At 66.3% G+C, this 440,399-nt stretch carries 444 protein-coding genes, 5 tRNA genes and 3 pseudogenes (2 of these 452 running past the window's edge); 250 read left to right on the top strand and 202 right to left on the bottom strand.

Features of this window, described 5'->3' with window-relative positions; genetic code table 11:
- Positions 1-1,078, bottom strand: the start of a protein-coding gene (gene acnA / locus BLM15_RS11010) for an aconitate hydratase AcnA (protein WP_126112790.1). Its footprint begins 1,568 nt before the window's first position; the window shows 1,078 of its 2,646 coding nt (coding positions 1-1,078); its start codon is at positions 1,076-1,078; the stop codon falls past the left edge of the window.
- 250 nt (positions 1,079-1,328) lie between these two features.
- Complete coding sequence (locus tag BLM15_RS11005) at positions 1,329-2,342, bottom strand: amino acid ABC transporter substrate-binding protein (protein ID WP_126112789.1); 1,014 nt, start codon at positions 2,340-2,342, stop codon at positions 1,329-1,331.
- A gap of 192 nt (positions 2,343-2,534) precedes the next feature.
- On the opposite strand from BLM15_RS11005, the gene BLM15_RS11000 reads away from it, so the two are divergent.
- From BLM15_RS11000 to BLM15_RS10980, 5 genes are read left to right on the top strand one after another with little or no spacing between them, the layout of a single operon-like run.
- Positions 2,535-3,170 carry a glutathione S-transferase family protein gene (locus BLM15_RS11000; protein ID WP_236846633.1) on the top strand — a complete coding sequence of 212 codons (636 nt, stop codon included), beginning with the start codon at positions 2,535-2,537 and terminating at the stop codon, positions 3,168-3,170.
- The gene (locus tag BLM15_RS10995; RefSeq protein ID WP_126112788.1) at positions 3,163-4,365 is read left to right on the top strand and encodes a CaiB/BaiF CoA transferase family protein; all 1,203 of its coding nucleotides are present in this window, start codon (positions 3,163-3,165) and stop codon (positions 4,363-4,365) included. The genes BLM15_RS11000 and BLM15_RS10995 overlap by 8 nt, the downstream gene beginning before the upstream one ends.
- Before the next feature lie 21 nt (positions 4,366-4,386).
- A complete protein-coding gene (locus tag BLM15_RS10990; RefSeq protein WP_126112787.1) occupies positions 4,387-4,998 on the top strand; it encodes a carboxymuconolactone decarboxylase family protein in 612 nt (203 codons plus the stop codon).
- Positions 4,995-5,873, top strand: a complete 879-nt coding sequence (locus BLM15_RS10985) for an amidohydrolase family protein (protein ID WP_126112786.1) — start codon at positions 4,995-4,997, stop codon at positions 5,871-5,873. Before BLM15_RS10990 ends, BLM15_RS10985 begins: the two co-directional genes overlap by 4 nt.
- A 35-nt stretch (positions 5,874-5,908) precedes the next feature.
- Positions 5,909-6,688 carry an enoyl-CoA hydratase/isomerase family protein gene (locus BLM15_RS10980; RefSeq protein WP_126112785.1) on the top strand — a complete coding sequence of 260 codons (780 nt, stop codon included), beginning with the start codon at positions 5,909-5,911 and terminating at the stop codon, positions 6,686-6,688.
- A gap of 97 nt (positions 6,689-6,785) precedes the next feature.
- Here the strand turns inward: BLM15_RS10980 and BLM15_RS10975 are convergent, their stop codons facing one another.
- A complete protein-coding gene (locus BLM15_RS10975; protein ID WP_126112784.1) occupies positions 6,786-7,535 on the bottom strand; it encodes a GntR family transcriptional regulator in 750 nt (249 codons plus the stop codon).
- Positions 7,536-7,730: 195 nt separating this feature from the next.
- Between BLM15_RS10975 and BLM15_RS10970 the strand changes: the two genes are divergently transcribed.
- Complete coding sequence (locus tag BLM15_RS10970; protein ID WP_126112783.1) at positions 7,731-9,194, top strand: aromatic amino acid ammonia-lyase; 1,464 nt, start codon at positions 7,731-7,733, stop codon at positions 9,192-9,194.
- Positions 9,195-9,267: 73 nt separating this feature from the next.
- Positions 9,268-10,239, top strand: a complete 972-nt coding sequence (locus tag BLM15_RS10965) for a Bug family tripartite tricarboxylate transporter substrate binding protein (protein WP_126112782.1) — start codon at positions 9,268-9,270, stop codon at positions 10,237-10,239.
- Positions 10,240-10,245: 6 nt separating this feature from the next.
- On the opposite strand, the gene BLM15_RS10960 is transcribed toward BLM15_RS10965, so the two are convergent.
- The gene (locus BLM15_RS10960; RefSeq protein ID WP_126112781.1) at positions 10,246-11,313 is read right to left on the bottom strand and encodes a mandelate racemase/muconate lactonizing enzyme family protein; all 1,068 of its coding nucleotides are present in this window, start codon (positions 11,311-11,313) and stop codon (positions 10,246-10,248) included.
- A gap of 111 nt (positions 11,314-11,424) precedes the next feature.
- Between BLM15_RS10960 and BLM15_RS10955 the strand changes: the two genes are divergently transcribed.
- The 5 genes from BLM15_RS10955 (at position 11,425) to BLM15_RS10935 (ending at position 18,065) form a co-directional block, all read left to right on the top strand.
- Positions 11,425-11,928, top strand: a complete 504-nt coding sequence (locus BLM15_RS10955) for a tripartite tricarboxylate transporter TctB family protein (RefSeq protein WP_126112780.1) — start codon at positions 11,425-11,427, stop codon at positions 11,926-11,928.
- Positions 11,929-11,978: 50 nt separating this feature from the next.
- Positions 11,979-13,424 (top strand): tripartite tricarboxylate transporter permease, encoded by a 1,446-nt coding sequence (locus BLM15_RS10950; protein ID WP_126116138.1) that lies wholly within the window; start codon positions 11,979-11,981, stop codon positions 13,422-13,424.
- Positions 13,425-13,907: 483 nt separating this feature from the next.
- On the top strand, positions 13,908-14,117 hold the full coding sequence (gene hemP, locus BLM15_RS31825; protein ID WP_206438625.1) for a hemin uptake protein HemP: 210 nt from the start codon (positions 13,908-13,910) through the stop codon (positions 14,115-14,117).
- A gap of 110 nt (positions 14,118-14,227) precedes the next feature.
- Positions 14,228-15,061: a siderophore-interacting protein gene (locus tag BLM15_RS10940; protein ID WP_126112778.1), complete on the top strand. Its 834-nt coding sequence runs from the start codon at positions 14,228-14,230 to the stop codon at positions 15,059-15,061.
- A gap of 52 nt (positions 15,062-15,113) precedes the next feature.
- Entirely contained in the window at positions 15,114-18,065 is a 2,952-nt protein-coding gene (locus tag BLM15_RS10935) for a condensation domain-containing protein (protein WP_126112777.1), read from the top strand.
- A 124-nt stretch (positions 18,066-18,189) separates the two neighbouring features.
- Here the strand turns inward: BLM15_RS10935 and BLM15_RS10930 are convergent, their stop codons facing one another.
- Genes BLM15_RS10930 through BLM15_RS10920 form a run of 3 tightly spaced genes read right to left on the bottom strand, consistent with a single transcriptional unit; the run spans position 18,190 to position 24,306 of the window.
- On the bottom strand, positions 18,190-19,557 hold the full coding sequence (locus BLM15_RS10930; protein WP_126112776.1) for a condensation domain-containing protein: 1,368 nt from the start codon (positions 19,555-19,557) through the stop codon (positions 18,190-18,192).
- A gap of 38 nt (positions 19,558-19,595) precedes the next feature.
- Positions 19,596-22,733, bottom strand: a complete 3,138-nt coding sequence (locus BLM15_RS10925; protein ID WP_126112775.1) for an amino acid adenylation domain-containing protein — start codon at positions 22,731-22,733, stop codon at positions 19,596-19,598.
- A complete protein-coding gene (locus BLM15_RS10920; protein ID WP_164547476.1) occupies positions 22,723-24,306 on the bottom strand; it encodes a condensation domain-containing protein in 1,584 nt (527 codons plus the stop codon). The genes BLM15_RS10925 and BLM15_RS10920 overlap by 11 nt, the downstream gene beginning before the upstream one ends.
- 159 nt (positions 24,307-24,465) lie before the next feature.
- On the opposite strand from BLM15_RS10920, the gene BLM15_RS10915 reads away from it, so the two are divergent.
- From BLM15_RS10915 to BLM15_RS10895, 5 genes are read left to right on the top strand one after another with little or no spacing between them, the layout of a single operon-like run.
- A complete protein-coding gene (locus BLM15_RS10915; protein ID WP_126112773.1) occupies positions 24,466-25,626 on the top strand; it encodes an isochorismate synthase in 1,161 nt (386 codons plus the stop codon).
- Positions 25,627-25,643: 17 nt separating this feature from the next.
- Complete coding sequence (locus BLM15_RS10910) at positions 25,644-27,248, top strand: (2,3-dihydroxybenzoyl)adenylate synthase (protein WP_126112772.1); 1,605 nt, start codon at positions 25,644-25,646, stop codon at positions 27,246-27,248.
- A gap of 27 nt (positions 27,249-27,275) precedes the next feature.
- The gene (locus tag BLM15_RS10905; RefSeq protein ID WP_126112771.1) at positions 27,276-28,148 is read left to right on the top strand and encodes an isochorismatase; all 873 of its coding nucleotides are present in this window, start codon (positions 27,276-27,278) and stop codon (positions 28,146-28,148) included.
- A gap of 12 nt (positions 28,149-28,160) precedes the next feature.
- Complete coding sequence (gene dhbA, locus BLM15_RS10900; protein ID WP_126112770.1) at positions 28,161-28,913, top strand: 2,3-dihydro-2,3-dihydroxybenzoate dehydrogenase; 753 nt, start codon at positions 28,161-28,163, stop codon at positions 28,911-28,913.
- A complete protein-coding gene (locus BLM15_RS10895; protein WP_126112769.1) occupies positions 28,906-29,586 on the top strand; it encodes a 4'-phosphopantetheinyl transferase family protein in 681 nt (226 codons plus the stop codon). The genes dhbA and BLM15_RS10895 overlap by 8 nt, the downstream gene beginning before the upstream one ends.
- 16 nt (positions 29,587-29,602) lie before the next feature.
- On the opposite strand, the gene BLM15_RS10890 is transcribed toward BLM15_RS10895, so the two are convergent.
- Together BLM15_RS10890 and BLM15_RS10885 are read right to left on the bottom strand one after the other, a co-directional pair.
- Entirely contained in the window at positions 29,603-30,658 is a 1,056-nt protein-coding gene (locus tag BLM15_RS10890) for a methyltransferase (RefSeq protein WP_164547475.1), read from the bottom strand.
- A gap of 96 nt (positions 30,659-30,754) precedes the next feature.
- Positions 30,755-32,839, bottom strand: a complete 2,085-nt coding sequence (locus BLM15_RS10885; protein ID WP_126112767.1) for a TonB-dependent receptor — start codon at positions 32,837-32,839, stop codon at positions 30,755-30,757.
- A gap of 287 nt (positions 32,840-33,126) precedes the next feature.
- On the opposite strand from BLM15_RS10885, the gene BLM15_RS10880 reads away from it, so the two are divergent.
- Complete coding sequence (locus tag BLM15_RS10880; RefSeq protein WP_126112766.1) at positions 33,127-33,882, top strand: IclR family transcriptional regulator; 756 nt, start codon at positions 33,127-33,129, stop codon at positions 33,880-33,882.
- A 5-nt stretch (positions 33,883-33,887) separates the two neighbouring features.
- On the opposite strand, the gene BLM15_RS10875 is transcribed toward BLM15_RS10880, so the two are convergent.
- Entirely contained in the window at positions 33,888-35,165 is a 1,278-nt protein-coding gene (locus BLM15_RS10875; RefSeq protein WP_126112765.1) for an NtaA/DmoA family FMN-dependent monooxygenase, read from the bottom strand.
- Positions 35,158-35,964 carry an ABC transporter ATP-binding protein gene (locus tag BLM15_RS10870; protein ID WP_126112764.1) on the bottom strand — a complete coding sequence of 269 codons (807 nt, stop codon included), beginning with the start codon at positions 35,962-35,964 and terminating at the stop codon, positions 35,158-35,160. The genes BLM15_RS10875 and BLM15_RS10870 overlap by 8 nt, the downstream gene beginning before the upstream one ends.
- Before the next feature lie 249 nt (positions 35,965-36,213).
- Between BLM15_RS10870 and fepB the strand changes: the two genes are divergently transcribed.
- The 3 genes from fepB to BLM15_RS10855 are packed head-to-tail and all read left to right on the top strand — an operon-like array spanning position 36,214 to position 39,208.
- Positions 36,214-37,179 carry a Fe2+-enterobactin ABC transporter substrate-binding protein gene (fepB, locus tag BLM15_RS10865; protein WP_126112763.1) on the top strand — a complete coding sequence of 322 codons (966 nt, stop codon included), beginning with the start codon at positions 36,214-36,216 and terminating at the stop codon, positions 37,177-37,179.
- Positions 37,176-38,180 carry a FecCD family ABC transporter permease gene (locus BLM15_RS10860; protein ID WP_126112762.1) on the top strand — a complete coding sequence of 335 codons (1,005 nt, stop codon included), beginning with the start codon at positions 37,176-37,178 and terminating at the stop codon, positions 38,178-38,180. Before fepB ends, BLM15_RS10860 begins: the two co-directional genes overlap by 4 nt.
- Positions 38,177-39,208 carry a FecCD family ABC transporter permease gene (locus BLM15_RS10855; RefSeq protein WP_126112761.1) on the top strand — a complete coding sequence of 344 codons (1,032 nt, stop codon included), beginning with the start codon at positions 38,177-38,179 and terminating at the stop codon, positions 39,206-39,208. Before BLM15_RS10860 ends, BLM15_RS10855 begins: the two co-directional genes overlap by 4 nt.
- A 26-nt stretch (positions 39,209-39,234) precedes the next feature.
- On the opposite strand, the gene BLM15_RS10850 is transcribed toward BLM15_RS10855, so the two are convergent.
- A complete protein-coding gene (locus BLM15_RS10850) occupies positions 39,235-39,873 on the bottom strand; it encodes a TetR/AcrR family transcriptional regulator (RefSeq protein ID WP_126116137.1) in 639 nt (212 codons plus the stop codon).
- Between the two features lie 87 nt (positions 39,874-39,960).
- Between BLM15_RS10850 and BLM15_RS10845 the strand changes: the two genes are divergently transcribed.
- Positions 39,961-40,617, top strand: a complete 657-nt coding sequence (locus BLM15_RS10845; RefSeq protein WP_126112760.1) for an O-methyltransferase — start codon at positions 39,961-39,963, stop codon at positions 40,615-40,617.
- A gap of 10 nt (positions 40,618-40,627) precedes the next feature.
- Here the strand turns inward: BLM15_RS10845 and BLM15_RS10840 are convergent, their stop codons facing one another.
- The 6 genes from BLM15_RS10840 to BLM15_RS10815 form a co-directional block, all read right to left on the bottom strand.
- The gene (locus BLM15_RS10840) at positions 40,628-41,896 is read right to left on the bottom strand and encodes an MGH1-like glycoside hydrolase domain-containing protein (RefSeq protein ID WP_126112759.1); all 1,269 of its coding nucleotides are present in this window, start codon (positions 41,894-41,896) and stop codon (positions 40,628-40,630) included.
- Positions 41,897-41,911: 15 nt separating this feature from the next.
- Positions 41,912-42,961, bottom strand: a complete 1,050-nt coding sequence (locus BLM15_RS10835) for an ABC transporter ATP-binding protein (RefSeq protein WP_126112758.1) — start codon at positions 42,959-42,961, stop codon at positions 41,912-41,914.
- A gap of 10 nt (positions 42,962-42,971) precedes the next feature.
- A complete protein-coding gene (locus BLM15_RS10830) occupies positions 42,972-43,778 on the bottom strand; it encodes a carbohydrate ABC transporter permease (RefSeq protein WP_126112757.1) in 807 nt (268 codons plus the stop codon).
- On the bottom strand, positions 43,775-44,629 hold the full coding sequence (locus BLM15_RS10825) for a carbohydrate ABC transporter permease (protein ID WP_126112756.1): 855 nt from the start codon (positions 44,627-44,629) through the stop codon (positions 43,775-43,777). Before BLM15_RS10825 ends, BLM15_RS10830 begins: the two co-directional genes overlap by 4 nt.
- Before the next feature lie 81 nt (positions 44,630-44,710).
- A complete protein-coding gene (locus tag BLM15_RS10820) occupies positions 44,711-45,988 on the bottom strand; it encodes an ABC transporter substrate-binding protein (RefSeq protein ID WP_126112755.1) in 1,278 nt (425 codons plus the stop codon).
- A gap of 67 nt (positions 45,989-46,055) precedes the next feature.
- Positions 46,056-47,069, bottom strand: a complete 1,014-nt coding sequence (locus tag BLM15_RS10815) for a substrate-binding domain-containing protein (protein ID WP_126112754.1) — start codon at positions 47,067-47,069, stop codon at positions 46,056-46,058.
- A gap of 172 nt (positions 47,070-47,241) precedes the next feature.
- Here BLM15_RS10815 and BLM15_RS10810 point away from each other — a divergent pair, with 172 nt between their 5' ends.
- Complete coding sequence (locus BLM15_RS10810) at positions 47,242-48,171, top strand: lipid kinase (protein ID WP_126112753.1); 930 nt, start codon at positions 47,242-47,244, stop codon at positions 48,169-48,171.
- An 82-nt stretch (positions 48,172-48,253) separates the two neighbouring features.
- Positions 48,254-48,946 carry a DUF2161 domain-containing phosphodiesterase gene (locus BLM15_RS10805; RefSeq protein ID WP_126112752.1) on the top strand — a complete coding sequence of 231 codons (693 nt, stop codon included), beginning with the start codon at positions 48,254-48,256 and terminating at the stop codon, positions 48,944-48,946.
- Here the strand turns inward: BLM15_RS10805 and BLM15_RS10800 are convergent.
- The 5 genes from BLM15_RS10800 to BLM15_RS10780 form a co-directional block, all read right to left on the bottom strand.
- Entirely contained in the window at positions 48,932-49,990 is a 1,059-nt protein-coding gene (locus BLM15_RS10800; protein ID WP_126112751.1) for an NAD(P)H-dependent flavin oxidoreductase, read from the bottom strand. The genes BLM15_RS10805 and BLM15_RS10800 overlap by 15 nt on opposite strands.
- 130 nt (positions 49,991-50,120) lie before the next feature.
- Positions 50,121-50,351 carry a tautomerase family protein gene (locus BLM15_RS10795; RefSeq protein ID WP_126112750.1) on the bottom strand — a complete coding sequence of 77 codons (231 nt, stop codon included), beginning with the start codon at positions 50,349-50,351 and terminating at the stop codon, positions 50,121-50,123.
- Between the two features lie 28 nt (positions 50,352-50,379).
- Entirely contained in the window at positions 50,380-51,090 is a 711-nt protein-coding gene (locus BLM15_RS10790; RefSeq protein ID WP_126112749.1) for an SDR family NAD(P)-dependent oxidoreductase, read from the bottom strand.
- A 144-nt stretch (positions 51,091-51,234) separates the two neighbouring features.
- On the bottom strand, positions 51,235-52,170 hold the full coding sequence (locus tag BLM15_RS10785) for a LysR family transcriptional regulator (protein WP_126112748.1): 936 nt from the start codon (positions 52,168-52,170) through the stop codon (positions 51,235-51,237).
- 83 nt (positions 52,171-52,253) lie between these two features.
- The gene (locus tag BLM15_RS10780; protein ID WP_126112747.1) at positions 52,254-53,972 is read right to left on the bottom strand and encodes a Na/Pi cotransporter family protein; all 1,719 of its coding nucleotides are present in this window, start codon (positions 53,970-53,972) and stop codon (positions 52,254-52,256) included.
- A gap of 548 nt (positions 53,973-54,520) precedes the next feature.
- Between BLM15_RS10780 and BLM15_RS10775 the strand changes: the two genes are divergently transcribed.
- On the top strand, positions 54,521-55,597 hold the full coding sequence (locus BLM15_RS10775; RefSeq protein WP_126112746.1) for an ABC transporter substrate-binding protein: 1,077 nt from the start codon (positions 54,521-54,523) through the stop codon (positions 55,595-55,597).
- A 55-nt stretch (positions 55,598-55,652) separates the two neighbouring features.
- Here the strand turns inward: BLM15_RS10775 and BLM15_RS10770 are convergent, their stop codons facing one another.
- Positions 55,653-56,363: an orotate phosphoribosyltransferase gene (locus BLM15_RS10770; protein ID WP_126112745.1), complete on the bottom strand. Its 711-nt coding sequence runs from the start codon at positions 56,361-56,363 to the stop codon at positions 55,653-55,655.
- A gap of 238 nt (positions 56,364-56,601) precedes the next feature.
- Here BLM15_RS10770 and pyrC point away from each other — a divergent pair, with 238 nt between their 5' ends.
- On the top strand, positions 56,602-57,696 hold the full coding sequence (gene pyrC / locus BLM15_RS10765; protein WP_126112744.1) for a dihydroorotase: 1,095 nt from the start codon (positions 56,602-56,604) through the stop codon (positions 57,694-57,696).
- Positions 57,697-57,805: 109 nt separating this feature from the next.
- On the opposite strand, the gene purU is transcribed toward pyrC, so the two are convergent.
- The 3 genes from purU to BLM15_RS10750 form a co-directional block, all read right to left on the bottom strand.
- Positions 57,806-58,669 (bottom strand): formyltetrahydrofolate deformylase, encoded by an 864-nt coding sequence (gene purU / locus BLM15_RS10760; protein ID WP_126112743.1) that lies wholly within the window; start codon positions 58,667-58,669, stop codon positions 57,806-57,808.
- 212 nt (positions 58,670-58,881) lie between these two features.
- Positions 58,882-60,171 carry an amidase gene (locus BLM15_RS10755; RefSeq protein WP_126112742.1) on the bottom strand — a complete coding sequence of 430 codons (1,290 nt, stop codon included), beginning with the start codon at positions 60,169-60,171 and terminating at the stop codon, positions 58,882-58,884.
- 89 nt (positions 60,172-60,260) lie between these two features.
- Positions 60,261-61,208: a LysR family transcriptional regulator gene (locus tag BLM15_RS10750; RefSeq protein WP_126112741.1), complete on the bottom strand. Its 948-nt coding sequence runs from the start codon at positions 61,206-61,208 to the stop codon at positions 60,261-60,263.
- Positions 61,209-61,335: 127 nt separating this feature from the next.
- Here BLM15_RS10750 and BLM15_RS10745 point away from each other — a divergent pair, with 127 nt between their 5' ends.
- From BLM15_RS10745 to BLM15_RS10710, 8 genes are all read left to right on the top strand, one after another.
- Positions 61,336-62,172 carry an alpha/beta hydrolase fold domain-containing protein gene (locus tag BLM15_RS10745; RefSeq protein WP_126112740.1) on the top strand — a complete coding sequence of 279 codons (837 nt, stop codon included), beginning with the start codon at positions 61,336-61,338 and terminating at the stop codon, positions 62,170-62,172.
- Between the two features lie 55 nt (positions 62,173-62,227).
- A complete protein-coding gene (locus tag BLM15_RS10740) occupies positions 62,228-63,445 on the top strand; it encodes an efflux RND transporter periplasmic adaptor subunit (RefSeq protein ID WP_126112739.1) in 1,218 nt (405 codons plus the stop codon).
- Between the two features lie 80 nt (positions 63,446-63,525).
- On the top strand, positions 63,526-66,708 hold the full coding sequence (locus BLM15_RS10735) for an efflux RND transporter permease subunit (protein WP_126112738.1): 3,183 nt from the start codon (positions 63,526-63,528) through the stop codon (positions 66,706-66,708).
- A gap of 496 nt (positions 66,709-67,204) precedes the next feature.
- Positions 67,205-68,146 carry a hypothetical protein gene (locus BLM15_RS10730; RefSeq protein WP_126112737.1) on the top strand — a complete coding sequence of 314 codons (942 nt, stop codon included), beginning with the start codon at positions 67,205-67,207 and terminating at the stop codon, positions 68,144-68,146.
- A 12-nt stretch (positions 68,147-68,158) separates the two neighbouring features.
- Positions 68,159-69,709, top strand: coding sequence for a S1 family peptidase (locus tag BLM15_RS10725; RefSeq protein WP_126112736.1), 1,551 nt, complete (start codon positions 68,159-68,161; stop codon positions 69,707-69,709).
- 751 nt (positions 69,710-70,460) lie between these two features.
- Entirely contained in the window at positions 70,461-71,276 is an 816-nt protein-coding gene (locus BLM15_RS10720; RefSeq protein WP_126112735.1) for a DUF3108 domain-containing protein, read from the top strand.
- Positions 71,277-71,343: 67 nt separating this feature from the next.
- Positions 71,344-71,775, top strand: coding sequence for a MarR family winged helix-turn-helix transcriptional regulator (locus tag BLM15_RS10715; protein ID WP_126112734.1), 432 nt, complete (start codon positions 71,344-71,346; stop codon positions 71,773-71,775).
- Between the two features lie 63 nt (positions 71,776-71,838).
- Positions 71,839-72,459, top strand: a complete 621-nt coding sequence (locus BLM15_RS10710) for a permease (protein WP_126112733.1) — start codon at positions 71,839-71,841, stop codon at positions 72,457-72,459.
- Between the two features lie 3 nt (positions 72,460-72,462).
- Here the strand turns inward: BLM15_RS10710 and BLM15_RS10705 are convergent, their stop codons facing one another.
- The 4 genes from BLM15_RS10705 to BLM15_RS10690 form a co-directional block, all read right to left on the bottom strand.
- On the bottom strand, positions 72,463-73,734 hold the full coding sequence (locus tag BLM15_RS10705; RefSeq protein ID WP_126112732.1) for an acyl-CoA dehydrogenase family protein: 1,272 nt from the start codon (positions 73,732-73,734) through the stop codon (positions 72,463-72,465).
- Between the two features lie 145 nt (positions 73,735-73,879).
- Positions 73,880-74,920, bottom strand: a complete 1,041-nt coding sequence (locus BLM15_RS10700) for a phosphotransferase family protein (RefSeq protein WP_126112731.1) — start codon at positions 74,918-74,920, stop codon at positions 73,880-73,882.
- A 47-nt stretch (positions 74,921-74,967) separates the two neighbouring features.
- Entirely contained in the window at positions 74,968-76,368 is a 1,401-nt protein-coding gene (locus tag BLM15_RS10695) for a bifunctional serine/threonine-protein kinase/universal stress protein (protein ID WP_126112730.1), read from the bottom strand.
- A gap of 8 nt (positions 76,369-76,376) precedes the next feature.
- The gene (locus tag BLM15_RS10690; RefSeq protein WP_126112729.1) at positions 76,377-77,117 is read right to left on the bottom strand and encodes a metallophosphoesterase family protein; all 741 of its coding nucleotides are present in this window, start codon (positions 77,115-77,117) and stop codon (positions 76,377-76,379) included.
- A gap of 294 nt (positions 77,118-77,411) precedes the next feature.
- Here BLM15_RS10690 and BLM15_RS10685 point away from each other — a divergent pair, with 294 nt between their 5' ends.
- Positions 77,412-78,206 (top strand): phytanoyl-CoA dioxygenase family protein, encoded by a 795-nt coding sequence (locus BLM15_RS10685; RefSeq protein WP_126112728.1) that lies wholly within the window; start codon positions 77,412-77,414, stop codon positions 78,204-78,206.
- 117 nt (positions 78,207-78,323) lie between these two features.
- Complete coding sequence (locus BLM15_RS10680) at positions 78,324-79,910, top strand: CYTH and CHAD domain-containing protein (protein WP_236846725.1); 1,587 nt, start codon at positions 78,324-78,326, stop codon at positions 79,908-79,910.
- Between the two features lie 79 nt (positions 79,911-79,989).
- Here the strand turns inward: BLM15_RS10680 and BLM15_RS10675 are convergent, their stop codons facing one another.
- Together BLM15_RS10675 and BLM15_RS10670 are read right to left on the bottom strand one after the other, a co-directional pair.
- On the bottom strand, positions 79,990-80,358 hold the full coding sequence (locus tag BLM15_RS10675; protein ID WP_236846632.1) for a hypothetical protein: 369 nt from the start codon (positions 80,356-80,358) through the stop codon (positions 79,990-79,992).
- 144 nt (positions 80,359-80,502) lie between these two features.
- Positions 80,503-81,741, bottom strand: a complete 1,239-nt coding sequence (locus tag BLM15_RS10670; RefSeq protein WP_126112725.1) for an aspartate kinase — start codon at positions 81,739-81,741, stop codon at positions 80,503-80,505.
- 151 nt (positions 81,742-81,892) lie between these two features.
- On the opposite strand from BLM15_RS10670, the gene ubiG reads away from it, so the two are divergent.
- On the top strand, positions 81,893-82,645 hold the full coding sequence (gene ubiG, locus BLM15_RS10665; protein ID WP_126116136.1) for a bifunctional 2-polyprenyl-6-hydroxyphenol methylase/3-demethylubiquinol 3-O-methyltransferase UbiG: 753 nt from the start codon (positions 81,893-81,895) through the stop codon (positions 82,643-82,645).
- Between the two features lie 6 nt (positions 82,646-82,651).
- On the opposite strand, the gene BLM15_RS10660 is transcribed toward ubiG, so the two are convergent.
- Complete coding sequence (locus BLM15_RS10660; RefSeq protein ID WP_206438624.1) at positions 82,652-83,014, bottom strand: DUF4180 domain-containing protein; 363 nt, start codon at positions 83,012-83,014, stop codon at positions 82,652-82,654.
- A gap of 180 nt (positions 83,015-83,194) precedes the next feature.
- On the opposite strand from BLM15_RS10660, the gene ccrA reads away from it, so the two are divergent.
- Positions 83,195-84,469 (top strand): crotonyl-CoA carboxylase/reductase, encoded by a 1,275-nt coding sequence (ccrA, locus tag BLM15_RS10655; RefSeq protein WP_126112723.1) that lies wholly within the window; start codon positions 83,195-83,197, stop codon positions 84,467-84,469.
- Here ccrA and BLM15_RS10650 read toward each other — a convergent pair.
- Entirely contained in the window at positions 84,436-85,671 is a 1,236-nt protein-coding gene (locus BLM15_RS10650) for an acyltransferase family protein (RefSeq protein ID WP_126112722.1), read from the bottom strand. The genes ccrA and BLM15_RS10650 overlap by 34 nt on opposite strands.
- 76 nt (positions 85,672-85,747) lie before the next feature.
- On the opposite strand from BLM15_RS10650, the gene BLM15_RS10645 reads away from it, so the two are divergent.
- Positions 85,748-86,647 carry a LytTR family DNA-binding domain-containing protein gene (locus BLM15_RS10645; protein WP_126112721.1) on the top strand — a complete coding sequence of 300 codons (900 nt, stop codon included), beginning with the start codon at positions 85,748-85,750 and terminating at the stop codon, positions 86,645-86,647.
- Between the two features lie 58 nt (positions 86,648-86,705).
- Here the strand turns inward: BLM15_RS10645 and BLM15_RS10640 are convergent, their stop codons facing one another.
- A complete protein-coding gene (locus BLM15_RS10640) occupies positions 86,706-86,972 on the bottom strand; it encodes a hypothetical protein (protein WP_126112720.1) in 267 nt (88 codons plus the stop codon).
- A gap of 152 nt (positions 86,973-87,124) precedes the next feature.
- Positions 87,125-87,982 (bottom strand): YihY/virulence factor BrkB family protein, encoded by an 858-nt coding sequence (locus BLM15_RS10635; RefSeq protein ID WP_126112719.1) that lies wholly within the window; start codon positions 87,980-87,982, stop codon positions 87,125-87,127.
- A gap of 138 nt (positions 87,983-88,120) precedes the next feature.
- Between BLM15_RS10635 and BLM15_RS10630 the strand changes: the two genes are divergently transcribed.
- The 7 genes from BLM15_RS10630 to BLM15_RS31610 all read left to right on the top strand — a co-directional run bounded on the left by BLM15_RS10630 (position 88,121) and on the right by BLM15_RS31610 (position 101,335).
- The gene (locus BLM15_RS10630) at positions 88,121-89,005 is read left to right on the top strand and encodes a DMT family transporter (protein ID WP_126112718.1); all 885 of its coding nucleotides are present in this window, start codon (positions 88,121-88,123) and stop codon (positions 89,003-89,005) included.
- A 124-nt stretch (positions 89,006-89,129) separates the two neighbouring features.
- Positions 89,130-89,909, top strand: coding sequence for a fumarylacetoacetate hydrolase family protein (locus tag BLM15_RS10625; protein ID WP_126112717.1), 780 nt, complete (start codon positions 89,130-89,132; stop codon positions 89,907-89,909).
- Positions 89,910-90,083: 174 nt separating this feature from the next.
- A complete protein-coding gene (locus BLM15_RS10620) occupies positions 90,084-92,099 on the top strand; it encodes an autotransporter assembly complex protein TamA (RefSeq protein ID WP_126112716.1) in 2,016 nt (671 codons plus the stop codon).
- On the top strand, positions 92,099-96,424 hold the full coding sequence (locus BLM15_RS10615) for a translocation/assembly module TamB domain-containing protein (protein ID WP_126112715.1): 4,326 nt from the start codon (positions 92,099-92,101) through the stop codon (positions 96,422-96,424). Before BLM15_RS10620 ends, BLM15_RS10615 begins: the two co-directional genes overlap by 1 nt.
- Positions 96,425-96,811: 387 nt before the next feature.
- Entirely contained in the window at positions 96,812-98,188 is a 1,377-nt protein-coding gene (locus BLM15_RS10610) for a porin (RefSeq protein WP_126112714.1), read from the top strand.
- 212 nt (positions 98,189-98,400) lie between these two features.
- A complete protein-coding gene (locus tag BLM15_RS10605) occupies positions 98,401-100,338 on the top strand; it encodes an OmpA family protein (protein ID WP_126112713.1) in 1,938 nt (645 codons plus the stop codon).
- Positions 100,339-100,348: 10 nt separating this feature from the next.
- Positions 100,349-101,335, top strand: coding sequence for a hypothetical protein (locus BLM15_RS31610; protein ID WP_206438623.1), 987 nt, complete (start codon positions 100,349-100,351; stop codon positions 101,333-101,335).
- Between the two features lie 31 nt (positions 101,336-101,366).
- Here BLM15_RS31610 and BLM15_RS10595 read toward each other — a convergent pair whose 3' ends face one another.
- The 4 genes from BLM15_RS10595 to BLM15_RS10580 are packed head-to-tail and all read right to left on the bottom strand — an operon-like array spanning position 101,367 to position 104,491.
- A complete protein-coding gene (locus BLM15_RS10595) occupies positions 101,367-102,500 on the bottom strand; it encodes an iron-containing alcohol dehydrogenase (protein WP_126112712.1) in 1,134 nt (377 codons plus the stop codon).
- Positions 102,501-102,519: 19 nt separating this feature from the next.
- A complete protein-coding gene (locus tag BLM15_RS10590) occupies positions 102,520-103,029 on the bottom strand; it encodes a hypothetical protein (RefSeq protein ID WP_126112711.1) in 510 nt (169 codons plus the stop codon).
- On the bottom strand, positions 103,019-103,570 hold the full coding sequence (locus BLM15_RS10585; protein WP_126112710.1) for a hypothetical protein: 552 nt from the start codon (positions 103,568-103,570) through the stop codon (positions 103,019-103,021). The genes BLM15_RS10590 and BLM15_RS10585 overlap by 11 nt, the downstream gene beginning before the upstream one ends.
- Positions 103,571-103,582: 12 nt before the next feature.
- Positions 103,583-104,491, bottom strand: coding sequence for a DMT family transporter (locus BLM15_RS10580; RefSeq protein WP_126112709.1), 909 nt, complete (start codon positions 104,489-104,491; stop codon positions 103,583-103,585).
- Between the two features lie 146 nt (positions 104,492-104,637).
- Here BLM15_RS10580 and BLM15_RS10575 point away from each other — a divergent pair, with 146 nt between their 5' ends.
- The 4 genes from BLM15_RS10575 to BLM15_RS10560 all read left to right on the top strand — a co-directional run bounded on the left by BLM15_RS10575 (position 104,638) and on the right by BLM15_RS10560 (position 107,357).
- Positions 104,638-104,946 (top strand): ArsR/SmtB family transcription factor, encoded by a 309-nt coding sequence (locus BLM15_RS10575; RefSeq protein ID WP_126112708.1) that lies wholly within the window; start codon positions 104,638-104,640, stop codon positions 104,944-104,946.
- A 121-nt stretch (positions 104,947-105,067) separates the two neighbouring features.
- Entirely contained in the window at positions 105,068-105,610 is a 543-nt protein-coding gene (locus BLM15_RS10570) for an SRPBCC family protein (protein WP_126112707.1), read from the top strand.
- Positions 105,611-105,724: 114 nt separating this feature from the next.
- Positions 105,725-106,681 carry a protein-methionine-sulfoxide reductase catalytic subunit MsrP gene (msrP, locus tag BLM15_RS10565; protein ID WP_126112706.1) on the top strand — a complete coding sequence of 319 codons (957 nt, stop codon included), beginning with the start codon at positions 105,725-105,727 and terminating at the stop codon, positions 106,679-106,681.
- 112 nt (positions 106,682-106,793) lie between these two features.
- Positions 106,794-107,357, top strand: coding sequence for a methylated-DNA--[protein]-cysteine S-methyltransferase (locus BLM15_RS10560; protein WP_126112705.1), 564 nt, complete (start codon positions 106,794-106,796; stop codon positions 107,355-107,357).
- A 13-nt stretch (positions 107,358-107,370) separates the two neighbouring features.
- On the opposite strand, the gene BLM15_RS10555 is transcribed toward BLM15_RS10560, so the two are convergent.
- On the bottom strand, positions 107,371-108,258 hold the full coding sequence (locus BLM15_RS10555; RefSeq protein WP_126112704.1) for an alpha/beta fold hydrolase: 888 nt from the start codon (positions 108,256-108,258) through the stop codon (positions 107,371-107,373).
- Positions 108,259-108,449: 191 nt separating this feature from the next.
- On the opposite strand from BLM15_RS10555, the gene BLM15_RS10550 reads away from it, so the two are divergent.
- Positions 108,450-109,358, top strand: a complete 909-nt coding sequence (locus tag BLM15_RS10550) for a cyclase family protein (protein WP_126112703.1) — start codon at positions 108,450-108,452, stop codon at positions 109,356-109,358.
- A 22-nt stretch (positions 109,359-109,380) separates the two neighbouring features.
- On the opposite strand, the gene BLM15_RS10545 is transcribed toward BLM15_RS10550, so the two are convergent.
- Positions 109,381-111,351, bottom strand: coding sequence for a lytic transglycosylase domain-containing protein (locus BLM15_RS10545; protein WP_126112702.1), 1,971 nt, complete (start codon positions 111,349-111,351; stop codon positions 109,381-109,383).
- Positions 111,352-111,788: 437 nt separating this feature from the next.
- On the opposite strand from BLM15_RS10545, the gene dapA reads away from it, so the two are divergent.
- Positions 111,789-112,682, top strand: coding sequence for a 4-hydroxy-tetrahydrodipicolinate synthase (gene dapA / locus BLM15_RS10540; protein WP_126112701.1), 894 nt, complete (start codon positions 111,789-111,791; stop codon positions 112,680-112,682).
- Between the two features lie 52 nt (positions 112,683-112,734).
- The gene (smpB, locus tag BLM15_RS10535; protein WP_126112700.1) at positions 112,735-113,208 is read left to right on the top strand and encodes an SsrA-binding protein SmpB; all 474 of its coding nucleotides are present in this window, start codon (positions 112,735-112,737) and stop codon (positions 113,206-113,208) included.
- Positions 113,209-113,226: 18 nt separating this feature from the next.
- Here the strand turns inward: smpB and BLM15_RS10530 are convergent, their stop codons facing one another.
- From BLM15_RS10530 to BLM15_RS32230, 8 genes are all read right to left on the bottom strand, one after another.
- The gene (locus tag BLM15_RS10530; protein ID WP_126112699.1) at positions 113,227-113,613 is read right to left on the bottom strand and encodes a nuclear transport factor 2 family protein; all 387 of its coding nucleotides are present in this window, start codon (positions 113,611-113,613) and stop codon (positions 113,227-113,229) included.
- A 65-nt stretch (positions 113,614-113,678) separates the two neighbouring features.
- The gene (locus BLM15_RS10525) at positions 113,679-114,404 is read right to left on the bottom strand and encodes a superoxide dismutase (protein WP_349236838.1); all 726 of its coding nucleotides are present in this window, start codon (positions 114,402-114,404) and stop codon (positions 113,679-113,681) included.
- Between the two features lie 119 nt (positions 114,405-114,523).
- On the bottom strand, positions 114,524-115,138 hold the full coding sequence (locus BLM15_RS10520; RefSeq protein ID WP_126112697.1) for a LabA-like NYN domain-containing protein: 615 nt from the start codon (positions 115,136-115,138) through the stop codon (positions 114,524-114,526).
- Positions 115,139-115,316: 178 nt separating this feature from the next.
- Positions 115,317-116,228, bottom strand: coding sequence for a GTPase Era (gene era / locus BLM15_RS10515; RefSeq protein ID WP_126112696.1), 912 nt, complete (start codon positions 116,226-116,228; stop codon positions 115,317-115,319).
- Positions 116,221-116,952 carry a ribonuclease III gene (rnc, locus tag BLM15_RS10510; protein ID WP_236846631.1) on the bottom strand — a complete coding sequence of 244 codons (732 nt, stop codon included), beginning with the start codon at positions 116,950-116,952 and terminating at the stop codon, positions 116,221-116,223. The genes era and rnc overlap by 8 nt, the downstream gene beginning before the upstream one ends.
- Positions 116,949-117,713, bottom strand: coding sequence for a signal peptidase I (gene lepB / locus BLM15_RS10505; RefSeq protein ID WP_110492632.1), 765 nt, complete (start codon positions 117,711-117,713; stop codon positions 116,949-116,951). Before lepB ends, rnc begins: the two co-directional genes overlap by 4 nt.
- Before the next feature lie 128 nt (positions 117,714-117,841).
- Positions 117,842-118,345, bottom strand: a complete 504-nt coding sequence (locus tag BLM15_RS32235) for a mechanosensitive ion channel family protein (RefSeq protein ID WP_335904826.1) — start codon at positions 118,343-118,345, stop codon at positions 117,842-117,844.
- Entirely contained in the window at positions 118,342-118,953 is a 612-nt protein-coding gene (locus tag BLM15_RS32230; RefSeq protein WP_335904825.1) for a hypothetical protein, read from the bottom strand. Before BLM15_RS32230 ends, BLM15_RS32235 begins: the two co-directional genes overlap by 4 nt.
- Positions 118,954-119,139: 186 nt before the next feature.
- Between BLM15_RS32230 and aqpZ the strand changes: the two genes are divergently transcribed.
- A complete protein-coding gene (aqpZ, locus tag BLM15_RS10495) occupies positions 119,140-119,871 on the top strand; it encodes an aquaporin Z (RefSeq protein ID WP_126112694.1) in 732 nt (243 codons plus the stop codon).
- A gap of 16 nt (positions 119,872-119,887) precedes the next feature.
- On the opposite strand, the gene acpS is transcribed toward aqpZ, so the two are convergent.
- A complete protein-coding gene (gene acpS, locus BLM15_RS10490; RefSeq protein WP_126112693.1) occupies positions 119,888-120,292 on the bottom strand; it encodes a holo-ACP synthase in 405 nt (134 codons plus the stop codon).
- A 9-nt stretch (positions 120,293-120,301) separates the two neighbouring features.
- On the bottom strand, positions 120,302-121,054 hold the full coding sequence (locus tag BLM15_RS10485) for a pyridoxine 5'-phosphate synthase (protein ID WP_126112692.1): 753 nt from the start codon (positions 121,052-121,054) through the stop codon (positions 120,302-120,304).
- Positions 121,055-121,256: 202 nt separating this feature from the next.
- Here BLM15_RS10485 and BLM15_RS10480 point away from each other — a divergent pair, with 202 nt between their 5' ends.
- A complete protein-coding gene (locus BLM15_RS10480; RefSeq protein ID WP_126112691.1) occupies positions 121,257-122,960 on the top strand; it encodes an ATP-binding protein in 1,704 nt (567 codons plus the stop codon).
- Positions 122,961-123,018: 58 nt separating this feature from the next.
- Here the strand turns inward: BLM15_RS10480 and BLM15_RS10475 are convergent, their stop codons facing one another.
- Positions 123,019-123,729, bottom strand: coding sequence for an FMN-dependent NADH-azoreductase (locus BLM15_RS10475; protein ID WP_126112690.1), 711 nt, complete (start codon positions 123,727-123,729; stop codon positions 123,019-123,021).
- A gap of 116 nt (positions 123,730-123,845) precedes the next feature.
- Between BLM15_RS10475 and BLM15_RS10470 the strand changes: the two genes are divergently transcribed.
- From BLM15_RS10470 to BLM15_RS10460, 3 genes are all read left to right on the top strand, one after another.
- Complete coding sequence (locus tag BLM15_RS10470; protein ID WP_126116135.1) at positions 123,846-124,733, top strand: LysR substrate-binding domain-containing protein; 888 nt, start codon at positions 123,846-123,848, stop codon at positions 124,731-124,733.
- Between the two features lie 123 nt (positions 124,734-124,856).
- Entirely contained in the window at positions 124,857-125,246 is a 390-nt protein-coding gene (gene rpoZ, locus BLM15_RS10465; RefSeq protein ID WP_057192190.1) for a DNA-directed RNA polymerase subunit omega, read from the top strand.
- 155 nt (positions 125,247-125,401) lie between these two features.
- Positions 125,402-127,609 carry a RelA/SpoT family protein gene (locus BLM15_RS10460; protein WP_126116134.1) on the top strand — a complete coding sequence of 736 codons (2,208 nt, stop codon included), beginning with the start codon at positions 125,402-125,404 and terminating at the stop codon, positions 127,607-127,609.
- A 6-nt stretch (positions 127,610-127,615) separates the two neighbouring features.
- Here BLM15_RS10460 and BLM15_RS10455 read toward each other — a convergent pair whose 3' ends face one another.
- On the bottom strand, positions 127,616-128,458 hold the full coding sequence (locus BLM15_RS10455; protein WP_126112689.1) for a LysR substrate-binding domain-containing protein: 843 nt from the start codon (positions 128,456-128,458) through the stop codon (positions 127,616-127,618).
- 118 nt (positions 128,459-128,576) lie between these two features.
- Between BLM15_RS10455 and BLM15_RS10450 the strand changes: the two genes are divergently transcribed.
- From BLM15_RS10450 to parC, 3 genes are all read left to right on the top strand, one after another.
- On the top strand, positions 128,577-128,960 hold the full coding sequence (locus BLM15_RS10450; protein WP_126112688.1) for a tautomerase family protein: 384 nt from the start codon (positions 128,577-128,579) through the stop codon (positions 128,958-128,960).
- A gap of 158 nt (positions 128,961-129,118) precedes the next feature.
- Positions 129,119-129,847: a DNA repair protein RecO gene (gene recO, locus BLM15_RS10445; RefSeq protein ID WP_126112687.1), complete on the top strand. Its 729-nt coding sequence runs from the start codon at positions 129,119-129,121 to the stop codon at positions 129,845-129,847.
- Positions 129,848-130,004: 157 nt separating this feature from the next.
- Complete coding sequence (gene parC / locus BLM15_RS10440) at positions 130,005-132,251, top strand: DNA topoisomerase IV subunit A (RefSeq protein WP_126112686.1); 2,247 nt, start codon at positions 130,005-130,007, stop codon at positions 132,249-132,251.
- Between the two features lie 187 nt (positions 132,252-132,438).
- On the opposite strand, the gene BLM15_RS10435 is transcribed toward parC, so the two are convergent.
- A complete protein-coding gene (locus BLM15_RS10435; RefSeq protein WP_126112685.1) occupies positions 132,439-132,846 on the bottom strand; it encodes a DoxX family protein in 408 nt (135 codons plus the stop codon).
- A 219-nt stretch (positions 132,847-133,065) separates the two neighbouring features.
- Between BLM15_RS10435 and BLM15_RS10430 the strand changes: the two genes are divergently transcribed.
- Entirely contained in the window at positions 133,066-133,356 is a 291-nt protein-coding gene (locus tag BLM15_RS10430) for a winged helix-turn-helix transcriptional regulator (protein ID WP_126116133.1), read from the top strand.
- Between the two features lie 109 nt (positions 133,357-133,465).
- Here BLM15_RS10430 and BLM15_RS10425 read toward each other — a convergent pair whose 3' ends face one another.
- Entirely contained in the window at positions 133,466-134,071 is a 606-nt protein-coding gene (locus BLM15_RS10425; protein WP_164547473.1) for an outer membrane protein, read from the bottom strand.
- A gap of 93 nt (positions 134,072-134,164) precedes the next feature.
- Positions 134,165-135,184, bottom strand: coding sequence for a DUF2336 domain-containing protein (locus BLM15_RS10420; protein WP_126112683.1), 1,020 nt, complete (start codon positions 135,182-135,184; stop codon positions 134,165-134,167).
- A gap of 338 nt (positions 135,185-135,522) precedes the next feature.
- Between BLM15_RS10420 and BLM15_RS10415 the strand changes: the two genes are divergently transcribed.
- Complete coding sequence (locus BLM15_RS10415) at positions 135,523-137,124, top strand: OpgD/OpgG family glucan biosynthesis protein (RefSeq protein WP_126112682.1); 1,602 nt, start codon at positions 135,523-135,525, stop codon at positions 137,122-137,124.
- 49 nt (positions 137,125-137,173) lie between these two features.
- Here BLM15_RS10415 and BLM15_RS10410 read toward each other — a convergent pair whose 3' ends face one another.
- The 6 genes from BLM15_RS10410 to BLM15_RS10385 all read right to left on the bottom strand — a co-directional run bounded on the left by BLM15_RS10410 (position 137,174) and on the right by BLM15_RS10385 (position 141,704).
- Positions 137,174-138,100 (bottom strand): hypothetical protein, encoded by a 927-nt coding sequence (locus tag BLM15_RS10410; protein ID WP_126112681.1) that lies wholly within the window; start codon positions 138,098-138,100, stop codon positions 137,174-137,176.
- A gap of 66 nt (positions 138,101-138,166) precedes the next feature.
- Positions 138,167-138,529, bottom strand: coding sequence for a peptidoglycan-binding domain-containing protein (locus BLM15_RS10405; RefSeq protein ID WP_126112680.1), 363 nt, complete (start codon positions 138,527-138,529; stop codon positions 138,167-138,169).
- An 85-nt stretch (positions 138,530-138,614) separates the two neighbouring features.
- Positions 138,615-139,814, bottom strand: a complete 1,200-nt coding sequence (locus BLM15_RS10400) for a UxaA family hydrolase (RefSeq protein ID WP_126112679.1) — start codon at positions 139,812-139,814, stop codon at positions 138,615-138,617.
- Positions 139,811-140,128 (bottom strand): UxaA family hydrolase, encoded by a 318-nt coding sequence (locus tag BLM15_RS10395; RefSeq protein ID WP_126112678.1) that lies wholly within the window; start codon positions 140,126-140,128, stop codon positions 139,811-139,813. The genes BLM15_RS10400 and BLM15_RS10395 overlap by 4 nt, the downstream gene beginning before the upstream one ends.
- A complete protein-coding gene (locus tag BLM15_RS10390) occupies positions 140,128-140,775 on the bottom strand; it encodes an RraA family protein (RefSeq protein ID WP_126112677.1) in 648 nt (215 codons plus the stop codon). Before BLM15_RS10390 ends, BLM15_RS10395 begins: the two co-directional genes overlap by 1 nt.
- A 182-nt stretch (positions 140,776-140,957) precedes the next feature.
- The gene (locus BLM15_RS10385) at positions 140,958-141,704 is read right to left on the bottom strand and encodes an arginyltransferase (RefSeq protein WP_126112676.1); all 747 of its coding nucleotides are present in this window, start codon (positions 141,702-141,704) and stop codon (positions 140,958-140,960) included.
- A gap of 162 nt (positions 141,705-141,866) precedes the next feature.
- Here BLM15_RS10385 and BLM15_RS10380 point away from each other — a divergent pair, with 162 nt between their 5' ends.
- On the top strand, positions 141,867-142,697 hold the full coding sequence (locus tag BLM15_RS10380) for a class I SAM-dependent methyltransferase (protein WP_126112675.1): 831 nt from the start codon (positions 141,867-141,869) through the stop codon (positions 142,695-142,697).
- Between the two features lie 6 nt (positions 142,698-142,703).
- Here the strand turns inward: BLM15_RS10380 and BLM15_RS10375 are convergent, their stop codons facing one another.
- Genes BLM15_RS10375 through BLM15_RS10365 form a run of 3 tightly spaced genes read right to left on the bottom strand, consistent with a single transcriptional unit; the run spans position 142,704 to position 145,888 of the window.
- Positions 142,704-143,177, bottom strand: coding sequence for an RDD family protein (locus tag BLM15_RS10375; protein ID WP_126112674.1), 474 nt, complete (start codon positions 143,175-143,177; stop codon positions 142,704-142,706).
- A gap of 56 nt (positions 143,178-143,233) precedes the next feature.
- Positions 143,234-144,478, bottom strand: coding sequence for a threonine ammonia-lyase (locus BLM15_RS10370; RefSeq protein ID WP_126112673.1), 1,245 nt, complete (start codon positions 144,476-144,478; stop codon positions 143,234-143,236).
- A gap of 18 nt (positions 144,479-144,496) precedes the next feature.
- On the bottom strand, positions 144,497-145,888 hold the full coding sequence (locus BLM15_RS10365) for a branched-chain amino acid ABC transporter permease (protein ID WP_164547472.1): 1,392 nt from the start codon (positions 145,886-145,888) through the stop codon (positions 144,497-144,499).
- Between the two features lie 98 nt (positions 145,889-145,986).
- On the opposite strand from BLM15_RS10365, the gene BLM15_RS10360 reads away from it, so the two are divergent.
- Complete coding sequence (locus BLM15_RS10360; RefSeq protein WP_126112671.1) at positions 145,987-146,724, top strand: class I SAM-dependent methyltransferase; 738 nt, start codon at positions 145,987-145,989, stop codon at positions 146,722-146,724.
- Between the two features lies 1 nt (position 146,725).
- Here BLM15_RS10360 and hemB read toward each other — a convergent pair whose 3' ends face one another.
- The gene (gene hemB, locus BLM15_RS10355) at positions 146,726-147,790 is read right to left on the bottom strand and encodes a porphobilinogen synthase (protein ID WP_126112670.1); all 1,065 of its coding nucleotides are present in this window, start codon (positions 147,788-147,790) and stop codon (positions 146,726-146,728) included.
- 209 nt (positions 147,791-147,999) lie between these two features.
- Between hemB and BLM15_RS10350 the strand changes: the two genes are divergently transcribed.
- The 5 genes from BLM15_RS10350 to BLM15_RS10330 all read left to right on the top strand — a co-directional run bounded on the left by BLM15_RS10350 (position 148,000) and on the right by BLM15_RS10330 (position 152,747).
- Positions 148,000-149,055 (top strand): enoyl-CoA hydratase/isomerase family protein, encoded by a 1,056-nt coding sequence (locus BLM15_RS10350; RefSeq protein ID WP_126112669.1) that lies wholly within the window; start codon positions 148,000-148,002, stop codon positions 149,053-149,055.
- A 1-nt stretch (position 149,056) separates the two neighbouring features.
- Complete coding sequence (locus BLM15_RS10345; protein ID WP_126112668.1) at positions 149,057-149,494, top strand: DUF6163 family protein; 438 nt, start codon at positions 149,057-149,059, stop codon at positions 149,492-149,494.
- 207 nt (positions 149,495-149,701) lie between these two features.
- Positions 149,702-150,214 (top strand): transcriptional regulator LdtR, encoded by a 513-nt coding sequence (gene ldtR / locus BLM15_RS10340; RefSeq protein WP_110492602.1) that lies wholly within the window; start codon positions 149,702-149,704, stop codon positions 150,212-150,214.
- A gap of 237 nt (positions 150,215-150,451) precedes the next feature.
- Positions 150,452-151,108, top strand: coding sequence for a hypothetical protein (locus BLM15_RS10335; RefSeq protein ID WP_126112667.1), 657 nt, complete (start codon positions 150,452-150,454; stop codon positions 151,106-151,108).
- Between the two features lie 397 nt (positions 151,109-151,505).
- Positions 151,506-152,747 carry a L,D-transpeptidase family protein gene (locus BLM15_RS10330; RefSeq protein WP_164547471.1) on the top strand — a complete coding sequence of 414 codons (1,242 nt, stop codon included), beginning with the start codon at positions 151,506-151,508 and terminating at the stop codon, positions 152,745-152,747.
- Between the two features lie 84 nt (positions 152,748-152,831).
- Here the strand turns inward: BLM15_RS10330 and BLM15_RS10325 are convergent, their stop codons facing one another.
- From BLM15_RS10325 to BLM15_RS10295, 7 genes are all read right to left on the bottom strand, one after another.
- Positions 152,832-153,335, bottom strand: coding sequence for a nuclear transport factor 2 family protein (locus BLM15_RS10325; RefSeq protein ID WP_126112666.1), 504 nt, complete (start codon positions 153,333-153,335; stop codon positions 152,832-152,834).
- A gap of 10 nt (positions 153,336-153,345) precedes the next feature.
- Entirely contained in the window at positions 153,346-153,756 is a 411-nt protein-coding gene (locus tag BLM15_RS10320; RefSeq protein ID WP_126112665.1) for a GlcG/HbpS family heme-binding protein, read from the bottom strand.
- Positions 153,757-153,839: 83 nt separating this feature from the next.
- The gene (locus BLM15_RS10315) at positions 153,840-154,655 is read right to left on the bottom strand and encodes an SDR family oxidoreductase (RefSeq protein WP_126112664.1); all 816 of its coding nucleotides are present in this window, start codon (positions 154,653-154,655) and stop codon (positions 153,840-153,842) included.
- 127 nt (positions 154,656-154,782) lie between these two features.
- Complete coding sequence (locus BLM15_RS10310) at positions 154,783-155,676, bottom strand: helix-turn-helix domain-containing protein (RefSeq protein ID WP_126112663.1); 894 nt, start codon at positions 155,674-155,676, stop codon at positions 154,783-154,785.
- Positions 155,677-155,875: 199 nt separating this feature from the next.
- Positions 155,876-156,718 (bottom strand): oxidoreductase, encoded by an 843-nt coding sequence (locus BLM15_RS10305; RefSeq protein WP_126112662.1) that lies wholly within the window; start codon positions 156,716-156,718, stop codon positions 155,876-155,878.
- A gap of 115 nt (positions 156,719-156,833) precedes the next feature.
- Complete coding sequence (nhaA, locus tag BLM15_RS10300; RefSeq protein WP_126112661.1) at positions 156,834-158,150, bottom strand: Na+/H+ antiporter NhaA; 1,317 nt, start codon at positions 158,148-158,150, stop codon at positions 156,834-156,836.
- Between the two features lie 112 nt (positions 158,151-158,262).
- A complete protein-coding gene (locus tag BLM15_RS10295) occupies positions 158,263-159,471 on the bottom strand; it encodes an MFS transporter (protein WP_126112660.1) in 1,209 nt (402 codons plus the stop codon).
- 68 nt (positions 159,472-159,539) lie between these two features.
- Between BLM15_RS10295 and BLM15_RS10290 the strand changes: the two genes are divergently transcribed.
- Positions 159,540-159,992: a helix-turn-helix domain-containing protein gene (locus BLM15_RS10290; RefSeq protein ID WP_126112659.1), complete on the top strand. Its 453-nt coding sequence runs from the start codon at positions 159,540-159,542 to the stop codon at positions 159,990-159,992.
- A gap of 25 nt (positions 159,993-160,017) precedes the next feature.
- Here the strand turns inward: BLM15_RS10290 and BLM15_RS10285 are convergent, their stop codons facing one another.
- Positions 160,018-161,238 carry an MFS transporter gene (locus BLM15_RS10285; protein ID WP_164547470.1) on the bottom strand — a complete coding sequence of 407 codons (1,221 nt, stop codon included), beginning with the start codon at positions 161,236-161,238 and terminating at the stop codon, positions 160,018-160,020.
- A gap of 61 nt (positions 161,239-161,299) precedes the next feature.
- The gene (locus BLM15_RS10280) at positions 161,300-161,932 is read right to left on the bottom strand and encodes a TetR/AcrR family transcriptional regulator (protein WP_126112657.1); all 633 of its coding nucleotides are present in this window, start codon (positions 161,930-161,932) and stop codon (positions 161,300-161,302) included.
- Positions 161,933-162,135: 203 nt separating this feature from the next.
- Here BLM15_RS10280 and glyA point away from each other — a divergent pair, with 203 nt between their 5' ends.
- A complete protein-coding gene (gene glyA, locus BLM15_RS10275; protein WP_126112656.1) occupies positions 162,136-163,434 on the top strand; it encodes a serine hydroxymethyltransferase in 1,299 nt (432 codons plus the stop codon).
- Between the two features lie 23 nt (positions 163,435-163,457).
- Here glyA and BLM15_RS10270 read toward each other — a convergent pair whose 3' ends face one another.
- Positions 163,458-164,408, bottom strand: coding sequence for a hypothetical protein (locus BLM15_RS10270; RefSeq protein WP_126112655.1), 951 nt, complete (start codon positions 164,406-164,408; stop codon positions 163,458-163,460).
- A 256-nt stretch (positions 164,409-164,664) separates the two neighbouring features.
- On the opposite strand from BLM15_RS10270, the gene nrdR reads away from it, so the two are divergent.
- From nrdR to BLM15_RS10215, 11 genes are all read left to right on the top strand, one after another.
- Complete coding sequence (nrdR, locus tag BLM15_RS10265) at positions 164,665-165,162, top strand: transcriptional regulator NrdR (protein WP_126112654.1); 498 nt, start codon at positions 164,665-164,667, stop codon at positions 165,160-165,162.
- Positions 165,155-166,285, top strand: coding sequence for a bifunctional diaminohydroxyphosphoribosylaminopyrimidine deaminase/5-amino-6-(5-phosphoribosylamino)uracil reductase RibD (ribD, locus tag BLM15_RS10260; RefSeq protein WP_126112653.1), 1,131 nt, complete (start codon positions 165,155-165,157; stop codon positions 166,283-166,285). Before nrdR ends, ribD begins: the two co-directional genes overlap by 8 nt.
- Positions 166,285-166,932 (top strand): riboflavin synthase, encoded by a 648-nt coding sequence (locus BLM15_RS10255; RefSeq protein ID WP_126112652.1) that lies wholly within the window; start codon positions 166,285-166,287, stop codon positions 166,930-166,932. The genes ribD and BLM15_RS10255 overlap by 1 nt, the downstream gene beginning before the upstream one ends.
- Before the next feature lie 33 nt (positions 166,933-166,965).
- Positions 166,966-167,463 carry a 6,7-dimethyl-8-ribityllumazine synthase gene (gene ribH / locus BLM15_RS10250; protein ID WP_126112651.1) on the top strand — a complete coding sequence of 166 codons (498 nt, stop codon included), beginning with the start codon at positions 166,966-166,968 and terminating at the stop codon, positions 167,461-167,463.
- Entirely contained in the window at positions 167,460-167,927 is a 468-nt protein-coding gene (gene nusB, locus BLM15_RS10245; protein ID WP_126112650.1) for a transcription antitermination factor NusB, read from the top strand. Before ribH ends, nusB begins: the two co-directional genes overlap by 4 nt.
- An 8-nt stretch (positions 167,928-167,935) precedes the next feature.
- Positions 167,936-168,931: a thiamine-phosphate kinase gene (gene thiL / locus BLM15_RS10240; protein WP_126112649.1), complete on the top strand. Its 996-nt coding sequence runs from the start codon at positions 167,936-167,938 to the stop codon at positions 168,929-168,931.
- Positions 168,932-168,966: 35 nt separating this feature from the next.
- On the top strand, positions 168,967-170,172 hold the full coding sequence (locus BLM15_RS10235) for an MFS transporter (RefSeq protein WP_236846629.1): 1,206 nt from the start codon (positions 168,967-168,969) through the stop codon (positions 170,170-170,172).
- A 72-nt stretch (positions 170,173-170,244) separates the two neighbouring features.
- On the top strand, positions 170,245-171,042 hold the full coding sequence (gene allE / locus BLM15_RS10230; protein ID WP_126112648.1) for a (S)-ureidoglycine aminohydrolase: 798 nt from the start codon (positions 170,245-170,247) through the stop codon (positions 171,040-171,042).
- Positions 171,043-171,296: 254 nt separating this feature from the next.
- Positions 171,297-173,453, top strand: coding sequence for a sodium-translocating pyrophosphatase (locus BLM15_RS10225; protein ID WP_126112647.1), 2,157 nt, complete (start codon positions 171,297-171,299; stop codon positions 173,451-173,453).
- 131 nt (positions 173,454-173,584) lie between these two features.
- Entirely contained in the window at positions 173,585-173,833 is a 249-nt protein-coding gene (locus BLM15_RS10220; RefSeq protein ID WP_126112646.1) for a hypothetical protein, read from the top strand.
- 98 nt (positions 173,834-173,931) lie between these two features.
- Positions 173,932-174,849, top strand: coding sequence for a DMT family transporter (locus BLM15_RS10215; RefSeq protein ID WP_126112645.1), 918 nt, complete (start codon positions 173,932-173,934; stop codon positions 174,847-174,849).
- A gap of 79 nt (positions 174,850-174,928) precedes the next feature.
- On the opposite strand, the gene BLM15_RS10210 is transcribed toward BLM15_RS10215, so the two are convergent.
- Positions 174,929-175,426, bottom strand: a complete 498-nt coding sequence (locus tag BLM15_RS10210) for an outer membrane protein assembly factor BamE (protein WP_110492682.1) — start codon at positions 175,424-175,426, stop codon at positions 174,929-174,931.
- Positions 175,427-175,600: 174 nt separating this feature from the next.
- Between BLM15_RS10210 and BLM15_RS10205 the strand changes: the two genes are divergently transcribed.
- From BLM15_RS10205 to sugE, 7 genes are all read left to right on the top strand, one after another.
- The gene (locus BLM15_RS10205) at positions 175,601-176,101 is read left to right on the top strand and encodes a ubiquinol-cytochrome C chaperone family protein (RefSeq protein WP_126112644.1); all 501 of its coding nucleotides are present in this window, start codon (positions 175,601-175,603) and stop codon (positions 176,099-176,101) included.
- Positions 176,098-176,649, top strand: a complete 552-nt coding sequence (locus tag BLM15_RS10200) for a YceD family protein (RefSeq protein WP_126112643.1) — start codon at positions 176,098-176,100, stop codon at positions 176,647-176,649. The genes BLM15_RS10205 and BLM15_RS10200 overlap by 4 nt, the downstream gene beginning before the upstream one ends.
- 112 nt (positions 176,650-176,761) lie before the next feature.
- Positions 176,762-177,826, top strand: a complete 1,065-nt coding sequence (gene plsX, locus BLM15_RS10195; protein ID WP_126112642.1) for a phosphate acyltransferase PlsX — start codon at positions 176,762-176,764, stop codon at positions 177,824-177,826.
- A gap of 15 nt (positions 177,827-177,841) precedes the next feature.
- On the top strand, positions 177,842-178,819 hold the full coding sequence (locus BLM15_RS10190; RefSeq protein ID WP_126112641.1) for a beta-ketoacyl-ACP synthase III: 978 nt from the start codon (positions 177,842-177,844) through the stop codon (positions 178,817-178,819).
- A gap of 201 nt (positions 178,820-179,020) precedes the next feature.
- Complete coding sequence (locus BLM15_RS10185; RefSeq protein ID WP_110492580.1) at positions 179,021-179,335, top strand: integration host factor subunit alpha; 315 nt, start codon at positions 179,021-179,023, stop codon at positions 179,333-179,335.
- 35 nt (positions 179,336-179,370) lie between these two features.
- Positions 179,371-179,925: a MerR family transcriptional regulator gene (locus BLM15_RS10180; RefSeq protein ID WP_126112640.1), complete on the top strand. Its 555-nt coding sequence runs from the start codon at positions 179,371-179,373 to the stop codon at positions 179,923-179,925.
- A gap of 129 nt (positions 179,926-180,054) precedes the next feature.
- Complete coding sequence (sugE, locus tag BLM15_RS10175; RefSeq protein WP_126112639.1) at positions 180,055-180,369, top strand: quaternary ammonium compound efflux SMR transporter SugE; 315 nt, start codon at positions 180,055-180,057, stop codon at positions 180,367-180,369.
- Between the two features lie 32 nt (positions 180,370-180,401).
- On the opposite strand, the gene BLM15_RS31340 is transcribed toward sugE, so the two are convergent.
- Complete coding sequence (locus BLM15_RS31340) at positions 180,402-180,572, bottom strand: hypothetical protein (protein ID WP_164547469.1); 171 nt, start codon at positions 180,570-180,572, stop codon at positions 180,402-180,404.
- A gap of 149 nt (positions 180,573-180,721) precedes the next feature.
- Between BLM15_RS31340 and BLM15_RS10170 the strand changes: the two genes are divergently transcribed.
- The gene (locus tag BLM15_RS10170) at positions 180,722-181,225 is read left to right on the top strand and encodes a YciE/YciF ferroxidase family protein (RefSeq protein WP_126112638.1); all 504 of its coding nucleotides are present in this window, start codon (positions 180,722-180,724) and stop codon (positions 181,223-181,225) included.
- Positions 181,226-181,236: 11 nt separating this feature from the next.
- On the opposite strand, the gene BLM15_RS10165 is transcribed toward BLM15_RS10170, so the two are convergent.
- Both BLM15_RS10165 and BLM15_RS10160 read right to left on the bottom strand, forming a co-directional pair.
- Positions 181,237-182,190 carry a LysR family transcriptional regulator gene (locus tag BLM15_RS10165; RefSeq protein ID WP_126112637.1) on the bottom strand — a complete coding sequence of 318 codons (954 nt, stop codon included), beginning with the start codon at positions 182,188-182,190 and terminating at the stop codon, positions 181,237-181,239.
- 92 nt (positions 182,191-182,282) lie between these two features.
- The gene (locus tag BLM15_RS10160; protein WP_126112636.1) at positions 182,283-182,708 is read right to left on the bottom strand and encodes a DoxX family protein; all 426 of its coding nucleotides are present in this window, start codon (positions 182,706-182,708) and stop codon (positions 182,283-182,285) included.
- A 184-nt stretch (positions 182,709-182,892) separates the two neighbouring features.
- Here BLM15_RS10160 and BLM15_RS10155 point away from each other — a divergent pair, with 184 nt between their 5' ends.
- Together BLM15_RS10155 and BLM15_RS10150 are read left to right on the top strand one after the other, a co-directional pair.
- A complete protein-coding gene (locus tag BLM15_RS10155) occupies positions 182,893-183,825 on the top strand; it encodes a ring-cleaving dioxygenase (RefSeq protein ID WP_126112635.1) in 933 nt (310 codons plus the stop codon).
- 69 nt (positions 183,826-183,894) lie between these two features.
- Complete coding sequence (locus BLM15_RS10150) at positions 183,895-184,524, top strand: alpha/beta hydrolase (RefSeq protein WP_126112634.1); 630 nt, start codon at positions 183,895-183,897, stop codon at positions 184,522-184,524.
- Between the two features lie 7 nt (positions 184,525-184,531).
- Here BLM15_RS10150 and BLM15_RS31335 read toward each other — a convergent pair whose 3' ends face one another.
- The 3 genes from BLM15_RS31335 to BLM15_RS10140 form a co-directional block, all read right to left on the bottom strand.
- The gene (locus BLM15_RS31335; RefSeq protein ID WP_156412304.1) at positions 184,532-184,681 is read right to left on the bottom strand and encodes a hypothetical protein; all 150 of its coding nucleotides are present in this window, start codon (positions 184,679-184,681) and stop codon (positions 184,532-184,534) included.
- 107 nt (positions 184,682-184,788) lie between these two features.
- On the bottom strand, positions 184,789-185,622 hold the full coding sequence (locus tag BLM15_RS10145; RefSeq protein ID WP_126112633.1) for a 3-oxoadipate:acetyl-CoA acetyltransferase: 834 nt from the start codon (positions 185,620-185,622) through the stop codon (positions 184,789-184,791).
- Positions 185,623-185,731: 109 nt separating this feature from the next.
- Entirely contained in the window at positions 185,732-186,034 is a 303-nt protein-coding gene (locus BLM15_RS10140; RefSeq protein WP_126112632.1) for an SH3 domain-containing protein, read from the bottom strand.
- A gap of 527 nt (positions 186,035-186,561) precedes the next feature.
- Here BLM15_RS10140 and BLM15_RS10135 point away from each other — a divergent pair.
- The 11 genes from BLM15_RS10135 to BLM15_RS10085 all read left to right on the top strand — a co-directional run bounded on the left by BLM15_RS10135 (position 186,562) and on the right by BLM15_RS10085 (position 196,896).
- Positions 186,562-186,765, top strand: a complete 204-nt coding sequence (locus tag BLM15_RS10135; protein ID WP_126112631.1) for a hypothetical protein — start codon at positions 186,562-186,564, stop codon at positions 186,763-186,765.
- Between the two features lie 68 nt (positions 186,766-186,833).
- Positions 186,834-186,911 (top strand) — tRNA-Pro (locus tag BLM15_RS10130).
- A 293-nt stretch (positions 186,912-187,204) separates the two neighbouring features.
- The gene (locus BLM15_RS10125; RefSeq protein ID WP_126112630.1) at positions 187,205-188,089 is read left to right on the top strand and encodes a MurR/RpiR family transcriptional regulator; all 885 of its coding nucleotides are present in this window, start codon (positions 187,205-187,207) and stop codon (positions 188,087-188,089) included.
- Positions 188,090-188,380: 291 nt separating this feature from the next.
- Positions 188,381-189,529, top strand: coding sequence for a mandelate racemase/muconate lactonizing enzyme family protein (locus BLM15_RS10120; RefSeq protein WP_126112629.1), 1,149 nt, complete (start codon positions 188,381-188,383; stop codon positions 189,527-189,529).
- A gap of 17 nt (positions 189,530-189,546) precedes the next feature.
- Positions 189,547-190,305: a creatininase family protein gene (locus tag BLM15_RS10115; protein ID WP_126112628.1), complete on the top strand. Its 759-nt coding sequence runs from the start codon at positions 189,547-189,549 to the stop codon at positions 190,303-190,305.
- A gap of 69 nt (positions 190,306-190,374) precedes the next feature.
- Positions 190,375-191,898, top strand: coding sequence for an ABC transporter substrate-binding protein (locus BLM15_RS10110; protein WP_442859455.1), 1,524 nt, complete (start codon positions 190,375-190,377; stop codon positions 191,896-191,898).
- 187 nt (positions 191,899-192,085) lie between these two features.
- On the top strand, positions 192,086-193,027 hold the full coding sequence (locus BLM15_RS10105; RefSeq protein WP_164547468.1) for an ABC transporter permease: 942 nt from the start codon (positions 192,086-192,088) through the stop codon (positions 193,025-193,027).
- Positions 193,027-193,887 carry an ABC transporter permease gene (locus BLM15_RS10100; RefSeq protein WP_126112626.1) on the top strand — a complete coding sequence of 287 codons (861 nt, stop codon included), beginning with the start codon at positions 193,027-193,029 and terminating at the stop codon, positions 193,885-193,887. Before BLM15_RS10105 ends, BLM15_RS10100 begins: the two co-directional genes overlap by 1 nt.
- 2 nt (positions 193,888-193,889) lie before the next feature.
- The gene (locus BLM15_RS10095) at positions 193,890-194,936 is read left to right on the top strand and encodes an ABC transporter ATP-binding protein (protein WP_164547467.1); all 1,047 of its coding nucleotides are present in this window, start codon (positions 193,890-193,892) and stop codon (positions 194,934-194,936) included.
- On the top strand, positions 194,933-195,937 hold the full coding sequence (locus BLM15_RS10090) for an ABC transporter ATP-binding protein (protein WP_126112625.1): 1,005 nt from the start codon (positions 194,933-194,935) through the stop codon (positions 195,935-195,937). Before BLM15_RS10095 ends, BLM15_RS10090 begins: the two co-directional genes overlap by 4 nt.
- A 146-nt stretch (positions 195,938-196,083) precedes the next feature.
- A complete protein-coding gene (locus BLM15_RS10085; protein ID WP_126112624.1) occupies positions 196,084-196,896 on the top strand; it encodes a methyltransferase domain-containing protein in 813 nt (270 codons plus the stop codon).
- On the opposite strand, the gene BLM15_RS10080 is transcribed toward BLM15_RS10085, so the two are convergent.
- Positions 196,869-198,122 carry an O-antigen ligase family protein gene (locus tag BLM15_RS10080; RefSeq protein ID WP_126112623.1) on the bottom strand — a complete coding sequence of 418 codons (1,254 nt, stop codon included), beginning with the start codon at positions 198,120-198,122 and terminating at the stop codon, positions 196,869-196,871. The genes BLM15_RS10085 and BLM15_RS10080 overlap by 28 nt on opposite strands.
- Positions 198,119-199,660 carry an undecaprenyl-phosphate glucose phosphotransferase gene (locus BLM15_RS10075; RefSeq protein ID WP_126112622.1) on the bottom strand — a complete coding sequence of 514 codons (1,542 nt, stop codon included), beginning with the start codon at positions 199,658-199,660 and terminating at the stop codon, positions 198,119-198,121. Before BLM15_RS10075 ends, BLM15_RS10080 begins: the two co-directional genes overlap by 4 nt.
- A gap of 512 nt (positions 199,661-200,172) precedes the next feature.
- Between BLM15_RS10075 and BLM15_RS10070 the strand changes: the two genes are divergently transcribed.
- Both BLM15_RS10070 and mdtI read left to right on the top strand, forming a co-directional pair.
- Positions 200,173-200,541 carry a DMT family transporter gene (locus BLM15_RS10070; RefSeq protein WP_126112621.1) on the top strand — a complete coding sequence of 123 codons (369 nt, stop codon included), beginning with the start codon at positions 200,173-200,175 and terminating at the stop codon, positions 200,539-200,541.
- Entirely contained in the window at positions 200,538-200,876 is a 339-nt protein-coding gene (mdtI, locus tag BLM15_RS10065; protein WP_126112620.1) for a multidrug/spermidine efflux SMR transporter subunit MdtI, read from the top strand. The genes BLM15_RS10070 and mdtI overlap by 4 nt, the downstream gene beginning before the upstream one ends.
- Before the next feature lie 15 nt (positions 200,877-200,891).
- On the opposite strand, the gene BLM15_RS10060 is transcribed toward mdtI, so the two are convergent.
- The 6 genes from BLM15_RS10060 to BLM15_RS10035 form a co-directional block, all read right to left on the bottom strand.
- Positions 200,892-201,251 carry a hypothetical protein gene (locus tag BLM15_RS10060; RefSeq protein ID WP_126112619.1) on the bottom strand — a complete coding sequence of 120 codons (360 nt, stop codon included), beginning with the start codon at positions 201,249-201,251 and terminating at the stop codon, positions 200,892-200,894.
- A 5-nt stretch (positions 201,252-201,256) separates the two neighbouring features.
- Positions 201,257-202,630, bottom strand: coding sequence for a sulfite oxidase (locus BLM15_RS10055; protein WP_126112618.1), 1,374 nt, complete (start codon positions 202,628-202,630; stop codon positions 201,257-201,259).
- Between the two features lie 101 nt (positions 202,631-202,731).
- Positions 202,732-203,493, bottom strand: a complete 762-nt coding sequence (locus BLM15_RS10050) for an anti-sigma factor family protein (RefSeq protein WP_126112617.1) — start codon at positions 203,491-203,493, stop codon at positions 202,732-202,734.
- Positions 203,477-204,004: an RNA polymerase sigma factor gene (locus BLM15_RS10045; protein WP_126112616.1), complete on the bottom strand. Its 528-nt coding sequence runs from the start codon at positions 204,002-204,004 to the stop codon at positions 203,477-203,479. Before BLM15_RS10045 ends, BLM15_RS10050 begins: the two co-directional genes overlap by 17 nt.
- A 127-nt stretch (positions 204,005-204,131) precedes the next feature.
- Positions 204,132-205,295: a glycosyltransferase family 4 protein gene (locus BLM15_RS10040; protein ID WP_126112615.1), complete on the bottom strand. Its 1,164-nt coding sequence runs from the start codon at positions 205,293-205,295 to the stop codon at positions 204,132-204,134.
- A gap of 22 nt (positions 205,296-205,317) precedes the next feature.
- Entirely contained in the window at positions 205,318-205,875 is a 558-nt protein-coding gene (locus BLM15_RS10035; RefSeq protein ID WP_126112614.1) for a polysaccharide biosynthesis/export family protein, read from the bottom strand.
- A gap of 184 nt (positions 205,876-206,059) precedes the next feature.
- Here BLM15_RS10035 and BLM15_RS10030 point away from each other — a divergent pair, with 184 nt between their 5' ends.
- Complete coding sequence (locus BLM15_RS10030) at positions 206,060-208,237, top strand: GumC family protein (protein ID WP_164547466.1); 2,178 nt, start codon at positions 206,060-206,062, stop codon at positions 208,235-208,237.
- 6 nt (positions 208,238-208,243) lie between these two features.
- Here the strand turns inward: BLM15_RS10030 and BLM15_RS10025 are convergent, their stop codons facing one another.
- Together BLM15_RS10025 and BLM15_RS10020 are read right to left on the bottom strand one after the other, a co-directional pair.
- Positions 208,244-208,615 (bottom strand): GFA family protein, encoded by a 372-nt coding sequence (locus BLM15_RS10025; protein ID WP_126112612.1) that lies wholly within the window; start codon positions 208,613-208,615, stop codon positions 208,244-208,246.
- Positions 208,616-208,683: 68 nt separating this feature from the next.
- Positions 208,684-209,919, bottom strand: coding sequence for a GNAT family N-acetyltransferase (locus tag BLM15_RS10020; protein WP_126112611.1), 1,236 nt, complete (start codon positions 209,917-209,919; stop codon positions 208,684-208,686).
- 116 nt (positions 209,920-210,035) lie between these two features.
- On the opposite strand from BLM15_RS10020, the gene BLM15_RS10015 reads away from it, so the two are divergent.
- Complete coding sequence (locus tag BLM15_RS10015; RefSeq protein ID WP_126112610.1) at positions 210,036-211,088, top strand: polysaccharide deacetylase family protein; 1,053 nt, start codon at positions 210,036-210,038, stop codon at positions 211,086-211,088.
- A 197-nt stretch (positions 211,089-211,285) separates the two neighbouring features.
- Here the strand turns inward: BLM15_RS10015 and BLM15_RS10010 are convergent.
- Both BLM15_RS10010 and BLM15_RS10005 read right to left on the bottom strand, forming a co-directional pair.
- Positions 211,286-212,295 (bottom strand): annotated as a pseudogene (locus BLM15_RS10010) (amino acid ABC transporter substrate-binding protein).
- 227 nt (positions 212,296-212,522) lie between these two features.
- On the bottom strand, positions 212,523-212,732 hold the full coding sequence (locus BLM15_RS10005; protein ID WP_126112609.1) for a DUF2842 domain-containing protein: 210 nt from the start codon (positions 212,730-212,732) through the stop codon (positions 212,523-212,525).
- Between the two features lie 129 nt (positions 212,733-212,861).
- Between BLM15_RS10005 and BLM15_RS10000 the strand changes: the two genes are divergently transcribed.
- Positions 212,862-213,932, top strand: coding sequence for a COX15/CtaA family protein (locus tag BLM15_RS10000; RefSeq protein WP_335904824.1), 1,071 nt, complete (start codon positions 212,862-212,864; stop codon positions 213,930-213,932).
- Between the two features lie 117 nt (positions 213,933-214,049).
- On the opposite strand, the gene BLM15_RS09995 is transcribed toward BLM15_RS10000, so the two are convergent.
- A complete protein-coding gene (locus tag BLM15_RS09995; RefSeq protein WP_126112607.1) occupies positions 214,050-215,327 on the bottom strand; it encodes an O-acetylhomoserine aminocarboxypropyltransferase in 1,278 nt (425 codons plus the stop codon).
- Here BLM15_RS09995 and BLM15_RS09990 point away from each other — a divergent pair.
- On the top strand, positions 215,299-216,057 hold the full coding sequence (locus BLM15_RS09990) for a hypothetical protein (RefSeq protein WP_129505135.1): 759 nt from the start codon (positions 215,299-215,301) through the stop codon (positions 216,055-216,057). The genes BLM15_RS09995 and BLM15_RS09990 overlap by 29 nt on opposite strands.
- A gap of 109 nt (positions 216,058-216,166) precedes the next feature.
- Here BLM15_RS09990 and BLM15_RS09985 read toward each other — a convergent pair whose 3' ends face one another.
- The 3 genes from BLM15_RS09985 to BLM15_RS09975 form a co-directional block, all read right to left on the bottom strand.
- Positions 216,167-217,390 carry an FAD-dependent oxidoreductase gene (locus tag BLM15_RS09985; protein ID WP_126112605.1) on the bottom strand — a complete coding sequence of 408 codons (1,224 nt, stop codon included), beginning with the start codon at positions 217,388-217,390 and terminating at the stop codon, positions 216,167-216,169.
- Positions 217,391-217,404: 14 nt separating this feature from the next.
- Positions 217,405-218,379 (bottom strand): Bug family tripartite tricarboxylate transporter substrate binding protein, encoded by a 975-nt coding sequence (locus BLM15_RS09980; RefSeq protein WP_126112604.1) that lies wholly within the window; start codon positions 218,377-218,379, stop codon positions 217,405-217,407.
- Positions 218,380-218,455: 76 nt separating this feature from the next.
- Positions 218,456-218,986: a CoA-binding protein gene (locus BLM15_RS09975; protein ID WP_126112603.1), complete on the bottom strand. Its 531-nt coding sequence runs from the start codon at positions 218,984-218,986 to the stop codon at positions 218,456-218,458.
- Between the two features lie 154 nt (positions 218,987-219,140).
- Between BLM15_RS09975 and BLM15_RS09970 the strand changes: the two genes are divergently transcribed.
- Positions 219,141-219,575 (top strand): hypothetical protein, encoded by a 435-nt coding sequence (locus BLM15_RS09970; RefSeq protein WP_126112602.1) that lies wholly within the window; start codon positions 219,141-219,143, stop codon positions 219,573-219,575.
- A 68-nt stretch (positions 219,576-219,643) separates the two neighbouring features.
- On the opposite strand, the gene BLM15_RS09965 is transcribed toward BLM15_RS09970, so the two are convergent.
- Positions 219,644-220,450: an enoyl-CoA hydratase gene (locus BLM15_RS09965; RefSeq protein WP_126112601.1), complete on the bottom strand. Its 807-nt coding sequence runs from the start codon at positions 220,448-220,450 to the stop codon at positions 219,644-219,646.
- A gap of 107 nt (positions 220,451-220,557) precedes the next feature.
- On the opposite strand from BLM15_RS09965, the gene BLM15_RS09960 reads away from it, so the two are divergent.
- From BLM15_RS09960 to rpsI, 3 genes are all read left to right on the top strand, one after another.
- Entirely contained in the window at positions 220,558-220,974 is a 417-nt protein-coding gene (locus BLM15_RS09960) for a PaaI family thioesterase (RefSeq protein ID WP_236846628.1), read from the top strand.
- Positions 220,975-221,145: 171 nt separating this feature from the next.
- The gene (rplM, locus tag BLM15_RS09955) at positions 221,146-221,607 is read left to right on the top strand and encodes a 50S ribosomal protein L13 (RefSeq protein WP_126112599.1); all 462 of its coding nucleotides are present in this window, start codon (positions 221,146-221,148) and stop codon (positions 221,605-221,607) included.
- 2 nt (positions 221,608-221,609) lie between these two features.
- Positions 221,610-222,089: a 30S ribosomal protein S9 gene (gene rpsI / locus BLM15_RS09950; RefSeq protein WP_126112598.1), complete on the top strand. Its 480-nt coding sequence runs from the start codon at positions 221,610-221,612 to the stop codon at positions 222,087-222,089.
- 191 nt (positions 222,090-222,280) lie between these two features.
- Here rpsI and BLM15_RS09945 read toward each other — a convergent pair whose 3' ends face one another.
- Positions 222,281-222,865: a DUF6647 family protein gene (locus BLM15_RS09945; RefSeq protein ID WP_126112597.1), complete on the bottom strand. Its 585-nt coding sequence runs from the start codon at positions 222,863-222,865 to the stop codon at positions 222,281-222,283.
- Positions 222,866-223,047: 182 nt separating this feature from the next.
- Complete coding sequence (locus tag BLM15_RS09940; RefSeq protein ID WP_236846627.1) at positions 223,048-223,929, bottom strand: LysR substrate-binding domain-containing protein; 882 nt, start codon at positions 223,927-223,929, stop codon at positions 223,048-223,050.
- A gap of 117 nt (positions 223,930-224,046) precedes the next feature.
- On the opposite strand from BLM15_RS09940, the gene BLM15_RS09935 reads away from it, so the two are divergent.
- A complete protein-coding gene (locus tag BLM15_RS09935) occupies positions 224,047-225,372 on the top strand; it encodes a serine hydroxymethyltransferase (protein WP_126112596.1) in 1,326 nt (441 codons plus the stop codon).
- Between the two features lie 184 nt (positions 225,373-225,556).
- On the opposite strand, the gene BLM15_RS09930 is transcribed toward BLM15_RS09935, so the two are convergent.
- Positions 225,557-226,921 (bottom strand): serine hydrolase domain-containing protein, encoded by a 1,365-nt coding sequence (locus tag BLM15_RS09930; protein WP_126112595.1) that lies wholly within the window; start codon positions 226,919-226,921, stop codon positions 225,557-225,559.
- 168 nt (positions 226,922-227,089) lie between these two features.
- Here BLM15_RS09930 and BLM15_RS09925 point away from each other — a divergent pair, with 168 nt between their 5' ends.
- Positions 227,090-227,302, top strand: a complete 213-nt coding sequence (locus BLM15_RS09925; protein ID WP_126112594.1) for a DUF3126 family protein — start codon at positions 227,090-227,092, stop codon at positions 227,300-227,302.
- Between the two features lie 123 nt (positions 227,303-227,425).
- Here the strand turns inward: BLM15_RS09925 and BLM15_RS09920 are convergent, their stop codons facing one another.
- Entirely contained in the window at positions 227,426-228,151 is a 726-nt protein-coding gene (locus BLM15_RS09920) for a hypothetical protein (RefSeq protein WP_126112593.1), read from the bottom strand.
- A gap of 172 nt (positions 228,152-228,323) precedes the next feature.
- On the opposite strand from BLM15_RS09920, the gene BLM15_RS09915 reads away from it, so the two are divergent.
- Together BLM15_RS09915 and BLM15_RS09910 are read left to right on the top strand one after the other, a co-directional pair.
- Complete coding sequence (locus BLM15_RS09915; protein WP_126116127.1) at positions 228,324-228,653, top strand: DUF6949 family protein; 330 nt, start codon at positions 228,324-228,326, stop codon at positions 228,651-228,653.
- 55 nt (positions 228,654-228,708) lie between these two features.
- Positions 228,709-229,239 carry a gamma carbonic anhydrase family protein gene (locus BLM15_RS09910; RefSeq protein ID WP_126112592.1) on the top strand — a complete coding sequence of 177 codons (531 nt, stop codon included), beginning with the start codon at positions 228,709-228,711 and terminating at the stop codon, positions 229,237-229,239.
- A 197-nt stretch (positions 229,240-229,436) separates the two neighbouring features.
- Here the strand turns inward: BLM15_RS09910 and BLM15_RS09905 are convergent, their stop codons facing one another.
- The 3 genes from BLM15_RS09905 to BLM15_RS09895 form a co-directional block, all read right to left on the bottom strand.
- On the bottom strand, positions 229,437-230,039 hold the full coding sequence (locus BLM15_RS09905) for a transglutaminase-like cysteine peptidase (protein ID WP_248310658.1): 603 nt from the start codon (positions 230,037-230,039) through the stop codon (positions 229,437-229,439).
- 595 nt (positions 230,040-230,634) lie between these two features.
- On the bottom strand, positions 230,635-231,183 hold the full coding sequence (locus BLM15_RS09900) for a PilZ domain-containing protein (protein ID WP_236846626.1): 549 nt from the start codon (positions 231,181-231,183) through the stop codon (positions 230,635-230,637).
- 129 nt (positions 231,184-231,312) lie between these two features.
- Positions 231,313-231,882 (bottom strand): PAS domain-containing protein, encoded by a 570-nt coding sequence (locus tag BLM15_RS09895; protein WP_126112589.1) that lies wholly within the window; start codon positions 231,880-231,882, stop codon positions 231,313-231,315.
- Positions 231,883-232,249: 367 nt separating this feature from the next.
- On the opposite strand from BLM15_RS09895, the gene BLM15_RS09890 reads away from it, so the two are divergent.
- Together BLM15_RS09890 and BLM15_RS09885 are read left to right on the top strand one after the other, a co-directional pair.
- Positions 232,250-233,068: a rhomboid family intramembrane serine protease gene (locus BLM15_RS09890; protein ID WP_126112588.1), complete on the top strand. Its 819-nt coding sequence runs from the start codon at positions 232,250-232,252 to the stop codon at positions 233,066-233,068.
- A 190-nt stretch (positions 233,069-233,258) separates the two neighbouring features.
- A complete protein-coding gene (locus BLM15_RS09885) occupies positions 233,259-233,690 on the top strand; it encodes a CBS domain-containing protein (protein ID WP_126112587.1) in 432 nt (143 codons plus the stop codon).
- A gap of 23 nt (positions 233,691-233,713) precedes the next feature.
- Here BLM15_RS09885 and BLM15_RS09880 read toward each other — a convergent pair whose 3' ends face one another.
- From BLM15_RS09880 to folE, 3 genes are all read right to left on the bottom strand, one after another.
- Positions 233,714-234,673, bottom strand: a complete 960-nt coding sequence (locus tag BLM15_RS09880; RefSeq protein ID WP_236846625.1) for a patatin-like phospholipase family protein — start codon at positions 234,671-234,673, stop codon at positions 233,714-233,716.
- Between the two features lie 206 nt (positions 234,674-234,879).
- Complete coding sequence (hisI, locus tag BLM15_RS09875) at positions 234,880-235,281, bottom strand: phosphoribosyl-AMP cyclohydrolase (RefSeq protein ID WP_126112585.1); 402 nt, start codon at positions 235,279-235,281, stop codon at positions 234,880-234,882.
- Between the two features lie 157 nt (positions 235,282-235,438).
- Positions 235,439-236,080 carry a GTP cyclohydrolase I FolE gene (gene folE / locus BLM15_RS09870; RefSeq protein ID WP_126112584.1) on the bottom strand — a complete coding sequence of 214 codons (642 nt, stop codon included), beginning with the start codon at positions 236,078-236,080 and terminating at the stop codon, positions 235,439-235,441.
- A 156-nt stretch (positions 236,081-236,236) separates the two neighbouring features.
- Between folE and BLM15_RS09865 the strand changes: the two genes are divergently transcribed.
- On the top strand, positions 236,237-236,686 hold the full coding sequence (locus tag BLM15_RS09865; RefSeq protein WP_126112583.1) for an iron-sulfur cluster assembly scaffold protein: 450 nt from the start codon (positions 236,237-236,239) through the stop codon (positions 236,684-236,686).
- Between the two features lie 3 nt (positions 236,687-236,689).
- Here BLM15_RS09865 and BLM15_RS09860 read toward each other — a convergent pair whose 3' ends face one another.
- Positions 236,690-237,421, bottom strand: a complete 732-nt coding sequence (locus tag BLM15_RS09860) for a phosphatase PAP2 family protein (RefSeq protein WP_164547465.1) — start codon at positions 237,419-237,421, stop codon at positions 236,690-236,692.
- Positions 237,422-237,609: 188 nt separating this feature from the next.
- Between BLM15_RS09860 and yidD the strand changes: the two genes are divergently transcribed.
- Positions 237,610-237,846, top strand: a complete 237-nt coding sequence (gene yidD, locus BLM15_RS09855; protein WP_206438657.1) for a membrane protein insertion efficiency factor YidD — start codon at positions 237,610-237,612, stop codon at positions 237,844-237,846.
- Here yidD and BLM15_RS09850 read toward each other — a convergent pair.
- Complete coding sequence (locus BLM15_RS09850) at positions 237,827-240,385, bottom strand: hypothetical protein (RefSeq protein WP_126112580.1); 2,559 nt, start codon at positions 240,383-240,385, stop codon at positions 237,827-237,829. The genes yidD and BLM15_RS09850 overlap by 20 nt on opposite strands.
- 284 nt (positions 240,386-240,669) lie before the next feature.
- Between BLM15_RS09850 and thrS the strand changes: the two genes are divergently transcribed.
- The 7 genes from thrS (at position 240,670) to BLM15_RS09815 (ending at position 249,170) form a co-directional block, all read left to right on the top strand.
- A complete protein-coding gene (gene thrS / locus BLM15_RS09845; protein ID WP_126112579.1) occupies positions 240,670-242,667 on the top strand; it encodes a threonine--tRNA ligase in 1,998 nt (665 codons plus the stop codon).
- 46 nt (positions 242,668-242,713) lie between these two features.
- Positions 242,714-244,003 (top strand): DUF2157 domain-containing protein, encoded by a 1,290-nt coding sequence (locus BLM15_RS09840; RefSeq protein ID WP_126112578.1) that lies wholly within the window; start codon positions 242,714-242,716, stop codon positions 244,001-244,003.
- The gene (locus BLM15_RS09835; RefSeq protein ID WP_126112577.1) at positions 244,000-244,623 is read left to right on the top strand and encodes a GDYXXLXY domain-containing protein; all 624 of its coding nucleotides are present in this window, start codon (positions 244,000-244,002) and stop codon (positions 244,621-244,623) included. The genes BLM15_RS09840 and BLM15_RS09835 overlap by 4 nt, the downstream gene beginning before the upstream one ends.
- A gap of 216 nt (positions 244,624-244,839) precedes the next feature.
- Complete coding sequence (gene serS / locus BLM15_RS09830; protein WP_126112576.1) at positions 244,840-246,141, top strand: serine--tRNA ligase; 1,302 nt, start codon at positions 244,840-244,842, stop codon at positions 246,139-246,141.
- Positions 246,142-246,145: 4 nt separating this feature from the next.
- Complete coding sequence (gene surE / locus BLM15_RS09825) at positions 246,146-246,907, top strand: 5'/3'-nucleotidase SurE (protein ID WP_126112575.1); 762 nt, start codon at positions 246,146-246,148, stop codon at positions 246,905-246,907.
- An 11-nt stretch (positions 246,908-246,918) separates the two neighbouring features.
- Positions 246,919-247,578 carry a protein-L-isoaspartate O-methyltransferase family protein gene (locus BLM15_RS09820; protein ID WP_126112574.1) on the top strand — a complete coding sequence of 220 codons (660 nt, stop codon included), beginning with the start codon at positions 246,919-246,921 and terminating at the stop codon, positions 247,576-247,578.
- A 260-nt stretch (positions 247,579-247,838) separates the two neighbouring features.
- Positions 247,839-249,170: a LysM peptidoglycan-binding domain-containing M23 family metallopeptidase gene (locus tag BLM15_RS09815; RefSeq protein ID WP_126112573.1), complete on the top strand. Its 1,332-nt coding sequence runs from the start codon at positions 247,839-247,841 to the stop codon at positions 249,168-249,170.
- 102 nt (positions 249,171-249,272) lie between these two features.
- Here the strand turns inward: BLM15_RS09815 and BLM15_RS09810 are convergent, their stop codons facing one another.
- Positions 249,273-250,151, bottom strand: a complete 879-nt coding sequence (locus BLM15_RS09810) for an ATP-binding protein (protein ID WP_126112572.1) — start codon at positions 250,149-250,151, stop codon at positions 249,273-249,275.
- A gap of 294 nt (positions 250,152-250,445) precedes the next feature.
- Here BLM15_RS09810 and yajC point away from each other — a divergent pair, with 294 nt between their 5' ends.
- From yajC to BLM15_RS09785, 5 genes are all read left to right on the top strand, one after another.
- On the top strand, positions 250,446-250,715 hold the full coding sequence (gene yajC / locus BLM15_RS09805; RefSeq protein WP_126116126.1) for a preprotein translocase subunit YajC: 270 nt from the start codon (positions 250,446-250,448) through the stop codon (positions 250,713-250,715).
- Between the two features lie 59 nt (positions 250,716-250,774).
- Entirely contained in the window at positions 250,775-252,385 is a 1,611-nt protein-coding gene (secD, locus tag BLM15_RS09800; RefSeq protein WP_126112571.1) for a protein translocase subunit SecD, read from the top strand.
- A gap of 26 nt (positions 252,386-252,411) precedes the next feature.
- A complete protein-coding gene (secF, locus tag BLM15_RS09795; RefSeq protein ID WP_126112570.1) occupies positions 252,412-253,353 on the top strand; it encodes a protein translocase subunit SecF in 942 nt (313 codons plus the stop codon).
- A gap of 4 nt (positions 253,354-253,357) precedes the next feature.
- Entirely contained in the window at positions 253,358-253,741 is a 384-nt protein-coding gene (locus tag BLM15_RS09790) for an Mth938-like domain-containing protein (protein ID WP_126112569.1), read from the top strand.
- Between the two features lie 108 nt (positions 253,742-253,849).
- On the top strand, positions 253,850-254,740 hold the full coding sequence (locus tag BLM15_RS09785; protein WP_126112568.1) for a phytoene/squalene synthase family protein: 891 nt from the start codon (positions 253,850-253,852) through the stop codon (positions 254,738-254,740).
- A gap of 109 nt (positions 254,741-254,849) precedes the next feature.
- Here BLM15_RS09785 and trmFO read toward each other — a convergent pair whose 3' ends face one another.
- On the bottom strand, positions 254,850-256,262 hold the full coding sequence (gene trmFO, locus BLM15_RS09780; protein ID WP_126112567.1) for a methylenetetrahydrofolate--tRNA-(uracil(54)-C(5))-methyltransferase (FADH(2)-oxidizing) TrmFO: 1,413 nt from the start codon (positions 256,260-256,262) through the stop codon (positions 254,850-254,852).
- Between the two features lie 168 nt (positions 256,263-256,430).
- On the bottom strand, positions 256,431-256,586 hold the full coding sequence (locus BLM15_RS09775; protein ID WP_110492672.1) for a DUF1127 domain-containing protein: 156 nt from the start codon (positions 256,584-256,586) through the stop codon (positions 256,431-256,433).
- Between the two features lie 458 nt (positions 256,587-257,044).
- Here BLM15_RS09775 and BLM15_RS09770 point away from each other — a divergent pair, with 458 nt between their 5' ends.
- The 4 genes from BLM15_RS09770 (at position 257,045) to BLM15_RS09755 (ending at position 259,374) form a co-directional block, all read left to right on the top strand.
- Positions 257,045-257,692, top strand: coding sequence for a ceramidase domain-containing protein (locus tag BLM15_RS09770; RefSeq protein WP_126112566.1), 648 nt, complete (start codon positions 257,045-257,047; stop codon positions 257,690-257,692).
- Between the two features lie 90 nt (positions 257,693-257,782).
- Entirely contained in the window at positions 257,783-258,121 is a 339-nt protein-coding gene (locus BLM15_RS09765) for an ArsR/SmtB family transcription factor (RefSeq protein ID WP_126112565.1), read from the top strand.
- Positions 258,118-258,609: an SRPBCC domain-containing protein gene (locus tag BLM15_RS09760; protein ID WP_126112564.1), complete on the top strand. Its 492-nt coding sequence runs from the start codon at positions 258,118-258,120 to the stop codon at positions 258,607-258,609. The genes BLM15_RS09765 and BLM15_RS09760 overlap by 4 nt, the downstream gene beginning before the upstream one ends.
- Before the next feature lie 90 nt (positions 258,610-258,699).
- A complete protein-coding gene (locus BLM15_RS09755) occupies positions 258,700-259,374 on the top strand; it encodes an RraA family protein (protein WP_126112563.1) in 675 nt (224 codons plus the stop codon).
- 7 nt (positions 259,375-259,381) lie between these two features.
- Here the strand turns inward: BLM15_RS09755 and BLM15_RS09750 are convergent, their stop codons facing one another.
- The 5 genes from BLM15_RS09750 to BLM15_RS09730 all read right to left on the bottom strand — a co-directional run bounded on the left by BLM15_RS09750 (position 259,382) and on the right by BLM15_RS09730 (position 264,998).
- On the bottom strand, positions 259,382-259,882 hold the full coding sequence (locus BLM15_RS09750; protein ID WP_126112562.1) for an invasion associated locus B family protein: 501 nt from the start codon (positions 259,880-259,882) through the stop codon (positions 259,382-259,384).
- 271 nt (positions 259,883-260,153) lie between these two features.
- A complete protein-coding gene (locus BLM15_RS09745; RefSeq protein ID WP_126112561.1) occupies positions 260,154-261,023 on the bottom strand; it encodes a flagellar motor protein MotB in 870 nt (289 codons plus the stop codon).
- Between the two features lie 28 nt (positions 261,024-261,051).
- Positions 261,052-261,909 carry a flagellar motor stator protein MotA gene (motA, locus tag BLM15_RS09740; protein ID WP_126112560.1) on the bottom strand — a complete coding sequence of 286 codons (858 nt, stop codon included), beginning with the start codon at positions 261,907-261,909 and terminating at the stop codon, positions 261,052-261,054.
- Positions 261,910-262,748: 839 nt separating this feature from the next.
- On the bottom strand, positions 262,749-263,729 hold the full coding sequence (locus tag BLM15_RS09735) for an O-methyltransferase (protein ID WP_126112559.1): 981 nt from the start codon (positions 263,727-263,729) through the stop codon (positions 262,749-262,751).
- Entirely contained in the window at positions 263,730-264,998 is a 1,269-nt protein-coding gene (locus BLM15_RS09730) for an ATP-binding protein (protein ID WP_164547464.1), read from the bottom strand.
- Positions 264,999-265,134: 136 nt separating this feature from the next.
- Between BLM15_RS09730 and BLM15_RS09725 the strand changes: the two genes are divergently transcribed.
- A complete protein-coding gene (locus BLM15_RS09725) occupies positions 265,135-266,235 on the top strand; it encodes a DNA cytosine methyltransferase (RefSeq protein ID WP_126112557.1) in 1,101 nt (366 codons plus the stop codon).
- Positions 266,236-266,275: 40 nt separating this feature from the next.
- Positions 266,276-266,644 (top strand): very short patch repair endonuclease, encoded by a 369-nt coding sequence (locus BLM15_RS09720; protein WP_236846624.1) that lies wholly within the window; start codon positions 266,276-266,278, stop codon positions 266,642-266,644.
- 58 nt (positions 266,645-266,702) lie between these two features.
- Here the strand turns inward: BLM15_RS09720 and uvrA are convergent, their stop codons facing one another.
- The 4 genes and pseudogenes from uvrA to BLM15_RS31820 form a co-directional block, all read right to left on the bottom strand.
- Positions 266,703-269,666 (bottom strand): excinuclease ABC subunit UvrA, encoded by a 2,964-nt coding sequence (gene uvrA, locus BLM15_RS09715; RefSeq protein WP_126112555.1) that lies wholly within the window; start codon positions 269,664-269,666, stop codon positions 266,703-266,705.
- 142 nt (positions 269,667-269,808) lie between these two features.
- Positions 269,809-271,008 (bottom strand): MFS transporter, encoded by a 1,200-nt coding sequence (locus BLM15_RS09710; RefSeq protein ID WP_236846623.1) that lies wholly within the window; start codon positions 271,006-271,008, stop codon positions 269,809-269,811.
- The gene (locus BLM15_RS09705; protein WP_236846711.1) at positions 270,984-271,565 is read right to left on the bottom strand and encodes a GNAT family N-acetyltransferase; all 582 of its coding nucleotides are present in this window, start codon (positions 271,563-271,565) and stop codon (positions 270,984-270,986) included. The genes BLM15_RS09710 and BLM15_RS09705 overlap by 25 nt, the downstream gene beginning before the upstream one ends.
- A gap of 96 nt (positions 271,566-271,661) precedes the next feature.
- Positions 271,662-271,775 (bottom strand): annotated as a pseudogene (locus tag BLM15_RS31820) (hypothetical protein); the annotation flags it as partial.
- A gap of 112 nt (positions 271,776-271,887) precedes the next feature.
- Here BLM15_RS31820 and BLM15_RS09700 point away from each other — a divergent pair.
- The 5 genes from BLM15_RS09700 to BLM15_RS09680 all read left to right on the top strand — a co-directional run bounded on the left by BLM15_RS09700 (position 271,888) and on the right by BLM15_RS09680 (position 276,550).
- Positions 271,888-272,772: a LysR family transcriptional regulator gene (locus BLM15_RS09700; protein WP_126112553.1), complete on the top strand. Its 885-nt coding sequence runs from the start codon at positions 271,888-271,890 to the stop codon at positions 272,770-272,772.
- A gap of 192 nt (positions 272,773-272,964) precedes the next feature.
- A complete protein-coding gene (locus BLM15_RS09695; protein ID WP_206438621.1) occupies positions 272,965-273,960 on the top strand; it encodes an ABC transporter substrate-binding protein in 996 nt (331 codons plus the stop codon).
- Positions 273,957-274,814, top strand: a complete 858-nt coding sequence (locus BLM15_RS09690; protein WP_126112552.1) for an ABC transporter permease — start codon at positions 273,957-273,959, stop codon at positions 274,812-274,814. Before BLM15_RS09695 ends, BLM15_RS09690 begins: the two co-directional genes overlap by 4 nt.
- 93 nt (positions 274,815-274,907) lie before the next feature.
- The gene (locus BLM15_RS09685; protein ID WP_126112551.1) at positions 274,908-275,207 is read left to right on the top strand and encodes a putative quinol monooxygenase; all 300 of its coding nucleotides are present in this window, start codon (positions 274,908-274,910) and stop codon (positions 275,205-275,207) included.
- 71 nt (positions 275,208-275,278) lie between these two features.
- A complete protein-coding gene (locus BLM15_RS09680) occupies positions 275,279-276,550 on the top strand; it encodes a 3-phosphoshikimate 1-carboxyvinyltransferase (RefSeq protein WP_126112550.1) in 1,272 nt (423 codons plus the stop codon).
- A gap of 103 nt (positions 276,551-276,653) precedes the next feature.
- Here the strand turns inward: BLM15_RS09680 and ssb are convergent, their stop codons facing one another.
- The 5 genes from ssb to BLM15_RS09655 form a co-directional block, all read right to left on the bottom strand.
- A complete protein-coding gene (gene ssb, locus BLM15_RS09675) occupies positions 276,654-277,205 on the bottom strand; it encodes a single-stranded DNA-binding protein (RefSeq protein ID WP_126112549.1) in 552 nt (183 codons plus the stop codon).
- 229 nt (positions 277,206-277,434) lie between these two features.
- Positions 277,435-278,208 carry an NAD kinase gene (locus tag BLM15_RS09670; RefSeq protein WP_126112548.1) on the bottom strand — a complete coding sequence of 258 codons (774 nt, stop codon included), beginning with the start codon at positions 278,206-278,208 and terminating at the stop codon, positions 277,435-277,437.
- A 251-nt stretch (positions 278,209-278,459) separates the two neighbouring features.
- Positions 278,460-279,446: an MBL fold metallo-hydrolase gene (locus tag BLM15_RS09665; protein ID WP_126112547.1), complete on the bottom strand. Its 987-nt coding sequence runs from the start codon at positions 279,444-279,446 to the stop codon at positions 278,460-278,462.
- A 243-nt stretch (positions 279,447-279,689) separates the two neighbouring features.
- Positions 279,690-280,115 carry a hypothetical protein gene (locus BLM15_RS09660; protein WP_126112546.1) on the bottom strand — a complete coding sequence of 142 codons (426 nt, stop codon included), beginning with the start codon at positions 280,113-280,115 and terminating at the stop codon, positions 279,690-279,692.
- Between the two features lie 71 nt (positions 280,116-280,186).
- Positions 280,187-280,261: transfer RNA gene (locus BLM15_RS09655), tRNA-Thr, on the bottom strand.
- A 311-nt stretch (positions 280,262-280,572) separates the two neighbouring features.
- On the opposite strand from BLM15_RS09655, the gene BLM15_RS09650 reads away from it, so the two are divergent.
- Complete coding sequence (locus BLM15_RS09650; protein WP_164547463.1) at positions 280,573-286,362, top strand: autotransporter domain-containing protein; 5,790 nt, start codon at positions 280,573-280,575, stop codon at positions 286,360-286,362.
- Between the two features lie 93 nt (positions 286,363-286,455).
- Positions 286,456-287,160 carry a L,D-transpeptidase gene (locus tag BLM15_RS09645; protein WP_126112544.1) on the top strand — a complete coding sequence of 235 codons (705 nt, stop codon included), beginning with the start codon at positions 286,456-286,458 and terminating at the stop codon, positions 287,158-287,160.
- A gap of 54 nt (positions 287,161-287,214) precedes the next feature.
- Here BLM15_RS09645 and BLM15_RS09640 read toward each other — a convergent pair whose 3' ends face one another.
- Together BLM15_RS09640 and BLM15_RS09635 are read right to left on the bottom strand one after the other, a co-directional pair.
- Complete coding sequence (locus BLM15_RS09640) at positions 287,215-288,384, bottom strand: GGDEF domain-containing protein (protein WP_126112543.1); 1,170 nt, start codon at positions 288,382-288,384, stop codon at positions 287,215-287,217.
- A 198-nt stretch (positions 288,385-288,582) separates the two neighbouring features.
- The gene (locus tag BLM15_RS09635) at positions 288,583-290,211 is read right to left on the bottom strand and encodes an MFS transporter (RefSeq protein ID WP_126112542.1); all 1,629 of its coding nucleotides are present in this window, start codon (positions 290,209-290,211) and stop codon (positions 288,583-288,585) included.
- 374 nt (positions 290,212-290,585) lie between these two features.
- On the opposite strand from BLM15_RS09635, the gene BLM15_RS09630 reads away from it, so the two are divergent.
- Entirely contained in the window at positions 290,586-290,999 is a 414-nt protein-coding gene (locus BLM15_RS09630) for a hypothetical protein (protein ID WP_126112541.1), read from the top strand.
- 8 nt (positions 291,000-291,007) lie between these two features.
- Here the strand turns inward: BLM15_RS09630 and rlmB are convergent, their stop codons facing one another.
- Positions 291,008-291,799, bottom strand: coding sequence for a 23S rRNA (guanosine(2251)-2'-O)-methyltransferase RlmB (rlmB, locus tag BLM15_RS09625; protein ID WP_126112540.1), 792 nt, complete (start codon positions 291,797-291,799; stop codon positions 291,008-291,010).
- A gap of 107 nt (positions 291,800-291,906) precedes the next feature.
- Between rlmB and BLM15_RS09620 the strand changes: the two genes are divergently transcribed.
- The 3 genes from BLM15_RS09620 (at position 291,907) to BLM15_RS09610 (ending at position 293,334) form a co-directional block, all read left to right on the top strand.
- Complete coding sequence (locus BLM15_RS09620) at positions 291,907-292,470, top strand: AAA family ATPase (protein ID WP_126116123.1); 564 nt, start codon at positions 291,907-291,909, stop codon at positions 292,468-292,470.
- A gap of 48 nt (positions 292,471-292,518) precedes the next feature.
- Entirely contained in the window at positions 292,519-293,097 is a 579-nt protein-coding gene (locus BLM15_RS09615) for a YkgJ family cysteine cluster protein (RefSeq protein ID WP_126112539.1), read from the top strand.
- Positions 293,098-293,249: 152 nt separating this feature from the next.
- Positions 293,250-293,334 (top strand) — tRNA-Tyr (locus tag BLM15_RS09610).
- 65 nt (positions 293,335-293,399) lie between these two features.
- Here the strand turns inward: BLM15_RS09610 and BLM15_RS09605 are convergent.
- The 6 genes from BLM15_RS09605 to BLM15_RS32130 all read right to left on the bottom strand — a co-directional run bounded on the left by BLM15_RS09605 (position 293,400) and on the right by BLM15_RS32130 (position 297,323).
- Complete coding sequence (locus BLM15_RS09605; RefSeq protein WP_126112538.1) at positions 293,400-293,897, bottom strand: nucleotide exchange factor GrpE; 498 nt, start codon at positions 293,895-293,897, stop codon at positions 293,400-293,402.
- 187 nt (positions 293,898-294,084) lie between these two features.
- Positions 294,085-295,122: an amino acid ABC transporter substrate-binding protein gene (locus BLM15_RS09600; protein WP_126112537.1), complete on the bottom strand. Its 1,038-nt coding sequence runs from the start codon at positions 295,120-295,122 to the stop codon at positions 294,085-294,087.
- A 59-nt stretch (positions 295,123-295,181) separates the two neighbouring features.
- On the bottom strand, positions 295,182-295,802 hold the full coding sequence (locus tag BLM15_RS09595) for a L,D-transpeptidase (protein WP_126112536.1): 621 nt from the start codon (positions 295,800-295,802) through the stop codon (positions 295,182-295,184).
- A 16-nt stretch (positions 295,803-295,818) separates the two neighbouring features.
- Positions 295,819-296,316 (bottom strand): hypothetical protein, encoded by a 498-nt coding sequence (locus tag BLM15_RS09590; protein WP_236846621.1) that lies wholly within the window; start codon positions 296,314-296,316, stop codon positions 295,819-295,821.
- 244 nt (positions 296,317-296,560) lie between these two features.
- Positions 296,561-297,088, bottom strand: coding sequence for a DUF1697 domain-containing protein (locus tag BLM15_RS09585; protein WP_126112535.1), 528 nt, complete (start codon positions 297,086-297,088; stop codon positions 296,561-296,563).
- 112 nt (positions 297,089-297,200) lie between these two features.
- A complete protein-coding gene (locus BLM15_RS32130) occupies positions 297,201-297,323 on the bottom strand; it encodes a hypothetical protein (RefSeq protein WP_257791807.1) in 123 nt (40 codons plus the stop codon).
- Positions 297,324-297,483: 160 nt separating this feature from the next.
- Between BLM15_RS32130 and BLM15_RS31330 the strand changes: the two genes are divergently transcribed.
- Complete coding sequence (locus tag BLM15_RS31330; protein WP_164547461.1) at positions 297,484-297,621, top strand: hypothetical protein; 138 nt, start codon at positions 297,484-297,486, stop codon at positions 297,619-297,621.
- A gap of 97 nt (positions 297,622-297,718) precedes the next feature.
- Positions 297,719-297,792: transfer RNA gene (locus BLM15_RS09580), tRNA-Gly, on the top strand.
- Between the two features lie 57 nt (positions 297,793-297,849).
- Here the strand turns inward: BLM15_RS09580 and BLM15_RS09575 are convergent.
- The 9 genes from BLM15_RS09575 to BLM15_RS09535 are packed head-to-tail and all read right to left on the bottom strand — an operon-like array spanning position 297,850 to position 307,145.
- Positions 297,850-298,503: a TetR/AcrR family transcriptional regulator gene (locus tag BLM15_RS09575; protein WP_126112534.1), complete on the bottom strand. Its 654-nt coding sequence runs from the start codon at positions 298,501-298,503 to the stop codon at positions 297,850-297,852.
- 7 nt (positions 298,504-298,510) lie between these two features.
- Positions 298,511-299,692, bottom strand: a complete 1,182-nt coding sequence (gene bktB / locus BLM15_RS09570) for a beta-ketothiolase BktB (RefSeq protein ID WP_126112533.1) — start codon at positions 299,690-299,692, stop codon at positions 298,511-298,513.
- 11 nt (positions 299,693-299,703) lie between these two features.
- Positions 299,704-301,527 (bottom strand): AMP-dependent synthetase/ligase, encoded by a 1,824-nt coding sequence (locus BLM15_RS09565; RefSeq protein WP_236846620.1) that lies wholly within the window; start codon positions 301,525-301,527, stop codon positions 299,704-299,706.
- A gap of 11 nt (positions 301,528-301,538) precedes the next feature.
- A complete protein-coding gene (locus tag BLM15_RS09560) occupies positions 301,539-302,348 on the bottom strand; it encodes an ABC transporter ATP-binding protein (RefSeq protein WP_126112531.1) in 810 nt (269 codons plus the stop codon).
- Between the two features lie 30 nt (positions 302,349-302,378).
- A complete protein-coding gene (locus BLM15_RS09555; RefSeq protein ID WP_126112530.1) occupies positions 302,379-303,563 on the bottom strand; it encodes an ABC transporter substrate-binding protein in 1,185 nt (394 codons plus the stop codon).
- Positions 303,564-303,616: 53 nt separating this feature from the next.
- Positions 303,617-304,657, bottom strand: coding sequence for a branched-chain amino acid ABC transporter permease (locus BLM15_RS09550; protein WP_126112529.1), 1,041 nt, complete (start codon positions 304,655-304,657; stop codon positions 303,617-303,619).
- A gap of 4 nt (positions 304,658-304,661) precedes the next feature.
- Positions 304,662-305,540: a branched-chain amino acid ABC transporter permease gene (locus BLM15_RS09545; protein ID WP_126112528.1), complete on the bottom strand. Its 879-nt coding sequence runs from the start codon at positions 305,538-305,540 to the stop codon at positions 304,662-304,664.
- The gene (locus tag BLM15_RS09540) at positions 305,540-306,355 is read right to left on the bottom strand and encodes an ABC transporter ATP-binding protein (protein WP_126112527.1); all 816 of its coding nucleotides are present in this window, start codon (positions 306,353-306,355) and stop codon (positions 305,540-305,542) included. Before BLM15_RS09540 ends, BLM15_RS09545 begins: the two co-directional genes overlap by 1 nt.
- Before the next feature lies 1 nt (position 306,356).
- Positions 306,357-307,145 carry an enoyl-CoA hydratase/isomerase family protein gene (locus BLM15_RS09535; protein ID WP_126112526.1) on the bottom strand — a complete coding sequence of 263 codons (789 nt, stop codon included), beginning with the start codon at positions 307,143-307,145 and terminating at the stop codon, positions 306,357-306,359.
- Between the two features lie 397 nt (positions 307,146-307,542).
- Here BLM15_RS09535 and BLM15_RS09530 point away from each other — a divergent pair, with 397 nt between their 5' ends.
- From BLM15_RS09530 to BLM15_RS09510, 5 genes and pseudogenes are all read left to right on the top strand, one after another.
- Positions 307,543-309,087, top strand: coding sequence for an ABC transporter substrate-binding protein (locus BLM15_RS09530; RefSeq protein WP_164547460.1), 1,545 nt, complete (start codon positions 307,543-307,545; stop codon positions 309,085-309,087).
- Between the two features lie 57 nt (positions 309,088-309,144).
- Positions 309,145-310,057: pseudogene (locus tag BLM15_RS09525) on the top strand (ABC transporter permease).
- Entirely contained in the window at positions 310,057-310,983 is a 927-nt protein-coding gene (locus tag BLM15_RS09520) for an ABC transporter permease (protein ID WP_126112524.1), read from the top strand. Before BLM15_RS09525 ends, BLM15_RS09520 begins: the two are co-directional and overlap by 1 nt.
- A gap of 3 nt (positions 310,984-310,986) precedes the next feature.
- The gene (locus BLM15_RS09515) at positions 310,987-312,006 is read left to right on the top strand and encodes an ABC transporter ATP-binding protein (RefSeq protein WP_126112523.1); all 1,020 of its coding nucleotides are present in this window, start codon (positions 310,987-310,989) and stop codon (positions 312,004-312,006) included.
- 7 nt (positions 312,007-312,013) lie between these two features.
- The gene (locus tag BLM15_RS09510) at positions 312,014-312,973 is read left to right on the top strand and encodes an ABC transporter ATP-binding protein (RefSeq protein WP_126112522.1); all 960 of its coding nucleotides are present in this window, start codon (positions 312,014-312,016) and stop codon (positions 312,971-312,973) included.
- A gap of 41 nt (positions 312,974-313,014) precedes the next feature.
- Here the strand turns inward: BLM15_RS09510 and BLM15_RS09505 are convergent, their stop codons facing one another.
- The 7 genes from BLM15_RS09505 to BLM15_RS09475 form a co-directional block, all read right to left on the bottom strand.
- Positions 313,015-313,416: a RidA family protein gene (locus BLM15_RS09505; protein ID WP_164547459.1), complete on the bottom strand. Its 402-nt coding sequence runs from the start codon at positions 313,414-313,416 to the stop codon at positions 313,015-313,017.
- Between the two features lie 134 nt (positions 313,417-313,550).
- The gene (locus BLM15_RS09500) at positions 313,551-313,979 is read right to left on the bottom strand and encodes a lipocalin-like domain-containing protein (RefSeq protein WP_126112520.1); all 429 of its coding nucleotides are present in this window, start codon (positions 313,977-313,979) and stop codon (positions 313,551-313,553) included.
- A gap of 41 nt (positions 313,980-314,020) precedes the next feature.
- A complete protein-coding gene (locus tag BLM15_RS09495; RefSeq protein ID WP_126112519.1) occupies positions 314,021-315,139 on the bottom strand; it encodes an NADH:flavin oxidoreductase/NADH oxidase in 1,119 nt (372 codons plus the stop codon).
- Positions 315,139-316,635 carry an aldehyde dehydrogenase family protein gene (locus BLM15_RS09490; protein WP_126112518.1) on the bottom strand — a complete coding sequence of 499 codons (1,497 nt, stop codon included), beginning with the start codon at positions 316,633-316,635 and terminating at the stop codon, positions 315,139-315,141. The genes BLM15_RS09495 and BLM15_RS09490 overlap by 1 nt, the downstream gene beginning before the upstream one ends.
- Positions 316,636-316,716: 81 nt before the next feature.
- Complete coding sequence (locus BLM15_RS09485; protein WP_126112517.1) at positions 316,717-317,595, bottom strand: carbohydrate ABC transporter permease; 879 nt, start codon at positions 317,593-317,595, stop codon at positions 316,717-316,719.
- Positions 317,596-317,605: 10 nt separating this feature from the next.
- Positions 317,606-318,628, bottom strand: coding sequence for a carbohydrate ABC transporter permease (locus BLM15_RS09480; protein ID WP_126112516.1), 1,023 nt, complete (start codon positions 318,626-318,628; stop codon positions 317,606-317,608).
- A gap of 4 nt (positions 318,629-318,632) precedes the next feature.
- Positions 318,633-319,949, bottom strand: a complete 1,317-nt coding sequence (locus BLM15_RS09475) for an ABC transporter substrate-binding protein (RefSeq protein WP_126112515.1) — start codon at positions 319,947-319,949, stop codon at positions 318,633-318,635.
- Positions 319,950-320,191: 242 nt separating this feature from the next.
- Here BLM15_RS09475 and BLM15_RS09470 point away from each other — a divergent pair, with 242 nt between their 5' ends.
- Together BLM15_RS09470 and BLM15_RS09465 are read left to right on the top strand one after the other, a co-directional pair.
- A complete protein-coding gene (locus tag BLM15_RS09470; protein ID WP_126112514.1) occupies positions 320,192-322,771 on the top strand; it encodes a N,N-dimethylformamidase beta subunit family domain-containing protein in 2,580 nt (859 codons plus the stop codon).
- Positions 322,772-322,926: 155 nt separating this feature from the next.
- The gene (locus BLM15_RS09465; RefSeq protein ID WP_126112513.1) at positions 322,927-323,463 is read left to right on the top strand and encodes an Lrp/AsnC family transcriptional regulator; all 537 of its coding nucleotides are present in this window, start codon (positions 322,927-322,929) and stop codon (positions 323,461-323,463) included.
- Here BLM15_RS09465 and meaB read toward each other — a convergent pair whose 3' ends face one another.
- Genes meaB through BLM15_RS09440 form a run of 5 tightly spaced genes read right to left on the bottom strand, consistent with a single transcriptional unit; the run spans position 323,464 to position 329,393 of the window.
- The gene (gene meaB / locus BLM15_RS09460; protein ID WP_126112512.1) at positions 323,464-324,513 is read right to left on the bottom strand and encodes a methylmalonyl Co-A mutase-associated GTPase MeaB; all 1,050 of its coding nucleotides are present in this window, start codon (positions 324,511-324,513) and stop codon (positions 323,464-323,466) included. It lies immediately after the preceding gene.
- Complete coding sequence (locus BLM15_RS09455; protein WP_164547458.1) at positions 324,510-325,709, bottom strand: thiolase family protein; 1,200 nt, start codon at positions 325,707-325,709, stop codon at positions 324,510-324,512. Before BLM15_RS09455 ends, meaB begins: the two co-directional genes overlap by 4 nt.
- The gene (locus tag BLM15_RS09450; protein WP_126112510.1) at positions 325,702-327,243 is read right to left on the bottom strand and encodes a class I adenylate-forming enzyme family protein; all 1,542 of its coding nucleotides are present in this window, start codon (positions 327,241-327,243) and stop codon (positions 325,702-325,704) included. Before BLM15_RS09450 ends, BLM15_RS09455 begins: the two co-directional genes overlap by 8 nt.
- Positions 327,236-327,643: a cobalamin B12-binding domain-containing protein gene (locus BLM15_RS09445; protein WP_126112509.1), complete on the bottom strand. Its 408-nt coding sequence runs from the start codon at positions 327,641-327,643 to the stop codon at positions 327,236-327,238. Before BLM15_RS09445 ends, BLM15_RS09450 begins: the two co-directional genes overlap by 8 nt.
- 4 nt (positions 327,644-327,647) lie before the next feature.
- The gene (locus tag BLM15_RS09440) at positions 327,648-329,393 is read right to left on the bottom strand and encodes a methylmalonyl-CoA mutase family protein (RefSeq protein ID WP_126112508.1); all 1,746 of its coding nucleotides are present in this window, start codon (positions 329,391-329,393) and stop codon (positions 327,648-327,650) included.
- Positions 329,394-329,602: 209 nt separating this feature from the next.
- Between BLM15_RS09440 and BLM15_RS09435 the strand changes: the two genes are divergently transcribed.
- Positions 329,603-330,619 carry an SMP-30/gluconolactonase/LRE family protein gene (locus BLM15_RS09435; protein WP_126112507.1) on the top strand — a complete coding sequence of 339 codons (1,017 nt, stop codon included), beginning with the start codon at positions 329,603-329,605 and terminating at the stop codon, positions 330,617-330,619.
- Between the two features lie 49 nt (positions 330,620-330,668).
- Here the strand turns inward: BLM15_RS09435 and BLM15_RS09430 are convergent, their stop codons facing one another.
- Genes BLM15_RS09430 through BLM15_RS09400 form a run of 7 tightly spaced genes read right to left on the bottom strand, consistent with a single transcriptional unit; the run spans position 330,669 to position 337,098 of the window.
- Positions 330,669-331,466 carry an HpcH/HpaI aldolase family protein gene (locus tag BLM15_RS09430; RefSeq protein WP_126112506.1) on the bottom strand — a complete coding sequence of 266 codons (798 nt, stop codon included), beginning with the start codon at positions 331,464-331,466 and terminating at the stop codon, positions 330,669-330,671.
- A 2-nt stretch (positions 331,467-331,468) separates the two neighbouring features.
- Positions 331,469-332,968, bottom strand: a complete 1,500-nt coding sequence (locus tag BLM15_RS09425; RefSeq protein ID WP_126112505.1) for a tripartite tricarboxylate transporter permease — start codon at positions 332,966-332,968, stop codon at positions 331,469-331,471.
- A 9-nt stretch (positions 332,969-332,977) separates the two neighbouring features.
- Entirely contained in the window at positions 332,978-333,451 is a 474-nt protein-coding gene (locus BLM15_RS09420; RefSeq protein WP_126112504.1) for a tripartite tricarboxylate transporter TctB family protein, read from the bottom strand.
- Positions 333,452-333,500: 49 nt separating this feature from the next.
- A complete protein-coding gene (locus BLM15_RS09415) occupies positions 333,501-334,439 on the bottom strand; it encodes a Bug family tripartite tricarboxylate transporter substrate binding protein (RefSeq protein WP_126112503.1) in 939 nt (312 codons plus the stop codon).
- 30 nt (positions 334,440-334,469) lie between these two features.
- Entirely contained in the window at positions 334,470-335,366 is an 897-nt protein-coding gene (locus BLM15_RS09410; RefSeq protein WP_126112502.1) for an SMP-30/gluconolactonase/LRE family protein, read from the bottom strand.
- Between the two features lie 8 nt (positions 335,367-335,374).
- Complete coding sequence (locus BLM15_RS09405; RefSeq protein ID WP_126112501.1) at positions 335,375-336,103, bottom strand: RraA family protein; 729 nt, start codon at positions 336,101-336,103, stop codon at positions 335,375-335,377.
- Entirely contained in the window at positions 336,100-337,098 is a 999-nt protein-coding gene (locus BLM15_RS09400; RefSeq protein ID WP_164547457.1) for a 2-hydroxyacid dehydrogenase, read from the bottom strand. Before BLM15_RS09400 ends, BLM15_RS09405 begins: the two co-directional genes overlap by 4 nt.
- Positions 337,099-337,316: 218 nt before the next feature.
- On the opposite strand from BLM15_RS09400, the gene BLM15_RS09395 reads away from it, so the two are divergent.
- The 3 genes from BLM15_RS09395 (at position 337,317) to BLM15_RS09385 (ending at position 339,547) form a co-directional block, all read left to right on the top strand.
- The gene (locus BLM15_RS09395; protein WP_164547456.1) at positions 337,317-338,171 is read left to right on the top strand and encodes an IclR family transcriptional regulator; all 855 of its coding nucleotides are present in this window, start codon (positions 337,317-337,319) and stop codon (positions 338,169-338,171) included.
- A gap of 93 nt (positions 338,172-338,264) precedes the next feature.
- Positions 338,265-339,218, top strand: a complete 954-nt coding sequence (locus BLM15_RS09390; protein ID WP_126112497.1) for a 2-hydroxyacid dehydrogenase — start codon at positions 338,265-338,267, stop codon at positions 339,216-339,218.
- A gap of 17 nt (positions 339,219-339,235) precedes the next feature.
- Complete coding sequence (locus tag BLM15_RS09385; RefSeq protein WP_126112495.1) at positions 339,236-339,547, top strand: NIPSNAP family protein; 312 nt, start codon at positions 339,236-339,238, stop codon at positions 339,545-339,547.
- 57 nt (positions 339,548-339,604) lie between these two features.
- Here the strand turns inward: BLM15_RS09385 and BLM15_RS09380 are convergent, their stop codons facing one another.
- Entirely contained in the window at positions 339,605-340,072 is a 468-nt protein-coding gene (locus tag BLM15_RS09380) for an Lrp/AsnC family transcriptional regulator (protein WP_126112493.1), read from the bottom strand.
- Between BLM15_RS09380 and BLM15_RS09375 the strand changes: the two genes are divergently transcribed.
- The 7 genes from BLM15_RS09375 (at position 340,073) to BLM15_RS09345 (ending at position 345,276) form a co-directional block, all read left to right on the top strand.
- Positions 340,073-340,270 carry a hypothetical protein gene (locus BLM15_RS09375; protein WP_126112491.1) on the top strand — a complete coding sequence of 66 codons (198 nt, stop codon included), beginning with the start codon at positions 340,073-340,075 and terminating at the stop codon, positions 340,268-340,270.
- 17 nt (positions 340,271-340,287) lie between these two features.
- Positions 340,288-341,307 carry a succinylglutamate desuccinylase/aspartoacylase family protein gene (locus BLM15_RS09370; protein ID WP_126112489.1) on the top strand — a complete coding sequence of 340 codons (1,020 nt, stop codon included), beginning with the start codon at positions 340,288-340,290 and terminating at the stop codon, positions 341,305-341,307.
- Between the two features lie 47 nt (positions 341,308-341,354).
- A complete protein-coding gene (locus BLM15_RS09365) occupies positions 341,355-342,650 on the top strand; it encodes an MFS transporter (RefSeq protein WP_126112487.1) in 1,296 nt (431 codons plus the stop codon).
- Positions 342,651-342,693: 43 nt separating this feature from the next.
- A complete protein-coding gene (locus tag BLM15_RS09360; protein ID WP_126112485.1) occupies positions 342,694-343,758 on the top strand; it encodes a branched-chain amino acid aminotransferase in 1,065 nt (354 codons plus the stop codon).
- A gap of 44 nt (positions 343,759-343,802) precedes the next feature.
- Complete coding sequence (locus tag BLM15_RS09355) at positions 343,803-344,549, top strand: SDR family oxidoreductase (RefSeq protein WP_126112483.1); 747 nt, start codon at positions 343,803-343,805, stop codon at positions 344,547-344,549.
- Positions 344,550-344,793: 244 nt separating this feature from the next.
- The gene (locus tag BLM15_RS09350; RefSeq protein ID WP_092157061.1) at positions 344,794-345,042 is read left to right on the top strand and encodes a hypothetical protein; all 249 of its coding nucleotides are present in this window, start codon (positions 344,794-344,796) and stop codon (positions 345,040-345,042) included.
- Positions 345,043-345,051: 9 nt separating this feature from the next.
- On the top strand, positions 345,052-345,276 hold the full coding sequence (locus BLM15_RS09345; RefSeq protein ID WP_126112481.1) for a hypothetical protein: 225 nt from the start codon (positions 345,052-345,054) through the stop codon (positions 345,274-345,276).
- A gap of 83 nt (positions 345,277-345,359) precedes the next feature.
- Here BLM15_RS09345 and BLM15_RS09340 read toward each other — a convergent pair whose 3' ends face one another.
- Positions 345,360-346,685 carry a right-handed parallel beta-helix repeat-containing protein gene (locus BLM15_RS09340; RefSeq protein ID WP_164547455.1) on the bottom strand — a complete coding sequence of 442 codons (1,326 nt, stop codon included), beginning with the start codon at positions 346,683-346,685 and terminating at the stop codon, positions 345,360-345,362.
- 528 nt (positions 346,686-347,213) lie between these two features.
- On the opposite strand from BLM15_RS09340, the gene BLM15_RS09335 reads away from it, so the two are divergent.
- From BLM15_RS09335 to BLM15_RS09300, 8 genes are all read left to right on the top strand, one after another.
- A complete protein-coding gene (locus BLM15_RS09335) occupies positions 347,214-347,420 on the top strand; it encodes a hypothetical protein (RefSeq protein WP_126112477.1) in 207 nt (68 codons plus the stop codon).
- An 83-nt stretch (positions 347,421-347,503) separates the two neighbouring features.
- A complete protein-coding gene (locus BLM15_RS09330) occupies positions 347,504-347,737 on the top strand; it encodes a hypothetical protein (RefSeq protein WP_126112475.1) in 234 nt (77 codons plus the stop codon).
- Between the two features lie 88 nt (positions 347,738-347,825).
- Positions 347,826-348,329, top strand: a complete 504-nt coding sequence (locus BLM15_RS09325; protein ID WP_126112473.1) for a GNAT family N-acetyltransferase — start codon at positions 347,826-347,828, stop codon at positions 348,327-348,329.
- Positions 348,295-348,561 carry a hypothetical protein gene (locus tag BLM15_RS09320; protein WP_126112471.1) on the top strand — a complete coding sequence of 89 codons (267 nt, stop codon included), beginning with the start codon at positions 348,295-348,297 and terminating at the stop codon, positions 348,559-348,561. The genes BLM15_RS09325 and BLM15_RS09320 overlap by 35 nt, the downstream gene beginning before the upstream one ends.
- A 9-nt stretch (positions 348,562-348,570) precedes the next feature.
- The gene (locus BLM15_RS09315) at positions 348,571-348,885 is read left to right on the top strand and encodes an NIPSNAP family protein (RefSeq protein WP_092157056.1); all 315 of its coding nucleotides are present in this window, start codon (positions 348,571-348,573) and stop codon (positions 348,883-348,885) included.
- A gap of 18 nt (positions 348,886-348,903) precedes the next feature.
- Positions 348,904-350,766: a TRAP transporter large permease gene (locus BLM15_RS09310; RefSeq protein WP_126112468.1), complete on the top strand. Its 1,863-nt coding sequence runs from the start codon at positions 348,904-348,906 to the stop codon at positions 350,764-350,766.
- Complete coding sequence (locus tag BLM15_RS09305) at positions 350,757-351,740, top strand: TRAP transporter substrate-binding protein (protein WP_126112466.1); 984 nt, start codon at positions 350,757-350,759, stop codon at positions 351,738-351,740. Before BLM15_RS09310 ends, BLM15_RS09305 begins: the two co-directional genes overlap by 10 nt.
- 48 nt (positions 351,741-351,788) lie before the next feature.
- Positions 351,789-352,544 (top strand): SDR family oxidoreductase, encoded by a 756-nt coding sequence (locus BLM15_RS09300; protein ID WP_126112464.1) that lies wholly within the window; start codon positions 351,789-351,791, stop codon positions 352,542-352,544.
- Positions 352,545-352,617: 73 nt separating this feature from the next.
- On the opposite strand, the gene BLM15_RS09295 is transcribed toward BLM15_RS09300, so the two are convergent.
- Positions 352,618-352,932, bottom strand: coding sequence for a hypothetical protein (locus BLM15_RS09295; RefSeq protein WP_126112462.1), 315 nt, complete (start codon positions 352,930-352,932; stop codon positions 352,618-352,620).
- A gap of 271 nt (positions 352,933-353,203) precedes the next feature.
- Here BLM15_RS09295 and BLM15_RS09290 point away from each other — a divergent pair, with 271 nt between their 5' ends.
- The 5 genes from BLM15_RS09290 (at position 353,204) to BLM15_RS09270 (ending at position 356,629) form a co-directional block, all read left to right on the top strand.
- Positions 353,204-353,482, top strand: coding sequence for a hypothetical protein (locus BLM15_RS09290; protein ID WP_126112460.1), 279 nt, complete (start codon positions 353,204-353,206; stop codon positions 353,480-353,482).
- Positions 353,483-353,504: 22 nt separating this feature from the next.
- Positions 353,505-354,464, top strand: coding sequence for an agmatinase (speB, locus tag BLM15_RS09285; protein WP_126112458.1), 960 nt, complete (start codon positions 353,505-353,507; stop codon positions 354,462-354,464).
- A gap of 183 nt (positions 354,465-354,647) precedes the next feature.
- Positions 354,648-355,061, top strand: coding sequence for a class I SAM-dependent methyltransferase (locus BLM15_RS09280; protein WP_335904833.1), 414 nt, complete (start codon positions 354,648-354,650; stop codon positions 355,059-355,061).
- Positions 355,062-355,331: 270 nt separating this feature from the next.
- Positions 355,332-356,264, top strand: coding sequence for an N-acetyl-gamma-glutamyl-phosphate reductase (gene argC / locus BLM15_RS09275; RefSeq protein WP_126112454.1), 933 nt, complete (start codon positions 355,332-355,334; stop codon positions 356,262-356,264).
- A gap of 143 nt (positions 356,265-356,407) precedes the next feature.
- A complete protein-coding gene (locus BLM15_RS09270; RefSeq protein WP_126112452.1) occupies positions 356,408-356,629 on the top strand; it encodes a hypothetical protein in 222 nt (73 codons plus the stop codon).
- A 71-nt stretch (positions 356,630-356,700) separates the two neighbouring features.
- On the opposite strand, the gene BLM15_RS09265 is transcribed toward BLM15_RS09270, so the two are convergent.
- Entirely contained in the window at positions 356,701-357,549 is an 849-nt protein-coding gene (locus BLM15_RS09265; RefSeq protein ID WP_126112450.1) for a fumarylacetoacetate hydrolase family protein, read from the bottom strand.
- A 461-nt stretch (positions 357,550-358,010) separates the two neighbouring features.
- Between BLM15_RS09265 and BLM15_RS09260 the strand changes: the two genes are divergently transcribed.
- Positions 358,011-359,351 carry an OmpP1/FadL family transporter gene (locus tag BLM15_RS09260; protein ID WP_126112448.1) on the top strand — a complete coding sequence of 447 codons (1,341 nt, stop codon included), beginning with the start codon at positions 358,011-358,013 and terminating at the stop codon, positions 359,349-359,351.
- A 148-nt stretch (positions 359,352-359,499) separates the two neighbouring features.
- Here BLM15_RS09260 and BLM15_RS09255 read toward each other — a convergent pair whose 3' ends face one another.
- The gene (locus BLM15_RS09255; RefSeq protein ID WP_126112446.1) at positions 359,500-361,341 is read right to left on the bottom strand and encodes a PHA/PHB synthase family protein; all 1,842 of its coding nucleotides are present in this window, start codon (positions 361,339-361,341) and stop codon (positions 359,500-359,502) included.
- A gap of 107 nt (positions 361,342-361,448) precedes the next feature.
- On the opposite strand from BLM15_RS09255, the gene BLM15_RS09250 reads away from it, so the two are divergent.
- The 4 genes from BLM15_RS09250 to BLM15_RS09235 all read left to right on the top strand — a co-directional run bounded on the left by BLM15_RS09250 (position 361,449) and on the right by BLM15_RS09235 (position 364,529).
- Positions 361,449-361,814: a hypothetical protein gene (locus tag BLM15_RS09250; protein ID WP_126112444.1), complete on the top strand. Its 366-nt coding sequence runs from the start codon at positions 361,449-361,451 to the stop codon at positions 361,812-361,814.
- 80 nt (positions 361,815-361,894) lie between these two features.
- Positions 361,895-362,521: a glutathione S-transferase family protein gene (locus BLM15_RS09245; RefSeq protein ID WP_126112442.1), complete on the top strand. Its 627-nt coding sequence runs from the start codon at positions 361,895-361,897 to the stop codon at positions 362,519-362,521.
- 150 nt (positions 362,522-362,671) lie between these two features.
- Complete coding sequence (locus tag BLM15_RS09240; RefSeq protein WP_126112440.1) at positions 362,672-363,892, top strand: LL-diaminopimelate aminotransferase; 1,221 nt, start codon at positions 362,672-362,674, stop codon at positions 363,890-363,892.
- Between the two features lie 223 nt (positions 363,893-364,115).
- Positions 364,116-364,529 carry a hypothetical protein gene (locus BLM15_RS09235; protein ID WP_126112438.1) on the top strand — a complete coding sequence of 138 codons (414 nt, stop codon included), beginning with the start codon at positions 364,116-364,118 and terminating at the stop codon, positions 364,527-364,529.
- A gap of 15 nt (positions 364,530-364,544) precedes the next feature.
- On the opposite strand, the gene BLM15_RS09230 is transcribed toward BLM15_RS09235, so the two are convergent.
- Entirely contained in the window at positions 364,545-364,892 is a 348-nt protein-coding gene (locus tag BLM15_RS09230) for a VOC family protein (RefSeq protein ID WP_126112437.1), read from the bottom strand.
- A 108-nt stretch (positions 364,893-365,000) separates the two neighbouring features.
- Here BLM15_RS09230 and BLM15_RS09225 point away from each other — a divergent pair, with 108 nt between their 5' ends.
- Entirely contained in the window at positions 365,001-366,341 is a 1,341-nt protein-coding gene (locus BLM15_RS09225) for a homoserine dehydrogenase (RefSeq protein ID WP_126116121.1), read from the top strand.
- Between the two features lie 96 nt (positions 366,342-366,437).
- Complete coding sequence (gene glpX, locus BLM15_RS09220; RefSeq protein ID WP_126112435.1) at positions 366,438-367,436, top strand: class II fructose-bisphosphatase; 999 nt, start codon at positions 366,438-366,440, stop codon at positions 367,434-367,436.
- 75 nt (positions 367,437-367,511) lie between these two features.
- On the opposite strand, the gene BLM15_RS09215 is transcribed toward glpX, so the two are convergent.
- Positions 367,512-368,186 carry a GntR family transcriptional regulator gene (locus BLM15_RS09215; protein WP_126112433.1) on the bottom strand — a complete coding sequence of 225 codons (675 nt, stop codon included), beginning with the start codon at positions 368,184-368,186 and terminating at the stop codon, positions 367,512-367,514.
- 178 nt (positions 368,187-368,364) lie between these two features.
- Here BLM15_RS09215 and dctP point away from each other — a divergent pair, with 178 nt between their 5' ends.
- The 4 genes from dctP to BLM15_RS09195 all read left to right on the top strand — a co-directional run bounded on the left by dctP (position 368,365) and on the right by BLM15_RS09195 (position 371,718).
- Positions 368,365-369,348 (top strand): TRAP transporter substrate-binding protein DctP, encoded by a 984-nt coding sequence (gene dctP / locus BLM15_RS09210; RefSeq protein WP_126112432.1) that lies wholly within the window; start codon positions 368,365-368,367, stop codon positions 369,346-369,348.
- A 101-nt stretch (positions 369,349-369,449) separates the two neighbouring features.
- The gene (locus tag BLM15_RS09205) at positions 369,450-369,968 is read left to right on the top strand and encodes a TRAP transporter small permease (protein WP_126112431.1); all 519 of its coding nucleotides are present in this window, start codon (positions 369,450-369,452) and stop codon (positions 369,966-369,968) included.
- Positions 369,965-371,260 (top strand): TRAP transporter large permease, encoded by a 1,296-nt coding sequence (locus tag BLM15_RS09200; RefSeq protein ID WP_126112430.1) that lies wholly within the window; start codon positions 369,965-369,967, stop codon positions 371,258-371,260. Before BLM15_RS09205 ends, BLM15_RS09200 begins: the two co-directional genes overlap by 4 nt.
- A 17-nt stretch (positions 371,261-371,277) precedes the next feature.
- Positions 371,278-371,718 carry a type II 3-dehydroquinate dehydratase gene (locus tag BLM15_RS09195; RefSeq protein WP_126112428.1) on the top strand — a complete coding sequence of 147 codons (441 nt, stop codon included), beginning with the start codon at positions 371,278-371,280 and terminating at the stop codon, positions 371,716-371,718.
- Between the two features lie 6 nt (positions 371,719-371,724).
- Here BLM15_RS09195 and BLM15_RS09190 read toward each other — a convergent pair whose 3' ends face one another.
- Positions 371,725-372,414, bottom strand: a complete 690-nt coding sequence (locus BLM15_RS09190) for a TetR/AcrR family transcriptional regulator (RefSeq protein WP_126112426.1) — start codon at positions 372,412-372,414, stop codon at positions 371,725-371,727.
- A gap of 159 nt (positions 372,415-372,573) precedes the next feature.
- Between BLM15_RS09190 and BLM15_RS09185 the strand changes: the two genes are divergently transcribed.
- The 3 genes from BLM15_RS09185 to BLM15_RS09175 are packed head-to-tail and all read left to right on the top strand — an operon-like array spanning position 372,574 to position 375,497.
- Positions 372,574-373,572 carry an efflux RND transporter periplasmic adaptor subunit gene (locus BLM15_RS09185; RefSeq protein ID WP_236846619.1) on the top strand — a complete coding sequence of 333 codons (999 nt, stop codon included), beginning with the start codon at positions 372,574-372,576 and terminating at the stop codon, positions 373,570-373,572.
- A 3-nt stretch (positions 373,573-373,575) separates the two neighbouring features.
- Positions 373,576-374,823 carry an ABC transporter permease gene (locus tag BLM15_RS09180; RefSeq protein ID WP_126112424.1) on the top strand — a complete coding sequence of 416 codons (1,248 nt, stop codon included), beginning with the start codon at positions 373,576-373,578 and terminating at the stop codon, positions 374,821-374,823.
- A complete protein-coding gene (locus BLM15_RS09175) occupies positions 374,820-375,497 on the top strand; it encodes an ABC transporter ATP-binding protein (RefSeq protein ID WP_126112420.1) in 678 nt (225 codons plus the stop codon). The genes BLM15_RS09180 and BLM15_RS09175 overlap by 4 nt, the downstream gene beginning before the upstream one ends.
- 15 nt (positions 375,498-375,512) lie before the next feature.
- On the opposite strand, the gene BLM15_RS09170 is transcribed toward BLM15_RS09175, so the two are convergent.
- Together BLM15_RS09170 and BLM15_RS09165 are read right to left on the bottom strand one after the other, a co-directional pair.
- Positions 375,513-376,229 (bottom strand): RlmE family RNA methyltransferase, encoded by a 717-nt coding sequence (locus tag BLM15_RS09170; RefSeq protein ID WP_126112419.1) that lies wholly within the window; start codon positions 376,227-376,229, stop codon positions 375,513-375,515.
- Positions 376,226-377,326, bottom strand: coding sequence for a Ppx/GppA phosphatase family protein (locus BLM15_RS09165; RefSeq protein ID WP_236846618.1), 1,101 nt, complete (start codon positions 377,324-377,326; stop codon positions 376,226-376,228). The genes BLM15_RS09170 and BLM15_RS09165 overlap by 4 nt, the downstream gene beginning before the upstream one ends.
- A 234-nt stretch (positions 377,327-377,560) precedes the next feature.
- Between BLM15_RS09165 and glpK the strand changes: the two genes are divergently transcribed.
- The 3 genes from glpK (at position 377,561) to BLM15_RS09150 (ending at position 380,749) form a co-directional block, all read left to right on the top strand.
- Positions 377,561-379,063 (top strand): glycerol kinase GlpK, encoded by a 1,503-nt coding sequence (gene glpK / locus BLM15_RS09160; RefSeq protein WP_126112417.1) that lies wholly within the window; start codon positions 377,561-377,563, stop codon positions 379,061-379,063.
- Between the two features lie 170 nt (positions 379,064-379,233).
- Positions 379,234-379,307, top strand: a tRNA-Gln gene (locus BLM15_RS09155).
- A 128-nt stretch (positions 379,308-379,435) separates the two neighbouring features.
- Positions 379,436-380,749 carry a DUF6538 domain-containing protein gene (locus BLM15_RS09150; RefSeq protein WP_126112415.1) on the top strand — a complete coding sequence of 438 codons (1,314 nt, stop codon included), beginning with the start codon at positions 379,436-379,438 and terminating at the stop codon, positions 380,747-380,749.
- Here BLM15_RS09150 and BLM15_RS09145 read toward each other — a convergent pair.
- The 9 genes from BLM15_RS09145 to BLM15_RS09110 all read right to left on the bottom strand — a co-directional run bounded on the left by BLM15_RS09145 (position 380,719) and on the right by BLM15_RS09110 (position 384,869).
- Entirely contained in the window at positions 380,719-380,898 is a 180-nt protein-coding gene (locus tag BLM15_RS09145; protein ID WP_236846617.1) for a hypothetical protein, read from the bottom strand. The two genes, BLM15_RS09150 and BLM15_RS09145, sit on opposite strands and share 31 nt — an antisense overlap.
- Positions 380,899-381,018: 120 nt before the next feature.
- Positions 381,019-381,285: a hypothetical protein gene (locus tag BLM15_RS09140; RefSeq protein ID WP_126112411.1), complete on the bottom strand. Its 267-nt coding sequence runs from the start codon at positions 381,283-381,285 to the stop codon at positions 381,019-381,021.
- Positions 381,278-381,853 carry a dATP/dGTP pyrophosphohydrolase domain-containing protein gene (locus tag BLM15_RS09135; RefSeq protein ID WP_126112409.1) on the bottom strand — a complete coding sequence of 192 codons (576 nt, stop codon included), beginning with the start codon at positions 381,851-381,853 and terminating at the stop codon, positions 381,278-381,280. Before BLM15_RS09135 ends, BLM15_RS09140 begins: the two co-directional genes overlap by 8 nt.
- 39 nt (positions 381,854-381,892) lie before the next feature.
- On the bottom strand, positions 381,893-383,005 hold the full coding sequence (gene dnaN, locus BLM15_RS09130; RefSeq protein ID WP_126112407.1) for a DNA polymerase III subunit beta: 1,113 nt from the start codon (positions 383,003-383,005) through the stop codon (positions 381,893-381,895).
- Positions 383,002-383,316 carry a hypothetical protein gene (locus BLM15_RS09125; RefSeq protein WP_126112405.1) on the bottom strand — a complete coding sequence of 105 codons (315 nt, stop codon included), beginning with the start codon at positions 383,314-383,316 and terminating at the stop codon, positions 383,002-383,004. Before BLM15_RS09125 ends, dnaN begins: the two co-directional genes overlap by 4 nt.
- 35 nt (positions 383,317-383,351) lie before the next feature.
- On the bottom strand, positions 383,352-384,047 hold the full coding sequence (locus BLM15_RS09120) for a hypothetical protein (protein ID WP_126112403.1): 696 nt from the start codon (positions 384,045-384,047) through the stop codon (positions 383,352-383,354).
- Positions 384,044-384,205, bottom strand: a complete 162-nt coding sequence (locus BLM15_RS31325) for a hypothetical protein (RefSeq protein ID WP_164547454.1) — start codon at positions 384,203-384,205, stop codon at positions 384,044-384,046. Before BLM15_RS31325 ends, BLM15_RS09120 begins: the two co-directional genes overlap by 4 nt.
- Positions 384,202-384,465: a hypothetical protein gene (locus BLM15_RS09115; RefSeq protein WP_126112401.1), complete on the bottom strand. Its 264-nt coding sequence runs from the start codon at positions 384,463-384,465 to the stop codon at positions 384,202-384,204. The genes BLM15_RS31325 and BLM15_RS09115 overlap by 4 nt, the downstream gene beginning before the upstream one ends.
- Entirely contained in the window at positions 384,465-384,869 is a 405-nt protein-coding gene (locus BLM15_RS09110; protein WP_126112399.1) for a hypothetical protein, read from the bottom strand. The genes BLM15_RS09115 and BLM15_RS09110 overlap by 1 nt, the downstream gene beginning before the upstream one ends.
- Before the next feature lie 187 nt (positions 384,870-385,056).
- Between BLM15_RS09110 and BLM15_RS09105 the strand changes: the two genes are divergently transcribed.
- Both BLM15_RS09105 and BLM15_RS09100 read left to right on the top strand, forming a co-directional pair.
- A complete protein-coding gene (locus BLM15_RS09105) occupies positions 385,057-385,278 on the top strand; it encodes a hypothetical protein (protein WP_126112397.1) in 222 nt (73 codons plus the stop codon).
- Positions 385,275-385,640, top strand: a complete 366-nt coding sequence (locus BLM15_RS09100) for a DUF3572 family protein (protein ID WP_126112395.1) — start codon at positions 385,275-385,277, stop codon at positions 385,638-385,640. Before BLM15_RS09105 ends, BLM15_RS09100 begins: the two co-directional genes overlap by 4 nt.
- Here the strand turns inward: BLM15_RS09100 and BLM15_RS09095 are convergent.
- Positions 385,637-386,386, bottom strand: a complete 750-nt coding sequence (locus BLM15_RS09095) for a LexA family transcriptional regulator (protein ID WP_236846616.1) — start codon at positions 386,384-386,386, stop codon at positions 385,637-385,639. The genes BLM15_RS09100 and BLM15_RS09095 overlap by 4 nt on opposite strands.
- 52 nt (positions 386,387-386,438) lie before the next feature.
- Between BLM15_RS09095 and BLM15_RS09090 the strand changes: the two genes are divergently transcribed.
- From BLM15_RS09090 to BLM15_RS09060, 7 genes are all read left to right on the top strand, one after another.
- Positions 386,439-386,684, top strand: coding sequence for a hypothetical protein (locus BLM15_RS09090; protein WP_126112393.1), 246 nt, complete (start codon positions 386,439-386,441; stop codon positions 386,682-386,684).
- Between the two features lie 175 nt (positions 386,685-386,859).
- Positions 386,860-387,342: a hypothetical protein gene (locus BLM15_RS09085; protein WP_126112391.1), complete on the top strand. Its 483-nt coding sequence runs from the start codon at positions 386,860-386,862 to the stop codon at positions 387,340-387,342.
- Position 387,343: 1 nt separating this feature from the next.
- The gene (locus tag BLM15_RS09080; protein ID WP_126112389.1) at positions 387,344-387,817 is read left to right on the top strand and encodes a hypothetical protein; all 474 of its coding nucleotides are present in this window, start codon (positions 387,344-387,346) and stop codon (positions 387,815-387,817) included.
- On the top strand, positions 387,814-388,029 hold the full coding sequence (locus BLM15_RS09075; RefSeq protein ID WP_126112387.1) for a hypothetical protein: 216 nt from the start codon (positions 387,814-387,816) through the stop codon (positions 388,027-388,029). The genes BLM15_RS09080 and BLM15_RS09075 overlap by 4 nt, the downstream gene beginning before the upstream one ends.
- Positions 388,026-388,232, top strand: a complete 207-nt coding sequence (locus tag BLM15_RS09070) for a hypothetical protein (protein ID WP_126112385.1) — start codon at positions 388,026-388,028, stop codon at positions 388,230-388,232. The genes BLM15_RS09075 and BLM15_RS09070 overlap by 4 nt, the downstream gene beginning before the upstream one ends.
- Before the next feature lies 1 nt (position 388,233).
- Positions 388,234-388,524, top strand: coding sequence for a hypothetical protein (locus tag BLM15_RS09065; protein WP_126112383.1), 291 nt, complete (start codon positions 388,234-388,236; stop codon positions 388,522-388,524).
- A 229-nt stretch (positions 388,525-388,753) separates the two neighbouring features.
- Positions 388,754-391,447, top strand: a complete 2,694-nt coding sequence (locus tag BLM15_RS09060) for a DNA methyltransferase (RefSeq protein ID WP_126112381.1) — start codon at positions 388,754-388,756, stop codon at positions 391,445-391,447.
- Positions 391,448-391,457: 10 nt separating this feature from the next.
- On the opposite strand, the gene BLM15_RS09055 is transcribed toward BLM15_RS09060, so the two are convergent.
- Both BLM15_RS09055 and BLM15_RS09050 read right to left on the bottom strand, forming a co-directional pair.
- Positions 391,458-392,015, bottom strand: coding sequence for a type II toxin-antitoxin system HicB family antitoxin (locus BLM15_RS09055; RefSeq protein WP_126112379.1), 558 nt, complete (start codon positions 392,013-392,015; stop codon positions 391,458-391,460).
- Between the two features lie 21 nt (positions 392,016-392,036).
- On the bottom strand, positions 392,037-392,219 hold the full coding sequence (locus BLM15_RS09050; protein WP_126112377.1) for a type II toxin-antitoxin system HicA family toxin: 183 nt from the start codon (positions 392,217-392,219) through the stop codon (positions 392,037-392,039).
- Between the two features lie 149 nt (positions 392,220-392,368).
- Here BLM15_RS09050 and BLM15_RS09045 point away from each other — a divergent pair, with 149 nt between their 5' ends.
- Positions 392,369-393,427 carry a bifunctional DNA primase/polymerase gene (locus tag BLM15_RS09045; protein ID WP_126112375.1) on the top strand — a complete coding sequence of 353 codons (1,059 nt, stop codon included), beginning with the start codon at positions 392,369-392,371 and terminating at the stop codon, positions 393,425-393,427.
- A 23-nt stretch (positions 393,428-393,450) separates the two neighbouring features.
- Here the strand turns inward: BLM15_RS09045 and BLM15_RS09040 are convergent, their stop codons facing one another.
- Positions 393,451-394,260, bottom strand: coding sequence for a hypothetical protein (locus tag BLM15_RS09040; protein ID WP_126112373.1), 810 nt, complete (start codon positions 394,258-394,260; stop codon positions 393,451-393,453).
- 56 nt (positions 394,261-394,316) lie between these two features.
- On the opposite strand from BLM15_RS09040, the gene BLM15_RS09035 reads away from it, so the two are divergent.
- From BLM15_RS09035 to BLM15_RS08965, 15 genes are all read left to right on the top strand, one after another.
- Positions 394,317-396,065: a DNA primase family protein gene (locus BLM15_RS09035; RefSeq protein WP_126112371.1), complete on the top strand. Its 1,749-nt coding sequence runs from the start codon at positions 394,317-394,319 to the stop codon at positions 396,063-396,065.
- A 319-nt stretch (positions 396,066-396,384) separates the two neighbouring features.
- Positions 396,385-397,149, top strand: coding sequence for a hypothetical protein (locus BLM15_RS09030; protein WP_126112369.1), 765 nt, complete (start codon positions 396,385-396,387; stop codon positions 397,147-397,149).
- A 256-nt stretch (positions 397,150-397,405) separates the two neighbouring features.
- Positions 397,406-398,005: a hypothetical protein gene (locus BLM15_RS09025; protein WP_126112367.1), complete on the top strand. Its 600-nt coding sequence runs from the start codon at positions 397,406-397,408 to the stop codon at positions 398,003-398,005.
- An 18-nt stretch (positions 398,006-398,023) separates the two neighbouring features.
- A complete protein-coding gene (locus tag BLM15_RS09020; protein ID WP_126112365.1) occupies positions 398,024-400,066 on the top strand; it encodes a terminase gpA endonuclease subunit in 2,043 nt (680 codons plus the stop codon).
- A 3-nt stretch (positions 400,067-400,069) separates the two neighbouring features.
- Complete coding sequence (locus BLM15_RS09015) at positions 400,070-400,279, top strand: phage head-tail joining protein (RefSeq protein WP_126112363.1); 210 nt, start codon at positions 400,070-400,072, stop codon at positions 400,277-400,279.
- Between the two features lie 4 nt (positions 400,280-400,283).
- Positions 400,284-401,801 (top strand): phage portal protein, encoded by a 1,518-nt coding sequence (locus tag BLM15_RS09010; RefSeq protein WP_126112360.1) that lies wholly within the window; start codon positions 400,284-400,286, stop codon positions 401,799-401,801.
- Positions 401,788-402,432: an HK97 family phage prohead protease gene (locus BLM15_RS09005; protein WP_164547453.1), complete on the top strand. Its 645-nt coding sequence runs from the start codon at positions 401,788-401,790 to the stop codon at positions 402,430-402,432. The genes BLM15_RS09010 and BLM15_RS09005 overlap by 14 nt, the downstream gene beginning before the upstream one ends.
- An 83-nt stretch (positions 402,433-402,515) precedes the next feature.
- Positions 402,516-404,168, top strand: coding sequence for a phage major capsid protein (locus BLM15_RS09000; protein ID WP_126112356.1), 1,653 nt, complete (start codon positions 402,516-402,518; stop codon positions 404,166-404,168).
- 84 nt (positions 404,169-404,252) lie between these two features.
- A complete protein-coding gene (locus tag BLM15_RS08995) occupies positions 404,253-404,588 on the top strand; it encodes a DUF2190 family protein (protein WP_126112354.1) in 336 nt (111 codons plus the stop codon).
- Complete coding sequence (locus BLM15_RS08990) at positions 404,588-404,779, top strand: hypothetical protein (protein WP_126112352.1); 192 nt, start codon at positions 404,588-404,590, stop codon at positions 404,777-404,779. The genes BLM15_RS08995 and BLM15_RS08990 overlap by 1 nt, the downstream gene beginning before the upstream one ends.
- A 1-nt stretch (position 404,780) precedes the next feature.
- Positions 404,781-405,371, top strand: coding sequence for a hypothetical protein (locus tag BLM15_RS08985; protein ID WP_126112350.1), 591 nt, complete (start codon positions 404,781-404,783; stop codon positions 405,369-405,371).
- Positions 405,372-405,779 (top strand): head-tail joining protein, encoded by a 408-nt coding sequence (locus BLM15_RS08980; protein ID WP_126112348.1) that lies wholly within the window; start codon positions 405,372-405,374, stop codon positions 405,777-405,779.
- Positions 405,779-406,591, top strand: a complete 813-nt coding sequence (locus tag BLM15_RS08975) for a hypothetical protein (protein ID WP_126112346.1) — start codon at positions 405,779-405,781, stop codon at positions 406,589-406,591. The genes BLM15_RS08980 and BLM15_RS08975 overlap by 1 nt, the downstream gene beginning before the upstream one ends.
- 11 nt (positions 406,592-406,602) lie before the next feature.
- On the top strand, positions 406,603-406,800 hold the full coding sequence (locus BLM15_RS08970) for a hypothetical protein (protein ID WP_126112344.1): 198 nt from the start codon (positions 406,603-406,605) through the stop codon (positions 406,798-406,800).
- Between the two features lie 38 nt (positions 406,801-406,838).
- Entirely contained in the window at positions 406,839-408,344 is a 1,506-nt protein-coding gene (locus BLM15_RS08965; RefSeq protein WP_126112343.1) for a phage tail sheath subtilisin-like domain-containing protein, read from the top strand.
- Here BLM15_RS08965 and BLM15_RS08960 read toward each other — a convergent pair.
- A complete protein-coding gene (locus BLM15_RS08960) occupies positions 408,341-408,877 on the bottom strand; it encodes a hypothetical protein (protein WP_126112341.1) in 537 nt (178 codons plus the stop codon). The genes BLM15_RS08965 and BLM15_RS08960 overlap by 4 nt on opposite strands.
- Entirely contained in the window at positions 408,874-409,254 is a 381-nt protein-coding gene (locus tag BLM15_RS08955) for a hypothetical protein (protein ID WP_126112339.1), read from the bottom strand. Before BLM15_RS08955 ends, BLM15_RS08960 begins: the two co-directional genes overlap by 4 nt.
- 144 nt (positions 409,255-409,398) lie before the next feature.
- Here BLM15_RS08955 and BLM15_RS08950 point away from each other — a divergent pair, with 144 nt between their 5' ends.
- The 20 genes from BLM15_RS08950 (at position 409,399) to BLM15_RS08855 (ending at position 425,923) form a co-directional block, all read left to right on the top strand.
- Positions 409,399-409,779, top strand: a complete 381-nt coding sequence (locus tag BLM15_RS08950) for a hypothetical protein (RefSeq protein WP_126112337.1) — start codon at positions 409,399-409,401, stop codon at positions 409,777-409,779.
- The gene (locus BLM15_RS08945) at positions 409,776-410,144 is read left to right on the top strand and encodes a hypothetical protein (protein ID WP_126112335.1); all 369 of its coding nucleotides are present in this window, start codon (positions 409,776-409,778) and stop codon (positions 410,142-410,144) included. Before BLM15_RS08950 ends, BLM15_RS08945 begins: the two co-directional genes overlap by 4 nt.
- A 128-nt stretch (positions 410,145-410,272) precedes the next feature.
- Entirely contained in the window at positions 410,273-412,465 is a 2,193-nt protein-coding gene (locus BLM15_RS08940) for a phage tail tape measure protein (protein ID WP_164547452.1), read from the top strand.
- A gap of 664 nt (positions 412,466-413,129) precedes the next feature.
- Entirely contained in the window at positions 413,130-413,528 is a 399-nt protein-coding gene (locus tag BLM15_RS08930; protein ID WP_126112329.1) for a hypothetical protein, read from the top strand.
- Between the two features lie 184 nt (positions 413,529-413,712).
- Positions 413,713-414,621: a Rha family transcriptional regulator gene (locus BLM15_RS08925; protein ID WP_126112327.1), complete on the top strand. Its 909-nt coding sequence runs from the start codon at positions 413,713-413,715 to the stop codon at positions 414,619-414,621.
- Between the two features lie 11 nt (positions 414,622-414,632).
- On the top strand, positions 414,633-415,826 hold the full coding sequence (locus BLM15_RS08920) for a DNA circularization N-terminal domain-containing protein (RefSeq protein ID WP_126112325.1): 1,194 nt from the start codon (positions 414,633-414,635) through the stop codon (positions 415,824-415,826).
- 15 nt (positions 415,827-415,841) lie between these two features.
- Complete coding sequence (locus BLM15_RS31315; RefSeq protein WP_164547451.1) at positions 415,842-416,984, top strand: phage baseplate assembly protein; 1,143 nt, start codon at positions 415,842-415,844, stop codon at positions 416,982-416,984.
- Positions 416,981-417,505 carry a phage baseplate assembly protein domain-containing protein gene (locus BLM15_RS08915; RefSeq protein ID WP_164547450.1) on the top strand — a complete coding sequence of 175 codons (525 nt, stop codon included), beginning with the start codon at positions 416,981-416,983 and terminating at the stop codon, positions 417,503-417,505. Before BLM15_RS31315 ends, BLM15_RS08915 begins: the two co-directional genes overlap by 4 nt.
- Complete coding sequence (locus BLM15_RS08910) at positions 417,505-418,032, top strand: phage GP46 family protein (protein WP_126112321.1); 528 nt, start codon at positions 417,505-417,507, stop codon at positions 418,030-418,032. Before BLM15_RS08915 ends, BLM15_RS08910 begins: the two co-directional genes overlap by 1 nt.
- Before the next feature lie 7 nt (positions 418,033-418,039).
- Positions 418,040-419,149, top strand: coding sequence for a baseplate J/gp47 family protein (locus BLM15_RS08905; RefSeq protein WP_126112319.1), 1,110 nt, complete (start codon positions 418,040-418,042; stop codon positions 419,147-419,149).
- Positions 419,150-419,164: 15 nt separating this feature from the next.
- Positions 419,165-419,803: a DUF2313 domain-containing protein gene (locus BLM15_RS08900; protein WP_126112317.1), complete on the top strand. Its 639-nt coding sequence runs from the start codon at positions 419,165-419,167 to the stop codon at positions 419,801-419,803.
- A 10-nt stretch (positions 419,804-419,813) separates the two neighbouring features.
- Positions 419,814-421,133 carry a hypothetical protein gene (locus tag BLM15_RS08895; RefSeq protein WP_126112315.1) on the top strand — a complete coding sequence of 440 codons (1,320 nt, stop codon included), beginning with the start codon at positions 419,814-419,816 and terminating at the stop codon, positions 421,131-421,133.
- Entirely contained in the window at positions 421,126-421,665 is a 540-nt protein-coding gene (locus BLM15_RS08890; protein WP_126112313.1) for a DUF4376 domain-containing protein, read from the top strand. Before BLM15_RS08895 ends, BLM15_RS08890 begins: the two co-directional genes overlap by 8 nt.
- A 33-nt stretch (positions 421,666-421,698) precedes the next feature.
- Positions 421,699-422,013, top strand: coding sequence for a hypothetical protein (locus BLM15_RS08885; protein WP_236846615.1), 315 nt, complete (start codon positions 421,699-421,701; stop codon positions 422,011-422,013).
- Between the two features lie 10 nt (positions 422,014-422,023).
- On the top strand, positions 422,024-422,806 hold the full coding sequence (locus BLM15_RS08880) for an N-acetylmuramidase family protein (protein ID WP_126112311.1): 783 nt from the start codon (positions 422,024-422,026) through the stop codon (positions 422,804-422,806).
- A 2-nt stretch (positions 422,807-422,808) separates the two neighbouring features.
- The gene (locus BLM15_RS08875) at positions 422,809-423,369 is read left to right on the top strand and encodes a hypothetical protein (protein ID WP_126112309.1); all 561 of its coding nucleotides are present in this window, start codon (positions 422,809-422,811) and stop codon (positions 423,367-423,369) included.
- Positions 423,369-423,680 (top strand): hypothetical protein, encoded by a 312-nt coding sequence (locus BLM15_RS08870; RefSeq protein WP_126112307.1) that lies wholly within the window; start codon positions 423,369-423,371, stop codon positions 423,678-423,680. Before BLM15_RS08875 ends, BLM15_RS08870 begins: the two co-directional genes overlap by 1 nt.
- Before the next feature lie 14 nt (positions 423,681-423,694).
- On the top strand, positions 423,695-425,047 hold the full coding sequence (locus tag BLM15_RS08865) for a hypothetical protein (protein ID WP_126112305.1): 1,353 nt from the start codon (positions 423,695-423,697) through the stop codon (positions 425,045-425,047).
- Positions 425,044-425,598, top strand: a complete 555-nt coding sequence (locus BLM15_RS08860) for a nucleoside/nucleotide kinase family protein (protein WP_126112303.1) — start codon at positions 425,044-425,046, stop codon at positions 425,596-425,598. The genes BLM15_RS08865 and BLM15_RS08860 overlap by 4 nt, the downstream gene beginning before the upstream one ends.
- Positions 425,599-425,701: 103 nt before the next feature.
- The gene (locus tag BLM15_RS08855) at positions 425,702-425,923 is read left to right on the top strand and encodes a hypothetical protein (RefSeq protein ID WP_126112301.1); all 222 of its coding nucleotides are present in this window, start codon (positions 425,702-425,704) and stop codon (positions 425,921-425,923) included.
- An 86-nt stretch (positions 425,924-426,009) separates the two neighbouring features.
- Here the strand turns inward: BLM15_RS08855 and BLM15_RS08850 are convergent, their stop codons facing one another.
- Positions 426,010-426,354 carry a helix-turn-helix domain-containing protein gene (locus tag BLM15_RS08850; RefSeq protein ID WP_126112299.1) on the bottom strand — a complete coding sequence of 115 codons (345 nt, stop codon included), beginning with the start codon at positions 426,352-426,354 and terminating at the stop codon, positions 426,010-426,012.
- A gap of 45 nt (positions 426,355-426,399) precedes the next feature.
- On the opposite strand from BLM15_RS08850, the gene BLM15_RS08845 reads away from it, so the two are divergent.
- On the top strand, positions 426,400-427,416 hold the full coding sequence (locus tag BLM15_RS08845; RefSeq protein WP_164985400.1) for a DNA cytosine methyltransferase: 1,017 nt from the start codon (positions 426,400-426,402) through the stop codon (positions 427,414-427,416).
- 62 nt (positions 427,417-427,478) lie between these two features.
- Positions 427,479-429,689, top strand: a complete 2,211-nt coding sequence (locus BLM15_RS08840) for an ATP-binding protein (RefSeq protein WP_126112295.1) — start codon at positions 427,479-427,481, stop codon at positions 429,687-429,689.
- Positions 429,690-429,734: 45 nt separating this feature from the next.
- Here the strand turns inward: BLM15_RS08840 and BLM15_RS08835 are convergent, their stop codons facing one another.
- Positions 429,735-429,962, bottom strand: a complete 228-nt coding sequence (locus BLM15_RS08835; RefSeq protein WP_126112293.1) for a hypothetical protein — start codon at positions 429,960-429,962, stop codon at positions 429,735-429,737.
- An 87-nt stretch (positions 429,963-430,049) separates the two neighbouring features.
- Complete coding sequence (locus tag BLM15_RS08830) at positions 430,050-430,319, bottom strand: hypothetical protein (protein WP_126112291.1); 270 nt, start codon at positions 430,317-430,319, stop codon at positions 430,050-430,052.
- A 307-nt stretch (positions 430,320-430,626) separates the two neighbouring features.
- Here BLM15_RS08830 and BLM15_RS31310 point away from each other — a divergent pair, with 307 nt between their 5' ends.
- Complete coding sequence (locus BLM15_RS31310; RefSeq protein ID WP_164547448.1) at positions 430,627-430,776, top strand: hypothetical protein; 150 nt, start codon at positions 430,627-430,629, stop codon at positions 430,774-430,776.
- A complete protein-coding gene (locus BLM15_RS08825; protein WP_126112289.1) occupies positions 430,769-431,548 on the top strand; it encodes an SOS response-associated peptidase in 780 nt (259 codons plus the stop codon). Before BLM15_RS31310 ends, BLM15_RS08825 begins: the two co-directional genes overlap by 8 nt.
- Positions 431,549-431,999: 451 nt before the next feature.
- Here the strand turns inward: BLM15_RS08825 and BLM15_RS08820 are convergent, their stop codons facing one another.
- The 6 genes from BLM15_RS08820 to BLM15_RS08795 form a co-directional block, all read right to left on the bottom strand.
- Positions 432,000-432,395 (bottom strand): hypothetical protein, encoded by a 396-nt coding sequence (locus BLM15_RS08820; protein ID WP_126112287.1) that lies wholly within the window; start codon positions 432,393-432,395, stop codon positions 432,000-432,002.
- Between the two features lie 12 nt (positions 432,396-432,407).
- Complete coding sequence (locus tag BLM15_RS08815) at positions 432,408-434,597, bottom strand: TonB-dependent receptor (RefSeq protein ID WP_164547447.1); 2,190 nt, start codon at positions 434,595-434,597, stop codon at positions 432,408-432,410.
- Between the two features lie 20 nt (positions 434,598-434,617).
- On the bottom strand, positions 434,618-435,877 hold the full coding sequence (locus tag BLM15_RS08810) for an MFS transporter (RefSeq protein WP_164547446.1): 1,260 nt from the start codon (positions 435,875-435,877) through the stop codon (positions 434,618-434,620).
- Positions 435,831-437,603, bottom strand: a complete 1,773-nt coding sequence (locus tag BLM15_RS08805) for an ABC transporter ATP-binding protein (RefSeq protein ID WP_126112281.1) — start codon at positions 437,601-437,603, stop codon at positions 435,831-435,833. The genes BLM15_RS08810 and BLM15_RS08805 overlap by 47 nt, the downstream gene beginning before the upstream one ends.
- Complete coding sequence (locus BLM15_RS08800; protein ID WP_126112279.1) at positions 437,600-439,348, bottom strand: ABC transporter ATP-binding protein; 1,749 nt, start codon at positions 439,346-439,348, stop codon at positions 437,600-437,602. The genes BLM15_RS08805 and BLM15_RS08800 overlap by 4 nt, the downstream gene beginning before the upstream one ends.
- A 232-nt stretch (positions 439,349-439,580) precedes the next feature.
- A protein-coding gene (locus tag BLM15_RS08795) for a helix-turn-helix transcriptional regulator (RefSeq protein WP_126112277.1) crosses the window boundary here: on the bottom strand, positions 439,581-440,399 show its 3' portion. Its footprint extends 186 nt past the window's final position; 819 of the gene's 1,005 nt are visible here — the last part of the coding sequence; its start codon lies off the right edge, out of view; it ends in the stop codon at positions 439,581-439,583.

Genomic DNA, 440,399 nt, shown 5'->3' with positions numbered 1-440,399 from the left:
TCCCGAGGTCGAGCACGACGGTGTCGGTGAACCGGGGTTCGGCATCCGCCTCGAACCAAAGCCCCTGCGCCCTCGCATAGGCCTCGACCAGCGCGACCGCCCGCTCATCGCGGCCGGTTTGGCGCAGATAGGCGAGCGTGCGCCCGTCGATCGGGAAGAAGGCGGTTGAGGCCCCGAACTCGGGCGTCATGTTCGCGACAACCGCGCGTTCGCCGGCCGACAGGGTCGAGACGCCGGGTCCGAAGAATTCGACGAAGGCGCCGGTCACCCCACGCTCGCGCAGGAGCTGCGTGATAGTCAGCGCGAGATCCGTCGCGAGAACGCCTTCGCGCAAGCGGCCGTCGAGGCGCACGCCGATCACGTCGGGCAGCCGCATCATCACCGGCATGCCGAACATCACGCTCTCGGCTTCAAGCCCGCCGACCCCCCAGGCCAGCACGCCGATCCCATTGATCATCGGCGTATGGCTGTCGGTCCCGATCAGGGTATCGGGGATGGCGACCGTACGGCCCTCTATCACAGTTGTGCCGACAACGGTCGCAAGCTGCTCGAGGTTGATCGTGTGCATGATGCCGGTGCCGGGGGGATTGACCCGCACGCCGCGCATCGCCTGCGTCGCCCATTTGAGGAAGCGGTACCGCTCGCCGTTGCGGCGGTATTCGCGCTCCTTGTTGAGGTCGGCGGCACCCGGCACAGCGGAGACGTCGACGCCGAGCGAGTGATCGACCGAGACGTCAACCGGCAGGACGGGACTGAGTGCCGCGGGGTCGCCCCCGGCTTCCGCGAGCGCGTCACGCATCCCGGCAATGTCAACAAGAGCCGGCGTGCACGTCGTGTCGTGCATCAGCACGCGCGAGGGCTGGAAGGCGATCTCAGCGCTACTCGTGCCGGCGACAAGCCAGCCGCGGATCGCCACCATTGCCGCGTCGCGCTCGGTAGAGGAGGACGCGTTGCGCGCGACGTTCTCGACCAGGATGCGGAAGATGTGAGGCAGACGTCCGTACTCAGCCCCGAACACGCTGGCGGCGTCTACCCGAATGGCGTCATCGGCTGACGAAATCTCTGAGAACTGGAGCATGACTCATTTTGCATATTGTATATTCAAAATGCAATACTGATCCATGCATACGGGACTCGATTTCTGCCAATCGCCGTGGCGCCCACCGTGAGGGGCGTTGTCCTTGAGGAAGACGAACTGCTTCAGCATGTCGGCAATCGAGCGGTCTCGAACGCACAAGCGCGTCAGACCGGACGCAGCTGCGCGTTTCCGTTGAACGCCAGGAGCCGGCTTTAACGCGTCGCGCTGAAGCGCCTGCCGACTCCCATCCTCAGCGGAGCGGCGGCGCGTATTGCAGCCCGCCCTTGGACCAGAGATTGTTCGCGCCCCGGGGGATTGCGAGCGGCGAATTCGGGCCGAGATAGCGCTCGTAGCTCTCGCCGTAATTTCCGACACGCTTGACGATCCGATAGGCCCAATCGTTGGCAAGGCCGAGGCCTTCGCCGAGCTTCCCATCGACGCCGAGGAAGCGCTTGATCTCGGGGTTCTCGGATTTGAGCTGCTCATCGACATTGGCCGATGTCAGGCCGAGTTCCTCGGCATTGACCATGGCGTAATGGGTCCAGCGGACGACGTTGGCCCAGGCCTCGTCGCCGCGACGCACCGCCGGGCCGAGCGGCTCCTTCGAGATCAGTTCGGGCAGGACGACGAAGTCCTGCGGATTCGTCGCCTTGAGCCTGTAGGCATAGAGCGCCGAGGCATCGGTCGTGAAAGCGTCGCAGCGTCCGGCCTCGAAGGCCTTGATCGCCTCGTCGCCGGAGGCAAAGGAGACCGGATCGTATTTCAGCGCGTTCTTCTGGAAGAAATCGGCGATGTTCAGCTCGGTCGTCGTGCCGCCCTGGACGCAGATCGTGGCGCCGTTCAGCTCCTTGGCCGACTTGATACCGAGCGTCTTCTTCACCATCAGCGCCTGCCCGTCGAAATAGGTGATCGCCGAGAAGGAGAGGCCGAGCGAGGTGTCTCTCGACAGCGACCAGGTCGTCTGGCGGGACAGCACGTCGACCTCGCCGGATTGGACCACCGCGAACCGGTCCTTAGGGTTCAAGGGCACATATTTGATCTTGCTGGTATCGCCGAAGACCGCCGCGGCCACAGCCTTGCAGAGGTCGACGTCGAGGCCGTTCCATTGCCCCTGCCCATCGGGCAGCGAGAAGCCGGGCACGCCGGGGCTCGTTCCGCAGATCAGCTGGCCGCGAGACTTGACGGTCTCCAGCGTCCCGGCTCCGGCCGCCGTCAGCGGCGCCAGAATGCCCAGCGCGCCCAGCGCGACATATGCCAATCTCATAGGTGTCCCCTCCCGGGTATTTAGGTCATTAAACTAGCCTATATTCCTGTCTTGAAATTTGGTCAATCTGTCGGTCCTGCTTCGATATGGCAATTTGCGGGCGACCGCTTCCCAACGCTTTGCATGTGGGTCTCGACAGCGTGAGGGGAATTGTTATAGGACATAAAACTAGCTGATAAGCTGAATATGGAGATGCTTCGCTTGGGCAAGATGCTGCTTCACTGGTCGCCGCGATCGCCTTTCGTCCGCAAGGTGATGGTGGCCGCGCATGAGCTCGGTCTGGTCGACCGGCTGACGCTGCGGCGAACGGTGGCTCTGATGACTGCGCCCAATCCGGATCTGCTGCCCGATAATCCGCTGAGCAAGATTCCGACCCTGGTGCTCGATGACGGGACCGTCCTGATCGATTCCGGCGTGATCTGCGAGTATTTCGATACCCTCGCGGGCGGGGGGCTCATCATCCCGGCGGCCGTGCCCGAGCGCTTCCGGGAGCTGAGCCGGCATGCCCTGGCGAGCGGCCTGCTTGATGTCCTGATTCTCTGGCGCAATGAGCGCAACAAGCCGCCCGAAGCGCAGACGGCAGCCTGGCTGACGGGCTTCGAGACCAAGTATCGCGCGGCGCTTGCCCGGCTGGAGCGCGAAGCCGGTCCGATCGCGCCGGGTCCGCTCGGATTGTCCGGGATCGCGCTCGGCTGCTGCCTGTCCTATCTTGATTTCCGCTTCGCGGATCTCGACTGGCGCGCGGGATGTCCGGCGCTCGCTGCCTGGCACGAAGAATTCCGCCAACGCCCGTCCGCCATCGCAACCGAGATTGTCGACGATGTCTGAGGCTGCCAGTTCCCGACAGGGGCCGCTGAGCCATGTCCGCGTGCTCGACCTCAGCCGGATCATGGCCGGACCCTGGGCGACCCAGATCCTCGCCGATCTCGGCGCGGACGTGATCAAGGTGGAGCGTCCGGATGTCGGCGACGATACACGCTCCTGGGGGCCGCCTTTCCTGAAAGACGAGCAGGGGCAGCCGACGCGCGAGGCCGGATACTATCTCGCCGTCAATCGCGGCAAGCGCTCGATCACCCTCGATATCGCGACGTCGGACGGCCAGGAAGCGATCCGCCGTCTCGCCGCCGTCAGCGACATCGTCGTCGAGAACTACAAGGTCGGGACCCTCCAGCGCTACGGGCTCGATTACGCCACGTTGAAGGCCGGCAATCCCCGCCTGATCTATGCCTCGGTCACCGGCTTCGGGCAGACTGGCCCGCGTAAGGCTGCCGCCGCCTACGATTTCGCGATCCAGGCGATGGGCGGCCTGATGAGCGTCACCGGCGAGCGTGACGGCATGCCAGGCGGCGGCCCACAGAAGGTCGGCGTCCCGATCGTCGACATCATGACCGGCATGTACACCGTCATCGGCGTGCTGGCGGCCTTGGCGCGTCGCAACGAGACGGGGCAGGGCGACTATATCGATCTGGCCATGCTCGACGTCCAGACCGGCTTTCTCGCCAACCAGGCGATGAACTGGCTGCTTTCGGGCAAGCCGCCGGTGCGGGGCGGCAATCGACATCCGAACATCCAGCCGCAGGACGTCTTTCCCTGTGCCGACGGCTCGATCGTCCTGGCCGTCGGCAACGATGCCCAGTTCGCCAAGCTCAGCACCATCCTGGAACGGCCGGACTGGGCGAGCGACGAGCGTTTCGCGACCAACCCGGCCCGCGTCCGCAACCACGCCTTGCTCGATCCGATGCTGCGCGCAGCGTTCGCGGGCCGCAGTCGCGATGCCCTGATCGCGACGCTCGACGACGCCGGTGTGCCTTGCGCCCCGATCAACACCGTGCCGGAGGTCTTCGATGACCCCCAGGTCAAGCATCGCGGCATGTTGCGGGAGCTGCCACATCCGACGGCCGGGCATGTTCCGCAGGTCGTCAGCCCGCTGAATTTCCTCAATGAGCCGCTCGCCTTCGACCGGGCGCCGCCGCTGCTCGGCGAGCACACCGACGAGATCCTGAAGGAGATCGGCCTGGCCTGAGGCCAGCCCGTGGAGATCAGAATGGCCCGGCTTCACCTCCCGACCGTCGACGAACTGAGCGCCGAACAGCGCAAGGTCTATGACGAGGTCGTCTCAGGCCCGCGCGGCCGCCTCATCGGGCCGCTGCGCGCGGTCATCCACAGTCCGGAACTGGCTGCGAGATGGTCGCGCATCGGCGAATTCCTGCGCTACTCCACTTCGCTTCCAGCCAAGCTCAACGAACTCGCGATCATCGTCGCGGGCCGCCACTGGAACAGCCAGCTCGAATTCCACATCCACGCCGAGGCAGCGCGCGCGGCCGGTCTCGATCCGGCCTGCATCGAGGCGATCCGGCTCGGCGAGAGCCCCGTCTTCTCCGAGCCGGCCGAGGTCGAGGTCTACGATTATGCGCGGCTCCTGCTGCAGACGGGCCGGCTTCCGGACGCGGTCCATGCTGCCGTCGTGGCGCGCTGGGGCGAACGTGGCGCGGTCGAGCTGACCGGCGTCATCGGCTATTACACCATGGTTTCGCTGATGCTGAATGCCCATGAGATCCCACTGCCGGACGGCGCGCAGGCGCCACTGCCGGTTGCAGGGCCAGGTCCGACCGCGATACCGGCCTGCCGGCTGGCTGACCGCGTGGTACAGGCGTGATCTCCGAGACTACGGCGCCGCGCGCCCATCGCGCGCCAGATTGGGCGCTGCCCGCAGGCGCCTGCGATTGCCATGCGCATGTCTTCGGGCCTTACGACGCTTTTCCGGTTTCACATGCGATGCACTATGTGCCGCCGCTGGCTCCGGCCGGCGTCCATCGCGATATGCTCGACGGGATTGGACTTGCCCGCGGCGTCCTGGTTCAGCCGGGCGCCTATGGTTCCGATCCGGCTGCGATCCTCGATGCGACCAGCGGATCGGGCGGACGTATCAGGGGCGTGGCGGCAGCGGACGGCAGTGTGAGCGATGCACAGCTCGACGCCTGGCACGATCGCGGCGTGCGTGGACTGCGCTTCAACGACATGACGGTACCGGGCGGGACGGGGCGCTTTCCCGGCGCCGTCGGCAGCGATGCGCTGACGGAGCTGGCGCCCCGCTTGAGCGCGCGGGGCTGGCATGCCGAAATCTGGGCGAGCATCGACCAGCACGCCGCGCTGCTGCCGCTCTACCGGGCGGCCGGCCTGCCGGTGGCTCTCGACCATATGGCAGGCCTCGCCATCACGCGCGGCCTCGACGACCCCTCCTTCAAGGCGATCCTGGCCGCGCTGCGCGAGGGCTGGCTCTGGGTCAAGCTCGTGCTCTGCCGCTGTTCGCAGTCGTTTCCGGGCTATGCCGACCTGCGGCCGTTCCACGATGCGTTGATCGAGGCCAACCCGGATCGGGTGATCTGGGGTTCGGATTGGCCGCATCTGCGGCTCGCCGACCGGGCGCCGGATATCGGCCACCTGCTCGACCTGTTCCGGGACTGGGTTCCGGATCAAGACCTCAGGCAGCGCATCCTCGTCGACAATCCGCGCACCCTCTACGGCTTTTGATCCAGGCCGAACCAGACTTTCAGCAGGAGACCGCCATGGCTGACGCTTATGAATGCTTCCAGGTGAGCATCGTCGACCACGTCGCGACCGTGACGCTCGATCGCGCTCCCGTGAATGCGCAGAACCGCCGGTTCCGCGAGGAGATCGTCGCCATCTTCGACCGGCTCAACGACAGCGCCGACGTCCGGGCGATCGTGCTGACCGGCGCCGGCAAGGCGTTCTCGGCCGGCGCCGACCTCAAGGAGCGGCCCGGCTTGGCGGATGAAGCTGGCGCCTATCCGCGTCACAACCGGCTGGTGTGCGCCTCGTTCGATGCGGTGATGGAGTGCGGCAAGCCGGTGATCGCCGCCGTCAACGGCGCCGCGATCGGCGCCGGCTGCGTGCTGGCGCTGTGCTGCGACATCATTCTCGTGGCGGAGGAGGGCTTCTTCGCCATGACCGAGGTCGATGTCGGCCTCGCCGGCGGCGTCAGCCATGTCAGGCGCTTCTTCCGCGAATCCGATGCGCGCATGCTGATCTATACGGCGCGGCGCATCTACGGACCCGATCTCTATCGGATGGGCGTCGTCTCAGCCTGTCTCCCCGCCACCGAGTTGCTGGCCTCTGCCCAGCAGATGGCGCGCGACATCGCGGCCAAGAGTCCGCTCGCCGTCCAGGCCGCGAAGCGCTCATTCAACGTGACTGAAGGCCTTACGCTCCGCGACGCTTATCGCTTCGAGCAGTCGCAGACCGTTGCGCTGGCGAGCACCGAGGACACGAAGGAGGCGCAGCGTGCCTTCGCCGAGAAGCGCAAGCCGCTGTTCGTCGGGCGCTGATCGTGGCGATCTGCTGAAAGGCCGTGAGGCGATCATCGCCTCGCATCCTGCGCAGCATGAACTTGTCGAGGCCGGCTTGCCCGGCCGATCGGTGATGTCACTTCAGCTTGACGTCGAACCTCACGACATCGCCGCGGTAGATGCCCTTGGCGCTCAGGACCAGCACGCCGCGTTGGTCGACGGCCTGACGGTGGACGAAGGCAACCGGCGCATCGAGCGAGATCGTCAGGGCCTCGGCCGTTTCGACATCGGCGGTGCCGACGGTGAGGGTCTGGCGTGCATCAGCGATCTCCACGCCGGGCACTTCCGAGATCAGGCGCAGAGCCGTCTTCGATTCGAGATCGTGCTGCGAAATCCTGTCGCGCAGGGACTCGTCGATATGCAGGTCGGCCAGCAGGAAGGGCTGGCCGTGACGCCAATGGCGGCGCCTGACCTCCCGATAGGTCGGCGCCAGCTCGCCGATCTGGCCCTCGAACGGGTGGAACACGCGGTCCGGTTCGTCCCGCAGGATCTCGATCGTGGCGCTGTAGCTCGGCCGCAGCAGGCCGGACCAGTCCGTGCCGACCTCGCACCACAGATCCTCGGTCGGCCGCTTGCGGACGAAAGTCCCTCTGGCGCGGTAGCGCTCGATCAGCTGCTCGGCCTCGAGCAGGTCGAGTGCCTGGCGGATCGTTGCGCGCGCAACGCCGCATTCGACGGCGAGATCGTCGACCGTCGGTATCTGGCCGCCGACCGGCCACTGGCCGGCTTCAATCCTCCGGCGGAACAGGGTCGCGAGCTGATTGTAACGGGAGACCCCGGTGCGTCTGAAATCCAGCGGCTTCGCTGCGGCGCGGCTGACGGTCATGCGGCTCCCTTCGCCGGCGCGACTGCCCGGCTAGCCAGATAAGTTAGCTCATCCTCCCGCCGAATGTAAGCCCGGTGACCGGCTTTCGATCCTAAAACATAATCAACTAGCTTATTGCCCTTTATGCTTCGAATGCGCATGATCGGGCCCGCCATGGCGCCTGGCGGCCTTGGCTGATTGGAAGGGTGGAGTGGAATGTCTGGCACGATCGATATCACCGGGCGGGATCTCGACCCTGCGACGATCGTGCGGATCGCGCGCCAGGGCGCGAAAGTCGCGCTCAGTGCCGAGGCCCTCAGCCGGATCGAGGCCTCGCGGCAGGTCGTCGACGACATCGTGCGTCGCGGTGAGAAGGTCTATGGCGTCACCAGCAGCGTCGGCGCCAAGACCGGGGTCATGCTCGCGCCCGAACGGGTGGCCGAGTTCAACCGGCGCCTGCTGCTCACGCACAATATGGGGCACGGGCCGCTCGCCTCGCACGAGGCGGTGAGGGCGATGATGGCCGTGCTGCTGAACGGGATGGCGAGCGGCTATCTCGGTGTCCGGCGCGTGCTCGCCGACCGGCTGGTCGATGCCCTCAACACGAACCGCCAGATCCCGGTGCATCTCTGGGGCTCGATGGGCGAGAGCGACATGTCGCCGATCTCCGATCTCGCCCTCGAGCTCTACCGCGACCATGATTTCGCGGCCGGCGAGGCGCTCGCTTTGCTGAATTCGAGTGCGCTCTCGCTGGGCATGGGCGCGATGGCGTTCCACGACCTGTCGCGGATGCTGGACTTCGCCACCCTCGTCGGGGCGCTCAGCATGGAAGGGTTCGCGGCGAACCCGTCGGTGGTGTCGGAAGCTGCCCTGGCGTCGCGGCCGTTCGACGGCGTGCTGAGCCACGGCGGCGCGATCCGGCGCTATCTCGCCGGCAGCTACATCATGACGCCCGGCGGCCCGCGCCATCTGCAGGACCCGCTGAGCTTCCGCTCGCTGCCGCTGATCCACGGCAATGCTGCCGACAGCCTCGATTTCGCCGGGCGGCAGCTCTCGATCGAGCTGCGCGCCAGCCAGAACAATCCGGTCGTCTCCGTCGAACGGGCCGAGCTGGTCTCGGTCGCCAATTTCGACATGGTCGCCCTAGCGATGGCGCTGGACGTGGCGCGGCTCGCGATGTCGCCGGTGGTGACGAGTTCGACGGAGCGCCTCGCCAAGCAGGCCGACTCGTACTGGTCGGGCCTGAGCGTCGGGCTGATCGAAGAGGACGGCGTCGGGCTACCCGGGTTCAACGGCCTCGCGCAATTCCACAAGTCGATCACCTCGGAAGCACGTCTGCTGGCGGCGCCGGTCGTCGGCGAGCTCGCGAGCTCGAGCCACTCGAACGGCAATCTCGACAGGGCCAGCATGGCGGGCCTTGCGGCGCGCCGTGCTTGCGATCTCGCAACGCTGTGCCGCTCGATCTTCGCGATGGAGCTGCTCGTCGCCGCGCAGGCGGTCGAGATGCGCAAGGTCTCGCCGCTGGGTGCGGTCACGGGCCGGCTCTTCGCCCTGGTGCGCGAGGCCGTGCCCTATGCCGGGCCGGGGCAGCGCGTGCCCCACATCAAGGCGTTGCTCGAACATCTCGATGCGCAGGCGGCGCGGATCGATCGGCTGATGGTGCCGGCACCGGAGAGTTGATCCGCCCGGGCGGGACCGATCTGCCCGACCGGGAGCGGGCCGATTCAATACAATAGAAAAAGGGGAGACGACCATGACATCACTGCGCTTTCGAAGTCTTGCCGCTGCGCTCGGGTTGCTCGCGCTGAGCCTTGGCGGGGCCGCCGCCCAGAGCTACCCGACCAAGCCGGTCAGAATGATCGTGCCGTTCGCGCCGGGCGGGCGTGTCGAGGCGGTCGCGCGGCTGATCGCCGATGCGCTGAGCAAGGATCTCGGCCAGCCCTTCCTGGTCGAAAGCCGGCCTGGCGCAGGCGGAGCGATCGGTGCCGATTTCGTCGCCAAGGCCCAGCCCGACGGCCACACCTTGCTGCTCTCCTCGGCCGGGGTGCTGGCGATCTTGCCGAATGTCGACAAGAAGCTGCCCTATGACTCCGTCAAGGACTTCGCACCTGTCGCCCGGCTGATCGAGGGCTTCACCTTCATCGGCGCCTATCCCGGCCTGCCGGTGAAATCGATCGCGGAGATGGTCGCGCTGGCCAAGCAGAAGCCGAACACGCTCGGCTATGCCTCCAGCGGCATCGGCACCTACAGCCATCTTGCCGGCGAGCTGGTCGCCATCACCTCGGGCGCGCCGATCAAGCACATCCCCTATCGCGGCAGCGGGCCGGCTTTGAACGACATCGTCGCGGGGCACGTGCCGCTGATGATCGGCGGCGAGCTCGGCGACCTCGCCAAGGCCGGCAAGATCCGCATCTTGGCGACCACCAACGAGAAGCGCTCGCCCGAGTTCCCGGATGTGCCGACCATGAAGGAGAGCGGCTTTCCGCAGTTCGTCGCGCATTCCTGGGTCGGGCTGGTCGGGCCGGCCAAGCTGCCGTCCGCGATATCCGACAAGCTGAACGTGACGCTCGCCCGCGTCATGGCCGATCCGGCGACGCAGGAGAAGCTGCGCGGGCTCGGCGGCGAGCCGGCCTATCTCCCGGCGGAGCCGTTCGGCAAGATCATCGCGGGCGACATCACCATCTATGCCGAGATCATTGCCAAGGCCGGGCTGAAGTTCGAATAGGCCGGCTCAGTCCGCGAGTGTCAGGCCCGTGCCGGCTCCGGCCGGTACGGCGACCTCGCCCCGCTCCAGGCTCAGGCCCGAGAAGCGTTCATCGTTCAGGAGCGCCATCTCCGAGAATTCGTGCGGGAAGCGCGGCGCCGGCAGGCTCGCCGCCAGATGCACGGTGTGGGCGTGGATGATGCTCGAGCCGAACACCGCGCCGAAGCGAAAGCCGAGATTAGCGGCCCGGCAGATCGCGACCGCCTGCGCCGTCCGGCTCGGGCCGCCATGGTTGAGGATGCGCAGATTGATCGACTCGACATGGCCGGCCTCGGCGATCCGCAGGATAGAGGGCAGGTCCTGCGCGCTCTCATCGGCTTCGACCGGAACATCGAGCGCCTTCGCGACAGCGATGAAGCTCTTAAAATCGGCGGCAGCCGTCGGCTGCTCGACGAGCTCAAGTCCGAAGCGCGCCATGGCGTTGATCGCCTTCACTGCCGCCTTCGGCGTGTAGGATTCATTGGCGTCGATCATCAGCGCGATTTCGGTTCCGACCGCGCTTCGAACAGCGCGAACACGGTCGAGATCGAGCTGCGGCTCGCCTGAGACCTTGACCTTCAGATGCCGGAAGCCGGCCTCGACCAGCCCCTCCGCGACCTCCGCCATGCGCTCCGGCGATTTCAGTGGAATGATCCGCGTATTGGCGAACCGGTCCTGCCGCTTGCCGCCATAGAGATCGTGCAGCGGCACGCCGAGCGCCCGCGCCCTCAAGTCGAGCAGGGCGCATTCGATGCCGGCCTTCACCGGCAGGGCGCCGTGCAGACGACGGTCGAGCCGGTCCATGATCGCCCCGATCGCCGTCTCGTCCTGGCCGACCAGGCCATCGCAGAGATAGTCGAAGCTCGCCTTCACCACTTCCAGCGGCTCGGTCCAGGGCGGCATGGCGCGGACATAGCCATGCCCTTCGGTGCCCTGCTCGTCGCTGACGATCACGGCGAAGCCCCGGATGCGCGTGAGCGGCCCCTGCGCGAAGCGCCATTCGGGATCCGACAGCGTCTGGTCGATGGCGACCGTCCTGACTGCGCTGATGGCCATCGTACCTAGCTGCCCCGTCTCGCCGATCGAGCCAGAGCTATCCCATCCGGCTTGCCCTCAGGTCAATAGTATATAAAGCTGACCTATAGGCATAAAGGAAAGGTGCGGTTCATGGTGCAGGATCAGGATGAACCCCACTCGGCTGGAGTGGCAGAGACCTCCGCCCCTCACCAAGCCGTGGATGCGGCCAGCGATATCCTGGCGGGCCTGCTGTTCGCCGGGCTGGGGCTCGCCGCTCTCTTCATCGGCCGGACCTACCCGGTCGGGAGCTCGCTGGACATGGGACCCGGTTACCTGCCGCGCATCGTCGCCGGAGCGCTGGTCATCACCGGCCTCGTCTTGACCCTGAGGGGGATGCGACAACGGCCGTTTCGCCTGCCGGGCCTTCCTCTGCGTGCGACCGGCTGGATCGCCGCCGCGATCCTGCTGTTTGCCTGGCTGGTCGAGCGGACCGGCCTGTTCGTCGCCTGCCTGACCTGCATTCTGGTGGCAGCGCTCGGCGATCCTCAGACCCGCTGGCGCGAAGTGCCGCTCGTCGCGGTAGTCTTCGCCGGATTCTGTGCGCTGCTGTTCGGCTATCTGCTGAAGCTGCCGATCCGGGTCTGGCCGCTGTGAGCGAGATCGTTTCCTCGCTCAGCCTCGGCTTGGCCGTCGCAATCACGCCGATGAACCTCTGGTACTGCTTCCTCGGTGCCTTGGTCGGCACGCTGATCGGCGTTCTGCCCGGGCTGGGGCCGATCGCCACCATGGCGATGTTGTTGCCGCTGACCTACTATCTTGAGCCGACCGGGGCGCTGATCATGCTCGCCGGCATCTACTATGGCGCGCAATATGGCGGCTCGACCACGGCGATCCTGATGCGGTTGCCGGGCGAATCCTCTTCGGTCGTCACCTGCCTCGACGGTTACGAGATGGCGCGGCAGGGTCGGGCGGGCGTGGCACTAGCGACTGCGGCTCTCTCATCCTTCCTCGCCGGTACGATCACGACGCTGTTGATCGCCTTCTTCAGCCCGGCGCTGACCGCCGTCGCGCAACGTTTCGGGCCGGCGGAATATTTCTGCCTGATGGTTCTCGGGCTGATCGCGGCGATCGTGTTCGCCCAGGGATCGCTGCTGAAATCCTTCGGCATGATCCTGACTGGACTGCTGCTCGGGCTTGCCGGGGCGGACGTCAATACGGGTCTCGATCGCTTCACCTTTGGCGTGGCCGAGTTGCGCGACGGGATCGGCATCGCAGCCCTCTCGATGGGGATGTTCGGCATCGCCGAGATCGTCCTCAACCTGGCGCGACCGGAGCAGGACAGTCGCCCGGTCCTGGCCGTCTCGACGCTGAAGCTCACCCGGTCCGACATCGGCGCGGCCTGGCCAGCGGCCTTGCGTGGCACCGGCATCGGCGCGCTCCTCGGCATCCTGCCGGGCGGCAGCGCCATGATGGCCTCGTTCGCATCGTATTCGACCGAGAAGAAGCTCTCATCCTCGCCGGAGCGCTTCGGTCATGGCGCGATCGAAGGTGTCGCCGGGCCAGAGGCCGCCAACAACGCCGGCGCCCAGGCGTCCTTCATCCCGATGCTTGCACTAGGCATCCCGAGCAATTCCGTCATGGCGATGATGGCCGGGGCGATGCTGATCCATGGCATCGCGCCCAGCCCGAACCTGGCTACCGTGCAGCCGAGCCTGTTCTGGGGGCTGATCGCATCGATGTGGCTCGGCAACCTGATGCTGCTCGTCATCAACCTGCCGCTGATCGGTCTATGGGTAAGACTGCTTCAAGTGCCTTATCGGCTGATGTTTCCGGCGATCTTGTTGTTCTGCTGCATCGGCATCTACACGGTGAACAACAGCGTCTTCGAAGTCGCGCTCCTGGCGCTTTTCGGCGTGGCCGGCATCGTCTTTTCGCTCCTGAACTGCCCGCTGGCGCCGCTCATCCTCGCCTTCATTCTCGGACCCGCGATGGAAGAGAATCTTCGCCGGGCCATGCTGATTTCGAATGGAAGTATCGATATCTTCAGCAGCCCGATCTGCATCGCCATACTGGCCATGGCATTGCTGATGCTATCGATGATTATCTTCCCATCGTTCCGGAGTGCCAGAGCCGTGGCCACGGAAGGATAGTTCCGCAAAGACGTGACGCGGTGTCGTTGTCGCGCACCGTCGGCCGGGGCACGTTGGCGGACTGCAGCACGAGCGGGCCGCGCCATTATCTGCGCAGTGCCAAACTCGGCCGTGCTACCCATCGCCGAACGGAGCCGCCAGAAGCGGATACTCCCAGCGTCTTCTATGGGTCACAAACGCCTGCCTTTCGCGCGGATGAAATGCGCCAAAAGCTGACTTTGGCCGATCGCCCGAAAGCGAGCATTCTTGATTGATCCGGCTGAGACCCGGTGATGTCCTTAGCTCTCCATTCAGCAGACTCCGCATGATTGAGATGATGAGAAACAGCAGGCGTTCTTGAGTTCAACCCCGCAATCGGGTGCTCTTGAGCTCCATCTCACAATTTTTAATGCTTATACATATAAACTATTGTAATTGCTTGTTTTTTTAGATTAGCTAGATTGCTTGTGCACTTGCTGCAGCCTGTCACTCCGAGCGGTTTTCATGAATAGCCAGCATCTCTCGCTTACCTCCACCATTTCCAGAAGCCCTGAGCGGGAGCATCGCCGGCTTCGCTCGGTTGTGATGAGACCAGCACGGACGCTCTTCAGCGGGGTCGTCTTCGAAGGAGAGGCGGAGATCGGGATCGACCATCATGGCGAACTCTACCGTCTCAAGATCACGCGGCAGGGAAAGCTGATCCTGACCAAATGACCGCCGGCGACGGGTTGCGTCGCCGCAGACGCCATGCGGCCACGCAGCGTGGCCAGACCGGCTCGTAAGGCTTCGCCCGCGACGGCCAGCAAACGCAAAGGATCGAGACGATGGGGAACGCCGATGGGACGAGCGTGCTGAGCGAACGTCTGCCGAAGCGCCAGCGCCACAAGGTGGTGCTGCGGCAGCTGGACGTCCTGCGCGTGAGCGATCTCAGCCCGTCAATGCGGCGCGTGACGCTGGGCGGACCGGAACTCGAAGGCTTCGTCAGCCTCGGCTTCGACGACCATGTGAAGATGTTCTTCGCCGCGCCGGGCAAGACCGAGCCCGTCCTGCCCGTCATCGGCCCGGATGGATTGGCTTTTCCGGAGAGTGGCCCGCGCCCGCTGGCGCGCGATTTCACGCCGCGGCGCCATGATCCGCAGACGACCGAGCTCGATATCGACTTCGCCCTGCTGCATGACGGGCCGGCCAGCCACTGGGCCTCCGCGGTTAAGCCGGGCGATTCCGCCTGGATCGCCGGACCGCGGGGCTCGTTCATCGTCCCGTTCGATTTCGACTGGCACCTGCTGGTCGCCGACGAGACCGGGCTCCCGGCCCTGGCGCGGCGTCTGGACGAACTTCCCCAAGGTAGCCGGGCGATCGCCCTGATCGAAGTCGCCGATGAGCGCGAGGAGCTGCCGCTGCATCATCCCCCGGGCATCGAGGTAATCTGGGCCCATCGTGCCGCGGAGGCGGAGCCGGGTGCGGCGCTGCTTGCGGCCCTGCGCGCCCTGGACCTTCCGGCCGGAGATTACTTCGCCTGGATCGCCTGTGAATCTAGCGCCGCCAAGCGGTTGCGCAGCGTTCTCATCGACGAACGCGGCGCCAATCGCAAATGGGTCCGTGCACACGGCTACTGGCGCCGCGGCGCTATCGCCGTTCACGACGATTTCGACGAGTGAAGCCGCACGGCCCGTCGTTCCCGACATCTGCCGAAGCAAGAGGAGACCAGCAATGGCTGCCGACTTCGATCACCTGCTCACGCGCAACGAGCAGCTGCGTCTCGATGCCGCCATGCAGAAGCTCGCAGGGACAGCGGCGCCAAGCGCGCCGGCGGCTCCGGCCCCGACCGAATACGAGGAACATGTCTGGCTGGCACAGCAGCAGGATCCGGGCGCGATCCTGAAGCTCGTCGTCGCCTGCCGGCTGACCGGCGATGTTGACCTCGCGCGACTCGCCGGCGCGGTCCGCGATGTCGTCCGTGCCTGGCCCGATCTCAACTCGCGCTTCCGCTTCAGCGAGGACGGTGAGCTGCACAAGCGCCAGGCCGGCGAGGAGGGGCGGTTCCTGCGCCTCATCCGGGCCGAGACGCGCGAGCAGGCGCTCGCGCTGATTCTCAACCGGCAAGGCGTGAGCTGGAATAGCGAGAGCGAGCCGCCTTTCGAAGCGCTCGTGATCGCCTGCCCACAGGAGACACTCCTCGCCCTGATCGCGCATCGCATCCTCGACGAGGTCGCGCCAGTTGAGAAGCTTCTTCGCGCGCTCGCCGACGCCTATGCCGGCAGGCCTGTGCCTTCGGCGCAGCATGTGAAAGCCGGGGTGCGTGGCGTTGGTCCGGCAGCGCGCGAAACGTCCGCGATGCTGCCTGGCTGGATGCGCAGAAGCGCCAACACTATCACCGGCCATGGTGCGGGCGGTGACGTGGCCCCGATCCCTGGGTTGGCCGGGCGCTGCAGTGCCCGGGTCAACATGGATCGGCTGACCGGGCTCGAACCGGGCGCGCCTGATCGCAAGATCCTCGCGCATTTCGCCGCGCGCTTTGCCGGATATCTCTCGGCACTCAGTGGCCGCGGCGAGATCGATCTGCTGCTCGCAACCGGAGAACTCGCCGATCCACCGCCGGAGCTGGTGGATCCTGGCCTTCCCGTCCTGACGATCGCTGGTCACGGGCAAACCGAGACGATGGTCGGCGCGATCCTGGAGCACCTGGGTCAGGCAGGCGCCGCGTCGCCAGGGCTACGGGCCGACAAGGGCGGCCGCCCGACACTGACGGTGAGCTGGCTGGGCGACCCTGCCGACAAACTCCGCATCGCCGGTGTGGCGGTCGAACGACTGCCGCTGCCGACTTTGGAAGATCGGCCGGATCTCGCGCTGGCCATCGGGCGCGACGCGCAAGGCGGCATCGTGGTCGAGCTCGTAACCGGGCAGGGCCTGTCGCCGCATATCGGCCCGGTCCTGCTGGAGCGCTTCCTAGCCTGGCTCGATCAGGGGGATGTGGCCTTGCCGGGCCTCTCGTCCATGGTCGTCGAGCTGGCGCAAGGCCCTGCTTCGGCTCCGGCCGAAGAGCTCGCGACCGACGCTGTAACGGCCCTGATCCTCGCCGAGTTCCGCACCGCCCTCAACACGCCCGAGTTGAGACCAGAGGACGACTTCTTCGATCATGGCGGCCATTCGCTGATCGCGACGCGCATCATCGGGCGCCTGCTCAGCCAGCACGGCATCGAAGTTCATTTCAACGATCTTTTCAGCTATCCGAGCGCTGCCGCGCTTGCCCGCAAGGCGCGTCGCATCGGCGAAGCGAACTCGGAGCCGGTGCGTGCCGAGGTGATCGAGGAAGCGCCGAGCGCGCCGCTCTCGCTGGCGCAGGCCTCGCTGTGGAAGGCCTATGCCGCCTTCGGCTTCAACGAGATCTTCAACCTGCCCTTCGCGCTCGACTTCCTCGGTCCGGTCGATGAAGCGCTGTACGGGCGTGCCTTCACCGATGTCCTCGAGCGCCACCCCGGCCTGCGCAGCCTGTTCCGGCAGGAGGGCGATGCTGTGTTGCAGCAGGTCGTGCCGGCCTCCGAGCTGTCGCGTTACAAATGGTTCTGGACGAGTGCGGAGAGCGACGGCGTCGAGCGCCGCGACGAGGCGCTGCACCATTTCGACCTGACGAAAGAGCTGCCCTTCCGCCTGCGCTTCCTGATCGACCCGGCGACGGGCCGGCAGGTGCTGTCCTTCCTGTTCCACCACATCGTGCTCGACGAGTGGTCGGTCAATCTGATGATGGACGAGATCGCCTATTGCTACCGCGTGCGCGCGGCCGGCGGCATGCCGGTCTGGTCGGATGCGCCGGCGCCGTTCCACGAATTCGCGCGGCTTCAGGACGCAGCCGGCGTCGATCAGAAGCATCTCGGCTACTGGACCGACATGCTGTACGGCGCGCCGAAGCCGCAGCCAATCCTGCTGCGCCAGGACCGGGTCGAGCCCGCCGGCGAGGAGGCGTCCGCTGCCGGCGGCTGGGTCGAGTTCAAGCTCGGCCGGGAGGCGACCGAAGGACTCTATGCGCTCGCCAAGCAGAGCAGCGCCTCGCTCTTCAACGTGGTCTATGCCGGCATCGCCGCTTCGCTCCGCGAACTCGGTTCGCTGACGGAACTGGTGGTCGGCACCTCCGCTTCGGGCCGTAGCGACGCCGCCTTCTTCGACACGGTTGGCTATTTCACCACCGTCGTTGCCCATCGCATCCGCTTCGATGAAGCGATGAGCCTCGGCGGGCTGGTCGGCCTGGTCAGGAACACGATCAACGAGTCGCTGCCATCGAGCGAGATCCCGATCGACCTGGTCGAGGAAGCGCTCGGCATGACGCCGGGCCGCGACCACCTTTTCGAGGTCTTCATCCAGATCCACGCCAAGAACAAGCTGAACGGCGAGCTGGCGCTGCCGGACGGTCGCAGCATCGCGTTCCGGCAGGTCGATCCCGAGCGGCACGAATCGATGCTCGGCCTGCATTTCGAGGTGATGGAGGAGGCCGATCTCGCCGGCGAGCGCTCGATCCGCGTGCTGATGAGCTATCGCTCCGAGCATTACGGGCCGCAGGAGGTCGAGCGGATCACGGCAACGACCAGCGCGGTCTTCGCGTTGATGGGGCGGGACAATGGGGCGCAGGTGAGGTTGGCCGAGCTGGGGACGCATCTGCCGCAGGGATGAGCCAAGGCGCTGCCCACTCCGTCATGGTCGGGCTTGTCCCGACCATCCACGTCTTCGCTGGCAGAGGGCGGTGTTCAAGACGTGGATGCTCGCCACAAGGGCGAGCATGACGACACTATCGCGCTCAAACCGCGCTGAGAGCCTCCTCGCGCTCCTCATCCAGTAGCTCTGCGACCGAACGAGCCAGCGCTTCGACCGTCAGCGACCGCGCGAGAAAGGCGGGCAGCTCCTCGCCGTGCCGCTCGAACGGCTCCCGGGCGAACATGGTCGGGTCGCCCGACATCGCGAAGCTGAGCTCGCTGCCATCGTCCTGGCCGCGGAAGGTGAGGTCGATCCCTTCGCCCTGGCCACTGCCCAGGATCTCCCGCGTCACCTTGCAGTCATGGAAGGCCGGCGCGCTGAACGGCAGCACGTTGATAAGCGGTGAGAAGAAGTAGCGGCTGCCCTCCGGCATGCCGTTGTCCATGGCGATCTGCTCGATCCGGTAGCGGCCATGGCGGCGTTGCGTCCTGAGCGTGACGGCATTCGCCCGCAGGGTCTCCTCGAGGCTCTCCTCCGACCCGAACGACAAATGGAAGGGCAGGATGTTGACGACCATGGCGGGCATATGCGCGGCGACGCTGCCCCAGCGGCTCATGAAAGGCAGCCAGAAGGGCAGGACCTCGCGGCCGTCGAGCCGCTGCCGCGGCAGGCTGCGGGACAAATAAAGCCCAGACAGCAGCACCAGCAGATCGGGCCAGCCGATGCCCATCTGCATAGCGAGTCGGCGCAGGCCTTCGCTGACGCCCTCCGACAGTACGCCATATGCCTCGTGTGGCAGTTCCGAGGCATCCTTGTCGCCGCGATGCAGCACCGGCAGCGGGGCGTGCGCGGCGAAATCATCCTGCCAATAGGCGCGGTCGCTCTCGTGCCGGCGGCTGGCGCGATAGGCTTCCTCCTCCGCGATGAAGCTGGCGAAGGGGTGGAAGGCGGGACCGGCCTCGCTGCCCGCCAGGGTCTGCGAATAGAGCTGGCCACAGCGCTGCTCGATCAGCGCGAAGCCGTAGCCGTCGAGGATGATGTGGTGGGCGCGGATATACCAGAGATAGCGCTGCTCGCCGACGCGCAACAGCCAGAACGCCGAAAGGCCTTCGCCGCGCAGATCAAGCGGTGCCGCGACATCCGTTTCCATCCGCGCTCGTGCTTCCTGGGAGGGGTCGGCAAAACCCCTCAGGTCGAATTGCCGCAGAGACGGGCGCAGCTGCGGATTACAGCTCTGAAGCGGAGTCTCGCGGCCCGGCTCGACGTGGAAGCGCACACAGAGCACATCGGCTTCGGCGATGGTCTGGGTGATGGCCGCGACCAGAGCCTGCCCGTCCGTGACGCCGTCGATGTCGAGGCAATGCGCGACGGTCGCGATCGGCTCGTCGGGATGGAAGGTGAACTCCTCCCAGAAGTCGAGCTGCGGCAGGGTGAGCGGCATGAGGACGCGGCTCGAATCAGCCTGCGACATGAAATATCTCCCGTTCCAAATGCGAGGATGGCGGCGCGTCACCGGCCCGGAGTGTCAAGGAGGCGCTCAACCTGTCCGGCATTGCGACAGCGCAGCAGCTGGTGCGGCGTCAGCGCGACGTCGAACTCCGCCCGGAGGCGCTTTGCCACCGTCTTGAGATGGGACGGCAGCAGGCCGATGCGGATGAAATCGGTGGCGTCGTCGATCTCCGGCATAGCTGTCTGTCCGAGAACGTTCAGATAGAGGTCGAGGATCTTGCGGCTGCGCAGATTGGCCGGCTGGTCGACCGTCGCCTTGGGCGGCTCGCGGCGTTCGGCAGCTGCCGCCAGCAATTCACGCGCCTTGCGACGATCGGGCTTGCCGTTGGCCGAGAGCGGCAGCGTGTCGATCTCGATGAAGCGGGTCGGCACATGCGAAGCCGGTAGCGAGCGCCGGGCATGGGCGCGCAGTTCGGCGGCATTCGGTCGTCCCACCTGCGCCGGCACGTAGACGACCCCGATCTCGGCCTCGCCGCGCTGCTCGACGCCGCAATCGACGACCAGCAGCTGCCGGATGTCGGGATGGGCGCCGAGCTCCGCCTCGATGTCCGGCAAGGAGACACGCACGCCGCGGACCTTGACGTAGCCGTCGACCCGGCTGGCGAAGAGGATGTTGCCGTCATGGCGATAGCGGCCGCGATCGCCGGTGCGGAAAGCGCGCACCGGCTCGCCGGCCTCGTCGGCCACGGTGATGAAATCGCTCTGGCTCAGCACGCCGTCCTGGAGATAGCCGAGCGCGACATTGACGCCCGCGGTGTGGATGCGGCCGACGACATCAGGCGGGCAATGCTCGCCGCACTCGTTCAGGATGAAGTAGCGATTGCCCGGCAGCGGCCTGCCATAGGGGATCTGCCCGGTGTCCTCAGGCGCAATCTCGTGCCAGATACTCCAGATCGTGGTCTCGGTCGGCCCGCCGAGCGAGATCAGGCGCAGCGCCGGATCGAGCCGGCGCAATTCGGCGATCACGCCCGGCTTGATGTAGTCGCCCCCCTGGGCGATCAGCCTGAGCGAGCACAGTTCATCGCCGCGCCGGCACGACAGCAGCATCTCCAGGATCGCCGGCACCGAGCACCAGAGCGTGACCTTGTGCTCGGCGACGAGCCGGTTCCAGGCGATCGCGTCCTTCTCTTCAGTTGGCGCCGGCTGGACCAGAGTCGCGCCCGCCGTCAGGCAGCCGAAGACGTCGAAGATCGACATGTCGTGATGCAGCGGCGTCACCGAGATGAAGACATCGCTCGCGGTCGCCTGCCAGTTCTCCAGGGTGCGGCCGATGACGTTCGAGGTCGCCCGGTTCGAGAGCACGACGCATTTCGGCCGGCCGGTGGTGCCGGAGGTGTAGAGGTAATAGGCGGGCTCATCGCTGGCCGAGAATGCGTCGAGCGCCGGGAGCAGCGCCAGTGGGTCGGCCGGCGGCTCGCCCGCCAGCAGGGCTTCGGGCGTTGCCGCCGCGTGCCCGTCAACCGGGTTCAGCGCCACGACCAACGCCGGCTGGCAATTGGCGAGGAGATAGTCCAGCCGCTCCGGCGGTGAGGCCGCGTCGATCGGCACCCAGATCGCGCCGGAGAGCGCGCAGGCGAGCGTGATCGCGGTGTGCTCGGGGCCGCGTGGCAGGCAGATCGCCACGACATCGCCCTTGCCGACGCCGCGTTGCCGCAGCGCCAGCACCGCCTTGCCGACGCTCGCGCCGAGCTCCTCATAGGAGATCTGGCGGGCGCCCGAGATCAGCGCGGTCCCGGCGCGATCGCCGGTGAAAAGATTGTCGGCGATGCGGCTCAGGAAGCGGCTGCAGGCGAAGTCGTCCTCCGAGCCGTTGAGCCGGTAGTGCCCGAGGTCGAGCATCTCGCCTCGCACGATCTCGAAGGCGCCGCGTGTGCAGATCGCGTTGATCTGCCGGTCGAGCGCGGCGAGGATATCGCGCACGATTCCGCGGTCGATCGCCTCGCGGGCGTGGTCGATGTCGATGACGAGATTGCCCTCGGCGTCATCCGAAAAGCGGACATCGACGGCGACCTGCGGCGTCTGGGTCAGGCCGTCATGGCGGCGGATGCGGGACTCTTTCGCCAGCTTCGGCCAGGACAGGCCGTTGGTGACGACCACCGGTAGGGCCGGCCCACCGGGGTGGGCGTTCATCAACAGCCGGCTGATCTGAACGCCGGATTGGGAGAGGTGCTCCAGCCCTTCGAGCACGTCGCTTTGCAGCGCCTGTGCGCGCTCGCGGAAGTTTGCTTGCCGCGCGTCCCAGTTGATGGCGATGAAGCTCGATCGGTTGGAAAGCTCCCCCGAGGCGGCCGGGGCGACGGGGATGCCGACGCAGAGGGCGCCTTCGATCAGCCAATGCGACAGCGTTTCGAGGATGACGGCGGTCACCGCCGTGTTGCGGAACAGGCGCTCCTTAGCGGCAAGCCGGCACAATGCTGCGAAGCGCGCGCGCGCGATCGTCAGGCTCTCGCGGTCATAGCGGGAGGCGGCGATGCTCTCCAGCGGCTTCATCCAGGGCAATTGCGGCGGCCCATCGACCGGCTGGAGCTTTCGAGCCCAGTAGGCGGCATCCTCGCGTCGCTTCACCTCATCGGCTGGTGGCGACAGTGCTGCGGCCGCGAGGACCGGCGCTTCGCCGCCGAGCAGTTCGACCAGGAGGGAGGCGATCGCGCGGCCGTCTAGGATCAAGGCATCGAAGCGGGCGAACAGGATGCAGGCCGCCTGCTCGGCGTCGCCGGGTTCCGGCTCGGGCAGGCGAAACGCCGTCACGTTCCAGGGCGCGCGCTGAAGATCGAACAGGCGGTGGGCGTAATCTTCGCGCAAGCCGTCGATCCAGCCCAGCGCCTCGGCGTGCGTCAGGCCGCGCAGGTCGATCTCATCGTAGTTGACGGTCGCCTCGGCCGAGACCTGCGACATCCGGCGCTCGGGATCGATATGCGTGCGCAGGCCGGTATGCCGCTCGACCAGAGCGAGAAGGCGCTGCGGCAGCGCCTTGAGATCGATCGCGCCGCGGTATTCGCGGAATTCCTGCATGGCGACGCCGCCCAGCGGCAGGTGCCGCTCGCGGCCGAGCAGATAGGCCTGCTGCAGGTCCGTCAGCGGCAACTCGTCCCGGCCGAAGGCTCCGCCTTGCGCGGCATCGGAAAAATCATCCCTCATGGGTCGTCTCCAGGAAGATTCGTGCGATCTCGTCCGAGGCGCCGGCGGATCTGGCGCGGACGAGACGGGCGAGGCTGCGAGGCGTCGCGGCCTCGTCGAAGTGTGGACGCGTCGGCACGCCGGTGGGGCAATAACGGTCGAGGAAACGGGCGATCTCAGCGCGAGCGCCGTTGGCGATCACCGTGTCGGCGTCGATTGGCTCGCCCGGAGCAAGCCGCTTCAGAAGGCTGATCAGCATGGTCTCGGTCGGAATGACCGCATCGTCATGCGCCCTAGGAGCGGCAGGCAGCCCGCACGCCGCATCGAGCGCCTCCGGCCGTGCCGCGACCTCTCGCAGCAGCGCGACATAGGCCTCGAAGGTTTTCCGGATCCAAGCCTCCGGCAGGGCGTCGAGACGGACGTCCCAATTCACCAGGATGCCGCCGTCGCAGGCCGCGACCTGCGCATCGATCGCCACCTGTGGCCCCTGCGAGATCACGCAGTTCATCGGGCCGAACACCCGCCCGACGATCTCGCTGAAGAGATCGCCGCCGGAAATGTCGAGGCCGGCGGTGAAGACCACCGGCGCGGCCTGCACCGAACCCAGCTGGCGCGATAGGTCGCGCATCACGCTGACTCCCGGATAGGCGTCGTGGGCGATCAGGTCGATCATCTCTTCGCCGACAGCGCGGCACAGTTCCGCCAGTGTCGGCGCGGCGGTCAGGTCGACGCCGAGGATCAGCACGTTCGAAAACTCGCCGACGATGTGTTCGACACCGGGAACCGCCGGTACGCGCCAAAAACTCGGCACGTTGAGACGGAAGCGCATCTCGCTAGTGGCTCGACCTAGTACGGCGGCGAAGAGACTGAGAGCCAGCATCGAAGGCGTCACCCGCAACGCGCGGGCGCGCTTTTCCAGCGCGCGGCGTTCTTCCGGCGACAAGCGGGCTGCCAGGCGCTCGCTCGTCGCCACTTCCGTCTGGGCTTGGGGGGCCGGCGGTAGCTCCGGCGCCGGAGCCAAATCCGCGAGACGAGAACGCCACCACTCCCTGCCGCGCTCGCGCTGCCTCGTCAGCTCGGCATCTGCAGAGATCTGGTCGAGCCAATCGAAGAAGCCGTGAGAGGCCGGTTCGCTCAGCTGATCCGGATGGTCGTAGAGCCGGGCAAGGTCCTCCATGACGAGCCGGAAGCTATTCGGGTCGACCGCGATCATGTCGGTGTCGACATGCAGCCGGCAGGCGCCGTCGGGCAGCAGGCTCAGGCCGAACGCCGCCGCCTCGCCTCGCGCAAGATCGAGCCAGCGATGAGTCCAGGCTCGGCGCTTGGTGAGGAGGCGCTCCTCCAGCGCGTCCGCCGACAGCTCCCGCATGTCCTCGACATCGAGCGGCAGTGCGGCAGGAGCGGAATCGAGATGCTGGCGGCCATCGGCGTCGACCCGCAGCTGCAGCATCGGATGAAGCCGGCAGAGCCTGCAAACCGCTTCGCGCAGCCTTTCAGGGTCGAGATCGCGACCATCGAACTCGCCATAAAGATGTGCTGCCACCCCGCCCAGCGGGGCGTGAGAATTGCGGCCAACCCAGTAGGCGGCCTGCATAAGTGTCAGTTCTCGTGAAATCATGATGTCAAATTCGAGTATTTATAATGAAGGATTGCAAGTCGATTTTGGTTGACATTGCTTCTTACGAAAGCAAGAAGCTGTCAATGCTCGATATCAGCATCACCCTGAAGCCTCTTTAGAACCAGAGTAACTTCAATGCTGGAAAATTTAGCCTTGCAACAGAATATAAATTTCAAGCTTGGTGCTTTATTTGCATCAAATGGGCGGGAATTGCTCTCGTCCGGAATTCATGAGTGGATTTCCGTCCCGGCTCGGGGCGGGCAGGATCGCGGGCAGGGCTTGCACGCGGCGGTTGAGGCTGCTTTCGGCCGGGCGCGCCGTGCGGGGCAGGACAATCCGATTCTGATCGGCGCCATTCCCTTCGACGTGCGGGAGGCGTCCTGCCTCTATGTCCCGGCCGCCTATGAATGGCGCGAGCAGGCCGCTCCGGAGGCTGCGCGCGAGCATTCGGTTGCGCCCGATCTGCTCGATCAACGCAGCCTTCCGAATGAGGACGGCTTCAAAAGGGCGGTCGAGCACGCCATCGTCAATTTCCGCCACAGCGACGTCCGCAAGGCGGTGCTGTCGGTGGTCCGCGAACTGCGCTTCGCCGACACGATGGATGTCGGCCGACTTCTCGCCGGCCTGCGCGCCCAAAACAGCCAAGGCTATCTTTTTAGAATCCCCCTGCCCGACGAGGGCGAGCTGGTCGGGGTCAGCCCGGAATTGCTCGTTCGCAAGCAGGGGGACCGGATCGTCTCCAACCCGCTCGCCGGCTCGGCGAAGCGCCAACGAGATCCGGAGGCCGACAGCGCAGCCGCCGCACTATTGGAGCGCTCCGCGAAGGACCAGTACGAGCACCAGCTGGTGGTCGAGAACATCCAGGCGATCCTCGCGCCCCATTGCACGAAACTCGACGTTCCCCGCCGGCCCTCGCTGATGAGCACGGCGGCGATGTGGCATCTCTCGACCCGGATCGAGGGCGTCCTGACGGATCCGGAGATGACCGCGCTCCAGCTCGCCTGCATCATTCATCCGACGCCGGCGGTCTGCGGTTTTCCGACCGAGAGCGCGCACAAGCTGATCCGCTATGTCGAGCCGTTCGAGCGCGGCTTGTTCACCGGCCTGGTCGGCTGGTGCGATGCCCAGGGCAATGGCGAGTGGGCGATCACGATCCGCTGCGGCATCGCCCGGCACGACACCCTGCGGCTCTTCGCCGGTGCCGGCATCGTCGAGGCTTCCAACCCGGCATCCGAGTGGGAAGAGGTGCAGGCCAAGCTCGGCACCATGCTCAGCGCCTGCGGCCTAGCCGCCTGACGCCGAAGGAGCGCAACATGACCATCGAATTCCAGCGCTGGCCGGCGGAGCTCGCCGCGCGCTATCGCGAGCGCGGCTACTGGCTCGACCAGCCCCTGACCCGCATCCTCGACACGCAGCGGCAAGAGCGCCCCGATGCCATCGCGGTGATCTGCGGCGACAGGCAGCTCAGTTATGCCGAGCTCGACCGCCGGGCATCCAACCTGGCGTCCCGGCTGAGCGAGGCCGGGCTTGGGCAGGGCGACACGGCCCTGGTGCAGCTGCCGAACTGCGCCGAGTTCTACATCGTCTTCTTCGCGCTGCTGAAGATCGGCGTCGCGCCGGTGAACGCGCTTTTCAGTCATCGCAAGCTGGAGATGACATCCTACGCCCAGCAGATCGAGCCGCGCCTCGTGATCGGGGCACGGGCGCACGAACTCTTCGCCGACGACAATTTCAGCGCGGAACTGCGGACGCTTTCGCCGCGCCTGTCGCTGGTGCTGCTGCTCGGCGGCAACCGCGCCTACAACGATCTCGAACGCTGGCTGGCGTCAGAGACCAGCGCTGCGCCGGTGGGTTTGCCATCGGCTGCCGACGAGGTCGCCTTCTTCCAACTCTCCGGCGGCAGTACCGGCACGCCGAAGCTGATCCCGCGCACGCACAACGATTATTATTATAGCGTGCGTGTGAGCGCGGAGATTTGCGCGCTCGGACCGCAGACGCGCTTTCTCTGCGCATTGCCGGCCGGGCACAATTTCCTGCTCTCTTCGCCAGGCGCGCTCGGCGTCTTCCATGCCGGCGGCTGTGTCGTGATGGCGGCGAGCCCCGAGCCGCTTTCATGCTTCGCGCTGATCGAAAAGCACCAGGTCGACATGGTGGCGCTCGTGCCGACAGCGGTGGCGCTCTGGCTGGAGGCGGCGGGGAAACAGAGGCCGGCACTCGGCTCGCTCAAGCTGATGCAGGTCGGCGGCGCGAGCTTCGCCGAGGCGCTGGCTCGGCGTGTACCGCAGGAGCTCGGCTGCTCGCTGCAGCAGGTCTTCGGCATGGCCGAGGGGCTGGTGAACTACACGCGCTTCGACGATGACGACGAGCTGGTCTTCACCACCCAGGGGCGGCCAATCAGCCCTGACGACGAGATCAAGATCGTCGACGAGGATGGCGACCCTGTCCCGGAGGGGATGAGCGGCGAACTGGCGACGCGCGGCCCTTACACGTTCCGTGGCTATTACCGAAGCCCTGAGCACAGTGCGAAGGTCTTCGACGCGGACGGGTTCTACTATTCCGGCGATGTCGTGCAGAAGGTCCGCGGCGGCCATCTGCGCGTGGTCGGCCGGGTCAAAGATCAGATCAACCGCGGCGGCGAGAAGGTCGCTTCCGAGGAGATCGAGAACCTCCTCCTGCGCCATCCCGAGGTGACGCATGCAGCACTCGTCGCCATGCAGGACATCCTGCTCGGCGAGAAGAGCTGTGCCTTCATCGTCGCTCGCGACGCCGGCCTGCGTGCGCCGACGCTGCGGCGGTACCTGATGGAGCTCGGCGTCGCCGAATACAAGCTTCCGGACCGTGTCCGCTTCATCGAGACGATGCCGCTCACCCCCGTTGGCAAGATCGACAAGAAGCGCCTGCGCGCCGAGCTCACCTGACCACCTCCATTTTACCTGAGAGTTCACATGGCCATTCCGCAGATCACCGATTACGCGATGCCGGAGCCCAGTTCCTTTCCGGCCAACCGCACGCAATGGCGGCCCGATCCCAAGCGCGCCGTCCTGCTGATCCACGACATGCAGCGCTATTTCCTGCGCTTCTACGACGCGAAGGGAGAGCTGCTGCCGCAATTGATCGCCAATCTCGTGCGCTTGCGCGATTGGGCCCGGGCCAATGGCGTGCCTGTCGTCTATACCGCGCAGCCGCATGAGCAGCCGGCCGGTGACCGCGCCTTGCTCAACGACATGTGGGGGCCGGGCCTCACCGTCGCCGCGCCGGACCTCCAGGAGGTCGTCGCCGAGCTGGCACCGGGTCCGGAGGACATCGTCCTGACCAAATGGCGCTACAGCGCCTTCAAGCGCTCGGATCTGCTGGAGCGCATGCGCGGCTGGGAGCGCGACCAGCTCGTGATCAGCGGGGTCTACGCCCATATCGGCTGCATGGTGACGGCGGTCGATGCCTTCATGAGCGATATCCAGCCCTTCCTGGTTGGGGATGCGGTCGCCGACTTCTCCGAGGCCGAGCACCGCATGGCGCTGCGCTATGTCGCAACGCGCTGCGGCGCACTGGTCGCGACCGACAGCCTGGCAGCCGCGGAAGTCCGCCAGCCGGCAACCCGCGAATGGCTACAGGCCCGCGTGCTCGAGTTGATCGAGGACGAGACCGAGCTCGATCCGGAGGAAAATCTGATCTTCTACGGGCTCGATTCGGTGCAGGTTATGGTGCTGGCGGGTGAACTGAAGGAGCGCGGCGTCACCGTCGGCTTCGACGATCTCGCCCGCGTGCCGACGCTGAACGCCTGGTGGGCGCTGATCGAGCAGCGTCGCCTGGCGGCCTGAAAGGCACCCGCGATGGACCAGCGCTTCAAGGGCCGGCGCGTGCTGGTCACCGGCGCGGCTGGAGGTATCGGCCGGCGCGTCGCCGAACGCTTTGTCGAGGAGGGCGCCGAGGTGATCGGCCTGGACCGGCAAGCGGGAGACGGTGAAACACCGTTCCGGGTACTCGCGGTCGATGTCGCCGATCCGGCGGCGATCAGGACGGTGAGCGACAGCCTGAAGGCGGAATTCGACCGTCTCGACATGCTGGTCAACGCCGCCGGCGTCCTGCGGCTCGGCGCGGCAGAAGCGTTGACACTGGAGGATTGGCGCGCCTGCATCGACGTCAATGCCGGCGGTCCCTTCCATCTGCTGCAGCAATGGATTCCAGTCTTCAAGCGCCAGCGTCGCGGCGCGATCGTCAATGTCGCCTCCAATGCCGCGCATGTGCCGCGCACCGGCATGACCGCCTATTGCGCCTCCAAGGCGGCGCTGGCGGCGCTGAGCCATTGCGTCGCGCTGGAGCTCGCTCCCTATGGCGTGCGCTGTAACGTCGTCTCGCCGGGCTCGACCGACACGCCGATGCTGGCCGGCATGCTGAACGACCCCGAAGGCAAGGACAGGCTCGTCGCCGGCCTGCCGGAGCAGTTCAAGCTCGGCATCCCGCTCGGCAAGATCGCGACGCCCGACGACATCGCCGATGTCGTGCTCTATCTCGCCTCGGACCAGGCCGGCCATGTGACGCTCCAGGACATCGTCGTGGACGGCGGCGCGACGCTCGGTGCGTGAGGGCCTCCCGCAGCGGATCAGCCCCTGGGACGACGAGCCCGTCGACTATCGCTGTGTCGCGATGCGTTTCTCCTGGCAAACCGGCCCCGCGGACCTCGATGTCGTGCTGCCGGAGCGCATCGCGCGCGCCGCGCCGCGGCGCAGGGCGGAATGGCTGGCGGGGCGAAGCTGCGCGAGCGAGGCGCTGCGGCTCCTGACGGGGCAGAGCTCCTACCCGGGGATGGCTCCGGATCGCTCGCCGGTCTGGCCGGAGGGCATTGTGGGCTCGATCTCGCACAGCGGCGACGTCGCGATCGCCCTTGCCATGACGGCGGGAGCAGGTCGTGGCGTCGGCGTCGATATCGAGAAGCTCTTGGACCAAGCCGAAGCCAGCGAGATCGCCCACGAGGCCATGACGCCTTGGGAGCGCCGCCGTTTCGCAAGTGAGGCCGATCCCTTCCCGGTAACGCTGGCGTTCTCGGCCAAGGAAAGCCTGTTCAAGGCCCTTTATCCGCTCCTGCGCCGCCCGATGTCCTTTCACAGCGCCGAGCTGGCGAGCTGGGACGCGCAGGGCCGGGCGCAGTTGCGCCTTGCCGAAGAGCTGTCGCCGGAATTCCCGGTCGGCCGCAAGATCGAGGTCCGCTTCTCGCAGCTTGGCGGCTTGCTGTTGACGCGCGTCCTGATCCTGGACTGACGAGCTGACGCCGGTGTCAGGCCGGAGCCTTTGCCTCTTTCGGCCCGTGACTGAATTCCAGGATGTGGAAGGGGGACGCGGTCGGCGTGACCGAAGCCGTGGCGAAGCCGTTTGCGGCCAGCAGCTGCGAGAACTCGCCCGCGCTGCGCTCGCGCCCGCCCATCAGCACCATCATCAACAGGTCCTGCGAGGTCTCGTTGGGTTTGGCACGGGCGGGATCGACCATGATGTCGACGATGACGAAGCGCTCATGCCGCTTGGTCGCGGCACTGGCGTTGGCCAGGATCCGGCCGGCGGCCGCGTCATCGAAGTCGTGCAGGATCCGGCTGAAGACATAGGTGTCTCCCCCGGGCGGAATCTCCTCGAAGAACGAACCGTGCTTCAGCGCGGCGCGCCCGGCCTGCATCAGCTCGACGAAGCGCGGATTGAGTGCCTCGGTGGCGCGCGGCAGTTCGAACAACACGCCGGTGGTGCCTGGATTGCGGCTGAGCATCTCGGCCAGGAGTGAGCCGTCTCCGCCGCCGACGTCGACGATCGTCTCGCCGGCCGAAAACTGGATGTGGCGTACCGCGATGCCGATCAGCGCCGTCGCGATCGCGCGCATCTGGATGTCGAAGCGCTGCTGGGCCGCCTCGTCCTGGCCGAGCCAAGTGAAGAACGGGCTGCCATGGGCGAGCTCGAAGGCCGGCGTGCCGACCTTGATCTGCTCGCCGAGCTGTTCCCAGGCTCGCCCATGCAGCGGATCGAGCTCGAACCGCACCCAGGGCACCAGTGAATGAGGATGGCCCGGGACGAGGGCGCGCGTCGCCGGCAAGGCGAGATAGCGTCCCGTATCGTCGCGGTCGATCACCTCCTCGTTGACGAGATGATCGAGCAGGCGCGCCAGCAGATCGGCCTTGCCACCGATGCGTTCGGCGAGATCGGCGGCGGTTTGCGGTGCCTCCTGCAGCAGGGCCGGAATGCCGAGCTCGACCGCGGTGCGGATGCAATGGGAGGTGCGATAGGCGGCGATCTGCTGCAGCAGCCGCAAGGGCGGACCCGGCGGCGGAGCGGCGGGCGACGTCTCGCTCATGAGATCATCCTTCACTGACGAAGCGGGGTCGACAGGCATGGCGGGGCGTAGTCGCGCCGCCATGCCGTGTAGGTCGGACGCAATCAGCGCTTTCGCTCAGAACGTGCCCTTGATGCCGGCGCCGAACATGCGCGGCTCGGTCATGCTCGCCTCGGTGCCGCCGATGCCGCGATTCTGCTGCATATAGGTCGGCGCGCGCTCGTCGAAGATGTTCTTCACGTAGCCGTATACCTGCAGATTGTCGGTGACCTGGTAGCTCGCCCGCAGATCGGCGATCGTATAGGGCTTGATCAGGAAAAGACGCGTATTGGCGACGTCGGAATAATAGCCGTCGGTGTGGCGGAGCTGGGCGGTGAGGTTGAACTTGCTGGTGACGTCCCAGCTCACGCCGAAGCTCACCATGTAGCCCGGCGACTTGGCGAACTCGTTGCCCTTGTAACCGGTATTCGCGGAGATCTTGTCGATCTCGGTGCGCAGCAGGCCGGCGCCGGCCTTGAGCGTCAGGTTGTCGAGGAGGCGGTAATCGGCGCTGACCTCGAGCCCGTAGGCATGGGCCTTCTCGGCATTGATCGCATAGGACTGGACCACGCCCGTCCTGAGGACGACCGGGATGAAGTACTGGGCGTTCTGGAAGTCGGTGTAGAACAGGTTGCCACTGACGTTCAGCCGGTTGTTGAGCAGGCTGGCGCGGGTGAACAGCTCATAGTTCCAGAGCGTCTCTTCCTTGAACGGCTGCCACTGGCCCGCCGTCAGGTTGAGCGAGACGCCGCCGGGATTATAGCCGCGATTGACCATGGCGCCGACGGTCCAGTCCGGCGTTACCGCATAGGCGATCGAGGCCTTCGGCAGCACGGCCTGGAAGGTCTTGTCAAAATCGACGCCCCGCGCTGCGAAGACCGTCCTGCCCTCGCGCTCGATCTGGTCCTGTTGGAAGCGCAGCGAGCCGGTGAAGGTCCAGCGGTCTGTCAGGCGATAGCTCATCTCGCCGAAGATGCCGAGATTGCGCTTGGTATCGTCGAAGGTCGACTGACCGGTGAGATAGAGGATCTCGTCCGTCTTGGTATGGGCGTAATAGATGCCGGCGACACCGCTGAGTACGTCGCTCTGCTCGCCATAGGTCAGCCGGAGCTCGTTCGAGATGTTCGTCTGGTTGATGTAGGCGTCGCCATTGCCGAGCAGGCCCGTCTTCCGGCTCACCGAGAGGTCGGTGTATTGGGTCTGGTTGAACAGCTTGAAGCGATTGCCGAAGTCGTAACTGAGGTCGAGGATGCCGGTGTTGCTGTTCTGCTTGAAGCTCGGCATCGTCGTGGTGATGTGCTTCAGCCGGTCGAACGGGGCCGACGCTGCCTCCTGGCTCGGCCGGTTACTCTCATTGCGCGAATAGGTCAGCTTCGCCTCGAAGCCCGGCAGCTCGGTCGGGCGCCAGAGCAGCTTGGCGCGCAGGTTCAGGTTCCTGAAATCCTGGTCGGCATAGCGCCGCTGGAAGTTCGGGCTGATGTAGTCGATGAAAGTGTCGCGGCCGGAGTAGTCGAGCGTGATGCGCCCGGCGAGCTGGTCCTTGATGATCGGCCCGGACAGCATCAGCGCCGCGCGCCGTGTCGAATAGCTGCCGAACTCTGTCAGGAAGCCGGCTTCCGGCGTGAAGCTCGGGTCCTTGGTGTTGACGATGATAGCGCCGGCGATGGCGTTGGCGCCTTGCGAGGTCGTCTGCGGCCCGCGGAAGACCTCGATGCTCTTGACGTCCCAAGGCGAGGTCGCGCCGAAATAGAACTCGTTGTAGCTGAGATAGTGGCCGTCGACATTGATCGTGGCGCGCGGCACCGTGCCGCCCCAGAACGAGTTCTGGCCGGTGAGCGGGCCTTGCGTGTCCTGGCCGCGGATGATCGGCGCACTGACCGTGTCGGTGTAGGTCACGTTGGGTGTGCCGACGAGAATCTCGGACACGGTCGCGTTTCCGGTGTTCTCGCGGGCGATGTCCTTGTCGGTTTTCACCGAGACCGATGAGGCGGTGTTCTTGAGGTCGCGCTCGACCTTCTCGCCGGTGACCATGATCGTGTCGAGATCGATCGTCGTTCCCGCGGCTGGTGCCGGGTTGCTTTGCGCGAAGGCCGGTGCGGCCGCCGCGATCGCCATGAGCGAGACGAGGCTGACACTGCGCAGCAGGACAAGCTTGGACGACATGATGTTCCCCACAACTCGATCGAGTCTCGCTGGCTGGGGACGGGGCCGTGGCTCGCGAGGTCATACTGAATCATCCTACAGTGCGGGATGCGTTCCGCATGTCAACATGAGCCGAGGCCAAGCTGCCGTATTGCCTCAAATTGTGCTTTTCCGGTCGCAGTTGTCGCGTCCGACCTGGCGGAACGTTTGGAAACACTCGAATGAGAGCGCTGCTTGTCCCCATGAGGCTCCGGGTGTCACAAAGCGCGCACCGGCATCTGCCGCGCTCTCCTGCCGCGATTCGCATCATGACCAGCCTTAGCCCCACCAAACGCTCGGCGACGATCCAGTCGGTCTCGATCGCCGCCCGCTTCCTCGATATCCTGGCCAAGGCGGATGGGCCGCTGGTGCTGGGCGAGATCGCCCGGCGGGCTCGCACCGGCTCGTCCACCGCCCATCGCTACATGCAGAGCCTGGTGCGGGAGGGGCTGGCGGCGCAGGACGACGTCACCGGCTATTACGATCTCGGTCCTATGGCTTTGAGCATCGGGATCCGGGCGCTGCGGCGTATCGATGCCGTCGAGGTCGCGGCGCGCGCGATGAAGGGACTTGCTTCGCGCATTGCCGCCAGCTGCGGCGTCGCGATCTGGACCGAGCGCGGCCCGACCATCGTGCGCTGGTATCGCAACACCGATTTCGCGCTCAGCACGGTAACGCTGGGCGATGTCCTGCCGCTCGACAACACCGCTTGCGGCTTCGTCTTCCAGGCGCATCTGCCGAAGGAGGCGATCGCGGCCGCGCGCAAGCTGCAGCCGGCCTCCTTTCGCGGCAGCCGCCCGCCGGCCGAAATGCTCGACACGGTCAGGCGAGACGGGGGCGCGGAGCTGAACGAGCACCTGTTCTCGTTGCTGACCGGCAAGGCTGCGCCGGTCTTCAATGCGCTGGGCGAGATCGCCTGCGTCGTCACCACCGTCTCGTTCGTCAAGACGGCCGAGGCGGAAGGACATCGCGCCGCGCTGTTCGCAGCGGCGGGGGCGGCGACGCGGGACTCGGGCGGCGGCTGAGCGCGCTATCGCTCGTCGCCGAGGCGCAGATGCTCGCGCAGTGTCGAGCCCTCATAGTCGCTGCGGAACAGGCCCCTTCGCGCCAGCGCCGGCACCAGCTCTTCCAGGAACAGCTGCAACGATCGCATTGAGCCGCCCGGGATCGCGATGAAGCCGTCCAGCGCCCCGGCCTCATGCCAGTCGACGATCTCGGCGAGGACGTCGTCAACGGTTCCAACTGAAACCCAATGCGCCGAGCCGACGACTTCAGGGCGCGCCAGCACCTCCGCCACGGTCGGATGGTTTGCTTCGACGAAGCGCCGCAGCAGGTCGGCATGGGTGCGGCTACGCACCGGCGTGTCGGTCGGTGGCAGCATCTCCGCGGTCACCCGGGCCTCGGGTGCGAGATCGCCGAGATCGAGTCCGAGGACTGATTTCACCGATTTGCGGCGTTGCTCCGGCGTGAGATGGGCATGAGCGCGCTCATGCAGCGCCCAAGCCTCCTCGCGCGTCTCGGCAAGGAAGAAGTGGAGCCCCGGCAGCACGCGCACCGAATCCGGGCTGCGGCCATGCCCCTGCGCACGGCGGCGCAGATCGCCGCGCAGATCGATGCCGGCCTCCCGATCGGGCGTGGCGGCGAAGGTGGCGTCGGCGATCGAGGCGGAAAAATCGCGCCCGATATTGGAGGCGCCGGCCTGGAACAGCGATGGCGGCCCGGCTGGGTGGCCCGGCACGTTGAGCGGCCCCGCCACGCTGAAGAATTCGCCGCGGTGGTCGATCGCGGCGCTTGGTGCCGCGCCTGTCAGCGCCGCGTGCGGATAGCTCTGCCAGAGCCGGCGCATGACGTCGGTGAACTCGGCGGCCTTGCGGTAGCGGATCTCGGGCGGCGGCATGGGCGCGTCGCCAAAATTCTCGGCGCCCTCGATCGAGGTGACGATGTTGAGGCCGGCGCGACCCTTGCTGACCCAGTGCAGCGACTGAATCTGGCGCGCCACCACGAAGGGCGGGTTGAAGCTGGTCGAGATAGTGGTGACGAGTCCGATCTTCTCGGTCTCTCTCGCGATCGCTGTTATGAGAAGCGTCGGATCGAGGCTGACGAGGCCGCCGCCGATACCCGGATACATGCGGAGATAGTCGGGCTTGAAGACGAAATCGAGCTTCGCCCGTTCCGCCATCCGGGTCAGCGCGAGATTGAACTCCACGGGATCGCCGCCCGATCGGGATTCAGGATCGTCCGCCGCTCTGCCCTTCAGCCAGGTCGGGGTGAGGCTCAACCCGATGTGAAGCTGCCGGGTCTCAGCCATGGCTGCGGCCCTTGGGCACGATCAGCGGGGTCCCCGAAACGGGATCAGCAATGACGATGCAGGGCAGGCCAAAAACCTGCTCGACCAGCTTGGCCGTGACGATCCTGGCCGGGCTGCCCTCGGCGATGATCGCGCCGTCCTTCATCGCGACAAGATGGGAGGCGTAGCGGCAGGCCTGGTTGAGGTCGTGCAGCACCGCGACGATGGTGCGGCCTTGCGCGTTGAGCTCGGCGAGCAGGTCGAGCAGCTCGATCTGATGGGCGATGTCGAGAAAGGTCGTCGGTTCGTCGAGCAGCAGGATCGGCGTTTCCTGCGCCAGCACCATCGCGATCCAGACCCGCTGGCGCTGGCCGCCGGAGAGCTCGTCGACCGGGCGCGTCGCCAGCGCATCGACGCGCGTCGCCTCCATCGCGGCGGCGACCGCCGCTTCATCCGCCTTCGACCATTGCCGCAGGAAGGACTGATGCGGATAGCGGCCGCGGGCGACGAGGTCGGCGACGCTGATGCCGTCTGGAGCGATCGCGCTCTGCGGCAGGAGGCCGAGGCGCCGCGCGACCTCCTTGGCCGGCCGCTCGCCGATCTGCCGTCCGTCGAGGATCACCTGGCCGGCGGTCGGCGTAAGCAAGCGCGACAGGGCCCGCAGCAGAGTGGACTTGCCGCAGGCATTGGGTCCGACGATCACGGTGAACGAGCCGTCGGCGATCGCGACCGAGAGGCCGGTCGAGATCGTGCGTGCCTCGTAGCGGAGCGTCAGCGCATCGGCGTGGAGGCGGGAATCAGCTCGCGAAGTACTTTTCAATTCTTCCAATCTACAGTCGATGTCGTCGAGCTCGTGGCTTTCGACGGCATCCCTTTCGGCTCTAGTTGTGGTAAAGCAGTCACCGCTAGCGGCTTTACGTTCGATAACTGACTCCCTGTCCTGCGTCCATATTGCATGGCGGGATACGATCCGTCATGAGGAATGGTGCGCGCTCCGGCGCGTAGCGCGTGGCGGAGCCAGGCTCCCGGCTCCTGGCCCGCAGGACAACACCGGCCAGATAGATCGACGATGCCCTTCATCAAGCTCTTCATCGCCATCATCACCCTCGCGGCTGCCCTGAGCGGAAACGGTCAGCCCGCCTGGAGCCAGGAGGCCGGCTGGCCTCGCACCATCAGGCATGCCGCCGGCGAGCTGACGCTTGCCAGGAAGCCGTTGCGCATCGTCTCGACCACGCCGAGCGTCACCGGCATCCTCCTCGCGATCGAGGCGCCTTTGCTCGCGAGCACGGCGACGACGCCGAGCCCGCTCACCGACGCCAAGGGCTTCTTCTCGCAATGGGCCGGGGATGCCGACCGGCGCGGCGTCAAGGTGCTCTATCCCAATCTGAAGTTCGACATCGAGGCTGTGCTCGGCTGGAAGCCCGATCTCGTGATCGCCTCGACCACCGGTGCCGACAGCATCCTCCAGCATCGGGCCGAGCTCGAGGCGCTCGGCCTCCCGACACTCGTGGTCGACTATTCCAACCGGAGCTGGCAGGAACTCGCAACCGAACTCGGCAAGGCCACTGGCCTGGAGCCGGAAGCTGCCGCCGCAATCGGCCGTTTCGATGCCGATCTCGCCGCAGCAGCCGGCACGATCGCCGCGAAGGGTACGAAGGTCAGTATCGTCGGCTACAACATCGCCGGGAGCTATTCGGTGGCGCGCCTGACGAGCCCGGTCTCCAAACTGGCCTCAGGGCTGGGCTTCGAGGTCGTCGGCCTGCCGGCGGAGCTGAAGCCGAATTCGGCGCGCCCATCCGACTTCGAGTTCTTCTCGCGCGAGAACCTTTCGGCCGCGATCGCGGCCGACACCGTCTTCCTATTGCGGGCCACAAAAAAGGATGTCGAAGCCTTCCTGGCCGAACCGGTGCTGGCCAACCATCCCGCTGTGCTCGGCAAGCGGGTTTACCCGCTCGGGCTGACCTCCTTCCGCATCGACCCCTATTCCGGACGCCAGATTCTCGAGCAGTTGCGCGAGAGCTTCGCCAAGCCATGAGGCAAGTTCGGCGCCGGCGCTGGCTCGCCGTCGGCCTGGCGGCGCTCGCTGTACTGGCGCTCGCCAGCCTGGTCATCGGTTCGCGGTCGATCCCGCTGGCGGTCATGATCGATGCGCTGCGGGCCTATGATCCGCGCAACGATCTGCATCTGGTGATCTGGGAATTGCGCGTTCCGCGCCTGATAACGGCCGTTCTCGCCGGTGCGGCGCTGGGCCTCGCCGGGGCGATCATGCAGGCTGTCACACGCAACGCCCTGGCCGAGCCGGGCCTGCTCGGCATCAATGCCGGTGCAGCAGTCGCCGTCGTCCTCGCGGTGACGCTTCTCGGCCTGACGCGCCCGGCGCACTATGTCTGGCTCGCCATCCTTGGCGCCGGGCTCGCCGGCGCCGCCGTGTTCCTGCTCGGGCGGGCGCATGAGACCGGAACCAATCCCGTCCGGCTCGTGCTCGCGGGGGCGGGCCTCTCGGTCGTGCTCGGCGCGATAACCGGCATTGTCATCCTCAACGCGCCGCCGACCGCCTTCGACGATTTCCGGCACTGGGCCGCCGGTTCGGTGGAGAGCGCGAGCTTCGAAGCCGTCGCAGTGTTGGCCGTCATGGTCGCGGCAGGTCTCGTCGTCGCCCTGACGATCGTCGGCGGTCTCAACGTACTGGCGCTGGGCCAGGAGCTCGGCCAGGCGGTTGGCGCCGCGCCGCGCACGATCTGGCTCTTCGCATGCCTAGCGGTGATGCTGCTGGCGGGAGCTGCTACCGCCGCAGCCGGGCCGATCGGCTTCGTCGGCTTGATCGCGCCGCATCTGGCGCGAGCCGTTGCCGGCCCGGACCATCGCTGGATCCTGCCTTGCTCGGCGCTCTTCGCGGCGATCCTGTTGCTTGGTGCTGACTTGGTCGGGCGTGTGGTCGCCGCCCCCTCGGAGGTTGCGGCCGGAATTGTCGTCGCTTTGATCGGCGGTCCCTTCTTTATCATGGCGGTCCGCCGCTTCCGGGTGAGCCGGCCATGAGCATGCCCGTGGTGCTCCGGATCGGCCCTTTCTCCCTGCTCTGGCGTCCGCGGACCGCGCTGGTCTGCGTCGTGCTCGCCGGTATCGGCCTCGCGCTCGTCGTCGTCCTGCTCGGTACAGGCACGCTCGCCTTCACGCCGGCGGAAGTCGTCGCTGCCCTGTTCGGAGGGGGCGAGAACCAGATGGCCGAGCGCGTGGTCTGGGGCTTGCGGGTGCCGCGCGTCGTCACCGCGGCTTGCGTCGGGGCGGCGCTCGGCATGGCGGGCGCGATCTTCCAGTCGATCTCGCGCAATCCCCTGGGTTCGCCCGATATCATCGGCTTCACTACCGGTGCGGCGACCGGTGCGATCGTGCAGATCATCCTGTTCGGCGCCGGCCCCTTCGCCGTCTCGCTGGCCGCTGTGCTGTCTGGAATAGGGACGGCGGCACTCGTCTTCCTGCTTGCGTTGAAGGGGCGTGTCACCGGGGGTTATCGGCTAGTGCTGGTCGGGATCGGCGTCGGCGCGACCCTTTCGGGTGTCAACACGGTGCTGCTGGTGGCGAGCGATCTCGATCGTTCGGTCTCCGCCCAGCTCTGGCTGGCGGGTTCGCTCACCGCACGCAGCTGGTCGCATGCCGTGCCGGCTGCGCTTAGCCTCGTGCTGATCGTGCCGATTGCGCTCCTGTACGCCCGGCGCCTCGCCTTGCTCGAAATGGGCGACGACGCCGCCAGCCAGCTCGGCGTTGCCGTCGAGCGCACGCGGCTCGCCATGGTGATGACGGCCGTCGGCCTGACCGCGATGGCGACCGCAGCAGCCGGGCCGATCGCCTTCATCGCCCTGGCGGGGCCGCAACTCGCCAGGCGCCTCTGCCGCTCGCCCGACGTACCGCTGCTGCCCGGGGCGGCGATGGGCGCGGTCCTGCTGCTGGCGGCGGATCTGATCAGCCAGCGCTTTCCGTCCGGCCTCAACCTGCCGATCGGACTGACGACCGGGTTGCTCGGCGGTATCTATCTCCTCTGGCGCCTCACCCGCGACGAGAAAGTATGAACGAGGCGACGCATATTTGCCCCGCTTCATCCGCGGGGTTGCTCCAGATGGCGCAGATAGGCGCAAAACATGTCGGCAAGCGCGTCGGAATTGGCCTGGATTTCGGCATCGGTCCGCGCAGTTTCCGAGAACTCCTTGCCAACGGCGCTAAGCGTCATGGTGATGAGATTTTTAGCCAGGGCGCGTTCACCGGTCGAAGCAGCTGGCAGCGCCGCCGCCATGAACGTCTCGAAAAGCCGGCTGCCGGCCGCGCGCGCCTCCCGCGCCTCGGGAGTGTCGCGGTATAGAGGCGCCGCATCGTTGAGTGCGATACGCACCGCAGCCTCGTCGCATTCGGACCGGATGAAGGCATGGACCAGCGTCCGCAGGCGGGCGAGCGGCGGCTTGGTGGCATCGCCGAGGATGCCGGTCAGCATCGCGTTGGTCTGCCGCCATTCATCGCTCTGCAGCCGGAACAGGATGGCCGCCTTGTTCGGGAAATACTGATACAGCGAGCCGACGCTGACGCCGGCCTTCTCGGCCACTCGTGCCGTGGTGAAACGCTGCGCGCCCTCCTGCGCCAAAACCTGAACAGCCGCTTCCAGAATGGCCGAGACCAACTCCGCCGAACGGGCCTGTTTCGGCGCTTTTCGTGAGGAAATCCGGGAGGTTGGCTGATCAGCCATGGCGCGCTCCGCCAATGCGAATAGGAAACGCGATGAATTATTCGTATTTTTTGGCTCCGAGACAAGAACCCGATCGGAGCAATTCCTATGACGACCCTGACAGCGGCGCCGCTGGCGCCCCTCCTGGACCAGCTGTTCGAGCTGGCGAACGCAACCCCCAGTCCTGCGCTGGTGGGCTTCTCGCGTGAGGAGCGCGAGCGCCTCATGCGCAGCAAGACCGAATATCTCGACCTCTATGGTCGCCTGAAGGATCTCTGGCTTCCGGTTTCGCGAGAGACGGGCCTGCTGCTCTACATGCTGGCGCGCAGCAGCCGGGCGAGGGCGATCGTCGAGTTCGGCACCTCCTTCGGCATCTCGACCCTGCATCTCGCCGCCGCCTTGCGTGACAATGGCGGGGGACAGTTGATCACCACCGAGTTCGAGCCCGCGAAGGTGGCGCGGGCTCGCGAGCACCTGAACGCCGGCGGTCTCGCCGACCTCGTCGAGATCAGGCAGGGCGATGCGCTGAAGACGCTCAGGGCCGATCTCCCCGGACAGGTCGATCTGTTGCTGCTCGACGGCGCCAAATCGCTCTATCCCGACATCCTCGACCTGGTGGAGGGCAGTCTCCGTCCCGGCTCGTTCGTCATCGCGGACAATGCCGACGACTCCCCGGAATACCTCCAGCGGGTGCGCGCGCCCGGCAGCGGCTACCTGTCCGTCCCCTTCGCCGAGGACGTCGAATTGTCGATGCGCCTCGGCTGACCGGCGCCGCCTAGGGGGTCGGTTGATCGATCATCAAAAGGCCGATCGCCGCCGTCCAGGAGAACTGTCCTCCGCCCAGTCCTTCTCCGGAAGTCGGATCGAAATATTCGGCGATGCCGCCATCCCGCATCAGGGTCTGCGTCGCCACATGAATCCGGCTGGCGAGAGCCCCATGTCCGTAGCGCTCGAAGCCCTCGGCGATCATGAAGTTCACCACCGCCCAGATCGGTCCGCGCCAGTAGCGCTTCGGCTCGAAGCGGGGATCGAGCGGCGAGGTGCTCGGCACCGGATAGGGCACCCTGGCGAGCCAGCTTTCGAGCTCCTCGGCGAGTGCGGCGGCCTGCTCGGCCGAGGGGATACCTGCGAACAGCGGCAGCAGGCCGGCTGATGTCGAGGCGCTGACCGCCGTGCCCGTGCCGAGGTCGAGTGCCTGGTAAATCCGCCGATCCTGGTTCCAGAGCACGGCGAAGGCCGCGGCCCGGCGCGCCATCCGCGCCTCGATCCGGCTGCGTTCTGCGTCGCTGCCGAACTTCTCGGCCAGCACCAGCAAATCCTCTTCCGCCTTGTGCAGGATGGCATTGGTCGCGACGTCGACGAGCTTGAAGGGCGAAGCCTGCCACATCGCTGCGGGTTCCCAGCCGAGCTCGGCATAGAGGTCGACCAGTGCGATGAAGCGGCGATAGTCCTCATCACGCGGACGCATCTCGGCGCCGATATGGGAGGTGTCGCGGCGCCGGATCGGCGTCGTCGGCTGAAGCGTCAGGCGCGCCATGGCCTCGTCCCAGGCCGGGCTGTTGTCCATGCCCGATTCCCAGGGATGCAGAATGGCGACGAGGCCGGTCCCTTCCGGATCGCGGGCCTTCTCCCACCAGTCATGCGAGGCGAGCGCGCAGCGATAGAGCCGGGCGGCTCGTGCCTGTGCGTCAGGGCCCCGTGCGATCTCGAAGACGCGGCGCAGCGCCGTGGCGAAGACCGGCGGCTGGGTGATGCCCGAAGTCGGGATGGCATGGCGGGTGCGCCAGACGTCCGGCCCCGGGAAATAGTCGTCGCTCGGCGCATGGAAGACGATATGCGGCACCATGCCGTCATCCCATTGGCCCTCGACCAGCCGCTCCAGCTCGCGCCAGGCGCGCTCCTTGTCGAAGGTCGCCCAGCCCATCGCGACGAAGGCCGAATCCCAGTTCCACTGGAACGGGTAGAGCCGGTCGGTCGGAACCGTGTAGCCGCCGCGGTCATTGGCACGCAGGATGGCGCGGGCCGCTTCGATATCGATCGTCATCGTCTCAAAGGTCCGTCATTGCGCCTGGATCGCCCGGCCCGATGCCGGATCCATCCAGACCAGTCGTTTCGGGTCGGGCCTGAGGCCGATCCTCGTGCCGGGCTTGTGTCCGCTGCCGGCCGGGGCCGCCACGCGCAGCAGCGTCTGCCCGCTGCGGCCGGTGACGAGATCATGCGCGCCGAGCGGCTCGACCACCGCGATGTCGAAGGGCAGGCCCTCGCCGTCGGCGACCGGCGTCAGGTCCTCCGCCCTGATGCCCATCAGCAACGCGCCGGAGGCTTGCGGCGCCGGCAGGCTCGAGCCCGGCAGCTCCAGTCGCGAATTCACGATGGTGACCGGCAGGAAGTTCATCGGCGGGCTGCCGACGAAGCCGCCGACGAAGATGGTGGCCGGGCGCTCATAGACTGCGGTCGGCCGGTCGATCTGCTCGATGCGCCCGCCATGCATGACGGCGATCCGGTCGGCCAGCCCCATCGCCTCGGTCTGGTCGTGGGTGACGTAGATCGTCGTGGTCCTGGCCTCGCGCAGCACCGCCTTGAGCTCGGCGCGCATCTCCAGACGCAGCAGCGCATCGAGATTGGAGAGCGGCTCGTCCATCAGCAATACCGGCGGCTCGACGGCGAGCGCACGCGCCACGGCGACGCGCTGGCGCTGCCCGCCGGAGAGCTTCGCCGGATAGCGGTCGAGATAAGGCGTGATGTGAAGGAGCTCCGTCGCCTTGCCGACGCGGGCCTTGATGCGTGCCTCGTCGGCGCCCTGCATGCGCAGGCCGAAGGCGACGTTCTCGTAGACGTTCATATGCGGGAAGACCGCATAGTTCTGGAACACCATGGCGAGCCCGCGCCGGCGCGTCGGCACCTCGGTCAGGTCGCGCTCGCCGATGACGATGCGTCCGCTCGTCGCGCTTTCCAGCCCGGCGATGATCCGCAGCAGCGTGGTCTTGCCGCAGCCGGAGGGGCCGAGCAGCGCCACGAACTCGCCGTCGGCGACGGTGAGGTCGATCTGCTCCAGCGCTCGCGCTGTGCCGAAGGATTTGGCGATGCCGTCGATGGTGATCTCGGCCATTCAGTCCCCGTCAGCGGTTGGCGATGCCCCACATCGCGAACAGGTATTTCCTGACCGCGAAGATAAAGGCGAGCGAGGGCAGGATCAGCAGGAAGCCACCGGCGAAGCGGAAATGCAGCGGCGACTCCGCCAGCACGGTCAGGAGATAGGCGGTGAGCGTGCGGTTCTTCACCGAGAGGACCGAGGCCGCGAAGACCTCGTTCCAGGAGATGACGAAGGCGAAGATCGCCGCCGCGGCGATGCCGGGCAGAGCCAACGGCAGCACCACCTTGCGGAAGGCCTGCCAGCGGCTGCAGCCGAAGACCCAGGCCGCCTCCTCCAGTTCGCGCGGGATCGCCTGGAACAGGCTCGCGGAAACCAGCGCGGCGAAAGGCAAGGCGAGCGCCGTATGCACCAGGCCGACGCCGAAGGCCGTGTCGTAGAGCCCGACGCGAATAAAGGCGACCGTCAGCGGCAGCGCCAGGATGGCGAGCGGAAAGGCGCGGGTCAGCAGGATCAGCAGACGGTAGGTGTTCTGGCCGCGGAAGGAGAAGCGCGCCAGGGCATAGCCGGCCGGGGCGCCGAGCCCGATCGAGAGGGCCATGCAGGTGAGCGCCGCGATGATGCTGTTCACCATCGCCGGCCAGACGCCCTCGACAGCGAGGAAGGTCTGCAGGGCGGCGAGGGAGGCGTCGGCCGGCCACAGCGATTTCGGCCAGCGGAAGACGCCGGTGCGGCCGCCGAAGGCACCCAGCGCGATCAGCCAGATCGGCACCAGCACCCAGGCGCAGAGCGCGACGACGCCGGTCCAGAAGACAGTGCGCTTCAGCCCGCTCATGGCTGCTGCTCCGCCGGCACGCGCAGCGCCCGCAGGTAGATCGCCGTCGCGGCGAGCGAGATCACCACGATCAGCATCGCATAGGCGGCTGCGACGCCGGTGTTCTGGTTGGCGTTCTGCCAGGTGTAGGCTTCGCCGACGAGCACCGGGAAGTTGGTGCCGCCGATGGCGTAGACCACGGCGAAGACCTCGAAAGCGAGCACGGTGCGAAGGATCAGCGCCGTCTGGATGCTGGGCTTGAGCAGCGGCAGGGTGATGCGCCGGAAGATCGTCCAGGGCCTGGCGCCGAAGACCTCGGCAGCCTCGCGATATTCCTTCGGGATGAGCTGAAGGCCGGCGACGAGGATGACCAGTACGATCGCGGTCGCGCGCCAGATCTCGGCGAGGACGACGCCGAGGAAGAGCGTGCCGGGCGTCTCGTAGGTCAGCCAGGCGGTCGGCCCGTCGATCAGCCCGAGCCCGTAGAGCGCGCTGTTGAGATAGCCGCGATCCTGCAGGATCGCGAGCCAGACCAGGCCGGCGGCAAGATCGGAGACGCCGAGCGGGATCGTCCAGACCCAGAGCACGAGATCGCGCCCGCGGCCGATCTTCTCGATCATCACGCTCATCCCGAGGGCGAGCGCGAGCTGGATCGGCACCACGACGAGGACGAGCAGGAAGGTGTTGCACAGCGCCAGGCCGAAATTCAGGTCGGACACCATGCGCCGGTAATTGCCGAGCGAGGCGACCCCGCTTTCGCTGAAGGACAGCGCGATCGTCTGCACCAGCGGCAGCAGGAAGATCGCCGTCAGGAAGACCAGCGACGGCGCCAACAGCAGATAGGGGAGGGCTCGCGATTGGGTTCGCTTCATGGCGGTCCCGGCGGCTTGGCGGACAGAGCGGAAAAGGTGGGCGGCCAAGTAGCCGCCCAGTGGAGGAGTGGCTCAGGTCGATCAGTCGACCGGGCAGGCGGCCTCGCTCGCCTTGTCGGGCGCCCAGCACGGCGCCTTGGTCGCCTCCATCAGGCCCTTGAGCACTGCGGCCTGCGCATCGAGCACGGCGCGCGGGTTCTCGCCGCGCAGCACGATGCGCTGGAAGCTGTCGGAGAAGACCTTGTTGAACTCGCCGCCCTTGTCGCCGAGCCCGATCGGCAGCAGCGCCGGCAGCGCGTCCTTGGCGCCTTGCGTCTTGGCGACGCCTTCCGCGATCAGCTTGATGCCGGGCGAGAGATCGGCCGGCAACTCAGCCTTCACCACCGGGAAGAAGCCGACCTCGGCCGCTGTCTTCACCTGGATCTCGGGCTTGGTCAGGTGCTCGATCACCGCGACGGCTCCCGCCCGGTCGGGCGCGCCCTTCGGGATGGCGAGCCCTGCGACGACCGGCATGTAGCCGCGCCCCTTCGGACCGGCCGGCGCCGGGAAGGTCACATATTTGTCAGGCTCCTGCACCAGCGCATCCTTCAGGCGCGCGACATGGTCGAACGCGACCCAGACCTCGCCGGCCATCAGCGGCTCCTGCATGAAGTCATAGCTGGTCGAGTTCGGGTTGACGTATTGCCAGAGGCTCTTGAACTTGCCCCACATCGCCTCGGCGTCGGCCGAGCGGAACGGCGTCACCACGCCACCGGTGAAGGAGGGGTAGAGATAGCCCTGGTAGAAGCGCGGCATCAGCCCCTTCGGTCCGGCCGGGAAGCCGATCAGGCGCTTGCCGGTCTTTTCGGTCAGGGCCTTGCCCCAGGCTTCGAGCTGGTCATAGGTCAGCGCGTTCACATCGGCGCCGGCCGGCAGCGAGGCGAGCGCCTCCTTGCGCGCGACCATGATGTAAGTCGCCTGCATCCAGGGGATATAGACCTGCTTGCCCGTGCCGAGCTTGCCGAGCTCCAGCAGGCCCTGCGGGATGCCGCGATCGGCCAGCTTGGCGACGAGGTCGTCGACCGTGTCGAGATCGCCCGATGTGACGAGCGGCTGGAGCTCGCCATGAAGAGCGCCGGCGACGCTGATCGTGCGCTTGCCGGCCTTGCCCTCGGCCTTCATGCGCACATCGAATTGCGGCGGCTCCTCGACGAGGTAGGACACCTTGCCGGGCACGCCCTTCAGCAGGACCTGGCGGACCTTCTGCGCTTCCTCGACCGGTCTCAGCTGCGTCGACAGGAAATTGACGTCCTGTGCGGCTGCAAAGCTCGCCGACAGCAGGATCGCGACGGCAGTGCCGCTTGCCAGAATACTTTTCATCATCTCCTCCCTCTGCGTTTGCTTTCCGTGCGGCGCTTGCTGGCCGCTTCAGTTCAGGCTCGGATTCTCAGGCTTCTGCGCTCGAACCCCTTGGGATCTGGCGCAAATCCAATACGGCGGAGAGCTCGCGCGGATCGCGCCCGCCCATGCGGGCGAGGATCATCGCGGCGAGCCGGGCGCCGACCTCGGAAGGCGGCAACTCCATGGTGGTGAGGCCCGGCCGGGCATAAGAGGCCGCTGGAATGTTGTCGTGGCCGGTGACCGCGATGTCGGAGCCTATGGCGAGGCCGGCCTCGACCACGGCCTGCATCGCTCCGAGCGCCATCCGGTCGGTGGCACAGACGAGAGCTGTTGGCGGCTGCCTTCCGGCCAGCAGTTCGGCGGCGAGGCGATGGCCGTCCGCTTCGGTCGGCTCACCTTCGGCAAAGAGCCGCTGCGCGTCCTCCTCAAAGCCGGCTTCGATCATCGCCTGTCGCCAGCCGGCAGCGCGCAGCGTCGCGAAGGTGAGATAGGATGGTGCCGACAGATGCGCGATCCGGCGACGCCCCAGCCCGATCAGGCGCTTCGTCACATCGCGGAAGCCTGCCTCGCCATCGCCGTCGACGAAGGCGTAAGGCTGTTTCGTCTCGGTCCGGCCATGGCAGATGAAGGGTACGCCCTTCGCCTCGAGATAGGCGACGCGCTCGTCGCGCCGGCGCGTCCGGGCGAGGATGAAGGCGTCGGCCCGGCCGCTTTCGACCAGGCGTCGATAGGTCGCCATCTCTTCGAGGCCGGGGCGCGCCGCGAGCAGGATGAGATCGTGATGCTCTGCGGCGAGGCGCTCGCCGATCGCGGCGAGCAGTTCGGCGAAGACGGGTTCGTGGAAATGCCCGGGTTGCGCGGGCATCACGAAGGCGACCGTCTCACCGGTTCCCTTGCGCAGCCGGCGAGCGGCGTTGTGAGGGCGATAGTTCGCCTCGCGCGCCGCATGCCGCACGCGCTCACGCGTCGCCGGAGCGACATCCGGATAGTCGTCGAGGGCTCGCGACACGGTCGTGATCGAGAGGCCGAGACGTTGCGCGAGTGCCTTGAGAGAGCTCAAAATCGGTCTCCAAAACGTTTTGGAAACTTATAAAGCCGTCAGCGGGAGTCAAGCAGCCGCTGGAGCCTTTCCATCGAGCTCTCCAGGATCGCCCCAACAGCAACCGTGCGATTGAAACCCGCTCCTTCCGTCCCCACCTGCCTTGCCCGATGACGCTTTGCTGCAGGACCTGATGAATCAACCCACCCGCAAGCGCGCTCTGCTGCTGCGCAATCCCAAGGCGCGGCGCGGCAGTGAGTCGATCGAGCCGCTCTTGCAGCGGCTCGAAGCCGGCGGTCTTGATGTCACCATCGAGACCTTCGAGGCGTTGCCGGAGATTGCCCGCGACATCGTGCGGCTGCGGGATCGGGCCGATCTCGTCATCGTCTGCGGCGGCGACGGCTCGGTCTCGTCGGCGGCGCTGGCAGCGATGGAAAGCGGCCTGCCGATGGGCATCATCCCGATGGGCACCGCCAACGATCTTGCGCTGACACTCGGCATCCCGTCCGACCTCGTCGCTGCTGCCGAGGTGATCGCCCGTGGCGAGACGCGGCCGGTCGATGTCGGCACCGTGAATGGCCACGCCTTCTTCAATGTCGCCAGCATCGGGCTGAGCAGCGATCTGGCGCAGAGCCTCGATCCGGTGCTGAAGAAGCGCTTCGGCCGGCTCGGCTATGCGCTCGCGGCGATGAAGGTCATGACCCGGGCGGCGCGCTTCAAGGCCAGGATCACCGAGAAGGGCCAGACCACCGAGGTCGAGACCTATCAGGTCGCGATCGGCAATGGCCGGCACTATGGCGGTGGCAATGTCGTCGAGGAGAGCGCTGAGATCGATGACGGCCATCTCGATCTCTACAGCCTCGAGATCAGCAATCTCTGGAAGCTGGCGCTGATGCTGCGCTCGTTCCGGTCGGGCACGCATGGTGCCTGGCGCGAGGTGCGCACGGCGCGCTGCGTCGAGTTCGACATCGAGACCAAGCGGCCGATGCCGGTGAACACCGATGGCGAGATCGTCACCGCGACGCCCGCCCATTTCAAGGTCCACCCCAAGGCGATCTCGATCTTCACGCCGAGCGCCGGGGCGGGCGATACGGCGTCGCGGCCGCATCTCTATCACCGCTGAAGCCACTCGCCGCCGCCGCGCCGTTCGGCTCTCGGAAACCTCTCGGCGCTACGCTCCTGCGTGAGCCGTCAGGAGATGCCGCTTGGAAACCTCGCTCTACCCGCCCGTGAAGCGCTTCCTCGAGGGGCTCGGCTATGTCGTGAAGGGCGAAATCGGCCGCTGCGATCTCGTCGGCCTCCGGGAGGGCGATGCCACTGTGGTGGTGATCGGCGAGCTCAAGCTCGCCTTCAACCTGGAGCTCATTCTGCAGGGCGTCGACAGGCTGCGCCTCGGCGACGAGATCTGGCTGGCGGCGCAGCTCTCGGTCCGGGGCAAGGGCCGGGAGAGCGATCCACGCTATCGCGATCTCTGTCGGCGTCTCGGCTTCGGCCTGCTCGGCGTCTCCAGCACCGGCCGTGTCGAGGTGCTGGTCTCGCCGACGGCACCGACGCCGCGCAAGAACCCGCGGGCCCGTTCGCGACTTGTCGACGAGCATCGGCGGCGCAAGGGCGATCCGGCGGCCGGCGGCAGCACGCGCCAGCCGATCATGACCGCCTATCGCCAGCAGGCGCTCGCCTGCGCTGCGGCGATGAGCGCCGAGCCGAGGCGCCCGCGAGACCTAAGGCCATCATGCCCCGATGCCCAGAAGATCCTGCACAGCAACGTCTATGGCTGGTTCGAGCGGGCCGAGCGCGGCGTCTACGGCCTGACTGAGGCCGGCCGTAGCGCTCTGGAGCGGTGGGAGCCAACCCTTGCCCCAGCCGAGCCCGATCGCAGTGGTCTATCGGCCGCCTAGCCCGGCGAGCATCCGCGTCAGTTCCGTCGATGTCATCGGCCTGGCGAGCGGGTAGGCTTGGCCCGCCCATAGCAAGGTGAAGTCGTCGCGGCCGACCGCCTCGGCGGCGCTGCGCAGCGGCCCTAATGCCGTACCAGCGGTCGGAAAGGCAGGGGCGAGCTCGGAGATTGGGCCGAGCTCCGCCATCGCCCGGTTGACGATGCCGCGCGCCGGCCGGCCGGTGAACAGGTTGGTGATCGCGGTCGGGCGCTCGCCCATTTCGAGCGCCTTGCGGTAGATCGGCGAGATGCTCGCTTCCGGCGTGAACAAATAGGCGGTGCCGACCTGGACGGCGGCTGCACCGAGGGCGAACGCAGCCTTCACGCCGCGCCGGTCGGTGATGCCGCCGGCGGCGATCACCGGGACGGAGACGGCATCGACGACCTGCGGCACCAGCGCGAAGGTGCCGACCTGCTCAGAGATCCTGTCGTTGAGGAAAATGCCGCGATGGCCGCCGGCCTCGGCGCCCATGGCGATGACCGCGTCGACGCCGTGCTCGGCAAGCCAGCGCGCCTCGGGCACCGTGGTCGCCGAGGCGATCACCTTGGCGCCGGTGCGCTTGACCCGCTCGAAAAGTTCAGATGCCGGCAGGCCGAAATGGAAGCTGACGACCTCTGGACGATACTCCTCGACGACACCGGCAAGGGAGGCGTCGAAGGGTGTGCGTCCGCTCGGCGTCTTCGGCATGTCCGGATCGAGCCCGGCTTCGGCATAGTAGCCGGAAAGGTGCTTCAGCCAGGCCGCTTGCCGGGCCGGATCGTCGGCCGGCGGCGTATGGCAGAAGAAGTTGACGTTGATCGGCCGGCGCGTGCCGGCCCGCACCGTGTCGAGCGCGGCCCTGAGCCCCGCTTCATTGTACTGCGCGCCGGCCAGCGAGCCGAGCCCGCCGGCTTCGCTGACGGCGATCACCATCTCCGGCGTCGACGCCAGGGCCATCGGCCCCTGGATGATCGGCAATTCGATGCCGAACAGGTCAAGCAGTCGCGCTTGTGCGGTGCTGGTCAAGGTCGTTCCTCACGAGGCCGGACGGGCAGCGGCCAGTGTCGGCCGCGGCCCGTCGATTTCAAAGGCGAAGGTCAGCGCATCCGCAGTGCAGGATTGAGCGGGTCCTGGATCAAGGCCGCTGACGGCGAGACTAGCTCGCCGGGCGCCGCTTGCGGTATTCCGGGACGGGCAGGCCACCCCAGCCCCAATTGTCGAGCTCGACCTCCTCGATCACGACGAAGGTCGCATCGAGCGGCTTGTTCAGCACGTCGAGCAGGAGCTGGCTGGCGCCGGCGATGAGCCTCGCCTTCTCCTCAGGCGTGACCGAGGAGCGGCCCGGGCCGGAGCCCTCGCGGGTGACCTGGATGGTGACGATCGGCATGGAAACCTCCTGCTGGTCCGGTTGCGGGTCAGTGGCCGGCGCTCTGGCCGCCATCGACATGCAGGATCTCGCCAGTGACGAAACCGGCGCTTTCCAGGAAAAGCACGGCGTCGACGATGTCGCGGACCTCGCCCATGCGCTTGACCGGGTGCAGGTTGGCCAGGAATTCATGCGTCTGCGGCGCGTGCATCGGGGTCTTAATGATGCCGGGCGAGACCGCGTTCACGCGGATGCCCCGGGTGGCGTATTCGACCGCCAGCGCCTTGGTCGCCGAATTGATGCCGCCCTTGGTCAGGTTGGCGAGCACGGTCGGAACGCCCGCGACCGCATGGTCGGTCAGGCTCGTGGTGATGCTGACGACATGGCCGGAGCCCTGCTTCAGCATGGCGGCCACGGCCTGCTGGGTGATGTGGAAGAAGCCGGCGAGATTGGTGGCGATCTTGGTCTGGAAGTCTTCAACCGTGTAGTCGGTGAAGGGCTTGGCGATGAAGATGCCGGCATTGTTGACCAGCGTGTCGATGCGCTCGAAGCGGGCGATCGCCTCGCGTACGACCGCCTCGGCCGTCGCCGGATCGGCAATATCGCCGGGCACCGCGAGAATATCCGGGTCGCTGCCTTGCGTGATCGAGCGCGATGTCGCGACGACCCGATAATTGCGGTCGCGGAAACCCTTGACCAGCGCAGCGCCGATGCCCTGCGAGGCGCCGGTGACGATGGCGACCTTCCGTTCGTTGCTCATGATGATCCTCGTTTCTTTGGCAGCGAGCGGACGTGCCGCTGCCCGGCCCTGGGCCTGATGACGAGGAATCTGGAGTGTTTCGCATTGCGGCTGAATGCCTGCTGTACGACAGTCATTCCCTCGTGATGCGGAAGAATGGGTGGCTCAGGGGTGCATCACGCCCGACGCGGCCGAGAGCCGCGCGAAGTCGGCCCGCAGGCGCGGCACGGCGAAATTGAGGAACGCCCGGACCTTGGGGACGCTGGAGCGGCCCTGCGGCATGACCAGGTTGACGGGGCGGGCCGGGGGCTCGGCATCCCGCAGCAGGAGCTCGAGCGAACCGTCCTGCACGCGTTCGGCGACATGGTAGGTGAACAGCCGCGTCACGCCGAGCCCGCCGACCGCAGCCCCCAATGCTGCCCTGACACTGTTGACGGTGAGCCGCGGCTTGAACTGGACGGAGCGGGGCACGGAGCCGCCCTTCACGGGCGGGAAGATCCAGGCATCGCGCCCGAAATCGGTACAGGCGATGATGCTGTGCCTGGCCAGGTCCCCTGGCTCGTCGATGCGCGGGTGCTGGCTGAGATAGCGTGGCGAGGCCACGATCACCGGCCGGACCTCGCCGCCGATGCGGATGGCCGTCATCGCCGAATCCGGCAGGTCGAGGATACGCAAGGCAATGTCGATGCCTTCCTCGACCAGGTTGGCGCCACGCGAGAGCAGGACGAGATTGACCGAGACAGCCGGGAAGGCCTCGATGAAGGCATCGACGATCGGCCGCAGGATTTCCTCGCCACTGATCGGCGGCGCTGTGATGGTCAAGGTGCCGCGCGGGGCGGCTTGCTCGCCGGCGCCGACCGCGTCGAGCTCCTGCAGGTCGGCGAGGACGCGGCGGCAGGCCGCAGCATAGCGCTCGCCGGTCTCGCTCAGCCGGATCGAGCGGGTCGTCCGATGCAGCAGCGGAGTACCGGCTTGCTGTTCGAGAAAGGCGACGGCCCGGCTGACGGCAGCCGGGGAGCGGCCAAGCAGGCGTCCTGCCCCGGCGAGGCTGCCCTCGTCCAGTGCGGCGATGAACACTTTCATCGCGTCGATGCGATCCATGATGCCCCCGAGCCTTCGGCCTTAAGCTCGGTCAATCCGGCAGGCTGTCAAGCGCACACGGCGCCAGCCCAGGCGGTGCCGCGTCAGGCTGGCTTATGCGGCAGAGCGAGGCCGTAGCGCTCGTCGGCAGGCTGCTCCTCAGCCTTGCGCAGCCGGGTCTCGCTGAGCTCGTCGGCGGCTTCCAGGATCGGATAGGCGATCGAGGTGATGTGGCCGTGGATGCGTTTCAAGTCGCGCAATACGTCGAGATGGATCGATGAGGTCTCGAGCGACTGAGCGACCCCGCTGCGGAGGCGCTCGTAATGCTTCTCGGTCGCCATGCGCTCGGCAACGCGCATCGCGCTCTTCTCGTCGAAGAGCTGGCGGGCGAGAGTGATGTCGCGCGAGGCCAGCACGTTGAGCGAAAGCTGCAGGCTGTGGCTGACGCGGGCATGGAAGTCGCGAATCTCGGCGAGGCCTTCCTCGGAGAAGCGGTAGCGCTTGCGGATCTTCTTCTCCGCGAGTTCCCGCAGGTTCTTGTCGATGATGTCGCCGATATGCTCGAGATTGGTGGTCGCCGTGATGATCTCGAACAGGCGCCGGCTGTCCTCCTCGCAGAGCGGGCGGCGCGAGAGCTGGACGAGATAGAGCTTGATCGCCTCGTGGATGGTGTCGACGCCGTCATCGGCCGCGGCGATCTCGCGGGAGAGCGCGAGCTTGTCCTGCTCCAGCAGGATCAGCAGGTCCTTCAGCATGGCGCTCACGCGGTCGCCGAGATGCAGTGTCTCGCGCATCGCGCTGGCGAGGGCTTCGGGCGGGCTGTCGAGCAGGCTGGGGTCGAGATAGAGCGGGCGTGTGCGCGTCTCCGCTTCGGGCGCGGCCGGGGTCAGACGGGTGACCAGCGCGGCGATCGGACCGGTGAAGGGCAGGAAGGCGAGGGCGCCAACGATGTTCAGCGCCAGATGGATTTCGACCGCGAGACGCGCGGGATTCTGCGACAGCTGCGAGAACCACCCCGCCAGCGGCTTGGCGAAGGGGATGACGATCAGCGCAATGACGATGCGCGTCAAAAGGTTGGCGAGCGCGACCCGGCGCTGCACGACCGGCGCGCCGAGCTGGTCGATCACCGGCACCAGCGCATTGCCGAGATTGGCGCCGACGATCAGGATCAGCGCGGTCGGGGCCGGGAACAGTCCGCCCGCCCAGAAGGAAGCGATCAGCAGGACGATGGCGAGGCTCGAATGGGTCAGCCAGGTTGCCGCGACCGTGATCGCGACGGCAAGCAGGGGCTCACTGGCCAGGGCCTCGAACGCCATGCGGAAGACCGGCGACTGCGCCAGCGGCGCCGAGGCGGTCTTCAGCTCGGCGAGCGAGAGCAGGATCAGCCCGATGCCGACGATGAGGCGCCCGATATTGCGGGCCCGGTTCATCGCCTCATTGGCGAGATAGAGCGTCACGCCAACTGCGAGACACGCCCCCCAGATCCAGCCGAGCTCGAACGAGACCAGGAAGGCCGCCAGCGCCGTGCCGATATTGGCGCCGAGCAGCACGGCGAAGGCCATGGGCAGGCCGATCAGGGCCTGGCCAGCGAAGGAGGAGAGCAGCAGCGTCGTCGCCGTCGAGCTCTGCAGGATCAGCGTGACCACCGCGCCGCTCGCCATGGCCGAGACGCGATTGCCGGTGAAACGCGCGATCGCCTGCCGCAGCGACGATCCGAACGCCCGGGTCGCGCCCGTTCGCACCAGCCGGACCGCCCAGATCAGCAGCGCCACCGAGCCGGCGAGGTGGATCAGGATGGCGGTGGTGCTATCGGCGGCGTTCATCGTGGGGAGGGCGCTCCTTTAGGCGGGAATCGCAGGAATGAAGCGGCGGATTATGCCGCCAAATTTGTTAGCCGTCTTATAAAATCTGCGGCGGAAATGGTCTACGTCTCTCGCATGCGCTCTGGAACGGAAAACGGTCGTTGAACGCCCAAAAAGCGCAACAGCCGGCGGCCGTGGCGATCCACGACAACGCTGGCGAAGACCTCTTCGTATCCGGTCAGTGTGGAAGAATTGCGGTCGCGGCCTGCGCCGTGCCGACGACTATGTGGCTGGAGTAGGCTTCCGCTGGGATTTGCTCGCAAGGGGCCAGCAAGGCGCTGGTCCAGGCCGTTGCGCAAGGCTCGCTCGACGCGCAGCTCGATCTGGAGAAAAAGGCCTTCGTCGCCAATGCCGGCACGGCGGATTTCCGCGAGGGTATCAACACCTTCTTCGTACGGAGGCCGCCGGCCTTCTGAAATCGTTTGGCCGCGCTGCGCTCGCACTACTGACGCCCAAGGGCGCGACCCCGGCATAGTGCGACCAAATGGTCGCCCGGGAGACGCCGACGCATGAACACACCCTCCATCCGGATCGGCGCTCTGGCGCCACTGTCGCGGCCGGGCTGGGTCGAGGCAGGCCAGCATCTGCTCGCCGGGCTCGAACTGGCCGTGTCCGACGTCAATGCTGCCGGCGGGATCGCTGGACGGCCGCTCGAGCTGCTGGTCCGGGACACTGCCGCTGACCCGCAGAGGGCCGCAGCCGCAGTCGATGAGCTGGCCGGCCTGGGCGTCGCTGCTCTGGCTGGGGAGTACCACAGCGTCGTCGCGCGCGCCGCCGCTGCCACGGCCGACGCCCTGGGCCTGCCGTTCCTCTGCTCCTCGGCGGTTCTCGACACGCTCACCGAGCAGCCGACGGATTGGGTCGCGCGCATCGCTCCGGCGCAGTCCCGCGGCTGGCGACTCTACGCCGACTTCCTGCTCGGCGCGGGGCACCAGCGGATCGCCGTCGCCACCGTACCGAGTGTCTACTGGACCTCCGGGACACGCATCCTGCAGGACTACATCACGCCACGCGGTGGCAGCGTCATGGAGTTCGAGATGAACTCGCTCACGCCTGCCGCGCTCTGTGACGAACTCGCCGGCAAGGGCGCCACGGCCCTGCTGCTCCTGGTCGGTCACCCGGAGCCGGCGGTGTCGATCGTCAAGGCCGTTCGCAGCGACCAGCGCCTAGCAGGACTCACGATCGGCGCGCCGGCCGGGCCTCCGGAGCTGCCCGAATGGTTGGCACTACTGGGCGAGGACGGGGCAGCGATCCCGTTCCTGCGCTATCTGCCCGAGCAGCTTCCTCCGCTCGGTATGCGGGTCGGGGCGGCCCTGCGCCAGCATCTGGCACAGGCGCCGTCCTTCGTCGCCTTCGAGGGCTACGACACGATCGCCGTCCTCGCCGAGACGTTGCGATCTCACGGCACCGATCGGGCGCGCATTGCCGAAGCCTGGCCCAGCGTTGCAGTCGAAGGCACGCGCGGGCCGATCCGGTTCTCGCGTGAGCCGGGCATCAGCGTCTGGCAATGGGCCTGGCCGCCGATCCAGATCGTCGATCGCGATCCGGCGGCGCCCGATCGCTTTCGGGTCCTGCACGCCGGCTGAAGGCGGATGGAGATGCCGGCCGCGACCCTGACTGGTGCGGCCGGCCTGATAATCCTCAGCCGGTCTTGGCCTGGTTGAAGTCCGAGATGCCGCCATGCGCGGCCGACCATTTGGCCGGCTCGTTGAGGAAGCTCTCGACCTCGTCCAGCACCTTCGGCTCGAAATGGCCGCTCGCCTTGGCGACCTTGAGCACGTCCCACCAGGTGGTGAGATAGTGCAGGCCGACGCCGATCTCCTGCATCATCGCGCGCCCCTGCGGGAAGATGTCGTAGTAGAACAGCACAAAGCAGTGATCGACCTTGGCGCCGGCATCGCGCAGCGCCTTGCAGAAATTGACCTTGCTGCCGCCATCGGTGGCTAGGTCCTCGACCAGCAGCGTGCGTGCGCCCTCGACCACCTCGCCTTCGATCTGCGCGTTGCGGCCAAAGCCCTTGGGCTTCTTGCGGACATACTGCATCGGCAGCGAGAGCCGGTCGGAAATCCAGGCAGCGAAGGGGATGCCGGCCGTCTCGCCGCCGGCGACGATGTCGATCGATTCATAGCCGATGTCGCGCACGATGGTGGTCGCCGCGAAATCGATCAGCGAGGAGCGCAAACGTGGGAAGGAGATGATCTTCCGGCAGTCGATATAGACCGGGCTCGCCCAGCCCGAGGTGAAGATGAAGGGCTTGTCGCTGTAGAAGTGGACCGCCTTGATCTCCAGCAGCATCTTGGCCGCTTCGAGCGCGATGGTGTCCCGGTCGACCGGCATGTAGAGATTGGGCATGGTCTGGTTCTCCAGGGCCAGCGCGCGCCATCCTTCGCCGTTTGCAGGCGTTGGCGCGGCTCTGATCAAATTCGCAAACGGCCCCTTCTCGACAGGTTGCCGATGAAGGTCAATCCCCGCTGCGCACTGTCCCCGACATGATTGCACAGGGGTGCTCGCGCAGCCCGGGCAGGGCGGTTATGGAAGAGCCGGCTCGCCTTCGGATTCGCTAGGTGGGCAGGCAGCACAGGGGCAGGGCATGAGCGTCACGGAACTCTTCGGCAGCACTGAAGCCAAGGCCGCCGGCACCTTCGAGACGCTGACGATCCGCCGTCCGGACGATTGGCACGTGCATCTGCGCGACGGAGCGATGCTGAAGGCGGTGCTGCCCTTCACCGCCGCCCAGTTCAAGCGCGGCATCATCATGCCGAACCTGGTGCCGCCGGTGACATCAGTCGATGCGGCCTCCGCCTATCGCGAGCGCATCCTCGCGGCGCGACCAGAGGGCAGCGACTTCATCCCGCTGATGACCTGCTATCTCACCGATACGACAGATCCGGGCGAGATCGAACGCGGCTTCCGCGAGCGCGTCTGGGCCGCCGCCAAGCTTTATCCGGCCGGCGCCACCACCAACGCCCATCACGGCGTCACCAGCATCTTGAAGCTCGCCCCGGTGCTGGAGCGGATGGAAAAGATCGGCATGCCGGTCCTCGTCCATGGCGAGGCGACCGATCCCGCCGTCGACATCTTCGATCGCGAGGCGGTGTTCATGGAAACCGAGATGCTGCCGCTCCTGAAGCGGCACCAGGGCCTGAAAGTGGTGGTCGAGCACGTTACCACCGCCGAGACGGTCGAGTTGGTGCGCGCCCATGCCGGCCGCGCGGCGGGCACGATCACGCCGCACCATCTGATCATCAACCGGACCTCGATCTTCCAGGGTGGATTGCGGCCGCATCTGTATTGCCTGCCGGTTGCCAAGCGCGAGCGCCATCGTCTCGCTCTGCGCAAGGCCGCGACCGCCGGCGACGGCAACTTCTTCATCGGCACCGACACCGCCCCGCATCTGCGCGGCGCCAAGCAGGCCGAATGCTGCTCGGCTGGCGTCTTCGGTGGCGCCACCGCCTTGCAGACCTATGTCCAGGTCTTCGACGAGGAGGGCGCCCTCCCGCATTTCGAGGCGTTCGCCTCGGAGAACGGCGCGCGCTTCTACGGCCTGCCGCTCAACGAAGGCACGATCACGCTGGAGAAGCAGCCCTGCCGGGTCTCGCCTGCCATCGCGGTCGGCGAGGAGGACGTCGTCGTCTTCCGCGGCGGCGAGGAACTGCCCTGGTCGCTCAGCGAGGTGAGGACGTAAGGGCGCGTCATGCTCGGGCTTGACCCGAGCATCTCGGGACGAGAAGGCGCCCCTCCTTCATGAGATTCTCGGGTCGCCGCTATGCGGCACCCGAGAATGACGACTTGCCTCAATCGGTAAACACCACCGTCTTCTTGCCGTTGAGCACGATCCGGTCTTCGAGGTGGTGCGACACGGCCCGGGCCAGCACGCGCCGCTCGATGTCGCGGCCCTTGCGGACGAGGTCGTCGGGCGTGTCGCGATGGCTGATGCGCTCGACGTCCTGCTCGATGATTGGCCCCTCGTCGAGATCCGGGGTGACATAGTGCGCGGTCGCGCCGATCAGCTTCACCCCGCGCTCATGCGCCTGGTGATAGGGCTTGGCGCCCTTGAAGCCGGGCAGGAACGAGTGGTGGATGTTGATGCAGCGTCCGGCGAGCTTGGCCGAGAGCCCGTCCGACAGGATCTGCATGTAGCGGGCGAGCACGACGAGGGCGGTCTTCGTCTCTTGCACCAGCCGCCAGATCTCGGCCTCCTGCTCCATCTTGGTCTGGCGCGTCACCGGCAGATGGTGGAAGGGCAGGTCGCCGATGTCGGTCGAGGCGATGGCGGCACGCTCATGGTTGGAGACGATTCCCGCGATCTCCATCGGCAGTTCGCCGATGCGCCAGCGATAGATCAGGTCGACCAGGCAATGGTCGAACTTCGAGACCAGCAGCAGCACGCGCTTCTTCCTGGCCCGCTCGCTGAGGTTGATCGTCATGGCAAAGCGCTGGGCGAGCGCCTCGATGCCGGCGGCGATGGCCTCCTGCGGCTGTGCGCCGTCGAGGCGGGCGAAGACGACGCGCATGAAGAAGCGGCCGGTTTCGATGTCGTCATATTGCTGGGCGTCGAGGATGTTGCAGCCGGCCTCGAACAGCAGGGTCGAGACGGCGGCGACGATCCCCGGGCGGTCGGGGCAGGAGAGGGTGAGCACGCTGGTACGGTCGAGCATGGCATGACGCCGCCGGCGAGGGCGGCCCTTCGATCAGGAATGAGTTTTGGGGCGAAGAGGGAGGCGCGCGACGCGCTGCCGTCAACCTCGGCCGGTCAGGCGCGCGCAGCCGCCCGCGGCCGCAAGGGCGGCGGGGAGCGATCCGTGAAGGCAGCGCGCGATCATGGTCCGTGAAGGGCCCATTGTGGCGGGGCTTGTCAAGCTCTGCGGGTTCAATGCCCCGCTGCGGCCGGCTCGATCAGCTTGGCGAGGTTGAGCAACTGCCGGTCGCGCCCGGCGACGGCGCTCAGCATCAGCCCGCCCGACAGCTTGTCGCCGAGCGGCATCGGCAGCGAGATCGAGCACAGGTCAAACAGGTTGCCGAAGGCGGGGTTGCGTAGGATCAGGCGGTTGGCCGTGTGGAAGGCCTCGTCATCGGCCTCCATCGCGGCGATCGTCGGCGCCTCGATCGGCACGGTCGGCGCGAGGAAACCGTCGAGCCCGTCGAGCAGGGCGGCGAGCCTGGCGATCAGTGCCCGGCGCCTCTCCATCGCGATGATGTAGTCGGCTGCCTTGCAGGGCACGCCGATGGCGATGCGCGCCGCGACGCGCCGGTCATAGGCGTCGCCCTTGCTGGCCATCAGGTCGCGGTGCACCGCGGACGCCTCGACGGTGACGAGCGGCACGGGTGCGATCGCCAGCATCTCCTTGTAGAGCGCGTCGAAATCGACCGGCTCGACCGCGATGCCGAGCCGCGTCACGCGCTCGATCGCCGCCTCATAAACCCTTGCGACGGAAGGCTCGGCCTCGGCCAGGAAGCCGCCGCGCGCCACGCCGAGCCGGATGCGGCCGGCGGAGATGCCGTCTTCGAGCGCGAAGGGCCGGTCGGCCAGCACCGACAGCAGGCGCGCGCAGCCGGCGACGTCCTTCGCCAGCGGGCCGATCGAATCGAGGCTCGGCGCCAGCGGGAAGCAGCCCTCATCGGGAACCGTCTTGTGCGTCGGCTTCATCCCGGTGATGCCGTTGAAGGCGGCGGGGATGCGGCAGGAGCCGCCGGTATCGGTGCCGACCGTCAGCTCCGACGAGTCTTCCGCAACGGAGACCGCCGCGCCGGAAGAGGAACCGCCGGGGATTCGCGCCTTGTCGGGCGCGCTGCCCGGCGTGCCGAAGGTGGCGTTGAGGCCGATGCCGGAGAAGGCGAACTCGGTCATGTTGGTCTTGCCGATGATCACCGCGCCGGCCCGGCGCAGCCGCGCCACCGAAGGCGCGTCCTGTGCTGCCGGAGCCGCGCCTTTCAGCGCGCTGGAGCCGGCCCAGGTCGTGACGCCCTTCACGTCGAGCAGGTCCTTGACCGAGACGATGGTGCCGTCGATCGGGCTGAGCTCGAGGCCGGCCTCACGCCGGCGATCGGCGGCGTCGGCCTCGGCGCGCGCCGTGTCGAGCAAGAGCTTGGTGAACACCGGGGTGCCGTCACCGATGCGGGCGAGATTGGCTTCGAGCTTGTCACGGACGCTGCGGGACATCGGGCGGACCTGGCTGGTGGACGGGCACACGGCGAAAGCCGGCCGATCTGGTTAGCGCATTCCGGAGCCGAAGAAACCCCGCGCCCGGCTCATGCCGCAACGTCGTGAGCGATGGGCAGGTCCGGCTTGCGCTGGAGCAGGTCGTTCGCGGCAAAGATCTCCGCCAGCCAGTCGACGAAGACCCGCACCTTGTTCGAGAGGTGCCGGTTCGGCGGGTAGATGATGTGCAGCGGCTTCGGGGCAGTGCACCAGTCGGTCAACACCGGCACGAGCCGCCCGGAGGCGATGTGCGCCATGGCCATGAAGGTCGGCACCTGCATGACGCCCATCCCCGCGAGCCCGGCGGCGAGATAGCCGGTGCCCTCGTTCAGCGAGATGACATAATTGCCGTGGATCTCGATGGTCTCGCTGGTGCCGGCGAAGGTGAAGGGCAGGATGCGGCTGGTGCCGGCCCGGCGATAGCCGACGGCGAGGTGGCCATTCTCCAGATCGCGTGGATGCCGCGGCGTCCCGTGCCTGGCCAGATAGTCCGGCGTAGCGCAGGTGATCAGCATCATCTGGCCGATGCGGCGGGCGATCAGGCTCTGATCGTCGATCGCACCCGCCCGCACGGCAAGGTCGAGATTCTCGCCGACCAGGTCGGCCGGCCGGTCGGACAGGCCCATGTCGACCTGGATCTCGGGATAGCGCGCCAGGAATTGCGGCAGCGCCGGCAGGATGATGTCGGTCGCGAGCGGCACGCTGACATCGATCCTGAGGCGCCCGCTCGGCCGGGCCTGCGACGAGGTCATGCTCTGGTCGAGCTCGTCGATCTCGCCGAGGACGCGCAGAGCCCGCTCGTAATAGGCCGCGCCGTCCATGGTCACGGTGACGCGCCGCGTCGTGCGGTTGAGCAACTGCGCCCGCAAATGCCCTTCGAGCTGCTGGATCAGCTTGGTCACGGTCGGCTTGGGCAGGTCGAGCAGCTGCGCCGCACGGGTGAAGGTGCCGACTTCGACGACGCGCACGAAGGCGCGCATGGCAGTGAGCTGGTCCATCGCAATCCTCGGGTGATCCGGCGATTGTTTCCGTATGGAAATAATGTAGGAGCAGATCGGCGGTTTATTAAGGGAACAGCATCACCTAAATCATGATGCACCGCAACATTCGTCAGTCGCCCCCGTCATGCTCGCTCCCTCCATCCCCGAAAGCCGCTATCGCCGCGCCGTCTTCTGGCGCGAGCAGAGCGTGCAGGCCGGGCGCGAGAAGCTCGCCGGCCGGCTCTATGCGCCGGCGGCTGTGCCGGACGAGGCTGGCCTCGTCGTCCATCTGCACGGAGGCACCTTCGACAGCGGCACTCTTGCTTCTGGCGAAGCTGTCGCGACCACCCTGGCCGAGGCGGGCGCGATCGTGATCTCGCTGCCTTATCCGCTCGCCCCGGCCAATCCGTTTCCGCAGGCGCTCGAGGCGTCCTATGCGGCGCTTGAGAAGATCGCCCGCGACAAGGCCCGCTGGGTCGGCAAGCACGCGCCGCTCTATGTGGCGGGCGAGGAGGCCGGTGGCAATCTCGCAGCGGCGCTGGCCATGATGGCGCGTGACCGGCACGGACCGGCGCTCGCCGGCCAGATCCTGTTCTCGCCGATGCTTGATTCCTGCCTCGGCACCTACTCTTTCCGCAACGCCGCGGCGGGGCCGGTCGGCTGCCGCTGGGCCGATGGCTGGCACGCCTATCTGGGCTCTCCGGAGAAGGCCGCACACCCTTACGCCACGCCGGTCAATGCCGCGCGGCTCTCCGGCCTTGCCCCAGCCCTGATCGTCACAGCCGAGGACGACCTGCTGCGCGACGAGAGCATCAATTATGCCGGCCGGCTCAAGGCGGCCGGCGTCGACACCACCATCCGCGTCGTCGGTGCACCGAGCCGCTGGCCGGACGCCTTCGCCGAAGGCCCGTGCGACGGCTCCTGCCTCTGTGCGGCCTGTCATCACATCAGCGAGTTCTTCACCGCGACCGCGCCGCCCTAGCGCGCTGCTGCCGCCCCGCCTTTCGATTTTTCTCTTTTGAGCAAGGAATGAACCCATGATTCAGGGAACGATCCGTCACGTCCTGTTGGGCGTCACTCTCGCCGCCGGTGTCTCGCTCGCGGCCCTCGCCGTCGCCGTCAACGGCTCCGACAAGGCGCAGGGCGACACTGCCCCCGCCGCACCGCCGGCCACTCCGGTATCCGTCGCGCTGGTCGAGCAGCGCGCGCTGGTCGCCTGGGCCGAATTCTCCGGCCGGCTCGAGGCGATCGAGCGCGTCGAGATCCGCTCGCGGGTCTCCGGCGTGGTCGAGCAGGTGCACTTCTCGCAGGGCGCGTTGGTCAAGCAGGGAGACCTGCTCGTCAGCATCGACCAGGCGCCCTATCAGGCCGAGTTCGAGCGGGCCCAGGCGCAGTTGCTCGCCGCCGAGGCGCGCGTTGCGCTCGCCGCGGGCGAGCATGAGCGCGGCCAGAAGCTGATGTCGACGCAGAACGTCTCGCAGCGCGACCTCGACACCAGGCTGAATGCCCTGCGCGAGGCGCAGGCAAACGAGCGTGCGATCCGCGCCGCCCTGCAGTCGGCGAGGCTGAACCTGGACTACACCCAGATTCGTGCCCCAATCGGCGGCCGTATCGGGCGGCTCGAGGTCACGGTCGGCAACCTGGTCGCCGCCGGAGCCAATGCGCCGCTGCTGACGACGCTGGTCTCGGTCGATCCGGTCTATGCCGGCTTCAACGCTGACGAAGGCTCGTTGCTCAAGGCGCTGGCGACCCTGCCGGTGGAGCCTGGCAAGCCGCGCGACCTCAAGCGCATCCCGGTGCAGATGACCACCGCGGCGAACGAGGCGGCCCCGGTCTCCGGCCATCTCAACTTCGTCGACAACGGCATCGACGCCGCGACCGGCACGGTCCGCGTCCGGGCGATCTTCGACAACCCTGACGGCGCGCTGATGCCGGGCCAGTTCGTGCGCCTGCGCATGGGCCAGGCGAAGTCCGAGCCGGCGCTGGTCATCAACGAGCGCGCCGTCGGCACCGACCAGAACAAGAAGTTCGTCTTCGTCGTCGGCAAGGACCACAAGGCGGTCTGGCGCGAGGTCACGCTCGGCACGGCTGCCGAGGGCCTGCGCATTGTCACCAGTGGGCTGGAAGCCGGTGAGCAGATCGTCGTCAACGGCCTGCAGCGCATCCGCCCGGGCGCCACCGTCGCCCCCGAGCAGGTGCCGATGGCCGAGCGCTCCGAATTGAAGAAGTCCACGACCGAGCTCGCGCAGCGCTGAGCGCGCGAGCCTTTCCCAGTTCTATCGCTCCGCCGGCCGCTTCGGGGCCGGCGGGGCCGCCGCCTTGAAGGGGCACCCAAATGAACCTCTCGAAGTTCTTCATCGACCGGCCGATTTTCGCCGGCGTCCTCTCCGTCCTGATCTTCCTCGCCGGCCTGCTGGCGCTGCGGGCTCTGCCGATCTCGGAATATCCCGAGGTCGTGCCGCCGACCGTGGTGGTGCGCGCGCAATATCCCGGCGCCAATCCGCGCGTCATCGCCGAGACCGTCGCGACGCCGATCGAGGAGCAGATCAACGGCGTCGAGGGCATGCTCTACATGTCGAGCCAGGCGACGACCGACGGCGTGATGACGCTGAACGTCACCTTCAAGCTCGGCACCGACCCAGACAAGGCCCAGCAGCTGGTCCAGAACCGCGTCTCGCAGGCGGAACCGCGCCTGCCCGAGGAGGTGCGCCGCCTTGGCGTCACCACCATCAAGAGCTCGCCGGACCTGACGATGGTGGTGCACATCACCTCGCCGAACGGCCGCTACGACATGACCTATCTGCGCAACTACGCCGTGCTCAACGTCAAGGACCGGCTGGCGCGCATCGACGGCGTCGGCCAGGTCCAGCTCTTCGGCTCGGGCGACTATTCGATGCGCGTCTGGCTCGACCCGCAGAAGGTCGCCGAGCACGGCCTCTCGCCCTCCGACATCGTCCGCGAGATCCGCGCCCAGAACGTCCAGGCCGCGGCGGGCGTGATCGGCGCCTCGCCGAGCGGGCCGGGGCTCGACCTGCAGCTCTCGGTCAATGCGCAGGGCCGCCTCGCCAGCGAGGAGGAGTTCGGCGAGATCATCGTCAAGACCGCCGCGAGCGGCGCGGTCGTCCGGCTGAAGGACGTCTCCCGTATCGAGCTCGGCGCCGCCGACTACGCGCTGCGTTCGCTGCTCAACGGCAAGTCGGCGGTCGCGGTGCCGATCTTCCAGGCGCCGAACTCGAACGCCATCGCCATCGCCGACCGGGTCCAGGAGACGATGCGCGAGATCAAGCAGAACATGCCTGAGGGCGTCGACTACTCGATCGTCTACGATACCACCCAGTTCGTCCGCGCCTCGATCAAGGCGGTGATCACCACGCTGCTCGAGGCGATCGCGCTGGTCGTGCTCGTCGTCATCGTCTTCCTGCAGACCTGGCGCGCCTCGATCATCCCGCTCGTCGCCGTGCCGATCTCGGTCGTCGGCACCTTCGCGGTGATGTACCTGCTCGGCTTCTCGATCAACGCGCTCTCGCTGTTCGGCCTCGTGCTGGCGATCGGCATCGTCGTCGACGACGCCATCGTCGTGGTCGAGAATGTCGAGCGCAACATCGAGAACGGGCTGTCGCCGCGCGAAGCCACCTACAAGGCGATGCGCGAGGTCTCCGGCCCGATCATCGCGATCGCGCTCGTCCTCGTCGCGGTCTTCGTGCCGCTCGCCTTCATCAGCGGCCTGACCGGCCAGTTCTACCGCCAGTTTGCGCTCACCATCGCGATCTCGACGGTGATCTCGGCGATCAACTCGCTGACCCTGTCGCCGGCGCTCGCCGCATTGCTGCTGCGCGGCCATGACGCCCCCAAGGATGCGCTGACCCGCGGCATGGACTTCCTGTTCGGCTGGTTCTTCCGCGGCTTCAACCGCTTCTTCAACCGCTCCTCGGAGGCCTATGGCGGCGGCGTCACCCGCATTCTCGGCCGCAAGACCGTGATGCTCGTGGTCTATGCCGGCCTCGTCGGCCTGACCGTCGTGCTCTTCCAGAAGGTGCCGTCAGGCTTCGTGCCGGGCCAGGACAAGCAGTACCTCGTCGGCTTCGCCCAGCTCCCCGACGCGGCGACGCTCGACCGCACCGAGGACGTCATCCGCAAGATGGACGCGATCGCGCTGAAGCATCCCGGCGTCGAGAACGCGATCTCCTTCCCGGGCCTGTCGATCAACGGCTTCACCAACTCGTCGAACGCCGGCATCGTCTTCGTCGGCCTGAAGCCTTTCGACCAGCGCAAGACGCCCGAGCTCTCGGGCAACGCCATCGCCATGCAGCTCAACAAGGAGTTCGCCGGCGTCAAGGAGGCGTTCATCGCGATGTTCCCGCCGCCGCCCGTCCAGGGCCTCGGCACCATCGGCGGCTTCAAGCTGCAGATCGAGGACCGCGCCGGCCTCGGCTACAAGGCGCTCGACGAGGCGACCAAGGCCTTCATGGCCAAGGCGGCCGTGGCGCCGGAGCTCGCCGGCATGTTCTCGAGCTTCCAGGTCAACGTGCCGCAGCTCTATGCCGATATCGACCGCACCAAGGCGCGCCAGCTTGGCGTTCCCGTCACCGATGTCTTCGAGACGCTGCAGATCTATCTCGGCTCGTCCTATGTGAACGACTTCAACAAGTTCGGCCGCACCTACACCGTGCGCGTCCAGGCTGATGCGCCCTACCGCGCCTATCAGGAGGACATCGGCAAGCTCAAGGTCCGCTCGAATTCGGGCGAGATGGTGCCGCTCTCGGCCGTGCTCAACGTGCGCACCGATTCCGGCCCCGAGCGGGCGATGCGCTATAACGGCTTCCTCAGCGCCGACATCAATGCCGGCCCGGCCCCGGGCTTTTCCTCGGGCCAGGCGCAGGACGCGGTCGAGCGCATCGCGGCCGAGACCCTGCCCAAGGGCTTCGCCTTCGAATGGACCGAGCTGACCTATCAGGAGATCCTGGCCGGCAACTCCGCGCTCCTCGTCTTCCCGGTCGCGATCCTGCTCGTCTTCCTGGTGCTGGCGGCGCAGTATGAGAGCCTGACCCTGCCGGTGGCGATCCTCCTGATCATCCCGATGGGCCTGATGGCGGCGATGGCCGGCGTCTGGTGGAGCGGCGGCGACAACAACGTCTTCACCCAGATCGGCCTCGTCGTCCTGGTCGGACTATCGGCCAAGAACGCCATCCTGATCGTCGAATTCGCGCGCGAGCTCGAATTCGAGGGCAGGACGCCGGTCGAGGCCGCGATCGAGGCCAGCCGCCTGCGCCTGCGGCCGATCCTGATGACCTCGCTCGCCTTCGTCATGGGCGTGGTGCCCCTCGTGCTCTCGACCGGGGCAGGCGCCGAGATGCGCCAGGCCATGGGCATCGCGGTCTTCGCCGGCATGATCGGCGTCACCGCCTTCGGCATCTTCCTGACCCCGGTGTTCTACGTGCTGATGCGGAAGTTGTCGGGGAACCGGCCGCTCAGGCAGCATGGGGTGGAGGGGAAGGGGGAGATGGCTGAGGCGGCGTAGTGTGTGGCCGGCGGGGTTGCGGGTGGCCGCGACCCCGCCGGCGTTTGCCTTAAGGCATGGCCCTGTCATGCCCCAATGCATCGCGGGGCTCAGTTGTCTTGGGTTGGCTGCAATGATGATGCTATTCGAGCATAACATTTCCGGCATCGCCAAGTTGGCGTGAAGCGCCACGAGCCGACATCAGCACTCTGCCTGGAAGAGAATGTTCCCGGCTCTTGCGCTGGCGTACTTGAGCGCGCGCGGATCGACGTTCGTGAGATGCATGGAGTGGCCTCGCCAGAGGTTGCCGGACGTTGCCCTTGGCCGGTCCTTTCTCTTTTCTTCCCGAAGACGCCGCTGCGTTTGAGCGTCAGCGCCACTGGAACCTCCGATCCGTGAGGGAACCTTTCTTTCCCGATCCCGCAATTTTCATTTCATTCTTCTTTCCCTTGCGGCAGCATGATCAAAGCGATGCGCTTTCCTGCTCGGGGCGCAGCCTTGGGGGAGAACGAAGAACATGGCGCACGTCACGTTCATTCATGGGATCGGCAACAAACCGGCCGCAGACAAACTCCTCGAGATCTGGCTTCGCAGTCTCGCGGCCGGACTCGACGGCATTAATCTCGGTTCCGAGGGGATCACGTCGTCCATGATTTACTGGGCGGATGTTCTCTACGCCGAGCCTGATACCAACGTTTCCGCCTATGAGAGTCTCGAGGCGAACACCCCCAAGGAGGTCGACGCTGACGCGCATACGAGGCCGCCGGTGCCGGCGACTGTCGACGAAGCGGCCTTCATCAGCGGGCTCGCGATGAAACTGGGTGGCACATTGGCCGCGGCCGAAGCCGTTGAGGCGATGCCGACCAACCGGCAACTCGAGGGACTGCCATATGAGCGAATTCCGCTTCCATGGCCGCTCAAGAAGGCCTTCATGGAAACCTTCCTGCGCGACGTGCACCACTATCTGTTCAACGTCGAGTTCTCTCCGCGCCCGGGAGTGAAGTACAAGGTCCAGGATGAAATCCGGCAGAGATTTCTGAAGGCTATTGCCGAAGGCGGCGGCAAAAGCGGTCCCCATATTGTCGTGAGCCACAGCATGGGTACCGTCATCGCCTATGACTGCCTGAAGCGGGTGCTCAAGACGAAAGAGGTCGACGGCCTGATGACGATTGGCAGCCCGCTCGGCCTCGACGAAATCCAGGACAAGCTGCGGCCGGAATGGACACGGGCCGACGGCTATCCGTCCAAGAAGGTGAAGGGGGACTGGATCAACGTCTTCGACAGGCTCGATCCGGTCGCCGGCTTCGACCCGTTCTTCAGCAACGACTATCAGTTCGGCGGCAAGGCGCGTGTCGACGATGTCGAGGTTACGAATTCAGGCGTATGGCGACATGCCATTGTCAAGTATCTGCGAGCACCCGCGCTGCGAGGTGGCCTTGGCCGGCTGCTGCAGCTGTGAGGAGCCCGGCCGATGACAGAGTTTAAGACCCAGCCACCGTTGGCGAACCAGATTCAGACGTTCAACGCCCCCGAGATGGTCTCCGCGGTGGAGCACCTTGCCGAGCTGGGGAAGCCGGAAGTTCTCGGCGCCGTGTTCGACTTCATCAAGGACAAGAAAATCGGGGAACTCATCCCGACCAGATTCCAAGTCCAGAAGCTTCTTGATGGTGGGTTGAGCGGAGGCGCCGCCACTATCGTCGGCCTGGCGCAGCAGCATGACCCCGATGGAAAGATCACCGGCGCGCTGCAGGCTCGCGCCTGGAAGGAGCTCGCGTACTATTCCTCAGATCTCGGAGCCAGTGGCGCCAAGGACGCCATCAAAAACGCGATGGCGAGCTATCGCGAGCAATATCAGTCCAATCCGGAAGCGCGAATCCGCTCGGGCATCAACCTGATTGGCCTCGCCACATTGGCACGACAACTCGACATCCCCGTTCCGGACGATATCGACAGGGTGAAACTGGCAACTTCGGTCCTCGCAGATCTGAACAAGACACCTCAGGCTGCGCGCGACCCCCAGTTTCACGCCTCCCGCGCGGAGGCTTTTGTCGCTCTGGACGATATCAACGGTGCTCAGATCGAGCTCGGCAAGATCGCGCAAGACCCGAATACCTCCGCGGAAACACTTGGCGCCGTCACGCGGCAATTGCGCCACCTATGGAGGCTCGGCGAGAAGAGTGAGCAGGGCGCCGGTATCATCCAGTCATTGGGCGCAGCCATACTCATCCGGGACTTCGACGTTGCCCGCCTCCCGGTCGACGATGTTCGCGCTCTCGCGGAACAGCCCGCGCCGTCCAATGACCAGCTCGAGGCCATTCTCGGCCGCGACGGCCCACTGTCGTACCAGTGGGTGAAGTTGGGCATGGAGTGCGCGCAGTCGGTCGGTGTCATGCGGACTGCAGCGCGGCGCTTTGGAACCGGCTTCATCGTCAGGGGCGGCGATATTGTGCCTTCCCTTGGTGATGAGCCGTGCGTGCTGACGAACGCGCATGTTGTCAGCAACAATCCGAGTGACCGAGCCGAATCTCCCGACAACGCTGAGATCGTTTTTGAGGCGGCGGACAAGGATAGAGGCCATGGCTTCACGGAGATTCTTCGGTCGTGGCCGAAGGAAAATCTGGATGCCACATTGCTGCGTTTCAATGGCGAGGCACCGAAACTGAAACCGTTGTCGTTTGCCAAAAACTTGCCGCTACCTGACGGAACGCAGCGGGTCTACGTTATCGGCTATCCGAACGGAGGAGAGCTGTCCTTCTCGCTGCAGCACAACACGCTCATCGATCATGAAGGACCGCCATCGGGTAAGCCCGTCGATAGTTCGGTTTGCCGGGTTCAGTACACCGCGCCGACCGAGCATGGGAATTCCGGTAGCCCGGTGTTCAATTCGCAGAATTGGCGCGTCATTGCCCTGCACCATGCAGGCGATGCCAAGGCTATGAAGCGGCTGAACGGTCGAGAAGATAGCTGGCCCGCGAACCAAGGGATCTGGATCCAATCAATCTGTATAGCGGGCCAAAACTGACGGACTGCAACTACAGGGTGATGCCCCGGACTATGCCGCAAGGGCGTCGGCTGCATTGACCCGCTCTACATCAGGACCGAGGTCCGCTTCGATCCCGCTCAGCTGCCGGCGCTCGTCGGCGAGTTTAACCCAAGAAACCGGAGGCAGGTCGACGCGCAGCCACCTAATTGCGGCCGGAAATCCGACATTGGATGCCCAATTAGGGCCGGCTTGGCCGGGCAGCCCATCGTCAGGCCGGGCAGCCCATCGTCAGATTGAACAACCCAAAACCAGACGTCACAGACGTCCATAATGCGCTGGAATCGCTCCAACTCTACCCGCCCTTTTCACCCAAGGCCGCACCACCCCCTGTTCCGCAAACGCACTCCGCCCGCTCTCCTTGCACTTCTTGATCCCGGCGCAGGCGATGGTGAGCCGGCGCCTCGGCCTCAAGACTCAATGAAGGCCAGCGGCGTGCCGTTGGAGAGCCCGCTGGCACTGAGGCCCTACATCGCCCGGTCGGCGATCTGCAACGCGTCGCGCCTTCGTGCATGGCGGGGCTCTCGTCGTTCACGCTACAACGGCACATCGCCTCGGCCATGGCCCTGCAACACCGGGCGGTCACGCGGAGGGAAGGGGGCCAGCCGGTCCTGTGCGGGATGATGCGGATGCTCGGGCGCGAATTCGATACCGGCGATGCCGAGGGGCTGCGGGGCTGTGCAGCCTCTTCGGCGACCACGATCATGCCTGAGCGCGGCGGGAGGGCAGGTCCTTGACCGGCATCGCATCCAGACAGGCCCGCCCAAGGGCCATCGCGGCAGGCGCCCTGATCGCCGGCGCGCTTGCCTGCGCCGCGCCCTCGGCCGCCTCGGCACGCGAGATGCGCCTTCGCTACGACGTCACGGTGCTGGGCGGGGTTTCGCTCGGCGAGGTCGAGGTGACGACGATGCTGGATCGCGCCGGCTATCGCATTGAGATCCGCACGCGCCCCTACCGGGCGGCTCAGCTTGTCGGGGCGGCGGAGCAATCCGGCAAGGTGGAAGGCCGCTGGGGCCGTAGCGGTCCCGAGCCGCGGCTCTATGCTGCGAACGGCTCATGGCGCGGCCGGGCCTATGCCAGCGAATTGCACTATCAGCGCGGCGTGCCGACGATCCGGCGGCAGGAGCCGTCGAACGAGGACCGCGAGGCCGTCCCGCCCGAACTGATCCGCGGCACGGTCGACTCGCTCTCCGGCGTCGCGGGGATGCTCAGGAAGGTGGCGGAGACCGAAGCCTGCGACGGCTCGACGGCGATCTATGATGGCCGCCGCCGCTCGCTCGCGGTCATGACCTCATCGGCGAAGCTGCAGGTCAGCGACCAAGGCACCTTGAACGGCCGCGGGCTGCGCTGCGGCTTCACCGTCCGGACGATCGCCGGCTTCCGGCATGACGATGATCGCGAGGCGGCGATGCGGCCCTTGAGGGGCTCGGTCCTGATCGCGCTGCGCGAGGGCGGCGAGTTTCCTGTGCCGGTGCGCTTCGAGGTCGAGACGCGCTGGTTCGGCACGGTCGCGGTCCAGCTCGCCGGACCTCCCGTCTCAGCCGATTGAGAGCTTGCGGTCGGTCAATTGGATCGGCTCGCTTGATCATATGTGTAGTTACACATATCATCCGGCCATGACCGCGACATTGGCCGCTGCGGAGATCAGCGAAAGCTGCTTCTGCATGAACCTGCGCAAGGCAGCGCGATTGATCGCGCGCCGCTATGACGAGGCCTTGCGCCCGCTCGGCCTCACCTCCGGCCAGTTCTCGATCCTCGCGGCGCTGCTGCGGCCGGGACCGGTGCCGCTCGGCGCCTTGGCGGATGTGCTCGGCATGGAACGCACCACGCTGAACCGCAATCTGCGGCCGCTGGAAAAGTTGAAGCTGGTCGAGACGATTCCCGATCCGGCCGATGCCCGCGTGCGTGGCCTGCGCCTCACCGGAGCGGGGCGGGAGATGGCGGCCAAAGCCGTGCCGCTCTGGCAGCGCGCGCAGGAGGAGGCGAACGGACGGCTGGGCGGGGCCGACTGGCCGGCGCTGCGCAGCCAGTTGCGCGCGCTCGGGTGACGACTAGCCGTCGGGGTGACTGCGACCAGATATGTGTAATTACATCTAACTGCGGAGGGTCACATGGCAGAATTGAGCAGGGACGAGGCGCGGCGGATCGGCAGCGCCATCCTCGTCATTCTGGCGATCTGGGGGAGTGCGGTCGCCATAGCAGCGGCGGCCAGGCTGATCCATCCGCTGCCGACGCCGCTGATCGGCGCCTTCATCGCGGTGACGATCATCCTGCCGATGCTGGCCTATGCCGCCTCGCCCAAGCTGAAGGCCTTTGCCGATCAGGTCGGCCACCGCCCGATCGTGCTGTTCCACATTTGGCGTATCGGCGCAGCCCTGCTGTTGTTCTGGTACGGGTTCGCGGGTGCCTTGCCAGCCGGCTTCTGGATCCCGGCCGGTGTCGGCGATCTCCTCGCCGGCCTCTTCGCCATCCATGTCCTGACGCAGCCCGAGAGCCGGGGGCGCTATCTCGCCTTCCATCTCTTCGGCCTCGCCGATTTCATCGTCGCCGTCGGAGCCGGGCTTTACTTCTCGTTGCGCAACGACCCGTTGATGCTCCCGGTTGCCCTGCTGCCGCTGGCGCTGATCCCGCTCTATGGCGTCGGCATATCGAGCGTGAGCCATCTCGTGGCGCTCGACATGCTGCGGCGGGGAACCGGCATGGGTGCGACGCTGTCCGGGCGCCGGCGATAACGCTCAGTTCGCCGACTTCACCCAAGGCCGCACCACGCCCTGTTCCGCGAAGGTGCTGCGGTTGCTCTCCTTGCGCTTCTTGATCTCGGCGCGGGCGATGGTGCGCAAGTGGACCTCGTCCGGCCCGTCGATGAAGCGCAGGGCCCGGCCCCAGGAGTAGATGAAGGCCAGCGGCGTGTCGTTGGAGAGCCCGCCGGCGCCGAAGACCTGCATCGCCCGGTCGGCGAGCCTGGTCTGGAGGCGCGTCGCCGCGACCTTGATCGCCGAGACCTCGGTGCGCGCGGCCTTGTTGCCATGCTTGTCCATCATCCAGGCGGCGCGCAGACAGAGCAGGCGGGCCTGGTCGATCTCCATGCGCCCTTCGGCGATCCAGTCCTGGACATTGGCGTAGTCGGAAAGGTTGCGGCCGAAGGCCTTTCGCTCCAGCGCGCGTTCGACCATCAATTCGAGCGCGACCTCGCATTGGCCGATCGAGCGCATGCAATGGTGGATGCGCCCCGGCCCGAGCCGCGCCTGCGCCAGCGCGAACCCTGCGCCTTCCTCGCCGAGCAGGTTTTCCGCCGGCACCCTGACCTCGGTGAAATCGGTCTCGGTGTGGCCCTCGATCGAATAATGGTTCAGCAGCGGCAGGTTGCGCATCACGCTGAGGCCGGGCGAATCCATCGGCACGATGATCATGCTGTGGCGCTTGTGCGGATCGGCCTCGGGCCGCGGATCGGACAGCCCCATCACGATGCAGAACTTCACGTTGGAGTGCAGCGCCCCGGTCGTCCACCATTTGCGGCCGTTGATGACGTAATGGTCGCCGTCGCGGATGATCGTGGTCTGCAAATTGGTCGGGTCGGAGGAGGCGACGCCCGGCTCGGTGATCCCCACGCAGGAGCGGATCTCGCCGGCGAGCATCGGGTTCAGCCAGCGTTCGCGCTGCTCAGGCGTCGCGAACATGTGCAGGATTTCCATGTTGCCGGTGTCGGGGGCGTTGCAGTTGAACACCTCCGACGACCAGTAGATCCGGCCCATGATCTCGGCGAGCGGGGCATATTCGAGATTGCTCAGCCGCGTGCCGGGCTCGTCCGGCTTGAGCGCCGGCAGGAACAGGTTCCACAGGCCTTCCGCCTTCGCCTTGGCCTTGAGGCCGTCGATCAGCGCGGTCGGATAGCGCCCGGCCTCGACCTCGTGCTTCCAGGCGGCGTCGGCCGGCTGGATATGGGCGTCCATGAAGGCCTGTAAGCTGGCGCGCAGCTCCTCGACCCTGGCCGAATAGGCGAAATCCATGGTGCTCTCCTCAAGCCTTATGGCGTCATGCTCGGGCTCGACCCGAGCATCTCAGGCCGGAAGAAGCGCCGGTCAGCGCCCTCTCGTCCAGAGATTCTCGGGTCTGCGCTTCGCTTCGCCCGAGAATGACGGCAAGTCTCAGCCCTCACGCCGCGCCCTCGACCAACGCTTCCGCCCGCTCGGCAAAACTCTCCGCCATCGCGCCGACCGCGACGGCGTTCTCGGCGGCGGCATTGCCCGTCTTGGCCCGTGCCGCGATGCCGTCGAGGATGACGGCGAAGCGGAACAGCGAGAAGGCGATATGGAAGCGCCCCGGCCCCTGCGCCCGCCCGGCGGCGGCGCAATAGCGGTCGATATATTCGTCCTGCGTGGGTATGCCGAGCGCCTCGCGATCGAGCCCGACGATGCCGGCATACATCGACGGCGTCGAATGCCAGGGCAGGCAGGAGAAGGCGACGTCGGAGAGCGGGTGGCCGAGTGTCGAGAGCTCCCAATCGAGCACCGCGACGATCCTCGTCTCAGCCGGCGCGAACATCAGGTTTCCGAGGCGGAAATCGCCATGGACGATGCTGGTCTCCGGCGTCTCGTCGAGATTGGTGCCGAGCCAGTCGATCAGCCGGTCGATTGCCGGGATTTCGCGCGTCCTGGTCTCGCGCCATTGCCGGCCCCAGCGCGCAAGCTGGCGGGAATAGTAATTGCCGGGCTTGCCGAAATCGGAGAGGCCGGCGCCCTCCCAGTCGAAGCCGTGCAGCGCCGCCAGCGTCTCGGCCATGGCGAAATACATCGCGCGCCGGTCATCCGGCGTAACGCCAGGCAAAGCGGTGTCATGGAAGACGCGGCCGTCGAGCCGCTCCATCAGGTAGAACGGCGTGCCGACGACGTCGTCCGTCTCGTGCAGCAGCAGGACGGGCGGCACCGGCACGGCCGAGCCGGCGAGCGCCTTCAGGATGCGGTATTCGCGCTCGACCGCATGGGCCGAGGGCAACAACGGCCCCGGCGGCTTCTTGCGCAGGACGAGCCGCGTGCCGGCATCGGGATAGGAGACGAAGAAGGTCGGGTTCGACTGGCCGCCGCTGATCCGCTCGATCGCCATGGGTCCGTCGGCTCGCCCGGGCAGAGCGGAGCGCAGGAACGCATCCAGCCGGGCGGGATCGAATTCGGGCGGGGCGGAAGAGGCAGCCGGCATGCTCGGCATATTCGGAGGCAAGGGCGGGGAGGTCAACGCGACATCGCTCACGCCTCGCTGCCGCCCTTCACCCGGACGACCGAGACCGAACACAGCGCCTCGGCGACGACCTTGGTCGAGACGCTGCCGAGATGGCGGCGCACCGGCGAGGAGGAGCGGGCGCCGAGCACGATGTGGTCGATGTCGTTGTGCTCGGCATAGCGCAGGATCGCGTCAGCGGCGCTGACCGCCTCGATGACATGGTAGCTGACCCGGTCCTCCGGCAGATGCAGCGGGCGCGCCCAGTCCTTCAGCGCCACGAGCCGGCCGATATAGAGCGAGCGGCCCTCGGCATCGACGGTCCTGGTCTCGCCGATGATCTCGGTCTTGAGCACCGTCAGGCATGCGAGGGAGGAGTCCGGCCGCGTCGCCAGCAGCCGGCTGGTCTCGGCCAGGATCGCCGCCGCGAGCGCGTCCGGTCCCTCGGAAAGATCGACGGCGGTCAACACGATCGACGGGCCCGCCTTGCGCCGCGCCACCGTCGGCGCGCCGGTGACCTCGGCTTCGTCGCGCTTCTGGAACAGGTCGACCAGCCGCTTGCCGAGGCTGCGCTCTTCCTCAGTGCGACGCTTGCGCGAGACGGTGACCTGCTCGGGATGGCGCAGGTCGAAGGCGAGCTTGGTCGCGTCGGCATAGCGCCGGCCGCGATCGACCTCGAGGCAGCGCGCGACGATCTCCTCGAGCCAGGCCGGTGCCTGCTCGTTGATGGCGCGCAGGGGCTTGGGCGCGTGATAGAGCCGCCGCTTCATGCCGGGCACGGTCCTGGGCCGGCCGAACGGCTCCTCGCCCGATGCCATCTGATAGAGCAGGCAGCCGAGCGCGAAGAGGTCGCTCGCCGGGTCGGAGCGCTCACCCAGTACCTGCTCCGGCGCGATATAGGCTGATGTCCCCATCGGCTCGGAGCTCTCCTCGCCGAGCAGGTCCGGCAGTTCGGCATGGCGGGCGAGGCCGAAATCGAGCAGCACCGCTCCCTTCTTCGTCAGGATGACGTTCTCGGGCTTCAGGTCGAGATGGGCGACGTGTTGCCGGTGCAGGGCGGCGAGCGCCACCGCGATGGCGATGCCGATAAGCTGGACCTCTGAGAAAGGCAGGGGCGCCTGCTTGATCCGCTCGGCCAAGCTCTCGCCGGCGACGAAGCCCATGGCGATATAGGGAATGCGTGCGAGATCGCCGGACGCGACAAAGCGTGGTACATGCGGCCCCGACAGGCGCTTGTGGATCAGCACCTCGGTCTCGTAGCCGACGATGGCCGAGACGTCGGCGCCTGGATCGAGCACCGGGATCTTCACGACCAGCGGGCCGGGATGATCCGAATGCATGGCCCGCCAGAGCGTCGCCATGCCGCCGGCCTTCAAGCGCTCGCCGAGCATGAAGCCGTCGATGACCGAGCCGGTCCCGAGCCGTTCCATCTGAGCTCCTATCTGCCGATCTGCAGGCGCAGGCCGAGCCAGTCGGGCAGGCCGGCCGCCTTGATCTTCCGCGCGGTTTCCTGCGTGTCATAGGGCACCCTCACCATGGTGACCTCGCGCGCCCGCGTATCGAGCAAGGCAAAGCAGGCGGCCGGATCGCCATCGCGTGGCTGGCCGACGGCGCCGACCACGACGACATGCCGGTGCACGGCCGAGAGCGGCGCCGGCACATTGCGCAAGGGGATGAAGGCCACCGGCTCGCGTCCGGCCCTGGCGTAGAAGATCGTCGGAAGATGGGTGTGGCCGCAGACCACTGTCCGCGCCTCCGTCGCCGCGAGGCAGGCTTCGGCGCCGCGGAGGTCGCGGACATAGTGCCAGGCGGCGGGATCGCGGGCGCTGGCATGGACGAAGAGCACGCCGTCGAGTTCGACCATCAGCGGCAGGTCACCCAGGAAGGCGCTCTGTTCGGCGCTGAGCTGCGCCTTGGTCCAGAGCGCCGCCTCATGCGCGTTCGGCGTCATGCCGGAGGGGCCGTGCACGGCCGCTTCGTCATGGTTGCCGCGGATAGAGATCGCACCGGCCGCGACGAGCTGCCGCGCCGCGTCGACGCAGAAGCCGGGCTCGGGCCCATAGCCGACGATATCGCCGAGCAGCACCAGCCGATCCGGCTTGAGCCGGCGCGCGGCTGCCAGCACCGCCTCGAATGCCTCGCGGTTGGCATGGATGTCGGAGAGGATAGCGATCCGCATTCAGTGTCCGGGCCCGAATCCGGGAGGTTGCATCGTGGCAGCCGCGCCGCCGGCTTGGCCAGCGCGCCTTTCGGCTCAGGGCTGGCTCGCGGGTTGATCGCAAGGGAGGCGACTGCGATACTGCGTGCACCATGATGATGTTCGCCGTCTTCGATCTCGCCTGACCTTCCTGCGGACCTGACGCGCGTATCGCGCCCCCGGCTCTGCAAACGGACGCAACGCGTCCGAAGGTCCCTTGCCAGCCTGCCCGCGCGGCGGGCGCTTCGGCTGGCCGATATCGAAAGACTCACCTCAATGGCTCACCCTGATTTCGGCGTGCGCGTCCTCGACTACGCGCAGATCGCCCATTTCGTCGAACACGGCTTCGTTCGGCTCGACAAAGCTTTTCCCCGCGCACTCGCCGACGAGGCCCGCGCCATTCTCTGGCGCGATCTCGGCTGCGATCCCAGCGATCCGTCGAGCTGGACGAGGCCGGTGATCCGGCTCGGCATGTACACCGACGCGCCCTTCGTCGCGGCCGCGAACACCCCAGTCCTGCATGGCGCCTTCGACCAGCTCGTCGGTGCCGGGCGCTGGCTGCCCTGCCGCGCCATGGGCACCTTCCCGGTGCGTTTTCCTTCGCTGGTGGATCCGGGCGATGCCGGCTGGCATGTCGATGTCAGCTTTGGCTTCGACGATCCGGATTTCATGAGCTGGCGCGTCAACATCGCCTCAAAGGGCAGGGCGCTGCTGATGCTCTTCCTGTTCTCCGATGTCAGCGAGGACGATGCGCCGACCCGGATCAGGGTGAGCTCGCACCAGGACATCGCCCGCCAACTCGCGCCGGCGGGCGAAGCCGGGCTGTCGCTGCGCGAGCTGGCGGCCGATGGCTTCGCCGGCAGTGCCGGGCGTGAGGAAGTGCTGGCGACCGGGGAGGCCGGCACGGTCTATCTCTGCCATCCCTTCCTGGTGCATTCCGCGCAGCCGCATCGCGGCATGAGGCCGCGGTTCCTGGCGCAGCCGCCGCTGCTGCCGCGCGAGCCGCTGAGCCTTGCTCGGGAAGACAGTGCCTATTCGCCGGTCGAGGCCGCGATCCGGCAGGCACTCTGACGCCCGCGCTGCACCGCCCGGGTTCACAACCGGGCGGTGTGGTGACAAGCTGCTGCCGGCGACGCTACTGTCATCGCTCCGTCACGCACCGCCCAGTGGAGAGAAGCCTTGGACGCCGTGCCGAATCACGAGGTCGCGCAGCCCGATCAGGCCGCAACTCCCGCGCCGCAGAAGCAGCCGCCGCGCGAGATCGAGCTGAAGCTGGCCGCTTCGCCCGAGGCGCTGGAGACGTTGCGCGGCGCCGATCTGATCGCGCGCCATGCCCGCAACCAGGGCGTCACCCGCCGGCTCGACGCGGTCTATTACGACACGCCCGACCGGCTGCTCGACCGCAACGGCCTGTCGCTGCGCGTGCGTCGCAGCGGCAAGCGCCATGTCCAGACGCTGAAGCGCTCTGGTTCAGGCGATCCGCTGGTGCGCGACGAATGGGAGGTGGCGCTGCCCGACGGTGCGCTCGATCTCGCTTTGCTGCCGCTCGCCGAGATCGGGGAACCGCTGGCTAGCCTGTCGGCGGGGCAGCTCGCGCCGGTCTTCGCGACGCGCATCAGGCGGCGCCTCCGCCGGCTCGACTATGCCGGCGCGCTGATCGAGATCGCCTTCGATGACGGCACGATCGAGGCCGGCGAGAAGAGCCTGCCAGTCGCCGAGGTCGAGCTGGAATTGAAGGAGGGCGAGGCGGCGGCGCTCTACGAATTCGGGCTGGCCCTGCTCGACATCGCAGCGTTGCAGATCGAGACGCAAAGCAAATCGGCGCGCGGCTACGGGCTCGCCTTCTCGCGGCTGCCGCGGGCGGTCAAGGCCAGGCCGATCGAGATCGGCGCGCATGACAATGCCGATGCGGCGATCGCCGCAATCCTCGGCAACACCTACAGGCAGCTTCTCGGCAATCTCGCGCCCGTCGCTGCCGGCTCCGGGCCTGAAGGTGTCCACCAGATGCGCGTGTCGCTACGCCGCCTGCGCTCGGCGCTGTCGGTGCTGAAGCGCGAGGTCGCTTCGCCCGCGTTCGCGCCGATCGGGCGGGAGGCGCAGCGCTTCGGCCATGTTCTGGGGCCGGCCCGCAACTGGGATGTATTCATCACCCAGACCGTGCCGGACATCGAGGCCGATGGGCTCGGCGACTCGGGATTGTCGGCGCTCCGGACGGCGGCCGAGCCGCATCAGGCCGGAAGTTATGCCGCCGTGCTGAAGCGCTTGGCGAATCCGCAGACCAGCCGCTTCCTTCTGTCTTTCGGCGCCCTGATCGAACGGCGCGGCTGGCGCAACGGTCTCGCCAGCGAAACCATGGCGGTGCTGGCCGAGCCAGCGGCCGATTTCGGGAGTCGGGTGCTGGCGCGAACCCATCGCAAGGCGCTGAAACGCGGCCGCGGCTTTGGAAGTCTCCATCCCGTGGCACGCCATGAGCTGAGGCTGGCGCTCAAGAAGCTGCGCTATACTGCCGAGTTCTTCCTGCCGCTCCATGACGGCGCGCCGGCGCGCAAATATCTCGGCCGGCTGTCACGGCTGCAGGAGGCGCTCGGCCTCGCCAACGACGCTGCGACGACGCATGAGCTGCTTGCGGACCTGCGCGGCGGCAAGGCCGGGCCGGAGCTGCATTTCGCTGCCGGCGCCGTGCATGGCTGGCAGTCTCGTCAGACCATCGAGGCCGGCCGTAAGCTCAAGCGGCGCTGGCGCAGGTTCGAGGCAACGACGCCGTTCTGGGCGTAGATGGTCGCCCGCATCAGCCCCGTGCTGCAGTCCGCATCTCGGCTGGCTGCACCACGGGTCGGATGGTCTCCAGCTTCGATCAGCTGGCTTTCCTGGTCACGATCGTCAGCTCGCCCTCATTGTTCACTTGGGCCAGCACGACGTCGCGCGACGAGAAACCCTTGGCCTCGACGGCGGACTTCACGGCCGGCGCCTTCTCGATCGCCTGACGCAGCTTCTCGAGCTCGTCCGCGGTGCGGGTCGCTACCAGCTGGTTGACCTGCGCCTTGCTGGCCTCGGGAAGTTCGTCGAGGTCGACGACCTTGACCGATGTTATCGTCGGCGCCGTTGCCGGGGCCTCCTGCGAGGAAGCAGGCGGCTGGGTTGCGGGACGCTCTGTCGACGGGGCCTGGGCATTGGCGGCGCCGGCCAGAATAGTGGCGGCGCTAGCGGCGGCGATCATGATCATACGCATGGGAGCTTCCTTCCATCGGTTGCGGATGAGGAAGCTATCTGACCTCAAAAATGGGATCAGAGCCTGAAGGCGATCAGGTCATTTCATGACCATATGGCGGCAGGAGATGGGCGCCGCCGCCATAAGCCAGCCTCAGTCTCAGGCCGCGTCGAGGCCGTAGAGCGAGTGCAGGGTACGGACCGCGAGCTCGGTATAAGCGGCGTCGATCAGCACCGAGAACTTGATCTCGGAGGTGGTGATGGCGCGGATGTTGATGCCCTTCTCGGCCAGCGCCCGGAAGGCGCGCGCCGCGACACCGGCATGGCTGCGCATGCCGACGCCGATCGCCGAGATCTTCACCACATCGGTCGCGCCCTGCAGGCTCTGGTAGGCGATGCTGTCGTGCTTGGCTTCGAGCAGGCCCTTGGCGCGCTCGTAATCGGCGGTCGGCACGGTGAAGGTGATGTCGGTGGTCGCCTGGTCGTCGGAGACGACCTGGATGATCATGTCGACATTGATGTTGGCGTCGGCCAGCGGTCCGAAGATCGCCGCCGCGACGCCCGGCTTGTCGGCGACGCGCCTGAGCGTGATCTGGGCTTCGTCGCGCGAAAACGCGATGCCGGTGACGATCTGCTGTTCCACGATGTCGTCCTCGTCGCAGATGAGGGTGCCTGGATTGGGGTTGTCGGGGTCGTCGAAGGAGGAGCGGACATAGGTCGGCACGCGCTGGACCATGGCGATCTCGACCGAGCGCACCTGCAGCACCTTCGAGCCGAGCGAGGCCATCTCCAGCATCTCTTCGAACGAGACCTTGTCCATGCGCCTTGCCTTCGGGACGATGCGCGGATCGGTGGTGTAGACGCCGTCGACATCGGTGTAGATGTCGCAGCGATCGGCCTTGAGGCCGGCGGCGAGTGCAACCGCGCTGGTGTCCGAGCCGCCGCGGCCGAGTGTGACGATGCGGTGGCTGCGCGGGTTGATGCCCTGGAAGCCGGAGCAGACCGCGATCTCGCGATTGCGGTCGAAGCCGGCGAGGATGCCGGCGCCGTCGACGCCCTCGATGCGGGCCGAACCATGCGCGTCAGAGCCGTAGAGCGGGACCTGCCAGCCCTGCCAGGAGCGGGCGGGGAGGCCCATTTCCTGCAGCACGATCGCCATCAGCCCGGAGGTGACCTGCTCGCCGGAGGCTACGACGGTGTCGTACTCGGCCTGGTCGTAGACCGACGAGGCCTCCTTGCACCAGGCGACGAGCTCGTTGGTCTTGCCCGACATCGCCGAGACCACGACCGCGACCTGGTTGCCGGCGTCGAATTCGCGTTTGACGTGGCGGGCCGCGTTCTTGATGCGCTCGACAGTGGCGACCGAAGTGCCGCCGAATTTCATCACCAGACGGGCCATGACGTCCAAGAGCTCTCAGCAACGGACCCGGCGGAGGGCCGGGACAAATAGCGCCCTCGCGCCTAGCGAAGGGCGGGTGTAGATGACGGGCAGCGCGGAAAGTGTCAATGCAGCCACGGCCTGCACGAGCATAAACGGGATATCAAAGGTGATGACGGCAGCGGCACGCGAAGGTTCCACCATCGACCCCGCCGAGGTCGCGCGCTTCGACGCGCTGGCGAAGAGCTGGTGGGACCCAAAGGGGCCGATGGCGGTTCTGCACAAGTTCAATCCGGTGCGGCTCGCTTTCATCCGCGACCTCGTCTGCGAGCGGCTCGGTCGCGATCCGAAATCGCTGCAGGCGCTGAAGGATCTGAGCATCGTCGATATCGGCTGCGGCGGCGGCGTGCTCTCCGAGCCGCTCGCGCGTCTGGGGGCGCAGGTGACGGGGCTCGACCCGGCAACCACCAATATCGCCGTGGCCCGGGCCCATGCGCAGAAGGCCGGCGTCGCTGTCGATTATCGCGAGGAGACGATCGAGGCGGTCGTGGCTTCGGGCGCACGGTTCGACATCGTTCTGGCCATGGAGGTGGTCGAGCATGTCACCGATGTCGACGCTTTCGTCGCCTCCTGCTGCGCGGCGGTGAAGCCCGGCGGTTTGCTCGTCATGGCGACGCTCAACCGCACGCTGAAATCCTATGCGCTCGCCATCGTCGGCGCCGAATACATCCTGCGCTGGTTGCCGCGCGGCACCCATGACTGGGAGAAGTTCGTCACCCCGGACGAGCTCGAGGCAGCGATCGAGACCGGTGGGCTTTCTGTCTTTGCCCGCGAGGGCGTCGCCTACAACCCGCTCGCCGATCGCTGGTCGCGCTCGCGCGATCTCGACGTCAACTACATGCTGGCGGCGAGCCGCCCGGCCTGATCGTCCTCAGGCCATGAGCCGGGCGTCGAGGGCCGCGAGGTCGTCGACGAACCAGAGCGCCTGCCCCTGATTGCTCTCATAGACGAAGTCGCGCAGCGCCTTGCTGGCCGCGCAATGGGCCGAGATATTGCCGATGATCGCCAGGCGCATCCGGTAATTGACGAATTTCTGCGCAACGTCGCCGGCAAGCCGCGTGGCGAGCTGGAAGAAGGCGGGATCGAGCCGCGCCACCGGGATCGCCACCATGGTGGCATCAGCCGCCCAGGCGGCGCCGAGGAAATCGTTGATGTCGCGTTCGCTCGCGAGCGGTGGGCCGTCTTCGGCGCAGATCAGCACATTTGTGCCGTGAAGTTCACGAATCATGTCCATCACGGGCTGTATCGGCGCTAGCTTGCGGTCAGGCAAGGGCGACGCCGACGCGCAGCCTTTTCCTCTTGTTTTTTGCGCTGCGGCATAATTCGATAGGAGTATGGCGCAGCGCAGCAATGGTCTGCATGATGCCGGCAACGCCACCGGATCACAGGCGTGGCGACAAGGGAGAAAGAGTCGATGGCACAGCCGCAACCCGTCGCGAAGCCCGCGTTGAAGGATCTTTACGAGCTCGGCGAGTTGCCGCCGCTCGGCCATGTCCCGGCCAACATGTACGCCTGGACGATCCGCCGCGAGCGCCATGGCCCGCCGCAGGACAGCTTCCAGGTCGAGGTCGTGCCGACCTGGGCGATCGGCGAGGAGGAGGTGCTGCTCCTCGTGATGGCCGGCGGCGTCAACTACAACGGCATCTGGGCCGGCCTCGGCCAGCCGATCTCGCCTTTCGATGTTCACAAGGGCTCGCTGCACATCGCCGGCTCCGATGCTTCGGGCATCGTCTGGGCGGTCGGTTCCAAGGTGAAGCGCTGGAAGGTCGGTGACGAGGTCATCGTCCACTGCAACCAGGATGATGGCGACGACGAGGAGTGCAATGGCGGCGATCCGATGTTCTCGTCGTCCCAGCGCATCTGGGGCTATGAGACGCCGGATGGCTCCTTCGCCCAATTCTGCCGGGTGCAGTCGCGGCAGTTGATGCTGAAGCCGAAGCACCTCTCCTGGGAGGAATCGGCCTGCTACACGCTGACGCTCGCAACCGCCTACCGCATGCTCTTCGGCCATGCCCCGCATACGATCAAGCCGGGCGACAACGTGCTGATCTGGGGCGCTTCGGGCGGCCTTGGCGTCTTCGGCGTCCAGCTCTGCGCGGCTTCCGGCGCCAACGCCATCGGCGTCATCTCGGACGAGAGCAAGCGCGACTATGTCCTCGGCCTCGGCGCCAAGGGCGTGATCAACCGCAAGGATTTCAACTGCTGGGGCCAGATGCCCACGGTCAATTCGCCCGAATACAACGACTGGACCAAGGAAGCCCGTAAGTTCGGCAAGGCGATCTGGGACATCACCGGCAAGAAGGATGTCGACATCGTCTTCGAGCATCCGGGCGAGGCGACCTTCCCGGTCTCCTGCCTCGTCGCCAAGCGCGGCGGCATGATCGTCTTCTGCGCCGGCACCTCCGGCTTCAACATCACCTTCGACGCCCGCTATGTCTGGATGCGCCAGAAGCGCGTGCAGGGCTCGCATTTCGCCCATCTCAAACAGGCTTCGGCGGCCAACCAGTTCGTCATCGACCGGCGCGTCGACCCCTGCATGTCCGAGGTCTTCCCCTGGGACAAAATCCCGCTCGCTCACCACAAGATGTGGAAGAACGAGCACGCTCCCGGCAACATGGCCGTGCTGGTCTACGCCCCGCGCACGGGCCTGCGCACCTATGAGGACGTGGCCGAGGCGCTCGAAGGCTGAGGCTGAGAAACGGACAGGCGCTTGCGCCTGTCCGCTGCGATGCCGAACAGTGGCCGGAGCCAGCCGATGCGCCGGGCGATCTCGTAGCTCGCGGCGCAGCTCAGCGCCGTGATCGCGATAACCAGCGACGCTTCCTGCCAGGCCGGCAGAGCGAGCGGCTTCAGCCAGTGCGCCGCGAGGATGATCGCCGTCTGGTGGACGAGGTACCAGCAGAACACCGCCTCGACGAGGTGGCGCCGGGCCGGCCCGTCACTCCGCGAGAGGTGCCGACGGGCGAAGCCGAGGATCGCGACGATCCAGCACCATTGGTCGAGCCCGTAGACGAACGGGCCGGCCAGGCGGCGCAGATCGCCCGGAGGCTGTGCGCGCAGCCAGAGAATGACGAGGAACGCGGCGACGGCGAGGAGGAGCGCGAGCCAGCGCAGCCGTTCCGTCCGCTCGGCCAGCCCCTGCGAGTGCGCGGCAAGGAAGCCGAACAGGAAGCAAGAGCCGTAGAGGACGTGCTGGTACCAGTCGCCGACAACCACGTGGCTCGGCGGGAAGGCCGGGAAGAGCAGGAAGCGGTTGAGCCCGAGCAGCAGCGCCGGCGCGATCAGCAGGAGCAGGCCGGGCAGGGCACGCTCGAGCAGCCGCTCGCCACGTGCGGCAAGACTGGGCGCCAGTGCGATCAAGCCGGCGAGCGCCATGGTGTAGATGAAGAGATAGACGACGAACCAGAGATGGTTCCAGGTCGGCAGGATGATGCAGGCCTGCCGGCCGTTCTCGATCCGGCAGAAGCCCTGGTCGAAGGCGAGATAGTGCCCGAACCAGAAGTCGAGATAGCCACCGGAAAAGCCGAGCTTCTCGACCACCTCCGCCCAGGATTGCGGCGGCACCACCACCAGCATGCCGAAGGCGAGGGGGATGAGCAGCCGGGCCGAGCGCCGCCGCACGAAGGCTCCGACCTCGTATTTGCCCAGCATGAACCGGGTCGCGGCGCCGGAGACCAGGAAGAGCAGCGCCATCCGCCAGGGGTTGAGCAGGAGCATCAGCGGCTCGAGCTCCCGCAGCCGGTGGGCACTCTTCACATGGAAGCCCCAGGACACGTAGAGCATGCCGATATGGTAGAGGATCAGCAGGCCGAAGGCGCCGATCCTGATCCAGTCGAGATCGAGCCGGCGTTCGGCGGTTTGCGGCGGCTGGTGGTTGGTTTGCGCAGTCATGGCGGCTATCCCTTGCTCGCCCTGAGCAGGCCAGCACGGGCGGGCCGAGGTCGAGACGGTACGGGACGAGCAGCCGATGCTGCGTGACGAAAGCCAGCGGGCCGGGACGAGCGGAGGCGACGGCGTGACGAATGGTGGCGACGCCTCGCCTCGTCGCGGCGCCGGCCGTTTGCCGGACTGGTTGCCCTATCTGGCGATCGCGCTCGGCACGGCCGCGACCTGCCTCGTCAATGCCTTCTCGACCTTGCATGACTTGGCCCGCTTCGGCCGCGCCGTGCCGCTTTGGCAGCCCTTGCTCTGGGAGGCGTCGAGCGGCGTCGTGATCCTTGCACTGGCGCCGCTGGTCCGTCGGCTGGTGCTGGCCTCGTTGGCGAAGCCGCCCGGTCAGGCGGCGTTGATCGCGCTCCATGCTGTCGCCGTGCTGGTCTTTTCGACCCTGCATGTCGCCGGCATGGTCCTGCTGCGCAAACTCGGTTACTGGGCCGCAAGCTCCGGCGACTACAGTTTCGGTGTCTCGCCTGAGAACCTGCTCTACGAGCTGCGCAAGGATGTTCTCGTCTATCTGCTGCTGGCAGGGCTGTTCTGGCTCGCCGAGCTGTGGGCGCGGCGTCCGATGCCGCACAGGATCGCGGCTGACGCGACACCCGTCGCCTCAGGCTTCTGGCTGCGCGACGGGACGATCAATCTGCGACTAGAACCGGCCGAGATCGTCGCCGTGGTCTCGGCCGGCAATTACGTCGAATACTGCCTGGACAGCGGCAAGCGCCACCTGATCCGCGCCACGCTGCAGGCCGAGGAAGAGCGCTTGCGCCCACTCGGTTTTGCCCGCATCCACCGCACCCGGCTGGTCAATGCTGCCCGCGTCCGGCGCATAGCCGGCCGGCCTTCCGGTGATTTCGATGTCGAGATGGATACCGGCGAGAATTTCGCCGGCAGCCGCCGCTATCGCGAGGGCCTCCCCGCGCTCACACCTTGATCGCTTTCGCGGCGGTGACGGCCGCAAGCTTTGCGGCCGCCTTTGCCTTCAAGCCAGCTCAGTTCCAGCCGGATTCCTGCTCGCAGGCCTTGCGGGCGTTCGGGTTGGCCTTCTCCCACTGCGTGATCGAGCGGGTTTCGTTGTCGCTCATCTTGCCGTTCATGCGGGTGCAGTAGGACGTGACGACCGAGACTGCGACCTTCGCGTCCTTGTTGTCGCTCAGGCACTGGTTGACCCATTTCTTGTCGTCGGCGCTCTGCGCGAAGGCGGCCGCGCTGGCCAGCACGCTGCCCGCCAGGAGCAGCGCCGAAAGCTTGAATGTCATGGTGAAACCCCATCGGTGACCGCCTCGCCGGCGGCGCCGCGATAGGTTGCGCGCGGGCTGGAGCAGTCAACCGGCCGGCTTGAACGGCAGTTCACAACAAGGCGGCTGGCGCCGCTTCTCGCCCCTCGGCAGCCGCAACGGTGGACGATGGTTCACAACTCGCCCAGTACCTCGCCGGGCTCCCTGGTCGGCGCCCGGCGCAGCGCGATCGCGGCGTTGAGTTCGGCGCCATAGAGGAAGATCGCCGCCAGCCAGTAGAGGAAGACGAGCGCGATCATCGCGGTGGCGAGGCCGGCATAGGTGGTGATGTAAGCGCCGGCGAAGGAATCGAGATACCAGCCGAAAACGATGCCGCCGATCAGCCAGACTACCAGCGTCATCAGGATGCCGGGCCACATCGCGCCGATATGCGGCGCCCGCGCCGGCAGCAGCTTGTGCGCGACGCTGAGCGCCAGCACGATCAGCACCGTCGCCCCCGCGATCCGCAGGAAGGCGAGCAGGAAGCCGAGCGGGGCGATGGCCGGGGCGAGGCCAACGGCGCCGCGCCAGAGCAGCGGGCCGAGCACGACCAGCAGCGAGAAGGCGAGCATGAAGATGGCGCCGCCGATCACATAGGCGATCGATTCCAGCCGCGTACGCCACCAGCTGCGCCATTCATAGGCCTCGTAGGCGCGATTGAGCCCGATCCGGACTGCTTCGACCCCGGAGGAAGAAAAGTAGAGGGCGAGGATCGCGCCGAGCGTCAGCGCGTCTTTGCGCACGGCAGTCAGCACCGAGCGGACCTCGCGCGCGATCGGCTCGGCGACCTCGCGTGGCCAGGCTTCGAGCAGCAACTGCGCCGCTTCGTCGGCTGCGGCTTGCGAACCGAAGAAGCCGCCGAGCGCGGTGACGATGATCAGGAACGGAAACAGCGACATCAGCACCGAGAGCGCGATGTGACTGGCGATCGCCCAGCCGTCATGGGCGATGAAGCGCTCGAAGGCGAGGGCGGGGACGGAACGTAGCGACATGCGGGTCTCGGGAGGCGAGGCGCGATCTTTGGTGGTTCGGCGTGATGGTGGCAAGTGCACGGAACATGCCGTCACGGCGTCCGCATGCGGCGACAACTGTCGCTTTCAGGCCTATCAGGCGCCTAGAAAGTCGCCGCAATGTTCGATTCCCCGCTCTTCCTGCGCCTGTCGCCGGTGCTCTTCGTGTTTCTCTGGTCGAGCGGCTGGATCGTCGCCGGCTATTCGGCCCGCTATTCCGATGCGCTGACCTTCCTCTCGGTGCGCTTCGCCTGTGCCGGCCTTGCGCTCGCTGCATTGGCCTTCGCGCTCGGGGCGCCCTGGCCGAAGAGCCGACGCGCCATCATCGATTGCGCCATCGCCGGCATCCTGCTCCACGCCGTCTATCTCGGCGGCGTCTGGTGGGCGGTGCGCCACGGGCTGCCGGCCGGCGTATCCGGACTGATCGCCGGTTTGCAGCCGGTGCTCACCGCGCTGTTCGCACCGATGATCATGCGCGAGCGCATCTCGCCGATCCGCTGGCTCGGCATCGTCTTCGGCTTCGTCGGAATCGCGCTGGTGCTGGAGCCGAAGCTGGTCGGCGTCGCGCCCGAGGCGCTGCAGGCCGTGGCGTTGCCGATCATCGTCAACGTCGTCGGCATGTTCGCCGTCACCTTCGGCTCGTTCTGGCAGAAGGCGCGCATCGTCGAGGGCGACCTGCGCACGGTGACGGCGGTGCAGTACATCGCCGCCTTCCTGTTCACGCTGCCCTTCGCCTATTTGCTCGAGCCGATGCGGATCGAGTGGAACCTGACCATGGGGCTGGTGCTGGCCTGGTCGGTGCTGGCGCTCTCGCTCGGCGGCATCGGGCTCTATCTCGTGCTGATCCGCCGCGGCCAGGTCTCGCGCATCGCGACCTTCCTCTATCTCGTGCCGCCTGCAGTCGCGGTCGAGGCATGGTTGCTCTTCGGCGAGACGCTGACGCCGATCCAGCTCGTCGGCATGGCAATCGCCGTGTTCGGCGTCGTCCTCGCCAGCCGCAAATAGTGCGGACATGTGCCGTCGCGATGATCGGCGCGCGATCTCCGGGTTCCCGGAAGCCGGTCGATGCTGTAGCCAGAGAGCATGAGGCGGCGCGGTCCGCTACGATGGCGACAGGGACGAGACGACCATGGCTGTGACGACCGAGACTGTTCCAGGGACTCTTGCCAGCGCCTTCGTCGGCGCCCGCCGTGGCCGCAAGCTGGTCGATATCGCGACCTTGCCGGTCCCCGCCGATGTCGATGCCGGTTTCGCGGCGCAGGCCGAGGTCAACAGCGGGATGGGCTATCCGCTCGCCGGCTGGAAGGTCTCGCTCGGCGAAGGCGGCCGGCCGATGGCCGGACTGATGCCCGGCCCCTATCTCAAATCCGGCGACACCTATCGCGGCGTGCACGGTGCCGAATTGCGCGTCGAGATCGAGCTCGCCATCCGGCTCGGCCGGGACATGCCGCTGCGGCCGGGCCAGCCCTATACGCGCGCCGAGCTGATCGAGCATTGCGACGCTGCCCTCGTCGGCATCGAGATCGTCGAGAGCCGCATCGCCGACTGGACCAATGTGCCGTTCCCGCTCTGGCTGGCCGACGCCATGGGCCATGGCGGCTACCTCATCGGCCCCGAGGTTCCCTTCAGCATCTTCGACGATGTTCCGGCGCTGACCTGCACGGTCGAGCTCGATGGCGACGTGCTCTATGAGCGCCAGGCGCTGCATGCCAATGGCGATCCGCTCGTCACCGCGCTCGCTTGGGCGAACCGTCCGGTCGAGGGGCCGCTCGGGCCGCTCAAGGCCGGCCAGATCATCACCACCGGCAGCCTCTGCGGCGGCGTACTCGCGCCAACGGTCGGGCCGGTGATCGCCCGGCTCGACCCGGTCACGGCGATCTCCTTCGCGCTGGCGGAGCAGGGCGACTGAGATCAGGCCGCGGCCTGATCGTTGGCCGTTCGGTAAAGTCCGGATGGCCAACGATTCGTTCAGGTTTTCGGTTGACGGTAGGCAAATCCCGAGCGTCGAATTGTGATCAATTGGAGGCACGATCACAAAATCAACGCATTCGCTGCGTTCTAGTTCGGTTGCGTTGGAGGTTTGATGCGGTCATGGCGGAGGCGGGGGATCGGACTAGCTGGCGGGGGCGTCTGCGCTTTCGCGGCGATTCTTGCCGGTGATGCCTCGCCTGCGCGGGCGTTCGACCTGTCATCGCTCGACGTCTTCAATCTCTTCGGTACCAAGGACAAGCCGCCTCCGGTCAGCGAGTCGACGGTCCCTTACGAATTGCGCTTCGAGCTCGGCGATGTGCCCGATGCCAGCGCACTGAAGCGCAGCCTGCAGGACGCCTCTCTGCTCTATCGCTTGCGCGAGGACGCGCCGCCGGATGGCGAGACCCTGGCGCGCCGCGCTGCCGCCGACATCAACCCGCTGATCGATGCGCTCTGGGCCCAGGGCTATTTCAACGCGCAGGTCGCGATTGCGGTCGATGGCGTTGCGGTGACGCAGGCCGGCGAGCCGCCGGCGGGCCTCGCTCCCGCCGCCGAACGCTACCGCAACCGCGCTCCGGCGCCGGTCATTGTCACGGTCGACCCCGGGCCACTGTTCTCGCTGCGCAATGTCGACATCGTGCCAGGTGCGCGCCGCGATCCGGCGGCGGTGATTCCCGACCCCGGCAAGGTCTCGGGCCTCGTGCCCGGCGCGCCCGCCACCTCGTCCTCGATCCGGGCCGCCCAGGCCGCGCTCGTCGATTATTGGCGCAGCAAGTCCCGCCCGCTCGCCAGGGTGGTCGAGGTTCGCCCTGTCGTTGATCATGCGGCGAAGACGATGGACGTCGCGCTCGTCGTCGATCCCGGTCCCGTCGCTGGCTTCGGCGACGTCTCGGTCACCGAGACCGGCGACATTCCGGCCGAGGTGATCCGCTCCTTCATCTATCTCGAGCCGGGCGAGCCCTATTCGCCGAAGGCGCTGACGGATACGCGCAAGTCGATCGCGACGATCCCCGCCGTCGGCTCGGTCCGCATCCGCGAAGGCACCACGCTCGACCAGGCCGGCAACCTGCCGATCTTCGTCGAGGTCAACGAGCGGCCCAAGCGCCTGCTCGGCTTCTCGGCCCGCTACTCGACCATCGATGGCCCGGCGGTGAAGACCTATTGGGAGCACCGCAATCTGTTCGGCGGGGCCGAGCGCCTGCGGCTCGAAGCCTCCGTCTTCTTCGCCCCGCGCATCGACGGCACCAAGGTCCAGCGCTTTGGTGATTTCGAGCCGACCGATCTTGGCGCCCGCTTCTCGGCGAGTTTCCTCAAGCCGGCGCTTGGCGGCAGCCGCAACGACCTGCTGATCGATGCCAGCGGCGTGCGCGAGCGCGTCGGTACCAATCGCTATGGTGGCTATACGGCGCGCTACGCCAACATCACCACCGCGATCCGCCATCGCTTCAGCGACGTCTTCTCGATCCAGGCCGGCATCGAGGCCGAACGCGGCCAGACCAGCGACGTGCTCGGCCAGGTCGATTACATGCTGCTCGGCGTGCCGCTGTCACTGCGCTACGATTCGACCGACAGCCAGCTCGATCCGACCCGCGGCATCAGGGTCGCCGCCTCGGTCACGCCCTACGCCGCCTTCGGCGATAGCGATGCCCCCTTCGTCCAGAGCAAGGCCTCGGTCTCCGGCTATTACGCCCTCGACGAGGATGCCCGCTACGTGCTCGCCGGCCGGATCGGGCTGGGTTCGATCGCCGGCGCTGCCCTCGACGAGGTGCCGGCGACGCGGCGCTTTTATGCCGGCGGCGGCGGCTCGGTGCGCGGCTATGCCTATCGCACGCTCTCGCCGCTCGGCCCGCTCAATCATCTGACCGGCGGGCGCAGCCTGTTCGAGGCCTCGGTCGAGGCCCGCATCAAGATCACCAACACGATCGGCATCGTGCCGTTCTTCGATGCCGGCATGGCTTTCGAGTCGCAGATCCCGAATTTCAAGGAGAAGATGCAGTACGCCGCTGGCCTCGGCCTGCGTTACTATACGCCGATCGGGCCGATCCGGGTCGACGTCGCAGCGCCGCTCAACCCGCGCAAGGGCGACAAGCCGGTCGCTCTCTATATCAGCATCGGGCAGGCCTTCTGATGGGCGCGCCCCGCATCTCGCGACTGCTCGCCGGTCTCGCGGCGCTGGTCATCGCGGCTACGCTGGTCGTCTTCACCGGTCTCGGCGGCTTTGCCCAGAATGCCGGCGATCGCGGCGTCATCGCCGATTTGATCTCCAAGGCGCTCACGACAGATGGCAGCCAGGTCTCGATCGGCGCCGTCGATGGGGCTCTCTCCTCCGACGCGACCATCCGCGACATCGTCATCTCCGACCGCGACGGCCCCTGGTTGAGGCTCGACCGGGCCCGGCTGGTCTGGACCCGTTCGGCGCTGCTGCTACGCCGGCTCGAGGTCAACCGGCTCGAGATCGGCAAGCTCGAAATCCTGCGCAAGCCGCTGCCTGATCCGGCCGCCGCAGCGGCACAGGCCAATGCCGGGCCGATTCTGCCCGAACTGCCGCTCAAGGTGATCATCGAGGCCTTCCAGCTCGGCGAGCTGGCGCTGGGTCCGACCGTGATCGGCGCGCCCGCGCGGCTTTCGGCGACTGGTGCGGCCCGCCTCGGCCCGCCGAACGAGGGGCTCGATTTCCGGCTTGCCGGGCGCCGCCTCGACATGGGCGGCACCCTGGACGTCAACCTGCGTTTCGTACCGCAATCGACGCAGCTCCAGCTCGCGGCCAAGCTCGACGAGCCGGCGGGCGGCCTGATCTCGACCATCGCCGACCTGCCGGACCGACCGCCGGTCAAGCTCGACCTCACCGGGGATGGCCCGCTCGACCGTTTCCGCGCAACGCTCGCCTTTGCCGCCGGCCCGACCATCGGCGCCAACGGCACCGCCGATCTCAGCCGCCAGGGCGCGGGCAGGCTGCTCCTGCTCGCGCTGGATTCACGCATTGCCGGCCTGATGCCACCGCCGGTCGCGCCGGTCTTCGAGGGCTCGACCCGGCTCGACGGCACTGTCGGGCTGCCCGATAGCGGCGCCGTTTCGGTCGACCAGATGACGCTGGTCTCGGCCTTGGCCCGGCTCGACGTCAGCGGGCGCTACGGCGCCGACAAGAATCTCGACTTCAAGATCACTGCGGCTGCCCGCCCCAATGCCGAGGGCCGCACCGTCGCCTCCGGCGCCGAGATCGCCAAGCTCGCCTTGGATGCGACGATCCAAGGCCCGGCTGCCGGTCCGCGCGTCAAAGCCAGCCTGCAGGCAGAGGGCGCGAGCGTTCCGGCCGGCAAGCTCGGCAAGCTCGATTTCACCTTCACTGCGACGCCGACCGGCGCTCTTAATGACCCGGCAACACGCACCGTGCTGATCTCCGACGGCGAGGCCTCAGGTGTAGCGCTCGCCGATCCCGGCCTCGCGCGCTTCATCGGCGACCGCCTGCGCTTCACCTTGCGCGGCACCGCCTCCGAAGGCGGGGGCGGCGAGTTCGAGACGTTGAAGCTCGCCTTCGGCGGGGCGGAGCTCGGCTATGCCGGTCGCCTTGATCCGGCTCGCATCCTCGGCAAGGTGCAGGCCCGGCTGCCGGACCTCTCCCGCCTCAGCACGCTCGCCGGCCGCACGCTCAAGGGTTCAGCCGCCGTCAGCGCAGATGTCGATGCCGAGCCGAAGAAGCGACTCTACGCCGTCAAGCTCGACGGCGGCGCCGAATCGCTGGCGCTCGGCCAGGAGGCGCTCGACCGCCTGCTTGCCGGCAAGCTCTCGCTCGGCGGCGAGATTCGGGTGCCCGGCAGCGGCGGCCTCATCGTCAACGGCCTGCGCATCGCCGGGACCCATGTCGCAGCGACGGCCGATGGTGCGCTCGGCGCGCAAGGCTCGAGCCTGCGCGCCCACATCGCGATCCCCGATCTGCGCCGGGCCGATCCGAAACTCTCGGGGCAGGGCGCCTTCGATGCGACGCTGACCGGCCCGCTCGACAAGCTCGACGCTGCGCTGAAGGCGGGAATCACCAATGCGACCGCCCTCGGCCGCCCGGTACCGCGCCTCGCTCTCGACGCGACTCTGCGCGATCTTCAGGGCGCCCTGTCCGGTGACGTAAAGCTTTCCGGCGAGGTCGACGGCCGGCCGGCGACCGGCACCTTGCGTTTCGCCAAGCGCGACCCCGGTGGCTGGGCGCTGCCGCAGCTCGACATCGCCATCGGCTCGGTCGCGCTGAATGGTGCGCTCGATCTGGACGCATCGAATCTGGCCGAGGGCAACCTTAAGCTCGTTGCACGCAATCTCGACGATCTCTCGGCGCTGGCGCTCGCCAAGCTCGGCGGCCGGATCGAGGCGGACGTGAAGCTGGCGCGTCCGACCGGCGGCCAGAATCTGGATCTGAAGGCCAGCGCCCAAAAGCTTGTTGCGCCTAGCCTTTCACTCGACCGGCTCGACGCGAATGTCACCATCGTCGATGCGCTGCGCAAGCCGCTGATCGACGGTACCATTCAGGTCGATCGCGCGGTCATTGCCGGCGAGCCGGTGAGCGCGATCCGCCTCGTCTCGAAGGGCGCCGCGGACGCCAGCGACATCAGCCTCGACGCCACGGCCCGCGGCTTCTCGCTCGCTTCGAAGGGGCGGCTCTCCGTCGCCGAGCCGCTGCGCTTCGATCTCGCCAGCTTCACTGCGACCCGCGATGGCCGCCGGATTGCGCTGACAAAGCCTGCGAGCTTCACCGCGATCGATGGCGGCGTCGCCATCCGCGATCTCGCCATTGCGCTCGACGGTGGCCGAATCACGCTCGACGGCGAGGCCGGCAAAGCGCTCGATCTGCGCTTTGCCGCGCAGAACGTGCCGCTCTCGGCCGCGCGGCTTGCTTCGCCGACGCTCGATCTCTCCGGCACGCTCGACGCCGAGGCGACGATCAAGGGTACGCCCGAGGCTCCGACCGGCCCGTGGCGTGTGCGCATCGCCCGCCTCGTCGCGCCGCAGACCCGCTCCGCCGGCCTGCCACCGATCGAGATATCAGGGCAGGGCGCGCTCAATGGCCGCCAGACCAGTCTCGACGCCAGCCTGAATGCCGGCCGCTTCGTCAACCTGACCGCGAAGGGTACAGCGCCGCTCGGCGGCGAGGGCGCACTCGATCTCTCCGTGCAGGGGCGGGCCGATGCGGCGCTCGCCAATACCCAGCTCGCCGCCGACGGCAGGCGATTGACCGGCCAGATGGCGCTCGACCTGCGCGCCGGTGGCACGCTCGCCGCGCCGCGCCTCTCCGGCGGCGCGACGCTCTCCGGCGGTAGCTTCAGCGATGCGCTTCAGGGCGTGAAGCTGACCGGGCTCGAAGCCCGCGTTGCGGCCAATGGGCCTGAACTCGTGATCGAGCGCTTCGCGGCGCAGACACCGGGCAACGGCACGCTCTCGGCCCGCGGCAATGTCAAACTCGATCCCGAGGCTGGCTTCCCCGGCACGATTCGCATCGAGGGCAAGCGGGCCCAACTCGTCGACAGCGGTCTCGTCAGGGCGGTCACCGATCTCAATCTCGAGCTGGCGGGTCCACTGGCGCAGCGGCCGCGAATCGCCGGGCGCGTCGATGTCGCGACCATCGAGGTCTCGGTGCCGGACCGCCTGCCGTCGAGCTCGCGGCCGGTCGACGGCATCCGCCACGTCAATGCCAAGGGCCAGGCGGCGGCCCGACTCGCGGCCGAGCGCAAGGCGCGCGCGGCCGCGAGTCGAAAGGGCAGCCGTGCGCCGGCCTTCGACGCCGTGCTCGACATTACCGTCTCGGCGCCTGGGCGCGTCTTCATCCGCGGGCGTGGCATCGATGCCGAGCTCGGCGGCGACCTGCGCGTCGGCGGCACCTCTGCCGCGCCAGCGCTGACCGGCGGCTTCGATCTCCGGCGGGGGCGACTCAGTCTCGCCAGCCAGCGCCTCGACTTCAGCCGTGGCCGCATCACCTTCTCCGGCGACGTGATGCCGACGCTCGACTTCGTCGCCGAAACCCGTGCCGCCGACGTCACCGCGCGGATCATCATCTCCGGCGAGGCGTCGGCGCCGGAGTTCACCTTCTCGTCCTCGCCGGAGCTGCCGCCGGACGAGGTGCTCTCGCGCCTGCTCTTCGCCCGGGCCTCCGGCTCGCTCTCGCCTTTCCAGGCGCTGCAGCTCGCCCAGACCGCGGCGCAGTTCTCCGGTGCCGGCGGCGACGACGTCTTCGAGCGCATCCGTCGCTCGCTCGGCGTCGACAACCTCGATGTCCAGATGGGGCCGGGCGGCCCGACGGTCGGCGTCTCGCGCTCGCTCTCGGACAATGTCACGCTCGGTGTGAAGGCCGGTGCCAAGCCCGAGGACAGCGGCGTCTCCGTCGGCATCGACGTCACCCGCCGCCTGAAGCTCCAGGCCGAGACCAATGCCGACGGCAGTGCCGCGGTCGGCGTCGGAGCCGAGTGGGAATACTGACGTCCCGACTCAATCACTGAGATGACGCCGCAGATTCGCAGCCGGAATGGCCGATAGGCGGCTCTGGAAGCCCGCAAACGACCCTATGCGGTTAACGCTCTCTTAAGTTCGGCGGTCAAAGCGTGGCTCAGGTGCAACACCGGGGGGCAAAGCGGGCTCGGGGTGGGGACTGTGGCGTGATCGTGGTTGATCGGCGGCCGGGCATTCGTAATGGTGACTGTGCGGCGGGACGTTCCCGGTCGCTGTTTTTCGTCTTCGCCTCCGAACGGTTCGGGGACGCGGGCGAAAGACCGGGATAAGCGAGTTCGCCGGACAGGTCTCCTGGGGCTGCCGGTTAAGGAACGAGCCGACGCCCGAGGGTCTCGAAACTCTTTTGGAGGTTATCAAATGAAGCTCGTAAAGAGCCTCCTCCTCGGTTCCGCCGCCGGCATCGCCGCGGTTGCCGGGGCTCAGGCCGCCGACCTTCCCTCGCGGAAGGCCGCACCGGTCGAATACGTTCGCGTTTGCTCCGCCTATGGCGCGGGCTTCTTCTACATCCCGGGCACCGACACCTGCCTTCGCGTCGGTGGTCGTGTTCGCGCTGAGTACACGGTCGGTTCGCGCTACGGCGACGCCAACGACGGTTTCGGCACCCGCTCGCGCGGTCGTCTGAACGTCGACGCCCGCACCGCGACTGCCTACGGCACGCTGCGCACCTTCTTCCGCTATGAGCTGACCGTCAGCTCCGGCTTCTACAACAGCACCATCGGCGGCAACCAGGGCATCGTGTCCCCGGGCGCTGGTCGTTCGAACGCTGCTGTCGCTGCCGGTGGCCTGACCGCCAACTCGACCCAGTCGAACCTCGATCTGGCCTTCATCCAGTTCGGCCCGATCACCGCCGGTCGCGCTCAGTCGTTCTTCGACTTCTACGCGAACGACATCACCTTCTCGACGGTTCGTACGGCTGACTCGCGTCTGAACCTGTTGGCCTACACCGCCACCTTCGGCTCGGGCTTCTCGGCGACGATCTCGCTCGAAGACCGCATCACCGGCACCGGTGGTCGTGAGAACGGCGTTGTTGGCCCGGCCGGCGTCGGCCTGCTCGGCACGAACTTCCCCGATGTCGTCGCCTCGCTGCGCGTCGATCAGGGTTGGGGTTCGGCTCAGCTGTCGGGTGCTCTCACCCAGCGTAGCATCAACAATGCCGCGCTCGGCGTCCGGAACGAAGACGAGTGGGGCTATGCCATCCAGGGCGGCGTGAAGGTCAACCTGCCGATGCTTGCGGCTGGCGACTTCCTGTTCTTGCAGGCTGCCTATGCTGACGGCGCTCTCGGCTATCTCGGCTGGGGCGGCAGCTTCGGCTCGGGTCGCATCCTTGCGCAGAACGCTCAGCTCGGCATCGGCGACGTCAGCGTCGACGGTCTCGGCCGCGTCAACACCGCCTCTGGCTGGTCGGTTGTCGCTGCTCTGCGTCACTTCTGGACCCCGACCCTGCGGTCGGAGCTGGTCGCGTCGTACTCCGAGCTGAAGCTCGGCTACGTCCTGGCCAACCAGGCGGTCCCGGGCGTGGTTGCCCGTCCGCTTGATCCGAAGGAGCTGATCGTTGCTGGTAACCTGATCTGGTCGCCGGTTTCGGGTCTCGATATCGGTGTTGAGGTTCTCTACACCCGCACCGAGCTGAAGCAGGCCGTTCTGACCGGCAACGACGCCGGTGGCCGTGGTCCGGGCACGATCAAGTCCGACGACGCTTGGGCTGGCCGTCTCCGCATCCAGCGCGACTTCTGATCGATCACCTGATCGTTCAAGGAAAGCCCCGGGGAAACCCGGGGCTTTTTTCGTTTCCGATCTATCTCCCTGTCGTGGAAACCCCGTCTGTCCCTCACAAGGGCGAGGCGGCCTCTTGCTTGACTTGGGGCCGTGATGGGGCGTGATTGCAAGGGGCCGCGGGCGTCCGGATTCGGCGCGAGCGATCCTTGGGACGAGGCGGGAATTTCGGTATGGCGCGAAACGCCGGTTGGCTCTGGGGGCTTGTTCCACTGGCCTTGCTCTGGGCGTCAGCCAACGTCCTGAACACCGAAACCGTGCGCCGGGACATCGAAGCCAGGGCGCTTGCAGCAAACGCGGTGGCGGGGGCCGCCTCTGGCGCACGTGGCGTTTTGGTTCGGGTCAGCGGCCGGGACGTCTATCTCGACGGCGAGGCGGTCACGGCCGACGGCGCCAGCAAGGCGCTGGCTCAGCTACAATCGGAATTCGGTGTCCGGCGCGTGCTCGGCGGGCTCACGCAGGTCATCGCGCAAAAGCCCTATAGCTGGTCGGCGACACGGCAGGCCAATCTCGTGACACTGTCCGGCTTCGTGCCGGACGAGGCGATTGCCACGGCGAGCGTGTCTGCGGCCCGGGCGCTTGGCCCTGAGCTGCGGGTCGATGACCAGCAGAAGGTCGCTTTCGGTGCGCCGCCCGGCTTCGCCGAGCTCGCCGGCAGCCTGATGCGCGATCTCGGGCAGCTCTCCGCAGGCAAGGTCGCGCTGGACGATACGCGCTATTGCGTCGAGGGCACTGCTGCGACACCGCAGAATTTCCTGGCACTGCGCGAGAGCGCTTCCACCGCTGCTCAGAAGGGCTTCACGCGCGTCGACTGCGCGCTGAGCCCACCGACAATGGCCCCCTATCGCTGGAGCGCCGAGAAGAGCGCGTCCGGCTCGGTCACGGTCGCGGGGTACTATCCATCCGATCCGGCACGCCGCGAGATTGCAGCACTGCTCGCTCGCGCTTTCCCGACCGTCGGCGCGGTGACCGATCGCATGCTGCCGGCCGCCGGAGAGCCGGCGGCTTTCGCCACCAAGGTGACGCGCGCCGTCGCCGATCTCGCCCGCCTGCGCAGCGGCAAGGTCGAGATCGAAGGCGGCGCCTACCGCATCTCGGGGCAGGGTCCGGAGAATTACGAGGCCTGCGAGGCCCTGAAGTTGAATATCGCGCAGGGCGACGGTCCCGATTCGGTCGCGCTTGCCAGCATCGTCTGCCCGTTGGTCCCATCGCCGGCGCCGACGCCTGCCCCGGTGCCGCCCGCCGGCTCGGGCGCCCTGCGGCAACCGACGCCGGTCGATCCCGCTCCCGCCGCACCGAGCGCGGCCGCCGCGACCGAGCCGCCGTCTTTGCCGCAGCCTGCGCCGCCCGTTGCGGCGGGCTACGGTTTCACCGCCTCGATCGACAAATCCGGGGGCTATCTCAACGGCCACCTGCCCGATGCCGCGGCCAAGGACGCGATCGCGGCGCTGATCGAGGCGTCGCCGCTGCGTGGGCGCGTCAATGACGAGACCGAGATCCGGCCGGCGGCGCCGACCGGCTTCGGCGTCGCGGCGCGCGGGGTGGTGCAGGATCTGCTGCGGCTCGATCTCGGTTCGGCCAGCGTGGTCGATCGGGAGGTCAATGTTCGCGGGCTGACCTGCCGCGCCCTGGTCCGCGACGAGGTCGAGACCGATCTTGCGAGCGGCTTGCCGCAGGGCTTTTCCGGCAAGGCCGAGATCAGCATGCGCCAGACCGGTTGCGTCATCGACCCGGCAAGTACCTGCCAGAACGAGCTCGATGCGCTGACGCAGCGCTACTACGTCATCTTTGCCCTGGGGACTGGGGTCACGACTCTCGATCCCGTAACCGAGCGGGCCATGACCGAGGCCGCCGCCATCCTGAAACAGTGCCCGAGCACGCGCGTGACCATCGAAGGGCACAGCAATTTCGATGGCGAGCGCAGCGGCTTCAACAATCTCGATTTGTCGAACCGGCGGGCGCAGCGTGTCCGCGAAGAGCTGATCCGCCGCGGTGTCGCCGCGGCGCAGCTCGAGGTCAAGGGCTACGGGACCGATCGGCCGCTGGTTGCCCCGACCGACCCGGAGGCGCGGATCAAGAACCGCCGCGTCCAGTTCACCGTGGCGAAATAGGAGGGCGGCGATGCTCTATCTCGCGACCCAGTTCGCCTGGTTCCTCTTCGCCGCCTTCGCGGTCGGCCTCGTCTTCGGCTGGCTCAGCGGGAGAGGCGGCCCGCGCGGCCCTGTTGCCGGCCTTGCGATCCTCTGGGCCGGGCTCGCAGCGCTGGTCTGGTTCCGGCTGGTCAACGACCAGGCGGCGTTCTGGATCGAGACGGCACTGCTCTACCTGCTCGCTTATGCCGCCGGCTGTCTGATCGGCAGCCTGTTCGCCAGCGAAGGCGAGGCGCTTCCGGCGCTCGCCGCGCCTGCGCCACGCCTTGCTCTGCCCCAGCCAGCCCCGGCGCTTCCGGCGCCGTCCAAGCAGGTAGTTACCGCCAGCGCGCACGAGACTGAGCCCGCTCCGATGCCCAAGGTCGAGGGTGAAGATGGGCTCGCCGGCAAGCGCCCGGCCGGTCTGCCTGCGGCCCGCGGCACTGCCGATAACCTCAAGCTGATCAAGGGCATAGGCCCGCAGAACGAGGGGCGCCTGCAGGTGCTCGGCATCTGGCATTTCAGCCAGATTGCCGCCTGGACGCCGGAGAACGTCGAATGGGTCGGCGCCTATCTCGCCTTTCCTGGGCGTATCGAGCGCGAGGAATGGGTGAAGCAGGCCGCAGCCCTTGCGGGACCGGCGGCTGACGCGCCAGCTCCGGTTTCCGCCGCGGCGCTCGAAGGCAAACGGCCGGCCAATCTCCTGCCGGCGGCCCGTGGCGGCAAGCCGGATGATCTCGGCCTGATCGACGGCGTCGGACCGGCAATCGCCGAGAAGCTGAACGGTCTCGGCATCTGGCATTTCGACCAGATCGCGGCGCTCGGCCCGGAGGAACTGCGCTTCCTGGCTCACCACACCGACACCCTGGAGCGTGATGCCGCGGAGCGATGGCAGGCCGAGGCGAAAATTCTTGCCGCCGGCGGCCAGACTGAGCATTCGCGCGCCGCAAAGGGCAGGCGCGGCAAGCGAAAGCGCTGAACGGCCGCGGAGCGCTGGGTATCGCCAGGCGCTACCCGAACGAGGCTTCCAGCATAGTGAGGTAGTCAGCGGCGCTCGCCGGCCGCGCATTGGTCGCGCTCGAATGGTCCTGCGTCGCCGCTTCCGAGATGGCAGGCAGGACCTCGCGCGGCAGGCCCATCTGCGCGAGTGTCCCCGGCAGGCCGAGGCGTTGCGTCAACCCGGCGATCCAGCCGGCGAGATCGGCATCGGCGGGCAATCCGAGCACCCGGCGGATCTCGGCGTATTTCGCAGAGGCGGCCGATTCGTTGAAGCGCAGCACTGCCGGCAGCAGCACGGCGTTGAGCGTGCCGTGATGCAGCGAGACCTGTTTCAGGCCGCCGAGCGGGTGTGAGAGAGCGTGGACGGCACCGAGACCCTTCTGGAAGGTGAGGCCGCCCTGCAGGGCGGCCATCAGCATCTCCTTGCGGGCCTCGCGGTCGGAGCCATCGGCGGTGGCGCGCTCGATATGGCCGGCAGCGCGCTTCAGTCCGTCGAGCGCGATCGCTTCGGCCGGCGGGTTCTCGCGTGGGCTGAGATAGGTCTCGATGCAGTGGGTGAGGGCGTCCATGCCGGTGGCGGCGGTCAGCCCTGCCGGGAGGCCGAGCGTCAGCTCGGGATCGCAGATGGCGAGCTTGGGGATCAGGTAGGGCGAGATGAAGCCGAGCTTGCGACCGTCCTTCAGCGTGATCAGCGCGGCGCGGCCGACCTCGCTGCCGGTGCCGGCGGTGGTCGGGACGGCGATCACCGGTGCAACCCTGCTCGTAACCTTCGGAATACCGCCAAGGATCGCGGCATAGGTCTCTAGCGGCCCGTCATGGCTGGCGAGCAGGGCGACGCCCTTGGCGAGGTCGATCGGCGAGCCGCCGCCGATGGCGACCAGACCGTCGCAGCCATGCTCGCGATAGAGCGCGACCGCAGCCTCGACGGCTTCCTCGGTCGGATTGGTCGGGGTATCCACGAAGAGCGGCGCACTACCCAGTAGCGGCGAGGCGGCACGCAGCCGATTGATCAGGTCGGTCGCTGCCAGGCCGCGATCGGCGACGATCAACGGTCGCGTGATCTTCAGATCGGTCAGGCTCGGTGCGATAGCCTTGAGCTCGCCGAAGCCGAACTGGATCGTCGTCAGATAGGAAATCGTCGCCATGGTCCTCCCCCGCGCCCGTTCAGCTCTCGGGCCGGGCAGGAGTCTTTTCGCCCGTCCGCGCCACCGGCGCCAGCCCCAGAGCCCCGACCCCGACGCAGAACAGCCCGACCAGCATCGCGATGAACGCATTGCGGCGCCGGGTCCCGGCCGAGCGGATATGGGAAAGGAGCACGCGGCCATCGAGCGAGGCCTCGTAGATCCGGCGCGAGAGCGGGTCGATCAGGAAGCGTACCGTGCCGCGCTTCAGATCCTCGATCTCCGGGATCAGAAGCTTGCGAACCGGCGAGACCTCCGCGCTGTCGTTGCCGGGCAAGGCGACCTTGAGGCGCTGGGTGAAGTAGTTGTCGGGGTTCCTGCCGCTGCCCTGGACGAGGACGCGGCGGACCGGCAGCGGCGCCTCGATCTCAACGGTAACGAGGCTGTCGCGGCCGACCGGGAGAGCGCCATAGCCCAACACGAGGAAGACCAGGCCGATGACGGCAACACCTGTCCACCAGAGCGGTCCGGTTTCCGCATTCTCAGCCGCCATGGGCTTCGCCGGCTCCCTGCCGCTCGCGCCAGTAGCGTAGGGCCAGTGGCCAAAGATGCCAGGCAACGCTGCCGAGCAGGGCAAAGCCGAACAGCATCGAGCGATGCGCAGCGCTGGTCAGCGTCTCGGCGGTGGCGTCATAGGCAAGGAAGGTCTTGCCGCGCGAGGTCGCCTCGTAGACCAGCTGCCGACCGGGATCGACGAGGAAGCGGACCTGCTGGCCGGAGTCGAGCCGGTCGATGCCGTCGACCCAGAGGCCGCGAGCTGGCCGATAAAGCCGCTGGTAGTTGATCTGCTGGTTGCTGCCGATCGCGACGAGCCACAGGTCCTGGGTCCGGTAGGTGCTCGAACCGCGGCCCGAGCTGACGCGCATCAGAGGTGCGCTGTAATTGATGGAGCCGACATGGTCGGCGACCAGGAGATCGCCGCGCGCCAGCGGCAGGGTGCGCAAGCCGGCGATGAGCAGCCAGAGGCCGAGGACGAGGGAAATGGCGGCGCCGAGCCAGCTCCAGAAATCGGGCGGTTTTTCAGCCTCGGCCATCGCTCCTCCGCGTCAGTTCTGCTCGACGGTAACACGCTCCTTGGCGTTCTCAGAGGCCGAGTTGCCCGCGCGCCGTTCGAGCACGAGCAAGGCGAGCCCGGCGGCGATGATCAGGGCGGAACCGAACAGCATCGCGGGCTTGGGCCAATCGCCGAAGACGAACCAGCCGAAGACCAGCGCCCAGACGATCAGCGTGTACTGATAGGGCACCACGACCGAGGCTTCCGCCAGCTTAAGCGAGCGCGTCACGCAGAGATGCGCGACCATGGCGACGATGCCAAGCAGGCCGAGCAGGCCGATATCGACCAGGCTCGGTGTGACCCAGCCGAAGGGCAGGAGCAGCAAGCCCATCACCAGCGCACCGAATGTCTGCCAGAAGACCAATGTGACGTCGGGCGTGCCGCGCAATTGCCGGCCGATGATCATCATCGCGGCAAAGGAGAAGCTGCCGATCAGCGCGATGATCGCCGGCAGGGACAGGCTCTCACTCGACGGGTTGAGCGCGATCGCCACGCCGACGAAGCCGGCGACCACGGCGAGCCAGCGCCCGGCATCGACGCGCTCGCCAAGCAATAGCGCCGCCAGCACCACCGCCCAGACGGGCGCCGCCAGCCAGAGCGTCATCGTATCGGCGAGCGGCAGATAGGACACCGCCCAGTAGAACAGCGCGACCTCGCAGGAGCCGAGCGTGACGCGCAGCAGCTGTAGACCAGGCCGCTCGGGCCGCAGCGTACGGCTGAGGCCCTGCTTCACCACGAAGGGGGTGATCGCCAGCAGGGCGACGCCAGAGCGCAGCAGCAGGATCTGGCCGACCGTATAGGTCGCGACCAGCCATTTCCCCATCACGTCGTTGAGCGAGAACAGCAGGATGCCGAGCAGCATCATCAGGATGCCGGCGAGGGTGGCGTTTCGGGAGGGCATGACCGGGCGAACGGAGCGGGAAGGGCGATCCTCATGACCCGTCGTGCGCGCAAGGGCAAGCCCGGCACACGCAAGGGGGAGGGTGCATAGCTGTGACTCATAATTTTCGTATTGACTTAATTAAGTAAATGACTAAATAAAAGAATATGGATCGCTTCACCGCCCTTGCCGACCCGACCCGCCGCCACATCGTCGAGATGCTGGGCCAGCGCGCCATGGCGGCGGGCGAGATCACGGCCCAGTTCGGCATGAGCGCGCCGGCGATCTCGCAGCATCTCAAGGTGTTGAAGGAGGCGGGACTGGTGAGCGTCGAGGTCAGTGGCCAGCGGCGGATCTACCGGCTCGATCCCGAGGGCCTCGATGCCTTCGAGGATTGGGTCAAGCAGGTGCGCGGCTTCTGGAATGCCGGGCTCGACCGCCTGGAACGAGAACTGGCGAAGCCCGAAGACGCATAGAGCATGCAGCGAAAAGTGGGAACCGGTTTTCGCTTGAAGCATGTTCTAAACTTTTGGAATCGATCACGTTCTCCGCATTTGGTGGGACCACCAAATGCGGCGTGATCTGAGGAGAGCAGTCATGAACGAGTATGGCGTGGTCCTGGAGAGCGGTGCTGTCCGCTTCGAACGCCTTTTGCCTGGCCCGGTCGAACGGGTCTGGTCCTATCTCACCGACTCCGACAAGCGCGGCACCTGGCTGGCTTCGGGCCAACTCGAGCCACGCGTCGGCGGCACGGTCGATCTCCTGTTCAAGCATTCGCAGATCACCAGCGAGCGGCCGCCGGAGCGCTATCGCGAGATGAACGACAATGGCTGGCCCTCCAAGGGAACCGTGACGCGCTACGAGCCGATGACTGCGCTGGCGATGACCTGGCCGGGCGAGGGCGAGGCCAGCTCGGAGGTGACCTTCGAACTCACGCCCGAAGGCGACAAGGTCAGGCTGGTGCTGACCCATCGCAAGCTCGCCGGCAAGGCGGAGATGACCGATGTCTCCGGCGGCTGGCACGCCCATCTCGGCATCCTCGAAGACAAGCTCGCCGGGGATCCACCGCGTGGCTTCTGGTCGAAGATCGCAGCGCTCGAGGCGGAATATGCCAAGCGCTTCGCCGATCTGCCGGCTTGAATGGCCAGTCTGCTGTGATTTCCAAGCGAGGAGAGAGCTGCTCTCCCCCTCGTGACTTGGTGGGCAGGTGCCAAATCGACTAAACATACTCCGTTGCAACGGAGTATGTCCGTCATGCTGATCAAGCGCCGCGCCGGCTGGGAAATTCCCGAGAGCCAGGCGACATCCGAGGCCGTCTTCCTGAACAGGCGGCAATGGCTCGCCGGCGGTGTCGGCCTGATAGCCGGCGCTGCGCTGCCACAAGCCGCGATGGCGCAAGGGGCCGATCCGACGCTTGACCTCTACCCGGCCAAGCGCAACGCGGCCTACACGCTCGACCGCCCGGTGACCGACGAGGAGCTGGCGGCGAACTACAATAATTTCTACGAATTCGGCACCTCGAAGGAAGTGGCCGCCGCATCGAAGCGGCTGGTCACGCGGCCCTGGACGATCGCGATCGACGGGCTGGTCGAGAAGCCGTTTGAGATCGGCATCGACGACCTCATCCGGAAGGTCACGCTGGAGGAGCGGCTTTATCGCTTCCGCTGCGTCGAGGCCTGGTCGATGGCGGTGCCGTGGACGGGCTTCACGCTGAAGAGCCTGGTCGCGCTGGCCAAGCCTCTCTCGGGGGCGAAATACGTCCAGATGCAGACCTTCATGAACCCGCGGGTCGCGCCGGGCCAGTCGCAGCGCTGGTATCCCTGGCCCTATACCGAGGGGCTGACGATCGCCGAGGCGACCAACGACATGACGCTGATGGTGACCGGCATCTACGGCAAGCCGCTCCCAACACAGCACGGCGCGCCGCTGCGGCTGATCACGCCGTGGAAGTATGGCTTCAAATCGGTCAAATCGATCAGCAAGATCAGCTTCGTCGCCGAGCGGCCGAAAACCTTCTGGGAAGGGCTGCAGGCCTCCGAATACGGCTTCTGGGCCAATGTGAACCCGGAAGTCTCGCATCCGCGCTGGAGCCAGGCGAGCGAGCAGGTGCTGGGCTCGCGCGACCGCAAGCCGACCCTGCTGTTCAACGGCTATGCCGAGCAGGTGGCGGATCTCTATAAGGGACTGGAGAAGGAACGGCTCTGGGCTTGAGCTGACTCAATCGAGCCGGTCACCCCGGCGCAGCTTCGTTGGGGGCGACTGGTGCCAATAGCTGGCAGGAAACGGGTGCCCTGGAGCTCGCATCTGCGCTAGCCTCCGACCCATGCAGAACATCTGTCTCTTCACCACCGCGATCGGTTCCTGCGCTCTGGTCTGGCAGGACGAGCGCATCATCGCGGCGCAGTTGCCCGAACGAGACGAGGACGCGGCCCGGCGGCGCCTTGCGAAGCGCTTTCCCGAGGCGGTCGAGGCCGTGCCTCCGCCTTTCGTGCAGCAGGCGATCGACGACGTCGTCGCCCTGCTCGCCGGCGAACGGCGCGATCTCGCGCATCTGCCGATCGATCTTTCGGCAACGCCCGAGTTCAACCGCCGCGTCTACGCCGTCGCCTTGGCGATCCCGCCCGGCGAGACGCTGACCTATGGCGAGGTCGCGGCGCGCATCGGTGAACCCGGCGCGGCGCGCGCCGTTGGCGTGGCGCTTGGCCAGAACCCGATCCCGATCATCGTGCCGTGCCATCGCGTGCTCGCCGCGGGCGGCAAGACCGGCGGCTTCTCGGCCGATGGCGGCGTCGAGACCAAGCTGAAGATCCTGACGATCGAAAAGGCGCGCACCAGCGCCGAGCCGTCTCTGTTCGACGCCCTGCCGCTGCAGGCAAGGCAGCGATAGGGAGCGCGCCTGCTCAGGCCGCCTGCTTCTCAGCCTTCGCGATCAGCCTGCCGATGCGGCGGACCATGTCCTTGCTGCCGAGCAGGGGCGCATGGCCCTGGCCCGGCGCGGTGAAGGTCTCGCAGCGTGGATGGCGCTGCCCCATCTCCGCCAATGTCTTCTCCGCCAGCAGGTCGGAATTCTCGCCGCGGATGGCCAGCACTGGGACATGGTTCAGCGCCGCGAAATAGGGCCAGAGCTCGGGCAGCGGCGCTTCCAGGTCGAGCTCTTCCAGCGTCTTGAGCAGGCGTGGATCGTAATCCGGCAAGAGCGCGCCGTTGCGCTCGGTCCAGGTCCGGCGCGCCATGATCTCCCATTCGACCTCGCCGAAGAGCGGGAATTGCTGGTCCGATAGCCGCTTCAGGATCTCGGCGCCCTCGGCAAAGCTGCGCGGTGTCGGCAGCTTGCCGACATAGCCGCGGATGCGCAGGAGCCCGCGCGCGTCGATCACCGGCCCGACATCGTTCAGCACCACGCCGCGGATCGCCGCGGGTCGCGCGGCCCCCAGCGCCATGGTCAAAAGCCCGCCGCGCGAGGTGCCGACGAAGACGGCCTCCTCGACGCCGGTGGCGGCGAGCATCTGCATGAGATCGTCGAGCTCGACGCGGATGTCGTAGTCGTGCCAGTCCTTGGCGTAGTCGGAACGGCCGCGGCCGCGATAATCGAGCGCCAGCACGCGCCTCGGCCCGTCCTCCGAGAGTGCGACGGCGAGCTCGTGGAAGTCGGCCGAGGTCCGCGCCAGTCCGGCGAGGCAGACGATCGGCAGCAGGCAAGCGGCTTGCGGCCCGTATTCGCGAACATGCAGCTTCAGCCCGTCGCGGGCGCTGATGAACAGGGAGCGGAAGCCGGTATCGGAATTCATGCGGGGACTCAGGGGGGCAAAGGCGGGCACTGCGCACCTAACCATGGCCGCGACCGACACGAAAGCCGCCGCGAGGCTAGCCCCGTGACTATGCCAGCCTGCATAGCGAGCCTTGCAGGAGCTCGCATGGACAATGCCCCTACGGCATGTGCTGGGTTGGCTATGCATCACGATCAGTGGCGAGCGGCGACATGACGGACAAGCGGGTCTGCTTCGATTTCGAGGTGGTCTTCTCCAATGGCGGAGGCATCCAGGGGCAGGATTTTCGTCTCGACATCGACGGCGACGACATCGCCGACGACGAGCTCGCCGCTTACATCATTCGGGACCTGCGCCTGCTAATGGTCGGCGAGATCCGCATCCTCAACAAGTTGATCATCGAGGAGCGCCACAAGCGGGCGTCGCAGTCGCAGGATGCGGTGGTGCAAGGCCTCGACGGCCTTTTCGTCGACCTCAGCCATACGATCGAATCGGGGATGATCACCTATAAGGGCCTGCCCGCGCCGCTGATCTGCGATCATCTTTCCCGGATCAAGTCGCGCGAGATCTATGCGGAGGGCACCGAGTTCCAGATCGGCCGCATCGACATGGTCGCCAATACCGGCACCTATATCGACATGCCCTTCCATCGCTATGCCACCGGCCACGATCTGGCAGGGTTGCAGCTGCGGCGCGTCGCGGACCTGCCCGCCGTTGTGATCCGGGTCGAAGGCGCGGCGGAACGGGCGATCGACTGGCACCATTTCGTCCCAGCCGCTTGCAGCGGCCATGCCGTGCTCGTGCACACCGGTTGGGATCGGCACTGGGGCACGGACGCCTATTTCGAAGGGCATCCCTTCCTGACCGAGAAGGCGGCCCTCTATCTGCGGGACCAGGGCGCCGTGCTCGTCGGGATCGATTCGCTCAACATCGACGACACCCGCGGCGGGACGCGGCCGGTCCACTCCGTCCTGCTCGGCGCCGATATCCCGATCGTGGAGCATCTGACCGGGCTCTCGCAGCTGCCTGCTTCCGGCTTCCGCTTCTCCGCCGTTCCGCCGAAAATCAAGGGCATGGGCACCTTCCCGGTACGCGCGCATGCCAGGCTGATCGCGGAATAGAAGCAGCGCAGCGGGCCGGCGCTCAGTCGCGCTTGCCGCCGCGCTTCAGATCGTAGTCGATCATGTAGGCGGTGCGCTGGTTGAGGCGCTGGCGGTAGACCTGCAGGTTCTCCATCACCCGCTGCACATAATTGCGCGTCTCGGTGAAGGAGATGCGCTCGACCCAGTCGACCGCGTCGACTTCGTTCGAACGCGGGTCGCCATAGGCGGTGATCCACTTCTTCACATTGCCCGAGCCGGCATTATAGGCGGCGAAGGTCAGGATATAGGAACCGCGCCAGTCGCCGAGCAGGTCGTTGAGATGGGCCGCGCCCATCTTCGCCGAATAGAGCGGGTCCTTGGTCAGCCGGTCGAGCTCGAAGGGAAACTGCGCCCGTCGCGCCGTCTCGCGCGCCGTCGCCGGCATCATCTGCATCAGCCCGAGTGCGCCTGCATGCGAGACCGCGGCCGGGTCGAAGGCGCTTTCCTGCCGGGCGATGGCGTGGACGATGGCGCGCTCCATCGGATCGCCCACCGACGGGAAGTCCGGCACGCCGAAGGTTGGGAAGGCGGCCTCGTCGAGCGGGAACCCACGCTGCAGAGCGATCTTGCCGATGGTGAGCAGGGTCTTGGCGTCGCCGCGCTGGCGGGCGATGTCGGCGATGGCTTCCAGTGCAGCGGTATCGTGCAGGCGCTGCGACAGGTCGATCAGCAACTGGCCGGCGAGATCGGGCGCCTCGATCGCATAGAGCAGCTTGGCTGCCTTGAAGCCGGGCAGATGCGCCAGCGGCGCCGCCATGGTGCGCCGGACTGGCAGTTCGGTGAGGCCGAGCCGGGCGCGGGCGAGCTGGCCGTAATAGGCGATTGGGTGCTCGGCAGCCCGGGCATAGAAGGCCTTCGCCTCCTCCGTCTTGTTGAGCGCGTCGGCGGCGCGGCCCTGCCAATAGGTGGCGCGCGCCACCGAGATCGGCGTCTCCGCGACCTTGGCGGCCTCGGCGAAATGCTTTGCCGCCCGCTCGGCGTCCTTTTCGAAGCGCAGGGCGATCCAGCCGGCATGCCATTCGGCGTCGATGCGCTCGGCGGTGTCCTCGGCGCCATGGCCGGAGGCGACCGCATAGGCGCCCTTGGCGTCGCCCTCGTCGAGCAGCTTGCGGGCGATCAGCCGGCGCTCTTCCCACCAGCCATCGCCGTCGCCGAGCAAAGCGGGGTCGCGCGGCACCTCGGCGATCGCCTTGGCGGCATCGGCCGGCTTGCCGGAGCGGCGCGCCTGCTGTGCCTGCAGGAAAGCGAAAGAGATGTCCTTCTTTAAGGGCGCCGGCACGGCGTCGATCTGCTTCTGCGCGATTGGGCCCTTGGCCTTCGCGCTGGCGAGCCGGACCTTGGCCAGCGCGACATAGTCCTGCGAGACGCGGGCGGCATTGCGCAACGCCTCCTCGCTCTTTCCGGCGAAGAGATAGCGCTCGGTGCGCAGGCGATGATCGGCGGTGGTGAGCTTGTCGCCGAAATTGTCGAGGACGATCTTCTCGAGCCCGGCGCCGAGATGATCCTTGAGCCAGGTCCGGCGGGCAAGCGCCAGCGCCTCGTCCTGGCGGCCCTCGGCAGCCAGCGCACGGGCAAGCGCGATGCGTCCGGCCGGGCTGATCGGCTCGCGGCCATGAAAGAAGGCGCGCACGGTCTCGGAGCTGCGCCGGTCGGTGACCAGCGCTGCTTCGGCCCGCCGGCGGAACGGCGTCGTGCCGGGATAGTTCGGGAAGGCGTCGAGGAATTCGGCGATGCGCTCGAAGCTCACGACATTGGACAGGCTGCGCAGCGCCACCCATTCCAACATGCCGCGCACGGCCTTGTCGTCGATGCGCCGGGCGATGGCGTCGCCATCCTCCAGCTTGCCGGCGCGATAGGCCGCGACCACTTTCCTTAGCGGTTCGAGATCGATGCGCTCCTCCGGCCGGGCGATCGCGGCCGGTGGCACAGGCGATGCGGGCGGCTCGGTCTGTGGCGCGAGCGATGCGGTCACGCCGACATCGACACTCGCATTGACGCTGGCCAGGCGCTCTTCCTGCAACGGATGCGAGCCGTCAGGGCCCGCTGAGCAGGGTCCGACAGCCACCAGAATGAGCGTCAGGCCGGTTCCAAAGAACCGTCGGCCCGGCGATAGCGCCATCAAGGGGGCCCCCCTAGCGCGCTTTCCGTTCGACCGGGACGGTCGAACGAAAGAAATCGCGCAACTGTACAAGTTGGAGCATGTTCTGATCGCAAAAGTGGATTCCACTTTTGCGGAACATGCTCCGGCAAGCCGGATCGTAGCAGTAGGCCATGCTCCGGGATGGAGCTTTATGAAGTCCTAACCATGCCGCCACGATTTTTGATGGGTTGCCGGCTTTGCGGACTGCAGCTGAAAGGCTATGTCTGTCGCCCGTTTCACGCCGAACTTTGTCGTTTTCAGGACCGTCCATGACCAAGCATGCGCCACTCACCGGTTCGATGCCCGCGCTGGTGACGCCATTCAAGGGCGGCAAGATCGACGAGGCGACGCTGCGCGCCCTCGTCGACTGGCAGATCGAGAACGGTTCCACCGCGCTGGTTCCGGTGGGCACCACCGGCGAGAGCCCGACGCTCAGCCATGAGGAGCACGGCCACGTCACCGAGATCGTGCTCGACCAGGCCAAGGGCAGGGTGCCGGTGATTGCCGGCGCCGGCTCGAACAACACCATCGAGGCGATCTCGCTTGCGAAGCACGCCGAGAAGGCTGGCGCACAGGCCGTGCTCGTGGTCACGCCCTACTACAACAAGCCGACCCAGGAGGGCATGTACCAGCACTTCAAGGCGGTGAACGATGCGATCGGCATCCCGATCATCATCTACAACATCCCGCCGCGCTCGGTGGTCGACATGTCGGTCGAGACCATGGCGCGGCTCTATGAGCTGAAGAACATCGCCGGGGTGAAGGACGCGACCGCCAACCTTGCCCGCGTCTCGCAGCAGCGCCATGTGCTCGGCCCCGACTTCATCCAGCTCTCGGGCGAGGACATGACGGCGCTGGCCTATATGGCTGCCGGCGGCCATGGCTGCATCTCGGTCGTCGCCAATGTCGCGCCCAAGCTCTGCGCCGATCTGATGACCTGCGCCCTCAAGGGCGACTACGCCGGAGCCCTGAAGATCCAGGACCGGCTGGTGCCGCTGCATGACGCCATCTTCAAGGAGCCAGGCCTTGCCGGCGCCAAGCACGGGTTGAAGCGCCTCGGCCGGATCGAGGAAGAACTCCGCCTGCCGCTGATGCCGGTTACGGCGGCGACTGGCGATGTCATCCGCAGCGCCATGGTTCACGCCGGCCTGTTGAATGCTTAAGTGAGGTGATCGGCGGCGCGGCCTCGCGATCGCCGGTTGCCGGAGAGTTTCGATGAGCAAGCCAGATCCAGAGCGCTACAAGCTCGCGGCCGATAACCGCAAGGCGCGCTACAACTATGCCATCACCGAGACCTTGGAAGCCGGCATCGCCCTGCAGGGCACCGAGATCAAGTCGCTGCGCGGCGGCCGGGCGACGATCGGCGAGAGCTACGCCGGGCCGATGGGCACCGAGCTCTTCCTGTTCAATGCCCATATCCCGGAATATCTCGAAGCCAACCGCTTCAACCATGATGTCCGTCGGCCGCGGAAGCTCCTGTTGCATCGCCGCCAGATCGACAAGCTGATGGGCGCGATCCAGCGCGAGGGCTACACCGTCATCCCGCTCAAGGTCTATTTCAACGACAAGGGCCGGGCGAAGGTCGAGCTCGGCCTTGGCAAGGGCAAGAAGCTGCACGACAAGCGCGAGACCGAGAAGGCCCGCGACTGGAATCGCGACAAGGCGCGGATTCTGAAGACCGGCGCATAGCGCGCCAAAAGCCTGAGCCTATTCGGTAAGCTCGTTGGGCTCGACGAAGCTTCCGTCCGGTGCCGGATGCGGCAGCGACCAGCCGAAATAGACCTCGACCTCGACGATCTTGCCATTACGGATCGTCAGGATCTCGGTATTGCGGAATCCCTTGCCGCCAACGCCTTCGCCATCATAGGTGACGAAGACCGTCTCGCCGATCGGGATGAGGTGCTTGATCGTGCAGGAACGGATGCGCTCGCTGTTCGGCCAGCAGCGCTCGAAATAGGTCTCGCGATCGAGCCGATTGTCGAGCGGGCTGCTGAAATGGAAATCCTCGGCGATGAGGGCTTCGAGCGCGGCCCGGTCCTTGTCGACATAAGCCTGGTAGCAGGCGCGCGCTATATCGCTCGCATCATGCGGCATGAACTTCCTCGTTTCCCCGTCACGTCACAACCGTAACGGGGAAAGTCGAGGCAAGTTCCCTAGCGTCAGCCCATCGCCTTCTTGAAGTTCTCGTTCGCCTTGTCCCAATTCACCGTCTTCCACCAGGCGGCGAGGTATTCCGGCCGGCGGTTCTGGTATTTGAGATAGTAGGCGTGTTCCCAGACATCGATACCGAGCACTGCCTTGGCGCCAAGCTCGAGCGGCGTGTCCTGGTTCGCCGTCGAGATGATCGCGAGCTTCTTGTCCTTGTCGACCACGAGCCAGGCCCAGCCCGAGCCGAAGCGCGTCGCGCCGGCCTGGTTGACCTTCTGGACCAGTTCGAGCGTCGAGCCGAAGGCGCCGTCGATCGCGCTCTTCAGCTCGGCCCCGGGCTGCTGCGCCCCGCCGGGCGTCATCAGCTCCCAGAAGAAGCTGTGGTTCCAGTGGCCGCCGACATTGTTGCGCACGGCGGTGCGGACATTGTCGGGGGCTGCGCTGAGATCGGCGAGCACCGTCTCGATCGGCGTGGTGCGCAAGGCCTCCCATTGGCCGGCCGCGGCGTTGGCGCCGTTCACATAGGCCTGGTGGTGCAGCGAGTGGTGGATGCGCATGGTCTGCGCATCGATGGTCGGCTCCAGCGCCTCATAGGCGTAAGCCAGCTTCGGCAGCGTAAAGACCGGCGGCGGGGCGGCGGCTGGTGCCGGTGCGGTCTGCGCCAGCACCAGCGCAGGGCGGGCGATGACGAGGGCAGAACCGGCCGCTAGGCCGGTGAGAAAGCTGCGGCGTTTCAAGGCATGCCCTCCAGGTGTCGTTGCGGAAACAGAGCTTGCGCGAGCCGCGGTCTGGGTCAAGTGCCCTTCGCGCCGCGCTGCCTGTTTACTCATCGACAACGCAGGAGGGTGGGGGAGGTTCAGCCCTCCGGCGGCTCGTCGCCCTGGCGGATGCCATAACGGCGCTCCAGCCCCGGATTGCCCTGGCCTGGTGCGCGCGCAGCGCGTTCGGCCGGGTCGCGTCCGACCTTCTGCATCAAGGTCGCGAGCTCGACGAACTCGTCGCATTGCCGGCGCAGATCGTCGGCGACCATGGGCGGATTGGTGTTGATGGTCGAGACGACCGAGACCTTGACGCCCTTGCGCTGCACCGCTTCGACCAGCGGCCGGAAGTCGCCATCGCCGGAGAACAAATAGATGTGATCGAGATGGGGCGCGAGCTCGAGCATCTCGATGGCGAGCTCGATATCCATATTGCCCTTGACGCGGCGGCGGCCGGTCGCGTCGGTGAATTCCTTGGCCGCCTTGGTGATGACCCGGTAGCCGTTGTAGTCGAGCCAGTCGACCAGCGGCCTGATCGAGGTATATTCCTCGCTTTCGATCAACGTCGTGAAGTAGAAGGCGCGGATCAGATTGCCGCGTCCTTGGAATTCCTTGAGCAAACGACGGTAATCCATGTCGAAGCCGAGTTGCTTCGACGTTGCATAGAGATTAGCTCCGTCGATGAAGAGCGCGATGCGCGGTTCACCTGCCATGTACTGGCTCCTGGCTTAAATCGGGTCGATCAATAAGAATCGGCACGGATCAAGGTTGAATAATGTCGGGTTGGCGCTCCAAATCGAGCGGCCCTTCGGCGTTTATGTGGTGAATGCGGCGTGCCGCACAAGATTGCCAGCGAATTTTGCCAGCTAAGCGTGCGGGCACTGCAGGTGTTCAGCTTTTCGGAAACTCCAAACCCATCTCGCGATAGCGTTCCGGGTCGTCACTCCAGTTCTCGCGGACCTTGACGAAGAGAAAGAGGTGCACCTTCGCCTCGGCCGCTTCGGCGATCTCGACGCGCGCCTTCTGGCCGATCGCCTTGATCGTCTGTCCGCCTTCGCCGAGCACGATCTTCCGCTGACCCTCGCGCTCGACATAGATCGTCTGCTCGATCCGGACCGAGCCGTCCGGGCGCTGCTGCCAGCTCTCGGTCTCGACCGTCGAGCGATAGGGGAGTTCATCGTGCAGCCGCTCGAAGATCTTCTCGCGGGTGATCTCGGCGGCGAGGAAACGCAGCGGCGCATCCGAGATCTGATCCTCCGGGTAGAGCCAGGGGCCGGGCTTCAGCCGCGTCTCAAGCCAGGTGAGGATATCCTTGACGCCATAGCCGGTCAGCGCCGCGACCATGAAGGTCGCCTCGAACTTGGATTGCTCGTTCACGGCAGTGGTGATGGCGAGCAGCTTCTCCTTCGGGATCGTATCGATCTTGTTGAGGATCAGGAACTTCGGCTGCTTCAGCTGGACGAGCTTCTCCAGCAGCGCGGTATTCTCCTCATGGTCGAAGCGCCCGACATCGATCAGCACGCCGATCAGGTCGGCATCGGTCGCCCCGCCCCAGGCGCTCGTCACCATGGCGCGGTCGAGCCGGCGCTTGGGCGCGAAGATACCGGGCGTATCGACGAAGATGATCTGCGTCGGCCCTGTGAGCGCGATGCCGCGCACCTGGGTGCGCGTCGTCTGCACCTTGCGCGAGACGATCGAGACCTTGGCGCCGACGAGCTGGTTGAGCAGCGTCGACTTGCCGGCATTGGGCGCGCCGATCAGCGCGACGAAGCCGCAGCGGGTCGCCTTATCAGGCTCAGCCATGCTCGCCCTCCATCGTCTCGTTCCACAGGCCCTGCCGACGCAGGAAGGCTTCGGCAGCGGCCTGCTCGGCCAGCCGCTTCGAGCGACCCTCGGCTTCCGCCTCGGCCAATGCGCCGATCCGCACGATGATGCGGAAGATCGGCGCGTGGTCCGGGCCGGAGCGGCCGCGCTCGGCATAGGTCGGGGTCGGATGCCCCTGGCCCTGCGCCCATTCCTGCAGCGCGGTCTTGGCGTCGCGCAAGGGCGTCACGGGCTTCAGCAGCCGCTCGCCGAAACCAGCCTCGACCAGCTTGCGCGCGGCATCATAGCCGCCATCGATGAAGACCGCACCGATGATCGCTTCGCAGGCATCGGCCAGGATCGCCTTGTTCTTGCGCGCGCCGGAGAGGATCTCACCCTCGCCGAGCCGCAAGTGCGGGCCTACATCCCAGGCGGCCGCAACCTCGGCGCAGGTCTCCTTGCGCACGAGATCGGCGAGGCGGCGCGACATGTCGCCTTCCTCGGCCTGCGGATAAGTTGTGAACAGCATGTCGGCAACGGAGAGGCCGAGCACCCGGTCGCCAAGGAATTCGAGCCGCTGATAGCTCGCGATCCGGCGCGTGTCGGCGCTCATATGGGTGAGCGCCGTCTCCAGCAGGCCCCGGTCGCGGAAGCGGTGGCCGAGCCTGTCCTCGAGCCGCGAGAGCTCGGGCAGCTTGCGGCCGCTGTCGGTCGTCTTGCTCACTTGATCGTCGAGAACATGCGGTTCCAGCGCACCGTCCAGGGCCATTCCCAGATGCGCCAGGCCGACGCGCCCTCGTCGATCGAGAAGAAGATGATCTCGGCGCGGCCGACGAAGTTCTCGAACGGTACGTAGCCGACGCTGCGGTCGCGCGAATCGAGCGAGTTGTCGCGATTGTCGCCCATCATGAAGAAATGGCCGTCGGGGACGCGGAAGACCGGGGTATTGTCGAAGGTGCCGGTGTCGCCTTCGCGTTCGATGATCTGGTGGCTGACGCCGTTCGGCAGCGTCTCGCGATACTGGATCGCGGTCGTGGCGCGACCCCAGGCGTCGGTGGTGACGAAATCGGCGATGCGCTCGCGCTTCACCGGCTGGTTGTTGATGTGCAGGATGCCGTCGATCATCTGGATGCGGTCGCCCGGCAGTCCGATGACGCGCTTGATGTAGTCGGTCGAATTGTCGCTCGGGAGCTTGAACACGGCGATGTCGCCGCGCTTCGGCTCGGCTGCCCAGACCCGGCCCTGGAACAGCGGCGGGCTGAACGGCATCGAGTGCTTCGAATAGCCGTAGGTGTATTTCGACACGAACAGATAGTCGCCGATTAGCAGCGTCGGGATCAGCGAGCCCGAGGGGATGTTGAAGGGCTGGAACAGCAGGGTCCGGATCACCAGGGCGATCAGCAGGGCCTGGACGACGACCTTGATCGTCTCGAGAATGCCGCCTTCGTCCTTGGTCTTGCTCTTGATCTCGGCGTCGTTGGCCACACGGGCCTCCTGCTGGCTACGTTTCGAGAGCGCGGTCTAGAGCATGTTCCGTCAAAGTGGAAACCACTTTTGCGAGGTCGGTAGGTGCTGCCGCAGCGATGCGGCAACAAATATGGTGGCTCACGGGGTCATTGCACCGCCGTCACGGCTGCAGTCACGCCGTGCGCCGGCTGCAACTGCTCCGCTCTGATCCGAGGCAGGGCATGCGGATATTCGCGCTGCAGGAAGGCGACGATCTGCTCGCGCATCTCGCAGCGCAGGTCGAAGACGCGCGGCGAGGTGCCGGCGCTGACGAGAATGCGCACCTCCATGGTCGACTGCTTGAAATCGGTGACCTGGACGTTGACGACGCGCCTGTCCCAGAGCCGCGAGGCTGCGGCGATCTCCTCGACCTTGCGGCGCACCGCCTCGATCGGCGTTGTGTAATCGAGATAGATCATCACCGTGCCGATCAGCGCAGCGTCGTCGCGGGTCCAGTTCTGGAACGGCTTTTCGATGAAGTAGGACAGCGGCAGAATCAGGCGGCGCCAGTCCCAGAGGCGGATCACCACATAGGTCGAGGTGATCTCCTCGACATTGCCCCATTCGCCTTCGATCAGCACGGCGTCGTCGATCCGGATCGGCTGCGTCACGGCGAGCTGGATGCCGGCGAGACGTTCTTCAGCAACGGCTGCAAAGCGAGGCCGACGACGAGGCCGGCTGCGCCCGCCGAAGCGAGCAGGCTGACGCCGTATTGCCTGACGCCGTCGAAGGTCATCAGCATCGCCGCGATGGCGACCACCACGACCAGGATCTCGGCGATCTGACGCAGAATCCGTGTCTGCGTGACGTGCTTGCGCGCCAGCAGATTGTCCTCGGCATCGAGCTTGAAGCGGCGCAGATAGACCGTGGTCCAGATGTGCAGCGCGGTCTTGGCGATCCAGGCGACGAGCGCGACGAAACAGATCAGCAGCACATGCCGGATCAGCGTTGCCTGCGTCTGCGAGAGCGGCGCGATCGAGGCGGCGAAGGAGAGCGCCAGCGTGATCACCGTGAAGCGCGCCGGGCCGAAGGTGCGCGAGACCAGCGAGCGCCAGAACAGGTCCCAGCTCGCCACGATCCTGGTCATGATCTCATAGGCGATCCGGTGGATCGTCAGCGCCAGGGCGAAGGCGATTGCGAACAGGACGAGGCTGATGCTCCAGGGCGGCAGCCAGGAGAGCCGGGCTTCCATGTCCCGCATGAGCTCATCGAATGTCATCTGATCTCCCGCCTGACCGGCGCGGCCGCTCATGCTGCAACGCGGCAAAGCCGCAAAGGATGCAGCACACGTCAAGCGGGTGATCGTTCGTCCAGGATTGCGCGGTAGCCAGTCGATTTCCGGCGATTGACGCTAGGTCTCCCGGGGATCACAGTTTCGTGACCCGCAACCTAGGGGCGAATCGCCATGAGCACGAAGAAATACGTCGCGGAAGCCATTGGTACTTTCTGGTTGACCTTCGCCGGCTGCGGCAGCGCCGTCATCGCTGCCGGCTTTCCACAGGTCGGAATTGGCCTGCTCGGCGTCTCGCTCGCCTTCGGCCTGACCGTCGTCACCATGGCCTATGCCATCGGCCACATCTCCGGTTGCCATCTCAACCCCGCAGTTACCGTCGGCCTTGCGGCAGGCGGGCGATTCCCGGCTAGTCAGGTCGCCCCCTATATCGTCGCGCAGGTGATCGGCGCGATCCTCGGCGCCACCGTGCTCTATTTCATCGCTGTCGGCGCGCCGGGCTTCGATCTCGCCAAGGGCTTCGCCTCGAACGGCTTTGGCGAGCATTCGCCCGGCAAGTACGGGCTGGCCTCGGCCTTCCTGACCGAAGTCGTGATGACCATGATGTTCCTGTTCATCATCATGGGCGCGACCCACGGCAAGGCGCCTGCCGGCTTCGCTCCGCTCGCGATCGGCCTCGGGCTCTGCCTGATCCACCTCGTCAGCATTCCGGTGACCAACACCTCGGTCAATCCGGCGCGTTCGACCGGCCCGGCGCTCTTCGTCGGAGGCTGGGCGATCCAGCAGCTCTGGCTGTTCTGGCTGGCGCCGATCATCGGCGGCGCGCTTGGCGGCATCGTCTACCGCTGGCTGAGCGAGGAGCCGCGGGGTGAGGTCACCGGCGTCACGCCGGCTCCGGCCGAGTAACGCTTGCTAGCCGAGGTCAGGCCCGAACGGGCCTGGCCTCGATCACCACGAAGGCCTGTGCCAGCGGCGGATCGTCGGTCAGCGAGACATGCACGACCGCCTCATGGCCGGGCGGGGTCATCTCCGCCAGTCGCGCTGCAGCGCCGCCGGTGAGCCGCATGGTCGGCCGCCCGCTCGGCAGATTGATCACCTCCATGTCGCGCCAGAACACGCCTGAGCGTATGCCGGTGCCGAGCGCCTTCGAGCAGGCCTCCTTGGCGGCGAAGCGGCGGGCATAGGATGCGGCGCGCGTGGCGCGGCGATCGGACTTCGCCTGCTCGCCTTGCGTGAAGATGCGTTGGGTGAAACGCTCGCCGAAGCGGGCGAGCGAATTCTCGATGCGGCGGATGTCGCAGAGATCGGAGCCGATGCCGAGGATCATGCCAGCGGTCTAGCCGGCGGCGCGCCCTTCGTCCATTGCCCGCCGCATCACGGCGATCGCGGTTTCGAAACCGACGAAGATCGCTTCGCCGACCAGGAAATGGCCGATGTTGAACTCGACGAAGTCGGGAACGCCGGCGAGCTTGCGGGCCGTGTCGTAGTCGAGCCCGTGACCGGCATGGACTTCCAGCCCGAGCGAGGCGGCGAATGCCGCGCCATTGGCGAGGCGCTCGAACTCGGCCTGCGCCTTGTCGGCATGACCATCGGCGACGGCATGACACCAGGTGCCGGTATGGAGCTCGACGACCGGGGCGCCGAGCTTCGCAGCCATCGCGATGGGCGCCTCGTCGGCTTCGATGAACAGCGAGACGCGGCAGCCGGCGCTTTTGAGCTGCGCGATCGGTGCAGCCAATGCGCCCGCCTGGCCGACCACGTCGAGCCCGCCTTCGGTGGTGCGTTCCTCACGCTTCTCCGGCACGAGACAGGCCGCGTGCGGCTTGAACCTCTCGGCGAGGCCGATCATTTCAGCCGTCGCCGCCATCTCGAAATTCAGCGGCTTGGAGAGTTCGCTCGCGAGCCTTTGCATGTCGGCGTCGCGGATATGGCGCCGGTCCTCGCGGAGATGGGCCGTGATTCCGTCGGCGCCGGCTGCCACCGCCAGAAGCGCGGCGCGCACCGGGTCGGGCAGGGTGCCGCCGCGTGCATTCCGCACGGTCGCGACATGGTCGATGTTCACGCCCAGGCGCAAGCGGTTCTTGGTCATCGTCGCCCCCTCGTCCTTTGCCGTCTACGCCGCGTCAGGCGCGGGTTCAAGGCAAGGGATGTGATCGACGCCGTCAGTATTGGTGATCAATTCTACACGTATTGCGTGCGTTCATGGAATTTGCACGCAATCTGCGGCGTGACTGTTGTTAAGCCCTGGAAATTAGCTTCCGGCATCGTCCCGCAGCGTTTCCAGACCAGTCATGCAGCTTCCCGCCGACCATCGGCAGTTCGAGACGAAGGTCGCGCCGGATCGGCGCGACTTGAACCAGCCAGCCGACCGCGCGCTCGGCCGCGTCGTCTCATGCTCGGGCGCGCGTGCTACCATCGCGGCGACTGCGTCCCGGCCTGCGCCCGGCGCCCATGACGGCTGCGCCATCGGCCGCCTGATCTCGATCAATCTCGGGACGAGCCGCGTCGTCGGGCTTGTCTACGAGATGCGCGCGCTGCAGCCGGTCTGGGACGAGGCCGGTCCCAATGCGATCGCGATCGAAGTCGAGCTGCTCGGCGAGGTCGTCGACGGCGAGAACGGCGTGGCGCGCTTCAACAGTGGTATCGTCACCTACCCACCGATCGGGGCGCTGGCTCATCGTATCCGCTCGCGCGACCTGGCGCTCATCCATGATCTCGGCGAGCGCCGCGGCGTCGCGCTCGGCGTCCTGACCCAGGATGCGGCGGTTCCGGCGAGTGTCGATATCGAGCGTCTGCTCTCGCGCCACTTCGCCGTGCTCGGCACTACCGGTGTCGGCAAATCGAGCGCTGTGGCGCTGATGCTGCGCAAGGCCGTTGCAGTGAAGCCCAATCTGCGGGTGCTGATCCTCGATCCCCACAACGAATACGCCCACGCCTTCCCTGATACCTCCGCGCGGATCGACGCGAGCACGCTCGACCTTCCGTTCTGGCTGTTCCGCTTCGAGGAGTTCGCCGACATCGTCTTCCGCGGCCGTCCGCCGTTGGAGGACGAGACCGAGATCCTGCGTGAGGTCATTGCGGTGGCTCGCAGCCGCTACCGCGTCGTCTCCGCCCATGACATGGCGCGCGATCTCGGCAGCAGCGTGTTGAAGCGGCCACTCGATCCCGGCGCGCGCCGGCCGGGTGAAGTCAGCGGAACAGCCGAGCTCGCAGCGCCCTATCGCATCGCCGATCTCTTCGCCGCGCTCGACGAACTGATCGGCTTGCACGAGTTGCGCTATCCGCGCACCACCCTGCGCGCGCTCCGGATCAGGCTCGAAACGCTATACAGCGATCCGCGCTACAGCTTCCTCTTCGCCCATGCCAACAGCATGGAGACGATCGCGCCGGTGGTCAGCCAGATCTTCCGCGTGCCGCACCGGGGCCGTCCGATCACCGTATTCCAGCTCGCCGGGCTGCCCTCGGAGGTCGTCAACGCGGTGGCATCCAGTCTGGCGCGGCTCGCCTTCGACCTCGCCATGGCGAGCCGCGGCAGCTACGAGATCCTGCTGCTCTGCGAAGAGGCGCATCGCTATGTGCCGCAGGACCAGTCGCTCGGTTTCGCGCCGACCCGCCAGGCCATCGCCCGCATTGCCAAGGAGGGGCGCAAATACGGCGCCTATCTCGGCATCGTGACGCAGCGCCCGGGCGAGCTCGATCCGACCATCCTGTCGCAATGCTCGACCGTGTTCGCCATGCGCCTCGGCAATGAGCGCGACCAGCAGATCATCCGCGCCGCCATTGCCGATGCCTCGGCCAGCACCATCGCCTTCCTCTCCTCGATCGGTAATCGCGAGGCGATCGCCTTCGGCGAGGCGGTCGCGACGACGATGCGCATGCGCTTTTCCGAGCAGCGGCCGGAAGAGCTGCCGGCGATGGCAGGACGCGCGCGTGCCCAGGTCGAGCAGCGCGAGCCGCTGGTCGAGGAACTCGTCGCCCGCATGCGCGGGCTCTGACGGTCGGGGACGTCGCGGTCACCGACCGGTTCCTGGCACAGGCGCCGCTTCGATTGTGTCAGGCGACCTCCAGCGCTCGATCCGTGGGGGCGGCGGCGTCGCGCGCGAGTTTCCCGACCAGCTCGTCAACGGCAGCCTCGGCCGCGGAAATCGACGCCCGCAGGCGCTCATCGGCGAACTCGTCGTACTCGATGGCGACCGAGTGCGTTTCGATCAGGCCGAGATAGGCCATCGGCACAGTCAAGCCGCGCTCGACGAGATTGATGGCCTCGAGGCGCCCACCGGCGCCATAGCCATAATCGCCGCGCGAGGAGAGGATGACCAGACGCTTGCCGGGTGGCAGCATTGGCCAATACGGCTCACCTTGCCGGCCGCGGTCGAAGCCGAAGGTGACGCCGACGCGCACGACATTATCCACCCAGGCCTTGAGCTGGGCTGGAAGGCCGAAATTGTACATCGGCGCGCCGATCACGATCAGGTCGGCGCGCAGAAGCTCTTCGATCAGGACATCGCTTTCGGCGAGCTGCGCCTGCGCCGCCTCGTCCCTGCGTTCAGGCCGGGTGAAGGCCGCCGCGATCCAGTCGCCACTGACGGGCGAGGGCGGCTGCTGCCCGACATCGCGATAGGTCAACGTGTCTTGCGGTCGCGCTGCCTGCCAGCGCTCGACGAAGCGGCTGGTCAGGCGGCGGGTATGCGACCCGCGCGGATCGACCCCGGACCGCCCGGGACGGGCGCTGGCATCGATCTGGAGGATGTGAAAGGGCGACATGGCGCTCTCCATGAAAGCAAATTTCTCATGCGATGCTCTCGCTACCGTGAGATAGGGTGCTGTTTGACGAGCGACAAAATCGAATTCCTCAATCGATAGATGAGTTAATTTCACTCATGATTGGCTCTCGAAAGCTTCCGCCACTCGCTGCGTTGCGCGCCTTCGAGGCCGCAGCCCGCCATCTCAGTTTTCAGAAGGCGGCCCGGGAACTGGCGGTGACGCCAACGGCCGTCAGCCATCAATTGCGGCTGCTGGAAGCGACGCTCGGCCTGCCATTGTTCGAGAGACATGTGCGGCGCGTCTCGCTGACATCGGCCGGCGCTCAGCTCTTTCCCGTGCTGCGGGACGGCCTCGACAATTTCGCGCGCGCCATTGCCGAACTCTCTCCTCGGCCCCGGCGCAACGCGGTGACGGTCAGCGCGACGACGCTCTTCACCGCGCGCCGCCTGATTCCGGCGCTGGGGCTGTTCCAGGCGCAGTGGCCGCAATTCGCGTTGCGGCTGCATGCATCCGACGACGCCGTCGACCTGGCGAGCGGCGCTGCCGACCTCGCGGTGCGTTACGGTGCTGGCCCGTTTTCGGGGCTGGTATCCGAACCGCTGTGCCAGGACCGCTTCGGCGTCGTCTGCAGCCCCTCGCTCGGCCTGCGCGACCCTGCCGATCTCACTGCCACGACGCTGATCCACTCGGAATGGCATCGCCGGGACCTGCAGCCGGATTGGCGGCGCTGGCAGGGCCTGGCGCAGGTCGCGGGGCTGAATGCCGACGCCGGGCTGCGCATCACCGACGAAAGCCATGCCATCCAGGCTGCGGTCGCCGGGCAGGGCGTCGTCATCACCAGTCTGTTCCTGATCGGGGACGAGCTGGCGCGCGGCGTGCTCGTCCACCCGTTCAGTCCGGTGATCGAAGGACATCACTATCACCTCGTCGCCACTGAAGAGAACATGGCCAGCGCCGACGTCGAGGCCGTCCGGCAATGGCTGAAGGCGGTGGCGTCGCCATGATGGGTGCCGGCTTCACCGGCGCCGCCGGAAAGCCGGTTCAAACCTTGCATCCGCGGCGCGCAGCCTGTATGAGCGCCGTTCAAACCTTTCCATCGCATCGCGCACGATCAGAAGGAGCCGCGAATGGCTCGCGTCACCGTTGAGGATTGCATCGACAAGGTCGAGAACCGCTTCGAGCTGGTTCTGCTTGCGAGCCATCGCGCCCGCATGATCGCCTCGGGCTCCTCGATTCTCGTCCAGCGCGACAACGACAAGAACCCGGTCGTCGCCCTGCGCGAGATCGCCGACGAGAAGCTCACCCCCGAGGATCTCAAGGAAGACCTGATCCACTCGCTGCAGAAGCATGTCGAGGTCGACGAGCCGGAGGCCGACACCGTGCCGCTGCTGACCTCGCAGTCGCATGTCGCCACCCCCGATTCCGAGGTCCAGTTCGACCGGATGAGCGAGGACGACCTGCTGCGTGGCCTCGACGGGCTCGTGCCGCCGACCGAGAGCGCCGACGACGAAGACTGAGCGTCGGAAAGCGTTCATGACGTTTGCTAAAGCCCGGCTCTGCCGGGCTTTTTTCATGCCCACCCCGCACGGATTCGTCTTGCCGGGGCGCCGGTGCCATGTCGATATTAAACGAATCCAATTGAACTGAGCGGTGGAGTTGCGCCCGCATGGGCATGATGCGGCAATATGAGCTTGTCGACCGGGTCAAGCGCTATAACCCGAATACCGACGAGGAGCTGCTCAACCGCGCCTATGTCTACGCCATGCGTGCGCATGGCACGCAGAAGCGCGCCTCGGGCGACCCGTTCTTCGCCCATCCGCTCGAAGTCGCGGCGATCCTGACCGAGCTCAAGCTCGACGATGCCACCATCGTCGCCGCCGTCCTGCACGATACGGTCGAGGATACAGAAGCGACGCTGGAGGAAATCGAGACCCTGTTCGGGCCCGATATCCGCCGGCTTGTCGACGGGCTGACCAAGATCAAGAAGCTCGACCTCGTCTCGAAGAAGGCGGCGCAGGGCGAAAATTTCCGCAAGCTCCTGCTCGCCATCGTCGACGACATCCGCGTGTTGCTGGTCAAGCTCGCCGACCGGCTGCACAACATGCGCACGCTGCATTATGTGCCGCCCGAGAAGCGCCTGCGCGTCGCCGAGGAGACGATCGAGATCTATGCCCCGCTCGCCGGCCGCATGGGCATGCAGGAATTGCGCGAGGAGCTGGAGGAACTCGCCTTCCGCCATATCAAGCCGGAAGCGCATGCCACCATCACCAAGCGGCTGGAGGAGGTGACCCAGCGCGAAGGTAAGGTCATCGGCGAGATCGAGAGCGATCTCAAGACCAAGCTCGCCGAGCGCGGCATCGAGGCGCAGGTCTTTGGGCGGCGCAAGCGCCCCTATTCGATCTGGAAGAAGATGGAGCGCAAATCCGTCTCCTTCGAGCAGCTCTCAGACATTTTCGGCTTCCGCGTCATCATCGACAAGCCGGAGGACTGCTACCGCGTCCTCGGCATCGTCCATATGACCTGGCCGATGGTGCCGGGGCGCTACAAGGACTACATCTCGACGCCGAAGCAGAACGATTATCGCTCGCTGCACACCACCGTCGTCGGCCCCGGCCGCCAGCGCGTCGAATTGCAGATCCGCACCGACGGGATGGACCGCGTCGCCGAGTTCGGCATCGCCGCCCATGCCCGCTACAAGGATGGCCGGACGGCCGGTGTCGTCGCCGCCGCCGACGAGAGCCGCGCCTATCAATGGCTGCGCCGCACCGTCGACCTCCTGGCCGAGGGCGACAATCCCGAGGAGTTCCTCGAGCACACCAAGCTCGAACTCTTCCACGACCAGGTCTTCTGCTTCACGCCCAAGGGCCGCCTGATCGCCTTGCCGCGCGGGGCGACGCCGATCGATTTCGCCTATGCGGTCCATACCGATGTCGGCAACACCGCGGTTGGCGCCAAGATCAACGGCCGGATCGCGCCCCTGTTGACCGAGCTCCAGAACGGCGACGAGGTCGAGATCACCCGCGCCGAAGGGCAGGCGCCGCCGGCGGCCTGGGAGTCGCTGGTGGTGACCGGCAAGGCCAGAGCCGCGATCCGCCGCGCCACGCGCGTCGCGGTGCGCCGGCAATATGCCGGGCTCGGCCGCCAGATCCTGGAACGCGCCTTCATGCGGGCCGAGCGGCCCTTCACCGACGAGAAGCTGAAGGCGGCGCTGAAGCGGCTTGCCCGCACAGCCGTGGACGACGTGCTCGCTGCCGTCGGCCGCGGCGAGATGTTCTCCGGCGATGTGGTGAGGGCCGTCTATCCAGACCTGGAGCCGGAAAAGCGTGGGACCAGCGAAGCCAAGGCGGTGCCGCCTGGCAAGGGCTGGTTCGAATTGCGCCAGGGCGAGAACCTCAAATTCAAGCTGCCGAACGAGACGCCGGGCAGCGACGCGATCCCGATCCGCGGTCTCGGCGGCGACCTGCCGGTGCGCTTCGCACCGGGCGGTGGCGCCGTGCCGGGCGACCGCATCGTCGGCATTCTGACGCCGGGCGAGGCGGTGACGATCTATCCGATCCAATCGCCCTCGCTCGCCGCCTTCGACAACGAGCCGGAGCGCTGGCTCGACGTGCGGTGGGACCTCGACGACAAGCGCCCGCAGCGCTTCCCGGCGCGCATCCAGCTCAACTCGATCAACGAGCCGGGCTCGCTCGCCCAGATCACCACCACGATCGCCGAGCATGACGGCAATATCGACGCCGTCTCGATGATCAGGCCGACGCCGGATTTCACCGACGTCACCATCGACCTCACGGTCTGGGACCTGAAGCACCTCAGCGCAATCATCAGCGAATTGCGCGAGAAGCGGGTGATCAGCCGGGTCGAGCGCGTGGTGGCGTAGCGCGCATCACCCCGCCCGGAAGGCCGCCGCGAGCTCCCTGACGAAGGCATTGGCGCGCGGCGTTGCCACATTGCTGCGCAGCACGACCTCGAAGGTGTCGAGCGCCGGCAGTCCCCAGCCCGGACCGAGATCGACCGCCCCGCGTGGCGCGATCCGGGCGGCTAGTGGCGAGACGCCGAGCCCACCTTCGACTGCTGCCAGCACTGCCGCCATGCCGCCGCCGATGAACGACTCGCGCCAGGGCAGGCCGGCGCGGTCGAGCGCATCCATGGCGTGGCGGCGCAGGCGGCATTCCGGCATCAGGCTGACCAGCGGGACCGGCCCGTCCGGCTTCGTCAGCGAAGGCGCACCGAACCAGCCGAAGGCGTCACGCCGCAGCACCTCGCCGGTGCGCCCGGAGCCCAGCCGGCGGATCACCGCGACATCGAGCTCCCCGCGCTCGAAGGCCGTATCGAGCGCGGCGGAGGGCTCGATGCGCAGCCCGATCACCAGCGAGGGATCGTGCTTGGCGAGTCGCGCCAGCAGGGCAGGGGCGTCAGCCCCGACAGCCTGCTCGCTGATGCCGATGGTGATGCGCTCCTGAACCTGCTGGAAGGAGGTCAGAGCGCGCTCATGCGCCGCCATCAGCTCGCGCGCCGCCGGGAGGAAACGCTCGCCTTCGGCGGTTAGCCGGACGAGCCGCGGGTGTCGCTGCAGCAGCAATTGGCCGAGCGACTCCTCGAGCTTCTTGACCCGTGTGCTGATCAGCGATTGCGCCGTGCCGAGCGCCTCGGCGGCGCGGGTGAAGCTGGAGAGCTCGGCTGCGTGCAGGAAGGCGCTGACGCCATCGAGGTCGAGGGTGTTGCTCATTTTAGATCGCAATTTCAGATCATTGATATCATCAAAGATACAGTTTTCAGATGGTAATTTCAAGCCTAGCTTCGGGATGTCGGCGGCAGAGACCGCCCCCCGTTATATGGAGCCTGTCATGCCTCTGATCCGGATTTCGATGCGCCGCGGCCGTCCGGCCTCGCACCCCGCCGCCATCGTCGATGGCGTCTATCGCGCCTTGCGCGCCACCTTCGAGGTGCCGGAGAACGACCTCTTCGCCGTCGTGCATCAGCACGAGGCCGAGGAATTCATCTTCGACAACAACTATTTCGGCTTCAACCGCAGCGACGCTCTGGTGATCATCCAGCTTACGGTCGCCAACACCCGTGGCGTCACCCAGAAGAAGGCGCTCTATGCCGCCATCGCCGAGAATCTGCAGAAGGAGCCGGGCCTGAAACCCGACGACATCTTCATCAACCTCGTCGAGGTCAAGCGCGAGGACTGGTCTTTCGGCGGCGGGATTGCGCAGTATGTGGCGTAGGCCAAAGGCGTCATGGTCGGGCTTGACCCGACCATCTCAGGCTGAAGGAGGCTCCTGTCAGCGCCCTCTCGTCCCGAGATTCTCGGGTCTGCGCTTCGCTTCGCCCGAGAATGACGCGCGATTGACGGCGTTCGGCGGCGCGCCATAACTCTTCCCGCATGGAATGGAGCGACGAGGGCACGATCATCGGCGTCAGGCGGCATGGCGAGAGCGCCGTGATCCTGGAGGTGATGACGCGTGACCACGGCCGCCATCTCGGCCTCGTCCGCGGCGGCCGCTCCAGCAAGCAGCAGCCGGTGCTGCAGCCCGGCAATCTCGTCTCGCTGACCTGGCGTGCCCGGCTCGACGAGCATCTCGGCGAATACAAGGTCGAGCTCCTGACCTCGCATGCGGCCAGGCTGATGGCCCAGCCAGTCGCTCTCTACGGCCTCGCCAATGTCGCAGGGCTCCTGCGTCTGCTGCCGGAGCGCGATCCGCATCCGGGACTCTATGAGGGGCTGGCCGTGCTGCTCGCGCATCTCGACGAGATCGCGATCGCGCCGGCACTGATGGTGCGCTTCGAGCTCGCCATGCTCTCCGAGCTCGGCTACGGGCTCTCGCTCGAACGCTGCGCCGTCACCGGCCTGCGCGAGGACCTCAGCCATGTCTCGCCGAAATCCGGCAAGGCTGTGAGCCACAAGGCCGCCGAGCCTTATCTCGACCGTCTCCTCGCCCTGCCGGCCTTCCTGAGCGAGGGGCAGGGCGCGCGCCGGCCGGCACCGGCCGAGATTGCTGCCGGCTTTGCTCTGACCGGCTTTTTCCTGCGCCGCGACCTCTACGAGCCGCGCGGCCTGCTGGAGCCGCCGGAGCGGGTACGGTTGCTGGAACTGGCGGCGAGAATCCCCTGATTTCTTCGGTTTTTCCGCCGGTCCCGCTTTGCGTCGCTTGCATCGCGGCTGCATCGTTGCATCAAGTGATTCGGGCCCTTATTCCCTCGTCCTTGCGAGGTATGGACCGGTGTTAGCCCCTCAGCTGGGCTGCGTGTCGAACTAGGTTGGTAGAAGCATGGGCAAACCCGTCGAGCCGCCTCCGGAGGAGGAAGCCGAACGCGTCGATCTGAAGAGCGCTCTCGAAGAGCGCTATCTGACTTATGCGCTCTCGACGATCCTGCACCGCGCCTTGCCGGATGCTCGCGACGGGCTGAAGCCGGTCCATCGCCGCATCCTGCACGCCATGCGCCTGCTCCGGCTCGATCCCGGTCAGGTCCACAAGAAGTGCGCCCGCATCGTCGGCGACGTCATCGGTAAGTTCCATCCGCATGGCGACCAGTCGGTCTATGACGCGCTGGTGCGCCTCGCCCAGGACTTCGCCCAACGCTACCCGCTCGTCGATGGCCAGGGCAATTTCGGCAATATCGACGGCGATAACGCCGCCGCCTACCGCTACACCGAAGCGCGCATGACCGAGGTCGCGCGCCTTCTGCTCGACGGCATCGACGAGGACGCGGTCGATTTCCGCGAGACCTATAACGGTGAGGACGAGGAGCCGATGGTGCTCCCGGCCGCCTTCCCGAACCTGCTCGCCAATGGCTCGCAGGGCATCGCGGTCGGCATGGCGACCTCGATCCCGCCGCACAACGCCGCCGAGCTCTGCGACGCCGCGCTCTATCTGATCCAGCATCCGGACACGACGTCCGAGCAGTTGATGACCTTCGTGCCGGGCCCCGATTTCCCGACCGGCGGCATCATCGTCGAGTCGCGTTCCTCGATGGTCGAGACGTACCGGACCGGCCGCGGCGCCTTCCGCACGCGGGCGCGCTGGCATGTCGAGGATCAGGGCCGGGGCACCTGGTTCGTCGTCGTCACCGAAATTCCCTACATGGTCCAGAAGGGCCGGCTGATCGAGAAGATCGCCGAACTTCTGAACGACCGGAAATTGCCGCTGGTCGCCGACCTGCGCGATGAATCGGCCGAGGATATTCGCGTCGTCATCGAGCCGCGCGCCCGCAATGTCGATGCCAATCTGATGATGGAGTCGCTGTTCAGGCTCTCGGAGCTGGAATCGCGCATTCCGATGAACATGAACGTGCTGACCGGCGGGCTGGTGCCGCGCGTGCTCAGTCTGGCCGAGGCCTTGCGCGCCTGGCTCGACCATCGCCGCGACGTGCTGATCCGGCGCTCGCGCTTCCGTCTCGGTCAGATCGAGAAGCGCCTCGAAATCCTCGCCGGTCTGCTGATCGTCTATCTCGACCTCGACCGGGTGATCAAAATCATCCGCGAGGAGGACGAGCCCAAGATCGAGCTGATGAAGGTCTTCGCGCTCAACGAAGTCCAGGCCAATGCCATCCTCGACACCCGCCTGCGCGCCTTGCGCAAGCTCGAGGAGATGCAGCTCAAGACCGAGTTCGATGAGCTGACCCAGGAGAAGGGCCAGATCGAGGGCCTGCTCGCCTCCGAAGCCCAGCAGTGGAAGACCATCTCCTGGGATATCCGCGAGGTGAAGAAGCTGTTCGGCCCGGAGACGGCGATCGGCAAGCGCCGCACCACCTTCGCCGACATGCCCGAGACCGCCGATATCGACCTGACCCAGGCCATGGTCGAGCGCGAGCCGGTGACGGTGGTGATCTCGAAGAAGGGCTGGATCCGAGCGTTGAAGGGCCATGTCCAGGATCTGTCGAGTCTCACCTTCAAGGGCGACGACACGCTCCGCACCGCCTTTTTCAGCGAGACCACCGCCAAGATCCTGGTGATGGCGACCAACGGCAAGGTCTTCACGCTGGAGGCCTCGAAGCTGCCGGGTGGACGCGGCTTCGGCGATCCGATCCGATTGATGATCGAGCTCGAGGAGAGCGCCGAGATCGTCGCCGCCTTCCCCTACAAAGCGGGCTTGAAGCTTCTTGTCGCCAGCACGGAGGGACGCGGCTTCGTCGTGCCGACCGACGACGTCGTCGCCAATACCCGCAAGGGCAAGCAGGTGCTCAATGTCGATGTGCCGGCCGAGGCGATGCTCGTCGTGCCGGCCGAGGGCGACCATGTCGCGATCATCGGCCAGAACCGCAAGCTGCTCTGCTTCCCGCTCTCCGAGGTGGCAGAGATGGGCCGCGGCAAGGGCGTCAAGCTGCAGCGCTACAAGGATGGTGGCCTGTCGGACGCCAAGGTCTTCAAGCTCGATGATGGGCTCACCTGGCTCGACACCTCCGGCCGTACCTGGACGGTCGCGCAGGCCGAGCTGATCGAATGGCTCGGCCACCGCGCCGAGGCCGGCCGCCTGCCGCCCAAGGGCTTCCCGAAGAACAACAAGTTCGGCGGGTAAGCGGGCTACAGGCGCCCGGCGGCGCGCCGTTATCTGACGGTGCGCTGCGGCGCCGGCCAGCCGACCGAGCGGCCGAGATCGGTGGTGTGGCAGGCCGACAAGGTGAATGCCAGCAGTGCGGCGGTGATCAGGCGCGACATGAATTGCTCCGGATGGATCGTGCAGGGATAGTGCGAGCCGGGTCGGCTCAGTCTCGGCCAAAAAACACCGGCTTGGCCGCTGCCTCGATCGCGCTGCGATGAGCACTGGCGATCAGCAGGCAGAGCGCGAGCAGGACTACGGCCGGCAGCGGCGAGCCGGGCAGGACCGTAAGGTGCGCCACGATGGCGCCGACCATGATGCCAGCGAGCAGCAGGGCGGCGAAACCGGCAAGTGCAGGCAGGAGCAGCGCGGCAGCGCCGGCCAGTTCAATCGTTCCGGTCAGATAGCGGAACCATTGCCCAATGCCGATCGTGTCGAAGACCTCGACCATCGGCTGTATGCCGGCGAGCTTGGCGCCGCCGGCGGCTGCGAAGGCGGCGGCGAGCAGAGCTTTGACGGCCCATAGGCCGAACCGGCGCCAACGCGGCGCCTCCGAAATGTCGGTAACTGACATGGATGTCTCCGAGGAATGCCCGAGGGCTGCGGCGTGCGGCCCGTCGCTTTCGTCGTGAGAAAATCGAGAGTAAGATCGAAAACGCAAGTAGGATGAAATTTGTGATATAGTATGGAAAACAAGACTATTGGATTGCAGCACCGAAGTGGCGGTGCAGAAAACCTCGCGGATTCAGACGTTTGCCCGAGTTCGGCGGCGGTTGAGCAATTTCATGCCGCCATGCGCATGCTGACCGGCAAGTGGAAGGGTGAAATCCTGTGGCGGCTCGGGCAGGGCACGATGCGCTTCGGCGAACTGCGGCGCTCCATACCCGGCATCACCCAGCACATGCTGACCACCCAACTGCGCGATCTTGAGGCGCACGGCCTCGTCAAGCGCACGATCTACCCGGAGGTGCCCCCGCGCGTCGAATATGAACTGACGCCGTCAGCGCGCGATCTTGGCGCAGTCTTCCACGAGATCCGGGCCTGGTCCGACAAGCACGCTGTCTCGCTCAATCTGACAGCTTGAAAGCGCGGGCAACGGCTCAATACTAGTGCCTGATCAGAAGCTTACGCCGATCCGCTGAATCAATGCGCCAGCGGCCTGAATCAAGATCGAAGCGTCTTGAATCGGCTTCTCAGCGGATCGCCGACCCGACAACGCCGACTTCCAGCCCGAGCGTGACATTATTGGTCACGGCCCATTGGATACCAGCGCGCGCTTCAGGCCTGAGCGCGATGTCGGAGCGCGAGAAAGGGTTGGAGAACAGCGTCGCACCGTAGCGGAAGGTTTCGTTGGCCGCGGCCAGTCCGACGCTCGTATAGAGCAGCACATCAGGCGTCGCGAAGACACCGGCCTTGAGCTGGAAAGCGCCCGTGATGTCGCGGGTGTAGCTCGCCTGGTTGAAGCCGGGATTGGTGTACCCGCCGAAGGCCGGGGAAAATTCGAGCGCTCCGGCAATACCGTAGACGAAGTCCCCGTCGCGCCACATCTTGCCGGCCTCAAGCCCGATCACCGGCCCGGCCGAGGTGCCGAAGCGTTTCGAGCTGCTGACCTGGAAGCCGCTGGAGATGCGGGCATAGGAGCCGTCCCATTTGACGCCACCGGGCGACACGGTTGGCTCCGACCAGGCGAAGGAAGGCAGGATTCCAAAGCCCGAGAGCGGCAGGAAGGCCTGTGCTTGCGCCGAGGCACTGGTCGCTATCAGCACCGCCGCGGCGGCGCCGGCCGAGAAAAGCTTCATGCGTGCGCTACCCGCAGCCAGGATCATGCTCATGGCATAGCAGCTGAGGGCGCGATTGTCGCGCTTTTGTGGCGGCAGGTGCCGTTGCGGGCTCTAGCCGAGCTTGGTCTTGAGGCGCAGGAAGCGCATCGTTCGCTCGGCGGTTGCCATGTCGAGCTGCTCATAGGCTTTGAGGTCGTCTTCGATATCCTTGGCCTTGAAGTACAGGCGCCGCCCACGCAGCAGTAGGACGGCATGGAAGGTGTCCTTACCGAGTTCCAGCGTGCGCGCCAGCACGGCGATGCCGCTGACGTCGCGCTGCATCAACACGCGCAAGGCCTGCTCGTTGCTGACGTCGGCGCGGGTCGCGATCACCTGCGCAAGGTGGAAGGCGCGATCCTCTTCCGCCAGCATCGTGACGACCTCGTCGAGGCTGCGCGCGCCCGCCTGCAGGTCGGCGATCAGCAGCCGGACTTCGCGGCGTTGCTGGCGCGCCTGACGCGCCATCATCGTGGCTTGGTGCGAGCTCGCTTCGGCGGCAGGATCCGACATCTGCTCGACGATACGCAGCACGCGTTCGGCGCGCTGCGGCGACAGGTCGGAGCGGCGCGCCAGCGCGTCGCCGACAGCGGCATCGTCGCCGCCGCGCTGCAGCAGCCGGTCGAAGCCATGGTCGGAAAACTGGGCGCCCTCATTGCCGGAGACGCTGCGGAGCACAGTCGAGTCGCCGCGCTCGACCAGGATGTCGGTGACGCCCTCGGACAGGCGGGCACGCTCGGCGATTGCGGCCAGATGCTCTTGCGTCTGGCTGATGGCGATGGCCGCCAGATCGGTGTCGGTCAGCACGGGCGAAAGTCTGAGCACGAGCCGTGCGACCTCGCTGTTGGTATCGTTCGCCAGCGACATCGCGACCGGGTGCGGCAGCGTAGCCGTCTCGGCGACGGAATCCGCATATTCGCGGCGGCTCTCCGCGTCGAGATGCGGCAACGAGCGCAGTGCGATATCGCCATAATGTTCCCGCGATTCCTCGCTCGGATCGGCATCGAGCAGGAACAGGTCTGTCACGGCGTTGAGAAGCTTGCGCCGGGACTCCGACGACATCTCCGCCGGCATGCGGGACAAAGACTGGAGCATCGGCGCGGTTTCCGCAGGAGTATCACGTTTGGACAATGCTCAAGGCTACCCTGCGCGATTTGATTTAGTCTTAAGCCGCTCGAAGAAACGCCAGCATTTTCAGTATGATCGTTGCTGCATATGGTTGTATTTGTATGATATTGCAACCTGAAGATGATGTCTCGGCGCTGCTGACGGAACTTCGTCGGCCAGATCACGTTGGCAGGTCGCCGCCATGCGCGGCCATCGAGGCCACCAGCAATGCGGAGCATGATGTGAGCACGAGCCAGCCCCGAGTACGAAATTACCTCCTTGGCGATGAGACCGGGCGAGCCGCGGCCGAGCCGTCGCGTCGCGCGATGCTGGCGGCTTTGGCTGCGATCGGGCTCGTTTCGCCCGGCCACGCCCAGGACGGGCGCCCGCCGGCTACCGCGCCAAACACGACACCCGCCGAGCAACGGCGAGGCAATTTCGGCTATGAGGATGTCGTTCGCCAGGCCCGCGAGCTCGCAGCCCGGCCGTTCGACACGAGCGCGCCCGCCATCCCGGAGGCGCTGAAATCGCTGACCTATGACAGTTATCGCGAGATCCGGTTTCGCAGGGACAAGGCGCTCTGGCAGGACAGCGGCTCGGATTACCGCCTGCATCTGTTCCATCTCGGCTTCCTGCACGACAAGCCAGTGCCGGTTCATGTCGTCAGCGACGGAACCGCGATCCCGCTGCCGTTCAACATGGCGCTGTTCGAATACGGCAAAGCGGAGGTCCCGCAGAAGTTGCCCATCTCGCTCGGTTTCGCCGGCTTCGCCGTTACGACGACGCTCAACGACCTGAAGGTTCAGGACGAGGTGATCTCCTTCCTCGGGGCAAGCTATTTCCGCTTCCTCGGCCGCGGCCATCGCTATGGCCTTTCGGCGCGTTCGCTGGCGCTCGATGTCGGCGGCGAGCAGGCTGAGGAGTTCCCGTTCTTCCGCGCGCTCTGGTTGGAGAAGCCGAAGCCCGACAGCGTCGACCTCGTCATCTACGGACTGCTCGATTCGCCCTCGGTCAGCGGTGCCTTCCGCTATGTCGTGACGCCGGGCCAGCAGACCAGCATTGCCGTCACGGCGACGATCGTGCCGCGCCGGACGATCGAGCGCATCGGCATCGCGCCGCTGACCTCGATGTTCCTCGCCGGCGAAGGCGATCGCGAGCAGCGCACCGATTTCCGGCCCGAGGTCCACGATTCCGACGGGCTGATGCTGAAGACCGGAGCGGGCGAATGGATCTGGCGGCCGATCCGGAACCCGCAAGCGCTGACGATCTCATCCTTCCATGACCGTAACCCGCGCGGCTTCGGATTGATTCAGCGCGACCGCGAATTCGGCCATTACCAGGACCTGGAGGCGCATTACCATGCCCGCCCCGGCTACTGGGTCGAACCATCCGGCGACTGGGGCGAGGGCCGTGTCGACCTGATCGAGATCCCGACGCAGGGCGAGGAGTTCGACAACATCGTCTGTTGCTGGACGCCGAAGATGCCTCTCCCGAGCGGCCAGCCGACCGAGCTGAACTACCGCATCACCTCCGTGTCGACGACCGAGACGCTGCATGCGATGGCGCAGGTCCAGAGCAGCATCGCCGCCCGCGAAGAGGTCGATGCGGCGGCAGGGTTGGCGAAGCGTCGCTTCATCGTCGACTTCAACGCCGGCGATCTCGAATATTATCTGTCCGACCCCAAGCGCGTCGCGGTGGTCGCGACGGTTTCGGCAGGCACGGTCGCCCGAGCCACCATCGACCCGAACTTCGCGGCGAAAGGTTTTCGCGCCATCGTCGATGTCACGCTCAGGCCGGGTGAGAGCACCGATCTGCGCCTCTTCCTGCGCACGGCCAGGCAGCCGCTCAGCGAGACATGGACGATGTCCTGGACTGCGCCGGCTGCGCCAGCCGCTCCCGCAACCAGCCCTCCGACCGCGCCGCGCTGAGTGACAGAGACGCTCAGGCGACGGGCATAACGCCGGTCGCGATGCGATTTCATGGCGCCGGGAAGAAGCCGCTCGGCAGATTGCCGGGCCGAGCGGTCGACTCGGCCCGGACCGGTTCTCGCGCGCCCGACCCATAGCCCCTGTCGAAGGCGGTGCCGTCCTGCTCGTTGCAGGTCGGCCGCTGCGGGTTCTTGGCGATCGCAGCCGATTTTGGGAAGGCGGTGTTGTCGACCGCGTCGGTGGTCGGCTGGCCGATATCGATGCGCGAGGTCACCATCGCGACGGTCGGCTTGGCGGTGGGGGAGGTCCAGCCGAGTGTGCCATGCCAGATGATGTGCCAGCCGATCCGCGCCAGATGATGCACCGTCGAGCCGCGTTCCCTCGCGACGAAATAGGCGATGAAGCCTTCGTCGCGCCGCGCCGTATGCAGGAAGTTCGGCGCAGGCACCTTGCTGTTGGTTTGGCGCAAGGGGAACGGGTTGTTGGGATGGTCGCCGAGCTTGTAGGTCACCAGGAAGCCTTTGGTGCCGGTGGTCTGGTCGGTGATGACCTGATTGCCCGGGTCGAAGATCATCTCGTCGACGGTAGGCAGGTCGCCGTCGCCGTCCAGCGATGGGTTGGTGCCGAAGGCGGATTTGAGGTTGACGACGATGCTGCCTTCATTGGCCATCCGCCCGGCATAATGCGCCTCGTAGACGACGATGTCGGCGACCAGGATCATCCCGAACTCCCAGTTGCTCATCAGGTCGATCTTGTCCTGCCGGTTGGCCGGATCGCCCGACATCAGCACGCTGCCGGTGCAGGTGATCATCGGGCCGGTATGGCCCGGATGCCCCGCCGCCTCGTCGGCCGCGGCGCGGCGCACCTTGGTCGTGCAATGAAGCAAAGCGTGCTCGGTGCCGACATGGATGTCGGTACGCGAGCCGCCCTTGTTTGCGGTGATCGTGGCGGTGCCGGGAGCGATCGCGATAACCATGGCTACTCCTGCGGATATCCGATGGTCTGATTGCGCCCGGGTCCGCCCGGTGTTGCGAGTGTCGATCTAGCGAACGGCGGCGCTGTGCGTGCGCGCCTTGGCGGCCTCGGCGCGCCGGTTGAGGGCGCTCACCGCGATGATGGCGCGCTCCAGCGCCGCCATGGTCAGCGGCCCGACGATGGCGTCGGCGACGAGCCCATTGGCCGTCTGGAAGCTGCGCACGCGGTTCGCCGTCTCCGGGCCGAAGATGCCGTCGGGCAGCGTGCGGCCCTGGCCGGTCGAGTTCGGCATCGCCAGGCCGAGATCGATCAGCGCGAGCTGGATGATCGCGACGGCCTCGCCGCGCTCGCCCTGTTTCAGTGGCGGCGCGTTCTCGGCAGCCTTCCTGAGCCGGTCATTCTTCGAAAAGCGCGGCGAGCTGAGCGGCATGGTCTTGGATCCTGCCCGTCCCCAATGACCCAAGGTTAGTTCGGGGTTCGGGGAGGGGTCAAGGATCGTAGCGTGCCTTTCGGCCTCAAGCCGCCGGCAGACAGGCCGGTCCGAGCGGCTCGAAGCTCTTATAGGTCAGGATGAACTCCTGATGGCCGAGCTCTTCCGACTTGGTGCGCCCGCCCTGTGCCAGCGAGACGACGAGGTCGCGGATTTCCGTGCCGACCTCGTCGAGGCTGGCCCGGCCTTCGAGGATGCGGCCGGCATCGACGTCCATGTCGTCGCTCATCCGGCGATAGGTCTCCGGATTGGCGCAGATCTTCACGACCGGCGAGATCGCCGAGCCGACCACGGAGCCGCGCCCGGTGACGAACAGCACGCAATGTGCGCCGCAGGCGATCAGCTCGGCGATCTCGGCATTGTCGTTGATGTTGGGGAAGCCGAAGCGGACCTCGCCATCCGGCACCACGTCGAGCAGATAGAGTCCGCCATGCGGCGGCACATCGCCCGGCTTGATCAAACCGGAAATCGGGGAGGCGCCGGACTTGGCATAGGCGCCCATCGACTTCTCCTCGATGGTGGAGAGCCCGCCCTCGGCATTGCCGGCGGCGAAGGAGCCATAGCCGAGCGTCGCGTAATAGCGCGCCGCCTTGGCCACGGATTTCTCCAGCTCGACGCCGAGCTCGGGCGTGATCGCGCGCGCCGCCATGATGTGCTCGCAGCCGATCAGCTCGCCGGTCTCCTCGAAGATGCAGGCGGCGCCCTCGGCGATGAGCTGGTCGAAGGCGCGGCCCGCCGCCGGATTGCCGGTGATGCCGGAGGTGCCGTCCGAGCCGCCGCAGACGGTGCCGATCACCAATTCGCTGACCTGCATCGGCACGGTCTCGGCGGCGTCCAGCGCGATGCGCTGCTCCTCGACCCAGGCGCGGCCTTCCTTGATCGAGGCGCGGGTGCCGCCGGTGCCCTGGATTACGATGGTCTTCACCGGCCGGCCGGTGGCGCGCACCACCCGCTCCAGCGCGTATTTGTTGAAGCTCTCGCAGCCGAGCGAGACCAGCAGCACCGCCCCGACATTGGGATGGGTGCAGAGCTGCTCCATCATCTTCTCGGCATAAGGGTTCGGGTAGCAGCCCGGGAAGCCGATGGCGTGGACCTCGTGCTCGCGCCAGGGCAGGGCGATCTCGCGCGCGACATGGTGGGCGCATTCGACCAGATAGGCGACGGCGACGACATTGCGGATGCCCTTGCGGCCGTCGCTGCGCAGATAGCCTTGCAGTCCGCTCATTGCGCCGCTCCCGCCTTTCGCTCGTCTTCCAGATGATAGGTCGGCGTGTAGTCGCTCTTCATGTTCTGGACATGGACGTGCTGGCCGGTGGCGATGGCGACCGTCGCCACGCCGATCGGCGCACCGTATTTCAGGATCTTCTCGCCGGGCGCGATGGCGCGCCGGGCGATCTTGTGGGCGAGGGCGATGTCGCGGTCGATCACCGCCGGACCGCTGCCGGTCTCGATGGGCTCGCCCGCTGGCAGGCGGGTGCGCGCGACGAAGACGTTGTCGCGCGGATCGAGCAGGATCAGGCGGGGATCGTGCTGGGACATCAGAACTTGCCGAATTGCAGATAGGCCTGCTGCGGGTCGGTGCCCGCGAGGATCGCGGTGCGCACCTTGTTCTCCGCCGAGATCGCCGTCTCGGATTTCTCCAGCACTTCCTCGATGATCTCGACCGGGATGCGGACGACGCCGTCGCGGTCGGCAAGGATGTAGTCGCCCGGGCGGATCCAGACCTCGCCGATCTTGATCGGCTCGTCGACCGCCTTGGGCAGCCAGAATCCGACGATGTCGCGCGGCGTATAGGCCTTGAAATAGGCCTGGAAGCCCATTTCGACCATGAATTCGGTGTCGCGCGACAGGCCGTCGATGATGCAGCCGCGCACGCCCTTGTTCTTCAGTGTCTCGGCCGAGAGCTCGCCCATCAGCGCGACCTCCTCGGTGTTCGGCTGGCAGACCCAGACGTGGCCGGGCTTGGCGGCGGAGAGCAGGCCGGTCCAGCCGAGCAGGGTCTCGTGCGCATCGAATTCGCCGGTCTTGCCCTCGACGGTGAAGGCCGGGCCAGCGAGCTTCACGCCGGGCAGCAGCGGGCGCAGCGCCGGCGGCAGGGTGAAGTCCTTCAGCCCCATGGCACGCATCGTGTCGTGAATAATGCCGGTGTAGCAGCGTTCGAGGCGCTCGGTCAGCGTATCCGTCATGTTTCCTCCGGTGCGGCCGCTCCAGCGGCCTTGTCAGCACCTTGCGCAGAGCGAAGTACAGCGGGCAAGTGCGGATTTTGCAGCTCTGGGGTGCGTATTAAACGATTTAAATAGCTGATTATGGCTATTTTCGCGTTTAGATTGCGCAGCATGCCAAAGCCCCGTAATTGCGCGAGATGGCGTCAGCCGAAGCGCTCCCAGCCCTGCGGCATCAGGCGCTCCTGCGGCAGGAAGCGGGCCTTGTAGGCCATCTTCGGCGAGCCCTCGACCCAGTAACCGAGATAGACATAGGGCAGGCCGAGCTTGCGGGCGCGCTCGACGTGCTCGAGCACCATGAAGGTGCCGAGCGAACGGGCCTCAAGCGCGGGATCGTAGACCGAATAGACCATCGAGAGTCCGTCGCTCAGCCGATCGGTCAGGGCGAAGGCATAGAGGTCGCCCTGGCCTCGTCCGGTGAAGCCGCTGTCGGGGCTGCGCCGGCGGTATTCGATCAGGCTGGTCTCGACATGGGTGTCCTCGACCATCATGGCGAAGTCGAGTGCCGACATCGTCGCCATGCCGCCATCGGGGTGGCGCTCGTCGAGATAGGCGCGGAACAACGAATAGTGCTCGGAGCGCGGCTGTGGCGGCAACGCCTCGCCGATCAGGTCGCTGTTGTGCGAGGCGATCTTGCGGAAGCTGCGCGAAGGCCGGAAATCGGCGACGATGATCCTGACCGAGATGCAGGCCCGGCAGGTTTCGCAGGCCGGGCGATAGGCGATGCTCTGAGAGCGCCGGAAGCCGCCGTGTGAGAGCACATCGTTGAGGTCGCGCGCCCGCGCGCCGACGAGGTGCGTGAACACCTTGCGTTCCTCGCGACCCGGCAGATAGGGGCAGGGCGTCGGCGAGGTCAGGTAGAATTGCGGGGCATCCCGCAAAGGGCGTGTCACGTCAGGCAGGCTCCGGAACCGCCACGTTGGGGCTGAGTTTAGCAGTCGTTGCGGCGGCAACAAGCGTCTATGCCTGCGGCGATCACGCCATATGGGATGACTACTCCGCCGATGCTAGTCTTCGCCGAGTGCGCTTGGCGGCCTCGGCAGCAGGGGGATGCGATGCAGACCGAAACGGTCGCGTTGACCCGCGAGAAGGAAACCCTGCTGATCACGCTCTGGGCCAAGGCTGGCGAGAGCCTGCTGCCGGATTCCCTGCTCGAGGATCGCTTCGCCGCGCAGGCGGCAGCGCGCATCGACTATGATTTCGCCAGGCTCAAGGTCGACCGCGACCTGATGGTCGGCCTCGCTATGCGCGCCCATACCCTCGACGGCTGGACGCGCGATTTTCTCGGGAGGCATGACAACGCGATCGTGCTGCATCTCGGCTGCGGCCTCGACAGCCGTGTCTTCCGGATCGATCCGCCCGCCGGCATCGATTGGTATGAAGTCGACTATCCAGACGTCATCGCGCTCAGGCAAAAGCTCTACCCGGCGCGCGATGGCTATCATCTGATCGGCAGCTCAGTAACGGAGCCGGGCTGGATCGCCGACCTGCCGCAGGACCGCCCGACGATGATCGTGGCCGAAGGCCTTCTGCCTTACCTGCCGGAAGAAGAGGTACCGCTGCTGCTGGAGCGGCTGGTGCGGCACTGCCGCGCCGGCGAGATCGTCTTCGACGCCTACAGCCCGCTTGGCCTGCGCATGATCGCGCTGCAGCCTTCGGTCAAGGCGACCGGCGCGACATTGCACTGGGCGCTCGATGACCCCGCCGAGCTGGAGCGGCAGGTCCCGGGCCTGACCCTCGAGACCGAGCTGACGGCCTATGATCCCGATGGCTATGACCCGGCGCAGATCGCCCGGATGTCCTGGCCGGCGCGGCTGGCGATCCAATTCTTCTCGCTGATCCCGCCGTTGGCGCGGATCGGCCTGCTGCTGCGCTATCGCTTCTGAACAGGCTCAGGCGCGCACCACCACGAGCCCGGTCAGGATGTCGTGGCCGAGCCGGCGATCCTCGCGCACCAGCCCGCAGGCGATATCGACGAACCAGAGCGCGACCGTGCTGGCCGCGACATAGAAGAACAGCGCATGCACGGCGGCTGCCAGTGCCTCCGGCCGGCCGCCCGAGGCGGTCTCGACCCGAAGCCCCGCCATGCGCATGCCAAGCGTCGCCTGCTTGCGCCCGCCGATGGTGATGGCGGCATAGCCGAGCGCGACTGCGACGGTCGCGCCGCCCATCAGGAGCCAGGTCAAGCCGAAGGTGACAATGCCGAGTATCGCGAGCAGGAACCAGACGATGCTGCCCAGAATGAACAGGACGACGACGTCGCCGATCCAGGCGAACAGGCGCGAGCCGAGCACGCCGCGCGTATCCTGCAGCGGCCGGTCCTCCAGCGCGACGATCGGCGGCTGGCGATAGGACGGGTTCGACATCTCTGGCTTTCCAATTTCCTGCGGACGGACAGTGCCCGCTGGCGAATAATGTTTGATCAGCCACCCGGTTCCGCAAGGCCGCGCGGATAGATTCGGCGCGGTGCGAGGCCTTCCTTGCGCAGCGCCTCCTCGATCGCGGCGGTGTGCGCTTCGTCGCGGGTCTCGACGGTGACGTCGAGCGTCACGCCCTTGGCCGGCACGTCGAGGAAGAGCCGGCCATGGCTGACCTCGAGGATGTTGGCGCCGAGCGTGCCGAACAGGCTCGCGACCTTGCCGAGCAGGCCGGGCCGGTCGCTGGCGGTGAGACGAAAGCTGGCGATGCGTTGCTCGCGCTCGAGTTCGCGCACCATAATCGCGGCGAGCAGGCGCGCATCGATATTGCCGCCGCAGAGCACGAGGCCGACCTTGCGGCCGCGATAGCGCTCCGGCTCCTTCAGCATCGCCGCGAGCCCGGCGGCGCCGGCGCCCTCCGCCAGCGTGTGCTGCAAGGTCGCATAGGCGTTGACGGCGCGCTCGATCAGGTCCTCGCCGACGAGCACGATGTCGGAGACCAGCTCCTTGATCACCGGCAGGGTCTGCGTGCCGACCGTCTTGACCGCGATGCCCTCCGCCAGCGTTGCCCCGCCGATCGGCATCGCCGTGTCATGCACGGCATTGTGGAAGGACGGGTAGAGGGCGGCCTCGACGCCGATCAGCTCGATCGACGGCTTCAGCGCCTTGGCGGCGATGGCGTTGCCGGCCATCAGCCCGCCGCCGCCGAGCGGGATCAGCAGCATGTCGAGATCAGGCGCCTCGCGCAGCATCTCCAGCGCGACCGTACCCTGGCCGGCCATCACCGCCGCATCATCGTAAGGGTGGACGAAGACCAGGCTCTTTTCGGCCGCGATCTCCCGCGCCTTCTGCGCCGACTCGTAGAGGGTCTCGCCGAACAGCACGATCTCGGCGCCATAGGCGCGGGTGTTCTCGATCTTCACCAGCGGCGTCGTCTCCGGCATCACGATCGTCGCAGGGATGCCGAAGCGCTTGGCGTGGTAGGCGACCGCCTGGGCGTGGTTGCCGGCCGACATCGCGATGACGCCGCGGCGCTTCTCGTCCTCGTCGAGACTGCGCAGCTTGTTGACCGCGCCGCGCTCCTTGAAGGAGGCCGTCGCCTGCATGTTCTCGTGCTTGACGAAGATCTCGGCGCCGGTCAGCGCCGAGAGGCGCGGCGCCTGCATCAGCGGCGTCTTCAGCACATGACCTTCGATGGTCTGCGCAGCCGCCTCGATATCGGCGAAGCTGATCGCGAAGCCGCTGCCCATCCGTTCCCCCGCCGTTTTTCAGACCTGGCGCGGCGTCAGCGCGCCGTCACCGAAGAAGCCGCCGGGGCGCAGGATCAGCGTCACGGCGAGCAAGCTATAGACTGCGATGTCGCGCTGTTCGAGCGGCATCGTCGCCGACCACAGCACTTCGAAGGCGGCGATGACGAGGCCGCCGAGGCAGGCGCCCGGCACCGAGCCGATCCCGCCGAGCACGGCGGCGACCAGCGCCTTGAGGCCGAGCGTGAAGCCGCCTGAAAAGCCCATGCCGCCATAAATCACCGTGACGATGACGCCGGCCGCGCCGCAGATCGCGCAGGCGATGATCAGCGCCCGGTCATGCACCGCGCGAGGATCGATGCCGAAGAGGGAAGCCGTGCGGGCGTCGTCGGAGACTGCGCGCCAGGCCCGGCCATAGGCCGAGCGGGCGAGATAAAGGATGAGGCAGGTCGCAGCCGAGAAGCCCAGCCCCGCCATGGCGAGCGAGACCGGCGTCGCGGTGACGATGAATTGCTCGGCCCGCGCCAGCGGCAGCGGCTCGTTGAACACCGGCGGCAGCCAGCGCAGTTCGGGACCTTGTGCGAGGCGCAAATATTCCGAGAGCGCGATGGCGAGGCCGATCGTCGCGATCAGCACCTGCTGGCCATTGCTCTTGTCGAGATGGCGCAGCACGAAGCGGCCCATGGCGAAGCCGTGCAGCGCGCTGACCGCGATCGCGACGGCAAAGGCGATGAACAGGCCCGAGACCGGCGTCGAGACGGCGAGCGACAAGGTCAGTGCCACGCCGACCACGGCGGCGAGCGCACCCAGCGCCGAGAACTCGCCGAAAGTCAGCAGGATGCGGCCGTTGAGCCCGTAAATCAGCGCATAGGCGCTGGCGAGCAGTGCATAGATCGCGGCCGAGGGCAGGGCGGCTAGGCCCTGCTGCAGGCCATAGGCGAGGCCGGGCGACAGGGTGACGAGGTCGGCGCCTGGCGAGGCACCCGGATCGACAGGCGGCTCCGTCTTGTATTCGAGGTAGAAGCGCCGCAGCAGCAGGAAGCTCGCATCGGTCATAGGCACGCCATCGGAGGCAAGGCCCGCCAGCGCGCCACGCTGTAGCGTGGTGCCTTCTCCGGCAAAGATGCAGTCGATGGTGCGCCGCCGCGGCTGAGCCTCTGGCGCCTGCGCCCGGTAGGTGATGCGCAAGATGTCGGCGCGCGGGCCGGTGCCAGTGCCTTCGATGGTGATGACGGTGTCGGACGGGTTCAGGGCCGGGATGGCCAGCCGGCAGGCGCGAATCTGATCGGTGTCGAAGCGCCCGCAGGCAGCGAGCGCGAGGCAGAGCAGAATCGACGTGAGCAGGGCGCGCATCGACAGTGACGCTAGCGCGAGAACCGAGGCGTTGGAACTCGCGACAATGGCGCTCGTCATATGCTGATTGCGGCCTTGATAAATCGACAGGGCGGCGCACATCCGGTCCGGGCCGCAGCGGATGCTGGCCGGCCCGGTCGCGCAGTGGGATGTCTGGCATGCAGCAGGATGAGATCTGGGACAACGAGGCGGCCAAATCCTATGACACGCCCGGCACCGGAATGTTCTCGCCGGAGGTGCTGGAGCCGGCGGTAGAGCGGCTGGCGCAACTCGCCGAGGGCGGCGGAGCGCTTGAATTCGCGATCGGGACCGGCCGTGTCGCCGTACCGCTGAGCGAACGGAAGGTTCCCGTGGTCGGCATCGAGTTCTCGCCAGCGATGGTCACCGAATTACGGACCAAGGTGGATGAAGCGACGATTCCCGTCGTAATCGGCGATATGGCGACCGCCACCGTTCCCGGCAGCTATTCGCTCGTCTACCTCGTCTACAACACGATATCGAACCTGCTCACGCAGGCGCAGCAAGTGGCCTGCTTCCGCAATGCGGCGCGCCATCTTTCGCCTGGCGGCCGTTTTGTGGTCGAGCTCGGGGTGCCGGAACTGCGCAAGCTGCCGCCCGGGCAGCAGGCGGTCGTCTGGCACTCGGAGGCGGGCTATATCGGCCTCGACACCTACGACACGCTGCGCCAGCTGATCGTGTCGCATCATGTCAGATTCGGCGAGGGCAGGCAGGCCGAGCTCTTCCGCTCACCGCATCGCTATATCTGGCCGGCGGAGCTCGACCTGATGGCTCAGCTGGCCGGCTTCGCGCTCGAGAGCCGGCATGCCGATTGGTGCGGAGCGCCGTTCACGGCGGAGTCGCGCTCGCACGTCTCCGTCTATCGCCTGGCTGGTTAGCTCAGGCGATATCCTTCAGCATCTTCGCCACCCGCGGCGCGAAATAGGTCAGCACGCCGTCGGCGCCGGCGCGCTTGAAGGCGAGCAGGCTCTCCAGCATCGCCTTGTCGCCATCGAGCCAGCCATTATTGGCGGCGGCCATGATCATCGCGTACTCGCCCGAGACCTGGTAGGCGAAGGTCGGCACCGCAAAGGTGTCCTTCACCCGTGCGATCACGTCGAGATAGGGCAGGCCGGGCTTGATCATCACCATGTCGGCGCCCTCCTCGAGGTCGAGCGCGACCTCGGCGATGGCCTCGTCGCTGTTGGCCGGGTCCATCTGGTAGGTGCGCTTGTCGCCGACGAGCGTGGCATTGGTGCCGATCGCGTCGCGGAACGGGCCATAATAGGCCGAGGCGTACTTGGCCGAATAGGCCATGATCTGCGCGTCCTCGTGGCCGTTCGCATCGAGCGCGGCCCGGATCGCACCGACGCGCCCGTCCATCATGTCGGAGGGCGCAATCACGTCGGCACCGGCTTCCGCCAGCGCCAGCGCCTGCCGGACGAGGATGCCGACGCTGGGGTCGTTCAGGATCTTCTCGCCATCCATCACGCCGTCATGGCCATGCGAGGTATAGGGATCGAGCGCTGCGTCGCAGATGATGCCGATCTCCGGTACCGCCGCCTTGATCGCCCTGACCGCGCGGCACATCAGGTTGCGGCTATTGAGTGCCTCGGAACCGGTCTCGTCGCGCAAACCGCGGTCGACATAGGGGAAGGGCGCGATCGCGGGGATGCCGAGCCTGGCTGCGGCTTCCGCCTGGCGCACGGCTTCGTCGATATTGAGCCGGTCGACACCGGGCATCCAGGCGACCGGCGAGATCGGGTCGGCCGAATCGATCAGGAAGATCGGCCAGATCAGGTCATCGGTGGTGAGGCGATTCTCGCGCACCAGCCGGCGCGACCAGTCCGCCTTGCGGTTGCGGCGCATGCGGCGGGTGAGCCCGAGCGCGTCCGTCATGGCGGCCGCAGTCTCGGCCTGCCGCGCCTGCGGCGCGGGGAAGGGCCGCACAACCCGAGATGCCATCAACGCCTCCGCTGCGAACGCGATACTTGCTTGCCGGCGATGCTTTAGCACATCGGAACCATTCCAAAACAGTCGCGATGGTCGCATGCCGCCACGCGCATTGCGCGGGCACTTCGCCAAAGCGCGCCGTGCGGCCGCGCGCCGGCCGGCGCGTTGACAGGCCTCCGGCCAACGCCCAAACACGGGATCAGATCAGACGAAAGAGCACCATGTCGGATGAGCCGGACATCATCTGCGAAATCCGCGGCAGCGCCGGCTTCGTCGTGCTCAATCGGCCGAAGGCGCTCAATGCGCTCAATCTCGGCATGGTGCGCGAACTGGCGAAGGCGCTCGACGCCTGGGAGCACGATCCTGCCGTCACCCGTATCGTCGTGACCGGCGCCGGCGAGAAGGCCTTCTGCGCCGGTGGCGATATCCGCAGCCTGCATGACCTCGGCAAGGCCGGCCAATACGACGAGATGCTCGCTTTTTGGCGCGAGGAGTACGTCCTCAACGCCCGCATCCAGAGCTATCCCAAGCCCTATGTCGCGCTGGTCGACGGCATCGTCATGGGCGGCGGTGTCGGCGTTTCGCTCCATGGCAACCATCGCGTTGCCGGCGAGCGCTGGCTTTTCGCCATGCCGGAGGTCGGCATCGGCTTCTTCCCCGATGTTGGCGCGACCTATGCCCTGCCGCGCCTGCCGGATCACGCCGGCACCTATCTCGCCCTGACCGGCGACCGTGTTGGTCAGGCCGATGCGCTGGCACTCGGGCTCGCGACACATGCGGTGCCCTCGGTGCGCATGGCCGAGCTTGCCGAGGCGCTGACCGGTTTAGAGTCGGTCGACGCCACGATCGCCCGCTTCGCTGGAGACCCCGGACCGGGCAAGCTGGCGCCTGAGCGCGCGACGATCGCGCATTGCTTCGGCGCGGCGACGCTGCCCGACGTCCTCGGCCGGCTCGATGCCAAGGCCGCAAGTGGCGATGCTTTCGCCGCCAAGACGCTCGCGACGATCCGAGCGAAGTCGCCGACCAGTGTCGCCATCGCCTTCGAGCAGATGCGCCGCGGCGCCTCGCTCGGCTTCGCGGAGACGATGCAGCTCGAATTCCGCATCGTCTCGCGGATTCTCTGCGGCCATGATTTCTACGAGGGCGTCCGCGCTGTGGTGATCGACAAGGATCAGGCTCCGTCCTGGCGGCCGCAGACGCTGGAAGAACTCGATCCGGCGGCAGTGGCGGCCTATTTCGCCCCGCTCGGAGCGACCGAGCTGGTTGTGAGCAGCTGAGATGGCGGTGCTGCGCGACGGCGAGGTTCTGCGCGGCCCGCGCCAGGCGGGCGAGGCCAGGCGCGGCATACGCTGGCGGCTGCTCCTGGTCTGGTTGCTGCGCCTGCTCTCGGTGGTGTGGATCGGCAAAGGTCTCTACCACTGGGCGATGATCCTCGGCCTCGGACTGGACACCGGCCCAGCCTTCGAGACGCGCCCGCTGACCTTCCAGGCGATCACCGTCTATTTCGCCGTCTTCGATCTCGTCGCCGGCGTCGGCCTCTGGCTGACCGCGACCTGGGGCGGCGTGCTCTGGCTGCTCGCCGCTGTCAGCCAGCTCCTGCTCGGCTTCTTCTTCCCGCGCTGGCTGACGCTGTCGCCCGCTTTGATCGGCACCTATGTCGCGCTGATGCTGGCCTATTTCCTGGCGACCTGGGCGGCGGAAAACCAGGAGTCCTGAGGCCGTCCGCGCGCGTCGAATGCGGCAGGCCGCGGTAAGAAACGCTTTAGCTTAAGGGACTTCCGGTTCATTTTGGATTCACCCAAATGGGTAAATCCCTGATTCATCCTGATATTTAAACTCGTTTTCATCCGCACTGCCTATGGTGTCTCTCAGAAGCGGACCGGGAGACAAATCCTGGCCGACATGCAACAGGCGGGATATACCATGAAGAGCAATGTAAAGACTGTGGAGCCGACCGCGGCTGATGAGGTTCAGCTCAAGGTGAAGCCGCTTTACCTTGAGTCCCTCACCTTGGTCGAGCGGCTGCATCGCCGGCTGCTCGACGTGATCAAGGACGAATTCGAGCGCCGCAACCGCGACGACGTCAACAGCGTGCAGGCGCTGCTCCTCTACAATATCGGCGACGCCGAGCTCTCCGCCAGCGAGCTGCGCACCCGCGGCTATTATCTCGGCTCGAACGTCTCCTACAACGTCAAGAAGCTGGTCGAGCTCGGCTTCCTGCACCATGCCCGGTCGCGGATCGACCGTCGCTCGGTGCGCATCAGCCTGACTGAGAAGGGCGGCGAGGTGCACAACATCGTCAAGGGCGTCTACGACAAGCATGTCCGCACGGTCGAGCAGATCGGCGGCATCGCGGCCGACGACTTCGAGCGCATGAACAACGCCCTGCTGCGCCTCGAGCGCTTCTGGACCGACCAGATCCGCTACAAGCTCTGATATCCAGAGAAAGGATTAGTCGAAAGCAGCTTCGCTACGATGCGCTAGGTCGCCGCAGAGCGGGTTGGCAAGGCTGTTGACATTAAAGCTCCGTGCTTTTGGCAGAGTTTGGCGCCTCCGGGCGCCATTTTCTGTTGCGGACCGGATCGGCTGCCTCAAAACATGTCAGCTAAGGCTCGATATCGCGATGGGTATGTGGCGGATGCCTAGCGGTTGGCGGGACTGGGGGGGCGAAGAATGTACCGAACTGACTGGACCAAGGCAATAATCATTGCCATAGTTGCAATACTATGTGGATTATTCTGTTGGTGGGCGATCGTAATAAATGCGGGTTTGGATAAAATTCTTGCCATTGTTGCCGCTTGTACTGCTCTAGCTGCATTTTTAATTACCAATTTGCTCATCGCAAATACTGATATTGCCAAAATAAAGCTTTATCGGATGGCGTTTGACCGCCCGGCTTTCAGGATATCATTTGTAAACGAGGTTTCAGAAGAAGATTTCATCAAGGCAGTTCATCAGACATTGGAGGCAATAAATACCGGAATCCTTAGAGACAGAACTGGTTCGGTCATTCACAAAATCGATCTGGGTGGGAAAAGCGGTCTTGAGAAATGGGGTCGCGAGATGGATGAGGTCGCGGTCGCGTTGGAGCAAATGATGCGACGCTATCAAGCCGGTATTGCTGAAAAGAAATTCAGACAATTTGAATATGAAGGTAAATTTATTCTACCTGAGGTCGACAAGCCTTTTGGCGATCACATGGATGATCTGAAGATCACGACACTTGAAAAAATGAATGTTGTTCTGGCTAAAGCGAAATTGGATCCGCTGCCCGTCGAACTGGGCCGGGATGTGTGGCGCCCCAGAAACCCTAGTAAACCGCCTTCGTGAGCGCCGGTTTTCCAAGCAGGTTCGGGCGAGATCTGGCGCTCAGAAATTTCAGGTTTAAAGCCAGACGCCTGCGAGATTGCATGATTGCGAACTCTGAAATCCAAGGGATTCGGCGCAGCGCCCACTGTTACGCCTCTTGAGCCGGGCTTCAGCGTTTTCGTGCGGACGCCTCGATATGTTGCGCGTGTGCAACGCCCCGTCGGCATCTGCGCCGCGCCGGCCACAGCGATCAAACCCGCGTGAGCGCAGCGCATCGCCGCCCTAAAAATGCCGCGCTCATCATAGGGTGTTAACTCTGGTAAGGGATCGTCCCCGGCGACCGGCGTGGTAGATGCCAGGCCGAAGGGGCGGGTCGCGTCCCGCTCCGATGATATGCGAAGTCCAAGGGGTACGATCGATGCCGAATATTCGCCTGACCCGCCGCGAGACGGTTCTGGCTATGCTCTCGACTGCTGCCGCCGGCGTGAGCCTGCCGGCTTTCGCCCAGCAGGCCGAGTGGCGCCAGAGCTATGATGCCGGCTCGCGCAATGCGGTCCAGCGTTCCTCGACGCCGATGCTCTCGCCGGCCGCACTGGCCGCGACCGAGCAGGCGGTCGAGGCCTACCGTGCACTCGCCGCACGCGGCGGCTGGCCGACCCTGCAGGTCAGCGAGAAGCTCTCCGTCGGCTCGCGCGGCGCCAGTGTCGTCGCCTTGCGCCAGCGGCTGATCATCACTGGCGACCTCGATGCCTCCGCCGGCGACAGCAACATCTATGATTCCTATGTCGAGGGCGGCGTGCGCCGCTTCCAGTCGCGCATGGGGCTCTCGACCACCGGCAGCATCAACCGCGCCACGCTCGCCGCGCTCAACGTGCCGGTCGACCGGCGCATCCGCCAGCTCGAGACCAATATCGTGCGCCTGCGCACCTGGTCGGGCAATCTCGGCAATCGCTATGTCGTCGCCAACATCCCGGCCGCTGCGGTCGAGACGGTCGAGAACGGCCATGTCGCGACCCGCCACGCCGCCGGCGTCGGCAAGATCGATCGCCAGTCGCCGCTGCTGCAGACCAAGATCCCCGAGGTCAATTTCAACCCGACCTGGACGGTTCCCGCTTCGATCATCCGCAAGGATCTGATTCCGAAGATGCAGAAGGAACCGAGCTACCTCACCGAGAATAAGATCCGCATCATCGGGCCGAACGGCGAGATCCCGCCGGAGCGGGTCAACTGGCGCTCGGATGAAGCGACCCGCTACACCTTCCGCCAGGATCCGGGCGGCGAGTTCAACTCGCTCGGCTTCGTGCGCATCAACATCCCGAGCCCGCACGGCGTCTACATGCACGACACGCCGTCGAAGGGCATCTTCGGCGACGACTTCCGTTTCGTCTCCTCCGGCTGCATCCGCGTCCAGAACGTGCGCGACTACATCGCCTTCCTGCTCAAGGAGACGCCCGGCTGGGATCGCGCCAAGATCGACGAGACCATCGCCTCGGGCGAGCGCGTCAATGCCCGCATCGCCAATCCGGTGCCGTGCTACTGGGTCTATGTCACCGCCTGGGCGACGCCCGATGGCGGTGTGCAGTTCCGCGACGATATCTACAACAAGGATGGGCTCGGCCCGGTGCCGGTCGCTGCCCTGCAGGGCGATCAGGACATCTGAGCGCTTTCGATCTGACGATGGATACGAGAAGGCCCGCCTGGAAACCGGCGGGCCTTCTTCTTTTTGTCGAGCGGCTGCCGCGTGTCACGGGGCAGGGCTGACCCGGGTCCACAGATCGTCGAAGGCGACGCTGTCGAAGAAGGCCTCCGCCTCCACGATCTGGCGATCCTTCAGGCGCAGGAACCAGGCATAGCTGTTGGTGTAGGGCTTGCCGTCGCGTGCGAGGCCAGCGGCATCGAAACGAATGATCACCCTATCGCCCTCGACATGGTAGCGATGGACAGTGGGGATCAGCCGCTCGCGCATCCGGGCGTTGAACGGGCGGATCACCTCGGCGAGGAAGGCCGCCTTGCTCGGATAGGTCTTCGCGGCGCGCGAATTGCCGGCGATTGTCCAGCGCGCGTCGTCGGCGAGCAGGTCGTAAGGGCTGCCAGTGCCGTCGGCCCAGGCCTTCATGCCGCTTTCGACGAGCGCCCGGTTGTCACGCTCGATCTGCGCTTCCTGGGCGCGAAGCGGGGCCGAGAGCATGACGCCCATGGCGAGTATGGCGAGCATCGGACCCGCGATTGTCCTGGTGGTCTTCATCATGGTTCTCCGCTCATGCGTTGGTAGCGAGCGCCGCGACAGCGGTTGCCGCGACCTGATAGTCCTGCGCGACTGCGCCGCCTGACACCCCGACGGCGCCGATCAGGCGGCCTTCGGCGTCGCGCACCGGGATGCCGCCGGCGAAGACCACGAGCCCGCCATTCGTCCGGTCGAAGCCTGGCGAGGTGCCGCCGGGCTTGCTGAACTCGTAGAGCGCCTCGGTGTTGAAGCCGAACAATGCAGCGGTGCGGGCCTTGCCGAGCGCGATGTCGACCGAGCCGAGCAACGCGCCATCCATGCGGGTGAAGGCCTTGAGGTTGGCGCTGTCGTCATAGACGGCGATGTTCATGGGAACGCCGATCGTGGCGGCCTCGCGCTCCGCTGCGGCCATGGCGGTCCGCGCCTGAGCCTGGGTGATGCTCATTGCTGGTTCCTTTTAGAAAGGGCTGGGGCCGCTGCAGCGAGCCCGGCGAGGGCGGCTGCAGCCGGTAAGGTTGGCGCTCTGGCTCAGATCCGGTTCGTCCAGGCTGCGAGCTGGTGCGCCTTCAGCATGTCCTCGATCTGCTTCGGCACGACGTTGCGGAAATTGCCTTCGTCGGCCGGGACGATCTCGATCATCCGTTCGATCATCTCGGCCGGGTCCATCTTGCCTTCCGGCGTGGCGAAGAAGTCGTCGAAGCCCTTGCGCAGCTCGGCACGCTTAGTGAAGTTGACCTCGTCATCGAGCCAGCGGAACGGATTGTCCGCCATCGTCTCGTTGTAGCCGGTGTAATAGGCGCCCGGATTGATGGTCTGGATCTTGACCCCGTAGGAGGCCAGCTCCTGTTGCAGGGCCTCAGCGATCGATTCCAGCGCATGCTTGGTCGAGACATAGGTGCCCCAGTTGGCCGGCGTGAACAGACCGCCCATGGACGAGGTGAAGACGACCTTCTTGCCCTGGCTCTTGCCCTCGCGGACCCAGCGCTGGACGACGCCCTGCGTCAGGAGCAGCGGCAGGAAGACGTTGACCTCGAAGTTCTTGCGGAGGAGGTCGAGCGGGATTTCCCAGACCGGACCGGCCTCGCCCATCCCGGCATTGTTCCAGAGCACGTCGAAATCCCATTTGAGCGCCTGCTTGATGTCGTAGGCGTCGGTCAGGTCGAGCCGCTCGACACGGATGCGGTCGGAGAGCCCCAGCGCGGCGACTTCCTCGCGCAATGCCGTCACCTGCGACGAGACGTGGACGGTGGCGATGATGTCGTGGCCGTTCTTCGCCATGCCGATGGCGGCGCCCTTGCCGAAGCCGCCTGCGGCGCCGGTGATGAGGATGGTCTTCTTGGTCATGGTCCTGCTCCCTTGTCTGGTCGGCGCCGGTGGCGTCCGATGAGCAAGGAATAGGGGAGCAGGCGGTGAGCGACCGTCCCGCCGTTGCGGCCACTATCGCGAAATTGCGGTGCCGGAAGCGCGAGCGCTACAGCCGCTGGCGGAACGCGCTCGGCGTCACGCCGGTCGCCTTGCGGAACGCCGCTGTGAAGGAAGAGGGCGTCTCGTAGCCGACGGTGAGGGCGATGTCGGTCACCGCCAGCTCCGGACTGGTCAATAAGCGCCGGGCCTGGTCCATCCGCAGCTCGACGAGCTGGGCGTGCGGCGTGCGACCGGTCGCCTTCCGGAACGCGGTGCAGAAGTGGAAGCGGCTGAGGCCGACCAGCGCGGCGAGGTCGTCGAGCCCGACCGCCTCGCCGAGGTGATCCTGCATATAGCTCGTGACCTTGCGGACCTGCCAGTCGGCGAGGCCGCGCTGTGCGGGAGCCGCGATCGCGCCGAAGGAGGAGTGGCCGCGCAGGAGCTGGACGACGAGCAGATCAGTCGCCTGTTCGACGAAGAGCTGTGCAGCCGGATCGGCCGCGGCTCCAGCGTCGCGGCCCAGCATCTCCATGACGCGCGCGGCGATGGGGTCCTCGAAACCGACGCGGCCGAGCAGTTCGAGGGGCTTGCCACCGGTCAGCTGCTCGGCGCAGGCGAGAAGCCGCTGATGCGGGAGAAAGACGTGGCTGACGCCGATCGGCCCGGCGATGTCCCAGCGCCCGTCATGGCCCTGGGGAATGATCGTGATCGTTCCCGAACGGGTCTTGCCGGCCAGGCGCTCGCCGGCGCTGCGCCAGACGATTTCCTGCGGCTCGCCGTAATAGGTGATGACGACATGGCCGGCCATGCCCGGCAGGTAGTCGTGCAGGGCGCCATGGCCCCAGGGAGCGGTCAGGCGAGTGTCACCGCGCAGGACGGCATCGGTGACCGGCGGTGCCCGGTCGAGGATACGCCCGAGCGAGGCCGGCGCATTGCCTAGCGTCCCGCTCTCATCCGCCATGGTGATCGCGACGACACATCGCCCCCGAGCCCGCAACCGAAGGTGCACCTCGGCGAAGCCGTTCGCCGAGGTGCGGATTCGACGGGACTATGGACGAAGGGGCGGCCTTCTAGCAATCCACCGCCGAGCTGGCGCAAGGCCTGGCATCTGTCGCGGGTGACTGGGAGCGATGGCCCGTCTCCCGGTCAAAGGTGGCAACTCAGGTGGCTGGTGCCTCGGCGAAGTCGGTGGAAAGCGAGACTGGCCGCCACTCACGCAGGATCTCGGCATCCGCCGCCTGCTTCGCTTCGATCGCCGCGATCGTGTCGCTGCCCAGAGGCAGCCGCACGGGCGGGTTCGGCGCATCGGCGAACCCGACCAGCACCTGCGCGAGCTTGTCGGGGTCGCCAGGCTGCTGATGGTTCAGAGCGGAGGCGTGCGTGCGCACGGCGCCGGCCGTGCCGTTATAGTCGGCGATGCCGTGCGGACTGATCGAGAGCGAGGATGCGTCGAGAAAATCCGTGCGGAAATAGCCGGGCTCGACCACCGTGACATGGATGCCGAGCGGAGCGAGTTCGGCATGCAGCGCCTCGGACAGCCCCTCGACCGCGAACTTGGTCGAGCAATAGACGCCGAAGCCGGCGGCGCTGCGATAGCCGCCGATCGACGAGATATTGAGGATGCGGCCCGATCGGCGCGCCCGCATATGCGGCAGCACGGCGCGTGTGACGTTGAGCAGGCCGAACACATTGGTGCGGTAAAGCTGTTCCACCTCCTGGGCGCTCGCCTCCTCGACCGCGCCGAGCAGGCCGTAGCCAGCATTGTTCAGCAGCACATCAATCGCTCCGAAGCGAAGGATCGCAGCCTCGGCGGCTGCTCGGGTCTGCTTTTCCTCGGTCACGTCGAGCGACAGGGCGAGAAGCCTCGGATGCTCGCCCAGTGCTTCGACGACTGCCGGCGCGCGGCGCGCGGTGGCGACGACATTGTCGCCGCGCTCCAGTGCAAGGCGCGCAATGCGCAGGCCGAAACCGCGCGATGCGCCGGTGATGAACCAGGTCTTCATGACCGATCTCCCTTCGATGCTGCGGATCATCCGCTGATCGAAGGGATAGGATTTGCCGCCCGATCGGGCCGTCTGCCGATTTCGCTGACTGTTGCGATCTTGCGGCCCGGCGCGCTCAATGAACCCTTTTTCGGGGAATGATCGCCGGCACGGGCTCATCCTCTTCCTTCGCCAGATGCCGCCCGGCGACATGGAGCACGACATAGCCGATCGCCGCCGACAGCGCCGAGCCGGCGAGCACGCCGATCTTGGTCGCATCGTTGAGCGAGGCATTGTTGGCGAAGGCCAGGGCGCCGATGAACAGGCTCATGGTGAAGCCGATGCCGCAAAGCAGCGAGACGCCATAGACCTGCGCCCAGGTCGCCTTGGCCGGCATGGTGCCGAGGCCGAGCCGGACCGCGAGCCAGGCGAAGCCGAAGACGCCGATCTGCTTGCCGAGGAAGAGCCCGAGCACGATGCCGAGCGGTACCGGCGTCAAGAGCAGCGACGGCGACATGCCGGCGATCGAGACGCCGGCATTGGCGAAGCCGAAGACCGGCACGATGAAATAGGACGACCAGGGATGGAGCCTGTGCTCCAGCGTGTGCAGTGGCGAATGCTCGGGCTCGTCGCTCTCGGTGCCGCGGCCGGCAAGCGGAATGGTCAGCGCCAGCGCGACACCGGCGAGCGTGGCGTGGATGCCCGATTTCAGCACGAAGAACCAGAGCACTGCGCCGATGACGAGATAGAGCGGCAGCGAGCGCACGCCGCGCAGGTTGAGCGCGATCAGCACGGCAAGGCAGGCCGCGGCGCCGGCCAGCATCGGCAGCGAGAGGTCGCCGGAATAGAACAGAGCAATGATCAGGATCGCGCCGAGATCGTCGAGAATGGCGAGCGCGGTCAGGAAGATCTTGAGCGAGACCGGCACGCGCGAGCCGAGGATGGCGAGCACGCCGAGCGCGAAGGCGATATCGGTGGCAGCCGGAATCGCCCAGCCCCGTATCGCCTCGGCGTCGCCGCGGGCGAGCGCGACATAGATCAGCGCGGGCGCGATCATGCCGCCGAGCGCTGCGAAGGCGGGTAGGGCTCGCCGGCTCCAGGTCGCAAGCTGGCCCTCGATGAACTCGCGTTTGATCTCCAGTCCGACGAGCAGGAAGAACAGCGCCATCAGCGCGTCGTTGATCCAGTGCAGGATCGAGAGGCCGGCGACCTTCGCCTCCAGCACCTTGAAATAGAGCAGGCCGAGCGGCGAATTGGCGATGATCAGCGCGTTCGCTGCAGCGAGGACGAGCAGGACGCCGGCCGCGGCGCCGCTCTCGAAGAAAGCGTGCAGGGGCGAGCGGCGCTTCGGCGGCCAATCCGGAGCTTCGGCTTCGATCTGCTGCGCATCCTGGGTCACGCCGGCATCCCCCGTCTTCTTGTAGCCTGGGATATCGCAGGTGCGCTGCGACATCCCGATGTCGATTCCATTGCAGCCGACGGTTGTGCCATGCGGCTGCGAGTCGGCTCACTCGATCTGTGAAATAGAGCAGAGCGGGCGCGATGCCGCATTCCATATCGCCGCACTATTGCCTGCGCAGCCGGCCGGCGCCACCCGCCAGCAATGCTGTTGCAGTCATCGCGGCGAGCAGCACGGCCGTGCCGCCGAACAGGCCGGGATAGCGGTAGCCGGCGATCAAAGGCGTGCTGAGTAGCGGCGAGCAGAACTGACCGATGAAGATCGAGGCAGTGAGGACGCCGCCGGCCAGGCCACGCTTCTGCGGCGGTGCGAGATTGAGCGCGAGGGCGATAAAGCTCGGCGAGACTAGGGCGTAGCCTGCGCCGATCGCCGTGACAGCGGCGAAGATCGCGGGGGTCGCCGAGGCGGTGACCAGCAGCAGGAAACCCAGCGCCATCGCGCCATAGCCCAGCGCGAAGATGCCGGCATAGCCGACGGCGCGCTGGATGCGCGGATAGAGTAGCGCAAAGCCGCCGCCCGACAGCATCAGCACGCCGAGCGCTGAACCGGTCATGATCGCGCTGTCATAACCCTGCGCGTCCAGAAAGAAGGATAGCTGCGTCGGCATGATGAAGAAGATCATGTTGGTGACGGCCTGCAGCAGCACCAGCGAGGCGAAGAGGAGGCGCCAAGGAGAGCGATCTTCACCAGCCCCTATCTGGCCCGGCCGAGTCGCCGGCGATAGGCGTGGTGGATCGACGATGACCAGCCACATCAGCGGCAGGAAAGCGGCTGCGAGACCATAGATCGCGAAAGGCAGGCGCGGTGAGATCGTCGCGACCCAGCCGGCGGTGAGGATGAAGACGAGGCCGCCGAGATTGCGGGCCGAGATCTGCAGGCCGGTCAAGGCGTTGCGGTTGTCGCCGGTGAAGTAGTCGCCGATCAGCGCCGTTTGCGCCGTCATGATGAGCGCGACCGCAATGCCGAGCACTAGGCGGCTGGCAAAGATCGTCGACAGGTCCGGCAGAACGAGCCCGGCGCAGCCGGAGATGACGAACAGGACGACGCCGAAGAGCAGCAGCTTGCGCCGCCCGATCCTGTCGGCTGCGATCCCGGCGAGCGGGGCGCAGAGCGCGACACTGAGTGAGGGCGCCGGCACCAGAAGGCGCGTTAGCAGCGCGGCGTTGGGATCATCTGCGAACAGGCGCTCGAGCCCGGGCAGGGCCGGAGCAATCGTCGCGTTCGCCATCGTCGTGAGCGATGCCGCCATCAAAAGGGCGATTGCGCGCCGATCCTGCCAGATCGGGATTTGCCTTGATATGAGAATGGCTTCCATGACGTTCCTCTTGCCAAAACGATAAGTTCGGCAGAGCGTACAAGTTCAAGTTGACTTGAGGTCAAGCCATGTATGTCCTGGATATTGGCGAGGTGGCGGAACGCTCGGGCGTCGCGCCCTCGACCCTGCGCTATTACGAGGAGATCGGCCTGATCGCCTCGCTCGGGCGGCAAGGCCTGCGGCGGCAATTCGATGGTGACGTGCTTCTGAAGCTGTCGCTGATCGCCATGGGCAAGGCGGCCGGTTTCTCGCTTGAGGAGATCGCCGGCATGTTCGGGCGGGACGGCAAGCCAGATATCCCGCGCGACCAGCTGCGCGAGCGGGCCGATGCTTTGCAGCGGCAGATGATCGAATTGCGGACGCTGCGGGATGTCCTACGCCACGTTGCCGACTGCCCGGCCCCGAGCCATCTGGAATGCCCGACCTTCCGCAAGCTCATGCAGGCGGCATCGCACAGAAAGCTCGCCTATCGTCCAACGAATGGTCCTCGGTCCGGCCGAAAGGTGGCGTCGAAGCCTTGAACTGCCGGCTCCGCGACGGAAGACCTTATGCCGGCTGCGGCCGTGGTGACCCTTCGTCCTCAGCCAGGAACTGCAGGATCGCCGCCAGCGTGCCGACGAGGATCAGCGCGATCCAGGCGGTCGCATAGCTGCCGCTCCATTCATAGCTCAGCCCGCCGAGCCAGGCACCGAGAAAGGCTCCGAGCTGGTGGCTCAGGAACATCACGCCGAACAGCGTCCCGAAATTCGCCGTGCCGAAGCGCCCATTGATCAGGCCGCTGACCGGCGGGACGACGCTCAGCCAGAGAAACCCCATGGCGGCGGCGAAGACGAGCGTCGTCTCGACGCTGACGGGCAGGGTAAAGAACACGGCAATCGAGACCGTCCTCAGGAGATAGATCAGCGCCAGCACGGTCTTGTTGCCCCAACGCTGGCAGAGATAGCCGGCGACGAGGGTGCCGACCGCATTGCAGATGCCGATGAGCGCAATCGCCTCGGCGCTGACGGAGGGCGGCAGCCCGCAGATGGCGATGTATTTTGGCAGATGCGTCGCGATGAAGATCAGCTGAAAACCGCAGGCGAAGAAGGCGACGGTCGAGATCACGAAGGAGCGGTCGGCCATGGCCTCGGCGATGGCGCGGCGCGCATCTGGCTTCTGCTGTGCCGGTCCCGCTGCGGCGCCGGGGCTGGCGGTCCGGAAGAGGAAGGCCACCGCCGCCATGCCGGCGGCCAGCGCCGCCAACCCGCCCAACGCCCCCTGCCAGGACCAGCGCTCGATCAGCGCCTGCGCAGTCGGCGCCAGCACGAAGGTACCGAGCGAGCCGGTCGCGGCGAGGATCGCGATCGCGGTTCCGCGCACGGCCGGGGCGGCGAGGCGCGAGACGATGCCCACCAGCACGCCATGCGAGGTTCCCGCGACGGCTATGCCGATCATCAGCCCGCCACCGAGCTGAAGGCCGAGCGGGCTGCCGGTCCCGATCAGATAGAGACCGGCGCAGAACAGCGCCGATGAGGCGATCACGACGAGCCGCCCGCCATAGCGGTCGCAGAGCGCGCCCATGAAGGGCTGCCCGATGCCCCAGGCCAGGTTCTGCAGCGCCATGGCGAAGCCGAAGGTGGCGACGGAGACGCCGGCGTTCTGGACCATCGGCTCCATGAACAGGCCGAGGCTCTGCCGCAAGCCCATCGAGATCGAGAGGATCGTTCCGGCCGCGACGAGCGACAGGACCAGGGCTGGTGGCCAGGAATTCGGCGTCGGTGTCGGCACGATCGGTCTCCCCGCGGATGCGAGGGCGAACGATAGGGACCGGCCGGTCAGATGAAATTCACTAGTCGGTATACAGGGTAGCCTGCGGAGAGGAGGTGGTGGTGCGCTGCAGTCGGTGCGCCGCCGCATCGAGATGGCTCGCGACGATGAGCACCGCCGCTTCGCCCGCGGACAGCGCATAGCTGGTGTCGCGATGGATCAGCATCTGCGCGATCGCACCCTCGACGAGGATCGCGAGTTGCCGGGCGATCGGCTCCGGGTCGGCAAGGCCGCCCTCACGCAGCTCCCCGGCGAGCCAGGCTTCGAAGCGGCGCTTGTGACCGGCCGCCATCGCCACGGCCGGATGGCCGGGCTGGCCGGCGAGTTCCACCGCGGCGTGGGTGAAGCCGCAGCCGCGCCATTTCGGGCGCTTCGCGTGGTCCGCCAGTTCGCTGAACAGGTTCGCGATTCGCTCGGGCAGCGGCCGGCCGGGATCGCCGAGCCATTGCCGGTAGCGCTCGATTGCCGGCGTGTCGCGCGCGGCGAGATAGGCGGTGATCAGCTTGTCCTTGCTCTGAAAGTGATTGTAGAGCGTGCGCTTGGTGACGCCAGCCGCCTCGGCGATGGCATCGATGCCGACGCTGTGCAGGCCGTGCCCATAGAACAGCATCTCGGCGGCCGCGATGATCCGGGAGCGCGTGTCCGACTCAGCCATCTGCCTTGCCCTCGGCTGCTGATATGGCGACGGCGGATGCCTCGCCCCGGTCCGAGGTTACACGGCTTTCATTCCGGCGCGCCGCCCCGTCCGTCCAAGGCATCCGCCGCGTCCATCTAGCGCTTGGACAGCTAAAGATCGCGTGATAGGGACCGCCCATGAGGCCGGGCCGCGATCGGCCGCCGCATTCTCAGGAGCCGGATATGACCGAAGCCGCGCTGGACAAGCACCTCTCCAACTCCTTCTTTGGCGCGTCGCTTGCCGATGTCGATCCGGAGATCGCCCGTGCCATCGAGCTCGAGCTCGGTCGCCAGCGCGACGAGATCGAACTGATCGCTTCCGAGAACATCGTCTCGCGCGCCGTGCTGGAGGCGCAGGGCTCGGTGATGACCAACAAATACGCCGAGGGCTATCCGGGCCGGCGCTATTACGGCGGTTGCCAGTTCGTCGACATCGCCGAGAAGCTTGCGATCGAGCGCGCCTGCCGGCTGTTCGACTGCCAGTTCGCCAATGTCCAGCCGAATTCCGGCAGCCAGGCCAACCAGGCCGTGTTCATGGCGCTGATGCAGCCCGGCGACACCTTCATGGGCCTCGACCTCGCCGCCGGCGGCCATCTCACCCATGGCGCTCCGGTCAACCAGTCGGGCAAGTGGTTCAAGGTCGTGCCCTATGGCGTCTGCGTCGTCGACCAGGTCATCGACTATGACGCGATGGAGCGCCTCGCGGTAGAGAACAAGCCGAAGATCATCGTCGCCGGCGGCTCGGCCTATGCCCGCCACTGGGACTTCGCGCGCTTCCGCGAGATCGCCGACAAGGTCGGCGCCTATTTCATGGTCGACATCGCCCATTTCGCCGGGCTGGTCGCCGGCGGCGCGCATCCGTCGCCATTCCCGCACGCCCATGTCGTCACCACGACCACGCACAAGACCCTGCGTGGCCCGCGCGGCGGCATGGTGCTGACCAATGACGAAGCGATCGCCAAGAAGATCAACTCGGCCGTGTTCCCGGGCCTGCAGGGCGGGCCGCTGATGCATGTCATCGCCGCCAAGGCCGTTTCCTTTGAGGAGGCGCTGCGGCCGGAGTTCAAGACCTACGCCCACGCCGTCGTCGCCAACGCCAAGGCGCTGGCCGAGACCTTGAAGAGCAAGGGCTTCGACCTCGTCACCGGCGGCACCGACAACCACCTGATGCTGGTCGACCTGCGCTCGAAGAAGGTGACCGGCAAGGCGGCCGAGGCCGCGCTCGGGCGCGCCCACATCACCTGCAACAAGAACGGCATCCCCTTCGATCCGGAAAAGCCGATGGTCACCTCGGGCATCCGCCTCGGCACCCCGGCGGCGACCTCGCGCGGCTTCGGCGTCGCCGAATTCAAGAAGGTCGGCGAGCTGATCGCCGAGGTGCTCGATGGCCTCGCTGCCAATGGCGAGGAGGGCAATGCCACCGTCGAGCAGGCGGTCAAGGCCAAGGCCCACGAGCTGACGGCGCGCTTCCCGATCTATTGAGCGGGAAAGGGCCGGGGCGGCCCTCAGGGGAAGGTCCCGGTCAGCTTGATCATGAACAGGTTCTCCGGACCGCCGGGCGCATCGCCCCGGTTGGCCCGGCTGAGCTCGGCATTGAGATCGAGCCCCTTGGTGATCTTGTAGCCGGCCGAGGCGCTGCCGCCGAACTGCCCGTCCTTGACCTGCGCGGCGACGGAAACATTGAAGCGGTCATCCGTTGCGCTCAGCTTGAGATTGAGGTCGACGGTCGGCTTGTTCACGTCCTTCTTGACGATGCCGCTGAGCTCGAACGAGCCGTACTGGACCATGACCTCGCCCTCAACCTTCTCGATGGCGGCCGATTTGGTCACCACCTGAAGCGAGAGGTCGAGCTTCAGCCGCTCCCATTTCAGCTTGCCGGTCAGTTTGGCGCCGACCAGCTCCGCCGTCGGGTCGAAGACGATGCCGCCGACGCCGAGCTTCAGGGCACCGAGCTTGACGACCTCGAATTTCAGCTTCTCCAGCTGCTGCAGGCCGAGCGTCACCGCCCCGTTGGTCGGCTTGGTGACGAAGAGGGCGGCGCCGGCCCCGAGCGCCAGCGCCGCGCCGACGACGTAGACGATGCCCTTGTGCTGATCGACCCAGACGCCGAGCGCGGATGAGCCGGCTGCCTGCTTGAAAGCGTCGACCTGCTTCTCGAGCGACTTGAATGTCGACGACTTCTTGATCTGCTTGAAATACTCGTCGGCAGCCTTGGACAGGACATCGTCGCCGATCGAGCGGAGCTTCTGGATGTCGTCAGGAGAGAGCTGCGTCGTCTGGCTCTTGAGTTTCGCGTTCGCGAAGCTGAGCAGGCCCTTCTGCGCCGTCGCCAGCACGACCGGGCTCTTGAGAATCTCGGCGAGACGTTCGGGGGACCTTTGAATCTCGCTGTCGAGAAGGTCGAAGGCCAGGACGACCAGGCCGCCAAAGGCCTCGCCCACGTTATCATTGGACATCTGCGGAACTCCGATTGGCGAGCTGTGGGATCGGCAGGCAGGAGCAGGCGGGTCGCAGGACGATACCTTGCCATGGGAAGGCAAATCGTCTGGCGTCATTTTTCGCCAGGGCTGCGATCCGCTGTTGGGGCGTCATGCGATCTCGTGCTGGCTCTCTTGCCGACGGCTGGTCGTTTTTCGCTGGCCTGCGACGGCATGGCTGGGGCAATGAAGGGCCGCGGGCGATATCGTCGCCCGGTAACCCCGAGGCCTCGCCATGCGTTGTCCCTATTGCGGCTCCCTCGACACGCAGGTGAAGGATTCGCGGCCGACCGACGATCACGCCTCGATCCGGCGCCGGCGCGTCTGTCCCGATTGCGGCGGCCGCTTCACCACCTTCGAGCGCGTGCAGCTGCGCGAGCTCACCGTGGTCAAGCGCTCGGGCCGGCGCACCGTCTTCGATCGCGACAAGCTGCAGACCTCGATCGAGGTGGCGTTGCGCAAGCGCTCCGTAGCGCCTGAGCGCGTCGAGCGCATGGTCAACGGCATCGTCCGCCAGCTCGAGAGTTCCGGGGAAGGCGAGGTCCAAAGCTCGGCCATCGGTGAGCTGGTGATGGAGGGGCTGAAGGCGCTCGACGATGTCGCCTATGTCCGCTTCGCCTCGGTCTACAAGAACTTCCGCGAGGCTCGCGATTTCGAGGAGCTACTGGGCCAGCTCGGGAGTGACGAGATCGACACCGACACCAAGCCGGCGCCCGCTCGCGACGATGCCTGACCAGGACGAGATCGACCGCGCCTTCATGGCGCGGGCGCTGGAGCTCGGCGCGCGCGGGCTCGGCCAGACCTGGCCGAATCCGAGCGTCGGCGCCGTCGTGGTACGCGACGGGCCGGATGGGCCCGTGGTCGTCGGCGAGGGCCGCACGCAGCCCGGTGGCCGGCCGCATGGCGAGGCGATGGCCTTCGAGCAGGCCGGAGCGGCCGCGAGCGGCGGTACGCTCTACGTCACGCTGGAGCCCTGCTCGCATCGCACCGTCCGTGGCGGCACCCCTTGCATCGAGCGCACCTTGCTTGCCGGCGTCAGGCGCGTTGTCTCCGCCATGGCCGATCCCAATCCGCAGATCGCCGGTCTCAGCCACGCCCTGCTGCGCATGGCGGGTGTCGAGGTCAAGGTCGGCGTGCTCGAGGATCAGGCGCAGCGCAGCCATCGCGGCCATGTCCTGCGGGTGACTGAAGGCCGGCCGATGGTGACCTTCAAGGTTGCGCGTACGGCTGATGGCTTCGCCGGCGGGGCAGGGGGCGCGCGCCTTTCCATCTCCTGCCCGGAATCGGGCGAATGGGTGCACCGCCTGCGCGTCAGCCACGACGCGATCATGCTCGGCATCGGCAGCGTCCTTGCCGATGACCCACTGCTGACCGTACGTCTGCCCGGGCTCGAAATCCGCTCGCCCATCCGCGTCGTGCTCGATTCCGCGCTCCGCCTGCCGCTGACCGCCAAGCTGGTCCAAGGGGCTGCGACCGTACCGCTCTGGGTGATCGCGGCTGAGGATGCGCCGATCGCCGCGGAGGGGAAGCTGGTCGCCGCCGGTGTCGAAGTCATGCGCGTCTCCCGCGCCGCCGATGGCCATCTCGATCTTGGCGAGGCGCTGCGCTTGCTGGCGACGCGCGGGATCACCCGCGTCTTCTCCGAAGGTGGGCCGACCGTGGGCGAACAATTGGCGCTGCAAGGCTTCGCCGACGAGGTCATCGTCTCGACTTCGCCGAACCCCCTCGGCGGCGATGGCATCGTCGCGGTCAGGCCGGGACTTGCGGCTTTGCTCGCCGATCCCGAGATTTACGCCGTCACCGAAGCGGGGCAGATCGGCTGCGACCGTTTCGAACGTTTCACGAGGATCGCCTGATGTTCACCGGCATCGTCACCGCCATCGGCACCGTCACTCGCGCCGAGAGCAAGGGCCCCAGCCTCAAGCAGTTCGATATTTCCTGTCCCTGGGAAGCATCCGGCATCGAGATCGGTGCCTCGATCGCCTGCGCCGGCGTCTGCCTGACCGTGACGGCGCTGAACCCGCGCGAGGATGGCGAACCGGGCAGCACCTTCCAGGTCGAGGCGGCCGCCGAGACCCTGGCGAAGACGTCGGTCGGCGCGTGGGCGCCCGGTACCAAGATCAATCTCGAGCGCTCGCTGAAGATGGGCGACGAGCTCGGCGGCCATCTCGTCACCGGCCATGTCGACGGCGTCGGCACGATCCTGAAGATCGACGAGATCGCGCCCGACCCGAGCGAGCCCTGGGGCGCAACGGCGCGCTTCCACATCCGCGCCCCGCAAGGGCTTCCCCGCTTCATCGCGGCGAAGGGCTCGATCTGCCTCGACGGCACCTCGCTCACTGTGAACACGGTCGAGGACGATGTCTTCACCGTGCTGCTGATCCCGCACTCCTTCAGCGTCACCACCTGGGGCGAGCGCAGGAAGGGAGACGGCGTCCATGTCGAGGTCGATCTGATGGCGCGGTATGCCGCGCGGCTTGCGGAGGCGCGCCCGGGCGGCTAACCAGCGTCCTCAATCCCAGACGAGGACTTCATCATGGCCGGACCCCGGCAATCATCGGCTGTTTCGGTCACCCCGCTCGACGGCGCCCGCGTGCTCGTGGTCGAGGCTCGCTTCTACGATACGCTCGCCGACGAGTTGCTCGCGGGCGCGCTTGCCGCGCTCGAGAAGGCCGGTTGCCGCGTCGACGTCGTGACCGTCCCCGGCGCGCTCGAAATCCCCTCCACCATCGTCATCGGCCTGCGCGCCGCCGACGAATCTGTCGACCCCTATGAGGCGGTGGTCGCGCTCGGCACCGTCATCCGCGGCGAGACCGGCCATTACGACATCGTCGCCGGCGAAAGCTCGCGCGCCTTGATGGACCTCTCGGTCGCTTTCGCCCTGCCGCTCGGCAACGGCATCCTCACCGTCGAGAACGAGGCGCAGGCCTGGGCCCGTGCCAACCGCAGCGAGATGGACAAGGGCGGCGGCGCGGCAGAAGCTGCGCTCGCAGTGCTGCGTTACAAGCGCTCGCTGGTGGAGGAGTCGAAATGAGCCGATCCGAGATGCGCCGCGGCGCCCGGCTCTCGGCCGTGCAGGCGCTCTACGAGATGGAGATCGGCGGACGCGGCGTGGTCGAGGCCATGGCCGAGTTCGAGGCCTTCTGGATCGGCAAGGAGGTCGAGGACATCGAGCTTCCCAAGGCCGAGATCGCCTTCTTCCGCGACCTGCTCGGCGGCGTCGTCCGCGAGCAGCGCCTGGTCGATCGCTCGGTCGACGAGACGCTGGCCTCCGGCTGGCCGCTGAAGCGCGTCGAGGCGGTCGTCCGCGCCATCCTGCGCGCCGGTGCCTATGAAATCGCCTTCCGCAAGGACGTGCCGGCCCGCGCCGTGATCTCGGAATATGTCGCGGTCGCCCGCTCTTTCTATGAGGGCGACGAGGTCGGCATGGTCAATGCGGTGCTCGACAAGCTGGCCCGCGATGTCCGCGCCGAGGAATTCGACGCGCCGGCGGCTTGAGCGGCGCCATGGCCGGACCCCAGACGCCCGGCGAGTTCGAACTGATCGCCCGCTATTTCGCGCCGATCGCCGGCCGTGACGGGCTTGGCCTGATCGACGATGCCGCATTGCTGCGCCCGGCCCGCGGCTATGAGCTCGTGGTCACGGCGGATGCGCTCGTCGCCGGCGTGCATTTCTTCCCCGACGATCCGCCCGCCTCGATCGGCCGCAAGGCGCTTGGCGTCAATCTCTCCGACCTCGCCGCCAAGGGCGCCAGGCCTGACGGCTTCGTGCTGACGCTGGCCTTGCCCAAGGGCTGGACCGAGGACTGGCTCGCCGGCTTTGCCGAAGGGCTTGGCGCCATGGCGGGCGAGGGCGCTTGCCCGCTGATCGGCGGCGACACCGTTTCGACTCCCGGGCCGCTGATGCTTTCGATCACCGCCTTCGGCAGCGTCCCGGCGGGTCGCATGGTGCTGCGCTCCGGCGCGAGGCCCGGCGACATCATCGCCGTCACCGGCACGATCGGCGATGGCGCGCTCGGCCTGAAGGCGCATGGTCCGGACCGGCCGGCATGGGTCGGCAGGCTCGCCGAGGCCGACCGAGCCTTCCTCGCCGACCGCTATCTGCATCCGCAGCCACGGATTGCACTCGCTACTGCCCTGCAGGCTCATGCTGCGGCCGCGATGGACATCTCCGACGGTCTGATCGGCGATCTCGCCAAGCTGCTGGCGGCATCGAAAGTCGGCGCCGAGATCGATCTCGACGCCGTGCCGTTCTCGCCTGCGGCCCGCAATGCCGTCATGGCCGATCCCGCGCTGGCGGAACTGGCCTGGACGGGCGGAGACGACTACGAAATTCTCTGTACGGTCCCGAAAGGAGAATATCCTTCTCTGGCTGCTGCCGCCGAAGCGGCGGGCCTCGGCCTCGCACGCATCGGCCGGGTCACGGCCGAGGCCGGGAGCGTGCACTATACCGAAGCGGGCCGGCCGCGAACCTTCGCGCGCGGCTCCTTCGCTCATTTCTGACGGCGGCCTGATGGCCGCGAAGGGCGGCGGCTGCGATGAACCAGCATGTTCCGGTGATGGACGGCGACACGCTCGCCAAGCGCAACGCGCTGGTGCTCGCCGGCGCCCAGGCGCTCGGCGGCGCGAGCCCGGCGATCGTGATCTCGCTCGGCGGCATCGTCGGCTCGCAACTGGTCTCGAACCAGGCCTTCGCCACCGTCCCGGTCAGCCTGATGCAGCTTGGGCTCGCCGCCGGCGTCATCCCGGCCGCGTTCATGATGCGCCGGCTCGGCCGCCGCAGCGGCTATGTCATTGGCGCGCTCGTCGGCGCGGTCGGGGCCGCCATTGCCGCAGCCGGCGTGGCCGAGCGCTTGTTCTGGCTGTTCTGCCTCGGCACCTTCCTCTGCGGGCTCTACGGCTCCTATGTCCAGAGCTATCGCTTCGCCGCTGCCGACACGGCGAGTGACAGCTTCAAGCCACGCGCCATTTCCTGGGTGATGATCGGCGGGCTGGCGGCAGCAATAATCGGCCCGCAATCGGTCTACTGGACACGTGACCTGACGCCGGCGGCGCCCTTCGCCGCGAGCTTTTTGGCGCAGGGCGCGCTCGCTTTGCTTGCGATCGGCGTCGTGCTGGCGCTGCGCGCGCCGCCGGTGGTGCAGGTGAAGTCCGGTGGCGGCCGGCCGCTTTCCGAGATCATGCGCCAGCCGAAGTTCATCGCCTCGGTGATCGCAGCCCTCGTCACCTACGGGCTGATGAGCTTCGTCATGACCGCGGCGCCGCTCGCCATGGTCGGCTGCGGCCATAGCGTCGGCGACGCGGCGCTCGGCATCCAGTGGCATGTGCTCGCCATGTTTGCGCCGAGCTTCTTCACCGGCCGCCTGATCGCCCGTTTCGGCAAGGAGAAGCTTACGGCTGCTGGCCTTGTCCTCACTGCGCTCGCGGCCGTGGTCGGCCTCAACGGGCTCAGCGTCGCGCATTTCTGGATCGCGCTCGTGCTGCTCGGGGTCGGCTGGAATTTCGGTTTCATCGGCGCGACCGCGCTGGTCACCGATTGCTATCGGCCGGAAGAGCGGGTCAAGGTCCAGGCCGCCAACGACTTCCTGGTCTTCGGCTCGGTCGCGATCGCGTCCTTCTCCTCCGGCGGCCTGCTCAGCGCCGGCGGCTGGGACAGCGTCAACTGGCTGGTCTTCCCGCCGGTCGCGATCGCGCTGGCGCTGGTCGCCTGGCAAGGCCTGCAAACGCAGGCGCGGCCCGCTTGAGGCGGCTTTCCTAGCCCCGGTCGAGCCGGCAAGATCACAGCGATTCATCGGCTCTCGACGAAAGGCTTTTCCATGCGTCCGCACCAGCTTCCCGCGACTCCCGGACGGCCTGCTCCCGGAGCTATCGGCCATAATCGCGGGGTGGTGCGGCCGAACTACGCCTTCATGCCGCCAGAGGGCGTGCTGGTCAGTCGCCTGCCGCATTTCGACGACACGGTCGTGCGTATCCTCGCCGCCCCGGTGCTCGGCGCGCATTTCGCGCAATATCTGCTGGAGATCGAGCCGAACGGTGGCACGCTGGAGCCGTTCGGCGAGGACGGTATTCAGCACTTCTACTACGTTCTTTCCGGCAGCGGCCGCTTCGCCGTTGGCGATGCAGCGGCAGTGGAGCTGCGGCCGGGCAGCTTCGCCTATGTTCCGCCCGGCACCGCCTTCTCGCTTCGCAATACCGGCTCGGAGCAATTGCGCGTGCTCGGCTTGCGCAAGCGCTACGAGGCGGTCGGCTTGCCGCAGCCGGACCCGATCCTGTCCCATCGCGACGAGGTTCCGGTCACCAACCATACCGGCATGGACGGACGCGGCTTCCAGTTCCTGCTGCCGCGCGGCGATATGCGCTTCGATTTCGAGATGAACCTGATGTGGTTCAAGCCGGGCGCCTATTTCCCCGACGTTGAGACCCATGTGATGGAACACGGGCTCTACATGCTGGAAGGGCAGGGCCTCTATTTTCTCGGCACCGAATGGCACGAGATCTGGGCCGGGGACTTCATCTGGATGGGCGGATTCTGCCCGCAGCAATATTATCCGACCGGGTTCAGCGACGCGGCCTATCTGCTCTACAAGAACGTCAACCGCGACGTCGCACTGTAGAGCCGTTCTCAACAGGCTGCGGCCGATCGGCAGATCGGTGCGCTCTGGCCTGACATCCTCCCAAAATTGTCAGCCGACCCGTTTGCGATTCTGGCGGAAACTGGGCAACAATCCCGCCGACACTGGTGATCGGCGCTGTAGGCCTGATTCTTTGTGAGGCCGACAGCGCCGTTCCTTGTGTTCGAAGAACCGGAAAACCGGCTCCGTCGGGGCGTCCTGCCCCGTATGACGAATTCTCAGGGATAGGAAATTCGATGTCGGCCTTGCTCATCATCATACTCTTGAGTGCGTTATCGATCGTCTACGGCCTATGGGCCTATGGCGACGTGATGAAACGCGATGCCGGCAACCAGCGCATGCAGGAGATTTCCGGCGCAGTTGCGGAAGGCGCGCAGGCCTATCTCAAGCGCCAATACGTCACCATCGCCATGGTCGGTGTCGTGCTCTTCGTCGGCCTGACCTATCTGCTCGGTGCCTATGTCGGCATTGGCTTCCTGATCGGCGCTGTGCTCTCGGGCGTCGCCGGCTTCATCGGCATGAACGTCTCGGTCCGCGCCAACGTTCGTACCGCGCAAGCGGCGATGCAGTCGCTCGGCGATGGCCTCGACGTCGCCTTCAAGGCGGGTGCGGTCACCGGCATGCTGGTCGCTGGCCTCGCTCTGCTCGGTGTCGCCTGCTATTACGGCTTCCTCACCGGCATGAAGGGCTTCGCCCCCTCGGACCGCGTCGTCATCGATTCGCTCGTCGCCCTCGGCTTTGGCGCCTCGCTCATCTCAATCTTCGCCCGCCTCGGCGGCGGCATCTTCACCAAGGGCGCCGATGTCGGCGCCGACCTCGTCGGCAAGGTCGAGGCTGGCATTCCCGAGGACGACCCGCGCAACCCGGCGACGATCGCCGACAATGTCGGCGACAATGTCGGCGACTGCGCCGGCATGGCCGCCGACCTGTTCGAGACCTATGCGGTGACGCTGGTCGCGACCATGGTGCTCTCCGCGATCTTCTTCGCCGGCCAGCCCGTGCTCGGCTCGATGATGCTCTACCCGATGGCGATCGGCGCGGCCTGTGTCGTCACCTCGATCATCGGCACCTTCTTCGTCAAGCTCGGCGCCAACCAGTCGATCATGGGCGCGCTCTACAAGGGCTTCATCGCCGCCGGCGTGCTCTCGGTCGGCGCGATCGCCGCCGTGAACTATCTGATGTTCGGCGGCTTTGCGGCCTCGTTCACCACGGGGCAGGGCGCAACCTTCACCTCGGGTGCCCTGTTCGGCTGCGCGCTGGTCGGCCTCGCGGTGACGCTGCTGATCGTCGTCATCACCGAATACTACACCGGCACCGGCAAGCGCCCTGTCGTCTCGATCGCCCAGGCCTCGGTCACCGGCCACGGCACCAACGTCATCCAGGGCCTCGCGGTCTCGCTGGAATCGACGGCGATGCCGACCATCGTGATCATCGCCGGCATCATCGTCTCCTATGGCCTCGCCGGCCTGTTCGGCATCGCCATCGCCACCACGGCGATGCTGGCGCTGGCCGGTGTCGTCGTCGCTCTCGATGCCTTCGGCCCGGTCACCGACAATGCCGGTGGCATCGCCGAAATGGCCGGCCTGCCCAAGGAGGTCCGCCACTCCACCGACGCGCTCGACGCGGTCGGCAACACCACCAAGGCGATCACCAAGGGCTACGCGATCGGCTCGGCCGGCCTCGGCGCGCTGGTGCTGTTCGCCGCCTATACCTCGGACCTCAACTTCTTCGTCGCCGAGGCCAACAAGGCGGGCTCGACGACCTTCCAGTATTTCAAGGGCGTCGTCGTCGATTTCTCGCTGTCGAACCCCTATGTCGTCGTCGGCCTGCTGCTCGGCGGTCTCATCCCCTTCCTCTTCGCCGGCATGGGCATGACCGCGGTCGGCCGCGCCGCCGGCTCGGTGGTCGAGGAAGTCCGCCGCCAGTTCAAGGAGAAGCCCGGCATCATGGAAGGCACGGAGCGGCCGGATTACGCCCGCGCCGTCGATCTACTGACCAAGGCGGCGATCAAGGAAATGATCGTACCGTCGCTGCTGCCGGTCCTGGCGCCATTCGCCACCTTCTTCGTCATCAACGCCATCGCCGGCAAGAACCAGGCTTTCGCCGCCGTCGGTGCCATGCTGATGGGCGTGATCGTCACCGGCATCTTCGTCGCGATCTCGATGACCTCGGGCGGCGGCGCCTGGGACAACGCCAAGAAGAGCTTCGAGGACGGCTTCGTCGACAAGGACGGCGTGCGCCACATGAAGGGCTCCGAGGCACACAAGGCCTCGGTCACCGGCGACACCGTCGGCGACCCCTACAAAGACACGGCGGGCCCCGCCGTGAACCCGGCGATCAAGATCACCAACATCATCGCGCTCTTGCTGCTCGCCATCCTGGCGCATTCCTGAGCGCGAGAGCAGCCTGACCAAGCATGGACCCCGCGGAGCGATCCGCGGGGTTTTCTTTCGTGTTGTGAATGGTTTGGAAGGCGGTTGAGATTCAAACTCTCAGCCAGTTGAATCAGTTTCGGAGCCACAACTTGATCGACTTGATCGGCAGCATTCTTCTGGACGCTCTCGGCTACACGACTGCGCGTCTTCTCGCTCCGATTCTGACGTTCGGACGCGTTCGCGTGCAGGCCCTTCGAGCCGAGGCACGGTGGCACAACTGGTTCGGCTTCTCGCGCAATCCTGACGGCTCCTGCCAGCTCGAAGCAACCATGGCAGGCTGGTATGGCCTGTTCTTCTGGATCGCGATGGTGATCGTTGCGCTTGCGCTGCTGCGATGAGGCTGCCCCTGTTCAGGGCACTACGGTCGGGACCGTAGCGTTCCAAGGGGACCTGCGTATCGGCGCCTGTCATGGTCCGCCCGCCGAAGGAGGACCAGATGACCGTCCCAGCCGCTTCCACCGCAAGATCCGGACATCCGACCGATCTTGCCCTGCTGCTCGTGCTGGCGACGCTCTGGGGCGCCTCCTACAGCTTCATCAAGCTCGGCGTCGAGACGATCCCGCCGTTGACGCTGATCGCGGCGCGCACGTTGATCGCCGGCGCGATCCTCCTCGTCATCATCCGCTGGCGCGGGCTGAAGCTGCCGCGCGATCCGGTGATCTGGCGGCGCTTCCTGATCCAGGCTTGCCTCAACAGTGCGGTGCCGTTCACCCTGATCGCCTGGGCCGAGACCAGCGTCGATGCCGGTCTCGCTGCGATCCTAAACGCCGGCTCGCCGATCTTCGCTTTCCTTTTGAGCATGCTTCTCTTCCGTGCCGAGGCTGCCGTAGGGCGCAAGCTCTTCGGCGTCGCCGCCGGCATGCTCGGCGTCTGCCTGATCATCGGCGTCGAGGCTTTGTCGGGCTTCGGCCGCGAGCTCTGGGCGCAGCTTGCTCTCGTCGCCGCCGCGGCCTGCTATGGCGGAGCGGCGCTGTTCGGGCGCAATTTCAAGGGACTCGACCCGATCATGCCGGCGGCTGGCTCGCTGATCTGCGGCGCCGTGATCCTGATCCCCTTCAGCCTGCTCGTCGACCGGCCCTGGACGCTCTCGCCGTCTCCTGAATCGATCCAGGCGCTGCTGGCGCTGTCGGTGTTCTCGACCGCGCTCGCCTTCATCATCTATTTCCGGCTGATCGACCGGCTCGGCACGGTCGGCACGACCTCGGTCGCCTATCTGCGCGTGCCGACCGGCGTTGCCATCGGCGTTCTCTTCCTTGGCGAGCGCCTGAGTGCGACGGCTTGGGGAGGGCTCGCTCTGGTCATCGTGGGTGTGTTCGCCATGACGCTGCCGGACCGGAAGCCGAAAAGCGTCTGAGGGACACACGCCGACGCCAAAGAAAAAGCCCTGCGCCGCCGCTGCAGGGCTTCTTCGTTTCGTGCGGGAGCTGCGTCCGTCAGCTGGCCCCGAACGGCGTGAACTTGGTGACGCCGCGGAACAGGTTGCGCAGGAAGCTCTGCTCCTCGCCGCCGGTCGCGGTGGTACGGCTGATGAAGTCGAAGATCACGCCGTCCTGCAGGCCATAATTGGCGATGCGCTCGACCTTGAAGCCCTTGTTGAAATAGATCACCAGGACCTGCTGGTCGATGACGGCAAACTCCTGGAACTGGAAGCGCCGGCGCACCCTTTGGCTGATGTAATAGAAGGTGCGGTTGCCGACGGTCGAGGTGGTCGATGGCGTGCCGAGCGTGGTCAGCACCGTCTGCACGTCCATGCCGGGCTTCACCTTGGCGATGAGCTCGTCGTCCATGACGAAGCCGCGGGTGAACTCCTCGTTGAGGCCGGCCGAGGTGGGGGTGCGGAAGCCGAGATTGGTAGCGGTGCCGCAGCCTGCCAGCGGCAACGCGGCGGCCAGCGAGCCGATCAGGACGGTACGGCGGGTCGGAGCGGTCATGCTTGGCGGATCCGGGGGCAGGCGCGCGGTGCTGCCGCGCTTGTCAGGGTGGGTGCGCTTGGCGTAACGCCCGAGCATGGCTTTGGCAAGGCAAGTCGCTTTTTAGCTAAGCACGCCGGGAAAGGTGAGGTAGAGGCTGTGATCTTCGGCCTGTTCGGCAGAAAGCGTGCGCGCATGGCGCCGGTCAATGCGCTGCTGGAGCGCATCATCGGCGCCTCGCGCGAGCCCGCCCTTTATCGCGAAGGGGGCGTGCCCGATGATTTCGAAGGCCGGTTCGAGGCCCTGACGCTCCACCTCTTCCTGGTGTTGCGCCGCCTGCGCGAATTGCCGGCGCCCGCCGCCGATGTGGCGCAGGATCTGATCGACGCCGGCTTCGCCTATCTCGAGCTCGGCTTTCGCCAGGGTGGCATCAGCGATGTCGCGGTGCCCAAGCGCATGAAGAAGATCGGCCGCAGCTTCTACGGCCGCCTCAGTGGCTATGAGGAGGCGCTCGCCGCCGCGGCGCCCGATGCGCTCGAGGCGGCTCTGCTGCGCAATGTCGGGGCCGGGGTTGATGCGCCGGCACTCGCGCGCCATGTCAGGGCTGCTGCCGCCGTCTTGGCCACGCGCACGCTCGACGATATCCTCGCCGCCGATCCTTTGTTCCCGCTTTTCGCAGACTGCATCGCCACATGACCGCTTCCAGCCAGGATCCATTGCCGTTTTCACACCCGATCCGTGTCGAGACCATCACCTTGCGCCCGGTCGCCGTCGAGCTGGCGGTGGAGCAGGGCGATCTCGCGGCGGTTGCGACCTTCCTCGGTGTCGCGTCGGCCGAGGCGCTGAAGGCGAGTTATTCGCTGTCGCGCAATGGCGAGCGGCTCAAGCTCGAGGGCATGATCAAGGCGAGCCTGCACCAGAACTGCGTCGTCACGCTCGATGCCTTCCCGGTCGAGCTCAACGTGCCGGTCAAGCTCGACTTCGCGCCGGAGGCCGAGATCGCCGCCATGGCGCAGCCGTCCGAGGATGACGAGATCGACATCGAGGTGCTGCTGAACGAGGAGGAGCCGCCGGAGCCGATCGTCGACGGCACGATCGATCTGGGTGTGGTCACGCTCGAATTCCTCGCGCTCGCGCTCGACCCCTATCCGCGCAAGCCCGGCGTGGAATTCGCCGAGCCGGCCCCCGAGACGGCGGCCGAATCGCCTTTCGCAGCGCTCATGCAGTTGAAACGTAGCGAATGATCGCTAAAAACCTCAGCGCTTTCGCTTGCGGCGGGCGGCCAACCCGCTATGGTCCGCCGCCCGCCCGGCCGCCCCGGCAGGGGGCACAGCCCGTGGAATTGACCACCGCCTCATGACACGTCCGGTTACAATTGCGCTCGACGCCATGGGCGGTGATCACGGCCCGTCCGTGGTCATTCCGGGCGCCGCCATCACGCTCGAACGCCGTCCCGATGCGCGCTTCGTCATATTCGGCAATGAGGCTGAGGTCGCGCCGCTGCTCGACGCCCATCCGAAGCTGAAGGCGGTCACCACCTTCCACCACACCGAGGTCTCGGTGAAGATGGACGACAAGCCGAGCCAGGCCCTGCGCTATGGCCGCTACAAGTCGTCGATGTGGCGCGCCATCGACGCCACCAAGATCGGCGAGGCCGACGTCACCGTCTCGGCCGGCAACACTGGCGCGCTGATGGCGATGTCGAAATTCTGCCTGAAGTCGATGCCGCAGGTCGACCGGCCGGCGATCGCCTGCCTGTGGCCGACGGTGCGCGGCGAGAGCGTCGTGCTCGATGTCGGCGCCACCATCGGCGCCGATGCCCAGCATCTGGTCGACCTTGCCGTCATGGGTGCGGCGATGGCCCGCGTCGTCTTCGACCTCGATCGGCCGAGTGTCGGCCTGCTCAATGTCGGCGTCGAGGAGATCAAGGGGGTCGAGGCGGTCAAGGAGGCCGGCCGCATCCTGCGCGAGAGCAACCTGCCGCATCTCGATTATCACGGCTTCGTCGAAGGCGACGATCTCGGCAAGGGCACGGTCGACGTCGTCGTCACCGAGGGCTTCACCGGCAATATCGCCCTGAAGACCGCCGAAGGCACGGCCAAGCAGATCGGCGAATATCTGCGTGCGGCGATGGGCCGTTCGCTGATGTCGAAAATCGGCTATCTATTAGCCCGTGGCGCCTTCGCGGCGCTGAAGGACAAGATGGACCCGCGTAAGGTCAATGGCGGTGTCTTTCTGGGTCTTGAAGGCATTGTGATCAAGAGCCATGGCGGCACGGATGCCGTCGGGTTCGCCAGCGCGACCGAACTCGGCTACGAGATGGCGCGCGAGAATCTGATGGCGAAGGTGCGTGAGATGGTCGCCGCGACGGCGCGGCCGAGCGCAGCACCGGCAAGCCCACAAGCGGCCGCCGGCGAGTAGGGAAGAGAAACGTCCTTGTCCAGAATGCGATCCGTCCTGCGCGGCTGCGGCTCCTATCTGCCGGCGCGAATCCTGACCAACGCCGAGCTGGCGAAGCAGGTCGACACCAACGATGAGTGGATCGTCCAGCGCACCGGCATCCGCGCCCGCCATATCGCTGCCGATGACGAGACCACCGGCACGCTCGGCCTGAAGGCGGCTCAGGCCGCTCTCGCCGACGCCGGGATCCCGGCGAGCGAGGTCGACCTCATCATCGTCGCGACCGCCACGCCCGATCATACCTTCCCCGCGACCGCGACCGAGATTCAGGCCGCGCTCGACATCACGCAAGGCGCGGCCTTCGATCTGCAGGCCGTCTGCTCCGGCTTCGTCTTCGCGCTTGCCACCGCCGACAAGTTCCTGACCAGCGGCGCGGCAAAGACTGCGCTGGTCATCGGCGCCGAGACCTTCTCGCGCATTCTCGATTGGGAGGATCGCGCCACCTGTGTCCTGTTCGGCGACGGTGCAGGCGCCGTGGTGCTCAGGGCGGAGGAAGGCACTGGCACACTCGCAGACCGCGGCGTGCTGACGACGCATGTCCGCTCGGACGGGCGCTACATGAACAAGCTCTATGTCGATGGCGGGCCGGGCTCGACCAAGACAGTGGGCTTCCTGCGCATGGAGGGCCGGGAGGTCTTCAAGCACGCGGTGGTCAATCTGGCCGACACGGTGCGCCACACCTTCGAGGAAACCGGGCTCACCGGCGCCGATATCGACTGGTTCGTGCCGCATCAGGCCAATCGCCGCATCATTGACGCCACCGCCCACAAGCTTGGCATCAACGAGGACCGGGTCGTCGTCACCGTCGACAAGCATGGCAACACCTCGGCCGCCTCGATTCCGCTTGCTTTGGCGCAGGCCCATTCGGACGGGCGCATCAAGCCCGGACAGCTCGTCCTGATCGAGGCGATGGGTGGCGGCTTCACCTGGGGGTCGGCGTTGATCCGCTGGTAGCGGCGGCGGATCGGCCTGCTAAGCTAAGCGCTTTGGATTTATGACATTTTCTTAGCGGCGTCAGCGCGGATTTTCCGCGTTTTTCAACCTATGAGCGCGCGCCGAGGATTGACCGCAATCGCCTCGCCGCCTAGCGTCCGCCTCCGGTGGGGCGAGGTTGATAGGGACGCCGCTGTTTGAAGAAACGCCTTGGAGGAATTGATGGCGGGGCAAACGATTACGCGGGCTGATCTGTGCGAGGCCGTCTACCAGAAGATCGGCCTGTCGCGGACGGAATCGTCCAAACTCGTCGAAACGGTGCTGGATGAGATCTGCGACGCGGTCGCGCGTGGGGAAAACGTCAAATTGTCCTCGTTCGGGTCCTTCGTGGTGCGCGACAAAGGCGAGCGAATCGGGCGTAATCCCAAAACCGGCGTCGAAGTTCCGATCGAGCCGCGTCGCGTGATGGTGTTCAAGCCGTCGAACGTGATGAAGGCGAGGATCAACGGACTGAATGGCGTGGGTGAGGAAGAGTGACTCTGGAGTTCCACGACGGCGCATATGAGGCCGAATTGGATAACAAGAGCCCAGACGCATTCAGAACCATCAGCGAGGTCGCAGACGACCTCGACATTCCCCAGCATGTCCTGCGTTTCTGGGAAACGCGCTTCTCACAGATCAAGCCGCTGAAGCGCGGTGGCGGCCGGCGCTATTACCGCCCCGACGACGTCGCCCTGCTGAAGGGCATCCGCCGCCTGCTCTACGGCGAGGGCTACACCATCAAGGGCCTGCAGCGCATCCTGAAGGAACAGGGGCCGCGCCATGTCCAGGCGATCGGCCGCGGTGGTGAGATCGTCGTCGCTCCCCCTGCCCACTCTGCTGCGCAAGCCGCGCCGCCGCGCCCGGAGCCGATGCCGGCGCAGGCATCGGCGCAGCACCATCATCCTGCGGCCGCCGCCGAGCCGGGCTTCGCTGCGAAGGCGCTGCTCTCCTCCCTGCCGCGTTCGGCTCAGCCGCTGATCGCCGCCGACGATCTCGCCTTCCTGAAGGCGACGCTCTCTGAGCTGGCTGAATGCCGCCGCCTGCTGCACGGCGCCTTGGCGACGGCTGCAGCCGAGGACGCCTGAGCGCTGCCGGCGCTTGAACCGCCGGTCAAGGATCGCTAGATCAGCCGCGAGGACGACCTCCGCGGTGCCTTGAGCGCGCGTTTTTTAACAGGCGTGGACGACCCCGCCCTTCTCATGAGGAGGGCCGCCATGGCCTGGACTTATCTTTTCTTCGCCGGTCTGTTCGAAATCGGCTGGGCCATCGGGCTGAAATACACGCACGGCTTCACCCGCCTCATCCCGACCGTTCTGACGGTCGGCAGCATGGTGGTGAGCCTTGGCCTGCTTGGCCTCGCGCTGAAGAGCCTGCCGCTCGGCACGGCCTATGCGATCTGGACCGGGATCGGCACGATCGGCACCGCCATCCTCGGCATTGTCCTGTTCGGGGAGCCGGCGACGGCGCTGCGCCTCGCCTGCGTCGGGTTGATCGTCGCCGGCATCGTCGGGCTCAAGCTCGTCTCCTGAGAGCAGTTCGCTGACTCACAGCCGGCGGCGGCTCACTGCCGCCGGAACGCCTCGGGCCAGAAGCCGTTTCGCTCGAGCAGAACGATCACGACGATGACCGCCAGGGTCACGACGATGGTCATCAGCTTGGCGTTCCAGGGGACGTGGCGGCCGACCAGCCAGATCAGCGCCATGCCGGCGAGCAGGGGGATGAGCAGTTCCATAGCGCGAGCCTAGCGCAGGCCGGCCCAAGCCGCATCCACCTTTGAAGCTCCGGAACAGATCGCAGCGGCACACGTTGCAGCGACAGGGAAGCGTGTCGCCCGAAGGCGGCGCCGGTCAGCAATCCGGACAGTACGAGCAGGAGGACCGCATGGGCCTATTTTCCAAGGATATCAAGACGATGGACGATCTCTTCGTGCATCAGCTCCAGGACGTCTATTACGCCGAGAAGCAGATCATCAAGGCGCTGCCGAAGATGATCGAAAAAGCGACGGATGCACAGCTGCGCAGCGGGCTGCAGACTCATCTTGGCGAGACCGAAGGCCATATTCGCCGGCTCGAGCAGGTCTTCCAGCAGCATGGCGTCGAGGCCAAGGGCGTCGACTGCCCGGCGATCGACGGGATTATCGAAGAGGCTGATGAGGTGACCGGCGAGGTCGAGGACAAGCAGGTGCTGGATGCGGCGATCATTGCCGCGGCGCAGGCCGTCGAGCACTATGAGATCACCCGTTACGGCACGCTGACCGCCTGGGCCAAGCAGCTCGGCCGTGAGGATTGCGCCGCTCTGCTGCAGCAGAACCTCGACGAGGAGCACGCCGCCGACAGCAAGCTGACCAAGCTGGCGGAATCCGGGATCAACCGTCAGGCGGCCTGACCCGGCTTGCTTCAGAGCTCTGCCGGCGAGGGCGCCTCGGCGTCCTCCCGGCTTGTCGCGCCGCCCTCCATCAGGGGCCGCAGCTTCGTGAGTTCGGCCGCCATGAAGTCGAGGAAGAGACGCACCCGTGGCGAGTGGCGCAAGTCCGGATGGGTGAGCAGCCAGAGATCGGCGGCGTAGCCGGTCTGTGGTGGCGCCAGCCGTTTCAAGCCCGGGCGCTTGTCGGCGATGAAGCAGGGCAGGAAGCCGATGCCGATGCCGGCCTCGACAGCCTCGGCGAGGCCAAGCACCGTGTTGAGCTTGTAGATGGTCCGGTCGGCCGGGATGTGCTTTTGCCGATATTGCACCACCTTGAAATTGCTGAACTGGTCGCCGAGCGAGATCCAGCGCAACTGTGCGAGCTCGGCCTGGTCGGAGGGCGTGCCCTCCGGAAAGTCGGTCGCGCGCCCGTAGAGCGCCCAGCCGATCTGGGCGACGCGCCGGCCGATCAGGTTCTCCGGCGGACTGTCGGTCGCGCGGATCGCGACATCGGCGTCGCGCTTGCTGAGGTTCAGGGCTTGGTTGCCGAGCAGCACATCGAGCCGGATGTCCGGGCATTGCTTCATGAAGGCGGCAAAGAGCGGCGTCAGCAGTTCGACCAGCAGCGAGTCGTTGGTGGTGACGCGTAGTTCGCCCGCCGGCAGGATCTCGCGGCCGGCGAGGCGGCGGGTGAAGCCGGCGATGTCGGTCTCCAGCCGCTCGGCCAGGCCTGCCATCTCCTCGCCCGCGGGTGTCGGCACATAGCCGGAGCGATGCCGCTCAAACAGGCGCGTGCCGAGAGAAGCTTCGATCTGGCCGAGCCGGCGGAAGACGGTGGAGTGATTGAGGCCGATCAGCTCGGCGGCAGCTGGCAGGCTGCGCGCTTCGGCGATGGCACGGATCAGCCGAAAGTCGTCCCAGGCGATCGGCGAGGTGGCGTTCGGCAAGCAGGCGGCTCCAGGCGGGATCAACTCATCTGAACATGGTACGGGTGACAGGTTGCAGCAACCTGTCGCCCGTTCTTTTGCGTAGTCGGCGATCAGGCGAGAGCAGGCTTGGAAGCGCCGCCGAAGGCGGCAGGGCGAAGCGCCAGCGCGCCATCGCCAATCAGCACATGCGCAAGGGCAGCGATCGCGAGGAAGGCGGGATATTCCCAGCCGCCGTTCGGGGCGGTGAACAGCCAGCCATTGGGGGCGTGGACGCTAAGCGCGCCGAGCAGGATCGGCAGCAAGGCGAGCGAGACGTAGCGACCGTAGAAGCCGGTGAGGATGGCGAGACCACCGAGCGTCTCCGCCAGGATGATCGGCCAGGCAAGGAAACCGGGGAGGCCGATCTGGCCGAGGAAGCCGGCAAAGCCGGGAACAGTGAAGATGACGAGCTTCAGATAGGCGTGGGCAATGAACATGACGCCGAGCGCGACGCGCAGGGATAAGGCGCCATAGGGGGCGAAACGGGTATCGATCATGGTCTTTCTCCGAAGGACCGGGTTGGATTGAGACAGAAGTTGCGCTCAGCTCATTCGCAATTCCAGTTGGTATATCGACAGATCGACATTGCATTAGAGCAATGATTGGCCACTGACTTTCTAAACCCGCCGCCCCATCTTGCCGTCAACGAGGGCAGCCTCTTGCAGCCCGGAGGACGACATCATGCAGATCAACGGCATCCACCACGTCACCGCCATCGCCGGCCCGGCGCGCCGCAATCTCGATTTCTACAGCCGCGTGCTCGGCCTGCGCCTGGTCAAGAAGACGGTGAATTTCGATGACCCGACCACCTGGCACCTCTATTTCGGCGATGCCGACGGCAATCCGGGCACGATCCTGACCTTCTTCCCCTGGGAGCATGTCGCGCCCGGCCGACTCGGCGTCGGCGAGACGGAGGCGACCAGCTTCCGTATCCCGGAGGCGGCGATCGGCTACTGGGCGCATCGCTTCGTTGCTAGCGGTGTCGCGCATGACGCACCCCGGAAGCGCTTCGGTGAGACTATGCTTGCCTTCCGTGACCCGGATGGCACGCGGCTCGCGCTGGTCGCGGTGCCTGGCAGCGAGAGCGAGCCGGCCTGGGACAATGGCGAAGTGCCGGCCGAGGTCGCGATCCGCGGCTTCCACGGCGTCACCCTGCTGCTCGACAAGACGGAGACCACCGCAGCGATCCTGCGCGACGTCTTCGGCTTCGTCGAAGCGGGCCGCGAGGACAGCACCGTCCGGATGCGGGCCGTAGGCGCGGCCCATGGCGGCATCGTCGATCTGCGCGCAGCCGGCGGCTTCCTGCCGGCAAGGATGGGCGCCGGCTCGGTGCACCATATCGCTTTCCGCGCCGGCGACGACGCCGAGCAAGAGCGGATGGTGAAGCAGCTCGCCGAGACATTCGGGTTGCGCACCACCGGGCAGAGGGATCGGGACTATTTCCGCTCCGTCTACTTCCGCGAGCCCGGCGGCGTGCTGTTCGAGATCGCGACCGATGCGCCCGGCTTCACCATCGACGAGCCGGCGGACGGTCTCGGCGGCACGCTCAAGCTGCCGGCGCAGTACGAGAAGCGCCGCGCCGAGATCGAGGCCGTGCTGCCCGCGCTGGCTTGAATCTCAAGAAGCGCTCCGCCTCCGGGCGGAGCGTCCCTACGGACCAAGATTACGAAAGGAGGTCGTGCCATGAGCACTCCCGAAACCTTCATCCATCGCTTCGAGCCGGCGACCGCGCCAGGCCTGCCGCCGCTCCTGCTGTTGCACGGCACCGGAGGCGACGAGAACGATCTGCTGCCGCTCGGGCACACCGTCGCGCCGGGCGCGGCGCTGCTCTCGCCACGCGGCCTGACGCTCGAGGCCGGCATGCCGCGTTTCTTCCGCCGACTGGCCGAGGGCATCTTCGACGAGGACGATCTGCGCCGGCGCACCCATGAGCTCGCCGATTTCGTCGAGCAGGCGCGGGCGGAATATGGGCTGCCCGCGCCGATCGCGCTCGGCTTCTCCAACGGCGCCAACATCGCCGCCGCGATGCTGCTGCTGAGGCCGGAGGTGCTCTCAGGGGCGGTGCTGCTGCGGGCGATGTCGCCTTTCGTCAAGCCGCCGGTGGCGGCACTGACGGCTAAGTCCGTGCTGATCGTCTCCGGCAGTTTCGATCCGATCATTCCGGAGGAGAATGCGGCGCGGCTGGCGACCACGCTCGGCGAGGCAGGGGCTGCGGTCGAGCATCGCAGCCTGCCGACCGGTCATGGCCTGTCGCAGGCGGATCTGGGGCTTGTGCGGAATTGGTTCGCGCAGCGCCCGGCGCTCGCAGCCTGAGGAGACCTTAGGCTCCAGGCCTGATGTGCTTCGAGAGATAGCACGTCAGGCCGAGCCCGCCGAGCATCACCGAGATCATATAGGGGCCGAACAGGCAGGCGACGAACACGGCCGCGATGAAGCCGAGCATCAGGCTGTTACGCCAGTCCAGGGTCATGACGGGGCCTCCACGAATCGGTGCCAGTATCATGAAGATAACCTTCACCCTGTGAACCGCATTTGAACAGAATGCGTTAATCAAATCTTACTCTTGCGAGCGCTTCCTCATGCCGCCGGAGGCAGCTTCAGCAGGGCGCGCGCCTCCGCCGCCGTCGCCGGCCGGCGGCCATAATCGGGGCAGAGCGCGACGATGCGCTCGACCAGTGCGGCGTTCGACGGCGCCAGCCTGTCGCGGTCGAGCCGGACATTGTCCTCCAGCCCGGTGCGGCAATGGCCACCGAGCTCGAGCGACCAGCGGTTCAGCGTGATCTGGTCGCGGCCGATGCCGGCCCCGGTCCAGGTCGCATCGGGGACGAGGCGCTTCAGCGTCGCGATATAGAACTCGAAGACGGCGCGATCGACCGGCATGGCGTTCTTCACGCCCATCACGAACTGCACGTGCAGCGGCCCCTCGATCGCGCCCGCGATACCCATCTCGACCGCCTTGAAGATCATCGACAGGTCGAAGGCCTCGATCTCGGGCTTGACGCCATGGGCCTTCATCTCGGCTGCGAGCCAGTCGACCAGCTCCGGACTGTTCTCGTAGACCCGCGTCGGGAAATTGCAGGAGCCGGTCGAGAGCGAGGCCATGTCGGGCTTGAGCGGGATCATGCCACCGCGCTCGCGACCGGCGCCGGAGCGTCCGCCGGTCGAGAATTGCACGATCATGCCGGGGCAGTGCTTGCGCAGGCCTTCGAGCAGCCGCCCGAAGCGCTCGGGATCGGAGGTCGGCGTGCCCTCGTCGCTGCGGACATGGCAATGCGCCAGGCTCGCCCCGGCCTCGAAGGCTTCCTGTGTCGATTCGACCTGCTCGGCGATCGTGATCGGCACCGCCGGATTGTCGCGCTTGCTCGGCAGCGAGCCGGTGATCGCCACCGTGATGATGCAGGGCGTGGTCATGGGGGGCGCTCTCCGTTGTCGGCCCACTGAAGCCGATTCCGCCTGCGTCGGCAAAGTCACCGACGGCGTTTCATGGGCCGGAACTCACTTGGGCGTCCCAACCTGCGGTTCAGCCGCAATCCCTGAGGAAACGGCGCGCGACATGGCCTTCGGTGAAGCTGTCATAGCCCTTCGCCAACCTGGCATCGCCGGGCCAATGCCTGACCTTGCTCCAGCCGCCGCGCCCGCCTTCGACGATCTGGACCTCGTCGCCGGGCTTCATGCGCAGGATCAGCCGGCCCTGTGCGCCAGGCGCGGCGCGGAGCGCGACGAAGCCGTCGGCCGTTTCGGGAACAAGGCAGAACAGCGAGGCCCTGGCGTCGCCGCCATGGCAAAGAAGGCCGAACAGAGCGAGCAGGGCAGGGCGGATCATGGTGCCGTTCCTTGGCTTCGGGCGCCTCACCATGCCGTGAAACGCCTCGGCCGTCGCCCTCCAGCGGCACCTATGCCATCTTCGCGCGTTGTCCTTGCGGAGCCGCGATGCGGCACGGAGAACAACGCCATGATCTTCCAGTTTTTCGAGGTGATCGCCGACAGGGTGCGCGATCAGGCAGCCGAATATGCCAGCGCACAGGCGCGTATCGGTGCACGGACTCTCGCATATCTCGTCGATCCCTTCGACGCGGCTTCAACCTCAGTCGAATCTCCGCCGTTACCTGCAGCTACCGGTACAGACTTGTGTCCGCCTCGCTCGCGAGGTGAGCGTCGCGCGCGGAGCAGCTCGCACCCGACAGTCAAGCGACTTCAGCGCCCAAGCCGGCGTCTTGGGTCGACCTTCGCTTGACGGTTCGACGTTTCGTCCGGAAAGTCCGGATATCGTTGGCCGGCTGACTAGTGGATTGGCCGTGGCGCGGGGCTTCGCCTCGCCGCCAGGCGCTCCGTAGCCGGACGGAGGCAGGCATGACCAACATCCTCCTGATCCTCGGGATCGTCGCGACGCTGGCAGCCTCGCTCTGGCTCGCCTTCGAGAACAATGCGGCGCTGGCCCTGCCGCTGGTGATCGTGCTTGCCGGCCTCATCCGCACGCTCGTCCGCCGCTCGGGCCGACGGGGCATCACGCCGGCCGAGGTCGCGCCGCCCTCACATGATGATCGACAGCTGTGAATCGAGCAGCGCGACCCGGCGATTGACGCGTTGCATCGCGGCGGCCGGCCCTCTATAAGCCGTCGCGTCGGAGCGTAGCGCAGCCCGGTTAGCGCACTTGTCTGGGGGACAAGGGGTCGGAGGTTCGAATCCTCTCGCTCCGACCATTTTCTTCTTTGGTTTCAGATGGGCGCTGAAACTCTCCATAAAATCCCGACGGATACTCGCATGTCCTTCCGGTCCTGCAGTCTCATCGTCGCTTCCCTACTTTTGGCTCTGGCGGCTTCTGCCTGCGCCCGCGAGGAGGGACTTCCCGTGACCTGCCATACGCACAAGGTCAGCAACGGCGAATTGACCGAGTGCCTCTGAACGTCGCGGCCTAGAGCGCCCGCTTGGCCAAATCCGCCATCGCATGCCAAGACATTCGCGGTGCCGCAGCACGAGCGCCGGGAACAGGACGATGCGCCACGTGACCAGCCTGATCGATCGCATGCGGCATGAGGCGCCCGAGATGAACCGGGCCGAGCGCAGCGTCGCCGAGATCATCCTGGCGGATATCGATGGCGCGACGCGCATCAGCACCAGGGACCTCTCCACGCAGGCGCAGGTCAGCGAGCCGACCGTGGTGCGCTTCGCCCGCCGCATGGGCTGCGATGGCTTCACCGACTTCAAGATTCGCCTCGCGCAGGAATATGCGATCGGCCGAATGTATCTCGCCGCCGAGCGCCAGCAGCCGGCCGACACCGGCAACGAGGTCGCCGAGCACGTCTACAACGCCACGATCCAGGCGCTGGCGATGGCCTTCAACCAGCATGATCCGAAGGCGATCGAGGACGCCGTCGACGTGCTCGACAAGGCGCGCCGGGTGTTCTGCTTCGGCGTCGGCGGCAGTTCGGCCAATGTCGCGACCGAAGCCGAGAACCGGCTCTTCCGTCTCGATGTCGCGGCGTCCTCGACGGCCGACCCCTATCAGCAGCGCGTCATGGCCGCGACCTGCGGTCCGGACGACGTCCTCCTGATCTTCTCGGTCACCGGCAAGCCGCGCTCGCTGCTCGACAGCGCCGAGATCGCCCGCAGCCAGGGCGCGGGGGTCATCGCCGTCACCCATCCGCCGAGCCCGCTCGCCGCGCTCGCCAGTGTGCTGGTGCCGCTGCAGGCCTTCGACGAGGAGAAGTTCTTCTACATGCCCAATCGCGGCCGCTACGGGCAGCTCTTCCTGCTCGACTGCATGGCGACGCTGCTGGGAGCGCGTCGCATGAAGCTCGTCTCGAAGAAGCTCTGGCGGGCGCGGGCAACCCTGATCGCCCTGCATGGCAGCACCGAAGGCCAGCCGATCGGCGACTGAAGTCCGCTATTTGGTAATTTTGCTACATTCTGGATTTAAGCAGGTATGGCATGGCGGCGGGCGCGGCCGATCGTCGCGATGACTTGCAGTAATTATCAATAAATCCAATGCGATAAATTGATTCCCATGATGGCGCGAAAGCGCTTCTGTTCGCGACTCACTAGCTGCATCTTCAGGAGATCGAGGTGAACGGGCCATGCGGATTGCGTTGGCTCGATTGACAGTAAATGTAATCTAGCTACATTCCCGGCCCGTCGCGCCTTGCGCAATAACAAAAGACGAGCCGAGCCAATGCAGCCAGCCGACGGGACGATCGTTTCCTTCCAGTTCGACGAGGTCGTCGTCCCCGCCCATCCCGGCGTGATCAACTCCGAGACCCTGGCGAAGCCACTCCACATGCTGCCGGTCGGCGGCAAGGCGAGCTGGAGCGTACAGTTCGACGAATTGCCCAAGCTCATCGTCCGGATGACGCTGAAGAACGGTGTCGTCGGCATCGGCGAGTTCTATCGCGACCATGAGTGGCCGCGCATCGAGGCGATCTGCGCCAACCTGATCGGCCAGTCGGTCTTCGACTTGCCGCTGCAGGACCTGCCGCTGCCGCTCTGCCGCGAATATGACGGCTTCGAATGCGTGATCTGGGACGCCTACGCCAAGACGCTCGGCGTGCCGATGCACCGGCTGCTCGGCGGCGCCATCCGCGACCGGGTCAATGTCAGCGCCTGGTCGAGCCACCGCACGCAAGGTGAAGTCGGCCCCTGGGTGAAGCGCTATTTCGAGCAGGGCTACAAGGTCATCAAGTTCAAATGCGACCTCGAGGACGATGTCGCCGGCTGGTGCGCACGCATCAAGGAATACGCACCCGGGATGAAGGTGATCTTCGATCCCAACCAGCGCTGGGAGAACTCCGGCAATGCCCGCCCGATCATCCGGGAGCTGGAGAAGGTCGGCAACGTCCTCTTGCTGGAGGACCCGCTGCCGCGCTGGATGTTGCAGGACTTCGCTGAGCTGCGCCGCTTCTCCTCGATCCCGATCGTGCTCCACGTCTCGCTGCCCTATGTCTATCAGGGCCAGCGCGCGCATGACGCGATCAACGCCATCGCCCATGGCGCGGTCGACGGCTTCAACTTCAATTGCGGCCTCGCCAAGTTCCAGACGCTCGACCACATCGCCTCGACTGCCGGCGTCTATTGCTGGCACGGCTCGGAGGTCGACCTCGGCATCCTTGAAGCCATGTATGTGCATCAGGCCGCGGCGGCGAAGAGCTGCGTCTGGCCGAGCGACATCTTCGGCCGGATGATCCGCAGCCACGACCTGCTCGCCAAGCCGCTGACCTTCGAGCCGCCGCATGTGCGCATCCCCGATGAGGGGCCGGGCCTCGGCATCACCCTCGACGAAGCCGCCATCGCCCGCTTCCGCGTCGGCGGCCGCACGATCTCCTGAACAGCGAGCTCAGAGCCATGCGTTGGGAAACCCTGACGACCAATGAGGTCGCCGCGCTCGATCGCGACATCCCGGTCGTTCTGAACGTCGCCGCGATCGAGCAGCACGGGCCGCATCTGCCGCTCGAGACCGATGCGGTCATCGGCGACCATTTCCTGCAGGCGCTGGAGCAGCGCCTCGGCAAGCAGGTCCTGATCCTGCCGCAGGTGAAAATCTGCTGCTCCGAGCATCATATGGATTTCGCCGGCACGCTCAGCGTCCGCCACGAGACCTTCCTCGCCTATGTCGGCGACATCCTCGACAGCGTCGTCCGCCACGGCTTCCGCAACATCGTGCTGTTCAACAGCCATGGCGGCAACCAGGCGATCGGCCAGGTGCTGCTGGAGACCTTCGGCACCAGGCATCGCGAGTGCCGCGTCGCCTTCCTGACCTGGTGGCGGCTGGCGGCCAAGGAGCTCGGCACCATTCGCGAGAGCGCCTTCGCCGGCGTCAACCATGCCTGCGAGTTCGAGACCTCGCTGATGCTGCTTGGTGCGCCCGAAAGCGTCCGCACCAAGCTGGTCTCCGGCATGAGCTATGTCGAGACCCATGACTGGGCCAATGCCGACATGATCCTGCCGGCCCGAGGCGCGCTGTTCCGCTCGATGCACGAGATGTCCGGCGGCACCGGGGTCGTCGGCGACCCGTCCCTCGCCACCCGCGAGAAAGGGCAGGCGATCACTGCCGCCGTGGTCGAGCAATTGGCCCATGTGGTGGAGACGATCCGCCAGCGCTGACGAGCGGGCGCAATTTTCCGAAGACCAACAGCCAAGAAACAACAGGGAGGACTTGAGATGTTGCAGAAATTGGCCCGGATCGGAGCGACGGCGCTCGCCGTTGCAGTTGCAGGCGCGGGGGCGCCGGCTCTCGCCCAGCAGAAGGGTGGGGCGATCAACGTCGCCACCATCGGCGAGCCCAACACGCTCGACCCGATGGTCGCCGCCGGCGACCTCTTGGGCATGATCACCCAGCACTTCTACGAGACGCTCTACACCTTCGACAAGAACTGGGCGCTGACGCCGCTGCTGGCCGAGACGCTTCCGCAGATCAGCGAGGGCGGCAAGGTCTACACCATCCCGCTGCGCCAGGGCGTCACCTTCCACAACGGCAAGGCGATGACCGCGCAGGACGTCGTCGCATCGCTGAAGCGCTGGACCGAACTGGCCTCGCGCGGCAAGCTCGTCGCCGACAACATCGCCACGATCGAAGCTTCCGACGAGAAGACGGTCAAGATCACGCTGAAGGCTCCGTTCGCGCCGCTGACCGCGCTGCTCGCCTTCAACAACTCGGCCGCGGTGATCATGCCGGCCGACAAGATGGAGAACCCGATCAAGGAGGTGATCGGCACCGGGCCCTACCAGCTCAAGGAGCGCAAGCCCGACCAGTACATCCAGCTGACCCGTTTCGACGGCTACAAGCAGCGCCAGGGCGAGCCCGACGGCTTCGGCGGCGCGCGCAAGCAATATCTCGACGAGATCCGCTTCGTGCCCGTGCCGGATGCCAACACCCGCGTCGAGGGCGCGCTCGCCGGCCAGTTCGACTTCGCCGACCTGATCCCGGTCGAGGCCTATGACCGGCTGAAGGGCCAGGCCAAGACAGAGCCGGTGCTGATGCAGGGTTTCGGCTGGCCGATGTTCATCATGAACAACAAGCAGGGCATGATGACGTCAAAGGACATGCGCAAGGCTGTCCAGACGGCGCTCAACGCCGAGGACATGCTGGCCGCGGCCTTCGGCAAGCCCGAATTCTACAAGCTCGACGGCGCCATGTATCCGGAGGGCTATGCCTGGCGCAGCGACGCCGGCATCAAGGCCTATAATCAGGGTGACGCCGACAAGGCCAAGGCCCTGGCCAAGACCGCCAAATATGACGGCGCGCCGATCCGCATCCTGACCAGCCGGCAATACGAGTTCCACTACAAGATGGCGCAGGTCGCGGCTGAGTACCTCAAGGCAGCCGGCCTCAAGGTCGACCTGCAGGTCGTCGACTGGGCGACCTTGGTGCAGCGCCGCGCCGAGCCGGCCCTGTGGGACATCTTCATCACCCACAGCCCGTTCCTGGCCGAGCCTGCCCTGATCGCGCCACTGCCGGACAGCTATCCCGGCTGGTGGGCGAGCGAGGCCAAGAACAAGCTGCTCTCGGCCCTCAACGCCGAGTCGGATGAGAAGAAGCGCGTCGCGATCTTCGCCGAGCTGCAGAAGCTGATTTTCGACGAGGCGCCCTTCTACAAGGTGGGCGACTTCGCCGCCCTCAGCGCCAAGGCGCCGCGCCTTGCCGGCTACACGGCCTCGCCCTGGCCGTATTTCTGGAACGCCTCGCTCAAGCCGTAAGGCGCATCGGGAGCAGTTTCTGACTGCTCCCGACCAAGCACGGGTCGTCCCGGGCGACCGCAGGGAGACCCGGGACCCATGCCTGAACTGTTCCGGCATGGATCCCGGCTCGCCGCTTCGCAGCGTCCGGGATGACCAGAATTAGGCGAACGCCTCAGCAAAACACGACAGGGAGGATCGGCACGCGATGACACGATATGTGATGCAGCGCATCCTCGGCATGCTGGCGGTGATGTTCACCGTCGTGACGATCGTCTTCGTCATCGTCCGCGTCGCCCCCGGCGACCCGGCCGCCGTCATGCTCGGCCCTGACGCGACGGCCGCAGACATCGCCGGCCTGCGCAGCCGGCTCGGGCTCGATCAATCCTTGCCGACGCAATACGTGCTGTTCCTCGGCCAGCTCCTGCGCGGCGATCTCGGTCAGTCGATCTTCCTCAACATGCCCGTGCTGAGCGCGCTCGCCGAACGGGCCGAGCCGACCTTCTTCCTGACTCTGTTCTCGATCCTGATCGCCAGTGCGATCGCACTGCCGGTCGGCATCCTCTCGGCCTATAAGCGCGGTTCGCTGTTCGACCAGGTCGCGACCACCTTCGCCATGTTCGCCGCGAGCATTCCGAGCTTCTGGCTCGGCCTGATCCTGATCCAGGTCTTCGCCGTCCGCTATGGCTGGATGCCGGCCTCCGGCTATGGCGGCCCCGATGCCTCCTTCCTCGAGCGGCTCCGCCACCTCGTCCTGCCGGCCTTGGCGCTCGGCATCGTCTCCTCGGCGCTGATCACCCGCTTCACCCGCGCTTCGATGCTCGACGTGCTGAACGACGACTATGTCCGCACCGCCCGCTCGAAGGGGATGGGCGAATGGGGCGTGGTGATGAAGCACGCCTTCAAGAACGCCCTGATCCCGGTGCTGACCGTGGTCGGCCTCACCGCGGCGCTGCTGATCTCGGGCGCGGTGGTGACGGAGACGGTGTTCAGCCTGCCGGGCATCGGCAATCTCGTCGTCTCGGCGGTGCTGCGCCGCGACTATCCGGTGATCCAGGGCGCGCTCCTCGTCATCGCCGCCCTCTATGTGCTGATCAATTTCCTGATCGACATGCTCTATCTCGCGATCGATCCGAGGGTGCGCTACTGATGGCCGCCTCCTCCGCTCCCGCCAGCCGCCCGCGGCTCGCCAGCCTGATCCTGCAGCGCAAGACGCTGCTGATCGGCCTCATCATCCTCACCGTCATTGCGCTGCTGGCGATCCTAGCTCCACTGATCGCGCCCTACTCGCCGAGCCGGCTCTCGGTGGTCAACCGCCTGAAGCCGCCGAGCGAGCGCTGGTTCTTCGGCACCGATGAGTTCGGGCGCGACGTCTTCAGCCGCACGATCTATGCCGGCCAGCTCTCGCTGCTGGTCGGCATGGCTGCAACCGCGCTCGCCGCTGTCCTCGGCATCACGCTCGGCCTGATGGCCGGCTTCTTCCGCCGGTTCGACGGCGTGATCGCCCGCATCATCGACGCGATGATGGCCTTCCCCGATATCCTGCTGGCGATCTCGCTGGTGGCGGCGCTCGGCCCCTCGCTCGCAACCGTCATCGTCGCGCTCGGCATCGTCTATGCGCCGCGCCTCGCCCGCATCGTGCGGGCCTCGACGCTGATCATCCGCGAGCTGCCCTATGTCGAGGCGGCGCGGGCGCTCGGCGTGCCGACCTGGCGGATCATGACGCGCCATGTCCTGCGCAACCTGGTCTCGCCGATTCTGGTCCAGGCCAGCTTCATCTTCGCCTATGCGATGCTGGCGGAGGCGAGCCTGTCCTTCCTCGGCGTCGGCGTCAGCCCGGAGGTCCCGACCTGGGGCACGATGATCGCCGGCGGGCGGCAATATATCGGCCAGGCCGACTGGATGATGCTCTTCCCCGGCGCCGCGATCGTGCTGACCGTCCTGTCGCTGCAACTGGTCGGCGACGGCCTGCGCGATCTGCTCGATCCGCGCCTGCGAAAGGATCTGTGACGATGGCGACCATGGAACCCGCCGCCATCGCCGCGCCCCAGGTCGACGACGACATCCTGCTCAATGTCGAGGACCTGCAGACCCACTTCCTCATCGGCTCGAGTGCGATCAAGTCGGTCGGCGGCGTCAGCTTCTCGCTGCGCCGCGGCCAGACGCTGGCCGTGGTCGGCGAATCCGGCTCCGGCAAGTCGGTGACCAGCCTGACCATCATGCGGCTGCTCGCCCATCCCGGCCGGATCGTCGGCGGGCGCATCCTCTACCGACTGCGCAGCGGCGAGACCATCGACCTCGCGCAGGTTCCGGAGAAACGCATGCGCGCCATCCGCGGCAGCGAGATCGCGATGATCTTCCAGGAGCCGATGACGAGCCTCAACCCGCTCTTCACCGTCGGCGACCAGATCATGGAGATGATCCTGCTGCACGAGAATATGTCGCGCAGCCAGGCACGGGCGGGGGCCAAGCAGATGCTCGAGCTCGTCGAGATTCCGGCGGCCGAGCGGCGCCTCGCGCAGTATCCGCACGAAATGTCGGGCGGCATGCGCCAGCGCGTGATGATCGCACTGGCGCTGTCCTGCAATCCATCACTGCTGATCGCCGACGAGCCGACCACCGCGCTCGATGTCACCATCCAGGCGCAGATCCTCGATCTCTTGCGCCGACTCCAGGCCGAGATCGGCATGAGCATCCTGTTCATCACCCATAATCTCGGCGTCGTCGCCGAGATCGCCCATGAGGTCGCGGTGATGTATGCCGGCCGTGTCGTCGAGCAGGGGCCGGTCGGCAGCCTGTTTGCGCGCCAGCGCCATCCCTATACGCGCGGCCTGCTCGCCTGCATCCCCGATGCCCGGCGCGACCGCATCCCCGGCCAGGGCCGAGCCCTGCTCAACGCCATCCCCGGCAATGTCCCGAGCCCGCTCGCTCTGCCACCCGGCTGCAGCTATGCGCCGCGCTGCCCACTGGTCGAGGAGCGCTGTACCCGGGACGCACCGCCGCTGATCGATGTCGCGGCCGCCCATCTCACTCGCTGCTGGAGGCACGACGCGCTGTGACCGCTGCAAGCACGCCCGCCCACGCGGACAAGACGGAAGCGCCGCTTCTTGCCGTCCGCAATCTCCAGAAGGTCTTCCCGACGCGCGGCGGCGAAGTCCGCGCCGTCTCGGACGTCTCCTTCGAGGTCCGCCGTGGCAGCATCGTCGGCATCGTCGGCGAATCCGGCTCGGGCAAGACCACGGTCGGCCGCTGCATATTGCGCCTGGTCGAGCCCTCAGGCGGCGAAGCCGTGTTCGACGGCGTCGACCTGTTCGGCCTGCCGGAGAAGGCGTTGCGCGGCTATCGCCGCCGCCTGCAGATCATCTTCCAGGACCCGTATTCCAGCCTCAACCCGCGCATGCGCGTCGGCGAGATCATCGGCGAGGCGATCGACACGCATGGGCTGGCCAAGGGCAAGGCCCGCGAGGCGCGCATCGCCGAACTGCTCGGCCGGGTCGGGCTCAACCCCGAGCATGCCCGGCGCTATCCGCATGAGTTCTCCGGCGGCCAGCGCCAGCGCATCGGCATTGCCCGGGCGCTCGCGGTAGAGCCGGAGCTGATCATCGCCGACGAGCCGGTCTCGGCGCTCGACGTCTCAGTCCAGGCGCAGGTGCTCAACCTGATCCAGGAGCTGCAGCGCGAGCTCGGCCTGACCATGGTCTTCATCAGCCATGACCTGTCGGTAGTCGAGTATCTCTGCGACGACATCGTCGTGCTCTATCTCGGCCGGATCATGGAGAAGGGCCCGGCGCAGGAGGTCTACGCCAACCCACGCCATCCCTACACCAAGGTGCTGCTCTCGGCGGCGCCGGTGCCCGATCCCAGCGTCAGGCGCGAGCGCGTCATCCTCAAGGGCGATATCCCGAGCCCGCTGAACCCGCCATCGGGTTGCGTCTTCCGCACACGCTGCCCGCATGTCATCGAGGCCTGCGCCAGCGCGATCCCACCGATCGAGGAGGTCGGCCCCGGCCACAGCGTCGCCTGCATCCGCCAGAAGGAGCTTGCTGGCGCAGTGGGCTGAGGCGCAGGACGTTCGGAAGGAATGCGCCTCTCGTTTCGGGGTGGCCCGGGCCAATCGCATGTTAACCGCTTTTGAGGGCTGTGATTGCGTTGCTCCGGCCTCACGGGCAGGGTCATTGTCTCACAGCGGAAGCGGGACATACCGTCATGTCGATGGCCTTGGCCGATCGTCGGCCGCAGCGGCCGCAGGGCGCCGCCGCGACGGGCCGAGGCTCGCTCGAGAGTTTCTTCGCCGGGCTCCAGCCCGACTGGCATTCCAGCTGGGCCTGGGATCACTACGAGGCGACTATCCTCGCGCTGATGCACCAGTTCGGCCTGCAGCGGCTCTGCGAGATTGGTGGCGGTCGCGATCCCCTCTTCACCGTGGAGGAGGCGCGTCGCTACGGGCTCGACCTCGTCGTCAACGACATCGACGCCGGCGAACTCGCCTTGACGCCGGACGGCCTGCGCACCGCCTGCTTCGATATCGCGGGCGATCTTTCCGAGCCCGATATCGCCCGCGGCGGCTTCGATATGATGGTCTCGCGCATGGTCTTCGAGCATGTCCATGACGTCGAGCGCGCCTGGAGCAACATCCACGCCTTACTGGCGCCGGGCGGCATCGGCCTCGCCTTCTTCCCGACCTTGTGGGCGCCGGTCTTCGCGCTCAACCACATCTTGCCGAAGAAGGCCTCGCACGCGATCGTGCAGGCGCTCTACCCGGCGCGTCGCGATGGTGGCAACGCCCCATTCTTTCCGGCCTATTACGATCGCTGCCGCGGCAGCAGCGCGGCGCTCGAGCCGATGCTGCAGCGAGCCGGCTTCCGCGACATCCACATCCAGGCCTTTTGGGGACATGAGTATTTCAAGCGCATGCCCGGCCTGCGCGGCCTCGACGCAGCTTTCAACCAGCTCGCCGCCAAGGCGGATTGGCGTTTCGTGACGACCTACGCCTATGTCGTCGTCCGCAAGGAGCGCTGATCGCTCGCAACGGGTGAAGGCAAGGCCGCCAGCCCCCAGATCAGGCCGAGCAGCAAATAGAAATGCCGCCAATGGTCTGTGTCGATCTGCACGCCCTGCAGGATCGTGATGAACAGCACCGACCAGAGCACGATCGCATGTCCCTGCCACGGCGTGCGGCGGAACACGGCACGCCAGCCGGCAATGCAGGTCGCGGCCGTGAGCGCGAGATATGCGAAGCCGCCGAGCCAGCCATAGGAGGCGAAGCCGTTGATGTAGACGTTGTGCGGGTCTTCCGGGAAGGTGAAACGGAAGCGCAGCGGTCCGAAGCCGTTCGGCAGCTCCAGCAGCATCGGGATCGAGCGCAACTGGCTGCCGAAGCGACCGGTGACGCCCTGGTCGTAATCCTGGTCCAGGCTGGCACGAATCTCGAAGACGCTGCGGATGTTCTCGAAGGAGAGCGCGACCAGCAGCGCCACCACCACCAGCACCAGCATGACCAGGGTCAGGAAGACGATGCGGGCGCGCTGCGACGTGCTGGTCGAGGTCAGGAAGGTCAGCCCCGTCATCAGCAGTACCGACGCCGCGAGATTGACCCAGGCGCCGCGAGAGAACGACAGGAACAGCGCCAGCAGCGGGATGCTCAACAGGAGAAAGCCCTTCACCAGCCCGATGCGGCCGATGAGCACCGCGTGCAGCAGATAGATCAGCGGCAGCACCAGGAAGGGCCCGAGCACGTTCGGGTCCTTGAACGTGCCCGATGCCCGGGAAGCGTAGGTGAACACGCCGGAAAGGCCGCCGACATCGAAATAGCCGAGAACCGCGGCAAGACCCGCGCACCAGGCGGCGAAGAGATAGCCCTTGCGCAGCGTCTCCAGCCGGCCGAGCGGATCCTCCGCCATGATCGCCGCGAAGAAGATCGCAGTGATCATCAGATAGACCGAGACCGCGGTGAAGCGTACCGAGGCCGACTCGTCCATCCAGGGGATCAGCGCGATCACGCCGCCGATATTGTAGACGAGCAGCAGCACCGCCATGGGCAGCAGCTTCTGGGAGAAACGGATGCCGGTGAGCGCGAAAACGAGCAGCGTGATCGGGAAGACGAATTCGTAAGGGGAGGGCTCGATCAGCGCGACGAAGCTCACCGCCAGCAGCAGCCACAGCGTGCCACGCTTGATCGCGGCATGAGAGATCGTCAGCCGCCGGCGGCCAACGTCACCGTCTTGCCCCTGTGTCAGCGCGCTCAATAGGCGTTCTCGTTCTTGGTCATCAGCGAGAACGGCGTCTTGATCAGGATGTAGAGGTCGAGCAGCACCGACCAGTTCTCGATGTAGTAGAGATCGTGCTCGACGCGGCGCTGGATCTTGTCCTCCGTGTCCGTCTCGCCGCGCCAGCCATGGACCTGGGCCCAGCCGGTGATGCCGGGCTTGACCTTGTGGCGGGCGAAGTAGCCATCGACGACCTGCTCATAGGCGCGGTTCTGCATGGTCGCGTGGACCGCGTGCGGGCGCGGGCCGACCAGCGAGAGATTGCCCTTGAACACGACGTTGAGCAGCTGCGGCAATTCGTCGATCGAGGTCTTGCGGATGAAGCGGCCGACGCGGGTGACGCGGGGGTCATCCTTGGTGACCTGCTTGGCGGCGGTGAAGTCGCTCATCTCATGATAGAGCGAGCGGAATTTCAGCACTTCAATCATCTCATTGTTGAAGCCGTAGCGCTTCTGCCGGAACAGCACCGGGCCCCTGGAGTTGAGCTTGACCGCGACGGCGGTCGCCAGCATCAGCGGCGAGAGCGCGATCAGCGCCAATGTGCCGACGATCTTGTCGAACACCCATTTGACGACGATGTCCCAGTCGGCGATCGGCCGGTCGAACACGTCGAGGACCGGGACGGCGCCGATATAGGAGTAGGAACGCGGCCGGAAGCGAAGCTTCGACATATGGGCCGAGAGCCGGATATCGATCGGCAGCACCCAGAGCTTGCGCAGCATGGCGAGCAGCCGCGCCTCGGCCGAGATCGGCAAGGTGAAGATCACGAGGTCGAGCTTGGTGCGGCGCGCGAACTCGACGAGATCGTCGATCGTGCCGAGCTTGGGGTAGCCGGCGACGAGATCGGGCGAGCGCTCGTCATTGCGATCGTCGAACACGCCGCAGATGCGAAAGCCCGTGTCGCGCTGGGCCTCGAGCGCCTTGATCAGCTCCTCGCCAGCCGGACCGCCGCCGACGATCGCGGTGCGCCGCTCGAGCCGGCCCATCCGGGTGAGGCGCAGCACGATGAGCGAGACCGTCAGTCGTTCGGCGAGCAGCAGCACGAGGCCGACTGTGTAGAACCCCGCGAGCCAGACACGCGAGACCTGGTCGCCGACCTTGAGGAAGAAGAAGCCGGCGAGCGCCAGCAGGAACAGCACGGTCCAGCCGGCGGTGATCCGCACCGCCATGGTGATGAAGTTGCGCAGCGCGCCGACATGGTAGAGGTGCAGCGCCTGGAAGACGGCGAGCGCGCCGATCGCCATCAGCGGCACGGTGACCTGATAGGGCAGGATGTAGTCGACCGCGCCGGCGACGTAGAATGCGAAGACCAGCCCGCCGACGCCGAGGATCACCAGCACGTCGGCGAGGCGCACCAGCCCCTCGATCAGCACCGGAGACAGCGTCTGCTTGACCGGCATGGCGGCGATGCGCTCGGCCAGCGGATGGAAGGCCCTCGTGCCGGAGGCCTCTCCGCTGGTCGGCGCCGTGCCGGCCGAATCCGCCTTGATCAGGTCGCGAACGTCGAAAGCGCCCATCTCGTCCAGTCCTCGCGCGCGGCGACTGATACAGCCACGCTGAAAGCCATCGTGACCTAGCGCAAATTGCTCTCGGAAGACTTAATCGGACTCTGCGGAAGCGATCGGGATTTGACGTGAATTCGGCGCATTGCGAGCGGCCTGAAGCTGCGTCTTTGAGAGAGATTTTTCACGGTTGGAGAAAGGGCGATTTTCGCTCGGGCCTTCAAGGTATTAGCTGGGGGCCTCGCCGGTCGAAAATGGGTCGAAAAGTACCGCGAAAGTTATGGTCGAGTTGACAAAAAGCATAGATTCAGGCATTTAGGCTCCGATGAGTGTCTGAGAAGCACATATTTTATCGACTTTGCCCACGGGTATTTCCGTAACATTTGGGCATGGTGGTGTGCTGGCCTTCGGCGAAAGCCTGAGTGCTCCCTTCATCTCGAACATCGTCTTTCAAACGCTAACGATGCGCACCCCGCAGACGCCGCACCCGCGCCGCCTGCGCCTGGGCCAGCGCCCCTGTGTGACTTATGTCTTTTCATTGGTTGATCCTGCTCGCGGCCATCGCCGTCGAGTTGCTCGCGACGTCGGCGCTGAAGGCCTTCGTCGCGGCGCCGGTCCTCGTCGCGGTCCTGCCGCTCATGCTGATCGGATTGTCTTTCGCCCTGCTCAGCGTCGCGCTGCGCGTCATCCCCATGGCCGTCGCTTACGCGGTCTGGGAAGGCCTCGGCATTGTCGGCATCGCCCTGATCGGCCATGCCTTCTTTGCCGAGCACCTGACGGTTTCGCGCATCCTGGCACTGGCCCTGATCATCGGCGGCATCGTGCTGCTGGAACGCGGCGTCGGTCACGAAGCCGACCATGTGGCCCCCGAGGAGGATGAGCGGAGGCTGGTGTGACCTTCGCCGCCTCCGCGCAAGCCTTCGCGCTTGCCTGGCTCGCGCTCGCCGTCGCCCTCGAGGTGATCGGCACCAGCCTGCTCAAGATCTCCGACGGGCTGAAGCACCGGCTCGTCGGCGCCCTCGGCGTGCTCTGTGTCGTCGGCGCCTTCGCCGCCCTGGCGCAGGCGATCCGCGGCATGGACCTCTCGGTCGCCTACGCGGTCTGGGGCGGCGTCGGCCTGGTGCTGACGGCGGTCGTCGGCTCGCTCGCCTTCGGCCAGCGCATCCGCCCCGCCGGCTGGCTCGGCATCGCGCTGGTCGTCGCCGGCGTGGTCGCGCTCAAGTTCTTTTGACCGAAAGGCGCCGCCTCAGTTCAGGAACGGGTTCTTCCACCCGCCCTGCTGGGCCGGCGCCTTGGCCGGGAAGGTCTCGGCGAGATAGGTCAACACCTTGCCGCGCTCTTCTGCTTCGAGAGCTGGCATGTTGTGCTTTGTGACCATCCAGTCGAGCGTCTCGCCCCATTTCTCCCGGCTCAGCCCCTGGGCAGCGACCAGCTTGAAGTTGTGGCAGGCGACGCAGGCATAGAAGGCCTCGTCGCGGTTCGGCCCGGCCGGGAACATCTCCGGCGTCTCCTCCGACGGGGCAGGGGCCTGTGCCAGCGCCGACGATGCGGCGACCAGAAACCCCGCGCCGAGCATGAGCCCGGTGCGGCGGATGCGCGCGATCATGGCGTTCACCCGACCAGCACCGCGACCCGGTGCATCGGGTTGGCACCGTAGCCTTGCGGGTTCCAGCCGCCGGCCACATGCGGCTGCCCGCGGCCCTTGCTGTCGGTCGCGCGGACCCAGAGCTCGTAATAGCCGTCGGAGGGCAGCTCGACCTCGGCCGTCCAGCGCCGCCAGTCATAGCGGTTGCGCGGCTCGGCCGCCTTGGCCGGCTGCCAGGTCGCGCCAAAGTCGATCGAGACATCGACGCGTGAGACGCCCTCATGCCCGTCCCAGGCGGCGCCGCGCAGTGCGAGCTTGCGCGTGCCGGCTGCGATGCGCGTGCCATTCGCCGGATTGGTGATGATGCCGCGCACCGGCATGTCGGTCATGGTGCGCATGTTGGCATCGTCGGTCTTGCCGCCGGGGATCATCGGCTTGATCGCGACCGAATAGGAGGTGCCGCCCATGCCCTGGCCGTCATGCTCCTTGTCGCGGATGGCGATGCGCTTCAGCCATTTATGCGAGACCGAGGCCGGGAAGCCGGGGATGACCACCCGCAGCGGCCCGCCATGGATGGCCGGGAGCGGCTGGCCGTTCATCGCCCAGACCAGCAGCGCATGCGGCTCCAGCGCCGCCGCGATCGGCACGCCGCGCGAGATCGCATCCTTGCTTGGATCACCGGAGAGATGCTGGTCGGCGCCGTAATTGCCGGTATGGACGGCGCTCGACTTGATGCCGGCGCTCTGCAGCACATCGGCGAGCGGCACGCCGGTCCATTCGGCGCAGCCGGCGCCGCCATTGGTCCACTGGTTGCCGCGCGCCTGTGGCTGGAAGAAGGAGCGGCCATTGCCGCCGCATTCCAGCACCATGCGATAGGTCTTGTGCGTGAACTTCTGCTTGAGCTCGCCGAGCTTGAGCTTCAGCGGTGTGTTGACCTCGCCGTCGATCGAAAACTCCCAGGCATCGCCCTCCTTGAACTCGTCCGGCGTCAGGCCGTTGTTGCGGACAAAGAACTTGTCGAACGGCGTGGTGTCGTCATCGAGCAGGTGTTCCGGTGTCTCGGCGACGAGTGGCCGGTCGCCGAGCAGGACGAGGCCCTTGGCCTTGCCCGGGAAGTCGAGCAATTGCGGCCCCTTCGGTGCAGCGGCCGCTGTCGGAGCCGAGGATGGGGCGGGGGAGGCGGGCGGTGCTCCCTGCGCCAGCGCGGCTGGAATCAGCCCGGCCGGCATCTGGTCCGAGAACGGGATCGTGCCGCCGACGGCGGCGCCCATCGTTACGAGTCCGGCGCCACCGAGGAATCCGCGGCGCGAGGAGCCGGTACGGCGGCCGAAGGCCAGAGCGTCGCCGCGTTCCGGATCGTCGCCATAGAGTTCGCTGAGCGATCGTTCCTGCTTCGCCATGATTTTCTCCTTCGCGGCGTCGCCATTGCGCCGGGTTCAGGAACAAGACGCACGAGCAGACAGGATCATTCCATCCGATCGGAATTTATTGTCTTCGCGTTTCAGGCAAGGCAGGGCTGCGCGCTGCGCCAGTCGTTCTGCAGGGCGGTACGCAGCGGCTCGACCCTGTCCGCCGGCTCACTCGTCAGGGCCTTGATGAAACCCGTGATCAACTCGAAACGTGCCGGCGGCATTCCGGTCGCGATCAGGAGATAGCCGCGCCCGCCGGCATTCCAGCCTGCCAGCGTCTGTGCGCCCTGGTCGGGCACAGGCGCGGGTTCCGCATGCGGGCTGACATGCATGCTGAGCCGGCAGCCGCGCGCGCCGACGAAACCGATCCGGACTTGTCCTGCCGCCGAGGTCGCCTGCCAGATCGGCTGCAGGCCGAGACGGGCGAGCTCGCTTGCGACGGGCAGGGCCGCTGTCGGCGCGACCGTTGCTAGAGGCCGAGGCGCCGAGCTCGCGAACTGTTCATGTGCTGCCAGAGAGGCCGCAAGGAACGTCTCGGCAGTGTCACGCCGCAGCAGGATCGGCGTCAGTGTAGCAGCGGCGGCAATGACAAGAGCGGCCGCAATTGCTGCAAGCGGCCGTAAGCGCGGTCGCGGTGGTGCAGAGAGTGGAGGCCGGAGCGGAGCCTCGTCGGCCGGCAGCGCCCGCAATTCCTGCTTGAGTCTGACGATGCCGCGTAGCGTCTCAGCCGTTTCCGGCGAGCTCGCTAGCCGCTCGGCGACGGCGCGTTGCTCGGCTGGCGCCAGTTCGCCGTCGGCGAAGGCGTTGAGTTTCTCCCAGTCCGATGGGAGCGGCTGGTCAACCCGATCTGGCATGGCGAACCGGGAGCACGCGGATATTGGCTCCCCCTATGATCGCAAGCAGCATGGCCCGGGCGCGCGACAGCCGGCTCATCACGGTGCCGACCGGGACGCCTGCGAGCGCGGCCGCTTCCGCATAGCTGAAGCCGTCGAGGTCGACCAAGACCACCATCTCCTTCATCGCGACCGGCAGCTGTTCCAGCGCCTGCCGCACCGTGATCGCGCTGAGCGCGCGTTCGTCGAAATGCCAGTCGGCCGGCTCGGGCGCTTCCATTCCAAGCTCATGCTGCCGCCGCCTATGCTGGTCGATCAGCAGGTTGCGCAGGATGCTGTAGAGCCAGCGGCGATAGGCGGCGTCATCGGCCGGTTCACTCCTCGCCGTCAGCACCCGCACGGCCGCTTCCTGAGCCGCATCGCCGGCCCGCTCCCGGTCGCGCGTCAGCGCGCAGGCATAGCGGTAAAGCCGCGTCCATTCGCGTTCGAGCCGCGCATTGCGCGCCGCCGCCTTGCGTTCGTCGCGCCACATGCTCGCGCCATCCGAACCGGTTCATGTCGCGAGCGGAGAGGGCCAACGCCGGGTGCCCACGACGCGGGAGAGCATAGGCGAGGATTCGCGAAAGCGGAACCGGAAGAGGCTCGCCGCCTATCCGCCTTCAGCCGACTCGCTTGGCGAGCGCGGCCCGATAGGCGTCGAGAACGCCGTCGACCATGGCGTCGAGGCGGAAATTGGCCTTCACATGCGCGGCGAGATCGGCCGCTTGCGCCATTCTCTCGGTGGCTGGCGTCGCCAGTGTCTTCTTAATCGTGTCGGCCAGGACGATCGGCTCGTTTGGCGGGATCAGCCGGTCGGCATGGCCGGGGCCGTAGATCTCCTTGATGCCGCCGACATCGGTCGCGATCAGCGGCTGCGCCGCCGCCGCCGCCTCCAGGATGACATAGGGCAGCGATTCCGCCCGCGATGGGATCACCATGACATGCGCCTTGGCGAGCGCGGCGCGGATCGGGCCCGGAGGTTCGAACACGCACTGGCCCGCGACGCCCTGGTCGACCGTCATCTGTCGCAGCACCGCCTCGTCCGGGCCGGAGCCGACGATCAGGATACGCGGCGTCAGCCCGTCGCGGCGCTTCAGCAGCGCGAGCGCTTCGATCAGCGTGTCGACGCCCTTGGCCGAGCGCAGTTCGCCGAGATAGACGAGATCGAACGCGGCCTCGCCATGGTCGATCGGCTCAAACTCTGCCTCCGAGATGCCGTTCAGCACGATGCGGTGGTCGGTACGCGGCTGGTGCCCGACATGGGCCTCGAAACGCCCGGCGATGAAGGCGCTCTCGAACAGGAACATGTCCGTCGCCGGCTCGAACAGACGCTCGATCGCCATGTAGATCCGGTGCTCGGCGCTTCCCGGCTTGTAGTTGAAGCTGCCACCATGCGGCGTATAGGCGGTGACATAGCTCCGCCCGGGTGAGACCAGAGCGGGCAGGCGGGCATAGACACCACCCTTTGAGCCGTGCGCATGCACGATTTGTGGCCCGATCCGCTTGCGTGTCGATGCTGCTGAAGCTTGCGCGCGCATGTCGGTCAGACTCGGATAGCGCGACATCGGCACACGCGTGACGCCAAGCGAGAGCTGCGGCCCGAGCTCGGCGAAGACCTGGTCGGCGCGCGCGCCGCCGGTGGTCGAATCGCAGAAGATGCCGACGGCGTGGCCGCGTGCGATCTGGCCACGGGCGAGGTCGAGCACATGCCGGAAGAGGCCGCCGAGCGGCGCGCGGAAGACGTGCAGGATCGTCAGGGGAGCGGAGCCGGCCGCGGCGGACATGGTCAAACGCTCCGGGTCGTGGTCAGAACCAGCGTTCCTTGATCACGATCGTGTCGCCGGGCCTGACCGGGTAGGTGACGGGCACCGTGCCGGTGACGAGCTGGCCGTCCATCAGTCGTGTGACCTCGGCATAGCTGCGCTGGCCGCGCGGCGTGAAGCCGCCAGCGATCGCCACGGCCGTCTGCACCGTCATGCCGTTGACGAAGGGGAACTGGCCGGAATTGGTGACTTCGCCGAGCACGAAGAACGGGCGGTAGGCGTCGACCTCGACTGAAACCTTGGGCTCGCGCAGATAGCCGCCGCGCAGCTTCGCCTCGATCGCTCGTTCGAGCTGTTGCGTCGTGCGCCCCTGAACCTCGACCGCGCCGATCAGCGGCATCGAGATGCGGCCGGAGCCGTCGACGGCATAGACGTTGGAGAGATTGTCCTGGCCGAAGACGATGACGCGTAAGCGATCGCCGCTGGCGAGCTGATAGGGAGCAGCGGTCTCCACGGCAAATTCTGGCGCGACCATGCGCGGCGCGCAGCCGGCAAGGGCGAGCGCGGCGGCAAGCGCCAGACAGACGGGATGTCTACTCATCATCACCGGCGGACCCATCGAGACATGCCCCTAGGGATAGGTCGTCATGGTTAACAAAACCTGATCGGCCGACCCTTTGGAGCATATTAAAGGTTGCGGCTCTTAACCCACCACTAACCTTAATGGGCTCACATGACGCTGCGTCTCTCGCGAGATGCGAGAGTTCTGCGTGAATGGAAGCCTCATGACCGCTCGCTACGATACCGTTGCGGCCGCTGGCGAGAGCCGCTCCGATTTGCTCGACTTGCCGGCCCTCTGGGCCGCGATCAAGGCGCGCAAGCTCTGGATCATCGGGCCGACGCTGGCAGCGCTCGGACTGTCCTTCATTGCGGTCAACGCCGTCACGCCGCGCTACACCGGCGAGGCGCGGCTGCTGCTCGAAAATCGCGACAGCTTCTACACGCGGCCGGGGCAGGCGCCGTCGGAGACCTCCGGCCAGCAGTTCGACTCAGAGGGCGTGCAGAGCCAGGTCCAGGTCATCATGTCGCGCGATCTGGCGCGTGAGGCGATCAAGCGGATCGGCCTGGTCGGCAATTCGGAGTTCGATTCAGGCGCCGGCGCGCTCGGCGCGCTGAAGAAGGTCGGTGTCCTGCTCGGCATCGGCGCCCATCCGGCTGACCGGTCGCCGGAGGAGCGGGTGCTGGAGAAGTATTACGACCGGCTCCTGGTCTTTCCTGTCGGGCGCTCGCGCATCGTCTCGATCGAGTTCACCTCGCAGGATCCGGCGCTCGCCGCCAAGGCGGCTAACGAGATCGCTGCCGTCTATCTGGAGATGCAGGAGGCGGCCAAGCAGGATACGGCGCGCAGCGCCTCGTCCTGGCTCTCGACCACGATCGAGCCGCTGCGCAAGCGGCTGGCGGAATCGGAGGCCAAGGTCGAGGCGTTCCGCTCCCGCCATGGCCTGCTCGTTGGCGCCAACAACACCACGATCACGGCCCAGCAGCTCGCCGACCTGTCGACGCAGCTCTCCAATGCGCGCAACCAGCAGGCCGAATCGCAGGCCAAGGCCTCGATCATCCGCGACGCGATCAAGGCCGGGCGCACCTTCGAGATTCCCGATGTCGCCAACAACGATCTCGTCCGCCGGCTGATCGAGCAGCGCGTCAACCTGCGGGCGCAGCTCGCGCTCGAATCGCGCAACCTCCTGTCGGAGCACCCGCGCATCAAGGAGCTGAACGCCCAGCTCGCCGACCTCGAAGGCCAGATCCGGGCCGCCGCCGAGCGCGCCGTGCGCACGCTGGAGAACGAGGCCAAGATCGCCGGCCAGCGCGTCGAGAGCGTTACCGCCGCACTCGAGGGCCAGAAGAAGACCGCTTCGGGCGCCAATGACGACGAGGTCCAGCTGCGTGCGCTCGAGCGCGAGGCGCGGACCCAGCGCGACCAGCTCGAACAGTACATGCTGCGCTATCGCGAGGCGCTCGCCCGCGACAGCCAGAACGCGACGCCGGCCGATGCGCGCGTCATTTCGCGCGCCATCGAGCCGACCGAGCCTTCCTTCCCGAAGAAGCTGCCGACGATGCTCGTCGCGACGCTGGCGACCTTCCTGGTGGCGCTGGCGGCCGTCGTCTCCCGCGAGCTGCTGAATGGGGGGTCGCCCGTGCCTGCCGAAGACGCGCCGCGGCGCAAGGCGCCGGGCCGTGTCGAACCGGCCGTCGGCAAGTCCGACGATGAGGACGGCGAGGGTGAGTTGGCAGCCCCGCCGCCGCGTCGCCGCGAGCGCATTGCCGGCCTCCTGACCCATGGCGGGCGCATCGGCCAGCTCCATCTCGACCTCACCGATCCCGATGCCGGTGCGGCCGAACTCGCTGCCTGCGTCAACAAGGCGAGCGAGGGCCACGCGCCGCTCGTCCTGGTGCTCGACGGGGCGGAGCCGGGCGAAGCTTCGCCGCGCGCTTTGGCGCTGCTCCTCTCCGAGCGCAGCCGCTGCATCCTGGTCGATCTCGCCAGCGACAGCCGCGACCGCGCCGGCTTCTCCGAGCTGCTCGCCGGCGAGGCGATGTTCTCCGACATCATCACCCGTGAAGAGGATTCGCGCCTGCACGAGATCGCGCCGGGCCGGGCCGGGCGTGCCGCGGTGCTGGCGGCGCCCGACATCGTCGATGTCGCACTCGACGCGCTCTGCGAGACCTATGACTGGGTGCTGGTCGCGACGGCCTCGACCGATGAGGCCGAGGTGCTGACGCCCCTGCTGGCGCGCGCCCAGGGTGCGCTGGTCATGGCCGGCCATGCCGGAAACGGCCACGCGGTCGAAGCCGCCTATCGCCTCACCGACCTGACCGGCGCCCCGATCGCACTGGTCATGATCGATGCGCCGGAGCGCGTCGAACTGACCGCGCCGGAGAAGGAACCGGTGCCGGCCTAAAGGTCGCTACCAGAGGTTCTTGCCGTCGATCACGGTGACCGGAACGGCACCGAGGTCGAAGTCGTCGAGCACGCGCGCGTTCACAGCGACCTTCGGATTGTCGAAATCGGGCTCGCCGCTCGACCAGTCGGGCGATTCGGTGAAGGTGGTGCAACCACACTCGCCGCAGAAATGATGCGCCACCATCTTGCTCTGCCAGCGATAGGTCGACAGGCTCTCGCGCGGCGTCAGCAGCCGGAACTGGGCCGGCTTGTGGTAGCTCCATAGCGCGCCGCGCTTGGAGCAGATCGAGCAGGTGCAGGCGACCACCTCTGTGACCGGCTCCAGAACCTCGAACTTCGTCGCGCCGCAATGGCAGCCACCGCTGATGATCGTCATGTCGCCCGCTCCGTGAATGATGCGGGCAGATCAATCCCAGCCTCTTGTCAGTACATGGCAGGAGCGGGCTATTCGTCTGCGTCGGCTGGCTTGCGGCGCCTCAGCCAGCCGAGGATCCGCTGTGCGGCCTTGAGGGCGACGGGCGAGGCCTTGATCCGCCGCTTCAGCGCGCGCTTGACCCGGCTGTAGCGGGCATAGGCACGGCCCTTGGCCGTCAGAGGGAAGAAGGTGTCGACCAGATCGTCGCTGTCGTCGCAGATCGTCGTCTTGTAGCGGGCTTCGCCGATGCCGAGGTCGAACATGGTCAGGCCGGCCTGGCATTTGCGCTTGATCAGCTCGACCAGGAGGAGCTCGCCGGGGCTGGTGCGCGCCGTTTCCGAGGCGAGATCGAAAGAGGTCGCCATGCCGGAGAAGCGCGTGCCCTGGACGGCGCCGACATAGGTCGCAACTGAACGGCCCGCGAGGTCGAGCGAATAGAGTTCGATCACCGGCGGCCGATCCGGCTGCTGGGTCGCCGCCTGACGCAGGAAGGCGCGGATCGCCGGCGCTGCGAACGGGTCGGGCACGCCCATCTGGGCGAAGCGAGTGGCTTTTTGCGCGAGGAAAGCGTCGAGCACGCGCTCGATCTCCGCGTCGCTATGGGCCCTGACCAGCTCGGACGGGCCGAATTCAGCGAAACGGTTGCGCTTCGTCGTCAGCTTCTTGCGGGCATGCTTGCTCATCGAACGCCTGAGCGTGCCCTCGCAATCGCCCGGTTCGAGCGCGAGCTTGTAGGCGCGGCTCGGACTCTGCCCCGCGGCGAGCCTTGCCGGTGGGTTGGCGATGCCCTGCCAGTCGGTCGGCTGGTTGATCAGGAACAGTGCGTCGATCCCGCCGAGCGCCGCGCCGATCTCCTGCAGCAGCGCTTGCGTCGTCGCTGCATCGAGCGCTTCGGCGAAATCGCGCCGGTACAGCGCCATGTGATAATTGGCGTGCTTGCCGCCGATGAACTCGGCGAAGCGCGTGCCCAGACGTCGGGTGATCACCAGCGGAAACAGTGCGAGCAGTTCGCCATGGCCAGCCTCGACCCGGACGAAGCGGAAATCCATGCCCTCGGCTCGCCCGATCGTGTCGACGAAGGGCCGGACCCAGTCATAGGCCTGATAGGGCGTCACCAGGGCGCCCGCTTCGAGCGCGCGCCAATCGGCTTCCAGCGCGGCGATATCGCTGCTGGCGCTGAGCCGGTGCCAGAGGCGCGCTTCCGCGTCCCGCCGCAAGGCAGGAAGAACGGGCAGGCTGGGCGCGCTATCGGCAACGGCGGACATGCCGCGATCCTTAACCCGGCATTGTGAACGGACCTGCCATGATCGCTGGCGTTGCAAAGCGCCATCGCCGAACAGCGTTAGCGAAGGGTTGAATCGATGTCTCGGAGACGCCGGGCATGAGCCTGCGCCACAAGGCTTTTTCCGCCGCGTTCCGGATGATCGCGGCGACCGGCGCCGATCACTGGGGCAGGGGGCTCGCCCAGGGCAAGGGCGCGATCCTGACGCTGCACCATGTCCGCCCGGCGGTCACCGGCGGCTTCCGGCCGAACGGGCTGCTCGAGATCACGCCGGATTTCCTCGACCGGGCGCTGACGCTGATCCGGGCGCAGGGCTATGACATCGTCTCGCTCGACGAGGCGCTAGCGCGGCTGGCTGATCCGAAGCCCGGCCGCTTCTTCGTCGCGCTCACCTTCGACGACGGCTATCGCGACAATCTCGACCATGCCTGGCCGGTGCTGGCGAAGCACGGCGCGCCGTGGACGCTCTATGTCGTGCGCGGCTTCGCCGAGCGCACGGCGCGGCTCTGGTGGCTGGAGCTGGAGGAGGCGATCCGGGCGCTGCCGCGCATCGCGCTCGACCTGCCCGATGGCCGCTTCGATGCGCCGGGTGGCAGCGACACGCAAAAGCAGAAAGCCTTCGACCAGCTCTATTGGCGTCTGCGCAAGGGACCGGAAGCGATTCTGCTCTCAACGATTTCTGGGCTCGCAGCGCAGGCCGGCATCGACCCCGTCGCGCTGGTCGAACGCGAATGCCTTCCGGCCGAGACGCTGCGTTCGCTCGCCGGCGCCCCCGGCGTCACCATCGGCGCGCATACGCTGAGCCATCCGATGCTGGCCAAGCACCCGGAAGAGGTCGCGCGCCGCGAGATCATCGAGAGCAAGACCTGGCTGGAAGAGGTGCTGGAGAGGCCCATCCGCCATTTCGCCTATCCGGTCGGCGATCCGACCTCCGCCGGACCGCGCGAGTTCGCCTTGGCGCAGGAGACCGGTTTTGTCAGTGCTGTGACGACCCGTCCGGGCCATCTCTTCGCGGAGCATGCTGAACACCCACATGCGCTGCCGCGGGTCTCGCTCAATGGCCTGCACCAGAGCGAGGCGGCGCTGAAGGCGTTGCTGTCGGGGCTGCCCTTCCTGCTCTGGAACCGAGGGCGGAAATTAAGCGTCGGTTAGCGCGGGATCCCCTCTCCCGGATGGGAGAGGGGTAGGGGTGAGGGATCGCCGCTGATTGTTTGAGCGGGCGGCCGCCGCTGTGCCTTCTTGGGACAAGGCAGGCCCTCATCCGGCGCTCCGCGCCACCTTCTCCCATCCGGGAGAAGGAAGAGGCGCCGAGCCGGGTGGAGCTTTCCTCGAACCTCGTCCCGATCCGATCAGCGTATCGGCGGGGCGTAGTGCAGTCCGCCCTGCTTCCAGGAAGCGTTCAATCCACGCTCGATCTTTAAGGGGCTATCCTTGCCAATGTTGCGGTCGAAGACCTCGCCATAGGCGCCGACCTTCCGGACGATGTTCAGCGCCCAGTCGCGCGATAGCCCGAGCGATTCACCGATCGTGCCCTCGCGGCCGAGCAGGCGCAGGATGTTGGGATCCTTCGTCGACGCCGCGATCTGCTCGACGGTGCCCGACGTCAGCCCGAATTCCTCGGCCGCGTGCATCGCATAGGCCGACCACTTGACCACATTGTACCATGTATCGTCGCCTTGCCTGACGGCGGCGCCGAGCGGCTCCTTGGAGAGCGTGTCGGGCAGCACGATGTGCTTTTGCGGCTCGATCAGCTTCGAGCGAAAGGCGTAGAGGACCGAGCGGTCGGAGCTGAAGGCGTCGCAGCGGCCCGATTGATAGCCTTGCAACGCTTCCTCCTGGGACGCGAACGCGACGATCTCGTTCTTCAGATTGTTGGTGCGGAAGAAGTCCGTCAGGTTGAGCTCGGTCGTCGAGCCCTGGTTGGTGCAGAGCGTCGCGCCGTTCAGTTCCTTGCCGGATTTGACCTCGCCCGAGCGGACCATGATCCCCTGCCGTCGTAATAGGTTACGGCGGCGAACAGGATGCCGTTCGTCGTCTCGCGCCCCATCGTCCAGGTCGTCGTGTTGAACAGGATGTCGACCTCGCCGGACTGAAGCGCCGTGAAGCGGGCTGCAGCCGGGAGCGGCACGACCATGACCTTCTCGGGATCGCCGAACACCGCCGTCGCCACCGCGCGGCAAAAATCGACGTCGAGGCCGCGATGGCGGCCGGTCGCATCGGCGACGGAGAAGCCTGGCGTGCCCATGGTGGAGCTGCATTTCAGGACGCCGCGCTGTCTCACGGTTTCCAGGGTGCCGGCCTCAGCCTGCACTCCGCCAAGCACCAGGGCCAGAGAACCCACCCGCAACAACGTCTTCATGGCCCGTCCCCCCAACTCACCCGCGACATACGTCATGCCGGTCGACCTTTTCGATCGCGGCGAAACGCTATTGCGGCCGTCGAGAGAGAGGCGCTCTAAATTGGCAGCCTCGCTGCAAGTTTCTTAAGTTTGGCGGGGCCGAAATGCAGCAAACCACAAAGCGGCTCTATAAGCGCCTGAGCAGACCGCGAAAGCGCAGGGGCGATCGCCGCGGCGGGGGGCCGCGATCAGGCCTCGTCCTTGCGCTCCATCCATTTGATCAGCGGCAGCAGCGGCAGCACCCAGATCAGCCCGAGCACGACATAGGCGATGGTCTGCACGAGCTTCGAGGCCTCGGTGATCCGGCCCTGCGCCAGCGCCATGGCGACGAGCGCGTAGACGCAGACGAAGACGATCATCACGACCGTGCCGACGAGCTTGCGATGGGTCTGCCTCATGGCGATCTTGAGTCCGGGCTGCGGCATTGCGGGCGTTGTTCGGGCGTCGACGGCGGACTATCTGTCACCCGCCGCCGTGCTTGTGAAGCATATTCAAGCCTGCTCCCTGCGACCCGAGGTCCCGCCGCCGTGACGATCGCGCTCGATCAGCCTGCCGTTTCGGCCGCTGCAAGCCATGCCGGCATCCGCCGCTGGCTCTGGGCCGTCGCCTTCCTCGTCTTCGTCATGGTCGTGGTCGGCGGCGCGACACGATTGACCGGCTCCGGCCTCTCGATCACCGAATGGCGGCCCGTCACCGGCGCGATCCCGCCGCTTAATGATGCCGCCTGGGCGCTCGAATTCGAGAAATACCGCCTGAGCCCGCAATACCAGCTCCTGAACACGGGCATGGAGCTTGCCGATTTCAAGTTCATCTACTGGTGGGAATGGGGCCATCGCCAACTCGGCCGCTTCATCGGGCTGCTCTATCTCGCCGGTTTCGTCGTCGTCCTGCTGCGGCGCTCGATGCCATGGCGCGAAACCGCGATCCTGTTCGGCATGGGCTTGCTGCTCGGCCTGCAGGGCACGATCGGCTGGATCATGGTCGCCTCTGGCCTGGAGCCCGGCATGGTCGCGGTCGCGCCGGTCAAGCTGACCCTGCACCTGACCTTCGCCGGCTTCTTCTTCGCCAGCGTCATCGCCTTCGCCACCTGGCTCACCCCGCGTCGCCGCATCGAGCCGGCCTGGGGCAGGGCGGCCGCCTGGTTCCTGCTCCTGCTGCTCTTCGTCCAGATCGCGCTCGGTGGTCTTGTCGCCGGCTCCAAGGCCGGCTTCACCTTCAACACCTGGCCGCTGATGGACGGGGCGCTGGTGCCGCCATCCGCGACGCTGTTCGCCGGCACGCCGGTCTGGGAGAACTTCGTCGACAATGTCGCGCTGGTGCAGTTCAACCACCGCATCGGCGCCTACATCCTGCTCGCCTTCGCACTCTGGCACATGCTGGCCTTACGCCGCGCTGCGCCAAGCTCAGGCGCCGCCAAGCGCGCGACTGCCATCTTGGGGCTCGTGCTGGCGCAGTCTGCGCTGGGCATCGTGACGCTGCTCCTGGTCGTGCCGCTTTGGGCCGGCCTCGCCCATCAGGCGCTCGGCTTCACCGTACTGGCGATGGGCGTGGTGCATCTGACGCGCACGCAGCAGGCGGAGCGTTCAATTCGCGCCTGAACCACGCCGTCATGCTCGGCCTTGTACCGAGCATCCACGTCTTGAACACCACTCGCGACCAGCGAAGACGTAGATGGTCGGGACAAGCCCGACCATGACGACAATGCGTCCGCGGGATCAGGCCAGCGCCTGATCCAGATCGGCGATCAGGTCCTCGACATCCTCGATGCCGATCGACAGGCGCACCACCTCCGGGCCGGCGCCCGACGCCGTCTTCTGCGCGTCCGAAAGCTGGCGATGCGTGGTCGAGGCCGGGTGGATCACCAGCGAGCGCGTGTCGCCGATATTGGCGAGGTGCGAGAACAGCTTGAGGTTCGTGACCAGCTGGACGCCGGCATCGTAGCCGCCCTTGAGACCGAAGGTGAAGACCGCGCCGGCGCCCTTGGGGCAATAGCGCTGGGCGAGCGCGTGATACTTGTTGTCGGCCAGGCCGGCATAGTTCACCCACTCGACCGCCGGATGCTTGGCAAGATGGGTCGCGACCTTCACCGTGTTCTCGCAATGGCGCTGCATGCGCAGCGGCAGCGTCTCGATGCCGGTCAGGATCATGAAGGCGTTGAAGGGCGAGAGCGCCGGGCCCATGTCGCGCAGCCCGAGCACACGGGTCGCGATCGCGAAGGCGAAGTTGCCGAAGGTCTCGCCCAGCACCATGCCGTTATATTCCGGCCGCGGCTTGGACAGCATCGGGTAGCGCTCGTCGCCGACCCAGTTGAACGAGCCGCCATCGACGATCAGGCCGCCGATCGAATTGCCATGGCCGCCAAGGAATTTGGTCGCCGAATGCACGACGATGTCGGCGCCGTGCTCGAAGGGCCGGATCAGATAGGGGCTGGCCATCGTGTTGTCGACGATCAGCGGGATGTTGTGCTTCTTGGCGATCTTCGAGATGCCCTCGATGTCGACGATGACACCGCCCGGATTGGCGATGGATTCGATGAAGATCGCCTTGGTCTTCGGCGTCACCGCCGCGGCGAAGGCGTCGAGATCGTCGCTATCTGCCCAGATCACGTTCCAGCCGAAGTTCTTGTAGGAATGGTTGAACTGGTTGATCGAGCCGCCATAAAGCTTCTTGGCCGCGACGAACTCGTCGCCCGGCTGCAGCAGCGCATGGAAGCACAGGAACTCGGCCGCATGGCCCGACGCCACAGCGAGCGCCGCAGTGCCGCCCTCGAGCGCCGCGACGCGCTCCTCCAGCACCGCGTTCGTCGGGTTGCCGATGCGGGTATAGATGTTGCCGAAGGCCTGCAGTCCGAACAGCGAGGCGGCGTGGTCGACATCGTCGAAGACGAAGGATGTCGTCTGGTAGATCGGGGTGGCGCGCGCGCCGGTGGCCGCGTCGGGAGCTGCGCCCGCATGAACGGCGAGCGTGTGGAAACCCGGTGCGCGGTCGGTCATGGCGTGCTCCCTCGGAAACTCTGATTTCGGACGACTTGTTCGATTTAACGAACGCCCTGCGAGGCGTCAATTCAAGCAGTTGCCGCAAGCGGGCAATTGCGGCATGGCAGCATCATTGCGTCGGGGGATGGCAATGCGGCGTCTTGCGTACTGGTTTCTATTGTGTCTCGCCTTGTGCGGCGGCGCTCAGCCGGCCCGCGCGATCTGGCTTTCGGAAAGCGGCGACATCGCCTGGCTCACCGGCTCGATCGAGACGGATGACGATAAGCGTTTCAAGGCATTCCTGGAGCGGCCGCGCGCGAAGCCCTTGCGCGTGCTCTATCTGTCGAGCAGTGGCGGCTATATCCTGCCAGCCTTCGCGATCGGCCGGCTGGTGCGCCAGGCTGGGCTGGTCACCGCAGTCGACGCTGGCAGCACCGCCTGTTCCAGCGCCTGCACCTTTATTTTTGCCGGAGGCATCCGGCGCCATTACGTCGGCGGCGAAGGCGTCTTCGAAGGCTCGACCGCGCTGTCGGGCCTCGGCTTCCATCCGGCCCGGCGCACCGAGAAGCAAACCGGCCAGACGATCCTGAGCGAAAGCGGCACTGGCCGCGTCCGTGCCTTCTATGCCGAAATGGGCATGCCGCGCGCGACCGAGCTGATGGAGAAGGCGGCATTCAATTCGATGTATCGGCCCAATGGCGCGACTGCGCTCGCCCTCAAGATCGCGACCAGCCTCTCTCCGCCCTGAGCCGATGCCTTCGGCAGGCCGCTATTCAGTGAGCTTGATCCTGGTCTTCGCCAGCAATTCGGACGGGATCGCGCGGTAGCGGGCCGGAGAGGGCCGCGATCTCGACATACTATCTGATAGGCGAGAGTTCTCGCCCGATGTGCTCCGGCCGCACGCCGATGCCGTCCATCCGCGCCGGCAGCCGGCGCAGCAGCGGGAAGCGCTGCAGCAGGCGGAGCGGCCAGGGCGGGCTGATCGGCTTGTCCGCCGCCAGCAACGGCGTGATCACCCGGTTCTGGATCGCGATCTGGGCGGCCTGCGTGAGCTTGGCCGGCCATTCCCGCCGCTTCTGGACAGCGGCAAGGTCAGTATCCGCCAGCGTTCGTTCGCGCAGCGGCTTAGCCAGCAGGTTGGCACCGGCGACCGCATCCTGGATCGCCAGGTTGATGCCGATGCCGCCGATCGGCGACATGGCGTGGGCGGCGTCGCCGATGCAGAGCAGCCCCGGCCGCCACCAGCGCTCCAACCGGTCGACCGCGACCGAGAGCAGCTTGATGTCGTCCCATGAGACGAGCTCATCGGTACGGTCGGCGAGCTCGGGTGCAAGCGCGAGGAGGCCGGCCTTGAAGGCATCGAGCCCGGCGGCCTGCAGGCGCTCAAGCGAGCCCTTCGGGATGATGAAGGCGCATTGCCAGTAGTCGCCGCGGTTGAGCCGGATGAAGAAGCGCCCGGCCGCGACCTGGCCGAAGGCCTGCGCCGGCTCGTCTGCGCGGCGGCTGAAGCGAAACCAGAGCACGTCCATCGGCGCGCCGAGTTCGGTGACGGTGAAGCCGGCCGCCTCGCGGACATCGGAACGCCGCCCATCCGCCGCCACGACGAGGTCGGCGCGGATCTCCAGCGGGCCGTCCAAACCTTCTGCTTTCAAGCCTGCGATGCGCCCGTTCTCCTCGATCAGCCCGGTCGCCTTCGTCTGCATCAGCAACCGGAAACTTGGGTATTCCCGCCCGTGATCGGCGAGGAAGTCGAGGAAGTCCCATTGCGGCATGAAGGCGATGAACGGCGCCTTGACCGGCAGATGGCTGAAGTCGGCGACGGTGATGTCCTCTGTGCCGAAGCGGGCGACGAGGTCATCTTCCCGGACATGAGGTAGCGTCAGGAATTCGTCGAGCAGGCCGAGCTCGTGCATCACCTCCATGGTTGAGGGGTGGATGGTGTCGCCGCGGAAATCGCGCAGGAAATCGGCGTGCTTCTCCAGCACGATCACGTCGACACCGGCGCGTGCCAAGAGAAAGCCGAGCATCATCCCGGCCGGGCCACCACCGGCGATGCAGCAGGTCGTATTCTCCTGAAGCATGCCCTTGCCCCTGCCTATTCGGTCAGCTTGATCCCGGTCTTCGCCACCAGCTCGGTCAGGATCGCGCGGTCGCGGGCCATGAAGGCGCCGGTCTCCTGCGGGCTCCAGGCGACGGGCTCGATCACCAGCTCGCGATAGCGGGCGACGAGCTCGGTATCGGCCATCGCCGCATTGATCGCGGTGCTCAGGACGCGCAGCGTGTCGGGCGCGATGCCCGCCGGCGCTACGATCGAGGCCCAGCCCGGATAGATGACGTCGACACCTTGCTCCTTCAGCGTCGGCAGGTCAGGCAGCTGCGGTTGGCGGGTATCAGTGGTGGCGGCGAGCGCTTTCAGCTTGCCGCCCTGGATGTTGCCGAGGCTGGCGGCAAGGCTGTCGATCATGACATGGACCTGGCCCGACATCAGATCGGCCGCGGCGAGGCCAGCGCCGCGATAGGGGACATGCGCCAGCCTTATACCGGCCGCCAGCATGATCATCTCGAAGACGAGGTGATTGGTGCCGCCGATCCCGGCCGAGGCGAAGTTGAGCTGGCCGGGCCGCTGCCTGGCATAGGCGATGAACTCGGCGAGCGAATTGACCGGGAGGGTCGGCGAGGCGTTCAGCACCAGCGGGAACAGGCCGAGCATGCCGACCGGGACGAAATCCTGCGCGACGTCATAGGGCAGCTTCTGGCCGAGCGCCGGGGCGGCGGCGAAGCTCGCCGCGGTCGCGACCAGGAGCGTGTGGCCGTCGGCCTGAGCCTTCACCACCGCCTGCCCAGCGACAATGCCGTTGGCACCCGGCCGGTTGTCGATGATTATCGACTGGCCGAGCTGCCGCGACAAAGTCTCGCCGAGCCGGCGCGCCGCGATGTCGGTACCACCCGCCGGGGCGAAGGGGACGACGAGCTGGATCGGCCGTTCCGGGAAGGCAGCGTACGCGTCACGCGCGCCCAGTGCGCTCGCGAGGCCGGCGAGCAGGACGGTGCGGCGATCGAGAGGGGGCATCGGCCTTCTCCGGCGAAGAGCGGGAGCGGCGAGATTAGCGATCGCCCGCCGGCGGGGAAGAGCCTTCCCGCGATCTTTACGTCCCCGGGCGGTTGATCGACAGCTTCTGGAAGCCCTTGCCGGCGAGCACCGGCTTCTTCGCCGACAGGATGCGTGAATTGATGCCCTGCCAGCCGATCTCGCCGGAGAGCCGGCCGTATTCGATCTTGGGGCAGCGGTTCATGATCACGGTGAGACCCTTGGCCTCGGCCTTCGCCGCGGCCTCGTCATTGCGCACTGAAAGCTGCATCCAGACCACCTTGGGCGGCGGCTCCAGGCTCAAAGCCTCGTCGGTGATCGGCCCGGCGGCTTCCGAGTTGCGGAAGATCTCGACCATGTCGATCGGCTGCGGGATCTCCTTCAGCGAGCCGTAGACGGTCTTGCCCAGCAGCGTCTGCCCGGCGAGCCCGGGATTGACCGGAATCACGTCATAGCCGCGATCGAGCAGGTATTTGGTGACGATCCAGCTCGGCCGCGCCTCGTTGGCGGAAGCGCCGACCAGCGCGATCGTCTTCACCTCGCGCAGGATGCGGCGAATGAGCGCATCATCATAAACGTCGTGATTCACGGAGCTAAAATCCCAGCGAATTGAATGAGTTGCCTAATCTTCCGGAATCAACAGCGAAGCTGCTCCGATGCCCGGAACATAGCGTTGGCAAGCTCGTTCCCCACATTGAAGAGGAGGGGCATATCCCGCTCTTCATCAGTGAGGAGGGCCTGCCATGTGCGACTACAGTCTGCACCATGTGATGTCGACTCCTGCCAAAGTCGGCGACGTCCTCAAGACCACCAGCTTCATCGGATCGAGCACCAGGGGCTTTTGCGCCGCTGGCGATCCGACTGTCGCGGTCTGCGTGCTGCCCGGCACGGAGCTGGCGTTTGCGTCGGAGATCGAATGCGACAGGGCGGTCGGCTTCCTGCCTCATCGCCGGCTCGCGGCGACGGTGGCGCGTTTCCGCCAGGTCGATCTCGACAAGCCCTACGCCCATCACGACGCGATCGAGCTGCCCGACGGGCAGATCGTGCTGCTGACCAACCTCTCGGAAGGCCAGACCGCGACCGTGCTGCAATTGCCGGCGGACGAGCAGGCGCAGCGGGCGGCGAAGACCGAGGCGGAGCCGGCGCAAGCGGAGCCGATCTACATCTTCGGCATCTGACCGCACGGTCATAGGCACGTAGGCATACATTCTCTGCGGCGGACTCGTCTTCGGGCGAGCCCGCCCTTTCAGCTGTGACGCCAATCCGGCTGGCGCTTCTCCATGAAGGCGCCGATGCCTTCCTCGGCATCGCGTGCCAGCATATTCTCGACCATCACCGCGCAGGCATGGTCATAGGCCGCCTTCAGCCCCATCTCGCGCTGCTCATAGAAGGCGCGCTTGCCGACCTTGACCGTTGCCGCCGATTTCGAGGCGATCACCGCCGCGAGCCGCTTGGCTTCGGTGAGTGCTTCGCCGGACGGCACGACGCGATTGACGAGGCCCATGCGGGCCGCCTCCTGTGCCGGAACCATCTCGCCGAGCAAAAGCATTTCCATGGCGTGCTTGGCGGAGAGATTGCGCGAGAGCGCCACCATCGGCGTCGAGCAGAACAGGCCGATATGGACGCCTGGCGTGCAGAAGCGCGCGGCTTCGCCGGCGACGGCGAGATCGCAGGTCGCGACGAGCTGGCAACCGGCCGCAGTCGCCGTGCCTTCGACCGCGGCGATCACCGGCTGGGGCAGGGCGGTGATCTGCTGCATCACGCCCGAGCAGCGTCCGAGGACATCGGCGAAATAGGCGCGGCCGCGGTCGGGATCGGCCCGGCGCGCACTCATCTCCTTGAGGTCGTGCCCGGCTGAGAACACCGGGCCGGCTGCCGCCAATACAACCGCGCGGACGCTTTGGTCGGCTGCGATCGCAGCGAGCGTCTCCGACAGGGCGGCGAGCATCGCCTCGCTCAGCGGATTGCGCGCCTCCGGCCGATTCAGGGTCAGGGTCGCGATGCCGTCGGCATCCTCGCGCAGCAACAATTGCTGTCCGGCATGGGCGTTCATGGCGAAAAGCCTTTCGCTGTTTGTCGCTATTGTCGGGAGGCGGATGCCGTGCTGCAAGGGGCGTAACGTCCGATCAGACCCCGGTTTTCCGCACGATGACCACCCGCATGAGCGCCGCCGAGGTCGAGGCCTATCTCGATCAGGTCTTCCCGCAGCTGCATTATGGCGGGCGGACCTATTTCGTCGAGGCGGTCGGCCCGCTCACAGCGCGCATGCGCTGCGACTACCACGAGAAGCATTTGCGGCCGGGCGGCACCATCTCCGGCCCGACCATGATGGCGCTTGCGGATCTTGCCCTCTATGTCGCGATCCTCGCCCAGATCGGCCCGGTTGGCCTCGCGGTGACGACGAGCCTCAACTACAATTTCCTGCGCAAGCCGGGGCAGGCGGCGCTGATCGGGGAAGCGAAGCTGCTCAAGCTTGGGAAACGTCTCGCCGTCGGCGAGGTCTGCCTCTATTCGCAAGGCGAAACCGAGATGGTCTGCCACGCCACGGGGACATATTCGATCCCGGCTGAGAGATAATTGCGGTATCCTGATACCGTTTTATGTACTGCTCTGAAAACAATACATTTTTTGGAAAAGAGCTGCGTTATCTCTGCTTGACATCGATAGGGTAGCCGCCTATCCAGCGCCCACACCGCCGCCGGTTCGCCGGCGGCTTGTCCTTTTTTCAAGCAGCCGAAGGGTGCCGCGATGAAGACCATCTCGCTCAAGCCCGCCGATGTCGAGAAGAAGTGGGTTGTGATCGACGCCTCCGGGCTCGTCGTCGGCCGTCTCGCCTCCCTGGTGGCGATGCGTCTGCGCGGCAAGCACAAGGCCGCTTACACCCCGCATGTCGACTGCGGCGACAACATCATCGTCATCAACGCCGACAAGGTGGTGCTGACCGGTCGCAAGCGCGACCAGAAGATCTACTACCATCACACCGGCTATGCCGGCGGCATCAAGGAGCGCTCCGCCAAGTTCATTCTCGAAGGTCGCTTCCCCGAGCGCATCGTCGAGAAGGCTGTCGAGCGCATGCTGCCGCGTGGCCCGCTCTTCCGCCAGATCCTCGGCAATCTGCGCGTCTACAAGGGCGCTGAGCATCCGCATGCCGCCCAGTCGCCCGAGGCGCTCGACGTCGCGGCACTCAACCGCAAGAATGCGAGGGTCTGACGATGGCCGAGGTTCTCCAGTCTCTCGAGCAGCTCGGTCAGGTCGCCAAGGGCGTCCAGCCCGAGGCTCCCGTCCACGTCAAGAAGGTCGACGCGCAGGGCCGCGCCTATGCCACCGGCAAGCGCAAGAACGCCATCGCCCGCGTCTGGATCAAGCCGGGCTCCGGCAAGATCACGGTCAACACCCGTGACCAGGAAGTCTACTTCGCCCGCCCGGTGCTGCGCCTGATCCTGCAGCAGCCGCTGATGCTGGTCGATCGCCTGACCCAGTACGACGTCGTCGTCACGGTCAAGGGCGGCGGCCTCTCCGGCCAGGCCGGTGCGGTCCGCCACGGCATCTCCAAGGCTCTGACCTTCTACGAGCCGGACCTGCGCGGCCCGCTCAAGAAGGAAGGCTTCCTGACCCGCGACTCGCGTGTCGTCGAGCGTAAGAAGTTCGGCAAGGCCAAGGCCCGCCGCAGCTTCCAGTTCTCGAAGCGCTGATCGGCGTCAGACGGAACATTCTTTCAGAGGGGCGGCAGAAATGCCGCCCCTTTTCGTTTTTTGACAGGTTGCCGCCGGCGCCTCGACCTCATCGCGATGCGGCAACGCTCGTTCCGCAGGAAATGTTTCTTTTAGCGCCGGACCGTGACCCGGAAAAATGTCAGTGCCCCCGACGCGTCGAAACGCCGGTCTCACATCCCGCAGGATGTCCTGACCAGGAGTGTGAACGGATCGATCTGGAAGTCCTCTTCGAGTGACCTTCCGAACAGTCTCAGCCACGTCTCCTGCAGTTCAAAAGCCTTGGCCTCGCGCGCTGCGTCGCATTCGAATTTTGCCTGCTGCGCTTCCTGGAAATGATGCACCAGTTCGTGGACCAGGACAGACAAATCCGCTGCTGTCGCGCCGCTCCACGTGTCTCTCAGATAAATGATGTTCTCGCGCGCATCGTAGATCGAGACGATATTTGGCCGATCCTGTTGCTGCATTATTTCGGATGCGTACTGCTTGAACCGTAACACGGTCACTTGGTCCGCCGGTTTGAAGACAAGCCTCGGCAATGAATTGGGCACCGGCTGCCCGAGCTTCGCGCCGACCCAGATCGCAAGGGCTTCCAGCAGCCTTCCTCCCGGATCGGGTTGCCTCTCACCGATGACGATTTCGAAGCCCGAGCCGAGGCGCAGGCGTTCGATCGTCTCGTCGCGTGCCGAGGCTTCAAGAGGCAGGGATGACACGAGCGCGGCAGCGCCCGCGATCAGACAGGGTCCGATAGCTTTCATGGCATTCGTCCAGAGCAAATGCCGTCAATTGCGATATTGGCCGTCAGCGCCACCGCGTGTGCTTCACGGGAGGATCGCCTGTTCCGCAAGGTAACAGATCGCGGAGGCGATCCCTACCGACTTGTCCGCTCCTATTGCATCATCCTTCAGCCATAGCGTGCACTGGTGGCTAACGAGCCGGATCAGCCGTTGGTTTCCAGCCAGGCGACGACCTCGGCCCGCCGCGGATGCGGCTTGCCGACCGGCGGGAACAGCATGGTGAGACGATCGCCGCTGGGGAATTCCTCCGCGAAGGGCGCGACCAGCCGCCCGTCGGCAAGGTAGGGCGCAACCAGGCTCCGGCGGCCGATCAGGATGCCGGCGCCGCCGAGCGCTGCATCGAGAGCGAGCGCATAGAGCGAATAGGACGGGCCGCGGCCGGTATCGCTTCCGCTTGCGTCGGCATGGCGCAGCCAGCGCGCCCAGTCACTGCGCCAGACGGCATCGTGCAGCAGGGTCTGGCCAGCGAGGTCGGCGGGGGTCCGCAATGCGCGGGCGAGCGCCGGGGCGCAGACCGGGAACAGGCTGTCTTCGTCGAAGGCGAGTGCGTTGGCCGGCGGTTCGGCGAGGTAGAACAAAGCAAGGTCGAAACAGTCGTGCCGGCCTGTCGGCGGCTCTTCCATCGCGTTGATCGAGATCGGCAGCCCCGGGAACGCCTGCTGCAGCGCCGGCAGGCGCGGCGACAGCCAGAGCTGGGCGATGCAGGGCAGGGCGGCGATGGCGAGCGCCCGGCCGGCATGGCTCGCCTTGAGCTCATGCACGGTCAGGGCCAGCGCATCGAAGGCGGCGCTGAGCCGCGGCCGAGCTTCCTGCGCGGCCTCGGTCAGCGCAACGCCCTGCGGCAATCGCCGGAACAATGTCAGGCCGAGGAAGGCTTCGAGATGTCGAACCTGCTGGGCGATCGCGCCTTGCGTCACGCCGATCTCCTCGGCCGCTCGCGAAAAGCTGCCGAGCCGCGCCGCCGCCTCGAAGGCGCGCAGCGCATTGAGCGGTGGCAAGGGCGGGCGAGGCGGTCTGACGGGCATGCTGGCGATCCGGGAGGCCTAGATTTTCTAGCCCTGCCGGCGACGATAACTGGTTTGCATCCGGGCCGGCAAATCGCTGCAATGGCCCAACGAAACAAGGCTTGGCGAGGGATGGCGATGACGGTGAAACTGGCGCGGCGCGGCTGGGTGCCGGCGGCGAGCGAGGACTATGTGCTCAGGATCGCCGGCGAGGTCGCCGGCCAGGACCGGGCGGCACGCGAGACCAGGCTCGCCGATCTCATCGTCGAGAACCGCACCATCCACGAGCGCGACAGCGTCAACCTCAACCCGGCGACAAACGTCATGAACCCGCGGGCCGAGGCGGTGCTGGGGCAGGGACTCGGGACCCGGCCGTCACTCGGCTACCCTGGCGACAAATACGAGATGGGCCTCGAGGCGATCGAGCAGATCGAGGTGATGGCGGCCGAGCTGGCGGCGCAGGTTTTCGGGGCAAACTACGCCGAGATCCGCGTGCCCTCCGGCGCGATCGCCAATCTCTACGTCTTCATGGCGGCGGCGAAGCCGGGCGACGTCGTGATCGCGCCGTCGCCCGCGATCGGCGGCCACGTCACCCATCACGGCGCCGGCGCCGCCGGGCTCTATGGCGTCGTTACCCATCCCGCCCCGATCGATGCCACTGGTTACACGGTCGATGTCGCGCGCTTGCGCGAGGATGCGCTGAGGCTCCGGCCGAAGGTCATCAGCATCGGCGGCAGCCTCAACCTGTTTCCGCATCCGATCCGCGAGATCCGTGCCATCGCCGACGAGGTCGGCGCGATCGTGCTGTTCGACGCCGCCCATCTCTCCGGCATGATCGCCGGCCATGGCTGGCAGCAGCCGCTAGAGGAGGGCGCTCACGTCATGACGATGAGCACCTATAAGAGCCTGGGCGGCCCGCCCTCCGGCCTGATCGTCACCAATGACCCCGCGGTCGCAGAGAAGCTCGACGCCATCGCCTATCCCGGCCTCACCGCCAATTTCGACGCAGCCAAGTCGGCGGCGCTCGCGATCACCATGATGGACTGGCAGGAATTCGGCCGCGACTACGCGGCGATGATGGCGGCGACGGCCAAGGCGCTCGCCGAGGCTTTGGCAGAGCGGCAGGTTCCGGTCTTCGCGCGCGATCGCGGCATGACGACCTCGCATCAGTTCGCGATCGAGGCTGCGCCCTATGGTGGCGGGCAGGCCGCGGCGAAGCGGCTGCGCGCGGTCAACATCCTGAGCTGCGGCATCGGCCTGCCGATCGCGGAGGTCGCCGGTGACGTCAATGGCCTGAGGCTCGGCACGCCCGAGATCGTCCGCTTCGGCATGAAGCCGGAGCACATGCCTGAACTCGCCGGTTACATCGCTGAAGGGTTGTCTGGCGCACGTCCGGACGAGGCGATCGCCAGCGACGTCACCGCCTTCCGCCGGCGCTTCGGCAGGCTGCACTATGTGAGGTGAGGCGTTTGCGCGGATGAAGTGCGCGGGGAACCCTTCTCCCGTGTGGGAGAAGGGCAGGGATGAGGGCCTGCCCTGTCCGAATTGGGTCGCAGCGGCACCCGTTCCGCTCCACTAACCAGCGGCGGTCCCTCACCCCTATCCCTCTCCCATCCGGGAGAGGGATCCCGCGCATGAATTACGCCCTTCAACCGCCGTAACGCTCCAGCATCTCGGCCTTCAGCGTCTCTTCCGCGATGACATGCGCAGCCCCAAGCCAGGCCTCTTCGATCTCGCCCGCGGCATTGCGAACGAGGCGCACTGGCTCGCCGGGGCTGGCGAAGGCCGAGGCCTTGACGATGCGGCCTTGGTCCTCGCCGTCCGGCACGATCTCGCCGGCATCCAGGAACGGATTGAACAGCGCCGGGTTGGCCATCAGCACCTTGCCCTCGACCGGGACAAGATCGCCCGCGCCCCAGATCGTCCAGAGCCGCTTGCGCCAGCGCTCGGTCGCCGGCGTCGGGCCGCCATGCTTGGCGAAGGTCTTGAAGATCTCGACCACTCCGTCGAGCCAGGGATGGGCGAGGCCGTCGATGGCGTTGGTCAGCACCGAGACGGTGAGCCCCTGTTCCGGCACGGTGGCGGTGCGGGTGATGAAGCCCTGGAAGCCGCCGGAGTGGCCGACCCAGTCCCAGCCGTCGCCGCCGCCGGAGATGGTGCCGAGCCCGTAATGGCGCCCCAGGCCGCTCTCGGCGTCGGGCCAGAGCCGGCGCGTCATCTCGCGGCGGCTGAGCGCCGACAGGACGCTGCGTTCGGCCTTCGGCGAGAGCTGGGCGATGTAGCGGGCAATGTCGGCCGCGGTCGCGACGAAGCCGGCGGCCGAGATCATGGCATTGCCGGGATTGTCGGCCGGGATCACCACGCGCCGGCCGAGCGGCAGCTTGCCGCTATGGCCCTTTGCCATTGGCCCGTTCCACAGCGTGATGTCGGGCCTGGTCTCCTTCAGACCGGCGGGCGCGACGATCTCGCGGGCGATCCAGTCGGGGTAGGGCTCGCCCGTCACCGCCTCGATGACGAGGCCGAGCAGGCCGAAGCCGTGATTGGAGTATTTGAAGCGCTGCGAGGCTGGGAAGACCGGTGGGCGGGTGAGATCGGCGAGGAGCTCATCCTTGCGCAGATAGGGCTTGCGGTCGAAGAACTGGCCGGAATCGACACCGTCGCGGGTAAGCCCGGCGCTGTTGGAGAGAAGCTGGGTCAGCGTCACCGCCGCGACCTCGGGGTGCAGGCCTTCGACATAGGAGCCGGCCTTGTCGTCGAGCCGCAGACGTCCCTGTTCGGCAAGGCGCAAGGTGCCCGCGGCCGTGAAGCTCTTCGAATGTGAGGCGATGCGGAAGCCGTGGCGCGGCGTCAGCGCCTCGCCTGTTGCGAGGTCGGCGCTGCCGAAGGCGGCCTCGAGCACGATCTCGCCGCCATCGGCGATCGCGACCGCGCAGCCGGGCTGGTCATGGAAACGGCGCTGGAATTCGAGCCAGCTTGCGACATAGTCGAGCGCGGCAGGCAGCCAAGGCTTCATCGGGGAATCCATCGTCGAGCAAAGCAGGAGTGAGAGCTTGGCACGGGTAATGGCGCTGCGTCAGCGCCGCAAAGCGCAAGAGCCATGCGTTGTAGCCGGATCGCCTTGGTCCTTGCCCTCGCGCCTTACGCGTGGCATCCGTCCGGGCAACACATAAGGATCGTTACCGTGGACAAGACCGAACTCGCCAAGCTCGAAGCGTATCTGCGTCGCACCTTCGCCAACCATGGCATCAGCGTGCGCGCCCGGATGAAGAAGACCGACTCGGCCGAGGTCTATCTCGCCGACGAGTTCATCGGCATCATCCATGTCGATGACGAGGACGGTGACCGCTCGTTCAACTTCACCATGGCGATCCTCGACGTCGATCTCGAGGACTAGAGCCGGATCCGATCAGGTTGATTCAACCTGATCGGTGAAGCTGTCTCTAAACTTAAGATAGAGACCGTTTTACCGATCTGCTTGCGATGCAAGCTGATCGGAACGGGCTCTGAGGCTAGGCGCTCAGCGCATCAGCCCGTCGATGCTGCGGCGGACGCCACCGAGCATGATCTGCCAGTCGGCAACGATGGCACGCGGAAAGCGGATGTTCACATCGACACCGCGATGGCGGAAGGTCACGCGGCAGGGCTCGTCGAGACCGGTCTGAGCGGTCTCGACCGGGCAGCGTGCCGCAAAGCCGCGCGCATCCGGCACCGAGACATAGAGCTCGTCGCCCTCATAGGGCGAGCCCTTGCGGAAGCCACGCACCACCAGCCCACCCGGATTTGACCAGACCGTCGGCGTCAGGAAGCGGGCATAGACGGAAAGCTGCGTCGCCGGCTCGTTGACCTTGTCCGGCGGGCTCAAGGTCACCAGCAGGCGTTGCCGGCTCTCCGGCACCACCGGGCCGAGGCTCGGCCAGTCGAGGCGCAGGCGCGCCATCCCGACCAGGCGCCCTTCGTCGCTGTCGGCGCCGGTCAGATTGGCCGGAATCGCCAGCACGACATCGCCGACCCTTGTCGGGTGCAATTCGGTCCCGGCATCGGGGTTGGGGCGGGTGGCGAACAGGGCAAGGCCGGTGCCTGCCAACCCAAGGACGACGATGGCGGCTGCGAGCCGCAGCAGTGCCCGGTCACCACGGGGCAGGACCGGCGCCGGGCGGCGCCGCAGGTGATTGCGGATCAGCGTCGCGACATCGGTGGCGCTACCGAGTGGCTGAGCTTGGTCGGGCGCGGCGTAGAGGCTCATCACATTTGTCCCCGGAACCGGCGTGCGGCCCTGTCGGAAGACTGAACCAGAGCCGCCTTAACGTCCCGTAAACCATGTCCGCGCCGGCGTGGTTAACCATTGGTTAAAGCTTTGCTTCCGCGTTGAGCGACCTTGCGCCATGGTTCGGCAGCATCCGCTGGAAGCCGTGCCCGTGACGCTCGAACCCTCTGCCGTCGAAGCCCTGAAATCTCTGGTCCTCGGCTTCGCCTTCGCCGGTCTGCTGGCGAGCGCCTTCGAACTGTTCACGCAGAAGCGTGCCGGCTTCGAACTCTTGCAGGGCGGCGGTGTCGGCGCGGTGGCGAGCGTGCCAGTCGTGGTGTTCAGCGCGCCCTTCCTGATCCTGCGCAACACCGTGCGCGGCCGGCGGATCGAAGGGCGGCCCTTCTTCTTCGTCATGGCCGCGAGCATGATCGCCTCGCTCTGGAGCCTGATCAGCGGCCGGGTCGTGCTCGATCTCCTGATGATGTTCGGCGCGGCTTGACGACAGGGCGGGCCGCCTTGCAATCCTCGGGCTGAAAAGCTCCGGAGGATACGCCATGCCACTCTACTCGCTCGACGGAACCGCGCCGGAGACGCCGCCGGAGGGGCAATGGTGGCTCGCGCCCGATGCCCATGTGATCGGGCGCGTCAGGCTCGCCCGGGATGTCGGGATCTGGTTCGGCGCGGTGCTGCGCGGCGACAACGAATGGATCGAGATCGGCGAGGCTACCAACCTCCAGGAAGGCTGCGTGCTCCATACCGATATGGGCGCGCCGCTCAGGGTCGGCGCCGGCTGTACCATCGGCCACCGCGCCATCCTGCATGGCTGCACTATCGGCGATAACAGCCTGGTCGGCATGGGCGCGACCGTGCTCAATCATGTGAAGATCGGCCGCAACTGCTTGGTCGGCGCCAACGCGCTGGTGACCGAGGGCAAGGAGTTCCCGGACAATTCGCTGATTGTCGGCTCGCCGGCGCGAGCGATCCGCACGCTCGACGAGACGGCGATCTCAGGCCTGCGCGCCACGGCTGCCGGCTATGCCGAGCGCTGGAAGCTGTTCGCCAAGAGCATGAAGCGGATCGACTGATCGCTCCGCGCGGTTCCGTCTGTTCCTGAAAACGAAGCGGGCCGGCTCCCGGGGAAGGAGCCGGCCCTGGACGATGCCCGGTCGGGGACGGGTGGGTGGGGACGTGACCGGACTCGTCGTCTGGTGGCGAAGCCCATCTAGACTTCGCCGATGTCGTGTCGCGCCGGGTTTTGTCCCCGCCCGGCGCGCTGTGTCGTTCAGCGCAGCGAGGCCACCGTCGCGGTCGAGAGGCCACCGAGCGAAGCCCAGCCGGTGCGGGCCTGGGATTCGCGCTTCACATAGGTGTAGCCGGTCTGGCTCCAGGGCAGGATCGCGTTGCGCTTGTTGTCGAGGATGAAGTCGCCGCGGTCGGTGCGGATCATCAGCACGGCATGACCGGCATTCTCTTCGTCGATCACGACGGTGACGCGCATGGCCCGGCGCGGCACGCCGGCCTCGGCGAGACGCTGGCGCTTCAGCAGGACATAGTCCTCACAGTCGCCCTTGCCGTCGGTCGGGATGTCCCAGCGATCGACCACGCCCCAATGGTCCTGGTCGGTGATCGCCTCGATCTCGCGATTGGCCTTGACGTTGTTTGCGACGATCAGCTTCCACAGCTTCGGCGTCAGCTCGACCGACTCGGCTTCGCGGGTGTCTACGGCGCATTCGCTCGGCATGCGCTTGCAGAAATCCGTCCAGGCGTAGGGCGCGCGGGCCTCGCCGCCGGCGACGATCGGTGCGCTGGCGATCGGCAGGCCGGCGCTCTGCTGCGCCTCGGCGCCGGTCACGCCGACGCAAGCGATGATGGTAGCAGCGGCCAAGCCGCGAAATCCCCGGAAGCTCGAAAACATGTCGTCCCCTTTCCTGTCCCGGGAACGACCATGCTCTTGGGCTGTAGAGATCGCTTGAAATGAAAGCTGACAATTTTACTGAAATCGAGCCTATTGATCGCAAAAATACTTAGAGAAAAACATGTATAAAACTGAGAGTAAGAATTTTCAGCGCTCGCGTCAGGAAATCTTAACCGTGGGTTTTCTTAACCATCCAGTCTCTTAACCATGGCTGGGGGCGGGGGGCGTGTTTGGTCGGATTGCGGGCGTGGTGCGGAGCGACGCGCGGGGAACCCTTCTCCCGTGTGGGAGAAGGGCAGGGATGAGGGCCTGCACTATCCGTAGAGGGCGCAGCGGCGCCCTCGCGCTCCAATAATCAGCGACGGTCCCTCACCCCTGCCCCTCTCCCATCCGGGAGAGGGGTTCCCAGAGGATGGCGCCGCTGTCGTCATTTGCTGGAGTAACCGAGCAGCTGCGCCGCGGGGGCACGCATGACGATCGTTACAATGTCATCCTGATGGGGCCGGATGCAGCTCCCCCCGAAAATGACTACGCGGTTCAGCCAGAAGGACGCCCGAGACCGGACTCAGAGTTCGAGATTCTCGTCGAGCAGGTCGGCGGAGAGCGGCATGCGGAACTGGGCCGCATAGCCCCCGTCGAATCGGCGAACGATCATCGCCGCAGTGCTGCCGAGCCGGACCGCCGTGCCCATCTCGAACTGGTGGTCGCTGGCGAAGGCCGCACCCGACAGCGAGAAGTCGATCAGCCGCACGGCATGCTCGGTCCCGTCCTCGAGGACCAGGACGCAACGCGGATTGCGCGGCACGATCCGTTCATGGCGACGATCCTCGGGCAGGCCGAGCTCCTCGCGATTGGCGAGCCAGGTCAGCTGTGCCGTGAATTTCTCGCGCTTGCGGCTGGTCGCTGTGATGGTCATGGCGAAGCCGGCGGGCGTGGTGCGAACCGCCGTGCCTTCGATGCGGCCGAGATGTTCGAGGTAGACGATGACGCGGTCGCCGATCGCGGGCTTTGCCGGCGCAACCATATGCAGGCCGCCTGGCGAGATGTCGGTGGTCTGGCAGGGATATTCCATGCGATTGGGCAGCATGTAGCGCCCCAGCAGGACGACCTTCATGCGTTGATGCCGCCGGCGCTCGACCGGAACCGAGCCCGTTTTCGGATTTTGGGGCGCCGTCAGCATTGCAGACCTTGTTCCTAACAGGGCCATGCTAGCGGGCCGCCGGTTAAGAGGCGGTTAGTCGTATCAAACACGCCCACCCGGCAGAAGCATCAGTTTCGGCCGTTTGTCTTCCTGTGGCTCGGCCTTACGCAGGGCGCGCGCATCCGGCCAGATCATCCTGAGTGAGATCATCCGCATCGAATCGAGCGTGTCGAGGCCGAGCCATTCCGGCGATAGGGTCGGCGAGAGCGCGCCGAGGATGCGGGCATGGGTGCGCCCGCGATAGCGCAAGGGCAGCAGCAGGAGTTCGAGATGGACGGTGGCGCCGTTCTGCGTCTGCGCCGAGAGGCCGGCGACGGCGCCCGCCGTTTCATCCATCACGGTCTGGACGAGGCGGCGGATGTCACCTTGCGCCTCGACATCGGGCCAGAGCGCGACGAGCGCGCGCCCACGCAGCTCGCGTCCGAACAGGGCGCAGAGCCGCGTTCCAGCCAGGCGGAAGACCGGCCCGATCGGCTCGTTCTCGAGAACGAACGTGTCGGCGAGCGCATGACGCAGCGCGCCCGGCTCGATCTCGCCCCGTTCGGGTGCGCTCCGTTCGCCGCGCAGCGTGTCCCAGTAGTCGAAGACCAGGCGGGTGCTCGGGTTTTTCATATCCTGTCCAGTCCGATCTGTGCTGTCCCCGGTCGTGCGAAGGCGTGCCAAATCGGAGCGCATTCGTTCGAGGCGGGGACGGTCGGGTCCTTGCGAATCAACAGGACGCAGCACGCATGCCGTCTTGCCACGCGGCCCGGACAGGGGGAGGCGGCAGGGGTTGTTAAGGTTAAGCAAGGGTTAAGCTTGTGGAAGATCGCTAAAATGCCGGATAGTTCAGGCGTCGAATTCGAGCCCGTCCGAACCGTTCGGGCTCACTGGAAAGGCGGGGGGCGCGGGGGCGTGACCGGCCGGGGAGGAAAGGGGAGAGCGTCAGCTCTCCCCTTTTCTGTTGCCTGCCGACGACCGATGCGCGAGTGAGGGCGTGATGGCGGAACATCCAGACGATCCTTACGGTCCTCCGGCGCGCGAGCCGGTCTTCAACCTGCCCGGTGCCGTCGTCTGGCTGATCGCCGCACTGGCGCTGATCCAGGGCGCGCGCGAGCTGCTCAGCGCCCGCGACGACTTCCTTCTCGTTTCCTGGCTGTCCTTTGTACCGGCGCGGCTGACGCTCTGGTTCGCGCCTGAGCGCCTCGAAGAGGTCGCCCGGAGCCTGGGGGCCATCGGCACGCCTGATTTCGTCCAGCGCCTGCAATTGGTCCGCCTGCTGCTGGCCGATGGCGGCGGCCAGCTTTGGACCCTGTTGAGCTACGGGCTGCTGCACGGCTCCTGGCTGCACCTGATCTCGAACGTCGTCTGGCTCGCGGCCTTCGGCAGCCCGGTCGCAAGGCGGCTCGGGGCAGGGCGCTTCCTGATGCTGATGGCGCTCTCGACCATCGCCGGCGCCTTGCTGCACTGGTGGTCGCGGGAGCTCGACGTGCTGCCGCTGGTCGGAGCCTCCGCCGGTGTTTCGGGCGCGACGGCGGCTGCGATCCGCTTCGTCTTTTCGCCCGGCGTGCATTTCGGCGGGCTCGGCCAAGACGAGGTGGTGCGCGCGATTCCCGCCGAGCCGCTCGGCGGCCTCTGGCGCAATTCGCGAGCCATGCTCTTCGTGGTGATCTGGTTCGTCACCAACATCCTGTTCGGGGCCGGCCTGGTGCCAATCCTCGGCGAAGAGACCAGCATCGCCTGGGAGGCGCATATCGGCGGCTTCCTTGCCGGGCTGCTGTTGTTCCCGCTGCTGGATCGCGGACCGGTCCGGCGCTGACCACAACCGGAGCGGGCAGGCTTCCGCCCGCAATCGCCTTGCCGTCGCCTCAGACTTCGCTCACATTGGACTCAGTCCAGCGTGGCGTCGCGCCGCGGACGAAATAGTCCGTTGGCCCCCGGTGCTGCTCTCGTCGCAACTCATCAACGTGCGCCGGCCAACGGCGCCGCTACCGTCGGAGGAGAAGTCGATGAACGTCGCTCATATTCTCGGCAACAAGGGAGCTGAGGTGGTTTCGGTGCAGCCGCATCGGACACTCGGCGAGGCGACGCGGACCCTGGCCGAGAAACGGATCGGTGCCGTGGTCGTGACCGGCGCGGATGGCGGCCTGCTCGGCATCCTGTCCGAGCGTGACATCATCAAGGCCCTGGGCACGGACGGCGCCGCAGCGCTGGAGACGCCGGTGTCGCGGGCGATGACCGCCAAGGTCGTCACCTGCCGTTCGGACACCAGCGTCGACGAGCTGATGGAAATCATGACCTCGGGCCGCTTCCGGCATGTGCCGGTGGTAGATGGTGGCCGCATCGCCGGCATCGTTTCGATCGGCGACGTCGTCAAGCATCGCGTCGCCGAGATCGAGGCCGAAAGCCGGGCGATGCGCGACTACATCGCGATGGCCTGAGGCGCGGACCTGCGACCTGTCGCCTAGTTCAGCGGCAGGTGGTTGGCGGCGACGATCGCGCCGATCTCGTCCAGCGCGCGTTCGGCCGCTTGCCGGCCGAGCGCGATCGCTTCGTCGGCGCGATGGAAATCGAACAGGCCGACGCGGCCGAGCTTGGGGCCGATCATCACATCGGGCGGGTCGCCGGCGAGTCGCGAGCGCGAGATCCGGTCCTGTGTGATGTTAAAGGCATCGACCATCACGCCGGCGAGCCCCGGCTGGTCGTTGTTGGCCTTGCCGACGATGCCGCGCATGCGCTCGCGCATGCCGCCAAACCAGCCGGTGGCCGGGCGCTGCTCGTGCGCGGGCTCCGGGTCGGCATCGGCGCCATAGGACTGGATCACCGTGCCGCGGCCGGTCATGTCGCTGTTGAGGTTGACGCAGAGCACGACGTCGGCGCCGAGCGCGCGCGCCACCGTGACCGGCACGGGATTGACCAGCGCACCATCCATCAACCAGCGACCACCCAGCTTCACCGGATCGAACACGCCAGGCAACGCATAGGAGGCGCGCAGCGCATCGACCAGCGAGCCGCGGGTCAGCCAGATTTCGTGGCCGGTGCCGAGTTCGGTGGCGACGGCGGCATAGGTCTGCTTCAGCTCGCTGATCTGCAGCCCGGCGAGGTCGCGTTCGAGCAGACGCTTCAGACGGCCGCCCGAAATCAGTCCGGCGCCGCCGAGATGGAAGTCCATCAGGCCGACGACGCGGCGCTTGGTCAGGCCCAGGGCGAACTCGCGCAGCGGCTCCATCTTGCCGGCGGCGTAGCAACCGCCGACAACCGCGCCGATCGACGTGCCGGCGATCACCTCAGGCGCGTAGCCGGCCTCGGTCAGGACATCGAGGACGCCGATATGGGCCCAGCCGCGCGCAGCGCCGCCGCCAAGTGCCAGGCCGATCCTCGGCCGGCTGAAGCGCGGGGCGGTTTCGGAAACGAGGTCGTTCATCGCAGCTCCGCCGCCGCCCAATCCGAAAGCCCGTCTAGCGATGTTCTCCAGCATCATCGGCGCGATCCCTCCGCGGGAGAATCAGGATCGCGCCAGCCGATGAGCGAAAGGTGAACGGCGCCGGGACCCTAGGCGGCTATCAGTTGCTTTTGAAGGAAACATGAAAGCTTGGTGAAAGGATTGCCAACGAAGCAGGCATTCCCGGTTCAGAAGGTCAGGGGCCCGTCGGCCGCCACTCCGACAGGCTTAATCCGATAGAAGCAGCTGTGACGGCCGGTATGGCAGCAGCCGCCGTCGCCGCTGACATTGACCTTGATCCAGATCGCGTCCTGATCGCAGTCGACCCGCATCTCGGTGATGCTCTGGAGCTGGCTGGAGGTCTCGCCCTTGCGCCAGAGCGCCTGGCGCGAACGCGACCAGTACCAGGCCTGCCCGGTCTCGATGCTCAGCTGTAGCGATTCGGCATTCATATGCGCCACCATCAGCACCTCGCCGGTCGCGGCATCGGTGGTGACGCAGGTGACGAGGCCGTCACGATCGAATTTCGGCGCGAGTACCGCACCTTCCTCGGTCTCGGCCTTGCTGGAGAGGGTGGGAAACGCGGTCATGTGAGGATCCTGAGAACAACGCCTCGCATATAGGACGCGGAAAGCATCCCGTCACCGCGCGCAATGCTCAATGTCATTCCCGGACTGCGCGAGACGCAACCCGGGAAGCGCGGGGCGAGATGCCCGGGCTGCGCCCGAGCATGATGATCAGGAGGACCTACAAGCCGGGCGACTTCACCATGGTGAAGAAGCGGACCTGCTCGGCTGGGTCGCGGAAGCGCCCGGTGTATTGCGTCGTCATCGTCGACGAGCCTTGCTTCTGCACACCGCGCATCGACATGCACATGTGCTCGGCCTCAACGAGGACGGCGACGCCGCCGGGCTTCAGCGTCCGTTCGATCGCCTTGGCGATCTGCGCCGTCATCGTCTCCTGCGTCTGCAGCCGGCGCGCGTAGACATCGACCACGCGTGCGAGCTTCGACAGGCCGACCACGCCGCCGTTCGGATAGTAGCCGATGTGGACCTTGCCGACGAAGGGCACCATGTGGTGCTCGCAATGCGAATAGAACGGGATGTCGCGGACGAGGACCATGTCCTTGTAGCCGTCGACTTCCTCGAAGACGCGCTCGAGCATGTCGTGCGCGTCCTCGCGATAGCCCTTGTAGAACTCGCGATAGGCCTTGGCGACGCGCTGCGGCGTATCGAGCAGTCCCTCCCGCGACGGATCGTCGCCGGCCCAGCGGATCAGAGTGCGCACGGCCTCCTCGGCCTCACTCTGCGTCGGCTGGGTAATGATGAACTTGTCTGCGGAGGGGCTGCGCGCCCGCTCTACGGACAAGGACTTAACCACATTGTCCATGTGGAGCCTCCCGTTTCGGTTTCGCCGGCCTCACGACCGGCAGGTCAGACAAGTTCGCCCGCTCGTCCAGCGAATGGCGCGCTCTCCCTAAGAGCGCGCCGGCACTCTATATTGGTTGCGAAAGCCGGCAACTCCAGTCCCCGGCCGGGACAACCCATGCTGAACGACGTCTACAACAAGCGAATCCTGGAATTGGCAGGAAACATCCCGCTGCTCGAGCGCCTGCCGGCGCCCGATGCCACGGCGACCGCCCACTCGCGCCTGTGCGGTTCCACCGTCACCATCGACCTCATCATGGACGAGGATGTCGTCACTGGCTTCGGCCACGACGTCCGCGCCTGCGCGCTCGGCCAGGCTTCGTCCTCGATCATGGCGCGCCATGTCGTCGGCTCGACAGCCACCGAGCTGCGCGAAGTCCGTGAGCAGGCCCGCGCGATCCTGAAGGCGGGAGCCGAGCCGCCCGGCGGCAAATGGGCCGATCTCTCAGTGCTCGTGCCGGTCCGTGACTTCAAGGCGCGCCATGCCTCGACCATGCTGACCTTCGACGCGGTCGTCGATGCGATCGGCCAGATTGAGGCGAAGCGCCGCGAGACGGTCGCGGGCTGAGCGCTATTTCAGCCCAAAGGCCTGCCGGGTTTCGACCCGTGTCTCGTCGAAGCGGACTTTGAAGGTCTTGTCGGCGAGCAGTGCCTTGGCGACGACGCGGCCGATCTTGTCGCCGGCCTCCAGGTCGGTCGGATAATGGAAGCCGCAGACGAGGCGGCTCTCGTCATAGCTCTTGACCCGCTCCTCGAATTTGTCGGCGAGCTCCGGAACCGTTTCGGACAGCAGGGTGGCGTAGAGCGCTGCTGTCGCGGCGTGCGCCGAGGGGAAGGAGGTCCCCTCGGGCCGACCGCCAGGGCAGGGCTTGACCCTGACCTTGTTCCACATCTGGAACGGACGGATGCGGCTGGTCAGGCGATTGACGCTCTTCAGGAGGATGGCGAGTTCGATCTGCGCCTCGCGCATCAGGAGCCGCGTCTCGCGATGCGTGCCCTCGACATAGGCGTGGTCGATGCCGTTCAGGAACGCATTGAGCGTCTGGTACTGGTCGGCAATCGCCTGCTTCTCGCGTTCGGGCGTGCGCGCCGAGGAGATGGCGAGGACTTTCTCGAATTCGGCGCGGTGCTCCGGCGAGTTCTGGGCCGGTGGCAGACCCATCACCTTGGCGACGTCGATTTTGGCGGCGTCGAGCCAGATCAGATAAGCTCTCTGCTGCGCTGCCGCCGGTGTGGCCAAGGCCAGGGCGAGCAGCAGTCCGCAGAGGGCGGGGGCGGAGGCAAGGAAACGTGCGCGCATCATGACCGGGATCTGGGAAGGCGGGATCGAAGCGGGGCGATGGAAGGTGGTCGGAAGGGAGTCGGCAGGGTTCAGCCGAGTCATACTTGCCTAAACATGCTGAAAAAAGCCTTTCGTGGCGACGCAGCCTCGCGCTTGCACCGCGGCGGGGTGCTCACCTCCTGATCCGCGGCTATCAGCTCAGCTTCTCCATGCTGATCGGCCGGCAGTGCCGACACTGGCCGTCCTGCTCGGAATACACCGACGAGGCCATCCAGCGTCACGGCCTCTGGGCCGGGGGCTGGGTTGGCTTTTCCCGCATCTGCCGCTGCACCCCGCTCGGCACCTCCGGCATCGACCTGGTCTGCGAGGAGCTGCCGCCCGAAGGTACTTGGTACAAGCCGTGGGCCTATGGGCGCTGGCGCGGCGTCAACGGTCCGGCATCTTGACCGGCGCGCTCGCGGGCTGCTCGGCGATGGTCCTCTGCTCGGGCGCGGAGAGGGGCTCGTTGAGCCACATCCGGGCCTTGAGCAACGATTGGCAATTGCGCCGGTGATAGGTCTGCCGGTCGAGATATTCCTGAACCGGCTTTGACAGCCACCAGCTCATTGACACCTCCCTCAACACCGTCGCCCGGTTTGGCACGGCGGGAGGAGGCGCCCCCTCAGCCGGGGCTTTCGCGCCGGTGGCGAGTTCCGTCGATGGGCTGGTCCGCTCGAAGCATTTCGGTCGTTCGATCTCGGCCGGCACGTACTCGAAGCCCGTCAGCCTGTCGACGATGGCGAACTTGTCCTGAGTCGGGGCCGAGGGTTCGCCGAAGACGAGGAAGTCGGCGACGTTGTCCTTACCGACCACGCCTGCCAGCGTGGCGAGGGCATAGGATCCACGCGCGCCGCGGGTCGACAGCACCGTGTTCACCGGCGCCATCAGTAGTGGTGCCAGTGAGTCTTCGCGCGGAGGCGGGCGCTGGTCGCGCTCCGGATCGGCGATGAGGTCGACCGGGTCGTTGGCGATGTGGAGCACGACCGGCGCAAGGCCGAAGCGCTTCAGCGCATCGGCGATCTCTGCCGTCGTCGTTGCCCCGTCATTCTCGAAATAGCCGCCGTCGACGGCCCGGAGCGTGACGTCGCAGCCATCGGCGAAGCGGCCGGCTGGCGAGACGATCGGGAAGCGCGCACTGTTCAGCGCTGCGCTGGCGAGGGTGAGGTCGAGGCCGTTTCCGCGGGCGATGGCACAATTCGGCCTCGGCGAGGTCAGTTCGCCGAGGAAGCGCGACGCTTCGAAGGCGTCGACGAACAGCGTCGGCCTGTCGAGCTTGATCTGTGTGGCGGGTTCGAGTTGATTGGCGAGCTGGCTGGCGAGAACGCGCTTGCCGGTTTCCTCCGAGGTCGCATTGAGCACGAGGAGTGGGAGCCAGTTGCCGTCCTTGCGCGCGCTTTGGCCGAACCGGCTGAACGACTGGGCGAGGTCGCCCCGTGCGGGCATCGTCTGCGTGCCCTGTGCCGGCGCGACGACATTGTCCTGATAGTGGTTGATCCAGCTGTTCTCGAGGATGGCGGCGCGATCGAGGAAATGGCCGTTTGGCCAGAACCGGCCGAGCATAGGCTCAAGAAAGAGGAACGGTTCGCTCGTCACCAAGGCGAGCACGGTCGGCGAGAGGAAGTCCTCGCCGGACAGCACCTGCAGACAGTCGCGCCATTTGCTGTCGTTCGGCGTCTTGTAGAAATGCGCCGGGCTCTTGTCGATGCAGGGCGGCAGCAGCGTGGGGTCCTTCGGATCCCGGCGTGCATCGCTCATGGCGGCGACGGCCTGGACCGCCCCGAGCGAGCCGCCCGAGACGCCTGAGATCGCGAAGACCCGCTTTCCCAGCAAAGGCACGGTGGCATCGGGCCCTTCGCAGGCGCGGCCGGGCTGCCGGCAGGGATTGTCGAGCAGCTCGCCGAGGATCGTCGCGGCGAAGAAGGCGGCGCGCGAGGCGCCACCCGCAATCGTCACCAGGATCGGGCGCGGACAGGTGCCGCTGCCCACGCAATTCGCCTGTTTCCAGGCTGCGACAGCCTCGCCGAATTCCATGGCCGGCTGCGGTTCCTGCTTGGCGCGCGAGACGAGATTCGAATGGCCGCAGGAATTGGCGGCAAGGAGCCAGGCGACCAGGAGAAGCACGGTGAAGGGGAAGCGAGTCCTCTGGCTCGCCACCCCGATTTGCGTGAAAACCGGAATCCAGGCGCCGAACAGTATAGGCACGAGATAGATGCCCGAGGCCACCGCAAGCAGGCGATCGCCGAAGGCCGCGACTGCGCCGAGCATGACCAGGCCGAGCGCGAGCCAGACCGCCGCATGCAGGCTCACCGCCTCTCGCCAGCCGCTTCCGCCTTTTCCTTCCGTCGTCTTCTTCTCCCGGAAATGCGCCTCGGTTCTGACGATCTCCCGGATATTGCGACCCCACAGGAAGAGATGGGCCGCGATGCCGCAGGCGAGGGCGACATAGAAGCCCGCCGATCCGTTGCGGAGAATGCCTGCGGACAACGCCAGGGAGCCGATACCGTCGCGTGGCAGATCGGCCAGCGCCGCCTCATAGCCGCACCAGACCGCGAAGAAGGTCAGGAGCGCGAGCGCATAAGGCACGACGACGACGAAGGCGCGGAAGCGGCGATCATAGATCGCCATGTCGCGCGGCGTCAGCTCGCGGGACGGGCCGATCAGCCAGGCGCTTTCGCCGAGCAGATGTTCGGCAGAAGCCTGAACGGCACTGCTCCAGGCGATGATGTGGATGACGAAATAGACCAGCCAGCGGAAGAGCATCTCCCAGAAGCGGGGATAGTCCGTTCCCGGCCCGAAAGCCGGTCCCTGGAAGACCAGAAAGAGGTCGCGCGCCTGCGGAACCTGCGTCAGCAGGAGATAGCCGAGCAGGACTGAAATCGCGGCGACACGGCAGGCATAGATCACCCGCAGCAGGTCGCCGATCCAGTTGAATGGCCACGAATCCACGTCTCGCAGGACGGGCGCCGCGGCGTCCGGTGACATCGCTGGCTGCATGGCTGTCGAACCGATTGCCGGGATCGGAGGTCGATTGCATAACCTATCGTCAGTCTCGCCGCGGTTGCAAGCGGCCATGCTGCGATTTGCAATCCTGCGATTGCCTGCATCGCCTGGCTCGTATAGGCGGGGCCGGCGCGCGTGCCGAACCGGCTGCAGGCCACGCCGCCCCGCTCATCCATGCAGCCGGCCTTGGCTTACGGGGCTTGTATCCCCGAGTGAGCAGGAGCCGATCGATGACGATCTCCCTGACATTTCCCGATGGCGCGAAGCGCGAATTCCCTTCCGGTATCACCGGCAAGGAGCTCGCCGGCGGCATTTCCCCCTCGCTGCTGAAGCGCACGGTCGCGATGGCGCTCGACGGCGCGGTCGTCGATCTCGCCGATCCGATCACCGCCGACGCGAAAATCGAGTTCCTCAATCGCGAGGATCCGCGCGCGCTGGAATTGATCCGGCACGACTGCGCCCACGTCCTCGCCGAAGCGGTCCAGGAACTCTACCCCGGCACGCAGGTGACGATCGGCCCGGTCATCGAGAACGGCTTCTTCTACGATTTCTTCCGCAACGAGCCATTCTCGCCGGAGGATTTTGCGCCGATCGAGAAGAAGATGCGGGAGATCGTCGCGCGCGACAAACCCTTCACCAAGGAGGTCTGGAGTCGCGACAAGGCCAAGGCCTTCTTCCGTGACAAGGGCGAGGCCTTCAAGGTCGAGCTGGTCGACGCGATCCCGGAAGACCAGACGCTGAAGATGTATGCGCAGGGCGACTGGATCGACCTCTGCCGCGGCCCGCACATGACCTCGGTCGGCAAGGTCGGCAACGCCTTCAAGCTGATGAAGGTGGCCGGCGCCTATTGGCGCGGCGACAGCAAGAACCCGATGCTGACGCGCATCTATGGCACCGCCTTCGCCCGGCAGGAGGAACTCGACGCCCATCTCAAGCAGATCGAGGAAGCGGAGAAGCGCGACCATCGCCGCATCGGCCGCGAGATGGACCTGTTCCACTTCCAGGAGGAGGGGCCGGGCGTCGTCTTCTGGCACTCCAAGGGCTGGCGGCTGTTCCAGGAGGTGCTGACCTATATGCGCCGGCGCCTCGCCGCCGACTATGAGGAGGTCAACGCCCCGCAGGTGCTCGACAAGTCGCTCTGGGAGACCTCGGGCCACTGGGGCTGGTACCAGGACAACATGTTCGCGGTGAAATCGGCCTCGGCGTTCGAGAACCCGAACGATCCGACGCGCGACCAGAAGGTGTTCGCGCTGAAGCCGATGAACTGCCCGGGCCATGTCCAGATCTTCAAGCACGGGCTGAAGAGCTATCGCGATCTGCCGATCCGGCTGGCCGAGTTCGGCAATGTCCACCGCTACGAGCCGTCGGGCGCGCTGCACGGGCTGATGCGGGTGCGCGGCTTCACCCAGGACGACGCGCATGTCTTCTGCACGGAAGAGCAGCTTGCCGCCGAGTGCCTGGCGATCAACGACCTGATCCTCTCGGTCTATGAGGATTTCGGCTTCACCGAGGAGCTCGTGATCAAGCTCTCGACGCGGCCGGAAAAGCGCGTCGGTTCCGACGCGGTCTGGGATCATGCCGAAGACGTCATGACCAATGTGCTGGAGACGATCGCGAAGCAGTCCGGCAACCGGATCAGGACCGAGATCAATCCGGGCGAGGGCGCCTTCTACGGGCCGAAGTTCGAATATGTCCTGCGCGACGCCATCGGCCGCGACTGGCAGTGCGGCACGACGCAGGTCGACTTCAACCTGCCGGAGCGCTTCGGGGCCTTCTATATCGGCTCGGACGGCGAGAAGAAGCAGCCGGTCATGGTCCACCGGGCGATCTGCGGCTCGCTGGAGCGCTTCGTCGGCATCCTGATCGAGCACCATGCCGGGCATTTCCCGCTCTGGCTGGCGCCCGAGCAGATCGTCGTCTGCCCGATCACCTCGGAGGCCGACGGCTATGGCGAGGAGGTCACCATGGCGCTGCTCTCGGCCGGCCTGCGCGCTCGCGCCGACCTGCGCAACGAGAAGATCAGCTACAAGGTGCGCGAGCACTCGCTGGCCAAGGTCCCGGTCATCCTCGCCGTCGGCAAGCGCGAGGCTGAGGAGAAGACGGTGACCGTGCGCCGGCTCGGCAGCCAGGCCCAGACGGTGATGAGCCTCGACGCCGTGATCGCGGCCCTGACCGAAGAGGCGACACCGCCCGATCTCGCCCGGAAGAAGAAGCTGAAGACGGCCTGAAGCGGCCATCTCGCCAAAACCCGTCAGCCCGTGCCAAATAGGCGCGATGCTGACGGGTTCCTATCGCAAACGGCTTGAAGCCGATCTCGGTCGCTGGGTGGGGGAGGGGCTGGTCAGCCCCGAGAGCGCTACGACCATCCGCCGCTCGCTGGCGCAGGAGGGCGGCGGCTTCAAGCTGCCGGCCCTGCTCGGCCTGTTTGGCGGATTGCTGATCGCATCCAGCGTCTCCGCCTTCGTCGCGGCGAACTGGGAGGAAATCCCGCGTCTCGTGAAGCTCGCCATGGTGCTGCTCGGCGTCGCCGGCGCGCTCGGCATCGCGGTGCGGCTGGAAAGCCGCGGCTCGACCGGCGGCGCCGATGCCGCTGCGACCTGCGGCACGCTGATCTTCGCTGCCGGCGTAGCCCTCGTCGGCCAGATGTACCATCTGCCGACCGATTGGCCGGGCGGTGCGCTGCTGATCGCCATCGGCGCGCTCATCGTCGCCTTCCTCTTGCGCTCGAACGGGGCGCTCGTCATTGCGCTCGTTGCGATCGCCGCCTGGAGCGGTGGCCGCTGGGACGAGCGCGAGGCGAACGCCCATCTCCTGTTCTGGATTCCCTTCCTGCCGGCGCTCTGGCTGGCCGCGACCCGGCACAACCGCCTCGTCCATCATCTTGCGGTGCTGGTGCTGCTCGGCTGGTTCGCGACCTTGCCTGGCCAGCACGCCTTCTTCCGCTTCGATTATGGGTTGCTCGCCTATTGGCTGGCGGTCTCGGTGCTGTTCGTCGCGCTCGGTGCGCTGGCGCTCGACCGTGGCGGGCCGGGCCTGCTCACCGCCTGCCTGCCCTGGGGGCTGATAGGCTTGATCCTGTCGCTCAATGTCGAGCTCGCCCGCATTCTCGATGTTAATGAGGCGAAGGCGGGCACGGCGCTGTGGCTGAACTATTTCGCCTATGCGCTGGCGCTGCCGGCGGTTATCGGGCTCGGCCTGCTGGCGCGCGAGCGCCGCTTCGCCTTACCGCTCGCGCTCGCGCTCTTCATGGCGCTGTTGGTGCCGGTGCTGTTCTGGAGCGGCGGCGCGGTCAGCATGGCCGGCAAGATCGTCGTCGCGGCGCTGATCCTGGCGGTCGCGATCGGCATCGTCATCGCCGGTGCGGGCGGCGGCGTCCGCCGGCTCAGCATCGCCGGCTCGATCCTGTTCGCGATCGCGATCGTGATCCTGCTCTGGCAGACGATCGGTACATTGCTCGACCAGTCGCTGTTCTTCCTGGTCGGTGGGGCGCTGCTGATCGGCCTCGCCAGTGGCATGCGCCGGCTCCTCGCCAAATTCAGCAAGCCGGCGGAGGTCGCGCCATGATCCGCCTGCCGTCCGCCGACGCGCTTCTCGGCCGCGTCTCGCCGCTCTGGCGCGGTCTCGCCGCCATCCTGCTGCTCTGCGGGCTCACCCTTGCTCTGGTCGAGTCGCGTGCCCGCATCCTGCGCTCGGGCACGGAGGTCAGGCTGGCGACCGCGCCGGTCGATCCGCGAGATCTCTTCCGCGGCGACTATGTCATCCTCGGCTACAAGATCAGCACGCTCGATCTCTCCAGGCTCGACGGCGACAAGATTTTCGAGCGCAACCAGCCGGTGTTTGTCCGCGTCGCGCCCGGCCTCGACGGGTTGGCCGAGGCGAAAGGCGTCTATCTCGCTCGTCCGGCCACCGGCGCCGGCGAGACCGTGATCGAGGGCAAGGTCGCCTCGGCCGGCGCCTGCGTCGCCAATGCCGATGGCGATCCCGATTGCAACGCCGGCCGCCGCGCTATCCGCGTCACCTATGGACTCGAAAGCTATTTCGTCCCTGAAGGCACCGGCCGCGCCATCGAGACCACCGAGCGCAAGCGGCTGGAGATCGTCGCGGCGGTGTCGAGCTCCGGGCAGGCGGCGATCAAGCGCCTGCTGATCGACGGCAAGCTCGTCCATCAGGAGCCGCCTTACTGAAGTGCGGTTCTTTCCCGTCATGGTCGGGCTTGTCCCGACCATCCACGCCTTCATCTGTCGAACGCGGTGTTCAAGACGTGGATGCTCGGCGCAAGGCCGAGCATGACGGTTGGTGCCTTGCCTCGCTCGCACCTTGGTCAAGCAGATGCAGCGCTTCCGTGCCGGCGCGGCATGCTCTAGAGGATCAGCCGATTCCACAACGGATCGGCTTGAGCGATGTACGACATCAGATGGATTCGCGAGAACGCTGAGGCGTTCGATCGGGGCTTGCAACGACGCGGGCTTGAGAAACTGTCGTCGTCGCTGCTGGTCCTCGACGATCAGCGCCGGGCCGCGATCGGCAAGTCGCAGGCCGCGCAGGAGCGCCGCAACGCCCTCTCCAAGGAGATCGGCAAGGCGATGGGCCAGAAGGACCTCGCGCTCGCCGAACAGCTCAAGGCCGAGGTCGCCGCGCTGAAGGAGCAGGTGCCGGCGCTGGAGGCCGAGGAGAAGGCTGCGGTCGAGGCGCTGAACACTCAGCTAGCCGCCATCCCGAACACGCCGCTCGACGAGGTGCCGGACGGCGCCGACGAGCATGGCAACGTGCTGCTGCACGCCCTTGGCGTGAAGCCGGAGGAGCGTGGGCTGCTCAACGGCATCAACGATCCCAAGGAGCATTTCGAGCTGGGCGAGGCTCTCGGCCAGATGGATTTCGAGAAGGCCGCCAAACTCTCCGGCTCGCGCTTCGTCGTGCTAGAGCGCCAGATCGCCAGGCTTTCGCGCGCCATTGGCCAGTTCATGCTCGACACCCACACCGAGGAACACGGCTACACCGAGGTCAATCCGCCTCTGCTGGTGCGGGACGCGGCGGTCTACGGGGTTGGACAGCTGCCGAAGTTCGAGGAAGACCTGTTCCGAACCACCACGGGGCATTGGCTGATCTCCACGTCCGAGGTGACGCTGACGAATTTCGTCGCGGACATGATCGTGTCCGAGGAGGAGCTGCCGCGCCGCTACACCGCGCTCACCCCCTGTTTCCGCTCCGAGGCTGGCTCGGCAGGCAGAGACACGCGCGGCATGCTGCGCCAGCACCAATTCGAGAAGGTCGAGCTCGTCTCGATCACGGCGCCGGAGAAGTCGCGCGAGGAGCATGAGCGCATGCTCGCCTGCGCCGAGAACGTGCTGAAGAAGCTCGATTTGCACTATCGCGTCATGACGCTCTGCACGGGCGACATGGGCTTCGCCTCGCAGAAGACCTACGATATCGAGGTCTGGCTGCCCGGCCAGAAGACCTATCGCGAGATCTCGTCCTGCTCGGTCTGCGGCGATTTCCAGGCGCGGCGCATGAACGCCCGCTACAAGACGAAGGATGGCAAGGGCCCGTTCTTCGTCCACACCCTCAACGGCTCGGGCACGGCGGTTGGCCGCGCGCTGATCGCGGTGATGGAGAACTACCAGAACGCCGACGGCTCGATCACCGTGCCCGACGCGCTGGTTCCCTATATGCGCGGGATCACCCGCATCGAGAAGGCGGCCTGAGCCCATGCGCATCCTGGTGACCAATGACGACGGCATCCATGCCGAGGGTCTCGCCATCCTCGAGCAGATTGCCGCCCAGCTCTCCGACGATGTCTGGGTTGTCGCGCCCGAGACCGACCAGTCGGGCGTGGCGCATTCGTTGTCGCTCTCGAACCCGCTGCGCCTGCGCCAGATCGAGGAGAAGCGCTTTGCCGTGCAGGGCACGCCGACCGATTGCGTGATCATGGCGGTGCGCTCGGTGATGGCCGAGATGAAGCCCGATCTCGTGCTCTCCGGCGTCAATCGCGGCCAGAACGTCGCCGAGGACGTGACCTACTCCGGCACCATCGCCGCCGCCATGGAAGGCACGCTGCTCGGCATCCCCTCGATCGCGGTGAGCCAGGCCTATATGGCGGGCGACCGCACCAGCATCATCTGGGACTGCGCCCTGCAGCATGCGCCCGGTATCATCCGCCGCCTGCTGGAAGAGGGGATTCCGGACGGCATCCTGTTCAACCTCAACTTCCCGAACGTTCCGCCTGCCGAAGTCGCGGGCGTCGCGGTGACGGCGCAGGGGCGGCGCGATCAGGAGCTGATGCGGCTGGAGCCGCGGCGCGACGGGCGCGGCAATCCCTATTACTGGATCGCCTTCCAGCGTGGGAAGCACGAGCCGGCCAACGGCTCCGATCTGCGCGCACTCGCCGAGAAGAAGATCTCGGTGACGCCGCTCGAACTCGACCTGACGCATGAGCCAACGATGACGCGCTTCGCGCAGCTCTTCGCCTGAAAGCCGCAGGGATGACCGAGGAGGGCGCTAGCAGCGAAAGCGAACGCACCGTCGCCTTCCTGCTGTCGCTCAGGGCGCGCGGCGTCCGCGATCTTGCACTGCTGAGGGCGATGGAGCGCGTGCCCCGCGAGCATTTCGCGCCGTCGCGCTTCGCCGATCTCGCCCGCCAGGACGTCTCGGTGCCGCTTCCCTGCGGCCAGACCATGACGGCGCCGCATACGGTCGCGGCGCTTGTCGGCGCGCTCGAGATGAAGCCGGATTGCCGTGTACTCGAAGTCGGCTCCGGCTCCGGCTATGTCGCGGCTCTGCTCGCCGCGATGGGCGGCAAGGTCGTCTCGTTGGAGCGCTACCGCACGCTTGCGCTCGCCGCGCATGAGCGGCTCACCGGAGGCGGATTCGCCAATCTGGTCGAGCTGCGCCATGCCGACGGCCTCCAGCCCGACCGCACGCTCGGCCGCTTCGAGCGCATCCTGGTCAATGGCGTGATGCAGGCGGTGCCGGAGGCACTGCTCGCCCGGCTGGAGACGGGCGGCCGGCTGGTCGGCGCGCTACGCGTCGAGGGGGCGGGCCGGCTCGTCGTCGTGACGCGCAGCGAGGATGGTTTCGACCATGCGCTCGGCCCGATCATGCGCATCCCGCCGCTGGCGCCGGGATTGTCACAGGCGCTTTAGATGTTCCTCGCGGTTACTACGCTGATCCCGCCCGTCATGCTCGCCCTTGTGGCGAGCATCCACGTCTTGAATACCGTCCTTGGTGAAGGAAGACGTGGATGGTCGGACAAGCCCGACCATGACGGGGAGCTCTGCCTGGTCAGGAAGATTGCAGCCGCCTCCAAAAATTCACCTGACCTGTCAGCAGCGCAACGCCTTCTTAACCTAACCGGCTCTTTAATGCGGACCGTAGAGTTGCGTCGTTCGCGAGTACAGAGTCCATGCGTAAGCAAGTCGAACTGGCCGTGCCGAAGTCCGTGGTTCGCGTCGTGTCGGTCTGCGCCCTTGCGGCCGGCCTGGGCGCCTGCTCCTCGGACACGCTGCGCTTCACCGAGGCGCCCTTCAGCAGCCCCTTCAAGGCCGCTCAGGCTTCCGCTTCGCAGCGCGATCCGGCGACGACGGGCTCGATCGGCCGCAACGGTCCGAGCCAGTCCTACGAGACGGCCTCCGCCACCGGCAATCCGGGCGTGCGCAGCCAGCCGCTGCCGCCGCCGACCTCCTCGGTCGCGATGCGGCCTCCGCAGGCCGCGGCCCCCAGCCCCAATGCAGGTTCGGCTTCCGGCTGGAGCGCTCAGGGCGGCACGCCGATCGTGGTGGCCCAGGGCGAGACGCTCGAGGTGATCTCCGGCCGCTACGGTGTGCCGCGCGCAGCGCTGATGCAGGCCAATGGTTTGTCGGGCGAGGCCGCTCCGGGCTCCCGCATCGTCGTTCCCGTCTACAATGGCGCTGGCGCCCAGACCGCCGCGCGCCAGCCGGCGCCGACCGATAACCGCTTCGAGCAGCCGCGCCTCGCGCCGCCGCCGGTCTCGCGTCCGGTCGCTTCCGTGCCGGCCAAGCCCACCGCCGCTCCGAAGGTCGCCGCCGTCGATCCGAAGGCGCAGGCTGCCGAGGCTAAGGAGAAGGCCGCCGCCGACGCAAAGCGCATGGGCGAGGCCCGGGCCCGCTTCGCCGCCGAGGCGAAGGCCAAGGCGGCCGCCAAGGCCGGCACGGACACCAAGACCGCGGCGCTGCCAGCTCCGGCCCCCGCCGCGGCCAAGCCGAAGGCTGCCGCGCCGGTCGTCGCCAATGCGCCGGCCGAGAAGGTTCTGGTCCAGTCGAAGGCCGTTGCACCCGCTCCCGAGCCGAAGGCCGAGCCGCAGACCACGGCGAGCCTGCCCAAGGCCGAGGAGCCGGCTTCGTCCGGCGCCGAGTTCCGCTGGCCGGCCCGTGGCCGCGTCATCGCCGGCTATGCCGGCAAGGGCGGCAATGAGGGCATCAACATCGCGGTGCCGGAAGGCACGCCGATCAAGGCGGCCGAGGGCGGTGTCGTCGCCTATGCCGGCAGCGAGCTCAAGGGCTACGGCAACCTCGTGCTGATCCGCCACCCGAACGGCTACGTCTCGGCCTACGCCCATAACGGCGAGCTCAGCGTCAAGCGCGGTGAGCAGGTCAAGCGTGGCCAGGTCGTAGCCAAGTCCGGCCAGTCCGGTAACGTGAATTCACCCCAGCTGCACTTCGAATTGCGCAAGGGTTCGACCCCGGTCGACCCGATGCCCTATCTCAGCAGCAACTGATCCCGGTCAGACTTCGGCCGGCAATCGCGAGACCCCACCGGTCGAACCAGGCGGGGCGGTCCCAGGAAAGGCCGCCCCGTTTTCTTTGCGGCGAGAAGGGGCTCACCCCTCCAGCCGCTTCTCCAGCCGCCCAGCCAGGTCCTGGATGTACTGCCAGGCCGTGCGCCCGGAGCGCGAGCCGCGCGTCGTCGCCCATTCCAGCGCCTCGTGGCGAAGCTGTCCGGGCTCGATCTTGAGCCCGAAATGGCCGACATAGCCGTCGATCATCGACAGGTATTCGTCCTGGCTGCACTTGTGGAAGCCGAGCCAGAGGCCGAAACGGTCCGAGAGCGAGACCTTCTCCTCGATTGCCTCGCCCGGATTGATCGCCGTCGAGCGCTCGTTGTCCATCATGTCGCGCGGCAGCAGATGCCGGCGATTCGAGGTCGCGTAGAAGACGACATTGTCCGGCCGGCCCTCGACGCCGCCGTCGAGTGCCGCCTTCAACGACTTGTACGAGGTGTCCTGGCCGTCGAAGGACAGATCGTCGCAGAAGACGATGGCTGGGTGCGGGTCGGCCTTGAGCAGTCCCATCAGCACGGGCAGGCTCTCGATGTCCTCGCGATGAATCTCAATCAGCTTCAGGGGCAGGGCGCCAGCAGGCAGGCGCTGGTTGGTATCGGCATGCACCGCCTTGACCAGCGACGATTTGCCCATGCCGCGCGCGCCCCAGAGCAGGACGTTGTTGGCCGGCAGGCCGCGGGCGAAGCGCTCGGTGTTCTCGGCCAGCGTGTCACGCACCCGGTCGACGCCGCGCAGCAGCGAGAGCGCGACACGGTTCACCTTGGCGACTGGCGCGAGCTCGTGGCCGGCGGCATGCCAGACGAAGGCGTCGGCGGCGGTGAGATCGGCCGCACGCCGGGCCGGCGGAGCAAGGCGCTCGAGCGCATCGGCGATGCGCAGCAGGGTGGCGAGCGTCGGATCGTTGGCGGTGTCGGTCATCGCAGGCATGTCCGCATGATAGTGGTGTACCGAACGGTACGGTACGCTCATAGCGCTGCTCCATATCCGAAGGCAAGACCATTGCGCGCAGGGCGGGGACAGCTTAGCTGGGGGATGCGTTCGGGGAACCGGCCGCTTTCGATTGATTTCACGACATCGCTGGCTATAGTCCGCGCGATTTTACCAACCCCCGCGCCGGCCGGCCGTCAATCGGCGGCGACGTGAAGGAGCCTTCTCGTGATCACCCCCGCTTTTGCCCAGGGCCTTGGAGGCGGCGGCACCAACGACGTGCTGATGTCGCTGGTACCGTTCGTCCTGATCTTCATCATCATGTGGTTCCTGATCATCAGGCCGCAGCAGAAGCGGGTGAAGGCGCATCAGGAGCTGATCAAGAACGTGCGCCGCGGCGACACGATCGTCACCTCGGGCGGCCTCATCGCCAAGGTCTCCAAGGTGATCGACGACGCCGAGATCGAGGCTGAGATCGCCGACGGCGTGCGCGTGCGCATCGTCAAGGGCATGGTCCAGGACGTGCGCGCCAAGGGCGAGCCGGTCAAGAGCTGAAGGCCGTGAGGCGCGGGGCTTGAAAGCACCCGCGCCCGCCAACAAGGCTGTCCATAAAGATGCTTCGTCTCCAGGCCCGCAAGGTCATTCTCGTTCTGCTCGTGCTGGTCTTCGGCTGCGGTCTCGCCGTGCCGAACCTGTTCTCGCCCGAGACCCGCAAGGCGATCGAGCAAGGCGCTCCGGCCTGGATTCCGCGCTTCCTGCTGCCGATCCATGCGATGACACTCGGTCTCGATCTGCAGGGCGGCTCGCACGTCCTGCTCGAGATCGACCGCGCCGACCTGATCCGCAGCCAGGTCACGCAGTTGCGCGACGACGTTCGCCGCATCCTGCGCGAGGAGCGCGTCGGCCTGCAGGGCGGCATCGGCATGACTCCGCGCGGCGTGCAGTTGCGCGTGCCTGAGGCGGCTGACCGCGCCAAGCTGATGCCGAAGCTCCGCGAGCTTGCCCAGCCGATCGGCACCTTCGGCGCCTTCGGGCCCTCGGGCAACCAGTCGATCGAGGTCAACGAGAATCCCGACGGGCTGATTCAGCTCAACGTCACTGAAGCCGGCGTGAATGAGCGCATTCGCCGCGCGGTCGAGCAGGCGATCGAAGTCATCCGTCGCCGCGTCGACCAGATCGGTACCACCGAGCCGAACATTCAGCGCCAGGGGCTCGATCGTGTCTTGGTGCAGGTGCCCGGTCTGCAGGATCCGCAACAACTGAAGAGGATTCTTGGCGAAACCGCCAAGCTCCAGTTCCGCATGGTTGCCGACCAGAACGCGACCGATGTCGACATGCTGCCTTCGCAGGATCAGGGCGGCCAGCCGATCCCGATCAGCCGTCAGGTCATCGTCGAGGGCGAGGATCTGATCGACGCCCAGCCGGCTTTCGACCAGCGCACTAGCCAGCCGATCGTCAATTTCCGCTTCAACATCCGCGGCGCCCAGCGCTTCGGCCAGGCGACGACCGAGAATCTCGGCCGCCAGCTCGCCATCGTGCTCGACAACAAGGTGATCTCGGCCCCGGTGATCCAGTCGCCGATCACCGGCGGCTCCGGCCAGATTTCCGGCAACTTCACCGTCCAGTCGGTCAACGATCTCGCCATCCTGCTGCGCGCCGGCGCGCTGCCGGCGAAGATGACGATCGTCGAGGAGCGCACCGTCGGCCCAGGCCTCGGCCAGGATTCGATCCAGGCCGGTAAGATGGCGACCATCATCGCGACCGTGCTGGTCATCCTCTACATGATCGGCAATTACGGGCTGTTCGGCATCATCGCCAGCATCGCGCTGCTCGTGCACGTCTGCCTGATCCTCGGGCTGATGTCGCTGTTGGGCGCGACCATGACCCTGCCGGGCATTGCCGGCATCGTGCTCACCATCGGTACGGCAGTCGACTCGAACGTGCTGATCTATGAGCGCATGCGCGAGGAATCCCGGATGGGACGGTCGCTGGTCTCGGCGCTGGAAGCGGGCTTCCAGCGCGCCTTCGCCACGATCATCGACTCGAACGTCACCATGCTGATCGCGGCGGTGGCGCTGTTCACGCTCGGCTCCGGCCCGGTGCGCGGCTTCGCCGTCGTCTTCATCCTGGGCATCCTGACCACGGTCATCACCGCGGTGACGCTGACGCGCATGCTGATCGCGCTCTGGTATCGCTGGGCGCGGCCGAAGGCCCTTCCGTTCTGACGCCGCAGGCCAGGAGATAACAGACCATGCGCCTGCTTCGCATCGTTCCCGACAACACCCGCTTCCGCATCGTTCACTGGCGGCGTCTCGCCTATCCGTTCTCGGCTGCCTATTCGGTGCTGGTGCTGGTGCTGTTCCTCACGGTCGGCCTCAATTTCGGCATCGATTTCCGCGGCGGCACGCTGCTGGAGATGCAGGCCAAGAGCGGCAAGCCTGACATCGCTCAGGTGCGCCAGACCGCCAACAGCTTCGGCTTCGGTGAGGTCGAGGTGCAGGAGTTCGGCAGTGCCGGCGAGCTCTCCATGCGCTTTGCGCTGCAGCCGGGCGGCGAGATCGCCCAGCAGGGCGTGGTGACCAAGGCGCGCGCGACCTTCTCCGAGGCTTATGAGTTCCGCCGGGTCGAGACGGTCGGCCCGCGCGTCTCGGGCGAGCTTGTCCAGGCTGGTACGCTTGGCGTCGTGCTCGCGATCATCGGCGTGCTGGTCTATCTCTGGTTCCGCTTCGAGATGCAGCTCGCCATCGGCGCGATCGTCGGCACCATGCACGACATCGTGCTGACGCTCGGCTTCTTCCTGATCACGCAGCTCGAATTCAACCTGACCTCGATCGCGGCGATCCTGACCATCGTCGGCTATTCGCTGAACGAGACGGTCGTGGTGTTCGACCGCACGCGCGAATTGCTGCGCCGCTACAAGACCATGCCGATCCCGGAATTGCTCGACCTCTCGGTCAACACGACCCTGTCGCGCACCGCGATCACCTCGACCACCACCGTGCTGGCGCTGGTCGCGCTGGTCTTCTTCGGCGGTACGGCGATTGAGGGCTTCGCGCTCGTTATGCTGTTCGGCGTCGTGGTCTGCACCTATTCGGCGATGTTCGTCTCGACGCCGGTGCTGCTCTATCTCGACGTCCGCGCCGGCCGCCTCGACCAGAGCGAGGAACTGGCCGAGGCCAAGGCGCGGGTCTGAGGGGTTGGTGGAGCGTCGCTTCGACGGCTTCATCCCCGGTCGTTACCAGATCGATGCCTTTGGTGCCGGCGGTTTTCGCTTTGCCGATATGAGCCATCGCGGCTCGATCCTGGCGACGCCCTCGGGTGTCCGGATCTGGCCGGTTGCCAGCTTTGCCGAGGTGACTCTGGAGAGCCTGCAGCCGGTTCTCGATGAAGCCGAGGCGATCGACTTCCTCATTCTCGGCATCGGGCGCGAGATCGCCTTCCTGCCGGCAGCTTTGCGTGACCCGTTCAAGGCGGTCGGCATCACCGTCGAGGCGATGGCGACGCCGGCGGCGGCGCGCACCTTCAACGTCCTTGTCGGCGAGGAGCGGCGGGTCGCCGCGGCGCTGATCGCGGTCGACTAGCCTCGATCAAATCCCACCGGCCATGCTGCTCCTGCGTAGCCAAGACTGCCGACCCGGCCTAGACTGCCGGCGCTTCGACCCGTGTGACGACGGGAGCGGGGAGGGCGCATGACCACGAAAACCGAGCACCGCACTGGCACTGCGCCGGGCCCGCTCTCCCAGGCCTATGGCCATTGCCTGGCGCTGGTGCGCGAGCATGATCCTGACCGCTACATCGCCTCGCTCTATGCGCCCGAGGCGCTGCGGCCTGGCCTTTTCGCGCTCTATGCCTTCAGTCACGAGGTCGCGCGCGTGCGCGAGCAGGTCAGCGAGCCGCTGCCGGGCGAGGTCCGCCTGCAATGGTGGCGCGATGTGCTCGAGGCTGGGCCGGACGCGCCCGCACCGGGCCATCCGGTCGCACAGGCGCTGCTCGACACCGTCAGGCGCTTTCGCCTGCCGATCGCCCCGCTCTCGGGATTGATCGAGGCACGCGTCTTCGATCTCTATGACGATCCGATGCCGTCGCTGTCCGATCTCGAAGGCTATGTCGGCGAGACCTCGAGCGCGCTGATCCGCCTCGCCTGCTTGGTTCTGGCGCAGGGCCGTGATCCGGGCGGCGCGACCGCCGCCGGTCATGCCGGCGTCGCCTATGCGCTGTCCGGGCTGATGCGCGCCTTCCCCTGGCATGCGGCCCGCGGGCAGGTCTATCTGCCGGCCGATCTGCTCGCCCGCAACGGCGTCACCCGCGAGGACATTGTGCGCGGGCGCGGCGGCCCCGGTCTGATCTATTCGCTGAAGGAGATGCGGGCGCTGGCGCGCATCCATCTGCGCAAGCTCAACGATCTCAGCGCCACCGTGCCAGCGTCGATCAGGCCGGCTTTCTTAGCCGTCGCGCTGGTCGAGCCCTATCTCAGGCAGATGGAGCGCGGCGGCTACGATCCCTACCGCACGATCATCTGCCTCTCGCCACTTAGGCGGCAATGGACGCTATGGCGCGCGGCGCGGACTTCGGGGCGGTAAAGAAGCCCGTCATGCTCGGGCTTGACCCGAGCATCCCATGACGGAAGAGCGCTCTACCTTGTCAGCGATTCTCGGGTCTGCGCTTCGCTCCGCCCGAGAATGACGGCTTCTATTCCGCCGCCTGGGCGCTCGCCCCACCAATCCAGCCATCGAGCTCGACCTTCGCCCGCGCCGTCAGCGCCTGCTTGCGGGCGACGCTCTTCGCGGGGCCCTTCAGGCGCTTGCCGTCCGGCCCCTGCGTCGCGACGCCCTCGATAGGCGGGAACAGGCCGAAATTGATGTTCATCGGCTGGAAGGAGCGCGGCCCCTCGTCGATGGTGACGATGTGGCCGCCGGTGATGTGGTTGACCAGCGCGCCCAGTGCCGTCGTCGCGGGCGGCAGCTCAAGCGGCTGGCCAAGCCGCTCAGCTGCGGCGAGACGGCCGGTCAGCAGGCCGATGGCGGCGCTCTCGACATAGCCCTCGCAGCCGGTGATCTGCCCGGCGAAGCGCAGGCGCGGATCGGCCTTCAGCCGTAGCTGCGGGTCGAGCAGCTCCGGCGAGTTGAGATAGGTGTTGCGGTGGATGCCGCCGAGCCGGGCGAATTCCGCGTTCTGCAGGCCCGGGATCGTCCGGAAGATCGCGGCCTGCTCGCCATATTTCAGCTTGGTCTGGAAGCCGGTCATGTTGAACAGCGTGCCCAGCGCATTGTCCTGCCGGAGCTGGACGACGGCATAGGCCTTCACCGTCGGATTGTGCTTGTTGGTCAGCCCGACCGGCTTCATCGGCCCCCAGCGCAGCGTCTCGCGGCCGCGCTCGGCCATCACCTCGATCGGCAGGCAGCCGTCGAAATAGGGTGTGCCTTCCCATTCCTTGAACTCGGTCTTCTCGGCGCCCAAGAGCGCGTCGATGAAGGCCTCGTACTGGTCGCGGTCCAGTGGGCAGTTGATGTAGTCGGCGCCCGTGCCGCCGGGCCCTGCCTTGTCGTAGCGTGACTGGAACCAGGCCACGTCCATGTCGACCGAATCGAAATGGACGATGGGCGCGATCGCATCGAAAAAGGCGAGCTCGCCCGCCCCGGTCAGCGAACGGATGCCTTCGGCCAGCGCCGGCGAGGTGAGGGGGCCGGTCGCGACGATGACCTTGTCCCAATCGGCCGGCGGCAGTCCGGCGACCTCGCCGCGCTCGATCGTGACATTGGGATGGGCTTCGAGGGCCGCGGTGACGGCGGCGGAGAAGCCGTCCCGGTCGACTGCGAGCGCCCCGCCCGCCGGCACCTGGTGCGCATCGCCCTTGGCCATGATCAGCGAGCCGAGCCGGCGCATCTCCCAATGCAGTTGGCCGACGGCGTTGGAGGACGAGTCGTCCGAGCGGAAGGAGTTGGAACAGACCAGCTCGGCGAGGCTCTCGGTCTTGTGGGCGTCGGTGCCGCGCTCGGGGCGCATCTCGTGCAGGACGACTGGAACGCCGGCCTCGGCGATCTGCCAGGCGGCTTCCGAACCGGCGAGGCCGCCGCCGACGATGTGGATGGGTGCGATTGTCATGGCCGCGATGTGTCCGCGGCGGCGCCCAAGGTCAAGGGCGTGGGGCTTGAATCAGGCCTAGAAACGCAAAATGCCCGCTCGAAAGCGGGCATTCGCTCTTCGACCAGATCCTGAGGGGAGGAACGCAGGATCTAGGAGAAACTACTCGTCCAACCTGGCGGTCGGAAATCAGGCCGTCGCGTGGGTGCGGGCGACGTACTGGATGTCCGAGCGCGACAGGCCGAGGTCGTCGAGCTCACGGTCGGTGAGACGGGACAGCTCGCGGACGGTCTCGCGATAGCGAAGATAAGAGCGGATCTTGGAAGCGATCATGGACAGGAACATGGCGATAACCTTTTGGTTTTGCGGGGTTTGCCCCGACAGCGATGAATTCGTTGTGCACTGCATATAGAGAGATCACAGTGCCTCTCACAGGGGCGTTGCGTCAGTTCTGTTATGCAATCATTGCATGACAAATTAAGAGATCGTTTGGAAAGGCCCGCTGACCCGCGCAGGGCGCTTAACGATTTTGTCAGAACAGTGACAATTTGGCCTAAGTTTTAGGCAATTTACGATCTCGCTCCGACGAGTTTCTGGGATTGCCTCGATTTGGCGCAGAATCGATACGTTTGCCATGCGGTTTGCACTGCAACATTGGTTGCCGAGCCATACGCGGCCGTAACGGGCTGTTCACCATGCACGGATTCGCGGACAATTGACCGGTTTCATCGATGAGCCTGTCACGCGGCTGCAGTGCCGCAAGCGGCATGATTCGCTGATTCCAGGCGAAGGCGGAGCAGGGCATGCAGGGCGCGGGCTATTGCGAGCGGCTGGACGGCGCCTTCTGGGCCGAGCCGCTCAATGCGGTCAGCAATGCGGCCTTCCTGCTGGCGGCGTTGGCGGCCTTCCTGCTGTTGCGACGAACCGGTCGCCGCGACTGGCCTGCCGAATCGCTGACGATGCTGGTCGCGGTCATCGGCGTCGGTTCGTTCCTGTTCCACACCATGCCGCAGCGCTGGACGCTGCTCGCCGATGTCGTGCCGATCCAGCTCTTTGCGCTCTGCTATTTCGGTCTGGCGCTCAACCGGTTCCTGGGCCTGTCGCCGCTGATTGCGGCGATCGCGGCGCTGCTCTTCCTAGCCGCCTGCTTCGGCCTGGCCGCCGGTGTCGCGCCGCTGGTGCCGGCCGGCATGCGCGGCTCGGCCGGCTATGCCGGCTTCCTGGTCGGCCTTTTTGGCGTCGCGCTTGCGGCAAGGCTGCGCGGCGATGCCGTCACGGGCGGGCGGATCGCCGTTGCCGGCTTCGTCTTCGCCCTGTCGCTCAGCTTCCGCTCGCTCGATTCCGTCCTGTGCGGCGCGGTTCCGTTCGGCCTGCACTGGGGCTGGCACCTGCTCAACGGTTTGCTGCTCTATCTGCTGCTGCGGGCAGCCATCCTCGCGCCCCGCTCCTGAGCCGCATCGCCGTTTCGCCATGGCGCCGAAGAAGGCGCTTGACGAGGCATGATCAGTTATATAACTGATACATTATATAGAGAGGTCGACATGAATAGGTTGGACGCAGCCTTTTCCGCTCTCGCCGATCCGACGCGCCGGGCGATCCTGGCGCGGCTGGCCCTCGGCGAAACCACGGTGATGGAACTCGCCGAGCCCTTCGCGATGTCGCAGCCGGCGGTGTCGCGGCACCTGAAGGTGCTGGAGGGGGCGGGGCTCATCATCAGGCGGATCGAGGGGACCAGGCGACCCTGCCGGCTGGCACCCGGCGCGCTCGAGGAGATCGACAAATGGCTCGCCATGCTGAGGCAGGCCTTAGAGGCGAACTACGACCGGCTGGACCAGCTTCTAGCCGAGATGGAACCAGGCAAAGAGAAAGACCAGACATGACCAAGCTGATCCTGACGACCGAGGGCGACACCCATGTCGTCGTCACCCGCCGCTTCAAGGCCTCGCCGCAGGCGGTCTATCGCGCCCATACCGAGCCGGCGCTGATCCAAAAGTGGCTGCTCGGCCCCGATGGCTGGACCATGCCGGTCTGCATCAACGATCCTCGGCCCGGCGGCAAGATCCGCTATGAATGGAGCGATGGCAGCGGCGGCAGCCTCACGCTCACCGGTGAGTACGTCGCGCTCGAGCCGTTCGGCCGCATCATCCATGTCGAGCGCTTCCATATGCCCGATCCGGCGCCGGACAACATGCCCAATCCGACACCCGACAACCATATCGATACCCGCTTCGAGGCCGATGGCGCCGGCACCCTGATGACCATGCGCATGACCCTGCCCGACGCCGCCACCCGCGAAGCGATGCTCGCCACCGGCATGGAATACGGCATGGAGGCAAGCTATGCCCGTCTCGACGAGCTGCCGGCCTGAGCGTCGTTCCACCCCACGCATCAGCGATGGCTTGACCCGCCGCCGGCGCGCCCGGAAGCTTCCCCTCTATAATATGGAGAGGGGAAGCGCATGCCGGATCCGGCCCAGGAACTCGATCTCGCCGACCTCAAGGGCCGGCTCTATTCGGCGGTGCTCTCCGACGTGCTCGACGAACTCGGCTTCCCGAACCAGGCGGTGAAGCCCTTCGTGCGCCCGCTCGACGAGGCCAGCGTGCTCTGCGGCTTCGCCCGTACCGGGCTCTACATGAAACGCTACCATCTCCCGGAGGGTCACAACCCCTATGCGCTGGAGATGGACCTGATCGATAGCCTCAGGCCCGGCGAGATTTCCGTGCTCGCCTGCGACGGGCCGACCGACCGGATCGCGCCCTGGGGCGAATTGCTGACCACCGCCTCGAAGGTGAGAGGCGCCGCCGGCTGCCTCACCGATGGGCTGGTGCGTGATGTCCGCCGCATCCGCGAGCTCGGCTTCCCCGTCTTCCATGGCGGCATCGGCCCGCTCGATACCAAGGGCCGCGCCGAGATGATGGCCGCCGACGAGCCGGTCGAAGTGGGCGGCGCCCGCGTCGCGGCGGGCGATTTCGTCTTCGGCGACGTCGATGGCGTCGTCATCGTGCCGCGCGCGATCGCGCCAGAGGCGATCCGGCTGGCGCTGGCCAAGATCGAGGCCGAGGATTCGACCCGCGAGGAGCTGCTAGCCGGGAACAGCCTGCGCTCGGTCTTCGAGCGCCACGGCGTCCTGTAGCCACGCCTCAGCTGCAGCGCTCCAGCAGCCTTGACGCCGCGGTCACGCCTTCGAGCGAGAAGGTGTAGCTCGTCTCGTTGCCGCGGGCCGAGCGCGCCGCCAGCACCATCTCGTCGCCGGCCTTCATCGCCGCGAGCAGCTCGCTTTCGCGCTCCAGCCGCTGCAGCCAGGCATTGTTGCCCGAGGTCAGCATGCGGAACGTCTCGTCGCCGATCGTCACGGTGACGGTCGAATCCTTGGCGAAGTCGTAGCCGGTCTGAAAGCTCGACTCGGTGCGGGCCTGCGCGTTGGGCGCGGTCTGCACGAAGAAAAACACGTCGCCATGACGCAAGGTCGCAGGTGTCTCGGCGCTCGGCGAGGAGACGATATAGCAACGCTTGCCATTTGCATTGTCATAGGTCGCCGCGTTCCACTGCTTGAACTGGCCGAGTGGCTGGGCCGGCGCGGCGAAAGCCGAGGCCGAGGCCGCGAGAAGGCTGAGCGCCGCGAAAGGGGCCAGTCTGATCATCGGGTCAACTCCTGTTTGCATCGCAGGGATGTCCAAGAGCGGTTTAACAAGGCGTAAACAAGACCCTCACAAAGCCGTGCGACGGAAGGGCGCGGGGAGGGGATTAGCCCCCCTTCTCTCTTCGGGGGAGAAGGTCCCGGCAGGGGGATGAGGGCGTTTCGACCGGGTGAGACCTCCGCCGCTCGCCTTGCATAGAGGCACTCGGCCTCTCACGTTTTGTCAGCCTTGAGCTCAATCCCAAACGGACCGTGAGGCGGCCGAGGCGATGTGTTCAGCGCAAGTGGTTCGGGGGCAATGGCGGCTCTTCAGTGAGCAGAGTGATCCTCACCCGTCGGTTCGGCGCGATGTAAGGATTGTCGAGGAAGACCGGCTCGGTGTCGGCGCGCCCCACCACGGAAGCGAAGCGGTCGTTGGGGAACCCCGCATTCGACAGGATCTCGCGGACGGCGAGCGCGCGCCCGGTGGTAAGGCTCCAGGGCTCGGCGCCTGCCGCCGAGCCCGGGCGCGCGGCAGACGTGTGGCCGGTGATCGCCAGGCGGTTGGGCAGGCGGCGCAGAGTGGGCGCGAGCGTCTCCAGCACGCGACGGGTACTCGGGTAGGGTTGGACCGAGCCCTCGGGGAACATTGAGCGGCCGGACTCGTCCATGAGGGCAACATCCAACCCCTCCTTGGTCGGCTCGATCACGATGTTGCGCGACAGATCGGCAATTTCGGGCATGCTCTGGAGCGTCTGCCGGAGGCTGGCTATCGCGCTGTGGCTGGCCTGCTGGCCGGCAACCGAGCGGTTGATCTCGCGGTCGGCGGCGCCAGAGCTGGTCCGGCGCGCCCTGTCCTCCGGCCTGGCGGTCCCCGTCGCCGCCTCGCGTGGCGGCGACGGCTTGCTGCCTGATTTGTCGAGGGCGGTACCCCACAGCATGCCGCCAGAGCCACTGGTGCTGGGGCTCAAAGACCCCGGCGCGAAATACTCCGCCAGGCCTTCCTTCTGCTCCTGCGTCGTCATGCTGATCAGCCACATCAGCAGAAAGAACGCCATCATGGCGGTCACGAAGTCCGCATAGGCGATCTTCCAGGCGCCGCCATGGTGCGCATGCGCGGCCTTCTTGACCTTCTTGACGATGATCGTCTGGGCGGGCTTGGTCATCGGGTCCCTGCTGGAGATTGGGCCGGAGCTAGGCGGCCAGTTTGGCGGTTGCCGCTTCCACTTCGCTGAAGGTCGGGCGAACGTCGCTCATCAGAGCCTTGCGGGCGAATTCGACCGCCATCACCGGCGGCTGGCCGCTGACATGGGCGAGGAGACCCGCCTTGAGCGACAGGAAGTATTTGGCTTCCGCCTCGAAGGTGCTCTTGAGCGACGCCGCCATGGGCGCGAAGAAGCCGTAGGCGACGAAGACGCCGAAGAAGGTGCCGACGAGCGCGCCGCCGATCAGATGTCCAAGCACCTCCGGCGGCTCCTTGATCGCCCCCATCGTCTTGATCACGCCGAGCACGGCGGCGACGATGCCGAGCGCCGGTGTTCCGTCGGCGATCGACTGCATGGCCGAAACGAGACGCTCCTGCTCCTGGTGGTGCGTCTCCAGTTCCTCGTCCATGAGAGCGTCGATCTCGTGGGCGTTGTTGGCGCCAAGCGTCAACATGCGCATGTAGTCGCAGACGAACTCGACCGCATGATGGTTCGCAGCAAACGTCGGGAAGGCATTGAACAGCGTCGATTTGCTCGGATTTTCAATGTGCTCCTCGACCGCGAGCATGCCCTTCTGCCTCACGAGCTTGTACAGTGAATACTGCATCCCCAGCAGTTCGACATAGCATTCCTGCGTGTACTTGGAGCCCTTCAGGATCGTGCCGAGCATGGAAGGCACGGCCTTGAGGACCGGCGGGGGATTGCCGATGATGAAGGCGCCGATCGCTGCACCGAGGATGATGACGAACTCGAACGGCTGCCAAAGGACGAAGAGGTGGCCACCCATGGCCGCGTAACTGCCGAAGACGCAGACGAAGACGATGATTGCGCCGACGATCAGCCGCATGGTTTGCTACCCCCGCACCGCAGCAGCTACAGCCCGCGCGAAGCCACCACCCGTCCGACGAAATGAACGATCAAGGTTAATGGCGAGTTAGGGACATGGCGGGCTTGGGGCGACAAATTGGCCCAGGGGAGGAAATCGGCGCGCAATGACTGGCCCGCAAAGCACTCGGAGCCGCGACCCAACCTTCTCCCGGATGGGAGAAGGTGGCGCGGAGCGCCGGATGAGGGCCTGCCCTACCAATAGAAGGCACAACGGCAGCCGCGGTACCTCAATAATCAGCGGCGGGCCCTCACCCCTACCCCTCTCCCACACGGGAGAGGGGATCCCGCGCCCCTTCCTTCACGCACGCGCCAAACCCCGCCCGCAGGCCTGCCTGCGGGCGCTTCACAATACGGGGCTGGCGGAGCGCCGCGAGGCGCGTCGTGAGATCCGCTTCCGTTGAGCCAGGAAGCGGCGCGGATGGTCCCCATCCGCACGCCCCGTGGCGCTCCGCCTTCGGCGTTTTTCAGTCTTCGGGCCGCGCTTCTGCGAAGCCGGCTGCTGGCCGTGCCGCGATGCCAATGGGCGCCAGTTCCCCTCTTCGGGTCGTCGCTCCCTTCGGCCATCAGGCCGGCCGCTGCAGCCGCTTCATCTAGCGAGCTCCTCGCACAGGGATCTTAGTGTCCCCAGGGCGGTGCCCCGAAGCCTCCCGGGAGCGGGGCGTAACCCCCGCCCGCAGGCGCCGACCCTCACCCAGCCTCTGGCATACCTCCGGACGGCCGCCCCGTATGGGTGATGGGCGAGGGGATCATACGGGAGGTTTTGGCAGCGGGGATAAAACGAGAGGGCTAATTTCTCGGTCAACTTTCCAACGCAGCGAAACTAGGCAGGTACCTATAAAGCGAGGCGAATGCGTTTGCGTCTCTGGCGGGAATGACGCCGTGTTGCAGCTGCTGCCCCTCGGCGACGGGAAGACGGGACTCTAAAAAGCGCATCTCGCGAGGAGTAAGGACCGGTACTGTTAAACGGACGGCCTCGTTGGACGAACGATAGTAAGACAAGCGGGAAAGGTCGCATGATTCAAAAAGAGCATTCTGGCCGGCATCGACAAAGATGCCTCCCAAGGTGGTCATCTTGGCGCCATCTGCATACTCAAACGCGACAAACTGCTTAAATTGAAACCATTGATTTCTAGGGCGTCCAGCATTTCTTGCTGCGAGTTCCGCCTCGATAGTTAGGGAAATCATCGATCTTGCCAGTTTTGCGACCGCCCATCCACGGAGGTCGCTATTGGAAGCGGTGGCTGGGACAGAACCCCTAAAGAAGCGTTCTCGCAAGTCGTCGATACTCTCAACCTCCTGAAAGCTCTCATTGCCCTCGCCGTCTTGAATCTCGTAGACTGGCGGTCCTTCGACTTGTACCGAGATTATGAAGACGGTGCCCGAGTTGGCGCGAGCCGCCACCATGCGACTGTCGGCCAATATCGAACGAGTTAGTCGGTCATCGTAGTCCAGCCAGATAATAGAACGGACTTGCCAGTCGAGCCTAGGCAATTCGGTAGTCGTGCTTGCGAAGCGAAGATCGATGCTCGCGTAGGGCTTGTTGAATTCAAAGCGGGCACGATGTTGAGCTTCCCTTTCAATAGAAACCATATCGTCGAGACCAAGCGAACGATGGAAGTGGGCGAAATCTGAATACCAGAGTGATCCCATACCAACATAGCGGTAGTGCTCGACAGAGCCGAACGGCGTCAATTTTCTTAACGCATCGGACAGCATTCGCCTTTCAGCGTGCTTCCCCGGTCGAAGAGAATAATCAATTGAACGGTAGCTGGGGGTCATTTAAGTATTCTTATCTTGATAAATAAGATCGAAGGTTTGCTCTCCGACCGCTTTTGCTGTTCCAACTCCTAGCTCTGCCATCAAAAATATCAATTGCTCTTCAGGTCGCGAATACGCAATTCGTTTCATTACAGGGCCTGAAAAACGCTCCTTGTCCGGGGCTTTAAAGGCACTTTGATTCACGACTTTGTCTACCTGGACAACATTGGCGGCTGCTAAAGCACGCGCAAGTGGGCCGGATTGACCCTGTTCGGCTTGCTCTGCATCGAGGTCATTTAGGAAGTCGACCACAACTCTCGTGTGATCAATCATCTTACTTAGCGCTCTCTGCCAAATAGGTGAATCTGCATCAACTCCAGTTTTTGTCGTGTTCCATGGCAATGCGTCTGCCGCCGGGCAGTCAAAATATACAACGCCGCGAAAGCGCGCGAACTGATTGTGAAACTTAGGAATATCGGCTTCACTCTCAGAAAGACGTCCCCACCCTGTTTCCTCTGTACGATCCGCAGCAAGAACGACTCTTCCATTGCAGACGACATACCAACCGGCGACTGCAGGAGAAGATACTCCAACACCGGACACGATGCGTATCTGAACGGTTTTGTCGCCTACCACTTCCTCGTAGCTTTCAACTGAAGGCTCGACGGTACCTGTAAGCATGTTTAAATTTGTTGCTGTAAGAGCGTGCCCACCAAGCCGTATCTCCAATCCCTTAGAGATAAACTGACGCTGGTGGAGTTTTATCATATCTCCAAGGGTATTTTGAAACCAGCTAGTGCCAAAACGCGAAGAAACTTCCGGACGCAAACGTCGAACGACAATTATTGTCCCGCGTTCTTGTGCTGGAATATCGATGCTGTCTTCTATCGAAGCAAATTCAAAAGTCCAATCTCGGGATTCTGCTTCCTCCCAACGATCAACGTCGACCTTGACAGACCACCGCTCGCTTGAAGTGGCTGAGTGTATTTCAAACTCTCGCCCGAATTTAAAGAGAGCTCGCTTCATGCCAACGCCAAACTGACCAATTGAAAACGGTGTAGGGCGGGCCACTTTAGGGCGGCCAAAGCGAAATGCGTACTCTCTGGCGGTCGCAATGTCGAAGCCCCCGCAATTATCTTCTATGCGAAACTCTTCTGCAGTGACTGTGATATCAATACGTAGTTCATCATAATCTTTATCTTCGGGGTCGCGAAGCCGTTTCGCCCCATCTATAGAATTGTCTACCAAATCTAGAACTGCCCGTTCCAGAGGTATGTCCCGAATCAGCATGTCTACGAAAAAACTGTTTCGTTGGCATGGCATCGATGTGCTCAACTCCGGCCGGCATCATTCCTCCTAGTGTTTCCACAACCTTAGCGTTTGATGCCGTAATAGTTCAAGCGCCTACCGTGTTAGAGTTTTAGCTATGTACGAAATCGATTCACCCATCGTGGCAGACCTGTTTTGCGGAGCTTCGGGTCTCGGCCTAGGAGCTAGGCTTGCAGGATTTTCGGTCAAGGCTTCGGTCGACTCAGATCGAATCCTGACCAGTTCGCATAGCCTGAATTTTTCCGACGGGAAGCTTGAGCTGGGCGATGTAACCAACCTTAAGGGACCAAACCTGATACGGTTGGCGGGAGGACGCCTTGACGGGATAATCGGAGGGCCTCCCTGCCAGGGTTTTAGTGAAGTAGGAAAGGCAGACCCAAAAGATCCGCGACGCGATCTATTGCGACATTTTTTCCGTGTAGTGGCTGAATCTCGACCGCGTTTTTTTATGATGGAGAATGTCCGCGGCCTAATGTTTGCGAAGAATCGACCTATGCTTGACCAAGCGTTGGAGCAAGTGCCTAGCTTCTACAAGATTATAGGGCCGGTTCGGCTTGATGCCGCTGAGTTTGGGGCGGCGACCAGCCGGCCGCGTGTGTTCGTTCTCGGTTACGACCCTTCAAGTGTCGATAACTTTGACGAAAGCGATGTTTTGGCAGCGCGCCGGCCTGCTACGACCGTGCACGAAGCAATCTCGGACCTCCAATTGGCGGAGTCGGGAGGCGAGGATAGCAATGGCTTTGACGTTTGGCGCTTCAGCGGCGGCCGACAGCAAATCTCAAGTTATGCTGCGCGACTGCGCTCGGCAGATAACGTAACGACCGGGCATCGGCGTACCCCGCACAAAGCGGAAGTCGCAAAGCGCTTCGCCGCTGTACCACAGGGCGGTATGGACAAAGTTGGGCGGCATCCCCGCCTTGCTTGGAGTGGCCAATGCCCGACGCTTCGCGCAGGTACAGGGGCCGACTTGGGGTCCTTTCAAGCTGTGCGCCCCCTGCATCCCGAAGAGCCGCGCGTTATAACGGTGCGCGAGGCGGCTCGATTGCAAGGCTTCCCAGACGGATTTCGTTTCCACCCAACAGTGTGGCATAGCTTCAGGATGATAGGGAACAGCGTATCGCCTGTTGTAGCTGAGGCAATTCTTTCCGTAGTTCGGAAACGGATGGCGAAGCAGACAACGATCGAAGCCGCTGAATAGCACGTTGGACCGTCTGTCACCTGATCGCCGATCCTGGCTTATGTCTCGTGTCGCTAGTAAAAACACGACGCCAGAGATGGTGGTCCGACGGCTTTTGCACGGCTTGGGCTATCGTTATCGTCTGCACACCCGTGATCTGCCAGGTCGCCCCGATCTTGTTTTCAAGTCGAAGAAAAAAGCCATTTTTGTGCATGGTTGTTTCTGGCATCGACATAGCGGATGCCGCAAAGCAACGAATCCAAAAACAAGCATCGAGTTCTGGCAAAAAAAATTCGAAAGGAATGTTCAGCGGGATGCTCAGGTTGTTGAACAACTCCAAACAAACGACTGGCAAGTACTGACTGTATGGCAATGCGAAACAAAAGATCTGCCAACCCTCAAGCTAAAGTTGCAAGCATTCTTAGCTTGACGGTTCATTTCTAACGTAAAATGGTGCGAGGGCATAGTGCGAGCTATTGTGCCTCGCCTCACTCCGCCGCTTCCCTTGCCCCCTTGCCCTTCAGCGGCCGCCGCTCCAGCACCTCCTTGAGGAAGCGCGCGGTGTGGCCCTTGCCGATCCGTACCACATCCTCCGGCGTGCCTTGCGCCACCACCATGCCACCGCCGTCGCCGCCTTCGGGGCCGAGGTCGAGGACCCAGTCGGCGGTCTTGATCACTTCGAGATTGTGCTCGATCACCACCACGGAATTGCCCTGCTCGACCAGCTCGTGCAGCACCTCCATCAGCTTGGCGACGTCGTGGAAGTGCAGGCCGGTGGTCGGCTCGTCGAGGATGTAGAGGGTGCGGCCGGTGGCGCGCTTGCTGAGCTCCTTGGAGAGCTTGACGCGCTGCGCCTCGCCGCCCGAGAGCGTCGTCGCCTGCTGGCCGACCTTGACATAGTCGAGGCCGACGCGGGCGAGCGTCACCATCTTGTCGCGGATCGAGGGCACGGCCTTGAACAGGTCCTTGGCCTCCTCGACCGTCATGTCGAGCACGTCGGCGATCGAGTGGTCGCGGTATTTCACCTCGAGCGTCTCGCGGTCATAGCGCTTGCCCTTGCAGACATCGCAGGTGACGTAGACGTCGGGCAGGAAGTGCATCTCGATCTTGATGACGCCGTCGCCCTGGCAGGCCTCGCAGCGACCCCCTTTGACGTTGAAGCTGAACCTGCCTGCTTGATAGCCGCGCGCCTTGGCCTCGGGCAGGCCGGCGAACCATTCGCGGATCGGCGTGAAGGCGCCGGTATAGGTCGCCGGGTTCGAGCGCGGCGTGCGGCCGATCGGCGACTGGTCGATGTCGATGACCTTGTCGAGATGCTCCATGCCCTCGATGCGGTCATGGCTCGCCGGATGCTCGATCGAGCCGTTGAGCTTGCGCGCGATTGCCTTGTAGAGCGTGTCGATGATCAGCGTCGACTTGCCGCCGCCGGAGACGCCGGTGATGCAGGTGAACAGGCCGAGCGGGATGTCGACCGTGACGTCCTTGAGGTTGTTGCCGCGGGCGCCGACGATCTTCAGGCTCCGGCCCTTCTGCGGCTTGCGGCGCTTGATGGGCACCGGCACGCTCATCTCGCCGGTGAGGTATTTGCCCGTGAGCGAGTTCGGGTCGCTGAGGATGTCTTGCGGCGTGCCCTTGGCGACGATCTCGCCGCCATGGATGCCGGCGCCGGGGCCGACATCGACGACATAGTCGGCGGTGAGGATCGCGTCCTCGTCATGCTCGACCACGATCACGGTGTTGCCGAGGTCGCGCAGGCGGCGCAGCGTGCCGAGCAGGCGCTCATTGTCGCGCTGGTGCAGGCCGATCGAGGGCTCGTCCAGCACATAGAGCACGCCGGTGAGGCCGGAGCCGATCTGGCTGGCGAGGCGGATGCGCTGGCTCTCGCCGCCCGACAGCGTGCGCGAGCCGCGCGCCAGCGTCAGGTATTCGAGGCCGACATCGAGCAGGAAGGTCAGCCGGTCGCGGATCTCTTTCAGGATGCGCGGGGCGATCTCGTTCTGCTTCGCCGACAGGCGCGAGGGCAGGGCGCTGACCCAGGCGAGCGCGTCCTTGACCGAGAGCTGCGAGATCTCGCCGATATGGCGCATGTCGATCTTGACCGCCAGCGCCTCGGGCTTGAGCCGGAAGCCGTTGCAGGCGGCGCAGGGCGTCTCCGACATGAAGCGGCCGATCTCCTCGCGGGCCCAGTCGCTCTCGGTCTCCTTCCAGCGCCGCTCCATATTGGTGATCACGCCCTCGAAGGGCTTCTTCACCTCATAGGCGCGCAGGCCGTCATTATAGGCCATGCGCACGGCCTCGGTGCCGGTGCCGAACAATATGGCGTCGCGCGCGCTCTGCGGCAGCTCCGACCACGGCTTGGTGGTCGAGAAGCCGAAATGCTTGGCGAGCGCATCGAGCGTCTGGCCGTAATAGGGCGAGGTCGACTTGGCCCAGGGCGCGATCGCGCCCTTCTTCAGGGAGAGGCCATGATCGGGAACGATCATCTCCGGATCGATCCGCATCTCGTGGCCGAGGCCGTCGCAGGCCGGGCAGGCGCCGAACGGGTTGTTGAACGAGAACAGCCTGGGCTCGATCTCGGGGATGGTGAAGCCGGAGACCGGACAGGCGAACTTCGAGGAGAAGGTGACGCGGCGGGCCTCGCCGTTCTCCTCCTTCTCGTCGGCATATTCGAAGACGGCGATGCCGTCGGCGAGGTCGAGCGCCTGCTCCAGCGAGTCGGCGAGGCGGGCGCCGAGATCGGGCCGGATGACGATGCGGTCGACCACGACGTCGATGTCGTGCTTGAACTTCTTGTCGAGCGTCGGCGCGTCCGGGATCTCGTAGAACTCGCCATTGACCTTGACGCGCTGGAAGCCGCGCTTCAGCCAGTCGGCCATCTCCTTGCGGAACTCGCCCTTGCGGCCGCGGACGACCGGCGCGAGCAGATAGCCGCGGGTCTTCTCCGGCAGCTCGACCAGCCGGTCGACCATCTGCTGCACGGTCTGGCTCTCGATCGGCAGGCCGGTCGCGGGCGAATAGGGGATGCCGGCGCGGGCCCAGAGCAGGCGCATATAGTCGTGGATCTCGGTGACGGTGCCGACCGTCGAGCGCGGGTTCTTCGAGGTCGTCTTCTGCTCGATCGAGATGGCGGGGGAGAGCCCGTCGATCTGGTCGACATCGGGCTTCTGCATCATCTCGAGGAACTGGCGGGCATAGGCCGAGAGCGACTCGACATAGCGGCGCTGGCCCTCCGCATAGATCGTGTCGAAGGCGAGCGAGGATTTGCCCGAGCCGGAGAGCCCGGTGAACACCACCAGCTTGTCGCGCGGAATCGCGAGGTCGATATTCTTGAGATTGTGCTCGCGCGCGCCGCGCACGGAGATGACGCGGGCGTTCGGATCGGCCGCGCGGTTGCGGTCGAACATGTCTTCCAGCGTCGCGGCCTGTTCGGCGAGCGTGGTCTTGCGAGCCATGGTGGTGTCCGAATTGAGCTAAGCCGTAGAGATAGGGCAATCGCCGGCTCGTGCCAGTGCGGCCGGGCGAGAGGCCGGCATGAGTAGCACGCAGTCGCGGATGTTGCCGCATTGTTCTTGCGGGGTGTGCTGACAGAGATTGTCAGGAGCGTGGCAGGCTACGGAAACGCCGGCGGAGCAGGATGGCGGAGACGAGCATCGCGAGGGCCAGAGCCCCGGACAGGATCAGCGCCGCCGAGGCGCCATAGCGTTCGATCAGCAGCGCATAGCCGAGCGGGGCTGCGGCCGAGAGGAAGAAGCCCGGCGCCAGCAACCGGCCGACATAGGCGCCATAGCTCTTCGGATCGAACAGCATCAGCGGCAGCGTGCCGCGCGTGATCGTCAGCACGCCATTGCCGGCGCCGTAGAAGAAGGCAAAGGCCAGCGCTGCCATGGCGCTGGCACCGCCGAAGAGGCCGACCACGAAGCAGAGCGGCAGCGCCAGGCAGGCGACGAGGTTGAGGTCGAACGGGCTGGTGCGCGCGCCGAATAGCACCTCGCCGAGCCGCGCCAGCGACTGGCCGATGCCGCGCGTCGCGCCGATCCAGACCGCGGCCGCGGCGGGCAGGCCGAGCCCGGCGAGGATGCCGATCATATGGGCGGACATGCCGGCATTGAGGACACCGGCGAAGGTGACGATCAGCGCATAGAGCAGGCCGGCGAAGCGGGTATCGGCCGGGCTGAGCGTGATGACGGGCTTCGCTGCGGCCGCACTGGGCAAAGGCCGTGCCGAGCCTGCCGGCAATGTCAGGTGCAAGGGCAGAGTGAGAAGCGCGAAGCCGGCATAGGCGATCAGCGCCCCGCGCCAGCCGAATTGCTCAGCGAGTGCGTGGCCAAGCGGCCAGAACACGGTCGAGGCGAGGCCGCCGAGCAGGGTGATCTGGGCGATAGGCCGGCGCGCGGCGCTGCCGCCGATCCGGGCCAGCGCCGCGAAGGCGGCGTCGTATAGGGTGAGCCGCATCGCGAGGCCGAGGCAGAGCCAGGCGGCGTAATAGGTCGGAATCGTGTGAGCGTAGGCGAGGCCGAGGCAGCCGGCGGCGGTGAGCAGCGATCCCACGCACATCACGGTGCGGCCGCCATGTCGGTCGATCAGGCGGCCGACCGCGCCCGAGGTCAGCCCCATCACCAGCAGGCCGGCCGAGAGCCCGCCATGGATGATCGCCTGCGACCAGCCGAGTTCGCCCGCGATCCGCTCGCCGAAGGCGCCGACCAGATAATAGGAGACGCCCCAGGAGATGAGCTGCGCCAGCCCGAGGCAGAAGACGGTGCTGCGGGAGATCACCGGGCCGGCTCGGTTGCCCATGGCTGTGGCAGCGTCTCGTCGCCGGGCCCGAGGCTGCGCTGCATCAGCACGGTGTCGACCCAGCGGCCGAACTTGAAGCCTGTCGAGCGCAAGGTGCCGATCGGCTCGAAGCCGAAGCGGCGGTGCAGGCCGATCGAGCCGGCATTGCTGCTATCCCCGATATTGGCGAGCATCTGACGCCACGGTCCGGCCTCGCACCGGCCGATCAGGGCGCCGAGCAAGGTGGAGCCGATCCTGCGACCACCGAACCCGTCGGCGACATAGATCGAGTCCTCGATGGTGTGGCGATAAGCCGGACGGGGGCGATAGGCCGTCGCATAGCTGTAACCGACGATCCGGCCGCCCTGCTCGGCAGCGAGATAGGGCAGACCTAGCCCCAGCACCGCCTGCCGGCGCGCCAGCATCTCCTCGACGCTCGGCGGTGTCTCCTCGAAGCTGGCGAGGCCATGCAGGACATGGTGGGTGTAGATCGCCTGGATCGCGCCCATGTCCGCCTCCTCAGCATCGCGGACGAGGATGGGCGGTGCCGTGTTGCCGGCGGACTCAGAAGTCGGCATCGCAATCGTTCCGGCCCAGCAGGGCCGCCCTTCAATCGTGTCGGCGCGCCCGTTCAGCGCTTCCTGCCGCGTCACGCCGATATCGGCGAGGCGGCGCTCGTCGAGCTCGCGCAGGGCCCGCAATTGCTGATAGCGCGAATGCTGGGAGGTGCCGACATAATCTGCTGCCTCTCGCAACAGCCATCGTCCCGTAGACCAGATCCTGCCCATTGCTCGTGCCTCGCCGCGGCCGGATTCTTCCGAACCGCCAAGGCACCTTGCGCTTTGCCCTTTCATAAATGAAGCTTCTCGAAGTTATACGGAGCATAAGAAATTCTTTGAGATGCGCGATCTTCGCCTCGACCAGCTCGACAGCTTCCGCCAGGTGATCGCGCTCGGCAGCTTCTCGGCTGCGGCCGAGCGGCTTGGCCTGAGCCAGCCGGCGGTCAGCCTGCAGATCCGCGAACTGGAGCGCCGGCTCGGCACGCTGCTGATCGAGCGGGTCGGGCGCCGGGCCCAGCCAACGGCGGCGGGCGTCGAATTGCTCGACCATGCCGGGCGTATCGCGGCTGCTGTGGCGGCGGCGCGCGAAGCCATGGCGCGGCACGCGACCGGGGCGATGGGCCGTGTCCGGATCGGCACCGGGGCGACCGCCTGCATCTTCCTGCTGCCGCCGGTGCTGCGCGAATTGCGCCAGCGCCATCCAACCCTGGAGATCACCGTCAGCACCGGCAACACCTCCGACATCGTCAAGGCGATCGAGGACAACCAGATCGATATCGGCCTGGTCTCGCTGCCTGCCGCCGGCCGCAACCTCGACGTGACGCCGCTGCTGGAGGACGAGTTCGCGGTGATCGCGCCGCCCGGCATGGAGTTGCCGGCGCGATTGACGCCGGAAGCGCTGGCGCGCTTGCCGGTGCTGCTATTCGAGCCGGGCGGCATCACAAGGCGCATCGCCGACGAATGGTTCGCCCGCGCCGGCGTGACACTCAAGCCGGTGATGTCGCTCGGCAGCGTCGAGGCGATCAAGCGGCTGGTCGGCGCCGGTCTCGGCTGCGCCGTGCTGCCCGGCATGGCGGTGCGCGGCGAGAGCGACGGGTTGGTGGTGCGTTCCCTGTCGCCGCGGGTGCATCGCACGCTCGGCCTTGTCCTGCGCAAGGACAAGCCGCTGCATCGCGGCCTGCGCGAGACGCTGAAGGCCTTGCGGGCGCTGGGAACGCTCGGCTGAACCCTGCTGCCTGCTGACAGGTGCGGTCATACGCCCGGTCCATGTCATCCCCGTTCGCGCAGTGCCCATGATTTGCAAGCAGCGCTAAGGTTTTCGCCTGTTGGGCGGAACCTTTCGCCCGCTTTCGCGCTTCGTGGACAGGCCAAATCGTCAGGTGCCACGATCAGGCACAACAGCCAGCGGGGGATCGTCATGATGAAAGCCGTTCTGCGAGGCGCAGCGCTGCTGCTCGGCCTCGGTCTCACCGCTCCCGGTTTTGCCTGCGAGCTCGACCGGCCGCTAAGGGTGGCCGGGCTCGATTATGATTCCGCCGCCTTCCACACTGCCGTCGCCAGCGCCATCGCCGAGAAGGGGTTCGGCTGCAAGGTCGAGCGCGTGCCGGGCGTGATCGCGCCGCTGGTCACCGGTCTCGGCCGCGGCGATGTCGACATCGTCATGGAGATCTGGCTGGCGAACCCGGTCGAGGCCTGGGTCAAGGAGGCGGCCGCCGGCAAGGTCGAGCCGCTGGGCACGACCTTCCCGGATGCGAATGAGGGCTGGTTCGTGCCGCGCTATCTCGTCTCCGGTCCCGACGCCAAGGCGCCCGAGCTGAAATCGGTGCAGGACCTCAAGCGCTATAAGGAGCTGTTCACCGACCCGGACGAGCCCGGCAAGGGGCGCTTCTACAATTGCGTTGCCGGCTGGGTCTGCGAGGGCATCAACAGCAAGAAGCTCGTCGCCTATGGGCTGGCCGGGGATTTCACCAACCTTCGCGGTGGCTCCGGCGAGGCGATCGTCGCCGCCGTCGAATCCGCCCTCAAGCGCAAGCGGCCGGTCGTGTTCTATTATTGGGGGCCGAGCTGGCTGCTGGGGGCCTATGATCTGGTCAAGCTCGACGAGCCGCCCTTCGATCAGGCGATCTGGAACGAACTCAAGGCGAGCGATGCGCCCAAGCGCGCCAGCGCCTATCCGGTCAGCCGCGTCGTCATCGGTGCCAATGTCGAGCTGGCGAAGAAGGCGCCGCAGCTCGCCAGCTTCTTCAAGAAATACACCACGACGAGCGAGCTGACCTCGAGAATGCTCGCCGAGGCGCGTGAGAAGGGCCAGTCGCCCGAGCAGCAGGCGCTCGTCTTCCTCAAGACGCAGCCGGATGTCTGGAAGGCGTGGCTGCCGGCCGATGTCGCCAACAAGGTCGCGTCCGGCCTGTGACACCGGACTGGCTGCCGAATCTCGGCAAGGCGCTGCAAAGGCTGGTCAACCAGGCGGTCAATGCCGTCGTCACCGGCTATGGCAACGATCTCGACGGTTTCAGCCGGCTGCTGACAGCGCCCGTGCGTGGCGTCGAGACGGTTCTGCTTCTCGTGCCCATGCCGGCTTTCGCCCTGACCGTCGCTGTGGCGGCGTGGTTTGCGCGGCGTAGCTTCGGCTTTGCGCTCGCGATGGCGATCCTGCCGGTGGTGCTTGCTGGTCTCGGCGTGTGGACCGAGGCGATGCAGACGCTCGCGCTCGTCATCGTCGCCGTGCTGATGGTCGTCATTCTCGGCCTGCCGCTCGGCGTTGCCGCGGCGCGCCTGCCGCGCCTGGGGCGGGCGCTCGCACCGGTCTACGACCTGATGCAGACCATTCCGAACTTCGTCTACCTGATCCCGGTAGCGATGCTGCTCGGGTTGGGGCGGGCGCCGGCGCTGCTCGCAACCCTTATCTACGCGCTGCCGCCCTTCGCGCGGCTGACCGAGCTCGGCCTGCGCGGCATCGATATCGGCATGACCCACGCTGCCCGAGCGCTTGGGCTCGGGCCGTGGCAGACGCTCTGGCTCATCGAATTGCCCTTGGCGCGGCCGGTCATCCTGCAGGGCCTCAACCAGGCGATCATGCTCTCGCTCGCCATGGTCGTGGTCGCCTCGATGATCGGCGCGAAAGGGCTGGGCGAGGTCGTGCTCCTCGGCCTGCAGCGCGCCGATCCGGGCCTCGGCTTCGTCGGCGGCCTCGCAGTCGTGGCGCTGGCGATCCTGCTCGACCGCATGGCACAGGCGATCTTTCGGCAGCGCCGGCCACCAGCGTGAGTGGGTGCTGCTGACGGATTCAGTCAGGACGATCGATTGCGCCTTGTCCATCGCTTGGGCAGGGTGCCGCCCGAAATCGGAGAAGGCGCTACCATGTACGGGTTGATTGGGAAGATGCGGGCCAAGCCCGGCGAGCGCGAGGCGCTGATCGGCTATATCCTCGAGAGCAGCGACACCATGCCCGGCTGCCTGAGCTATGTCGTCGCCCGCGATCCCGATGACGCCGATGCGATCTGGGTGACCGAGGTCTGGGACAGGGAAGAGAGCCACAAGGCCTCGCTCGCCCTGCCGGCGGTGCAGGCGGCGATCGCCAAGGCCAGGCCGATCATCGCCGGTTTTGACAGCCATGTGATCACCGAGCCGGTCGGAGGGTTCGGTCTGGCAAAGGGCTGAGGGCCGCGGACGCGGCTTCCGCTCGCCGGCCGCACGGTCTAAGACCCTCGCGACCGAGCCGCGAGCCTGCCATGACCCAATCCGCCCTGAGCAAACTCACCATCCTGCCGACGACGGCGGCGCTGACCGGCCGTGTCATGCCGCCCGGCTCGAAATCGATCACCAACCGGGCACTGCTGGTCGCGGCGCTGGCGAAAGGCACCAGCCGGCTCAGCGGCGCGCTGAAGAGCGACGACACCCGCTATATGGCGCAGGCGCTGCGCGACATGGGCGTCACGATCGACGAGCCGGATGCGACCAGCTTCGTCGTCACCAGCGACGGACGATTGCGGGCGCCGGCCAAGCCGCTCTTCCTCGGCAACGCCGGCACGGCGACCCGCTTCCTGACCGCGGCGGCGGCGCTGGTCGACGGCATGGTCGTCGTCGATGGCGACGAGCATATGCGCAAGCGGCCGATTCTGCCGCTGGTCGAGGCGCTCACGCGATTGGGCGTCGCGATCACTGCGCCGAGCGGCTGCCCGCCGGTCACGATCCGGGGGCAGGGCGGTTTCGAGGGCGGACTGGTCGAGGTCGATGGCGGGCTCTCCAGCCAGTATGTCTCGGCACTGCTGATGGCCGGCGCCTGTGCGCGCAACCCCGTCGATGTCGTGCTGACTGGCCAGGAGATCGGCGCGCGCGGCTATGTCGACCTGACTTTGGCGACGATGCGTGCCTTCGGCGCCGAGGTCTCCGAGCCGGAGAGCGGCGGCTGGCGGATCGCGCCGACCGGCTATGTCGCGACCGACTACCTGATCGAGCCGGACGCCTCGGCCGCGACCTATCTCTGGGCGGCGGAGGTGTTGACCGGCGGCGCGATCGATCTCGGCGTGCCGGCCGGAGCCTTCACCCAGCCCGACGCCAAGGCGCATGAATTGATCGCCGCCTTCCCCAACCTGCCGGCCGAGATCGACGGCTCGCAGATGCAGGATGCGGTGCCGACGCTCGCCGTGCTTGCCGCCTTCAACCGGACGCCGGTGCGCTTCACCGGCATCGCCAATCTGCGGGTCAAGGAATGCGATCGCGTCGCGGCGCTGGCGCAGGGCCTGTCGCGGATCCGCGAGGGCCTCGGCGTGGAGGAGGGCGACGATCTCCTTGTCGCCTCGGATCCGGCGCTGGCCGGTCAGACGCTTCCGGCCGAGATCGACACCTTCGCCGATCACCGCATCGCCATGAGCTTCGCGCTGGCGGGGCTGAAGATCGGCGGCATCACCATCCTCGACCCCGCTTGCGTCGCCAAGACCTATCCGGATTACTGGCGCGCGCTCGGCTCGCTCGGCGTGCGCTTCGAGGGTGAGGTGCCGTAGGGCCCGACAAAACGAAACGCCGGGATCCATCGATAATGGATCCCGGCGCACGCCGCTCTCGCGGCTTGTCCGGAATGAGACCCGATCCGATCGGGCGCCGAGCCTAGAATGGGATATCGTCGTCGAGATGGCTCGACGAACGCGAGCCGCCGCTGCTGCCGCCACCGCTCGCCATCGCCGGCTGGCGCGAGCCGCCGCCGACCGGGCTCGACCGGCCGAAGGAGCTGCCGCCGCCCGACGAGCCTTCGTCGCCATAGCCGCCACCGCCGCTGCTGCCGCCACCGAACTCGTCGCCGCCCTGACCGCGGCTGTCGAGGATGGTGAGTTCGCCGCGAAAGCGCTGCAGCACGATCTCGGTGGTGTACTTCTCGACGCCCTGCTGATCCTGCCATTTGCGGGTCTGCAGCTGGCCCTCGATGTAAATCTTCGAGCCCTTCTTCAGATACTGCTCGGCGACCTTGGCGAGGTTCTCGTTGAAGATCACCACGGAGTGCCACTCGGTGCGCTCCTTGCGCTCGCCCGACTGCTTGTCGCGCCAGGTTTCCGAGGTGGCGATCCTGAGATTGACCACCGGCTCGCCGCTACCGAGGCGCCGCACCTCGGGGTCGCGCCCGAGATTGCCGACCAGAATGACCTTGTTGACGCTACCAGCCATGACAGGCTCCGTTTCCTGCGCACTTCATCACAAACCCGGCCGATCGACCGGAGCCGGACCCTAGCCGGCCATGCGGGCACTATCAACGATGTTCCTGTTTTGTTCAAGCGACTTTCCGAGGCTTGTCCCCGACAAAAAATTCGAGCTTTCCGAGGACCGGTGAAACGGACCAGGACGACCGGCAAACGGCAGGACTGCGAGTAAGGCGGCGCCATCGGCGCCGCAGCCCTCAGTAGCCGAATTGCTCGCGCAGGATGCGCTCGTCCAGGCTGTGGCCAGGGTCGTGCATCATGACGAGGTCTAGCGAGCGGTCGATCGCGATCGAGACCGAGATGACGTTGTCGATCTGGGTGTGGTCGGCGACGGCGCTGACCGGGCGCTTCTCCGCCTCCAGCACGGCGATCGTCACTTTGGCATGATCGGGCAGGAGCGCTCCGCGCCAGCGCCGCGGCCGGAAGGGTGAGAGCGGTGTGAGCGCCAGCAGCGGCGCATCGAGCGGCAGGATCGGGCCGTTGGCCGAGAGGTTGTAGGCGGTCGAGCCGGCTGGGGTCGCAACCAGCACGCCGTCGGCGAAGAGCTCGGAGAGGCGCACCTGGCCGTCGACCGAGATCCGCAGCTTCGCGGCCTGGTAGGACCGGCGGAACAGAGAGACCTCGTTGATCGCGCGCGCCTCGACGCGCTTGCCGTTGCAGTCGACCGCCGTCATCGCCAGCGGGTGGACGACGCTGCGCTGCGCCGCCTCGAGCCGCTGGCGCAGGCCGCGCTCGCGGAACTCGTTCATCAGGAAGCCGACCGAGCCGCGGTTCATGCCGTAGATCGGCTTGGCCGTGCCCATGAAGCGATGCAGCGTCTGCAGCATCAGCCCGTCGCCGCCGAGCGCGACGACGACCTCGGCCTCAGCCGGATTGGCGTCGCCATAGCGTTCGACCAGCTTGGCGCGCGCGGCCTGGGCCTCGGCGGTGTCGCTGGCGACGAAGGAGATGGCGGTGAAGCGCTCGGTCATCGCGGGTATCCGGCAGGCATGGTGCTAGAGCAGGATGCGAAAAAGTGGGAACCGGTTTTTCGCTGTGATCCTGCTCTAACTCTTTGATGAGAGGCGGATTCAGATTTCAGATGGAACCGCTTTGCGGCTCCATCTGAAATCATCCGGCTCTAGCGGTCTAGCACGCCGGCGGGGCCGATCGCGAGCCGGCCGGTCAAAAAGAAAGGCCGAGGCGCATGCCCCGGCCTTTCTCCAGCGGATGCGCGAGGGTCTCAGATCGCGCTGCTCCACTGCAACGGCACGAGCTCGAAGCCGTTGCCCGCCTTGGCGATATGGCCGGTAGCGGGGAAGGGGGCGTGGTAGAAGGCGACCTGCATCTTGTCGGCCACGGCCATGTCGAGCAGCTTGCGGCGGGTGGCGGCCGCCTGCGGCCCGTCCATGTCGAACACCGCCGACCAGTCGGGATTGCGCACGAACAGGGCCGGGTGGTTGGTGGTGTCCGACATCACCATCAGCTTGCCGTTGCCGGAGGAGACGGCATAGACGGTGTGCCCCGGCGTATGGCCCGGAGCTGCGATCGCGGTCACGCCCGGCAGGATCTCCTTGCCGGCCTCGTATTGCTTCACATCCTTGGCGACGGGGCCGAAGACGCGGCGCACGCCGTTGAATGCGCCTTTCATTGCCTCGGGGGCGGCGTTCATCTTGGCGTCGTCCATCCAGAACGCCCATTCGGCCGCCGGTACCATCACCTCGGCGTTCGGGAACACGGCAGTGCCGTCCTTGAGCCGGAAGCCGTTGATGTGGTCGCCGTGGAAATGGCTGAAGACCACGGTCGAGACGTTCTTGGGGTCGAGCCCGGCGGCCTGGAAGTTCTTCATCCAGGCGCCCGAGGTCGGCGCGCCGGAATCGCCGTTGCCGGTGTCGATCAGGACGAGCTTGTCGCCGATCTGCAGCGCCAGCGTGGTGAAGCTGATCGAGAGCGCGTCGGCCGGCAGATAGGCCTGCTCCATCGCCTTCTTGACGTCGGCGAGCTCGGCATTGCGGACGAAGCCTTCGAGCGGGCGCTTGGCGAAGCCGTCATTCAGGGCGGTGACGGTGATGTCGCCGACCTTGTAGCGGTAGAAACCCGGGTTCTGGTTCACGGAAGCTCCTTGCGCGTGGGCCGGCGCGATGCCAGCGGGCAGGTCGAGCGCGGCTGCGGTGGCGAGCACGCCGGCTCCCGCCATCACGGTGCGGCGCGAGGGTTCGAAACGGGCCATGATCAGGCTCCAACAACGAGAAGAGCATGACCTCCCCCGGATGGCGCCCCGCCAGCCGGCATCATGCCCTGGGCTTTCGGCTCCGCCCGAGCGTCAAACTAGCTGTCGCAACAACGCCTTCAACCGTCGTGTGGTTGCCTTGGGTCAACTTTCCGTGAGGCGCCACCGCCGCTAGGGCTTTATCGAGGCAGGTTGAATCAGTTTGTCCGGCAAATCGGCTTCGCCGTTGAAGTCGCGGGCATTCTACTCGTCGCCCTGTGCCGAGGATTGCTCGGACCGCCCCCTGGCGAAGGCCTTGAGCAGCGCAGCGCAGAGCGCGAGCGAGGCGAGCGCGCCCTGGCCCGAGCAGCCGGCGACCAGCGCCTCATAGGTCTGCTGCTCGGTCGCGACCGATTGCAGGCTCCAGTTCCAGTCCGGCGCCTTCTCACGGATGACGTTGACCGCGACGTCGATCTCGGCGCTGATCTTGCCGATCGCCTTCCAGAGCGAGCCCTGCTGGTAGATGCCGCCGGGCGGCGTGCGCGGGGCGAGCAAGGTGGTCGGCTTGCGGCGTACGGTGAAGCCGAGCGCCTCGTAGATGTCGGCGTCGAGATTGCGGTCGGGGCGGCCGGTGCGCTCGCAACGTTGCGCGAGGGCGAGAAGTTGGTCGCGCTGGTCAGCAGAAGTCATCGCTCGGCAGGCTCCGATCGTCTCCGTCGCGGCGGCATGCCTCAGCAAGCGACAGGCCACAGGGATCAGGATGGTGCCGGCGGAGAGGATCGAACTCCCGACCTTCGGTTTACAAAACCGCTGCACTACCGCTGTGCTACGCCGGCCCTTGCGCTGCGGTATCAGGCCGCTGCGGCGAGGGCAAGATCAGCGGGCTACAGACGAAGCGGGGTCGACCTGGCAAGCGCGTCGATGGTCACGGTATTTTTATCACACAGTTCCTGTTTACTCGCATGTGAATGGCTGTTCATTGCCGCCCGCGCAAGACCGCGTAGCGTGTTGCGCTGGGCGGGGACCCATAGTGCCAGGATCAGACAATTCGAAACCTGCGCAGATTGCGCAGGCCTTTGCGTCGCCGTTAGCTCGGCTGCCGTTTGCGATTTCGCGAGTCGCTGGCGCGGTCGCGGCTGGCATAGCTTTGCTCGCAGCCGCGCCGCTGGCGCGCGCCCAGTCGGTCACCGGCACCGGCGAGCTGTCTCCCGCCATCCCGGCGCCGCCGCTCACCAACTGGGATCTGGGCGGGGTCGATCTCACGATCGGCGACACCGCCACCGGCACCCTGACCATCGCGGCCGGCGGCGCCGTTTCCAATATCCGGGACGGCTATATCGGCAACCAGGCGGGCAGCAGCGGCGCGTTGACGGTGACCGGCGCCGGCTCGACCTGGAACAACCATCCAGGCAATATCTATCTCGGACATCGCGGCACAGGCACGTTGACGATCGAGAATGAGGGCGCCGTCTCGACGGGCGTCCTTGAAATCGGTTATCGTGCCGGCAGTACCGGCACGGTGACGGTGACCGGCGCTGGCACCAGCCTGGCCGCGTTCTACATCTATGTCGGGAATGCAGGCACCGGCTCATTGACCATCGCGGATGGCGCCACGGTCTCCGGTGGCGGGGGCAGCGTCGGCGTTATCGGTGGTGGCATCGGCAGCAATGGCACGGCGACGGTGACCGGCGCGGGCTCGCGCTGGACCGGTGTCAGCAACCTCAGGGTCGGCACCGGCGGCACCGGCACGCTGCGGGTCGAAAATGGTGGCATCGTCGAGAGCGCCGACGGCGGGATCGGCACGAGTACCGACGGCAACGGCACGGTGACGGTGACCGGCACGGGCTCGCGCTGGACCATGTCCTCTGCCGTCATCATAGGCGATGCGGGCACCGGCAGCCTGATCATCGAGAATGGCGGCGCAGTCTCCAGCGGCGCATTCTCCAGTCGATCGGGCACGATCGGCTTCAGCGCCGGCGGCAGCGGCAGCGTGACGGTGACCGGTACCGGCTCGAGCTGGACCCTGTCCCGTGATCTTTTCGTGGGCCGGCAGGGCACCGGAAGTTTGACCGTCGCGAATGGCGGCACGGTTTCCAACCGTGCAGGCGTGATCGGCGAGTTGGCTGGCGGCAGCGGCACGGTGACAGTGACCGGCTCCGGCTCGACCTGGACCAATAGCGGCGAGCTGACCGTCGGCAACTCAGGCACCGGCACGCTGACGATCGAGGCTGGCGGCACGGTCTCGAACACCGTTGGCTATGTCGGCTACAATTCCGGCAGCACCGGCGCGGTGACGGTGAGCGGCGCCGGCTCGACCTGGACCAATACCGGTGATCTTTTTGTCGGCTATCTGGGCACCGGCACGCTGACCATCGAGAACGGCGGCTCGGTCTCGAGCAGCATGCTCTATGTCGGTACAAACGCCGGTGGCACCGGCACGGTGACGGTGACTGGCGTCGGTTCGAACTGGAGCGGCGATCTCGTCGTCGGCAACGCGGGAACCGGCACGCTGAATGTCGAGAACGGCGGCGCGGTCTCTGCCTCCCTGCTCTATGTCGGTAACGGCGGCACCGGCACGGTGATAGTGACCGGCGCGGGCTCGACCTTGAGCACGAGCGCCGACTTCACTGTCGGCTCTGGCGGCACCGGCACGGTGACCGTCTCGAATGGCGGCACGGTATCGACCACCAATGGCAATCTCGGCAGAACCCAGTCCGGCACCGGCACGGTGACAGTGACGGGCGCCGGCTCGACCTGGACCAATAGCGGCGAGCTGACCGTCGGCAATTCAGGCACCGGCACGCTGACCGTCTCGAATGGCGGCACGGTCTCGAGCGTCACTGGTCATGTCGGCTACAACGCCGGCTCCACCGGCACGGTGACGGTGAGCGGCGCCGGCTCGACCTGGACCAATAACAGCGTGCTTCGTGTCGGCCGTGCCGGCACCGGGACTCTGACGATCGAGGCTGGCGCCACGGTCTTGAACACCACTGGCTATCTCGGCGCGAACGCTGGCAGCAGCGGCACGGTGACGGTGACGGGCGCCGGCTCGATCTGGACCAATTTCAGCGACCTCAATGTCGGTTTCGCAGGCAGTGGGACGCTGACCATCGCAGCCGGCGGCAAGGTTCTGAACACCGGCGGCTATGTCGGCCAGTCTTCTGGCAGCACCGGCACGGTGACGGTGACTGGCGCCGGCTCGACCTGGACCAATAGCGGCGTGCTCCGAGTTGGCTTTAACGGCACCGGCACGCTGACGATCGAGGCTGGCGGCAAGGTCTCGAATACCCTTGGCCTTATCGGCGCCAATTCTGGCAGCGGCACGGTGACGGTGAACGGCGCCGGCTCGACCTGGAGCAACAGCGGCCAGCTCCATGTCGGCGTTTCCGGCACCGGTACGCTGACGGTCGAGAATGGCGGCAATGTCACCAGCACCGACGGTGTGATCGGCTCCAACTCCGGCAGCACGGGCACTGCGACGGTGACCGGTGCCGGCTCGACCTGGACCAACAACGCCGAGCTCCATGTCGGCACCTCCGGCACCGGTACGCTGACGATCGCGGATGGCGGCACGGTCACGGGCACCATGCTCTTTGTCGGCACAAACACCGGGGGCACCGGCACGGTGACGGTGACTGGCGCCGGCTCGCGCTGGAGCAATGCCGACGTGCTCCATGTCGGCTTTTCCGGCACCGGTACGCTGACGGTCGAGAATGGCGGCAAGGTCAGCGCGCTGACGACGACGCTGGCAACCCACTCAGGCTCCAGCGGCACGCTCAACTTGCTCGGCAACGCCGTGAACGGCCGCGGCGTGCTCGAGACCGGCCAGGTGATCAAGGGCGCCGGAACGGCGACGCTCAATCTCGACGGCGGCACCCTGCGCGCCACTGCCAATCAATCCGACTATCTCTTCGGTTTCACCGCGCTGACGCTCGGCGCGAACGGCGCCGTCTTCGACAGCAACGGCTACGATATCGGCGTCTCGACTAGTTTCGACGGCAGGGGCGGCCTGACCAAGCAGGGCGCCGGGACGCTGACGCTGACCGGCACGAACACCTACACCGGCGGGACGATCATTTCGGGCGGCAAGCTCTCGATCTCGTCCGACCTCAATCTCGGCGCAGGCGGCGGCGCGTTGACGCTGGCGGGCGGCACCTTGCTGGTCACCCAGGGCTTCGCCACCGGGCGCGCGGTCGTGCTGTCGGGCAGCGGCGGCACGATCGAGGTTGCAGCCTCACAATCGTTCCTTCTCGGCTGGACCGTCTCTGGCACGGGCGCACTGACGAAAACCGGCACCGGCACGCTGACGCTGACCGGAACGAACACCTATTCGGGTGCGACCAGAATCGAAGCCGGCAAGCTTTGGATCTCCGGTTCCAACGCCATGTCGGTGGCGTCCGACTACACGGTCGCGGCCGGCGCGCTGCTCGATGTCAACGATGCCCTCGGCACGGTCACGGCCGGTTCGATCGCCGGTGCCGGCCAGCTCCGGATCGGGCTCCTCTCAACCCTGGAGACGGGCGCGACCAACGCCTCGACCACCTTCAGCGGCATGATCTACGACGCCGGCAGCATCAGGAAGGTCGGCACTGGCACGCTGACGCTGACCGAGGAGAACACCTATAGCGGCGGCACCACGATCGCGGGCGGCGCGATCAGTATCTCGAAGGAGAGCAATCTCGGCAATACTTCGGGCGCGCTGACGCTGGATGGCGGCGTGCTGCAGGTGACCGGCACGACGCTGAACGAGCTGACACGCGCGATCGTCTTCGGCAGCAATGGCGGCGGCTTCGATATCGTCGAGGCCGGCAATACGTTCAGCCTGAACCAGTCGCTTGCCGGCACGGGCGCGTTCTCGAAGGCCGGCGCCGGCACGCTCGTGTTCAAGGGCAGCAGCAGCTATTCCGGCGCGACCACGGTCTCGGGCGGCACCTTGCGGGCCGGCGTCGCCGGGGCGTTCTCGTCGAGCTCGGCGTTCACGGTGGCGAGCGGCGCGCGGCTCGACCTCGCCGGCTTCAATCAGAGCATCGGCTCGCTCGCCGGCGCCGGCACGGTCACGCTGGGCAGCGGCACGTTGACGGCCGGCTCCGACAACAGCTCGACCAGCTTCTCGGGATCGATCACCGGCACGGGCGGGGTCACCAAGACCGGCACCGGCACGCTGACCCTGACCGGTGCGAACACCTATAATGGCGCGACCAAGGTCTCGGGCGGCAAGCTCGTCGTGAACGGCTCGCTGGCGAGCAGCGTCACACTCGACGGCGGCTCGCTCGGCGGCTCGGGCACGATCGGCGGGGTGAGCGTCGCGAGCGGCGGCACCGTCGCTCCGGGCAACTCGATCGGCACGCTGACCGTCTCCGGCAATGTCGCCTTCGCGACGGGCTCGACCTATCAGGTCGAGATCAACGCCGCTGGCCAGAGCGACCGGATCGTGGCGACGGGGATCGCGACGCTGTCCGGCGGCACGGTCCAGGTCCTGGCCGACGCCGGCAACTATGCGGCGGCGACGAGCTACACTATCCTGACCGCCACGGGCGGGGTCAGCGGCCGGTTCAGCACAGTCACCTCGAACCTCGCCTTCCTGACGCCGTCGCTGGGCTATGACAGCCGCAACGTCACCCTGACCATGACGCGCAACGATACCGGCTTCGGCCCGGGCGATGGCGGCAGTTCCGGTGGTGGCAGCGGTGGCACGAGCGGCGGCGGCGACACGAACACCGGTGGTGGCGGCACGTCCGATGGTGGGAGCTCGGGCGGCGGCGGAACCTCAGGCGGGTCGCAGCGCCCCTATGTCGCGGCAACCCGCAACCAGGGCTTCATCGCAGTGGCGGCCGAGCGGCTCGGCGTCGGCAATCCGGTCTACGACGCGCTGCTCTCTAGCACGGTGGCCGAGGCCCGCGCCGGCTTTGATCTGCTCTCGGGCGAAGCGCATGCGCAGGCCGTCAGCGTCATGATCGACGAGAGCCGGCTGGTGCGCGACACCATCCTCAGCCGCCTGCGCGGGCCGCTGCTGACGCAACAGGGCGGCCAGGTCGCGGCCGCCTTCAGCGCCGACCTGCCCGGCCGCAAGGGCGCGGTGCTGATGGCCGCTCCGGTCCCGCAGCCGCGCTATGCCCTCTGGGGCGAGGCCTTTGGCAGCGCCGGCAACAGCGACGCCGACGGCAATGCCGCGAGCCTGTCCCGCCGCAGCGGTGGGGCGCTGCTCGGCGCCGATGTGATGCTCTACGACACTCCCGGCTCGTCGCTCAGGGTCGGCGTCGCCGGTGGCTACAGCCAGTCGCGCTTCGACCTCGATGCCCGCTTCTCCACCGGCAAGCTCGAGAGCGGCCATGCCGCGCTCTATGCCGGCGCCCGCTTCGGCAATCTGCGTCTGGATGCGGGCCTGGCCTATAGCTGGAGCGAGAGCGACATCCGCCGCCAGGTTCAGATCCGTGGCTTCGGCGACAGCCTGCGGCTGCAGCGCCCGGGCGCGGTGGCGCAAGGTTTTGCCGAACTCGGCTATGGCTTCGCCTTCAATGGTTTCGCGCTCGAACCCTTCGCCCAGCTCGCCTTGATCCGGGTCAGCACCGACGCCGGCACCGAGCAGGGCGGCGCCGCGGCGCTGCGCGTCCTCTCCAGCGACCAGACCCTCGGCTTCACCACGCTCGGCCTGCGCGCCGAGGCGCAGCTCGGGACGATGCCGCTCTTCGCCCGCGCCATGCTCGGCTGGCGCCACGGCTTTGGCGAGCTCACCCCGCAGGCAAAGACCGCCTTCGCCCTCGGCACCACCCCGGCCCGCGTGTTCGCGGCTCAAATCGATCGCGAGGCGCTCGTCGCCGAAGCCGGGCTCGACTGGCGCATCTCGCAGGCGACCGCGCTCGGCCTGACCTACTCCGCCGCCATCGGCGAACGCTCGCGCGATCACGCCCTCAAGGGCAGGGTCGAGATGCGCTTCTGAGGGGGAGGGCGAGCTTATCAGGCATGGCGGCATTCATCTGCCCGTAACCATCTAAGTCGATGCTTTTGCAAAAGCCTTGCCTGAGATGTGCCCATGCTGAGCCGCCGTTCCTTTACCATATCCTCCCTCTCGCTCCTCGCTCCAGGCCTCGCCGGCTGCGGCAGCGGAAGCATAGTGGCGCTGCCGGACATCGCTGCGCCGAGCGGGCGCAGCCTGACCCGCACCCTGGCGCGTCCGAACTATGCGCAGGTCTACATCGAGTATCCGGGCGAGCGCTTTCCGGTCCCTCCGATCGATTATCAGAGCATCGAGCCGCGCTATCTGCGCCAGACGGTCGAGTTCCGCGGCGCCGAGCCGCCGGGCTCCATCGTCGTCGATCCCGGTTCCTATCACCTCTATTTCGTCGAAGCGCAGGGGGTCGCGACCCGCTATGGCGTCGGCGTCGGTCGCGAGGGCTTCGGTTGGACGGGGGTGGCGAAGATCAACATGAAGCGCGACTGGCCCGACTGGGTGCCGCCGCAGGAAATGATCGAGCGCGATCCGCAGATCAGGGCCCAGCTTGAGCCGACGCCGCGCGGCCCCGGCGTGCGCGGCGGGCCGAAGAGTCCGCTCGGCGCCCGCACCCTCTATCTCTTCGGCGAGGGCCGCGATCTCGGCTACCGCATCCACGGCACGACCGAGCCCTACACGGTCGGCACCAACGTCTCCTCGGGCTGTATCCGGATGATCAACCAGGACATCATCCACCTCTACGCCCGCGTCGCGCTGGGAACGCCGGTCACCGTGCTGCCGGTGTGAGGCTCACCGCCAAGGGGGCGCGGGCGGAAGCTATGAGAGAAAAGGCAGCTGGGCTCAGGCCGCCGAGGCGATCCTGATCGGTTCCGCGATCTCTATACGGTTGCGCCCGAGCAGCTTCGCCTTGTAGAGGGCGCGATCGGCTGCCGCGAGGAGCTCCGCCAGATCGGTCTCGCCAGCACGGGCCGTAGCAAGGCCGACGCTGACCGTGGCTGCAATAGCGAGGCCGTCGCTATGTGCCGCGGCTTCTGCAAAGTGCCGGGCTATGCCTTCGCCGACCGTGCGGGCTTCCTCTGCGCCCAAGCCTGGCAGCAGGATCGCGAACTCCTCGCCGCCGAGCCGTGCGCTCATGGCGGCGGGACCAGCGGCCTCGCGGGCGATGCTCGCGAAGAGTTTCAGGACGCTGTCTCCCGCGTCGTGCCCGTAAGTGTCGTTGATAGCCTTGAAGTGATCGAGATCGAAGGCGAGCAGCGCGTACGAGATCTCCTCGCCCTTGCGATTCAGACGCTCGGAGCCAAGCTCGAAGAAGCCTTGGCGATTATGGAGGCCGGTCAGGAAGTCGGTGCGCGCGCTCGCCAGGAGCCGCGCTCGATCCTCCTCGCGCACCAGGGCGATCAGGGACATCGACATTGCCACCGTGAACAGCACGGCCTCGTACATCGTCATCTTGGCGACGATGGGCGGCACGTCGTCGCCGTACAATGACGTGATGACCGGTACCACGAATGTCCGGGCGCTGTAGAAAATGCTGTGACAGACGAAGACGGCGATCGCGATCGGGCGGGAGCGCAGCCCGCTGGCAGTGCGGCTGCGAAACAGGGCAAGGGCGGTCAGGGCGCAGACGATCGCGATCGGAAGCGCGCTCACATAATTCCAGAAGGCGCTGCCCAGGCCGGTGCCCGCGACGAACCAGGCGGCACCAATGGCGGCGAGGAAACCCGCGACGAGTGCTGGGCGCAACGTCTTGCCGTCCAGAGCCAAAGTTCCCTGCAGGACCAGTGTGTAGCCGAACACCATGACGACATTGGTGAGGGCGGGGCCGGCGACGCCCGGAAGCAGCGTCCGATTCATGGCGACGATGCAGCCCAACGCGAAAACGCCGTAGGCCGTGGCCCAGATGCCGAGCTCCCGGGATCGCTGCACCTGGGCTGCCCGCTCCCAAAGCGTCATGGCGGCCGCAACAAGCAGCGTTCCGAGCGTCAGGTACCAGAGGGTTGCAAGGTCCATCGCGGTCGTCGTCAGCGATGCCTGCGTCTGGTTCCAGGCATGATCAAGCCTCCCAGCTCGTCCGACATGTTAGCCTGTTTGACCCAAACGGGTTAATGTCAGCTTGTGCCGATGCGCGGCCACGCCTTTTACCAACAGAAAAGCCCCGCCCTTTCGGGCGGGGCTCGTAGGATCGGCGATTCGATCTGGTCTGAACGATCAGCCGCCGTCGTGGGTGAGGATGTCGCGATCCTTGGTCTCGGGCACGAAGAGCATGCCGATGACGAAGGTCATCATCGCGATCACGATCGGGTACCAGAGGCCGTAGAAGATGTCGCCGGTGCCGGCCACCATCGCGAACGAGGTCGCGGGCAGCAGGCCGCCGAACCAGCCGTTACCGATATGGTAGGGCAGCGACATGCCGGTGTAGCGGATGCGGGTCGGGAACAGTTCGACCAGCGCGGCCGCGATCGGGCCGTAGACCATGGTCACGTAGATCACGAGCACAGTCAGGATCGCGATGATCGTCAGCGACTGGGCGCCGAACAATGCATTGAGGAAGCCGGTCTTGACGATGCGGGCATCGCCTGGCGCCGGATAGCCGGCCGCGACCGCTTCCTTGCCGATATTGGCGGCGAAGGTGGCGTCGATCGCGACGTCCTTGCCGTTGACCGTGACCTTGGCAGGCGTTCCGGCGGGAGCCGGGGCCTGGGTGTACTGGATCGCCTGCGCGGCCAGCGTGCGACGGGCGATGTCGCAAGGCTGGGTGAAGGTGCGCACGCCGACCGGATCGAAGACCGAGCCGCAGGTGGCGGGGTCGGCGACGACCTGGACCTTGACGTTCTCATGGGCCGCGGCGAGGCCGGGATTGGCCGCCTTGGTGAGAGCGCCGAACAGCGGGAAATAGGTCAGCGCCGCGATCAGGCAGCCGGCCAGGATGATCGGCTTGCGGCCGATCCTGTCGGACAGCGATCCGAAGACGATGAAGCCACCCGTGCCGAGGATGAGCGACCAGGCGATCAGCACGTTGGCCGTGTAGAGATCGACCTTGAGGATGCTCTGGATGAAGAACAGGGCGTAAAACTGGCCGGTGTACCAGACGACGGCCTGGCCGGCGGTGAGACCGAAGAGCGCGAGCAGCGCGATCTTGGCGTTCTTCCACTGGCCGAAGGCTTCCGACAGCGGCGCCTTCGAGCCGGTGCCTTCTTCCTTCATCTTCTGGAAGGCCGGCGATTCCTGCATCTGGAGCCGGATGTAGACCGAGATTCCGAGCAGGACGATCGAGGCCAGGAACGGAATGCGCCAGCCCCAGGCGGCGAACTCGGCTTCACCCATGGTGGTGCGGATGCCGAGGATGACGATCAGCGACAGCAGCAGGCCGAGCGTCGCCGTGGTCTGGATGAAGGAGGTGTAGAAGCCGCGCCGTCCCGGAGGAGCATGCTCGGCGACATAGACCGCCGCGCCGCCATATTCGCCGCCGAGCGCCAGGCCCTGCAGCATGCGCAGCGCGATCAGGATCACCGGCGCGATCCAGCCGATGCTGTTGTAGCTCGGCAGCAGGCCGACCAGGAAGGTCGAGGCGCCCATGATCAGGATGGTGACGAGGAAGGTGTATTTGCGGCCGATCAGGTCACCGAGGCGGCCGAAGAACAGCGCGCCGAACGGGCGGACGAGGAAGCCGGCAGCGAAGGCGAGCAGAGCGAAGATGGCGCGGGTATTGGCGTCGAAGGCCGAGAAGAAATGCGCGCCGATCATCACGGCGAGCGAGCCGTAAAGGTAGAAATCGTACCATTCGAAGACCGTGCCCAGCGAGGAGGCCAGAATGACCTTCTTTTCCTCTCTGGTCATCGGACGCGGCTGAGCCGCCCCAGATGCGTGTGCCATACTCATGAAGCGCTCCCGTTTTTTCGTTCCCCCGGGCGCCACAGACCATCTGCTGCACCCTCACGCCGCCTTTTCGGCGGTTCTTCGCTTGGAGCCGGCAAAGAGCCGACTCAGGGCAAAGGCCTTTGAAAAGCCAAGTTTGATGGGTTACGAATGCGGCCGACCCCGGCAATCTTCAACCGAGCACTTGGTCTTGCACCGAAAGGCGTAAGACGAAGGATTGAGCGTTCGGCCGGGCTGGTGCGGCCCCATGACTCGCCATAGGCGAGCCATGGGATTAACTTCTCGCTAACCATGTCGCAGCGCTCAGCCGCGAAGGGATGCAGGAGGAGTCGGTCATGAAACGCGATGCTGGCCTGCCGCTCACGGTGCTGTTCGCCGGACTGTGTCTTGCCGCTTTCCCGGCCACTGCGGCGCCGGGATTCGTCGCGTCCGGTGTGTCCGGTCCCGCTCCACGGTTTGCGCCGATGCGGCCGATCGCGCGGCCCGGCCACGCCCATCGCCACCATGCTGGCATCTATCGTGGTGGTTATCCCGGCTTCTATGGCTGGCCCGGCGGCCAGCAGACCGTGATCGTGCTCCCGGAAACCAGTGAGCCGCCGCCGGTGAAGGAGCCGTCGATACCCGTTGCGATCGGCATTCCGCGGCCGCCGGCGGCCGATCCAGTGCTCTATCGGATCGAAACCTATCGAGGTCGGCCCGTGGTGCGGGTCATGCGCTTTGGCAGCGACGGCCGGGTGGCGCGGCGCTGAGCTGAATTTTATCCGCGCCGGGTCGCCGCGTAGAGCGCGATCGCGGTCGCGTTCGAGACGTTGAGGCTCTTGATCGCGCCGGGCATGTCGAGCCGGGCGAGCTGGTCGCAGAGCTCGCGCGAACGCTGCCGCAGGCCCTTGCCCTCTGCGCCCATCACCAATACGAGCGGGCGGCGCAAGGTGACCTCGTCGAGCGAGACGTCGCCCTCCGAATCGAAGCCGAGCCGCAGGAAGCCGCGCTCGCCGAGCTTGTCGAGCGCATCCCCCAGATTCTTCACCGCGACCAGCGGCACGTGCTCGAGCGCGCCGGAGGCCGATTTCGCCAGCACGCCCGTCGCCGCCGGCGAATGGCGGATCGTGACGATCACGGCGGCGACCGCGAAGGCGGCGGCCGAGCGCAGGATCGCCCCGACATTGTGCGGGTCGGTGATCTGGTCGAGCGCGAGCACGATCGCATCGTCCGGCAGGCTGTCGAGATCGGGCGAGGGCAGGGGATCGCAGACGAGATAGAGCCCCTGATGCACCGAGTCGGGCGTCAGCAGCCGGTCGATCTGCGAAGGCCGGACCATTTCCGGTTCGATCGGCAGTTCGCCGATCTCCTCGGCCAGGCGCTTCAGCGCGTTTTCGGTGGCGAGCAGCTTGCGGAAGCGCCGCTGCGGGTTGCGCAGCGCCTCGATCACCGGATGGGCGCCGTACAGGATTGCCTCGTCGATCTCGCCCGGCCGGTGCGGCGGCGGGCCTTCACGGTGAGGGCGGCCTTGGCGGCTCTGGAAACGGGGGCGGGACGGGGCGGACATCATGGCTCCGGAAAGGTGACGCCATGCCCTGCCATGGCGTGGCCGGCTTGGCCAGCCCGAAGGCCGGGATGAGGGATTTTCACCTGGTTCATTGCAAGGAGACTATGCCGATGACGAAGACGAATGAACGCCTGTTCGTGGTGACCGGCGGCCCCGGCGCTGGCAAGACGACATTGCTCGCCGCGCTGGCCGCCGCGGGTCACCGGGTTGCGCCGGAGGCGGGGCGGGCGATCATCCGCGACCAGCTCGCCATCGACGGGCCGGCCTTGCCCTGGCGCGACCGGGCGCTGTTCGCCGAGCTGATGCTTGGCTTTGACATGCGCTCCCATGGCGAGGCGCAAGCTGGCGGCGCGCCGGTTTTCTTTGATCGCAGCATCCCCGACAGCATCGGCTATCTGCGGCTGTGCGGGCTTGAGGTACCAGAGCACCTCGACCGAGCCGCTCGCGCGTTTCGCTATGCCCGCATCGTCTTCGCCGCGCCGCCCTGGCGCGAGATTTACGCCCAGGATGCCGAACGCAAGCAGGATTTCGCCGAAGCCGAACGCACTTACGATGCAGTCACTGCAGCCTATCGCGAGCACGGCTACGAACTGGTGGAGCTCCCGCGTGTGAATGTTGAGAGGCGTGTCGCTTTCGTGCTGGAACGCGTGCGACGCCTTGCTTCCGATAGGTAACGTTCCGCGCTAGGCTCGTTTCCTCGCCGCAGCCGGGGAGGGCGTGTCATGGCGGAAAGCCTCGAAGCCGGCGCGATGAGCTCGGGCCGGACGCTGAACCATCTGGTGCCCGGGCGCGACTGCGGCGACTGCGTCGCCTGTTGCGAGGTGCTGCGCATCGTCGATCCGGAGGTCGGTAAGCCGGCCGGCGTGATGTGCCGCCATAACACCGGCAAAGGCTGCGGCATCCATGCGATACGACCGGATATCTGCCGCACCTGGTTCTGCCTGTGGCGGCGCATCGATGCCATGCCGGACGAGGCGCGGCCGGACCGCAGCGGCGTGATCTTCTGTCTCGAGGGCGAGGACGGTCACCCGAATCCGTTCGCCCGTTTCTGCGTCGTGGCACGGCCCGTTGCCGGCCCGCGGGCGCTGCGCAGCAAGCTGGTCAGGCAAGTCGTCGCCATGTTCGCCCGTCAGGGGGAACTACCGGTCTGGGTGCATCGCCATGGCGTGCGCAGCCTGGTTCATCCGCCGCCCGATCTCGCCGACGCGATCGAGCGGCCGCAGGCGACGCCGTTCCAGGCCTTCGTCCCGGCTGCGCTCGCCTGGCGCAGGCGCCATCGCGCCATCTGGCCGCAGGGCTGAGCGGGGACGCCAGTGCGATTGCTTGTCGCCAGATGGCTTTTTGGCGTTGACAGCCGGCTGACCTCTCCTCATAAGTCCGCCCGCGCCTGCCGCCCTTCACAAAAGTGAAACAGGCGGTTGCGGCCGGCCTTCGGGTCAGCCTGCGGCAAGGCGGGGGAATGTCCCGAGCGGCAAAGGGGGCGGACTGTAAATCCGCTGGCTATGCCTTCGCAGGTTCGAGTCCTGCTTCCCCCACCACCTTGCTTTTTTGGCGCTGGCTCTCTCAGCCTTTCGCCACAACGCTGCGCCCAGCCCGCTGTAACCTACCGGGCCATCCAACCGCCATCGTCACCGCCTGTGACGCGCCCAACACGCAACCGTTCCTTCTCGCCCAGTTGGAAGCCATTGGAGCAAGCATGGCACTGGTAGAACCCATCATTCGTAATGCGTTGGAGTATCGACTTCTGGCGCTTAGGCATGCAGTTTGCGCAAAGGTAGTGGCGCGGCTCTCCATTCTCCATGCCGGGCTTCAGCGCGTAAGCGAACGACTCCCCACCGAAATCTTTTAACTGATAGCGTTGCGCTTCTGCGTGCCAATTTTCTATGTCTCGCAGTTTATCTTCAAGATCTCGCTTTTGGTCTTTAAGCGTTGTAACTTGATCCTGTAGTGTCGATATTCCAACGTTGGCAGAAATGATTTTATTCTGCAGTTCAATCAAATCCCCGCTAAATTTGTGGAGATCGCGCGCAGCATCCAATCCTCCAATAATGTCCGTTGCTGCTTTGAGTGAAGCGAGCGCTGCTGCGACTTCCCCCGCCATCCTCACCTCCCGTTCTAGTTGTGCCGATCCTGCCGCAACGGATGGGAGCTGTCGAGTTAGTCAAGTTGACCCGACATTTGGACTGTTTGGCCCGCTACCTCGCGCTTGAGGCTTGTGACGGTCCTTCGAATATGTGGCAATCCGGCTCCGATGTTGGTGCACGAACCATTAATTGGCCCTTCAGGCGCTACCGCAGCGGCGGTGCATAGAGCACGCCGCCCATGTTCCAGAGCTGATTGAGGCCGCGCGGGATGGCGAGCTGCGAGCCGGTGCCGAGATTGCGCTCGTAGATCTCGGCATAGTTGCCGGTCGCCTTGACCGCCCGGATCGCCCAGTCGGCGTTGAGGCCGAGCGCCTTGCCGAAATCGCCCTCGGCGCCGGTGAAGCGGCGCACATCCGGCTTCTGCGATTTTAGCGCCTCGTCGACATTGGCTGCCGAGATACCGAGCTCCTCGGCGTTGACCAGTGCGAAGCTGACCCATTTCACCAGGTTGAACCAGGCGAAGTCGTCGCTGCGCACCACCGGGCCGAGCGGCTCCTTCGAGATCACGTCGGGCAGTACCACCGCGTCGGCCGGCTTCGCCAGCTTGAGGCGCTCGCCGTGCAGCGCCGACTGGTCGCGGGTCAGCACGTCGCATTGTCCGGACTGGAAGGCGACGAGGGCCTCCGCCGCACCTGGGAAGGCCTTCTCCTCATAGGTCATCGAATTGGCGCGGAAGAAGTCGGCGAGGTTGAGCTGGGTGGTGGTGCCGGCCTCGACGCAGATCTTCGCCTTGTCGAGGGACAGTGCCGCATCGACGCCGAGCGCGCGCTTGGCCAGGAAGCCCTGGCCGTCATGGAAGGTGATGCCGGTGAAGGCGAGGCCGAGCTGCGCCTCGCGTGCGAGCGTCCAGGTCGAGTTGCGCGCCAGCAGGTCGACCTTGCCACTCTTCAACGCCTCGAAACGCTCGCTGGCTGACAGCGGCGTGAAGGCGATCTTGCTCGCATCGCCGAGCACGGCCGCCGCGGTGGCGCGGCAGAAATCGACATCGAAACCGCGCCAGCTGCCCTGGGCATCCTTGTCCGAGAAGCCGGTCACGCCCTCGCTGACGCCGCATTGCAGGATGCCGCGCTGCTTCACCGTATCGAGCGTCCCGGCGCTGGCCGGCGCTGCGGACAGGCTCGCGAGCACCCCGAAGGCAGCGAGCTGGAGACTGCGTGAGCGAACCCGTGAGGCCTTCGACATGGCTCTCGTCTCCTTGCGGCTATGGGCGGGGAGGGCGGGGCTGGTCACAGCGTCGCCAGTCATAGCGTCGCCTTGTGGCGGATGATGACCTTGGTCCCGACCGGGACGCGGTCGTAGAGATCGACGATGTCGCCATTGGCGAGCCGGAAGCAGCCCGACGAGATCGCCTGGCCGATCGTCTCGGGCTGGTTGGTGCCGTGGACGCGGAAGACGGTCGAACCGAGATAGAGGGCGCGTGCGCCCATCGGGTTGCCGGGACCACCGGCCATGAAGCGCGGCAGATAGGGCTGGCGCTGCAGCATGTCCGGCGGCGGGCGCCAGTCCGGCCATTCGGCCTTGCGGCTGACCTGGACCTGGCCGGACCAGGTGAAACCCTCGCGGCCGACGCCGATGCCGTAGCGCAGCGCCCGGCCATTGCCTTGGACGATATAGAGAAAGCGCTCCCCCGAGTGGATCACGACGGTGCCCGGCGCCTCGTTCGAGCGGAACAACACCATCTGGCGGGCATAGGGCCCGTCGCTGATGCTGACCTCCTCAGTCGAGACGCGGCCCGGCTCGTCGCCGATGTCCATCGTCTCCTGCACCCCCGCGGGCGGGCGTGGCTGGGCGGGAGCAAGGCCGGGCAGGGCGAGCAGGCCGCAGGCCAGGAGACTGCGCAGGGCGCTACGAGTGGTGCTCATCGCTCGTCTCCTCCAGTCAGCCGCAGCGGGAATAGATGAAGGTGCCGTAGCGGCGGCTGGCATCCGGATCGACGAAGCGCATCACCAGCATCGACTTGCTGTGCGAGAGGATCTCGCGGTCCTGCGGGTCGCCGGCCGGCGCCTCGAAGCCGACATAGGTTTTGCCGCCACCGGACTTCAGCCTGAGCTCATAGGGCTTGGGATCGTCAGCAACATGCATCATGACGCCGTCATTTGGCCCGTTGCTGATCACATAGGGCTGCTTGCATTGCCCGCGCGCCTCCGCCTCGGTGCGCTTGCGGTCCTTGTCGGTGTGGAAGGAGGCGATGCCCCAGCGCCCGACCAGGGCGTCTCGCGAGATGCCGGATGGAGGAGGCGCGCTCGCCGCACTCCCGCCCGACGACGACAGGCCCTCACCACCGCCGCAGCCGGCCAGGAGAAGCGGTAGCAGCAGGCCACAGGCCGGGCCGCCGAGGCGCTTGGCGCTCGCAAGCTCCATATGTCTCTGTGTCATTGTCCCTCCCAGGCGTGTCATCGGCATCGATGCGAGTCGCGAAGTGGCCGGCACTTGGCACGGCAAGCTGCTTCCAGGGCGTTCAGGCGCAGCGTGCCGCGTCCGTCAGGCCGCAAGGGAACGGCTGGATTGGTCCACAGGACACTCGCAAATCGGATCGCGATCAAGCCCTCATGGTTCAGATCGGTTACTCACCTGCAGGACGGAGAAGCGCGATACGGCTCCGATGCGAGGCATGGCGTCGTCAGACAGGGGCGGAGCAGAGCGCTGCTGCCATCTCCGACAGCTTCGCGATGGTATTGATGTTGCGCGCGGTGCCTCGCGCCGCGGCCGGGATCCGGAGCTTGGAATCGCGCATCCCCGCGCCGTAGAAGACGTAGATTTCGCAGCTGCCGAGTCGCAGTTCCTCGTCATTGCGGCCGCGGACATCGTCGAGCGCATCGGCCGGCGGCGGCTCGTCGAGGAAGATAGCGACGACCCGGTTCGGTGGCTGATCGGCAAAAGGATTGGCGCGGTGTACCGCAGCCATCTGATCGGCCGTGCGCACGATCACGCCGACCGGCTTGCCGGCATAGTCGTGGAGCCGCCGCTCCAGCGCCGTCTTCACCTGCGCCGCGCTGCCTTCAGCGCGGAACACGACATTGCCGCTGGCGATGTAGGTCGCGATCTTCGTGAAGTCCGCTTCCACGCACATCGCCTTCAGATCCGACATGGCGAGCTTGCCGGTGCCGCCGACATTGACCGCACGCAACAAGGCCACATAGCTCGGCATCGTTTCCTCGCCTCTCGATGGGCGAAGGCTAGTGCCTAAACCGAAACCAGGCCAGACAGCCAGCGCTTGCCGGTGCCCGGCGCCAGGCATATCGGCGCTGGCGGGAAAGAGATCAGCGCAGCAGCATGAGCAAAGCGAGCGCGCCCGCGCCATGGACCAGCATCATCTGCCAGACAGGCACCGCGGCGAGGACCTCGGCTCTGAATGGACAGCGCAGATCGTCGAAGTCGGACATGTCGCTTCCCCCAACGTCACGCTAGCGGCCCGCCATTCCGTCTTCCACCCCCATTTGGGGGGATTTTGTCGCAGCGGGCTCGAATTTCGCTCTTTCACCCCCAAATGGGGGCAGTCGCACGGCGTGACCCCGCTAGGCTTGCCGTTGGGGAAGAGGGATTATGGGAATCGCACTTTTCAGCACGGCGGTGGCCGCGGCCGGCGCCCTGGCCTTCGGCACGCTTGCCGGAGGGGCGGCGCTCGGCGCGTTCACCGGCGCCGCGATCTGGCTCGGCCGACTGGCGTTGAGCGATACGTAAATGCGTCCGCCTGCCGCCGCCGCAGGTGGATGACGCCATCTTCTTTCCTGCGATGGGTTGACACCTACCGGTCGGATGCGGAATTTGGCGGCCCGGCGCGGGTGTAGCTCAATGGTAGAGCAGCAGCCTTCCAAGCTGAATACGAGGGTTCGATTCCCTCCACCCGCTCCAACCCCACACTAGTTTCGCGTTCGTCCCGCCTTGCTGCGGGTTTCACCGACTCCCTGGTTAGGGGCTGACGCGGCGGGCGCTTTGCGCGCTGTGCTCGAGCGCCCCGATACCGTTGACGAAGAGCCCGATCGTCTCGCGGGCGATATTGTCGACGGAGAGCGGCCCGGCCGGGTCATGCCAGCGGGCGATCCAGCTCAGCGCGCCCGCGGCTGCGAAGGCGAGCAGCTTGGGGTCGCAGGAGCGGATCGAGCCGTCGGCGATGCCGGCCTCGATCAGCCCGCGGAAGCGCTTGTCGATCTTGCCCTTGAGGGCGCGCAGTTCCTTGCGCGTCTCGGCCGGCAGCGGGTCTTCGCCGACGAGGATGAGGCAGCGCCCGAAATCCTCGGTGACGATGTGGGCATATTCGGTCCAGAGCACGATCAGCCGGTCGAGGCCGCTGCCGCCGCTGCGCCTGGCCTCGGCCGAGGCGGCGGCGGCATCGAGCCGCTCCAGACCGATGCGCACGCATTCAAACAGGATCTCGTCCTTGCTGCGCACGTAATGGTAGATCGTCGGCTTGGTGATGTTCAGGCGCTCGGCGACATCGTCGAGCGAGGTCCGGTGAAACCCCTGCTCGCTGAAGGCCTGCGCCGCGACGCGCAGCACGGCCTCACGCTTCAAGGCACGCTCATGCTCGCGCTGCGCCGGCGTCTTCCAGAGGGCTGTCGCCATGACCTGCTCAGGCCCGCTCGATCGCGAGCGCGATGCCCTGGCCGCCGCCGATGCACATCGTCACCAGCCCGTAGCGGCCGCCGGTGCGCTTCAGCTCATAGGCCGCCTTCAGCGTGATGATCGCCCCGGTCGCCCCGACCGGATGGCCGAGCGCGATCGCGCCGCCATTGGGATTGACCTTGGCCGGATCGAAGCCGAGCTCCTTGGCGACCGCGCAGGCTTGCGCGGCGAAGGCCTCGTTCGACTCGATCACGTCGAAATCCCCGAGCGACAGCCCGGTGCGCTTGAGCAGCGCCTTGACCGCCGGCACCGGGCCGATGCCCATCACCCCCGGCTCGACGCCGGCATGAGCGTAGCCGACGATACGCGCAAGGATCGGCTTGCCCTCGCGGCCGGCGCGACCTTCCTCCATCAGCACCATCGCGGCGGCGCCGTCATTGATGCCCGAGGCATTGCCCGGGGTGACCGTGCCGTCCTTCTTGAAGGTCGGGCGCAGGCCCTTCAGCGTCTCCGCCGTGGTGCCGGGCTTGGGATGCTCGTCGGTGTCGAAGCTGATCGTGTCCCGGCCCTTGCGGACCTCGACCGGCAGGATCTGCTCGCGGAAGCGGCCGGCAGCGATCGCCTCGGCGGCGCGGCGCTGGCTCTCGGCAGCGAAGACGTCCTGTGCCTCGCGATCGATGCTATAGCGCTCGGCGACGTTCTCGGCGGTGATGCCCATGATGCCGTTGCCGAACGGGTCGGTCAGGATGCCGGTCAGATGGTCGGAAGCGACCGTATCGCCCATGCGCTGGCCGAAGCGGGCGGTCGAGAGCAGATGCGGCGCGCGGCTCATCGTCTCGGCGCCGCCGGCGACGGCGGTGTCGCAATCGCCGAGCATGATCGCTTGGGCGGCCGAGACGATCGCCTGCACACCGGAGCCGCAGAGCCGGTTCAGCGTCATCGCCGGCACCTCGACCGGGATGCCGGCATCGATAGCGGCGATGCGCGCGAGATAGGCGTCCTTGGATTCGGTCAGGATGACGTTGCCGAACACGACATGGCCGACCTCCGAGGCCGGCAGCTCGGACCGGCGCAGCGCCTCGCCGACGCAAGCTGCGCCGAGCTGCGTCGGCGCATGGCTGGAGAGCGCCCCGCCGAAGGTTCCGATCGCGGTGCGCACGCCCGCGGTGATGACGACATGACGGCTCATGGAACTCTCCTTCAGGCTGGTTCTGCCTGCCGTTCGGACTTGTACAAGGCCTCGATCTCGGCGGCGTATTTCTTTGCGATGTTGGCGCGGCGCACCTTCATCGTCGCGGTGACCTCGTCGTCGTCATGGTCGAGCTCCTTGACGAGGAGGTGGAAGCGCTTGAGCTGCGCCACAGGTGCGAGCTGACTGTTCGCCTGCTCGATTTCGGTGGCGACGAGCTCGCGCACGCGCTCGTGCTCGGCCAGGCTGCGGAAATGGGTGAAGGCGATGCGGTTCTCCTCGGCCCATTTGCCGACGGTCTCGGCGTCGATCTGGATGAGCGCGGAGGGGTAGCGGCGGCCGTCGGCGACGACGATGCACTCCTTGATGAAGGCGCTGCCCTTCACCGTGTTCTCGATCTCCGACGGGCTGAGGTTCTTGCCGCCGGCAGTGATCATGATGTCCTTGAGACGATCGACGATCCGCACCTGACCGCCCTCGATCACGGCGACGTCGCCGGTGTGGAGCCAGCCGTCGCGCAGCACGCCTGCCGTCGCCTCGGGATTGCGGAAATAGCCCTCGAAGACGATGTCGCCGCGCAGCAGGAGTTCGCCCTGATCGCCGAGCTTGAGCTCGGTGCCGGCGACGGCCTCGCCGACTGAAGCAGGCAGCAGGCGCTCGCGGCGCTGGCCGACTGACATGCCCGAGGTCTCGGTCAGCCCGTAGACCTCGACCAGCGGCACGCCGAGCGTGCGGAAGAACTGGACGATCCGCGGCGGGATCGGTGCCGCGCCGGTCAGCGCGACCTTGGCTTTGCGCAGGCCGATGAAGTTCTGCAGCGCCCGGAAGATAACGAGGTGGTAGAAGCCCGCGATCGCCTTCTCGCGCAGGCCGCGCGCGGCTTTCGGCTTGGTGGCGAAGGGCTCGCAGGCGGCAAGGCCGGCCTCGAACAGGCGCCGGCGCCAGCCGCCGGCCTCCATCAGCTTGATGTGGATCGCCGCGTGCAGCTTCTCCCAGATGCGGGGGACGCCGAGGAAGAGCGTCGGCGCGACCTCGCGCAGATCCTCCTGCACGGTGCGGATCGACTCGCCGAAGGAGACGCAGGAGCCGGCATAGATCGGCGCCATCGTGCTCAGCATCTGCTCGGCGACATGGCAGAGCGGCAGATAGGACAGGTTGGTCGTCGCGGCATCATAGCCAAGCCGCTCGACCACGCCGGCCGCCTGGGCGCGCATATTGCGATAGCTCAGCATCGCGCCCTTGGGCTTGCCGGTCGAACCGGAGGTGTAGACCATCAGGCCGATATCGGCCGGCGTCTGGGCGGCGAGGCAGGAATCGACCAGTCCGGGGTGCGCGGTCTCATGCTCGGCGCCGAGCCGCAGCACCTCGGTGAAGGCGACGACCAGCTCCGAGGCGTAACCCCGCAGGCCCTTGGGATCGATCACCACGATGCGCTTCAGCCGGGGCAGCTCCTCCAGCCGCTCCAGCACCTTGTCGGTCTGCTCCTGGTCCTCGCAGACCACAATCTCGACCTCGGCATGGCCCAGCACATAGGCGACCTCGTTGGCCGGGCTCGTCGCATAGACGCCGATCGCGACGGCGCTGACCATGCCGGCGCCGAGCTGGGCTACGACCCATTCGGCGCGGTTCTCCGAGAGGATGCCGACATGCCCGCCTTCGGCGAGGCCGAGCGCGCGCAGTCCGAGGCCGAAATGGCGGGCGCGGCGGTCGTATTCGGCCCAGCTGATCGGCAGCCAGATGCCGAAATCCTTCTGCCTGAGCGCGATGCGCTCCGGCATGGTCCGCGCATTCTCGCGCAGCATCTGCGGCAGAGTGAGGTTCGGAAGCTCGCGCATTGCCGCCATCCCTACGAGAGCCAGCGCTTGCGGCGCTTGTAGTGCTTGATGTCGCGATAGCTGCGCTCAGCCCCGGCGCCGCCGAGGCCGAGATAGAATTCGCGCACGTCCTGGTCGCGCATCAGCTTCTCGACCGGGCCGTCGATCACGACCTTGCCCATTTCGAGGATATAGCCGTAATTCGCCACCGCGAAAGCGACGGCGGCGTTCTGCTCGACCAGCAGCATCGAGACCTTCTGCTCGGCATTGATGCGGGCGATGATCGCGAAGATTTCCTCGACCAGCTTTGGCGCGAGGCCGAGCGAGGGTTCGTCGAGCAGGATCAGCGAGGGCCTGGCGATCAAGGCTCGCCCGATCGCCAGCATCTGCTGCTCGCCGCCGGAGAGATAGCCGGCGAGCCCCTTGCGGCGCTCGTGCAGCCTTGGGAAGTAGTCATAAACGAGGTCAAAATCGGCTGCGGGCAGCTTGCGCCCGGTCAGCGCGAAGGTCGCGGCGGTGAGATTCTCCTCGACCGTCAGATCCTCGAAGATGCGCCGCCCCTCCATGACGTGAAAAAGTCCACGCCGGACCAGGCCGTGCGGGGTCAGGCTGGCGATATCGTCGCCGCGGAAGCGGATGGCGCCGGCGGTGACGTCGCCATCCTCGAGCGAGAGCAGGTTCGACACCGCCTTCAGCAGCGTCGACTTGCCGGCGCCGTTCGAGCCGAGAAGGGCAACGATCTCGCCCTCCGGCACTTGCAGCGACAGCCCGCGCAGCACCTGCACGGTCCGGTTATAGACCACCTCGACGTTGTTGACGTCGAGCACCGCGGGACCGGCCATGACCTCTAGCCCTTCATCCGGCAGTTGCCGTCACAGCTTGATCCAGTCGGAGGCCGGCTGCATCTGCTTGGCCTTGGCGTCGAAGCGGTAGATGCGCCCGACCGGCACGGAGTTGCCGGGGATCGAGATCGGCACGCCGAACAGCCCACCGGTGTCGAAATCCTTGATGCTGTTGAGCCCGGCCTTGAGGTTGACGCCGGTCAGCTCCTTGCCGGCATCGAGCGTGCGCTTCACCGCCTCGGCCATCAGCATGGCGGTGACGAAGCCCTGGAGATAGCCGGTCGACTGGTATTCCGGGCGCATCTGCCGGATCTTCTCCAGCATCGGCGAGGAGCCTTCCTTGTCGTAATAGTAGCGGTACGGCATCACGCCCATGAAACCCTCGGCCGCGTCGCCCATGCGCTGCACCGTCGAGTTGTCCATCGTCCAGAACGTGCCCATGAACTGGCTCTTCATGCCCATCTGCTTCGCCTGCGCGACGAATTCCGGGATCGGCGCCAGCACATAGCCGTGGAAGATCGTGAAGTCGGGATTGGCGCGGCGCAGCTTCAGCACCTCGGTCGAGACGTCGACGCTGCCGGGCGGCGTCACGATCTTCTCGACGACGCTGAGCTTCAGCTCCTTGGCGACGGCTTCGCTCGGCACGATCGGATCGCGGCCGAACTCGCTGTCGGAATAGACGAAGGCGACGCGGGCGCCCGGCTTCTCCTTGGCGATGTAGCGCAGCAGGATGCCGAACATCTCGGTGTAGTCGGGCCCCGCCATGAACTGCAGCGGGAACTTCTTGGGATCGTTGAGCTCGGTCGCGAAGGAGGCGCCGGCCATGATCATGCTGCCGCGCCGGTCGAGCTCGGGATTGATCGTCTTCGAGAAGCCGGTCGAGTCGCCGTAATAGAGCGAGACCTTCTCCTGGCTGGTGATCTTGTTGAAGGCGGCGACCGAGGCGTCGACCTTGTAGGCGGTATCCTCGGCGACGTACTTGATCTTGCGGCCCTTGATGCCGCCGCCATCGTTCAGGATCTTGAGATAGTCCTGGATACCGGCATGGATGCCGACGCCGGCGAAGGCGAAGACGCCGGTCAGCGGGATCGAACCGCCGAGCACGATGTCGCCGCCCTCCTGCGCCGCGAGCGGCCTGATGCCGAGCGCCAATCCGCCTGCGAGCGTCGCGGTGCCGGCCAGGAGCTGGCGCCTGTCGATGAGCTTGTCCGTCATGTCATCCTCCCTAGGGTTGGCTGCTCTTGATGGCAGCCGTTTCAGCGAAGTGCTCAGGTCCTGAACGGCCAGAGATGGAAGAAGCGCCGCAGCCGCCGCCAGATTTCGGCGAGGCCGCGCGGCTCGAAGATCAGGAAGCCGACGATCAGCCCGCCGAAGACGATGGTGCGCACCGGCGCCAGCGCCGCGAGCGCGTCCGGATAGAACGGCGTCGCCCAGTTCGCGACGAACTTCAAAAGCTCCGGCACCAGCGTCATGAAGACCGCGCCGAGGATACCGCCGAGGATCGTGCCCATGCCGCCGACGATGATCGCGGCGAGGTAGAAGATCGAATTGACCAGCGGAAAGCTCTCCGGCGTGACCACCCGGAAGAAATAGGCCCAGAGCCCACCGGCGAGGCCGGCATAGAAGGACGAGATCGCAAAGCTCGTGAGCTTGTAGCGCAGCAATGGAATGCCGAGCACCTCGGCCGAGATGTCGCGGTCGCGGATAGCGATGAAGGCGCGCCCGATCCTGGTGCGCAGCAGGTTGGCCGCGCCGAGCACCATCAGGCAGGTCACCGGCATGATCAGCCAGTAGAGCGAGAAGGGCTGGTCGAGCGTCAGCCCAAACAGGTGTGCCGGCGGCATCGACAGGCCGCGCGACTCGCCCGTCAGGCTCCAGTGCGCGAACAGGAAATGCAGGATGACCGAGGCCGCGATGGTCGCGATGGCGAGATAGAGCCCCTTCACCTTGAGGCTGGGGATGCCGACGAGGATGCCGATCATCGCGGCGAGGCCGGCGCCGACCAGAAGGTTGATGAAGAAAGGCGTTCCGAGCCGGATCTCCAGCACGGCGACCGTATAGGCGCCGACGCTCATGAAGGCGGCCTGGCCGAGGCTGACGAGGCCGGTATAGCCGGTGAGCAGGTTCAGGCCCGTCGCGCTCGCGACATTGATCGCGCAGAGGCAGGCGAGGAAGAGCCAATACGGGCTGGCAACGAACGGAAAGGCGATCGCGCAAAGCGCGAGCAGCCCCAGCAGCACGCGTTGCGTCGGGGTGTCGAACAGCGCCTCGTCGGCGGCATAGCTGGTCTTGAGCGTGCCGATCCGCATGGCGCTAGAGCCTTTCGATCTCGTGCGTGCCGAACAGCCCGTAGGGACGGACCATCAGCAACACGAGCAGCAGCGCGAAGGTGACGACGAGCTTGAACTCGCCGCCGAGGAAGGCGCCGGCGAGCGCCTCGACCAGTCCGATCAAGAGGCCGCCGACCAGCGCGCCGGCAATCGAGTCTAGCCCGCCGATGATGACGACGACGAGCACCGAGAGGCCGAACACGCCCATGGTCGGCGATATCCCGCCGATCGCTCCGATCAGCACGCCGGCGCCGGCAGCAGTGGCGCAGGCGAGGATCCATGCGACCGAGAAGACGCGGGGAACGTCGATGCCGACCGAATAGGCCGCGCCCTGGTCGGCCGCCGTCGCCTTCAACGCGACCCCGCCGCGCGAGAAGCGGAACAGCGCCAGAAAGAGCCCGATCACCACGGCTGCCGCGACGAAACCGATCGCGACCTTCGGCGCGAGATAGGCCTCGCCGATGAAGACCGGTGTCGACGGCATGAATTCGGGCAAACGCAGCGGATCGGCGCCCCAGCCGAGCTGCACCACGCCGGCCAGGATCGAGCCGAGGCCGATCGTCACCATGAACACCGAGATCGGGCTTTCGCCGAGCATTGGCCGGATCAGGGCGCGTTCGACCAACCAGCCGAGCGCGCCGCCGGCCGCGATGGCGAACGGCAATGCGAGCCACGGCGATAGTCCGAGCCCGGCGGCGAAGCCGAGGAAGGCATAGCCGCCGAGCATGAGGATCTCGCCGATGGCGAGGTTCACGACCCGCGTCGCCTTGTAGATCAGGACGAAGGCGACGCCGGTCAGCGCATAGAGTGCGCCGGCGCCGAGGCCGGCCAATGTCACTTCGGCGAGAAAGAGCGTATCCATCACGCCGCCTCCGCCTTGATCCGGCGCGCGATCGCGCCGACATCGCCCGAGCCGAGATAGGCGGCGACCACGGCGTCGTTGCCTTGCACCTCGCGCGGCGTGCCGCTGGCGATGACCTGGCCGAAATTCAGCACCACGACATGGTCGGAGATGTCCATCACCATGCCCATGTCGTGCTCGACCATCAGGATGGTGACGCCCCATTCCTCCTTCACGTCGAGGATGAAGCGGGCCATGTCCTCGGTCTCCTCGCGGTTCATGCCCGCGACCGGTTCATCGAGCATCAGGATGCGCGGGCGCATGGCCAGCGCCCGCGCCAGCTCGACGCGCTTCTGCAGCCCGTAGGAGAGCGTGCCGACCGAGGCGTTGCGGATGTGCTGGATCTCGAGGAAATCGATGATGCGCTCCTCGATCTCGGCCCGCAGCTCCAGTTCCTCTTTCTGGGCCCGGCCCCAATAGAACAGCGCGTCGAGCACGCCGGTGCGCATATGGGCGTGGCGGCCGAGCTTGATGTTGTCGAGCACGGTCATGCCGCGGAACAGCGCGATGTTCTGGAAGGTGCGGGCGAGGCCGCGCGCGGCGCGCTGCGGGGCCCGCACGCCGTCGAGACTCTCGCCGGCGAAGCGGATGCTGCCGGCCTGCGGCCGATAGAAGCCCGAGATCGTGTTGAACAACGAGGTCTTGCCGGCGCCGTTCGGGCCGATCACTGCGGTGATCGCGCCTTCCGGGACCGAGAACGAGACGTCGCTGAGCGCACGCACCCCGCCGAAGGCGAGCGAGACGCCCGACACCTCCAGAATGGGCGAAGCGACCATTTCAGCGCCCCTCGAACTGCGGCGGCCGCTTGGCCAGGAAGGCTTGCGCGCCCTCCCTGAAGTCGGCCGTTCGCGTGCCGGCGAGGAAAGCCTCGCGTTCGAGATCGAGCTGGGCGGGAAGATCGTTGCTGAACGAGCGTCCGATGAGATGTTTGATCTGGGCATAGGCCGCCGTCGGCCCCTGTGCGAGCCGGCGCGCCAGCGAGATCGCCTCGGATTGCAGCGAAGCTGTGGGCACAACCCTGTTGACCAGTCCGAGCACCTGCGCCTCTGCCACGCCGATCGGCTCGGCCAGCAAGGCGAGTTCGAGCGCCTTGCGCTCGCCGACGAGGCGCGGCAGCCGATAGGTCGCCGAGCCGTCGGGGGAGGCGCCAATGCGCGAATAGGCCATGGTGAAGACGGCATCGTCCGCCGCGATGCAAAGATCGCAGGCCAAGGCGAGACTGAAACCCGCTCCAGCGACCGGGCCTTGGACGGCTGCGAGCGTCGGCAGCTTCAGGGCATCCAGCGCGCGCAATGCCGTGTGGAACGGGTCGATGATCGCCTCGACCGCGGCTGCCGGGTCTTCCACGGTGAAGCGGGCGACATCGCCGCCGGCACAGAAGGCGCGCCCCTCGCCACGCAACAGCAGGACGCGCGCCGTGCCATCCTGCGCGATGCGTTCGATCGCATCCGCAAGGCTGCGCGCCATGTGCGGGTCGATCGCGTTGAGCACGCGCGGACGATTGAGCGTGACGGTGGCGACTGCCTGCTCGATCGTGAGCAGCACCGGGCTTTCGGCCTGGTCCATGACGTTCCCCTTGAGCCCACGGTCGTTTGCCGCCGCGGTATCTCCTGCTCTACTCGATATTCCTGAGCTTACTCGTGAGTAAGGCGAAACCTGAGGGCATACGCTATGCGCAATTGCGCACGGCCGGGATTGTCGAAACGGAACGGGTGCGTGGTTCTCCGCGATGGGCCTCGCCCGCTGCACCCTCGCTCGTGGAGCAGGCGGAGCAGCTTGCAGCGGGGATTAGGGCGCTCATCTTCAGTCCTACAAACCGCTGTCACGGCAAAATTTGTAATTTTTATTGGCTGTAACAGCAATCTGAATTGACAGATTCAACGTAAAGCGCAAATTTAATGGAAGGCATCTGTGGCCCATCGAGGCCCCGACAAGGATGACAGGTGCCCCAGGGAGGATCGCGATGTTCAAACGCTCGATGGCGGCGCTTGTCGGCAGTGTCATGGCTTGCGTGGCATTCGCCCCTCCGGCAATCGCCGGAAAGGCCGATGATACCCTGACCTGGGCGACGTCGACCGAGATCGACACCTTCGACATCTATTATCAGGGACTGCGCGAAGTGGTCATCGCGACCATGTTCAACTGCGACTCCCTGTTCCATCGCGATCCCGCCAGCGGCGAATACAAGCCGCTCCTGGCTTCCTCCCATCGCTGGGTCGACGACGTTACGCTCGAGGTCGAGCTGCGCAAGGGCATCAAGTTCCATGACGGCACCGAACTCGATGCCGAGGATGTGGTCTCGACCTTCCGCCATGTGATGCCAGCCGATAGCGGCATCAATGTCCGCCTCGCGATCGACTGGATCAAGTCGGTCGAGGCGGTCGATCCGCACAAGGTCCGCTTTGTCGCCAAGGCGCCGACGCCGGCCGCGCTCGAATTCCTCTCGGGCAACACCGCGATCTATCCGTCAGGCCATTACGACAAGGCGCCTGTCGTCAGCGCTGCCGGCGGCAAGACCCGGCGCGACTGGGGCGCGGTCCGGCCGGTCTGCACCGGCCCCTACATCATGAAGGACTTCAAGGCCGGCCAATCCGCTACCTTCGTGAAGAACCCCGACTACTTCAAGGAAAGCCCGAAAGGGCAGCCGAAGATCGGCAAGATCGTCTACCGCACCATCGCCGACAACGAGGCGCAGCTCGCAGAACTCCTCGCCGGCACGGTCGACTGGATCTGGGGCGTGCCGCCCGAGAACGTGCCGCAGCTCTCTTCCATGGGCGTGACCGTCAAGGCTGCGCCGACCACGCGGATGTCCTTCCTGCTGTTCGACGCCGCCGGCCGCTCCGGCGATACCCCGCTCAAGGACGTCCGGGTCCGCCAGGCAATCTTCCACGCCATCGACCGGGAGGCGATCGCCAAGCTCGTTGGCAATTCGGCGGAGGTGCTGAAATCGATGTGCTACCCGACGCAGATCGGCTGCACCGCCGACGTCACCCAGCACGCCTATGATCCGGCCAAGGCCAAGGCGCTGCTGGCCGAGGCCGGCTATGCCAAGGGGCTCAAGCTTCCCTTCTACGCCTATCGCGATAAATCCTATTCGGAAGCGGTGCTCGCCTATCTGCGCGCCGTCGGCATCGAGCCCGATTTCCGCTTCATCCAGAACGTCGCGCTGCGGCCATTGATCATCGGCGGCAAGGCCGAGCTCGCGCATCTGACCTGGGGCTCGCAGGGCATGCAGGACGCCTCCGCCTCGGTCAGCCTCTATTTCAAGTTCGGCGCCGACGATTATGCCCGCGACGCCGAGGTCAGGGACCTGCTCGACAAGGCCGACAGCACCATGGACCCGGCGCAGCGCCGTGGCCTCTACGCCAAAGCCCTGGAGCGGATCAATGCCCAGGCGTATGGCGTGCCGCTCTTCGCTTATGGCCGGGCCTACGCCTACACCAAAGACCTCGACTATCCGGTGACCCCGGACGAGCTCGCCCATTTTTATCTGGCGCGCTGGAAGTAGCTGGCATCGGGCTGGGCGGCTGGCTCCGGCCGGTCGCCTCGCCGCACGGAGTGCGGAATGGGTTCCTTCGTCCTGAAGCGGTTGCTGGTCACCGTCCTCGTCCTGATCGTCGTCTCGATCATCTCTTTCTCGCTCGTCCATCTCTCCGGCGACCCGGCGGTGGCGATGGCGGGCGAGCGCGCCTCGCCGGAGCAGATCGCCGAAATCCGCAAGGCTTACGGCTATGACCGGCCTTTCCACGAGCAGTATCTGAATTGGGTCGGCCGCTTCGTCAGCGGCGATTTCGGCCGCTCGACCTATCTCAAGGAGGATGTCGGGCCGGTCCTGGCGCGGCATATCCCGATCACCGCGACGCTCGGCGTGCTGGCGCTCGCCTTCGCGCTGCTCGTCGCGGTGCCGCTCGGCGTGATCGCCGCGCTCTGGCCCAACACGATCATAGACCGGATCGCGCTGGTCCTGGCTGTGGCCGGGCAGGCAATGCCGTCCTTCCTGTCCTCGCTCGCCCTGATCTACGGCTTCGGCGTCATGCTGCGCTGGCTGCCGGTCTCCGGCACGGCGACATGGCAGCACTACATCCTGCCGGCGGTGGCGCTCGGCTATTACGCGGCGCCGGCGATCATGCGCCTGACCCGCTCGGGCATGATGGACGTGCTCCGACCATGTCCGCACCGCGCGTGCCTATGGGCTCAGCCCCTGGCGGGTCGTGCTGCGCCATGGCCTGCGCCACGCGATCATTCCGGTGGTGGCGGTCGCGACCGTGCAGTTTGGCTACATGCTCGGCGGCTCGGTCGTGGTCGAGGCAGTGTTCTCGATGAACGGGCTCGGCAACCTCGCCTGGCTCTCGATCCGCCGCTACGACGTCGAGGTCATCCAGGCGATCCTGCTCGTGATCGCCGCGACCTATGCGGTGCTGACGCTCGCGGCCGATCTCCTGAACGCCGCCCTCGACCCCCGGATCCGGACGAGCTGATGGCCGATACCAGCCTCATCGACGGCGCATCGGCGCCGGTATCCGCGACACCTTCGGCAAAGCCGATGCCGACGCCCGGCCAGATCGCGTTGCGGCGTATGGCCCGGCATCCCGGCTTCTGGTTCGGTGGGGGCGCGCTCGCCGTCTTCGTCCTCGCGGCGATCGCCGCGCCCCTGCTGACGCCCTATGATCCCGGCACGCAGGATCTGGCGCGTCGTCTGGCGGCGCCGGTCTGGAACAGCGCCGGCAGCTGGCAGCATCCGCTCGGCACCGACCATCTCGGCCGCGACTATCTCGCGCTGCTGCTCTATGGCGCCCGCATCTCGCTGTTCGTCGGCTTCGCCACGGTGCTGATCTCCGGGCTGATCGGTACGGTCCTCGGCGTCGCGGCAGGGTACTGGGGTGGGCGCGTCGATCTCTTCGTCAACTTCCTGCTGACCGTCCGCCTGACCCTGCCAGTCGTGCTCGTCGCGCTCGTCGCTGTTGCGGTGCTCGGCCAATCGCTGCCCTTGCTGGTGCTTGTGATCGGCGGCCTGCTCTGGGACCGGCTGGTGATCGTGACGCGGACCGCGACGCAGCAGCTGGTCGGCCGCGAATTCGTCACCGCCGCCCGCGCCATCGGCAGCTCGACGCCGCGCATCCTGCTGCGCGAGATCCTGCCGAACATCACCAGCGCGCTGATCGTCGTCGGCACACTGGAACTCGCTCGCGCCATCCTGATGGAGGCGACGCTGACCTTCCTCGGGCTCGGCATCCAGCCGCCACTCACCTCCTGGGGTCTGATGATTTCCGAGGCGAAGAGCCAGTTCCTGTTCCGGCCCTGGCTGATCGCCATTCCGGGCACGGCGCTCATCCTGCTGATCCTGGCGATCAACGTCCTGGGCGATGCGCTGCGCGACGTCCTCTCGCCCGAGGGGAGGGCCTGAGCCATGGCGCCCCTGCTCGAAATCCGCAATCTCAGCCTGGAAATCCCGGTCAATGATGGTCTGCTGCGCCCGATCCGCAGCGTCGATCTCATCGTCGAACGCGGCGAGACCGTCGCCATCGTCGGTGAATCCGGCTGCGGCAAGAGCCTGACCTCGCTCGCAGTGATGGGTTTGCAGCCGCAGAACGCGCGGCTGTCGGCCGAGCGCCTCGCTTTCCAGGGCGAGTCCCTGCTTGGGCTCGACCGGCGGCGCTGGCAGGCGATCCGCGGCAAGCGCATCGCGATGATCTTCCAGGACCCGATGACGGCCTTCGACCCCTGTTATCGCATGGGCGACCAGATGGCCGAGATCCTGCGCCAGCATCGCCGGGTCTCCCGGGCCGAGGCGCGAGAGCGGATCGTCGCCCTGCTGCGGCGGGTCGGCGTTCCCGCACCGGAGGACCGGCTCGATCAGTTTCCGCACCAGCTCTCGGGTGGCTTGCGCCAGCGCATGATGATCGCAACCGCACTGCTGTGCGAGCCCGAGCTGATCATCGCCGACGAGCCGACGACCGCGCTCGACGTCACCATCCAGGCGCAGATCCTGCGTCTTCTCGCCGAAATACAAAAAGAGACCGGCGTCGGGCTGATCCTGGTCACGCACGATATCGGTGTCGTCGCCGGTCTCGCCGACCGGGTGGTCGTCATGTATGGCGGCGAGGTGGTCGAGAGCGGCACCACCGACGAGGTGCTTGGCAGCCCGCGTCATCCCTATACGGCCGGGCTGATGCGCTCGATCCCGGTGCCGGGGCGCACCCGCCGCGGCCAGCCGCTGGGCTACATCCCGGGCCTCGTCCCGCGCCCGATCGCGCCGCTGACGGCCTGCGGCTTCCTCGATCGCTGCGAATTCCGGCATGAGGCCTGCGCCGCGGCGCCCGTTCCCCTGCGCAGCGGTACCGGCGGGCGCCAGTTGCGCTGCCTATTGCCGATCGAGGCGCTGCGCCAACCGGCCGTGCCGCTCGCCGCTGCGACGGCTATCGCATGAGGACAAGATGAGCCTGCTCGAAATCACCGGCGCGACGCGCAACTATCAGGTCAGCGCCGGCCTGCGCCGCGGGCGGGTGCTGCAGGCGGTGCGCGGCATCGACCTCGCGGTCGAGGAGGGCGAGATCCTCGCCATCGTCGGCGAGTCCGGCTGCGGCAAGAGCACGCTCGCCCGGCTGCTGCTTGGCATCGAGGAGCCGAGCTCGGGCAGCATCACAGTCGGCGGCAAGCCGATCGGCGCCTATGGCCGGGTCGAGCGCGCCAGGCTGATCCAGCCGATCTTCCAGGACCCGTATTCCTCGCTCAATCCGCGCATGACGGTGGCAAGCGCGATCGCGGCGCCGCTCGAAGTGCGCGGCGTCGGCAATGGTCGCTCGCGCCTCGCAGCTGTGCACGAGATCATGGATGCGGTGGGGCTGGCGCGTTATCTCGCCGGCGCCTATCCGAGCCAGCTCTCGGGTGGGCAGCGCCAGCGCGTCGCCATCGCCCGCGCTTTGATCGGCGAGCCCAAGATCCTGATCTGCGACGAGCCAACCTCGGCGCTCGATGTCTCCGTCCAGTCGCAGATTCTCAACCTGCTCGCCCGCCTGCACCGCAGCTTCCGGCTGACCATCGTGCTGATCAGCCATAACCTCGCCGTGGTCGGCCATCTCGCCGACCGGGTCGCGGTGATGTATCTCGGCAAGGTCGTCGAGGCCGGGCCGACCGAGGCGGTCTTCGCCGAGCCGCGCCACCCCTATACGCGCGAGCTGATGCAGGCGATCCTGCCGCCCGAGCCCGGCCGTGGCTTGCCGGAGCTTCGTCTCAAGGGCGAGTTCCCGAGCCCGCTGGCGCCGCCGGCCGGCTGCGCCTTCAATCCGCGCTGCGTTCGGGCGAGCGCTGCCTGCCGCGAAGCCGTGCCGGAGCTCATCGGCAGCGAGCGCCTCGTCGCCTGCCACTATCCCTTGCGCGAGCCCGTCCACGCTTGATGGCGAAGCAGCCTGGGGCTGCTCCGCCACCGGCTACCGGATCAATCGCGCTTGGCTGCAGTGAGATCGGCTTCGACCAGCCACTCCGACAGAGCAAGCCCGGCGACCACGACTGCGGTCGTGGCGGGCGGATTGCCATTGAAATAGCGGTTGCGGATATTGGCGTAGGTGATGATGTCGGCCGGCTTCAGGCAGTAGGCGGTGATCTTCACGACATCGGCAAAGCTCATGCCGGCGGAGGCGAGGATCGCCTCGAAATTCGCCATCAGCTGTTCGACCTGCTCCTCCAGCGTCGCTGGTAGCGAGCCGTCGCGGCGCACGCCGACCTGGCCGGCGACATAAAGCTGGCGGCTGTTGGTCGGGACCTCGACGCCATGCGCGTAGAGGTTCTGCGTTGGCGGCGCGACGGCGTCGGGGTTGTGACGAAGGTTGGCTGAGGTCATCGCTCGTCTCCTGTCGTTTTGCGAAAGCCGATGCATGCGCCGCCGCTCACGCGCAGCAGCGATCGATCGCCCTGGCGGAGCATCGGATCCGCCGGGGCGTGGTTCAGTGATGTGTCGGTCCGCTCAGCGCGGGATCAGCGCACGCGATCCCAGATCAGCGTTGAGATCGTCAGCCGGCCGTCCCAGGGGCTGTGCGAGGGGCCGGCGATGATGGTCAGGGTGTCGCCTTCGAGCTTGAAGCGGCGGACCTGGTCGGTGCCGGACCAGGCCTCGTTCCAGGAGACCTCGACATGATGCGTCACGGTCTCGCCGGAGACCGAATAATGGCCGGCATAGGCGGTGAGACCCTTGAACAGGCCGAGCGCCTCCTCGTCGGTCGGGCCGAGACCCTTGGGCGGCGCCCGTTCCTCCGGCGCGTTGATGATCGAGAAGCGGCGGTCGCCGGTGTAGGTCAGCAGCCCCTGCGGATTGTCGCCGCGTGGATAGAGCACCTCGCCGGTCTCCGGCAGCTCCTGCCGGTGCGATTTCAGCCGCCAGGTCGAGATCAGGGCCTCAGGGATCATGTCGGTCTCCGCAACGGGTGAGTGTGAGGTCGCCGCCGGTCTCAGCCGGCGGCATGGGCTCGCGGGCGCAAAGTCGCGCCCTTCCAGAGCGAGGGATCGGCACCCCGGTATTGCGGCGGATAGGCAAGCTCGGCGCCGAGCGTCTCGGCCGCGTGCCAGACCCAGCGCGGGTCGTCGAGGAAGCCGCGCGCCAGCGCGACCATGTCGACCTGCCCCGATGCGACTGCTTCCTCCGCCATGCACGGATCGACGATCAGCCCGACGGCCTGGGTGACCATCCCTGTCGCCTGGCGCAAAGCTGCGGCCAGCGGCAGCAGATAGCCCGGCCAGGAGATGATCTTCTGCTCGCCGGAGAGGCTGCCGCGCGACAGGCAGACATAGTCGAAGCCGATCGCCTTGAGCTCGCGCGCATAGGCGATCGTGTCGGCGAGCGAGGCCGCATAGGTCGCATCTTCGGCGTCGAGTCTTGCGCCCAGCGCCTTCCGCGCCGGCCAGGCCTCGCGCAGCCGCCGCGCCACCGCGAGCGGGAAGCGCATTCGGTTATCGAGCGAGCCGCCATAGCCGTCCTGCCGCCGGTTGCTCTGCGCCGACAGGAAGGAGTGGAGGAGGTAGCCATGGGCGCAGTGGTATTCGACCACGTCGAAACCGATGCGGTCGGCCCGCCCGGCCGCATCGACGAAGGCCGCGGCGATGCGCTCCATGCCAGCTTCGTCGAGCGCTTCCGGCACGGCGCGCTTGTCGTCATAGGGCAGGGCGCTCGGGCCGAAGATCGGCCAGCCGCCTTCCTCGGGCTTGAGGCCGTGCCCGCCATCCCAGGGCATGTGACAGGAGCCCTTGCGGCCGGCATGGCCGAGCTGGATGCCGAGCGGCATGTCGCCGCCGGCATAGCGCAGCATCGTCACCACCCGGGCGAGCGCCGCCTCCTGCGCGTCGGTATAGAGCGCAAGACAGAGCGGCGAGATCCGCCCGGCCGGCTCGACCGCCGTCGCCTCCAGCAGGAGGAGACCGGCGCGAGACATGGCGAACTGCCCGAGATGGGCCATGTGCCAGTCGGAAGCGGCGCCATCGGGCGCGCTGTACTGGCACATCGGCGAGATGACCACGCGGTTAGGGAAGGTGACCCCCGCGAGCGTGATCGGCGAGAACAGCTTGCTCGGCATCAGGCGGTCCGCAGCCAGACCGACTTCACGTTCAGATAGTCGTTGAACTGCTGCATGCCGGATTCGCGGCCGTAGCCGCTGCGCTTGTAGCCGCCGAAGGGCATCGCCGGATCCATCATCTGGTAGCAGTTGATCCAGACCGAGCCGGCGCGGATCGCCTTGGCGAGATAGTGGGCCTTGCGCACGTCATTGGTCCAGACACCGCTGCCGAGCCCGTACATGGTATTGTTGGCGCGCCGTGCGACTTCCTCCAGATCGCTGAAGGGCAGGCTCGACACCACCGGCCCGAAGATCTCCTCCTGCGCGATCCGCATCTCGTCGCGGACGCCGGCGAAGACGGTCGGCGGGATGAAATAGCCGCTGGCGAGCTCGTCCTCGGTCAGCCGGCGCCCGCCGGAAAGCAGCTTGGCGCCCTCCTGCTGGCCGATGTCGAGATAGCTGGAAACGCGGCTGAGCTGCTGTTCGGAGACTAACGGCCCGATCTGGACCTCGGGGTCGAGGCTGTTGCCGACCTTCAGTGTCCGGCTGAAGGCGGCGACGCGCTCCATGAACTCGTCATAGATCTTGTCCTCGACGAAGAGGCGGGTGCCGGCGCTGCAGACCTGGCCGGAATTGCCGAAGCAGCCCATGGCGGCGCCGGGCACGGCGAGGTCGAGATCGACATCGGCGAAGACGATATCGGGCGACTTGCCGCCGAGCTCAAGCGTCACGCGCTTGAGGTTGCCGACCGAGGCCTGGACGATCTTCTGCCCGGTCTCGAAGGAGCCGGTGAAGGCGATCTTGTCGACGTCGGGATGGCCGGCGAGCGCCGCCCCCGCAGTCTCGCCGAAGCCGGTGACGATGTTGACGACGCCATCGGGCAGGCCGGCTTCGAGCAGGAGCTCGCCCATGCGCAGGGCCGAGAGCGGCGACTCTTCAGCCGGCTTCAGCACGGTGGTGCAGCCGGTGGCGAGGACCGGGCCGATCTTCCAGATCCAGGAGACCAGCGGGCCGTTCCACGGCGTGATCGCGCCGACGACGCCGACCGGCTCCTTCAGCGTATAGGTGACGAACTCGCCAGGCATGGAGTTGTCGACGGTCTCGCCATGCAACGCCGTTGCCATGCCGGCATAATAGCGCAGCAGGCCGAGCAGGCGCCGGCGCGAGGCGCGCGTGCGGCTGATCGGGGCGCCCATGTCGAGCGTGTCGATCAGCGAGAGCTCGTCGAAATGCTTGTCGACGAGGTCGGCGAGCTTGAGGATGACCTGCTGGCGGTCATAGGGCTTGAACTTGCGCCAGGGGCCGTCGAAGGCGCGCCGCGCCGCCGCGACCGCCGCATCGATGTCCTGCCGATCGCCCTCGGCGACGCGCGCCAGTACCTGGCCGGTCGATGGGTCGAGGGTCTCGAAGGTCTTGCCGGAGGCGGCATCGACCCAGCGTCCATCGATCAGCAGTTTCTTCGGTCCGCCTTCAAGGAAGGCGAGGTGCATGTCGGGTTGCCTTGGCACGATCGTCATCGGATCTGTCCTTTCGCGGATGCGCGGTTTTGAAAGGCCCGTCGGCGTGTCTTGCCAGCGACGGGCGGTCTCAGGGAACGATCAGCCCTTCACCGACCCGGCGGTGAGCCCCTGGACCATGTAGCGTTGGAAAACGAGGGCGAGGATCACTGCCGGAATGGCCGAGAGGAAGCCCGACGCCGCGATCACCGAGTAGTCGATATTGGCCTGGCCGAGCATGCCGGCGACGGTCGGCGGCAAGGTCGTGGTGCCCGGTTTCGAGTTCAGCACCTGCGCCACCAGGAACTCGTTCCAGCACAGCACGAAGGTGAAGGCGCCGGCGGCGACGAGGCCGGGTCCCGAGATCGGCAGGATCACCTTCACGAAGGCCTGCAGCCGCGAGCAGCCATCGACCAGCGCGCTCTCCTCGAGCTCGCGCGGGATGGTCTCGAAATAGGATTTCAGGATCCAGATCGTGAAGGGGAAGGTGAAGGAGCAATAGGCCAGAACGAGCCCGCTCAGCGTGTTCTGCAGGCCGAGCTGGCGCATGATCAGGAACAGCGCCGGCATCAGCACGACCACCGGCAGCATGCGGGTGAACAGGATGGCGTAGAGCGTGATCTTCATCACGGGGTGCTGGAAGCGCGCATAGGCGTAGCCGGCGCCGCTCCCGAGCACGATGTTAAGCGCGGTGACGATCAGCGTGACCACGACGCTGTTGCCGAGCGAGGGCAGGATCTGCGCCGACTGGTGCTGGGCGTGGAATTCGACCAGCCCGAAGATCTTGGCGTAGTTGGCAAAGCTCGGATTCGGCGGGAAGAGCGGCATCGGCCGGGCAAGCAGGTCGCGCTGCTCGCTGATGCTGCTGATGAACAGCCACAGGAACGGCCCGATCAGCCAGAGTGCGACCAGCGCGACGAGGCCGTAGAGACCCAGCACCGGCCAGAGCTTGCTGTGGTTGCGCGCGATGACGGTCGGCATGACGCTCCTCCTACTCGCTCTGGAATCTCGAGAGGATGAGGCGGTGATAGATCACGGTCAGCGCGACGCAGATCAGCGTCAAGGTGAACAGGATCGCCGTGCCTGGGCCGAACTTGAAGAAGCTGAAGGCGGTGCGGTAGCCGAGCCAGGTCACTGTCGTTGTGTCGTTGCCGGGGCCGCCCGAGGTCATCACATAGATGAGGTCGAGCATCAGGAAGCCGTTGACGGTCGCCAGCACCAGCACGAGGAACATCATCGGCCGCAGTGAGGGCAGGGTGATGTGCCAGAGCTTGCGCCAGAAGCCGGCGCCGTCGACCGAGGCCGCGTGGTAGAGATCCTGCGGGATCGATTGCAGCCCGGCGAGGAACAGGATCGTCGCGAACGGCGCCTGGTTCCAGACATAGACGACGATCAGCACGTTGAGCGCGGTGAAGCCGTCGCTGAAGAAGGAGAGGTAATGGTCGATCAGGCCGAGCCGGTAGAGGATGCCGTTGATCGCGCCGAAATCGGCGTCGAGCATGCCGAGCCAGAGGATGCCGACGGCGATGCGCGACATCGACCATGGTACCAGCAGCATCGCCCGCATCAGCCCGCGCCCGGCGAAATGGGCGTTGAGCACCAGCGCCATGGCAAAGCCGATCACCACCGCCTCGATCACAAACAGCGCGACGAAATAGACGGTGCGCAGCAGCGCTTGCCAGTAGAGCGGGTCGGACAGGACCTTGCTGTAATTGGCGAGCCCGGTGAAACGGTAGAGCGGCAGCCGCATGCCGAAGATGGTGATCGCCGTGCCGCCCGGCCGCAGCAGGTCGACCTCGGCGAAGCTCAGCCAGACCGAATAGACCAGCGGCAGGAAGACGATCAGCAGGATCACCAGCAGCGCCGGCGAGACCAGCGCCGCCGCGAACCAGCCCTCGGACTGGACGGCTTGCCGGTTCTTGCGCGCGAACCAGCGGGTTCGCGCCGGGCCGGAGGCCGAAGCCTCCGGCTGGAGCGCGAGATCATCAGGCCGGCCGGGATCGAGGGCGGTCATCCGCTCAGGCCAGCGATTTGTGCAGGGCGACGAGCGCCTTGATCGTCTCCGCGACCGACAGGTTCTTGCGGATCATGTCGTGCAGGATCGTCACCGAGCGGGCGTCGTATTCCGGATACCATTGCTCCTTGAAGGCGCCGCTGACCTTGCCCTTGTCGTACTGGGCCCGCAGCGTCGGCAGGTCGACCCAGTTGGCATAGGAGGCGACGACGGCCGGCTCCTTGTAGAGGTCGGGGTAGACGTTATCGAGGCCCGAGCCGATCGCCCATTGCTGCTGCACATACCAATCCTTGTGCAGGTTGCCGCCGACGAACTGCATCAGCTTCCAGGCGCTCTCGATCGACTTGGTGTTGGCGTTGAGCACGTAGGAATCGGTCCACATATACGTGCTGCCGACCTTGCCCGGATAAGGCGTCATCTTCGCCTTCTTCGGCGCGAGCAGGGATTCCTTGGTGTCGCTGGCGATCGTCTGCAGATAGTTCGAGATGTTGCTGTGATAGGCGTAGCGCCCGGTGAACATCATCCGGTGCACGTCGGTCGAGGACGGCTTGGTGAAGATCTCGGGCGTGACCAGGCCGAGCGCATAGACCTTCTTCCAGCGCTCCAGCACCTGGGCCACCGCCGGATCCTGATCGATCACCAGCTTGTTCTTGGCGTCGAAGACGGTCGCGCCCTCGGCGAAGCAGTCGGTCAGGAACTGCGGCGTCGTACCGGTGATCGTCGGATTCCAGTTCGGCAGGTAGGGATACTCGGCGATCTTGTCCTTCTTCAGCTTGACGCATTGCTCGACCAGCTCGTCGAAGCTCGCCGCCGGCTTGTCGAAGCCGCCCTGCTGCAGCATCGGCTCGTTGTGCATCAGGATGTAGAGGTTGACGAAATAGGGCAGCGCGATGAGCTTGCCCTCCTTGCTCAACAGGCTTTCGAGATTGGCCGGCATCATCGCCCGCTTCAGCTCGTCGGCCCCCGGCAGATCGTCGAGCGCGCGGATCAGCCCCGTCTGCGCCCAGCGCTCCCGGAAGGTGTGGAAGCAGTACATCACGTCGACAATGTCGCCGGCGAAAGCGCGTGATTCCAGCGTCTGGTGGAATTGCGGCCAGGGCAGCGTTGAGTAGCTGACCGTCTCGCCATAGGTCTTGTTGTAGAAATCGACATAGCCCTGGACCATGTCCGGCCGGAAGGTCCAGCCAACGAAGTTGATCGGCGCTGCCGCCTGTGCGGCGCCGAAGCGGCCGGCCCCTGACAATGTCGCTGCCGAAAGGGCGCCCGCTCCCGCCATGAGCTGCCGCCGGTTGATCGAACCCGTCCTGCTGAGCGTCTCCATGTCGTCCTCCCCGGACCGGCGTTGGTCGCCGTTACCGCGACATTAGCGACGTGATTGTGCTCATTCAACAGAAATATCGTTCTTATATTGCGCTTTATGCGAAATCATGAAACCAGTTAGGCGTTTTCGGCGAGCAAGCCTCCGCGTATCGGCGGATTCGGTCAGGTTGGGCATGCGCTGGTCGCGCTGGCGGAGCCCGGGCCTGCCGGGCAGATTGCCGCCACGGGGAGTGAAGGCCTGCGATGTACGAGATCGATCCCTCGCGCCTGGACCTGGCGCATGAGTTCCGGCGCCGCCCGCTCGGCCATCACAGCCCCGAACTCCAGGCGGTGCTCGACCGGATGCGGAGCGCGCCGATCGAGGGCAAGCACTGCCTGATCGTCGAGACCCCTAGGGCGCGCTGGCTGCTGGCGCGGATGACCGGCAATCCCTTGCGGCCCGTGCCCGTGCCCGACGTCGTCTTCACCGATCTCGCCGAGGCCGAATGGACGGTCTTCAAGCTGCGCTGGCACGCCATGACCGGCCACGATCTGGCCACCACCCTGGGCGAGCTCGCCATTCCGGAGCCGCCGGTCGACGGGCCACCGCTCATCGTGCCTGATCCGGCCAGGGCGATCCTCGCCTATGCCGACCGGATCAGCGCCGCGCCGGGCGACAGCATCGCCTTCAAGGTGAGCACGCCGGGGATCGCCGGCTATCGCGCCGATATCGTCCGCCTGCGCGCACCGCAGACCGGCCGGGGCGGGGAGGGTTATCGCGAGACGGAGATAGCCTCGCCCGCGAGCGGCGATTATCCCGGCGGCGAGCAGAAACTGCGACTCGGCTCGTACATCGAATTGCCGTCGCTGCCCGTGCCGCTGGAGAGCTTCAGCCTGCAGGTCCTGGCCTGGCCCACCCTGATCGGCAAGCAGCCGCGGGCGCTGCTCGGCGCCTGGTCGCAGCGCTCGAAGCGCGGCTTCGGGCTCTATCTCGATGCAGATGGCGCATTGGCGCTGCGGCTTGGCGATGGCACTGATGTCGTCGATATCTCGACCGGGATCGCCGTGGCGGAACGGCGCTGGCATCTGTTCTCGGCGAGTTTCGACGCCGCCTCGCGTCGGATCGAGCTATCACAATGCCCGCTGGAGGATCACAGCGTCCATACCGGCCGGGCGGCTTCAGTCACGCGCGACATCGCGATCCTGCCGGCGGCTCCGGATACGCCGCTGCTGATCGCAGCCTGGTCTGATGCGAGCGCCGACGGAATGGCGCCTGGCGCCCATTACAACGGCAAGCTGGAGGCGCCGCGCCTGTTCGCGCAGGCGCTTTCGCGGGAACAGCTCGACCAGCCGATCACGGTCGAAAAGGCTGGCAAAGCGCTGCTCGCTGCCTGGGACTTCTCGCAGGAGATCGGCTCCGACCGCATCATCGATCGCGGGCCACACCAGTTGCACGGCCGGACGGTCAACCTGCCGACCCGTGCCGTGACCGGCCATAACTGGGACGCGGCCGAGATGGACTGGAAGCGGGCGCCGCAGCAATACGGCGCGATCCATTTTCATGACGACGACATCGACGATGCCCGCTGGCAGACGAGCTTTGTCTTCATGGTCCCTGAGGACTGCCAGAGCGGCATCTATGCCGCGCGCCTGCGCGGCGAGGGCGCAGAAACCCATGTCCCGTTCTTCGTGCGGCCGCCACGCGGAAGGCGCACCGCCAAGGTCGCCTATCTCGCGCCGACCGCGACCTATACGATCTACGCCAACAACAAGGCGCGCTTCCTCGCGTCCGGCACTGAGATGCTGCGTGGGCATCTGCTCGACTTCGACGTCACCGATATGCAGCTGCTGCACCATCCGATCGGCCTGTCGACCTATTGCGTGCACAATGACGGCAGTGGCGTCTGCTACGGCACGCGCCTGCGGCCGATGACCAACTTCCGGCCGAAGGGGAGGCTCTGGAATTTCTCCAGCGATCTCTTCGTCGTCGATTGGCTGGAGGGGATCGGCTGCGACTACGACGTCGTCACCGACGACGATCTGCACCGCGAGGGCGCGGGCCTGCTCGATGGCTACCGGGCCGTGCTGACCGGATCGCACCCCGAATATGTCTCGCTGGAGATGATGAACGCGCTGGAGGGCTATCTGAAGGGCGGCGGCCGTCTGATGTATCTCGGCGGCAACGGCTTCTACTGGCGCGTCGCTTATCACCCGCACTCGGATGGGATCATCGAGGTGCGGCGGGCCGAGGATGGCACCCGCGCCTGGCATGCGGCGCCCGGCGAATACTATATGAGCTTCACCGGCGAATATGGCGGGCTCTGGAGCCGCCAGGGCCGCTCGCCGAACACGCTGGCCGGCGTCGGCTTCATCGCCCAGGGCTTCGACGCCTCGTCCTATTACCGCCGGCGCCCCGAGAGCCGCGATCCGCGCGCCGCCTTCATCTTCGCCGGCATCGAGGACGAGATCCTCGGTGATTTCGGCCATCTCGGCGGCGGTGCCGCCGGCGACGAGATCGATGCCTGCGACGTCAGCGCCGGCTCGCCGCCGCATACGCTGGTCCTGGCCTCCTCCGAGAACCACACCAACGCCTTTCACATGGCGAACGATGCGGTGCTCGTTCCGAACGGCGCGACCAACGCCTTGCAGAGCGCCCGCATCCGCGCCGACATGGTGTTCTTCGAATGCCCCTCCGGCGGTGCCGTGTTCTCGACCGGCTCGATCGCCTATGTCGGCAGCCTCGCGCACAACGGCTACGACAACAACATCTCGCGGCTGACCCGGAACGTGCTGGAGCGCTTCTTGGATCCCACCCCGTTCGCCATGCCTGGCAAGGGCGGATGAGGAGATTGCGCGATCCGGCCTGAGCTCGGCGCAATCCCGGCGTTTCCGCAATTCGAGGCGGTCAATTCGGCTCCTTTCGGCAGCGCAGCAATTGCGGCCCGCGCGGCCGCCTCCTATGGTTTTGCGATTCGAGTACGCAATTGCAGGAGAAGCGGGTGGCGGCTCTGGACGAAATCGACGTCGGCATCATCAACCTCCTGCACAAGGATGCCCGCGCTCCCGCCAAGTCCATCGCCGAGGCGCTCGAAATCCCCGAGTCGACCATCCGCAACCGCATGGCGCGTCTGGTCGAGTCCGGGGTGATCGAGTTCGTCGCCCTCTCCAACCCGCTGCAACTCGGCCATTCGGTCTGGGTGATGATGGAGATCGAGGTCGAGACACGCCGGATCAGGCAGGCCGCGCGCGAATTGTCTGCGATCCCGGAGATGTATTTCGTCTACATCACCACCGGCGGCTTCGACATCTTCGCCGGCGCGACCTTCTCCGACAACACCGAGCTCGTCGACTTCGTCACCAACCGGCTGTCGCAGGTCGAGGGCATCGTGCGCGTCAACACCCGCACCATCCTCGAGGTGCACAAGCGGGCCTTCAAGTTTATGCCGAAGCCTTCGGTGATGCGTCCGAGCAAATCCGCCCGCGAGCAGGTCGCGAAGGTCGAACCGGCGCCGAAGAAGACGACCAAGACGCGCTGATCAGCACGATGCGCCCCTGACTAGCTCGGCCACTGCCTCGGTTGGGCTCGTATCGCTGGCGAGGACGCGCTCGATGCTGCCGGCAAGCGCCTCCGCGGCGTGCCCGGCGCCTCGCAGATAGGGCTCGATCAGCGCCGAGCCGAGGGTCCGCAGCATCTGCGCCCGGATACGACTGTGCCGGCGCTGCGCGAGTCGTCCGCTTTCGCTGCACCAGCCAAGGAAGGCGTCGACCGCCTCAGCGAGATCGGGGACACCCTCGCCGCTGCGAGCGCTGACCAATTGAACGGGAGGGCGCCAGAGCGTGCCGTCACTGGCCGGATCGCCATGGCGCCGCAGCACGGCGAGGCGGCCGGGCGAGCAGTTCGGCTGTGCCGTCGTCACGGCCGGGTTGGCCAGGTTGATGCCGGGCGCGCCGGCATAGGCCACGCCGATCGCGCCGTTGATCTCGGCGGCGGTCGCCTTGGCGCCGGGCAGGTCGCCCTTGTTGACGGCGTAGACGTCGCCGACCTCCATCAGCCCGGCCTTGGCCGCCTGGATGTCGTCGCCCAGGCCCGGCACGAAGACGACGAGCGTGCAGTCGGCGGCGTCCGCCACGGCGATGTCGGCCTGGCCAGCGCCGACCGTCTCGATCATGACGCGGTCGAACCCGGCCTCGTCGAGCAGCGCGACGATATCGCAGACCGCCGCGCTGAGGCCGCCGCCTTCGCCGCGCGCCGAGATGCTGCGCAGATAGACGCCGGGCAGGTCGGAGCTGCGGTCCATGCGGACGCGATCGCCGAGCACGGCGCCGCCGGAGAACGGGCTGGACGGATCGACCGCGAGCACCGCGATGCGCTCGCCGGCACCGGCCCAATGGGCGGTCAGCGCGTCGACCAGGGTCGACTTGCCGGCGCCTGGCGGACCGGTCACGCCGATTACACTAGCCTTCGCCGGAGCTCGGTAGGCACCCGAGAGGACCTCCTCGTAGCCATCAGCACGATCCTCGACCGTGCTGATCGCACGCGACAGCCGGCGGACCGTCCGGCCGTCGAGCGCTCCTGCGCCGCTCATGCACCGACCTCGATCAGCAGGGCGTCGCCCTGGCCGTAGCCGCCGCAGATGGCGGCGGCGCCGCGCCCGCCGCCGCGCCGCGTCAGGCCGTTGACCAGCGTCATGGCGAGTCTCGCGCCGCTCGCGCCGAGCGGATGGCCGAGCGCCACGGCGCCGCCATGGCGATTGGTCCGGGCGCGCAATTTCTCAGCCGCTCCAACATCGCCATCGGCGAGGCGCAGCGTGCTGACCAGCGGCGTCGCGGCGAAGGCCTCGTTGATCTCGATCAGGTCGAGATCGGTGACCGGGCGCTCGGCCTTGGCGAGCAGCCGGGCAATGCTGATCGCCGGCGTATAGGAGCCCGAGGTCGGCCCGTCCGCAACCTGGCCGTAATGGGTGATCTCGGCGAGGATCGGCAAACCGCGCGCGTCGGCAAGCCGGCGCGAGACCAGCAGCAGGAAGGCGGCTCCGTCATTCAGCCCGGGGGCGTTACCGGCGGTGATGGTCTCGCTGTCATAGACCGTCCGCAAGGTCGCGAGCTTCTCGCGCGAGCTGTCGCGGCGCGGGGATTCATCCGAGGCGATGCGCTCATTGCCGCTCTTGCCGGGCAGGTCGAGCGGGATGCGTTCGGCCTCGAAATAGCCGGAGGCTTCCGCTGCGAAATAGCGCTCATGGCTGCCGGCTGCCCAGTCGTCCTGCGCTGCGCGGTCGATGCCGTGGCTGAGTGCTTCGCGCGAGGTATAGGCCGCGATCGCAGCGTCGACCGTCGGCGAGCGCAACAGCAGCGGATCCTCGGCCGTGACGGCGCCGAGCGGCTTGTTACGCCGGCGCGGCCAGAGCAGCGGCGTCTGGCTGAGATTGTCGACCCCGCCGCAGATCACGGCATCGGCGAAGCCGAGGCGGATGTCGCGCCAGCCGAGGCCGATCGCGCTCATGCCGGAGCAGCAGGCGCGGTCGATGGCGAGCGAAGGCGTCTCCTGCCGCAGCCGCGACAGCAGCACCGCCTGCCGCGCAGGGGTGAAGGCGGCCGAGGCGATCATGCCGACGCCCATATAGAGTGCTTCGATTGACATTGGCTCGAGCTCGGTCCGGTCGAGCACCGCATCGATGGCGATGGCGGCGAGGCGTGGTGCGAAGATGTCGGCGAGGGCGCCGCCGAAGCGGCCGAACGGGGTGCGCGCGAAGGCGGTGACGATGACGTCGTTGCCGTCAGACATGATCGTTCTCGCGCTCCGGTTCGGCGAGGCGCTGGCGCAGCAGCTTCTTGTCGACCTTGCCATTGGCGTTTTTCGGCAGCGTCTCTTCGATCAAAATGCGTTTCGGCGTCTTGAAGCCGAGGATGGCGCGGCAGCCGGCGCGCACCTCCTCCGCCGACAACTCTACACCCGGCACCGGCGCGACGAAGGCGATGGCAACCTCGCCCCAATCAGGATCGGGCATGCCGAGCACCGCGGCCTCGGCGACATCAGCGAGGCTGGTCAATACCGCCTCGACCTCCTGCGGATAGATGTTGAAGCCGCCGCTGATCAGCATGTCCTTGCTGCGCCCGGTCAGCGTCACCAGCCCGTCCTCGCTGACCCGGCAGAGATCGCCCGACCAGAGCCAGCCGTCGCGCAGCACCTTCGCCGTTTCCTCCAGCATGCCCCAATAGCCGCGCATGACATGGTCGGCGCGCACGGTGAGCTCACCGATCTCGCCGTCCGGCACGGGCGTTCCGTCGGGTGCACGGGCGACGATCTCGACGAAACTGTAGGGCCGGCCGATGCAGCCGATCCGCGGCGCGCCGTCCGTGTCGAAATGGTCTTCCGGCGGCAGGAAGACGCAGGTCATCATCGCTTCGGTCAGCCCGTAATTTTGGGTCAGGATCGGCCCGAAGCGATCGAGCGCCTTTTCCAGCGTGTTGCGTGGGATCGGCTCGGCGCCATAGCCGATGAAGCGCAGCGATGAGGTGTCGATCTTGTCGATGTGCGGGTGGTTGACGATGCGCGTCAGCACCGTCGGCACGCAGGTGAAGGCGGTGATGCCGAGCGCCGGGATCGCATCGAGCAGGGTATCGACGCCGGAGATGAGCACGCTGGTTGCGCCGCGCAGGAACCAGGGCGCGAAATAGGTGCCGCTGGCATGGGTGAGCGGGCCGATATGGGCGACGACGTCGTCCCGGCGCATGTCGCGGTCGAGCAGCATGTTGCGGGTCACCGCCAGCCAGTGGCGGTGTTCCAGCATCACGCCCTTCGGCCGACCCGAGCTGCCCGAGGTGTAGTTGATCGAGGCGAGATCGTCCGGTGCCGACAGGCGATCCGCCAAGGTGGTCGCGGGCTGGAGCAACTTGGCGAAGTCGGGGCCGCCGCTGGCCGGGCCGCCATCGACCGCGCAAAGCCAGAGCGACTGCCCAGCCGGCAGGAGGGCTGCGGTTTCCGCATCGTGGAAGACGGCAGCCGCATCGCAATCGGCGAGGATCGCCGCGGCCTCGACGCTGGTCAGCCTTGCGTTGAGCGGCACGCGCACCAGCCCGGCGCGCTCGATCGCGCTCTGCAGCATCAGATATTCCGGCCGGTTGGCCATGAAGAGCCCGACCCGCGCCCCGGCCGGCAGACGCTGCGCGAGATTGCCGGCGAGGGTAGTCGCGATCGCGTCGAATTCGCGGAAGGACCAGCGCCGCTCGCCGGCGATCAGCGCGATACGCTCGGCAAAGCGCTGCGCTGCCCGGCGCATCAGCTCGGGGAGGGTGGGCGGTGCGCAAGGCTCAGTCATGGACGGTCTCGGCCATCAGATAGTCGACGATCTCGGCGATCGCGGTGCCCGATAGGAAGACGCGCGAGACGCCCGCCTTGCTGAGTTCGGGGATGTCTTCCTGCGGGATGATGCCGCCGGCCATGATGCGGATGTCCTCCGCCCCATTCTCGTCGAGCAGGCGGCGCAGGCGCGGCAACAGAGTCAGGTGGGCGCCGGAGAGGATGCTGATCCCGATCCAGTCGACGTCCTCCTCTACGGCGGCACGCGCGACCTGTTCGGGCGTGCGGCGCAGCCCGGTGTAGATCACCTCCATGCCGGCTTCGAGCAGGCCGCGGGCGACGACCCGCGCGCCGACATCGTGGCCGTCCAGGCCGACCTTCGCCATCAGGACGCGGATCTTGCGGTTCGACAGCGTCATCGGCTCAGAATTCAGTCGAGGGTGAGAAATGGCCGAAGATGTCGCGCCAGATCTCGACGATCTCGCCGACGGTGGCATAGGCGCGCACCGCTTCGAGCACGGAAGGCGTGACATTGGCGCCGGACGCCGTCGCCTCGCGCACCGCCGCCAGCGCGGTGCTGACGCGGGCTTCGTCGCGTTCGGCGCGCACGCGCTGCAGCCGCGCCACCTGGTCGACCGCGGCGCCCGGATCGATGCGGAAGGCGGTGTTGGCGACATCGGGCTTCTGCGGCCGCTGGTTGACCGTGACCCAGGGCCGCTGGCCGCTGTCGATCGCCTTCTGCCGGCGCACCGCGCCCTCGGTCATCAGGCGCCGGCCAATGCCGTCGCGAATGACGGCGAGGGCGCCGCCCTTCTCCTCGATCATGCCGAGCGCATCGAGGATCTGACGCTCGACGCCATGGGTCAGGCTCTCGACATAATAGGAGCCGCCGAGTGGATCGACGGTGTCGGCGAAGCCGTGCTCGCTGGCGATCACCTGCTGGGTCCGCAGCGCCACTTTCAGTGACTGCTCGCCGGGCGTCGAGACCGCCTCGTCATAGGAGGCGATGTAGACGTAAGAAGCGCCGCCCAGCACATAGGCAAGCGTGCCGAAGGCGATGCGCGAGATGTTGTTGAGCGGCTCCTGCAGCGACTCCTGGCCATGGCCGTAGACGGTGAGGCGCAGAGCCATCGCAGCCGGCAGGGTCGCGCCGTAGCGCTCGCGCATGCGCCGCGCCCAGATCCGCCGCAGGGCACGCAGATTGGCGACGCTGACGAAGAAGTCGTGCCGCTCGTCGGCGAACATGTGCAGCAGCGGCGCGACCTCGTCGATCGAATGGCCGCGCGCCAGGAGATCGTCGAGATAGTAATGGGCGTTGGCGAGCGCGATCGCGGTGCCGAGGCTCGAGCCGGCGCCGCCGGCATTGATGTGGTTGACGCAGACCGTCATCGGCGACCAGTTCGGCGCATTGTCGATGCACCATTCGACCGCGTCGCAGGCGAGCTTGGCCGCCGGTTCCGCCGGCAGGATCTGGGTGCCGCGGGCGATGTATTCCTTGAGCGGGTCGTTCTGCAGGTTGACGACGTAGTTCGCCCAGGGAATGCCCTGCTTCTCGCCGAGCGCCGCGAACAGCGCCAATACGATCGGGCCGATCGAATTGCCGAGCGTGCCGACGCGCTTGATGCTGTCGAGCGGGATGCCGTCGAAGAGCCGCTCCATATCGGCGAGCGAGCTGATCGCTACGCCGACCTGGCCGACCTCGGCCGTCGCCATGGCGTGGTCTGAATCGTAGCCGCACTGGGTCGGCAGGTCCAAGGCGACGAGGATCTGCTCGGCGCCCCAGTCGATCAGGGTGCGGAAGCGCTGGTTGCAGCGCTCAGCCTCACCGAAGCCGGAATAGGCCGAGACGACGAAGGGCTCGCCCCGGTTCATCGCGCCGCGATCGCCGCGGGTGAAGGGGAATTCGCCGGGGAAGCCGAGATCGGCGGCATGGTCGAAGCCGATCGCGTCGAGGTCGGCCGGAGTGTAGAGCGGCTTCACCTCGAGGCCGCAATCGGTGACGAAATTGCGCCGCCGTTCGGCCCGGGCCGCATCCGGCGCGAAGGTTTCGCGCCGCCAGCGCGCTTCTTCGGCGACCAGATCGACCGCTGCGCCGCTAATCTGCCCGGCGGACTCGTCCGGCATTTCCACGTCCAGGTCACGTCGGCGGCTGGCCAGCATTCTCGTCATGACGTTCTCCCGCAAGGCGTCGTCGCCGGCGCTGCCGCGCCGCGAGCGAAACTCCCCGGTGTTCCCCCCTGTGAAAGCTGCTCATTGCGCTAACAATGACGTTCACTATTGCTGTATCAGCGATATTGATATCATAGTAAAGCAGAAAACGCGACAAAGAGCGTGTAAGATTGTTGGAAACGCAACGACTCGACGGGAGGATGAAGGCCATGGACATCTCGCGACGGCATCTGCTGGCCGGTTCCGGCGTAATCGCAGCGAATGGATGGGTGCAGGCGGCCGGTGCCGAGTGGCAGCAGAGCCCACGCTATCCGGATCCGGCGGTACAGGCGCTCGATCCGAGCTTTTCCAAGTACATGGTCTTCTTCGCAGCGGTGGAGCGCATCGCGACCGGCGAGACCCGCTACACCGAAGGCCCGATCTGGTTTGGCGACGGGCGCTTCCTGCTCTGGACCGACATCCCCAACAACCGCATCCTGAAATGGGAGGAAGAGACCGGCGCGGTCAGCATCTTCCGGCGGCCGGCGAACTACGCCAATGGGCTGACGCGGGACCGGCAGGGCCGGCTGATCGCCGCCGAGCACGGGCGGCGCGTCACCCGCACCGAGCACGACGGCAGCGTCACCGTGCTGATCGACAGCCATGACGGCAAGAAGCTGAACTCGCCCAACGACGTCGTCGTCGCCTCGGATGGCGCGATCTGGTTCACCGATCCGCCCTTCGGCATCTCCGGCCACTATTCCGGTGACAAGGCGACGCCTGAGCTGCCCAACAACGTCTACAGGCTCGATCCTTCGGGCAAGGCGAGCGTCGTCGCCAGCGATGTCACCGCACCCAACGGCCTCTGCTTCTCGCCGGGCGAGAAGAAGCTCTATGTTGTCGACTCTTTCTCGAAGCCGGTCAGCATCCGCGTCTACGACGTGGTCGATGGCGGAACGAAACTCGCCAAAGGCTCGATCTTCTTCACCTGCGGGGAGGGCGAGGCGCCCGACGGCATCCGCTGCGATGTCGACGGCAATCTCTGGTGCGCCTATGGCGCGGTCAAGGAAGGCATGGACGGCGTGCTGGTGCTGTCGCCCGAAGGCAAGCGCATCGGCCGCATCGCCCTGCCGGAGCGGGCGGCCAATCTCTGTTTCGGCGGGACTAAACGGAACCGGCTCTTCATGGTCACCGGCCGCGGCGTCTACTCGCTCTACGTCAACACGCAGGGCATCGCTGGCGGCTGAGCGGGAGCCATGCCGGTGGAATCTCCGCCGCGACGCCTCGCTGCGGCTGCTAGTCGAGCAGGCTGTGCGCCGCCCGCGCCCGCTGCTGGGCGGCACCGAGCAGGAAGTTGAGATCAGCCCCGATCGAGACGAAGCGGGCGCCCATCGCGGCATAGGTCTTCATCAGGTCGGGACGTGCTGCGAGCCCGCCGAGCCCGGCATGCTTGCCGGCGCGCCGACAGGCCGCAATCACCTTCGAGATCGCCGCATGCAGGCGCGGATGGTCGAACTCGCCGGGATTGCCGAGATCTGCGGCAAGATCGACCGCGCCAATGAAGGCGACATCGACGCCCTCGACCGCGACGATCTCTTCGACCCCAGCGACGCCATCGCCTGACTCGATCATCACGATCACCATCGTCAGCGCGTTGACGAAGGCCATCGCCTCGGCGTTCGGATAGCTGCGGAAGCGGGTCAGCGGCGACAGGCTGGCGACGCCGCGCGAGCCCAGCGGCGCGAACTTGGCGGCATCGACGATCGCCCGTGCCTCCTCGGCCGAGCGGACATGCGGGGCGATGATGCCCATCGCGCCGCCCTCGAAGGCGCGGGCGATGTGCTCGGATTGGTTCGCCGGCAATCGTACCAGCGGCGTGATGCCCATCTCGAGCGCCGCGAGGCAGATCTGCCCGGTCGTCTCGACGCCGAACATCGCATGCTCGAGATCGACATAGATCGAGTCGAGCCCGGCGGTGGCAGCGATGCGCGCGATCTCGACGCCGCGCACCAGCCGCACCGCCATGGTCGCTGCGATCTCTTCGCGCGTCAGCCGTTCCTTGACGCGATTGCGTGGCAGGTCGGTGATATCCATGGTCACTCCTGGAAGGCTTCGGCGCGCTTCTTCTGCAGCGAGGGCAGCAGCACGAGGACGAGGAGCAGGGCGGCGAGCGCCAGCATGGTCGCACTGATCGGCCGCTGCAGGAAAACCATTGGATCGCTGCGCGAGAGCAGCAGGGCCCGCCTGAGATATTCCTCCATCATCGGGCCGATGATGAAGCCGAGCAGCATCGGCGCCGGCTCCATGCCGAGTTTGGCGCAGAGGTAGCCGAACAGCCCGAAGCCGACCATCAGCAGGATGTCGAAGCTGCTGTTGCTCAGGCTGAACACGCCGATGGCGCAGAACACCAGGATGGTCGGGAAGAGATAGTAGTAAGGCACCATGATCATGCGCGCCCACAGGCCGATCAGCGGCAGGTTGAGCAGGACCAGGAAGACGTTGCCGATCCACATCGAGGCGACGATGCCCCAGAACAGGGCGGGCTGCTCGGTCAGCACAGCCGGACCCGGCTGGATGCCCTGGATCACCATGGCGCCGACCATCAGCGCCATCACCGGGTTCGAAGGGATGCCGAGCGTCAGCATCGGCACGAAGGAGGTCTGTGCGCCGGCATTGTTGGCCGCTTCCGGCGCCGCCACGCCCTCGATCGCGCCCTTGCCGAATTGCGCGCGGTTGGGCGAGACCTTCTTCTCCAGCGCATAGGCGGCGAAGGAGGCGAGCATGGCGCCGCCGCCCGGCAGGATGCCGAGCGCCGAGCCGAGGAAAGTGCCGCGCAGCACCGGCGCGACGATGCGCTTGAGATCCGCCCGCGTCGGCATCAGCCCGCCGATCTTGCGCGAGATGATCGAGCGCGCCTCGCCCTGTTCGAGATTGTGGACGATCTCGCCGAGGCCGAAGACGCCCATCGCCACCACGACGAAGTTCACGCCGTCATAAAGCTGCGGCATGCCGAAGGTGAAGCGCGGGATGCCGGAATTGACGTCGAGGCCGATCAGCCCGAGCAGCAGGCCGAGCAGGATCATGCCGACCGCCTTCAGCACCGAGCCATTGGCCAGCACCACCGAGGCGACGAGGCCGAGCACCATCAGCGAGAAGTATTCGGCCGGGCCGAAGGTCAACGCCACGACAGCGAGTGGAGGAGCGAACAGCGCCAATAGCAGCGTCGCAGCGCAGCCGGCGAAGAAGGAGCCGAGCGCCGCCGTCGCCAGCGCCTTGCCGGCCTCGCCATTGCGGGCCATCGCGTAGCCGTCGAGCGCCGTGACGATCGAGGAGGATTCGCCGGGCAGATTGACCAGGATCGCCGTGGTCGAGCCGCCATATTGGGCACCGTAATAGATGCCGGACAGCATGATCAGCGAGGTCACCGGCGGCAGCGCGAAGGTCGTCGGGAGTAACATCGCGATGGTCGCGAGCGGCCCCAGCCCCGGCAGCACACCGACGGCGGTGCCGAGGATCGTGCCGATCAGGCAATAGAACAGGTTGGTCAGGGTGAAGGCGGTCGAGAAGCCGAGCGCGAGATTGTCGAAGAGCTCCATGGCGCCGCCTCAGAAGCCGAGCCAGGGGCCGAAGGCCGGGATCGGCAGCCCGAGCAGCGTGACGAAGGTGAGCACGCTGAAGGCAGAGAGGCCGATCGCCAGCGCAAGGAAGGGCCAGAGCCGGAATTGCTCGCTGGCCAGGCCCGAGATCATCACCAGCAGCACGGTCGAGGCCGCGAGGCCAAGCCCCTCGACGGTGACGCCGAACAGGCCGCTGGCGACGAGGACGAGCGCAGCCTTGCGCCAGGCGAGGCCCGTCACCGCCTCACCCGACGACAGGAACGCCTGGACGACCAGGACGAGGCCGATGACGGCGAGCACGCCGCCCAGCGCGGTCGGGAAATAGCCGGGCCCCATGCGCCCGGCATGGCCCATCGCATAGCCGCGGGCCAGCGCCATCGCCAGCAGGCCAAAGCCGATGAAGATCAGGCCGGACCAGAGATCCTTGCTGCCGGCGATGCGCCCGGGCGCTTTGCTGCTCATGTCATTGTGTCTCGATGTCGAAAACTCGGGCGCCGGGCAGGCCTACGCCTCACTCGGCGCGGATGCCGTTCGCCTTCAGCCAGGGCAGCCAGCGCGCGAAATCGGCGTCGAGCCGCGCTTTGAAGGCGGCGGTGTCCTGCGGATCGGTCAGCCCGTTATCGGCGAGCTTGGCCGCGATCTGCGGCTGCTTGACCACCTTGGCGATGGCCTCGGCGATCTTCTGCTTCTGCGCCGGAGAAGCGCCCTTCGGGATCAGCACGCCGTACCAGTTGGTCAGCATCAGGTCCGGCATGCCGGCCTCGGTCGCGCTCGGGATCTCGGGCAGCAGGGTCGAGCGCTTGGTGTCGAAGATGACAAGGCCCTTGAGCCGGCCGTCCTTGACGTATTGGCGCAGGATAGGGACGTCGGCATTGACGAGGTCGACCGAGCCGGCGATCAGGTCGGTCAGCGCCGGCGCGGCGCCGCGATAGGCGATCTGCTCCATCGCGACCTTGGCCGATTTGGCGAGGAGCTCGGCGCCGAGATGCATGGTGCCGCCGCTGCCGGTCGAGCCGTAGTTCAGCTTGGTGCCCTTAGCCTTCTCGACCAGGCCCTTGAGATCGTTGACGCCGAGCGAGGGGCGCACCGCGATCATCGTCTGCACCTCGCCGAGCAGATAGACCGGCTCGATGTCCTTCTGTGGATCGTAGGGCACGCTAGCCATCGTGCCGGCGCTCAGCACCAGCGCTGAGGTGGTCAGCAGGAGGGTGTGCCCGTCCGCCTTCTCGCGGGTCGCTGCGGCGGTGCCGATCGTGCCACCGGCCCCGCCGCGGTTCTCGACGATAACGGTGCCGCCGAGCTCCTTGCCGAGATCGGGGGCGATGATCCGCGCGAACAGGTCGGTCGGCCCGCCGGCCGCGAACGGGACAAGCAACTTGATGGTTTCGGCCGCCTTGGCCGGCGTCGCCAGGATTGCGGCGAGCGCGACGGCCTTGATGATCCGATGCATGGTTCGTCCTCCCAGATTGTATTTTTTGCTTCAGCCGGCGAAGCGCGGCTCGGGCAGGCCGCGTACGCCGACATCGAGCGCCAGCAGGGCGCCAGCGAGCGGCTCGACCGCGAGCGTCTCCGGCGCCAGGCGCTGCGAGTGGCTGGTGATGTAGAGCGTGGCGAGGTCCTTGCCGCCGAAGACCGGGCAGGTCGGATTGGTCACCGGCAGCTGGATGATCCGGTCGACGCTGCCGTCCGGCGCCTGGCGCACGAGATGGCCGGTCGCAACCATGCAGGTCCAAAGATAGCCTTCCACGTCGACGGTCGCGCCGTCGGGCCGGCCGAGCTGGTGCGTCCAGTCGGCGAAGACGCGCCGGTTGCTGATCGTGCCTGCGTCCAGATCGTAGTCGAAGGCGAAGCTCGTCTGGTTGTGCGTATCGGCGAAGTACATCGTGCCGCCATCCGGGCTCCAGGCGATCGAGTTCGGCAGCACGAAGCCGTCATGCATCGCCCGGCAGCCATGGTCGGCATCGAGCCGGTAGAGTACGCCGACCGGAACGCGGTTGTGGTCGTGCATGCTGCCGACCCAGAAGCGTCCGCGTGGATCGCAGCGCCCGTCATTGAGCCGCATACCGGGGACGTCGCCGACCGGATCGGCGATCCGCCTGGGCGGCTCGCTCGTCGCGGGATCGTAGACATAGATGCCGCTATTGGTGCCCATGACGAAACCGCCGGCCTCACGCGGCGCGATCGAGCCGATCATCAGGTCGGCCTGCAGCCGGCGGGCCTCGTGCTTATCGGTGGCCGGGTCATAGAATTGCAGCGCGGGCCGGCGCACATCAACCCACCACAGCCGGTTCGTCCGCTCGCACCAGCGCGGCGTCTCGCCGAGGATGTCGGCGCTCTGCACGACGCAACGGATCTCGACGTCGTCTTCCACGTTCATGGTCGGCCTCATTTGTACTTGGTCGCGGCGAGCGTCTTCAGGTCGATGCCGGCGGCGATGTCGCTCTTCTGCCGGTTGTCGCCGGCGTCGATCTTCTCGGCCTCGCGCAGCACGGCTTCCGCATCGGCAAAGGGCACGAAGACGATACCGGCCTCGTCCGCGGCCACGAGGTCACCAGCGTCGACCGAGACCCCGGCAATGCGGACGCGGCCGTTGATCTCGACCGTTTCCAGCCGCCATTTGCCGGTGATCGGCGTGACGCCGCGCGACCAGATCGGGAAATGGCGCTCGCGCGACGAATCGGGATCGCGGAACGAGCCGTCGATGACGGCGCCGACACAGCCGGCGCGATGGGCGACGGCGGCCGACTGGCCGCCCATGTTCGACAGTCCGGTCAGGCCCTCGATCACCACGACGTCGCCGGGCTCGGCCTGATTGTAAGCCTCGTGCTCGCCCATCTTGCCGACCCGGCTCGCGGCGGCGGCGGTCGCGCTCTGCGGCCGCTCGACATTGCGCACGGTGACGGCCTGGCCGACGACGCGGCCGTTCGCCAGCGTCGGCGCCAGCGTCGAGGCCGGGATCGCGCCGAACAAGCCGAGATTGTCCATCGCATCGGAGACCGCGCTGGTCAGGTCGGAGAGCGCGCCATAGCGCTGCAGCAGATCGGGCGACAGGCGCGGCAATCCGGTCCGCCGGATGGCTTCAGGCGGCACGCGGCCAGTCAAGGGCTTGGTCATGGAAAGGCGCCTGCGGAAGCTGGAGGAAGCCCGGCCGGAACGATGATGTCGGCGGGCGAAAGCGGCTCGCCGCGCGCGAAGCGGGCGATGTTGTCGAGCACATGCCCGGCGATATTGGGGATGTTGTCGAAGACGCTGCCGGCCGAATGGGGCGTCACCACCACCTGGTCGAGCGCGAGCAGCGGGTGATCGGCCGCGACCGGTTCGGTCGCGAAGGTGTCGAGCCCGGCGCCGGCGAGCCGCCCGCTCAGCAGCGCCTCGTGGAGCGCGGCTTCGTCGATCAGGCCGCCACGGGCGGTGTTGATCAGCACCGCACCTTGGCGCATCCGCGCGAACGCAGCCGCATTCATGATCCCGCGGCTCTGCTCGGTCAGCGGCAGATGCAGGCTGAGGATGTCGCTCTGTTCGAGCAGCGTGTCGAAGGGCACATAGCGGGCGCCGAACCCGCGCTCGGTCACGGCGTCGGCGCGCCGGACGTCATGATAGAGGATCTCGGCATCGAAGCCGCGCAGCCGGTGCGCCAGCAGGCGCGCGATATTGCCGAAGCCGAGCAGCCCCACCGTCTTGCCGGTAATCTGCCGGCAGACGACGCGCAATTGCCCCGGCTGCCAGATGCCGGCCCGTATTTGGCGATCGGCAAGCGGCAGGCGGCGATAGACCGCGAGCATCAGGGCGAGCGCATGCTCCGCTACCGGGCCCGCGCTGGCGCCGGCGGTGATCGCAACCGGAATGCCGCGCGCTCGTGCGGCGTCGAGATCGATCTTGTCGACGCCGATGCCCCATTTCTGGATCAGCCGGACCTTCTCGCTGCCGGCGATCAGGCCAGCGTCGACCGGCGAGCCGGCCGAGACGATGGCCTCGGCAGTCCGCACTAATGCGAGCTGCTCCTGGCGCGCCTCGCTGTCCGCGAAATGCAGATGCTGATCCGCATGGGCGCAGGCGGCGATCGCCGCGCGCACCTCTGGCATCACCGGCGTCAGAAAGGCGATCTCCACCCCGTCCATCCTTCTCGGTTGGCCGGGATGCTGTCCTACAATAAGCGCTTCGTCAATGATCCCGTATTATGAGATTTTTTAAGATAAACGTGAGTTTCGCTCATAACGCTTTGGAAAAGCGCGGGTTTCGTTTCGCTTGGCAAAGCGAAAGAGCTCTGCTAGCTCTCAAATGAGAGAATTGATCTCGTATTATGGGATTTGAAGTGAAGAGGCGGGATGTGTCGAACGAGGCCTTCCTGGTCGAGACGATCGAGGATGTCGCCGAACCTGGCGATGGCGCCGCGAAGGAGGGCGAGTCGCTGCTGAGCAGCCTCGGCCGGGCCTTGAGCGTGCTCGACATGTTCTCGTTGTCGACACCGCTGGTGGCGGTCGAGGAGATCATCGCCCAGCTCGGCTGCAGCCGCTCGACCGCCTATCGCTACCTGAAGGAGCTCAGCGATGTCGGCCTGCTCAGCCCGGCCTCGAACGGCAGCTATGGCCTGGGCGCGCGCATCATCGAGCTGGAGCGGCTGGTCGCGCTCACCGATCCGCTCTACCGGGCGGGGCAGGAGGTGCTGCACGGGCAGCCTTGCGACAACAGCGCGCTGCTGCTGCACAGCCTCTATGGCGACAAGGTGCTCTGCATCTTCAAGGAAGGGCCGGACGCGCTGGAGCATGACGGCAAGCGCGTCATCATCCGCCGGGCTCGCGGGCTGCCTTTCCCGCTGTTTCAGGGCGCTGCCTCGCTGGCCTTGCTGCCCTATCTCTCGGCTCATCGCATCCGTGAGATCTATTTGCGCAGCCCCGCCGAGATCGCTTCGGCCGGGCTTGGCGATAGCTGGGACCAGTTCCGCCGCGCCATGGCGACGATCCGGCGCGCCGGCTACGCCACCAGCCATGGCCGCATCACGCCCTATCTCAGTGGCGTCGCGGTGCCGATCCTGCCGCCCGACGGCTCGCGCGTCGTCGGCAGTCTCGCCCGCACGATACCGACCGCGGCGCTCTCTGCCGAAACCGAGGCACGCGCGGCCGCCGAGTTGACCGAACTCGGGCAGCGAATCGCAGAGCGGTATCTCGCTCTGCTGCGCGCCTGAGGCCGCTTTCGCCGCGGCACGCCGAGGGCAGGGCACTGACTGCCCGTGCCGGTGCGCAGCGGACGCTTTTCCGATGTCGAGGCGCGACACACCATGCCCAGTCCAACACCCCGCCTTCTCGAAATCGGCCCGCTGCCGCCGGGGCTGACCAAAGCGGCGCGCGAGCGCTTCGCCGTGCACCCACTCTGGCAGGAGGCCGATCCGCCCGGCTTTATCGCCAGCCATCATGGGGCTTTCGCGGGGGCGGTGACCATGGCGCGTCATGCCTGCACCGCCGAGCTGTTTGCGGCGATTCCCGGCGGAGTGGTCGCGTCGTTCGGCGTCGGCACCGAAAAACTCGATCTGGAGGCGGCCGCCCGGTTCGGCGTTCAGGTCGCGATTACGCCGGATGTCCTCAATGATTGCGTTGCCGATGCGGCGCTCGGATTGATCCTGGCAACCACGCGGCAACTTGTGAACGCCGACCGGTTCGTGCGCGAAGGGCGGTGGAAGGCAGGTGCCTTTCCGCTGGCGACACAGGCCACGGGCAAGCGCCTCGGCATCGTCGGGCTCGGCAAGATCGGTCGCGAGATCGCGCGCCGCGCCGCAGGATTTCGCATGGACATCCGCTATTTCGGTCGGCGCCGGCAGGCCGATGTGCCTTATGGCTTCGCCCCCGACCTCGTCGAGCTGGCGCGCTGGGCCGATATCCTCGTTCTGTCCTGCAGCGGCGGCCCGGCGACGCGGCATCTCGTCTCGACCCCTGTCTTGGAGGCGCTCGGGCCGGGCGGTTTCCTGATCAATGTCGCCCGCGGCAGCGTCGTCGACGAAGTGGCTCTGACCGACGCCTTGGCGGCGGGCCGCATCGCCGGTGCGGGCCTCGATGTCTATGCCGACGAGCCGAATGTGCCGGCAGAGCTCCTCGCCAGCGACAGGGTGGTCCTGCTGCCGCACATCGCCGCGAGCACGCATGAGACACGGCGCGCCATGGAAGAGCTGGTCATCGCCAATCTCGACGCCTTCTTCGCGACCGGCGCCGTCCTGACACCCCCCGATCCATCCGCCTGAGCAGGGTTACCGCCGTCATGATCATCGAGCACCGGACGTATGTCGTCGAACACGGACGGACCGACGAGTATCTCGAGCGCTATCGGCAGCAGGGGTTGCCGCTCCAGCAGAAATATCTCGGGCGTTTGCTCGGAATCTTTGTCAGCGAGATCGGGCGGCTCAACGAGGTCCTCTATATCTGGGTCTATGACAGCCTCGCCGATCGCGAGGAGCGCCGGGCGAAGCTCGACGCCGATCCCGCGTGGCACGAGTTCCGGCGCGGCAACCGCGGCACCTTCGTCCAGCAGGACGTCAAAATCATGCGCTACGCCGCGTTCAGCCCGCGATGATGTCTGCCGGCGTCAGCCTGGCCGCGCGCCGCGATGGACTCTCGGGGCAGGGCGGAATTACCTGCCCTGGGCCAATTCCCTCAAGGCGAAGCGTGACCTGACGCGCTTGACGCCCGGCAGCTGGGTGAGGTGGCGGTTGCTGAGCTGCTCGAAGGCGGCGAGGCTTTCGGTGTAGATTTCCAGCATGTAATCCCAGCCGCCCGAGGTGATGTAGCAGCGGGCGACCTCCGGAATGGTCGCGGCCGCCTTCTCGAAATCGTCCATCGCCTGCGCGGCGGTCGATTTCAGCTGGATCTCCGAGAACGCCATGACGCTCAGGCCGAGCAGCGTCCGATCGAGGCGCGCCTCATAGCCGACGATCACCCCGGTTCGCTCCAGCTCTTTGACGCGGCGCAGGCAAGGCGCCGGCGATAGGCCGATCTGTTCCGCCAGCCGGATGTTCGAAATGCGCGCATCGCGCTTCAGCGCCTCGACGATTTTCAGGTCGAGCGCATCGAGCGTGACGGGCTGTCTGAAGCGGGACATGTGACCGAGTCTTTCAGCAAGGCGTCTGCCGAATCCGAAGTTGCCGGGTTCGGCAATTTTTCTTCCGAGATCGATCAATATCAAAAAGAATATTGCTCAATCGTGAAGTCAATCTCGTTCATGGCCGTTGTTGTTGCGCGCCGAAAGGCCGAGGCTTTTCCGCAACGACGCCGCGTTCAGCGCGTGCGGCAAGGATAATCAATCGGGGGAATGCAATGAGCCGGAAGTCGTTGATTTCCTCGTCGATCCCGTTCGACGAGGAGGGCGTCCATCGCGGCTATCTGCGGATGCCGCACTCAGTCCATGATTCCGCCTATGGCCATATCCCGATCCCGGTGGCGGTCGCCAAGCGCGGCACTGGACCGACCGTGCTGCTCACCGGCGGCGTCCATGGCGACGAGTATGAGGGCCCGCTCTTCCTCTATGACCTGATGCGACGTCTCGAAGAGCTCGATCTCTCCGGCCGGATCATCATCGTCCCGTCGGTCAACCATCCGGCCTATCTGGCGGCCACGCGCGTCTCGCCGCTCGACCAGATCAACCTGAACCGGTCCTTCCCCGGCAGCCGCGACGGCTCGCCGACGCAGGTCATCGCCCACTACGTCTCGACCGTGCTGTTGCCGATGACCGATTACGCCATCGACATGCATGCCGGCGGCTCCTCGCTGCAATACCTGTCGACCCTGTTCGCGCCGAGCTGGGAGGATCCGCAGAAGAAGGCTGCGATTGCCAGCCTGGTCGAGGCCTTCGCGCCGCCGCGCGTCGCCTATTTCGACAGCCTGACGGCACTCGACGGCGAGGACCGTGTCTTCGGCAACGTCGCCGACCGGAATGGCTGCCATTTCCTCACTGGCGAGTTCGGCGGCGGCTCCACCGTCAATCTCGATGGCAAGTTGGTCGCCGAGCACGGCGTTCTCGGCGTCCTCCGTCATATCGGTGTCTTGCCGCGTCAGACCGTGGCGACGCCGCCGGCGAAAATCCGCCAGCTCGACATTGCTTCGCCCGGTCTCTTCGCCTTCTCGCCGGTGGCCGGGATCTTCGAGCCGGCCTTCCGGCTCGGCGACGAAGTACCTGCTGGCGGTCTCGCCGGCCTGATCCATGATCCGTCGACGCCGTGGAATGATCCGCTGAAGGTGCATTTCAAGGAAGGCGGCCTGGCGCTCTGCATCCGCACCTTCGCCAAGGTGAAGCCGGGCGACTGCCTCGGCCATCTCGGGCGCGACGTCACGCCCTGACCGGCGACCAATCCAACAATTCCAAGAACCGACAAGAGGGTAGCGGCATGTCGAACGGATCGGGGCAGAGCAAGCAGAGCAAGGGAGCGGCCATCGGCGCTGCCGTCGCCGGAACGGTTTTCGAGTATTACGATTTTGCCGTCTATGGCTTCCTCGCGATCTACATCGCCAAGGTCTTCTTCCCGACTGGCGATGCGTTGACCTCGCTCCTGCTCACGGTCGCGACCTTCGGCGTCGGCTTCTTCATGCGTCCGGTCGGTGCGATCGTGCTCGGTGGCTATGCCGACCGGGCCGGCCGCAAGGCCGGGCTGACACTGACGATCAGCCTGATGGCGCTCGGCACCGGCATCATCGCGCTGGCACCTTCCTATGAGACGATCGGTGTCGCTGCGCCGCTCCTGATCGTCGTCGGCCGGCTGCTGCAGGGCTTCTCCGGCGGCGGCGAGCTCGGCAGCGCGACCGCCTTCCTGCTCGAACATGCCGGCGAGAGCCAGCGCGGCCGCATTGGCAGCCTGCAGCAGGTTAGCCAGGCCGGCTCGCTGCTGCTCGGCTCGCTCGTCAGCGCCGCCTTCGCCGCGATGCTGACCCAGGAGCAGATGATCGCCTGGGGCTGGCGCATCCCGTTCCTGATCGGCTTGCTGATCGTCCCGATTGGCCTGTATCTGCGCGCCAACGTCAAGGAAGGCGAGACCTTCGCCAAGCGCGAAAACCCGTCGCAGCAGCCGATCAGGGATGTGGTCTCGCTGCATGGCGGCAAGATCGCCGCCGGCTTCGGTGTGACCATCGCCTGGACGGTCTGCACCTACTGCCTGCTGATCTATATGCCGACCTTCTCGATGCGCGAGCTCGGACTGCTGCCGGCGCAGTCGCTGCTCGCCAATGCGCTCGGCCTCGTCGCCGTCTGTGTCTTCGCCTATCTGTCCGGTACGCTCTCCGACAAGGTTGGCCGTCGCCCGCCGATGATCCTGGCGGCTGCCGCCATCGCGGCCTCCGCCTATTTCGCCTTCGCCTATCTGACGGCTGCGCCTTCGCTGGAGCGCCTCATCCTCGTCCAGCTCGTCATGGGCGCGCTGGTCGGGATCTATACCGGGCCGGCGCCTTCTCTCATGGGCGAGATGTTCCCGGTCGAGGTCCGCTCCTCCGGCTTCTCGATCGCCTACAACTTCGCGGTCACGATCTTCGGCGGCTTCGCCCCGTTCATCTCGACCTGGCTGATCGCCTCGACCGGCTCGAAGCTCGCCCCGGCGATCTACGTGATGATCGCGACCGTGATCAGCATCGCAGCCCTCACCTTGTTGCGAACGACGCCGGCGACGGCGGACGCGGCCCCAGCGCGGGCTTGAGCCCGCTTCCGAACCGCCTTCCGCAGCACACGGACAGACGATCATGACGCTTGCGATCACCAGGACGACCGCGCCCAAGCCCATCCCCGAGGATGTCGCCGGCACGTTCGGCACCTACTTCACCGACCATATGTTCCTCATGGATTTTAATGAGGCGAGGGGGTGGCACGATCGGCGCATCGTGCCCTTCGGCCCGATCCCGATCCATCCCTGCTGCTCGGCAATCCAGTACGGCCAGTCGATCTTCGACGGCCACAAGGCCTATCGCTGCGAGGACGGCGTCGTCCGCCTGTTCCGGCCGCATGCGCATATCGAGCGCATCAACAAGTCGACGGCCCGCCTGTGCATGCCCGCCGTCGATCCGCAGGACGTGCTCGATGCGATGGTCGCGCTCGTCGGGCTCGACCGCGACTGGGTTCCGCAACGGCCCGGCCAGGCGCTCTACATCCGCGAAACCATGATCGGAACGGAAGGTTTCATGGCCGTTCGTCCGGCCAAGCAATACACCTTCATGATTTTCCTCTCGCCGGTTGGCGCCTACTATGCGGAAGGCGCCGATCCGGTGAAGATCCTGGTCTCCGACACCTATGTGCGGGCGGCGCGCGGTGGCATCGGGGCGGCCAAGGCGGCCGCCAATTACGGCGCCAGCCTGCTGGCCTCGGAGGAGGCGAAGGCGCAGGGCCACACCCAGGTGCTGTGGCTCGATTCGACGCATCGCCGCTTCATCGAGGAAGTCGGCACCATGAACGTCATGATGAGGATCGGGGGCGAGATCGTCACGCCGCCATTGAGCGACTCGATCCTGCCCGGCGTCACCCGCTACACGGCGCTCGACCTGCTGCGCCACTGGGGCGAGCGGGTGAGCGAGTGCGACATCGCGATCGATGACCTCATCGCCGGCATCGAGGACGGCTCCGTCTCGGAGATGTGGGGGATCGGCACGGCGGCCGTCGTCTCGCCGATCGGGGCGCTGACCTACCGTGGCAAGACGGTCAAAGTCGCCGATGGCAAGACCGGGCCGGTCACCGCCAAGCTCTACCGGGAGATCACCATGCTCCATACCCAGGCCGGCCGCGATCCTTACGGCTGGCGTGTCGATGTGCCTTAAGGGTAGGAGGGCAGTCCGCGACTTCTATCCCGCCGAGGACTGTGATGAAGCTGGCAGGTAAGACGGCCCTGGTGACGGGCGCCGGCAAGGGCCTCGGGCTCGAAATCGCCCGCGGCCTTGCCGAGAATGGCGCCCATGTCGTGCTGCACGGACGAAAGCCGGCGGAGCTCAAGGAAGCAAAGCGCGCTCTGGAAGTTGTCGGGGCCGGCGTTTCCGTGCTCGTCGCGGACTTGGCGGACGAGGCTTCGACCGCTGCAGCCTGCCATGAACTGGTCGAGAGCAGAGGCAGCATCGATTTCCTGGTCAACAATGCCGGCGCGCGCGACCGCCGGCCACTCGATCAGCTCGATCGCGCCGCCTTCCGGGCACTGCTGGAGGTCAACCTGATCGCGCCGTTCGATCTGGTGCGGCAGCTTGCGCCGCATATGCCCGATGGCGGCCGGATCGTGAACATCACCTCGATCGCCGGGCAGATCGCCCGCGCCGGCGACCCCGGCTATATCGCGACCAAGGGCGGGCTGGATGCGCTGACCAGGGCGCTCGCCGCAGAACTTGGGCACCGCGCGATTACCGTCAACGCCGTTGCGCCGGGCTTCTTCGCGACCGAGGCCAATGCGGCGCTGGTCGCGGACAAAGCCATCGCCGAACGGCTGTCGCATCGCACCTCGCTTGGACGCTGGGGTGTGCCGAAGGAGCTGGTGGGCGCGGTCGTGTTCCTCTGTTCGCCCGAGGCTTCGTTCATCACCGGTGTCACCCTGCCGGTCGATGGCGGCTATCTCGCTCATTTCTAGCTGGCCCGGCGTCGGAGCATCGTTCCAGGCTCTCGGCGCAATCGTGGCCAGATTGCGTCAGGCGGCGGGTAGCAAAACTGCGTTCCAATCTGCTATGGATTCAGGAGGAATTGCGGTGATCTGCCTGCCGATCTGGCCGTTCACCATGGATATTCTCGTAGAGGCGCGCGAAAACCGTACTGATCGCTCCAAGGCCCCGCACGCGGTGCTGGACATATTTCCGCCGCAAGACAGGAGAAATGCCATGCTCAAGATCGCCATCGCCGCAGCAGGGTTCGCTGCTCTCAGCCTCGCGGCGGCTCCGGCCTTCGCCCAGGGCAAGAAGGGCAAGGACGAGTTCCTCGGCGTCGACCTCGACACCGGCCGGACCTATTACGATGGTCGCAACGACGGCAAGTACTGCCTCTACAAGACGGTGCGGGTGTTCAACCGCTATACCGGATACTACGAACACCGGCGCGTGCGTCGCTGTGGCCGTGGCCTCTACATGTGAGGGGCTGATATGACCCGTACCGCGAAGTTCATCGTCGCTCTCGGTTTTGCATCCGCAGCAGCGGCTTGTGGCCCGACCGTCGTCGCCGATCCCAACGGCCGTCTCATCAACACCGGGCTGGTGCAGGACGGCGACTGCCTGACACGTACTGTCATGGTCTATGACCGCGAGCTCGGTTACGAGCGCGCGGTCGAGCAGCAATTCTGCGGCGGGCGCCCCCGTATCGCGCGCTGATCATCACGCTTTGATCCTTGCGCAGGCCTCGCCACGGCTGTGGCGAGGCCTGTACTTTTGCTAGGTTATAGTGACCTGCGAACTCAGATCGGAGTTGCCCCGAGGTCGATGCGGCCAACGTTCGAACTGAACAGAGCGGTGATATGCGTGACACCGATCGCGCGGGCCACCCAAAGCCCGAAGTTTCCTGAAGCCGGCGCTATCGGAGCATGCAGCGCATAGGCCATCGAGTAGAATGTGCCGCTGTCCAAGGTACAGGCGACATAGGCGCCGTAACTTTCCAATCCGGCTCCGCTGTCTGAAACACCCGTGATGCTCTGGACATAGTTGCCGCCGACACTGCCGAAAACGGCTGTTGCTGGGGTGCTGCCGGCTAGCAGTATACCGCGATGCCCGCAGTCGATGACCTGATTCCCCCGAATGTTCAGCCCTGCAACGGCCGCGGCGCTAATTCCCGCAGCGGCCTCATGACCAGAAGTGCCTTTCCAGCCGAATTGGTAGATCTGATTGTCGGTGATCAGAACTTGTGTCGCCGCCGGCGCTGCAGCCCCTTCGCCCGATACAAAGATGCCCCAACCGCTCCGTAGATCCGGTGTCCGGAACTGGCCACGAAGGCGGTTGCCTCGAACAACGCATTCGGCTGGAGGCAGGTATGTTCCCGATGCGTCAGTGAGCGTCAGGTAAATGCCGTCGCGGCATTCCTGGACGTCATTGTCGACGATATGAAGTTTACGAGCACCATGTGTATCGATGCCATGCCAAGTCTTGACGCCTCGGATCCGATTGTTGGTGATCCAGATGCGCTCGGGAATTGGATACGTTGTGGTGCTGCCGCTGGAACGTGTAACTGTGATGCCGTAGGCATTCTCCACGCCGGCCGCGCCGAGTGCGGAACAGCCTTCCGGGCGAAGTCCGTCAACCGTGTTTGAATCGATATGGGCATCCAACGCCGAGACTAAAGCGATTCCGAAATAGGTGCAGTCCCTGATTGTCACGCCGCGGATGCTGACGGAACGCAGAAACTCGCCCCTGACGCCGCCCTCGAGGAACTGGCTGACAATGAACGGCCCCTCAACGATGACGTCCTGAACCGGGGCCGCTGCGCTTGCGCCGGCGATGAGGAAGGCATTGCTGCCACTCACATACGCATTGGTTGAGCGTGGCCCAGTGATCGTGGTTCGAGCTTGCGCACGCAGAGATGCTGCCGCCGAGACCGAGAATCCGGGGCCGTTATGGGTGACATTGTATTGCCCTCCACCGAACCATAAAGTAATCGCTTTGTTGACATTGATGGTGGTGGAAAGTGTGTAAGTCGTGCCGGGGAGATAAAGAATATCCCCTGCTGCTGCAGCGTTGATGTCAGCTTGAATCGCAGCAGACGTCGTGCCAGTTACGGTGGTGATTGCCATATCTGCTCCTTGACGAGATATAATGTTGGGTAGCAATTTTCGGAGATGGTGCCTGCGCACGGCTTGAAACGACAGTTTCGGCCATCTTGGTTCCGCCAGCGGGAGGGCTTGTCCATCGCTTCCAGATCGCCAGGGCCGTCGGCCGGAATCGTCTCGATCAAGGCGCACGGGTGCTTGGGCACTGGTCGTCATGCGAGGCGGTCGGGACTGCGATCGTTGGGAGATGGTATGATGGGTCCTCCTGCTTGCGTCACCGAACTATGGGGCAGCCTGAGGCACCGGGGATTGATTGCTGCTCTATCCCCGCGGCGAGCGGATATGCCCGAAGCTCCTGTGCATTGAACGGCCGCCAGACCGGTGAAAGGCGAGTTGGGATGGGTCATTCGACTGCCCGGCGAGCGCAGGCAAGAAGCCGGGGGCAGCGTTAGCCGGTAGGGAGGATCCGTCCGATGCGGCGCTTCTTGGAAACGTGCAAAGTCTGAGAGTATGTAGAGCCGCTGAAGCAATGGAATGTTTCGGAGAGAGTCTGTGCCCAAACTCTGCAAGTTCACCTCGCCCAGCGACGGCAAGCCCGTCTACGTCAATCCCGACCAGGTCAGCGTCGTCTACACCTTCAAGGGCCTGCCGCCCGATACCATCATCGCCTTCCGCAAGGACTTCCAGCTCGGTGTGAAGGAAAGCCTGGAAGAGACTGTCAGGATTCTCGAAAGCGCTGCCGAGGACACAGGGCGCTGATGAGGTAAGCCGGCGCACCTGTCTCCCCATCACCGCCGGATTATCGCCCCAAAGCAGCCATGCGGCGCTTCCATCCTCGCGCCATGAGGATCATCGCCGCATCAGCACTCACCCTGGCTCTCAGCGCCTGCGCGAGCACGCCGGACCCGATCGTCGAGGACCGCTCGCGCTGCGACGCCTATGGCTTCCAGCGCGGCACCGACGCCTACGCGAATTGCGTCATGACGCAGGACCGCGATCGTGAGCGTCGTTACGACCGCCAGGCGGGGCAGCGACCCTCCCGCCCCGAACGACCTTACAGTTCCGAAGAGGAATAGCTGCCCGCCCGGGGGCGCCTGAGGTCCATGCGGGGGTAGCCTCGGCTCCTGCCTGATTCATGCCGCGTCAGACTGTTCAGTCAGGTCCATGATCCATGCTTCGCAGCTTGAGACGGTCCGGCTCATCGTCAGGCCGTTCGTTGCCGCTGATGCGCTCTTGCTCGTCGCCCTCTTCGCCGACCCCGACGTCCATCGCTTCGTCGATGACGGACAGCCGCTCGCGCCGGATGTCGCAGCGCTCTGGGTCGAGCGCTCAGCGGCCAATCTCGAACGCTTCGGCTATGGCACCGGCGCCGTGGTCGAGCGGGCCAGCGGCGAGCTGATCGGTTGGGCTGGCTTCGCGCGGCCCGAAGATGGCTCCGAGGAGCTGATCTACGGCCTTCGGCGCGCGAGCTGGGGCAGGGGTCTGGGCAAGGAACTGCTCGCCGGCCTCGTCGCCTCTGCCGAAGAGCGCGGCATCGCGCCGATCAGGGCAACGGTAGATCCCGCGAACGGTGCCTCGGTGCACTTGTTGCTGCAGGCGGGATTCGCGTTGGCTAAGCAGGGCTATCGCGGCGATGCCGGTAGCGATCTATATCTGCGTGGTGGCTGAGCGGTCCGATCTAAAAAACAAGATATTGCTCTTCCTGCATCGGATCGCGGTCCATTCTTCTCCGCCCCGGCTCCTGAATGCGGTTCTATTTGCCGCAGATCTGCTGATGGCCCAAGCAGCCCGCCGCCGTGCATCGATTGCGGCCAAGGCCGGAGCCGTGCCGGTTGGGCTTTGGCGCGAAGACGGCTATCTGATCGCAAGGCCGCAGCGCGGCTTCGCCATGTTGCCATGAGGGGTTTGGATGATCCTCGACGAGCGCACCTACGCTATCAAGCCCGCGCATGTGCGCGACTATCTCGACCTCTACGTCGCCGAGGGGATGGAGCTGCAGATCTCCCATCTCGGCCATCTGATCGGCTGGTTCACCACCGATAGCGGCGTGGTCAACGAGGTCGTGCACATGTGGCGCTTCGAGGACGCCGGTGATCGCGAGCGCCGGCGCGCCGCGATGGAGGCCGATCCGCGCTGGCAGGTCTTCCGCGCCAAGGCGGCCCCTTACGTGCTCGAGATGCGCAGCCGGATCCTCAGGCCGACGCACTTCTCGCCGCTACGCTAGCTGATGTCGGGCGCTGCCATGGCCGCTGCGCCGACCCAGCCATCCGCCCAGCCGCGGGAGGCACGCGGGCTCGCTCTGCTCGTGGCTGGCCTCGAATGGCTGGGCGCGGCGATCCTCACGCTGCTCTTCCTCGTGGTGATGGCGGCGGTCACGCGCCGCTATCTGTTCGGCGATGGCCTTGTCTGGTCGGACGAACTCGCGATCTGGCTCAATGTCGCGCTGGTCGCGGTCGGCGCGCCGCTCGCGGCGACGAGCGCGCTCGCGATGCGGCTCGATGTCGTCGCCAACCTCCTGCCGCCCAATGGGCGGCGCATCGCCGCCGTCCTGGCCGAGGCGATCGCCGTCCATGGCGCGCTGGTGCTGGCGCTCGGCGGCGCCAGCGTCGCGGCGCTGGTTGGCGGCACCTCGACCGTGCTCGGCCTGCCGGAGAGCCTACGCTTTGCCGTCTTCGCTATCGGCGGCGGGCTGACGCTCGTCGTCGTGCTCTGGCGCGCGGCGCTGAACCTATCCTGGCCCGCGGCACTCGCGGCACTGCTGCTCGGCGCCGGCCTCTACGCCCTGGCGCAGAGCGCGACCGGGCTCTTCGTCGGAACACCGAGCCTCGTCGCCGGGCTTGCTGCCGGGGCAGGGCTCCTGCTCGGCGCGCCGCTGCCCTTCGCGTTGCTTGCCGGCGTCTCGCTCTCGGGCGCCTTCGGCGGCCTGCTCCCGGAGCCGGCCATCGTCCAGAACACGGTCGCCGGCGTCTCGAAATTCCTGCTGCTGGCGATTCCGTTCTTCCTGCTCGCCGGCGAGTTGCTGACCGCGGGTGGCCTTGCCGAGCGGCTGGTGCGCTTCGCTGCGGCGCTGGTCGGGCATTTCCGGGCCGGGCTGGCGCAGACCGCGCTGGTCGCGAGCGTGCTGTTCTCCGGCGCCTCCGGATCCTCGGTCGCCAACGCCGCCTTCGGCGCCAAGGTGATGGCGCCGGCGCTGGTTGCGCGCGGCTATCCGCCAGCCAATGCCGCTGCGATCGTCGCCGGCGTCTCGATGCTCGACAACATCATCCCGCCCTCGATCGCCTTCCTGATCCTGGCGGCTGCGACAAATCTCTCGGTCGGCTCGCTGCTGGTCGGCGGTTTCGTTGCGGGAGCGGTGCTGACTTTGGCGCTCGCCATCGGCATTCATCTCAGTGTCCGCGGTGTCGTCGATTCCGCGCCCCGTGCCAGCGGTGCGGAGCGGGCGCGCTCCTTTGTCGGCGCGCTCCCGGCGATCGGGCTCGGCATCGTCGTCGTAGTCGGCATCCGCTTCGGCGTGGTCACGGTGACGGAAGCCTCGGCGCTCGCGGTCGCCTACGCCCTCGTCGCCTGCCTGCTCCTGCGCAGCCTGAACGGCGGCACCGTGCTGGCCTCCTTGCGCAAGGCGGCGGGGGAGGCAGCGGCGGTCGGGCTGCTGATCGGCGCTTCCGCACCTTTCGCCTTCCTGCTCGCCGTCGACCGCGTCTCTGAGCAGATGGCCGGGTTGGTGACGGCGCTCGGCGGCGGGCCGCTGGCGGTGATGCTGCTCTCCAATCTCGTCCTGCTTATCGCCGGCCTCTTCCTCGACATCGGCGCGGCGATCCTCCTGCTGGCGCCGCTGCTGCTGCCAGCCGCCATCGCCGCCGGCCTCGACCCGATCCAGTTCGGCGTCGTGCTGGTGGTCAACCTGATGATCCATGGGCTGACGCCGCCGCTCGGCATCCTCGTCTATGTCGTGAGCGGCATCATGCGATTGTCGCCGGCCGCGGTGTTCCGCGCGGTGCTGCCCTTGCTGGCGAGCCTTCTCGTCGCGCTCTTCATCCTCTGCCTTGCGGTGGCGGCCTGGCCGTCGCTACCTGTTGCCTTCAAGGAGTTGTTCCGATGGCTTTGACCCGCCGCGCCTTCGCTGCCGCCTCGCTCGCGGCACCGGCCGTTCTTACGAGCCGCGCCTTTGCCGCTGGCCGGCCGGTGACGGTTGCCTCTCTGCTCGGCGAGGACAAGCCGGAGACCCGGATCTGGCGCCGCGTCACCGAGAAGCTGTCGCAGACTGCGCCCGGCCGCTTTGACCTGCGCGTCGTGCCCAATGCCGCGCTCGGTGGCGAGAAGGAGGTGGCCGAGGGCCTGCGGCTGGGCTCGGTCCAGGCCTCGCTGTTCACGATCTCGGCGCTGTCGTCCTGGGTGCCGGACGGGCAGATCCTCGATCTGCCTTTCCTCTTCCGCGACCGCGGACATCTGAAGCGCGTGCTCGCCGGGCCACTCGGCGAAGAGCTGAAGCGCAAATACGAGGCGCAAGGCTTCGTCGTGCTCGGCTTCATCAATTACGGCGCCCGCCATCTCCTCGCCAAGGAGCCGCTAACCACGCCGGCCAGCGTCAAGGGCAAGCGCATCCGCGTTATCCAGAGCCCGCTGCACACCGAACTCTGGTCCGGCTTCGGCGCCCATCCGACGCCGATCCCGATCCCGGAGACCTACAACGCGCTGAAGACCGGGGTGGTCGACTGCATGGATCTGACGAAGTCGGCCTATGTCGGCTTCAAGCTGCACGAGGTCGTGCCTTATCTGATCGAGACCGGCCATATCTGGGCGGCCGGCGTGGTGGCGGTTTCCGCCACCTTCTGGAAGGGCCTCTCCGCCGAGGACAAGGCGGCGTTCTCCGCTGCGGCCGCCGAAGGGGCGGGCTATTTCGACGAGCTCATCGTCGCCGACGAGGACGCCTCGATGGCCAAGGCGAAGGCCGAGGGCGGCAAGGTCGTGCAGCCGGAAGATCGCGCCGGCTGGGAGGCCGGCGCGCGCAAGGTCTGGACCTCCTTCGCGCCGAAGCTCGGCGGCATCGAGAAGATCGAGGCGATCGCCAGCAGCACCTGAGGCCGTCGCCGCTTGAATTCGTCTCGCCTGTACAGGAGTGTCGTCCGCATGTCCGACCGTCCCGTTCTTCTCGTCACCGGCGGCAGCCGCGGCATCGGCGCCGCGATCTGCCGCTTTGCCGCCGAGCGCGGCTATGACGTCGCCGTCAACTATCAGGGCAATGCGCAGGCTGCGGCGGATGTCGTTGCGGCTTGCGGCCGGGCAGGGGCGCGGGCGATTGCGATCCAGGGCGACATGGCGAACGTTGCCGACATCACCCGCGTCTTCGCCGAGGCCAAGGCGGCGCTCGGGCCGCTGACCGCTGTAGTCAACAACGCTGCCATCACCGGCAAGAGCAGCCCGCTCGCCAAATCGGACCCGCAGGTGATCCGCGCCTGCATCGACCTCAACGTCACCGGCGCGATCCTGGTGGCGCGCGAGGCGGCGCAGGCTCTGCTCGCCAACGAGGGCGCGAAGAACCGCGCGATCGTCAACATCTCCTCGATCGCCGCCGGGCTCGGCTCGCCCAATGAATATGTCTGGTACGCCGCCTCGAAGGCGGCGGTCGATTCCCTGACAGTGGGCCTTGCAATCGAGCTGGCCCCGGCCGGCATCCGCGTCAATGCGGTGGCGCCGGGCATGACGCAGACGGATATCCATGAACGCTCGACCGGCGATGCGGGCCGCGTCGACCGCATCGCTCCGACGATCCCGCTGAAGCGCGTCGCCGAGCCGGAGGAGATCGCCGAAGCGGTGTTGTTCGCGCTGTCCGAGGCAGCGTCCTACATGGTCGGCTCGATCATCCGGGTCGGCGGTGGCCGCTAGGGCGATCGAGCGACAGGGGCGGCCGCATCGAAGTTGCCAGGGGCAAGCGGAAGCCTGCTTGCAGAGTCAAAGTTCAGTCGCAGATTTCAACCTGCCGCATGCGCCCTTCGACGACAGCCTGCGTGAAATGGCATGGCATGCGGTTGACCGGCTGGGAGAACCAGCTCGCCGTCGGCGAGTCATGGTAGGCCGGATAGGTCTGCGTCAGTGGCTGTGTTTCCGGTCGAGGCTGGACCATTTGCTGGCTCGGCGTCGTGCGGTTCGCGACAGTGGTGATCAGGCCATGGGAGCCCGACCCTCCAGAGGCGGCCGATGCTGGTGACTGAAGGGCGAGGCTCCCGAGGGAACCAGCCAGGGTGAGTGCTGCTGCGATCAGGGTCTTCTTCATAACAGCCTCCAAAGTCGCGATATCGAGTGAGCCAAGCCACTTGGCCGCGCCTGGATTGGCGGGGCGAGCAACACTGCTGCCCGCAAATCGACCAAGCTGTGGCCTTGATGTGTTGCCCGATCACGAAGCCGTGCCAGCGGGCTCACGAAGGGGTGAGGTCAGCTTGGCAGCTCTCAAACGACAGATTCGGCTGCTGGGACGGCCACAGGCGGCTGGAGCCGCGGGCCGGGCGTGCTAAATCGGCTGCGAGCCTGTTCAACCGGAAGCCGCCATGCGCGTCCTTGTTATCCTGATCGCCTTCGGCATGGTCGCGGTACCGGCGCTGCTGGCGCTGGCGCGCAGCGACCTGCCGCGCGGCCGTCGCATCGTCAACGCGCTGATCGTCTTCCTCGCTCCAGCCTTCGCGCTCGGCCTGATCCATGGCGTACCGGAGCTCGACGGCAGGGCGCTGCAATACCCGATCGCCTGGACGACGCTGAGGCTCGTCCTGACCGGGCTCGCTTTGATCCTGCCCTGGTGCCTCTATGTCTGGCTGAACGGCCGGCGCTGACCTCCCGACGGACTTTTTCACGATGACCGAACCTGCCCAGATCCCTCCGATCGACTACGCCTTCACCGGCGACCGCAAGGGCCCGGCCCATGACCCGACCTATGCCGGCGCGCTCTCCTTCATGCGCCGCCGCTACAGCAAGGACGTCGCCGGCTGCGACGCGGTGGTCTGGGGCGTGCCCTTCGATCTTGCCGTCTCGAACCGCCCCGGCACCCGCTTCGGGCCTCAGGCACTGCGCCGCGTCAGCACGATCTTCGACGGCGACGCGCAATATCCCTCGCGCATCGATCCGTTCGAGACACTCGCCGTGGTCGACTATGGCGACTGCCTGCTGCCGCGCAGCGATCTGCAGGGCTGCGCCCGGGCGATCGAGAGCGAGGCTGCCGCCATCATTGCGAGCGGCGCCCAGCTCGTCACCCTCGGCGGTGATCACTTCATCACCCTGCCACTGCTGCGCGCCCATGTCGCCCGCCATGGCAAGCTTGCCATCGTCCAGTTCGACGCGCATCAGGACACCTGGGATGATGGCGTCGGCGCCATCAGCCACGGCACCTTCGTGCTCGAGGCAGTGCGCGAGGGGCTGATCGATACCGAGCGCTCGATCCAGATCGGCATTCGCACCGTCGCGCCGCGCGACTGCGACATCACCGTGATTGACGCCTATCAGGCGCATGCGCTCGGCGTCGACGGCATTGCGGCCCGGATCAAGGAGCGGGTCGGGCAGGGGCCGGCCTATCTCACCTTCGACATCGACGCGCTCGATCCGGCCTTCGCGCCGGGCACCGGCACGCCGGTCTCCGGCGGCTTCTCTTCAGCCGAGGCGCTGCGGCTGGTCTGGGCGATCCGCGATCTCGACTTCCGTGGCATGGACGTCGTCGAGGTCTCACCGCCCTATGATCATGCCGACGCGACTGCGATCGCCGGCGCGGCGGTGGCGCAGCATTATCTGCAGGCGCTGGCGCTGAAGAAGGCTGGGGCCTGAATCTCGATCTGAAGGGTTGGAATCTATCTGCGAAGTGGAGCGGCTAATGGCTTCTCATCCTTGGCGGAATGGAATTGCGGCATCCCGTCCCGTGGCTTCAACGATTGTAAGCGGGAGCGGGCGGTGACCATCCTGTCGCCGCGCCTGCGTGCTCTGCTCGATTGCCTGCCGCTCAAGGACGGCATGCGGGTTATCGAGATTGGGTGCGGGCCCGGTGCCGCCGCGCGCGAAATCGTGCGCCGTATCGGCAGTGGCCACGTCCTGGCGATCGACCGATCCGACAGGGCGATCGCGCTGGTCCGCAAGGCTTCGCAGGCGGAGATCGTGTCCGGGCGGCTCAGCCTTCGGCAGGTTGCTGCCGAGCAATTCGAGCTCGCTCCGGGTGAACCTCCCTACGATCTGGCGCTCGCGATCCGCGTCGGCGCGCTGGATGGGCGCCATCCCGAGGCAGGAAAGCTCGTCCGTCGCCGGATCGCCGCCGCGCTGATCCCGGGCGGGTTGCTCTATATCGACCGCGGAGACAGGCTTCACGCGACGAGGCCGGAGGATGGCGCGGACAGGATGAGTACCGCAGCCGGCTACGAGGATCTTGGCTGAGGCCCATCGGAGAGGCGGCAATTGACAGTGCGTCCATGAGCGAACATATACGCCTCATGACCACGAACCCGACCCGACGTCGCAATGAACAGGCCGCCCCGGCGCGCCCGCGATGACGCTCGGCTAAAGTCCGAACGCCCGCGACCGCGCCCCGAGCGCGGTTTTTTTATGCCCGTCGCAAAAGTGATGTCCGGTTTTGCGACAAGGCCATACTCACAAAGCCAGCCAACTAGTTTCGCCCGCCTCCACCAGACACCTTGCGAGGGTCCGATGAGCCAGAACCTGAAATCCATCTTCATCGACGGCGAAGCCGGGACCACCGGGCTAGGCATCCGCGAGCGCCTCGCCGATGTGTCGGAGGTCGTGGTCAAGAGCATCGACCCGGACAAGCGCAAGGATCCCGCCGCCCGCAAGGCGATGATGGCGGGCGTCGATCTCGTCGTGCTCTGCCTGCCCGACGATGCGGCCAAGGAGTCGGTCGCGCTCGCCGACGAGCTCGGCAATGACGCGCCCAAGATCGTCGACGCCTCGACGGCCCATCGCGTCGCGCCGGACTGGACCTATGGCTTCGCCGAGCTCGAGCCGGGCTTCGCGCAAAAGGTCGCGAACGCCAACCGCGTCGCCAATCCCGGCTGCTACCCGACCGGCGGCATCGCGCTGCTGCGCCCGCTGGTCGATGCCGGGTTGCTGCCGGCCGACCATCCCGTCACCGTCAACGCGGTCTCGGGCTATTCCGGCGGCGGCAAGAGCATGATCGAGGCCTATGAGGCCGGCACTGCGCCCGATTTCGAGCTCTACGGTCTTGGCCTCAAGCACAAGCACCTGCCCGAGCTGCAGGTCTATTCGCGGCTTGAGCGGCGGCCGATCTTCGTGCCGTCGGTCGGCAATTTTCGGCAGGGCATGCTGGTCTCGATACCGCTGCATCTCGACATGCTGCCCGGCAAGCCCGAGCCCGCCGATCTCGAAGCGGCGTTGGCGGAACGTTATGCCGGCTCGACCTATGTCAGCGTCTTGTCGGCGGATGCGGGCGGCAAGCTCGAGCCGGAGGCGCTCAACGACACCAACAAGCTGGAATTGCGCGTCTTCGGCAATGCCGATCTTGGCCAGGCCGTTCTCGTCGCCCGGCTCGACAATCTCGGCAAGGGTGCGTCCGGCGCTGCGGTCCAGAACATCCGCCTGATGCTCGGCCTCCCCGAAAGTTGACAGCCGTTCACATCGCGAGCCTCAAAGCGCGCCGACCCCCTCAATCCGTAACGAAACAGCGGCTGCACCCCCCAAATGGGGGATGCAGCCACTCATGCTCGCGATCATAGCTGAGGTTGGCAGCTGAGGGCGGGGGCGATTCGATGCCAGGATTTGACACATTGGGAGTGCGTCTGGCCCGCAGCCGGCGCAGGCTGGAACGTGAGCGCGCTGCCGTTGCGACGATCGAGCAGGCGGCGGGAGAGGGGCCGGGGGGCTCCGAGCAGGGCGATGCCCGGATTCAGGTCGCGGTATCCGACATGAAGGCGCCGATATCGGCGCAGGTGATCGCGTTTCCGCGCTCGAACAGGCGCATCCAGAACTGAAGTGGCCTTGCCTGGGCAAGGCTGCGAGCGCTGCCGGGGGTGGTCGAACGACCCCGGCAGCGCTTTTTTCGTCAGCCCGTATAGGGCTTGAACAGCTGCTTCTGCGTGCCGAGCCCCTCGATGCCGAGAGCCACGGTCTCTCCGCCCTTGAGGAAGCGCGGCGGCTTGAAGCCGAGACCGACACCCGGCGGCGTGCCGGTGGTGATGACGTCCCCCGGGTCGAGCTGCATGAACTGGCTGATATAGTGCACGAGATAGGCGGCGCCGAAGATCATCGTCTTGGTCGAGCCGTTCTGGACACGCTCGCCGTCGACCTCGAGCCACATCGCCAGATTCTGCACGTCTGCGATCTCGTCCGGCGTCACCAGCCAGGGGCCGAGCGGGCCGAAGGTCGGGCAGCCCTTGCCCTTAGCCCATTGGCCGCCGCGCTCGGTCTGGAATTCGCGCTCCGAGACGTCGTTGCAGACGCAGAAGCCGGCGATCGCCGCCATCGCGTCCTTCTCGGCGATATAGGAGCCGCCGTCGCCGATCACGATGGCGAGCTCGACTTCCCAGTCTGTCTTCTTCGAGTTCTTCGGGATGATCACGTCGTCATTCGGGCCGACGATGCAGTTCGGCGCCTTGTTGAACAGGATCGGCTCGGCCGGGATCGCCGCGCCGGTCTCGGCGGCGTGATCAGCGAAGTTGAGGCCGACAGCGATGAAGTTGCGGACATCGCCGACGCAGGCGCCGATGCGCGGCGCGCCCTCGACCAGCGGCAGCGATTCGGGGGGCAGCGCCTTCAGCTTGGCGAGCGAGGCCGACTTCAAACCTCCGCCGGCGATGTCGGACACATGGGCCGACAGGTCGCGGAGCTTGCCGGCGGCGTCGACAAGGCCGGGCTTCTCCTGGCCGAATGCGCCGTAACGAACCAGTTTCACGTCGTTTCCCCCTTTTCAAACGTTTAAAACACAGTGCGGGACCAGATCTGAGGTCGCGGCGATCCTGTGCGGACTGCCGTCATGATGCAAGCCCGTCGGGATGCATGCCCTGCCTGCGGACGCGCCGGGAATTGTGGCACTTGTGCAACGGTCTTGGCGAAACCGCGTCACCATTTCGCGGCGAAGGGGAAGGTTATGTTGCGGTGCACAATGGCAAAATCGCGATAGTTCGTATGTAAACCATCTTTTCCGCTGCCGACATTCAGGCAAGACGCGCGAAACGCGTCGTTTTTGCACGTTTTCGGCCATGCCATCGCGAGCGGCTGGTGGAGCAAGGCAATTTGAGGCGATCTGGGCGGGATTGCGGCGGAAACGAGCAGGCGGCATGGTGGTGACAGATTCAGCGGCGTGATTTGCCGCAGCCGTCACAACAAGAACCTCAGCCTGGGGAAGAAGCCGCGATGAAGAGCCTCCTGAAACTCACCGCCGCCACCACCGTCTCGCTTGCGGCGCTGCTGGCGGCCGGCGCGGCTTCCGCCGGCTCCTTCGCGATCCGCTCTGGCCAGAGCGCCGAGGGTCTCGGCATGGCCTATGCCGGCGCCGCTGCCGGCGGCATCGGCATGGGCTCGATGGCCTGGAACCCGGCGACGATCACCATGTTCCCGGGCCGCAACAGCCAGTGGAATTTCACCTATCTCTATCCGAACGCCAAATACGACCCGACCTCGGAGACGCGTATCGTTACCGGGCCGGGCACGAGCGTGCCGAACACCGCGCTCGGCGGCAGCCCGTTCGGGACCGGCAATCTCGGCGGTGACGGCGCCTTCATCCCGGCCTCCTATATGGCCTGGCAGCTCACTGACAGGCTCTGGGTCGGCCTGACGACCGGCGCACCGTTCGGGCTGCGCTCGAAGACCGACGACTATCACGCCGCGCAGACCTATGGCCGCTCGGCCAAGGTGCGCACGATCAACGTCGCTCCGACCATTGGCTACAAGGTCAACGACTGGCTCTCCATCGGTGCCGCCTTCCAGGGCCAGTACATCAAGACCACGCTGAAGCAGGCGACGGGCGTCGGTATCGGTGCCACGAGCGCCATCCTTGACGGCGACTCGATCGACTACGGCTACCGTGTCGGTGTCACCCTGACGCCTTGGGGACCGGGGACCACCATCGGCTTGGCCTACCGCTCCTCGATCCGTCAGACGCTGAAGGGCACCTTCCAAGCCAGCCCGACATTGGCGTTGCCGATCAAGGCCAGCCTGAACCTGCCGGATTCGGTGGTGTTCGGCGTATCGCATGAGCTGAACGAGCAGTGGCAGGTACATGCTGGCGTCGAGTGGACCAACTGGAGCCGCTTCAATCGCATCGGCATCGTCAACCGGCTCGTCGGCGCGCCGGTCACCAGCCTCAATTTCGAATATGACGACAGCTGGTATTTCGCTCTCGGCGCCGAGTACAAGTGGAACCGCGATCTGACCCTGCGCGCCGGTATCGCCTACGAACTCTCGCCGGTGAATGACCGGAACCGCACCGTCTTCATCTCGGACAACGACCGCCTCTGGCTCTCGGCCGGCGGCAGCTACCAGCTGACCGACAAGCTGAAGCTCGATGTCGGCTATACCTTCATCAAGGTGAAGGAGGCGTCGGTGAACTATGGCGGCACCCATCCGCAGCAGGGGCCCGTGCTCTACACCGCCAAGGCCGATCCCTACATCCATATCGTCTCGGCCGGCCTGACCTATCGCTGGGACACGCCGACGGAGACGATCCCGGTGCGCCCGGTCGTTCGGAAAAACTGAGCGGCGCGTTCGGCGACAATGAAAAAGCCGGCCTTCGGGCCGGCTTTTTTTGGTTTAAGGGGCGGATTGCCCAATCATCCGTGCATCAGGCCTGGTTGTGCACAGTCCCGGATGACGACATGCGGCGGGCCGGCGGCTGAATCCGCCGCTACGCCCTAATCTTCACATAGCTTCCGGGCGCGTCCTCCAGCGCGGGCAGGGGACCTTCGCCGGGGATACGCGGCTTGACGCGCTTGGGCGCCTGCTTCTCCAGCCAGGCAAGCCAATGCGGCCACCAGGAGCCCGGATGCTCCTCGGTCTTCCGCATCCAGTCATCGAAGGCGCCTTCGGGTTTCGGGCCGGTCCAGAACTGATATTTGACCTTGTTCGGCGGGTTGACCACGCCGGCGATGTGGCCTGAGCCGGCCATGACGTAGTCGACCGGGCCCCCGAAGCCCTGCGAGCCGAGGAAGACCGATTTCGCCGGCGCGATATGGTCTTCGCGGGCCGCGAGATTGTAGACCGGGATCGTCACCTTCTTGAGGTCGAGCAGCTTGCCGCCGAGACGCATCTCGCCCTTGCTCAGCTTGTTCTCGAGATAGCAGTTGCGCAGGTAGAAGGAGTGGTTGGCGGCCGGCATCCGGGTCGAATCCGAATTCCAGTAGAGCAGGTCGAAGGCCGTCGGTGCCTTGCCCTTCAGGTAGTTGTTGACGGCATAGGACCAGATCAGGTCGTTCGGGCGCAGCATGTTGAAGGCGCCCGACATGCGGGCACCGTCGAGATAGCCGCGCTCGGCCATCTGCTCCTCCACGGCACGGATCTGCCCCTCATCGACGAAGACCGAGAGTTCGCCGGCATAGCTGAAGTCCACCTGAGTGGTGAAGAAGGTCGCGCTGGCGATGCGCTTGTCCTTCACCGCGGCCATATAGGCGAGGGTGACGCCCAGCAGCGTCCCGCCGACGCAATATCCGATCGTCGAAACCTGTTTCTCACCGGTCACCTGCTCGACGGCCTCGAGCGCGGCGAAGATGCCCTCGCGCATATAGCTCTCGAAATCCTTGAGCGCGTGCCGGTGGTCCGGGTTGACCCAGGAGATGCAAAAGACCGTCAGCCCTTGGGCGACACACCAGCGGATGAAGCTCTTCTCGGCGTTGAGATCGAGAATGTAGAACTTGTTGATCCAGGGCGGCACGATCAGCAGCGGCCGCTTCAGAACCGTCTCGGTCGAGGGCGCATACTGGATCAGCTCAATGATGTCGTTGCGGTAGATGACCTTGCCGGGCGTCGTCGCGATGTTGACGCCGACCTCGAAGGCGCCGGCATCGGATTGCCGGATCTTGAGCTCGCCGCCGCCGGCCTCGACATCCTCGGCCAGCATCTTCATGCCACGCACCAGGTTCTCGCCGTTCTGCGCCATGGTCTCGCGCAGCAACTCGGGGTTGGTGGCGACAAAATTGGACGGGGAGAGGGCCCCGGCGATCTGCTTGACGTAGAAGCGGGCCTTGTCGCGCGTATGCGGGTCGAGGTCGTCGGCCTGCTCGACCATGCCTTCGGCCCAGCGTGTGGTCAGGAGATAGGCCTGCTTGACGAAGTCGAAGACCGGGTGGGTGTTCCATTCGGGGTCGGCGAAGCGGGCGTCCCGTTTTTCGGGCGCGATCACCGGCTCGACCTGCTCGCCGCCGAGGCGCTTCAACGTCGCGCTCCACAGGCTGAGGAAGTCGCTGGTGAGCGCGCCTTGAGCCTCTATGATCTTCTGGGGATCGCTGATCCAGCGCTCGGCGACGCGGCCAAGCACCTTGACCATCTCGCTCGCCTCGTCGGCCTGGCCGGTCTTGGCCTCGCCCCGTTCGATCGGTTTCAGATAGGCGGCCGTCACCTTGCCGGCCTGCTCGACCAGCTTGCCCATGTTCTGCGCCATCGATTCGAAGTCGGGCACCGGCGGCAGGTCGGCAAACGGCGTTTCAGTTGCCTTGTGGCCGGCTTTGCCCTTCTCGTCAGCAGGCGGACACATGGCGACGCTCCCCTCGGTAGCCTTACGCAGGAGTTGCACTCCCCATTTTGGACCCATTAAGGACCTAACCGGTATGAGTGACAAAGAAATTTTGCGGAAGCAGGGCAATGGCTGACAGGCGGACTGAAATCTCGCTCAAGGCGGCCGGACTTATTCTGCTCGTCGGGGCTGTGCTCGGTGGCTGCCAGGCCGCCCGCGGCGTCGCCGAAATGACCGATTTCGCCACCACACCGGGCGAGCCGAAGCCCTTCGTGGTCGAGACGCGGCCGCAGGACCCGAAGTACATCCCGATCGGCACGACCGTCTCGCGCCAGGCCAAGCGCAAGACCGTGGACGAGTTCAAGAAGCTCGAAGCCGAGCTTGAAGCCAAGCGCACATCGAATGAGGCGGCCGGCTCGCAGGCGCAGAGCCTAGGCAAAGTCATGCCACCGCCGGCACCGCCGCCTGCTCCACCGCCGCTGCCGAAAGAATGACGGGATGGCCGCTGGCGTAAACGGCTTGCCCAGCGCCTTCCGGGCCATTCCAATGGCGGTTCCGCAGTGGAGCGCCAGCGATGATCCTGATCGGCCAGTATGATTCGCCCTTCGTGCGCCGCGTCGGCATCGCGCTGACGCTCTACGAATTACCCTTCGAGCACCAGCCCTGGTCGGTCTTCGGCGACGGCGAGAGAATCGCGCCGCTCAACCCGCTGGTCCGGGTGCCAACGCTCGCGCTCGATGACGGGCTCGTGCTGGTCGAGAGCCACGCCATGCTCGACTATCTCGACAGCCTGGTTCCGGCCGAACGCGCCTTGTTTCCTCGGCGGGAGCCGGCGCGCCATCGGGCGCTGCGCGTCGCCGGGCTGGCGATGGGACTGGCCGAGAAGGCGGTGAGCCTGTTCTACGAACTGCGGCTGCATGATTCGATCTCCAACGTCTGGGCCGGGCGCTGCCGCGGCCAGATTGGAGGCGTCCTCGCCGCCTTGGAGCAGGACCGAGCCGAGCGCGCCGGCGACTGGTGGTTCGACGACCGTATCGGCCACGCCGACATCGCGCTCGCCTGCGCCTTGCGCTTCGCCAGCGATGCGCATCCCGATCTCGTCGTTCTGCAGAATTATCCCGCCCTGGCGGCCCACTCGGTCCGCTGCGAGGCGCTCGATGTCTTCCAGACGATCAGCCAGCCTTTCATCCCGCCCGCCTGAACCGTCACGCACCGGCGACATCGGGTCGCTTTCGATGAATCTTGCTTATTTTGCTCTGTCGGGGCGAAAGCTGCGGTGGTAAGGCATCCCAACGCAAGAATGTGATCGGCTGCCTTCCGAGGCGGCGATCCGCAAGGACCTGTTGCCGAGATGACCGACTTCCACCGCATCAAGCGCCTGCCGCCCTACGTTTTCGAACAGGTCAACAAAATCAAGGCAGCCGAGCGCGCCAAGGGCGTCGACATCATCGATCTCGGCATGGGTAATCCCGATCTGCCCGCACCGAAGCATGTCATCGAAAAGCTGGTCGAAACCGCCGGCAAGCCGCGCACAGATCGCTACTCCGCCTCCAAGGGCATCGCCGGGCTGCGCCGGGCGCAGGCCCACTACTATCAGCGCCGCTTCGGCGTGACGCTCAATCCCGACACCCAGGTTGTCGCCACGCTCGGCTCGAAGGAAGGCTTCGCCAATATGGCGCAGGCCATCACCGGTCCGGGCGACGTGGTGCTCGTGCCCAATCCGAGCTATCCGATCCACGCTTTCGGCTTCCTGATGGCGGGCGGCGTCATCCGCTCCGTTCCGGCCGAGCCGACGCCGGCCTTCTTCCCGGCGCTGGAGCGGGCGATGACGCATTCGGTGCCGAAGCCGATCGCGCTCGTCACCTGCTATCCGGCGAATCCGACGGCCTATACCGCCTCGCTCGACTTCTATCGCGATCTCGTCGCCTTCGCGAAGCGGCACGAGCTGATCCTGCTCTCCGATCTCGCTTATGCCGAGGTCTATTTCGACGATAACGATCCACCGCCCTCGATGCTGCAGGTGCAGGGCGCGGTCGATGTGGCCGTCGAGTTCACCTCGATGTCGAAAACCTTCTCCATGGCCGGCTGGCGCATGGGCTTTGCCGTCGGCAACGAGAAGCTGCTGGCGGCGCTGGCGCGGGTGAAGTCCTATCTCGATTACGGCGCCTATACGCCGATCCAGGTCGCGGCGGCGGCGGCGCTGAACGGCCCGGACGATTGCATCCGCGAGATGCGTGAGACCTATCGCAAGCGCCGCGACGCGCTGGTCGAGAGTTTCGGCAAGGCCGGCTGGGAGTTCCCGGCGCCGCAGGCCTCGATGTTCGCCTGGGTGCCGATCCCGGAGAAGTTCCGCCATCTCGGCTCGCTGGAGTTCTCCAAGTTGCTGATCGAGAAGGCCGAGGTCGCGGTCGCGCCCGGTATCGGCTTTGGCGAGCATGGCGACGATTACGTCCGCATCGCCATCGTCGAGAATGAGCAGCGTATCCGCCAGGCTGCCCGCAATGTCGGCCGCTTCCTGAAGAGCGCCGACCAGACCCTGCACAACGTCATCCAGATGCCGAAAGCGGGGTAGGGGCAGCGGGGCGCTCCGGTCCATCGTCATTGCGAGCGCAGCGAAGCAATCCAGGGACGCAGAGCGCTGCCGCTCCTGGATTGCTTCGTCGCTGCGCTCCTCGCAACGACGAGATGGCTGGTGTTGCGCGCCGGCACTGGACCACGCCCCAAAAACATGGGAACCGAAGCAGCCGGACAGGGCGGGCTAGCAGAGGCAAAGCGCAATGGTCTCGAAAGGCCGGTTGATCGGGATCGTTTTCGGCCTGTTCGCGCTGGTCTGTCTGTTCGCGACCTATGATTTCTCGCGTGGCCGCACCGCGGACACCGATTCGCCCCTGATTGCCGAGGTGCTGACCGCGACGCGGGCGCGCGAATGCGGCCGCGACGCCACCGAGATCGCGACGAAGTACTTCCCGAACGGCATGGGCCGCGCCGAAGCCGAGCAGCTCCTGGCGCAGACCGTGATCCGGGCGCCGAAGCCCTGGTTCTGGAAGCCGATCGACGAGAATTCCACCGTGGCGGACGGCGACAGCGTCGAGGCGCTGCGCACCATCAAGATGACCGCGTTCGGCAACCAGCTGCTGCGGCTCTATCTTGGTTTCGAGAACGGCAAGGTCCACAAGCTCGCCGCCGAGGTCGTCTGCCGCTTCGAGTGATGGCAGCGCGAACCATCATTTCTCGATGACGCAGAAGCGGTTTCCGTCCGGGTCTTCCAGCACGATGTAGTCGGCGCCTTCCGGATAGCGCCAATCGGCAAGCGCCGCGCCGATACGCAGCAATCGCTCGACCTCGGCCTCGCGGTCGCTGGAGTAGAGGTCGAGATGGTGGCGCTGGTGATCCGGCGCCTCGGACGAGACCTGCGTGATCGCGAGCTGCACCCCAGGGCCTTCGCGCGGCACCAGGATCGCCCAGTCGGACGAGGGCGGTCGCAGCGGCTCATAGTTGAGTGCCTCCGTCCAGAAGGCGATGGCGCGCGGTACGTCGCGCACGCCCCAGACGATCGAGCCGACCTTCAGCATCGCGATACCTCCTCGTCGCCTACTCAATCCGGCATTTCCGGACAGGTTCCCTCCATCCCTTCGCCGTTGACTCCCCGCGCGCCTCATGCGACCCCGCCGCTCATGACCATGCACGCTGCTCCCTCCGAGATCAGGCCCCTGCGCGTCGGCATTGCCGGCCTGGGAACAGTCGGCGCGGCGGTCGCCGGCATTCTGAAGCGCCAGGAGAACGCACTCGCCGCCCGCTGCGGACGGCCAATCCGGGTGACGGCGGTCTCGGCCCGCGACCGCAACCGCGATCGCGGCATCGATCTCTCCGGCTTCACCTGGTTCGATGATCCAGTCGCGCTCGCCGCCTCCTCCGAGATCGACTGCCTGGTCGAGCTGATCGGCGGCTCGGACGGGCCGGCTAAAAAAGCGGTCGAGACCGCGCTCTCTGCCGGCAAGCATGTCGTCACCGCCAACAAGGCGCTGCTTGCGGCCCATGGCGTCGCGCTCGCCGAGCTCGCCGAGAGCAACGGCGCGGCGCTCGCCTTCGAAGCCTCCTCGGCCGGCGGCATCCCGGTGGTGAAGACGTTGCGCGAGGCGCTCTCGGGCAACAATGTCAGCCGGCTCTACGGCATCCTCAACGGCACCTGCAATTACATCCTTTCGCGCATGGAGCTGGAAGGGCTGACCTTCGAGGCTTGCCTGAAGGACGCCCAGCGCCTCGGCTATGCCGAGGCCGATCCAACCTTCGACGTCGAGGGCTTCGACACCGCCCACAAGCTCGCCATCCTGACCAGCCTCGCCTTCGGCACGAAGATCGACGCCGAAGCGATTCATGTCGAAGGCATTTCCTCGATCACGCCACTCGACCTGAAGATGGCCGACGAGCTCGGCTACCGGATCAAGCTGCTCGGTGTCGCCGAGCGCACCAAGACCGGCATCGAGCAGCGCGTGCACCCGACGATGGTGCCAAAGTCCTCGGCGATCGCACAGGTGATGGGCGTCACTAACGCCGTGACCATCGATGCCGACGCGGTCCGCGAGATCACCTTGGTCGGCCCCGGCGCCGGTGGCGGTCCGACCGCTTCGGCCGTGATCGCCGATATCGCCGACGTCGCCCGCGGCACTGCCGGCCAGCCCTTCGGCATGCCGGTCTCCAGGCTCGAGCAGCCGACGCGGGCGCCGATGCAGCGCCATGAGGGCGGTTATTACATCCGCCTCGCCGTCGCCGACCGTCCCGGCGCAGCGGCCGCAATCGCGACGCGGATGGCCGAAGCCGATATCTCGCTCGAAAGCATCGTCCAGCGCCGCTCCGAGATTGCCGCCCAGCGCGATCCCGGCGGGCGCTCCGGCGCGCCGGTTCCGGTCGTGCTGATCACCTATGCCACCAGCGAGCGGGCGATCCGCGGTGCCCTGGAGAAGGTCAGCGCCGACGGTCACATCGCGGAAGCACCACAAGTCATTCGCATCGAGCGGGAATGATCGTGAAAGGCGAGACCGCACATCGTTTCGCCATATCCTCGCCAATCCGGTCGCTAATTGCCTCGGCCATCCGCTAATCGCGTTCAGGGAGTCCCCATGTCCGAAGACCTCCGCATCTCGCCCGATCAGATCATCGAGCGCTATCTCTCGATGGAGCTGGTGCGCGTCACCGAGCGCGCCGCCGTCTCCGCCGCGCGCTGGCGCGGCCATGGCAACGAGAAGGCGGCCGACCAGGCGGCGGTCGATGCGATGCGGCGCGAGCTCAACCGCCTGCCGATCGACGGCGAGATCGTCATCGGCGAGGGCGAGCGTGACGAAGCGCCGATGCTGTTCATTGGCGAGAAGGTCGGCCTCGGCACCGGCCCCAAGGTCCACATCGCCGTCGACCCGCTCGAGGGTACGACGCTGTGCGCCAAGGACATGCCCGGCTCGATCGCGGTGATGGCGATGGCCGGCGCCGGCCAGCTGCTCTACGCCCCCGACGTCTATATGGACAAGATCGCGATCGGCCCCGGCTATCCCGAGGGCATCGTCGATCTCGACGCCTCGGCTGCGGACAACATCAATGCGCTGGCCCGCGCCAAGGGCGTCAAGCCGCACGAGATCAACACGCTGATCATGGATCGGCCGCGCCATGAGAAGCTGATCGCCGAAGTCCGCAAGACCGGCGCCTCGATCCGCCTGATCACCGATGGCGACGTCGCCGGCGTGATCTTCTGCACCGAGCCGGAGAAGACCGGCATCGACCTCTATCTCGGCATCGGCGGTGCTCCCGAGGGCGTTCTCGCCGCGGCGGCGCTGCGCTGCGTCGGTGGCCAGATGCAGGGCCGCCTGATCCTCGACACCGAGGAGAAGCGCAAGCGTGCCGCGACCATGGGCGTCAAGGATCCGAACCACAAATACGACATGGCCGAGATGGCCTCGGGCGACGTCATCGTCTGCGCCACCGGCGTCACCGATGGCGGCATGCTCTCGGGCGTGCGTTTCGGGCCCGAGGTGATCGAGACCGAGACGATCGTCTACCGCTCGATCACCGGCACGGTCCGCCGCATCTATGGCGAGCACCGCGAACTCGCCAAGTTCAAGCTCGACTGAGCGCATAGCTTGTTGTGACAGGCAGGCCCGTTCCGCAGAGATGTGGAGCGGGCCTTCTTTTTTGAGCTGGCCTGCTCAGCCCTGCAGCCTGCCGCCGGCGAGGGTGTGTTCGACGCAAGCATTGATGTGCGTCGTCAGGACTTCGGTCGCGCGTGAAATGTCGCGGCGCATCGCGCTGTCGAGCAGGATCTGGTGCTCCTGCGCCGCGATTTCGCCGCGGAAGATCACGGCGACCATCTGATAGCGCAGATAGCGGTCATAGACCGAGGCGTGCGTCTCCATCAGCACCTGCGAGCCGCAGGCCGAGATCAGCGAGTGATGGAATTCCCAGTCATAGCGCTTCCAGAGCTCGGGATCGGCTCGGTCATTGTCGAGCATGCGCTTTTCCATCAGCGCGAGCTTATGGTGGGCGGCGACGACGCGACCTTCCCACTCCATGTCGCCGGCGGCGAAGGACTGGGCGAGGGCATGCCCCTCCAGCAGCAGCCGCAGCGCCGCGATCTCGCTCAGGTTCCTGGCGGAGACCGGCGCAACAACGAAGCCTTTCTGGCCCTCGGCCTCGACGAGGCCCTCCGACGAGAGCCGGTTCAGGATCTCGCGCAGCGTGCTGACGCTGGTGCCATAGGTCTCGCGCAGGTCGTCGAGCTTGAGCCGCTGCGCCGGGGCGAGCCGCCCGAAGACGATGTCCGCTCGGATGCGGCGATAGGCGAGTTCTCCGATCGAGGCGGTCGGCGGTGCGTAATTCAACATGCGTGGGTCCGTCCGGAACAGCGGCTGGCGGCCCAGCTTAGCGGCGGAGCGGAGGAGGTACAATCACTATGGTAAAATCAAAATCATCATAGGAAAGATAAAATACCAGTTGATTGCTGATTTGCCATTGGGCATGGTCTGCCACGAAGCGGGGCCAACCCGCACGGGGAGGAATGGCATGAAACAGGGTATCGACAGGCGCGCTCTGCTGGCGGCCGGTGGCGCGCTCGCGCTGACGGGCGGTGTGGCCTTCGCGCAGACCAAGCCCAATCTGCGCTTCTCGGCGGTGTTCTCGGAGCAGGACATCCGCGCCGAGATGATGAAGCGCTTCGGGGAGGCCATCAAAGACGACTTCACGCTGCAGCCCTATTACGGCGGCAACCTGTTCAAGCAGGGCACCGAGCTCGTCGCCATGCAGCGCAACAACCTCGAAATGGGGAACATCGCCCCGCAGGACGTCTCGAACCAGCTACCGGCCTGGTCGATCGTCACCTCGGCCTATCTCTTCCGCGACGCCGAACACCTCAAGAAGGTCTTCGCCAGCGATGTCGGCCGCGACCTGAAGACAATGGCCGAGGACAAGCTCAACATCAAAATCCTGGGGCCGACCTATTTCGGCGCCCGCCAGGTCGGCCTCAAGCCGAAGAAGAAAATCAACACTCCGGCCGATCTCGCCGGCGTCAAATTGCGCATGCCGGGCGGCGACGCCTGGCAGTTCCTCGGCCAGTCGCTCGGCGCCAACCCGACGCCGATGGCCTATGCCGAGGTCTATACCGGCTTGCAGAGCGGCGCGATCGACGGGCAGGACAATCCGCTGCCCAACGTCCAGAACATGAAGTTCTACGAGGTCTCCTCGCAGATCGTGCTGACCTCGCATCTCGTCGGCTTCGATTTGCTCTGCGTGACCAAGCGCGTCTGGGACGGGATGGATGCGAAGAAGCAGGCCGCCTTCCAGGCCGCCGCCGACGCCGCGATCGACTGGAGCACCAAGGAGCACCTCGCCAAGGAGGCCGAGCTGGTCGACTTCTTCAAGAAGCAGGGGCTCGAGGTCTATGCGCCCGATCTCAAGGCCTTCCGCGACTTCGCTCAGAAAAAGTATCTGGAATCCGAGCTGGCCAAGGGCTGGACGCCGGGCATGCTCGACAAGATCAACGCGCTCTAGCGTTCGCTAGGTTCACGCGATCGAGGTCTAGCGCTGGCCCCTCGGGGCTGGCGTGGCCCGCCGAGGGAGGGGCCGGCGGGCCGAATTTCACCGGAGGGGCAATGCCGAACTCGCTGAAAGCTCTCGGCGCCTTCATGGCGCGCCGGGCCGAGAACCTGCTCGTGCTGATGCTCGGGGCGATGTTCTTCGTCTTCCTGGTGCAGATCGTTTTCCGTTATCTGCTCAACTTCCCGATCGGCTGGACGCATGAGATCAGCGTCATCCTCTGGCTCTGGCTGGTGCTGTTCGGCGCCGGTTTCGTGCTGCGCGAGAACGAGGAAATCCGCTTCGACATCATCTATGGCGCCGTCGGGCCCGGCCCACGGCGCATCATGGCGCTGATCACGGCAGTCGCGCTTGTCGCGCTTTACGTGATCTCGCTGCCAGCGATGGTCGACTACGTCTCCTTCATGAAGGTCGAGCGCACCGCCTATCTCAAGCTGCCGTTCAACTGGGTCTACGCGATCTACATCGCCTTCGCGGTCGGTGCGATCATCCGCTATCTCTGGCTCGGCTTTCGGGCATTGCGCGGCACGGCGCCCGAGGCCTTCGATCCGACCAAGGCGAGCTCGGGCGTATGAGCACGCCTTTCTCCCTCGCCATTCTCGCCATCGTCACGCTGTCGCTGCTCGGCCTGCCGATCGGCCATGCGATGATCGCGGGCTCGATCCTCTACCTGCTCGTCGCCGGGCAGGACCTCTCCATCGCCGCCGAGCAACTGCTCAACGGCATGTACACCAACTACGTCATCCTCGCCGTGCCGCTCTTCATCCTGGCGGCGGAGCTGATGAACATCGGCTCGATGACCGAGCGGCTGCTGCGCTTCTGCAATGCGCTGGTCGGTCGCTTCAGGGGTGGGCTCGCCCATGTCAACATCGTCCAGAGCGTGATCTTCGCCGGCATGTCGGGCTCGGCCATCGCCGACGCCGCCGGCACGGGCCGGATGATGCAGGCGATGATGACCAAGGACGGCAAGTATCCGCCGGCCTTCGCCGCCGCCTTGACGGCGGTGTCCTCGGTGATCGGGCCAATCATCCCGCCTTCGATCCCGATGGTGATCTACGCGCTGGTCTCCGATGCCTCGATCGGCTTCCTCTTCCTCGGCGGCGTCATTCCCGGCCTGCTGATGGCGCTGGCGCAGATGATGATCGTCGCCACGGCCGCCAAGCGCCGTAATTTTCCGGTCGAGCCGCCGATCCCCTTGCGCCAGTGGCCGGCCATCACGTGGCGCGCTTTCCCGGCGCTGATGATGCCGGTCGTGCTGCTTGGCGGCATCTATGGCGGCGCGACGACGCCGACGGAGGCCGCGGCGGTCGCTGCCGCCTATGCGCTCGCCGTCTCGGTGCTGCTCTATCGCAGCGTCAGCCTGCAGGCCTTCTACAATTCCCTGGCCTACAGCGCCCGCACCACCGCCTCGATCGGCATGCTGATCGCCGGCGCTCTCGTCTTCAACTATGTCGTCACCATCGAGAACATCCCCGACGCCCTGCGCGCTTTCCTCGCCGGCTGGAATCTGTCGCCGCTCGGCTTCCTGATCCTGGTCAATGTGCTGCTGCTGATACTCGGCTGCCTGCTCGAAGGCACCGCGATCCTCCTGATCGTCGTGCCCGTGCTGATCCCGACGGCCAAGGCGCTCGGCATCGATATGGTGCATTTCGGCGTGGTCGTCGTCGTCAACATCATGCTTGGGCTGATCACGCCGCCTTACGGGCTGCTGCTCTTCATCATGACCAACATCGCCGAGGTGCCGCTGCGCCAGATCGTGCGCGAATGCATGCCCTTTCTCGGCGCGATGATCGTCGCCCTGGCGCTGATCACCTTCTTTCCCAGCCTCGTGCTCTGGCTGCCGCGCCTGATGGGCTACCAGGGCTGACAGGACAGGACCGACCCGTGAGCAAGCCGATCTACGTCCTCAACGGCCCCAATCTGAACCGGCTCGGCACGCGCGAGCCGCAGATCTATGGTTCGACCACGCTCGCCGAGGTCGAGACGCTCTGCCGCGAGGCGGGTGGCGGACGCGAGATCGTCTTCCGCCAGAGCAACCGCGAATACGAGCTGATCGACTGGATCCACGAGGCGATCGACAAGGGCGCCGCGATCGTCATCAACCCGGCCGCCTATTCCTTCACCTCGATCGCGATCCTCGACGCTCTGAAGATGTTTTCCGGCCCGATCGTCGAACTGCACATCTCCAACATCCACCGGCGCGAGGCGCACTACCACAAATCCTACGTCTCTCTGGCGGCGACGGCGGTGATCGCCGGACTCGGCCCACAAGGCTATGCGGTCGCGGTGAGGGCTGCGATCGACCTGGTGGATAGCGCCGGCTGAAACCGCTCAGCGCGCTGTCATCACCGCGCGGGTGAAGCCGGGTTCGACGAAGGGGACGCTGCCGTCGGGCAGGCCGAGGATGCGGTCGACCGCGATGCCGTAGAAGCGAAGGCGCTGGTCGAGCTCCTCGATCGCCGCATCTTCCTCGGCCGTGCCGGAAGCGGCGATGGTACGCGCCATGATGTCGTGCGTGCTCGCGCCAATATGCAGGATGATCTCCGCGGCCGCTTCCGGCTGGGGCACCTTGAACACGCCTTCCGCTGTCCCTTCGACGATGATGCGGCTCAGCACAGGCCGCATCACCGCGATCGAGGCGGCATTGATGCGGTGGTAGAGCAGGAGGTTCTCAGGCCGGAAGATCACGTCGAAGGCGGCGCGCAGCTTTGGCGCGTCCTCGCGTTTCATCTGGCGTGAGCGGGCGAGGAAGGCGTTCAGCCGTTCCAGGGCGCTGAGCGCGGGGTCATCCAGGATATCGCGGACGCGCGCGACGGCATCCTGCGCCAGCCGGGCGGTGATCCCTTCCAGCAGACCCTCTTTGGCGGTGAAGTGGTGGTAGAAGCCGCCCTTCGAGATGCCGACCTTGGCGATCACATCGTTGACCGTCGTCCGCTCGTAGCCGCGCTCGAAGAACAGCGTCTGGGCGCCGTCGAGGATTTCGTTCCTGCGATCATCTGCGGACTTAACGATACGGGGCATGCAACGCTCTTTCTCTTGACGACCGACCGTCGGTCTGTAAAATGACCGACGGTCGGTCTTTCGCGATTGTGCGCGTAAGACGCTGCCGGCGCAACGCTTCCTGGCCTGCGATCGCCTCGGGTCGAAACTGCCGGTGTGATGCCTCCTGCGGAGGGTTCCGTGACGTTCGCTCGCAGTCTTCTTGCCGTCGTGGCGCTCCTTGCTGCCGGGGGTGGATATTGGTTCCTGACCAAGCCGACCGCAGTCGCCACTGTCGCGCCCAAGCGCGGCGATGCGGCCGAGATCGCCTATGCCACCGGTACGGTCGAGCCGCGCAACTGGGCCAAAGTCACCGCATTGGTGCGCGAGCGCATCCTCCAACGCTGCGATTGCGAGGGCCAGCGTGTCGAGCAGGGGCATATCCTCGCCCGTCTCGACAGCGCCCAGGCCGAGGCGACCCTGGCCGAGCTCAAGGCCCGCCAGAAACTCGCCACCGCCGAACATGACCGGCTCGCCGTGCTGGTCGAGCGCAATGTGGGGAGCCAGCAGGCGCTCGACCGGGCGCGCAGCGAGATGGGGCAGGCCTCGGCACTGATTGCCGGCCAGACCGCTCGGCTGGAGAACTACGTGCTGCGCGCGCCGATGCGCGGCACCGTGCTGCGCCGCGACGGCGAGGTCGGCGAGATCGCCGAGCCCGGCGCCGTGCTGTTCTGGATCGGCGAGGCCAGGCCGCTGCGCGTCGTCGCCGAGGTCAACGAGGAGGATATCCCGCAGGTCAAGACCGGCCAGCGCGCTTTGATCCGGGCCGATGCCTTTCCTGGGCGGGCGCTGGAGGGAACCGTCGACAGCATCACGCCGAAGGGCGATCCCGTTGCCAAGACCTATCGTGTCTATCTCGCTCTACCGGATGACACCCCGCTGCTGATCGGCATGACGGTCGAGCTCAACATCATCGCGCGGGTGGCCAAGGAGGCGCTGTTGCTGCCGGTCGCCGCCGTTCAGGGCAATGCCGTCTTCATTGTCGAAGGCGATCGCGCCCACCGCCGCGAGCTTGCCATCGGCATTCGCGGCACCGGCGATGTCGAGGTGCTCTCGGGGCTGCCTGAGCAGGCCCGCATCATCACGCCCTATCCGGGCAAGCTTAGCGATGGCGCCCGCATCGCGGCACAAGGTGGCTGAATCGTGCGCCTGATCCTCGCTTTGGCGCTGACGCATATCCGAGGCCGCGGCCGGCAGACGCTGGTCGCGATCATCGGCGTTGCGCTCGGCGTCGGTTTCTCGATCGCCATGGCCGCGCTGATGCAGGGCGGCGAGGATGATTTCGTGGCGCGCCTCGTCGACACCATGCCGCATGTCGACATCACCGACGAATACCGCACCGCGCGCCGCCAGCCGGCGCAGGATGCCTTTGCTGCTGTCCACATCGCCGGCCTGCGGCCGAAGGACGACCGGCGCGGCATCCTCAATCCGACCGAGGCGACGGCGATGCTCAGGGCCTGGGTGCCGGGGCGGCTGGCGCTCAGCCTGAAGACGCAAGGGGTGGTGCGCTATTCCGGCCGCGATGTCGGCATCGCCATTATCGGCATCGAGCCGCAGGCCGAGATGAAAGTCTCCTCGCTCGCCAAGGATTTCCGCCAGGGCAGCTTCACCTCGCTGATCGCCGGCGGCAACAACATCGTCGTCGGTGACAAGCTGGCGCAGCGCCTCGGCGCCGAGCTCGGCACCACCGTCACCGTCGTCTCCTCGACCGGCCAGAGCCGCGCCTTCAAGATCGTCGGCCTGTTCCACACGGGCACCACCGCCCGCGACGAGGGGGAGGGCTATGTCCTGCTCAAGAACGCCCAGATCCTGAGCGAGCGCCCGAATGCGATCAACGAGATCCGGCTGAAGCTCGACGATCCCAACGCCGCCCCGCAAGTGGCGCGCCGGGCCGAAGCGCAGATCGGCTACAAGGCGATGGCCTGGCAGGAGGCGAACGAGTCGCTGCTGCAGGCGCTCGTGATCCGCAATGTCATCATGTACACGGTCGTCGGGGCGATCCTGCTCGTCGCCGGTTTCGGCATCTTCAACATCATCTCGACGATCACCCATGAGAAGGCGCGCGACATCGCCATCCTGAAGTCGCTCGGCTTCACCGAGACCGATATGCGCCGCCTCTTCCTGCTGGAAGGGCTGGCGCTCGGCGCCGGCGGTTCGCTGATCGGCTGGGTGGTCGGATTCTCGCTCTGCTTTGCGCTCTCGCTGGTCCGCTTCGAATTGTCGGGCGCCAGCGTCGCTCAGGAGATCACCAGCCTGCCGCTAGCCTGGAGCATCTGGCACTATCTGATCGCCGCCGGCTTCGCCTTGGTTTCGGCCGGGGTCGCCGGGTACCTGCCGGCAAGGCAGGCGGCGCGTCTCCATCCGGTCGACATCATCCGGGGCGCGACATGAGCGCGCTGATCGAGACCAAGGGTCTGACCCGCGTCCTGCCCGCCGCCGTGCCGGTGACGCTGGTCCAGGACATCACGCTGACGATCGGCGAGGGCGAGTTCGTCGCGATCACCGGCCCGTCTGGCTCGGGCAAGTCCTCGCTGCTCTATTTGCTCGGCCTGCTCGACCGGTCGACAGGGGGCACACTCGCCATCTCGGGCAGGGATACAGCTCGCCTCAACGAGCGCGAGCGGGCCGAGATCAGATTGGCGACACTCGGCTTCGTCTTCCAGTTCCACTTCCTGCTGCCGGAATTCACCGTGCGCGAGAATGTCGAGATCCCGATGCGTAAGCTCGGCCGCCTCGCCGCTGCCGCCATGCGCGCGCGCTCGACCGAGCTTCTCGGCGCACTTGGTCTTGCCGACCATCTCGACAAGCGGCCGGATCAGCTCTCGGGCGGTCAGCGCCAGCGCGTCGCGGTCGCCCGCTCGCTCGCCAATGATCCGCCCCTCATCCTCGCCGACGAGCCGACCGGCAGCCTCGACAGCAAGAACTCCGAGCAGGTCTTCGCGATTCTGGACGCGCTGGTGCGCGAGCGCGGCAAGACGGTGATCGCCGTGACCCACGACACCGAGATGGCTGACAAGGCCAGCCGGCGCATCCATCTGGTCGATGGGCGGCTGGCTGACGCTTGAGGCGGAGCGTCTGCGTCAGTCTTCCGCTTCCGGCTCGGTCTTGCGACGAAAGCCCGTCGCCAGCACGTAGAGCTCGGAGGAATCGGCCCGGCTCGCCGCCGGCTTGATGTTGCGGACCTGGGTGAAGTCGCGCTTGAGCTGCGCCAGCAGTTCGGCGGTGTCGCCGCCCTGGAACAGCTTGGCGAGAAAGAAGCCGCCCGGCGCCAGCACGTCATTGGCGAATTCGAGCGCCGCCTCGGCGAGGCCGATGATCCTGAGATGGTCGGTCTTCTTGTGGCCGGTGGTGTTGGCCGCCATGTCCGACATCACGCCGTCGGCCTTGCCGCCGAGCTTCTCGGTCAGCAGGGCGGGGGCTTCCTCGGCCATGAAGTCGAGCTCGATCAGCTCGACATTCGGGATCGGATCGACCGGCAGGAGGTCGATCCCGACGATCCGGCCCTTGCCCTTGTCGAGCCCGATCTTGGCGCCCGCGATCTGGCACCAGCCACCGGGCGCGCAGCCGAGATCGAGCAGCTTCTGGCCGGGTTTCAGGAACTTGTAGCGCTCGTCCATCTCGGCGAGCTTGAAAGCGGCGCGCGAGCGATAGCCCATTTCGCGCGCCCGCTTCACATAGGGGTCGTTGAGCTGGCGCTCGAGCCAGAGTTGCGAGGAATGGCTGCGCTTGGCGGGCTTCTTGACCTTGATGCGCAGGTCGCGTGCGCCACCGCCGCTGCCGGATTTTGTTGTCGTCATTGCCTTCGGCGCCACCAGGCGCGATCCTCGTGCATCATCCTGAGCAGGATGCCCTCGCGCAGGCCACGATCGGCGATGCGCACCTTCGGGCTCGGGAAGGCCCGCCGGATCGCCTCGAAGATGGCGCAGCCGGCGAGCACCAGATCGGCCCGCTCGCGGCCGATGCAGGCATTGGCCTGGCGCTGGGCATAGTCCATCGCGACGAGTTCGTCGATGACGCTGCAGATGTCCCGGTCCTGCATCCACAGCCCGTCGACCTGGCGCCGGTCATAGCGCGGCAGGCGCAAATGGATGCCGGCGACGGTGGTGACGGTGCCGGAGGTGCCGAGCAGGTGGAAATTCGGTGCGTCGCGCGCCGCCGCCGCCTTCTGAGCGAAGGGCGCCAGCGCCTCGCTGCAATCGGTGACCATGCGCTCGAACTTCTCGCGCCCGACCTCGATGCCGCCATAGCGCTCCGCCACCGAGACGACGCCGATCGGCAGCGAGGCCCATTCGCGGATGCGCTGGGCCGGGTCACGACCGGCCTCGCGTCCGCCGAGCCAGACGATCTCAGTCGAGCCGCCGCCGATGTCGAAGACGATGACTGCGCCGGCCTCGGGCGCCGCCAGCGCAGCGCAGCCGGTGACGGCGAGCGAGGCTTCCGTGCGCTGGTCGACGATCTCGAGTTCGAGGCTTGCTTCCTCGCCGACGCGGCGGACGAACTCGACGCCATTGGTCGCAGCCCGGCAGGCTTCGGTCGTGATCAGGCGGGCCCGCGTCACGCCGCGATGGTCCATCTTGCTCTTGCAGATCTTGAGAGCCTCGACGGCACGGTCCATCGCGTCGTCGCAAAGCTTGCCGCTGGCGCCGAGCCCCTCGCCGAGTCGCACGATCCGCGAAAAGGCGTCGACGACCCGGAAGCCGTGCTGGGCCGGCCTTGCGATCAGCAGACGGCAGTTGTTGGTGCCGAGATCGAGCGCGGCATAGGTGGTCGGATGAGGGCGCTGGAACGGGGCCGGAGCGAACCGAACCGCGTCCGGCGGCGCGGGCCGCTCGCCCGGTAGAGGGATCGCCGCCACGAGGGGGCGGTCGGAGTCCTGGCGGTCTTCGACCGTCACTTGCTAACCCTTCGCCGGTCAGGACCGTCATGGTGGCCTGCCGGAGTCCAGCAAAGAAGCTGGAACGTTTCCATTCGAAGGGCAGCGTAACAACAGCACGCGGCCCCTGCCAAGCGGAACCTGTGGCGAAACTGCGGCGAGCTTCGGCCGTGCTTGCCTGTGTCCCGTCTTCGCGGCAAAGCTCGGCCTTGGCCGGCGTGACCAAGCCGGCGGCGACCAATCAGGAGAAACGGCATGGCGGCGCGGCGCATGATTCTGGCGATCGACCAGGGCACGACGTCCTCCCGCGCCATCCTGTTCGATGAGAATCTGCAGCCGGTCGCCAGCGCCCAGCAGGAATTCCCGCAGCATTATCCGGCCTCGGGCTGGGTCGAGCACGAAGCGGAGGATCTCTGGGAGAGCACGCTCTCGGTCTGTCGGCAGGCGCTCGCTCGCGCCGAGGCGCGGGCAGGGGAGGTCGCGGCGATCGGCATCACCAATCAGCGCGAAACCACGCTCGTTTGGGACCGCAGCACCGGCCAGGCGATCCATCGCGCTATCGTCTGGCAGGACCGGCGCACCGCCGAGCGCTGCGCCGCGCTGGAAGCCGACGGCCACGGCAAGCTCGTCACCGAGCGCACCGGCCTGCGCATCGATCCTTATTTCTCCGGCACCAAGATCGCCTGGATCCTCGACCATGTCCCCGGCGCCCGCGAGCGGGCGAAGCGCGGCGAGCTCGCCTTCGGCACGGTGGACAGCTTCCTGCTCTGGCGCCTCACCGGCGGGCGCGTCCATGCCACCGACGCGACCAACGCCTCGCGCACCATGCTGTTCGACATCCATCAAGGGCAATGGGACGAGGAACTCTTGGCCTTGCTCGACATTCCCGCGGCGATGCTGCCGGAGGTGCGCGACTGCGCGGCGTATTTCGGTGACAGCGACCCCGGCTTGCTTGGCGGCGCGATCGCGATTCGCGGCATCGCCGGCGACCAGCAGGCGGCGACCGTCGGCCAGGCCTGCTTCGAGCCCGGCATGCTGAAGTCGACCTATGGCACCGGCTGCTTCGCGCTGCTCAACACCGGCACCAAGGCCGTCACGTCGCAGAATCGCCTGCTCTCGACCATCGCCTACCAGCTCAAGGGCGTGCGCCATTACGCGCTGGAGGGCTCGATCTTCATCGCCGGTGCTGCCGTGCAGTGGCTGCGCGACGGGCTCGGCATCATCGAGAAGGCCTCCGACAGCGGCCCGCTCGCGGCCAAGGCCGATCCCGGGCAGCAAATCTATCTGGTGCCGGCCTTCACCGGCCTCGGCGCGCCGCATTGGGATGCCAACGCCCGCGGCGCCATGTTCGGCCTGACCCGCAATACCGGGCCACGCGAGTTCGCCCGCGCCGCGCTCGATTCGGTCTGCTTCCAGACGCTCGATCTGCTCGAGGCGATGCGCTCCGACTGGCCGGAGGCGGACGGGGCGGAGACGGTGCTGCGGGTCGATGGCGGCATGGTCGCCTCCGACTGGACGATGCAGCGCCTCGCCGACATCCTCGCCGCCCCGGTCGACCGGCCGCAGGTGCTGGAGACGACGGCGCTCGGCGCGGCCTATCTCGCCGGCCTCGACGCCGGCCTGCTGCCGGAGCCGGCCCAGTTCGCCGATCGCTGGCGGCTGGAGCGGCGCTTCTCGCCGAGCCTTGCCGAGGAAACCCGCAGCCACCACGTCGCTGGCTGGCGCGACGCGGTCAGGCGCACACTCAGCGCCGGCTGAAGCATTCCCGCGCGCAAACGCCCCTGTCGCATGGCATCGCCGATCGTTTCGGCCTGCCTCGCAAGGCGCTGTGACCGCCTTGCATGTCGAAATCGTCACAGAAGGCTTGCAACCGGGCGTGAGGTTGTTTAGACCGCGCCCATCCGACGCGTTGCACCAAGCGCGCCCGTTGGGGGATCGTCTAACGGTAGGACCCCAGACTCTGACTCTGGTTGTCTAGGTTCGAATCCTAGTCCCCCAGCCACTTTCGCAGGTGGCGATTTTCGGAATTGTCCAATAAAATCAATGCAGTAAAGTCATCCAGTCGGGCGGCTCTTTGACTTTTGTCCGCATATCTGCGTAACAATCTGCGTAACAACGCGGATGTTGGCAGTGGCGAAGACAGCGATCGACCGCATCAGCCTGCGCAGCGGCATCTACTACTATGTGCGCCGCGTGCCGAAGGCGTTCGTCGAGTTCGACGGGCGCGTGATCGTGCGCATCTCGCTGAAGACGAGCGACCGCCAGGAGGCGATCAAGGGAGCGATCGTCGCGGAACGCGAGCTGGAAACCCTGTGGGCCTCGCTCGCCGCTCAGGGCGGGCCGGATGCGTGGCGGCGCTATCATGCGGCGCTGGAACGGGCGCGGCTCGAAGGCTTCGTCTATCGCTCGGCCGCCGAGATCGCGCAGGGCAAGCTCGCCGATATCCTCGACCGGCTCGAATCTCTCGAAGACCGGCCGCGCGATCGTTCTGCCAGCACGGCCCTGCTCGGCGGGGAAGCGAAGCCGGAACTGATCCTCAGCGAGGCGCGCAAGCTCTGGTTCGTCTATTCGGCCGGCAAGCTGCTCGGCAAGCGCAAGGACCAGATCAAGCGCTGGGAGGACGCGCGCATCCTCGCGGTCAACGAGTTCGTCGACTGCATCGGCGAGGACAAGCCGATCGGCGCGGTGACCCGCGACGATGCCCGCAAGTTCCAGGAGCTTTGGCTGACCCGCATCCGGGACGAGGGCTACGGCCGCAACCAGATGAACAAGCAGATCGGCCATCTGTCGACGATGTTCTCGACCCTCAGCGAGGAACTGAAGCTCGATCTCGATCCGATCTTCGCGAAGCTGGCCGTTAGTGAGATGAAGCGGGCGCGCCCGCCCTTCAGCCGCGCCTGGGTCGAGAGCAAGATCCTCGCGCCCGGCGCGCTTGCCGGCCTCAACCTTGACGCCCGGGTCGCCATGCTGGTCTGCGTCGAGACGGGCATGGGGGCCGAGGAGGTGACCAGCCTGCGAGAGAACACGATCCATCTCAAGGCCAAGGTGCCATATGTCTCGATCGTCAGCCGGGAAGGGGCGATGCAGAAGAATGCCGAGTATCGGCCGCGTGACATCCCGCTCGTCGGCATCGCGCTCGCGGCGATGAAGCTGCGCCCGGCCGGGATCGAGCGCTACTATGACAAGAACACCGGACTGTCGGCGGTGGTGAACAAGTATCTGGACGATAACAAGCTGCTGGAGAGCGAGAAGCATACGCTCTACTCGTTCCGGCACAGCTTTCAGGATCGGCTCACCGAGGTTGAAGCGCCAGACCGCATCCAGGCCGATCTGATGGGCCACAAGTTCACGCGCGAGCGCTACGGCAAGGGGCCGGATCTGGCGCAGAAGCAGCGTTGGCTGCAGCGGATTGCCTATAAGGCGCCGGCCGGGTTCAAAGTCTGAGACAGCAGCGGCCTGCCGCGGGCCAGGCGACGCGCGCGTTCGACCGCAGAGTCTCGGCGGTCCAGGGCGGCGAGCTCCTGCTCGAGCCGCTCGAAGATCGGCGCGTAGACCTCGCCGCCATCCTCCATGATGGCGGCAAGCGTCATCATGGCGCGCTCGATCCGTTCACGCAGGGGGCAGTCAGGCTGCTTCACGTCGGCGACATGCTGAAGAGGTCGGCGGTCTTCTCGCGCGCGGCCTCGTCGCGTCGCCGGCGGGGCGAGGCGAGGTTAGCCATTACGAATCTCCTGCGATGAAGCTGCGCCATTTGCTTGGGCCTGCTGCTTCCAGGCGCCGTCCGGCGGGCTCGCCGCCTTCAGCTTCTCGATGAAGGCGTCGAGCTTCTTCTGGTGATCATTGAGGCGGTTGAGTGCGGCGGTGCGGTCGCGCCGCGCGCCGCTCTCGGCTGCGTTGGCAACCTGGAAGGCCTCCTCGGCTTCGCGAAGGTTCTGGCCCAAGCGGGCCAACTCCTGGGCGTCGTTGGAAAGATCAGCCATCGAACCCTCCGCAGTTGCCGGAAAGGCGCGGCGCAGCTGGCTTCTCGGCCGAGCGCACATGCTCAATGGCCTTGTCAGGATCGGCGGTGCGCCAGTCGGGCCAGTTGCGCACTTCATTCTTGGTCTGCTTGGCCTCAATCGCTTCGGCGATCGCCTCGGGCTCCCAGCCGGCTCGCCAGGCGCCGTCGAGCGCGAGCAGGATCACGTCGACCCATTCCGAGATGTCGGACGGATCGGACTCGATCTCGGCCAGCTCCTTGCGGATATGATCGAGCACGCCCTTGGTGCGCGGGCCTGGGCCGAAAGTCTTGAGGCTGAAGGCACGCTGCCGGACGAGATGGGCGATAAGGTCGAAGCTCTTGAGTTCGACCGTGCCGCCGAGATCTCGGATGGCACGCTCGAGGTCGATGTCGCCTTGGGCATAGGCTACAAGGACCTCGCCCGCCGCTAGACGATCGTCATTGCTCTCTGGCGTTCCGGCAAGAGAGAGGAGGTAAGCGTCCTTTGCGGCCTCGACTGCCCGAATGAGGAACGGGCCATATTCAACCGATGCATTGACCTTGGACATAAGGCGATCCTTCCGCTGTGAGCGTGAGCGAGCAGCGCGCTAGACGCGCATCGGCATGAGCACGGTGAGCAGCGGGCTGTCCTCGCGCGTCTGGAGAATCGCAGGGGCGCCGGGCTCGGAGAGCCTGATCTGAATTGTGTCGCCGCCGAGGATGCCGAGGATCTCGCTAAGGTATCTGGCGTTGAACCCGATCTCGATCGGGGCGCTCTCATACTCGCAGTCGAGTTCCTCGCGGGCAGAGCCGGAATCTGGGTTTGTGACCGTCAGCTCCATGCGACCGTCGGCGAGGGCAAGCTTGACGCAGCGCCCTCGCTCGCCAGAAATGGTCGCGACGCGATCGGCAGCGCCCGCCAAGTTTGGCGCCTCCACGGTGACCAGCTTGTCGTTGGCGCAGGGGATGACCCGCTGATAGTCGGGATAGACTCCGTCGATCAGCTTCGACGAGAGCGTGAAGGCGCCGAGCGTGACGCGGATCTTCTCACCGCCGAGGCTGATCGATAGGGGCTCCTTCGCTTTATCGACAAGCCGAGCGATCTCCGCGACCGTCTTGCGCGGGAGGATGCTGTTCGGCATCCCCACCGCGCCTTGCGGCAGGGTGACCAGGAAGCGGGCGAGGCGGTGACTGTCAGTCGCGACTGCTGCCATGACGGTCTTGCCGTCCTGCTCCAGCGCGTGGAGAAAGATGCCGTTGAGGTAGTAGCGCGTGGCATCGGTGCAGATAGCGAACTGCGTCGCAGCGAGCATCGCGGCGACAGTCTCGGCCGGCAGCTCGAATTCATGGGTGAAGGTGCCGGGCGTTATCTGCGGGAAGTCGCTGATCGGCAGCCCTGGCATTTGGAAGCGCGAACGGCCGGAGCGGACAGTAACGCTCTCCTTGCTCGCTTCAATTGTGACGCGGCTGTTGTCAGGCAGTTTGCGCACAATATCATTGAGCCGCGCTCCTGGGACGGTGATGCCGCCGGCCGTTTCGACCTCGGCCTCAGCCTCGCCGCGGATCTCGATATCCAGGTCCGTCGCGGTAACGCGCAGTCGAACGCCCTCGGCATCCAGCCGGACATTGGCGAGGATCGGGATGGTGTTGGTGCGCTCGATGATCCGGACCGCTGGCGCCAGCGCCTTTAGCAGCGCGGCGCGCTCGATGACGAGTTTCATTTTGAGCTCCGGAGATGGTCGCCAATACGATCGGCAATGACGGAGAAATCGCCGGGAAGGGCTCGGCCGAGATGGATGACCGCGTCCTTGATCTCGCCTCGCATGGCGCGGGCGCGGGCTTCGTCGATCTCGTTGGCATCGAGGGTGAGCGGCGGCTCGCCTTCGTCATCGTCGTCGATGACGACGATGTCGTAGCCAATTTGGTCCGCGACCAGCGCCAGCGCCTTGATGACCTCTACGCTTGGAGAGTTATGCGTAGCGAGGTGCGACTTGAGCAGGTTGAGGGCATCGCTCGTCGCAAGGGCGAGCACAGCGCCTTCGCTTGCGCTGACATGTTGGTCCATAGTCAGGCCTCCTGAAGGTGACGGGTGGGGCGCGCGCCATCGCGTCGCGGGCCGGATTTTGGATTGGCGCGGGCCGGGCCGAAGCGCTCCGGCAGGTAACGGCGCAGGCGCTCGCGGAACTCGTCGGCGGCCTTCGGCCAGGGCCAGACCTGCAGCGGGTAGGGCAGACGCAGGGGCTGCAGCCGCTCGATCTCCGGCGCCCATGGCCGCGGCGGTTTGCCGAGCAAATGCAGCCGCTCGGTCAGCAGCATCCGCAGATCGTATTCGTGGACGAGGTCGCGGAAGTAGAGGTCGCAGCCATAGTCGGTCAGGCCGGCGGCGCGATAGACGGCCACTTCGACGCGGCGCTTGAGCTCGCGCTTGACCGCCCGGAACTGCTTGGCGAACTCCTCGCCATACATCTGCCGGGCGATCTCGATCTCGGCCATCGCCTTCGGCGTCGCTTCGTCGCCGATGACGTATTCCTCGCCATCGTGCAGCAGGAAGTTGGCGGCGGCATCGTTCTTGCCGGTATCGCGGAAGACGATGTCGGCGCCGACGACGAGATGCTGCGCGATCGAATAGGCGCCGGCGCTGACGTGGCCGGTAAAGCGCGCCTGGCGCGCCAGCGAATTGGCCATCTCGTCGAAATCGACCTCGCGCCAGTCGGGCTCTATCAGATTAAAGGCGCGGCCTTGCTCGGTCTGAATCCAGGTCATGACCGCGCTCCGAAGAGCCGTTCCCACCAGCCACCGGCAGGCTGATGCAGCTTCGCCAGCAGGTTCTCAGCCCGAAAGCGGATGTCCGGCGTGCAGCACTTGCAGGCGAGGATGCTGTTCATAAGGTCGATGAGGCTCTGCCTCTGGCGCTCGGTCATTGCCGGCCTCCATGGCTGATTGCGGCAAGCCCAGTGGCCGCGCGCTCGCAGGCTTCGGCGATGGTCCTGGCCTTGTCGGCGGCGAGGCGGAACTGTTCCTCGACCATGTCGATTGGACCGCCGCGGCGGATCGCACCCGCTAGGCTCGATGTCCGCATCAGGAGGTCGCCGGCGGCGTGGCTGGCGCCGTCCGCCGTGGCGAGGATCTCGGCCGGCAGCGGGTCGTTGTCGGCGATGACTGGCGCGAGGGCGATCAGCATCAGATTGCGCCCGCGCCGACGCCAGCCCAGAGCAAAGCGGCGCTGCAAAAGAGGAGGAGGGCGGCGGCCTCGACAAAGGGTCGGCCGGCTCCGTCGAGCTCTTCGCGCTCCCGCCGTGCCTCCTGAACATTGAAGACGGCGAAGGCAGCGGCGCCGCAGGCCTCGACACTGGCCAGCGGCCAGCCGAGGGCCACGAGATCGGCGAGGCTGACGATGGCCTCCTCGCCGCCATCGCGGACGAGCCTGCCGATATCCTCGACCATGCGCTCGCGGATCGGCCCGGGCATGAGCATCTGCGGCCGATCGAACGGCCAGAGATAGCCGTCATGCTGGGCGATGCGGGATTCTAGATAGGCGCGCCCGGTGAGGGCGGAGCGTTCTGGTTGCCTGGCGAGCTGCAGCAAGGCGGCCTCCATCGGTTGATGGCGGCAGAATGTACCTAATCAAGGTACGTGTCAATACGTGAACCCGATCCGGGTCCAATGATGCGGAGGGCTTGATGTCAGGATCGAATCATCTGCGGCATCTGTGTTCTTGATATGTTCTATTAACCGAGTCAGATTGTCGCGGTCCCGACAAGGAGCCGAGACGATGATCGCCGCCCGCTTCAAGCTGCATCTGCAGTGCGAGAATTGCCGCCGCAACACCTCGCACATGCTCGATGTGCCGGAGGCCGACGATGCGCCGCGCGACATCGAAGAGCTGCTGGAGAGCGCATTCCTGCAAGCGCAGTCGTTCTTCTGTGCGGCCTGCGAGAGCGCCATCGGGACGATCGTTGGCGTCAACCGCGTGGAGTTAGAAGAGGCCACATGATGCAGGGACAGGTCATCTCGTTCGCCGAGGAGCAGAAGCGCGATCGCGCCGAGCGCCTCGCCATCACCACACTGGGCTGGCTCGGCCGCGAGCCCAGCCGGATCGGCTGGTTCCTCGAGGAGAGCGGGATCAAGCCGGACTTCATCCGGGCGGCGGCGAGCACACCCGGCTTCCTCTGGGGCGTGCTGCGCTTCATGTCTCGAAACGATGCGTTGATCGCCACGGCCTGCGCGGATCTCGCCATGGACCCTGCCTGCTTTGCCGAGGCTCTGCAGGTGCTGGACGCACGCTCGGCCGAGCCTGTCGTGGCGCAGAAGGGCAAAGGCAGGGCAGGGCTGCCGCCGCGCGTGCTGTTCCGCTAGAACGGCACCAGGTTCGTGATCCGGCGTACCAGCGCCAGTATCCGAACATTGCGGCCATCATCCGCGTCCGGATCGCGCGCCACGATGATGGGCTTGTGGGTCGGGTTCGTCGATCGAGGGTGATACTCGATCCTGTCATCATACAGTTCGATCTGCTTGACGCTCCATTCACGCAGATGGCCGCCATCGGCCGTCTGCTCAACCACCACCACCATGCCATCGCGCAGCGGGACCCGTCCGCCCAGGTCGTCGAAGTCGACGCAGATGATGCGGTCGCCGGCGAGGATGGGCCGAGGCAGGAGCCGGTTCATGCTGTCGCCGGACAGGTCGAAGGCCACCTGCCTCGCCCAGGGGAATTGCGGGTCACGCGGTTCGAACATGGTCTCCGGCTCCATGTCCGTATAGTCAGGCGCCGCCCGGAAGGCGCCGGCCTCGACCTTCCCGGCAATCACCACTGAAACCAGTTGCTCGGTCGACGGCGTGACCTCCTGCGGAGCGGCGCCGCTCAGGCCGGGCGCGGTCATGTTGAGGATTTCGGCGGCGGCTATCATCTCCTGGCCGGTGATCACCCGGTCGCCGTGAACCATTTTGTTCACGGCGGTGCGCATGTAGTTCCGGCCGAGCTTTTCCGAGAGCTGGCGAGCGAACTCCGCCTGGCTCATGTTTCGCAATTTTAGGCCTTCGCCCAGCCAGTCCTTCACCATGCCGGGAAGATAGATTTCGGGCGTTCCGATGTCGCGCCCCATGCTGGGAACGTGCCCCCTTGCATTCGTACCTAGATCGGGTACATTGATGTGCATGGAACCTGCCTCCACCATCATTTCCCGCTTCGGCGGCCCGACGAGGGTCGCATCGATTCTCGGGATCGGCCGCGTTCGGGTCAGCAACTGGAAGCGGCCGCGTGACAAGGGCGGCACTGGCGGCCGCGTTCCGCAGGACCATCATCCCAAGCTTCTGGCGGAAGCCTCCCGGCTGGGCATTGCGCTCGCCGCCGAGGACTTCCTGCCACCTTCGTCTCTTTCTCTGGCGGAGCCTGCGTCATGACGCAGCCCGCCCGCCTTCGCCATTTCGACGAGTGCCCGGCGCAATTCGCCGCGCGCCGTGTCGATCCTCGTTTGTCTTGCCTGCTCAACCATGGGGTTCCGCCTCCGTGATCTGACGGACCGACCTTCGACCCTTACCGCCGTTTTCCCAACGAAAAAGCACAGGAGCTTTTTTCGTGAGCGATACCTCTTTGCCCGAAGGGCTGATGACCCTGCTCAAAACTGGGGCCCGTGCTCTGGTGAATGCCTGCGCCGCCCCGGGCCAGACCGGCCCGCAGCGCGTCGAGTCGATGGCGACCTACAGCCAGGGCGAAATCTCGAAGTGGTGCAGCGAGAACTACCCCTCACTGATGCCGCTGCACGTCATCGGCATCCTCGAGGCCGCAACGGGCAAGCCGATCATGACCCGGCTGCTGGCAAGCCTGACGGGCCACCAGCTGGTGCCGATCGCCGACGGTGATCGCGGGCCGCTCGACCTGATGACCGAGATCGTGCGCTCGACCGGCAGCCATGCCCGCTTCACGGCGCAGGCTGCCGAGGCGCTCGAAGACCAGAAAGTGACGCCGGGCGAAGCCAAGGCGCTGCTGGCCGCCCTGCTCAAGCACCAGGAAGAGATGGGGCGCCTAGCCAACCGTCTCGCCGCTCTGGCGGGAGCCTGACATGCCGAAGCGGGGGGTACTCAAGCCCGGCTCGATCGCGGCGCAGGTGCTGTCGATGGTAGCCGAAGGGCAGGGCGCAGCCGTTTCGCGCAACGATATTGGCAAGCGGCTGCAGGCGCAGGATCGCCGCTGGCTCGGGCGCACGCTCGGAACGCTGCAGCTCTCCAGTTTGATCGTCGAGGTCGCCGGCGGATTTCGCCTCGCAGATGCCGCGGCTCCGGAACCGCCATTCACCGAGCGTCTGGCGCCGCCGCTGCCGGAGCACAGCCGCAGCATCCTCGCCGCGATCGTCCGCCGGGCACATCGCTTGCGAGCCGGCGGGATCGTGGTCGGAGCGGCCGAATTGGTGCGGTCTGCTGCCAGAAAGGTTGCACCGCATCCGGCTGCGCAGGATCTCTCTGCGCTTGCCGATCTCTTCGAGCATGCGCCGGCGCTCTATCCGGTGCTCGATCTGCCGCAGAGGACGGCGGCATGACCAAGGCGCAGGAAGCTGCGCTGGCCTGGCTGCGCGAGCGCAATGGCGATGGCTGCTTCGACCGCAACGGCGTGCTGCTGGCGGCCGGCGAAAGTGCGCCAGTGACGCGCACGACCTGGAACCACCTGCGCGATCTCGGCCTGGTCGAATTCTACAAGCCGACCGGCAAGGGCAGGGGCCGCTGCCGCCTGACGCAAAGGTCGGCGGCATGAGCCGGGGCTTCGTCCTCGAAAAGGTTGGGCGCTTCCGCCGTTCGGCCGGCCGCGGCATGGCCCGCGCCGGCTTTTCCGCCGTGGTGATCGCCGTGGTGCTCGGGCTCAAGCGTGAGACGGCGCAGGCGCTTGTCGACAGCCGAGATGCGCCCGGCGCGCTCTGGAGCACGGCCGAGATGGCGCTGTTCAGGAAGGGGCGGTGAAATGAATCTCTCGGCGATCATTGCTGAACTCGAAGGTGCGGCGCAGCAGGAAGCGGCCGGCATCCATATTCTCGAGACGACGCGCTTCGAGCCCGAGCTCGATGCGATCGCGGGGGCCGCTCTAACGGCCGCCAAGCGACGCGCCGAAGCACTGAGCTCGGCGCAATCCATTCTGCGGCTGTTGGACGCAAGCCCGATCGCCCAGTTCCTAGTGTTCTTTCCGCAGCATCTGCGCCTGGCCCTCGCTCGCCGGCGCTCCCGCCGCGTTGTTCGCAAGGCGCTGGCAGTATGAGCCGGCGGCGCTGCGAAAACTGCTCGCACTGGTCGAGCACCGATCAGGTTTGGGGCGAATGCATCCTCCATTCCGCTCCCGACCGCGGTCAGGAGCGGAAGGCCCATGCGCAGTATGTCGCCGCCCCGGGCGATATCGAAGATGCCGAGTTCTGGTCGCGCTGGGACTTCGCCTGCCTCCTCTGGGACAGCGTCTCCGCGGCGATTAAGCGGACCGGGAGGGCGACGCCATGAGCGCGGCCTATCTCGACTTCCTGCGCGCCAAGACCCGCATCGCCGAACGCAGCGGGATCGAGGTTGTCGACAGCGAGATCAATCCGCTGCTGAAGCCGCATCAGCGCGCCATGGTGCGCTGGGCTTTGGCCGGCGGCAGGCGCGGGCTGTTCGCGGCCTTCGGGCTCGGCAAGACCTTCATGCAGATCGAGTTCTGCCGGATCGTCATCGAGAAGAATGGCGGGCGCGGCCTGATCACCGCGCCGCTCGGCGTGCGGCAGGAATTCCGGCGCGATGCCTATGTGCTGGCGACCGGCGATCACCCGGATATCACCGAGGCGCAGCGCGAGGAATTGCGCGTCTGGCAGGCGGGGCGGTTGAGCCGTGTGCCCAGCCTGAGCTTCATCCGTTCTATCGAGGAGGCGGCGGAGCCCGGGCTCTATGTCACCAATTACGAGACGGTGCGCGACGGCAAGCTCGACCCGCGCGACTTCTCGGTGACCAGCCTCGACGAAGCGTCCTGCCTGCGCGGCTTCGGCGGCAGCAAGACCTTTCGCGAGTTCATGCGCCTCTTCGCCGGCGTCGCCTTCAAGCTGGTCGCGACCGCGACGCCCTCGCCGAACGACTATATCGAGCTCTTGGCCTATTCCGCCTTCCTCGAAATCATGGATGTAGGCGAGGCGAAGACCCGCTTCTTCAAGCGCAACAGCGAGAAGGCGGACAGCCTGACCATCCACCCGCACAAGGAGCGGGAGTTCTGGCTCTGGGTCTCGTCCTGGGCGCTGTTCGTGCAGCGGCCGAGCGATCTCGGCTTCGACGATACCGGCTACGATCTGCCGCCCTTGCGCGTGCACCATCACACCGTCGCATCCGACGTGGTGACGCGAGCAGAAGAGCGGGATGGGCAGGGCATCTTGCTGCGCAATGCGGCGCTCGGCGTGGTCGAGGCCTCGCGCGAGAAGCGCGATAGCCTGGCCGCCCGCATCACCAAGATGCAGGAGATCCTCTCGGCCGAGCCGGAGGCGCATTTCCTGCTCTGGCACGACCTCGAGGCCGAGCGCCACGCGATCGAAGTGGCGGTACCAGGCGTGCGCTCGGTCTACGGCTCACAGGAACTCGACGAACGCGAGGAGACAATCGTCGCCTTCAGCGATGGAGCCTTCCAGCACCTGGCGGCAAAGCCGGTGATCGCCGGATCAGGCTGCAACTTCCAGCGCCACTGCCACAGGGCGATCTTCCTCGGCATCGGCTTCAAGTTCAACGACTTCATCCAGGCGGTGCATCGCATCCAGCGGTTCCTACAGCCGCACCCGGTCGACATCCACATCATCGCGTCCGAGGGCGAGCAGACGATCCTGCGAACGCTGCTGCGGAAGTGGGAGCAGCACGAGCACATGGTGGCGCAAATGGGCGAGATCATCCGCGAATACGGGCTGAACGAGCAGGCTATGGCCTCGGCTCTCGCCCGCTCGATCGGCGTCGAGCGGGTCGAGATCAAGGGCGCCAACCATCGCATCGTCAACAACGACACGGTGCTCGAGACCGCGGCTCTGCCGGAAGGCAGCGTCGACCTGATCGTGACCTCGATCCCGTTCTCGACGCAGTACGAATACACGCCGAGCTATAACGATTTCGGCCACACCGACAGCGACCCGCATTTCTGGGCGCAGATGGACTTCCTGACGCCGTCGCTGCTGAAGGCGCTGGCGCCCGGCCGCGTGGCCGCGATCCACGTCAAGGACCGGATCGTCCCCGGCGGCATCAACGGGCTGGGCTTCCAGACCGTCTCGACCTTCCACTGCGACACGATCCAGCACTTCCGGAAGCACGGCTTCGCCTTCCTCGGCATGAAGACGATCACCACCGACGTGGTGCGCGAGAACAACCAGACCTATCGGCTGGGCTGGTCTGAGCAGTGCAAGGACGGCTCGAAGATGGGCTGCGGCACGCCCGAATACCTGCTGCTGTTCAGGAAGCCGCCCTCCGACCTGTCGAACTCCTATGCTGACCGGCGGGTGACCAAGGCGAAGAAGTGGTTCGGCCCTGCTGAGGCCGAGCCCGGCGACGATCTGCCCGGCGAAGGTGACCCGGCCGAGCTCTCGGCCGCGGCCTGGATCAATCCCGATGGCTACAGCCGCGCCCGCTGGCAGATCGACGCGCATGGCTATCTGCGCTCGTCCGGCGACCGGGCGCTGAAGCCTGAGGATCTCGTCGGCCTGCCGGCCTCGGACATCTACAAGCTGTGGAAGCGCTTCAACCTCGGGGCGGTCTACGACTTCGAGTATCACGTCGCGATCGCCGAAGCCCTTGAGACGCGCGGGCGCCTGCCGCCGACCTTCATGCTGCTGCCGCCACACTCGCCGAACGAGGCCGTCTGGAGCGACGTGACGCGGATGCGGACGCTCAACGGCGCGCAGCACGCCAAGGGCAAGGAGATGCATCTCTGCCCGCTGCAGTTCGACATCGTCGACCGCGTCATCGCGCAGATGTCGATGCCGGGCGAGACCGTGTTCGATCCATTCGGCGGGCTGATGACCGTGCCCTATCGGGCGATCCTGCTCGGCCGCAAGGGCATCGGCGTCGAACTCAACCCCGGCTATTTCCTCGACGGCGCGATGCACTGCGCCGCCGCCGAAGACAAGATCGCGATCCCGAGCCTGTTCGACCTGCTCGATGCCGAGCGGCCGGTCGCGCTCGAAGCGGCGGAGTAAGGCAATGCTGTCAAGCTTTCCTGCGTTCCGCCAGGCGACCAACATTCGGAGGAAGCCGCTTCGGAACTTTCTGTTCTGGCATCAGCGACAAAGCCTCCTCGATCTTCTGCATCGCAGCATCGAGATCGGTGTCGAGCGTCTTCGCTTGCGCCGAAGACCGATTGATCCAGGTCTCGGCAGCCCGCTCAAAAACGCTCGAGCGGCTCACGCCCTCGGCACGCGCCGCCTGGTCGACCCGGCGCAAAGTGCCCGGGTCCACCATGATGTTGATCCGCTCTTTTGGCGCGGGCACGTCGATCAGGTCGACAAACACCGGCATGGCGCCGCCGGCGATATCCTCGGCGAAGACAGTATCGAGCAGCGCGGAATCGAAGACCGAGGGCTGGGGGATAGCTTCGCGATCGGATCGCATGGCAGCAACATGGCCGGCGAGCGCCTCGCGGGCGTTCGCGAAGGCCTCCTCGAAAGTCGCGCCGGCCGAAACGCAGCCGGGAAAATCAGGGAAGGTAACGCCCCAATAAGAGGTCGCCTCGGGGCGGTGGACCAGGGCGATATAGCTCTTGCTCATCTCTCTCGCTCCGTTCCGGCCTCAGAGGAGGCCGGCTGCTCGTCTGACGGATTTGACCGTCTTGGGGTGCATGTCCTTGACCGGATGCGGCACCGTCACCTTGCCCGGCTTCACCGGGTGCTTGAAGTGATGGTGGCTGCCGGTGATCGAGTGAAGCTGCCAGCCGTCGCGCTCCAGTTCCTTGATCAACTCTCGCGACTGCATCTTAGCGGCTCCGTTATCGTGTGTAAACATTACACACCTTTACGGCTTGGGTCAAGCAAAAGGTGTGTAACTGTTACACATCTTTTACGCCTCGCGTTTCGACGTGCCGTCACGATTGACCACTCGCCCGGCATGTCACGGTGCCGTTCATGACGATGCTCCCCCACGCTCTCGACCATGCCGCGCGCGGCTTCCCGGTCTTCCCCTGCAAGGCGACCGCCGACAAGAAGGCGGGCTCGAAGGCGCCGCATCTGCCGGGTGAAAGCGCGCCCGGCAGGCATGATGGCGGGCACTGGCTCGCCTCGCGCGAGCCGGCGCAGATCCGCGACTGGTGGCGGCGCTGGCCGGATGCGCTGATCGGTTTTCCGACCGGGCTGCGCTCCTCGTGCGTGGTCGTCGATCTCGATCCGAAGGAGCATTCGGCGCAGGCGATGCTGACGGCGCTGCATGACTGGTGCGGCGGGCTCGCCCATGTCGATGGCGAGACCGGCGAGGTGATCGAGCCGCCGATCTCGCGGACGCAGAGCGGCGGGCTGCATCTCTGGTTCACCTGGCCGGATGAAGCGACACTGGCGGAGATCTCTGCACGGCTCACCCGGATGGGGCAGGGCTTCGAGGGCGTTATTGGCAATCGTGCCGGCCTCTTCCGCGCCTTCCTGAGAGCCGGCGAATGCCCGGCCGAGCTGGCGCATATCGATGTGCGCGGCGAGGGCGGCTATGTGATCGCGCCGCCCTCAATCATGTCCGACGGCAAGGCCTATGAGTGGGTGATTCCTCGCGGCGAGGTGCTGCCACCGCTGCCGCGGCGCCTGCGCGGGGTGATCACCGGCGAGTTCATTCCCGATGCCGAGGTCGCGGCGCGGCGCGCCGCATCCCCCTCGGCCCGGCGATATGCGGCGCGCGACATCAGCGATGAGCGGGTCCGGCTCTATGTCGAGCGCTCGGTACGCGGCGCGCTGGCGACGGCGCAGCGCGCCGGCGATGGCAACCGCAATGCGGCCGTGTTCTGGGCTGCCTGCCGTCTCGGCGAGTTCGTGCGCGGCGGCCAACTCTCATCGGCCGAGGCGGAAAGCCTGCTGAAGACGCATCTGCCCGCCGGCGTCTCGCCGGCCGAGCCGAAGATTCTCGGCACGATCAAGAGCGGACTGACCAACCAGAAGACGCCGGCTTTCGATCCGGCGAGCCTGCAGGCGCGGAGGGCGGCGTGAGCGGCGCGGTCCAGCTTTTGGTGTCAACGAGATGGCGTCTGACCGATGGCCGCAGCTTCGAAACGCCTGATCTGCTTCCAGGTGATCTCGATCTGCTGGAAGGCTGCGGTCACCGCGGGATTAAGCGAATTCGTTGTCGCTATCACCTGCGTTCGAAGTGCAGTCATAGTATGTGGCAATCGCCTAATGGCTGGCTCCGCGCGTGTCACATCAGAATGCATCTCTACTTTCAGATTTGTACATTGACCAATCAGAAAGAAGATTGCCGTCAGCTGCTTGGCGATGGTGCTGGTTGTGTCGTAGACAGGGCCGTGAGCCGATTTTGCCTGAATTTTAGAAAGCAAGTCCATTGCTTCTATTACGACGGCTTCAGTTGCTTCGGCCATTTCGCATTGGCGATTGGCTTCCAGTATGTTGTCGGCTGGTCGGGCGAACAAGAGCTTTCCTCGCACAGTTTGCAGCAGCGCAACGATTTTTTGGAGGCGATCCAGGGTTTCTTCGGCGTCTTTGGCGACTTCGCGAAGTGCGGTCGCTGCCGAAACAGCTGCTTCACGCCGCGCGGTTTCGAGCTGCTGATCTGCAGCAAGCAACTGCCGAGCCAGCCAATAAAGAGTAGCGCCAGCTACGCCAGCCGTCAGTACGTTACCCAGAAGACTTTGATATCGGTTGAGCCAGAACTCAAAGCATCCGAATTCAATCTTGTCCGCTGCCATGCTCCTGATCTTCGCGCCTTCGCAAAGCGGCGCTGTAATGTCGCTCGCGATCGCAATCGCGACGCCGCCGCCTATGACCATCGCAAAGAGCGCGATGGCGAGGCCATCATCCTTCTTCATGCTTTCCCCCTGTCGCGCCTTCTAGCGACGGTCGCTACTATGACGAGGGCTCACGCTTGAGCAATTCGTACGAATCCGACCTCTCGGCCGAGAGCCTGCGCGCGATCATGCGCCGGCCGGTTGCTGATCCGCTGCCCGACCCCGCAACCCCGATGGAGGCGGAGGAGGATGGCGACGGGCCGTCCGACATGCCTGTCGATGCCGATATCCCGGCTGTCGAGGCCTGCGCCGGCTTCGACCATTCCGACACCGACAATGGCAAGCGCTTGCTGCGGCATCGCGGCCAGGACCTGGCGCGCATGCAGGAGACCGGCTCCGACAAGGCGACCTGGGCGGTTTGGAACGCACATTTCTGGGATGTTGCCGACGGCGCCTTCCAGGCGCTGGCGATCGCGCAGACGATTGGCGGGCTGATCGGGCTCGAAGCCGATTTCCTCGGCCACACGCCGCCGGAGAACGCCGCGATTCGCAAGGCGGCGCGCGAACCGGGCAACGACAAGGCGCAGGAGGCCGCCTCCGCCGCCGTGGCGGCTCTGGAGAAGCGCCAGGCGAAGCGGCGCGCCTTCGGCGTCTCCTCGAAGAATTCCGCCCGGCTCAACGCCATGCTGGCCTGCGCCGCGCCGCATTGCGCGGTGAAGCCCGAGGAGTGGAACGCCGAGCATCGGCTCGTCTATGTCGCGAACGGCACCTTGCGGTTCAGGCGGGAGCAAGCGCCCGCCGATCCCGATGGCTGGCAAAGCGACGAGCCGCGTCCTATCGGCCGCTACGACTTCACGCCGGAGGGGTGGCGTCGCGAAGACCGCGTCACCCGGCTGATGCCGGTCGCCTTTGACCCGAAGGCCGAATGCCCGAAATTCCGCGCTTTTGTGGCGCGCTTCCTGCCGGCCGAGCTGGTGCCCGGCGTGGCGCGGGCGGTACAGATCTATTGCGGGCTCGGCCTGACCGGCATACCGGTGCAGCTGCTGTTCTTCCATTACGGGCTGGGCGCCAACGGCAAGTCCGTATTCCTCGAGGTGCTGGCCCGCGTCTTCGGCGCGCTCGGCGAGGGGCTCCCGGCTGAATCGATCACCGGACAGGCGCAGGGAGCCGCCGGCGGAGCTTCGCCGGATCTGGCGCGGCTGCCCGGCGTGCGCTTCCTGCGCATCACCGAATTGCCGCAGGGCGAGCCCTTGCGCGAGGCCCTGGTCAAGCGCCTGACAGGCGGCGAGAAGATGGACGTGCGCACCCTGTTCAAGGGCTATTTCGCCTTCCAGCCGCAGTTCAAGGCTCACATGTCGGGCAATGGTTATCCGAGCATCACCGGCTCGGACGCCGGCATCTGGCGGCGCATGGCCGTGGTGCCCTGGAAGGTCACCATCCCTCCAGACGAGCAACGCGACTTCGAGGAGGTGGTGACCGAGCTCGTCGCCGAGGGTCCGGGCATACTCAACTGGCTGATCGAGGGCATGCTCGCCTTCGACGGCGAGGGGCTGAAGCTGCCCGCCGCCATGGTCGAGGCGGCGAAGGACTATCGTGACGAGATGGACCCGATCTCGGTGTTCATCGAGAGCTGCGTGCGAAAGCGCGAGCCCGACACGGTCGAGCCCGTCAGGGCGCGGCACGCCTACGAGTGCTTCACCATCTGGTCGGAAGAGAACAGCCGCAAGCCAAAGAGCGAGACGCAGTTCGGCCGCGTGATGGGCCAGCACTTCAAGCGCAGCAAGACCGACGCCGGCAACGTCTATCTCGACATCGAGCTGCACAACATTCCGCCGCGATCGAGCCGGCCCCGCAACCCCGGGGACGGCGGGTTCGACCCGTCATGACCCTCCATCTGCCTGAATTCATGGAGGGTTCTGGAGGGTCGATGCATGGTTTTTGCCGACCCTCCATCCCGATTTCCGCTTTTGCCTCAATGACATGGTGTGCGCGCTGGAGGGTCTGGAGGGTTATTCCCGCCCGTATGCATGAAAAACGGGGTTCGGGGTTTGGCGGTTTTTCTCATGCGTCTATCCCTTCAAAACCCTCCAGACTATGCAGTGTGTTGTGTATCTTATTGATATTGTTCAGTTATTCTCACTGCATGGTTGTTTCAAACCATACAGGAACCATGCAGTACCCTGCAGCCAGCGGAAGGGGCCGGTGATGACGGCGAAAGAGACGATCGAGATCGAGGCGCTGCTCTACCGGGCCTATGCGCAATACCGGGTGCACAAGGTGAGCCCGGCTGCCGTGATCGGCATCGCGCCGCTGTTGGCATCGCCATCGGGATTTGCCGCGACCATGGCGATCCTGCAGCTCGGCACGCGGGTCGACACCAGTGGGGCTGGCGCGAAAGCAGCCGGCATGCAGCGGATGATGGCCGCGACGCCGGATGACCTGCTGGTCGTGCATGACCATGTGCTGGCGCTGTCGGACTGGCTGATCGAAGGTGCGGAGAGCGCCGAGCCGACCGTCTGGCGGCGCGACGAAATCCGGGAGAACGGCTGGGCGGTCGAGACGCGGCCGGATGGGCTCTGGCTGGTGCGACCGTCTGGTCCGGGTGGGGCAGGGCGCGGCCATCTCTCTCGCCTGGCCGATCCGCATCTCTGCGCCATGGTGATCCAGCATGCTAGCAATGGCACGCGGCCGGAGTGCAGAGCTGTTCGCGATCTCCAGCGTCGCCCTGCTGCCGAGGCGCGGGAGCTGCGCGAGGAGCGTGCGCATTATGCGGTGTGGCACGCAGCCCTGGCCGTGCTCGCTGCTGAATTGAACGATCAACTCACCAAGCATCACGTCCTGCCGCCATCGGCGCCTGCCCAGCCTTGGACACGCCGAGCGCTGCGCGATGTACCTGCCGGAACACCTCTTCCGGGAGGGGCAGCAAATGACGCGCAAGCCATTGATCTACATACTGAAAAGGCGCTTTGACAGGGCCGACCCTATTGACGTAGTATGAGCCATCCTAAATCAGGTTCGAAGAACGCCCCGTCGCCACCCGCGCCGGGGCGTTACCGTTTCCGGAGCCCGGGAGGCGACCATGTGACCCCGATGTTTCACGGATTGGGTGTTTCACACCCCCGGTCGCGGGTCCTTCCCAGGCCACCCCACCCCGCGACGTTTAGGCGGCGCGGAGTTTTTCCAGTGAAGCCCCTTTTTCCTGCGGGTTGACAGGGTTGCCAGAGCGATGACGGCGGTTGCCAGCGAGGTGATGTGGACGGTTTCCCGCATCGCCGAACGCGACGGTGTCACGCGACAGGCGATCTCGAAGCACGTCGCCCGCATGGTCGAGCATCACAGCCTCGACGTATCCCGCGACAGCCGGGGCAGGGTCTCGGCCGTCAACATCGTCCACTTCGACGACCTGCGCCGTCGCTTCGGCGACAGCGGCAAGGTTCGCGCCGCGGATGCCGAGCGCTCTGCTCTGCCATCGGAGTCAGAGCCGAAGCCCGGGTCGGACGACACGCTCGACGGCACCCGCCGGATCAAGATCCTCTATGAGATCGAGGGCCTGCGCCTGCGTCAGGCCGAGGAAGCCGGGGCGCTGCTTCGCAAGGATATGATCGAGGACGGCCTCGATCGTCTGGCCGAAGAGATCGGCCGCATCGTCGACCTGCCGCAGCATGCGGACGTGATCGCAGCAGCCGCCGGCAAGAGCCTGCATGAGCTCCGCATCGTTCTGAAGCGTCTCACCATCGAGATGCGCACCGCCATTTCCGCCCAGGCCGCCGCACTCGCAGCGGCTGCGCCGCAACGAGACGCCGCTCTCCCGGAAGGATCTTCCTGACCGGCCTGCCGGACCGCCATGCAACAGGATCAGCCGCGGCTCTCGGTCAACCATCCCGGCGCCTTGCGGCTGATGGCCTCGCGCCTCGCAGAACGCCTGCGGCCGCCGCCGCCGATGAAGGTGTCGGACTGGGTCGGGCGCAATGTGGTGCTGATCGACGGCCCGTCAGCCGGCCAGGTCTGGAACGCGCGCGGCGCACCCTACATGGTCGAGATCCTCGACTGCCTGTCCGAGGACGATCCCTGCAACCTGGTGACCGTCCGCAAGAGCCAGCAGTCGGGCGCTTCGATCGCTTCGCTCGCCTGGGTGCTCTACTGCGCCGAGCGCGAGCCGGCCAACATGATCTTCGCCTCGCCCGCGCTCGACGCGCTGCGCCGCATGAATTCCGGCAAGCTGCAGCCCATGATCGACGCCTGGCAGCGTCGCATCGACCGCAAGGAGATCGTCGACCAGGTCTCGCGCTCCGGCGCTAGCTCGACGACCTTCGAGAAGGTCTTCGCCAAGGGCGGGCGGCTCTATCTCGCCAACGCCAATTCGGTGACTGACCTGTCGTCCGTCACCACCAAGAAGGGCATTAAGGACGAGCTGTCGAAATGGGAGATGATCCCGGGCGGCGGCGACCCTGAAAACCTGTTCTTCGGCCGTTTTACCGCCTTCCGTGCTACTGGCGACTGGAAAATCCTCGAAATCTCGACGCCAGAGGCCGATCTCGGCGATGAAACCGGCGAAATGCCGGGACAATGCCGGATCGATCGCAGTTTCAAGGCTTCAGACCAGCGCCACTGGTTCATGGCTTGCCCCGACTGCGGCGTCTTCTTCCGCCATGAATTCTCGCGCCTTCGGATCGACGAGGAGCAGCCGGAGCGTTCGCGCTATGAATGCGAGGCCTGCGGTTATCGGATCAGCGACGCCGAGCGCCGCATCCAGTTGCAGCCGGAGGCCGGCGCCCATTGGCGGGCTCTGAACCCCGGGCCGGGGCGCCACCCGGGCTTCCAGATCGACGCCTTCATCTCGATGATGATGGGCTACGAGGCGGTTGCGCAGGATTGGCTGGCCGCTCGCCGCAAGCCGGGCGGCCTCGACGACTTCAGCAAGCTGGTGCTCGGCCTGCCCTACAAGGTCCGCGCCGACGTTCCCGACTACAAGCGTTTGCTCGACAGGCGCGAAGCCCATCTGAAACGCGGCCACATCCCGGCCGATGCGCTGCTGCTGACGGCTTCGGCCGACGTGCAGATGCGCGGCATCTGGCTTGAGATCGTCGCCTGGACGAAGAACCGCCGATCCTATCTGGTCGATGCGCTCTATCTCGGCGGCGACACGGAATCGGCATCGAGCCCGGTCTTCGAGCAGCTCCGCAAGGAGACGATCGACCGGAGCTTTCCCGATGCCTTCGGCGGCGAGCGTCGCATCGACGCGCTCGCTGTCGATTCCGGCTATCGCGCCAACGTGGTCTATTCCTGGGTCCGGCTGAACCAGCAGGTTCATCCGGATACCGGCCGCGACCTGGTGCTGGCGATCAAGGGTGACAAGGGCTGGGGCAAGCCGGCGATCGGCACGCCTTCGCTGCAGGATATCGACCTCGGCGGAAAGAAATTGGCGCAGGGCGCCAAGGTCTGGCCGATCGGCACATGGCCACTGAAGACGAGCCTCTATCTCGACCTCGGCAAGCAGCGCCTGGGCGAGACGGTGGCAGAAGTGCCGGACGGCTATTGCCACTTCGGCGGTTGGGTCGACGAGCAGTATTTCCAGCAGCTCTGCGCGGCGCATCTCGAGGACATTAAGGTCCGCGGACTGCCGGCCGGCAAGCGCTGGGTCGATCTGCGCGAAAACCACTTCCTCGACGATCGCGTCTACAACATCGCCATGGCCGAATATCTCGGCCTCTCGATCATGACCGAAGCGGAATGGGCGGCACTCGCCCGACAGCGCGGCGTGCCGGAGGCGGTGACCGAGCAGACGCTGTTCACGCCGCGGCCGGAAGTGCCGGCTCCATCCGAAATCGAGGCGCCTCCGCCCGCTCCCGCCGACGACTGGCTGGGCGGTCGCGGCGCGAACTGGTGAGCCATGGCCTGGACGCAAGCCGATATCGACGCCTTGAAGAAAGCGATCAAGACCGGCGCGCGGCGGGTCGAATACGGCTCCGGCGAGACCCGCCGCGTCGTCGAGTATCGCTCGCTCGCCGAAATGAAAGAAATCCTCGCCGACATGGAGGAGGAGGTCGCCGGCCCGCTGGCTCCGCAACGGACCGCCATCACGCAATTTACCCGCGATTGATCCGATGAACCTGCTCGACAAGGCAATCGGCTGGGTCGCACCGGGAGCAGCCCTGCGTCGCCATCTCTCGCGCCAGGTCCTCGATGAGGTCCGCGGCTATGATGGCGCCCAGAAGGGCCGCCGCAGCGCCTCCTTCCGCCGCGGCGAGCGTTCTGCCAACGCCTCGGTCGGCAAAGCATTGCCGGCGCTGCGCGAGCGTTCTCGCGAACTGGTGCGCAACACGTTTCTCGGCGCCCGGGCGCTCGACGTGCTGTCGACCCATGTCGTCAGCCCCGATCTCTCGGTTCGCTTCGACACCGGCTCTAAGCTGGCCGACAAGCAGGCGCAGGCGCTCTGGAACGAATGGGTCCAGTCCTGCGACATCGAGGGCGAGACCAGCTTCACTGGCCTCCTGACGCTCGCGGTGCGCGCGCAGCTCGAGGGTGGGGATTCTATCATTCGCATGATCGACCGGCCGTTTTTGGAAGGTCGCGCGGTGCCGCTGGCCTTGCAGGTTGGCGAGGGCGATCTCATCGACGAAAGCCGCGATGCCTCGGCCCTGACCGGCAATGCTTCGCGGGCGCGCCTCGGCGTCGAGCTGGGCGACTGGGATCAGCGACTGGGCTACTGGCTGCATCGCCAGGCACCAGGCGAGCCCTGGCGCTTCGACAAGGCGCGGACGGAATCGATCCTGATCCCGCGCGATGAGCTCTGCCATCTCTATCGCCGGCTTCGGCCGGGGCAGGTGCGCGGCGTACCGGTATTTGCCCCGGTGCTGATGGCCGCACGCGATTTCGCCGACCTCATGGACGCACTCGTCGTCAAGGCCCGGATGGAGGCCGCGATCGGCCTGATCGTCAAGGGTAACGTCAGCACGGCCAGCGTCGGACAGGCGGTCCAGGCTGGAGGTCAGGGCAAGGACCGGATCGAGAAGATCCGGCCCGGCATGGTCGAATATCTCAGGGCCGGCGAGGACATCGTCCCCTTTTCGCCAGCTTCCAATACCGCGTTCGAACCGGTGGCCCGCGCCTCGCTGATGGGCATCTCGGCAGGTGTCGGCCTGACTTATCACCAGCTCACCGGCGACCTGTCGCAGGCAAACTATTCGAGCCTTCGCGCGGGACTGCTGGAGTTCCGCCGCTCGGTCGCGGACGCGCAGTGGCACATGCTCGTGCCCCAGGCGCTGCACCGGATCAGCGAGCGCTGGGTCGACCGCGCCATCATGGCCGGGCGGCTGCGCCCGCGGGCCGGCGGTTATGCCAGGCAATACGTCATGCCCGCGCATGAGCCCGTCGATCCGAAGAAGGATCTCGAGGCCGACATCCTCGCGGTTCGGGCGGGACGCATGTCGCCGCAGGACTTCGTCGAGGCATGGGGCCGCGACTGGCGCCAGGTGATGCAGGAATACGCCGAATTCTTCGCCGAGGCCGACAAAGCTGGGGCGATCTTCGACACCGATGCCCGCCAGCGCACGCGGACGGGCCAGCAGATCACGGATGCGACGGCGGAGCCGCCGCGGGAGCCTGATAATGGCGATTCGTAACATTCCCTCGGCCTTGCCGCTGCAGGAGCGGCTCGCGCCGATCGCTGATGGTGCGATCGATGTCGAGGCGCGCACAGTGACGGTGACGTTCTCGACCGGCGCGGCCGTGCGGCGCCGGCGCTGGACCGGATGGGATACTTCGGTCCCGTTCGAGGAAATCCTGCAGGTGAGCCGCGAGGCGGTAAACCTCGAGCGTCTCAATCTGGGCGCCCCGGCGCTCGACAGCCATTCGACCTGGTCCTCGCGCTCGCAAGTCGGCGTCGTCGAGCGCGGCTGGATCGAGGGCGCGGAAGGCCGCGCACAGATCCGCTTTCCTTCCGCGGGGATCGATGCGGATGCGGATCGCATGTTCGGCCTGGTGCGCGAGCGCATCGTTCGTAACGTCTCGGTCGGCTACAGCATCGACCAGGCTCGCGTCGTCGAGGCCGAGAAGAAGGGCGAGATCGAAAAGCGCATCGTCGAGCGCTGGACGCCCTACGAAATCTCATTCGTCACCATTCCTGCAGACGCCCGCGCACAAGTCAGAGCGCAGGATGACGATCGCACATTCCCGGTCAGCCTCGCCGTCATCGGCGGCATGCAGGCCGCCATGGCCCGCATGCGGATGCGGGCGCTGCACCTGACCGCCTGAACCAAAGCCTTTGCCCCCTGCATGTCCCGGGACAGCAGGAGAGGCGTCTCCATCTGTCCCGGATCAACCTCAGGAGCTCGACCATGAAGGGTCGCAACTTCGCCTTCGGCGCGATCTGCGCCGGGCTGGCGCTCGCCGTGGCGCTGGCCTTTTATCCCGACGTCGCACTAGCCGCTCCGTTGGCGCGGGCAGGTGTCGCCGTCGATCCGTCCTGGGGCAGTCTTGCGCTCCACGCCACGCCGGCTCTGATCGCGCTGCGCGCTCAGCTCACCGATCTGACCGGCCAGGCCGAACGCAAGCTCGCCGAGGTGATCGATGGGCTTGAGCCCGAGCGCGTCCGAGCGATCGAGGCGGAGCACGGGACCTTGATCAGGCAGGCCGATGGCGTTCGAACCCAGATCGCAGCCGAGGAGGCTCGCATCGCCGCGATCCCGTCGGATGGCACCGCAACCCTGCTTGCCGAACGCGCGCGTTCCACCGCCATCGTCGATATCGCCAAGCGCGCCGGCTACACCGGCACCGAGGCGGCCGACGCGATTGCCTCGGGCACCACCGCCGACGCCTTCCGCATCGCCGCTTTCGACGTGCTCGCTGCCCGGCAGACGCCGACGAGCACGACCCGCGTTGAAGCGGACGCCCGCGACAAGCTCGTCGAGGGCGCAACCCGCGGACTACTGCTGCGCGCCGGCCATAAGGATGGCGAGCGTAACGAGTTCACCGGCATGCGGCTGGAGCGCCTTGCCGAGGAGGCTCTCAGCCGCGCCGGCCTTCCGACGACCGGCAACCGCCTGCAGATGATCGGCCGTGCCTTCACCATGACCCGGGCCGGCGGCATGCATGCCACTGGCGACTTCCCGGTCATCCTCGAGGCCGTCGCCAACAAGTCGATGCTGACGGGCTGGGAAACGGCGGACACCACCTATCAGATCTGGACGAAGAAGGGCTCGCTCTCCGACTTCAAGATCGCTTCGCGCTATGGCGTCGGCCCGCTGCCGATGCTGAAGAAGAAGCCCGAGGGTACGGCCTATGAGTATGCCACCCTGGCGGACCGCAAGGTCACCGTCATGCTGGCGACCTTCGGCCAGGCCTTCTCGCTGACCCGCGAGATGATCATCAACGACGATCTCGACGCCTTCACCGATATCCCCCGCAAGCAGGGTATCGCGGCGCGCATGACTGTCGACAGTCTCCCCTACGCGCTGCTCGTCGCCAATGCCGCCTTCCAGGGCGGCAACCCGCTCTTCCATGCCAGCCGGCTCAACCTCGCTGGCGCTGGCGGTGGGGCACCCGCTGTCGGCCTTCCGAGCGCTGATGCCTTCGAGGCGGCAGCGAGCTGGATGCGGACCAAGCACACCGGCGGCACGGACAGCAAGACGCGCTACCGGATCAAGCCGAAGTTCGGCCTGTTCCCGGTGGCCCAGGCGTTCAAGGTCGACCAGCTGCTGACCTCGGTCACCGAGCTCGGCCAGACCAATCCCAGCCTCAAGAACCGCGCGCGCGGCTTCGTCGAACCGGTCTTCTCCGACTGGCTGGACGATGCCTCCGCAACTGCCTGGTACCTCGCCGCCGACAAGACCGCCGACACGGTTGAAGTCTCCTTCCTCGACGGTGTCGAGGAGCCCTTCCTCGATCAGGACGAGGACTGGGACGTGGACGGCAAGAAGTTCAAGGTCCGCATCGACGCTGGCGCGAGCCCGCTCGACCCTCGCGGCCTCTTCAAGAACCCGGGCGCCTGATCGACGCCCTTCGGCCTTTCGCCGAGCCCGCCGTGCCGCGGCGGGCTTTGGAAAGGCCTATCCCTCACGCTCAGGAGTGCCATCATGGCCACGAACTACATTGCGCCCGATGACCCGCTTTCTCTGCCGGCGCCGACCGGCGGCGTCGTCTCCGGCACGGCCTATCTGATCGCCGCGACCTTCGGCATCGCCGGCAACAGCGCTGCACAGGGTGATATCTTCCCGCTCCATCGCCGCGGCGTCTGGTCCCTGCCCAAGGCGACAGGAGTTAACTGGCTCGTCGGCGCCAAGCTTTATTGGGACGACGCGGCCAAGAAGGTCACGAACGTCGCGACCAACAACACCCTGATCGGTGTCTCGCGCGAGGCGCGGATCAATGCCGACACGACCGTCGAGGTCGCGCTCGGCATCGTCGCCTGATGTCCTGCTCTGGCTGCGCGCAGCGCGGCCGGCTGATCGGGGAGGGTGCTCGCGCGCTTCAGCGCGGCGCCTGGTCCGAGGCGGCGCAGGCCGCACAAGCGGTCGTGGTGAGCGTCAAGGTCGACGCAACCAAGCTGGCCGGCAAAGTCGCGGCTGCCGCGGCGGCTGTGGCGCAGAGGGCGGGGCGGTGACATGTCCGAACTGTCGGTCAGAACCGATATCGACCTCAACGGGCTCGATAAGCTGCTGCAGCTGGCCGGAGAGCGCGCCCCGGCGCGTATCGCCCGGGCGCTGAACCGCACCGGCGGCCCGACGCAGACGGCCTATCTCCGCCAGGTGCGCAAGACGCTCGGCCTGCGCTCGCATCCTTATGCGAAAGCGCCGGTCGGAAACGTCATCAAGCGCCGCACCAGCACGAAGAGGGCATCGGCCGGTCGGCTCGTCTTCTCCCTCGCCGGCTTCGGCAAGGGCCTGCCGGCGATGTATTACGGGCCGAAAGAAGCGCCAGCTGGCGCCTCTATCAATTGGCTCGGTCAACGCAAGACGATTGGACGATCGTTCTATCTCGGCGGCAAATTTCCCCGCCGCAAGCGCTCGAAGATCTCTCACGCCGTTTGGCGCCGCATCGGCTCCGGCAAATGGGCGCTCGACCGGCCGACCGGGCCGGGCGTGCCCGATGCAATGGCTCAGGCTGCGCCGCGCGCGACCTGGGAGGGCCAGGCGGGTCGCCGCCTGCCAGTCGAGTTGCAGCGCATCGTCGGCGACTTGCTCAGGGGCTATTGAATGTCCGCCTTCGACGATCTCGATGCCATGGCGCTTGACGTGGCCGTCGGCGTCTTCGGCGATCCCTGCACGATCTACCCGATGAAGCCCGGCCCAGCCGGCCGCAACGGGCCGACCGTCGAGGACGAGAGCCGCGACCCGTTGGACGATGTCCCGGTGATCCGTTCGCGCTGGAGTGAGCGCCTGCAGATCGGCGGGCAGGGCATGCCGACGCCGACCGGCGCCCACAAGCAGGGCGTCGCCGGCCAACGCCATGTCGCGAGCGTGAAGATCGTCGATCTGCCCTGGCGCCCACGCCAGGGTGATGAGCTCGCCTACAACGACGATCCCGGTGTCCGCTTCCGCATCAGCGAGCCGATGCCGGACGGGCTCGCCGGCCTGCATCTCGGCCTGACCCGGATCAGCTGATGACCCTCGCCCGTACCGCCCTGCGCCTTGCCGTGATCGAGGCGCTCTCGCCCTTCGCCTTGCAGGGGGCCTCCGATCCAGCCTGGCCGACTTTCGCCGCTGATCGCGTGCTCGATTCGACGATCGAGGTCGATGAGAGGGCTGATAGCGATGACGGGCCCCGGTGGCGCGCGCCGCGTGTTGCCGTCTTCGTTGACGAGGCAAAGACGGAAGCCCTCGGCAGCGCGCAGGATGTTCTCTTCGATGGCGACGGGCGCGAGCGCGCCACGCTCGCCTTCGAGATCATGGTGCCGGCCGTCGTCCGGCACGACGACGAGGTCTGGATCGCTCCGGCAGCCGGTACCGACGCCATGGCCGAGGGCTTCCTCGACATGATCGAGGAGCAGATCCGCCAGCGCATTGCCGACGCCAGAATGAGCGCACCGCTCTGCCTGGTGCTCGACCGGGTTGACGAGGTCACCTCGAACCCCTGGCGCGACGCCGATCTCGATATGCGGCTCTCCGCCCGCCGGGTCGAGTTCAACTGCATCGTCCATCAGGGCGCGCGCTGGCCTGATCCGGGTGAGACCGGCCTCGAGGCGCTGCCATCGCCCTTGCGGGAGGTGGCGCGGGCACTGCCGGAAGGCAGCTATGGCCGGAATGTCTGTGACACCCTCGCCGCCGCACTCGGCAACCGAGCCGTATTTCCGGCGCTGGCCGAGGTGCGGCTTGCCGCCCGCTTCGCCCGCCAGCCCGGCGATGCGCCGGCGGCCCCGCCGGATGCGACCACAACTCCGCCCAAGGGCGACGTGGCCGGCAAGGTCACGCTCTAGAGGATCTCGACATGACCAACCCGCAGATGCGGACCGTCGTCCTGGCGGACCCGACGCAGCGCGTGCCCTGGCCCGGCGTTCGAGGCCGATACCTGCCGCAGGACGAGGCCTTCGATGTCTCCATCCTGAACCCGGTCTTCGCGACCATGCTCGCCGACAAGACCTTGATCCCGCCGCCGGCCAAGCCGGCTGGCAAGACCAAGGCCTGACCCCACAAGCCCGCAACCCCTGAAACGGAGCGCCGTTCATGGCCACCCTGTTCAATTTCATCCCGGGCAGTGGCCTGATCGACCCGGGCATCTTTGCCGAGATCAATTCGGCCGGCCAATACGAATCAAAGACCCGCGTGCTGCTCTGCGGCCACAAATCGAGCACCGGCTCGCTCCCCGCCGACACGCCGACGATCTGCGCCACGCTCGGCGAAGCGGCCCAGCTCGCCGGCGTCGGCTCGATGCTCTACGAGATGTTCCGCCTCGCACGCCGCCAGGCGCCGGTGCAGGAGATCTGGCTCTCGGCCGTTCCGGTCACCGGCACAGCGGCGCAGAAGACCATCACGGTCGGCACGCTGCCGGTTGCAGGCGGCGACGGCGTCGTCGAGATCGCGGGGCGCCGGCTCTCGATCAATGTCGGTCCATCCGAGGCCGCAGGCACGACGGCCGCCAGCATCGCCGCGGCGGTCAACGCCTATGTCGACCCGCTGACCCTGGCATATCTGCCGTTCACCGCAACGGTCGCGACCAATGTGGTGACGTTGACCGGCCGCCACGCCGGCACGCTTCTGAACGAGGTCGAGCTCTTCGCCGACCCGGGCATCCCCGGCAATATCTTCGCTGGCAACCTGACGTTCGCCGATTCAGTCCCGGGGACCGGCGCAGCCTCGCTCTCGGCGACCCTTGCCGCGCTGGGCGACGAGCTGTTCGACTGGATCATCTCGCCCTTCAGCGACACGACCAATCTCGACCTGGTGCAGACCGCGCTGTCGGATCTCGCCGGCCGTTGGGCCTGGAACAACCAGCTCTACGGCCACTACATCACGGTGATGACGGGCAACACCGGCGCCAAGACCTCCTTCGGCGTTGCCCGCAATGACCGGCATATCTCGACGCTCGGCCGCGACGCCTCGCCGACGCCGAGCTGGGAATGGGTCGCCGGTTATGGCGTGCGGCAGGTGCCCTGGCTCGCCGACGACACCAATGGCAATGCTGCGCGCAATCAGAGCGACATCGTCATCGAGGGTATCCGCCCGCCGCGCGCCCGCACCAGCTGGCCGAAACAGGCGGTCAACAATGTCCTGCTTGGTTCCGGCATGTCGACCTATCGCGTCAACGCCGTCGGCCAGGTGGCGATCGGCAAGTGCATCACGATGGAGCGGATGAACGCCGCCGGCATGCCCGACACGGTATTCCGCAACGTCCAGCAGATCGCGATCGCCGCGCACAGCCTGCGCTACATCCGCGCGGGCTTGTCCTACCGGCACGGTAACAAGGCCTATGCCAGGACCAATCCCGGCAATCTGCCGTCGATCTCGACGAACGACGATATCTTCGCCGACCTGATCGCGTTGCACGAGGACCTGGTCAATCGCGGCCTCCTGACCAACACCAGGGAGTTCGCCCTGCGCCTCAAGGTCGAGACTGACGCCACCAACGCCTCGCGCTGCAACATCAATATGGATCTCGACGGGGTCGACCCGCTCGACATTCTGGCGATTGGCGCCTGGATGTACGCGCAGTATCCGCAAGCGGCGGCTTAAGCCGGCGGCCCGTTATAGCGTTGGGGTGGCTCGCCGATTCTGATCCGCTCCAGCCGGTCGTATAGCCCCTGCACCTCGGCGTCTCTGCGGCGTTTGACGAGGGCAGCGCGCTCCGACCGCATCAGCTGCAGGTCTGACAGCATGCGAGCGCCGACCCCGATCAATGCGCCGCCGAGCACCGGATAGATGATATATGGCGGTAGCATTGAGTGGATCACGTAGAGCCCCAATCCGATTAGGTAAACACCCATAAACAGCAAGAAAACCGGACTGCGCAGTAGGCGCTCGATCACTCCCAAAACACCGGGCGCCCGCATGGGGTGGGCGTCGATTTCTCTAAAGTATGCTTGCCAGGACGGGCCTCTATTGTGAGCGGCAAGTTCCTGATGGAACGCCATCACTGCCTCGCGCGTGCGTTCCTCAAACATCGCGGCCGATGGCGCTTCAGACGCAGATTGGATCGCCCGAAGTAGTATTTTTTCGGGCATTTCCTGCCCCTGCGTATTCCGCGCGGCGCTGCCAGGCTCACTCATTGTTGCCCTCCTCCCTGGTTAGGCTGCGCGCCAGGACGCAAGCTCAGGCCGAAGAAGCTCGTGCCCGCACTCAGCATCGCCAGAGCCAGTTCGTGACTCATTGCGATGCCTGAAAGGAAATCCGGGGCGAAGTATTCAGAAAAGCCTACTGCGCCTATGGCGAGCGGCAGTACGCCCCGAACCAGACGGTCGCAGGTGCCGAAGCTCAGGTCGATCCACTCCTTGGCTCGCTCAGGGCTGATGCCTCTGGCCTTAGGCTCCACCGGAGCGGGCAGTTGAGCGGCCGGCGCTGGTGGCACGGCCGGGGGAGGGGTGGGGGCATCGGCTGGCCTTGCCTGCCCAGCCTCTTCTTCCGGCACCTGGCTCGCTTGCGGCATCGCTCAGCCCTCCCGACCACAATACTGCGGCTCGACAGCTCAGGCCGCAACCCATGGCTGCGGTGGCAGTAAAGCTAGAGCTGAAAACCGGCCCTGTCGCAACTGCCTTCCCAGCAACCCACTCTAGAACAGCCAGGATAGACCATGGCAAATTACGGCCTCGCCAAATTCCGCCTGCCGACGGGCCAGAACCTGTCGATTCGCGGCTCGCTCACCCACAATCCCATCAATTTCAGTCGCGAGGCGACGGTCAATCTCGACGGCTCGGTCGACGGTTCCGAGACCGCGCAGGGCTATCGCTTTGCCCTCTCGCTGGCGGCCAAGGATCGGGACGGCAACCCTGTCGATGTCGCGGCGCTCTACGCCCTCGACAAGGTCAGCTTCTCCTTCATTCATGACAGCGAGAAGGTGGTGCGGACCTATTCGCGCTGCACGCTGATGGGTGACCCGCAGGTCGACGACATGACCGGCGAGCTTTCCGGCATCACCGGTACCGCCGAGGGCTATCTGGAGCAGCGCCGGTGAGCGCGCCGCGTCGCGAGGACCAGCCTGACGGCTCGGTCAAGATCACCTTCGCCTCGCCGATCCTCGATGTCGATCAGCCGAAGACACATCTGATGCTTCGGCCGCCCTCGGTGGCGGAGTTCTGGGAGATCGGCGATCCTCGGCATTTCGTCTACAGCGCCGACGGTCTTGGTACGCCCTTCACCGATCGACCAACCTTGGCGGTCTGGATCAAGCGGCTGATTACCGGTCACGATGTCGATCTGATCGGTATGGAGCGTGACCTTGCGCTCGCGATGGTGATCGAGGGCGCGGTCCTCGATTTTTTTATGAACGCGCGGATGTCGTTGAATCGCGCATCCGCGCCCTCGCCGAACGCGGGATAGCCCCCTCCGAGGTCGAGCGGATGACGTTGCCGCGCTTGAAGCGCTGGGCCGAACTCTACAGGTAAGCCATGGTCAATGTTGCGCGCGTCGAGGCGACCATCTCGGCGAAGAGCAAGCTGCGCCCGGGCTTGGCGCAGGCCTCCGGCGAGCTGAACGCCTTTCGTCGCGCCCAGCAGAAAGCCTTCAGCGTCTTCGGCTCCGCCGCGGCCCGCGCCAGCACGGTTGCCGTGCAGAGGCACGCCGCTGCGATGACGGCTGCGCAGTCCCGCATCGCCATGGCGAGCCGATCTTCGATCGCGACGATTGCCGCCCCTGCCGCTCTGGCCGCGAGCTACAAGCAGTTCGCCGATGTCGACCGGCAGATCTCGCGCATCGGCGTCACCGCCAATGCCAGCGCCGCCGATCTAGCGGGGGTGCGCAAGCAGATCGAGGGCATCGCCTATGAGACGGCGCAGTCCTCCGGCAAGGTTACGGGCGGGCTCGATGTCCTCGTAGCCCAGGGGCGATCGCTTAAAGAGGGCCTTGAATTCTTGCCGTCTGTGGCGCGAACCGCCGCTGCGGCTGGTGCCGAGATCGATGATATCGCCAAATCGGCGGATGCTGTCTCTTCGAACTTCAAGATCGCCGGCAAGGATATGCAGTCCGCCTTCGATATCATGGCGGAGGGCGGCAAAGCTGGTCAGTTCGAGCTGAAGGATATGGCGCAATACCTGCCGGGCCTTGCCCCGGCGGCATCGGCAGCCGGCTTCTCCGGGACCAAAGGGCTGACCGAGATGGTCGCCATGCTGCAGGTCATGCGCAAAGGCTCCGGTTCGGCCAGTGCGGCAGAATCGTCGATGAGCAACATCTTCCAGAAGATGGAGACCGAGGAAACAGCCAAGAAATTCAAGAAGATGGGCGTCGACCTGGCCGCCGGACTTGCAAAAGGCCGGAAGGAAGGGCGCAACTTGGTCGAGGTCTTCGAGGAATTGACGGCCCAGGCGCTCAAGGGCGACCTGTCGAAGATCCCCCAGCTCTTCGCCGATACCGAGTTTTCGCGCGGCGTTCGCGCCCTGATGACCTATCGCGGCGAATGGCAGAAGCTTGCGAAGACGATCTCGGAGACATCGGCGGGCTCGGTGGGGCGTGATCTCGATAAGGTCACGAAAGATGCCCGGGCGCAGATCGACAGGATGTTCGCCACGATCGAGAACCGTGCCGTTCAGGCGGGTGGGTTCATCGCCAAGAACATCGTTCTGCCGATCGACGAGGCGCTAAAGCGCATCGACCGCGGCGAAAACTCTACCGCGAACAAAGCTGCTGAGTGGCTCCAAGACGCGAGTACCAACCTGATCGCCAATCAGGAACTCGACGGCGCCACGCCCGGAAAATACGGGGCCGATACAAGGCGCCTGGTCGACGCGCGCAAGGAAATCCTAGTTCAGCAGCGCGTTTCAGCTGAGCGCGAGCGATTGGGGAAGGAGATTGGAGGGCTTGAAGGTAAGCGCGCCGATGTCATTGCAAACGACGAATCTACGCGGAAAGGGAAGGTCATTCCGGCAAGCGTCGCGGCGACGCTCGACGCTCGCCGTAAGGCGCAGACTGACGCTATCGATGGCAAGATCGCCGGCCTGCGTCAAAATCTGGCCTCGCTGGAAAACCTTTTTCAAGCGGTCAGCGATGTCAAAAGCACGCTAGGAGACGTCGAGCGTAAGAAAGCTCAGGGTTCTAGTCCCCGGTTTGCTCAACAGCCTGGTCGACCTGATTTCGCGCAGGTCGGATCTGGCACGACGAGCTTCGCTCCCAACCTGTCGGGTGGCGGGGCGGTCACGTCAGTGATCTATGGCGGTGAGCCGATCTCAACGACGCTCCCGCCCTCCCGTGCTCAATCGTCTGGCGCGAAGACGAGCTCGTCGGCCGAGATTAGCGCCGCCATTGGTGAGGGTAAGCCGTTCAGCCATGAGCGGCCGCCCGGTTTCAAGAACGATACCGCGAAACTGCCGGAAAACCCGCAGGGCAGCGCCGCCTCAAATAGCCTGTTCAGCGGAGAGGGTCTGGCCAGCCAGTCGCTCGATCCGAAGCTGACCAAGACTGCGGCGCCTGGCATTGCCGAGATCACCTCGAAGGTCGAAGCGGCGAAGTCGAGCGTCGAATCCTTAGGGCCGGCGGGCGCCAGCGCCGGTTCGGCCTTGGCCAGCGGCTTCAGCTCCGGCGTCTCGGCTATGGAGGCGCAGCTCAATGCGGCAGTCGATAGGATGCAGGCGAAGCTCAACTCGCTCTCAGCGCCCTCTTTGTCGCTGGGTGGAATGAACACCGGCAAGGGCATGGCGGAAGTCCGCTAAGGGCTTACTTTTCGCAAGATCAGCCCTTTTTTGACTCGCGAATGGCTCTAACCAGCTCGCGGTGCTGGCGCTCGGATCGTCGTCGCTTTGAAGAGCTGTTTCCGAACATCCATCCTATCAGCCAAGATGACAGGTAAACGACAATCCCGATGGGCGGGAAGGGGATGAATAGCATCAGCCCCACTGTCCCGATCAGGGCCGCGAATATTCCGCCGAAGATGCTCCCTTGCAGGAAAGCTGGGATGGCCGGCAGCGCCAGCAATATGAGAGCTATTCCAACTCCGCCTTCCACGCTGACCTCCACCTCGCCGGCGCGATAATTGTCGCCAGACGGAGTGTTGTCTAGTTGGCGCCCTCAGGGTCCTCCCGGTGTGGTGCGAGGCCTTGCCCGATAGCCCAATCGCGAAAGGCAAATCGCAGCGCTTCGGGTCGGCTTAGGTCCGGCTTCATCTCGGCAATAAAGCGGTCGAGGAGGGCCAGTTCATCGGGCGACATGCGTACACCGACGAGCGTGCCGACGCCGGTTCGAGGGCGCCCTCTGGGTTTTTTGTTATCAGTAATTGACGTGGTCATGAATTCTTGATAACAGAAAATAAGTCGGGCCGCAACGGGACTGGAACTCCCGAAGCGGCCCTAACCGAAGCCGATCCTTGGGAGATCAGCCATGGCTTACCGCGATCATAGCCCAAACATGGCCGCTGATACAGGCGATCTCAGCGGTCGAACGATGCTGTCGGGATCCGGAGCGCTCGCGCCGCTTCAGGCGGTCGCCCTTTATGAAGCGCTTTCTACGCTGATCGACGTAGCCGACGGGCTCCTCTGCCAGCCGCGTTTCCAACACGCGGGTGTCCTGAACCCCGCGGGGGAAATCCTGTCGCTGATGCGGGACGAACTCGGCGATCGCGCCGAGGAAGCCATTGCGACGGCGGCAAAAGCCGCGCCGACCGGACGCCACCACCGGATGGGGTGGGCCGAGGCGTTGATCCGCCACAACGCCCGCGGCGCCGACAGCGTCGAAGAGCTTGCCGCCTTTGCCCGATCGTTGGCGCTGCCGCGGAGCTAAACGCCCTCGAAACTGAGGGCGTCCAATTCCGTGGGCTGAAAATTCAGCCCACGTCTTCCCGAGATCCGCTCCTGACAGGGCGGCTACCGAACGCGAGATTTCCAGAGCTTCATCGGCTCCGGTCTCGCGAAAGCGAACCCGTGCGTTCCGGGCCTGTCAGGGCCGGAGCCGATGGAGACTTAAGATGAGTCAGACCTCGACCTATCAGCAGACCGAGCCGAAGAGCCTGATCCCGATTGTCACGATCAAGGATGGGCGCGTCGTTGCTAACAGCCGAAATGTTGCAGAAGCCTTCGAAAAGCGACATGCCGACGTTTTGCGATCGATCGATGCCCTCGACTGCAGCCCCGAATTCACTCAGCGCAATTTTGCGCTCAGTGAATACCGAGACGCCACCGGGCGCCCGCTGCGCTCATTCGACCTTACCCGCGACGGCTTCGTCTTCCTGGTGATGGGATTCACGGGCCGCGAGGCTGCTCGCTTCAAGGAAGCCTATATTGCCGCCTTCAACGCGATGGAGGACGAGCTGCGTCGGATGGGCATCCCGCTCGCCCATGAGGATGAAGGCTTGCAGATGTTCGGCTACGCGCCGCGTCTCGCCGATCTCGCGCTTCGCAGCATCAGCATCGCCGAGCGGCTCGCCGGTCCGGAGGCCGGCTTGCGCATGTGGTCCTATCACAAGCTGCCCTCGCTGAAGCGTCACACGGTGCAGGCGCTGGCTGGGACGGCACGGGACGATGGCCATGGCTGCCTCGCCCATCTCCTTCGCTTCGCGGCAAGCCCGCAGGTCAGCGTCGGCAGCAAGCTCGATATGGCATTGCATGATGCCGTCGCGGCGCGCGCCGTCCGCAGCTTTGGCATCCTTGCCGAGGCGCCGAGCCGCCCGGGCTTCGTCGCGATCGCCGACCGTCATCCGTTCCTCGAGCAGGTCTTCGCGGAAACACAGTGGATCGGTGCCTGGGCGGGTGCTCTTGCAAGCCTGCCGGGCGCCCAGCGTTCCGGTCGGAAACTCACCTTCGACAGTAAGCAATCGACCGCCGTCCTGCTGCCGCGGGATTTGATCCTGCAGCAGCGCTATTCGCGGACGCAGTAACCGAGGCTCTTATGACCGACTGGACGAAGCGCCTGCGCCGGGCCTCCTTTTCCGGCCAGGCCTTCTATGTCGACACGGCGAGCGACGAGAGTGGCCAGCGCGTCGCGACGACGCCGATCCCGAATGCGCTCTGGGTGAATGAGAGCTTCGGGCCGGCGCCGCGCAAATTCGAGGTCGAGGCCTATCTGACCGGGCAGTTCTGCTATGCCCGGGCCGAGGCGCTCGGCCGGATGGCCGAGGACCGGCATCTTGGTTCGCTGATCCTGCCGGATCTGCCTGCGCCGGTGACCGTGCGCCTGACCAAGGCAAAGCGCGAGTTCCGGCGAGACAAGCTCGGCTATGCGGCGCTGTCGATCGAGGCGGTGGCCGATCCGCCAAAGCAGAATACTGGCCTGTCGGCCTCGATCCTGCAGAACAGCATTTTCAGCATCGGCGGCGTCATAGGCGCCGTGCTGGGCGGCTTCGTCTCTGCGGCCTTCGCCATCGTCGGACAGGTCGCGACCGTGGTCGAGGCCGCGCTCGGCGCCGTCGCCGGCGTCGTCGGCGATCTCGTCGGGTTGGCCGGCGCCGTCGGCCTCGCGCCGCTGGCGCAGGCCGCTTTCGACGCGGCGATCGGTACCGCCTTCAATGCCGTGCTCGGCTTCGCAGCCGATCCTGTCGCCTTCGCGGTTGGTATCGCCGACGCCGCGATCGTGCTCGGCGACCAGGCCGACCCGGCGCGGCTCGCCCAGGCGATCGTCGCGGCCGGGCGTCCGGACGACCCGCCACCGCCTTACGTGTCACAAGGCTCGGCCGTGACGATTGCCGAGAATGCCGGCCATGCGTTGACCATGACCGCCGTCATCCGGGCGCTGGCGCTCGGCGAAGCGATGGCCCGTCGCGACTATAGCGATCGGCCGGAGGCGATCGAGGCGCGGGCGGTGATGACTGCCGTCTTCGACGACGCGTTGGCGCGGATCGGCCCCGAAGGCATCGATCTCGCTCGCGAGCTTGGCACCATGCAGGGCCTGCTGTCCGAGCTAGTGCGCCGGCAGGAAACCGATATCGCTCCTCTGATCGAGGTGGCCTTGCCGGCGCCTCTGCCTTCGCTGGTCTGGGCTTATCGGCTCTATGGCGACCCGAGCCGGGCCGACGAAGTCGCGCGCCGCTCTGGCGCCTCGAACCCGGCCTTCCTGCCGGAGCGCTTCACGGCCCTGTCCAACTAACCCCCGGGTTCCGCCATGGCCTTCGAGATCGTGACGCTCCGGATTGCGGGGCTCGGCGACATGCGCCCGGTCACCATCGCGGTGGCCGGCGCGGTCGACGAGGCGGCCTCCAGCTTCGAGGCCAAGGTCAAGCACCCGGAGATGAGCCAGGCCGAATTGCTCGAGGCGCTCGCCGGCTCGCCGAAAATCCAGATCTACAGCGCCTTCAGCGACAACAAGCAGGCTGGCGCCGTCAAGAACGGGCAGGTGCAGCTCGGCGAATTGCTGCTGACCGGCCATGTCGAGAAGCGCTCGCCCTCGCTGCGCTCGGCCGAGGCCGAGCTGCCGATCGCCGGACGCTCGAAGACCGGCGACCTGGTCGATTCCTCGGCCGAGGCGAAGACAGGCGAATGGAAGAACAAGAAGGCAGACGAGGCCTTCAAGGATCTGACCGAGGGCTACGACGTCAAGATCGAGGTCGATTTCGAGCACAAGCCGAAGACGGTCTTCCGGGTCCGGCCCGGCGAGACGGTCCACCAAGCCGCTGATCGCTGGGCGCGCTCGGAAGGCTTCACCATCACCGACACGCCGGAAGGCAACGTCAAGACGACCTCGGCGAAGAACGCCAAGCGCCATGCCGGCGCGATCCGCGAGGGCATCACCACCTGGCCGAAGCTGCTCGACGCCTCGGCGGTGCATGACGACAGCAAGAAGTTCGGCCAGGTCAAGATCAAGGCGCAGGCGCCGGACGGCTATGGCCCGGACGCGCTGGAGATCGAGGCCGAGGCCAAGGACGAGACGATCAAGCGCAAGCGCCTGCGCGTCGTCACCCCGCCCGAGCTGATCCGCAAGGAAGACAGCCGCGAGCGGGCGAAATGGCACCGTGATCGCGCCGCCGGCGAGGGCACGACATGCGAGGTCACCGTGCTCGGCTGGCGCGACGAAAAACAGCGCTTCTGGACCAAGGGCTGGCTGGTGATGTGCGAGATCCCCAGCCTCGGCGTGGTCCAGGAGATGCTGATCAAGAAAGCATCCTTCGAGCAGTCCGACTCAGATGGCGAGGGCACGGTCGCCAAGCTTTCCCTGGTCGATCCGCGCACCTTCGGCGGCAAGAAGGGCAAGGGCGGCAAGTCCGGCAAGCATATGGACACCGGCAAGGCCGGAGGCGACGACACATGAGCGGCCTCTATCCGGAAAGCTCGGCGATCACGCGCGGCACGCTGGTCTCGCTCGACGACAGCGGCGACTGGCAGAAGAGCACGGTCCGCGGCTTCAAGGGCGAACAGTTCAGCGAGGTGCTGCGGGCGCAGTCGCATGGCGTGTCGTCGAACCCGCCCGCCGGCGCTGTCGGCAATTTCATGCGGCTTGGATCGAGCGACCGGCTCTTCGCGCTCGGCTTCGAAACGAAGGATCGCCCGCGCGATCTGCCCGCCGGTGCGACGGCGCTCTACAATGCCGACGGCACGGTCTGGAAGCTGCTGCCGGCCAAGGCCGATCTCGACCATGGCGGCAAGAACAACCACGAACGTGGCATCGCCAAGAAGAAAGTCGAGGCCTCGGACTGGATCCAGTTCGATGCCGGCGCCGTCTATCTCGGCAAGCCGCCTTATTTCCCGGTGATGACCTCCGCCGGCCTCTCGCAGCACGTCTTCGCCGGCATTGGCCCGGCAGCTCCGAACACTCCTACCGGCTCGATCTGATGACCTATCCGATCAACCTGCCGAAGCGCGGGCGCGAGCCGGCGTTGTTCTGGTCGACCTTCTGGGACGACGAGCATCTGCTCGGTGACTGGCGTGTCGCGCCAGCCGGCGATCCGGTCAATCCCGGCGGCCTCGATGCTACCGATCAGCTCGCCAGCGCCATCTACATCTCGCTCTTCACCGATCGGAAGGCACCGGAAGGCTGGCGCCCCGAAGTCGAGGACCGGCGCGGCTGGTGGGGCGATGAAGTCGCGCCGGAAGGTGAGCAAACCTACGAGCTCGGCAGCCATCTCTGGCTGCTGCGCAACGAGGTTTCGACCGAAGAGAATGCGATTGATGCCAAGCTTTATGCGCAGGAAGCGCTGGCCTGGCTGATCGACGAGCGCGTCGCCGCGAGCGTCACGGTCGAGAGCGGCCTGATCGAGCAGCCGCTTCGCGGCATCTGGCTGCACATCCTGATCACCGATCGCCAGGGCGAGATCGCCTTCGACAAGCGCTTCGCGCGGCTCTGGCGCGAGATCCTCTGAGGGCTGCATGACCTGGCAGATCAAGACCATCGACGAGCACGTCACCGATACGGTGCGCGCCTTCGACGCCAAGCTTCCGGGCGCCGACGCCGCCCTGCAGCGCAACAATCTGCGCCCGACAGCCAAGGTGATCGCCGCCGGGCATTTCAACCTCGAGCGTTTCATCGCCTGGGGCGTCGACCAGAAGTTCATCCTGACCTGCGCGCCCGAGCAGCTCGATCGCCATGGCGCCGAGATGAAGCCACCGGTGCCGCGCAAGAAGGCGACGCAGGCCAGGGGGCGCGTAACCGTTTCGGCGACAGGCCCCGCCACCCTCTCGGGCGGTGCTGTGCTGGTGCGCTCCGACGGGCAGTCATTTACCGCCGATGCCGGCGTCGTGCTGGCCGGTGCGGGGACGGCCGAAGTCGCAGTGACGGCGAGCCTGTCCGGCGGAGATGGCAATACCGCTGCAGGGGCCGCGCTGTCGGCGAGTTCGGGCCTGACCGGACCTGCGACCTTCGCGGTCACGGCTGGCGGCATCGGCGGCGGCGCAGATGTCGAGGAGCACGAGCCCTATCGCTCCCGCCTGCTCTTCGCCAAGGCCTATCCCGAGCATGGCGGCGCAGCGCCGGACTGGTATCGCTACACGCTCGCCGTGCCTGGCGTGACCCGGGCCTTCATCGAGCCGCTCGGCCATGGCCGCGGGACGGTCGTTATCTATCCCTTCTTCGACCTGACGCGGCAAAACGGCATTCCGCTGGAGAGCGATCGCCTGATCGTCGAGGCTGCCTTGCGTTCAACGGGGCCGGGAGCCGGGCTGCCGATCGTCAGGATTGCCGAGGCGGTGCCGGTCAACATGGCCTTCTCCGGCCTCTATCCGAATACACCGGAGGTGCAGCAGGCCGTCGCGGCGGAGATCGCGACGACCTTTTTTCGCAACTCCCGCGTCGCCGGCAACGCCGAGCCGCATCCCTCCATGCCCTTCCTCTGCGTCCCCGAGATCTTCTCGCGCTCCTGGCTCTGGCAGGCGGCGGCCAATGCCTCCGGCGAGCAGCGGCATGTCGTGGTCACGCCCGCCAGCGATATCAGCCTCTCTAGCGGCCAGACCGCCGTGCCCGGCACGCTCGCCTTCTCCTGATCGGAGTACCGACCCATGGCCGTGACGACGGGCTGCCATAGCGACGAGCAGCTGGCGCAATCGCTCGCCGCGCATCGGCCGCGCGGCGATGCTTGGCGCCATGGCGGCTTCGACGCGCTCGACGGCTCCGGCATGGGCGCCTTCTTTGCGGGCTTGGGCGCCGCCTTCGGCCCACTCGACCGGCGCGTCTGCGACATGGTCGACCAGTTCTTCTGCTCGACGGCAACCGAGACGCTCGACATCTGGGCGCGCGAATACGGCGTGCCCGATGGCTGCGACCCCTTCGCCGACATCTGCGAGAAGGTGAACGCCGTCGGCGACACCATTCCCGCCTATGCCGAGGCCGCAGCGCTGCGGCGCGGCTGGTCGATCACCATCGCAGAGGAATTCACGACCCTGGTCGAAGATTGCTGCATGGGCATGGGCCTGATGGGCACCATGATCATGGGAGCTGCGCAGGGTGTGACCTGGCGCATCGTGATCGACCGCGCCAAGTCGCCGGCCTATCAGGTCCCCGCGTCAACCGGCCCGATCATGGGCCTGATGCTGATGGCCGACGCGCTCGACTGCGACCCCGACAATGAAGGGCTGCGCTGCCTGATCAGGCGGATTGCGCCGGCCCATGCCGACCTCGTCTTCGAAACCATCAACTAAGGCTTGAGCTATGGTCAATCTTTGGGGTCCGGGCGCCTTCAGCGCGCTGCGGAGCGCGCTGACGCGCCCGCCGTTCACGCCATCCAATCTGCCGGGCGACCAGGACGATTGGTCGAAGGACTGTACCTCGCCTGCTGCTCGCGATGGCACCGAGTGGAAGGCCGCGCATCTCAACATCCTGCTGGCGCAGCTGCGCAATGTCGTGCGACCCAGCGGCGTCCCCGACAGCAATCTCGACGACTACCTGCTGATGCGGGCGATCCGTTCGGGCGGCCTCAACTACATCCAGGCCGGCGGCACGGCGAATGCGCTGACCCTGACCTATCCGGCTCCAACCGGCCCTGGCAGCTATAGCCAGCTGCGCTATGTCTTCGTCGTCGCGCCAGCGGCCAACACCCGCGCCGACGTGACCATCAACGTCAATGGCATCGGCGCGCGATCGATCCTACGCCGTGCCGGGGGTAAGCTGCGCCGCGGCGACATCCAGCCCGGGCCGATGCTGCTGGTCGATACAGGCTCGGCCTATGAACTCTTCGGCGCGGCCGGCACCTCGCGCACGCTGCTGCAGGCCAATCTGACGCTCTATGTCTCGACGAGCGGCAGCGACGTCGCGAATGACGGTCTCGACCCGGGTTCGCCATTCGCGACGTTGCAAAAGGCCTGGGACACGATCGTCAACGGCTACGACCTCAACGGCTTTCTGGCAGCGGTCGAGATCGCGGACGGCACCTTTACCGCCGGCTTCTCCGCCACCAGCGCGCCGCTCGGCGCGACGGGCGGCACTGGCGCTGTGACCTTCAAGAGCACGTCCGGCGTTGCCGCGAACGTCATCATCGCGGTGCCCAGCGGCAACGCCTTCCGGGCGCAGGGCGGCGCGCAATTCACCCTGCAGAACATCACCGTACAAGCGCCCGGCGCAAGTTCTTCCTGCCTTGTCGCGACCAGCGGTGGCCTGATCGCCTTCACCGGCCTGCGTTTCGGCACTGCTAGCCTAGCCCACCTCAATGCCGCCAATGGCGGCTTCATCCAGGCAACTGGCTCCTACGCGATCGTCGGCGGCGCGCAATTCCACGCTGTCGGATCGAGCGGGTCGATCGTCTCGGTCGGCAACGTCACCGTGACGCTGACCGGCACCCCGGCCTTCTCGGCGGCCTTCGCCTATACCCAGCAAGGCAGGGTCGAGTTCATCGGCACGTTGTACGGCGGCGGCGCAACCGGCTCTCGCTACAACGCCAGCGAGAACGGCGTGATCTCGACCAATGGTGCGGGCATCTCTGCCTTGCCCGGCAATGCTGTCGGTACACTCTCCTCCGGAGGGCAATATGTTTAACCCGCGCGATTGGTACTGGCTCGCCGCCGACGGCCGGCTATTCGGATCGGGGCGCGGCGGGCTCGTCGCGGATGCCGAAAATGATGCCGCGTATGCTGCTTGGCGGGATCTCGGCCGCTCCGCCACTCCCTGGCCGTCCGACGCCGAGGGCGAGCAGACCACCGCCGCCCTGCAGGAAGTGCTCGCGCCCTTCGGCCTCTTCGCCGATCTCGTCGCCTATGCCGCCGATCGGCGCTGGAGCAAGGAAGTTGGGGGACTGACTGTCGCCGGCGTTCCAATCGCCACCGATGATCGCAGCAAGGTCATGATCATCGGCGCGCGCGTCGCTGCCGAGGCAGACGCTGGCTGGTCGACCACCTGGCATGGAGCCGACGGCGGCACCTATCCAGTCGACGCAGCGGCGATGCTCGTGATCAGCGATGCCATCCAGGCGCACGTCAACCAGAGCTTCGCCACCTTCGCGGCCGTGAAGGCCGATATCGAAGCCGGCGAGATCACCACGGCGGCAGAGGTCGACGCCGCGTTCGCCTGATTTCCGTCCGGCTAGCCAACATCGGAGCATCCCATGCCGCTCGCGCTTGCTGCGTTGGCGCTACTCGCGCTCGTCCAGAGTGCGGGCGCGCACAGTTGGTACCCCTACGATTGCTGCAGCGACCGCGACTGCTGGCCGATGGGGCCGGACACGGATGCGCGCGAGCCTGACCCGCGCGTCGTTCCCGGCGGTTACCTCACCCATGACGGGATCTTCGTCGCCGAGCGCGACGCTCGGCCCTCGAAGGATGGCCGCTTTCATGTCTGCCGCTATGGCGGCGCCCGCGAGTCCGGCGTGATCACCACGTCCAAGGGCGTCTGCCTCTTCGTTCCCCAGCCGACCTTCTGAGAGGCCTCCCATGACGCTGAAGTTCAACGGTCCGGCCAAGCGGCTGGAGGATATCGATTTGCCGCGCATCGGCGCGATGATCGGCGTCGGCGAAGACGAGGTGCATGCCTTCATCGAGGTCGAGACGCGGGGAGGGGGCTTCGACGTTCAGAACCGTCCGAAGATCCTGTTCGAGCCGCATGTCTTCTATCGCAACCTGCCCGCGGGCGCTCGCCGCGACCAGGCGGTCAAGGCCTCGCTCGCCTGCAAGAGCTGGGGCCAACTGCCCTATGGCAAGGAGAGCGAGCAATATCCAAAGCTGCTGCGGGCGCTGCTGATCGACGAGACGGCGGCGCTCAAGGCCTGCTCCTGGGGGCTCGGCCAGGTGCTCGGCGAGAACCATGTCGCCGCCGGCTACGAGACCGTGCAGGCGATGGTCGCGGACTTCACGCTCGACGAGGACAACCACCTCGAGGCCGCGATCCGCTTCATCAAGGCGAACGGGCTCGACGACGAGCTCCGCCGGCATGATTGGGCCGCCTTTGCCCGCGGCTATAACGGCCCCGGCTACAAGAAGAACGGCTACGATACGAAGCTGGCCGCCGCCTTTGCGAAGTGGAAGCGGATCAGGGATACGCCCTGGACCGGCGACCTTCCGGCTGCCCCAGCGAAGCTGCCGCCGCTGAACGCGCCGCCCGCCGCCGCGCCGCTGCCGCCGCCGCTCGACATGGCTGCATCCGGTGATGATGCCGCTCCTCCGCCCGGCTTCGTCGCCCGCATGCTCGCCGGCTTCCGCGGCGCCATTGGAGCCTGATCATGGATCTCGCAACCACCTTGGGCGGGCTCGTCGCCCAGCTCTTCAAGCTCGGCGCGCCGCAGCTCGGCACCGTGATCGGCACGGCGATCGGCGGCCCGGCGGGGGCCGCTGTCGGTGGTCTCGCCGGTAAGGCGATCGAGGGGCTCGCCGGCAAGCTCGGCGTGCCCGCCACGGTCGACGCCGTGGCCGAGGCTGTCCAGAAGGACGAGGCGGCGCCGATCGTCGCTCGCGTCGAGACGACCGTGCCGGAGATGATCCGGCTCTGGGAGATCGAGGCGCAGCGCGGTTCGGATGCGCAGGCGGCCGAAATCGACAAGGGCTTCGGCGCCTGGCAGTTCTGGCGTGGCGCCTGGCAGGCGATGATCATCGCCGGCTGGTGCGTCATCGTGTTCTGCGCCCTGTTCGGCGGCAATATCGGCGTGAAGCCGCTGCTGACCATGACCGAAGTAGTCTCGTCCTGGGGTTCGGTGACGCTGACCTGGCTCGCGGTCTTCAATGGCGGTCACACGCTGAAGGAGATCGCCCCGGTGATCGGCTTCGGCCGGAAGGCTGGCCGCTGATGCATGATATCTCGCTATCCTATGCGGTCCTGCTGACCGGCGGCGCGATGCTGGTGGGCATCGCCTCCAGCTATGCGGTGACGCGCAGCCAGGTCGGCAACCTCGCGGACCGCCTGCGCTCGGCCGAGGCTGAGATCAAGCAGGGTCAGATCGACCTTGCTGCCTTCAAGCTCGACGCCGCCCGCCGCTTCGTCACCGACGAGATGATGACCAAGCTCGAGGAGCGGGTGGTCGACGCGATCAACCGCCTCGGCGACAGGCTCGATCGCATCCTCGAAACCCGCCCCAGCTCGCGAAAGCCCGGTCTCTGATGCCGCATCCGTTCTTGACGCAACCGCTCGCCCTCGATCTGGCGACAGCGGCAGTCGCGGCTGTCGAAGCCGCATCCCGAGATGGCGCGCTCTGGCCGCTGCCGCATGGCAGCCGCAAGCGCTCGGCCGCGCAGGAAGCCGCCGTCGCGCTCGGCCTCTCGGTCACCACCCTGAAGGCACGGCTCTCCGCCGCCTGGCGCGTGCACAAGCTTGCGCCAAACGGCATCGCGCCGCGAGACAAGCGCGCCGGCGCGAAGCCGGCGCCGGAAGAGAAGCCGAAGCCCGCCGAACCGACCCCGGCCGATCAGCGCCGCATCGTCGGGCTCGAGGACGAGGTCAAGCGCCTGCGCGGCCAGCTGCGCGACCAGCACCGCGAGGATCTCGATACCGAGGCCGTGCGCGTTCTCCTCGGCCGCATCGCTGCGGCGAGCGTTTCGCCGCCGAGCTGGACGATCGAGCCAGGCGATGGTCGTGGCAAGGGCACCCCGGAAGTGCCGGTCACAGTCTGGTCCGACTGGCATATGGGCGAGGTCGTCTCACTGACCGAAACCGGTGGCAAGAACGTCTACAACCCGGGAATCGCCGAGCAGCGCGTCCGCTCGCTGGTCGCGGCGACGATATCGATCGCCCGCAACCATGGCCCCGGCAACTATCCCGGCATCGTCGTCAATCTGCTGGGCGACTTCGTCTCCGGGGGATTGCATCCCGAGCTCGCCAAGACCGACCAGGAAGAGGTGATCCCGACCGTCCTGCGCTGCGTCTCGCTGCTCTCCTGGGCTCTGCGACAGATCGCTGACACCTTCGGACAGGTCTACGTGCCCTGCGCCTCCGGCAACCATGGCCGCGCGACGCAGAAGCCGGAGTTCAAGCGCTACATCTATAAGAACTTCGACTGGCTGATCTACCAGTTGCTGGCGCGCGAGTTCGCGGGGGATTCCCGGCTCGTCTTCGAGATCCCGGACACCAACGAGGTGCACTATCGCGTCTTCGGCCAGCGCTATCTGGCGATGCATGGCGACATGCTTGGCGTGAAGGGCGGTGACGGCATCATCGGCTCGCTCGGCCCGATCGCACGCGGCGAGACGAAGGTCGGCAAGCAGGCCTCGGCGCTCGGCCTCGACTACGATGTCCTGGTCATTGGCCACTGGCACCAGATGCTCTGGCTGCCGCGCGTCATCGTGTCCGGCACGCTGAAGGGCTGGGACGAATATGCCCGCTCAGCTCTGCGCGCCCCGCCGGCGCCGGCCTGCCAGCCGCTCTGGTTCGTGCACCCGCGCCGCGGCATCACCTCGCGCTGGGAGATCGGCGTCGAGGAGCCAAAGGCGGGGCAGGGCGAGGAATGGGTCAGCTTCCGGAGGGTGGCATGATGTTGGCAGCTGATCAAAGCGCAGTCATCGGGTTCTGCGGGCTCGCCGGCAGCGGCAAGACCACGCTGGCGGAGTATCTCGTTGAGCACCACGGCTTCGTCCGCGTGCCGTTCGCCGGCCCGCTCAAGGCGATGGCGGCGGCTTTCGGGCTCACCCCAGCCGAGATGTCCGGATCGCTCAAGGAAGAACCCTGCGAAGCGCTCTGCGGCAAGACGCCAAGGCAGTTCATGCAGCTGCTCGGCACCGAGTTCGGCCGCCAGATGCTGGGGCCGGATCTCTGGGTCAACGCCTGGCGCCGGGCCGTGGCGCGGCACCTGGAGGAAGCCCTGGTCGACGACAGGCCCCTGCGGATCGTCTGCGACGATGTCCGCTTCGCTAATGAGGCGGCACCAATCCGAGCGCTCGGCGGTCGGGTGGTCATGCTGTTGCGGCGAGGTGCTGGCTCGAAGAGCGGCTTCAGTCATCCGAGCGAGGCGCTCGACTTCCTGCCGGACAAATGCGTGGGGAATGACCGCGAGATCCAGATGGCGCTTGAAGAGGCGCTCGCATGAAAAAGCCCCGCCGATTCGCGCCGGCGGGGTTTTTTGTTTGCTCTTCCCGCCGATCTAAAGGACTTTAGATCGGCCTGATTTTGGCGGTTTTGCGGGGGAAGAGATGCCATTTTCATCGCTGACCGACCCGGCTGACCTGGCTCGGGCAGGCGCGGCGCTGGACGCCGCTTGGGACGAAATCAAATCGAGCGTGCCTGAGGGATATGACGAGCGAGAGCGCGTTCGGCTTGCCTACATCGTGGCAAGCTTTTCGGCGGTAGCTGAAGACGAGGACGAACTAATCCGGCGCGCCATCGAGCGATATCGGCAATCGGTTTTGGCTTAGCCCCCGTTCCCGTATCGCTGAGGCCATAATTCGCCCTTCGCAAAACGCCCTGCGCTGCTGTCATTTATCGGACAACGAGCAATTACCTAAAACTTGTGCTCCGTCGCGAGTGCAGCCGTCAGCATGTCGATGCTTGACCTCAGCATAAGCAGGTCGCCGCCTGATGCGACGAAGCGATCGATGGCATCCCGGACGCCATCCACGCCTGGGTCAGCAGTGCCTGTTTTCATATGGATATATTGGACGAGGCGGCGAAGACGTGGTGTCATTTTCTGAAAATTACCATTCGCCACGTTCCACACAAATGGCTGGGCGACGCCGACGCGTTTAGCCAGTGAGGTAGGCGAAAGCCCCTGGGTCCGTAAGAATTCGGTAACCGTCTCAGTGATACGTTGTCTTTCAACTACGCTTAACGGTTCGTGATGCGCCATCACGGAAGTCTCTCGTCCCTTGCGCAGTATCTATATGAATATATAATGATCATGGCAAGGATGGAGCGATCCGTGGCGCCGACGTTCATCGACCTGTTCGCCGGAGCCGGGCTTTTCAGTGCGGGGATGATGCGGGCGGGGTTCAATCCCGTGCTGGCCATCGATCTGGACCGGGAGGCTGTTGCGTCCTACTGCCGCAACGTCTCACCCTGCGCAGTTCGCGGCTCGGTCACGGATGCGACCGCCGTTCCGAAGGCGGACGTCCTCATCGCTGGCCCCCCTTGCCAAGGCTTCAGCACTCTCGGCAGGCGCGATCCCACGGACATCAGAAATGATCTTAGCTTGGCGATCCTGCCGTGGATCGAGGCCGCCTCTCCGTCGCTCGTAGTCGTCGAGAATGTCCCGCCATTTCTGAGGTCCGCGCAATGGCGTCGCCTGGCGCGGCGGCTTGGATCTTTAGGATTTCGGATCCAAACTTGGGAATTGGAAGCGTTTGAATTCGGCACGCCCCAGCTGCGGCGGCGCGCTTTTACCGTCGCCTCTCGGATCGGCACGGTCCCACGTCCGCAGGCGGGCAGCCTGCGTATCTCTGCGGGCGACGCGCTTTTCGCGCCAATTGTCCCCGACGATCCAATGCACCGTTGGCCAACGCCCGCGGGTATCGCCGCGGAGCGGATTGTTCTTGTACCGCCCAATGGCGATAAGCGCGACATCATGCGCGATCGGCCGGACCTTTGCCCGCCGTCTTGGGCGCGGGTCGGGTGTCAGGCGACCGACGTCTGGGGGCGGATCAATCCGTCCGAGCCGGCAAATACTTTGCGCTGCACCTTTCAAAATCCCTCCAAGGGCCGCTATCTGCATCCCTTCGAAAACCGCTGCCTGTCGCTTCGTGAGGGTGCGCGTCTGCAAGGTGTGCCAGACAGTTGGATCTTCGAGGGTAAGAACTATCCGGTCGCCCGCCAGATCGGCAACGGCGTTCCAATCCCGCTCGCGACCGCCGTTGCCGTTTCCCTAGCGCAAGTTTTCTCCCAGCACCGCGATCTTGTCGACAAGGCCGCATAAGCGCGGCAAACCGGCACAACTACCTGTTTGCCCGCACGCGAATTTCGCGCAATGTGTTGCTTATGAGCACAGTCGCCGAATCCGCATCTGCTCCCGATCTGCCCGCCGAATTCCCTATGAGCGTGCAAGGAGGCATGCTCGAGGCGCTCGGCATCAACATGTATACGACCATCGGCAAATGCCTGGTCGAGTTTGTCGCGAATGCCTTCGATGGCGATGCCAAGCAGGTCAACATCACCATCCCGATCGAGGCGATCGGTGAGGCGCGTGCGAAGCTGCGCGCGCTGGCTAAGGCGGAGGTAGCCGACGGCAAGCGCGATCCTTTCAAGGTGTTGCTGACGCCGCTGCCGAACGAAATCACCGTGATCGTCGAGGACGATGGGCACGGCATGTCGCCGCACGAGATCGAACACAAGTTCCTGCCGCTAAACCGCAAGCGGCGAGACGACGGGACGGGCAATGAGACTGTGCTGAAGACCGAAAGCGGCGGTCGCAATGTCATGGGCCGCAAAGGCCTGGGCAAACTAGCCGGCTTTGGTGCTGCGGTTACGGTCACGATCCGCACGAAGCGCCGTGGAGAAAACTACGCGACGACCTTCGTTATGGACTATGGGCAGATCGAGCACGCCGTGGATCTGGCCAACATCCGCATCCCAGCGAGCTACGAATATGGACTCGACCCGGAAGCGCAGGGTACGCGCATCATCCTTTCCGGGCTTAAAGCGGATGCGGTCAAGCATTCACTCGACACAATCCGGCATACCATCGGCGAAGCTTTTTTTGGCATTGAGCCGACTCAGATGGCCGTTCGCATCAACAGCGAAATCGTCGAGGCGCCAGCGCCGACTTACGAGTTTATTTATCCCGAAGGTATGTCGCGCGGCGACCTGTCCGAGGCCGTGCTTAACATCGATGGCATCATCGAGCTTCCGGTCCAGTTCATTGTCGGGTTTCGCCCACGTGGCGAACATCTGCCAGTCTCGCAAAGAGGTGCTCGAATCTACTGCAACGGCAGGCTCGCTGCCGGCCCGTCGCTATTCGACTTGCCCACCGGCATGCACAACTTCCACAGCCAGAGCTACATGGAATGCATTGTGCGCGCCGATGAGGTCGATCGGCACGGTGTCGATTTGGTCAATACCAACCGGACGCAGCTTCGGCAGGATAATGAGGTCGTGCGGGCGCTGATCGCCTTCGTCGAAGACCAGATGCGCATCGCGCTTGCGCACCATGCTCGGTGGCGCGAAGGAGTTGCTGAGGAGCAGCTCGATAGCGCCGAAGAGACCCAATCCTACGTTCGCGTTCTTGAGCGTTTGCCTACCAAGACAAGGGCTTCGGCGCGCAAGATGCTTCGCACATTGGGCTCTATGCACGGCTATGCGAGCGAAGAATTTCGCGAGCTAGCGCCCTTAATGATCGACACGATGAATGCCGGCGATGTTCTTATTCGGTTGACCGAGCTCGGGCACGATCCCAAGTCGCTAACGGTTATCGCCGGCCATCTCGCAGAGCTTGCCGACATCGAGAAGAACGATGCGCTGAAACTCTATCGCGGGCGGCGCAGTGCTATCACCGCGCTGACGACTTTGATTGATCGCGGCGAGTATGAGCTTTGGAAAAAAAAGGGCATCGAAAAGAGCCTACACACGATCCTTAAGGACGATCCTTGGCTCATTAAAGCGGAATACTCACGATACCTGACCAGCGATCATGACCTTACAAAAGTCTCGACTGCTCTTGCTAAGCACCTGGGCGTCGACGAATTCGCAGCGTTAGAAGATTCGACTAGGCCAGATCTTGTTTTCGTCATGGCCGATAGTGCCGCTCCGCATGTACTAAACGTCGTTGAGCTCAAGAGCCCCAGCATCCCGCTCGACAATGAGCATCTGACCCAACTCGAAACCTATATGGCGAAACTGTCTAACTATGCGGTGACAGAATTAGGTCGTCCACTCACTGTTCACGGGTTTCTGATCGGTGCGATGCCTGACGCGCAGAAGCCAACCGATAGCCAGTTTCTTCTGCTAGAAAAGATCAAGAACGTGCAACCTGGAACTAAGTGGGCAGTACTCGGTGTACGCCAGCTTCTCGAACGTGCGATGGCGACACATCTGGATGCCATTCGGTCCTTGGAGCAGGATCTCGATGAGCATGAGGCGGACTCAAAACAGAGGAATGCTGCTGTGCCTCTGCCGCTGATTCTGACCGACGAAACATCTATCCGTGCTCGCGATCGCCCAGCCCGCGTTACCCCCTCCCTCGGGGGGGGGTAGCCATGAATGACCGGGCGTTAGGCGCGGTTTGAAAAAACTGAGACCTCACCGTTTCTGGGTGACCTCATAGTGCTCGTCGATGCTGCCGCGCGACATCAGGTTCTTGCTGCCGCATTTCGAGCATCGGTAGCGCAGGCAGATATCCGGAATCGGAAGATCATCGGGCAGGCCTTCCATCCTGATCTCAGCATGGTTGAGGCAATCATTGCACCAGACCTCAGCACGCGTGTGCCCGAGTCGCCGGTCGGAACCGACGGTCGCAGGCTGCATCATGCTGCCGTCCTTGTTATAGGCGCGGCGCGGGTTTCTATCTGCTCGGCTCATCGGCGCCGGCGCATCAGTTGAGGTCGCTGGTCTTCTTCACGCGCGGGCTTCCCGCACGAAGTAGTAGCCGAGGTCCCCGCGCTGCTCGACCAGCCAGAGCTGCGGCTTGCCGTCGGCCGTGATCCAGAACGAATAACCGCGGTTGGGCTCCATATCGTAAGGCGGATCGAAGGTGTGGGTTCGTTCCGGGCCGAAATCGTCGGCGACATTAGCAAAGGTGACCTTGCTGCGATCCTTGGGCACCATGATCTGCATCATCTGCTCCCATGACAGGGGAGTTCCGGCAGGGCTGTGCGGCCTCGGCATGGCTTGACTCCTACGCTATATGTTCCGCTTATGTTCTCATTATCAGGGAACGCGGACTATGTCACCACCGGCGCCAGAGCGTCCGACCTTGGACACCTTGCTACGGGAATATCCCTGGGTTCTGATCCGCTTTCGGTGCCACCACTGCGAACGCGGCGGCGATTCCCGGCTCGCTGACTGCGTTGCTCAATTCGGAACTCGAGCACCCCTGCGTCGGCTGCTGCGGGTCTTCGTCTCGCATTGCCCATGGGACCCACACAGCGGCACGCACAAGCCGCAGAAGTACGGTCGCAAGTGCGGGGCCTACATGCCAGATATCGGCCGCGTCGGGCCGCCGGACCTGCCGCCAGCGCTGCTCGAATGGCAGTTGATCGAAGGCGGCAAGGGCGACATGCTCCCGGCCGAGCCAACGGCGCCGCGACGCCGCCGGCGCGTTGGCGAGGGCGATGATGTGTAATCTCTACAGCCACACCCGCAACGTAGAGGCAATGCGCAAGCTGTTCGCCCCGTTCAACGATGGCGGTGCAAATTTCGCCAACCTGCCGCCCCAGCCCGGCATCTTCCCTGATTACGAGGCGCCTATCATCCGCAATGAGGATGGCGAGGCGCGCCTGGCGATGACGCGCTGGGGCATGCCGTCATCGAAGAAGGCGCTGCTCGATGCCGCGACGAGGCGCGCCGACAGGCTACGAGCGAAGAACAAGCCAGTCGACTTCGACCTGCTGCTGCGCATGGAGCCCGATAGCGGCACGACCAACGTGCGCAACACCTCAAGCTCGCATTGGAAGCGCTGGCTCGACGTGCCGAACCGTTGCCTGGTGCCTTTCACCAGCTTCAGCGAGTTCAACCGCGACGCCGGCGGCGATGTCTGGTTCGCATTCGGCGAGCACCGCCCCACTGCCTTCTTCGCCGGGATTTGGGCGCCGCAATGGACCAGCGTACGCAAGGTGAAGAAAGGGGAGGAGACCGCAGACCTCTTCGCCTTTCTCACGACCGATCCGAACGCCGAGGTAGCGCCGATTCACCCCAAGGCCATGCCAGTGATCCTGACGACACCGGAGGAGTGCGCCGCCTGGATGACGGCACCCTGGGAGCAGGCGAAGGCGCTGCAACGACCGCTGCCCAACGGGATGCTTGAGATCGTCGCGCATGGCGTGAAGAAAGATGATCCGACCGACCCGGCGCTGTTCCCAGCGGTCAAGCCGCCAGCCCAAGGCGACCTGTTCTGATGGGCCATTGGTCCTGGCCGCATTCATGCTCAAAATTGGCGGCGTCCTATAGGATCTCCAGATCGCCAAGTCGTGTAACAAACTGCGTAACAATTTTCCTTAGCGGTGACCTTAGAAGTTTAAAAAATTAATTCTTATCAATGACTTAGGAAGCTGGCATGTTCGGTTCGAATCCTAGTCCCCCAGCCACTTTCTTAAGTGGTTGATCTAAAATAGAAATCTGAAATTTCTACAGCGACTGTTCGTAATATCTGGACATAACGCAGCGACTTGCCGCGAGCGTTTTCCCCAGCGCTTATGGAACACAGAACATGGGTGGGGAGACTGCCCACACTTCAATGCGTGGACCTCTTCCAGGTGAATGAGCTGCCGCGGCTGCGTATGCACTTGCGGTCGCAAAATGCCCGCCAGTCTGCACCGGCGGGCCTTGTATCGTTAGTCGCCCCAGGCCTCAGCCCCCGCTGCGCAGCCAATCGCTCGCCAGTCTCTGCGCCTCCACCTCCGACCCGACCACCTTGAACGGATAGGGGATGAACGCCGCCATCGCGACATTCAGCAGCTTGCCGAGCAGCGCCATGCGCTTGGCCTCGTCCGGCTCGACCCGGACCGCCCCCGCGACGAGCCGGCCGAGATCCCTGCGCCGACGCTTCGACCAGTCCTTGTAGAGCCGGTTGAAGCGCGATGACTGCTCCGGCCGCTCGACGCCGTCGAAGATCAGGACGAAGCGCTCGCCGCGGGCTAGCAGCGCGTCGAACGCGGCGAGGAGATCGTCGGCCTCATCGTCCAGGATCACGGGCGGCATGGTCCAGCGCACGACCGGCCACGATGAGGCGTCGATGATCGTCATCGCCTCGCGCCCTCAGAACTTCAGCGAGGTGCCGGCGCCGATCGTCGCGCCGCGGGCATAGACCGCGCCGTAGACCGGCGCGCCGCTCAGCACGCTGGTGCCGTAGGGCTGAGCGAAAGTGACGTAGCGCTTGTCGAGCAGGTTCTCGCCGAAGATGTAGGCCTCGCCCTTCTCCCATTCGAGGCCGAGCCGGGCCGAGAGCAGGTGCACCGCCTTGAGCTTGGAGAGGTTGCCGGCTTCCGAATAGCGCGGGCCGATATAGTTGTAGCCGACGCGGGCGAGCAGGTTCGCCGGGCCGAAGGCCGCAATACCGAGCGTGCCGAGTGGCGTGCGATAGGTCACCGAGGCCTTGCCGGCCCATTCCGGCACCTGCGGCAGCTGGTTGCCTTTCTTCAGGCCGGGCTGCGTCGCGGCTGCAGCGGCCGGCACGTCGGTGATCTCGGTCGAGGTGCAGGTCAGGCCACCGGCGATCTCCCAGTTGTCGTTGACGCGCCAGCTCGCATCGAGCTCGACGCCATAGCTCTGCGTATCAAGGTTGAGCGAGCGTTGGGCGAAGTTCTGCAGATCGTAGGTAAGGATCTGCTCCTTGCTGACATCGTTGTAGAACAGCGCCGCCGAGACCTTCAGCTTGTCATCGAGGAAGGAGCCGCGGCTGCCGAGCTCGTAGGCGATCGTGCTCGAGGAATCGTAAGGGGTGCGCGGCACGCCAGCCCACATCAGCGAGTTGAAGGTGCCGAAACCGCCGCTCTTGTAGCCGCGCGAGATGCTGGCATAGCTGGTGAACTTGTCGCTCCATTCATAGGAGAGCGAGGCGCGGCCGGTCCAGAAATTATAGTCCTTCTTGCCGGCTTCGGCGAAGACCGGGACCGTGCTGGGCGTGCCGTCGCTGTAGAACTGGCCGTCATAGTCCTTCTGCTCGCGGGTATAGCGGCCGCCGAGCGAGAGTTTCAGCCGGTCGAGCACCGGATAGGTCGCCTCGCCGAAGACCGCCTGGCCGGTCGTGGTCTGGTGCAGGTTGTCGAAGCCCGTGACCGGCGGTCCGTAGACGAAGACATTGCGGGCCGAGAACAGCTTCGCCTCGTCGCGGTAATAGGAGGCGCCGGCCACCCATTGCAGCTTGTCGCCCGCGTTCGAGCTCAGGCGCAACTCCTGGGTAAAGCGGTTCTGATCGGTATTCCGGTCGAAGTAATTGCCGGCAATATTGCCGAAGGCGCTGGTCGGCAGGCCGCTGATGCGGCTGCCGAGGAAGAAGTCGGCGCCGTTATAAGTCAGGTCGGAGCGGATCGTGTTGTAGGAGGTCTGCGAGGTGAAGGTGAAGTGCTCGAAGCTGTGCTCGAACTTCGACTGCAGCGCATAGCTCGTCACCGATTCACGCGCGAGATTCTGCGCCGCCACGATCGGGAAGCCGTCGCCCTTCAGCGTGTAGTAGACCGGCACGCCATCCGTGCCGTCGGCACTGCCGGTGAGCGTCCAGGTCGTCCGGTCCGTCGGCGTGACGCGCAGCGTCAGGCGACCCGTGGCGCTCTGCTCGCGGCCGAGATCGGGGCCGACGACATTGTTGACGTAGCCGTCGATGCCCCGCAGGCGGAAGGCGAGGCGGGCGCCGAGCTTGTCCTTGATCAGCGGGCCGCCGATCGCGCCCTCGAGCATGCGGTGGTTCTGCGTGCCGTACTCGGCCCGCAGGTAGCCCTTCCAGGTCTCATCGGGCAGCATCGGCACGAGGTTGACCGCGCCGCCGGTGGTATTGCGGCCGAATAGCGTGCTCTGAGGCCCCTTCAGCACCTCGACGCGCTCGAGGTCGAGATAGTTGGCATTGGAGGAGCCGATCGGCAGCGGCGTGCCGTCGACGAAGGTCAGGGCCGAGGAATCGTCGGGGCCGAGCGGGAACAGGATCGGCCCGACGCCGCGCATGATCAGGAACGAGGTCGAGCGATCGCCGAAGCCCGGCATATAGACGCCAGCGACATCCTTCAGTGCGGACGGGGCGTCATAGGCGCGCTTCTCGTCGAGCTGCTGGCGGGTCTGGGCGTCGACGGTGAAGGGCACGTCCCAGAGCCGCTCATTGCGTTTGCGTGCGGTCACGGTGATTTCGTCGAGCTCGATCGTGCTCTGGGCGAAGGCGAGATCGGCGACCGGAAGCGAGGCGGCAGCGGCAAGCGCCGTGGTCGCGAGCAGGCGGAAAGCGCAGTTAGGGCGGCCCATTTGGGTCTTGCTCCGGTTGATCATGAAGTCGTGTCGGTTTCGTCAGCGCTGCGTCCGGCGACCCAGGCGAGGGCGACGCCGGCAGCGCAGAGCAGGGCGGAGAGGGACAGCAGGATCGGCAGGCCGAAGCGGCCGATCACCAGCCCGGCCAGGATTGCGAAGACGGTCGAGACGAAGGCGTCGAGGCTCGACAGGCTCGCCGCTCGCGTCGCGCCGCGCGGGCCGCCGCAGCTCTTCAGCACGAGGGCGCGGAAGACGACAAAGAAGCCGTAGCCGAGCGCCATCACCAACAGCGACAGCGCAATCGCGGCTGCTGGGCCGACCTTGGGCGCGGCCAACGCGATCGCGCCGAAGCCGAGCGCGGAGGCGAGGCTGATCACTGCCGCCATATGCCAGGCGCTGAGGCGTTGCAGAGCAAGGCCGGTCGCCCAGGCGGCGATCAGACCCACGCCATTGGCGCCGGCCGCGGAGACCAGCGCGATCTGGCCGAGACTGAGGCCGGCATCGACCTGCAGGACCGGGAGCATGCCGCCGGCGAGTGCGAGCCCGCCATGCAGCGTCAGCGCCAGCCCGATCCGCCGCCGTGACGAGGCGCCGACGAGGAAGCGCCAGAGCCCCCGCTGCGTGATCTCATTCGCGTCGGGCAGGAACGCGTCGGGCAGGAACGCGTCGGGCGCCGCGGCTGGCAGCGCGAGCGCCGGCAGGGCCAGCGCCGCCATCGTTGCCATCAGCAGCCAGACCACGACGTGCCAGTCGGCCCCGTCGCAGGCGAGGATGCCGAGGCCCATGGCGAGCCCGCCGAGCGCAAAGCCGCTGCCCTGCAAGGCTGCGCTGCGCGCCCGCTCCACCGCCGGCAGCATCGCCATCAGATAGCCGTCGAGGGCGATCGTGGCAGTCGCGATCAGGACGATCAGCACCGTCGCTGCGAGCGTGATCGAGATCGCCCCGGTCGCGGGTGAATAGGCCAGCAGGGACGCGATGCCGAGCACCGCAAGGCCGAGGCAGGTCAGGACGATGCGGCGGTAGATCGGCGCGCGCTGCCGGCCCATCCGGTCGACCAGCGGCGCCCAGATCGCCCTGAGCGCGAAGGGCAGATAGGCGAGGAAGACGAGATTGGCGATCTCGGGCGGCTGCCCGGCTTGGCGCAGACTCGCCGGCAGGATGTTGTAGATGAAGAACAGGGGCACGGCCGCGGCGGCGTAGACCGCGCCGATGCCGAGCCGCAGCATGCCGTCAGCGCCAGAAGAGCGCGTCCGGAAACCCTCCACCATCGTCGTCATCAACGCAGCCTCCAGCCGGCGGCGCGGTCCTGCGCCTGCCAGAGCCGAGCGTAGAGCCCAGTGCCAGCAATTCCTCATGGCGGCCGCGCTCGACGATCTGGCCGGCTTCCATCACCAGGATCTGGTCGGCGCCGGCGATGCTGCGCAGGCGATGCGCCACCACCACGACCGTGCGGCCGTCCTCGAGCGCGGAGATGGCCTGCTGGATGGCGCGCTCATTGAGCGGGTCCATCGCCGAGGAGGCCTCGTCGAGCAGCAGGATCGGCGCATCCTTCAGGAGGGCGCGGGCGACGGCGACGCGCTGCCGCTCGCCACCGGAGAGCGTGCGTCCGCCTTCGCCGATGCGGGTGTCGAGCCCATCGGGAAGAGCCGCGATCAGTTCTTCCAGGCGCGCGGCGCGGATCGCAGCGTTGAGCTTCTCCTCGCTCGCCTGCGGATCGCCGAGCAGGAGATTGGCGCGCAGGGTGTCGCGAAAGAGGTGGACGTCCTGGTTGACGAAGCCGGTCAACGCCTGCAGTCGGGCCGGGTCGAGTGTCGAAAGATCGGTGCCGCCAAGGAAGGCGCGGCCTTCTGTCGGATCGACGAAGCGCAGCATCAAAGCGAGCAGGCTCGACTTGCCGGCGCCGCTCGGCCCGACGATGGCGACGGTCGCGCCCGGCTTGACCTCGAAGCTGACGTTGTTCACTGCGTCGAGTTTGTCCGCGCCATAGCGCAGATGCGCGCCATCCAGCTTCAGCGTCAGCGGCCGCCCAGGCTCGGTGACGTGCCCGCCCAGCACCGGCTCGGCCAGGAAGCGCGAGATATTGGCCTCGGCCTGGATGCCGAGCATGACCACCAGCGCCTGCGGTAGCACCGCCATGGCCAGCGTCTGACTCGCTGCCAAGGCCAGGAAGAAGGCAGGCACCAGCCAGAGCGACAGCCCCGCCTCTCCGCGCCACGCGAAGGCAAGAAGCGCGAACGGCAAGGCGAGCGTCATCGCGAAGGCGGCGAGGCCCTGCAGCGAGACGACCTGCGGCGTCGAATTGAGCATCAGCTTGCGCATGCGCCGAGCTGCGTCGGCGAGGCGGGCGAAGGCGCCATCTCCGGCGCAGAAGGAGCGGAACACGGCGATGCCCTCGCCATATTCGCCGATCAATTGGTTCAATCCAGCGATCTCGGTATTGCGCGCGGAGAGCAACCGCTGGAGCACGCGGGCGGCGACGGGCATCGCCGCGAGGCCGAGCGCGAAGGCGAGGATGACGCAGAGCGCCGTGCGAGCGTCAAAGGCGAAAACGCAGGCGAGCAGGCAGGCACCGGCCGCGAGCCCACCGAACAGGCGGTTCAGGCTGAAGGTCGAGACCTCGTTGATCCAGCGGCCGTCCTCGCTGAACAGAGTGGCGAGGCGGGCGGCGCTCCAGCGCTGCAAAGCGCCGATCGGGACGACGCGCATCCGGTCGAGCAAGCGATTGCGGACGGTCTCGGTGACGACGTTGCCGGCATGGAAGCCATTCGTCCAGGCGCGGCGGATCAGCAGCATGCGCAGCGCAACCGCCGCCGGCACGGCGAGCACATAAGGCAGTATCGCGATGATATCGGCATTGCCTTGTTGCAGGCGCAGCAGGCCGAGCGCGACCGCGAGCGCCGGAAGGGCAGCCGCGAGCCCTTCGAGGAAGGTCAGCAGCATGGCGCGGAGGAAGGCCGCACGCGCCGAGCCGAGATGGGCGAAAAGCAAAGCGGTGAGCTTCATGCCAGGCTCTCCTCGCGAGCGTCAGCCGGCGCATCGGTCTGGCCGGAGGCATGGCGGTGCCGGCGCACCTCCTCCTGGGCACGCCACATCGCCGCGTAGAGTCCCTCGCTCGCCAAAAGCTCGGCATGCGATCCCTGCTCGGCCACGCGGCCGGAATCGAGTACGGCGATCATGTCGGCATGGGCGATGGTGTGCAGGCGGTGCGCGATCACGATCAGGGTGCGCTGCCGGGCGAGCGCGGCGATCGCGTCCTGGATCAGCGCCTCGTTCTCCGGATCGGCGAAGGCGGTGGCTTCGTCGAGGACAAGGATCGGCGCGTCCTTGAGGATGGCGCGGGCGATCGAGATGCGCTGGCGCTCACCGCCGGAGAAGCCGAAGCCGCGCTCGCCGATCACCGTGTCATAGCCCTGCGGCAAGGCCGCGACGAAGTCGTGTGCTTGGGCGGCCCGTGCTGCCGCAATGATCTCCGCCTCGGACGCGTCAGGCTTCGCCAGGCGGATGTTCTCCGCTACCGTTCCGGCGAACAGGAAGACATCCTGGAAGACATAGGCGACATGGGCGTTGAGGATATCCGGCGTGATCTTGCGGACATCGACGCCGCCGATCCGGATGGCGCCGGCCTCGACATCGTGGAAGCGGGCGATCAGACGGGCTAGGGTTGACTTGCCCGAACCGCTCGGCCCGACCAGCGCCAGGCAGCGGCCGGGCGGAACCGCGAGTTCGACCGCGTCGAGGACGCGCCGGCTGCCATAGCTGAACGTCGATCCGGCGAAGTGGACCGAGGCGTCGGTCGGCACCTTGGGCTCGGCAGCGGCGGGCAGTTCCGGCGCGGCGAGGGCGGTATCGATCCGATCGAGCAGCTCGACCTGCTTCATCAGTCTGTGGCTGATGCCCTGCAGCGAGGAGAAGACGTCGCCGAGCCCATAGGTCACAGCGAGGAAGGCGGCGAGCGTGCTGGTGCCGATCCAGCCGGCTGCAGCCATCACGAGCCCGGCAGGGGCGGCGAAGAGGAGATGGCTGGTTAGGAGCACCTGCGCGACCGATCCCGGCACTACGGCATGGCGCGCCCAGTTCTCGGAGAGCTCGGTCATCTCAGCGAAGGCGCGCCGCGCCCGCGCCGTCGCCTGGCCGTCCTGGTTGAAGGCGCGCACGGTCGGGAGCCCGTCGGCCATCTCGGCCACGGTCTCGGCCATGCGTGCCTGGATCTGGAGATAGTCGCGGGTGACGCCCTCGCCCTGCTGCATGACGCGGCCGATCAACACCATGCCGAAGCCGAGCGGCAGCAGGGCCAGGATGGTCAGGCGCCAGTCGATCAGGGCGAGCAGCAGGATGGCGACGACCGGGGCGACGATCGCTGCGCTGAGCTCCGGCACGATATGGGCCATGCCATCCTCGACGCCCTCGACATCGTCGAGCAGCACGGTGCGCAGTTCGCCCTTGGAGCGATTGTCGAAGAAGCCGAGCGGCACACGCGTCAGCTTGGCGGCGAGCTCGATGCGGAGCTCCTCCTGCGTCGCGAAGGCGATGTGGTGTGACAGTCCTGTCGAGAGTGCGAACAGCGCCTGGCGTCCGGCGACGCCGGCGAGCGCCGCCAGGCCGAGCGAGGCCAGCCAGCTTGAGGTCGCGGTGCCGTCGAGCAGGGCCGCGAGCGCCAGAGCCGCCGCGACATAGGGTGCGAGCGAGAGCAGTGCCGAGGTCGTGCCGCAAAGGACGGAGAGCAGGAGCAAGCCGCGGCGCCGGCGCATCAGAGCAAGCAACCGTCCTGCGATAGCACCGAGCGAAACGGGTGCGGCGGCCGTCTGTTCACCTTGCTTCCGGGCGATACCGGCCGTCTCGTCGTGATGTGCTGCCGTCACCGGGAAAACTTCTGAACCGCTGAACCTGCGGCCGTTCTATGGTGCGGCCTGAGTGGGCTCCACGCGCCCGGCGTTTGCGGCTCGGTGTTTTTCCTTTGCGGGCGCGAACGCCCTGGAAGACTTACAAATCCTGGGATGGTGGCCGGCCGAAACGGCGGCGATAGGCGGTCGCGAAATTGGCCGGGCTGGCGAAGCCGACGCGATAGGCGATCGTCGCGACCGAAAGCTGCCGCTGCCGGACCAGCATGCGTGCGACTTCGAGGCGCCGGTCGCGCAGATAGTCGATGATGGTGGTACCGAATGCGGTCTTGAAGCTGCGGCGCAGATCCGTCTCGTTGAGGCCGATCGTCCGGGCGAGCTCCGGCACGCTCGGCGGATCGGCGAGGCGCGAATCGAGCAGCAGCCGGGCCTGTTCGGCGTGATCACGATGGGAGCGTGACAAGACGGGGATAGCGCTGTCGCTGGCCTGGTGCAGCAGCCCGGCCAGTTCGACCAGCGCCGAGAGGATGCGACTCTCGGCATAGATCTGCGCCAGCACACCGGAATAGGGATTGTCGGCGAGCTGGGTCAGCAGAATCCGCAAGGCGACGCTGTGCTCGATCTCGTGGAAGGCAAAGCCGTCGTCGAGCAGGCGGGCCAGACCGGCACTGCCGGCCGGTCCGTCTTCTGCGAGGCTGCGCAGGAAGTCGGTGCCGATATGGAAGCCGCTCATCCGGCAGATCTGCCCGCGCCGCTGGCCCGAGGTGATCTCGACTTCACGGCCGACGCCGAGCAGGGTCGGCACGCCGATGCGCTGGCTCGCGATCGAGCGTCCGCCGACGAAGCCGGTGTGCTCGCCGGCGGTCAGCATGCCGACGAACAGGCTCGGGCGATAGCAGCCGACGACGCGCTCTTCGTTCAGATATTCGAGATCGCAGCCGGTCACGTGGACATCGGGCCG

This window comes from Bosea sp. Tri-49 (assembly GCF_003952665.1).
Classification (GTDB): domain Bacteria; phylum Pseudomonadota; class Alphaproteobacteria; order Rhizobiales; family Beijerinckiaceae; genus Allobosea.
This window is presented reverse-complemented; position numbering and strand designations above follow the sequence as displayed.

Bases quoted from the DNA above. Each gene is read 5' to 3' on its own strand.
- BLM15_RS31315 (WP_164547451.1), top strand. From the start codon at position 415,842: ATGGCCTTCGAGATCGTGACGCTCCGGATTGCGGGGCTCGGCGACATG.
- BLM15_RS10370 (WP_126112673.1), bottom strand. From the start codon at position 144,478: ATGGGCAGCGGCTTCGCGATCAGCTTCGCCGATATCGAGGCGGCTGCG.
- BLM15_RS10595 (WP_126112712.1), bottom strand. From the start codon at position 102,500: ATGGCGACGATTTCCTATCTGACGACGATCCAGTTCGGCTTCGGCGAG.
- BLM15_RS10430 (WP_126116133.1), top strand. From the start codon at position 133,066: ATGCGCATGCTGACCGGCAAGTGGAAGGGTGAAATCCTGTGGCGGCTC.
- meaB (WP_126112512.1), bottom strand. From the start codon at position 324,513: ATGAGCGGCGCAGGAGCGCTCGACGGCCGGACGGTCCGCCGGCTGTCG.
- surE (WP_126112575.1), top strand. From the start codon at position 246,146: ATGCGCATCCTGGTGACCAATGACGACGGCATCCATGCCGAGGGTCTC.
- BLM15_RS10855 (WP_126112761.1), top strand. From the start codon at position 38,177: ATGAGCATGCCCGTGGTGCTCCGGATCGGCCCTTTCTCCCTGCTCTGG.
- BLM15_RS09105 (WP_126112397.1), top strand. From the start codon at position 385,057: ATGATCGCCGCCCGCTTCAAGCTGCATCTGCAGTGCGAGAATTGCCGC.
- BLM15_RS09190 (WP_126112426.1), bottom strand. From the start codon at position 372,414: ATGCCCCGTATCGTTAAGTCCGCAGATGATCGCAGGAACGAAATCCTC.
- BLM15_RS09725 (WP_126112557.1), top strand. From the start codon at position 265,135: ATGTACGAAATCGATTCACCCATCGTGGCAGACCTGTTTTGCGGAGCT.
- BLM15_RS10120 (WP_126112629.1), top strand. From the start codon at position 188,381: ATGCAGCCAGCCGACGGGACGATCGTTTCCTTCCAGTTCGACGAGGTC.
- ldtR (WP_110492602.1), top strand. From the start codon at position 149,702: ATGAAGAGCAATGTAAAGACTGTGGAGCCGACCGCGGCTGATGAGGTT.
- BLM15_RS09115 (WP_126112401.1), bottom strand. From the start codon at position 384,465: ATGCTGATCGCCCTCGCGCCAGTCATCGCCGACAACGACCCGCTGCCG.
- BLM15_RS10135 (WP_126112631.1), top strand. From the start codon at position 186,562: ATGACCAACATCCTCCTGATCCTCGGGATCGTCGCGACGCTGGCAGCC.
- BLM15_RS09860 (WP_164547465.1), bottom strand. From the start codon at position 237,421: ATGATGCGCGCACGTTTCCTTGCCTCCGCCCCCGCCCTCTGCGGACTG.
- BLM15_RS08845 (WP_164985400.1), top strand. From the start codon at position 426,400: ATGATCATGGCAAGGATGGAGCGATCCGTGGCGCCGACGTTCATCGAC.
- BLM15_RS10780 (WP_126112747.1), bottom strand. From the start codon at position 53,972: ATGAACGCCGCCGATAGCACCACCGCCATCCTGATCCACCTCGCCGGC.
- BLM15_RS10795 (WP_126112750.1), bottom strand. From the start codon at position 50,351: ATGCCGATCGTCACCATCCAGGTCACCCGCGAGGGCTCCGGCCCGGGC.
- BLM15_RS31610 (WP_206438623.1), top strand. From the start codon at position 100,349: ATGCTCTATCTCGCGACCCAGTTCGCCTGGTTCCTCTTCGCCGCCTTC.
- BLM15_RS08985 (WP_126112350.1), top strand. From the start codon at position 404,781: ATGTCCGAACTGTCGGTCAGAACCGATATCGACCTCAACGGGCTCGAT.
- BLM15_RS09575 (WP_126112534.1), bottom strand. From the start codon at position 298,503: ATGGCGACAGCCCTCTGGAAGACGCCGGCGCAGCGCGAGCATGAGCGT.
- BLM15_RS10435 (WP_126112685.1), bottom strand. From the start codon at position 132,846: ATGTCAGTTACCGACATTTCGGAGGCGCCGCGTTGGCGCCGGTTCGGC.
- BLM15_RS10330 (WP_164547471.1), top strand. From the start codon at position 151,506: ATGCCGAATATTCGCCTGACCCGCCGCGAGACGGTTCTGGCTATGCTC.
- BLM15_RS10965 (WP_126112782.1), top strand. From the start codon at position 9,268: ATGACATCACTGCGCTTTCGAAGTCTTGCCGCTGCGCTCGGGTTGCTC.
- BLM15_RS09170 (WP_126112419.1), bottom strand. From the start codon at position 376,229: ATGACGACAACAAAATCCGGCAGCGGCGGTGGCGCACGCGACCTGCGC.
- BLM15_RS09420 (WP_126112504.1), bottom strand. From the start codon at position 333,451: ATGAGCAGCAAAGCGCCCGGGCGCATCGCCGGCAGCAAGGATCTCTGG.
- BLM15_RS09880 (WP_236846625.1), bottom strand. From the start codon at position 234,673: ATGAACGACCTCGTTTCCGAAACCGCCCCGCGCTTCAGCCGGCCGAGG.
- BLM15_RS10745 (WP_126112740.1), top strand. From the start codon at position 61,336: ATGCTCGCTCCCTCCATCCCCGAAAGCCGCTATCGCCGCGCCGTCTTC.
- BLM15_RS10770 (WP_126112745.1), bottom strand. From the start codon at position 56,363: ATGCCCAATCTCTACATGCCGGTCGACCGGGACACCATCGCGCTCGAA.
- BLM15_RS31335 (WP_156412304.1), bottom strand. From the start codon at position 184,681: ATGACCCTGGACTGGCGTAACAGCCTGATGCTCGGCTTCATCGCGGCC.
- BLM15_RS09540 (WP_126112527.1), bottom strand. From the start codon at position 306,355: ATGGTCGCTTCGCCCATTCTGGAGGTGTCGGGCGTCTCGCTCGCCTTC.
- BLM15_RS10485 (WP_126112692.1), bottom strand. From the start codon at position 121,054: ATGACCAAGAACCGCTTGCGCCTGGGCGTGAACATCGACCATGTCGCG.
- BLM15_RS10670 (WP_126112725.1), bottom strand. From the start codon at position 81,741: ATGGCCCGTCTGGTGATGAAATTCGGCGGCACTTCGGTCGCCACTGTC.
- BLM15_RS10025 (WP_126112612.1), bottom strand. From the start codon at position 208,615: ATGACGATCATCAGCGGTGGCTGCCATTGCGGCGCGACGAAGTTCGAG.
- BLM15_RS10365 (WP_164547472.1), bottom strand. From the start codon at position 145,888: ATGACGAGCGCCATTGTCGCGAGTTCCAACGCCTCGGTTCTCGCGCTA.
- BLM15_RS09450 (WP_126112510.1), bottom strand. From the start codon at position 327,243: ATGACTGAGCCTTGCGCACCGCCCACCCTCCCCGAGCTGATGCGCCGG.
- BLM15_RS09215 (WP_126112433.1), bottom strand. From the start codon at position 368,186: ATGTTGAATTACGCACCGCCGACCGCCTCGATCGGAGAACTCGCCTAT.
- BLM15_RS31310 (WP_164547448.1), top strand. From the start codon at position 430,627: ATGCCAGATATCGGCCGCGTCGGGCCGCCGGACCTGCCGCCAGCGCTG.
- BLM15_RS08875 (WP_126112309.1), top strand. From the start codon at position 422,809: ATGGATCTCGCAACCACCTTGGGCGGGCTCGTCGCCCAGCTCTTCAAG.
- BLM15_RS10045 (WP_126112616.1), bottom strand. From the start codon at position 204,004: ATGTGGCGCGACGAACGCAAGGCGGCGGCGCGCAATGCGCGGCTCGAA.
- BLM15_RS08880 (WP_126112311.1), top strand. From the start codon at position 422,024: ATGACGCTGAAGTTCAACGGTCCGGCCAAGCGGCTGGAGGATATCGAT.
- hemB (WP_126112670.1), bottom strand. From the start codon at position 147,790: ATGGCATCTCGGGTTGTGCGGCCCTTCCCCGCGCCGCAGGCGCGGCAG.
- BLM15_RS10455 (WP_126112689.1), bottom strand. From the start codon at position 128,458: ATGAGCAACACCCTCGACCTCGATGGCGTCAGCGCCTTCCTGCACGCA.
- BLM15_RS09065 (WP_126112383.1), top strand. From the start codon at position 388,234: ATGAATCTCTCGGCGATCATTGCTGAACTCGAAGGTGCGGCGCAGCAG.
- BLM15_RS10170 (WP_126112638.1), top strand. From the start codon at position 180,722: ATGGGCCTATTTTCCAAGGATATCAAGACGATGGACGATCTCTTCGTG.
- BLM15_RS09810 (WP_126112572.1), bottom strand. From the start codon at position 250,151: ATGACCGACACCGCCAACGATCCGACGCTCGCCACCCTGCTGCGCATC.
- BLM15_RS09935 (WP_126112596.1), top strand. From the start codon at position 224,047: ATGACGGTGAAACTGGCGCGGCGCGGCTGGGTGCCGGCGGCGAGCGAG.
- BLM15_RS09260 (WP_126112448.1), top strand. From the start codon at position 358,011: ATGAAGAGCCTCCTGAAACTCACCGCCGCCACCACCGTCTCGCTTGCG.
- BLM15_RS10350 (WP_126112669.1), top strand. From the start codon at position 148,000: ATGTCGGATGAGCCGGACATCATCTGCGAAATCCGCGGCAGCGCCGGC.
- BLM15_RS10585 (WP_126112710.1), bottom strand. From the start codon at position 103,570: ATGGCCGAGGCTGAAAAACCGCCCGATTTCTGGAGCTGGCTCGGCGCC.
- BLM15_RS09435 (WP_126112507.1), top strand. From the start codon at position 329,603: ATGGACATCTCGCGACGGCATCTGCTGGCCGGTTCCGGCGTAATCGCA.
- BLM15_RS10215 (WP_126112645.1), top strand. From the start codon at position 173,932: ATGACCGTCCCAGCCGCTTCCACCGCAAGATCCGGACATCCGACCGAT.
- BLM15_RS09205 (WP_126112431.1), top strand. From the start codon at position 369,450: ATGCCGAACTCGCTGAAAGCTCTCGGCGCCTTCATGGCGCGCCGGGCC.
- BLM15_RS10935 (WP_126112777.1), top strand. From the start codon at position 15,114: ATGGCTGCCGACTTCGATCACCTGCTCACGCGCAACGAGCAGCTGCGT.
- folE (WP_126112584.1), bottom strand. From the start codon at position 236,080: ATGGACAATGTGGTTAAGTCCTTGTCCGTAGAGCGGGCGCGCAGCCCC.
- BLM15_RS10905 (WP_126112771.1), top strand. From the start codon at position 27,276: ATGGCCATTCCGCAGATCACCGATTACGCGATGCCGGAGCCCAGTTCC.
- BLM15_RS08905 (WP_126112319.1), top strand. From the start codon at position 418,040: ATGACCTGGCAGATCAAGACCATCGACGAGCACGTCACCGATACGGTG.
- BLM15_RS10850 (WP_126116137.1), bottom strand. From the start codon at position 39,873: ATGGCTGATCAGCCAACCTCCCGGATTTCCTCACGAAAAGCGCCGAAA.
- BLM15_RS31340 (WP_164547469.1), bottom strand. From the start codon at position 180,572: ATGGAACTGCTCATCCCCCTGCTCGCCGGCATGGCGCTGATCTGGCTG.
- BLM15_RS08835 (WP_126112293.1), bottom strand. From the start codon at position 429,962: ATGATGCAGCCTGCGACCGTCGGTTCCGACCGGCGACTCGGGCACACG.
- BLM15_RS10345 (WP_126112668.1), top strand. From the start codon at position 149,057: ATGGCGGTGCTGCGCGACGGCGAGGTTCTGCGCGGCCCGCGCCAGGCG.
- BLM15_RS32130 (WP_257791807.1), bottom strand. From the start codon at position 297,323: ATGTCCGACTTCGACGATCTGCGCTGTCCATTCAGAGCCGAGGTCCTC.
- BLM15_RS08995 (WP_126112354.1), top strand. From the start codon at position 404,253: ATGGCCACGAACTACATTGCGCCCGATGACCCGCTTTCTCTGCCGGCG.
- BLM15_RS10710 (WP_126112733.1), top strand. From the start codon at position 71,839: ATGGCAGAATTGAGCAGGGACGAGGCGCGGCGGATCGGCAGCGCCATC.
- BLM15_RS09635 (WP_126112542.1), bottom strand. From the start codon at position 290,211: ATGACCAGAGAGGAAAAGAAGGTCATTCTGGCCTCCTCGCTGGGCACG.
- dhbA (WP_126112770.1), top strand. From the start codon at position 28,161: ATGGACCAGCGCTTCAAGGGCCGGCGCGTGCTGGTCACCGGCGCGGCT.
- BLM15_RS09910 (WP_126112592.1), top strand. From the start codon at position 228,709: ATGCCACTCTACTCGCTCGACGGAACCGCGCCGGAGACGCCGCCGGAG.
- BLM15_RS10060 (WP_126112619.1), bottom strand. From the start codon at position 201,251: ATGATCGCGCGCATCCGCCGCACCGGGCTCATGCTCGGCGCGGGGTTT.
- BLM15_RS10380 (WP_126112675.1), top strand. From the start codon at position 141,867: ATGCAGACCGAAACGGTCGCGTTGACCCGCGAGAAGGAAACCCTGCTG.
- BLM15_RS10640 (WP_126112720.1), bottom strand. From the start codon at position 86,972: ATGACATTCAAGCTTTCGGCGCTGCTCCTGGCGGGCAGCGTGCTGGCC.
- BLM15_RS09945 (WP_126112597.1), bottom strand. From the start codon at position 222,865: ATGAAAGCTATCGGACCCTGTCTGATCGCGGGCGCTGCCGCGCTCGTG.
- BLM15_RS10320 (WP_126112665.1), bottom strand. From the start codon at position 153,756: ATGAGCATCACCCAGGCTCAGGCGCGGACCGCCATGGCCGCAGCGGAG.
- BLM15_RS10530 (WP_126112699.1), bottom strand. From the start codon at position 113,613: ATGCCGCATGATGCGAGCGATATAGCGCGCGCCTGCTACCAGGCTTAT.
- BLM15_RS10035 (WP_126112614.1), bottom strand. From the start codon at position 205,875: ATGAGTAGACATCCCGTCTGTCTGGCGCTTGCCGCCGCGCTCGCCCTT.
- BLM15_RS09360 (WP_126112485.1), top strand. From the start codon at position 342,694: ATGACGCTTGCGATCACCAGGACGACCGCGCCCAAGCCCATCCCCGAG.
- BLM15_RS09630 (WP_126112541.1), top strand. From the start codon at position 290,586: ATGAAACGCGATGCTGGCCTGCCGCTCACGGTGCTGTTCGCCGGACTG.
- BLM15_RS09985 (WP_126112605.1), bottom strand. From the start codon at position 217,390: ATGCTTCAGGAGAATACGACCTGCTGCATCGCCGGTGGTGGCCCGGCC.
- BLM15_RS08900 (WP_126112317.1), top strand. From the start codon at position 419,165: ATGGCCGTGACGACGGGCTGCCATAGCGACGAGCAGCTGGCGCAATCG.
- BLM15_RS10020 (WP_126112611.1), bottom strand. From the start codon at position 209,919: ATGTCCGCCGTTGCCGATAGCGCGCCCAGCCTGCCCGTTCTTCCTGCC.
- BLM15_RS10575 (WP_126112708.1), top strand. From the start codon at position 104,638: ATGGATCGCTTCACCGCCCTTGCCGACCCGACCCGCCGCCACATCGTC.
- BLM15_RS10335 (WP_126112667.1), top strand. From the start codon at position 150,452: ATGTACCGAACTGACTGGACCAAGGCAATAATCATTGCCATAGTTGCA.
- BLM15_RS08815 (WP_164547447.1), bottom strand. From the start codon at position 434,597: ATGGGCCGCCCTAACTGCGCTTTCCGCCTGCTCGCGACCACGGCGCTT.
- BLM15_RS10475 (WP_126112690.1), bottom strand. From the start codon at position 123,729: ATGTCGCCCTTTCACATCCTCCAGATCGATGCCAGCGCCCGTCCCGGG.
- BLM15_RS10560 (WP_126112705.1), top strand. From the start codon at position 106,794: ATGCAGAACATCTGTCTCTTCACCACCGCGATCGGTTCCTGCGCTCTG.
- BLM15_RS10040 (WP_126112615.1), bottom strand. From the start codon at position 205,295: ATGTCCGCCGCGGCCGGCTCCGCTCCCCTGACGATCCTGCACGTCTTC.
- BLM15_RS09295 (WP_126112462.1), bottom strand. From the start codon at position 352,932: ATGAAGAAGACCCTGATCGCAGCAGCACTCACCCTGGCTGGTTCCCTC.
- BLM15_RS10470 (WP_126116135.1), top strand. From the start codon at position 123,846: ATGATTGGCTCTCGAAAGCTTCCGCCACTCGCTGCGTTGCGCGCCTTC.
- BLM15_RS09700 (WP_126112553.1), top strand. From the start codon at position 271,888: ATGCGCGATCTTCGCCTCGACCAGCTCGACAGCTTCCGCCAGGTGATC.
- BLM15_RS08850 (WP_126112299.1), bottom strand. From the start codon at position 426,354: ATGGCGCATCACGAACCGTTAAGCGTAGTTGAAAGACAACGTATCACT.
- BLM15_RS09070 (WP_126112385.1), top strand. From the start codon at position 388,026: ATGAGCCGGGGCTTCGTCCTCGAAAAGGTTGGGCGCTTCCGCCGTTCG.
- rlmB (WP_126112540.1), bottom strand. From the start codon at position 291,799: ATGATGTCCGCCCCGTCCCGCCCCCGTTTCCAGAGCCGCCAAGGCCGC.
- BLM15_RS10310 (WP_126112663.1), bottom strand. From the start codon at position 155,676: ATGGCGGATGAGAGCGGGACGCTAGGCAATGCGCCGGCCTCGCTCGGG.
- BLM15_RS10550 (WP_126112703.1), top strand. From the start codon at position 108,450: ATGACGGACAAGCGGGTCTGCTTCGATTTCGAGGTGGTCTTCTCCAAT.
- BLM15_RS10690 (WP_126112729.1), bottom strand. From the start codon at position 77,117: ATGCGGATCGCTATCCTCTCCGACATCCATGCCAACCGCGAGGCATTC.
- BLM15_RS09245 (WP_126112442.1), top strand. From the start codon at position 361,895: ATGATCCTGATCGGCCAGTATGATTCGCCCTTCGTGCGCCGCGTCGGC.
- BLM15_RS08895 (WP_126112315.1), top strand. From the start codon at position 419,814: ATGGTCAATCTTTGGGGTCCGGGCGCCTTCAGCGCGCTGCGGAGCGCG.
- BLM15_RS08950 (WP_126112337.1), top strand. From the start codon at position 409,399: ATGGCAAATTACGGCCTCGCCAAATTCCGCCTGCCGACGGGCCAGAAC.
- BLM15_RS10995 (WP_126112788.1), top strand. From the start codon at position 3,163: ATGTCTGAGGCTGCCAGTTCCCGACAGGGGCCGCTGAGCCATGTCCGC.
- BLM15_RS09030 (WP_126112369.1), top strand. From the start codon at position 396,385: ATGACGGCGAAAGAGACGATCGAGATCGAGGCGCTGCTCTACCGGGCC.
- BLM15_RS09175 (WP_126112420.1), top strand. From the start codon at position 374,820: ATGAGCGCGCTGATCGAGACCAAGGGTCTGACCCGCGTCCTGCCCGCC.
- yajC (WP_126116126.1), top strand. From the start codon at position 250,446: ATGTCGCTGGTACCGTTCGTCCTGATCTTCATCATCATGTGGTTCCTG.
- BLM15_RS09470 (WP_126112514.1), top strand. From the start codon at position 320,192: ATGTACGAGATCGATCCCTCGCGCCTGGACCTGGCGCATGAGTTCCGG.
- BLM15_RS09765 (WP_126112565.1), top strand. From the start codon at position 257,783: ATGAATAGGTTGGACGCAGCCTTTTCCGCTCTCGCCGATCCGACGCGC.
- purU (WP_126112743.1), bottom strand. From the start codon at position 58,669: ATGCTCGACCGTACCAGCGTGCTCACCCTCTCCTGCCCCGACCGCCCG.
- BLM15_RS10205 (WP_126112644.1), top strand. From the start codon at position 175,601: ATGGCGCCGGTCAATGCGCTGCTGGAGCGCATCATCGGCGCCTCGCGC.
- BLM15_RS10100 (WP_126112626.1), top strand. From the start codon at position 193,027: ATGGCCGCCTCCTCCGCTCCCGCCAGCCGCCCGCGGCTCGCCAGCCTG.
- BLM15_RS10520 (WP_126112697.1), bottom strand. From the start codon at position 115,138: ATGGCAGGTGAACCGCGCATCGCGCTCTTCATCGACGGAGCTAATCTC.
- BLM15_RS10460 (WP_126116134.1), top strand. From the start codon at position 125,402: ATGATGCGGCAATATGAGCTTGTCGACCGGGTCAAGCGCTATAACCCG.
- BLM15_RS11000 (WP_236846633.1), top strand. From the start codon at position 2,535: ATGCTTCGCTTGGGCAAGATGCTGCTTCACTGGTCGCCGCGATCGCCT.
- BLM15_RS09370 (WP_126112489.1), top strand. From the start codon at position 340,288: ATGAGCCGGAAGTCGTTGATTTCCTCGTCGATCCCGTTCGACGAGGAG.
- BLM15_RS09230 (WP_126112437.1), bottom strand. From the start codon at position 364,892: ATGCTGAAGGTCGGCTCGATCGTCTGGGGCGTGCGCGACGTACCGCGC.
- BLM15_RS09340 (WP_164547455.1), bottom strand. From the start codon at position 346,685: ATGGCAATCACCACCGTAACTGGCACGACGTCTGCTGCGATTCAAGCT.
- recO (WP_126112687.1), top strand. From the start codon at position 129,119: ATGGAATGGAGCGACGAGGGCACGATCATCGGCGTCAGGCGGCATGGC.
- BLM15_RS10885 (WP_126112767.1), bottom strand. From the start codon at position 32,839: ATGTCGTCCAAGCTTGTCCTGCTGCGCAGTGTCAGCCTCGTCTCGCTC.
- BLM15_RS10775 (WP_126112746.1), top strand. From the start codon at position 54,521: ATGAACACACCCTCCATCCGGATCGGCGCTCTGGCGCCACTGTCGCGG.
- acpS (WP_126112693.1), bottom strand. From the start codon at position 120,292: ATGATCCTCGGCATCGGCTCCGATCTCTGCGACATCCGCCGCATCGAG.
- BLM15_RS09775 (WP_110492672.1), bottom strand. From the start codon at position 256,586: ATGTTCCTGTCCATGATCGCTTCCAAGATCCGCTCTTATCTTCGCTAT.
- BLM15_RS10050 (WP_126112617.1), bottom strand. From the start codon at position 203,493: ATGCCAGATCGGGTTGACCAGCCGCTCCCATCGGACTGGGAGAAACTC.
- BLM15_RS10290 (WP_126112659.1), top strand. From the start codon at position 159,540: ATGTATGTCCTGGATATTGGCGAGGTGGCGGAACGCTCGGGCGTCGCG.
- BLM15_RS10210 (WP_110492682.1), bottom strand. From the start codon at position 175,426: ATGACCGCTCCGACCCGCCGTACCGTCCTGATCGGCTCGCTGGCCGCC.
- BLM15_RS09885 (WP_126112587.1), top strand. From the start codon at position 233,259: ATGAACGTCGCTCATATTCTCGGCAACAAGGGAGCTGAGGTGGTTTCG.
- BLM15_RS09940 (WP_236846627.1), bottom strand. From the start codon at position 223,929: ATGCCCGTCAGACCGCCTCGCCCGCCCTTGCCACCGCTCAATGCGCTG.
- BLM15_RS10735 (WP_126112738.1), top strand. From the start codon at position 63,526: ATGAACCTCTCGAAGTTCTTCATCGACCGGCCGATTTTCGCCGGCGTC.
- BLM15_RS09685 (WP_126112551.1), top strand. From the start codon at position 274,908: ATGTACGGGTTGATTGGGAAGATGCGGGCCAAGCCCGGCGAGCGCGAG.
- BLM15_RS09535 (WP_126112526.1), bottom strand. From the start codon at position 307,145: ATGGACCAGGCCGAAAGCCCGGTGCTGCTCACGATCGAGCAGGCAGTC.
- BLM15_RS10920 (WP_164547476.1), bottom strand. From the start codon at position 24,306: ATGCAGGCCGCCTACTGGGTTGGCCGCAATTCTCACGCCCCGCTGGGC.
- BLM15_RS10605 (WP_126112713.1), top strand. From the start codon at position 98,401: ATGGCGCGAAACGCCGGTTGGCTCTGGGGGCTTGTTCCACTGGCCTTG.
- BLM15_RS10085 (WP_126112624.1), top strand. From the start codon at position 196,084: ATGTCGATGGCCTTGGCCGATCGTCGGCCGCAGCGGCCGCAGGGCGCC.
- BLM15_RS10825 (WP_126112756.1), bottom strand. From the start codon at position 44,629: ATGAAGCGAACCCAATCGCGAGCCCTCCCCTATCTGCTGTTGGCGCCG.
- BLM15_RS10685 (WP_126112728.1), top strand. From the start codon at position 77,412: ATGGCTCACCCTGATTTCGGCGTGCGCGTCCTCGACTACGCGCAGATC.
- nhaA (WP_126112661.1), bottom strand. From the start codon at position 158,150: ATGTCGCAGCGCACCTGCGATATCCCAGGCTACAAGAAGACGGGGGAT.
- BLM15_RS10095 (WP_164547467.1), top strand. From the start codon at position 193,890: ATGGCGACCATGGAACCCGCCGCCATCGCCGCGCCCCAGGTCGACGAC.
- BLM15_RS09895 (WP_126112589.1), bottom strand. From the start codon at position 231,882: ATGAAAAACCCGAGCACCCGCCTGGTCTTCGACTACTGGGACACGCTG.
- BLM15_RS09350 (WP_092157061.1), top strand. From the start codon at position 344,794: ATGCTCAAGATCGCCATCGCCGCAGCAGGGTTCGCTGCTCTCAGCCTC.
- BLM15_RS09605 (WP_126112538.1), bottom strand. From the start codon at position 293,897: ATGGCGGGGGAAGTCGCAGCAGCGCTCGCTTCACTCAAAGCAGCAACG.
- parC (WP_126112686.1), top strand. From the start codon at position 130,005: ATGGGCAAACCCGTCGAGCCGCCTCCGGAGGAGGAAGCCGAACGCGTC.
- BLM15_RS10070 (WP_126112621.1), top strand. From the start codon at position 200,173: ATGTCTTTTCATTGGTTGATCCTGCTCGCGGCCATCGCCGTCGAGTTG.
- BLM15_RS10830 (WP_126112757.1), bottom strand. From the start codon at position 43,778: ATGAGCGGGCTGAAGCGCACTGTCTTCTGGACCGGCGTCGTCGCGCTC.
- BLM15_RS10990 (WP_126112787.1), top strand. From the start codon at position 4,387: ATGGCCCGGCTTCACCTCCCGACCGTCGACGAACTGAGCGCCGAACAG.
- BLM15_RS10880 (WP_126112766.1), top strand. From the start codon at position 33,127: ATGACCAGCCTTAGCCCCACCAAACGCTCGGCGACGATCCAGTCGGTC.
- BLM15_RS09365 (WP_126112487.1), top strand. From the start codon at position 341,355: ATGTCGAACGGATCGGGGCAGAGCAAGCAGAGCAAGGGAGCGGCCATC.
- hemP (WP_206438625.1), top strand. From the start codon at position 13,908: ATGAATAGCCAGCATCTCTCGCTTACCTCCACCATTTCCAGAAGCCCT.
- smpB (WP_126112700.1), top strand. From the start codon at position 112,735: ATGAGCAAGCCAGATCCAGAGCGCTACAAGCTCGCGGCCGATAACCGC.
- secD (WP_126112571.1), top strand. From the start codon at position 250,775: ATGCTTCGTCTCCAGGCCCGCAAGGTCATTCTCGTTCTGCTCGTGCTG.
- BLM15_RS08975 (WP_126112346.1), top strand. From the start codon at position 405,779: ATGACCCTCGCCCGTACCGCCCTGCGCCTTGCCGTGATCGAGGCGCTC.
- aqpZ (WP_126112694.1), top strand. From the start codon at position 119,140: ATGAGCACGAAGAAATACGTCGCGGAAGCCATTGGTACTTTCTGGTTG.
- BLM15_RS10415 (WP_126112682.1), top strand. From the start codon at position 135,523: ATGCTGGCGGCTTTGGCTGCGATCGGGCTCGTTTCGCCCGGCCACGCC.
- BLM15_RS10280 (WP_126112657.1), bottom strand. From the start codon at position 161,932: ATGGCTGAGTCGGACACGCGCTCCCGGATCATCGCGGCCGCCGAGATG.
- BLM15_RS09995 (WP_126112607.1), bottom strand. From the start codon at position 215,327: ATGACCGACCGCGCACCGGGTTTCCACACGCTCGCCGTTCATGCGGGC.
- glyA (WP_126112656.1), top strand. From the start codon at position 162,136: ATGACCGAAGCCGCGCTGGACAAGCACCTCTCCAACTCCTTCTTTGGC.
- BLM15_RS09305 (WP_126112466.1), top strand. From the start codon at position 350,757: ATGGCTTTGACCCGCCGCGCCTTCGCTGCCGCCTCGCTCGCGGCACCG.
- BLM15_RS09080 (WP_126112389.1), top strand. From the start codon at position 387,344: ATGCCGAAGCGGGGGGTACTCAAGCCCGGCTCGATCGCGGCGCAGGTG.
- BLM15_RS09020 (WP_126112365.1), top strand. From the start codon at position 398,024: ATGCAACAGGATCAGCCGCGGCTCTCGGTCAACCATCCCGGCGCCTTG.
- BLM15_RS10790 (WP_126112749.1), bottom strand. From the start codon at position 51,090: ATGAGCAACGAACGGAAGGTCGCCATCGTCACCGGCGCCTCGCAGGGC.
- BLM15_RS10185 (WP_110492580.1), top strand. From the start codon at position 179,021: ATGGCGGGGCAAACGATTACGCGGGCTGATCTGTGCGAGGCCGTCTAC.
- trmFO (WP_126112567.1), bottom strand. From the start codon at position 256,262: ATGACAATCGCACCCATCCACATCGTCGGCGGCGGCCTCGCCGGTTCG.
- BLM15_RS09045 (WP_126112375.1), top strand. From the start codon at position 392,369: ATGACGATGCTCCCCCACGCTCTCGACCATGCCGCGCGCGGCTTCCCG.
- BLM15_RS09310 (WP_126112468.1), top strand. From the start codon at position 348,904: ATGGCCGCTGCGCCGACCCAGCCATCCGCCCAGCCGCGGGAGGCACGC.
- BLM15_RS32230 (WP_335904825.1), bottom strand. From the start codon at position 118,953: ATGACATTCGATGAGCTCATGCGGGACATGGAAGCCCGGCTCTCCTGG.
- BLM15_RS11005 (WP_126112789.1), bottom strand. From the start codon at position 2,342: ATGAGATTGGCATATGTCGCGCTGGGCGCGCTGGGCATTCTGGCGCCG.
- BLM15_RS09960 (WP_236846628.1), top strand. From the start codon at position 220,558: ATGAGCGCCGCCGAGGTCGAGGCCTATCTCGATCAGGTCTTCCCGCAG.
- BLM15_RS09530 (WP_164547460.1), top strand. From the start codon at position 307,543: ATGTTCAAACGCTCGATGGCGGCGCTTGTCGGCAGTGTCATGGCTTGC.
- BLM15_RS10255 (WP_126112652.1), top strand. From the start codon at position 166,285: ATGTTCACCGGCATCGTCACCGCCATCGGCACCGTCACTCGCGCCGAG.
- BLM15_RS09100 (WP_126112395.1), top strand. From the start codon at position 385,275: ATGATGCAGGGACAGGTCATCTCGTTCGCCGAGGAGCAGAAGCGCGAT.
- BLM15_RS09320 (WP_126112471.1), top strand. From the start codon at position 348,295: ATGCCGGTAGCGATCTATATCTGCGTGGTGGCTGAGCGGTCCGATCTA.
- BLM15_RS08980 (WP_126112348.1), top strand. From the start codon at position 405,372: ATGTCCGCCTTCGACGATCTCGATGCCATGGCGCTTGACGTGGCCGTC.
- ccrA (WP_126112723.1), top strand. From the start codon at position 83,195: ATGGCACAGCCGCAACCCGTCGCGAAGCCCGCGTTGAAGGATCTTTAC.
- BLM15_RS08860 (WP_126112303.1), top strand. From the start codon at position 425,044: ATGATGTTGGCAGCTGATCAAAGCGCAGTCATCGGGTTCTGCGGGCTC.
- BLM15_RS10975 (WP_126112784.1), bottom strand. From the start codon at position 7,535: ATGACCGTCAGCCGCGCCGCAGCGAAGCCGCTGGATTTCAGACGCACC.
- BLM15_RS10115 (WP_126112628.1), top strand. From the start codon at position 189,547: ATGCGTTGGGAAACCCTGACGACCAATGAGGTCGCCGCGCTCGATCGC.
- BLM15_RS10155 (WP_126112635.1), top strand. From the start codon at position 182,893: ATGCAGATCAACGGCATCCACCACGTCACCGCCATCGCCGGCCCGGCG.
- BLM15_RS09390 (WP_126112497.1), top strand. From the start codon at position 338,265: ATGCCCAGTCCAACACCCCGCCTTCTCGAAATCGGCCCGCTGCCGCCG.
- BLM15_RS08830 (WP_126112291.1), bottom strand. From the start codon at position 430,319: ATGCCGAGGCCGCACAGCCCTGCCGGAACTCCCCTGTCATGGGAGCAG.
- BLM15_RS09330 (WP_126112475.1), top strand. From the start codon at position 347,504: ATGAGGATCATCGCCGCATCAGCACTCACCCTGGCTCTCAGCGCCTGC.
- BLM15_RS10400 (WP_126112679.1), bottom strand. From the start codon at position 139,814: ATGAGCGGACTGCAAGGCTATCTGCGCAGCGACGGCCGCAAGGGCATC.
- BLM15_RS09405 (WP_126112501.1), bottom strand. From the start codon at position 336,103: ATGACCAAGCCCTTGACTGGCCGCGTGCCGCCTGAAGCCATCCGGCGG.
- BLM15_RS10740 (WP_126112739.1), top strand. From the start codon at position 62,228: ATGATTCAGGGAACGATCCGTCACGTCCTGTTGGGCGTCACTCTCGCC.
- speB (WP_126112458.1), top strand. From the start codon at position 353,505: ATGACCGAACCTGCCCAGATCCCTCCGATCGACTACGCCTTCACCGGC.
- BLM15_RS10395 (WP_126112678.1), bottom strand. From the start codon at position 140,128: ATGTCCCAGCACGATCCCCGCCTGATCCTGCTCGATCCGCGCGACAAC.
- BLM15_RS09785 (WP_126112568.1), top strand. From the start codon at position 253,850: ATGACCACGAAAACCGAGCACCGCACTGGCACTGCGCCGGGCCCGCTC.
- fepB (WP_126112763.1), top strand. From the start codon at position 36,214: ATGCCCTTCATCAAGCTCTTCATCGCCATCATCACCCTCGCGGCTGCC.
- BLM15_RS09060 (WP_126112381.1), top strand. From the start codon at position 388,754: ATGAGCGCGGCCTATCTCGACTTCCTGCGCGCCAAGACCCGCATCGCC.
- yidD (WP_206438657.1), top strand. From the start codon at position 237,610: ATGCTGATCGGCCGGCAGTGCCGACACTGGCCGTCCTGCTCGGAATAC.
- allE (WP_126112648.1), top strand. From the start codon at position 170,245: ATGCGTCCGCACCAGCTTCCCGCGACTCCCGGACGGCCTGCTCCCGGA.
- BLM15_RS09250 (WP_126112444.1), top strand. From the start codon at position 361,449: ATGGCTGACAGGCGGACTGAAATCTCGCTCAAGGCGGCCGGACTTATT.
- BLM15_RS09750 (WP_126112562.1), bottom strand. From the start codon at position 259,882: ATGATCAGACTGGCCCCTTTCGCGGCGCTCAGCCTTCTCGCGGCCTCG.
- BLM15_RS10295 (WP_126112660.1), bottom strand. From the start codon at position 159,471: ATGGAAGCCATTCTCATATCAAGGCAAATCCCGATCTGGCAGGATCGG.
- BLM15_RS09890 (WP_126112588.1), top strand. From the start codon at position 232,250: ATGGCGGAACATCCAGACGATCCTTACGGTCCTCCGGCGCGCGAGCCG.
- BLM15_RS10150 (WP_126112634.1), top strand. From the start codon at position 183,895: ATGAGCACTCCCGAAACCTTCATCCATCGCTTCGAGCCGGCGACCGCG.
- BLM15_RS10630 (WP_126112718.1), top strand. From the start codon at position 88,121: ATGTTCGATTCCCCGCTCTTCCTGCGCCTGTCGCCGGTGCTCTTCGTG.
- plsX (WP_126112642.1), top strand. From the start codon at position 176,762: ATGACACGTCCGGTTACAATTGCGCTCGACGCCATGGGCGGTGATCAC.
- BLM15_RS09280 (WP_335904833.1), top strand. From the start codon at position 354,648: ATGCGGGTTATCGAGATTGGGTGCGGGCCCGGTGCCGCCGCGCGCGAA.
- BLM15_RS10700 (WP_126112731.1), bottom strand. From the start codon at position 74,920: ATGCCGGCTGCCTCTTCCGCCCCGCCCGAATTCGATCCCGCCCGGCTG.
- sugE (WP_126112639.1), top strand. From the start codon at position 180,055: ATGGCCTGGACTTATCTTTTCTTCGCCGGTCTGTTCGAAATCGGCTGG.
- BLM15_RS09500 (WP_126112520.1), bottom strand. From the start codon at position 313,979: ATGATCCCTGAGGCCCTGATCTCGACCTGGCGGCTGAAATCGCACCGG.
- BLM15_RS10950 (WP_126116138.1), top strand. From the start codon at position 11,979: ATGAACCTCTGGTACTGCTTCCTCGGTGCCTTGGTCGGCACGCTGATC.
- BLM15_RS09475 (WP_126112515.1), bottom strand. From the start codon at position 319,949: ATGGAGACGCTCAGCAGGACGGGTTCGATCAACCGGCGGCAGCTCATG.
- BLM15_RS08965 (WP_126112343.1), top strand. From the start codon at position 406,839: ATGGCCACCCTGTTCAATTTCATCCCGGGCAGTGGCCTGATCGACCCG.
- BLM15_RS09900 (WP_236846626.1), bottom strand. From the start codon at position 231,183: ATGAAGGTCGTCCTGCTGGGGCGCTACATGCTGCCCAATCGCATGGAA.
- rplM (WP_126112599.1), top strand. From the start codon at position 221,146: ATGAAGACCATCTCGCTCAAGCCCGCCGATGTCGAGAAGAAGTGGGTT.
- BLM15_RS09965 (WP_126112601.1), bottom strand. From the start codon at position 220,450: ATGAACGCCCATGCCGGACAGCAATTGTTGCTGCGCGAGGATGCCGAC.
- BLM15_RS10325 (WP_126112666.1), bottom strand. From the start codon at position 153,335: ATGATGAAGACCACCAGGACAATCGCGGGTCCGATGCTCGCCATACTC.
- BLM15_RS10125 (WP_126112630.1), top strand. From the start codon at position 187,205: ATGCGCCACGTGACCAGCCTGATCGATCGCATGCGGCATGAGGCGCCC.
- dnaN (WP_126112407.1), bottom strand. From the start codon at position 383,005: ATGAAACTCGTCATCGAGCGCGCCGCGCTGCTAAAGGCGCTGGCGCCA.
- BLM15_RS09425 (WP_126112505.1), bottom strand. From the start codon at position 332,968: ATGGAGCTCTTCGACAATCTCGCGCTCGGCTTCTCGACCGCCTTCACC.
- BLM15_RS09620 (WP_126116123.1), top strand. From the start codon at position 291,907: ATGACGAAGACGAATGAACGCCTGTTCGTGGTGACCGGCGGCCCCGGC.
- ubiG (WP_126116136.1), top strand. From the start codon at position 81,893: ATGACGGCAGCGGCACGCGAAGGTTCCACCATCGACCCCGCCGAGGTC.
- dapA (WP_126112701.1), top strand. From the start codon at position 111,789: ATGACCAAGCATGCGCCACTCACCGGTTCGATGCCCGCGCTGGTGACG.
- BLM15_RS10645 (WP_126112721.1), top strand. From the start codon at position 85,748: ATGCTGCGTGACGAAAGCCAGCGGGCCGGGACGAGCGGAGGCGACGGC.
- BLM15_RS09555 (WP_126112530.1), bottom strand. From the start codon at position 303,563: ATGACGGACAAGCTCATCGACAGGCGCCAGCTCCTGGCCGGCACCGCG.
- BLM15_RS10625 (WP_126112717.1), top strand. From the start codon at position 89,130: ATGGCTGTGACGACCGAGACTGTTCCAGGGACTCTTGCCAGCGCCTTC.
- BLM15_RS09380 (WP_126112493.1), bottom strand. From the start codon at position 340,072: ATGTCCCGCTTCAGACAGCCCGTCACGCTCGATGCGCTCGACCTGAAA.
- nusB (WP_126112650.1), top strand. From the start codon at position 167,460: ATGAGCCGATCCGAGATGCGCCGCGGCGCCCGGCTCTCGGCCGTGCAG.
- BLM15_RS08970 (WP_126112344.1), top strand. From the start codon at position 406,603: ATGACCAACCCGCAGATGCGGACCGTCGTCCTGGCGGACCCGACGCAG.
- BLM15_RS09095 (WP_236846616.1), bottom strand. From the start codon at position 386,386: ATGGGGCGCGACATCGGAACGCCCGAAATCTATCTTCCCGGCATGGTG.
- BLM15_RS09730 (WP_164547464.1), bottom strand. From the start codon at position 264,998: ATGCTGATTCGGGACATACCTCTGGAACGGGCAGTTCTAGATTTGGTA.
- argC (WP_126112454.1), top strand. From the start codon at position 355,332: ATGAGCCAGAACCTGAAATCCATCTTCATCGACGGCGAAGCCGGGACC.
- BLM15_RS10715 (WP_126112734.1), top strand. From the start codon at position 71,344: ATGACCGCGACATTGGCCGCTGCGGAGATCAGCGAAAGCTGCTTCTGC.
- BLM15_RS08825 (WP_126112289.1), top strand. From the start codon at position 430,769: ATGTGTAATCTCTACAGCCACACCCGCAACGTAGAGGCAATGCGCAAG.
- glpX (WP_126112435.1), top strand. From the start codon at position 366,438: ATGTCCGAAGACCTCCGCATCTCGCCCGATCAGATCATCGAGCGCTAT.
- ribD (WP_126112653.1), top strand. From the start codon at position 165,155: ATGCCTGACCAGGACGAGATCGACCGCGCCTTCATGGCGCGGGCGCTG.
- BLM15_RS10450 (WP_126112688.1), top strand. From the start codon at position 128,577: ATGCCTCTGATCCGGATTTCGATGCGCCGCGGCCGTCCGGCCTCGCAC.
- BLM15_RS10635 (WP_126112719.1), bottom strand. From the start codon at position 87,982: ATGTCGCTACGTTCCGTCCCCGCCCTCGCCTTCGAGCGCTTCATCGCC.
- BLM15_RS09120 (WP_126112403.1), bottom strand. From the start codon at position 384,047: ATGACCTGGATTCAGACCGAGCAAGGCCGCGCCTTTAATCTGATAGAG.
- BLM15_RS10555 (WP_126112704.1), bottom strand. From the start codon at position 108,258: ATGAATTCCGATACCGGCTTCCGCTCCCTGTTCATCAGCGCCCGCGAC.
- BLM15_RS09145 (WP_236846617.1), bottom strand. From the start codon at position 380,898: ATGATGACGCTTGCCGCCATCATGGAGGATGGCGGCGAGGTCTACGCG.
- BLM15_RS08925 (WP_126112327.1), top strand. From the start codon at position 413,713: ATGAGTCAGACCTCGACCTATCAGCAGACCGAGCCGAAGAGCCTGATC.
- BLM15_RS09325 (WP_126112473.1), top strand. From the start codon at position 347,826: ATGATCCATGCTTCGCAGCTTGAGACGGTCCGGCTCATCGTCAGGCCG.
- BLM15_RS08915 (WP_164547450.1), top strand. From the start codon at position 416,981: ATGAGCGGCCTCTATCCGGAAAGCTCGGCGATCACGCGCGGCACGCTG.
- BLM15_RS10705 (WP_126112732.1), bottom strand. From the start codon at position 73,734: ATGGATTTCGCCTATTCGGCCAGGGTCGAGGAGCTGCGCGCCAGCTTA.
- hisI (WP_126112585.1), bottom strand. From the start codon at position 235,281: ATGACCGCGTTTCCCACCCTCTCCAGCAAGGCCGAGACCGAGGAAGGT.
- BLM15_RS10405 (WP_126112680.1), bottom strand. From the start codon at position 138,529: ATGCCGCTCAGCTCGCCGCGCTTTTCGAAGAATGACCGGCTCAGGAAG.
- BLM15_RS09640 (WP_126112543.1), bottom strand. From the start codon at position 288,384: ATGGACCTTGCAACCCTCTGGTACCTGACGCTCGGAACGCTGCTTGTT.
- BLM15_RS08955 (WP_126112339.1), bottom strand. From the start codon at position 409,254: ATGCCGCAAGCGAGCCAGGTGCCGGAAGAAGAGGCTGGGCAGGCAAGG.
- uvrA (WP_126112555.1), bottom strand. From the start codon at position 269,666: ATGGCTCGCAAGACCACGCTCGCCGAACAGGCCGCGACGCTGGAAGAC.
- BLM15_RS09135 (WP_126112409.1), bottom strand. From the start codon at position 381,853: ATGTCCAAGGTCAATGCATCGGTTGAATATGGCCCGTTCCTCATTCGG.
- BLM15_RS09820 (WP_126112574.1), top strand. From the start codon at position 246,919: ATGACCGAGGAGGGCGCTAGCAGCGAAAGCGAACGCACCGTCGCCTTC.
- BLM15_RS10590 (WP_126112711.1), bottom strand. From the start codon at position 103,029: ATGGCGGCTGAGAATGCGGAAACCGGACCGCTCTGGTGGACAGGTGTT.
- BLM15_RS10620 (WP_126112716.1), top strand. From the start codon at position 90,084: ATGCGGTCATGGCGGAGGCGGGGGATCGGACTAGCTGGCGGGGGCGTC.
- rpsI (WP_126112598.1), top strand. From the start codon at position 221,610: ATGGCCGAGGTTCTCCAGTCTCTCGAGCAGCTCGGTCAGGTCGCCAAG.
- BLM15_RS09225 (WP_126116121.1), top strand. From the start codon at position 365,001: ATGCACGCTGCTCCCTCCGAGATCAGGCCCCTGCGCGTCGGCATTGCC.
- BLM15_RS09270 (WP_126112452.1), top strand. From the start codon at position 356,408: ATGCCAGGATTTGACACATTGGGAGTGCGTCTGGCCCGCAGCCGGCGC.
- BLM15_RS10005 (WP_126112609.1), bottom strand. From the start codon at position 212,732: ATGAGGCAGACCCATCGCAAGCTCGTCGGCACGGTCGTGATGATCGTC.
- BLM15_RS09075 (WP_126112387.1), top strand. From the start codon at position 387,814: ATGACCAAGGCGCAGGAAGCTGCGCTGGCCTGGCTGCGCGAGCGCAAT.
- BLM15_RS09510 (WP_126112522.1), top strand. From the start codon at position 312,014: ATGAGCCTGCTCGAAATCACCGGCGCGACGCGCAACTATCAGGTCAGC.
- BLM15_RS09560 (WP_126112531.1), bottom strand. From the start codon at position 302,348: ATGGCCGGTCCCGCGGTGCTCGACGTCAACAACGTCGAGGTGGTCTAT.
- BLM15_RS08820 (WP_126112287.1), bottom strand. From the start codon at position 432,395: ATGACGATCATCGACGCCTCATCGTGGCCGGTCGTGCGCTGGACCATG.
- BLM15_RS09090 (WP_126112393.1), top strand. From the start codon at position 386,439: ATGGAACCTGCCTCCACCATCATTTCCCGCTTCGGCGGCCCGACGAGG.
- BLM15_RS09550 (WP_126112529.1), bottom strand. From the start codon at position 304,657: ATGCGGATCGGCACGCTCAAGACCAGCTATGCCGCCGACGAGGCGCTG.
- BLM15_RS09695 (WP_206438621.1), top strand. From the start codon at position 272,965: ATGATGAAAGCCGTTCTGCGAGGCGCAGCGCTGCTGCTCGGCCTCGGT.
- BLM15_RS10960 (WP_126112781.1), bottom strand. From the start codon at position 11,313: ATGGCCATCAGCGCAGTCAGGACGGTCGCCATCGACCAGACGCTGTCG.
- BLM15_RS10270 (WP_126112655.1), bottom strand. From the start codon at position 164,408: ATGTCCAATGATAACGTGGGCGAGGCCTTTGGCGGCCTGGTCGTCCTG.
- ribH (WP_126112651.1), top strand. From the start codon at position 166,966: ATGGCCGGACCCCGGCAATCATCGGCTGTTTCGGTCACCCCGCTCGAC.
- BLM15_RS09455 (WP_164547458.1), bottom strand. From the start codon at position 325,709: ATGTCTGACGGCAACGACGTCATCGTCACCGCCTTCGCGCGCACCCCG.
- BLM15_RS09565 (WP_236846620.1), bottom strand. From the start codon at position 301,527: ATGCGCGAGCTTCCGAACCTCACTCTGCCGCAGATGCTGCGCGAGAAT.
- pyrC (WP_126112744.1), top strand. From the start codon at position 56,602: ATGAGCGTCACGGAACTCTTCGGCAGCACTGAAGCCAAGGCCGCCGGC.
- BLM15_RS10730 (WP_126112737.1), top strand. From the start codon at position 67,205: ATGGCGCACGTCACGTTCATTCATGGGATCGGCAACAAACCGGCCGCA.
- BLM15_RS10615 (WP_126112715.1), top strand. From the start codon at position 92,099: ATGGGCGCGCCCCGCATCTCGCGACTGCTCGCCGGTCTCGCGGCGCTG.
- BLM15_RS09445 (WP_126112509.1), bottom strand. From the start codon at position 327,643: ATGACGCTGTCGAACCGCAAGATCCGCGTCCTGATGGCGAAGGTCGGC.
- BLM15_RS10660 (WP_206438624.1), bottom strand. From the start codon at position 83,014: ATGGACATGATTCGTGAACTTCACGGCACAAATGTGCTGATCTGCGCC.
- BLM15_RS09920 (WP_126112593.1), bottom strand. From the start codon at position 228,151: ATGAGCCTCTACGCCGCGCCCGACCAAGCTCAGCCACTCGGTAGCGCC.
- BLM15_RS10940 (WP_126112778.1), top strand. From the start codon at position 14,228: ATGGGGAACGCCGATGGGACGAGCGTGCTGAGCGAACGTCTGCCGAAG.
- BLM15_RS09050 (WP_126112377.1), bottom strand. From the start codon at position 392,219: ATGCAGTCGCGAGAGTTGATCAAGGAACTGGAGCGCGACGGCTGGCAG.
- BLM15_RS10075 (WP_126112622.1), bottom strand. From the start codon at position 199,660: ATGGGCGCTTTCGACGTTCGCGACCTGATCAAGGCGGATTCGGCCGGC.
- BLM15_RS09315 (WP_092157056.1), top strand. From the start codon at position 348,571: ATGATCCTCGACGAGCGCACCTACGCTATCAAGCCCGCGCATGTGCGC.
- BLM15_RS10820 (WP_126112755.1), bottom strand. From the start codon at position 45,988: ATGAAAAGTATTCTGGCAAGCGGCACTGCCGTCGCGATCCTGCTGTCG.
- BLM15_RS09355 (WP_126112483.1), top strand. From the start codon at position 343,803: ATGAAGCTGGCAGGTAAGACGGCCCTGGTGACGGGCGCCGGCAAGGGC.
- BLM15_RS10755 (WP_126112742.1), bottom strand. From the start codon at position 60,171: ATGTCCCGCAGCGTCCGTGACAAGCTCGAAGCCAATCTCGCCCGCATC.
- BLM15_RS09815 (WP_126112573.1), top strand. From the start codon at position 247,839: ATGCGTAAGCAAGTCGAACTGGCCGTGCCGAAGTCCGTGGTTCGCGTC.
- bktB (WP_126112533.1), bottom strand. From the start codon at position 299,692: ATGAGCCGTCATGTCGTCATCACCGCGGGCGTGCGCACCGCGATCGGA.
- BLM15_RS08920 (WP_126112325.1), top strand. From the start codon at position 414,633: ATGACCGACTGGACGAAGCGCCTGCGCCGGGCCTCCTTTTCCGGCCAG.
- BLM15_RS10390 (WP_126112677.1), bottom strand. From the start codon at position 140,775: ATGACGGATACGCTGACCGAGCGCCTCGAACGCTGCTACACCGGCATT.
- BLM15_RS10725 (WP_126112736.1), top strand. From the start codon at position 68,159: ATGACAGAGTTTAAGACCCAGCCACCGTTGGCGAACCAGATTCAGACG.
- BLM15_RS10375 (WP_126112674.1), bottom strand. From the start codon at position 143,177: ATGTCGAACCCGTCCTATCGCCAGCCGCCGATCGTCGCGCTGGAGGAC.
- BLM15_RS09600 (WP_126112537.1), bottom strand. From the start codon at position 295,122: ATGTCGAAGGCCTCACGGGTTCGCTCACGCAGTCTCCAGCTCGCTGCC.
- BLM15_RS08910 (WP_126112321.1), top strand. From the start codon at position 417,505: ATGACCTATCCGATCAACCTGCCGAAGCGCGGGCGCGAGCCGGCGTTG.
- BLM15_RS09385 (WP_126112495.1), top strand. From the start codon at position 339,236: ATGATCATCGAGCACCGGACGTATGTCGTCGAACACGGACGGACCGAC.
- BLM15_RS08890 (WP_126112313.1), top strand. From the start codon at position 421,126: ATGTTTAACCCGCGCGATTGGTACTGGCTCGCCGCCGACGGCCGGCTA.
- BLM15_RS09980 (WP_126112604.1), bottom strand. From the start codon at position 218,379: ATGCCCCCTCTCGATCGCCGCACCGTCCTGCTCGCCGGCCTCGCGAGC.
- BLM15_RS10835 (WP_126112758.1), bottom strand. From the start codon at position 42,961: ATGGCCGAGATCACCATCGACGGCATCGCCAAATCCTTCGGCACAGCG.
- BLM15_RS09970 (WP_126112602.1), top strand. From the start codon at position 219,141: ATGTGCGACTACAGTCTGCACCATGTGATGTCGACTCCTGCCAAAGTC.
- glpK (WP_126112417.1), top strand. From the start codon at position 377,561: ATGGCGGCGCGGCGCATGATTCTGGCGATCGACCAGGGCACGACGTCC.
- BLM15_RS10055 (WP_126112618.1), bottom strand. From the start codon at position 202,630: ATGGCGAAGCAGGAACGATCGCTCAGCGAACTCTATGGCGACGATCCG.
- BLM15_RS10785 (WP_126112748.1), bottom strand. From the start codon at position 52,170: ATGGATCGCATCGACGCGATGAAAGTGTTCATCGCCGCACTGGACGAG.
- BLM15_RS09040 (WP_126112373.1), bottom strand. From the start codon at position 394,260: ATGAAGAAGGATGATGGCCTCGCCATCGCGCTCTTTGCGATGGTCATA.
- serS (WP_126112576.1), top strand. From the start codon at position 244,840: ATGTACGACATCAGATGGATTCGCGAGAACGCTGAGGCGTTCGATCGG.
- BLM15_RS09835 (WP_126112577.1), top strand. From the start codon at position 244,000: ATGATCCGCCTGCCGTCCGCCGACGCGCTTCTCGGCCGCGTCTCGCCG.
- BLM15_RS10235 (WP_236846629.1), top strand. From the start codon at position 168,967: ATGAACCAGCATGTTCCGGTGATGGACGGCGACACGCTCGCCAAGCGC.
- BLM15_RS10480 (WP_126112691.1), top strand. From the start codon at position 121,257: ATGCAGCTTCCCGCCGACCATCGGCAGTTCGAGACGAAGGTCGCGCCG.
- BLM15_RS10030 (WP_164547466.1), top strand. From the start codon at position 206,060: ATGACCGCTCGCTACGATACCGTTGCGGCCGCTGGCGAGAGCCGCTCC.
- era (WP_126112696.1), bottom strand. From the start codon at position 116,228: ATGGCTGAGCCTGATAAGGCGACCCGCTGCGGCTTCGTCGCGCTGATC.
- BLM15_RS09415 (WP_126112503.1), bottom strand. From the start codon at position 334,439: ATGCATCGGATCATCAAGGCCGTCGCGCTCGCCGCAATCCTGGCGACG.
- BLM15_RS09720 (WP_236846624.1), top strand. From the start codon at position 266,276: ATGTCTCGTGTCGCTAGTAAAAACACGACGCCAGAGATGGTGGTCCGA.
- BLM15_RS09865 (WP_126112583.1), top strand. From the start codon at position 236,237: ATGCTGAACGACGTCTACAACAAGCGAATCCTGGAATTGGCAGGAAAC.
- BLM15_RS10925 (WP_126112775.1), bottom strand. From the start codon at position 22,733: ATGAGGGATGATTTTTCCGATGCCGCGCAAGGCGGAGCCTTCGGCCGG.
- BLM15_RS09495 (WP_126112519.1), bottom strand. From the start codon at position 315,139: ATGCCGAGCAAGCTGTTCTCGCCGATCACGCTCGCGGGGGTCACCTTC.
- BLM15_RS09005 (WP_164547453.1), top strand. From the start codon at position 401,788: ATGGCGATTCGTAACATTCCCTCGGCCTTGCCGCTGCAGGAGCGGCTC.
- BLM15_RS10675 (WP_236846632.1), bottom strand. From the start codon at position 80,358: ATGATCATGATCGCCGCCGCTAGCGCCGCCACTATTCTGGCCGGCGCC.
- BLM15_RS09055 (WP_126112379.1), bottom strand. From the start codon at position 392,015: ATGAGCAAGAGCTATATCGCCCTGGTCCACCGCCCCGAGGCGACCTCT.
- BLM15_RS08990 (WP_126112352.1), top strand. From the start codon at position 404,588: ATGTCCTGCTCTGGCTGCGCGCAGCGCGGCCGGCTGATCGGGGAGGGT.
- BLM15_RS09515 (WP_126112523.1), top strand. From the start codon at position 310,987: ATGGCGCCCCTGCTCGAAATCCGCAATCTCAGCCTGGAAATCCCGGTC.
- BLM15_RS09480 (WP_126112516.1), bottom strand. From the start codon at position 318,628: ATGACCGCCCTCGATCCCGGCCGGCCTGATGATCTCGCGCTCCAGCCG.
- BLM15_RS09300 (WP_126112464.1), top strand. From the start codon at position 351,789: ATGTCCGACCGTCCCGTTCTTCTCGTCACCGGCGGCAGCCGCGGCATC.
- BLM15_RS10810 (WP_126112753.1), top strand. From the start codon at position 47,242: ATGAATCAACCCACCCGCAAGCGCGCTCTGCTGCTGCGCAATCCCAAG.
- BLM15_RS08960 (WP_126112341.1), bottom strand. From the start codon at position 408,877: ATGAGTGAGCCTGGCAGCGCCGCGCGGAATACGCAGGGGCAGGAAATG.
- BLM15_RS09000 (WP_126112356.1), top strand. From the start codon at position 402,516: ATGAAGGGTCGCAACTTCGCCTTCGGCGCGATCTGCGCCGGGCTGGCG.
- BLM15_RS09680 (WP_126112550.1), top strand. From the start codon at position 275,279: ATGACCCAATCCGCCCTGAGCAAACTCACCATCCTGCCGACGACGGCG.
- BLM15_RS09505 (WP_164547459.1), bottom strand. From the start codon at position 313,416: ATGACCTCAGCCAACCTTCGTCACAACCCCGACGCCGTCGCGCCGCCA.
- BLM15_RS10910 (WP_126112772.1), top strand. From the start codon at position 25,644: ATGACCATCGAATTCCAGCGCTGGCCGGCGGAGCTCGCCGCGCGCTAT.
- BLM15_RS08870 (WP_126112307.1), top strand. From the start codon at position 423,369: ATGCATGATATCTCGCTATCCTATGCGGTCCTGCTGACCGGCGGCGCG.
- BLM15_RS10580 (WP_126112709.1), bottom strand. From the start codon at position 104,491: ATGCCCTCCCGAAACGCCACCCTCGCCGGCATCCTGATGATGCTGCTC.
- BLM15_RS10890 (WP_164547475.1), bottom strand. From the start codon at position 30,658: ATGAGCGAGACGTCGCCCGCCGCTCCGCCGCCGGGTCCGCCCTTGCGG.
- BLM15_RS10200 (WP_126112643.1), top strand. From the start codon at position 176,098: ATGACCGCTTCCAGCCAGGATCCATTGCCGTTTTCACACCCGATCCGT.
- BLM15_RS09410 (WP_126112502.1), bottom strand. From the start codon at position 335,366: ATGAACGTGGAAGACGACGTCGAGATCCGTTGCGTCGTGCAGAGCGCC.
- BLM15_RS09930 (WP_126112595.1), bottom strand. From the start codon at position 226,921: ATGAAGCCTTGGCTGCCTGCCGCGCTCGACTATGTCGCAAGCTGGCTC.
- BLM15_RS09615 (WP_126112539.1), top strand. From the start codon at position 292,519: ATGGCGGAAAGCCTCGAAGCCGGCGCGATGAGCTCGGGCCGGACGCTG.
- thrS (WP_126112579.1), top strand. From the start codon at position 240,670: ATGACGATCTCCCTGACATTTCCCGATGGCGCGAAGCGCGAATTCCCT.
- BLM15_RS08800 (WP_126112279.1), bottom strand. From the start codon at position 439,348: ATGCGCCGGCGCCGCGGCTTGCTCCTGCTCTCCGTCCTTTGCGGCACG.
- BLM15_RS08885 (WP_236846615.1), top strand. From the start codon at position 421,699: ATGCCGCTCGCGCTTGCTGCGTTGGCGCTACTCGCGCTCGTCCAGAGT.
- BLM15_RS09485 (WP_126112517.1), bottom strand. From the start codon at position 317,595: ATGCCGACCGTCATCGCGCGCAACCACAGCAAGCTCTGGCCGGTGCTG.
- BLM15_RS10875 (WP_126112765.1), bottom strand. From the start codon at position 35,165: ATGGCTGAGACCCGGCAGCTTCACATCGGGTTGAGCCTCACCCCGACC.
- BLM15_RS10360 (WP_126112671.1), top strand. From the start codon at position 145,987: ATGCAGCAGGATGAGATCTGGGACAACGAGGCGGCCAAATCCTATGAC.
- BLM15_RS09670 (WP_126112548.1), bottom strand. From the start codon at position 278,208: ATGACCGAGCGCTTCACCGCCATCTCCTTCGTCGCCAGCGACACCGCC.
- BLM15_RS08840 (WP_126112295.1), top strand. From the start codon at position 427,479: ATGAGCACAGTCGCCGAATCCGCATCTGCTCCCGATCTGCCCGCCGAA.
- ssb (WP_126112549.1), bottom strand. From the start codon at position 277,205: ATGGCTGGTAGCGTCAACAAGGTCATTCTGGTCGGCAATCTCGGGCGC.
- BLM15_RS08810 (WP_164547446.1), bottom strand. From the start codon at position 435,877: ATGACGACGATGGTGGAGGGTTTCCGGACGCGCTCTTCTGGCGCTGAC.
- BLM15_RS10610 (WP_126112714.1), top strand. From the start codon at position 96,812: ATGAAGCTCGTAAAGAGCCTCCTCCTCGGTTCCGCCGCCGGCATCGCC.
- thiL (WP_126112649.1), top strand. From the start codon at position 167,936: ATGGCCGGACCCCAGACGCCCGGCGAGTTCGAACTGATCGCCCGCTAT.
- BLM15_RS09760 (WP_126112564.1), top strand. From the start codon at position 258,118: ATGACCAAGCTGATCCTGACGACCGAGGGCGACACCCATGTCGTCGTC.
- BLM15_RS09200 (WP_126112430.1), top strand. From the start codon at position 369,965: ATGAGCACGCCTTTCTCCCTCGCCATTCTCGCCATCGTCACGCTGTCG.
- BLM15_RS10750 (WP_126112741.1), bottom strand. From the start codon at position 61,208: ATGGACCAGCTCACTGCCATGCGCGCCTTCGTGCGCGTCGTCGAAGTC.
- BLM15_RS09755 (WP_126112563.1), top strand. From the start codon at position 258,700: ATGCCGGATCCGGCCCAGGAACTCGATCTCGCCGACCTCAAGGGCCGG.
- BLM15_RS09745 (WP_126112561.1), bottom strand. From the start codon at position 261,023: ATGACCAAGCCCGCCCAGACGATCATCGTCAAGAAGGTCAAGAAGGCC.
- BLM15_RS08930 (WP_126112329.1), top strand. From the start codon at position 413,130: ATGGCTTACCGCGATCATAGCCCAAACATGGCCGCTGATACAGGCGAT.
- BLM15_RS10845 (WP_126112760.1), top strand. From the start codon at position 39,961: ATGACGACCCTGACAGCGGCGCCGCTGGCGCCCCTCCTGGACCAGCTG.
- BLM15_RS10570 (WP_126112707.1), top strand. From the start codon at position 105,068: ATGAACGAGTATGGCGTGGTCCTGGAGAGCGGTGCTGTCCGCTTCGAA.
- BLM15_RS10305 (WP_126112662.1), bottom strand. From the start codon at position 156,718: ATGAAGACCTGGTTCATCACCGGCGCATCGCGCGGTTTCGGCCTGCGC.
- BLM15_RS10015 (WP_126112610.1), top strand. From the start codon at position 210,036: ATGAGCCTGCGCCACAAGGCTTTTTCCGCCGCGTTCCGGATGATCGCG.
- BLM15_RS10105 (WP_164547468.1), top strand. From the start codon at position 192,086: ATGACACGATATGTGATGCAGCGCATCCTCGGCATGCTGGCGGTGATG.
- BLM15_RS09660 (WP_126112546.1), bottom strand. From the start codon at position 280,115: ATGACTTCTGCTGACCAGCGCGACCAACTTCTCGCCCTCGCGCAACGT.
- BLM15_RS10410 (WP_126112681.1), bottom strand. From the start codon at position 138,100: ATGGTTATCGCGATCGCTCCCGGCACCGCCACGATCACCGCAAACAAG.
- BLM15_RS10145 (WP_126112633.1), bottom strand. From the start codon at position 185,622: ATGACCACGCCCTGCATCATCACGGTGGCGATCACCGGCTCGCTGCCG.
- BLM15_RS09665 (WP_126112547.1), bottom strand. From the start codon at position 279,446: ATGGCCCGTTTCGAACCCTCGCGCCGCACCGTGATGGCGGGAGCCGGC.
- BLM15_RS09770 (WP_126112566.1), top strand. From the start codon at position 257,045: ATGCAGGGCGCGGGCTATTGCGAGCGGCTGGACGGCGCCTTCTGGGCC.
- BLM15_RS10970 (WP_126112783.1), top strand. From the start codon at position 7,731: ATGTCTGGCACGATCGATATCACCGGGCGGGATCTCGACCCTGCGACG.
- BLM15_RS10420 (WP_126112683.1), bottom strand. From the start codon at position 135,184: ATGCTCCAGTCTTTGTCCCGCATGCCGGCGGAGATGTCGTCGGAGTCC.
- BLM15_RS10425 (WP_164547473.1), bottom strand. From the start codon at position 134,071: ATGAAGCTTTTCTCGGCCGGCGCCGCCGCGGCGGTGCTGATAGCGACC.
- motA (WP_126112560.1), bottom strand. From the start codon at position 261,909: ATGCGGCTGATCGTCGGCGCAATCATCGTCTTCGTCTGCGTCTTCGGC.
- BLM15_RS09595 (WP_126112536.1), bottom strand. From the start codon at position 295,802: ATGAGCACCACTCGTAGCGCCCTGCGCAGTCTCCTGGCCTGCGGCCTG.
- msrP (WP_126112706.1), top strand. From the start codon at position 105,725: ATGCTGATCAAGCGCCGCGCCGGCTGGGAAATTCCCGAGAGCCAGGCG.
- BLM15_RS08855 (WP_126112301.1), top strand. From the start codon at position 425,702: ATGCCATTTTCATCGCTGACCGACCCGGCTGACCTGGCTCGGGCAGGC.
- nrdR (WP_126112654.1), top strand. From the start codon at position 164,665: ATGCGTTGTCCCTATTGCGGCTCCCTCGACACGCAGGTGAAGGATTCG.
- rpoZ (WP_057192190.1), top strand. From the start codon at position 124,857: ATGGCTCGCGTCACCGTTGAGGATTGCATCGACAAGGTCGAGAACCGC.
- BLM15_RS10860 (WP_126112762.1), top strand. From the start codon at position 37,176: ATGAGGCAAGTTCGGCGCCGGCGCTGGCTCGCCGTCGGCCTGGCGGCG.
- BLM15_RS09010 (WP_126112360.1), top strand. From the start codon at position 400,284: ATGAACCTGCTCGACAAGGCAATCGGCTGGGTCGCACCGGGAGCAGCC.
- BLM15_RS10955 (WP_126112780.1), top strand. From the start codon at position 11,425: ATGGTGCAGGATCAGGATGAACCCCACTCGGCTGGAGTGGCAGAGACC.
- BLM15_RS09705 (WP_236846711.1), bottom strand. From the start codon at position 271,565: ATGCCGACTTCTGAGTCCGCCGGCAACACGGCACCGCCCATCCTCGTC.
- BLM15_RS09430 (WP_126112506.1), bottom strand. From the start codon at position 331,466: ATGGATATCACCGACCTGCCACGCAATCGCGTCAAGGAACGGCTGACG.
- BLM15_RS09710 (WP_236846623.1), bottom strand. From the start codon at position 271,008: ATGGGCAACCGAGCCGGCCCGGTGATCTCCCGCAGCACCGTCTTCTGC.
- BLM15_RS09025 (WP_126112367.1), top strand. From the start codon at position 397,406: ATGACGGCGGTTGCCAGCGAGGTGATGTGGACGGTTTCCCGCATCGCC.
- BLM15_RS10140 (WP_126112632.1), bottom strand. From the start codon at position 186,034: ATGATCCGCCCTGCCCTGCTCGCTCTGTTCGGCCTTCTTTGCCATGGC.
- BLM15_RS10160 (WP_126112636.1), bottom strand. From the start codon at position 182,708: ATGATCGATACCCGTTTCGCCCCCTATGGCGCCTTATCCCTGCGCGTC.
- BLM15_RS31325 (WP_164547454.1), bottom strand. From the start codon at position 384,205: ATGACCGAGCGCCAGAGGCAGAGCCTCATCGACCTTATGAACAGCATC.
- BLM15_RS10225 (WP_126112647.1), top strand. From the start codon at position 171,297: ATGTCGGCCTTGCTCATCATCATACTCTTGAGTGCGTTATCGATCGTC.
- BLM15_RS10915 (WP_126112773.1), top strand. From the start codon at position 24,466: ATGCTGGAAAATTTAGCCTTGCAACAGAATATAAATTTCAAGCTTGGT.
- BLM15_RS09590 (WP_236846621.1), bottom strand. From the start codon at position 296,316: ATGACACAGAGACATATGGAGCTTGCGAGCGCCAAGCGCCTCGGCGGC.
- BLM15_RS09140 (WP_126112411.1), bottom strand. From the start codon at position 381,285: ATGGCTGATCTTTCCAACGACGCCCAGGAGTTGGCCCGCTTGGGCCAG.
- BLM15_RS09240 (WP_126112440.1), top strand. From the start codon at position 362,672: ATGACCGACTTCCACCGCATCAAGCGCCTGCCGCCCTACGTTTTCGAA.
- BLM15_RS31330 (WP_164547461.1), top strand. From the start codon at position 297,484: ATGGGAATCGCACTTTTCAGCACGGCGGTGGCCGCGGCCGGCGCCCTG.
- BLM15_RS09255 (WP_126112446.1), bottom strand. From the start codon at position 361,341: ATGTGTCCGCCTGCTGACGAGAAGGGCAAAGCCGGCCACAAGGCAACT.
- BLM15_RS09545 (WP_126112528.1), bottom strand. From the start codon at position 305,540: ATGGATACGCTCTTTCTCGCCGAAGTGACATTGGCCGGCCTCGGCGCC.
- BLM15_RS09490 (WP_126112518.1), bottom strand. From the start codon at position 316,635: ATGACGATCGTGCCAAGGCAACCCGACATGCACCTCGCCTTCCTTGAA.
- BLM15_RS09840 (WP_126112578.1), top strand. From the start codon at position 242,714: ATGCTGACGGGTTCCTATCGCAAACGGCTTGAAGCCGATCTCGGTCGC.
- BLM15_RS09645 (WP_126112544.1), top strand. From the start codon at position 286,456: ATGCTGAGCCGCCGTTCCTTTACCATATCCTCCCTCTCGCTCCTCGCT.
- BLM15_RS09735 (WP_126112559.1), bottom strand. From the start codon at position 263,729: ATGACCCCCAGCTACCGTTCAATTGATTATTCTCTTCGACCGGGGAAG.
- BLM15_RS09015 (WP_126112363.1), top strand. From the start codon at position 400,070: ATGGCCTGGACGCAAGCCGATATCGACGCCTTGAAGAAAGCGATCAAG.
- secF (WP_126112570.1), top strand. From the start codon at position 252,412: ATGCGCCTGCTTCGCATCGTTCCCGACAACACCCGCTTCCGCATCGTT.
- BLM15_RS09440 (WP_126112508.1), bottom strand. From the start codon at position 329,393: ATGACGAGAATGCTGGCCAGCCGCCGACGTGACCTGGACGTGGAAATG.
- BLM15_RS10695 (WP_126112730.1), bottom strand. From the start codon at position 76,368: ATGGAACGGCTCGGGACCGGCTCGGTCATCGACGGCTTCATGCTCGGC.
- BLM15_RS09290 (WP_126112460.1), top strand. From the start codon at position 353,204: ATGCGCGTCCTTGTTATCCTGATCGCCTTCGGCATGGTCGCGGTACCG.
- BLM15_RS10980 (WP_126112785.1), top strand. From the start codon at position 5,909: ATGGCTGACGCTTATGAATGCTTCCAGGTGAGCATCGTCGACCACGTC.
- dctP (WP_126112432.1), top strand. From the start codon at position 368,365: ATGAAACAGGGTATCGACAGGCGCGCTCTGCTGGCGGCCGGTGGCGCG.
- BLM15_RS08805 (WP_126112281.1), bottom strand. From the start codon at position 437,603: ATGAAGCTCACCGCTTTGCTTTTCGCCCATCTCGGCTCGGCGCGTGCG.
- BLM15_RS10930 (WP_126112776.1), bottom strand. From the start codon at position 19,557: ATGTCGCAGGCTGATTCGAGCCGCGTCCTCATGCCGCTCACCCTGCCG.
- BLM15_RS10840 (WP_126112759.1), bottom strand. From the start codon at position 41,896: ATGACGATCGATATCGAAGCGGCCCGCGCCATCCTGCGTGCCAATGAC.
- BLM15_RS09520 (WP_126112524.1), top strand. From the start codon at position 310,057: ATGGCCGATACCAGCCTCATCGACGGCGCATCGGCGCCGGTATCCGCG.
- BLM15_RS10315 (WP_126112664.1), bottom strand. From the start codon at position 154,655: ATGACCAAGAAGACCATCCTCATCACCGGCGCCGCAGGCGGCTTCGGC.
- BLM15_RS09345 (WP_126112481.1), top strand. From the start codon at position 345,052: ATGACCCGTACCGCGAAGTTCATCGTCGCTCTCGGTTTTGCATCCGCA.
- BLM15_RS09585 (WP_126112535.1), bottom strand. From the start codon at position 297,088: ATGCCGAGCTATGTGGCCTTGTTGCGTGCGGTCAATGTCGGCGGCACC.
- BLM15_RS10650 (WP_126112722.1), bottom strand. From the start codon at position 85,671: ATGACTGCGCAAACCAACCACCAGCCGCCGCAAACCGCCGAACGCCGG.